The sequence below is a fragment of the Pseudomonas sp. P110(2024) genome, from assembly GCF_057480795.1.
Genome location: NZ_JBLIYT010000004.1, coordinates 1 through 373676, shown reverse-complemented (window position 1 = coordinate 373676; position 373676 = coordinate 1). Strand labels below are relative to the sequence as shown.

The window sequence follows — 373676 nt, the reverse complement described above, 5'->3', positions numbered from 1 at the left end:
ACGGTCTCCGAAGTAAAAGCACCCTGCGAAAGCGTACGCCTCGCAGGGTGCCGGGGTGACCATCTCATTAAGTAACCCGCCGTAAGGGCGGAAAGGTGATTAAGCGTCGACATCGCAAATGAATGCGCATACAACTTTCTAAACAATCAACAATCAACAATCAACAATCAACAATCAACAATCAATATCTCACCCAGAAACCACCGGCTCACACCGAACCTCAGTCTTCACCGAGTTGGCAATAAAACACGCCTCATGCGCCATATGATGCAACCGCTCCAACTCCTCAACCCCAGGCCGCCGCTCCCCGGAAAATTCGACCACCGGCCGCAAGGTCACCACGGTCATGGCCATGCGCCCTGCCTCGTCGACCCCCATCACCCCCAAGGCATCATCAACATACCGCTCGACACAAAACCGCCGCTTGGCCGCCAGGGACAGGAACCACAGCATGTGGCAACTCGACAACGCCGCGACAAACGCCTCCTCAGGATCCACCGCCGAGGCATCCGACATCGGCAACGGCACCACATGGGGCGAGGAAGAGCCCGGCACTTCCACCCCACCATCGAAACGCCATACATGCCGCCGGCTGTAGCGGTTACCGAGAAAATCCTGCCCGTCACGGTTCCAGGTCACTTGTGCGGTGTACTGCGCCATCCGATATCTCCTTGATCAAATAAACACATTGTTCAGCGCTTGCGCGCACAGATGCCAAAGGCCATGTCGCCTATGTAGATGCCCCGCGACTGAAGTCGCTCGGCCTCCAGTCGCGCGTGCAGCGTATCGATCCCGACCTGCCTGGCCGTAGCCACGCCATGGGCGATGATCCGCGGCAGGCAGGCGCGAACGATATCGGCCAAGGGGTAGGCACTGTCGGGTGTCTGCACCAGGCACTCGGCGCGCAGGTCCTCGACCGCCAGCCCCGCCTCGCTGAACAGCCGATGCAGGTTGAAACCGATATGCAGGTCCGCCCCCTCGTGGGCCAGCATCCGTTGCAGCCATTGCTGGGCCTTGTGATGCAACGGGAAAGGCTCCAGGCTGGCCGGGGTGAGACTGCCGTCATGCTCCTGGAACACCATCAGACCACCGGGCAGCAGGTGCCGGGCCAACAGGCGCAGGGCCTTGACCGGCTCCGCCTGGTACATCAGCACCCGACGCCCGACGATGGCGTCGAACAAACCCAGGGACTCGGGCAGTGCCTGCAGGTCAGCCTGCACGAACTCAGGTACCGCCGCGCCCTTGGGTGTCTCGCGCTGGCGTGCGATTTCAAGGGCGCCCACCGCCTGGTCAACGCCGACCACCGCTCCATCTCCGTCCACCAGGTGAGCCAGCAGCCAGCTCACATCGCCGCTGCCGCATCCAACGTCGAGCACGCGCATGCCAGGGCCGATACCGGCATCGACCAGCAGGCGCGTGGTGAAATCCGCTTTCGCAAGTGCCATGCCATGCTCCTTCGCAGGTGCGCCAGTGTGCAGAGCAAAGGACCTCGGATACAAGGCTGTCCTATGCTGAAGCCACCCACCTTCATCGAACCTGACCATGCCCACCACCACCGATCCCCTGCTGGACAGCTGGCGGCACAACGCCCAGGCCTGGATCGAGGCCGTACGCTCCGGCACCATCGCCTCCCGCCGCGAGGTCACCGACCAGGCGATACTGCTCGCCGTGCTCGCACGTCAGCCTGCCCGGGTGCTCGACCTCGGCTGCGGCGAGGGCTGGTTGCTGCGGGCCCTGGCGGCGAGAGGCATCGACGCGGTCGGTGTGGATGGCGATGGGACGCTGGTTGCCGCCGCGCACTCGGCGGGCTCACCACAGGTTCACCTGGCCAGCTACCGGCAACTGGCCGAAGGCACGGTGGACATCGGCCACGGCTATGACCTGGTGTGCGCCAATTTCGCCCTCCTGCAACAGGACATCATCCCCCTGCTCTGCGCCATGCAGGCCTTGCTGCTGCCCGGCGGCACGCTGCTGATCCAGACCCTGCACCCGTGGACGGCCGCCGCCGGCCACTACCAAGATGGCTGGCGCGAGGAGTCGTTCGCCGGTTTTGCCGGTGACTGGCGCCCCATGCCCTGGTACTTCCGCACCTTGGGCAGCTGGCTCAAAGCGCTGGAACTGGCCGGGTTCGGCCTGCTGGCGTTGCAGGAACCGCAGCATCCGCAGAGCCAGGTACCGCAATCCCTGCTGTTGACGGCGAAGCGGCTGGGCTGACGCACCTGCGGCTACTCGTCGCAGCCTTTTCCTACTTGGCAAATCCTGCACAGGCCTTAAAATCCCGCCTCCTTTTCGCCCGTCGCCCCAGCCGGTGGCAACCGCCCGCAAAGACAGCGTTCACGCCTCATCACATCGCGCATGTGCAACAGGCTCAACCGCCCCCGCCTGGCCTGCCTCTATCAGGTCTGCGGTTGAATCTTGCCAAGGTCGCAGCCCGCCCAGGTCGCACTGCACCGCGCCACGACCCGGCCCGTGCAGCCGAAAAGGCGCATCTGAGCTCTTTTCAACCTTGAGGTAACTATGTCTGTGCGTTTGCTGGCGATGGCGCTGGCACCCCTGCTCGGCCTGTTCATCATTGCCCTGGGCAATGGCGTGCTGTCTTCCCTGACCACCCTGCGCCTGGGCGCCGCCGGCGAATCGGCGACCACTATCGGCGTAGTCTCCTCGGCCTACTTTATCGGCCTGACCCTGGGGGCGATCTTCAACGACCGCCTGATCCTGCGCATCGGCCACATCCGCGCCTACAGCAGCTTCGCCGCCCTGATCGGCGCGACCATCCTGCTGCAGGGCCTGTTCTACGACACCACCTGGTGGTTCGCCCTGCGCCTGATCAACGGCTGGGCCGCGGTCGGGGTGTTCCTGGTGATCGAGAGCTGGCTGCTGCTGGCCGGCGACGCCAAGATCCGTGGGCGCCTCCTGGCGCTGTACATGATCGCCTTCTATGGCGCCGGGGTTATCGCCCAGGCTGGCCTGGGCGAAGTCACCGGCTGGGGCGAGACCGCGCCGTTCATGGTTGCCGGCATGCTCGCCACGCTGTCGGTGCTGCCGATCGTGATCCTGCCACGGGTATCGCCGCTGCTGGACCAGGTGGAGCCGCTCAAGCCGCGGCAATTGCTGGGTGTGGCGCCGACCGGGCTGGTCGGCTGCTTCGGCTCGGGGGTCGCCATCGCCGGGATCTACGCCCTGCTGCCGCTGTACCTGCAACGCATCGGCCTGGATGTGGGCAAGGTCGGCGACATGATGGCCTGGGTGATCCTTGGCGCCATGCTGCTGCAGTACCCGGTCGGGCGCTGGTCGGATCGCAAGGACCGCCAGGACGTGCTGATCGCCCTGGCCGCCCTGTGCACCGTGCTGTCGGTGCTGATCGTGCTGCTGCCGGCCGACACCGTGCTGCTGCCAGCACTGCTGTTCCTGCTCGGCGGCGGTGTGTTCGCGCTGTATCCAGTGGCCGTCAGCAGCGCCGCCGACCGTGCCCCGGCCGACGCGCTGGTGCCGATGATCCAGGGGCTGCTGTTGATCAACTCGCTGGGCTCGGCCATGGCGCCGCTGGCCATTTCACCGATGATGACCGCCTACGGCGAGGCCGGTTTGTTCTGGGCCTTTGCTGCCATCAACCTGACAATGGTCGGTTTCTTCCTCTGGCGCCGTGGCAAGCGCCCGGCACCGGAGCACCCGGCGCCCTTCGCGCCGACCGCGACCTTCTCGCCGACCGGCGCGGAGCTGCGGGTGACCGAGGACCTGATGCACGCGGCCCAGGAGCACCCGACGCTGGAGGCGATGGACACCACGCATGGCCAGCAGGCGCCGCGTCCCGAGGCGCACTGACCGCTCATACCAAGGACCGCCCGTCGCTTGACGGGCACCTTGGCGCGGCTGTGGCGGCCCAACCATGACACGTCATCCGACAGGAGATTCATCATGGCCAATCCACGTCCCCTCGCCTTGTTGCTGGCTCTGCTGCTTGGTAGCGGCGCCACCCTGAGCCTTGCGGCAACCGACATGAACGGTGGCGGCAGCCACACCGAACGCTCAACCGACCAGGGCAAGACTGCCGGTGACGGCAGTAGCGTCAACAGCACCGGTGGCAGCAAGGACAACGACAGCAGTGACACCGGCACCGATTCCGATGCTGCCGACGGCGCTGCCGGTGGCTCCAACAGCACCGGTGAAGCCACAGGCTCCGGGGCTGGAGCGTCGGGCGGCAGCGCCGAGGATCAAGACAGCCGTTGACCCGACTGTCTGTCAACGCCAGTAGCGGGGCTCATCCGCCACTCGCTGATGCTCGGCAAATAGCAGCGGCAGTTGTTCCTTGAGAAAATCCAGCCAGGTGCGCACCTTGGCGTCCAGAAAATGCCGCGACGGGTAGATCGCGTAGATCTCCCGTTGGCGCAGCCGATGTGGCGCCAGCAACCGGCAAAGGCGCCCCTCCTCCATGGCCTGGCTGGCCGAATAGTACGGCAACAGACCCACCCCCATGCCCAGCTCGGTGGCCTTGAGCATGGCGTCGGCGACGTTGGTGAGGAAGGTGTCCTGGGGCACGATCACACAGCTGTCGGAATGCCCCTCGAACGACCAGTCCTCCTCGAACAGCGGGTCGACCGTGCGCAGGCAGACATGCTCATGCAGGTCCTCAGGCCGCTCGGGCACGCCGTGGCGGGCCAGGTACTCGGGGGAGGCGCAGAGAATGCTGTGGATGCTGCCCAGCGGGATGGCGATCAGTTGCGAATCCGGCAGCCCCTGTCCGATGGTGATCACCACATCATGGCCCTCGGCCAGCGGGTCGGGGTTGCGCTGCGACAGCGTCAGTTCCATCACCACTTCCGGGCAAGTGGCGTTGTAGCGCGCCACCAGCGGCATCATCAGCAAGCCCAGGCCATGGGTGCAATGAAAACGCAAGTGGCCGCGAGGCGTGAGGTGGGCGCCACGGGCCTCGTCCACCGCCTCCTCGGTGAGCAGCATGATCTGTCGGGTACGCTCCAGAAACCGCTCCCCCGCCTCGCTCATGCGCAAGCGCCGGGTGGTGCGGTGCAGCAGGCGGGTCTGCAGCTGATTCTCAAGCTCCGCGACGATCCGCGACACCTGCGCCGCCGAAATGTCCAGGGCCTGGGCTGCCGCGGCGAAGCTGCCGCACTCCACTACCCGGGCGAAGGTTCGCATCGCATGCAGCATGTCCATGGGCCGACACCCTCATTCATACATGAAAGGCAGCAATCTATCACGGGATAGCCCATTTATTGTGAAACACAAATGAATGGATCATTAGGTTATCCGCACTGAATGAGGAGCCTGTCATGAACCGTTCCATCGCCCTGCTCGCCCTGAGCGCCACCCTCGCCTCGTTTGGCGCATTGGCCGACACCACCGCCAGCACCTACGAATACGGCATGCCGCTGGACATCGCCAAAGTCATCTCGATCACCCCGGCCAGCAACGACGCCGACTGCCAGGTGGGCACCGCGCACATGGTCTACGTCGACCACCAGGGCCAGACCCGCGAAGTCGACTACCGGCAGATGGGCAACTGCTCGCAGCTCTAAGCCCAGGGGAAAATACCAGCCATCTTGCTGAAAGTGCATTTGCCCGCCCGCGACACCGCCGCATGATCTGCCGGGACAACAACAAGAACGTCCCGGACCATGAATACGATCGATACCTCCACGGCCACGCCCGTGCGCGCCTGCGACGCCACCCATGCCCGCATCACCTGGCGGCTGATGCCGCTTCTGCTGGTGTGCTACCTGTTCGCCCATCTGGATCGCATCAATATCGGCTTCGCCAAGATGCAGATGAGCGCCGACCTGGGCTTTTCCGACACGGTCTACGGCCTGGGCGCCGGCCTGTTCTTCATCGCCTACGCGCTGTTCGGCGTGCCCAGCAACCTGGCCCTGGAGCGAATCGGGCCGCGGCGCTGGATCGCCACCCTGATGGTGGTCTGGGGCCTGTTGTCCACCGGCATGATGTGGGTGCAGGACGCTACCGGCTTCTATACCTTACGGTTTCTGCTGGGGGTGGCCGAAGCGGGCTTTTTCCCTGGCATCCTCGTGGTGCTCAACCGCTGGTACCCTGCGCGGCGGCGCGCGCAAGTCACCGCGTTGTTCGCCATTGCCGTGCCCCTCGCCGGGGTGGTCGGGGGGCCGTTGTCCGGCGGTATCCTCCAGGCCTTTCACGACCAGGGCGGCCTGCGCGGCTGGCAATGGATGTTCCTGATCGAGGGCCTGCCGGTGGTGCTGCTCGGACTGGTGGTGCTCAAGTGCCTGCCGGACAGCTTCGAGCAGGTCGCTTGGCTCGATGCCGGGCAAAAGCGCGCATTACGCGAAGAAATGACCGGCGAGGAGCGGCACAAACCCATCAGTTCGCTGCGCGGCCTGTTCGGCAACGCGCAGGTCTGGTTGCTGGTGACGGTGTATTTCGCGGTGATGTTGGCGGTCAACACCCTGGCCTTCTGGATGCCCAGCTTGATCCACGGTGCCGGCATCGGCAGCGACGGCCAGGTCGGCCTGCTCAGCGCCATCCCCTACCTGGCCGGGTGCCTGTTCATGCTCGGTTGCGGGCGCTCCTCGGACCGCCGGCGCGAACGCCGCTGGCACCTGTGCGCGCCGCTGCTGATGGCCGCCGCCGGTATCGCCCTGGCCGGCTCGGCACCGGGCAATGCCTTGCTGGTGATGACCGGGCTGGTGGTTGCCGGCATGGGCGCCAGCGCCGCCCTGCCGATGTTCTGGCAACTGCCGCCGGCGTTCCTGGCAGGTGGCGCCCAGGCCGCCGGTATCGCCATGATCAGCTCGTTCGGCAGCATCGCCTCGTTCGCCGCGCCCTACCTGATCGGCTGGATGCGCGACAGCACCGCCAACCCGGGCCTGGCCCTGCAGGTACTGGCCGTGGCCATCGTGCTTGGGGGTGTGCTGGTGCTTAAGGTGCCAGCCAGCGTGGTCAACCCCAAGTAAGAGGCCTCAAGCCAGCAGGTCGCTGATCCAGCGTGCCTGGCGGGTCATCTCCCGCAGCTTGTCCTCGGGCACCGGTTGACGTGCCCGGGCGAAGTTGGCCAGGGTCTGTTGCTTCTGACGCAGCATACGCTGCCATTTGAACAGGAAGGCCGGGCTGCGCGCCTGCATCAGCAGCGGACCAAAATACAGCTCCTCAGCCGTGTAGGTGACCGCGTCGGCACGTTCGGCGACGATGATCTCGTAGTCGAAACGGTTTTCCCGCAGCACTTCCTCACCGACGATCCGGTAGTCGTTGTCCATCAGCCACTGGCGCAACGCCGGCTCGCCGCCGTTGGGTTGCAGGACCAGGCGCTCGTGCCCGCCCAAGTGCTGTTTGCCAGCCTCGAGAATATCGCGAATGGTCTCGCCGCCCATGCCGCAGAGGGTGATCGCGGTGATGCCGTCACCCGGTTCGATGGCCGCAAGGCCGTTGGCATGACGCACGGTGATGCGATCCTCCAGGCCGTTCTCGCGCACGGTGCGTCGTGCAGCCTCGTAGGGCGTGAGCGCCACCTCGCCGGCCACCGCCGCGACAATCGCAGCGCGGCGCGCCAGCGCCACCGGCAGGTAGCCATGGTCCGAGCCGATATCGGCCAGGCGCGCCCCGGCCGGCACATGGGCGGCCACCCGTTCCAGACGCATGGACAATGTGTGTTCGTTCAACGCAAGCCTCTTCTGACAACCTGGGCCCGGCGCCAGTGGCCGGGTCGGGGCGCGATTCTGACCGCCCGCGGCACGCATTTCAAATACCCGCGACCGGCCGCCACGCCTCGACCTGTTCAGCCCGCTCGCGTAGGCTTGGCGGTTTCCTTCCGTTGCAAGGCGAACCCCCATGGCAAACACCGACATCATCTACACCCCCGACCCGGACGCCGACTCGATCTCCTCGGACGTTGCCGAGTACAACGGCATCCTGGTCAGCACCCAGATCCCCGTGCAGGCCGACGGCAGCCTAGAGCTGGGCGATATCACCACCCAGTGCGAATGCACCCTGCAGGCGCTCAAGGTCGCCCTGGAGCGCGCCGGCAGCTCGATGGACCGGGTACTGCACCTGACCATCTACCTGACCGACATGGCCGACCGGGCGGCGTTCAACGAGGTGTACCAGCGGTTCTTCAAGAAGCCATGGCCGGTGCGCGCGGCGGTGGGCGTGGCTTCGCTGGCGTTCGAGGGGATGCGTGTGGAAGTGACGGCGATGGCGGCCAAGGGCTGATCGCCTCAAGTCGACTTTTCTTGCACTACGCCGCCTGCCAACTGCATCTGCTTGTCAGGCGGCGTGCCCCTCAAACCGAACTAGTAGTCAGGGTGCTCGTCCGACTAGCTCCTCTTCCTTGTGAGGCACCATCAGGTTGTCTTATAGACGCCCCTCTGGCGTTCAACTCCTGGACTTTCTCTGACCCCTTGCGAGCAAGTTCTTTATACTTCCCACTCAAGTCCCCAGCCATGGCATCGCTCATTTTGGAGGCACCAGCGGTCAGAAGATTGAGCACCGGTAGAACGATTTCCCCAACCGGATCAGATACGCCAGGGGCAGCTGGAATGATGTCGACAGCCTTGGCACTCATCTGAAGCTCGTTGTACGTACCGCCTGCCGCAACAGCAAATGCAACAGTACTGGTCACAGCGCCGAGTACAGCTTGTCCTACATCCCTTTTGGAAAGCGCCGGGAGATCCCTGACCGCTGCTGGATCTAGCGTCAGTGCCTTGGCTCTGTCCACGTTGTAACTGAACATGTTCCAAAGGGTCAGCAAGTGCTCATGCAACTTCCCTGACGCATACCCGCCAGCCGTGTACAACGCCACGTTCAACGTCGCGACACGCCCCGTTGGATCGTTCCGGTTAACAGGGTCACCCATGCAGTACGCGTAGACATTCAAGCCCCCCACCGCAAACGGACTCAATCGATCGGGCGAGTTAAACCGCATCAGCAAAGGATTAAAGGTCCGATGCCCATTGCCCAGGTGGTAATGGCCTGTCAGTGAGTCACGGGCCTGGCCGCAATAGGCCAAAACTGCTCCACGCTTATCAGAAACCGCCCCATACGGCGTGTAAGCCCTAGGCAGGCTGGAGCTCCCCAACACTGATCGCTGCTGGTCGATCACAGCCAAACGGTTGGAAGTCATCGCATAACCTTTCGCAGAAAGATTTTGGGCCCAACGCTATCACCACCGCGCCGCACGCATAACTGACAAAAATGCCAGACCCACTACCACCGTTTGGGCAAGTTCATCAGTTATGGATGCCCCCGCACCGATTCACCGTTACAATGCCCGCCTTACCGTGACAGCCCGAACCTATAACGACATGTCCCTTCCAAAGCACCACCTGGAACTGCTCAGCCCTGCCCGTGACGTGAGCATCGCCCGCGAAGCGATCCTGCACGGCGCCGACGCCATCTACATCGGCGGCCCGAGCTTCGGCGCGCGCCACAACGCCTGCAACGAGGTCAGTGATATCGCCGAACTGGTGGAGTTCGCCCGGCGCTACCATGCCCGCGTATTTACCACCATCAACACCATCCTCCACGACAACGAGCTGGAGCCTGCGCGCAAGCTGATCCACCAGCTGTACGACGCCGGTGTCGATGCGCTGATCGTGCAGGACCTGGGGGTGATGGAGCTGGATATCCCGCCGATCGAGCTGCACGCCAGCACCCAGACCGACATCCGCACCCTGGAGCGGGCCAAGTTCCTCGACCAGGCCGGTTTCTCCCAGCTGGTGCTGGCCCGCGAGCTGAACCTGCAGCAGATCCGCGCCATCGCCGCCGAGACAGACGCGGCCATCGAGTTCTTCATCCACGGCGCGCTGTGCGTGGCCTTCTCCGGCCAGTGCAACATCTCCCACGCCCAGACCGGTCGCAGCGCCAACCGTGGCGACTGCTCCCAGGCCTGCCGCCTGCCGTATACCCTCAAGGACGACCAGGGCCGCGTGGTGGCCTTCGAGAAGCACCTGCTGTCGATGAAGGACAACAACCAGACCGCCAACCTGCGCGACCTGGTCGATGCCGGCGTGCGCTCGTTCAAGATCGAGGGCCGCTACAAGGACGTGGCCTACGTGAAGAACATCACCGCCCACTACCGCAAGGAGCTCGACGCCATCCTCGAGGACCGCCCCGAGCTGGCCCGCGCCTCGAGTGGGCGTACCGAACACTTCTTCGTGCCGGACCCGGACAAGACCTTCCACCGCGGCAGCACCGACTACTTCGTCAGTGATCGCAAGATCGACATCGGCGCCTTCGACTCGCCGACCTTCACCGGCCTGCCGGTCGGCGTGGTGGAGAAAGTCGGCAAACGCGACCTACTGGTGGCCACCGATGTGCCGCTGACAAACGGCGACGGCCTCAATGTGCTGGTCAAGCGTGAAGTCGTGGGCTTTCGCGCCAACATCGCCGAACTCAAGAGCGAATCCGAGGAAGACGGCCAGAAGCGCTACCGCTACCGTGTCGAGCCCAACGAGATGCCCGAGGGCCTGTACAAGCTACGCCCCAACCACCCGCTGTCGCGCAACCTCGACCACAACTGGCAGCAGGCGCTGCAGCGCACCTCCGCCGAGCGTCGGGTGGGTGTCGAGTGGCATGCGGTACTGCGCGAACAGCGCCTGATGCTCACCCTCAGCAGTGAAGAGGGTGTCAGTGTGCAAGTGGCCCTGGACGGGCCGTTCGGTGCAGCCAACAAGCCACAGCAGGCCCTGGACCAACTGCACGACCTGCTCGGCCAGCTGGGGACCACGATGTACCACGCCACGGCCATCGAGCTCGATGCCCCGCAGGCTTACTTCATCCCCAACTCGCAGCTCAAGGCCCTGCGCCGCGAAGCCATCGAGGCGCTGACCGAAGCCCGGGTCAAGGCGCACCCGCGTGGCGGACGCAAGGCCGAGACCACGCCACCGCCGGTGTATCCGGAGTCGCACCTGTCGTTCCTGGCCAACGTCTACAACCAGAAGGCCCGCGACTTCTACCACCGCCACGGCGTGCAGCTGATCGACGCGGCCTATGAGGCCCATGAAGAGCACGGCGAAGTGCCGGTGATGATCACCAAGCACTGCCTGCGCTTCTCCTTCAACCTGTGCCCCAAGCAGGCCAAGGGCGTGACCGGCGTACGCACCAAGGTGGCGCCGATGCAGCTGATCCAGGGTGACGAGGTGCTGACCCTGAAGTTCGACTGCAAACCCTGCGAGATGCATGTGATCGGCAAGATGAAGAGCCACATCATCGACCTGCCGACCCCGGGCAGCGCAGTGGCCCAGGTGGTTGGGCACATCAGCCCGGAAGACCTGCTCAAGACCATCCCACGCGCGCCGCACTGAAAGACGACCCGCCGTCGCTCCACGGGATTTCATCGGCGGCGGGTCTAGACTGAACAGGGGGCTGCCACACGTGGAGGTGTGAGATGAGCCAGTTCAAGCGATTGTTGGTCATGCTCGGCCCGCAGATGCGCCATACGCCTGCCCTGCAGCGCGCCGCGGCGCTGGCCGAATCCAGCGGGGCCCTGCTGGATCTCAACGTCTTCGTCGACGATGTCGACACCTTCGGCCTGATGAGCGACGGCCGCGAACGCGAACGCTTGCTCGAGGACAACCGCCAGTGGCTGGCTGACGAGGCCGAGCAACTGCGCAATGCCGGCCTGGATGTCTCCACCGAACTGCTGTTGACCCGCGACCCGTTGGGCAGCCTGCTGGAGCAGGTCGAGCGCCTGGGCTGCGACCTGCTGGTCAAGGACGTGCAGCATGAACCCATCCTCAAGCGCCTGCTGGTGACACCGCTGGACTGGCAACTGCTCAAGGACAGCCCGGTGGCGGTGCACCTGGTCAGCGATATCCGCTTGCCCCTGCCCCGACAGATCGCCGCGGCGGTCGACCTCAACAGCCATGGCACTGGCGAACACCTGGACGACCAGGTGATCCGTAGCGCCCACGCCCTGGCCCTGCAGTGCGACGCCGAGCTGCACCTGTTGCACGTATGCGATGCGGCCAGGACCCATATCGCCGATTTCGGCGCCGGGACCGTGACCATGCCAGGTTTCGACACCAGCGTGCGCACGGCCCAGCGCACGGCGTTCAACCGCCTGGGCGACCACTACCAGATCGACCTGGAGCGCCGCCACTTCCTCGAAGGACCGGCGGTCAAGGCGATCACCCAGTACATCGCCGACCACCGGGTGGATGTGATCGTCATGGGCAACCACCGGCACGATGCCTTGCAGGCATTTCTCGGCGGCACGACGGCGCATGTGCTGGAGCACCCGCTGTGCAATGTGCTGGCGATCAAGGCCGTGCGTTAACGACTAAAGCCCGCTCCCTCGCGGCAGGAGCGGGCTTGCCCGGCTCAGAAGGCTTTACTGTAGAACAGCGAGTACGACTCGATCCCATCGTTAGGCTGCTTCAACCCGGCGTTGGAATAATGCATGGCGCGAATGCCGATCTTCTGCTCCGCCGGCAGCTTCAGGCCGAAACCGATCCGGTCCTCGAAGTTCACCGACGACCCCAGGCGCTGGTCCCCCACGTCGGTCTTGGAGAATGCCGCCAGACCGATACCGGCCTCGATGAACGGGGTATAGGTAAAGCCACTGAATTCATAGACGAACACCGGGCTGAACGACAGCGAGTGGGCGCCGCTGGCCTCCCCGCCTTCCCAGTAGGTGTAGGCCGCGTCCCAGTAACCGGTCAGGTGACCAGTGCTGCTTTCCAGCCATTTCTTATCCCAGTCGAACGACAACCCGATACGGTAGGTCATGTCACCCTGGCTAGTGGCGCCCACGGCACCGGATACTTGGGCGGCCTGGGCCAGATTGGCGCCAGCGCATGCCAATACGGCGACAACCAACGCTGTGGCGAGATGGGTCTTCATTAAATGACTTCTCCTGATGGTCTTCACGGGCAGGCCCGCGATATTGCGCGTACCTGCGGGCAAGTGGGGGCTGCGCCCCTCGTTATGCACCGGCGACCCGGCACATCCAACCGGGTTACAAGTGGTAATACTTCTTCGATTATTGTCCGAATGAACAGAAAGTGGAAAGTAATTTGCCACTATTGGCTAAGGACACTGCGTTCCATTCAAGGGTTCATTCGTATTTTGCCTCTTCTTGTTCGCCGCGAAGCCTCCTGCGCCTATCAGATCGAGCGCCGCCCGCGCGGCGCTCGATCTGATAGGCGGTGCAAGCCTGACGGCGGATACGTGGTAGCCCTCACTCGGTCAATCGCCTAGCGCCCAAAACACCTTGAAAGGGCTAGCTTTCAGCGCCAGTTCAGATCAACCCGCGCCGGCGCCTTGCCGTCCACCGTCACCTGCTGCTGCACGGTCCGGCCATCGGCATTGCCGATCACCCGGTAGTGCCCCGCAGGCAACTGCACGAAGATCAGCGGCCCCACGTCCTGTAGCGCCAGCACCGATTGCCCCTGGGCCGACTGGATATCCAGCGCAGCACCGCTCTGGAACTTGCCGTCCGCTCCCGTCGAGAGGGTGATATGCAGGTCATAGCCGGGCGTGCGGCGCAGGGCATTGGCCTCGTCCTGGCCAATACCGCCTTGTAGGTAGCGGATGCCGTTCTGCTTCTGGGGTTGCTTCCGAGGCAGGGATTCGCATCGCCGCGCACCGTTAGTCCATCAGGGCGCGGGCAGCTCACGACGCTCTTCGAGCAGCTTGATGAACATGCTCAAACTGCGCGACACCGTGCCCCGCCGCCACACCAGCCAGGTCTTCAGGTAGCGGAAGTCCTCGGCCATCGGCCAGGCGCTAACCGTGCTGCACCCCGGCATGCTGTCAAGCATGCTGCGCGGCATCATCGCCAGACCCGCGCCGGCACTGACGCAGGCGAGCATGCCGTGGTACGACTCCATTTCGTGGATCTTGCCCGGCACCGCCTGGTCGTGGACGAACCAGCTCTCGAAATGGTGGCGGTACGAGCAGTTGGCGCGGAACGCGTAGATGCTCGACCCGTTGACATCACGGGCGCGGCTGACCGGCGGGTGGTTCAGCGGCGCGATGACCATCATCTCTTCCTCGAACACCGGCATGCCCTCGAGCGTCGGGTGCAGCACCGGGCCATCGACGAAGGCCGCCACCAGGCGTCCGGACAGCACGCCTTCGAGCATGGTCCCCGACGGGCCGGTGGACAGGTCCAGGTCGACCTTGGGGTAGCGCTGGTTGTACGCCGCCAGCAAGGCCGGGATGCGCACCGCCGCGGTGCTCTCCAGCGAACCCAGGGCGAAGGTGCCCTGGGGATCCTCGCCCGCCACGGTCAACCGCGCCTCGTGCACCAGGTCGAGGATGCGCCGGGTGTATTCAAGGAAGTTCCAGCCGGCCGGCGACAGGCGCAGGCGGCTTTTCTCGCGAATGAACAGCTCGACGCCCAGGTCTTCCTCCAACTGCTTGATGCGGGTGGTCAGGTTCGACGGTACCCGATGGATCTGCTGGGCGGCGGCGCTGATGCTGCCGTGCTCGGCCACGGCCTTGAACATCTCGAGTTGCACCAGGTCCACGATCATTCTCCAAACGTGAATGTTTCGCTCATTATTATTCAGTTTTCATTAAAGCGCGCCACCCCTAGTCTGGGCTCATCCGATCAAAACAACGAGAGTCCTGCCATGAGCGAGATCAGCAGCCTGACCCACGCCATTTCCGTCGATCCCTACAGCGGCGAACGGATCGGCCACTACGCCTTCGACACCGACGCCGCGCTGGACGCGGCGCTGCAACGCGCCAAGGCCGGCTACAACCAGTGGCGCAACGTGTCGCTGGGTCAGCGCAGCGAGTACCTGGTCGAGCTCGGGCGGGCCCTGCAGGCCAACGCCGAAGTCTTCGCCCAGATGATCGCCCGCGAGATCGGCAAGCCGATCAGCCAGGCACGTGGCGAAGTCAGCAAATGTGTCGGCCTGTGCCAGTGGTACGCCGAGCACGGTCCGGCCATGCTGGCGCCGGAGCCGACCCAGATCGAAAAAGCCCGCATCGAATACCGCCCGCTGGGCCCGATCCTCGCCGTGATGCCATGGAACTTCCCGGTCTGGCAGGTGCTGCGCGGCGCGGTACCGGCGCTGCTGGCGGGCAATACCTATGTGCTCAAACACGCGCCCAACGTAATGGGCAGCGCCTACCTGCTGGCCGACCTGTTCAAGCGCGCCGGCCTGCCTGAAGGCGTATTCGAGGTGATCAATGTCACCCCCGAAGGCGTCACCCGCGCCATCAACGACCCGCGCATCGCCGCTATCACCCTCACCGGTAGCGTGCGCGCCGGCATGGCCATTGGCGCGCAGGCCGGTGCGGCGCTTAAGAAGTGCGTGCTGGAGCTGGGCGGCTCCGATCCGTTCATCGTACTGGCCGATGCCGACCTCGATGCTGCCGTGAAGGCCGCCGTGATTGGCCGCTACCAGAACACCGGCCAGGTCTGCGCCGCCGCCAAGCGCCTGATCGTCGAAGAAAGCATTGTCGAGGCGTTCACCCACAAGTTCGTCGAGGCCACCCGTGCGCTGACCATCGGCAATCCGCTGGACGACGCCACCTACATCGGCCCGATGGCACGCTACGACTTGCGCGATGAACTCGATGGCCAGGTCCAGGCAACCCTTGCCGAAGGCGCCACCCTGCTGCTGGGGGGCAAGAAGGTCGAAGGCGCGGCCAACTTCTACGAGCCGACCGTGTTCGCCAACGTCACTCCGGACATGACCGCGTTCAAACAGGAGCTGTTCGGCCCGGTGGCGGCGATCATCAGCGCTCGTGACGCCGAGCACGCGGTGGCGCTGGCCAACGACAGCGAGTTCGGCCTGGCCGCGACCATCTACACCGCCGACTACGCCTTGGCCGAGCGCATGACCGCTACGCTGGACACCGGCGGCGTGTTCATCAACGGCTACTGCGCATCCGACCCCCGTGTGGCGTTCGGTGGCGTGAAGAAAAGTGGCTTTGGCCGCGAGCTGTCGCACTTCGGCGTGCGCGAGTTCACCAATGCCCAGACGGTGTGGCTGGATCGCAACTGATCTGGCGGCTTGCCCCCGCTGCCGAGCGGGGGCAAGAACTTCGAAACCGCGAGCGCGCTGCCGGCCGGTCAGCCCCTGCCGCGCCGAAGCGTCTCACTGGGCAGTTCGTGAAACAGCTGCCGATAGCTTTCGGAAAACCGCCCCAGGTGCCAGAACGACCAACGCATCGCCACCTCGGCAACGGTCGCGTCCCCCACCAGCAGGTCACGCCGCGCGCCGTTCAGACGACGCAGGCGCAACCACTGCGCCGGTGGCAGATTGGTGAAACCCTTGAAGGCTTGCTGCAACTGACGCACGGAAACACCGGCAACCTTGGCCAACTGCAGCAGATTGAGGGTTTCGTCGGGGCAGTCGGCGGCCCACTCGCTGACCCGACGCATGATCGCCCGTTCCTCGTCGCGCCGCCCCAACGCATCCCCCTGCAGATGCTGCCCGGCGTTGTCGAGGATGAACAGGCAGTCCTCCAGCAACTGCTCGCCCAACGCCCCGCCTTCCAGCGGGCAATCGGCCTGGCCCAAGCGGGTCAGCGTGGCGCTCAGCCAGTTGCCGAACAAAGCATTTTGCTGGCAGCTCAGTGGCACCATGAACAAGCCGCGCAGGCGTTCCAGGTCGAGGCCATGGCTGGCCAAAAACGGCTGCTCGAACACCACCGCCACCTCCTGGTAGTTCTCCGGGGTGATCCAGATATTGCGGCTGTCTTCGTTGAGTAGATAGAGGCTGTTTTCGCTGCGGTCGAAGCAGAACGCCAGGGCGCCGCTGGGCGCGCGAAAGAACTGCTCGACCCGGGTATTCAGGCGCTCCTCGTACACCTCCACGCCATCGAGGCCAAGCCAGCGCAACTGACCGTTGAAATGCCCGGGGGACATCTGCCGGTATTGCTGCTGCCAGCCAGGGGTGGCGCGGGTCTGTTCGGTCACATCGGTGGTGCGGTAATCCTGGACCTGCAAGGCGGTTGGCGTTGTCACGCGCTGTCCTAGATGCACTCTTTTGGTGCATTGCTTGTCGAAAAAAGTGGATAGATCGCCGCGGAGGCTGCGACCAAGATAGACCTCAGCGTCACCTGTGGGAAGTGCCCTGCGGCGATGAACGCCTTGCATCCCACCACAACTACCCAACCAAGAGGTTTGTATGAACGCCCCCTTCGATCAGCTGTCCACCTGGCTGAAAGAACACCGGATCACCGAAGTCGAATGCGTGATCAGCGACCTGACCGGCATCGCCCGCGGCAAGATCGCCCCGACCGCCAAGTTCCTCCACGAGCGCGGCATGCGCCTGCCGGAGAGCGTGCTGCTGCAGACCGTCACCGGCGACTACGTCGACGACGACATCTATTACAGCCTGCTCGACGCCGCCGACATCGACATGGTCTGCCGCCCCGATCCCACGGCGGTGTACCAGATCCCGTGGGCCATCGAACCGACCGCGATCGTCATCCACGACACCTTCGACAAGCAGGGCAACCCCATCGAGCTGTCGCCGCGCAACGTGCTGAAGAAGGTCCTCAAGCTGTATGCCGACAAGGGCTGGCAACCGATCGTCGCGCCGGAGATGGAGTTCTACCTGACCCAGCGCTGCGAAGACCCGGACTTGCCTTTGCAGGTGCCGCTGGGCCGCTCGGGTCGCGCCGAGAGTGGCCGCCAGTCATTCTCCATCGATGCCGCCAACGAATTCGACCCGTTGTTCGAGGACGTCTACGACTGGTGCGAAATCCAGGGCCTGGACCTGGACACGCTGATCCACGAGGACGGCCCGGCGCAAATGGAGATCAACTTCCGACACGGCGACGCCCTGGACCTGGCCGACCAGATCACCGTGTTCAAACGCACGATGCGCGAGGCGGCGCTCAAGCACAACGTCACCGCCACCTTCATGGCCAAGCCGATCACCGACGAGCCGGGCAGCGCCATGCACCTGCACCAGAGCGTGGTCGACATCGCCACCGGCAAGCCGATCTTCGCCAATGACGACGGCAGCATGAGCGAGCTGTTCCTGCACCATATCGGCGGCCTGCAAAAATACATTCCCAAGCTGCTGCCGATGTTCGCGCCGAACGTCAACTCGTTCCGTCGTTTCCTGCCCGACACCTCGGCGCCGGTGAACGTCGAGTGGGGCGAGGAAAACCGCACCGCCGGGCTGCGCGTGCCGACCTCCAGCCCCGAAGCGATGCGCGTGGAGAACCGCCTGCCGGGCGCCGACGCCAACCCCTACCTGGCCATCGCCGCGAGCCTGTTGTGCGGCTATATCGGCATGGTCGAAAAACTCGAGCCCAGCGCCCCGGTGCAGGGCCGCGCCTACGAGCGACGCAATCTGCGCCTGCCGATCACCATCGAAGATGCGCTGCAGCACATGGAAGACTGCGAAAAGGTCCAGCAGTACCTGGGGCAGCAGTTCGTCCAGGGCTATGTTGCGGTCAAGCGTGCCGAGCATGAGAACTTCAAGCGCGTCATCAGCTCGTGGGAGCGGGAGTTCCTGCTGCTCAGCGTGTGATCCGCCTTGGGGGTACCGTGCCCCCCTTCACTGACAAGCCCGCTCCCACACCAGCAACACCATTGCTGTGGGAACCGGCTTGCCGGCGATGGGCTGCAAACCAGCCCCTACACCACCGAATTCGAAGAACAAGACCAACGAGGTGTCGACATGCGTTATCCGCAAGCTTTGATCCCCGCAACCTTCGCCCTGCTGTTCGGCGCCGCCGTCCAGGCCCAGCCGACGGTGAGCGTGTACAACTGGACCGACTACATCGGTGACACCACCCTGGCCGACTTCCAGGCCAGCAGCGGGATCAAGGTGGTCTATGACGTGTTCGATTCCAACGAAACCCTGGAGGGCAAGCTGCTGGCCGGGCGCACCGGCTACGACGTGGTCGTGCCCTCCAACCATTTCCTTGCGCGCCAGGCCCAGGCCGGCGCGTTCCTGCCGCTGGATCGCAGCAAGCTGCCGAACTGGCAGCACCTGGACCCGCAGCTGCTCAAGCAGCTGGAGCAGAACGACCCGGGCAACCAGTACGCCGTACCGTACCTCTGGGGCACCAATGGCATCGGCTATAACGTCGACAAGGTCAAGGCGGTGCTGGGCATCGACAAGATCGATTCCTGGGCGGTGCTGTTCGAAGCCGAGAACCTGAAAAAGCTCAAGCAGTGCGGCGTGGCGTTCATGGACTCGCCGGACGAACTGTTCCCGGCCATCCTCAACTACCTGGGCATGAACCCGCGCAGCGAGAAGGCCGACGACTACCGCAAGGCCGAGGCCCGCCTGCTGGAGCTGCGCCCCTATATCACCTACTTCCACTCCTCCAAGTACGTCTCGGACCTGGCCAATGGTGATGTCTGCATCGCCTTCGGCTATTCCGGCGACGTGCTGCAGGCCGCCCACCGCGCCGAGGAGGCTGGCAATGGTGTCAAGGTCGCCTACAGCATTCCCAAGGAAGGCAGCAACCTGTGGTTCGACCTGCTGGCCATCCCCAAGGACGCCAAGAACCCCGAGCAGGCCCTGGCCTTCATCAACTACCTGCTCGACCCCAAGGTGATCGCCAAGGTCAGCGCCACGGTCGGCTATGCCAACGCCAACCCGGATGCCAAGGCCGACATGGACCCGGCGCTGGTGAACAACCCCGAGATCTATCCGCCCCAGGACGTGCTGGACAACCTGTATGTTTCGACCATGCAGAGCCCCGCGATCCTGCGGCAGATGACCCGCTCCTGGAGCAAGATCAAGTCCAATCGCTGAGCCGAGCCCACCCATGCCACAGATGAACGAACACACCGCCTCCTATTACGCCGCCTCGGCGCGCCAGACGGCCACCTACCCTGCGCTCGACCAGGACCTGCAGGCCGATGTCTGCGTGGTCGGCGGTGGCCTGACTGGGGTCAACGCCGCCCTGGAACTGGCCGAGCGCGGCCTCTCGGTGATCCTGCTGGAAGCGCGCCGCATCGGCTGGGGCGCCAGCGGGCGCAACGGCGGCCAACTGATCCGCGGCATCGGCCATGACGTCTCCGGTTTCGCCCGCCACGTCGGCCAGGACGGCGTGCGCTACCTCAAGCAGGCCGGCATCGATTCGGTGGCCCTGGTGGCCAATCGCATCGAGCAGTACGGTATCGAATGCGACCTGCGCTGGGGCTTCTGCGAGCTGGCCAACACCCCCGCCCAGTTCGCCGCCTTCGAAGACGAGCAGCGCGACCTGGCCGAACTGGGTTATCGCCACGAAACCCGCCTGGTCAACCCCGATCGCATGCACGAGATCGTCGCCAGCGACCTGTACGCCGGCGGCCTGGTGGACATGGGCTCGGGCCACCTGCACCCGCTCGACCTGGTCCAGGGCGAGGCCCGCGCCGCCCTCGGCCTTGGCGTACGGATCTTCGAGCAAAGCCCGGTGCTGCGCATCGAGCATGGCCGAACGGTGACGCTGCACACTGCCCGGGGCAAGGTGCGCGCCCAGAGCCTGATCCTGGGTTGCAACGCTCATCTCGACGAACTGGAACCACGCCTGTGCGGCAAGGTGCTGCCGGCCGGCAGCTACGTGGTGGCCACCGAGCCCTTGCCCGAGTCCCTGGCGCGTACGCTGATCCCAAGGAACATGGCGCTGTGCGACCAGAAGGTGGGGCTGGACTACTACCGCCTGACCGCCGACCGCCGCCTGCTGTTCGGCGGCGCCTGCCACTATTCCGGGCGCGACCCCAAGGACATCGGCGCCTACATGCGGCCCAAGGTGCTCAAGGTGTTCCCGCAACTGGCCGAGGTGCGCCTGGACTACCAGTGGGGCGGCATGATCGGCATCACCGCCAACCGTTTCCCCCAGGTCGGCCGCCTCGGCCAGCACCCCAACGTGTTCTATGCCCAGGGCTATTCCGGGCATGGCCTGAACGTCACCCACTGGACCGCGAAGCTGCTCGCCGAGGCCATCGCCACCGAGCACAGCCAGGGGTTCGACGTGTTCAGCGCGGTGCCGCACCTGACCTTCCCCGGCGGCAAGGCACTGCGCTCGCCGCTGCTGGCGCTGGGCATGCTGTGGTACCGGTTGCGCGAGGCGCTGGGCTGACAACCCTGCTTCAGAGGATGGCCTGCAGCCCCTTGTCGGCAATGATGTTCAGTAGCTTCAAGGCGGGCCCTGCCGGGCGTGTTTCGCCCTGCTCCCACTTGCGTACCGTCGATGCGCTGGTGTGCAGGTGGAGGGCGAACACCGGTTGGCTGAAGTTCAGCGCTTCGCGCAGGTGGCGGATGTCCTGGGCGCTGAATGCCCGCACCGGGGCCGGACAGATCGCCTCGAAGTCGCGCAACGTGACCTTGCCGACGGCACCTGCCTGCTCGAGGTCCGAGAGGTCGACGCGTAGTGATTCAATGAGCTTGCTGGTCACAGTGGACCTCCATCAATACGCCACAACCCAATGCCGTGGCCAGGGCGTGGGGTGACAATTTCAGAAAGACCCTGCCGGCGAACTGAAGCGCTTTCTGCTCGGCCGGCGTGACATTGGCCATGTCGCTCTTGGCGAACCCATGAAGGAACACGTAGCGACTGCCGATGCGAGCCGACAGCAGTGTTCGGTAGCCTCCCCGCTTGCCGCTGCACAGGCCCGCAACACGTTTCTTGAACAGCAAGCCACCAAGGCTCGCGTCAACCAGCCCACTCTGCATTTCCAGAACAGCGCGGCAGAGCAGGTGGTCTGGTACGCACTCCTTGAGTTGCCAGCGGGCAAACTCCCTTCGCTCGCAGACATCCATGGCCGGCACTCCTAAACATACCCGTAAAGGGCATACTTTTCCAGCTTCAAAGACCAATGGATAGTCGGCGCACTCAGACAGCGCCGTAGGAAACGGCAACCGTCAACACCTGACCGCTGGCCTTCGGCCAACCACCTGCTAGCGTTGTTCTGGCCACTTCCCTCATGGACCTCGTCATCATGAAGCACCTGCCTCGCACCACCCTGCTGTGCGCTGCTCTGCTGGCCTTGGTTGCCTGCTCCAGCAACCGTGTCGATCCCAAGGACTATTCCGGTTTCCTGAAGGACTACAGTCGCCTGAAGCCCGCCGAGAGCGTCTCCGGCGCGCCGGTGATGCGCTGGATCGACCCGGACGTGAAGGCCAACCAGTACACCCAGGTGTTCATCGAGCCGAGCCAGTTCTATCCCAAGCCACAGCCGACCAATGTGATCTCGGCGCAGACCCTGCAGGCGATCACCCGCTACTTCAACGAAGCCATGCGCCGCGAACTGGGCAGCGTGCTCACCCTGGTCAAGGAGCCTGGCCCGAACACCATCGTGGTGCGCCCGGCGATCACCGCGGTATCCACCAGCACCGAAGGCCTCAAGCCCTACGAGGTGATCCCGATCGCCCTGGTGGCCGCGGCGGTCAACACCGCCGCCGGCGGTCGCGACCAGGCCGTGGACATCGCCGTGGAGGCCGCTTTCCTCGATGGCGGCAGCCAGAACGTGCTGGCCCAGGTGGTGCGCAAGGGCAGCGGCAAGGCGCTGGAGAACGACACCACGCAACTGACCCTGAACGACGTCAAGCCGGTGCTTGATGGCTGGGCCAGCGACATGCGCCGCAGCTTCGTGGCGTTGCAGCAGAAGTCGAAGTGAGGCGGTCCGCCCTGTAGAGCTCATCGCGGGACAAGCCGGTTCTCACGGGGCGGGAGCCGGCTTGCAGACCTGGATGTCACCACTCGTCGGACATAATGCAAAAAGGCCATCACGGCATCTTTTGCCTGCTTAACTCAAGCGGGCTGCCAGGCAGGCGGCACCGCACTTCAGGGATGGCTGCACAAGCCGGCTGCCAACAGCCGCTCGCACCGGGCACGCCAGTACATCCGCCCGTCTACCTGCCTCTCCCCTTTTCCTCCGCCCGCCTGCGCAAGCGTTGGTTACGGTATTTCATTCATTGAATGCAACGGAGGCAATCATGTCTGTATCGCTGACCGCACCGTCGGAAGGCCTGTTCCCGGTGTCCTACCTCATTGGAACCAATGCTCCTGGCGCCCCGCGCCTGCAGCTCGACCTGTTGGTCTACACGCCAGATCGCAGCGTCAACGGCCACGCGCTGATCACCCAGACCACCAACCCACCGCTGGAGCTGGCGCTGGATGCCTGGGGCACCTACAGCTACCTCACCGTGCAACCGCCCAGCGAAGGCAAGATCCTGCTGACGGTGCGTGGCAACCAGGGCGGCCCGCACGCCAATTCGCCGGAGCAGTTCGAACTGCGCGCATTGCTCGACCTGGACTGGCAGAAAGGCACGGCCAGCTACCGTTACTACAACGGCCAGCGTTGGATCGAAGTGGACAACGTACCCGTCGTGCTTGAACTCAAACGCATCCAGACACTGGCGAACGTCGACCTCACGACCGAACTGCACAACGCCACCCTGGAGGCAGTGATCGCCACCGGTGACGTCGCGCAACTCAAGCAACTGGCCAGCGGCGCCGTGGGCAAAGCCCTGGACCAAGCCCTCGCCTCGACCAAGAGCCCGGCCACCAAGGCCGCCAAGAAAGCCTGAGCAGACAAGGAGAATCAGCATGTCCTTCGGACTTTTTCATACCCGCCTGAATGTCAGCAACGGGCTGCTCGGCGCCCCTATCCTGACCCTCGACCTGCTGGTGAATACCGTGCAGAAGAAGGTCACCGGCAGGGCCTCCATCATCCAGACCACGCACCCGGTCCAGGTGTTTCAGGCCAAGGTGTGGGGCGGCTACAGCGAGCTGCCGTTCGCGCCCGCTGGTAGCCCGTCGATCGTCCTGCACCTGGATGGCAGCCCAAGCGGCCCGCTCAGCCAGATCGCCCAGACCTTCCATCTGCAGGGCCTGCTTGACCAGGGCTGGAACGCCGGCACCGCCAGCTACCGTTACTTCATCAACGGCCACTGGGTCGACCAGCATGGTCGCGTGCGCAAGGCGCCGGACATCACCCACCAGGACCAGCCGCAACCCGCGGAGCGCCTGAAGGCTGCGATCAAGCACCTGGAAAGCGTCTGACCTGAACGGATCGCGGGGCCAGCCCGCTCCCACCTGAATGCGTGGGAGCGGGCTGGCCCCGCGATCATCGGTCAGGCCATGAAGCTGTAGACGATCGCCGACAGCGTGATCAGCCCGATCACGACCACGAACACATTCGACAGCTTGCCCGAGTACTGGCGCAACGCCGGTATCTTCTGCACCGCATACATCGGCATCAGGAACAGCAAGCAGGCGATCACCGGCCCACCCAGGCTCTCGATCAGCCCGAGGATGCTCGGGTTCAGGGTCGCCACCGCCCAGCAGGTCAGCAGCATGAACAACGCCGTGACGCGCTCCAGACGCTTGGCCGGCCAGGTCTTGCCGCGTCCGCGCAGGCTCTTGACGATCATGCCCTGGAAGCCCTCGCTGGCGCCGATGTAGTGGCCTAGGAACGACTTGGTGATCGCCACCAGCGCGATCAGCGGCGCGACGAAGGCAATCACCGGGGTCTGGAAGTGGTTGGCCAGGTACGACAGGATCGAAATGTTCTGCGCCTTGGCCGCGGCCAGGTCGCCCGGGCTCAGCGCCAGCACGCAGCTGAAGCAGAAGAACATCACCGTCAGCACCATCATCACGTGAGCGGTGGCCAGGGTGCGGCCGCTCTTGCGGTCGGCGTCAACACCATAACGGTGCTTCTGGTCGACGGCGAACGCCGAGATGATCGGCGAGTGGTTGAACGAGAACACCATCACCGGGATCGCCAGCCACAGGGTCAGCAGTAGCTTGGAGGCGCTGATGCCTTCGTTGGCCTGGGCGAAGAATGCGCCGTTCCAGTTGGGAGTCAGGCTCAGGGCCAGCAACAGCAACGAGGCGACGAAGGGATACACCAGCAGGCTCATGGCCTTGACGATGATCTGCTGGCCGCAGCGCACCACGATCATCAACCCGCAGATCAGCAGCAAGGCCAGCAGCGCCCGTGGCGGCGCGCCGATGTGCAGCTGGTGTTCGAAGAAGCTGGTCAGGGTGTTGGTCAGCGCCACGCTGTAGACCAGCAGAATCGGGAAGATCGCGAAGAAGTACAGCAAGGTGATGAGCTTGCCGGCACCGACGCCGAAGTGCTCCTCCACCACCTCGGTGATGTCCTCGTTGCCGCCCTTGCGCCCGGACAGCACGAAGCGGGTCAGCGCCCGGTGGGCGAAGAAGGTCATGGGGAACGCCAGCAGCGCCAGGATCAGCAGCGGCCAGAAACCGCCGACCCCGGCATTGATCGGCAGGAACAGGGTGCCGGCGCCGATCGCCGTGCCATACAGGCCCAGGGTCCAGGTGGTGTCGTGGCGGTTCCAGGTGGTCGAGCCGCTGGTCGAAGCCAGGGCAGCCGAATCCGCACGAACGCTCGCGGTGCTTTGTACATCAGTCATTGGGTATCGCCTTGTAGTTGTTTTTGTCGCAGGTACAGCGGGTGTTGCAGGTTCAATCAGGATTGTGGGAACAGCCCGCTCTCACGAAGCCGTCCCGCCCAGGAAAGCGCTTGTGTGTCAGCACTCGACGAACGCGACGGCCAGGCCGCCGCGGGAGGTTTCCTTGTAGTTGGCGTGCATGTCCGCGCCAGTGTCACGCATGGTGCGAATCACCCGATCGAGGGAGATGAAATGCTCGCCGTCACCGCGCAGGGCCATCTGCACGGCGTTGATTGCCTTCACCGCGGCGATCGCGTTGCGCTCGATGCAGGGGATCTGCACCAGCCCGCCAACCGGGTCGCAGGTCAGTCCGAGGTTGTGTTCAAGGGCGATCTCGGCCGCGTTCTCCAGCTGCGGCGGCGTGGCACCAAGTACCTCGGCCAGGCCTGCGGCGGCCATCGAACAGGCCGAGCCCACCTCGCCCTGGCAGCCCACTTCGGCACCGGAAATCGAGGCGTTCTTCTTGCACAGGATGCCCACCGCGGCGGCGGCCAGCAGGAACGCCACCACGTCGTCGTCACAGGCGCCGGGATTGAACTTCATGTAGTAGTGCAGCACCGCCGGAATGATCCCGGCCGCGCCGTTGGTGGGCGCGGTGACCATGCGCCCGCCGGCGGCGTTCTCTTCGTTGACCGCCAGGGCGAACAGGTTGACCCACTCCATGGCGCTGAGGGTCGAACCGATCACGTTGGGCTTGCCGACCTCCTGCAAGCTGCGGTGCAGGCGCGCCGCCCGGCGCTTGACCTTCAGCCCGCCCGGGAGGATGCCTTCGTTGCGCAGACCGTTGTCGACGCACTCGCCCATGGCCGCCCAGATCTTCAGCAGGCCTTCGCGCACCTCGCTTTGCGGACGCCAGGCGCATTCGTTGGCCAGCATCAACTGGCTGACACTCAGGTTGTGGGCCTTGCACAGGGCCAGCAACTCGGCGCCGCTGGAGAATTCGTAAGGCAAGGCGACCTGGCTGGCACCGTCCTGCGGGGCGTCGATCTCGCTTGCCTCGACAATGAAGCCGCCACCCACGGAAAAGTAGGTCTGGCTGAACTGGCTGCCCTGCCCGTCGAAGCTCTCCAGGGTCATCGCGTTGGGGTGATAGGCCAGGCTCTCGTCGAGCAGGCGCATGTCACGGCTGTACTGGAACTCGATCGGCTGGCTGCCATCGAGCATCAGGCACTGCTCCTGCATCAGTTGGTCGATGCGTGGCTCGATACTGTGCGGGTCGATGCGGTCCGGCCACTGGCCCATCAACCCCAGCAGGCAGGCACGGTCCGTGGCGTGACCAACACCGGTGGCCGACAGCGAGCCGTAGAGACGCACCTCGACCCGCCGCACCTGGGCCAGCAGGCCGCGCTCACGCAAGGCCTGGGCGAAGGTCGCCGCCGCGCGCATGGGGCCGACGGTGTGGGAGCTGGATGGGCCGATGCCAATCTTGAAAAGGTCGAAAACACTGATAGCCATGCTAATGCCTGGCCGTGACAACCGTTTACGATGTGCCACGGCTCTCTGGAAAATTTGAGCGGTATTGCCAAGTTGCGCGATACTGCCGCGCTCAGGCCAGCTTGACCAACGAAACTTCCTACATAAGCCTTTAGCAGGACTAAACAATGAAAGGCCCGCTCAACGGCCAGGTGTTCGTCTGGCTGCACGTGTTCTCCTGTGCGGCGCGGCACCTGTCGTTCACCCGCTGCGCCGAGGAGCTGCACATCACCCCCGGCGCGGTCAGCCAGCAGATGCGCCAGCTCGAGGAGCGCCTGGGCTTTCGCCTGTTCCTGCGCCGCGCCCGCGGCGTCGAGCTGTCGGCCGAAGGCCAGCGCCTGGCGCAGACCGTGGCCGAGGCCTACGGCAGCATCGAGGCCGAGCTGCTGCGCCTGGATGCCGGCGAAATCCGCGGCACCCTGCGCCTGCGCTCGATCCCGTCGTTCCTGGCCAAGTGGCTGACACCGCGCCTGCCGCGCTTCCAGCAGCGCTACCCGGATATCGAACTGCGCCTGGTGGCCGAGGACAGCAACCAGGCGTTGCACCCGGAAGACTTCGACCTGGCCATCGACCTCAACGACGGCAGCTACCCGGGCATGCTCTCCACCCCGCTGCTGGACGAGCAGATCTTTCCGGTCTGCTCGCCTGCCCTGCTGCGCGGCCGCCCGCCCCTGCACGGGCCGGCGGACCTGGCTCACTACCCGCTGCTGCACGACATCACCGCCTGGCGTGGCAGCTCGGAGTACGCCGAATGGGAGTTCTACCTTGACGGTATCGGCGCTGGCGGGCTGGATGTGCGTCGTGGGCACACCTTCAACCGCAACCACCTGACCATCGAAGCGGCCATTGCCGGTGTCGGCGTGGCCATCGCCCGACGCACCCTGCTCAACGACGAGCTGGAGCGCGGCGCGCTGATCGTGCCGTTCGGGGTGCCGATCGCCAACCACAAGCGCTATGTACTGCTGTATCCGCCGGGCGGGCTGAGCCAGCCTGGCGCGCGGGCGGTGCATGACTGGTTGGTGGAAGAAGCGTTGGGATTCCGCGCCCTGCATCCCTTGGCACTCCCGGGGTAATCGTCGACACGCGACAAATGCCAATGATTTTCATTGAGGTTTTTCCCTTCTGATTCGGAATCCCTAGTGAATGCCTTCACTCACTTGCGAATCGAAAGGACTCCAGCATGTCGCAACAGCGTGTCAGCCCGGTGCAGCAGCCGGCTGTGCCCCACTTCGACCTCAATCGCACCTTCACCGCCGTGCACATGGCCTTGCTCCTCGGCTTGGGCGGCGTGTCCATGGGCGTGACCGCGGCGCAGACCGTGGAGCAGGCCGAGGCAGTGGAAAAGACCCGACAGGGCCAGACCAATGGCAGCCTGGAGCTGACCGAGACCCGGGTCGAGGGCAACCTCGACGCCCCGAGCGCATTGCCCCCCGCCTATGCCGGCGGCCAGGTGGCCTCGGGCGGACGGGTCGGCCTGCTGGGCAACAAGGACTTCATGGAGACGCCGTTCAGCACCATCAGCTACACCGACCAGTACATTCAGGACACCCAGGCGCAGACCATCACCGACGTGATTGCCGCGACCGATCCCGCCGTGTTCAGCAACGGCCTGAAGGGTACCTACAGCGAGAACTACTCGATCCGTGGCTTCAACTCCAACATCAGCGATGTGAGCATCGGCGGCCTGTACGGCATGGCGCCCTACTACCGGATCTCGCCGGAGATGTACGAGCGCATCGAAGTGCTCAAAGGGCCCTCCGCCCTGCTCAACGGCATGCCGCCGGGCGGCTCGGTGGCCGGCAGCATCAACCTGGTGCCCAAGCGCGCGGGTGCCGAATCTTTGACGCGGATCACCACCACCTACATGTCCGACGCACAGTTCGGCGGTCACCTCGACGTCGGCCGCCGCTTCGGTGAGCAGCAGCAGTTCGGCGTGCGCTTCAACAGCGTCTATCGCGACGGTGATACAGCAACCGACCATCAGCGGATGAAGGCCGAGCTCAATGCCCTGGGCCTCGACTGGCGCGGCGAGCGGGCGCGCCTGTCCGCCGACCTGTACGAAAGCGAGGACCGGGTCAGGGGCCAGAACCGCGGCATCGGCCTGGCCGCGGGCGTGCCGGTGCCCAGGCCGCCTAAGTCCGAGACCCTGCTCAACCCGGACTGGGGCTTCGTCCAGACCCGCGACAAGGGCGTGATCGTGCGCGGCGAATATGACCTCAACGACAACCTCACGGCCTATGCCGCGGCCGGCACCAGCAAGACCGACTATGCCTACAGCGGCACCATGCTCGCCGAAGTGTTCAACACCGCCGGGGATATGGAGACGAACATGGGCCAGTTGAAGATCGACCTGAAGAAGACCTCGGGAGAAGCCGGCGTGCGCGGCCATTTCGACACCTTCGGCGTGGGCCATCAGTGGTCGCTCAACGCCACGCACTACTCCGACAAGCAACGCGACTATGGCCGGCGCAACGTCCCGGGGGCCGAGTGGATCAACAATATCTACCACCCGGTCTGGGGACCGGAGGCCGCCAGGAGCTACCCGGCCATCGCCCATACCGAGTCGCGCCTGAGCAGCTACGGAGTGGCCGACACCCTGTCGTTCCTCGACGAGCGCCTGCAATTCACCCTGGGCGTGCGCCGCCAGCAGGTGCTGAGCGACAGTTTCAACGTCAGCACCGGCGCGCACACCACGCGCTACAACGAAAGCGCCACGACGCCGGCAGCGGCGGTGCTGATCAAGCTCACCGACGAAGTGTCGCTGTACGCCAACTACATCGAAGGCCTGAGCAAGGGTGCCATCGCCCCGATTACCGCGCCCAACGCAGGGCAGGTGTTCGCCCCCTACAAGTCCAAGCAGAGGGAAGTCGGCATCAAGCTCGACCTCGGCGACTTCGCCCACACCCTGAGCCTTTACCAGATCGAACGCCCCAGCAGCTTCACTGACCCGGTGACCAAAGTGTTCTCCTTCGGTGGCGAACAACGTAATCGCGGCCTCGAATGGAGCTTCTTCGGTACCCCGCTGAGCGATGTCCGCCTGATGGGCGGCGTGGCTCGCCTGGACCCCAAGGTGACCAAGGCCGAGAATCCCGCCGAGGAAGGCAAGACCGCCACCGGCCAGCCGAAACTGCAGGGCAAGCTGGGTGTGGAATGGGACACCCCGCTGCTCGATGGCCTGACCCTGACCGCCAATGCCACCGCCGTATCGAAGCAGTACATCAGCGACGATAACAGCCAGTCGATCCCCGGCTACACGATATATGACGTCGGTGCCCGCTACCGGTTGCAGGTGGCGGACCACCCGGTGACCTTCCGTGGCACGGTGGAGAACGTGACCAACAAGGCCTACTGGGGCATGCCGCTGCTCACCAGCCTGGGGCTGGGGGCGCCACGCACGGTGCAGGTCTCCGCCAGCATCGACTTCTGATCCTAGTCAGCCTTGCCCACCGGCATCGGCTGCCCCGCCAGGACACTGGCGGGCGTGACCACCTGCCCGAGGTCGATATGGCGAAAGTCCGGCTTGGCCCCCAACCGCGCATTGAAGCGCACGTTGAAGGTAAACGGGTCATCCGTCGGCATGTCCAGCGAACGGCCGTAGAGCGCGCTCACGGCCGTGCCGTCATAGCCCATCAGCTTGAGCAGCGTGGGGAACAGGTTGTAATGGCTGGAGGCGTTGCGGTTGGCCGGCAGGTGAGCCTGCCAGTCCAGCGTGCGCAGGCCCTCGCCCTGGATCACCACCAACGGCACCAGGCCTTCTTCGGGTACCGGATCGCTGTCGCAATGGGTGTTCAGGCCGGGGTTGCCGCGCTCATGCAAATCCTGGCCGTGATCTGAGGTATAGAGCACCACGGCCTGGCTGAGGTCGCCCTCGGCGAACAGCCGGCGGAAGAACTCGCCGACATTCCACAACACGGTGTTCTGGTAGGCATTGCGGTACAGCACCCAGTCCTGGGCCCGGCCATCGAAGCCATCGCGGGTGCCGGTGTCGGCGATATCGACGTAGCGCCCCCGTGGCAAGGCCGGCTGATACTTGAGGAAGTCGTCCGGGTACTTGTCGTGCACCGGGAAGTGGGCGCCGACCTTGTTCACCACGATCAGCTGCGGCTTGCCGTCCTTGAGCAGCGCCACCAGCCGCTCCAGCGCCGCCATGTCGCGTTGCACCACGGGGGTGTCGTCAAACTGGATGAACTGGTCGATATCGCGCTTCTCGGACTCGGTCATCAGGTTCTGCAGGTTGCCGCCCGTGCGCTGGCCATCGATGTACACCGTTCCCAGGCCCGCGCGTTTGGCGTACTGCCAGATCGACGGCTGGGTCGAGTTGATGCGCAGGTAATCACCGCGGGTGCCACCGTAGCGCAGGGTGACGTTGGTGTCGGCGCTGCAGTTGGCGATGGACGCGGCATAGCCGAAGTTGACGATGGAAACGCCCGGCTGGGCCTGGGCCAGGTGGCTGGTGACCCCGGCCGGAGTGTTCAGGTCCAGGTAGTTACCCGAGATGCTCTCGTCGATCAGCAGCACGATATCCCGCGCCATCGCCGGCCCCGACTGGGCCAGACTCACTGGCTGGCGCGGCCCGACATGGTCGTGCAGGGTCTCGTAGCCGAACAGGCTCAGGTAGGCCAGCGGCGTGTACATCACCGGCAGACCCCGTGCGCCCTCGCCGGCGCGCACGAACAGGATGGCGATCAGTACCAGCAGGCCCAGCACCGGCGCCACGGGTGGCAACAACCTTGGCAACCACGGGGTCGGCCCCGGACGCAAGCCAAGGCCAAACAGCAGCAACAGCGCTCGCGCCGCGGCCAGGGTAATTGCGTAGTGGTATTGCTGCAGGGCCTCCTGGACGAAAGCGCCGGCATAGACCATGGACACGAATGCGCTATAGGTCAGATAGGCGTCGGTGATGCGGTTATAAGCGTCGAGAAAGATCGCGCTGATTGTAAACGCCAGCGCCAGCGCCCAGCGCAACCAGCCGGGGCGGGTGAACGCCGTCAGCAGCAGGGCCAGCGCCAACAGCGCGAACACCCCCAGGTACAGCACAAGGGGCAGGCCAATACCCAGCGCTTCTATGCGTTCGCGGTAATAGGCATGAAAGCTGGCCAGATAGACGAGCAACAGCAAGAGCTTGATCCATCCGCGCATGTTTCGGCCACTCCAGTCATGGAAATCTTCTCAAACCGTAGCAGCTGTGAAACAAACCACAACGCAAAAAAGTCAAAATTCCGACGACATACCGACACCGGAATCTGGCACCTAACGCAAGTTGCTGTTGATTCTCTCTATCGCCTGAAACCCGCTTATTCCGCTGCATTGAACCGTTCATCGGTTCATCGAACGGCCAATTGCCACTAGCTATGCGCGCTAACACACGGATTGGCAACGGGTTGGTGGCAGATCGCCCGTTTCACCAGGGTCTGTAAATTCGACGAAACATGCCATTGCTTTGACGCAATTCCACCGGGCTGAGCTATACCCAATTCACACCACTGTTTCATCTCCCTTACTCATCCATACGAGGCACCGCGCATGGACGTGAGCGTTTTTGGCACCGGTTATGTCGGACTGGTACAGGCAGCAGCCCTGGCGGACGTCGGTCACAGGGTCCTGTGCGTGGATGTCGATACCCACAAGATCAACCAGTTGCGCCAGGGCGTGCCGCCGATCAGCGAGCCGGGTCTGTCGGACCTGCTCGAGGACAACATCAGGGAAGGCCGCCTGCTGTTCAGTACCCAGGCCAGCGACGCGGTCAGCCACGCCGAGCTGATCTTCATCGCCGTCGGCACGCCGCCCGACGAGGACGGCTCGGCCGACCTCAGCCACGTGCTCAACGTCACCCGGCAGATCGCCGCGCTGATGGAGACCGACCATACCCTGATCATCAAGTCCACCGTGCCGGTGGGCACCGCCGATCAGGTCATGGCCCTGGCACGCGACGAACTGCAGCGCCTGGGCAAAAGCCAGTTGCACGCGCGCGTGGTGTCCAACCCCGAGTTCCTCAAGGAAGGCAGCGCCCTGGCAGACTGCATGCGCCCGGACCGGATCATCGTCGGCACCCTCGACGAAGTGGCCCATGACCAGCTGGCGGAACTGTACGCGCCGTTCTGCCGCAACCACGAAAAACTGATGTTCATGGACAACCGTAGCGCCGAGCTGACCAAGTACGCCGCCAACGCCATGCTCGCCACCCGCATCAGCTTCATGAACGAGCTGGCCAACCTCAGCGAACACCTGGGCGCCGATATCGAGGCGGTGCGGCGCGGCATCGGCTCCGACCCGCGCATCGGCTACCACTTCATCTATCCGGGCTGCGGTTTCGGCGGTTCGTGCTTCCCCAAGGACATCAAGGCCCTGCTACACACCGCTGCCCACAGCGGCATGCCGTTGCGTCTGCTGCAAAGCGTCCACGAGGTCAACGATCAACAGCGGCGCATCCTGTTCGCCAAGCTCAAGCAGCGCCTGGCTGGCCTGGCCGGTAAATCCATTGCCCTGTGGGGCCTGGCCTTCAAGCCCAACACCGACGACATGCGCGAGGCCCCCAGCCGTTACCTGATGGAAGCCCTGTGGGCCGAAGGCGCCACGGTGCGCGCCTACGACCCCGAGGCCATGGATGAATGCCGGCGCCTGTACGGATACCGGGACGACCTGCAACTGTGCGCCACCCGCGACGACACCTTGCAGGACGCCGACGCCCTGGTGATCTGCACCGAGTGGAAGAACTTCCGCGTGGTCGATTTTTCGATGCTGGCCAGCAAGCTGCGCGAGCGGGTGATCGTCGATGGCCGCAACCTGTACAACCCCGAGCAGGTCGCCGCCCACGGCCTGCACTACAGCGGCATCGGCCTGCGCCAAATCGCCCCGCAGGCGGACGCGCCATGAAGGTGCTGGTGACCGGCGCGGCCGGTTTCATCGGCGCCCACACCTGCCGCCAGCTGCTGCTCGAGGGGCACCAGGTGGTGGGCCTGGACAACTTCAACGACTACTACGAGCCGGCGCTCAAGCACGCCCGCGTGCACTGGGTACGGCAGACTGTCGGCGACTTTCCGCTGCACTGCCTGGACCTGGGCGACCGCGACGGCATGGCCCGGCTGTTCGCCAGCGAGCGCCCGGAGGTGGTGGTGCACCTGGCGGCCCAGGCCGGCGTGCGCTACTCGCTGCAGAACCCTCAGGCCTACCTGGACAGCAACCTGGCCGGTTTTCTCAACATTCTCGAAGGTTGCCGCCGCCACCCGGTCAAGCACCTGCTGTACGCCTCCTCCAGCTCGGTCTATGGGGCCAACCAGCAGACGCCCTATCGGGTGGAGGACCCAGTGGACCACCCGCTGTCGCTGTATGCCGCCACCAAGAAGGCCAACGAGGCCATGGCCCACAGCTACAGCCACCTTTATGGCATTCCCTGCAGCGGCCTGCGCTTCTTCACCGTGTACGGCCCCTGGGGCCGCCCGGACATGTCGCCGATGCAGTTCGCCAAGGCGATCAGCGAAGGCCGGCCGATCCAGCTGTTCAACCATGGCCGTCACCAGCGCGACTTCACCTACATCGACGACATCGTCGAAAGCCTGGTGCGGCTGATCCCCCTGCCCCCGGTCGCCGACCCGCAGTGGGACGCGTTCGCCCCGGACCCGGCCAGCAGCCACGCGCCCTGGCGCCTGTACAACATCGGCGGGCAGCGCCCGGTGGAGCTGCTCGACTACCTGGCCCTGCTGGAAAAACACCTGCAGCGCAACGCGGTGATCGAGCTGCTGCCGCTGCAGCCAGGCGATGTGCTGGCCACCTGCGCCGACGCCAGCGCGCTGGCCAGGGTCACCGGTTTCACCCCACAGATAGGCCTTGATGAAGGGCTCGGGCGCTTTGTCGCCTGGTTCAAGAGCTACCACTCGCCCGCCGCCAGCGAAGCGGCGCCCCTGGGCGAGCAGCCAGATAAACGGAGGGCGGTATGACAGGGCAACCCAAGAGCGCGCAACTGCAGGCGCTGTACCAGGACAAACGCATGGATCCGGCGCACCGCCAGCGTATCGATGCCGCCATCCACATGCAGGGTCGTGGCTGGATCACCGGTCGCGCCGGAGGCCGGCCCTGGACGCTGTCGCGCACCAACCGCGTGCTGTCGTGCCTGGCCGCGCTGACCCTGCTGCTGCTGCTGTCGCCGGTGTTCCTGGTGCTGGGGCTGCTGATCAAGCTATCCAGCAAGGGTCCGGTGTTCTTCGTGCAGAAACGCACCGGCTACCGTGGCCGCGCCTTCGGCATGTACAAGTTCCGCACCATGGTGGCCAACGCCGAGGCGCTCAAGGACTCGCTGCGCCACCTGAACAAGCACGGCGCCGAATCCATCGATTTCAAGATCGACAAGGACCCGCGCATCACCTCGGTGGGCGGCTGGCTGCGGCGCAGCAGCCTGGACGAGCTGCCCAACCTGATCAACGTGGTCACCGGTGACATGCGCCTGGTCGGCCCGCGCCCCACATCGTTCAACGCCTACCGCTACCACGACAACCACCTGGCGCGGCTGTCGATCTACCCGGGCATGACCGGCCTGTGGCAGATCTCCGGGCGCAGCAACATCGACTTCGACCAACGCGTAGAGCTGGACCTGAGCTACATCAACGAACAGAGCCTGATGCTGGACCTGAAGATCCTGCTCAAGACCCCGTTCAAAGTCTTCACTGGCCACGGAGCAAGCTGAGATGGACGGTTCATCCTCGAGAAGCCTGACGATCGCTACCCCAAGCGAGACCAACCTGACCGCCACCGTGCTCGACCTCGACCAGCGCACCCTGCTGCTGACCGCGGCCAACACCGGCAGCGGCACCAGCACCAGCGCCCTGGCCTTCGCCAGCCAGCTGGCATTGATGAGCGCGGGCAACGTGCTGCTGATCGACGCCAGCCTCAGGCCCGGCGGCCTCAGCCAGCAACTGGGCCTGGGCAAGCTGCGCGGCTACAGCGACCTGCTGTTCAACCAGGACACCCCGCCGCTGGCCCAGGACTGCATCGTGCGCCTGTCCGACCAGCCGTTCGACGTGCTGCCGGTGGGCACCTGGAAACGCGGCCGCGACCGCCTCGACCACGAGCAGTTGCGCGTACTGCTGCACCAGCTGAGCAACCAGTACCGCTTCGTGGTGATCGACGGCGAAGCCATCTACGCCAGTGCCGACAGCCTGGTGATCGGCACCCTGGTCGACGGCGTGATCCTGGTGGTATGCGCCGAGGAGACCCGCTGGGAGGTCGCCCAGGCGGCCAGCCAGCGCCTGACCCAGGCCGGCGCGCGATTGATCGGCAGCGTGTTCAACAAACGCAAGTACTACATGCCCAAGTGGCTGTACGAAAATCTCTGAGAGGCCGCACAGGATGAACGCCATGAGATACCCATCGATAGCCCTGTGCGTGCTGGCCCTGGCCGGCTGCGCCAGCCAGGAAGACCGCCAGATGCCGGTGCAGATCCTCACCGCGCCACCGGCCGAGAGCCAGGCCACCGAGGTCGCCCGCCGCGAACAGGTATTGCGCCCGCAGGACGTGCTGGAGGTGATCTTCCATGTCAGCAACCGCTCGGCCGGGGTCTACCGCATCCAGTCCGGTGACACCCTGGACCTCAACTTCATGGCCGCCAGCGGTCTGAACGGCAACCAACTGGTGCAGCCTGACGGCACCATCACCCTGCCCAGCACCAACGCCGCGGTGCGCGTCGAGGGCATGACCCCCGGCGAGGCCGAGAGCGCCATCCGCCAGGCCTACCAGGACAAGCGGGTGTTCAAGCCCAACCGTGACCAGGTCACCGTGCGGGTGATCAGCCCGATGACCGACGAGGTCAACCTGAAGAACGCCCTCAACCACCCCGGCACCGGCATGAGCCGCGACATCACCGTGGGCAACGACGGCCGCGCCACTTTCCCGGAAATTGGCTCGGTGCCGCTGCAGGGCATGACCGTCAACCAGCTGCGTGACTACCTCAACGAGCGCTACGCCACACTGCCCGGGCGCATGAGCGTGGACGTGCTGCTCAAGTCCACCGCCGCCAACGAGATCTACGTGCTCGGCGAAGTCGGCCAACCCGGCGCCTTCCAGATCCGCCGCCCGATATCGGTGCTCGAGGCCCTGACCCTGGCCCGCGGCCCGACCCTCAAGGCCAAGCTCGGTTCGGTGGTGATCATGCGCCGTGAAGGCAACACCGTGCACGCGGTCAACTACGACGTCGACCAGGCACTGTCCGGCGGCAGTCAAAAGCTTGCCTACCTGCAGCCCGAAGACATGCTCTACGTGCCCAAGACCAAGCTGGCCAGCGCCGCCGAGCTATCCCGGCAACTGGCCGACGTGATTCTGTTCCAAGGCTTCGGTTTCAGCTTCAGCTACCGCGTCGACAACAAAGAAAGCAGCAACTGACCGGGGGACGGACCATGACCACGCAACCCAAAGAAAACTATGTGCATGAGTTCTTCCGCATCTTCTTCGCCAACCGCCAGTTGGTGAAACGGGTGTTCCTGGTGTTCGCGGTGATCGCCGTGCTGTTGCCGCTGGTGCTCAAGCAGAGCTACGACATCACCGCCGAAGTCATCGTGCAGTCCAAGAAGCTTTCGCAGAGCGACACCACCTCGGCGCTCAGCCAGCAGGCCGATCAGTTCATCCCGCCGTCGCTGGCCGACATGGAGACCGAGAGCAACATCCTGCGCTCGCCAACCCTGATCCGCCAGACCATCGGCGAGCTGCGCAAGGAAGGCCATTACCCGGACGAGCCCGGCCTGCTGCGCCGTACCGTGCTCGACCCGCTGCGCCACGCGGTGCTCGACCCGCTGCACCGGCTGTTCGGCAACACCGTCGCCGATGACCGCGACACCCAGCTCGACACCCTCACCGACCAGGCGGTCAAGGACCTCAAGGTCGAGACCCTGCCCGGCTCCAACGTGATCTCCATCACCTACGGCGCCAACGATCCGAAGCTGGGCACGCTGTTCGTCAGCCGCCTGCTGGAAAACTTCCTGACCAACCGCCAGGACCTGCAGTCCAACGAACTGCCCGAAGCGTTCTACGAGCAGAAGAAACTGCACTACCAGGCACGGCTGGGCGACCTGGAAAGCCAGCGCCTGGGGCTGCTGACCGCCATCGGCTCGTCGGACCCCAAGGAAGAGATCACCTTCCGCCTCAATGCCATCAACACCGAGGAGCAGGCGCTCAACCTGCAACGTGACCGCCAGTTGCAGAACCAGAAGTGGCTCGACTACCTGCAAAGCAGCCTGGCCGCGGCCAACAAGGCGAAGATGGCCGACTACGCCTTCCCCTACACCTTCACCACCACGGTCGACAACATCGCCTTCGAGGACCGCGAGATCAAGCAACTCGGTGAGCAACTGACCACTCAGTTGGCCCGCTACAACGGCGACGCCACGGTGTTCCAGCCGGGCTCCGACCAGATGGTCATGGCCCGCCAGCAGATCGCCCAGTTGCGCGCGCAGTTCCTCAAGATCGTCGAGAACCGCATCCGTGAGCGCCAGCAGGACCTGGCGGTGACCCAGCAGGTGATCGAGCAGAAGACCCAGCGCATCGCCGACTACAGCAAGCGCATCCTCCAGCTGCGCGAGACCCAGAGCAAGACCCGCCAGCTGGATACCGAGATCGATGCCCTGCACAAGGCCTTCTCCACCTATGCCCAGCGTTACGAGGAAAGCCGCGGCCAGGGCCTGCTCGACGGCAGCCAGTCCAACGCGCGGATCCTCAGCGCCCCCTATGAACCTACCGCGGCAAGCTTCCCGAAACCTGGCCTGATCATTCCGTTCGGCCTGATCACCGGCCTGCTGCTGGCGATCGCCGTGGTCTACGTCAGGGAGTTCTTCGACCACCGCTTCAAGCATCCGGCGCAGATCAGCCACGAGCTGGGCCTGCCGGTGCTGCTGGTGATCAACGACCAGGCCCCGGCGCTGCCCAACCCGCACAAAAGCTGGTCGCTGCCACGGCTGTGGCACTGGGTGCGCAATTGAACGCCGCGCTGCACGCCGGCCGGCCGATCCTGCACCTGCTCGGCAGTGGCGGATTCTACGGCGCCGAGCGCATGCTCCTGGACCACTGCCAGGCCACCCCCGGCCAGCATCGGGTGCTGTTCCTCGATGCCCCGGCGGAGCTGGTGGCGCGCTTTCGCGAAGCCGGTGTCGAGTGCGACACCTGCCAGGGGCTGGGGGCGGTGCTCAAGGTACTCGGCGCGCAGCGCGGGCAACGTCCGTTGGTGAACAGCCACAACTTCAAGGGCCAGCTGTTCGGCTGGATCGGCGCCACCCTGTGGCGCCTGCCGATGGTCAGTACCCAGCATGGTTTCACCCCGCGCAGCCGCAAGCAGCGCTTCTATACCTGGCTAAGCCTGCAACTGTGCCGCACGCCGACGGTGGACACGGTGGTGTGCGTGGCCGAGAGCATCGCCCGCATCCATCGCGATGCCGGCGTACCCGAGGCCAAGTTGCGGGTGATTCCCAACGGGTTGCCCGAGCACCAGGAGGTTGACCTGACCGCAGGCGTGGGAGCGGGCTTGCCCCACGATGGCGATGCCGAACACAACAGTGAATCGCGGGGCAAGCCTGCTCCCACGTCTGCTCCTCGCCAAGGCGATAGAAAACCCTGGCTCGCCGCCTATGTCGGCCGCCTGTCGAGCGAAAAAGGCCCCGACCTGTTCCTCGACACCCTGATCCCGGTGTGCCAGCGCCACCCACAGGTCCATGCCGTGATGCTCGGCGAAGGCCCCGAGCGCGACACCCTGCAGGCCCGCATCGACGCCGCCGGCCTCACCGCGCGCATCACCCTGCCGGGCTTCCAGCGCGACATGCGCGCCTGGATGAAGCGCCTGGACGCCCTGGTCATCAGCTCGCGCACCGAAGGCACGCCGATGATCCTGCTCGAGGCCATGCAGGATGGCGTGCCGGTGGTGGCCTTCGGCGTCGGCGGCATCCCCGATGTCATCGAGCACGGTCGCAACGGCCTGCTGGCCGCGCCCATGGCCAGCACCGAGCTCGGCGCGCACCTCGAGGCCCTGCTGCAGGATCCTGCGCAGGCCACCGAGCTGGTCGCCGGCGCCCGCCGCACGCAACGCGAACGCTACCACCTGCCGACCCTGGCACAACGCTGGGCCCTGGTGTACCGGGGCACGGCCGAGGAGGTTGTCGCATGATCATTCCCCTGTCGCTGGTGGCCCTGGTGGCCCTGCTGAGCCTGGGGCTGCTGGCCAGCCCCTACCCGTTCCTGGCCCCCGGCGGCGTGATCGGCCTGGCCGGCGTGCTGGTGCTGTACCGCAAGCCCGCCTGGGGCCTGCTGGTGATCGCCACCCTGGTGCCGCTGGAGGGGCTGCTCAAGGACGGCCTGGTGTCCGGCGCCAAGCTGGTGGGCATCGGCCTGGTGCTGATCCTCAGCCTGCAACTGGCGGTGCGCCAGTTGCCCGGGGAGCGCCTGCGCAGCAACCAGTGGCGCCTGCTGCTGCCGTTCATGGCCCTGTACCTGCTGAGCCTGTGGACCAGCGACGACCTGGCCCTGTCGGGCGGACACCTGCGCGAGCTGCTGGTGGGCCTGGTGGTGTTCGTCATCACCCTGCTGGTCGGCCGCGACCTCAACCTGCCGATGCTGGCCCGGCTGATCACCGTCAGCGTGTGCGTGACCTGCCTGTTCGCGATCTTCTCCACCAAGTACCAGGAGCAGGGCCGCGCCTCGGCCATGCTCGATCCCAACGCCTTCGCCCTGCTGATCACCATCGCCATGCCGCTGGGGTTGTGGCTGGCGATCAAGGCCCGGCAGATCCCGGTCAAGCTGTTCTGGGCCGGCTGCTGCCTGTTGCTGCTGGTGGGCATGACCAAGACCGAATCGCGCTCGGGGCTGGTGGTGCTGCTGATCAGCCTGGGCATGATGCTGTACAACTACCGTGAGCAACTGACCTGCATCCGTCCGCGCCACCTGGGCTTCGCCATGCTCGGCCTGGCCATCGTCCTGCCCCTGGGCGTGGCCCTGATGCCGGCAGGCTACGCCGACCGCATTCAGTCGCTGATGCTGCTCAAGTCTGGGGTCAACGCGCACCAGGACGAATCGCTGGGTCGGCGCGCCTCCTACCTGGTGGTGGGCAAGGAAATGATCAGCCACAGCCCGCTGCTCGGCACCGGGCCCGGCACCTTCCCGCTGCATTACGCCGACACCGGCTTCTCCAAGGCCTTCGCCCCGGTCAACAGCAAGACCACCGACCTCTACCGCCGCGCCCACAACACCTACCTGGAGCTGTTCAGCGAGGTCGGCCTGCCGGCGGGCCTGCTGTTCGTCGGCATGATCGCCCTGGCCTTGCGCAACTTCTGGCGGGCCCGCGCCGCCTTCCGCGCCGCCGGCGACCCGGACCGCGCCGACCTGATGACCCACCTGACCATGAGCATGCTGGCCATCGGCCTGTTCCTGATGTTCCTCAGCGCCCCCAGCCACAAGTACCTGTGGCTGATGTTGGCACTGTCCAGCGTGCTGCTGGGCCAGGCCCGTGAACAACAGCCGGTGGAGGTGGCCCGATGAGCCGGGTGAGCATCGTCATCCCGATGTTCAACGAGGCCCGCCATATCGGCCGCACCCTGGATGCCGCCCGGCGCTCGGCCAGCGCGGCGGGCCTGGCCTGCGAGCTGATCGTGGTGGACAACGGCTCCAGTGACGACGGCCCGCGGATCGCCCGCGAGCACGGTGCCCAGGTGCTGAGCCTGCCCGGGGTGGCCATCGGCGCCCTGCGCAACGCCGGCGTAGCCGCCAGCCACGGCGAATGGCTGGCCTTCCTCGACGCCGACATCGAGGTGCCCGAGCACTGGCTCGACCTGCTGCTGGACCTGCAGCGCCGCGGCGAAGGCGATGTCTTCGCCCTGGACTGCGACACCCCGCGCCAAGCCCCGTGGTTCGCCCAGGCCTGGCAACGGCGTACCCTGCGCACCGGGCAGACGGTGCAGGACTGCACCTGGCTGCCCACCCCCAACCTGCTGATGCGCCGCAGCTGGTTCGACCAGATCGGCGGTTTCGACGAGCGCCTGCGCACCGGCGAAGACAAGGATTTCACCCTGCGCCTGCACGAGTCCGGCGCCCGCCTGCGGGTGCTGCGCCAGCCCGCGGTGCTGCACTGGGGCTACGAGGCCAACTGGCGCGAATGGCTGGGCAAGGAAATGTGGCGCCAGGGCAGCCACCTGCAACTGCTGCGCAGCCATGGCGTCAGCCTGCGCCTGCTGCGCTTCCCGCTGCTTTCGGTGGGGGCCTGGGTACTGGATGCCATAGCCCTGTCGGCCCTGCTCGACGGTTTCCCCCATGCGGCCCTGTTCTTCCTGCTGGTCGGCGCCCTGCCCGCGCTGTTCCTGAGCCTGCGCCAGAGCCGCCAGCACCGTGACCCGCTGCTCACCCTGCAACTCTGGGGCTTGCACTGGCTGCGCCTGCACCTGGCCGGCGCGGCGTTCATCCTCAGCCTGTTCAACCGCACCGCAAGGAGGCCCGCCCGTGGCTGAGTTCATCTTCTGGCTATGCCTGTTGCTGCCGTTGTATGCCTGGTTCGGCTATCCGCTGCTGCTGACCCTGGCCGCGCCGTTCTTCGCCCGGCGCACGCATTCGCCGTTGCCGGCGCAGCGGGTGAGCGTGGTGATCGCCGCGCACAACGAAGAGCGGCATATCGAAGCCAAGCTCGCTAGCGTGCTCGGCCAGGACTACCCGGCCGCCGAATTGCAGGTAGTGGTGGCCAGCGACGGCTCCAGCGACCGCACCGTGGCGCTGGCCCGGGCCCTGGGCGACTCACGGGTGCAGGTGCTGGACCTGCCGCGGCTGGGCAAGGCCGGGGCGCTGAACAGTGCGGTGCAGGTGTGCACGGGCGACCTGCTGGTGTTCACCGACGCCGACAACCAATGGTCGACCGATACCCTCGGCCTGCTGCTGGCGCCGTTCGCCGACGCGCAGGTCGGCGGTACCGCCGGGCACATGATCATCCCCGACCCGGGCAAGGGCCTGAGCATCGGCGACAGCCTGTACCGCCACTACGAAGCCTGGGTGCGCAAGGTGGAGAACCGCACCGGCTGCATGGTCTCGGCCGACGGTGCCCTGCTGGCCCTGCGCCGGACGCTGTATCAACCGATTCCCAAGCAGGTCAACGACGACTTTTTCATCAGCACCTGCGCCCCGGCCGCGGGGTTGCGCATCGTCTACGTGCCCGAGGCGGTGGTACTGGACCAGGGCGTGGACGAGGCCGACAAGCAGTTCCGTCGCCGCCAGCGGGTCACCGTCGGTGGCCTGTTGAGCCTGGCCGCACGCCGCGAACTGCTCAATCCGGCTCGCCACGGCCTGTACGCCATCGCGCTGATCAGCCACAAGCTGGTCCGCCGCCTGGCCCCGGTACTGCTGTTGCCGCTGCTCTTGGCCAACCTGTGGCTGGCCATCGAACCCGGTTTCTACCGCCTGACCCTGGCCCTGCAGCTGCTCGGCTATGCCGCCGCCATCGCCGGCCTGCTCGACGCCCGCCGCCGGTTGCCACGCCCGTTCCGCCTGGCCGCCTTCGTGCTGGTCACCCTCGCCGGCATGAGCGTGGGCCTGTGGCAGTTCCTGCGCGGGCACAGCTACAGCCAATGGAACCCCGACCAGAATCGATGAGCGACGGACATGCCGATCAAGACTCAAATCAAGCAGGCCAGTGGCTGGTTCTATTTCAAGTCGCCGCGCGGGCGCGCCGAGCTGCGCGGCGCCGGGGTGATCCTCATGCTGCACCGGGTGCTGGCCGATGACGCCAGCGCCGCCCTGCCCCATCGCAACGAGCTGTGCGTTGGCCCCCGGGCCTTCGAAGGGCTGCTGCGCTGGCTGCACCGCCATTTCGACTGCGTCAGCCTCATGGACCTGCTCAAGAGCCACGAGCAGCCCCGCGGCGATACCCGCCCCAAGGTGGCCCTGACCTTCGACGACGGCTGGCGCGACAATGCCGTCAACGCCTTCCCGTTGCTGCAGCGCCACCAGGTGCCGGCGAGCATCTTCCTGTCCACCGACTACATCGGCAGCCGCCAGCGCTTCTGGTGGGAGAGCGTCGGCGAGACCCTTTGGGGCAGCCATGGCGAGGACGCCCGCCGGCAACTGATCGAACGCCTGCGCAAGCTTGGCCGGCCATTGCCGGCGGCCTACTTCATGCACGAACACAGCAAGGCCCGCAGCCTGGTGCTGGCGCGCTACCTGCAGACCCTCAAGAGCCTCAGCCCCCAGGCCCTGCATGTGCTGACCGACGCCTGCCCGCCGGAGTCGCTGCCCCAGGCCATGGACTGGCAGCAGGTGCGCGCCCTGGAGGACTCCGGCCTGGTGCGTTTCGGCCCCCACGGCGCCAGCCATGCCCTGCTGCCCTACCTGGACGATCACCGCCTCAACGAAGAGCTGCAACGCAGCCACGCCGCGCTCAACGAAGGCTGCCGCGAACCGCTGCCGGTGTACTGCTACCCCAATGGCGACCATGACGAACGCGTGCGCGCGCGGGTCGCCGCGCACCGCTACCCCTACGCCCTGAGCACCCGCCCGGGCATCTGCCAGGGCCACGACGACCCGCTGGCGCTGCCGCGCATCGGCGTGAGCCAGCGCAATGCCAGCCGTCCTTCGCTGCTGGCCTGGCGCATCAGCCGCGGAGAACGCTGATGAACCGCAACAGCTACCTGTGCCACCTGGCGCTGAGCATGGGCACCAAGCTTGCGATGATCGCTCTGCGCCTGCTGCGCAACGTGCTGCTGGCGCGCATCCTCGGGCCCAGCGAGCGCGGCCTGTTCGCCCTGCTCAGCACCCTGCCCGACCTGATCAGCGCCGCCACCAGCGGCGGCCTGAACAGCGCGGTGGGCTACCAGGCGGCCAAGCAGCGCGACATGGGCCTGCTGCTGACCCAGGTGCTGGTCTACGGTTGCCTGCTGGCCGGGTTGTTGACCCTGGTCTGCGTGTTCCTGGTGCGCGAATTGGGCACCAATCTGGAAATTACCGTGCAATTGGGCCTGCTGGCCTGGCTGTTGCTGCTGGCGGTGCCGATGACCGTGCTCAAGAGCGGTCTGCTGACCCTGCACAACGCCAGCGGCGGTGTCGGCGCCTTCAACGCCCTGCGCCTGACCGAATCGCTGGCGCCGCTGCTGCTGTTTCTCGGGCTGTTCTGGATGTGGCGCGACGAGGCCCTGGAAGCCGCGCTGATCAGTTGGCTGTGCGGCATCGCCCTGGTGCTGGTGCTGGGCCTGTGGTGGCTGCGCCGCCAGCACCCGCTGGCCCTGCGCTGGGATCGCGGCGGGCAGCGCGAGCTGCTGAGCTACAGCGCCAAGAGCCACCCCGACCTATTGTTCCAGCAGGTGATCCTGCGCTCGGACTACCTGTTCATCGGCGCCATGCTCGGCAGCACCGCCCTGGGCCACTACGCCATGGCCAGCGCCGCCGCCGAACTGCTGCTGATCGTCCCCGAGGCGGTGACCACGCCGCTGATGAAACGCCTGCTGCAGCAGGACGCCGGCATGGAGCGCCTGACCCCCCTGGCGCTGCGCCTCACGGCCACGGTGATGCTCGGCGCCTGCCTGAGCATGGCGCTGATCGGCCAGTGGCTGATCGTCACCCTGTTCGGCGCTGACTACGCGCCGGCCTATCCGGCGCTGCTGGCCTTGCTGCCGGGCCTGCTCGGCCTGTGCTACGCCAGCATCCTGCGCCTGGACCTGCTGGGCAAGAACCGTCCCGGCACGGTGTCGCTGCTGATGGGCGCGGGCGCCGCGCTGAACCTGGTGCTCAACGTGGCGCTGATTCCGACCTGGGGGATCGTCGGCGCGGCGGCGGCCTCATCCATTGCCTACCTGGCAGTCACCGTGGCCATGCTGGTGCTGTATTGCCGCCTCAGCGGCGTGCCGCTGGGCCAGACCCTGATCATCCTGCCCGCCGACCTGGCGCCGCTGCGCCAGATGCTGCAACGGAGGGCGGCATGAAAGCCCTGCTGCTGTGCTCCACGCTGTTGGCGCAGACAGCGCTCGCCGCGCCCGTGCAATGGGGCGAGATCCGCGATGGCAGCCTGTACCTGCTGCCGGCCCGCGCCGACGAGCTGCGCATCCAGTGGCGTCCGGCCTGGCAGGCCGACGCCAACCCGGAGCGCCTGTACCTGCTGGATGGACAGGGCCGGCTGGCCGGCGAGCGGCGCATTGACGCCACGCAGGTGCGCGGCGAGCAGCGCTGGCCGCTGACACCGGCTGGCGGCGCCTATCGCCTGGAAGTGCCCGGCTACAGCTTTCGCGACTACCGTATACAGCACGACGCCAGCACCCGTGCACTGTTCGCTCCGTCCAAGGTGCACTTCAGCGCCGAGGTCGGGCCGGGTGTCGAGCTGTACTTCCGGGTCAAGGCCGGCGAACGGGCGGTGCTGGCCGGCAAGCACCATGGCGGCGTCCACGGGCTGTTCGCCGAACGCCTCGGCGACGGCCGCCGCGTGCAGTTGCCGCTCAAGCCCTACCGTGCCTACTGGCGCTTCGACCAGTTGCCACTGCCGGTCAGTACCCGCGACGAGACCTGGCGCCTGGGCCTGCAGGGCAGCGGCAAGGCGGCATTCTGGCTCGACGGCACCACCAATCTGTTCGCCCAGCGTACTGACGACCTGGGCGACCTGCCCCAGCAACCAGGCCAGGTGCGCCTGGCCCTGGGCAGCAAAGTACTCGGCCCCACGCCGAGGCTAGGGGTGGCCCTGCCTTATGTGCTGCCGCCGGCCTCGAGCTTTGCCGCCCTGGATGCCCTGCGCCCCCAGGCCGCCGGTTTCTACAGCTTCGTCGACGTGCTGCAACGGCAACCCGACTTCGAGAACACCTGGCGCAAGCTCTACCAGGAACGTTTCGGCATCCTCCAGGACATCACCCTGCTGGCCGGCAGCGCCCGGGTCGCCGACCTGCGCAGCGACCGCACCAGCAGCGATGGCCTTGACGCCTGGCTCGAGGCGACCAAGGCCCTGGGCGGCAAAGGCACCCACTACCTGGCCTTTGCCGACGAGCCCAACCTCAACTATCGCGACTACGCCAGCTACCGCGACTTCTTCCAGGCCATGGCCAGGCGCGTGCGCGAATACCCCGGCGCCCACGAGGCCGGCGTGCGCATCGCCATGCCGGCTTCCTCGCGCCTGCTCGGCGGCCCCTTCACCGACGATGGCAAGCAACGCCGTGGCATCGACTGGGCACGGCGCCTGCTCGCCGAACAGGGCGCGCAGATCGACGCCCTGGCCTGGCACGAATGGATGGTCCGCGACCTGCTCGCCACCCGCAGCTACCGTGACAGCGTGCGCCAGGCCGCCGAGCTGGTCGGCCTGGACGGCCAGGGCCGGCCGCGCAAGGCGCTGCTGCTGGACCAGACCAACCTGTCCAGCGGCTCGAGCCTTAGCCCCTACGAGCAGAACACCCACTACGCCGGCCTGTGGTGGACGTCGGTGGTGATCAATGCCGCCGGTGATGGCTTGCTCGACATGCTCAACTGGTTCCATGTCGCCGACGAGCCCGAATGGCCCAAGGGCATGCTGCGCGATGCCGGCGACCAGCGCTACGAACTCAAGCCGGTGGGCCTGGCCCAGCAGTTCATCCAACGCCACTGGCTGGACCAGGTGCTGGCCCTGGACAACGACGCTTTCGAGGTCGACGCCCTGGCCATGGCCCGTCAGCACCAGCGCAGCCTGTTGGGAGTGAACAAAGCCGAGCGCCTGCAACAGGTGGCGCTCACCTTGGGCGACTGCCCATCCGGCCAGCTCGAACTGTTCGGCCCCGACAACCAGAGCCGCCGCGCCAGCTTCAGCTGCGCCGATGGCCAGGTCCGTTTTCAACTGCCAGGGCAGACCGTGTTCGCCCTGACCTGGAGCGCGTCATGAGACGCATCTCGCTCAGCCATGCCCAGGAGGCACCATGACTGCATTTACCAAGATCCAGGACCGCATCAAGCGCAAGGGACTGCGTGACACCCTCGGTAGCGCCTTCCGGCACTACGTCTTCTACCATTGGGAACTGCTGTGGATGGAGCGCGACCTGGACAGCCCGGTACCGCCGCACCGGCTCAAGCCCTACGGCACCTTGCGCGTCGAAAGCATCACCGTGCATAACGTGCAGGCCTTCGCCCGCCATTTCGGCGACCGGGTCGAGACCATGCGCGAACTGGCCGCCGAGGGCCACACCGGGTTGATGTTCCTCGACGACGACAACGACGCCGTGGCGTTCATCTGGGGCAGCAACCGCCACTACCACGACCGCCACTACTACGGGTGCTGGTTCCCGGTCGGGCCAGGCGAGTTCTTCGAGTTCGGCGGCGAGCTGATCCGCAAGTACTGGGGCACCGAACTGTCGGTGGACCTGCAGCTGGCATTGTGGAAGGCCATGGCCGCCCAGGGCTGCACCAAGGTGGTGGACGTGTGCGAACAGCACAACATCCCGGCGCTCAAGCTGCACCTGCGCATGGGCTACCAGGAACAAAAACGGATCACGAACGTGTACTGCCTGTTCGGCCGCTGGAGGCTCTACCGCGAGAGCCGCTACACCACCTCGCGCCTGGAACCGCTGCGCAAGCCTGAGGTCCCGGCCTCATCGGCCTCGGCGGGCTGAATTTATGACCCTGCAGCTCAGCTGGTGCGCCTCGCTGCGCAGCGACGACTTCCCCGCCGCCGACTACGAGGCGCTGCGCAGGCGCCTGCCCGGCAGCACGCCGTTCAACCACCTCGGCTGGCTGTGCGCCGCCGAGGCCGCCCTGCTGCCCGGCCAGCAGCTCGGCGTGCTGCTCGGCTACCAGGACCAACGCCTGTGCCTGTGCCTGCCCCTGGTCCGCGCCCGGGAGCCCTTCGGCCCGCTATTCGCCCCGGTGGTGCGCCACCTGGGCTATCCGCTGAACGACCGTATCGCCCTGCTCATCGACCTGCCGGCGCTATACGCCGACCAAGTCCTGCAGGCCATCCGCAAGCACCTGCCCCATGCCCTGCTGCAACTGAACGAGGTGCCCGACAACGCCGAGCACGAAGGCTGGCTGCGCCAGTGGGCCAGTGCCAGTTCCACCTGGCAGCAGCGCCTGACCTGCCGCGTGCCGGTGCACCGCATCAACGAACAGGATCGCCAGGAGGTCAGCGGCGACCCGCGCTACAAACTGCGCCGCGCACGCAAACGGATCAAGGCCTGTGGCGCCAGCGTGCGTCGGGTCACGGCCAGCGCCGAGAACATGAGTGAGCTGCTCGACGCCATCAGCGCCGTCGAGGCCGCAAGCTGGAAAGGCGACGACGAGGTTGGCATCTTCTCCGGCCCCCTGCGCCGCCAGTGGATGTACCAAGCCTTCACCGCGCTGGCTGGCGAAGGCCTGGTGTGCCTGGTGCTGCTGGAGCTGGACGGGCGCTGCATCAGCTACCGCCTGGGCCTGGTGGAGCGCGGCCGGATCTACGACTACAACCTCGCCTTCATGCCCGAACACCGTGACTTGGGCAGCGGCCGCGTGCTGCTGGAGGAGTGGATCCACTGGGGCCTGGACGCGGACTGGAAATGGATCGACGCCTCGCGGGTCAGCCTGGACAACTCCAGCCACCAGCTACACGAACGCATGACCGGCCAGCTCGAACAGTGGCGCCTGAGCAGCTACAGCTGGCGGCCCGACGGCGTGCTGCTGGGCCTGGCGCAGCGCTGCTGGCGCTGGCTCAAGCCGCGCCTGCGCAGACGCTCGCCGCGCTACGAAGCCGATGTTGTCGCCCCCACCCCGCCACAGGAGCGCCCGGATGCCATCCCAGGTCATAGTCAACGCTGACGATTTCGGCCTCAGTGCCCACACCAACGCGGTCATCCTGCACGCCTTCCAGGCCGGGCTGATCAGCTCGGCCACGGCCATGGCCAACATGCCAGCCTTTGCCGCCGCCTGCGCGCTGGCCCAGCAGCCACTGCTCAAGGGGCGTATCGGGCTGCACTTCAACCTCACCTACGGCCGGCCGCTGAGCCAGGCGATCCTTGCCGAGCCACGCTTCTGCACGCCCCACGGCGAGTTCGACCTGCGCCTGAAGCAACGCACCCTGCGTCTGTCGCGCCGGGAACGTGCCGCGGTGGAAGCGGAACTCGAGGCCCAGTGGAAACACTGCCTGGACCATGGCCTGATGCCCAGTCACCTGGACTCGCACCAGCACGTGCACAACATCTGGCCGGTGGGCACCGTCGTCGCCCGCTTCGCCCGCGACCAGGGCGTGCCGGTACGCTTGGCGCGCAACCTCGGGCACAACATCGGACCGGCCAAGCGTGCGTTCAAGACCCTGCTCAACTGGCGCCTGCGTCAGCTCGCCGGGAGCACCGCCGACTTCGTCTGCACCCCGGCCGACCTCAAGGCCGGCCTGGCCCCCGCGCATGGCGTGCTGGAGCTGGTGGCCCACCCCAGCGCGCTGGGCGGGCATGACTTCGGCGATGCCTACCTGGCCAGCGGCGAGTCGCTGCTGGCACTGGTCGAGCAGCGCCTGGGGCAGGTGCCACGGGTGGGGTATGCGAGCCTGGGCGTAGACGAAGCGAGCTAACGCCCCGGTGGGCGATGCCGCCGTTCGTGGTTGTCGGCCAGCCAGCGGCGCAGCGCCTCGGCCGGCATCGGCCGCCCGAGCAGGAAGCCCTGGCCCTGGTCGCAACCGGCATGGCGCAGGAAATCGTATTGCTCCTGGGTTTCGATGCCTTCGGCGGTGATGCGAAAACCCAGGGCATGGCCCAGGTCGATGATCGCCCTGGCGATGGCCACCGCGTCGTCGTCCCCGGGCAGATCCTTGATGAAGGCACGGTCGATCTTCAGATGATCGATCGGCAGCGCGCGCAGATAGGCCAGCGACGAATAGCCCGTGCCGAAGTCGTCCACCGCCGTGGCCACGCCCATGGCCTGCAACTGCGCCAGCACCGCGCAGGCCTGCTGCTGGCTTTCCATCAGCAGGCTCTCGGTGATCTCCACCTCCAGCAGGTTGGCCGGCAGGCCATGGCGTTCCAGTGCCGAGGCCAGGCTGGTGACATAGTCGCTGCGTTCGATCTGCAGGGCTGCGACGTTGATCGCCAACGGTCCGGGCAGGCCATCGCCGGCACGCCATTCGGCCAGCTGCGCGCAGGCCAGCTCCAGCACCCGCTCACCGAGCGGAATGATCAGCCCGGTGCGCTCGGCCAGGGGTATGAACTCCCCTGGCGAGACCAGGCCATGCTCAGGGTCACGCCAGCGCAGCAGGGCCTCGACGCCCTCCAGTTGGCCGCTGAACAGATCGACCTTGGGCTGGTACCACAGCTCGAATTCGTTGTGTTCCAGGGCCCGGCGCAAGTTGCGCTCCAGCTCCAGGCGCTGCTGCAGGCGCTCGGTCATGTCCGGGTGATAGGGACGCCAGGCATCGCGCCCGGCTTCCTTGGCCACGTACATGGCGGTGTCGGCATGGCGCAACAGGCTGTCGGCGTCCTCGCCATGCTGCGGACACCAGGCCAGGCCGATGCTGCCGGTGACCAGGGCGGCATTGCCGTTCAGGTCGAACGGCCGCTGCAGGCAGCGCAGCAAGGCACGGACCTGGTGGTTCACCTGGCCCTGGGCACCTTGCAGCATGAACACGAACTCGTCACCGCCCAGACGGCAGAGGCGGTCCTGGCTGTCCAGCTCCTGCAAGAAGCGCGCGGTCGCCTGCTGCAGCAACAGGTCGCCCATCGGATGGCCGAGGCTGTCATTGACCTGCTTGAAGCCGTCGATATCGAGCATCAGCACCGCCAGCCCATGCCCCTGCAGGATCGCCGTGCCCAACTGCTGCTGGAACAAAATCCGGTTAGGCAGCCCGGTGATGGTGTCGTAGTGGGCCAGGCGCTCGAGCTGGGCCTGGTAGCGCTGCAGCTCGCGGTTGCGCTGTTCGAGCAACCGCTGCTTGCGGTTGAGCTGGGCGACGAACAGGCTGAACAGCCCCGTGCAGCTCAGGGCGAACAGGAACAGCGGCGAGCCGAACAGGTCCAGCCCCGACCAGCCGCCCCGAGGCACGGCCACCAATTGCCAGGCACCGCCCGGCACCGCCACGGTCATCATCACCTGCGGCGCCTCGAACAACCGTGGATCGCCCCAGATCAGCGCACCTTCGGCGCCCTTGCCGTCGCTGCCACGCACGGCCAGCTCGAACTCGGTGTCCAGGCGCAGCCCCGCGGACAGCAGCAGGCGGTCGATATCGGCGACGATCGACACATTGCCCCAATAAAACCGCACACCCCGCTTGCCGGTGACGAACACCGGGCGCCGGTAGATCAACGCCCGACCGCCCTGGTACAGCTGCAGGGGACCGGCCAGCACCGGCTGGGCATGGTCGCGGGCCGATCGCACCAGCGGGAACTGGTCCGGCAGCTGGCGGTAATCCAGCCCGATCAGCCGCTCGTTGCCCGCCATCGGGTAAACATCTCGGATGACATCCCCCGGGGCCAGGGCGATATGACGCATGTAGGGCACAGCGCGCAGGGCATCACGGGCCATGCCGTGGAAGTGCGCCTCACTGATGCCGCCATCGGCGGTGATCAGCTGGGCGATACCCTCGGCTTGGCCAAACGCCGCGCCCAGCTGGGCTTCCAGCGCGCCACGCAGGCCCGCCAGCCGGGCGGCGAGGTTGCCCAGTTGCTCAGTGCGCTCGCGCTGTGCATCCAGATGCCCCAGGGCGACCGAGAGGCCGATCCCCACCAGGGCGAGGCCGACCGGCAGCAGGCGATTGAGCGATTGGCGCAACGTCCCTACTGGCGCTGGCGTGGGTTCTTGAGAGTGCTGGGGAGTGATCATAGGCAGGCGATGGCAGTCGATTACGCATTTATCGGCGCTGCGCGGCCAATATTGAGGTTCGTTTTGCCGGTACAACCATGTACCACCGGCAGCTCCGTCACGGCTGCTCTGATGTGCGCTTTGCAAGGAGCCACAGATGACAGCGAATATCCCCCACTCACACCATGCCCTTGTGCAACGCCAGCTGCCCGTCTGGGCCCGGGAGGCCAGCGCAGGGCACTGGCAGCAACTGAGCGACGCCATCCTGCCGGCGCAGGGCCTGCCCGGCGCCGAGGCGGCCTGGTTCGCCAATGCCGCGCCGCACCTGCGCGAAGCGGTCCAGACCAGCCAGGTACGCCTGATGCGGGCGCAACGCGCGATGGCACGGCACCTGCGCGGTTTAAAGAACATCAACGAATTCGCCGAGCCCCTGCTCACCGAACGCTTGCGCACGCAACACGGACTCAGTGCGCCACTGCGTAGTACATCACTGGTCTGGGTGAAGCACCTCTACAGCTTCCAGGTCTACCTCACCCACCACGAACACCGCAGCCTGCTCGAAGCCGCCTTGCACAATTTCAGCGACACCGTGACCTTCAGCCGCGACAGCGCCCTCGCCCTGGACAGCGACTGGCATGTCAGCCAGACCGTGATCACGGGCAAGACGACCCTGGGCGACAGCGAGACCGAAGTCGACATCGACCTGCCTTCGGAGCAGATCCGCATCAAGCCCCTGGCACTGACACCCGAAGTGTTCGCCAGAACCTGTCGCGATTTGGACCTCGGGCAGGCTTACCAGGATCACCTCGATACCGCCTTCGCCGCGTCCGGCGTGCGCCCGGCGGCGCTGCGCGTTCACCAGGACAGCCTGCGTCTGGCGGCTGACCTGGCGCGAGTCCGCAACCGCCTCAGTGGTGCGGGATGGGATGCGCTGCAGACCTTGCCGGAAAATGGCGAAGCATTGCCCTGCAGCCAACTGAGCCTGTTCGGCATCACCCTGCACGAGGCGACCCTGATCGATACCGGTACTTCAGGCATCGTGTTGTACCTGCCGGGACAGACAGACAGCCTGCGCGCCTTCGACAACCTCGAAGCGCTGCATAGCCAGTTGCGCAGCGACTTGCAGCAGGAGCCGTTTCGCCAAGGTTTCATGGTTTATGTGCCAAGCGAGCAGCAGGGCCAGTTCGCCAGCCGCCTGCGCCAGAATGCCGGTGGCGACCTGCATTTGCGCCCCCTGCCCATCGCCGCAGACCTGTTCGACTTCCTCCACGACGACCACGTGGCACGCCTGAAGCACGAAGCCCGGCAACTGGCCGTGCCTACCGCGCAGGCCGACGAACAGGCGCTCAAGACGCGCAAGGCCCTCTGGGCCAGCGCCGGTCTCGACATGCTGATGATTGCCGGCATGTTCGTCCCCGCCTTGGGCACGGTCATGACCGCGGTGATTGCCTACCAACTGCTCGATGAAGCCTACGAAGGTTATGAGTCCTGGCAGGTCGGTGACCGCGCGCAGGCCATGGCCCACCTCAGGTCGGTAGGCCTGAACCTGGCGCTGATCGGCGGGCTGCATCTGGCCGGCAAGGCCATGTCACGCCTCGCCAGCAGTCCACTGATGGAAAGCCTCGAACCCGTCACCCTCGAAGACGGCAGCCAGCGCCTGCGACGCGTCGATCAGCGTGACGAGAGCATCCTGAAGAACGCCCTGAAGGGGCTGTATCTCCCCGAGCAAGCCAGCCTGCTGAGCGAGCGCCTGATCATCAACGCGATGCCACAGCTGCCTGGTTGGCCGGAGCAACTGCGCCTGGAACTGCGGGCCGCGTCCCCCCAAGGCCCGCTGTTGCTTGTCGCCGGTGGCCAGGACACCAGTCGTGTCTGTACCGTGCTCAAGTCAGCCGAGGGCTACGAAGCCTACCTTGGCGAACGACCAGCCCCTCTACAACAAGACCACGATCTCTGCCGTGCGGTCGTGCAGGCGCTGTCTCCCAACGACCGTGCAGCCCTGGGTCTGACGAGCACCAATGGCGATGGGTTGCGCCAACAGATCAACGACCTGGCCCGCTCGGACCCTGCCATGGTCCGACGTCTACTGACAGACTCGGCGCCAGGTTGGGGCAACCGCGGCCAGTTGCGCGGCGGCATGGACGAGCCTGCGCCACCCGCTCGGCGTATCGATGTCGGCACGTTCTGGCGCCGCTACCGAGCGCTCTACCCCGAGTCCGCCGATTTCCAGGTCAACGAGCAACTGAGTCAATGGTTCGAGGCTGGCCTGGATCCCATGCAGCAACTCACCGAACTGGAGCAGCAACTGCTGGCGTTCCGTGCCCGGGTACGTGCCTGGGCAGGTGAGAGTCCGCTGCGCCAGGCTGCCGCGCGCAGGCTGATGAGCAACTGGCAACGGATATCGGAATACTCACAGGAAGAAGGCCAGCTCATCCACATGATCAACCTGGCCGACCTGGGGCTGACCAACGATGACCTCGCCTCGCTGGCGCTGCCTGACCGCTTCACCCATATCCAGCGGATCGACCTGGCCGCGAACCCCGCCTTGAGCGAACTGCCCGCAGAGTTCCTCGAACGGTTTCCCCAGTTGCAACGCCTGCACCTGACAAACTGCGGCTTCGAGCAGATCCCTGCGGTCGCCATGCCACACACATTGGAATGGCTTGATATGCAAGGCAACAGCATCCTCTGGAACGACGCCAACCAGGTTGCTCTGGATCGCCTCGACAATCTTCGCCTGCTGGACCTGTCGCACAATCCACTGGCCCGCAGTCCTGACCTGAGCCGGCAGAATGCGCTGGACATGCTCAACCTCAACAGTTGCGAGCTCACCGACTGGCCCCCCGGCATCCGTAGCGATGACGATTGGCGCCCCGTCGTGTTCGATCTACGGGACAACCGCTTTACCCAGTTGCCGGACAACCTGCAATTGTCTCGGATCGCGGCCCAGGCGCTGTGGCTGGAGAGCGCCGAACTCAGCGAACGCGTCACCCAGCAGATCCAATCCTACTACGAGCGAAATAACATCGATCTGCTGGTGGCCGACGCCGATTATGAAGAGATGCTGGCAGACACCGATGTCGACGACTGGACTATCTGGAACGATCTGCCCCTGCAGTATCGTCGTGAACTGCGTGGACTGCAGGACTTGCCGGACTACACTCAGCCGCGGCTGTGGCGGCGCCTGCGCACGTTCGCCGACCCGCGGGCCATGGATTATGGCTTGTCGATCGGCGCGATGAGGCTGCTGGACGACGAGGTGTTCCCGCCGCCTTTCGAGGAATGACCGCCAGCGGCTGCGCCAGGCTGGCAATTTTCAGCCGGTCGGCGCATGCTCGCAAGCTGAAGCGTTTCATCATCCGGATTTGAGAGGTGCAGTACCCATGGACCGTCTGCTCGATTCGCTGTTTCCCGCCCCCGAGGACATCCCCGAAGCCTGGCGCCTGGGCGCGCCGCTTGAGCAACGCGACTACCTGGTGGGTGGCGAGCTGCGCCGCTGGGACGGCCCGCTGGCCACCGTGCGCAGTCCGGTATGGCTCAAGGAAGGCGACAGCAAACGCCAGGTGATCCTAGGTAGCGCCCCGCTGCTGGATGCCGACACCGCGCTCACCGCCCTCGACGCAGCTGTGGCCGCCTACGACAAGGGCCGCGGCGCCTGGCCGAACATGCGCGTGGCCGAGCGCATTCAGCATGTCGAAGCCTTCCTGGCGCGCATGCGCGAGCAGCGCGCGGCGGTGGTCAAGCTGCTGATGTGGGAGATCGGCAAGAACCTCAAGGACTCGGAAAAGGAGTTCGACCGCACCTGCGACTACATCGTCGACACCATCGACGCGCTCAAGGACCTCGACCGCCGCTCCAGCCGCTTCGAGCTCGAACAGGGCACCCTGGGGCAGATCCGCCGGGCGCCGCTGGGCGTGGCGCTGTGCATGGGCCCGTACAACTACCCGCTCAACGAGACCTTCACCACGCTGATCCCGGCGCTGATCATGGGCAACACCGTGGTGTTCAAGCCGGCCAAGTTCGGCGTGCTCTTGATCCGTCCGTTGCTCGAGGCCTTCCGCGACAGCTTCCCCCCGGGGGTGATCAACGTCATCTACGGGCGCGGCCGCGAAACCGTCAGCGCGTTGATGGCCAGCGGCAAGGTCGACGTGTTCGCCTTCATCGGCACCCACAAGGCCGCCAGCGACCTGAAGAAACTCCACCCGCGCCCGCACCGCCTGCGCGCGGCCCTGGGCCTGGACGCCAAGAACCCCGGCATCGTCCTGCCCCAGGTCGACCTGGACAACGCCGTCGAGGAGGCCGTTACTGGCGCCCTGTCGTTCAACGGCCAGCGCTGCACGGCGTTGAAGATCCTCTTCGTGCACGAGGACGTGGTCGATGCCTTCCTCGACAAGTTCCAGCGCAAGCTCGCCGCACTCAAACCGGGCATGCCCTGGGAGCCGGGCGTTGCGCTGACGCCGCTGCCGGAGCCGGGCAAGGTCGACTACCTCGACGGCCTGGTGGCGGACGCCACCGCCAAGGGCGCGCGAGTGCTCAACGAAGGCGGCGGGCAGAGTCGAGGTTCGTTCTTCTACCCCGCCCTGCTCTACCCGGTCAGCCAGGACATGCGTGTCTACCACGAGGAACAGTTCGGCCCGGTGGTGCCGGTGGTGCCCTACCGCGACCTGCAGACGGTGATCGACTACGTGCTCGACTCCGACTACGGCCAGCAACTGAGCCTGTTCGGCAACGACCCCGAGACCGTCGGCGCCCTGGTCGACACCTTCGCCAACCAGGTCGGCCGGATCAACCTCAACGCCCAGTGCCAGCGCGGGCCGGACACCTATCCGTTCAACGGCCGCAAGAACAGCGCCGAGGGGACCTTGTCGGTGCATGATGCGCTGCGGGTGTTTTCCATCCGTACCCTGGTGGCGACCAAGTTCCAGGAAGCGAACAAGGAGCTGATCAGCGAGATCATCCGTAACCGGCAGTCGAGCTTCCTGACGACTGATTACATTTTCTAAAGCTTCACGCACTTCCCCTGTAGGAGCGGCCTTGTGTCGCGAAAGGGCTGCGTAGCAGCCCCGGCGATTGATGCATCAACATCAAATCCTGGGGCCGCTACGCGCCCCTTTCGCGACACAAGGCCGCTCCTACACCGACCGCATCAGCCACAAAACAGGTTTTTTATAGACAATCGATATAACTCGACTGTCGATTTTCCATCCGCCTAGACGACTCTAATCACCAGGCTGTTGCAAACAACAACCCACGTGAAAGGAGCTTACGCAAATGGCAGTCAAACCCATCCCCGAAGGCCAGCACAGCATCACCCCCTACCTCGGCATCAGGGAGGCCGCCAAGGCCATCGAATTCTACAAGCAGGCCTTCGGCGCCATCGAGATGTTCCGCCTCGAAGGCCCTGACGGCAGCGTCGGCCATGCCGAGCTTAAAATCGGTGACTCGTCACTGATGCTCGGCTCACCCTGTGACATGGAGGGCGGCCTCAAGCCCAGCGAGGACATCAAGGTCCCAGGGGTTGGCCTGCACCTGTATGTCGAGGACTGCGACAATGTCTATGCCCAGGCCCTGCGTGCTGGCGCGACACAAGTGCGCGCAGTGCAGGACCAGTTCTATGGCGACCGCAGCGGCACCCTGATGGATCCGTTCAACAACCTGTGGTTCGTCTCTACCCACAAGGAAGACCTCACCCCCGAGGAAATCCGCGCCCGCGCCGCTAAACTGTTCAGCGGCCAGTGAGCGGCGGGCCCCAGGCCGCGAGCTTCAAGTTGAAAGCCATCGCGCTTTGCTGGAAGCTTGAGGCTTGTAGCTTGGAGCTGCCTCTCAATGCGTATCATCGAAAAATCTGGCGCGCAGGTGCGCAGCCTGACCCTGGCCGAAGAGGAACTGTTGGCCAGTTTTGCCACCGGCACCCTGGCCGGCCCCCGCCTGCTGCAGGCCAACCAGTGGCTGATGAAGGTGCGCAGCGCCAACCAGTGGCTGGCCTGCGATTGCCGCCAGGATGCCCTGCCGGTGCTCAATGTGTCGCTGAACGGCAACACCGGCACCCTGTTCCTGCGCAACAATCCCGATACCGCCGAACATACCCCGGGCTGCCCGTTCAGCAAGGACGAGCGCGAGACCGGCGCAAGCGCCGAGGACAACACGCCTCCCGCGGCCTGGCTGGCACCGGATGCGCCGCTGCGGCTGCTTGGCGACTACCGCCGTGCCAGTGATGGCGAAACGACCGCCGGACCACGCGACCCCGGCGAGCGCCGCGAGCAGCAGCGGCTGCTGTCGTTGCTGCTGACCTGGATCGAGGCCAGCGGCCTGAACGTCTACGCCACCCACCTGAAGAAGGATCTCACCGCCCAGTTCGCCGAGCTGCGCGGCGTCGCCAGCCGCTATCCGCTGCTGGAGCGGGTGCCGGCCAGCAACTACCTGGAAACACGCCTGGACATGAAGCACATGATGATGCTCAAGGCGCGCCTGCGCGAGGCCACGGTGTTCGGCAACCATCGCCGCCATGGCCTGCTGCTCGACTGCGTCGACCAGATCAAGGGCCGCAAGCTGTTCAACAACCGCAGCGAGGACGGCTTCGACTTCCAAGGTCATCACCATTACTGGGGCGGTAACCGCGCCTCAGGCCCCTTGCTGGCCCTGGCGCTGTACTCGCCGGCCACCGCCGGCAGCCATTTCTACGAGCTGATCCATGTGGCCAGCGTGCCGGTGCTTTCGCGCGCGCACCTGTTCCCGGTGTACCGCGACGAAGAGCGCGAGCCGCTCAAGGCGCTGGTGTCGCTGATCGACTGGATGGCGAGCAAAGGGGTGAAGGTACTGATGCGCCGCCCGGTGATCGGCGGCCAGGTGATGGACGAGCTTGTGCTGACCTCGGACCAGGACCGGGTGCTGTCGGTGTCGTTGCTGGAGCAACCGATCGGGCCGGAGCCGGATGCCGAGAACTTCAAGCGCTACGCCGACTTCAAGAGCCTGGAGACCTTCCGCAAGTACGTGGCCGGGTTCTTCATGCGCGAACGCTGAGCAAGCCCCATCAGGGTCGTTTTTCGCGACCCTCGTGGAAACGGGCTTGCCCCGCGATGACGCGACCGGACTAGAACGCGGCCTTGAAGATCGCCTCGATCTCCACCTGGCTGGCCACCCGCGGATTGGTCAGCCCGCAGGCATCCTTCAACGCATTGGCCGCCAGCACCGGCACATCCTCGACCTTGGCCCCCAGCTCCGCCAGCCCGGCCGGTATGCCGATGGCCGCCGCCAGGTGCTCGATGGCCGAGATCGCCGCCCCGGCGCCCTGCTCCGCGTCCAGCCCGCAGACCTTCACCCCCATGGCCTTGGCCACGTCACGCAGGCGCGCGGCGCTGACCTTGGCGTTGAAGCGTTGCACATGGGGCAGCAGCACCGCGTTGCACACGCCATGGGGCAGGTCATAGAAGCCACCCAGCTGGTGCGCCATGGCGTGCACGTAGCCCAGCGAGGCGTTGTTGAAGGCCATGCCTGCCAGGAACTGGGCATAAGCCATGTTCTCCCGCGCCACCAGGTCGCCGCCGTCGGCAACCGCCTGGCGCAGGTTGTCGCTGATCAGGCTCACGGCCTTGAGCGCGCAGGCGTCAGTGATCGGCGTGGCGGCGGTGGAGACATAGGCCTCGATGGCGTGGGTCAGCGCGTCCATGCCGGTGGCGGCGGTGAGGCCCTTGGGCATGCCGACCATCAGCGCCGGGTCGTTGACCGACAGGATCGGCGTGACGTTGCGATCGACGATGGCCATTTTCACGTGGCGCGCCTCGTCGGTGATGATACAGAAACGGGTCATCTCGCTGGCGGTGCCCGCCGTGGTATTGATAGCGATCAGCGGCAGCTGCGGCTTGGCCGAGCGATCCACACCTTCGTAATCGCTGATATGCCCACCGTTGGTGGCGCACAGGGCGATGCCCTTGGCGCAGTCATGGGGCGACCCGCCCCCCAGCGAGATCACGCAGTCACAGCCCTCGCGACGCAGCATCGCCAGACCCGCCTCGACGTTGGCGATGCTCGGGTTGGGCTTGGCGCCGTCGAACACCCGCGAATCGATGTCGCGCATGGCCAGCATCCCGGCGATGCGCTCGGCGACGCCGGCCTTGGCCAGCCCGGCATCGGTGACGATCAACGCCTTGCGCAGGCCGTAGCCCGCGATCGCGGTCATCGCCTCCTCCAGGCAGTCGATGCCCATGATGTTCACGGCGGGAATGAAGAACGTGCTGCTCATGGCCGGATCCTCTCAAGCTGACGGTAGGCTTTGAGCATCCGCCGAATTGGGCGTGGGCGCGTTGATCCAGGGCAAACCTACCCCATGAACAGCCGATACGCCGGGTTCTCCGTCTCGTCCCAGTACTGATAGCCCATCTCGTCCAGCGCCCGCGGCAGCCCGGCCAGCTCGTCGTCCGGCACCTCCAACCCAGCGAACACCCGTGCCTGCGCCGCGCCGTGGTTGCGGTAGTGGAACAGGCTGATGTTCCAGCGCTTGCCCAGGCGTTCGAGAAAACCCAGCAGCGCCCCAGGACGCTCGGGGAACTCAAAGCGCAGTACCCGCTCGCCGCCGCCCGGCGCCGCGTGGCCGCCGACGGTGTGGCGCACGTGCAGCTTGGCCAGTTCGTTGTCGGTCAGGTCGAGCACCTGGTAGCCCTGCTCGTGCAGGCTGGTTAGCAGTTGCTCCCGTGGGTCGTGCAGGGGGTGGGTCTGCACACCGACGAACAAGCGCGCCTCCTTGCCCGGGTAGTAGCGGTAGTTGAACTCGGTGATCTGGCGCTTGCCCAGGGCCAGGCAGAAGGCGCGGAAGCTGCCGGGGCGCTCGGGGATGGTCACGGCGATGATCGCCTCGCGCTGCTCGCCCAGCTCGGCGCGCTCGGCCACATGGCGCAGGCGGTCGAAGTTGACGTTGGCACCGGAGTCGATGGCCACCAGGGCCTGGCCCTGCAGGCCCTCGCGGGCCACGTAGCGCTTGATGCCGGCCACGGCCAGGGCGCCGGAGGGTTCGGTGATCGAGCGGGTGTCGTCATAGATGTCCTTAATCGCCGCGCACAGTTCGTCGCTGCTGACCGTCACCACCTCGTCGACGAAGTGGCGGCACAGCTCGAAGCAGTGCGCGCCGATCTGCGCCACCGCCACGCCGTCGGCGAAAGTGCCGACCTGCGGCAGGATCACCCGCTCGCCGGCGGCCATGGCGGCCTGCAGGCAGTTGGAGTCTTCCGGCTCGACGCCGATCACCTTGACCTCGGGGCGCAGGTACTTGACGTAGGCGGCGATGCCAGCGATCAGGCCGCCGCCGCCGACCGGGACGAAGATCGCATGCAGCGGGCCGGGGTGCTGGCGAAGGATCTCCATGGCCACGGTGCCCTGCCCGGCGATGACGTCAGGATCGTCGTACGGCGGCACGAAAGTCGCGCCGTCGCGATCGGCCAGTTGCAGGGCATGGGCCAGGGCGTGGGGGAAGCTTTCGCCGTGCAGCACCACATGGCCACCCCGTGAACGCACGCCTTCGACCTTGAGCGAGGGGGTGGTGGTGGGCATGACGATGGTGGTCTTGATGCCCAGGTGCGAGCCGGCCAGGGCCACGCCCTGGGCATGATTGCCGGCCGACGCGGTGATGACGCCGCGCTCGCGCTGGGCGCACGTCAGGCGCGACAGCCGGGTGTAGGCGCCGCGGATCTTGAAGGAGAACGTCGGTTGCAGGTCTTCGCGCTTGAGCAGGACCTGGTTGCCCAGGCTGGCCGACAGGGCCGGCGCCGCTTGCAAGGGGGTTTCGATGGCCAGGTCGTACACCGGGGCCGAAAGAATCCGGCGTACTTGCTCGGACAGCAGTTGCTGGGGCGTTGCCGGGGTACGCAGGGTGGCGCTGAAGCTGGTCATCGATGACTCCTGGTTTTTTGTAGTGCCCAGGAGTCAGAGAGAAGAAACCCGCCTCCAGGGCGGGTTCAGTGCATGTGTGCGCTAGCCCGCCAAACTGATAATGGCGGTAATAATGCTGAGGGCGCGACGCTGCGGGAATAGGTTCATGGGGTGGGAAACTAGCGTGTGGCGTGAGAAGAAGTCAAGGCTTGGTGTTACCTCCCTTGTCTTCCCACGCAGCCCCCTGCTCTGTTGTAGATGAAACACAACCGCAGATACGACGAAAAACTACACAATTGATAGTCATTCGCCATTAACTCGTTCTCGGAAGCACCCGCCCGGGGGTAGAATGCCGCAAAACCGGGAGCCGCGATGAACCAGGACCGCCACATTCCAAGCGAAGAAGATGCCATCACCGATGCCGCCGCGCATTGGTGCATGTGCCTGCACGCCGACGACTGCACGGCGGCCGAGCGCGAGGCATTCGGCCAATGGCTGGCGAGCGACCCGCGGCATGCCGAGGAATACCAGGCAATGCTGGAAATCTGGGACACCGCCGACCTGCTGCCGCGCAGCGCCCAGGTGATCCCGCTAGCCACCCGGCCAGCGGCGCCGACGCGCCACTGGCGGCCGTTCGCCTCCGCCGCAGCCATCGCCCTGCTCGCCCTGCCCCTGGCAGGCTGGGTCGGCTGGGAGCAGGGCTGGCTGCCCAACGGCTACCAGCACTTCGAAGCCACCGACCATCTGCGCCAGGTGCGTCTGAGCGACGGCAGCAGCGTCGAGCTGAACCTCCACAGCGAACTGCGTTTCCTCAACTACAAGGACGAGCGCAAGGTCACCCTGGTCAAGGGCGAGGCGTTCTTCAAGGTTACCCACGACAGCAGTCACCCGTTCATCGTCCACGCCGCCAACGGCCAGACCCGTGTCACCGGGACCCAGTTCAACGTGTGGAAGTACGAGGACCAAGTCAAGGTGACGCTGGTGGAAGGCTCGGTGCTGGTCAGCGCCAGCGGCAACGCCGGCGGCTATCGCCTTGGCCCGGGCATGCAGGCCAGCTACCACAAGGGTGACTTCGAACCCGAGCTGAACCAGAGCGACGACTACGGCAACAGCCTGGCCTGGCGCAGCGGCAAGCTGGTGCTGGACAACCTGAGCCTCGGCCAAGCACTGCCGGTGATCAATCGCTACCTGGACAAGCCGCTCATGCTGGCCGACGACAGCACCGCCAGCATCCGCATCAGCGGCGTCTACAGTACCCGCGAGGTCGCCCGCCTCGTCGACACCCTGCCCAAGGTGCTGCCGGTGTACCTGACCCGCAGCAAGGACGGCAGCACCGTCCTCAACCGCATCGTCCCTGCGCCGACCCGCGGCTGAAACCCCGATCTGGGGCCGCAGGGCGGCCCCCGGTGATATCAGGACAAGTCGCCGATCACAACGTCATCGCCGCCAACCAGCCAAACGCCAGCAACGGCAGGTTGTAGTGGATGAACGTCGGCACCACGGTATCCCAGATGTGGTGGTGCTGCCCGTCCACGTTCAGCCCCGAAGTCGGCCCCAGGGTCGAGTCCGACGCCGGCGAGCCGGCATCGCCCAGCGCGCCTGCGGTACCGACGATGCACACCGTGGCCAGCGGATCGAAGCCCAGTTGCACGCACAGCGGCACGAAGATCGCCGCCAGGATCGGCACGGTGGAGAATGAAGAGCCGATGCCCATGGTCACCAGCAACCCCACCAGCAGCATCAGCAGCGCACCGACACCTTTGCTGTGATCGATCCACTGGGCCGAGGCCTCCACCAGGCTCTTCACTTCACCGGTGGCCTTCATCACTTCGGCAAAGCCGGACGCGGCGATCATGATGAAGCCGATCATCGCCATCATCTTCATGCCTTCGGTGAACAGGCTGTCGGTGTCCTTCCAACGCACGATGCCCGACAACGAGAAGATCAGGAAGCCGACCATCGCGCCGATGATCATCGAGTCCAGCCAAAGCTGGATGATGAACGCGGCACCGATCGCCACCCCAGCCACCAGCAGGGTCACTGGGTTGTACTGCACACTGACTTGCTCGACCTGCTCGATGCGTTCTAGGTCGTAGTCACGTTTCTTGCGGTAGCTGAAGCACACTGCCAGCAACAGGCCGGCGAGCATGCCCGCCGCCGGGATGGCCATGGCGTGGGTCACGTTGACGCCGCTGACATCCACCCCGGCGCGGCTGACATTGGCCAGCAGGATCTCGTTGAGGAAGATGTTGCCGAAGCCCACCGGCAGGAACATGTACGGGGTGATCAGGCCGAAGGTGATCACGCAGGCGATCAGCCGGCGGTCGATGCGCAGGCGCGTCAGCACATACAGCAGCGGCGGCACCAGCAAGGGAATGAAGGCAATGTGGATCGGCAGGATGTTCTGCGACGACACCGCCACCACCAGCATCAGGCCGACCAGCAGCCACTTGACCTTGCCACCGTCGGCATGCCCTTGGCGATCGATCATCGCCAGGGCCCGGTCGGCCAGGGCGTGGGCCAGTCCGGACTTGGCGATGGCCACCGCGAAGGCTCCAAGCAAGGCATAGGACAAGGCCACCGTGGCACCGCCACCCAGGCCACCGTTGAAGGCCTTGAGCGTGCCCTCGATACCCAGTCCACCGACCAGGCCTCCGGCCAGGGCGCCAATGATCAGCGCGATGACCACATGCACGCGGGACAGGCTCAGGATCAGCATGAGCCCGACCGCGGCAATCACTGCATTCATGGTGTGCGAACCTCGTTACGACAGACAAAAAGCGGGCATTCCGGCGACAGACTGCACACGGGCAGTGGCCGGACCAGGGGATGTTGTTATGGAGGGCGCACACTCTGAAGCACAGGCCGGCAGAAGTCAAAAGCGTCTGCGCCGCAACATCGCGTAGGAAATAGACGAAAGTCGCAGGGTTTAATTGAACGTTTGAATAAAGAAAATTCCGAACAGGCCGACACAGTCGGCAGCATCAAACCTATTACAAGGGATTTTCCCCATGCCTTTGCTGCGACAACTCTCCATCCAATGGAAGATCACCCTGCTGGCGGGCCTGTGCCTGGCGGCCATCGTCACCCTGCTCGTCGGCCTTTCGCTGTACCGCATGGATCACAGTTCGGACCTGGTGAAAGCCAGCAGCATGCGCATGCTCTCCGACTCGGCCCAGTCGCGCATCGAGTCCCAGGGCGAGGTCCAGGCCCTGAACATCCGCCGCCAGTTCATGGACGCCTACCAGTACGGCGCCGGCTTTGCCCGCCAGGTACTGTTCCTGCGCGAACAGGCGGAGAAACGCTTCCTCGACGCCTACGACCTGCGCCAGGACATGACCGCCCAGGTGCGTGCCGCGCTGCAGGCCAACCCCGACCTGCTCGGCCTGTCGCTGGTGTTCGAGCCGGGCGCGCTGGATGGCAAGGACAAGCTGTTCACCGGCCAGAGCGAGCTGGGCAGCAACGAGACCGGGCGCTTCGCCCTGTACTGGTCGCAGCCACGGGTCGGCCAGCTGACCTCGATGGCCCTGCCCGAGCACGACATGGCCAACACCGAGATCGGCCCCAGCGGCCAGCCGGCCAACACCTGGTGGGTGTGCCCGCGCAGCACCGGCACGGTATGCGTGGTCGAGCCGTACTTCTATGACATCGACGGCCAGCGCGTGCTGATGACCAGCATCGTGTTCCCGCTCAAGGCGGGCGACAAGGTCATCGCCACCCTGTCCATCGACATCAACCTCAACAGCCTCCAGGCCCTGAGCCAGACCGCCAGCCGCAGTCTCTACGAAGGCCAGACCACGGTCGGCATCCTCAGCCCCGTGGGCCTGCTGGCCGGCTACAGTGCCGATGCCGGCAAGCTGGCCCAGCGCTTCGACCAGGTCGACCGGACCCAGGGCGCGGAACTGGTTCGAAAACTCGCCGACGGCAAGCTGCAGATTCTCCACGACCAGCAGCGCCTGAAGGTGCTGGCCGCCTTCGAGCCGATCCCCGGCGGCAAGCCCTGGGGCGTGCTGCTGGATGTGCCGGAAAGTGCCCTGACCGGCCCGGCCGAGGCCCTCAAGGTTGAACTCGACGCCCTCAACACCAGCGGCACCCTGCTCGAACTGGGCCTGGGCCTGGCCGCCGCCATCGCCGGCCTGCTGCTGGTTTGGCTGATGGCCCGCGGCGTGACCAAACCGATCCTCGGCGTGGCCGCCATGCTCAAGGACATCGCCAGCGGCGAAGGCGACCTGACCCGCCGCCTGCAGTACGACAAGCAGGACGAGCTGGGCGAGCTGGCCGGCTGGTTCAACCGTTTCCTCGACAAGCTGCAGCCGACCATCGCCGAGGTGAAACGTTCGGTGCAGGCCGCCCGCGGCACCGCCGACCAGTCGGCGGCAATCGCCGCCGAGACCAGCGCCGGCATGGAGCAGCAGTACCGCCAGGTCGACCAGGTGGCCACCGCTTCCCACGAGATGAGCGCCACCGCCCAGGACGTCGCCCGCAGCGCGGCCCAGGCTGCCCAGGCCGCGCGCGATGCCGACCAGGCAACCCGCGAAGGGCTGGCGGTGATCGACCGCACCACCACCAGCATCGACACCTTGGCCGCCGACATGAGCGGCGCCATGGCCCAGGTCGAGGGGCTGGCGCGCAACAGCGAGAAGATCGGTTCGGTGCTCGAGGTAATTCGCTCGATCGCCGAGCAGACCAACCTGCTGGCGCTCAACGCCGCCATTGAGGCCGCCCGCGCCGGTGAAGCCGGCCGTGGCTTCGCCGTGGTGGCCGATGAAGTGCGCAACCTGGCCCGTCGCACCCAGGAGTCGGTGGAGGAAACCCGCCAGGTGATCGAGGCCCTGCAGGCTGGCACCCAGGAAGTGGTCGGCGCCATGGACAGCAGCCACCGCCAGGCCCAGGGCGGTGTCGAGCAGGTCGGCCAGGCCGTCACCGCGCTGCAGCGCATCGGCCAGGCAGTGACCGTGATCACCGACATGAACCTGCAGATCGCCAGCGCCGCCGAGGAGCAGAGCGCGGTGGCCGAGGAGATCAACAGCAACGTCGCCACCATCCGTGACGTGACCGAGTCGCTGAGCGGCCAGGCCAACGAATCGGCGCGGGTCAGCCAGTCGCTCAACAGCCTGGCCAACCAGCAGCAGGGGCTGATGGATCAGTTCCGCGTTTGATTCCACCCCGCCGGGGCTGCTACCAGCCCCGATTTCCCAGGCTGGCGCGTTCCCCTGTGGGAGCGGCCTTGCGTCGCGAAAGGGCTGCGAAGCAGCCCCGGCAACCTCGTCGTCTACACTTCTGCCGGAACCCAAGGACCGGCAACCGACGAGGCCCCGATGAAGAAAGTCCCCACCCTGCTGGCCGGCCTGCTGCTGGCCATCGGCCTGGCCAGCACCGACAGCGCCGCATCAGCCGAACAACCCGCCCCCATCCATTTCGGCGCCATCGGCTGGGAAAGCGGCGCCCTGACCACCGAGATCCTGCGCCTGATCGTCGAACGTGGCTACGGCTACTCCACCGACACCCTGCCCGGCAGCACCGTGAGCATGGAAGTGGCCCTGGCACGCAACGACCTGCAAGTGATCGCCGAGGAATGGGCCGGGCGCAGCCCGGCCTGGGTCAAGGCCGAGCAGGCCGGCCAGGTGTTCGCCCTGGGCGACACGGTGAAGAACGCGGAGGAAGGCTGGTGGGTACCGGCCTACGTCATCAAGGGCGACCCGGCCCGCAAACTCAAGCCCTTGGCTCCGGACCTGCGCAGCGTCGACGACCTCAAGCGCTACCCCCAGGTATTCGACGACCCCGAGGCGCCCGGCAAGGGCCGCTTCCTCAATAGCCCCAGCGGCTGGACTTCCGAGACCGTCAACAGCCAGAAGCTCAAGGCCTATGGCCTGGACGGGCTGTACAACAACTTCCGCAGCGGCACCGGCGCGGCCCTCGACGCCGAAATCGCCGCCAAGATCAAGCTCGGCAAGCCTGTGTTGTTCTACTACTGGAGCCCTACTCCACTGATGGGCCGCTACGACCTGGTACGCCTCGAAGAACCCCCGTTCGATGCAACCGCCTGGGCCACCCTCACCGATGCCGCCAACCCCAGCCCCAAAGGCAGCCGTTCGCTGCCGGCCAAGCTCTCGATCGGGGTGTCAAAGGCGTTTCGTGACGCCCACCCGGAACTGGTCGCCGTGTTCGAGAAAGTCGACCTGCCCATCGACACTCTGAACAAGGCCCTCGCCGACATGAGCGAAACCCGACAGAAACCCCGCGACGCGGCGATCGCCTTCCTGCGTGCAAACCCTGCGGTTTGGAAGGCCTGGCTGCCCGCCGAAAACGCCGCCAAGGTCGAGGCCGGCCTGTGAGCGGCGGCTTCCCCGAAGCCCTGCAATTCTCCTTCGCCGGCTGGGTCAACCGCCTGGTCGACTGGCTGGTGCTGCACTATGGCGATCACCTGCGCGGCATCTCCGATCAACTGCTGCAACTGCTGGTGGGTCTGGAAAACCTGCTCCGGCTGCTGCCTTGGTGGCTGCTGTTGCTGCTGGTCGGGCTGCTGGCCTGGCACGCCAGCCGCAGCCTGGCACGGGCAGTGGTGCTGCCGCTGCTGCTGGCGCTGATCGGCATGCTCGGGCTGTGGGACAAGCTGCTACAGACCCTCGCCCTGGTGCTGGTGAGTACCGGCCTGTGTGTGCTGGTTGGCGTGCCGCTGGGCATCCTGCTGGCCACCCGCCCCCTGGCCCGGCGCCTGATCCTGCCGGTGCTCGACGTGATGCAGACGTTGCCGGCCTTCGTCTACCTGATTCCAGTGCTGATGCTGTTCGGCCTGGGCAAGGTGCCTGCGGTGTTCGCCACCCTCATCTACGCCCTGCCGCCGCTGGTGCGCCTGACCGACCTGGGCCTGGCGCAGATCGACCCGTCACTGCTGCAGGCCGCTCACGGCCTGGGCGCCAGCCGCTGGCAGCGCTTGCGACGCATCGCCCTGCCGCTGGCCTTGCCGAGCATCATGGCCGGGCTCAACCAGTCGGTGATGATGGCCTTGTCGATGGTAGTGGTGGCCTCGATGATCGGCGCCCGCGGGCTGGGCGAGGATGTGCTGGCGGGGATCCAGACCCTGAACGTCGGCCAGGGCGTCGAAGCGGGCCTGGCGATCGTCGCCCTGGCGATGGTCATCGACCGCATCAGCCAGGCCTATGGTCGCCCCGGGCGCTGAGGCCCACACTCGCGTATCGTACCCGAGCCCTGCCAGCATCCGGAGCCTGCCACGCGTGTCCCTCAAAGCCCTGCGCACCCTGGTCACCATCGCCCGCCATGGTACCTTCGCCCGCGCCGCCGACCTGCTGAGCCTGACCCCTTCAGCGGTGAGCCTGCACATCAAGACCCTGGAAGACGAGCTGCAGGTCGCCCTGTTCGACCGCAGCCGCCGGCAAGTCGTGCTGACCGAGGCCGGGCAACTGGCGGTAGCGCGCGCAGAAGGCATCCTGGCTGCCTACGACGAGCTGGCCGACACCCTGGCCAGTGGCCCGAGCCTGCGCGGGCGCCTGCGCATCGGCGCGATCCACACGGTGCTTGCCCGGCGCCTGCCCAGAGCGCTGGTGTGGATCAAGGCGCACCATCCCGAGCTGCATGTCAGCGTGGTCTCGGGCATGTCGGCGGAGCTCGCCCGCCGGGTCGAGGATGGCGAACTGGACGCGGCCATCACTACCGAGCCCGTCAGTCCGTACCCGCAAAGCCTGCAGTACACGCCGCTGTTCGAGGACCGCTTCTGGGCCATCGCCAGCCCTGACCTGGCCGGTCAGAGCCTGCCGACACTGCTCGCCAACCAGCCGTTCCTGCGCTTCGACAAGCGCGCCTGGGCCGGTCGGCAGATCGAACAGGAACTGCGCCGCCAGCGCCTGCAGGTCAACGAGCAGATGGAACTGGACAGCCAGGAGGCCCTGGCGCGGATGGCGGCCATGGGCTTGGGTGTGGCGGTCATTCCCATGAGCGACGATGACCTCGAACGATTGCCGGCCGCCACCGTGTTGCCCTTCGGCGAGCCACAGCTGACCCGGCGCATGGTGCTGTTGGAACACGAGAAGAGTCAGCGCCGGCATTTAAGCGCCGTACTCAAGACTGCGCTCGAGGCATGACTCCCAAGGGCTGCGAAGCAGCCACAGATCCATGCAGTTTTCCTCAACAGTCGCTAAAGAAAACAGCGTTTTTTCTGCTCACTCGACTCCGTTAGTCTGTGGCCGTACCCGACCATGGACCCGCGCCCATGCTCCATCTGCTGCTCACCACCCTCGTTCCGATCATCCTGCTCATCGCCCTGGGCACCTGGCTGCGGCTGCGTGGCTTTCTCGCCGAAACCTTCTGGCCCGGTGCCGAGCGCCTGAGCTACTACGTGCTGCTGCCGTCGCTGTTCCTCCACGGCCTGGCCACCGCCAACCTCGACGGCGTGCCGGTGCTGGGCATGGTCGGCGTGCTGATGCTCTCGACGCTGCTCGGCGCCCTGCTGCTGGTGCTCTACCAGGGCGCGGCCAGTCATGACGGCGCCGACTTCACTTCGGTGTTCCAGGGTGGCGTGCGCTTCAACAACTATATTGGCGCAACCCTGGCCGCCGGAATCTACGGCACGGCCGGCATCGCCCTGGCGGCGGTGGCCAACGCCGCCATCGTGCCACTGGTCAACCTGCTCTGCGTGCTGGTCTTCGCCCGCTTCAGCGCACGCCACAGTTCACCCGCCACCGTGCTCAAGGCGATCTTCGCCAATCCGCTGATCATCGGCTGCGCCGCTGGGCTGCTGCTACGGCTGACCGGCCTGGGCCTGCCGGCCGGTCTGGAACCCACGGTCAAGGCCCTGGGCCAGGCGGCGCTGCCACTGGGCCTGTTGTGCGTCGGCGCGGCGCTGGGCGGGGCGCGCCTGGGCCAGCAGGTCAAACCGCTGGTGGCCGCGTCGCTGTTCAAATTCCTGGTCATGCCGCTGACCACCTGGTGCCTGTGCCGGGTGCTCGGGCTGGGCGGCCAGGCCGCGGTGGTAGCCGTGCTGTTCCAGGCGCTGCCCACCGCCTCGTCGTCCTACGTGATGGCGCGGCAAATGGGCGGTAACGCGCCGCTGATGGCCACCATCATCGCCCTGCAGACCGTCGTCGCCGCCGCAACCCTGCCGCTGATGCTGACTTTGACGTTGAGTTGATGCGATACGGCTAGACTGTGGACAGCCCACCTCGCGGAAACTCGATCATGCGCCTATCGTGGATGCTGTTCGGCCTGTCCCTGACCCTGCTTACAGGCCCCCTCCCTGCCGCCGACAGCCAGAAGGCCGCGGTCGCCGAAGACAAGGCACAGGCGCTGGAAGAAAAGGTGGTCGAGGATGCGCCACCGCCGAAAAAGCAGGAAACCCTTACCCCCGGTGAAGTCCAGGCCGTCGACCCAGCCGGCCAGGCGCCGATGGACGACAGCATCACCTGCCTGGCGCGCACCATCTACTGGGAGGCCAAGGGCGCCGACACCAAGGACATGAGCGCGGTGGCCAGCGTGGTGCTCAACCGCCTGGGCCACGAGGGCTTTCCCGACAGCATCTGTGGGGTGGTCAAGCAGGGCGTCGAGAGCAAGAGCTGCCAGTTTTCCTGGTGGTGCGACGGGCGCCCCGACCAGGTGGAAGAAGCGCAACGTTACGCGGTAGCCAAGGAAATCGCTCGCAAGGCCCTCAACCAGCAGTTGCAGGACCCGACCGGCGGCGCGCTTTATTTCCATGACCGCAATGTGAACCCGGAGTGGGCCAAGGCCTACCGCAAGACCGCCGAGACCACACACTTCCTGTTCTACAAGCCGAACCAGGCGCTGGCTCGGTAGACTCAGAACTTGCGATCAATCGAAATCGAAAGGCGGCTGACAGTTCCCGGCCGGTGTCCGCGCCGTTCCTTGTGGGCATGCCCCACACCCCGTATCGCCAAGGTATGCAGCGGCAAGCTGCAGCCTCTGCTCGGCAGCGTCGTCGCGACTGAACGGCGAATGCGCTTTGGCAACGACAGCGCTTGCCTGCTCATCACCATGCGCAGCCTGGATCAAGCCTGCAGATGCCAAAAACGCTGCCAATACGGCCTTTTTCATACAGTGTCCTTTCAGTGAGTCCTGGTTTCATTTACCGCTGGCGAATTCTTTCCCCTGCAGCCCGACAGACTTTATCTGTCAGCCGGGCCATTCAGCTTTAGGAAAAGCCCACTCCGCCGTCCGAAACCCTCTTCAGAACAGTAGGCAATCAGTCGAGTAAGTCACTCACGCTCCATAACTCCTACAGCCTCTTTCTCCCAGCATCCCCCGCTCGACGATGAAATCGATCACCGCTTGCAAGCCCTCGCCCTTCTTCAGGTTGCTGAACGTCCATGGCCGCTCCGGGCGCATGCGCCGGGTATCACGCTCCATCACCTCCAGAGAAGCACCAACATAGGGCGCCAGGTCGGTCTTGTTGATCACCAGGAAATCTGACTTGGTGATGCCCGGCCCGCCCTTGCGCGGGATCTTCTCGCCCTCGGCCACATCGATCACGTAGATGGTAAGGTCGGCCAGCTCCGGGCTGAAGGTGGCGCTGAGGTTGTCGCCGCCACTCTCGACGAAGATCACTTCGAGGTTGCCGAACCTGCGCGCCAGTGCCTCGACGGCGGCCAGGTTCATCGAGGCGTCCTCGCGGATGGCGGTGTGCGGACAGCCACCGGTCTCGACGCCGACAATACGCTCGGGTGCCAGGGCCCCGGCCTCGGTGAGGATGCGCTGGTCCTCCTTGGTGTAGATGTCGTTGGTCACCACGGCGATCTGGTAGTAGTCGCGCATGGCCTTGCACAGACACTCGAGCAGCGCGGTCTTGCCAGAGCCGACCGGGCCGCCGACACCGACACGCAGGGGTTGCTGGTAGTTTTCCATCTAGGCAGTCCTCAGGAACGGAACAAACGGGTGTATTGGGTTTCGTGACGCGATGAAGCGATGGCCAGCAGCGGCAGACCGCCGCCGAGCTGGTCGTCGTCGAGGGCCAGGGCATGATCGAGCACCGCGGGCAGCTCCTCGCCCAGGTCACGCAACAAGGTCTGGGCGGCCTGCTGGCCGAACGGCACCAACTTCACCCCCGCCATCACCGCCCCTTCCAGCCAGGCGAAGCCATGGCCCAGGGCGAGCTGGCGCAGCGGAATCGACCAATGCGCGCCGAGCCAGGCCATGCCGCCCAACTGACTGAGTTCGAGGCTGGCGCGCCAGGCCGGAGCCTGCGCCAGTTGCCAGCCATCGAGCAGGCGTGCCAGGGCGCTGCCGCGCTGGCGCTCTTCAAGGCGCAGTTCGGCAGTCTCGCGGTTGGCCAGCAGGAACAGGCTCCAGTGGGCGAAGGCATCGGCATCGTCTGCCTGGCATGCCCGGTAAAGGCGTGCCAGCAGCGGCCAATCGAGATGGCCGAGGGTGTCGCGCAACTGCTCGCGCTGCCAGGCCGCGAAGCCCTTGGCATCCTTCACCCAGCCGGCTTCCACGGCCCACTCCAGGCCTTGCGAGTAGGTGAAGCCGCCCACGGGCAGGCCGGGGCTGGCCAGCTGCAACAGGCGCAGCAACGCCAGGTCGCTGGTCATCAGCCGGCCAGCACCAGGGCGGCACCGGCCAGCAGGCCGCCGCCAAAGGCTTTCTGCAGGCCGGCATGACGACGCAGCAGGCAGCCGACGCCGAAGCCCACCGCCAGCAGCAGGCCGCTGACCGTGACGAAGCCGGCGCTGAACTGCCAGAACGCGCTGGGGGTGGCTTCCACGCCATGGGCCCAGCCGTGGAACAGGGCGAACACCGGCATGATCAGCGACAGCAGCAACTGGCGGCTCGGCAGCAGCATGGCGGCGGCGGCCACCAGCAGCGAGCCGAGGATCATCTGCTCCATACCAACCACGTCGCCGAACAGATGGCCGCACACCGCGCCACCAAACATCGCCGCCAGGGTCGCCAACGGCAGGGCCAGGTTGCGTCGGGTCAGGGCGGCGAGCACGCCGGTACCGAGCAGCATCAGCAGGTGATCGAGGCCGGTCAGCGGGTGCAGCAGGCCGTCCTGCAACGGGTTGGCGTCGTGGCCGGGGTGGGCGAAGGCCGGCAGGGCCACCATCAGCAGTACCAGGGCGAAAGTCTTTTTCATTGTGGGCTCCAGGGTGAGGTCAGGAATGGGCTGGCAAACGTACGAACGGATGGGCGTGGCCGTGGGAATGTCCGTGTGGCGCGCTCTGGTAGGCGCCGGCCTCGGGCTCGAACGGCGCCTGTTCGGCGACCACCTCCAGCCCCAGGCCGCGCAGCATGTCGTCGAGCACATGGTCGTGCTGGTAACGCAACAGACCCGGCTCGATCTGCAGCGGCACATGGCGGTTGCCCAGGTGGTAGGCGGCGCGGGCCAGCAGGTGCGGGTCGGCGCAGCGCACCGTGGACACCGCCTCCGGCGCGGCCAGTACCTGGATTACCTGAGTGCCTTCGGCGTCGCTCAGCAGTTCGCCGCCACGCAGCAGATGGCCGCGCTCGAGCATCAATCCGGCCTCGCGGCCATCCTCGAGGGTGACGCGCAGACGGCTCTTGATGCGGCTGTCGACATCGAGGGTGACGGTGCCGGTGATGGCGCCGGCTTGGGTGATGCGACGGGTGAGGACAATCATGTTCGCTCCTTCAGAACAGGAAATAACGCTGCGCCAGCGGCAGCTCGTGGGCCGGCTCGCACACCAGCAACTCGCCGTCGGCGCGCACCTGGTAGGTCTGGGCATCGACCTCGATCAGCGGTTGCAGGGTGTTGTGGACCATGTCGGCCTTGCGCACCCGCCGACAGCCATGGGCCACGCCGATCAGGCTCTGCAGCTTCAGCTCATGGGGCAGGCCACGGTCCAGGGCGGCCTGGGGCAGAAAGGTCATGCGCGTGGCATGCCGCGCCGCGCCCAGGGCGCCGAACATAGGCCGGTAGTGCACCGGTTGCGGGGTCGGGATCGAGCCGTTGATATCGCCCATTGGCGCCGTGGCGATCATTCCGCCCTTGAGCACCAGCGCCGGCTTGACCGCGAAGAACGCCGGCGCCCACAACACCAGGTCGGCGAGCTTGCCCACCTCCACCGAACCGACCTCGTGGGCGATGCCATGGGTCAGCGCCGGGTTGAGGGTGTACTTGGCGATGTAGCGCTTGACCCGGAAGTTGTCGCTGTAGGCGCCATCCGGCGCCAGCGGGCCACGGCGCAGCTTCATCTGGTGCGCCACCTGCCAAGTGCGCAGCACCACCTCGCCGACCCGGCCCATGGCCTGGGAGTCGGACGAGGTCATGGCGAAGGCGCCCATGTCGTGGAGGATATCCTCGGCGGCGATGGTCTCGCGGCGGATGCGCGACTCGGCGAAAGCCACGTCCTCGGCGATGCTCGGGTCCAGGTGGTGGCAGACCATGAGCATGTCGAGATGCTCGTCCACCGTGTTCACGGTGTAGGGCAGCGTCGGATTGGTCGAGGACGGCAGCACGTTGGCCTGCCCCGCCGCGCGGATGATGTCCGGCGCGTGGCCGCCACCTGCCCCTTCGGTGTGGAAGGTGTGAATAGTGCGCTCGCCGATGGCGGCCAGGGTGTCCTCAATGCAACCCGACTCGTTGAGCGTGTCGGTGTGGATCGCCACCTGGATGTCCATCTCCTCGGCCACGCCCAGGCAGCAGTCGATGGCGGCGGGCGTCGAGCCCCAGTCCTCGTGCAGCTTGAGGCCCACGGCGCCGGCAGCGATCTGCTCGCGCAGGGCCTCGGGGCGCGAGGCGTTGCCCTTGCCCAGCAGGCCGATGTTGATCGGCAGGCAGTCTGCGGCCTGGAGCATGCGCGCCAGGTACCAGGGGCCGGGGGTGCAGGTGGTGGCGTTGGTGCCGGTGGCCGGCCCGGTGCCGCCGCCGATGAAGGTGGTCACGCCGCTGGTCAACGCCTCGTCCACCTGCTGCGGGCAGATGAAGTGGATATGCGAGTCGATGCCGCCTGCGGTGACGATCTTGCCTTCGGCGGCGATCACCTCGGTGCCCGGCCCTACCGGCACCGTCACGCCGGGCTGCACATCAGGGTTGCCGGCCTTGCCGATGGCGGCGATACGGCCGTGCTTGACGCCGATATCGGCCTTGACGATGCCCCAGTGGTCGATGATCAACGCGTTGGTCAGCACCAGGTCCATGGCCTCGGCCGCCAGCATCTGGCCCTGGCCCATGCCGTCGCGGATCACCTTGCCGCCGCCGAACTTGACCTCTTCGCCATAGATCGTGAAGTCCTTCTCCACCTCCACCCACAGCGCGGTGTCGGCCAGGCGCACGCGGTCGCCGACAGTGGGCCCGAACATGTCGGCGTAGGCCCGACGGGAAATACGGCTCATGCCTTGCCCTCCAGCGCGCCCATCACCTTGCCCTGAAAGCCGTACACCTCGCGCTTGCCGGCATAGGCCACCAGTTGCACGGTGCGGGCCTGTCCCGGCTCGAAGCGCACCGCGGTGCCGGCCGCAATATCCAGGCGAAAGCCACGGGTCGGCTCGCGCTCGAACACCAGGGCGTCGTTGACTTCGTAGAAATGATAGTGCGAGCCCACCTGCACCGGACGGTCGCCATGGTTGGCCACGCTCACGCTGAGGGTCTGGCGGCCAACGTTGAGTTCGATGTCGCCCTCGGCGACCTGGACTTCTCCGGGGATCATGCCGGCCTCCTCAAACGATGGGTTCATGCACGGTCACCAGCTTGGTGCCGTCGGGGAAGGTCGCCTCGACCTGGACGTCGTGCAGCATCTCCGGCACGCCAGCCATCACCTGCTCGCGCACCAGCACCTCGCGGCCCAGGCTCATCAGCTCGGCCACCGTGCGGCCATCGCGGGCGCCTTCGAGCACGGCGGCGCTGATCAGTGCCACCGCTTCCGGGTAATTGAGTTTCAGGCCACGGGCCAGACGCCGCTCGGCCAGCAAGGCGGCGGTGAACAGCAGCAGTTTGTCTTTCTCTCGCGGGGTCAGCTCCATGGCGGCTCTCTTCAGGTGGCCCAGATGCGCGGCGGGCACGGCGCCAGGCCGAGCACGGCCGGGCGCAGCAGGTGCCAGAGGCGCTGCAGGTTGCGTTGCAGGTGTTGGTTGTCGTGGTCGAGCAGGCGGATCACCAGCAGCGGGCCGAGCAGGGTCGCGCCGGCGGGCGTGGCCAGTTCGTCGAGGGCCTGGCGTACCTGCTCAAGCAGCGCCTGGTCGGCCGGCGCGGCGCAGAACGTGGCGACCAGCGGGTGCCCGGCCAGTTTGTCCAGTTGCCCGCCTTCGATACGCAGGCGCTCGTGCAGCCCGGGCTCACCAGGCAATTCGATAAGTAGCCGGCTGTCCAGGGCGCCCTGCTCGAAGCGTTCGTTCATCACCAGGCGGCCCAGGCACAGCGTCTCCCAGGCCAGCAAGCGGGCACCGGGCTCGAGGGTGAAACGGCTGTCCAGGCGGGCTCGGGCGCCGTTGAAGAAAATGCTGTCCTGGGGCAGCCACTCCAGGGTGCTGCCGGTGGCGAGGTGAAAGCGCTGGGCCAGCCGTGCGGTGGGGCCGATGCTGCGGTAGAACTTGCTGGCGCCGGGCATGGTCAGCAAGGCGTGGCTGCCGGCCTCCAGGTGGATGTCCAGTTCCAGCCGGTCACCGGCGACGATCCCCCCGGGCGGGTGCAGCACATAGACATGGCACGGTGCACCCTCCGGATAGAACGGCCGCTGCACCAAAAGAGGTCCGACATGACGGCGCGCACCAAGGCGGGTCACGCCTTCACGCTGGACAAAGCGCAACTGCAGATGGGCGCTCCAGCCCGGGTCTGCCTGCGGTGGGTCGATCTGTTGCGCCAACGACATCCTGGAACCCCTGAAATCCGTGGCCTGGCGGCCGGATTGAGGGTCAAGCGCGGGGGGCTTTCGGGCACGCCGGGCTGACCGCTCGATCAATATTCGCTGAGGGGATATAGCAGGGAACGGGCCAACTGCGCAGATGAACGATGATGAAACTTTCGGACCGCCAGTCACGCCGCGAGGCTGCGGCCCAGAGCGGCTGCGCCCCGGTGCGCAATTCAAGTGCCAGCCTCCGTGGCGAACTGCGCTAAAGTGACCACCCTGCCCTTTTTCGAGCCAAGGACGCCTTGATGCAATTCGCCCCCGCCATTCCGATCCTGCGGATCTTCTCGGTCGACAAAGCCCGGGAGTTCTACCTCGATTTCCTCGGTTTCCAGCTCGACTGGGAACACCGGTTTGCCCCGGACCTGCCGCTGTACATGCAGGTTCACCGCGACGGCCTGATCCTGCACCTGTCCGAGCACCACGGCGACGCTACGCCGGGCGCGGCGGTGTTCGCCCGGGTCGAGGACCTCAAGGCCCTGGAGGGCGAGCTCATGGCCAAGCGCTATGGCTATGCGCGCCCACAAGCCGAGGCGGTCGACTGGGGCCTGGAAATGCAGGTGGTCGACCCGTTCGGCAACCGACTTCGCTTCTGCCAGCAGATCGACAACGTCTGATGGCTACAGGCAAACGTGCCTTGGCGCGCCTGGAGCGGGAAATGGTCGCCTGCCTGACCGAAGCCTGCGCCACCGCCCAGGGCGAGATCGTCGGCTTCGCCTGGCTCACCCACCAGGTAGACCTCGACGACTTCCCCGCCAGCCTGCGCATCACCTGGGTCTTCACCGACGACACCGACAAGGCCCGGGCCCTGGCCGGCGCGGACAAGGCGCGGATGATCGCACTGACGGCCCAGGCGCTGGCGGATGCTGGAATCGTGCTGGATCATGTGGCCTGGCACGTGCGTTTCGACAGCGAGGAAGCCTGCTGGCGCGATCACGGGGGCGACTGGAACCGGCGCCTGCGTTGACAGGCCCGGCAACGCCTACAGTTGCGTCAGCCAGTAGGCCACGTCCACCTCGTCGATCTGCTCGGGGCGCAGGAACTGCTCGGCATACTGCCGGTACACGCCGGAGCTGAGAAACAGCCGCAGCAACTGCCCGTCGAGATGGTTGTCACGCGCCATGAAGACCAGGATCTTCACCGACTCGGACAAGGTCTTGGGCGCCTTGTACGGCCGATCCGCCGCCGTCAGCGCCTCGAAAATGTCGGCGATCGCCATCACCCGCTCGGGAATGCCCAGCGCGTCCTGGCCGAGCCGGCGTGGATAGCCGCTGCCGTCCATCTTCTCGTGGTGGTTGCCGGCAATCGCCGGCACACGCCGCAGCTGACGCGGAAACGGCAAGGCGCTGAGCATGATGATGGTCTGCACGATGTGCTCGTTGATCTTGAAGCGCTCCTCGTCGTTGAGCGTGCCCCGGCGGATCGACAGGTTGTACAGCTCGCCGTGGTTGCTGGCATGGGCCGGCAGGCGCATATCGAAGCCCCAGCAGTTACGCGGATCGTCCTTGGCCACCGGTGGCTTGCGCGGCCCCCAGGGCACCTGGTGCTCGTCGCGGTCGGCAAGCAGCGGCTCCTCCACCGGCAAGGGCGCGGGTGGCGTGTCGGCGAAGCACGCGGCCTCGTCGCGGGAGATGCCCAGGCGGTTGTCGAAGTGCCGCAGCCAGCGGCGCTGGCCGATAAGGCGCAGGCGCTCGATGTCGGCCTCCTGCATGAACTCGCCGCCAATATTGGCGTTGGCGACGAAGGCGAACTCGTCCTGCAACTCGGCCCGGCTTTGTTCCAGCTGGCGTCGCAGCACCGCCTCGTCGTCGCCATTGGCCACGCTTTGCCAATAGGCGATCTCGCTGTCGCGCCAGAGCACTTCGAAGCGCATCCGCACCTCATGGACGCGGTTGTACAGGGTCTCGAGTTTGGTCGCCTTGTCCACCACGTACTCGGGGCTGGTGATCTTGCCGCAATCGTGCAGCCAGGCGGCCACGCGAAACTCGTAGCGCTCGGCCTCGTTCATGGTGAAGGCGGCATAGGGGCCGCTGTCGGCCTGAACGGCCTGGTCCAGGAGCATCTGCGCCAGCTGCGGCACGCGCTCGCAATGGCCGCCGGTATAGGGGCTCTTGGCGTCGATGGCATCGGCCAGCAGCTTGATCATGGCATCCAGCAGGCGCTGCTGGGACTCGATCAACTGACGCGTCTCGATGGCCATGGCGGCGGCGCCGGACAACTCGTCGACGAAACGCCGGAACGCCTGCCCTGCATGTTCGTCCTCCAGTTGCAGCACCAGGATGCCGAGCAGCGCCTGGCCACGGTCGTTGAGTACCACCGCCAGGCTGCGCCCTTGCAGCGACAGGGCCTGGGTCACGGCGCTGGCCAGATCCTGATGATCCTCTTCGTGGACCGCCAGCTCTCCCGGATAGTCCTGTGCCCGGCAGGCCGCGGCCAGGCGCAGGCGAGCGTTGTCCGCGTCGTACAGGTACACCGCACCGGCACTGGCGCTGGCGGCGGCCACCAGATGGTTGAGCACGCTGTCGAGCATGCGTTCGAGCTGGGTCTCGCGGCTGAGGGTGAGTGTGATCGCCTGGAAGTTGCGGATGGTACCGGACATGCGGCTCAGCACCCGGCTCAGCTCACGCACCTCCGAGACCCGCGAGAGCACCCCCACCTCGCGGCTGAAATCAAAACCGGCCAGGCCCTGCACCTGCTCGGTGAGCCGCCGCAGCGGGCGACCGATACGCCGGCCCAGCAAGCCACCAAGCAGCAACAGCACGGCCGCCAGCGCCGCGGCCCAGAGCAGTTGCTCGAACAGCACCTGGCGCGCTCCGGCTAGCAGCTCATGGGCCGGCACGGCGATCAGCAGCTGCAGGTCCTGCCCGGCCACGGTGGTCAGCGGCACGCGCATGCCGTACCAGGTCTTCCCCTCGACCTGGTACGCCTGTGGACGCGTACCCTGGAGAGCATCGGTGTGGACCCGCGCAAGGCTGGCAATACCCAGCTCATCAATGCGCGACAGACGCACCGCGTCGCCCTCGCGAACGATCACCCGTTGCAGGTCCGGATAAGCCACCACGCTGCCCTGGTCATCGACCACGGCGATCTCGGTGCCGGCGGTCATGCGCAGGTCGCGGCTCTCGCTGGCCAGGTCGGTGATCGAGACGTCCATGCCAATCACCGCCGCGCCATCGACGCTACGCTGGGCCATGGTCAGGCCGATCTCGCGGGTGGTGAAGAACACATAAGGGCGGGTGAGCACAGTGGTGGATTGCGCCGAGGCTTCGACGAACCAAGGCCGTTGGCGCGGATCGTAGTGATAATCCGGTTTGGGCTGTTGCAGCAGCAGGGTCATTGCCTGGTCATAGAAACGCCATTCGCCGTGCAACGCACCGTCTGCGCCAAGGCTGACGGTCTGCACCAGGAACGTCGTATTCGCCGGGGCCGCGAAGCGCTGCAGTAACTGTGGATCACGCAGGCGACGGACCAGCAGGAACTCGCCATTGGGATAACCAAGGTAGGCAGCACTGAGCATGCGATTGGCGCGCAGGGTCTCGACCAGTTGCGGCAGGCGCTCCAGGTGCTGCGCCATTGTGCCCGCAGAGCCATCGAAGGCCAGCAGGCGGATACTGCTCTGCACCGGATCGACCAGGCGCCGGGCGCGCTCGTCGATGGTCCTGCCGACCTGCTGGGCGGCATCACCAGCGGCGGCCACCAGCGTCTGGCGCACACCCAGGTAACCCTGCCAGGCCAGGGCCGAGCCAAGCGCCAGCATGCCCAGCATGATCGCCAGCGCCACCAGCCACTGCAGGGAAATACTCCGGCCACGGTTGTTCATCAATGCCTGCCCCCCGCAGACACCCGCCTTGGCGCATGCTCGATCAACGCGCAGCCCATTCCAGGTACTCCCCGTGTGGTGATTTCCACAGTGTAATCAGCCAATGCGAACATGCCGGCCACAGCGTAGTCGGCAGCGAGACAGTCGCATACTGGCATATCGGCATCAAGCATGCAGTGCCCCCATCGCCCACGCCGTCTTCATGGCATTCGTGGGCTCGCCGGCAAATATCCCGTATACAAAAAAAAGCAATTCTGTTTACACTACGCGGCGCCTACGACAACGGTCATCGCCGTTGCGTATTGCGACAGGCACAAGCCATGCGACATCCGCTACCGCCCACCCTCATCGGGTTCCCTGCTCGAATGCCGTGCGTCCTGAACGCCGCATCCGTCCTGCTACCGTCTGCCCACACGCTGCCAATGCCCTCACCGGCGCTACGCGTGCACGGCACATCGTTCGCCCCAGCTTTCGACGCCCGGCCTCGCCGCGCCTGACAGCTCAGTCGCGCCCGGTGCGAACGCCGGGTGCCTCCCTACACTCAGAAAACACACCCCAACCGGGAGGGGACCCTCATGCCCAAGACACTACTGGTCAAGAACGCCGAACTGCTGGTGACCATGGACGGCGAGCGCCGCGAGATCAAACGCGGCGGGCTCTACATCGAAGACAACGTGATCAAGCAGGTCGGCCCCAGCGATACCCTGCCACAGCACGCCGACGTGATCCTCGACATGACCGGCAAGGTGGTCATCCCTGGCCTGGTCAACACCCACCACCACATGTACCAGAGCCTTACCCGCGTGGTGCCAGCGGCCCAGGACGGCGAGCTGTTCAACTGGCTGACCAACCTCTACCCGATCTGGGCGCGGCTGACCCCGGAGATGATCTCGGTATCGACCCAGACCGCCATGGCCGAGCTGATCCTCTCGGGCTGCACCACCTCCAGCGACCACCTGTACATCTACCCCAACGGTTGCAAGCTCGACGACAGCATCCACGCCGCCGAGCAGATCGGCATGCGCTTTCACGCCGCCCGCGGCAGCATGAGCGTCGGCCGCAGCCAGGGCGGCCTGCCGCCGGATTCGGTGGTGGAGAAGGAAAGCGACATCCTCAAGGAGTCGCAGCGTCTGATCGAGGACTACCACGATGCCCGCCACGGCTCGATGCTGCGTGTGGTGGTGGCGCCCTGCTCGCCGTTCTCGGTCAGCCGCGACCTGATGCGCGAGGCGGCGGTGCTGGCCCGTCAGTATGGCGTGTCGCTACACACCCACCTGGCGGAGAACGTCAACGACATCGCCTACAGCCGCGAGAAGTTCGGCATGACCCCGGCCGAGTACGCCGAGGACCTGGGCTGGGTCGGCCACGACGTGTGGCACGCCCACTGCGTGCAGCTCGACCAGCATGGCATCGAGCTGTTCGCCCGCACCGGCACCGGCGTCGCCCACTGCCCGTGCTCGAACATGCGCCTGGCTTCGGGTATCGCGCCTATCCGCAAGATGCGCGACCACGGCGTGCCGGTGGGCCTGGGGGTCGATGGTTCGGCGTCCAACGACGGCGCCAGCATGATCGGCGAGGTGCGCCAGGCGCTGCTGCTGCAACGGGTCGGTTTCGGGCCAGATGCGATGACCGCCCGCGAGGCGCTGGAGATCGCCACCTTGGGCGGTGCCAAGGTACTCAACCGCAACGATATCGGCGCCCTCGCCCCAGGCATGGTCGCCGACTTCGTGGCCTTCGACCTGGGTCATGTGGCCTATGCCGGCGCCCTGCATGACCCGCTGGCAGCGCTGGTGTTCTGTACCCCGACCCATGTCGACACCAGCGTGATCAACGGGCGCGTGGTGGTGCAGGACGGACGCATCACCACCGTCGACCTGCCGCGGGTACTGGAGCGTCACAACCAGTTGGCGCGACAGTTGGTCATCGGCGAGTAGGCCAGCTATGGAATAGCCATTTCCCTGAGCCGCTGCGCCAGCTCCAGGGCCACCCGCCCGCTGGCCGGCGTCGGCACCAACTCAGTGAATGGGATATCGATCAAGCGGTTCTCGCGCACCGCCCGCAGGCTCGAGAGCACCGGGTCGCGGGTCAGCAACTGACGCTTGCGACTGGCCGGCGACCACAGGGCGTCGGCCAGCAGGATCACATCGGGGTCGCTGCTCAGCAGCGACTCGCGGCTGACTGTCACGCGATACTGGTCAAGCCCACCGAGCACGTTGCGCGCTCCGGCGGCGGCCAGCAACGGCGTGACGAAACCCCGCCCGCCTTCGCTGTCCAGCCCCCGGACCTCACTGTCGAGGTAGAACACCGACAACGGCCTGCCGTTCGCAACAATCGCCCTGGCCCGCGCCAGGTCCGCGTCCATCGCTTCGATCAGCGCCTGGGCCCTTGCCTGCCGGCCCAGCAGCTCGCCGAGGAGGGTCAGGTCACGCCGGACATGGGCGTAGTAATCCAGCGAATGGCCGGCACAGGCCGATTCAAGCAAATAGCTGGAGATCCCGTTGCCGGCCAGCCGAGTTCGCGAGCTGACCCCGTCGCCAAAGGCCGAGGCGAATCCGCCGACCACCAGGTCAGGCCTTTGCGCATACAGCACCTCGCTGGCCGGGTACTCCCGGGCGATCACCGGCACGCCCTGGTAGCGGCCCTGCGTGTAGGCGGCGCCGTTGTCGTCCAGGTAGGCCACGCCGACCATCGATGGCCCGGCGCCGAGGGCGAGCAGCAGGTCGGCCGCGTGCTGGTTGAGGGCGACGATACGCGCAGGCGCCGCAGCGGGCCGTTGCCAGTCCTGCCCACAGTTGCGATAGCTGTCGGCCAGGACCGGTGTGCCACAGCACAAGGCCAACGACAGCAGCCAGGCGCTACGCATCGCCAGCCCCTCCTTTGATCAGCAGTCTTTCGGCGATCCTTGCGCCCTGTAGATGCATTTCCACCAATTCCTCCACCTCCCGATCATCACGTACCCGATACCAGCAGCCGTCCGGGTGCACCGTCAGTACTGGCCCCAGGTTGCAGGGGAACTGGCAACCAGTGCGAGTCAGCAGCACGCCGCCCGGCGTCTCGATCAAGTCATGGTCCAGCAGCCGCCGGCGCAGGCGTTTCCACAACGGCAAGGCACCGCGCCGCACACAGCGCGGGCCGGTGCACAGGAACACTTGGCGAGCATGCTCGGGCACACGCGACCAGTCCGGATCGCTGGCCACCGCGTTGACCTGGTCGCACGGCAGGTGGCGGGTGTGCTCACCGATGCTGGCACAGGCCGCCCGCGCGTCCAGGCCGCGACGGCCCAAGGCCTGGGCCGTGACCCAGACACCGGCCCGACCTTGCGCCAGACGCCCCAGCTCATCGCGCAGCCAGTCAAGGTAGGCGCTGTCCGAGGTGGGTTCCAGGTCCACTACCAGCAAGCGCTCAACACCCTGGTCAAGGGCCTCGCGGATAACCACCCACAGCCCATCGAAGCCCTCCAGGGTATCTACGATATCCCGGCCCGCCTCGCGGCCACGCAGGTCGCGGACCTCGGCGCCAAAGGCTTCGGCCGCAGAGCCAACGCCCAGGCCAGGGCCGACGAACAACACGCGCTGGTAGTCCATGCTCACGCCCCTCAGAAGGTGTAGGTGTACCGCAGTTCGCTGGTGAACGGCCGTCCGAGATTGTCGACGTTGCTCGCCCGGCTGGTGACATAGTCGCGGTCGAACAGGTTCTCCACCAGCAGGCTCAACCGGTGCTGGCGGGCACCGTCCAGGTAGCGGTAGGCATCGACGTCGACCACCGAGTAATGGCCGTACTCGACGCCCTTGGAGCTGACCACATCGCGAATGTAGCGAATGGCCCCTCCGGCACCCCACATGCGGTCCGCCGATTCGTAGCCGAGCCGCGAGCGGGCGAAAAAACTCGGCACGTCGTTGATCGTCGCCCCGGTGCGCGACTCGGTGAGGTTACGGGTCATGTCGGCCTGCAGGCTCCATTGGTCGTCGAGCTGGATACGTGCATCGGCCTCGAAACCCCGCATCTGCACCTGGCCCTGGCCGTTCACCCACTGGCTGCCGTCCAGGGTGATCAGGTCGGTGATCTTGCGCCGGAACACGGTGACACTGGCGCTGAATTCGCGCGCCAGAAGCAGGCCGTGGTAGTCCAGGCCAAGCTCGGCGTTGCGGCTCTTCTCGGGCTTGAGGTCGCGGTTGCCGATCTCGTCGCCGGGCTCGTTGACGAACAGCTGCTCGGCGTTGGGCAGCTTGTAGGCGCTGCCGTACTGGCCACGCAGTTGCCAGTTGTCGTTCAGGTCGTACAGCGAGGTAAGCATGCCGACGGTGGCGCTGTCGCCGCCGCTCATGGCCTCGTGGCGCACGCCAAGGCTCGGGTGCCAGTCCGGCAAGGCCTCGATCCTGGGCCGCAGCTGGGCATACAGCGCATTGGCCTGGGCCTTGTTGTCGTCGATCACCAGCACATCGTCCTGGCCCTTGAACCACTGGTTGTCGGAACCGAACACCAGCACATGGCCGCCGTCGAGTTCGGCCTTGCCCTCGGCCTGCACGCCCCAGTCGGTGAAACCCCAGTAGTCGTCGTGGTTGACCACGTTACGGCTGCCATCGTCACGGTTGTTGATGCGGGTGTAGCGGGTGTCCCAATCGTTGACGTGGCCCTTGATGAAGTAGCTCAGGCGCTCGTTGAGGCGCTGCTCGAAGGTCGCCGTGGCGATCTGCTGCACGCGGTCGTTGGTGGTCTTGTAGTTGTTCACTGGCCGGGCGAAATCAAGGTTGGCGTCGGTGTACTGGTAGAACAGTTCCAGCCGCGCATCGTCGCCGAAGGCCTGGACCGCCTTGCCGCCGAAGGTGGTCACCTCGTAACCGCGTTTCTTGTCGCTGACGTTGCCGCTGTAGTCGCGGTTGCGAAACGGCTGGTAGCCATCAGAGACGTTGTGGCTGACATAGGCCAGCAGGCCCAGGTCGCCGAAGCCGTTACTGAAGATCCGCTCGACGCGGGCGTCCTTGCTGCTGCCGGCGAAGCTGTCCAGGCCCAGGTTGACCTCACCCGAAGCCTCGCGGCTCTGCGGGCTGCGGGTGACGATATTGATCACCCCGGCCACCGCCTGGGTACCGAATAACAGGCTCTGGCCGCCCTTGAGCACCTCGATGCGCTCCACCGCGTTGGCCGGCAGGGTGTCCAGGTACAGGCCGCCGTACAGGCGGTTGTTCAAGCGCACGCCGTCGAGCAGGATCAGGGTGTCGTCGTTACGCCCGCCGAGCAGCGAATAGGTGCCGTAGTCGAACGGGCCGTTCTTCGGCGCGACGTAGAAGCCGGGGATGAACATCTGCATCACCCGGGTGATGTCGGCGCCGGGGCCGGCGCGCTCGATCTGCTCACGGCTGACGATCTCGACCTTGCTGCCGTACTGGGCCATGGCGGCGACGTTGGTCGACTCCACCGAAGGCGCGACGACGATCTGCTGGTCGAGGACCAGGGGCGTGTTTTCGGCCAGTGCCAGGGGACTGGCCAGGCATCCCAGAAGCAGGGTCCGGGCCTTGGGGGATAAACGTCGGGAGTGAATCACAGCAATCATGCTCTTCTCGAAAGTGACTTTCGCAGAAGCACGCAGGAGCACGGATCGCGCACACGCCAATACCGGCCCATGCCCGCCCACCGCAGGAGTTTGCCTACCACATTCCAGGCCGGTCTCCGGGCTCGCAAGACTAGACGCCTTCACCTTCCCATGGCGCATTGGCCACAGTGGTCTGTCGAAGGCATCACTTGCATACCGTTGCGGGGGCAGCACCGGACTCGTACCGGTTTCCCGTTTAACCCCATGCGCGGCGGCATGGGACACCTGAAATCGGTCGGCATCTGAACACCTGGGGCCCAGAGGCGTCAAGCCAGGCAGGCGTATCGTTTCGAATGCTTTTTATCGCCGGAACACTCTAGGCAGATGTGTCAAAAGTTGTAGAATCCGCACGCCTAACCCATTCCCTTCGAGCTTTGCCGATGAAGCTGGCCCGCCACACACGATCGCAAGTCGCCTGGGTGCTGTATTTCAGCATCTTGTTCGGCTCGTTGCTGTGCGCCATGGGCCATGGACAGATGGCAGGCTTGCGCCTGGCCGGCCTGGATGACGCCGCCTGGTGCGCGGCCGACAGCAGCGGCGTGTTCAAGGGCGACCAGGACATCACCGACCCGGTGCTGCCTGCCGGCGGCGACTGCGTGATCGCCAGCCTGTTCAGCGCCACCCTGCTGGCGGTGTTCTTCGGCCTGCTGGCCTTGCTCGCCGGGGAGTCGAGCAAACCCTTACCCAGACAACCCGCGCCGCCCCTGCCCAAGCAGCGCTGGCCCCTGGTCAATCCGCGCGCCTCCCCCGCTTCGCTTCTCGCGTTCTGACATCGCCACGCCCAAGTACTACTGCCTGATCGGCAGCGGGCGTGCGCCCACCGATTTCAGCCAGGAAGCCTTGCATGTTCCGCATGACCACTTTGGCGCTGCTCGTAGGCAGCGCAACCTGCGCCTGGGCGCAGGATGACACCCTGACCCTGCCCGCCAGCAACGTCACGGCCACCGCCGACCAACCCAAAGAAGCCACCACGCTCGATCTTGACCGCCCCATCGAAAGCGGCTCGCGGCTGAACCTCAGCGCCCGCGAAAATCCCGCCTCGGTCAGCGTTGCCGACCGCAAGACCATGGAACGCATCGGCGCGCGCAACTTCCAGGACGCCGCCAACGCCCTGCCCGGGGTCAACGCCTCGGCACCGCCCGGCTGGGGCGGCTACGTGTCTTACCGTGGTTTCAACGGCGCCCAGATCAGCCAGTTGTTCAACGGCATCAACCTGCAGTACGGCGCCACGGCGCGCCCGGTTGGCGCGTGGATCTACGACCGCGTCGAACTGCTCGGCGGCCCCTCGTCGTTCCTCAACGGCAGTGGCGCGGTCGGCGGCAGCCTGAACATGATCACCAAACTGGCCAACCGCGATGAGGACAGCTTCGAAGGCCGCGTCAGCTACGGCCGCTACGACACCCTGGAAACCTCGGTCGGCTTCAACAAGGCGCTCAACAGCGGCGACGGCCCGCGCCACTACGCGCGGCTCGACTACAGCCGCACCAGTACCAATGGCTACATCGACCGCCAGGAGAACGGTGCCGGCAACCTGGCCTTCTCGCTGCTCAGCGACATCAACGAGCAGCTCTCGCACACCCTGGCCATCGAGTACCTGGAAGAGAAGGAAGACAGCCCGTACTGGGGCACGCCGGTGTTGCAGCCGGCGGTCGGCACCCTGCACATCGACAAACACAATCGCTTCAACAACTACAACGTCGAGGACGGCCGCTACGAGCAGCGCACCCGCTGGCTGCGCTCGATCACCGACTACCGCATCGACGACAGCAACCAGCTGCGCAACACCTTCTACCACTACAACGGCCAGCGCGATTATCGCAACCTCGAGGTGTACCGCTACAACGCCAGCAACACCAACATCGCCCGCTCCGGCGGTTACCGCCAGCGCCACGACCAGGAGGTCAACGGCAATCGCACCGAATTGACCCATCAAGGCCAGCTGTTCGGTCTGGCCAGCGACTGGGCGTTCGGCGTGGACTACAGCCGCAACCAGCAGACCGCCTATCCGCTGTCCAAAGGTGCCTTCGACATCATCGACCCGAATGGCTTCCAGCCCGACCACTTCCTCGACATCCCCGGCATGGACGCGCCGCGCGCCAAAGGCCGCAGCACTACCACCGACACCACGGCGGGCTTTGTCGAGAACCGCACCCGCCTGACCGACCAACTGTCGCTGATATCGGCACTGCGCTACGACCATATCGACTTCGACGTGGTCGACCACGTGAGCCGGGCCAAGCTGGACCGGCGTTGGGACGCCTTCACCGGGCGCCTGGGCCTGGTCTACGACCTGACGTCCAATGTCAGCCTGTACACCCAGTACAGCACCTCGGCCGAGCCGCCGGGCGGCTCGCTCACTGGCGCCTCGCTCAGCCAGGTCGGCGACTTCGACTTGAGCACCGGGCGCCAGGTGGAAGTGGGCAGCAAGTTCGACTTCCTCGACGGGCGCGGTTCGGCCACCGCGGCGGCCTACCGCATCGTGCGCAAGAACATCTCGGTGCCCTCCTCGACCGTGCCCAACACCACCGAGCAGGCGGGCCAGCAGACCTCCACCGGCCTCGAGCTGGCGGCCTCGTTCAAGGTCACGCCCAAGCTGCTGGCGGCGGGCAACTTCAGCTGGGTCAACGCCGAGTACGACGAGTTCAACGAGACCATCGGCGGCGTGGTGTACTCGCGCAAGGGCAAGCACCCGGTGAACATCCCCGACCGGGTCGCCAACCTGTGGCTGACCTACGACCTGGCGCCGGGCTGGCAGGTCGGCGCCGACGCCCGCTATGTGTCGTCGGTGTACGCCAACACCGCCAACACCGCCTGGGTGCCGTCGTACACCGTCTATGGGCTGTCCATGACCCACGACCTGGACAAGCACGTGCAGCTCAGCGCGCGGCTGCGCAATCTCACCGACGAGGTCTATGCGCGTTTCATCCACCAGACCAACACCCAGTACTACCTGGGTGAGCCGCGCAGCCTGGAAGTGGCTGTGCAGTGGCGCTACTGATGGGCCTGAAGCGCCAGCTGTACCTGTGGCACCGCTGGCTGGGCAGCGTCGCCTGCCTGTTCATGGCGCTGTGGTTCGTCTCCGGGGTGGTCATGCTGTATGTCGGCTACCCCAAGCTGACCCCGGCCGAGCGCCTGGCCCACCTGCCGGCACTGCCGGCGGGATGCTGCGCCGAACTGCCGACGCAGTGGGCGCAACAGCCGTTGAAGGCGCTGCGTCTGACCAGCCTGGGCGGGCAAGCACACTACCTGCTGGAACTGGCCGACGGTCGCCGCGTCACCCTTGATGCCACCAGCGGCGAGCCCCTGGTTCATGCGGATGCCGCCTGGGCCCTGGCCAATGCGCGGCAGTACGCCGGTGACTCGGCACTGGCCTATCAAGGCACGGTGGACGAGGACATGTGGACCCACTCCCGGGCCCTGGACGCTGACCGGCCCTTGCATCGGGTGCGGGTGGACGATGCCGCCGGCACCTGGCTGTACCTGTCCGGGCGCAGCGGTGAAGTGGTGCGCGACGCCACCGCGCAGGAACGCGCCTGGAACTGGGTCGGTGCCTGGCTGCACTGGCTCTATCCCCTGCGCGGCGGGTTCGGCTTCGACAACGGCTGGCGCACGCTGGTGATCGGCCTGTCCGTGCTCGGTACGCTGATGGCGATCCTGGGCATGGCGGTGGGCATCCTGCGCCTGCGGTTGCGCAAGCGCTATCGCAGCGGCTCGCGCAGCCCCTACCCCGGAGGCTGGCTGCGCTGGCACCACATCGGTGGGCTGTTGTTCGGTGGGGTGCTGGTGTTGTGGGTGTTCAGCGGCTTGATGTCGATGCGCCCCTGGGGCCTGACCGACAGCCGTTCGCAGATCGCCCTGCAACCCGGCCCGCTGCACGCCGCCGACCTCAAGCTGCCGGTTGCCACCGCGTTGGCGCGGTTGCGCGAGGAGGCAGGTTTCAACACCGTCGAGTTGCAGTGGCAGCGCCTGGCCGACGTCAACTACATGGTGGCGCGTAATGCCAACGGCGACAGCCGTATCCTCGAAGACGGCGCGCCGCCGACCCGGGCGTTTGCCCGGCAACGGCTGCTGGCGGCCGCGCAGGCCATGGCCCCAGGCATTGCGGTGCAAGACGACTGGCAGAGCGCTTACGACTTCCACTACTTCGCCCGCGACCCGCAGAGCATGTACGGTTTCCAATCCCGCCCATTGCCCGTGCTGCGCCTGCGCTTCGATGACTCGGCCGCTACCTGGGTCTACCTGGACCCGGCCAGCGGCATGATGGTGGCCAACCATGACCGGGCGCAACGCACCGGGCGCTGGTTGTTCAACCTGCTGCACAGCTGGGACTGGCAACCGCTGCTGGCGCGGCCGCTGCTGCGTGAAGGGCTGATCATCGTCCTGAGCAGCGGTGGGTTGGTGATTGCCCTCAGTGGCGTGGTGCTGGGTTGGCGGCGTTTGCGCAGGACGCTTCGTTAACGTCACTGGGGCCGCAAAGCGGCCCCCTTCGCTCACCTTACAGGCTACCCCCGCTTCTTCTTCACCCCGCCCTGCCGGGCCTTGAACCGCGGATTGGACTTGCAGATCACATAGATCCGGCCACGACGCTTGACCACCTGGCAGTCACGATGACGACGCTTGGCTTGCTTGAGTGAGGACAGTACTTGCATAGGAACCTCCGGCTACGTAATAACATTACAATAACGCGAATCATTTTCATCTGCCAATCACTCCTCAGATCTCATTTCGCTATGGCGTCAGCGCATCGATAAATGCTACGTTATTACATATTATTTGGAGATCCCTTGTGAACCCTCGCGCACCGCTTCTGGCCGGCCTCACCCTGGGCCTGTTCGGCCAACCCCTCTTGGCAGCCCAACCCCTGCTGCTGGAAGAAACCTCGATCACCGACGCCTACCTCGAAGAACGCGCCGACGGCCCGGTGCAAGGCTACCGCGCCACCCGCTCGGCCACCGCCACCCGCACCGACAGCGATATCCGCGACACCCCGCAGAGCATCCAGGTGGTGCCCGCCCAGGTGATCAAGGACCTCAACACCACCCGCATCGACCGCGCCCTGGACTTTGCCGGCGGCGTGTCGCGGCAGAACAACTTCGGTGGCCTGACCTTCCTCAACTACAGTGTGCGCGGCTTCACCACCGGCGAGCTGTACAAGAACGGCTTCGCCATCAACCGCGGCAGCTACAGTTCCCCGGACACCTCCAGCATCGAGCGCATCGAAGTGCTCAAGGGCCCGGCCGCCAGCCTCTATGGCCGCGGCGACCCTGGCGGGCTGGTCAATATCGTCAGCAAGCGCCCCCAGGCCGAAACCTTCAGCACCCTAAGCCTGAGCGCGGGCAGTTGGGACCGCTACCGCACCGCCCTGGATGCCAACTCGCCGCTGGACAGCCAAGGCAATCTGCTGGGTCGGATCAACCTGGCGGTCGAGGACAACGGCAGCTTCCGTGACCATGTCGGCAGCGAGCGTCGTATCGTCAGCCCGTCCCTGAGCTGGCAGTTGTCGCCCGATACGCGGCTGCTGATCGACACCGAGTTCTCCCGCACCGAGTCGGTGTTTGACCGAGGCATTCCGGCAGTCAATGGCGAGATGGGCTCGGTCAAGCGCTCGGCCTTTCTCGGCGAGCCCAACGACGGCAAGATCCGCAACGACAACCAGACCCTCGACGTGGCGCTGGAACATTTTCTCGACGACAGCTGGAAACTGCGCCTGGCCAACCATTACACCCAGGGCACGCTCAAGGGCAACAGCTCCGAGCCCCAGGCCCTGGTCGGCACGACGATCACCCGTTTCTATCGCGAACGTGATTTCGAATGGAACGACAACATCACCCAGGCCGAGCTGCACGGTCAGTTCGAATTAGGGGGCTGGCAACACCAGGCGCTGATCGGGCTGGAATACGAAAACTACCGCAACAGCCAGAAATACCCGCAAAGCGCGACCTCGGCGGGCTATGGCCTGGACATCTACAACCCGGTATACGGCAAGCCGAAGCCGGCCATCGCCCGGCCCAACGACTTCTTCGAGCACACCGAAAGCCATGCCCTCAATCTGCAGGACCAGATCGCCTTCACCGAGCGCCTGCGCGGGCTGGTGGGCGTGCGCCTGGAACGCATCGAACAGATTTCGCAGAACCGCGCCACCGGTGCCAGCGACAGCCAGGAAAAGGACGTCGCCACGCCGCGCGTGGGGCTGCTTTACCAGCTGACCCCACAGGTCGGCGTGTTCGCCAACGCCTCGACGTCGTTCAAGCCCAATACCATTGGCACCCAGGGCCAGGTCTACAAGCCGGAGAAAGGTCTGGGCTATGAGACCGGACTGAAGCTCGACCTGCTCGACAACCGCCTGGGCGCGACCATCGCGCTGTTCCATATCGACAAGGAGAACGTCATCACCACCGACGTGCTCGGCGACAGCGTGGCGGCCGGCAAGGCGCGCAGCCAGGGGCTGGACCTGCAGTTCAGCGGCCAACTGACCGACGCCGTACGGGTGATCGGCGCCTATGCCTACATCGATGCCGAGGTCACCAAGGGCGACGCGGCCCTGCCCAAGGGCAGCGACCTGCTGGGTATTGCCCGCAACAGCGGCAGCGTGATGGGCGTGTACGAGTTCTTGGACGGCGCTCTGCGCGGCTCGGACATCGGCGCGGCGTTCAACTATGTCGGCGAGCGTTCCGGCCAGGCCGGCAGCCACTTCACCCTGGATGCCTACAGCACGGTCGACCTGCTGGCGCACTACAAGGCCAGCGAACAGGTGACCGTGGGCCTGAACCTCAACAACCTGTTCGATCGCAAGTACTACGAACGCTCCTACAACAGCGCGTGGGTACTGCCGGGCGAACCGCGCAATGTCAGTGTGAGCCTGACGCTCAGCCTTTGACCCAGCACATGAAGGAAACTTCATGTTAGCCGTCAGCCCCTTGGCACCGGGGCCGGCGGGCATCGCGGGGCGGCGGGGCAACCGGCCCCGCCTTGAGCCGCCCTGCCCGCCCGCGTAGCATCGCGACCCCATCCGTAGCACCACGACGTCCATGCCCCAGCCCATTCCCCTCAAGGACCACGAAAAGGAAAAGCATCTGGTCAACCGCCGGCTGCTGGCCTGTGCCCTGCTGGTGATGAGCCTGGTGGCAGTGCTGGTGGGCCGGCTCTATGTGCTGCAGGTGCTGCAGCACGACCAGCAGAGCGCGGTATCGGAAAACAACCGCGTGCACGTGCTGCCGATCCCGCCCGAGCGCGGCCTGATCTATGACCGCAACGGCGTGGTGCTGGCCGACAACAAGCCCAGCTTCAACCTGACCATGACCCGCGAACGGGCCGGCGATCCGGCACGGGTGCTCGACAGCCTGGCGCAGATCCTCGGTCTGTCCGAGGACGACCGCCACCAGTTCGACAAGGACCTGCGCCGCGGACGCAAGCCGTTCGAGCCGGTGACCCTGCTGGTGGGCCTGAGCGAAGAGCAGATCGCCCTGATCGCGGTCAACCAGTTCCGCCTGCCGGGGCTGGAGGTCGAGCCGCAGTTCATACGCGAATACCCACTGGCCGAGCACTTCGCCCATTCGGTGGGCTACGTCGGGCGCATCAACGAAAAGGAAGCCAAGACCCTCGACAGTACCGCCTACCGCGGCACCCAGTCGATCGGCAAGACTGGTATCGAACGCTTCTACGAGAACGAACTGCACGGCCAAGTGGGCTACGAGGAAGTCGAGACCAATGCCCAGGGCCGGGTGATGCGCGTACTCAACCACCATGACCCGGTGCCGGGCAAGGACATCGTGCTGAGCCTCGACGCCCACCTGCAGCAGGCCGCCGAAAAGGCCCTGGGCGATCGGCGTGGCGCGGTGGTGGTGCTCGACCCGGCCAACGGCGACGTACTGGCGATGGTCAGCAACCCGGCCTTCGACCCCAACCTGTTCGTCAAGGGCATCAGCTACAGGCAGTACGCCGCCCTGCGCGACTCCATTGACCGGCCGCTGTTCAATCGCGTGCTGCGCGGGCTGTACGCACCCGGCTCGACGGTCAAGCCCGAGGTGGCCATCGCCGGCCTCGACAGCGGCGTGATCAGCCCCGCCAGCCGGGTCTTCGACCCCGGCTACTACGAGCTGCCCAACTACGACCACAAGTACCGCAACTGGAACCGCACGGGCGATGGCTGGGTGGACATGTACACGGCGATCATGCGCTCCAACGACACCTACTTCTACGACCTGGCGCACAAGCTGGGCATCGACCGCCTGCACGACTACATGGCCGAGTTCGGCCTGGGCCAGAAGGTCTCGCTGGACATGTTCGAGGAAGCACCGGGGCTGATGCCGTCACAGGCCTGGAAGCGCGCCACCCGGCGCCAGGCCTGGTTCCCCGGCGAGACGCTGATCCTCGGCATCGGCCAGGGCTACATGCAGGTCACGCCGCTGCAGCTGGCCCAGGCCACCAGCCTGCTGGCGAGCAAGGGGGCGTGGCACCGCCCGCACCTGGCGCTGACCATCGGTGGCCAGGCTCCGGTCGACCCCAACCCGATGCCGGACATCGTGCTGCACGACAAGCACGCCTGGGACCAGGTCAGCCAGGGCATGCAGATGGTCATGCACGACCCGCGCGGCATCGCCCGCGCCGCCGCCGCCGGCGCGCAATACCGCATCGCTGGCAAGAGCGGCACGGCGCAGGTGGTGGCGATCAAGCAGGGTGAACGCTACAACCGCGACAAGACCCTCGAGCGCCACCGCGACAACGCCCTGTTCGTCGGCTTCGCCCCGGCCGAGCACCCGGCGATGGTGGTGGCGGTGATGATCGAGAACGGCGAGGCCGGTGGTCGGGTGGCCGGGCCGGTGGTGCGTGAGGTGATGGATGCGTACCTGCTGGATGAGCAGGGGCATTTGAAGGCGCAGTATGCCGGCGTGCCGCAGGCCAGGAGCATCCCACACTCCTAGACCGACACAGGCGCGGCCCCGGTCTCATGGGGGGCGCGCTTTTGATAGGAGCCGCCTTCAGCACAACGGCCCCAATACGCTGCAGCGGCTGCGTCGGTGATCGCAGGTTAACCCGCGCTACTGGCCCTGAGTGGGATCAAGCAGCGGTTCCAGGCATCAGGTCGTAAGGATGCTTCCATCCCGGCACTTCTTGAATACGCGCCTTCCATGCTTCGACATGACGGAACTCGCTGAGCGCCAACCCCGTGTCCTCGGGCATGTACACGTACCCTGCGAGGGACAGGTCGGCTATGGTCAGGCGCCCGCCGACCATGAACGGCGTCTTGGCCAGGTGTGCATCGACGATCTGGTAGGCCGCCCTGGCCCGCTCGCGCAGGAAGCGGGTGACATCCGACTCGCCCATCTGCTTCAGGCAAAAGATGAACCGCAACGCCGCGTAGTAGCTGGTGAATTTGTGGTTGTCGAAGAGCATCCAACGCCAGATCTCGCGCTTCTCGACGTCGTCGCGCGGGCCGAACTGGCCGGTGCGTTCGGCCAGGTAGTCGAGAATCAAGGCCGACTGGGTGAGTTTCTCCCCGGCATGCTCGAGCACCGGCACCTCCCCCTGCTCGTTGACCGCGTCGCGCCAGTCCTGACCACGGGTCTGGCCGTTGAAGAAATCGACGAACACAGGCGCCCAGTCCTGGCCGGTGAGCTCCAGCATCAGCGCAACCTTGTAGGCGTTGCCGGATTCGGCGAAGCAGTGGAGCGTGTATTCGGTCATGGCATCACATTCCCTTGATTGACGGACGGCAGGACTGCGAGAAGATCATGCGCGAGGGTTGTAGGTCAAATACAACGTGGCTCAGTATTGCAGGCGCAATATCACAAGCGTGCCGGAACTCCCAGCGCGTCACAGCGCTCTTAACATCATGCAGTAACACCCTTGGGCTTCACCTTCGCGGAGGACTCACCATGCGTCATTTACTGCTCATCCCATCGCTGCTGCTCCTGCTCCCCGCCGGTGCCGCCCTGGCCCGTGTCGACGCCGGTGACGTCGCTACCTCGGCCGGGGTGTCCGCCTCGCTGTACTCGACCTTCAAGGACGACAAACGGATCATTCCCGCCCGTGACGAACTGTCGGCCTTTGTCGCCAGCGGCGGCGCCATTCGCGGAGCTTACCTGGAGTCGGCGCTGGCGCAGGTCCGCCAGGCCAATCCCGGATTGCAAGCCAGTGACGAGGAGCTGGCCAGGGCGCTGCTGTCGCAGGATGACGGATTGGCGGATCACTGATCGCAGGAAAACAGGGGCCGCTGCGCGGCCCCTGTGGCTCAGCGCGCCCGGTTGGTCACTCCGAACGGAACATGGACCGAAGGCACCACCGTGCTGGTGCTCTTGAGGTGCCCCGACTGGTCGTCGAAGAAGATGTGCGGCTTGAGCACCTGCAGCACCCGCCGCTTCTCTATGCCCCCGAGAAAGAACGCGTCATTGGCCATCACTCCCCAGCTTTTCAGAGTGTTGAGCGCCCGCTCATGGGATGGCGCATTGCGCGCCGTGACAATCGACACACGTAGGCGGTTTTCATAGCCGGGATGCGCCAGCTTGTGCTGCTCTTCGGCAGCCTGGATACGGGCGATGCGCACGAAGAACTCCTTGAGCGGGCCGGGGTTGTGCGGCTGGGTGACGTTGATCACTTCATGAGCATGAAAACTGTCCAACCCGCCCGACTGCATCACCGCCTCCGATTCGTCTCCAGCCAGCACACCGTCGAAGTCGAAGGCGATGCGCAGGTTGTCATCGCTTTCGTCATCGTCGAACTTCGAGTCCAGCACCTGCCCCGCCGGATAGCCGGCCTTGATCGCGGCGTCGACATGCTGCTTGTCGGCGGACAGGAACAGGGCGATGTTCAGCGCCGGAATGTACTCGTAGGGTGAACGGCCCTGGGTGAAGATCGCCCGGGTCATGTTCAGGCCATAGTGGCCAATGGTCTTCATCACCCGCATGCCGGTGTCCGGATCGTTTTGCGACAGCAGCACCACCTCCACCAGCGGGTCCTCGGGATCGCCGCGCAGGTCATTGAGCGCAAGCAGGCGCTTGATGAAGGGATAGGCGATGCCTTTTCCCAGCGGCACGTCCAAGTGCTGCTCCTGGTACTTGCGGTACTGCGCCTCGCCCTCGCGACGGAACACCGCGTCCGATTCGCTGAGGTCGAACACGGCGCTGGAGGCGACACCGATGACCAGGCGATCATCCAGTTCGAAGGCCATGGGGCTTTCCTTGTCTTGATAAATGTTGAACGCGACGCCGGTCAGCCTTCGCTGCGGCCCTGCAGGCGCGAGGTCCAGTCCTCGACCTGGTGTTGCTCCAGGCGCTTTTCCAGTGTCCTGCGCCAGTTCGGCACCAGCGGCAGCGCCAGGCATTCGCGCAACAGCTCGGGCTCCAGCCGCTTGTCGAACAGCACCGCCGAGAGCCGCGCCACCGACCACTGGGCGTGGGGACGCTCGACCAGATGCAGGGCATCGCCCGCCTCGACCACGCCCTCCTCCAGCACCCGGTAGTACCAGCCAGTGCGCCCGCTCTGCTGCACGCGCAACGCCATCTGCGCCACGTCGAAGCGGTCATTGAGCTTCCAGCACGGCATCCGCCCCTGGGAGATTTCCAGCAATGCCGTGCCGACGCGGATCCGGTCGCCCAGGCAGACATCGGCTTCACGCCAACCGAAGCTGCTGAAGTTCTCGCCAAACGCGCCGGGCCGGGTCAGCAAGGGGTGCTCGCCCAGTTCGGCGGCCCAGTCCGAATAGTGCTCAAGGGGATAATGGTGGATGGCCTTCTCGACGCCACCGTGTACGCGCAGATCGCCCTGTTCGTCGCCGGCGATGCCGAGGAAGGTCACCGCCAACGGGCCTTGACGTGGTTGCTTGTCGATGGCGCTGTGCGAACCCGGGCGGGTAAACGGTCGGGCGCAGCCGGTGAGCAGGCTGTCGAGGCGCGGGCTGGGCGAGGTCATGCGGCGGTCTCGTGGAAAGGTCCGCAAGAGCTTACACCAGAGCGCTGGGTAATACCTCAGGGAGCGGGCAAGCCCGGTCCTGCAAAGCTGTACCGGGCGTTACTTGCCCCGCGCCTTGTTGTAGATGGTCTTGGCGCGGTCGGCCGAGGCTTGGCACTTGGCCATGTCACCTATGTCCCGGGCGTCCTTGGCCTGCTTGAGCAGCTCGTGATAGTCGTGGGCCATGCCGCCGTGCAACGCCTGGCCATCGGTCTTGCTGATGCTCTCCAGATCATTGATCTTGGCATCGCAGTTGGTCGTCGGGCCATCCTCGGCGTGGGCGGCAAAACTCAGTACGCAGGTGATCGCTAACAATGTCATGGATTTCATGGCGTGCTCTCCTGGGAAACCGATGCAGCACAGAGCATAGTTCGCCAGCGCGCGCCCGCCGGGGCTTCAGCCCAACGGTAGTGCAACTTCGCCGACCAGGAAGTCGATGAACACCCGCACCTTCAACGGCATGTGCCAGACCTGCGGATACACCAGCATGAAAGGCCGCGACGTCCCGCCATGCCCGGCCAGTACCTCGACCAGCTCACCACTGTCCAGCGCATCCTGCACGGTGAAACGGTAGGCCTGCATCAGGCCGCCACCGTGGCGCGCCAGGGTCGTGGTGGCGAGGAAATCACCCAGACAGGTGAACGCACCCTGGGTCTGCAACTCGACCAGCTGTCCGTCACGGCGAAAGCTCCAGGGCGGCCGCCTGCCGCTGCTGGGCAACTCGAACTGGATGCACTCGTGCCCAGCCAGGTCCTCCAGGGTCCGTGGCGTACCGGCACGGGCCAGGTAGCCGGGTGTGGCAACCACCACCAGCTCGGCGTCCTCCAGGCGCCGGGCCACCAGGCGCGAATCGGCCGGCGCCCGGCCGCGAATCGCCAGGTCGAAGTGTTCGTCGGCGAAATCGACGTTGCGGTTGCTGACATGCACATCCACCTGCACCCCGGGATAACGCTGGCGAAAACGTGGCAGCAGCGGCAACAGGCGGTGATGGGCATAGGGCGTCGGCGCGCTGATGCGCAAGCGGCCAGCGGGCTCGAGCTGGCCACCGGTGACCTGGCGCTCGGCCTCGACCAGTTGGCCCAGCGCCTGGCGACAATGCTGGTAATAGGCCTGGCCGGCCTCGCTCAGGCGCATCTGCCGGGTGGTGCGCACGAACAGGCGTACGCCCAGACGTTCCTCCAGGCGCGCCACCGAGCGGCTCACCGCCGCTGGCGTGACGCCCGCCAGGGTGGCCGCCTCGGTAAAGCTGCCAGCATCGGCGGCGAGACAGAACAGCTCCAGGCTGCCCAGTTGCAGGTCATCGAAATGGCGGGTCATGGCGGGCTCGATTAATTACATGATGTATTGATTGAAATGCCATACGCCTCATTTTTCAAGCTGTCGTTGCAACTTACAGTGACTCCATACCCGAGCAACACCTCGCACGATCGGAGATCCTCCCATGAGCAACGCAAGAACCGTCATCATCACCGGCGCCTCCAGCGGCCTGGGCTTCGCCCTGGCCCAGACCTACCTCGAGCGTGGCGACAACGTGGTCGGCAATGCCCGCACCCAGGCCCGCCTCGACGAGGCCGCCGCCCGCCTGGGCAACCCGGCCGGCTTCATCGGCGTGGCTGGCGACATCGCCGAGAAAGCCACCGCCGAACGGCTGTTCGCCACCGCCCTGGAGGCCTTCGGCCGGGTCGACATCTTGGTCAACAACGCCGGCATCTTCATTCCCAAGCCGGTGACCGACTACACCGAGGCCGATGTCGACGCGCTGGTCGGCACCAACCTCAAGGGCTTTTTCTACCCCGCCCAGGCCGCAGCCCGGGTCATGAAGGCCCAAGGGCACGGGCATATCGTCGCCATCACCGCCTCGGTGGCCCTGCAGCCGGACACCCGCGTCCCGGCACTTCTACCGGTGCTGGTCAAGGGCGGGCTCAACCAGGCGGTCAAGGGCCTGGCCCTGGAGCTGGCAGCAAGCGGCGTGCAGGTCAACGCGGTGGCCCCTGGCATCATCGACACCCCGCTGCACGGCGGCCACACCGAAGGGCTCGGCGCGCTGTCGCCAAGCGGGCGCACCGGCACGCCCGAGGATGTGGTGGACGCCGTGCTGTACCTGACCGACGCCCGTTTCGTCAGCGGTGTCATCCTGCCCGTCGACGGTGGCAGCACCGCCGGCACCTGGCACTGAACCTGGAGCGACGCACATGCCTTATGTCCATATCCGCGTGACCGATGAAGGGGTCACGGCAGAACACAAGCGTCAGTTGATCGAAGGCACCACCCGCCTGCTGGAGCAGGTACTGAACAAACCGCCAGCAAGCACCTTCGTGGTGATCGAGGAAGTAGCCACTGACAACTGGGGTGTCGGCGGCGAGACGGTGACAGCCTTGCGCGCACGCGAACGCAACCAATGACAGACGCCGTGGGAGCGGGCCAGCATCGCTCCCACAGGCTCAGCCCCGTCTATTGCCGCAACCTTCCCAACGCTTCCAGCACATGCCCCGTCGCCCGTTCCAGCGCCCCCTCGCGACAGGCGATCCCCAACTGACGCCACAACCCCGGCCGCAACGGCCGCCGGGTGATACGCGGCGATGGCGGATGAACCTCGCCTTCCTGCGGCAGCAAGGTGGCGCCGTAGCCGGCGGCCACCAGGCGCTTGATCGCATCGTTGTAGTTCAGCTCGATCCGCGGTTCAGGGTACAACCCTGCTGCCGCGAACCACTCCGAGGTCACCCGCGACAGTTGCGTGGTGCTGTCGTTGAGGATCAGCGCCCGTCCGGCGAGCCAGGCCGGCGTCACCCGTGACGGTGGCTGCCAGTCGGCAGGGATGTAGGCCATGATCGGGTCGCGCCGCCACGGGGTGATCCGCAAGCCCTTGCCCGCCACCTGCGGCAGCGCCACCAGGCCGATGTCCAGGGTGCCCTCACGCAACCGCGCCAGGGATGCCTGCGAAGTGAGCACCTGGACCTGCACGTCGATCCCCGGATGATCAACCCGCAGCGTTTCCAGGGCCTGGGGCAACAGGTGGGCGATGGCGCCGGTCGAGGCGCCCAGCCGCACCCGGCCGGTCAGGCCCTCGACCTGGCGGCGCACCTCGTCCAGGGCCTGGTCGGCGTCGACCAGCAGACGCCGGGCGCGGGTCAGCAAGGTCTCGCCGATTGCGGTGGGCCGCACCTGGCCGCGGGTGCGGGTGAGCAAGGGCGCGCCGATGCGCGCCTCCAGCTCGGCCACGTGCAGGCTGATGGTGGGGGGCGCCAGGTTGAGCTGGCGGGCGGCATCGGCGAAAGAGGCACGTTCGGCGATCACCACCAGGGTGCGCAAGCGGTCGAGGCTGATTTCTCGCATGGGATCTCGGTAACTCACGGGTTTAGCTGGACCCTGTGGGAGCAGCCTTTCGCGACGCAAGACCGCTCCCACAGGGCTGGGCGATCTCCCATGGGACAATGCGCTCAAGTTCAGAATTCCTGAATACGGCGATCATTATATTCAAATTTTATTTCTCCCAGCGAACGACGAGGATACGGCAATCCTTCCCCATCAGCGGACCACCGACATGCACCACCCCCTCGTATTCATCGACGGCGACCAAGGCACCACCGGCCTGCAGATCCACGCCCGCCTGCAAGGCCGCCAGGACCTGCGCCTGCTCACCCTGCCCGAGGCCGAGCGCAAGGACCCGGCACGGCGCAGCGAGGCGATCAACAGCGCCGATATCGCCGTGCTCTGCCTACCCGACGACGCCGCCCGCGAGGCCGTGGCCACCCTGCACAATCCGGCGGTACGTGTGATCGACGCCAGCTCCGCGCACCGCACCGCGCCCGGCTGGGTCTACGGCCTGCCGGAACTGAACGAACAACAGGCCGAGCACATCGCCCGGGCCACCCGGGTGAGCAACCCCGGCTGCTACCCCACCGGCGCCATCGCCCTGCTGCATCCGCTGGTCAAGGCCGGCCTGGTGCCGGCCGACTACCCGCTCAGCATCCACGCCATCTCCGGCTACTCCGGGGGTGGCCGGGCCGCCGTCGAGCGCCATGAGCAGCGCAGCGACGCCTACCTGCCGACCCTCCAGCTGTATGGCCTGGAACTGGCGCACAAGCATGTGCCGGAGATCCAGCAGCACGCCGGGCTCAGCGCGCGCCCGGTATTCGTGCCCGGTTACGGCGACTACCGCCAGGGCATTGTGCTGAGCATCCCGCTGCAACTGCGCCTGTTGCCCGGGGTCGACGCCGATCAGTTGCAGGCCTGCCTCGAGCGGCACTATCAGGGCGCCCGCCATGTGCAAGTGATGCCCCTGCACCAGCACGGCCCGGCGGCGGCGCTGGATCCGCAGGCGCTGAACGACAGCAACGACCTGCGCCTGGCCCTGTACGCCAACCCCGAGCACGGCCAGGTGCTGCTCACCGCGGTGTTCGACAACCTGGGCAAGGGCGCCTCGGGCGCCGCCGTGCAGAACCTCGACCTGATGCTGGCTGGGCTGCGCTAGCCTCACCGGGTAGAATGATCACCCGCCTCGTTCCGGGGCGTGTGTTTCAATCCTGCCGGAGCCCGACCCGCGATGTTCATCCTCCGCCGCCTCGACGGCGTGCCGCCCGAATCCTTCCAGAACCAGATTCGCCAGCTGGTGATCGACCACGTCGGCCAGCTCAGCAGCGTCGCCATCAGCCCGGACAATCCGCTCTACCCGCTGTACCAGTACGGCGTCGGCCTGGAGGTACACCAGTACCTGATGGCGCTCGACGGCACCCGCGGCCTGGCCGTCGAGTTGACCCTGGCCCTGGATGCCGAGGCGCCGGACCAGTTGCTCGGCTTCGCCCTGGTGCTGCCAGCCCAGGACAACCCGCAGGCCTGCGCCCTGGCCTACCTTGCAGTGTCTCCCGACCACCGCCGCCAGGGCATTGCCCGTGGCCTGCTAAGTGCAGCCCGTGAACGCTATGCCTGCGTCGAGCTGAGCACCTTCGCCCAGCAGGTGCCGTGGTTCGAGAACATGGGCCTGCAGGTGGTCGCCAGCACCGGACCGCAGGTGCTGATGAGCAGCACCGGCCAAGCCAGCGGTGCGTTGATCGGGCGGCTGGATATCGCACCGATCTACCAGACCGTGGAGGTCCGGCAGATCCATGCCTACCTGCTCAAGCAACAGGGCAAGGCTGCGATGATGGACGCCGAGCGCCTGCGCGACGAGCGACTGGACACGCTGACGGAGCAGGCACGGGTGTGCGTCAGGGAACGCAAGACCGTGCATTGAGGCCTCTCGCCTTCAGCCCTTGATGGCCTTCTCGATGGCGGCGATGTCGATCCTGCCCATCTGCAGCATCGCCTCGAACGCCCGCTTCGCCACGGCACGATCGGGGCTGGCGACCGCCTGGGTCAGTACCCGCGGACTGATCTGCCAGGACAGGCCCCACCTGTCCTTGCACCAGCCACACACGCTCTCGCTGCCACCGTTGCCAACGATGGCATCCCAGTAGCGGTCGGTCTCCTCCTGGCTGTCGGTCGCCACCTGGAACGAGAACGCCTCGCTGTGGCTGAACGCCTTGCCGCCATTGAGGCCGATGCAGGGGATGCCCATCACGGTGAACTCCACCGTGATCACATCGCCTGCCTTGCCCGAGGGATAGTCGGCGGGCGCCGTGTGCACGGCGGTCACCCGGCTGTCGGGGAATATGCTGGCATAGAAGTTCGCCGCGTCCTCGGCATCGTGGTCATACCACAGGCAAATGGTGTTCTTGGCGGTCATGTCAGACTCCTGGGAACCAGCTCGTTGACCACGAGTCTAGCCCCCTGTCCTGGCATGCCCGCAAACGCGCGATCAGCGGCAGGCGATTGCCTGGGCCAGGTCACGGTCGCTCAGCGAACTGTTCGGGTGCTGTTGGCGGTATGCGCCCAGTGCCTGCTCCAGTCGCGCGCCGCGCAGGCGCCCGTCGCTGGCGATGAACAGCAACGCATCGTCGCGGGCGGCCTGGTAAGTACGCGCCGGATGGCTGGTGGAGCCGCTCACCGCGGCGGTGGCGAGGCTCGAGCCGACGGTGAAGTGATCGGTCGAGTTGCCCTTGCCGTCCATGGCCACGGCCGGGCCGGCAAGCAGCAACATCGCCAGGAGCGCAGGGCCGCGCAGGATCATGAGGCGACCCGTGCGGCTTGCACGGCGTCGCCATGCCGCTGGCTGAAGGCCAGGTAATAGCCGTTGCAATCACGCACGCCGAATTCCCGCGAACCATACTCCGTGTCGTGCAACGGCCAGGCGATATCCGCCAGTTCGCGGACTTGCGCGTAATAGCCGTCAACGTCCTCGACCACCAGGTAGAAGGTTCCGGCGCACCCCGGCGGCAGGCGCCACAGGTCCTGTTCGGTGAACAGCAGGCTGCAATCGCACAACTGCACGGTCAGGGTCGACTGCGTGGTGTCGGTGACCGTGAACTGCAGCACATCGCGGTAATGACGGCGGGTGGCGTCAAGGTCGGTGCAGCGCAAAAGCGGGGCAATGGGCATGCGAAGCCTCCTCGTCGGCAAACGGGTTGCCGCGGATCATCGCCGTAATCCTGGGGAGCGACAAGGGGCTGTATGCCGCGTTTGCGGGCCATCTGTATCTAACCGGCGACGCCGCGCGGGCCTAGGATCAAGGCCTTGGATCAACGAGACCCGTCATGAACGACCTGCCAGCTGCGATCGACTTTCCCGGCCTGACACTGCGCCGCCTGCTGCCGGGCGACCACGCCATGGTCTGCGCCCACCGCGAGGCCATGTTCCTTGAAGCCGGCGGCGACCCGCAGCGGCTCATAAGCATGACCGAGCACTTCGGCCCCTGGCTGCGGCCAAGACTGGCGGACGGTCGCTACTACGGCTTCGTGCTGCTGGACGACGCGCTGCCGGTGGCGGCAATCGGCCTGATGGCGATCGACTGGCCGCCGCATCCGGCCCACCCCTGCCAGGACCAGCGCGGCTATGTGCTCAATGTCTATGTCGAGCCGTCCCATCGCCGCCAGGGCCTGGCTTCGAAACTGATGCGTCTGGCCGAGTCGGAGTTCACCCGGCGCGGCCTGGCCTTCGCGGTGCTGCACGCCACCGAGGCTGGGCAACCGGTATATGCCGGCCTGGGTTGGGCGCCGACCGCGGAAATGGCCAAGACACTCGGCTGAGCGTTCAAGTCAGCCGCGCAAGCGCCGATAGCCCTCATGCATCCATCCGGATGCACGCTTGTGCAGTTACTCAAGGAAGACTTATGCCGCGTCACAACCTCCCTGCGCTGCTGGTGCTGTCAGTGCTCCTTTCGCTCACCGGCTGCAAGGGCCTGCCCCGCTCGACCAGCGAAGACGCCCCGCCGCTGGGCCCGATCCTGCCGGACAGCGAGGCGCGCAATGCCTGGATCGCCCAGGCCCTCGCCCTGGACCCGCTGGCCAGCCAGAACCGCCAGCCACCACCGCGTCAGAGCAACGCGCAAGTCGTCGCCAAGCTGCGCCAGCAGCGCGATCTTCAGTTGCCGGACGCCTACTGGGCGCAATGGCAACACAACCTCGACGCCTTCGATGCCGACGCCGCGCGCCACAAGGAAGCGCAGCGTGCCCACTACATCACCACCTTCACCGATCAGCTCAAGCGCGCCGACGACCTGACCCTGCAACGCCTGGCAAATGCGCCCGACGCCCTGGATGCGGCCACCCGCGAGGCCTGGAAGGTCCGCCTGATCGACCGCTACAGCCGCTACATCATCGACAGCGAAGTGAACCGCGACATCATCGACGCCCACCTGCGGCGCATGGCGCTGATGGATCGGCAATTCGGTGTCTGCGCCCTGGACAGTGACTGCTGGGACCGCGCACCCAAGCCGTGACATTTGACGCCGGGCGCCGCAACGGTCAAGGTCGGTGAATCCCACCGAACCGGAGCCCGACATGCATTTCGACCTGATCCAGTCCCTGAGCCTGGCCGGCAAGCACGATGTGCCCAATGACGATCGTATCGGCAGTGCCGACCGCCACGCCTGGGTCATCGACGGCGCCACCGACCTCGGCGCCCCCGGCCTGCTGGGTGAGCGCGGAGGCGCCGCCTGGCTCTCGGCCACGGCCCAGCGCGCCTTCGCCAATGCCTCGGGGCCACTGCGCGAGGTCTGCGAGACGGTCTTCGACACAATCGCCCAGGCCTACCGGCAGGATCGCCGACGCGAGCCCGTGGCCACCTGGGAACTGCCGCGCGCCGCCTTTGCCGCGGTGGCCATCGAGGGCGAGGAACTGGTCTGCGCGCACTTGGCCGACTGCGTGGTGCTGCATCGCGGCGCGCAAGGTATCCGCTTCCTCACCCCAGAGCCGGACCGCGAGGCCGAGCAAGCCGAGGCCGCCGCCCTCGGTCCTGGTACCGGTGCCCATGGCGTACGTACCCCGGCCGTGCTGGCCGATCGCCGCGCCTCCCGCGAGCGCCCCCGGGCCGTGCTCGGCGTCGATGCCGACCTGTCCCGCGAGGGCACCCTCTATAGCCATGCGCCGGTGGCCGTGGGGGATGATGTCCTGCTGATGAGCGATGGCTTCGCGGCGTTGTTCGACACCTATCGGGCCTATGAGCCGGCAGGTTTCTTCAAGCGCCTGCAAAGCCACGGCCTGGATGACCTGGCACGGACACTGCGGGGTATCGAGCAGGACGATGCCGCGTGCCTGCGCTACCCGCGGTTCAAGATGAGCGACGATGCCTCGGCGATCTGGTTGCGGGTTGGCTGAGCCCCCCTCAGCTCGCAACGCCAGGGCAGGCCTGCGTTTAAAGATGCTAAGCCAGCCGCTTGCGCAGGAAATGGCGGGTATGCCCAGGCGGAAAGTCGGCCAGCTCGCCAAACACCTCGAACCCCAGCTTGCGATAGAAGTCCGGCGCCTGGAAGCTGAAGGTATCCAGCCAGATTCCGCAGCAGCCCTTCTCCCTCGCCAGCGCCTCGGCCTGGGCCATCAGCTCGCGCCCGGTGCCCTGCCCGCGCATCCGCTCGGGCACCACCAGCAGCTCGACGAATAACCAGCGCCCGCCAAGCCTGGCATACAGCCCGCCGACGATTTCATCGCTGGCGGGATCGCGCAGCGTCCAGGCGACGGTAGCCGCTTCGGGGGAGCCGATCACAGTGTCGTTGAAAGCGCGCAAAGGCTTGAGAATCGCATCGTGATGCAGGCTGGTGGCCTGGTCGGTGAAATCGATCGTGAGCGTCATGACAGGTCGTCCGGTTGACCACGTAGGAAGGAGGCGCAAAGCGCGCCGGATTAAATTTACTTCACGCTGCGCCCTTTAGATACAAGGCATTCGACAGCCGCTGAGCCATGCGGCGATCTGCCGACCCCGATCCGTCCTGGCTCGTCCCTCTCCCACTCCTCTGCAGATTCATCCGTGAGCAGCCCGATGTGACCTTCGCGAGCTTTTCGTTGGGGATGGCTACGCCGAGCTCACGGCGGCGGCCGAGAAGGAAGTACATACGGCACCAATACTGTATATTGATACAGCACTTGAGCATCCAAACGGATGGTCAGGCCAGTACCGCTTGGCGGGCTATCCTTTCAGTTCGAGCGGGAGGGATGGGAAATGTGCGGTAGGCTGAGCCAGTACCGCGGTATCCATGACTTCGTGGAGGCCCTGAGCATGCCGGCGGCCTGGCGTAACAACGTCGGGGACCAGGACCTGGGGCGGTACAATGTCGCGCCGACCACGCAGGTCGCCGTGCTCCGGGTAGATGACGCAGGCCCGAGGGCAGACCTGGTGAAATGGGGATGGCGGCCGCATTGGGCGACCGACCGTGCCGCGCCGATTAACGCCCGCGTCGAGAAGGTGGCTCACGGCCCCTTCTTCCGGGCGATCTGGCCACACCGGGCTATCACCCCCGTGGATGGCTGGTATGAGTGGGCGGATGAAGGCGGTCAGAAGAAGCAGCCCTATTACATCCGCCGGCGAGATGGGCGCCCTGCCCTGTGCGCCTCGATAGGTCAGTTCGCCGGCAATGAGCACGACGGGTTCGTGATGATCACTGCAGACGCCCAGGGCGGCCTGGTCGATGTGCACGACCGCCGACCGGTTGTGCTGTCGCCTGCTCTGGCGGTCGAGTGGATCGCAGCAGGCATGCCCAGCGAGCACGCGGAACAATTGGTGCTGAACCTGGGTGAACCGGCAGAGACGTTCGAGTGGTACCGCGTTGGAACAGCCGTGGGCAACGTGCGAAACCAGGGAGCAACGCTGATAGAGCCGGCTCAGTGACGAATCAGAGGCTGATGCCCAAGCGCGTAGAGCTGGTAATCAGAACAGCCTTGAATGAGGGCTGCGCAATTAGCCGCAAGCGCTCAACCTCTTCTGCCGGAGCTCCCGAATCATGCGCACTGTGATACGCGCGCATGTCTTCAAGTGCCACATTCATTGGCGGTTCACCCGCCAAAACCCGAACGATCATGCTCAACAGTCGCGCCCTGGCAGCTCTCGGACGAGCCCGGGAGATTGCAAGCGCTCGAAAGCGAAACGGTAGGCGGGTGTCCGCTGAATCACCGTTCATCTTTCAGCCTGCCGGCAGGTCCCCTCACATGAAAGGCAGCAGCATGCCTGGTTTCATCAACCAGGCGGTCGAAGCGACCTCAATTCGGGCCAGCCCACAGTACAACTGCAGGCACACCTATGCCACGATGTGCCTCATGTCAGGAATGAACCCGGCATTCCTCGCCGGACAGCTTGGACACTCCGTCCAGGTCCTACTCACCACCTACGCGAAGTGGCTGAATTCAGCGAACGATTGGTCCGAGCTGGTCAAGCTTGAGGCAGCGGTAATTGGTACAGAATTGGTACAGGATTAAATTTCGTTCACGTTGCGCCCTTTAGATATAAGGCATTCGACAGCCGCTGAGCCATACTCCAGAATGCAACGGTTTTTTGGGGGAAAACCCTTGCACAGCCAACGACATACCAACATTTAGTGAGCCTCAACGTGAAAACTTCCCTGTCCATCCTCAGCCTGCTGCTGTTGCTCACAGGAACCGCGACCCTACCGTCGACCGCTGCTGCACAACCCCCGGCCCAGGTCCAGCGCGACCCCAGCAAGCTGCACCTGGCCTCCGGCAGCGCCCTGTTGATCGACCTCAACACCAACAAGGAGCTGTACGCCAGCCACGCCGATCGCGTGCGGCCCATCGCCTCGGTCACCAAGCTGATGACCGCGATGGTCGTGCTCGACGCCAAGCTGCCCATGGACGAAATGCTCAGCATGACCATCGCCAATAACCCGGAGATGAAGGGCGTGTACTCGCGGGTGCGCCTTGGCAGCGAGCTGAACCGTCGCGAGACGTTGCTGATTACCCTGATGTCGTCGGAAAACCGCGCGGCCAACACCCTGGCCAACCACTACCCCGGCGGCTATGGCGCGTTTATCAAGGCGATGAACGCCAAGGCCCGCAGCCTGGGCATGAGCCACACCCGCTACGTCGAGCCGACCGGCCTGTCGACCCTGAACGTGTCCACCGCCCAGGACCTGGCCAAGCTGCTGATGGCCTCGCGCAAGTACCCGATGCTCAGCGAGCTGTCGACCACCCGCGAGAAGACCGTGGCGTTCCGTAAGCCTAACTACACCCTGGGCTTCCGTAACACCGACCATCTGGTGAACAAGAGCAACTGGGACATCGCCCTGACCAAGACCGGCTTCACCAACGAAGCGGGGCATTGCCTGGTGCTGCTGACGAAGATGGACAACCGTCCGGTGGCCATGGTGATTCTCGACGCCTACGGCAAGTACACCCACTTCGCCGACGCCAGCCGCATGCGTCAGTGGCTGGAGACCGGCGCGGCCAAGCCGGCGCCGGCAGTGGCCATGCAGTACAAAAGCGAGCGACAGAACCGCGCCCGCGTGGCGGTGGACTGAAGACCTGACCAGGGGCTGCAAGGCAGCCCCTGTAGCGTTGACCCTCGCCTCAGGCGCTGGTGTCGACCGAGCCGCCGGCGCTGGTGCCCCCGGCTTGGCGCAGCGCTTCGAGCAGTTGCGCGGTAGCCGCCATGATCAGTCCGGTGAGGGTGGCGATACTGGCCTGCTTGGCCGTGACAGCTGCCATTTTGGACGGGTCGCGCCTGGCTTGTTCCATCAACTGGGCCAATTGTTTCTGCTCTTCGGCCAACTGCTTCTGCAGGCGCTTGATCTGTTCGCGCTGCTCCTTGATGGCCGGATCTTCATTACTTTCCAGGCTGCTTTCGATCTCTGCGGCCTTGGTCTCGTTCTTGAATGTGTCGCCCTTGAACACCAGGCCGCCCCGCTCGTCGACCGAGGGTGTGCCGGGCGAGGCGTTCGAGTTGGCCGATGCGCCCGAAGACGTGGCGCCAGCAACGCTGGGGATGTTGAGATTGGCTGCGGTTATTCCAACCATTTCTTACCTTCCTTGAGGTGAATTCTTACATGACAGTTATCGGCCAGGCCTCCTCGTTCTTAAATCATCAATCAGTGAAAACAGGCCTGACCTGCGGCGCTCACCTCTCGAAGTAAATTTGCCCACCACTCGTTCGTCCACCTGATACCCAGGCCCTGCCCCGCCGGCAGACCGACCCGATCAGCCCCGCAACGAGATGGCAATGACCAAGACCCGTTCCCGCAAAGCCCTGTACATCGGCCTGCCCCTGGCCCTGGTGGCCGCCCTGGGCGCAGCCGCCGGCTACTACTTCTGGAAGCAGGACAGCGGCTATCCCCGTGCGATCGTGCAGCAAGCCAACGACCTGCACGAACATATGCTTTCCTTCGACAGCCATGTCACCGTGCCGCTGGGCTACGGCAGCGACGGCTACGAGGCAGACAAGGACGGTCGTGGCCAGTTCGACCTGGCCAAAGCGGCCAAGGGTCGGCTGTCGGGCGCGGCACTGACCATCTTCGGCTGGCCCGAGCTGTGGAACGGCCCGAACGCGCCGCACCGCCCAACCCCGGGCTTCGTCGACGAGGCCCGCAACCAGCAGGAAGTGCGCTACAAGATCATCAGCGGAATCGTGCGCGACTTCCCCAATCAGGTCGGCATCGCCTACACCCCCGACGACTTCCGCCGCCTGAACGGCGAAGGCAAGTTCGCCATCTTCATCAGCATGCTCAACGCCTACCCGCTAGGCAGCGACCTGTCTCAGCTCGACCTGTGGAGCAAGCGCGGCATGCGCATGTTCGGCTTCAGCTACACCGGCAACAACGCCTGGGCCGACTCGTCGCGCCCGCTACCGTTCTTCAACGACACCCCCGACGCCCTCGGCGGCTTGTCACCCCTGGGCGAACAGGCGGTCAAGCGGCTCAACGACCTGGGCGTGATCATCGACGTCTCGCAGATGTCCACCCTTGCCCTGGAAGATGTGGCCCGCCTGAGCCGCGCGCCGTTCGTCGCCTCGCATTCGGCGCCGCGGGCGCTGGTGGACATCCCGCGCAACCTCTCCGACAAGGAGATGCAGCTGATCAAGGACAGCGGCGGCGTGCTGCAAGTCGTGGCCTTCACCACCTACCTCAAGCCGCTGAGCAAGCCGACCTTGGAAAAACTCGAGGCCCTGCGCGCACGCTTCGACCTGCAACCGCTGCAAGGCCTGACCAACGCGCTGATGCCGGGCGATCCGATCATCGCCATCTGGCCCGAGGCGCGCTTCGGCGAATATGCCAGCAGCCTCTACGCCATCGTCGACGAGGAGCCCCGCGCCGGCCTCAAGGAATACGTCGACGCCATCGACTACGCCGTGAAGAAGATGGGCATCGACCATGTCGGCATCAGCTCCGACTTCAACGATGGCGGCGGCGTCACAGGCTTCATGAATGTCAGTGAGATCCGCAACGTAACCGCCGAGCTGCTGACCCGTGGCTACTCCGAAACCGATATCGCCAAGCTCTGGGCGGGCAACTTCCTGCGTGTGTGGGGGCAGGTGCAAAAAGCCGCCAACCCGGTGGCCCTGCTTGACAAAAACCGGGAAGCCCGCCATGACTGACCGGCGCGCCTTCCTCAAGCAGGCCGCCGCCCTGGCGGCCAGCCTGCCCTTGCTGCCCAGCGCCCTGGCCGCCGATCCGACGTCACCGACACTGCAAGGCCCGGACAAATGGCGCCAACTGCGCCAACTGTTCCCCCTGGCGCCCGATGTCGCGCACTTCGCCAACTTCCTGATCACCGCCCACCCACGCCCGGTGCAGGAGGCGATCAACCGTCATCGCGCCACCCTGGACCGCAACCCGGCCCTGTGCATGGACTGGGAAAGCCAGTACGAATGGCAGCGCGAGGATGAGGTCCGTGAATGGGCAGGCCGCTACCTGGAGGTGCGCCCGCGCCAGATCGCCCTGACCGGCAGCACCACCGAGGGCCTCGGCATGATCTACGGCGGCCTGCACGTGGCGCCGCACCAGGAGATCCTCACCACCGAGCACGAGCACTACTCGACCCACAACTGCCTGGCGTTTCGCCAGCGCCAGCACGGTACCCAGGTGCGCAAGCTGCGCCTGTTCGACAAGCCCGGCGAGGTTTCCACCGACCGCGTACTGAGCCTGATCGACCGCAGCATCCGCCCCGAGACTCGGGTGCTGGGCATGACCTGGGTACATTCGGGCAGCGGCGTCAAGCTGCCAGTGGGCGCCATCGGCGAGCTGGTACGCCAGCACAACCGCAACCGCGACGAGGCCGAGCGCATCCTCTACGTGGTCGATGGCGTGCATGGTTTTGGCGTGGAAAACGTGCGCTTTGCCGACTTCAACTGCGACTGGTTCATCGCCGGCACCCACAAGTGGATGTTCGGCCCGCGGGGCACGGGAATCATCTGCGCAGCCTCGGAGCAGATGCAGCACCTGACGCCGACCTTCGCCACCTTCTCGCGCAACGAAGACTTCGGCACCATCATGACGCCGGGCGGCTATCACGCCTTCGAGCACCGCTGGGCGCTAGGCGAGGCCTTCAAGCTGCACCTGGCGCTTGGCAAGGCCGATATCCAGGCGCGCATCCACCAGCTCAACGACTACCTCAAGGCGCGCCTGGCCGAGCACCGCGCCATCGAGCTGGTGACGCCTACCAGCCGCGAGTTCTCCGCCGGCTTCACCTTTTTCCGTATCAAGGACCGCGACCCCGACGCCGTGGCGGCTTATCTCAACGCCAACAAGGTCATGGTCGATGCCGTGGACCGCGATGTCGGGCCGGTAATCCGCTTTGCGCCGAGCCTGCTCAATGACGAGCAGCAGGTCGACCGGGCCATGGCGCTTTTACGCACGCAGGTTGGTTGAGGCACCACTTGTCGCAATGGGGCCGCTCTGCGGCCCTTTCGCCGGCAAGCCGGCTCCGCCAGACGCATGCATTTTCGCCTGAGGGCGGCTGTCCTACGCTCCCCGTTGCAGCAGACTTGCCCGCGAACACCGGCAACGCCGATGCCCAGTGCCTGGCCTAGCGCAACAACGCCTGAATCTGCTCGTGCAAGGTATCAAGGTCGAACGGTTTGGCCAGGATCGGTGCCTGGCGCGCGATCGGGCTGCCCGACTCGGCGATCTCCGCGGGGTAGCCACTGATGAAGATCACCTTCAGGTCCGGGCGCAGCTTCACCGCAGGCTCGGCGATCTCGACCCCGGAAATCCCGCCAGGCAAGCGGAAGTCGGTGACCATCAGGTCCAGGTGCGGCTTGCTCGCCAGGATCGCGAACGCCTCCTCCCCGTCCTCGGCCACCAGCACGTGGTAGCCCTCGCCGGCCAGGTAATCGCGCAGGATCATGCGGATAGCCGGCTCATCCTCGACCACCAGTACTACATCTTGTGCATCTTCACTCATGACAACGCCTTCAAATTCAACAGGTTGGCCATCAGACCCCAGCGCTACGCAGAGGTTGCGCGGGCGGGGTCACATTGTTGCGACTGTGCCGACAGCGGCAGATGCACGGTGAAGGTCGAGCCGACACCGGCCTGACTGTCGACCTGGATCCGCCCGCCATGGGCCAGGACGATCTGCTCGGAGATGTACAGGCCCAGGCCCAGACCGCCCGTGGCCTGCTGCGCGGCGACGCGCTCGAACTGCTGGAAGATCCGCTGCAGGTGCTGGGCATCGATGCCGATGCCATGGTCCTGCACCTGCACACAGGCCATGTCGGCTTCTTCGAACACCCGCACCTGTACCGGTTTGCGATCGCCATAGCGCAAGGCATTGGACAACAGGTTGGCCACCACTTGTTCAATCCGAAACTCGTCCCACTCGCCCTGCAGGGCGTCACAGCGCTGCAGTTCGAGAGGGGTGTCCACCGCGCCAGCCTGGGCGGCGAAGTTCTCCACCTGCCCCCGTACAAGCTGACCGAGGTCGAAGGTCCGGGGGCGGATCGACAGCTTGCCGGTACGGATCCGCGAGACATCGAGCATGTCCTCGACCAGGCGGATCAGGCTGTTGATCTGGCGCTCGTCGCGCTCGACCATAGCCTTGAGCTTGTCCTCGCTGAACGCCGCCAAGTTGCCACGGGACAAGTGCAGGCGGCGCAGCTGGGTTTCCAGGATCAAGCCGTTGAGCGGCGTGCGCACCTCGTGGGAGACGATCGACATGAAGTCATCACGCATGCGCACCGCGCGCTCAAGCTCGCCACGCGCCAGCTGCAGCTGGGCCAGCAGCAGCTCCTGCTCCTGGCGGCTCTGCTCCAGGGCCTGCAACTGGCGATCCAGGGCCTTGCGCTGGCGGAACAGGTCGACGAACACCGATACCTTGCTCTTCACCGCCAGGGGTTCCAGCGGTTTGTGCAGGAAGTCCACGGCGCCGCTCTCGTAACCCTTGAAGGCATAGTTCATCTCGCGCCCGGCGGCGCTGACGAAGACGATGGGGATGTTGCGGGTCTTTTCCGTGCCGCGCATCAGTTCGGCCAGCTCGAAGCCATTCATGCCCGGCATCTGCACATCGAGAATGGCGAGGGCGAATTCGTGTTCGAGCAGCAGCGACAAGGCCTGCTCGGCGGACTGCGCCTGGTGCACCTCGCGGTCCTCGCCCTGGATCAGGGCGTCGAGGGCCAGCAGGTTCTCCGGCAGGTCGTCGACGATCAGCAGTTTCGCGGTAATGTGGCTTAGCATGCGCTGGGTTCCAGGGTAGCGAGCAGCTGCCCGATACCGCCAAGGGAAAGGATATGGTCGGGGTCGTGCAGGGCCAGTGCGGCTTCCGGCATCAACGCGACCTGTGCGTCGCGGGGGTCCTGGACAACTGTCCGGCCTCCGCTTTGTCTGATGTGCAACAGTCCGCGGGCGCCGTCTTCGTTGGCCCCGGTCAACAGCACGCCAAGCAGGCCCGTGCCATAGGCATCGGCGGCCGACTCGAAAAGAAAATCGATCGCCGGACGCGAAAAATGCACTGGCGCTTCCTGGCTGAGCGAGAAACTGAAGTCGCGCTCGACCGACAAGTGATAGCCCGGTCCCGCCACGTAGATCTGGCCCGGTTCGATCCGCGCCTTGTCGAGGGCTTCGTGCACCGGCCGCTGCAGACGCCGCTGCAGCACCTCGGCGAGCTGGCTGTGGCGGTCGTCCGGCAGGTGCAAGACGCACAGCACCGGAATGGCGAAATCCGCCGGCAACGCGCCAAGCACGCTGAACAGCGCCGTGACGCCGCCCGCCGAGGCGCCGATGACGATTGCGCGCACGCCGTTCATGTCTTGCGGTAAATCCGCTCGGGCCGCACCAGCGGCTCGAAGCCTTCACTGTAGGCCGAGAAGTCCACCGACTCCTTGCTCCCCAGCACCAGGAAGCCGCGGTGGCACAGCGACTCGTGGAACAGGCCCAGGGCACGGTCCTGCAGGCCCTTGTTGAAGTAGATCAGCACGTTGCGGCACGACACCAGCTGGGTCTCGGAGAACACGCTATCGGTGGCCAGGCTGTGGTCGGCGAAGGTCACGTTGTCACGCAGGCTGGAGTCCATGATGGCGTTGCCATAGGCGGCGGTGTAGTACTCGGAGAAATCCCGTCGACCACCGGCCTTGCGGTAGTTCTCCTCATACTCGCTCATGACCTGCATCGAGTAGATGCCCTGCTTGGCGCGCTCCAGCGAGTGCGGATTGATGTCGGTGGCGTAAAGGATGGTGCGTTCCAGCAGGCCCTCCTCACGCAGCAGGATAGCCATTGAGTACACTTCCTCGCCGGTACTGCAGCCGGCGATCCAGATCTTCAGCGACGGCCAGGTGCGCAGCAATGGCACCACTTCGTTGCGCAGGGCGAGGAAATGACCAGGGTCTCGGAACATCTCGCTGACCGGGATCGTCAGGTATTGCAGCAGCTCGAGGAACATGCCCGGGTCGTGCAGTACCCGCTCCTGCAGCGCCGACACCGTGCGGCAGTCGAACTGGCGCACGGCGTGGAGAATCCGGCGCTTGATCGAGGCGCCGGAGTAATCGCGAAAATCATAGCTGTACTTGAGGTAGATCGCCTCGATCAGCAGCCGGATCTCGATATCGGTGTTGCGTTCACTGGTCAAGATTTCAGATTCGCTCCAATTGCGGCAGCCAAACCCGGATCAGCGAGAACAGGCGGTTCAGGTCGATCGGTTTGGCCAGGTAGTCGTTGGCCCCGGCCTGCAGGCAGCGCTGCTGGTCGTCCTTCATCGCCTTGGCGGTCACGGCGATGATCGGCAGCTTGCGCCAGCGTGGCTGTTGGCGGATCAGGCGGGTGGCCTCGTAACCGTCCATCTCCGGCATCATCACGTCCATCAGCACCAGGTCGATGTCGTCGTTGGCCTCCAGGCACTCGATGGCCTCGCGCCCATTACGGCCGATCTCGACGATGGCGCCCTTGTGCTCCAGGGCGCTGGTCAGGGCAAAGATGTTGCGCACGTCGTCGTCCACCAGCAGGATCTTGCGCCCCTCGAACACCTTGTCGCGACTGCGCGCGGTCTTGAGCATGCGCTGGCGTTCGTTGGACAGCTGCGACTCGACCTTGTGCAGGAACAGCGTCACCTCATCGAGCAGGCGCTCGGGCGAACGGGCGCCCTTGATGATGATCGAGCGCGAGTACTTGAGCAGGTCGGCCTCCTCCTCGCGGGTGAGGTTGCGCCCGGTATAGACGATCACCGGCGGGAAGCTGCGGATATCCTCGGCGGTCATGCGCTTGAGCAGCTCATTGCCGAGCATGTCAGGCAGCTTGAGGTCGATGATCATGCAGTCGTAGATGTTCTCGCGCAGCAATGCGAGGGCGTCCTGGGCCATGGCCACCGCGGTGATCTGGATATCGTCGTCGCCGATCAGGCGGGCAATGCTCTCGCGCTGCAGGTCATCGTCCTCCACCAGCAGGATGTGCTTGAGCTTCTGCGTGAGCTTGGCCTCCAGGCGACCGAACACCGCCTTGAGCTCCTCACGGCTGGTGGGCTTGACCGCGTAGCCCACCGCGCCCATGTGCATGGCCGCCTCGACGCGGTCCTCGACCGAGATGATATGCACCGGGATATGCCGGGTAGCGGCCTGTTCCTTCAGGCGCTGCAGCACGGTGAGCCCGGAATGGTCGGGCAGGCGCATGTCCAGCAGGATGGCGTCGGGCAGGTACTGCGCGGCCAGCTCGAAGCCTTCATCGGCGGCATGGGCGACCAGGCAGCTATAGCCCAGTTCGTGGGCCAGGTCGAAAAGGATGCGGGCAAAGTTCGGCTCGTCCTCGATCACCAGGATGCAGCGGTTGTCGAACGGCGCCTGGGCGCGGTCGTCGGCGAAGGTCGGGGCCGGACGCTCGGTGTGCACCGGCGCCGGTACCGGCGGTGCAGGCGGCAGTTCATCGACCGCCGGACGCAGGCTGTGCACCTCGACCTGCTGCGCCGACGGTTCGAAGTGCTCGGGCAGGATCAGGCTGAACACGCTGCCCTGCCCCGGGCTGCTGTCGACGTTGATCTGCCCGCCCAAAAGGTGCGCCAGGTCGCGGGAGATCGACAGGCCCAGCCCGGTGCCGCCGTAACGACGGTTGCTGGTGCCGTCGACCTGGTGGAAGGCGCCGAAGATCGCCTTCTGCTGGTCGGCGGCGATGCCAATACCGGTATCGCGCACCGCGAAGACGATGCCCAGGCCGGCCTGGTGGCTGATGTCCAGGCTGACCTGGCCGCGCTCGGTGAACTTGATGGCGTTGGACAGCAGGTTCTTCAGAATCTGCTCCAGGCGCTGGCGATCGGTGAACAAGGTCGCCGGCAAAGGTTGCTCGAGCTTCACCTCGAAGCCCAGGCCCTTGTCCTGGGCCAACGGCTGGAACATGCCCCGCAGGCCTTCGACCAGGCGTTCCAGCGGGGTGCTCTCTGCGCGCACCTCCATCTTGCCGGCCTCGACCTTGGCGATATCGAGGATATCGTTAATCAGGTTCAGCAGGTCGTTGCCGGCCGAATAGATCGACTCGGCAAACTTGACCTGCTCCCCGCTGAGATTGCCCTCGGCGTTCTCGGCCAGCAGCTTGGCCAGGATCAGCGAGCTGTTGAGCGGCGTGCGCAGCTCATGGGACATGTTGGCGAGGAACTCAGACTTGTACTTGCTCGAACGCTGCAGGTCGTCGGCACGGGCCTGCAGTTCGACCTGGGCCTGGTTGAGCTCACTGTTCTTGCGGTCCAGGGCCTCGGTGCGCTCGGCCAATTTCTCGTTGGTCTGCTCCAGTTCCGCCTGCTGGGTTTCCAGGTGCGCCTGGGACTCCTTGAGCACCCGCGACTGCTCCTCGAGCTCTTCGTTGGCGGTCTTGAGCTCCTCCTGCTGCACCTGCAGTTCCTCGTTGAGCTGCTGGGTCTCGGCCAGCACCTCTTGCAGGCGCTGGCGGTAGCGCGCGCTCTCGATGGAGATACCCAGGTTCTCGGTGATCCGCTCCAGCAGCTCCACGTCTCGGTCCTGCAGCGCGCGCAGGAAGCCCAGTTCCAATACACCATTGACCCGCCCATCGTCGTGGGACGGCACCAGCACGCCGCTGCGTGGCAGGCCCTGGCCCAGGCCCGAGCTCAAACGGTAGTAGTCCTCGGGCAACGCGTCCAGGCGCATCATGCGCCCTTGAACCACCGCCTCGCCCAACAAGCCGGCATGATCGCCCAGGCGCGGCTCGCTACCCTGCTGTTCGGCGTCCAGGCCATAGGTGGCGACGCGCACCAACTGGCCATGTTCGTCGCGTACGTACAGTGCGCCGACCACGCTGCCCAGATAGCCGGCGAAGAAGCGCAGGATATTGTCGCCGAGCATGGGCAACGTCAGTTGCCCCAGTACCTGCTCGGCCAGCTGGGTCTGTCCGGCGCGCAGCCAGGCCTGGTGTTCCAGGCGCTCGGCGGCGCGTTGCTGGGCCTCCAGGTTCGCCACGTAGTTGGACGACAATGCCAGCAGGTCGCGCCGCCCCAGGTAGGCGAGCAAGGCGCTGAGCGTGACGATGAACAATATGAAGGCCGAGATCGCCGTGACCGTAACCGTGCTCACCGTCTCGTTGCGCGTCGTGCGCAATTGCTGCTCGGAGTTGATGAAGGCGTCGAATTCACTGCGGATCGCGTCAGTCAGGCGCTTGCCCCGCCCACGACCGATCGACGACGTTACGTCGCCCTGGTTGCGGCGCTGACTGATCATTTCGTTGCCGAAGGTGTTCCACTCGCGCTGCAAGGCCGCGATGCGGTCGATACGGTCGACTTGCTGGGGGTTGTCCGCCACCATCACCTTCAACGTGTCCAGGCTACCCAGGATACGTGGCTTGGCCACCTCGTAGGGGTCCAGAAAGCGCTCCTCGCCGGTCAGCAGGAAGCCGCGCATGCCGGTCTCCATGTCGATCGACAGCTTGATCGCCTCGTTGGCATTGCCGATCACCCGGTCGGTGTGCTCGACCCACTGCATGGCCGAGAGCAGGTAGTTGATCACCGCGACAAACGCCACGGCACCGAGTAGCCCCACGCCCAGGGGCAGGCCGACGTTGCGGCTCAGCAGTTTGCGAAAGCTGCGTTGGTCCATCGAGGCTGCTTGAATCATCTGAAAGTGCCCGAGTGAAAAAAATCCATTGAACAGTCCGACGGCTACGTCTTGTAAATACTGCCTGTGCCAGACTGGCCGGAGAATACCGCGAGTCTAACCAGCTTTGGTGGATCTGGCAGGGCATTTAGCCAGTATTTGAAGCCTGTCTGCAGCAATCGTTCCATCTATTTGCTCATGCCGTTAAGCTTGGGAACTTCTGCCATCGCCTTGCGCACAGAGTAGAGACAATCCATCGAAACAGGATCCGCACCATGCACCTTCTGGTAGTCGAAGACGACGACATCGTACGTATGCTGATAGTCGAAGTGCTCGACGAACTGGGCTACACCGCCATCGAGGCCGACAGCGCCGGCGCGGCCCTTAAGATCATCGAGGATCCCGACCAGCCCCTGGCCCTGTTGATGACCGACGTCGGCCTGCCCGACCTGCGCGGCGAGGAACTGGCCGCCAAGGTGCGCGAGGTCCGGCCCCTGCTGCCGGTGCTGTTCGCCAGCGGCTATGCCGAGAGCTTTACTGTGCCCGAGGGCATGCACCTGATTGGCAAGCCGTTCAGCATCGATCAGCTACGCGATAAAGTGCTGGAGATTCTCGGCGCGCCATAGCGGATCGCCGTCGGCAAAAGGCCGCTCCTCGGCGTCCAGCAAAGGCACAGGCTGAAATATTTTGAACGTCTTGTGCTTTTAAGCTTCCAACGTTCGAGGTATGCCTCTGCCCCCGGAAAGCCACCATGAAGATGCCCTGCCGCGCCCCCTGCGTCTTGCTGGAACTGGACTTCGTCCGCGATACCCTGTTCGGACCGATGGCCCAGCGCGCCGAATGCCAGGTTCAGTTGGCGGCCATCAATCTGCAAGGCCGCGCAGCTTTGCGCCTGCATATCCAACCGCCTTTGCCGGTGAAGATGGAAAAGGCCCACAGTGTCGCCTTCGCCTGGGAGGGGCGTAGCTACCGCGGATTGGTCCGCGACTCCGTCAAATGCGGCGATGGCGGAATCAACCTGCTACTTGAGCTGCAATAAACCTTACGCTAAGCGATAGCCTTACGCACACTTGACTGAACGTCACGCTGTGCTTTCACACGAGCGACCAATCCCAACAAATCATGGCAGGAATTGAGACTGGCCACAGGCACGCCGGTCACGGTCAGGCAGCTGTCCAGGCTCTCGCCCTGTCCCAGGCGAATGGTAAGGTGTTCGCCGTCCGGGCAGCTCACCTCGCAGCGGTCAGGCAGGCAGGCCTGTTCGATCATCTGCCGCATCTCAAGCATTGAAACGCCAATCAACGACATGGTACGACCCTCTCTGTACTGGATGGCCTGTTGGGTGTGGTACGCCCTCGACTAGCGTGTCGCCAATTGATATTGCCCATGCCTGGGTACAGGTCCATTCGCCCAGGCAATGACTTCGTCGAAGTACCTCTAGCACCTTAGTGGAAGAAAGCACCGGCAGGTCGACGTTCGATCGTCAACATCAATTTCGCGACGGGTGGTCGCCACCTACAGCTGCGCCAGCTCCTCACGGCAGAACTCCACGAACAATTGCGCCGGTTTGGTCAGCTGCACCCGCTTGAGGTGCGCCGCCGCCAAGCCCGACAGGGCCACGGGCTCGGTGATGTCGAGGGTCACCAGGCGCTGCCCGTCATAGGTAAACTCGGAGTGCGGCCGGGTCACCAGCAACGAGAAGCCGAAGCCCTGCCCCACCATGCCCCGGACCATTTCGATGGACGGCGAACTGAAGACAATGTTCGGCGTCAGTCCCAGCTCATTGAACAGACTGACGAAGTAGGTGCGGCTTGGTGCCACATCGAGCAGGATCATCGGCTCCGGGCACAGGTCGCGCAGCGATACCTGGGTTTGCCCTGCAAAACGGTGCTTTTCCGGCAGCAGCACATAGGGTTTCTGCGCCGGCATCAGCGGCTCGGTTTCGATGGTGCCGTCCAGATCATGGTCGTAGAGGAACGCCAGATCGAAAGTGCCCGCCGTCAAGCCCTGGATCAGGTCCTGCTGTTCGCCGTCGCGCAGGCGGATATCCACCCCCGGATAACGCTGGCGGAAACCGGCGATCAGCCGCGGCAGGTACAAAGGCGCCACGGTCTCGAAACAGCCGATGTCGATCTGCCCGGCCACCGTGTCGTTGTCGGCCAAGGCGTTCTGCTCGAACTCATGGGCCATTTGCAGCAGGGCCCGGGTCTTGGCGTAGAAGCGCTTGCCGCTGGGCGTCAGCGACACGCCCTGGGCGTGATGGCGGATAAACAGCTGCACGCCGAAGCTCTCTTCCAGGCTCTTGATCGCAGTGGAAATCGACGGCTGGGCGATATACAGCTGGCGCGAGGCCTCGGCGACGCTGCCGGCCTCCACCGTGGTGACGAAGTATCTGAGTTGGCGCAAGGTATAGGAAGCCACGTTGACCTCTCGCGGGATCTTTTCTGCCAGCTTACCTCGGCTTGACGCCTACGCGCCGATCGCCCAGCCAAGGATTTACCTTGAGGTTGAGTATAATTTTCCGTTGCGCCGCCAAACCGACCCCAGTCGTCAGACGGTCTGCAACGGAATCTCCCCGGCACCGCCCTTGCCGTCGCGCCGCTCGCTCATCCAGTCATTGACCTTCTGCCCGAACTCGGCGGGCGCCTTGCGCCCGAAACGCCGCGCCAGGTCGAGGATGGTCTGCTGGGCCAGCGCCTCCTCCATGCGCTTCTGCGCCCCCAGCATCACCGCATGGATCGCGCAGGTGCCTTCGGTGGCCCAGGTCGGCGCGGTGCCTTCGAACACCGCGCAACGCTCGCGGATCTCCCGGCAATCGAAGAGTTTCTTCGGCCCGTCGATAGCCGTGACGATATCCAGCACGGTGATCTCGTCGGAGGGTCGCGCCAGACGGAAGCCACCGCGCACGCCTTCGGTCGCCGCCACCAGTCCGGCACGAGCCAGCTTGGTAAAAACCTTGGCCAGGTATTCCTGGGGTACGCCCTGCAACTCAGCCAGGTCGCGCACGCTGGACTCGCGACTATCGCCGCGCTCGTCCACCAAAAATAGCAGGCAGTGGATGCCGTATTCGACGCCGGCGCTGTAAAGGGACATATCAATCTCCGACCAAATCTGTCGCAAATAGTACGCTCTTCATTGATGACAGGCAAAGCCGGTCGTCGCCGCGCAAGTACATCAACACCCCCACATAAGCCAATAAACACGCTAGCTACAGCCGATACATCAACGCTTGCGAAAACACGCCCCGGAAAAAAACACTTGCCGAATAAAACTACGACCAATAAAGTCGTAGTTATGCGGCAGGCAGTGAACGCCTCATCGAAGCCCTTTTTCCTACCCTTGCGGAGCACCTACATGACCTCTCGTATCCTGATCATCGGTGCCGGCTTTGCCGGTGTCTGGAGCGCCCTGAGCGCCGCCCGCCTGCTTGACCAGGCCCAGCGCGACGACGTGCGCATCAGCGTGCTCGCCCCACAGCCGCAACTGCGCATCCGTCCACGCTTCTACGAAGCCGCTGTCCACGGCATGCAGGCACCGCTGGAGGCACTGTTCGACGTGGTGGGCGTGGAATTCATCCATGGCACCGCCGACAGCATCGACAGTGCTGCCCGCCAGGTCGGCTATCGCGATGCCGATGGCCTGCCGCAGCAGCTCGCCTACGACCGTCTGATTCTCGCCGCCGGCAGCCAGGTGGCCCGCCCCGCCGTGCCGGGTCTGGCCGAGCACAGCTTTGATGTCGACCAGATGGAATCGGCCATGCGCCTGGAACAGCACCTGCACGGCCTGGCCAGCCTCCCCGCCTCGCCGGCACGCAACACCGTGGTGGTCTGCGGCGGCGGCTTCACTGGCATCGAGACCGCCACCGAGATGCCGTCGCGCCTGCGCGCCATCCTCGGTGAAAGCAATGCCCGCGTGGTGCTGATCGACCGTGGCGCCAGCGTCGGTGCCGCCCTCGGCGCCGGAATCACCCCGGCCATTGTCGCCGCCAGCGAACAGGCGGGTGTCGAATGGCTGACCGGCACCTCGGTGATGGCGGTGGATGCTGGCGGCGTGACCCTGGACAACGGCGAGTACATCGCCAGCAAGACCGTGATCTGGACGGCCGGCGTCAAGGCCAGCCCGCTGACCGCGCAGGTGGCCGGCGAGCGTGACGGTTTCGGTCGCCTGCGGGTCGACGACCACCTCAAGGTGATTGGCCAGACGCACATCTACGCCACCGGCGACATGGCCTGGGCCGCGGTGGACGAACTGGGCAACCACGCCCTGATGACCTGCCAGCACGCCATCCCCATGGGCCGCCACAGCGGCAACAACGCCATGGCCGACCTGCTGGGCGTGGCGCCGGTGGCGTACCGCCAGCCCAAGTACGTCACCTGCCTGGATCTTGGCGACTGGGGCGCCGCGTACAGCGAAGGCTGGACCCGCGAACTAAAGCTGCAGGGCCAGGAAGGCAAGGACCTAAAGCGCCAGATCAACTCGGTATGGATCTACCCACCAGCCGCTGACCGCGCCCAGGCCCTGGCGGCGGCCGACCCGCTGATTCCGATCGTCGCATGAACGAAAATAATAGGCCCGTCCCGGAAGTGACGGGCCTGTTTGCATGCGTCATTACATTGAACGACTGGTCAATAATAGTGGCGTTATGTCATCATTCAGAAAAAACAACATGAACCGTGAGGATATAACCCCTTTCGCAGTGCATCGAGAGCCTTTCCAGCCGAGCCCGGTCAGTCCGCGCTCTTGACGCCTGCCAGCCACCGTCAAGGAGCGTCGCATGCAGTTACGGAACATGAAGATCGGTATTCGGGCAGCAGGAATGTTCACCCTGCTCGGGGTCCTGGTCCTGGCCCTGGGCCTGATCGCCCTCTACGAAACCCGGCGGATGGACAGCGCCACCGACGAAATCCGTCTCACCTGGATGCCCTCCGTACTCGCCTTGGGCGAGGTCAGCAGCAACCTCGGCCGGGCCCGCGCCCTGACCCTGCGCAGTGTCCTGGAGGACAGCAGCAGCGCCCGCCACGCCACCCTGGACAAGATCGTCCAGATCAACCAGCAGCTCGAGAGCGACCTCAAGGCTTACGAGCGCACCATCAACGCTGCGGATGACCGCGCCCTGTTCGACACCTTCATGGGCCTGAGCGAACGCTATCACGCATTGCAGCAAGCCATCCGCGCCGCCGCCGGCAATGACCGACTGGACGAGGCCCGACGCCTGGTCAACGGCCCGCTGGCCGAGTACGCCGACAGCATGATGAAAGCCCTGGCCGCGCTGGTCGACTACAACACCAAGGGCGCCGAGCAAGCCTCGCTGCGCAGCAGCGCGGCCTCCGACGAAGCCTTCAGCCTGATCATCGCCGCCATTGCCGTGATTTCCCTGTCGCTGATCGGCATCGCCACCCTGCTCACCCGCAGTATCGTCGTGCCCCTGGCCGACGCCGTTGCCGTGGCCGAGCGGGTCGCCACCGGCGACCTGACCCGCGAGATCGTCGTGCTCGGCCGCGACGAGCCGGCCTTGCTGCTGGGCGCCCTGAGCCGCATGCAGCATAGCCTGCGCGACACCCTGCGCAGGATTGCCGCGTCTTCCGATCAGTTGGCCTCGGCCTCCGAAGAGCTGCACACCGTCACCGAAGACACCAGCCGCGGCCTGCACCAGCAGAGCGCCGAGATCGACCAGGCCGCCACCGCGGTCAACCAGATGACCGCCGCCGTCGAAGAAGTAGCGAGCAACGCCGTGAGCACCGCCGACGCCTCCCAGGGCGCAGATCGCACCACTCGTGATGGTCGCGACCAGGTCAACCAGGCGCTGGCCTCGATCCAGCACTTGGTCGATGACGTGACCGGTACCTCCGGGGAGATCGAGCAACTGGCCAGCCACGCCAACCAGATCAGCCAGGTGCTGGATGTAATCGGCGCCATCGCCGGGCAGACCAACCTGCTGGCACTCAACGCTGCCATCGAGGCTGCACGCGCCGGTGAGGCCGGCCGCGGCTTCGCCGTGGTCGCCGACGAGGTGCGCGCCTTGGCCCATCGCACCCAGCAGTCCACCGCTGAAATCGAACAGATGATCGACGGCATCCAGACTGGCACCGAACGCGCAGTCAGCGCCATGCACAACAGCCAGGGTCGCGCCAGCGGCACCCTGGCCGTGGCGCAGTCGGCCGGTCAGGCGCTGGAGCTGATCGCCGAAGCGATCGCCACCATCAACCAGCGCAACCTGGTCATCGCCACCGCCTCCGAGCAGCAGGCCCAGGTGGCGCGGGAGGTGGACCGCAACCTGGTGAACATCCGCGACCTGGCAATGCAGACCTCGGCCGGCGCCAACCAGACCAGCGCGGCGGCACAGGACCTGTCGCGCCTGGCGGTGGAACTGAACGCGATGGTGGCGCAGTTCAAGGTCTGAAGCGTCTCGGACAGCATCGCGGGCCCCGACGGCGGGTCCCGCGATCACGCCCACAGCGGGTTTCACGCGAGTGAGAAATAGGAAAAAACCGTTACACGGTGTGATACCCGCCGACTACTCGCCCCCCACAAGATCCCATCATGCTCTTGATGTACGCATTTCTCTTACATCAAGGAACATCAATGCTTCTACGAGACATGAAAATCGGCAAACGGGCAGCCTGCCTGTTCACCCTACTGGCTGCTCTCGTCCTGTCCATGGGAAGCGTCGCGCTCTATGAGACCCAGCAGATGGACAGCGCCACCGACGAAATCCGTATCAACTGGCTTCCGGCCGTGATCGCACTCAACGAGGTCGGCGCCAGCCTCACCCAGGAACGCGCCGCCACCCTGCGCACAGCCTTGGAGGATGGCACCAGCGAGGGGGCTAGCATCCAGTTGCTCAACCGCATCGACGAGGCTTTGCGCCAGAGCCTGCGGGCGTACGAGGCGACTATCGACGGCGAAGAGGACCGTGCCCTGTTCAATGCCTTCATCGCGGCGCGCAAACGGTACGCCGACCTGCAGCAGCAGGTACTGGGACACATCAGCGAGGGCCGCATGGCTGAAGCCAGGCGGCAGATCAGCGGCCCGCTGCTCCAGCGGGCCGACCAGATGATGGAGACAATGGCGGCATTGGTGGCCTTCAATTACCGAGGTGCGCAAGCCGCCTCACAGCGAAGCAGCGATGTCGGCGACGATGCCTTCCGCGTACTCGTCGTTTCACTGGTGCTGATCATCCTGGTACTGGTCGTCATCGCCGTGCTGTTCACCCGCAGTTTGGTTGCGCCCCTGACCGAGGCCGTTGCCGTGGCCGAGGGTATCGCCACCGGTGACCTGACCCAAAAGATCGCGGTGGTCGGCCACGACGAGCCGGCGATGCTGCTGCACGCCCTGCGGCGCATGCAACAGAGCCTGCGCGAGACCATCGGCAAGATCGCCGCGTCCTCCGATCGTCTGGCTTCGGCCTCCGAAGAGCTGCACACCGTCACCGAGGACACAAGCCGCGGCCTGCAGCAGCAAAGCACCGAGATAGACCAGGCCGCCACAGCGGTCAATCAGATGACCAGCGCCGTCGAGGAAGTGGCAAGCAATGCCGTGAGCACTGCCGAGGCCTCACAGGGCGCCGACCAGGCCACCCGTGAAGGCCGAGACCAGGTCAACCAGGCACTCGCCTCGATCCAGCACCTGGTCGCCGATGTCACCGGCACGGCGGAAGAGATCGAACAATTGGCCAACAGCGCCAACGAGATTACCCGGGTACTGGATGTGATCGGTTCGATCGCCGGACAGACCAACCTGCTGGCCCTCAACGCCGCCATCGAAGCCGCTCGCGCCGGTGAGGCCGGTCGTGGTTTTGCGGTGGTTGCCGACGAGGTGCGTGCCTTGGCACATCGCACCCAACAGTCGACCGCCGAAATCGAGCAGATGATCGGGGGTATCCAGGGCGGCACCGAGCGTGCGGTCAGCGCCATGCACAGCAGCCAGGGCCGCGCAAGCGGTACCCTGGAGGTGGCGCAAGCGGCCGGTCAGGCCCTGGAGCTCATCGCCCGGACCATCGCCTCGATCAACCAGCGCAACCTGGTGATCGCCAGTGCCACGGAGCAACAGGCCCAGGTGGCGCGCGAAGTGGATCGCAACCTGGTGAACATCCGCGACCTGGCGCTGCAGACAACGACCGGGGCCAACCAGACCAGCGCCTCGGCCCAGGACCTGTCGCAATTGGCGCTGGAGCTGAACGGCCTGATCGCGCAGTTCAAGGTCTGAATAGCCTCTTGGGTCAAGCCCGCTCCCACAATTGAACGCCGGCATCAGTGGAAGCGGGCCAGCACGGCCCATACAAAATCCCTCGCCAAGCGCCGCGTCTCGGTGCACCCTGATGCTCTCACGCACAAGGACCCGCACCGCACATGGCGAAATGGCTCGACGGCGGCGGCCTCATGGCCGAGCGCATCCGCAACCACGACTGGTCGTCTACCCACCTGGGCCCCCTGGCCAGCTGGCCTGACGTGCTCAAGACCACGGTCGCCCTGTGCCTGGCCTCGCGCTTTCCCCAGGCCGTGCTCTGGGGCGACGAGCTGATCACCCTGCACAACGATGCTTTCAGCGAGATCCTCGGCAACAAGCCCTCGGCCCTGGGCCGCCCCTTCAGCGCAGTCTGGCAGGAAGCCTGGAGCGATATCCGCCACCTGGCACAACGCGCCCTCGATGGCGAAGCCGTGTACATAGAGGACTTTCCCCTGCTGATCGAGCGCCACGGCAGCCCGGAGCGCGCCTACTTCACGTTCTGCTACAGCCCCATTCGCGACCATGACGGCCAGGTGGTCGGCATGATCGACACGGTCACCGAGACCACCGCCAGCGTGGTCGCCAACCAACGCCTGAACTTTCTTGACACCCTCAGCCGAGCGGCGGCCAATGCCACAGATCCGGAGCGGATCATGGCTATCACCACGCGCCTGCTGGGCGAGCACCTGCACCTTTCAAGCTGCGCCTACGCCGTTATGGACCCTGACCAGGACGGCTTCACCATCTGCGGCGACTGGGTCGCGCCTGGCTCACCACGCCAGCTCGGCCGATATCGCCTGGGCGACTTCGGCGAGCTGGCCGTCAGCCGCCTGCGCGCCGGACTGGGGCTGGTGATCAACGACAACCTCACGCAGTTGCCGGCCTGCGAATCGGCGACGTTCCAGGCCATCGGCATCACCGCGACACTTTGCATGCCATTGATCAAGGAAGGCCGCCTGACCGCACTGATGGCCATCCACGACAAGCTGCCAAGGACCTGGACCCGCTACGAACAGACCCTGCTCAACGAGGTGACCGGACGCTGCTGGGCACATATCCAGCGAGTCCAGGCCAACGCTCAGGTGCGCGAGGCGCTGACGGCCCTGGAGGCGCTCAACGCCACCCTCGAACAACGTGTGGAGGAGCGTACCGAGCAGCTCCTGCACACCGAGGCCGTGCTGCGCCAGGCCCAGAAGCTCGAGGCCATCGGCCAGCTGACCGGAGGCGTGGCCCACGATTTCAATAACCTGCTAACCATCATTCGCTCTTCCCTCCACTTCCTGCAGCGCCCGGATCTCGACGAAACGCGCCGCAGCCGCTATTTTAAGATCGTGTCCGATACCGTCGACCGCGGCGCCAAGCTCACCGGGCAACTGCTCGCCTTTGCCCGGCGCCAGGCCCTCAGCCCGCAGGTGTTCGATGCTGGCCCACAGCTCAAGGCCATGGCCGAGATGCTCGACACCGCCACTGGCGCACGTATCCAGGTCAGCCTGGAGTTGCCCGACACGCCCTGCCATGTGCATGCCGATCTCGGCCAACTGGAAACCGCGGTGATCAACCTGATGATCAATGCCCGCGACGCCATGGCCGGGGTCGGCACCTTGCGCCTGCGCCTTGAAGGCGACCAGCATTTGCCTGAGATTCGCGGCCAGCCGGCACAGGACGACCGCTTCGCGGCGATCTCGGTGATCGACGGCGGCGTGGGCATCGCCCCGCACCTGCTGGAGCGCATCTTCGACCCGTTCTTCACCACCAAGGCCTCCGGACAGGGCACCGGCCTGGGCCTGTCGCAGGTGTTCGGCTTCGTCAAGCAGTCCGGTGGCGATGTGCGGGTGGTCAGCGTCGAAGGACAAGGCACCACCTTCACCCTGTACCTGCCACAGGTGTCCCAGCCTGACGCCGAGGAGCCCGGCGTGACCGCGCAGCTGGCGCCACAGGGCGACCGCAAGCGCATCCTGGTGGTGGAGGACAACCCGGATGTCGGCAGTTTCACCGCGCAGATCCTGCGCGACCATGGCTACCAGATCAGTTGGGCGACCTCGGCCGAGGACGCGCTGGCCCAGCTCGCGGCCGCCCGGGGCGGATTCGATGCGGTGTTCTCCGACGTGGTCATGCCGGGCATGGGCGGCCTTGCCCTGGCCAGGGAGCTGCGTCACAGCCAGCCGCAGCTACCGGTGATCCTCACCTCCGGCTACAGCGAGGCGATCGCCGAGGGTGGCCACCAGGGTTTCGCCTTCCTGGCCAAGCCCTATTCGGCCGAACAGGTGTGCCAGATGCTCGGGGATGTGTTGGCTAGGACTTGAGCAGTCGCGCCAGGCTCTGTCCCAGCTCGTCATGGCGAAATGGCTTGCGCAGCACCTCGAAGCCATGCAGCTCGTGTGGCGTCAGGTTGGCGTAGCCGGTGATGATCAACACCGGCAGTTGCGCCAGCCGCTCGCGCACCTGCTGGGCGAAACGCACGCCGGTGGTTTCGGCCATGACATGGTCGGTCAGCAGCACATCGGGCAACAGCCCCTTGTCCAGCAACGCCAGGGCCTGGGCCGGGCCCTCGGCCTCGGTCACCTCGTACCCCAGGGCACGCAGTTGCAGGAGCGTGGCCTGGCGCACCAGCGGCTCGTCATCCACCAGCAGCACGCGCGTCGGGCGTCGCGCCCGCGAAACCTCGACCGGCATGGCCACTTCATCTACCGCGTCCTGCTCGCTGGCCGGCAGCCACAGGGTCGCTTCGGTGCCCCCGCCTACCCGCGAGCGAATGCCAAAGCCACCACCGGACTGCAACGCCAGGCCCTGCACCATGGGCAGCCCCAGCCCGGTGCCGCGGCCGACGCCCTTGGTCGAATAGAATGGCTCGATGCAATGCGTCAGCACGTCCTCGCTCATGCCGCAGCCGTTATCGGCAACCTGCAGCCACACCAACGGGCCTGTCTGCAGGCCGGGTGGCCTCGGCGTACCGTCGCCGTCGAGACCGGCACGTATGGTCAATTTGCCACCCTCGCCCATGGCATCGCGGGCGTTGACCACCAGGTTCAGCAACGCCAGCTCCAGCTGGTGCGGATCCACCAGCACGCCTGGCAACGCCGCCTCGACACTGACCTCGATGGCAATGGTAGGCCCCAACGAGCGGACGATCAGCTCTCGCATTTCCTCCACCAGCGCCGCCAGCGATACCGTCGTGGGCTTGAGGGTCTGGCGCCGGGCAAAGCTGAGCAGGCGCCCGACCAGGTTGCGCGCCCGCTCGGCCGCCTGCAGGCCGCCATCGATCAGGCGCTCGGCGCGCTCCGACTGAGGATGGCGGCGCAGCAGTTCGAGGGAGGCGATGATCGGCGTCAACATGTTGTTGAGGTCGTGGGCGATGCCCCCGGAGAGCTGGCCAATCATCTCCATCTTGCGCGCTTCGTGCAGTAGCGACAGCGACGCTTCGCGCTGGGCAAGCATCTTGGCCACCCGGTCTTCCAGGTTTTCGTTGAGTGCATGCAAGGCGCGCTCGGCGCGGGCATGGGTGACCGCCGACCAGACTTGGCGGGCGGCCTCCTGGACCAGCAGGCACTCGCTCTCGGCCCAGGCATGGGGGGTATGGAAATGCACCGCGAGCACCGCCTCCAGGCGCTCGGCGCGCAGCACCGGCACGTGCAATGTCGCACACAAGCCCTTGAACCGTGCCGGTGCGCTCTTGCTTGGCTCATAGTTGCGCTGCACCGCCTGACCGGCCAGCAGCGCCTCGTGCAACACCGGGTCCAGGGCCGAATACTGGTTCAAGCCAACCATCGAGGGCACCTCGGTGGCCCACTCCTGGGCGACCCGGTAGCGCCGGCCATCGCCCAGGTCCTCACCGAAACAGACCCGCGCCGCGCCCAACTCCTCACCCAGGCGGCGCACCGCGTGGGCCTCGATGCGCTCGGCCTCGCCCAGGCCTGGCAAGGCCTGGCGCAGCTCCTGGAGAAACGCTTGGCGTTGCTGGAAACGTACCCGCTCGGTGGTGTCGGTGACGATGCACAATACACCACCCACCCCACCGTCAGCCTCGCGCACAGCGGAGTAGGAGACGTCGAAAAAGGCGGTTTCACCCAACCCATGCCGTTCGATATAGAACGGCCGGTCCCGCGCCGAAAAGGTTATGCCGGTTTCACGCACCCCGCGCAACAGCGGCTCGAGATCGTCCCACAGTTCGCTCCAATGCTCCTGCCCAGGCCGGCCCAGCGCCCCGGGATGCTTGCTGCCGATGGTTGGCCCGTAGGCATCGTTGTACAGCGCGATGTACTGCGGCCCCCAGAACAACACAATCTGCGCCTGCGCCGGCAGCAGCATGGCCACCACCGACTGCAGCACCGGCGACCAGCCGTCCGGCGCCCCGAGCGGGGATTGCCGCCAGTCCATCGCCTGCAACAGGCAGCTGACTTCGCCACCGCCGTCCAGAAAGCTCGGCAGTGCTTGCAGGTTGACGGTCTTGCTCTGCTGGCGCACTTTCATGTCTCGGCAGTCCCGGGCACGTTTTCTTTCCTGTGAGGGTAAGAAATCGCCCGCTGGCAAAACGTTCCATCAGATTGACGCCGACGATCAGCGGCGCCCTTCGGCCAGCATGCGCAGCGCCAGCGCCGCCAGCACCGTGCCCATCAGCCAGCGCTGGACCTGCTGCCACACCGGCCTGCCGGCCAGGAACACGGCAATGGAGCCGGCCATCAGCGCAATCAGCGCGTTGACCGTGACACTGATGGCGATCTGCGTGCCGCCCAGCACCAGCGACTGCGCCAGCACGCTGCCGTGGCCGGGCTCGATGAACTGCGGCATCAGCGACAGGTACATGACCGCGATCTTGGGGTTCAGCAGGTTGGTCAGAAAGCCCATCATGAACAGCCGGCGCGGGCTGTCCGCCGGCAGGTCGCGGACTTGGAACGGCGAGCGTCCACCCGGGCGCAGCGCCTGCCAGGCCAGGTACAGCAGGTACAGCGCACCGCCGATGCGCAGTGCGTCGTAGGCGAACGGCACGGCCATGACCAGGGCGGTGATGCCCAGCGCGGCGCAGAGCATGTAGAAGACGAAACCCAGGGCCACCCCCGCCAGCGAGATCAACCCGGCACCACGCCCCTGGCAGATGGAGCGGGAAATCAGGTAGATCATGTTGGGGCCCGGGGTCAGCACCATGCCCAGGCTGATCAGGGCGAAGGCCAGCAGGTTGGAGGGTTCGGGCATTGCAAGTCCTCTTTGTCGGTAGCGCCATACCTGGCATTTTTGCCAGTTTCGCTGGCGAGGGGCGCACCTTAACGTGGAACGGTCATGCCTGAACAGCGGGAGCGCCGGTGAGCTATCCATCGATCAAACTACTGGCCAGCGACGCGGCACGATCAGTGCTTGGGAGCGCAAACCATCGGTTTGCCTATTCGGCCTATGGATACGATCCGGTTCGCGACGTGACGTGTCCACAGCTGGGATTCAATGGCTTTGTTCAGGATCCGCGGGCGGGACTCTACCTGCTCGGCAACGGGTATCGTGGTTACAGTCCGGTGCTGATGAGGTTCTGCTCAGCGGACAGTTTGAGCCCCTTCGCTGCGGGAGGCGTCAATGCCTATGTCTATTGTGAGGGCGATCCAATCAACTACATCGATCCTCGTGGACAGAGTCGCAACTCTGTAAGGATCAATCTGGATTTTCACACCCCTGCAAAACGCAAAGAACTTATCAGCTGCACGCCTCACTATGACGTGGCGTTCCTTCAGGCAACCAACCCGCGCTACAGAGGGACGATAGAGGAAATCACCGCTACCAATGCGCTGAACCTCGCCCTCCAATTGCCAGATCCGAGGACTACCCCTCCCCATATCATGGTTTTACCGTCGCGCATCAGCCTAGGTATCCAGCCCGGCAGCAAGGAATTGATCACGGACGTCGCAAATCAAGGCAAAAAACTAGCGGTATCTGCCCAACAGCTAATCAAACAGCCGTCGATTCAAAAACTCGAGCAATACGAACTGGAATTGGAGGCCTACTCGGCAGGCAGCAAATTACTCATCGAACATTTGCAAAACGAGTTGAATAGAATAAAAGGCCTTTGATACTTGCCAACATCTACTCCGTTCCCAGCTCACCTTAATCTCTTACAATTTGATCCTTGAATCGCTCAGCGCCCCCCGGTAACCTTCGCCCGTTGCTGTAAGTCCAGCAGCCGGGTTTGGTCACCCGCGAACATCAAGGCGCACAAGCGCCCGCTCTACGATTCAGTTGGCGCTTTTTTGTGCCCGCTGACTCGTGTTATGGCGGCTGTGCGTGGGGCGCCTCCGTGCGCGCCGGTTTCCTTGATTCCCGGTTGACCAACCCGCGTACAGTCGCCACCCATTCGTTTGGTCACGTCGAGTGGCGGCTCCATTGAATCAAGGAGCGACACAATGACAAAAGGCTTACCTGATCCTCCGTTCCGCGCCACCACGGCGCACTCCAGCTTCGGCAACTGCGAATGCAGCCACCCTTCCCTGTTCGCCGTGCGCGAAGGCGTGGACTTCGAAGACGCACTGGTGCACCTGTCCACGCTGCTCAAGGGCGCGTTCGCCACCAACCTCAAGGCCATGGAACTGGCGACCGGCACCTGCCACGACCTGCTGCTGGGCAACGATCACGGGCTGGATGCGGCCAAGGCGGTGGTCGAGGCATTGCTCGACGGTGTGGAAATGCAGCAAGTGGAAAAGGCCCGCCTGCGCACGGTCTGAAACCGTGCAGGTCGATGCGCCGGCCTCGACCTGCCTACAGGCTGATACCCAGCGCCCGGCGCAACGACTCGCCGCGAGCGTCATCCGCCGCGCTGACCAGGGCAAAGTTGTAGTCGCCATGGGACCAGTAGCGGGCCTGCAACTGGCCGTCGGTGCGCTGGCCGCTGGGCATGCGCTCGAAATGCTCGCCGGGCGAACGCAGGAACAGGCTGATGCGCTGCCCCTGGCGGTCCTGGAACACCAGCAGCGCCGCTGGCCCCGCCTCGTTGCTCAGCAGGCGCGCGCCGACCGGCTGCAGGCCATAACCGGACAGGTCCGGCAGCTGGCCGACACGGTTGAAATGACGCCCCAGCCATTCCTGCAGCCGCTTCGGATCGCTGGCCTGGATATCCAGCGCGGCCGCGTCGGCGAACAGCCGGTGGGCCTCTACCGCGTCGGCCATGGGCAGCATACCGGCGAACAGCGTCGCCTCACGCGCCTGCCAGCCGCCCAAGCCGCCCAGGCTTACCGCCAGCAACAGCGCCGCCGCCTGTGCCAGGCGCCATTGCCGGCGCTGGCGCAGGCGGCGACGCAAGGGCGCCAGGTCCAGCGCCGGGTCGCTGGGCTGCTCGCCTAAGCCCGCCAGGGCCGCCCGCAGGCGTCGGGCATCGCCGCGCCAGGCCTCGATTCGCGCCGCCTCCTGTGGATTGGCCGCCAGCCACGCCTCGACCTCGACCCGGCGCGCCGGCTCCAGGCGCTCGTCGACATAGGCGTGCAACTCGTGCTCGGTGGGGATCAGGCGTGTCATTTGAGTCTCCGCAAGGCCGGGGGCGTGGGGTTGCCCTCGGTCAGTTCACGCAAGGCGGCGCGGGCGCGCGACAGGCGCGACATCACCGTGCCGATGGGAATGCCGAGGGTGTCGGCCGCCTCCTTGTAGCTCAGGCCCTCGACGCTGACCAGCAACAACAGGGCCCGCTGCTCCGCCGACAGCCGGGCGAAGGCGCGCAAGTCGGCCTGGGCCAGGACAATGCTCTCGATCTCGCCACCGGCCGGCTCCTCGGCCTGGCCCCGACCGAACCAGGTAAGCCAACGGGCATGCAGGCGCTCACGGCGCTTGCCGTCGAGAAACAGCCGGTAAAGGATGGTGAACAGCCAGGGGCGCAGGCTGTCGGCATCGCGCTGCTGGCCACGGCGGCTCAGGGCACGCTCGACCGTGGCCTGGACCAGATCGTCGGCGCCGCCGGGCTCGCGGGTCAGCCACAGGGCGAAGCGGCGCAGGCGTTGCAGCAGCTCGCGCCATTGTTGGTCGTCCAGATCGTGCATGGTCGGGTTCCAGGCCCCAATGGGCAGTCAGTGTAATGGGCAGACGGCCCAGCACGAAATCTATTCCCTCGGCGGGAATAAATCGTTCGCCCTTACGTCATACCGGCTCATTCCAACTGACCGGAGCGTCCCCATGACCCCTCCCCTGCACGGCCCCGCCAAGGCCCTGCGCCTGGCCGCCATCGGCGCCACCCTCGCCGCCCTGGGTGCGGGCTTCGCCTATGCCGCCGGCTGGATCGGCTCGCCAGGGCTGACCCCGCAGCGCATCATCGACACCTTCGAGGCCCAGGCAGGTCATTATCCCGGTTACCGGAAGAACCATGCCAAGGGCCTGTGCGTCAGCGGTTATTTCCAGGCCAGCGGCCAGGCCGCGGCGCTGTCCAGCGCCCGCGTCTTCAGCCAGGCCCAGGTGCCAGTGATCGGCCGATTCGCCATCGGCGGCGCCAACCCGTTCGCCCCGGACACCGCCATACCCGTACGCAGCCTGGCCATCCAGTTGAGCAGCGATGACGGACAGGTCTGGCGCACCGGCATGAACAACCCGCCGGTGCTGGCGGTGAGCACGCCCGAGGCGTTCTACCAGCAGGTACTGGCCGGGGCCCCCGACCCGGCCACCGGCAAGCCGGACCCGGCCAGACTGCAGGCGTTCTTCGCCAGCCACCCGGAAAGCGCGGCGTTTCGCCAGTGGGCGGCCAGCTACAAGCCCAGCGACAGCTTCGCCAGCACCGCCTACAACAGCATCAACGCCTTTCGCCTGATCGATGCCCACGGCAACGCCCAGCCGGTGCGCTGGGCCCTGGAGCCGCAGACCGCGTTCACCGCCCTGCCCGCCCAGGTCGATGACAAGCAGTTCCTCCAGCACGACCTGCAGCAGCGCCTGGCGCAAGGCCCGTTGCGCTGGACCCTGCGCCTGACCCTGGCCGAGCCCGGCGACCCGGTGGACGACCCCGCCCGGCCCTGGCCCGCCGAACGCCGCAGCATCGACGCCGGCACCCTGGTGCTGGAACGGGTCGACGGCCCCGAGCAAGGCGCCTGCCGCGACCTGAACTTCGACCCGCTGATCCTGCCCCAGGGCATCGAACCATCCGCCGACCCGATCCTCGCCGCCCGCTCGGCCGCCTATTCGGTGTCGTTCAACCGCCGCAGCCACGAAGCGCTGAGCGAAGGAGCCCGCCCATGACCGCCACCGCCTTCCACCCCCTGGCCCGCCTGCTGCACTGGCTGATGGCCGCGCTGATCCTGGCCATGCTGTTCATCGGCGTGAACATGGTCGGCGACCTGTCGCCACGGCATCCGCTGCTGGTCGAGCTGCACAAGGCCACCGGCCTGGCCCTGCTGGTGCTGGTGATCCTGCGCATCGCCCTGCGCCTGGGCCTGCCGCACCCGGCCTTGCCCCGCGACCTGCCCCGCCTGCAGCGGCTGGCCGCCGGCGCCTCGCACTTGTTGCTGTACGGCCTGATGCTGGCCATGCCGCTGCTCGGCTGGGCCATGCTCTCGGCCGGCGGCTATCCACGGCCCCTGCAACTGCCCGCCATCGCGCCCCACGACCTGCAGCTGTACGCCGTGCTGCGCCAGGCCCACGGCTGGGCGGGCTACCTGCTGTTCGCCACCGTGCTGCTGCACCTGGGCGCGGCCTTGGTGCATGCCCTGGTGCGCCGCGACGGCGTCTTGCGTAGCATGTGGCCAGGCCCGTTGCGCCGCAGTGAATGAGCATTGCCAGGGTCGACACATGTAAATAATTATTACTAACATTGGCGCTCATTTCGTCGAACTGCCCCGGACTGCCCCATGAACGTTGCAAAGGACCCTGCCGCATTGACCCCCGCCAACACCTTGGACCTGCGTCCTCTGATGCTGGTGAACATGGCCTGCACCATGGCGATGATGGCCTTCGTCGCCCTGATCGGCCCCATCGCCCGACTGCTGGGCATGGCCACCTGGCAGGCCGGCGCGGCGGTGACCGTGGCAGGCGTGGTCTGGGTGCTGCTGGCCCGGCCCTGGGGGCGCCTGGCCGACCGCTATGGCCGGCGCCGCGTGCTGCTGCTGGGCAGTGGCGGCTTCACCTTGGCCTACTGGGTGCTGTGCCTGTTCATCGACGGCGCGTTGCGCTGGCTGCCGGGCGCGAGCGTGGCGTTCTTCGGGTTGATGCTGGCCCGCGGCTTGATCGGCGCCTTCTATGCCGCGCTGCCGGTAGGTGGCAACGCCCTGATCGCCGACCATGTCGAACCCCAGCGTCGGGCCCGGGCCATGGCTTCGCTGGGGGCGGCCAATGCCGTCGGCCTGGTGGTCGGGCCGGCACTGGCCGCGCTGCTGTCGCGCTACAGCCTGAGCCTGCCGTTCTATGCCATGTCGCTGCTGCCGGCCACGGCGTTCGTGGTGCTGCTGTTCAAGCTCAAGCCCCAGCCATTGGCGCAAAGCCATGCGCCCAATCCGGTGCGCCTGTCCGACCCACGCCTGCGCCGCCCGCTGTTGGTGGCCTTCAGCGCCATGCTGAGCATCACCGTGTCGCAGATCGCCGTCGGTTTCTTCGCCCTCGACCGCCTGCGCCTGGAGGCCGGCGACGCCGCCCAGGCCGCGGGCATCGCCCTGACCTGCGTGGGCGTGGCGCTGATGCTGGCACAGGTGTTCCTGCGCAGGCTCGAGTGGCCGCCAGCGAAAATGATCCGTATCGGCGCCAGCATCTCCGGGCTGGGCTTTGCCGCCGCAGCGCTGGCCACCCAAGCGCCCTGGCTGTGGGGCGCGTTCTTCGTCGCCGCGTTCGGCATGGGCTTTGTATTCCCGGCATTTTCCGCCCTGGCGGCCAACGCCATGCAGGCCGGCGAACAAGGCGCCACTGCGGGCTCGATCGGCGCCGCCCAGGGCATGGGCGCGGTGATCGGGCCACTGGCGGGCACCCTGGTCTATGCCCTCGACCCGCGCCTGCCGTTCCTCGCCGTGGGTGCCCTGCTGTTGCTGGTGGGGCTGTGGCCGTTGGCGACCGACCAGCGTCACTGAGACGCACAGCGCGCAAGCCTGCAGAGTGTGTTTTAATGCCTCGCCCATTATTTTTGACACCTCTGCAAACAAGGCGGCTATGGACACGGGGACACGACTCAAACTGGTGCGTGAACGCAACAACCTCTCCCAACGGGAACTGGCCCGCCGCAGCGGCCTGACCAACTCGACGATCTCGCAGATCGAGCAGAACCGGGTCAGCCCTTCGGTCAGTTCCCTCAAGAAACTGCTCGAAGGGATCCCCATGTCCCTGGCGGAATTCTTCAGTTTCGACGAGCCGGTGCGCGAGGAGCGCTACGTGTTCCGTGGCGCAGAGCAGCCCGACCTGGGCCGCAACGGCCTGCGCATGCTGCTAGTCGGTGCCAGCGTCGAAGGCCGGCAGATGCGCATGCTGCGCGAACTGTACGCGCCGGGTGCCGATTCCGGCGAGCCGATCGTCCACGCCGAAGGCGAGGAATGCGGCCTGGTCACCCGGGGCACCATGGAGCTGTGGGTCGATGGCCAGGTCAGCGTGCTCAACGCCGGCGACGGCTACTACATCCCCACCACCCTGCCCCACAGCTTCAAGAACATCGGCCCCGACGAGGCCGAGATCATCAGCGCCAATACCCCGGCGAACTTCTGATCCGGCAAAAGGGTTTCAGCGCCTGCGCGATCGAGCGCTGCAACCCTGACGACGTACAGGCCATGAAGCAATAGCACCCAAGGTTTTTGGAATCGCAGCCTGCAAGAACCTTGTTGTCCCTCATGCCCGCCTGACCAAAGCCTGCTCGACGAAATCCAGCCGGTCCTGGCCGAAGAACATCTGCCCATCGACGAAGAACGTCGGCGCGCCGAACACGCCACGCTCGACCGCCTCCTCGGTAGCTTTACGCAAGGCGTCCTTGACCTCGGGCCGGGCGGCCAGTTCATGCAACATCCCGGCATCGAAGCCACCCGCGGCCAATGTTTCACCCAGCACCGCCGGGTCTGCCAGATTGCGCCCGTGCACGAACAGCCCTTCGAACAGCACCTTCAACAGCGCCTCGAACCGCGCTTGGGCAAACAACTGGACGCCAATCAGCCCGCGCATCAGGTTCAGTGTGTTGACCGGAAACCCGGGCGGCAAGGTCAGGGGCACCCCATAGCGATCGGCATAACGCTTGAGGTCGATGCGCATGTAGCGCCCCTTGGCTGGCACCATGACCGGCGAGGCGTTGCCGGTGGCCTGGAACACCCCGCCCAACAGGATCGGTTTGTACACCAACTGCGCCCCGTGGCGCGCGCACAGGGCGGGTAGCTGGGTCGAGGCCAGGTAAGTGGCCGGACTGCCCAGGTCCAGGAAGAACTCGACGGTCTTGCTCATGATTCGTTCCTTGTATGAGGATGGGACTTACCAGCGCTCCATCCACGGGCGCAGGTCAAGTTCGAAGGTCCAGGCGTCCCGTGGCTGGGCGTGCAGGAACCAGTAACTGTCGGCAATGTGTACAGGGTCCAGGATGCCGTCCTGGTCCTTGAGCGCATAGCGTTCGGGAAAACTGTCGCGGATGAACGCGGTGTCGATGGCCCCGTCGACCACCACATGAGCCACATGGATGTTTCGCGGCCCAAGCTCGCGCGCCATGCTCTGGGCCAGGGCGCGCAAACCATGCTTGGCCCCGGCGAAGGCGGCAAAACCGGCCGCGCCACGGGTACCAGCGGTGGCACCGGTAAAGAGGAGGGTGCCGCGCTCGCGGGTCACCATGCGCCGGGCGACTGCCTGGGCGGTGAGAAAACCAGCGAAGCAGGCCATTTCCCAGATTTTGAAGTACTTGCGCGGGGTTTCCTCGAGGATGCCGCACGGGACATTGGCGCCGATATTGAAGACAAATACTTCGATCGGGCCGATATCGCGCTCGATGGTCTCGACCAGCTCGACCACCTCCTCTTCCTTGCGCGCATCCGACCCGAAACCATGAGCCTGACCGCCTGCGGCGCGGATCTCATCGACCAGCGGCTGCAGCTTGTCCACCTGACGCCGGGTGACACAGGCGACATACCCCTCACGGGCGAAACGCTTGGCGATTTCGCCACCGGTGGCGTCGCCCGCGCCGATCACCAGCACGACCTTTTGTTGTTCTGCCATGGACCGCCCCATTGATGAATGATCGTTTAGTAAACGAACGCTATGCTACGATCAGCTGAACGTCAAGCCCGCGCCAAGAGGTTCCGCGCATGCGCTACAGCACCAACCACAAGCAACAAACCCGCGAGAAGCTGCTGGCCAGCAGCGGCGCCCTGGCCAAACGCGGTGGGTTCGCCGCCACCGGCGTGGCCGGATTGATGAAGGCCATCGGCCTGACCGGCGGCGCCTTCTACAACCATTTCCCGTCCAAGGACGACCTGTTCAGCGAGATCGTCCGCCGCGAGCTGGCCAACAGCCCGTTGGCGCGCCTGGTCGAGCGCGGCGCCGACCGCCCCCGGCTCAGGCGCCTGCTCGAGCAGTACCTGAGCCTGGCCCACCTGCACAATGCCGAGGGCGGCTGTCCGCTGCCGCCGCTGGGGGTGGAGATCGCCCGCGCCGAGCGACCGGTGCGCGAACAGGCCGAGCACTGGTTGGTGGAGCTGCACCAGGCGTGGAGCGAGACCCTTGACGATCCCGAGCTGGCCTGGGCCCTGCTCAGCCAGTGCGTCGGCGCGCTGGTGGTGGGCCGCATGCTGGCCAGCGAGCCGGTGCAGGCGCAGGTGCTGGACGCCAGCCGCCAGTTGGTCGGACGGGTCTTCGATGAAGTTCGCTAGTACGCTGCTCGGACTGATGTTGACCCTGCCCGTCTTCGCCCAGGAAAGTTGCCCGACCGGGCAATACCAAGTGTGCCTGGTGGTGTGTTTCTGCGCGCCCGTCGACCCCAACCAGGGCGGCCAGGTGCTGCAGGATGTCGAGCGCATGGCCACCGGCAGCCTGGTGTTCGCCCTGCGCCAGGCCCGCGACGAGGCGACCGCCAGCGGCAGCCAGCCGATCCCCTTGCATATCCGCGCCCAGCTCGAACCCTGGTACGACTTCGCCGTGCTCGACGCGGCGCGGTACCGGGTGGGCGATGAACAGCAGATCAGCGCCGCCAATGCGTTGCTGCAGAACCCGGACGTCAACGCGGTGACCCTGATCGACACCATCATCTTCCGCCGCAGCGCCGATGCCGAGGACAACGTGGCGCTGTGGGCCCATGAACTCAAGCATGTGCAGCAGTACCAAGAACTGGGGGTGGAGGAATTCGCCAAGCGCTATACCCGGGATTACCAGGCGCTGGAGGGGCCGGCCTACGAGATCGAGGCGCAGGTGGCCAAGGCGTTGCGCGAAAAGGCATCCGGCGGGCCACGCTGACTGCCGAATTACACCGTCCCTTTGTAGATGCCTTGAAATCATGCGTCCGGATCGATGACGGCACCCTACATATCATTGCGCGTGATAATGACCTTCGCTCCGTTTGATTCGTGCGCCACGCGCAAGACACTCACACTCCGCCCACTACTAATACATTGGCGGAGTTCTCCATGGATCACTCACTCAAACCCTTGCGCTTTCCCCTCGCTGCCCTGGCAGTGGTGGTGCTCAGCGCTTGCGGTCGCACCCCCGACGCCGTGCAGGCTCCCGCCGCGCCCAAGGTCAGCGTAGCCAAGGTAATCGAACAGCCGATCAACGAATGGGACGAGTTCACCGGCCGCCTGGAAGCGCCGGAAACCGTCGAAGTGCGCCCACGGGTGTCCGGCCAGATCGACCAGGTGGCCTTCACCGAAGGCGCCCAGGTGAAGAAAGGCGACCTGCTGTTCCAGATCGACCCGCGCCCGTTCCAGGCAGAAGTCCGCCGTCTCGAAGCCCAGCTGCAACAAGCCAAGGCCACCGCCATCCGCAGCGCCAACGAAGCCCGCCGCGGCGAACGCCTGCGCGACAGCAACGCCATCTCTGCCGAACTGGCCGAGTCGCGCAGCAGCGCCGCCGCCGAGGCCCGTGCCGGAGTCGACGCGATCCAGGCCCAGCTCGACCTGGCCCGCCTGAACCTGAGCTTCACCCGTGTCACCGCGCCGATCAGTGGCCGGGTCAGCCGTGCCCAGTTCACCGCCGGCAACATCGTCACTGCCGATGTCACCCCGCTGACCAGCGTGGTCTCCACCGACAAGGTCTACGCCTATTTCGACGCTGACGAGCGCGTGTACCTCAAGTACAGCCAGCTCGCCCGCGACGGCCAGCGCGGCCAGAGCACCCCTGTGTACCTGGGCCTGACCAACGAGACCGGCAATCCGCACCTGGGCCAGATGAACTTCGTCGACAACCAGGTCAACCCGCGCACCGGCACCATTCGTGGCCGTGCCGTTTTCGACAACCGTGACGGCCAGTTCACCCCCGGCCTGTACGCGCGCCTGAAGCTGGTCGGCAGCGCCCAGTACGACGCCGTGCTGATCAACGACGAAGCGGTCGGCACCGACCTTGGCAAGAAGTTCGTGCTGGTCATGGACAAGGACAACAAGGCCGCCTATCGCGCCGTGGAACTGGGGCCCAAGCTCGAAGGCCTGCGCATTGTGCGCAGCGGCCTGGGCAAGGACGACCGCATCGTGGTCAAGGGCCTGCAGCGCGTGCGCCCGGGCTCGTCGGTCACCCCGGAGGAAACGCCGATGGCCAGCGAACAGACCCTTGCCGCCCTCGCCCAGCAACGCCAGGCCCTGGAGGCCAGCAACCCGGCGCCGAAGGTTGCCGGCGCCAATGTCAAAGTCGCCAGCGCCCAAGCGCCGCGCGGTTAAGGGACAACACCGATGAACTTTTCGAAATTCTTCATTACCCGGCCGATCTTCGCCGCGGTGCTGTCGCTGGTGCTGCTGATCGCAGGTTCCATCTCGCTGTTCCAGCTGCCGATCAGCGAATACCCCGAAGTGGTGCCGCCCACCGTGGTGGTGCGCGCCAACTTCCCCGGCGCCAACCCCAAGGTGATCGGCGAAACCGTCGCAGCGCCCTTGGAACAAGCCATCACCGGTGTCGAGAACATGCTGTACATGTCCTCGCAGTCCACCGCCGACGGCAAGCTGACCCTGACCATCACCTTCGCCCTCGGCACCGACCTGGACAACGCCCAGGTGCAGGTGCAGAACCGCGTGACCCGCACCCAGCCCAAGCTGCCGGAGGAAGTCACCCGTATCGGCATTACCGTCGACAAGGCCTCGCCCGACCTGACCATGGTCGTGCACCTGACCTCGCCGGACAACCGCTACGACATGCTCTACCTGTCCAACTACGCCATCCTCAACATCAAGGATGAGCTGGCGCGCCTGGGTGGCGTGGGTGACGTGCAGCTGTTCGGCATGGGCGACTACTCGCTGCGGGTGTGGCTCGATCCGAACAAGACCGCCTCGCGCAACCTGACCGCCAGCGACGTGGTGGCCGCCATTCGCGAACAGAACCGCCAGGTCGCCGCCGGCCAGCTGGGCGCCCCGCCCGCCCCGGGTTCGACCAGTTTCCAGTTGTCGATCAACACCCAAGGCCGCCTGGTCAACGAGGAAGAGTTCGAGAACATCATCATCCGTGCCGGCGCCAACGGCGAGATCACCCGCCTGAAGGACATCGCCCGGGTCGAGCTCGGCTCCAGCCAGTACGCCCTGCGTTCGCTGCTGAACAACCAGCCGGCGGTGGCCATCCCGATCTTCCAGCGTCCGGGCTCCAACGCCATCGAGATCTCCGACGAAGTGCGGGCGAAGATGGCCGAGCTGAAGAAAGAGTTCCCGGAAGGCATGGACTACAGCATCGTCTATGACCCGACCGTGTTCGTCCGTGGCTCCATCGAAGCGGTGGTGCACACCCTGTTCGAAGCGCTGATCCTGGTCGTGCTGGTGGTGATCCTGTTCCTGCAAACCTGGCGCGCCTCGATCATCCCGCTGATGGCCGTGCCGGTTTCGCTGATCGGCACCTTCGCGGTGATGCACCTGTTCGGTTTCTCGCTCAACGCGCTGTCGCTGTTCGGCCTGGTGCTGGCCATCGGTATCGTGGTGGACGACGCCATCGTCGTGGTGGAGAACGTCGAGCGAAACATCGGGCTTGGCCTGAAACCGCTGGAAGCCACGCAGAAGGCCATGAGCGAAGTGACAGGCCCGATCATCGCCACCGCCCTGGTGCTGTGCGCCGTGTTCGTGCCCGCCGCGTTCATCTCGGGGCTTACCGGGCAGTTCTACAAGCAGTTCGCCCTGACCATCGCCATCTCCACCGTGATCTCGGCGTTCAACTCGCTGACCCTGTCGCCGGCCCTGGCCGCCGTGCTGCTGAAGGACCACCATGCGCCCAAGGACCGTTTCTCGCGGTTCCTGGAAAAGCTGCTGGGCAGCTGGCTGTTCGCTCCGTTCAACCGCTTCTTCGACCGCGCCAGCCATGGCTATGTCGGCGGCGTGCGCCGGGTCATCCGCTCCAGCGGCATCGCCCTGTTCGTCTATGCCGGGCTCATGGGCCTGACCTACCTGGGCTTCTCGTCCACCCCAACCGGCTTCGTCCCGGCCCAGGACAAGCAGTACCTGGTGGCCTTCGCCCAGCTGCCTGACGCCGCCAGCCTCGACCGTACCGAGGCTGTGATCAAGAAGATGAGCGAGATCGCCCTCAAGCAACCGGGCGTGGCCGATTCGGTGGCCTTCCCTGGCCTGTCGATCAACGGCTTCACCAACAGCCCGAACAGCGGCATCGTGTTCACCCCGCTCAAGCCGTTCGACGAGCGCAAGGACCCGAGTCAGTCGGCGGCGGCCATCGCGGCAGCCCTGAACGCCCAGTTCGCCGATATCCAGGACGCCTACATCGCAATCTTCCCGCCTCCGCCGGTTCAAGGCCTGGGCACCATCGGCGGCTTCCGCCTGCAGATCGAGGACCGCGGCAACCTGGGCTATGAAGCGCTGTACAAAGAGACCCAGAACATCATCGCCAAGAGCCACAACGTGCCGGAACTGGCGGGCCTGTTCACCAGCTACCAGGTCAACGTGCCGCAGGTCGATGCCGCCATCGACCGGGAAAAGGCCAAGACCCACGGCGTGGCGATCAATGACATCTTCGACACCCTGCAGGTCTACCTGGGCTCGCTGTACACCAACGACTTCAACCGCTTTGGCCGCACCTACCAGGTCAACGTCCAGGCCGAGCAGCAGTTCCGCCTCGACGCCGAGCAGATCGGCCAGCTGAAGGTGCGCAACAACCTGGGCGAGATGATCCCGCTGGCGACGTTCCTCAAGGTCAGCGACACCTCCGGGCCTGACCGGGTCATGCACTACAACGGCTTCATCACCGCCGAGATCAACGGTGCCGCGGCCCCCGGCTACAGCTCCGGCCAGGCCGAGGCGGCAATCGAGAAGCTGCTCAAGGAAGAACTGCCCAACGGCATGACCTTCGAATGGACCGACCTGACCTACCAGCAGATCCTCTCGGGCAACACCGCGCTGTTCGTGTTCCCGCTCTGCGTGCTGCTGGCCTTCCTGGTGCTGGCCGCCCAGTACGAAAGCTGGAGCCTGCCGCTGGCGGTGATCCTGATCGTGCCGATGACCCTGCTGTCGGCCATTACCGGGGTGATCGTCTCCGGTGGCGACAACAACATCTTCACCCAGATCGGCTTGATCGTGCTGGTGGGCCTGGCGTGCAAGAACGCGATCCTGATCGTCGAGTTCGCCAAGGATGAACAGGCCAAGGGCCTCGACCCGCTGGCCGCGGTACTGGAAGCCTGCCGTCTGCGCCTGCGGCCGATCCTGATGACCTCGATCGCCTTCATCATGGGCGTGGTGCCGCTGGTGTTCAGCTCCGGCGCCGGCTCGGAAATGCGTCACGCCATGGGTGTGGCGGTGTTCTCGGGGATGATCGGGGTGACCGTGTTCGGCCTGTTCCTGACCCCAGTGTTCTTCTTCCTGATCCGCCGTTTCGTCGAGCGTCGCCAGGCCCGCAAGGCCGAGCACGCCGTCGCGCTGGAGACCCACGCATGAAGTTGCTCAAACACCTGACCCCGAGCCTGCTGGCACTGGCCCTGGCGGCCTGCGCCGTGGGCCCGGACTACAAGACGCCGGACACCGCGCCGGCCAAGCTGGACAGCGGTCTGGTGGCCAAGGCCTTCGACCGCAGCCGCTTCGAAAGCGTGTGGTGGAAGCAGTTCGACGACCCGGTGCTCAACCAACTGGTGCAGGCGTCGCTGGACGGCAACCGCGACCTGCGCGTGGCCTTTGCCCGCCTGAAAGCGGCGCGGTCGATTCGCGAGGACGTGTCCAATGACCAGATCCCCGTGGTCACCAGCCGCGCCAGCAGCGATCTGGGCAAGGGCCAGGTGCCCGGCCAAACTGAACGCCGGGTCAACAGCGAGCGTTATGATCTGGGCCTGGACATGGCCTGGGAGCTCGACCTGTTTGGCCGCATCCAGCGCCAGATCGAGGCCAGCGAAGCCCAGGAAGCCGCCGCCGAAGCCGACCTGCAACAACTGCAGGTCAGCCTGATCGCCGAGCTGGTCGACGCTTACGGCCAGTTGCGCGGCGCCCAGCTGCGCGAGCAGATCGCCGTGGCCAACCTCAAGACCCAGCAGCAGTCGCGGGACATCACCGTGACCCTGCGCGACACCGGTGTCGGCAATGAACTCGATGTGGTCCGCGCCGACGCCCGCCTGGCGGGTGTCGAAGCCACCGTGCCGCAGCTGCAGGCCGCACAGGTGCGGGCGAAGAACCGCATCGCCACCCTGCTCGGCCAGCGTCCGGACGCCTTGAGCGTCGATCTTGCGCCCAAGGCCCTGCCGGCCATCGCCAAGGCCTTGCCGGTGGGCGACCCCGGCGAGCTGCTGCGTCGCCGCCCGGACATCCGCAGCGCCGAACGCCAGCTGGCCGCGGCCACGGCCAACGTCGGCGTGGCCACCGCCGACCTGTTCCCGCGGGTCAGCCTCAGCGGCTTCCTCGGTTTCACCGCCGCGCGCGGCTCGCAGATCGGCTCCTCAGCGGCCAACGCCTGGGCGCTGGGCCCGAGCATCACTTGGGCGGCCTTCGACCTGGGCAGCGTGCGCGCCCGCCTGCGCGGGGCCAAGGCCGATGCCGAGGGCGCCCTGGCCAACTACGAACAGCAGGTGCTGCTGGCCCTGGAGGAATCCTCCAACGCCTTCAGCGACTATGGCAAGCGCCAACAGCGCCTGCTGGCGCTGATGCGCCAGAGCGACGCCAGCCGCAAGGCGGCGGAACTGGCTTCGGTGCGCTATCGCGAAGGCACGGTGGACTACCTGGTGCTGCTCGACGCCGAACGCGAGCGCCTGAGCGCCGAAGACGCCCAGGCCCAGGGCGAGGTCGAGCTGTACAGCGGCATCGTCGCGATCTACAAGGCGCTGGGCGGCGGCTGGCAACCCGACGTGGTGGCCAGCTCGCGCTGACCGCCCCCTGATGTGAAGACTCCTTTGGTTGGTTCCTCCCCCAACCGTTTGCCCCGAAGGCCTTGGTCTTCGGGGCTTTTTTATGTGCCATTGGCGGGACAGGTGCCCTGCAGGACATGCTCCCTGGCCCGGGCAATCGCCGCCTGTATTGCCCCTCGCGCCTGGGGGCTGTTCTTCCAGCAACTGCTGCCCAGCAGACCGGCCGCCTCGCTGACGATCTGCAGGGCGTCGGCCCCGGCCAGTCGCGCCAGCGAGTCATAACCCAACTGCTCGAGCCGCTGCACCACGGTCGGCCCCACGCCCTTGACCGCCAGCAACACTGCCCGCTCATGCGCATTGAACGCCATCTCCACCTCCCTGTGCCGTCGTGGCTTTGCAAGTGTTGCGAATAATGGCATATATCCTGATCAGCCCGCCCTCCCCAGGAGACTACCCATGCTCGGCGTGACCGACTACGGCGCTTTCGTGATCGCGTTCCTTATCCTCCTGGCGATCCCCGGGCCCGGCAACTTCGCCCTGATCACCGCCACCGGCAAGGGCGGCATCAAGGGCGGCCTGGCCGCTACTTTCGGAGTGATCCTCGGCGACCAGGTGCTGATGTGGCTGGCGGTGGCGGGCGTCGCCACCCTGCTGGCCGCCTATCCGGCCGCCTTCCATGTGGTGCAGTGGGCCGGCGCCGCCTACCTGGCCTGGCTCGGCCTGCGCATGGTGCTGAGCAAGCCCGGCGGCGCGCCGCGCGACAGCGGCATGGCCAGCGGCCGCTACCTGCGCCAGACCATGATGATCACCCTGCTCAACCCCAAGGCGATCATGTTCTACATGGCGTTCTTCCCGCTGTTCATCGACCCGGTACGCCACCAAGGCGTGGTGACCTTCGCTTTCATGGCGCTGACCGTGGCTGGCCTGACCCTGCTCTACGGCCTGGTGGCGGTGCTGCTCACCCACCGCTTGGCCGAGCGCATGCGCGCTAGCCCGCGCATCACTAACCTGCTCGAACGCCTGGCCGGCGCCTGCCTGGTAGGCTTCGGCATCAAGCTGGCGGCGATGCGTTGATGTTCAGGCATCACGCAGCAGGTCATGGGCGTCGAGCAGGCGGAAGGCCACCTGCGGATTGCGCTCCAGTCCCCGGCGGATAGCGGCGGGGATCGACTGGCGGGTCTTGCGGCACAGGCCCGGCTGCGCCGCAAGCTCGATGACGATGCCGCGCATGGTGCGCACTTCGTTGAAGCCTGGGGCGATATGCACGCGGATGCCCAGTTGCTCGTAGAGGCGTGACTGCAGGCGCTGCAGGTCCTCCAGATCCTTCAGGTTCTCCAGGCGTTCGACCAGGCGCTTCTCCTCCTCGCGGGTGAGCAGCAGGATGCGTCGCTCGGGGCCGTCGGCCAGGCGTTCGCGGCCGCAGTCGCAGGCGCCCGGTGGACAAGGATGGCGTAAAGGAGGCAGGTTGGTCATGGGGGCAAGGATAGTCGCTACTCGACAACTGCAGGAAGAGGCCGCGATCGGTCCTGACTATCCTCCCGCCAGCAGACTCCGGTCGAACATGAACGCCCCGCTCCCCTGCGGGGTATGCCGGTACAGTTGCTGTGGACGCCCCAGCCTGGGCTGGTTCTTTTCTCCGGTGTCCTGCACCCAGCCTTCGCGCTTCATGCGCTCCAGACGTTTGCGCATCGAGGTGTTGTTGACCGGCAGCCCCAGGCACGCCTGCGCGGCGGCCAGCGCATCCAGCACGGTGAACCGCTCGGGTGCCAGGTACAACGGCAGGTTGGTGTACACGGCCTTGGCCACCAGCCGTTCATGGGCACGCTCGACCAGCAGGCGATGATCGAACGGCAACGGCGGTTCGTTGTCCAGGACGCGTTGCAGATCGAAAAAGGCAATCTGCGGGTCCTCGACCACAACCGCAGGATCGAGCAACGCCAGGTAGTAAGTGCTCAAGGTCCAGCCCCGAGGGTCGCGGGAAGCATTGCCCTCGGTGCCGACCTGCTCCAGGTGGCGCGGGCGCACCTTGGCCTTTTCCGAGAGCGCCCGGCAGGCGGCGGCATCCAGGTTGTTGTCCGCGGAACTGCCATTGACGATGACACCCGGCAAGGCCCACTGCCCCTTGTAGGGCTCGCGTTCGCGCGGGGACAGCAACACCTCCAGGCGCTGGCTGTGGGGTGACAGGCGCAGGGTGACGATATCGACACTGGCCAGGACTTCAGCTGTGCTCACGGAACCGATCCTTAATCAACATACGCCTATATTCCATCAGAGCGATTAAATAGAGCAACCCTGAATCCCTGGATAAAATGACCTTGACACACTTAATTCACCAGGTGGAATATATAGCCATTCCAGCCGAGGAGTTTCCTCCAATGAAAATCGCCAGTTTCGATGTCGACGCGCAGAACGGCTTCACCGCCAACGCCCCCCAGGAGCTGCCGGTGCCCGGCGGCCACCTGATCGCCCCTGCGCTCAACACCATGGCCCAACGCGCCTCGCTGCGCCTGGGCAGCAAGGACGCGCACCCGGCCAACGCCGCCTGGGTGGTCGCCGAGCCGGGCCAGATGCTGCAGGCATTGCCCCTGGCCAATGCCGACCTGACCTGGGTCAGCCACTGCGTCCCCGGTACGCCGGGCTTCGAGCTGCTGCCCGGCCTGCCCGCTCCCATCGACTACGACTACTTTGTCTGGAAAGGCGTCGAGCCTGACCTGCACCCCTATGGGGCGTGCTACCACGACCTGGCCGAGCGCCGCTCTACCGGCGTCATCGAGTTCCTCAAGGTGCAACAGGTGCAGGCGATCATCGTCGGTGGCCTGGCACTGGACTACTGCGTGCGCACCACCGCCCTGCAGCTGCGCCGCGCCGGCTTCGAGGTGCTGCTGTACCTGCCGGCCAGCCGCGCCCTGAGCACCGAGGGCGCACAGGCGGCCTGCGATGAAATGGCCAGCACCGGCATCCATCTGTGTGCCGACGAACAGGCCCTCGATACCCGGCTCGACTTACTCAAGGAGGACCACCCATGAGCGACAGCGTCTTCGGCCCACGGATCATCCAGAACCTGCTGGACACCGACTTCTACAAGATCACCATGATGCAGGCGGTGCTGCACAACTACCCCAACGCCGAAGTGGAATGGGAGTTCCGCTGCCGCAATGACGAGGATTTGGCGCCCTACCTCGCCGAGATCCGCTACCAGGTCGAGCAGTTGGCCGATGTCTCGGTCACCCACGACCAATTGGCCTACCTGGAAAAGATCCCGTTCATCAAGCCGGACTTCATCCGCTTCCTCAGCCTGTTCCGCTTCAACCTGCGCTATGTGCAGGTCGGCCTGGACGATGCCGGGCAACTGGCGATCCGCGTGCGCGGCCCGTGGCTGCACGTGATCCTGTTCGAGATCCCGCTGCTGGCGATCATCAGCGAGGTACGCAACCGCTACCGCTATCGCGAGGTGCTGATCGAACAGGTCGGCGAGCGCCTGTACCAGAAGCTCGACTGGCTCAGGGCAGAAGCCAGCGACGACGAACTGGCCGGTCTGCAACTGGCCGACTTCGGTACCCGCCGGCGATTCTCCTATCGGGTACAGGAAGAGGTGGTGCATATCCTCAAACGCGACTTCCCCGGGCGTTTCGTCGGCACCAGCAACGTGCACCTGGCCCGCGAATACCAGATCAAGCCCATCGGCACCATGGCCCACGAATGGTTCATGGCCCACCAGCAGCTCGGCCCGCGCCTGGTCGACAGCCAGGCCGCCGCGCTGGAATGCTGGGTACGTGAGTACCGTGGCCAGCTGGGCATCGCCCTGACCGACTGCATCGGCATGGATGCATTCATGAAGGACTTCGACCTGTACTTCGCCAAGCTCTTCGACGGCCTACGGCATGACTCGGGCGAGCCGCTGGCCTGGGCCGAGAAAGCCATCGCCCACTACCAGCGGCTGGGCATCGATCCACGTGGCAAGACGCTGATCTTCTCCGACGGCCTGGACTTCGAGAAGATGCTGACGCTCTATCGCGCCCTGCACGGGCGGATCAACGTCAGCTTCGGTATAGGTACCAACCTGACCTGCGACATCCCCGGGGTCAGGCCGATGAACATGGTGATCAAGATGACCGCCTGCAACGGCGCGCCGGTGGCGAAGATCTCCGACAGTCCGGGCAAGACCCAGTGCCGGGACGAGAATTTCGTGGCGTACCTGCGGCATGTGTTCAACGTCCAATAACCCCGGGGCTGCTACGCAGCCCTTTGGCCGGCAAGTCGGCTCCCACGGGGTAGGCACTGCGTCCAAGGTTTTTCACCAAGGCCCTCGTTGCCACGCACATTTGCTTGTATGGTGTTGTCCAAGAAGGATGTTTTACCCGCACAGGAAAGACCAGATGCCCCAACGCAATGTCATCAACGCCTCCGTCAGCCCCAAGGGCAGCCTGGAGACGCTGTCGCAACGTGAAGTCCAGCAACTGAGCGAAGTCGGTACCGGCAGCCTCTACACCCTGTTCCGCCAGTGCGCCCTGGCCATCCTCAACACCGGCGCCCATGTCGACAACGCCAAGACCATCCTCGAGGCCTACAAGGACTTCGAGGTACGCATCCACCAGCAGGACCGCGGCGTGCGCCTGGAACTGCTCAACGCCCCGGCCGACGCCTTCGTCGACGGCGAAATGATCGCCAGCACCCGCGAGATGCTGTTCAGCGCCCTGCGTGACATCGTCTACACCGAGAGCGAGCTGGCCAGCCAGCGCATCGACCTCGAGAGCTCCCAGGGCCTCACCGACTACGTCTTCCACCTGCTGCGCAACGCCCGCACCCTGCGCCCGGGCGTCGAGCCGAAGATGGTGGTGTGCTGGGGCGGTCACTCGATCAGCAGCGAGGAATACCAGTACACCAAGAAGGTCGGCCACGAGCTGGGCCTGCGCAAGCTGGATGTCTGCACCGGCTGCGGCCCTGGCGTGATGAAAGGCCCGATGAAGGGCGCCACCATCGCCCACGCCAAGCAGCGCATGCACGGCAGCCGCTACCTGGGGCTGACCGAGCCAGGCATCATCGCCGCCGAGGCGCCCAACCCGATCGTCAACGAACTGGTGATCCTGCCGGATATCGAGAAGCGCCTGGAAGCCTTCGTCCGCGTTGGCCACGGCATCATCATCTTCCCCGGGGGCGCTGGCACCGCCGAGGAGTTCCTGTACCTGCTCGGCATCCTCATGCACCCGGAAAACCAGGACCTGCCGTTCCCGGTCGTACTCACCGGGCCGCGTAGCGCCGAAGCCTTCCTGCTGCAACTGCATGCCTTCGTCGGGGCCACCCTCGGCGAGGCCGCCCAGCGTCATTACCAGATCATCATCGACGATCCGGCCGAAGTCGCCCGGCAGATGGTCGAGGGGCTCAAGGCGGTCAAGCAGTTCCGCCGCGAGCGTAACGACGCCTTCCACTTCAACTGGCTGCTGAAAATCGACGAAGGCTTCCAGCACCCGTTCGACCCGACCCACGAGAACATGGCCAACCTGGCCCTGCGCCGCAACCTGCCGCCCCACGAACTGGCGGCCAACCTGCGCCGGGCGTTCTCCGGGATCGTCGCCGGCAACGTCAAGGACAAGGGCATTCGCCTGATCGAGGAGCACGGGCCGTACCAGATCCGTGGCGACGCGGCGATCCTCGACCCGCTCGGGCGCCTGCTGCAGGCGTTCGTCGACCAGCACCGCATGAAGCTGCCCGGCGGGGCAGCGTATGTGCCGTGCTATGAGGTGGTGGCCTGAGACCTCGAGGGGCCGCCTTGCGGCCCCTTTGCTGGCAGGCCGGCGCTCACAGGGGCAAGTTACACACCACTTCCCGCAACATCCTGCAGACATTTCCCAAGCCAGGCAGTGAACCTGCCTACAAAAAAACGGTCTTTCGCTGACGGTCAATCCACCCGACCGGATCGCCGGCCCAGTCATCGGGCCTTCATTCGTACTGTTTCAGCGAAGACCAGCATGCCAGACATCCAGCCCGTTCCTCCTGCCCTCACCGTCCTGCGCGGCGGCCTGATCGCCGCCCTGATCGCCCTTGCCGCCCCAGCCCACGCCGAAGAGCCGGCCAGCGATGCGCGCTGGGTCAGCGACAGCCTGAGCACCTATGTCCGCAGCGGCCCCACCGACGGCCACCGCATCGTCGGCACGCTCAAGTCGGGGCAGAAGGTCACCCTGGTCACCAGCCAGGGCAACTACAGCCAGGTACGCGGGCAGAGCGGCGACCTGGTGTGGATCCTCACCAGCGACTTGCAGGCGGTGCCCGGCCAGAGCGAGCGCCTGCCGCAGCTCGACGCCCAGGTGGCCGAACTGTCCGGCCAGCTCAAGACCATCGACGACAGCTGGAAGAACCGCGTGCAGGGCATGCAGGAGACCCTCGACTCGCGCAAGGCGCTGATCGACGAGCTGGAAAGCCGCAACAAGGCACTCAACGAACAGCTCGAGCAGAGCCAGTCGACCCTGCGCGACACCCAGGCACGCCTGGGTGACGAGAACAAGCAGGTGATGATGCGCTACATGGTGTATGGCGGCAGCATCGCCGGCGCCGGGCTGCTGGCGGGGCTGATCCTGCCGGCGCTGACCCGTGGCCGCAAACGTAACGACCGCTGGTTCTGAGCAACGGGGCACGGTCTGGCCTTGGCGATGATTGCGTGACAGGGTCTACGCTAAAGGGTTCACGACAACGAGATCCCTGCCCATGCCCTTGCGACTCTGCTCTTTGGCCCTTGCCCTGGCCTGCGCCACCGCCCAGGCCGCCGACCCGACGCCCCAGGCCCTGTTCAGCCAGGCCCAGGCCGAACAGCCTCACTACCTGGAAACCCTCAAGACCCTGGTGGCCGTGGACACCGGCACCGGTACCGAGCCCGGCCTGAAGCAGGTTGGCAACGAACTGGTGAAACGACTGGAGGCTCTCGGCGCCAAGGTCACGACGCAGCCGGCCACGCCTTCGGTGGGCGACAACATCGTCGGAACGCTCAAGGGCAGTGGCGACAAGGACTTCCTGCTGATGGTCCACTACGACACGGTGTTCGGCCCCGGCACCGTGGCCAAGCGCCCGTTTCGGATCGACGGCGACCGCGCTTACGGCCCCGGCGTGGCCGATGCCAAGGGCGGCGTGGCGATGATCCTGCATGCGCTGAAACTGCTGCAGGACCAGCAGTACAAGGGATACCGCACCCTCACCGTGCTGTTCAACCCGGACGAGGAAATGGGCTCGACCGGCTCGCGGCAGCTGATTGCCGAACTGGCGCGCAAGCATGACTTCGTCTTCTCCTACGAGCCGCCCGACAAGGACGCGGTCACCGTCGCCACCAACGGCATCAATCGCCTCAAGCTCGAGGTCAAGGGCCGCGCCTCCCACGCAGGCTCCGCCCCGGAGGCCGGGCGCAACGCGCTGCTGGAGCTGGCGCACCAGTTGCTGCAATTGAACAACCTCGGCGACAAGAGCAAGGGCACCACCGTCAACTGGACCCTGGCCAAGGCCGGGGAAAAAGCCAACATCATTCCCGCCCAGGCCAGCGCCGAGGCCGACATGCGCTACTCCGACCTGAGCGAGACCGAGCGGGTGCAGGAGGATGCCCTGCGGATCATCAAGAAACAGCTGGTGGCCGATACCCAGGTCGAGCTGGTCATGGAAAAAGGCCGTCCGCCGCTGGCCAGGAACGACGCCTCCACGGAACTTGCGCAAACGGCGCGGCAGCTCTACAGCAAGATCGACCGGCAGTTGCAGCCGATCGCCATGCGCTTCGGCACCGACGCCGGCTACGCCTACGTGCCCGACAACGACAAGCCGGCGGTGCTGGAGACCCTCGGCGTGGTCGGCGCCGGCTTGCATGGCGACGACGAATACATGGAGATCGCCAGCGTGGCGCCACGCTTGTACCTGACGGTGGCGATGATCCGGCACCTGGCGCAGTAAGTCTTCATGAATATCCTTTACGACGAACGTGTCGACGGACCGTTGCCAGCCGTGGACAAGCCGGCACTGCTGGCCGCCCTGCGCGAGGCCCTGCCCGACCTGGAGATCCTGCACCGCGGCGAAGACCTCAGGCCCTACGAGTGCGACGGCCTCTCGGCGTACCGCACGCTACCGCTGCTGGTGGCGCTGCCCGAGCGCATCGAGCAGGTGCAGGCGCTGCTGCGGCTCTGCCACCAGCACGGCGTGCCGGTGGTGGCGCGCGGCGCCGGCACCGGCCTGTCCGGCGGCGCCCTGCCGTTGAGCCAGGGCATCCTGCTGGTAATGGCGCGCTTCAAGCGCATTCTCGAGGTCAACCCCCAGGGCCGCTTCGCCCGGGTCCAGCCTGGTGTGCGCAACCTGGCGATCTCCCAGGCGGCGGCGCCCCATGGGCTGTACTACGCGCCCGATCCGTCCTCGCAGATCGCCTGCTCGATCGGCGGCAATGTCGCCGAGAATGCCGGTGGCGTGCATTGCCTGAAATACGGCCTGACCGTGCATAACCTGCTCAAGGTGGAAATCCTCACCGTCGAAGGCGAACGCCTGGTGCTGGGCAGCGATGCCCTGGACAGCCCCGGATTCGACCTGCTGGCGTTGTTCACCGGTTCCGAAGGCATGCTCGGTATCGTCACCGAAGTCACCGTCAAGCTGCTGCCCAGACCGCAGGTGGCACGGGTACTGCTGGCCAGTTTCGACAGCGTCGAGGATGCCGGGGGCGCGGTGGCCGAAATCATCGGCGCCGGGATCATCCCGGCTGGACTCGAGATGATGGACAACCTGGCGATTCGCGCCGCCGAGGATTTCATCCATGCCGGCTACCCGCTGGACGCGGCGGCGATCCTGCTGTGCGAGCTCGACGGTGTCGAGGCCGACGTGCAGGACGACTGCGCACGGGTCGATGCCGTGCTGCGCAGGGCCGGCGCCCGCGAGGTGCGCCTGGCCTGTGACGAAGCCGAGCGCGCGCGCTTCTGGGCTGGGCGCAAGAATGCCTTCCCGGCGGTGGGGCGCATTTCCCCGGACTACTACTGCATGGATGGCACCATCCCGCGCCGGGAGTTGCCACGAGTGCTCAAGGGCATCAGCGAGCTTTCCCGGCAGTACGGCCTGCGGGTGGCCAACGTGTTCCATGCCGGCGACGGCAACCTGCACCCGCTGATCCTGTTCGATGCCAACCTGCCCGGCGAACTGGAGCGCGCCGAGGCCATCGGCGGCAAGATCCTCGAACTGTGCGTGGCCGTCGGCGGCAGCATCACCGGCGAACACGGCGTGGGCCGGGAGAAGATCAACCAGATGTGCGCGCAGTTCAACAGCGACGAGATCACCTTGTTCCACGCGGTCAAGGCCGCCTTCGACCCACGGGGCCTGCTCAACCCGGGCAAGAACATCCCCACCCTGCAGCGCTGCGCCGAGTTCGGCGCGCTGCATGTGCACAACGGGCAACTGCCCTTCCCCGACCTGGAGCGTTTCTGATGGACAGGGACTTGAGCCAGGACCTGCGGGAGCAGGTCAACCAGGCGCTGGAGATGCGCACTCCGCTGCGCATCCAGGGCGGCAACAGCAAGGCCATGCTCGGTCGCCCGGTAACCGGGCAGGTCATCGACATCCGCGGCCACCGGGGCATCGTCGGCTACGACCCCACCGAACTGGTACTCACCGCCCGCGCCGGCACGCCCCTGCGGGAGGTCGAGGCGACGCTGCACGAGGCCGGGCAGATGCTGGCCTGCGAACCACCACACCTGGGCCCCGAGGCAACGCTGGGCGGCATGGTCGCGGCCGGGCTGTCGGGGCCAAGGCGGCCTTGGGCCGGGTCGGTGCGTGACTACGTCCTCGGTACCCGGCTGATCACCGGCCACGGCAAGCACCTGCGCTTTGGCGGCGAGGTGATGAAGAATGTCGCCGGCTACGACGTATCGCGGCTGATGGCGGGCAGCTTCGGCTGCCTGGGGCTGCTCACCGAGGTGTCGTTGAAGGTGCTGCCGCGACCACGCCAGTGCCTGGGCCTGCGCCTGGAGATGAACGTAGGTCAGGCCCTGGCCGAACTCGTCGAATGGGGCCGGCAAGCGCTGCCGATCAGCGCTGCCTGCCATGACGGCGAGACGCTGCATCTGCGCCTGGAAGGCGGCGAAGGCTCGGTGCGCTCGGCCCGCGAGCGCCTGGGTGGCGAAGCGCTCGACACGGGCTTCTGGCACGACCTGCGCGAGCAGCGCCTGGCCTTCTTCGCCGCACCCGCGACGCTGTGGCGGCTTTCCCTGCCCCTTGCCTGCGGCGCCCTCGACCTTCCGGGGCGTCAGTTGCTCGACTGGGGCGGCGCCCAGCGCTGGCTGAAGTCTGATGCCCCGGCGTCCGTCATCCGGGCGTTGGCGGCCGAGGCCGGCGGTCATGCCACCGCCTACCGGCCCGGTGATGACAGCAGCGCCCCGCTTGATCCTTTGACGCTGCGCTATCACCAGGCGCTCAAACGCCAACTCGATCCCCAGGGCGTGTTCAACCCTGGCCGCCTGTACGCCGACCTGTGAGGCCACGGCATGCACACACACCTGAGCGACTCCGCCCGCCAACTGCCCCGCGCCGACGAGGCCGAACGTATCCTGCGCGCCTGCGTGCACTGCGGGTTCTGCACCGCCACCTGCCCCACCTACCAGTTGCTCGGCGATGAACTGGACGGGCCTCGCGGGCGCATCTACCTGATCAAGCAGGTGCTCGAAGGCGAGCCGGTGAGCACCAGCACCCAGGCGCACCTGGACCGTTGCCTGAGCTGTCGCAACTGCGAGACCACCTGCCCGTCGGGGGTGGAGTACCACAACCTGCTCGACATCGGCCGCGCCGTGGTCGACCGGCAAGTCCCCCGACCACCGGGGCAACGCCTGCTGCGCGCCGGCCTGCGCGCCGTGGTGCCACGGTCTGGCGCATTCGAGGCCCTGGTGCGCGCCGGCCAGGCCCTGCGCCCCCTGCTCCCGGCCAGCCTCAAGGACAAGCTGCCGGCGCATGTTGTAGCCCCACGCCAACGCCTGACACCGCGCCACGCCCGACATGTGCTGCTGCTCGAAGGCTGCGTGCAGCAGGCCCTTTCACCCAACACCAACGCCGCCGCCACGCGCCTGCTTGACCGGCTCGGCATCAGCGTCAAACCGGTCCATGAGGCCGGCTGCTGCGGCGCCGTGGACTATCATCTGGATGCCCAGGCGCGTGGCCTCGACCGTGCCCGGCGCAACATCGACGCCTGGTGGCCGGCCATCGAGGCCGGCGCCGAGGCCATTGTGCAGACCGCCAGCGGCTGCGGTGCGTTCGTCCGCGACTATGGCCACCTGTTGGAACAAGACCCGCGTTACGCCGCCAAGGCCGCCACGGTCAGTGCCCTGTCCCGCGACCTGGTGCAGGTGCTGCAGGCCGAGCCACTGGAGCGACTGGGTGTCTGCACCGAGCAGCGCCTGGCGTTCCACTGCCCCTGCACCCTACAGCATGCCCTCAAGCTCGGCGGAGCGGTGGAAGGCCTGCTGCAGCGCCTGGGCTTCCACCTCACCCAGGTGCCCGATGGCCACCTGTGCTGCGGCTCGGCCGGCACCTATTCGCTGACCCAGCCGACGTTGGCGCGCCAGCTACGCGACAACCGCCTCAACGCCCTGGAAAGCGGCAACCCGCAGCTCATTGCCACCGCCAACATCGGCTGCCAGCTGCACCTCGGCGGTGCCGGGCGCACGCCGGTGCGGCACTGGATCGAAATCGTCGAGGCGGCGCTTGAGCCCGGCGCTGTCGAGGCGACGGAATTTGTGCCCCGCCCCTGACGCGGATCAAGGCGATGTTCAACCTGGCACCTGTAATTTCGGAACCCTCCTACCGAAAACACGGAAGCTTCTAGATTGTTGCCACACCGTCGGCAAAACATCATCCGACCTGGAGACGTGACCGCCGCCCCGGCGCGGCCAACCCCATCCAGACGAGGCCATGCCATGCCCGCAAACGCTGATCACCCTACCCGTGAACTGCGCCATACCCTGCGCCAACTGCTGGCCCACGAGGTCAGCAACCCCGATGACAATCCGCACCTGTCCGGGGTGCGGTTCTTCTGTGCCACCGACGAGCACACCCGCCAGCTGATCGAGCGGGTCGAGCTGCTCGCCAGCGAAGCCTTCTTCGATGCCAAGGGCCGCGCCATCCCAGCCCGCATGCGCGAAGCGGCGGTGGACGGCGTGTGCATCCAGCAGAAACGCAAGGCCTGCGAAGACGAGACGGTGATCCGCATCGCACTGCCGGAAAAAGGCTACATCACCATCAGTACCGCCCGACTTTGACTCCTCGTCGCCGACAAGCCAGATCCCACAGGGTGAACACGGTCCTTGTGGGAGCCGACTTGCCGGCGATGGGCCGCAGAGCGGTCCCCTTGCAGCCAACGCAATAAACCCCGAAGCTTTTATCCCCCTGCGCTTCGGACACCCTCCCCCGATGGAACTGCACATCCGCCTCGAAGGCCGCAAAGGCCTGGCCGAACAGCTCTACCAGCAACTGCGCGCCGGTATTGACAGCGGCCACCTGGCCGCCGGCACCCAGCTGCCACCCACGCGTCTCTTGGCCGAACAACTGGGGGTTTCGCGCAAGACCGTGGCCGAAGCCTATTCGCGCCTGACCTATGACAACCTGCTCAGCGGCGTGGTCGGTCGCGGCACGTTCATCACCCCGCGCCACACGCCGCGCCAGAGCGACTGCGACAACATCCCGCTGGCCGCCGCCGACACCCTCGAACGCTGGCGCCAGCGCGCCACGGTGCTGGGCCGGCGGGCGCTGGACGCACCGTCGCGCTATGACTTCATCGGCGGCGCCTCGAGCAAGGCGCAGTTCCCCTACGACCACTGGCGCAGTTGCATGAACTACGCCCTGCGCCGCAGCCAGCGCCACCCCGACCGGCAGTTTTCCGCCCAGGGCCTGCCGGAGCTGCGCGAGGCCATCGCCCACCAGATCGCCTTCACCCGCGGCATCCAGTGCGCGGCCAGCGATGTGCTGGTGTGCAATGGCGCCCAGCAGGCCTTGGACCTGATCGTCCGGGTACTGGTCGAACCCGGCTGCAAGGTGGCCATGGAGGACCCGGGCTACCCACCGGCACGCCAACTATTCCTGGCCCTCGGCGCGCGCCTGCAGTCGGTGCCGGTGGACGACCAGGGGCTGTGCGTCGAGCAGATCGAGGACGGCACCCGGCTGATCTACGTGACACCCTCGCACCAGTTCCCGCTGGGCATGCCCATGGCCGAGCCACGGCGCCAGGCGCTGCTGGCGCGGGCCGCGGAGCTTGGCGCGCTGATCATCGAGGACGACTACGACTGCGAGTTCCGCTACCAGGGGCCGGCCGCCGAAGCCCTGCAGCGCCTGGATCGACATGGCCTGGTGGCCTATGTCGGGACCTTCTCCAAGACCCTGCTGCCGGAACTGCGCCTGGGTTACGCGGTGCTGCCGCCGACCGTGCTGCAGGCCGCCTGCGTGGCCAAGCACCTGAGCGACTGGCACAGCCCTAGCCTGCAGCAGTGGGCGCTGGCGCGGTTCATCAGCGAAGGTCACCTGAACAAGCACATCCGCCGTTGCCACGAGGTGTACAGCGCCCGCCGCGAACGGATCCTGGCACGCCTGGGTGGCGACCTGGCGCCGTGGTTCGACGCGGTGCCGGCCAGCGCCGGCTTTCACCTGAGCGCGCTGGCCAAGCCCGGGGTGGACGTCGAGCTGCTGATCAACCTGGCGCGCAAGGTGGAGGTCGGTCTTTACTCCCTGGCGCCATTCTTCAGCGAAGCGCCGGTCAGGCCAGGCCTGTTGTTCGGCTTCGGTGCCATCGAACTGCTGGACATCGACCCGGCACTGGACCGGGTCGGCGATACCCTGCAACGCCTCAGTTGAGCGCCGCCGCAGGCGCTCGCCGCTCACCGGCGATGGCCCGGGCATAACCGTTGGGGGCGAAACGCACGGTCACCAGCAGCATCGCCAGCACCGTGCAGGTCAGCAGGGTCCAGGACGCCTGGAAGTCGCCGCTGACATCACGCAGCCAGCCGGTGATGTACGGCACGATACCGGTGATGATGAAACCCACGCCCTGGACAAAAGCCGCCAAGCTGCCGGCTTCACCGGGCGTGCGCAGGTGCTCCAGGGTCAGCGTCAGGCTCAGGCTGAAGCACGCGCCCAGGCCCAGGCCGATCAGCGCCACCCACAGGCCCATGGCGCTGGTCGGCGCCAGCAGCAAGCCAAGAAAGCCCGCCAGCTGGATGAGCAAGGCCAGCCACAGCCCCGGCCGGCGATCGGCCAGGCGCCGCAGCAGCAACGGCAGGCCCAGGGCGCCGCAGACCTGGAAGATGGTCATCAACCCGACTAGCTCGCCGCCACTCTGGGCCGTGCCGCCGTGCTCCAGGTGATAGGCCGGCAACCAGGCGACCATGCTCGTGTAGCCGCCGTTGATCAGCCCGAAGTAGAGCGCCAGCAGCCAGGCCCGACGGTTGCCGAACCAGTGCCCGCCGCCGCCACCGGCCAGGGACGGCGTGTCCTGGCGCGGGCGCAGGGCGACCCACGCCACGATAGCCAGCAGCGCCGGCAGCGCCCACAGGCCAAGGCCGAACTGCCAATGGCCAAAGTGCGCGGTGATCGATGGGCCCAACACCGCCGCCAGGCCACCGCCACTCATCAACGCCGCCGAATACAGCCCCATGGTCGCTGCCAGGCGGCCGGGGAACCAGCGGTTGACCAAGCCTGGCATCATGCCCTGCACCACGGCGACGCCCAGCCCGGCGACCACCGCGCTTGCGATCAGCGCCCAGGCGCTGTCCAGTTGCAGGCGCCACAGACATGCCAGGGCGATGGCCGCCAGCCCCGCCAGCATGCCGCCATGCTCGCTCAACCAGCGCCGCAGCCAGGGTTGCAGGAGCGGCACCAGGCCCATGCACAGCACCGGCAACGCGGTCAGCAGCGCCGCCTGCTGGTAGCCCAGGCCAGTGCTATGGCGCATCGGTTCGAGCAGCGGGCCGATGCTGGTGAGGATCGGCCTTAGGTTCAACGCCAGCAGCACTACCAGCAACAGGTTCAACGTGCCTCTCATGCTTCGCCGACCTGCTGCCATTCACGGTACAGGCCGCTTTCACCCGCCGGTTTCAGCGGGCGCAGGGGCAGGCTCTGCTGCCGAGGCGGGCGGGCCATCTGCGCATACACCGCGGCGGTGGACAACCCATAGGGCTCGCCCTCGTCGTTGTCATAGGCGAACCAGGCGCGCTCGATGCCGCACAGGTGCATGGCGGCCAGGCACATCGGGCACGGATGGCCGCTGGCGTAGATCTCGGCGCCGTCCAGGCGCGCCCGGCCGAGCACCTGGGCGGCCTGGCGGATGGCCTGCATCTCGGCGTGGCTGGTCGGGTCCTGGGTACTGTGGATCTCGTTGACGGCACGGGCGATCACCTGCCCCTGATGGACCAGCACGGCGCCGAAGGGGCGGCCACCGGCCTGGATATTGGCGCGGGCAAGCTCAAGGGCCTCGCGCATGAATCGATCTGCGGACATGAAACGGTTCTCAGGTGTTGACCCGCCCATTATCCCGACTCGACCGCCCTGGCAGAAATGAAGAGATTGGATGCCTGTCAGTGCTCATCCGAATGACCGATTGGCCTCCTGGCAAAGCGCGGGATTGGCTATTCGGCGCGGCGCGGCCTGGCGCTAAGGTAGTGCCACTTACCTCTTGCCGACCTGGAGTCTCATCATGCACGACCGTATCGAATGGGCCAAACACTCGCCGGAAGCCTACAAGGCCATGATCGGCCTCGAACAGGCGCTGGTCGCCTCGGGCCTGGAGCACTCGCTGCTCGAGCTGATCCGCCTGCGCGCCTCGCAGATCAATGGCTGCGCCTATTGCGTCAACATGCACGCCAACGATGCGCGCAAGGCCGGCGAAACCGAGGCGCGCCTGCAGACCCTGAGCGTCTGGCGCGAGACACGCTACTTCAGCGAGCGCGAGCGGGCCGCCCTGGCCTGGGTCGAGAGCCTGACCCGCCTGGCCGAGCGTGGCGCGCCGCAGGACGAGTACCAGGCGCTGCTGGAGCACTTCAGCGCCAAGGAGGTCGCCAACCTGACCCTGGCCATCGCCACCATCAATGCCTGGAACCGTTTCGGCGTAGGCTTTGCGATGGTGCCGGCATAAGCCGCCAACGACGCCCGCGCCTGCCCCTTGGGTGGGAGCGGATGGGCATGCGCTGTCAATCCTGTCGCAGATGCTCCACCAGCCGACGCAACATGGCATCGCATCCCTGTAGCTGCTCGAGACTGACAAACTCGTCGGGCTTGTGCCCCTGCTCCATGCTCCCCGGCCCGCACACCACGGTGGGGATGCCGGCCTGGTCGAACAAGCCGCCCTCGGTGCCGAAGGCCACCGTGCCAAAGTCGCTCGAACCACTGATCAAGGCCACCAGGCGCGCCGCCTCGCTGTCGGCAGGCGTGGCCAGGCCCGGGTAGGCACTCAACGGTCGCAGGCGGATATCGCTCGCCCCACTCACCGCGCGCATGCGCGGCAGCAACTGTGTCTCGGCGTAGGCCTGCAGCCGATCGGCCACGACCTGCGCCTCGAAGCCGGGCAAGGCACGCACCTCGAAATCGAACTCGCATTCGGCGGGGACAATGTTCAGGGCACGACCGCCCTTGATCACACCGGTCTGTACTGTGGAGAACGGCGGGTCGAAGCGCTCGTCGTGGTACTCGGGACGCGCCAGGTCGTCACCGATCTCGCCCAGCTTGCCGATCAGCCGCGCCGCGTACTCGATGGCGTTGACGCCGTAGGGGGCATAGGCCGAGTGGCAAGCGGCGCCATGTACCTGGCAACGCATGGCCAGCTTGCCCTTGTGGCCTAGCACCGGCTTGAGTTCGGTGGGCTCACCGATCAGGCACAGCCGCGGCTTGTGCGGGCGCTGCGCCAGGGCGGCGAGCATCGAGCGCACGCCCAGGCAGCCGACTTCTTCGTCATAGGAAAACGCCAGGTGCACCGGCAGCTTCAGCGGCTGAGCGAGCAACGCCGGCACCGTCGCCAGCACCGAGGCGATGAAGCCCTTCATGTCGGCCGTGCCGCGACCGTATAGGCGCCCTTCGCGCTCAGTCAGCCGGAACGGTTCGACGCTCCAGGCCTGGCCCTCCACCGGCACCACATCGGTATGCCCGGAGAGCACCACGCCGCCACGGTCGTCGGGGCCGATGGTGGCGAACAGATTGGCCTTGGTGCCCTCTTCGTTGTGGAACAGCTCGCTGGCGACACCAAGCCCAGCCAAGTAGTCGCGGATGAAGGCGATCAGCTCAAGGTTGGAATCGCGGCTGACGGTGGCGAACCCGACCAACCGCTCCAACAGCGCACGGCTGGAAACCTCATTCATCGCCCGGCACTCCATAGCTTGGCGCGGCGGTCGGGTTCAAGGCGCGGGTCACATAGTCCTGCATCTGCGGGCGGTAGGCCTGCCAGAGGTTGTCCAGCTCGGCGATGGGATCGTGCTCGGTCCAGTCCACGCGCAGGTCCACCAGCGGCCAGGTCAGCTCGCCGGCGATCTTCAACGCCGCCGAGTGTACCGGCCCCGCCTCGCCACCGGCGGCCATGGCCGCGTGCATCGCCGCCAGCAGGCGGTCGGCCAGGTGGCCGCCGGCCTGTTCGAACGCCGCCACCATGGCCTCGATCACCGCCTGCGACGACAGCAGGTTGCCGGCCGCGGCGCATTGTTCGCCGGCCACGGCGTTGTGCACGCCCAGGGCCTCCTTGCCGGTGAACAACGCTACCTGGCCCTGGCTGTCGATCACCGTGACCTGGCGATACTCGCTCCAGCCATTGGCGCTCAGCACCCGGTCCAGTGCCGCGGCGGGCGGCAGCTGGCCCTGCTCGAGGGCGTCGAGGATCTGCGGGCCGAGGGCCGGCAGGGTGATGTTCTGGGTGGCCACGGCACCGACCCCGGCCCGCACCCATGGGCAGCGGGCGCCGACGGCGATGCTCGATGAACTGATGGCGATGCCGACCTGGCCGGTTTCCTGGCAGCGGCCGATGATGGAGAAGGTCATGGTACAGCTCCTGTGTTGGGGTTACCGGCATTCTCGGTGGGCCCCGGGAGCTGCGAAACCAACATTTTCCTCGGCACTGGGCAGGAAAAAACTAAGGCCGCTCCACAGGGTCCTGCGCAATCCCTAGAAACCGCTGCAGCCCATTGCCAGCAGAGCCTTCGCCAATTTATCGGCAAGCCCCAACTAAATACTATTTTCGCGATTTCCCGCCCATCCCTAGTCTGGCCCCAGGCAAAGGCGGTCCCCACCGACCTGAACAAGAACGCCGCTGAAGAAGGGCTGGGACATGACACTGAACAACATCGAAATCGACACCCTCGTGGTCGGCGCCGGCCAGGCCGGCGTGGCCATGAGCGAACACCTGAGCAAGCTCGGCGTGCCACACCTGGTGCTGGAGCGCAAGCGCATCGCCGAGGCCTGGCGCACCGGACGCTGGGATTCGCTGGTGGCCAACGGGCCGGTCTGGCACGACCGCTTCCCGGGCCTGGAATTCGACCTCGACGCCGACGCCTTCGCCGGCAAGGACCAGGTCGCCGACTACTTCGAGCAGTACGTGCGCAAGTACAACCTGCCGGTACGCACCGGGGTCGAGGTGAGGAAGGTGGTGCGCAACGCCGACCGCCCGGGCTTCACCATCGACACCAACCAGGGCGTGATCCGCGCCAACCGCGTGGTGGCCGCCACCGGCCCGTTCCAGCGCCCGGTGATCCCGGCCATCGCGCCAAAGGACGAAGGCCTGCACCAGATCCACTCCGCCGCCTACTTCAACCCGCAGCAACTGCCTGAGGGCGCGGTGCTGGTGGTCGGCGCCGGCTCTTCCGGGGTGCAGATCGCCGAGGAACTGATGCGTGCCGGGCGCCAGGTGTACCTGTCGGTCGGCGCCCATGACCGTCCGCCGCGCAGCTACCGCAACCGCGATTTCTGCTGGTGGCTGGGCGTGCTCGGCGAGTGGGACGCGGAGATCGCCAAGCCCGGCCGCGAGCACGTGACCATCGCCGTGTCCGGCGCCCGCGGCGGCCACACCGTGGACTTTCGCGCCCTCGCCCACCAGGGCATGACCCTGGTCGGCCTGACCCAGTCGTTCGAGGGCGGCGTGGCCCGTTTCCAGGACAACCTGGCCGAGAACATCAACCGCGGCGACGAGAACTACCTGGCCCTGCTGGACGCCGCCGACGCCTATATCGAACGCAACGGTCTGGACCTGCCGGAGGAGCCCGAGGCCCGCAAGCGCCTGCCCGACCCGGCCTGCGTCAGCCAGCCGCTGCTGGAACTCAACCTCGCCGAGGCCAACGTCAGGAGCATCATCTGGGCCACCGGCTATGGCGTGGATTTCAGCTGGTTGCAGGTGGACGCCTTCGACGCCAACGGCAAGCCGCAACACCAACGCGGCGTGTCGAAGGAGCCGGGCGTGTACTTCCTCGGCCTGCCCTGGCTGTCGCGCCGCGGCTCGTCATTCATCTGGGGCGTGTGGCACGACGCCAAGCACGTCGCCGGCCACATCGCCACCCAGCGCACCTACCTGGCCTACCGCGACCGCGAGCAGCGCGCGGCGGATGAGCAGCAACCCTCGATCAGCAACGTCAGCACCTTCGGAGCCCTCTGATGCCTACCCACACTCGCATCCGCATGTTCAACACCAAGGCCACCTACCCCAACCAGACCCTGGACAACGACCTGTGCCAGGCTGTGCGGGCCGGCAACACCATCTACGTGCGCGGTCAGGTCGGCACCGACTTCGAAGGCCGGCTGGTGGGCCTGGGCGACCCACGGGCCCAGGCCGAGCAGGCGATGAAGAACGTCAAGCAGCTGCTCGAAGAAGCGGGCTCGGACCTGTCGCATATCGTCAAGACCACCACCTACATCACCGACCCGCGCTTCCGCGAGCCGGTGTACAAGGAAGTGGGCAAGTGGCTCAAGGGGGTGTTCCCTATTTCCACCGGGTTGGTGGTGGCGGGGTTGGCCCAGGCTGAGTGGCTGATGGAAATCGACGTGATCGCGGTGGTGCCGGATCAGCCGTGATCCCCTGAAAAAGCAATCGCCGGCAAGCCGGCTCCCACAGGGATCGCGCAGATCCTGTGGGAGCCGGCTTGCCGGCGATTGGAGTCAACGCTTTGTTATTGTCGGGCGCCGCGCTCGACGCCGCCCATCTGCCCGAACCGCCCGGCCTGGAAATCATCGAACGACTCGGCGATTTCCGCCTGGCTGTTCATCACGAACGGCCCGTAGCCAACGATGGGTTCGTCGATCGGCTCGCCGCTGAGCAGCAGCACGCTGACCTCCTCCAGCGCCTCGAGGCGCACATCGCTGCCATCGCGCTCCAGCAGCTGGCCGGGCCGGCCTCGCGCTCGTCGTTGACCCGCAGGTTGCCGCGCAGCACCACCAGCGCGGCATTGCGCCCGGCGGCCAAGGGCAGTTGCAGTGTCGCGCCGGCCTTCAGCCGCAGGTCCCAGACGTCCATCTCGGTGAAGGTGCGCGCCGGCCCCTGATGATTCAGGTAGCGTCCGGCAATCACCCGCAGGCTGCCCGCCTCGCCTGCCAGCGCCACCACGGGAATGTCGTTGGCCAACAGCGTCTGGTAACCCGCCGCGGCACGCTTGTCCTTGGCCGGCAGGTTGACCCACAGTTGCACCATCTCCAGGGTGCCGCCACTACGGGCAAAGGCCGGGGAATGGAACTCCTCGTGGATGATGCCGCCCCCGGCGGTCATCCATTGCACATCGCCCGGACCGATCAGGCCGCCGGCGCCGGTGGAGTCACGGTGCTCCAGTTCGCCCTGGTAGACGATGGTCACCGTCTCGAAGCCGCGATGCGGATGCTGGCCGACGCCACGCCTGGCCGTGGTCGGGGTGAAGTCGTGGGGGCCGGCGTAGTCCAGCAGCAGAAACGGGCTGATGTGCCGGGCCAGGCGGTCGTAGGTGAACAGGCTGCGCACCGGGAAGCCGTCGCCCACCCAGTGAGCGTGGGGGCTGCGGTGGATACCCTGGATGTTTTTCATGAGAAGCCTCCTGTTTGATGGCTATCACCTTACAGATGAGACTAATGATTCGGTAGGCAGCAAAAACAGCACCGCTCGTTCCATAGACGGAACAATCAAAGGCATCGCGGGGCAAGCCCGCTCCCACAAGGCCAACGTACATGGGCCTTGGGAGCGGGCTTACCCCGCGATTGGCTTCAACGGACGATCAGGCGATCGCCGCGTCCACCAGCACCTGGGCTTCGGCCACCAAGCGCTTGAGGTGCGCCTCGTCGATGAAGCTCTCGGCGTAGATCTTGTAGATGTCCTCGGTGCCCGAAGGACGAGCGGCGAACCAGCCGTTCTCGGTCATCACCTTCAGCCCGCCGATGGCCTGATTGTTGCCCGGCGCGTGGCTGAGGATCTGCTGGATCGGTTCGCCGGCCAGCTCGGTGGACTTGACCTGCTCCGGCGCCAGCTTGCTCAGCAGCGCCTTCTGCCGTGCATCGGCCTTGGCCTCGACACGGGTGGCGTACGGCTTGCCCAGCTTGGCGGTGAGGTCGGCGTAGATCTGGCTCGGGTTGCGCCCAGTGCGGGCGGTCATTTCGGCCGCCAGCAGCGCCGGGATCAGGCCGTCCTTGTCGGTGGCCCAGACGCTGCCGTCCTTGCGCAGGAACGAGGCGCCGGCGCTCTCTTCGCCGCCAAAGCCCAGCGAGCCGTCGAACAGGCCCTGGGCGAAGAACTTGAAGCCCACCGGCACTTCGTACAGGTCACGGCCCAGCGCGGCGGTGACCCGGTCGATCAGGCCACTGGAGACCACGGTCTTGCCCACGGCCGCGTCGCTGCGCCATTGCGGGCGGTTGCGGTACAGGTAGTCGATGGCCACGGCCAGGTAGTTGTTCGGTTGCAGCAGGCCATCGGCAGTGACGATGCCGTGACGGTCGTGGTCGGGGTCGCAGGCGAAAGCCACGTCGAAGCGCTCGCGCAGGCCGATCAGGCCCTGCATGGCGTACGGCGAGGATGGGTCCATGCGGATCTGGCCGTCCCAGTCGACGGTCATGAAGCGGAAGGTCGGGTCGACCTCGGTGTTCACCACTTCCAGGTTCAGCTGGTAGCGCTCGGCGATGGCCGACCAGTAGCGCACCCCGGCGCCGCCCAGTGGATCGACGCCCAGGCGCAAGTTGGCGCCACGGATTACCTCGAAGTCGATGACGTTTTCCAGGTCGGCGACGTAGCTGCTGACGTAGTCGTGACGCTGGGTGGTGGGTGCCGCCAGCGCCTGCTTGTAGTCCATGCGCCTGACACCGGCCAGGTTCGCCGCCAGCAGCTCGTTGGCCTTGGCCTCGATCCACTTGGTCACGTCGCTGTCGGCCGGGCCGCCGTTGGGCGGGTTGTACTTGAAGCCGCCGCTCTGCGGCGGGTTGTGCGACGGTGTGATGACGATGCCGTCGGCGAGGCCCTGCTGGCGGCCACGGTTGTAGCAGAGGATAGCGTGGGACACCGCCGGGGTCGGGGTGTACTCGTCATCCTGGCTCAGCATCACCTGCACGCCGTTGGCGGCCAGCACTTCCAGGGCGCTGGCCGCGGCCGGCGCCGACAGCGCGTGGGTGTCGGCGCCGATGAACAGTGGGCCATCGATGCCCTTTTCCTGGCGATACAGGCAGATAGCCTGGGTGATCGCCAGCACGTGGTACTCGTTGAAGCTCAGATCGAACGACGTGCCGCGGTGGCCCGAGGTGCCGAAGGCCACGCGCTGGGCCGCAACCGCGGCGTCGGGACGGCCGGTGTAGTAGGCGGTCAACAGGCGGGGAATATCGACCAGCACGCTTGCCGGAGCCGGCTTGCCTGCCAAAGGACTGAGCGTCATGCGGAACCTCGAAATCAACAGAAGTAGGTGTTGGAACGCGCAGTGTACTGGGAGTTTCAGCGCCAGGCGATGGCGGCGTTCACCCCAGTTGCCACCAGCTGGGGAACATCTGCCGCACCCGGGGCTCGGCGAAGCGTTCGTCGATCAGCATCAGCACGCCACGGTCCTGGTCGCCGCGGATCACCCGGCCGGCGGCCTGGATCACCTTGCGCACGCCCGGGTACAGGTACGCGTAGTCAAAACCGGCGCCGAACTGGCGGCCCAGGCGCTGCTTGAACTGCTCGTTGACCGGGTTGACCTGGGGCAGCCCGAGGGTGGCGACGAAGGCGCCGATCAGGCGCGTGCCGGGCAGGTCCACGCCCTCGCCGAAGGCGCCGCCGAGCACGGCGAAGCCCACCCCCTGCCCGTGCTCCACGAACCGCGCCAGGAAAGCCTCGCGCCCGGCCTCGTCCATGCCGGGCTCTTGGCACCAGATCGGCAGTACCGGATAGCGCTCGGCCAGCAGTCGCGCCACCTGCTCCAGGTATTCGAAACTGCTGAAAAAGGCCAGGTAGTTGCCCGGCTGGCGGGTGAACTGGGCGGCGATGAGTTCGACAATCGGCGCAAGCGACGCCTGGCGCTGCTGGTAGCGGGTGGACACCTCGCTGACGATGTGCACCTGCAACTGCTCGGCGCGGAACGGCGCGGCGACCTCCAGCCAGGCCGTGTCGGCGGGCATGCCCAGCAGGTCACTGTAGAAGTGCCGCGGATTGAGCGTGGCGGAAAACAGCGTGACGCTGCGCGCCGCGCTCATGCGCGGCCCCAGCAGCCGCGCCGGCACCACGTTGCGCAGGCACAACGTGGCCAGGCGCCGCCCCCGTGGGCCGTTGCGCGGGCTGATATCGAACAGGAAGTGCTCATCGAACAGCTCGGCGATGCGGCTGAACTGCAGGGCCTGGAAGAAGAACTCCAGCACCTTGGGTTCGACCTCGGCGGGCGCCTGGTTCATGCGTTCCTGGATCAGCCCGATGCATTGCTGCAGGGCACGCAGGAAGGCGTCCGGCAGTTGTTCGCTGGCTTGATACGGCGCCACCTGGGCCTTGTACAGCGCGTTCCACTGCCGGTTGAGTCGGTCGAGGGCACTGCCGAGGCCGGCCGGCTTGCTCTGGCGCAGTGCCAGCAACTGGCCCTGGTCAAGGCTGGCACTGTACATCTGCCGTCCCCGCTCCACCAGGTTGTGCGCCTCGTCCACCAGCACCGCCGTGCGCCACTGGTTGGCCTGGGCCAGGCCGAACAGCAAGGCATGAGCGTCGAAGTAGTAGTTGTAGTCGGCCACCAGCAGGTCGACCCAGCGCGCCATTTCCTGGGCCAGGTAATAGGGGCAGACCTGATGCGCCAGGGCCACCTCGCGCAGGTTGGCGCGGTCGAGCAGCGGCACCTGGGCGGCGGCTTCGCGGGCGGCCGGCAGCCGCTCGTAGAAGCCCCGCGCCAAGGGGCAGGACTCACCATGGCAGGCGTTCTCGGGGTGCTCGCAGGCCTTGTCGCGGGCGATCAGTTCGAGGCTGCGCAGCGCCGGCTGCGGCGACGCCCGGGTAATCTGGCGCAGAGCGTCGAGGGCCAGGGCCCGGCCCGGGGTCTTGGCGGTGAGGAAGTAGAGCTTGTCCAGTTGCTGCGGCACCACGGCCTTGAGCAGCGGGAACAGGGTACCGAGGGTCTTGCCGATGCCGGTGCTGGCCTGGGCCATCAGGCAGCGGCCGGTGCTCACGGCCTTGTACAGCGTCTCGGCCAGCTGGCGCTGGCCCAGCCTGAATTCGGGATAGGGGAATGTCAGCGCGCCAAGGTCCCGGTCCCGCTCGCTCAGCCGCTGCTCTTGCGCCTGCGCCCAGGCCAAAAAACGCTGGCACTGGGTCTCGAAGAAGCGCTTCAGGTCATCGGCTTGATAACCCTCGCTGATCAGCGTCTGGCCATCACTGTCGACATCGACATAGACCAGCGCCACATCGATCGCCGGCAACTGCCGGGCCTGGCACAGCAACCAGGCGTAGACCTTGGCCTGGGCCCAGTGCAGTTGACGATGGTTGTCGGGCTGCCGGGCCAGGTCGCCGCGGTGGGTCTTGATTTCCTCCAGACGGTTGCGCGCCGGGTCGTAGCCATCGGCGCGGCCGCGTACCCGCAGCCCCTGGTACTCGCCCTCCAGCGCCACCTCCGACTCATAACCAGCGGCGCGCCGCGCCACCACCCGACGGTGCCCGGCGATGCCCTCCTGGGCGGTGGGCGACGGGGTGAAACGCAGGTCGAGGTCGCCGACCTTGGCGCTGAACTCACACAGTGCGCGCACGGCCACGGTGTAGCTCATACCGATACGCCCCCCTTCCAGCGCACATGGCACACCGCGACCGGCAGACCGTGGGCATGGCAGAACTCGAGCCAGCGCAGTTGGTTGTCCTGCAGGCGATCGCCCGGCCCCTTGACCTCAACCATGCGGTAACCGCCCTGCCCCGGCCAGAACTGGATCAGGTCAGGCATGCCGGCGCGGTTGGCGCGGATATCCTGCAGCAGGCGCAGGAAGCAGGCCTTCAGGTGCGCGGGCGGCAGGTAGTCGAGTGCCTGTTCGAGCAGCGCCTCATCGAGCATCTGCCAGAACACGAAAGGCGACTGCAGGCCCTTCTTGGCCTGGAAGCAGTCAAGGATGGCCTGGCGATGACTGCCATCGTCCAGGCGCCCGAGGCAGACGTCGAACAGTGCCGCGCGGCGCTGCTGGAAGTCGACGTCGTGCAAGTCCTGAGGCCCGCTCTGGAACGGGTGGAAGAACGCCCCCGGCACCGGGGCGAAGACCGCCTCCCAGCACAGCAGGCCGAACAGGCTGTTGAACAGGGAGTTCTCGACATAGTGAACACTGCCGCCTTCCTGCTCCAGGTGCTGACGCACCGCCTCTTCCACTCCCAGTGACGCAAGTTCCGTCGGCAGTTCCAGTTCGATAAGCATCACCGCCTCGCTGCGCCGGCGCGGCTGTGCCGGACCGCCCAGCTTGCGCACCAGGCGTGGCAGCAGGCGTTCCAGGGCCTGACGCTCCAGGGCGTTGGCGGGTGCCAGGGCCATATGCTGGGCCAAAGCGTGAGCCTGCGACCATTGCTCGCTGCGCTCGTAGACCCGGACCTGGCGGATACGTGCCTCGGGGTGCGCGCACTCGGCGTAGATCCCCAGTGCCAAGTCCCAGTCCCCCAGGCGCTCGCATTGCTGGCCGAGGCTGAACAGCAGGCGCGCCCGGCGCCTGGCCAGCCAGGGGTTGCTGTCGTCGAATCCGTCCAGCGCCGCGAGCAGCTCGGCAGGCGCGGCGCCCTGCTCCAGACGCTCGGCACACTGGTGCAGGGCGATGGCCAGATCGACCTCGGAGCGCTGGCGCAAGGCCCGCGAGTCGTCGCTGAACGCCACCTGTTCATAGCGGAACACGCCCAGGTCGGCCAGCACGAAGTCCGACCAGCTCTGGTAGAGGTTGCCGAAGAACAGCAGGCGCAGACGGTCGCACAACGGCTGCCGGCGCCAGTGCAGGATCCGCACCGGGAAACCGGGACACCACTGGGCCAGCGGGCCTGGCGGCAAGCCCAGGGCCTGCAACTGCTCCAGCAAGTCGCCCTTGCCAGCGCGCGGGCGGGGAAGCCGCCCTGCGAAGCATGTCGCCAGCTCGTCCTTGCGCAGCAACGCCCACAGTTGCTCCACCGTCACCGGCGCATCGTCGACCACCCAGCCCAGCACCAGCAACGGCGCCAGAGCCGCCTCGGTTTCGCCGATCTCGGCATAGGCGAGCTTGTCGCTGCGAAACAGCTCGCCCTTGCGCATGACCATGCGCACCAGCACAGCTTGGCTGGGTACCGGCAGTTGGCTGAAAACCTGGATGAATCCATGCTCGTTGCGGTCCAGCAGGTCGGCATAGCGCTGCCCGACCCAGCTCAGGACCTGGCGAAAGTTGTGCAGGTAGTACAGGGGATCATCGACGGAGTGGGCGATCACGGTGCAAGTCGGGTGTGATGAACAAGCACTGGTTATACATACAGACCGCAGTCGTGGGCAAGCGCGCTGGATCGACGGTCACGCGATCAGTACTCGTGCTCGCCACGACAACAGGACTAATCGACCGCGCGCAATGGCGCAAAGCCGCCGCTCGGGCTGGCTGACAGGGGCCGCAACCACTGATCGCGCCGGCCCAACAGCTGGAACAGGCGCCGGGCGTGGAGGCTGAGCGTGCCAGCATACACCCCCCGCAGTTGCGTGAGCTGCAGGCCACTGGTTTCAACCAGCCACTGGCTGACCGGTTCCGGGCAAGGGAGCCCCTGCAAGGCGCGGTGCAGATACGGCAGCGCGACACGCATCCCTGGATGACAGCGCAGCACAAAGGTCTCTAAGTTGTGCCCCTGCGCCTCGAACGGGGTGAACAGCTGGCAGACCAGTTGCGCCTCGTTCACGTCATAGGCGCCAGCCAGGCGTGCCTGTGCCTCGCTGCGCAAGGCCCGCCCCTGTGGCCAGGCAACCGACGGTTGGCCAAAACGCTGGAAGAACGCCTGCGTGCCTTCGCGATAGCTGCGCTGATTCAGGTACTGCGCCTTGAGCCCATGCAGGTGGGCCAACGGCAAGGGATCGAACAGCCCTGACGGCCCCTGGGCGTGCCTGCCCAGGGCGTCCTGCCGGCCGAGCATGCGGTCCAGCAGCTCACCGTCGTCCGGGTGGCGCAACAGGTCCTCAACCATCACCAGCCGCGGCTCGCCGCCAGGCTGGCGCAGCACGGGTGAAGTCGGCGGTTGCCAGGGATCGGCCAGCACCTTGCCTAACTGCTCGAGGCCCGCTGCCAGCACATTGTGGGGCGTCAGGGCGTGGGCCACCTCCACGGTATGGCGCAGGCAGCGCCGCCCCCAGGCCAGCAGGCGATGGCGTTGGGCGAACGGCTCGGCGCTGATCAGGATCTGCTCGCCGGCCTCCTCCATCAGTGCCTGGCCCAAGCCGTTAGCCAGCTCCAGGTAACCCCTGGCACCGAGCAGAGCGTCCGGCTGACCGCCGACCAGATGACCGAACAGCAGCCAGGCGTTGCCCGTCTCGGTCAGTTGTTCGGCCGAGCAGGCCTGGCGAGCGCCGAACGGGCCGAGCCGCCCGCCATCCGCACGCAGTAGCTCTACCCGCGGGTCGTCGTGCAGGAACAGCGCGCTGAAACAGCGGTCGTGAAGGGCAAGGGCGGTGTCGTCGAGGGTTGGCAAACGGGCCGCCAGCACCCGCAGGCGGAAGGTGGCACCATGGCGCAGGGCGATGCTCAACTGCGCGGCGCGCAGGCAGGCCAGCAGGTGCGCGCTGCGTCGGTCAACGCCGTGCAGCACCAGCACCCGGACGTTACCGACGTATTCCTGGCCGCCGGCGACGACCAGCAATCGCTGGACCAGCAACTGCACCGAGGCGCGCTGGGCCTGGGTCATGTGCTCCAGCAGGCGCTGCAGGACTTGCTGGTAGACATAATGCATGGCTTGGTCGTGAGTCTCGGTCATGCTATCGCTCCATCTCCCTGACGGCTTCGAGTTGAAGTCCGATTCTGGCAGATGAATAGCAAACCGAGCTTGAAGGAAACCTCCCAAACCCCAGTAGGACATTTAGCAAAAACTGGCTGATGTCTCAGCCCTGCAGGCTGCACGCTCCCCTGCGGGAGCGTGAATGTCCTGAGAGCTTCTTCATCGCCCGATCAGTGCGTCCCCATGTCCAGCACCACCCGCCCGCCACACGGACATTCGTCCATGTGCCGGTGCGCCTCGACCACCTGCTCGAACGGATACACCTTGATGATCTGCGGCGTCAGCAGTTGGTCGGCGGTGAACTGGTTGATGTCGCGCAACGCCCGCTGCAGGGCCACCTGGTCCTGGGCGATGCCCAGCTCCGGCTTGCCGGTGAAGTTGCCGATGCAGTGCACATGGAACTGGATGTTTTTCTGGAACGCCGCGCAGGCCGGGAACGGCGTCTGGTTGCCGCCCTGCAGGCCGTACAGCACCAGGCTGCCACGCGGTGCCAGGACATCGCCGAGCAGCGACATCTGTGGGCCACCCATGCCGTCAAGGACCATGTCCACACCACGCCCATCGGTGTACTTGCCGATCTGCATCAGCAGGTCCTGTTCCTCGGTGACGATCACCTTGTCCGCGCCCAGCCCCAGCAGGTACTCGCGCTGCTCGGGCTCCTTGGTGGCGGCGATCACCTTCAACCCCAGGGCCTTGCCCAGTTGCACGAAGGCCGGCCCCGCGCAGTGGCTGGCATCGGTGACCAGCGCGGTCTGCCCGGCCTTGGCCCGGGCCAGGTCGACGTAGGCGAAATAGGCGATCAGCAGCGGCGTGTAATGCACGCTGGCCTCAATCGGGGTCAGCACATCCGGGTAACGGGTGATGGCGCTGCGCGGGAGGACGATCACGTCGCCGTAAACCGGGTGGTCGTTGGCGCTGGTGGCCGGGAAGCTGGCGACCCGATCGCCCACCGCGATATCGTCCACACCCTCGCCCACGGCGGTAACCACGCCGGCCATCTCGTGGCCGATACCGGCCGGCAGCCGCGCCTGGGACGGCGCCAGGTTCTGCCGCCAGAGCACGTCGTACCAGCTGACGCCGATCGCCTCGACGCGGATCTGCACCTCGCCTGCAGCCGGGGACGGTTCGGCCTGCTCCTCGCATCGGAGCACATCGGCCTGGCCGAACTTGTGGAAACGGATCATGCGGGACATCGCATACCTCGCCTGTGTGAATCTCGTATTACCACGGACTTTATCCGGGCTTTCACGGTTGGACCATCAGTGGCTGTTAATAGTCGACATGCCTGTCATTGATTGGGCCCCTGACAATTCTGTGCATTGGCACCCGGAAATCGGTGCAGGGTACCAGCCTTTGGCCTTAAGATTCACCCCTGCCCCACTTCTGGCGAGCCGCATCGAATGAATCGTAACGACTTGCGTCGCGTAGACCTCAACCTGTTGATCGTGTTCGAAACGCTCATGCACGAACGCAGCGTGACCCGCGCCGCCGAGAAACTGTTCCTCGGCCAGCCGGCGATCAGCGCCGCGCTTTCGCGCCTGCGCAACCTGTTTGACGACCCGCTGTTCGTGCGCACCGGCCGCAGCATGGAACCGTCGGCACGGGCCCACGAGATCTTCGCCCTGCTGTCGCCGGCGCTGGACTCGATCTCCACCGCCGTCAGCCGCGCCGCCGAGTTCGACCCGGCGACCAGCAACGCGGTGTTCCGCATCGGTCTGTCGGACGACGCCGAATTCGCCCTGCTGCCGCAGCTGCTCAAGCGCATCCGCGCCGAAGCCCCCGGCATCGTCCTGGTGGTGCGCCGGGTCAACTACCTGCTGATGCCCACCCTGCTGGCCTCGGGCGAGATCTCGGTGGGCGTGAGCTACACCAGTGAACTCCCCGCCAACGCCAAGCGCAAGGTGCTGCGCCGCAGCATGCCCAAGCTGCTACGCGCCGACAGCATGCCCGGCAGCATCACCCTGGATGACTTCTGCGCCCGCCCCCATGCCCTGGTGTCATTCGCCGGCGACCTCTCGGGGTTCATCGACGAGGCGCTGGACGAGATCGGCCGCAAGCGTCATGTGGTGCTGGCGGTGCCGCAGTTCAACGGATTGGGGAGTTTGCTGGCGGGGACCGATATCGTCGCCACGGTGCCGGACTACACCGCCGATGCGCTGACCGCGGCGGGTGGGTTGCGCGCGGAAGACCTGCCGCTGGAGGTGCGCAGCTTCGAGCTGCACATGGCCTGGCGCGGGGCGCAGGACAATGACCCGGCGGAACGGTGGTTACGCTCGCGGATTCAGATGTTTTTCGGCGACCCTGACAGTCTCTGACCGAGTTCCCCCAAGCGCCATAAAGCCTTTAAATTCATATAGTTAGAAATATTCTCCATCCATAGCCATCCGTCAGAATCCACTCAATTCCAGCTTGACTGGGGGTATCTCGGGGGTTCATCAAGCCCAGATTAAAAAAGATATCCCCACACCATGCCCCCCGACAAACCACCTCCTTTCCTTCCAAAGCTCAGCGATGCCTTCATCCGTTCGCTGACCACACCAGGAAAGTACGCCGATGGCGACGTACCGGGTCTGTATCTACAGGTGCTTGCCTCGCTCAAGCCTGGCAAGTCACCCTCCCGGCACTGGCGACTGAAGTACCGTCTTCGCGGCAAGGAAAACGTATTCGTGATCGGCAGGTATCCGGATGTGGGCTTGAAGGAAGCCCGTGAGCTCGCCCGGACAGCGCGCAATAGCGTGGCCAATCACATCGACCCACTCAAAGCAAAAAAAGCCAAGATCGAGGCACAATGGCTCAACAAGGCGCGTACGTTTGCCTACGTGGCCGAAGAGTGGATGAATTTCAAATCTCCGGATTTGGTCAGCAAGTCCATTGCAGGGTTTCGCGGCGCACTGCGCAATCACATCTTGCCGGCCATCGGCGAAAAACCAGTCACCGAGATCAGACTTGAACACATCACTTCGATCATCAATACGCTGCGCCGTGCTCGGACGATGGCCATGGCCAAGCGCGTTCGCACCATCATTCGCGCCGTACTCGGCTTCGCTGAAGGCAGGGGCTGGGTGGAACGCAACGTGGCGCTGAGCAACACCGAGGAGCTCAAGATCCGCCACGTAGTCACCAGCAATCCAGCGATCGAACGACCGGCAGATTTGGGTCAGTTCCTGTTGCGCCTGGATGAACTAGATGCGAGCAGCGTGACCACCGCAATGCGCCTGCTGGTGATGCTGCCAGTGCGCCCGGGCGAACTTGTCAAAATGCGCTGGGAGGATGTCGATCTGATCAGCGCCGACTGGCGCTACGTGGTCAGCAAGACGCGGCACCTAGACAAGAGCAATCCACGGCCAGCATGACACGATCATCAATGGCGCCAGCAGTATCATGGCCTTGCCCGTTACGGCGTTCTAAGTCGCACTGCCAGCGTCCGGGTCGCCCTGCCTCAGGGCAACCCGGACGCTGGCAATTTCCACTCCAAGCACGCCTCAGAACTGCTCGGGCGACATTTTATACAAGCTCTGGCTACCCGCTTTGATGCTGTCCTCCAGAGCCTGGGTACGAGGCAACAACCGCTGGAAAAAGAACTCCGCGCACGCCAGCTTGGCGCCATGGAAAGCCGGATCCTCGGCCTGCAGCGCCTGCGCGGTGTTGGCCATGCGCGCCCACATGTAGGCGTAGGCGGTCAGGCCGAACAGGTGCAGGTACTCCACCGCCGAGGCGTTGACCAGGTTCGGTTCGTCACTTGCCTGTACCTGCAGCCATTGGCTGACGCGCTCCAGGCGCACCAGTGCTGCCAACAGCGCTTCCCGGTGCAGCGGAGCATCGACGCACCAGGCACGGATTTCCGCTGCCAGGCCAGCCAAGGCCTGGCGGCCGTCGGCCAGCACCTTGCGCCCGAGCAGGTCGAGCGCCTGGATGCCGTTGGTGCCCTCGTAGATCTGCGCGATGCGCACGTCCCGCACTCGCTGCTCCTGGCCCCACTCGCGAATATAGCCGTGGCCGCCGAACACCTGCTGGCCGAGCACGCAGCTCTCCAGGCCATTGTCGGTGAAGAACGCCTTGGCCACTGGCGTGAGCAACGCTACCTGGCGCTGCGCCCGTTCGCGCTCGCCGGCATCCTCGGCGTAGCGGGCGATGTCCAACTGCTGGCCGACATACACGGCGAAGGCGCGGCCGCCCTCGGTGAGGGTGCGCATAGTCAGCAGCATGCGCCGCACATCGCCATGCACGATGATCGGGTCGGCGCTGCGCTCTGGGGCTTGCACACCGGCCGCCGAGCGGCTCTGCAGACGCTCGTTGGCATAGCCCGCAGCGCTCTGGTAAGAGGCCTCGGCGCAGCCGATGCCCTGGATGCCAATGGACAGCCGCTCGTAGTTCATCATGGTAAACATCGCGGCCAGGCCCTTGTTCGACTCACCGACCAGGTAACCCTCGGCCTGGTCGAAGTTCATCACGCAGGTGGCCGAGGCCTTGATGCCCATCTTGTGCTCGATCGAGCCACAGTGGGCCGGATTGCGCGCCCCCAGGCTGCCGTCGTCGTTCACCAGGTACTTGGGCACCAGGAACAGCGAAATGCCCTTGGGCCCGACCGGCGCATCCGGCAGCCGCGCCAGCACCAGGTGGACGATGTTCTCGGTGAGGTCCTGCTCACCGCCAGTGATGAAGATCTTGCTGCCGCTGATGCGGTAGCTGCCGTCGGCCTGGGGTTCGGCGCGACTGCGGATCAGGCCCAGGTCGGTGCCGGCTTGGGGTTCGGTCAGGCACATGGTGCCGGCCCAGCGGCCTGCGTACAGCGGCGGCAGGAAGGTGGCCTTGAGCCTCGCGCTGGCATGGGCGTCGATGGCCAGGCAACTGCCGGCGGTGAGGGCCGAGTACAGGCTGAAGCTGCTGTCGGCGGCGTACATCATCTCCTCGAACAGCACGCCGAGCATCTTCGGCATGCCCATGCCGCCGTGCTCGGGGTTGCCGCCCAGGCCCACCCAGCCGCCTTCGCGGTAGGTGCGCCAGGCCTCGCGGAAACCGTCGGGGGTGCGCACCTGGCCGTTGGCGAACTGCACGCCCTGTTCATCGCCGTTGCGGCTGAGCGGGGCGATCAGCTGGCCGGTTAGCCTGGCGGCTTCTTCGAGGATGGCGTCGGCGGTGTCGGCGTCGACCCGCTCAGCCAGGGCCGGCAGATGGGCCCACAAGGCAGGGCCGTGGAAGACGTCCTTGAGAATGAAGCGCATGTCACGCAGGGGGGCGGTGTAGGTGGTCATCTCAGGCTCGCGGTTAGGCTTTGGGTTTTGAGTTGGCAGGCCCGGCCTCATCGCCGGCAAGCCGGCGATGCGGCCGCACTGGCCGCTGTGGCTGAACGCTCAGAGCGCCCGGGCGCGGTCGCGCAGCACGTACTTCTGGATCTTGCCGGTACTGGTCTTGGGCAATTCGCCAAACACCACGGTCTTGGGCATCTTGAAGCCAGCCAGGTGTTCGCGACACCAGGCGACGATCTCGCCTTCGCGGGTGGCACCGTGGCCGTTCTTGAGGGTGACGAAGGCGCAGGGCGTCTCGCCCCATTTCTCGTCGGGGCGGGCGACCACCGCGGCCTCGAGCACGGCGGGATGCTTGTACAGGACGTCCTCGACCTCGATGGTGGAGATGTTTTCGCCGCCGGAAATGATGATGTCCTTGAGTCGATCCTTGATCTCGACGTAGCCGTCGGCATGCCACACCGCCAGGTCACCGGTGTGGAACCAGCCGCCGCGGAAGGCTTCGGCGGTGGCCTCGGGATTCTTCAGGTACCCCTTCATCACCGTATTGCCGCGCATGAAGATCTCGCCCAGGGTATTGCCGTCGCGCGGCACCGGTTCCAAGGTCTGCGGGTCGGCGACCATCAGGCCGTCCAGGGTCGGGTAGCGCACGCCCTGGCGCGACTTGATCCGCGCCCGCTCTTCCAGGGTCAAGGCATCCCATTGCGCGTGCCAGGCGCACACCGTCACCGGGCCGTAAACCTCGGTCAGACCATAGGTGTGAGTGATGTGAATGCCCATCTCCTCAACCGCGCCGATCACCTTGGCCGGTGGCGCCGCGCCGGCAACCATCGCCTGAACCGGGTGCTCGATGGCGGCCTTGGCGCTCTCGGGCATGTTGACCAAGGCGTTGAGCACGATCGGTGCGCCGCACAGGTGGCTGACCCGGTGCTCGCGAATCAGGGTGAGGATTTTCTGCGGATCGACCCGGCGCAGGAACACATGGGTGCCGGCCAGGGCGGTAATGGTCCAGGGGTAGCACCAACCGTTGCAGTGGAACATCGGCAGGGTCCACAGGTACACCGGGCGGTGGCCCATGGCCCAGGTCATCTGGTTGCCGATGGCGTTGAGGTAGGCGCCACGGTGGTGATAGACCACGCCCTTGGGGTTGCCGGTGGTGCCGGAGGTGTAGTTGAGCGAGATCGCCTGCCATTCGTCCTCGGGCCATTCCCAGGCGAACTCGGGGTCGCCTTCGGCCAGCAGGGCCTCGTAGTCCAGATCGCTGACCGGCTGGCCTTCGCCATATTCCGGGTCGTCCACATCAATCACCAGAGGTGGGTGTTCGAGCAAGGCCAGGGCGTCCTTGATGACGCCGTGGAACTCGCGATCACCGATCAGCACCTTGGCCTCACCATGACGCAGCATGAAGGCAATGGCCTCGGCGTCCAGGCGAACGTTGAGGGTGTTGAGCACGGCGCCGATCATCGGCACGCCGAAGTGCGCTTCGAGCATGGCGGGAATGTTCGGCAACATCACCGCCACCGTGTCGCCGCGACCCACGCCACGGCCCTGCAGGGCACTGGCCAGGCGCCGGCAACGGGCATAGGTTGCGGCCCAGTCGCGGCGGATGGCGCCATGGATCACGGCCGGGTACTGGCCATACACTGCGGCGGTGCGTTCGATGAAGCTGAGTGGCGTCAGGGCGACGTGGTTGACCGGTGCGGGCATCAGGCCCTGGGAGAATATCGACATGCGCGGGTCCTGTAGTGGAGGCAGGCGCGCGCTGTGCGCAAGCCCCCGGTGGCTGATTGTTAGCTCTGATCAGGGTGTGGGAGGCGTTTTCCTCCCTGTCGCTTTTTTACGCGAACCGCTATCGTATCTGGAAGATCGACTATAGCAATATGGTAAAACTACTATAAAAGAGCCTTTTATCGTGATCGCCACCTGCTCTCCCCTGCTCGCCCTGGACCCACAACCCAGCCTGCTGCTGGCCGCTGACGCCAGCCCCGTGCAGCTCAATCCTGCCTGCGAGGCCTTGGTTCGCCAGGGGCCGCCCCTGGCGCAATGGCTGCCCGCCAACCATGTCGAGCTGGTACGCGCCAGCCTGAAGCAAGGCCGGGCCATCAGCGAGGTCGAGGCCGAGGCCAACGGGCGCATCCTGCTCTGGACCTTCATTCCCGATGACCAACACCAACAGGTACTGGCGCGCTGCCGCGACGCCAGCGCCGAACGCGGTGGCGAGCGCGAAGCCAGTCGCGCGCGAAGGCTGTACCGGCTGATCACCGAGAACACCACCGACCTGATCTCGCGGCACAGCCCGGACGGACGCTTTCTCGATGCCACCCCTGCCGCGTTCCGCCTGCTCGGGCTGTGGCCCGAACAACTGCGCGGCAGCCTCGTGCGTGGTCTTCTGCACCCGGGCGAGCGCCTCCAGGCCTTGCTGCAGGCCGGCACCGCGCTGGACGCGGACGGCTACCACACCATGACCTGTCGCGTGCGGCATGCCGATGGCCGCTATCGCTGGTTCGAAATCGCCTGCAGGGCGATCCGCGAGACCTACACCGGCGCCGTGGTGGAGATCGTCGCCGTGTCCCGCGACATCACTCTGCGCATCGAGGCCCAGGAAACCCTGGCCCACAGCGCCCGGGTCGCCACCCTGGGCGAGCTGGCCTCGGGTATCGCCCACGAGATCAACCAGCCACTGGCCGCGGTGCTCAACTACAGCAATGCCAGCCTGCGCTACCTGAGCAACCTGGAGCACGATCCCCAGGCGCGGGACCGGGTCGAGCAGGGGCTGCAGCGCATCAACGCCCAGGCCACCCATGCCGCCGAGGTTATCCGTCGCCTGCGCGCCTTCCTGCGCAAGGGTCCACGCCAGCTGCAGGCACTGGAGATTGGCGAAGTGATCGAGGAAGCCATGCGCCTGTGCGCCTGGGAAGCGGCTGGCGCGCAGGTGCGTATCGAGCAACGCCTGGGCGGGCAGTTGCCGAGGGTGAACGCCGACCGGGTACTGCTGGAGCAGGTCCTGCTCAACCTTCTGCGCAACGCCATCGAAGCCAATCGTGAGCAGCATTCCAGCCAACCATCACGTATATTTCTCACGGCAGAGCGCCAAGGCGATTGGCTGCAGATCGAAGTGGCAGATCAGGGATGCGGTGTCCCTGCTGAACGCCTCGATGAGATCTTCACCCCGTTTATCACCAGCAAGCCCGAGGGGCTTGGGCTTGGCCTGTCGATGAGCCGAAGTATTGTCGAAGGCTTTGGTGGCAACCTGCATGCGCGTGCCTATGAGTCAGGTGGTCTGGTGCTGTGCTGCCGCCTGCCGACCAATAACCTCAGGAGCGACAACCGGCGATGAAGCCAAGGGTTTATGTGATCGACGATGATCAGGGCATGCTCGACTCGACGGTCTGGCTGCTGGAGTCGGTAGGCCTCGAGGCCGTGCCTTTCACGAACGGCCAGGCCTTTCTGGATGCGGCAGACCTGAGCGGGCCGGCTTGTGTATTGCTTGATGTGCGCATGCCTGGCATGGGTGGGCTGGCTGTACAGGAAGCGCTGCAAAAACGTGATATCAAGACCTCGGTCATCTTTGTCAGCGCCCATGCCGATGTGCCGATTGTCGTGCGCGCATTCAAATCCGGTGCCTGCGACTTCATCGAAAAGCCCTACAACGATCAACTGTTGCTGGACAGCGTTCAGGCAGCGCTGCAGCAAGCAGGGAGCTCACTGGCTGGCATGACGGAGCTTGCCTCGGTTCAGGAGCGCATCAACGCCCTCACCCCGCGAGAGCAGGATGTCTTCATCCCGCTGGTGCAGGGGTTCAGCAACCGGGAGATTGCCGAACACCTCGATGTCAGCACCAAGACCATCGATCTCTATCGAAGCCGCGTGATGAAACGAATGCAGGCCGAGAGCTTGCCAGCGCTTGTCGGTATGGCCATTGCTTGTGGGCAGATCGATGCACTCAGTCTTCGTGTCAAGCCAGACGAGAATATCAGTGAGCTCGGATGATTTGTACAAACTGAATCGACCTCGGTTTCGTAGATACCCCGAACAGCTGCAAAGGGTCGATAGCAGCCCTTCGTGAAATGCATTCCAATAGGAATTCCGCCTTGTCCCGTCTTCGACCACTCAACCGTGGAGGTACACTGAAGTCCAGCGAGCGCCTGTACGAAAGTTGTCAGAAATCGCCATTCTCGATCGCGCATTCTACTGGGGGTATCGCGGGTATTTTTGGGGGTAAATTTCTGATTTTTCTACCCGCAAAACCCGCGCTAGAGACCTGTCCAAATGTTCTTCGGCGACCCTGAAAGTCTTTAGGGGCTTCGCGCACGCTTGTTATGCGCTGTACGAAAAGTAATGTCGTAAACACCGCCGCCAGCAAGCCACATAATTATCACTGCGAAGCCTTCCGCTAGCTTGCAATAGCGTGTACCCAGGCGGCGGAGCTCCTTCAACCAACCAAATAGCCGTTCGATAGCGTTCCGCTGCTGTTAACAGAATCCTTAGAGTCCGGCATACATATGCTGGGTGGAAAGGAAGAGCCCAGAAAATTCTGGGTTCTTCCTAGTAAGCAGAAAAATAGAAATCTTGCTATCTAGCCTCTGGGTGTATCGTAATCAAGACAGTATCAGCAGTCTGTCGCTGGTCCATTTCAGGAGTCTTGTCAAGCGTTAGCGCGTCGTCCAAAACAACTTCGGTCGTTCCTAGTGCATGCCCAAGATCTGCACGAATCATGCGAAGCAGTGACCAAGCCAGTACGCCAAGTACGGGAATCAATGGCAGTGCGACGACGATGGTAGATGTTTGCACAGCCTTCAACCCGCCCACCTTGAGAAGCCCGATGCCGATGACCGCCAGCAACAGCGCCCATACAATTCGCAGCCAGCGCTGAGGCTCCTCATAACCACTGAGTTCTTTCGATGTCACCGAAGCAAGCACATAGGCCGCCGAATCAAGCGTTGTCGCCAGGAACACAAAGCAAAGGAGCACGAACGCTGCAATAGCAATACCCGAATAGGGCATGGTTTTCAAAATGGCGAGCACCGCCGCAGGGATACCTTGCGCGGTCAAGATGGCGCTGATATCCAACTCACCACTGAGTTGCAGATTAAGTGAGTACCCGCCCCAGACTGCGAAGAATACCCAGCACCCCAGGCTGCCCCACACAAGCTCGGCCAGAATCAGTTCCTTGATCGTTCGCCCCCGGGAAATTCGGGCGACGAACAAGCCCATCATGGGTGCATAGGCAATCCACCAGGCCCAATAGAAAATTGTCCAGTCCTGAGGGAAAGAACCCTTGGCAACCGGATCCGTCCACAAGCTCATGTGAATGAAGTTATTGATCATCAGGCCCAGGCTGTTTGCCCAGCCGTTGATCAGCAGCAGCGTGGGGCCCACGACGGCCGCGAACAACAGCAGTGCAAACGCCAGGTAGACGTTGATATCACTGAGAATCTTGATCCCTTTGCTCAGTCCGAACCACACACTCATGCCGAACATCAGTGTCCAGAGCGCCAGCACACCCATGTCGAATGCGAAGGACTGCTGAATACCGAAGATGTCGCCCGCCAAGGTCGAAACCAGCGGAACGGCCAGACCGAGGGAGGTGCCCACGCCACCCACGATCCCGAACACCACCACCGTATCCAGTGTAAGGCCCAGCCACCCGTTGGACTTCTCACCCAGCACACCACGGGCAGACACGGACAATCTCACCCCTGGCTGGCGCCGTACATACATCGAATACGCAATCGGCAAGGCTGGCAGGCAATAGAATGCCCACGGGGTCAGGCCCCAATGGAACTGTCCGTAAGTCAACGCCCACTCTGCCGCTTCCCGACTGTGAGCCGCGACATTCAAAGGAGGGCCGTTGAAATAATAAATCGGCTCAACCCAGGCCCAGTTGACAATGGCGATGCCGATACCGCCACAAAAAATCATGGCGACCCAACTGAAGTAGGAAAATTCTGGCGCATCGCTCTTTCGTCCAAGGCGTATATTTCCATAGCGCCCGAACGCCATCCACAGCAGAAACGCGACCGTCATCAGGCCTGAAACCAAGTAGAGCCAGCCAAACTTGCCGGTGGCAAACGCAAACATTTGATTGATCACTGCATTTCCAGCCTCGGGAAATGCAATAAGCGGAACGGTGACGCCAAGTATCACTGCAATGGATGGCCAAAACACCCGCCCATCCATCGACGCACCTTCTTTCAACGTACTCATTTGGCATACCTCCTCAGAACGTTTCGACTCAACACCAAACACCTGTTGAATACAAATAGGTCAAGCACGAACTGCAAACTTTGCTCGAACAGACCTCGTCCCTTGAAGAAATGAAAGGCCACTCGCCTTTCCCGAACATATATTGTGCTTATTATTCATATTCGCCTCTAGCTTTATCTAATTATTATTTCAGCGGCACCACAAAACAGCACACCATCACTCGGCAGTACGACGATCATTGATCATCGGTGTCATACGAAACGGTGTGCTTGGCGACAGCCAGGCACACCTCTTGTACATGCGTTACTTCATGGTCGGCATGGAGAATTCAGCACCCTCGCGAACACCTGACGACGGCCAGCGTTGGGTAACGGTCTTGCGTCGGGTGTAGAACCGCACGCCATCCGGCCCGTAGGCATGCAAGTCACCGAACAGCGAGCGCTTCCAACCGCCGAAGCTGTGGTACGCGACAGGTACTGGCAGCGGCACATTGATGCCGACCATGCCCACCTTGATGTTGTCGGAGAAGAAACGAGCAGCCTCACCGTCACGGGTAAAGATGCACGTACCATTGCCGTACTCGTGCTTGTCGATCAACGTCATGGCCTCCTGCATGCTGTTGACACGCATGACCTGCAGAACCGGACCAAAGATCTCTTCCCTGTAGCTCTGCATGTCTGGGGTGACGTGATCGATCAGGGTGCCGCCGACGAAGAAGCCTTCCTCATAGCCCGCAACGTCTGGCTGACGACCATCGACAACCACCGTAGCACCCTGCTCTTCGGCGCTGTCGATGTAGCCGACCACCTTCTGCTGATGCTGGCGGGTAATCACCGGGCCAAAGTCGTTCGTGCTGTCGTTGTAAGCCCCTACCTTCAGGTTCTTCATGGCTTCTTTCATCTTGGCGATCAGCGCATCGGCTGCCGCGTCACCCACCGCAACGGCGACCGACAGGGCCATGCAACGCTCACCGGAGGAACCGAACGCCGCGCCCAGCAGCTGGTTTACCGCATTGTCGATGTCGGCGTCTGGCATGACGATGGCGTGGTTTTTCGCCCCACCCAGTGCCTGGCAGCGTTTGCCGTGAGCCGTGGCGGTGGCGTAGATGTACTCGGCCACCGGGGTCGAACCTACGAAGCTGACTGCCTGGATGCGCGAGTCGCGCAGCAGGATATCGACCGCTTCCTTGTCGCCGTTCACCACATTAAGTACACCCTTGGGCAGGCCCGCTTCCTGCAGCAGTTGGGCAATGAACAACGTGGAGCTTGGATCGCGTTCGGAAGGTTTGAGGATGAAGCAGTTGCCTGCCGCAATGGCCACCGGGATCATCCAAAGCGGCACCATCACTGGGAAGTTGAACGGCGTGATACCTGCCACCACGCCCAGGGGCTGGAACTCGCTCCAGGCATCGATGTTCGGGCCGACATTCTTGCTGTGTTCGCCTTTCAGAAGCTCGGCGATCCCGCAAGCGTACTCGACGTTCTCGATACCCCGCTGCAGTTCGCCTGCCGCATCATGGGAAATCTTCCCGTGTTCTTCACCAATCAGTTTGCAGATCGCATCAGCGTTCTGCTCCAGCAGTTCCTTGAAGCGGAACATGATGCGTGCGCGCTTGATGGGCGGCGTATCACGCCAGGCCGGAAAAGCAGCCTCAGCAGTCGCGATGGCGTGCTCCACGGTCTGGCTCGATGCCAGGGCGACCTGGCGAGCGACCTGGCCGGTGGCAGGGTTGAAGACATCCTGGATGCGCTTGGATTCGACAACGACTTCGCCGTTAATCAGATGACCGACAGTATTCATGTGTAACTCCACTTTTTGTTATTCAAATAATGCGATGAGGCGCCATTACCAAAGGCTGCGATACAGCTCGACCATCTCGGCCTCGGTCGGTACACGCGGATTATTGCCAGGTGAACCGGACGCCAGCGCCTGAGCGGCCATGGTTGGCATCAGCTCGAAGAATTTTTCGCGATCGATGCCGAACTCTGCAGGGGTGGGCACCTTGAGCTCATCATTGATCGCCACCAGCTCATCCAGCAGTTTCTCTACCGCCGACTGGTCGTTGTCGCTTTGCGTGGCGACGCCCATGGCACGTGCGCAATCGGCGTACCGATCACGTGCAGCGGGAATGGAAAAGGCTGTCACTTCAGGCAGCAGCATGGCGTTCGACAAACCATGGGGCACATGGAATGCCGCGCCGATCGGGCGGCTCATGCCGTGCACCAGGGCAACGGAAGCTGCAGAGAACGCCAGGCCCGCCAAGGTCGACCCCAGCATCACGGCTTCGCGCGCAGCACGGTCGCTACCGTCGTGGTAGACCTTGCGCAGGTTTGGCCCGATCAGGCGCATGGCAGCCAGTGCCTGGGCATCGCTAAACAGGTTCGCTTTCTTGCTGACGTATGCCTCGATGGCGTGGGTCAATGCATCGATACCGGTATCGGCGGTGACGCGAGGTGGCAACGACAGCGTGAGTTCGTAATCGACCAGTGCCGCCAACGGCATGAATCCTGCGCCCACACAGAGCATTTTTTCGTCAGTCGATTCGTCGGTGATGATGGTGAACCGGGTCACTTCCGAGCCAGTGCCGGCAGTGGTTGGAATGGCAATGATCGGCAAACCCATCTCGGTCACGTTGCGCGGGAACTTGTAATCGCGCATGACACCGCCGAATTTGGCCAGAATGCCGATCGCTTTGGCGCTATCGATAGGGCTTCCGCCGCCCAGTGCGATGATGCTGTCGTAGCCACCTTCCCTGGCGGTCGCTACGCCGGCTTGAATCGAAGCGACGGTCGGCTCGGGTACGGTGTCGGAAAATACGTCGCCTTGAATCCCCTGCTCTGCCAGGACTGCGCTGATACGCCCTGCGTAGCCTAGCTCGACCATCATCCGGTCAGTGATGATCAGCGGTTTGTGGCAGCCCAGGCTGGCTAGAACCTGATGGATTTGCTGGCTGGCACCAGCTCCGGTTTGCAGGACTCGTGGAAGGATGCTGTTGTAATTCATGGCTCTATCTCATTTTTTGGGCATGAACGCGCCCGCGAGCAGCCTTGGGCTCGTGTTCGCTTGATCGAAATGGGCAAGCCAGGGCGGGAAATCCAGCGCCTTGACCTGCCCTCAGCAGTCAGCTCGGCAGATATTCTTCACTCCAGGATTCGCCGATTGCGCTGGCGTCCAGGAGCGACTGAATCTGCGCCTCGGTGTAGCCGTAGCGGCTCAGCACCTTGCGAGTCGAGGCACCGAACTTCTCAGCCGGTGACAGCGCTCGGATACGCCCGACCCGTGGGCGAATGGCGTAAGGATCGAGTTGCGTAACCCGATGCCCGCTCGGATGGTCGTTATAGATGCTGAAGGAGTAGCTGCCATTCTCGATACCCGGCTGGCCATCGGCAGTGCGGCTGTACTGGCTGCGCAGGTGATCGATGTTGTCCGGTACTGCGGCAGCGATGTTGGCAGCCTGCAGGCGCTCTTGAAGCACCGCGCTGCTCATCCTGCCGATAGCAGATTGCAGATAGCCCACCCGATCACTTGCGCAGGTCACGCCGCTGAGATCGGCGATGGCCGCGAACTTGTGCAGCTCCCCTTCGCTGGCATCCAGGTAGATCCAGCCATCCGCCGTCCTGTAGAACCGGGAAAGGTCACTGTAGCCGGCCACGTCACGGCCGGATGGCTCATTGAATGGGCCACGGCCTGGGTAGTCGTAGCAGAATGGAATTTGCACCAGGTTGCCCAGCGAAGCCAACGAGGTGCGTGCCCGGTAGGCCTCACCCGAGTGATGCTTACGATACAGGGCGGTTGCCACGCCCAGCGCAGCAGCAAACCCGCACATCACATCGATCGTGCCGACATGTGCATGTTCTTCCGGCGTTTCCATGCCGCCGCCAAAGCGCAGCATGATTCCGGTAGTGGCCTGGATCAGGTCGTCATACCCAAGATAATCCGTACGAGGTCCGCGACGCGGGCCGCCGAAGCAGTCCAGCTGACAGAAGATCACGCCAGGATTCACCGCCTGCAGACTCGCCTCATCAAGGCCCAGCGGTGCCAATTGGCGATCCGGCGCGTTCATGACGATTACATCGACCTCGCGCACGAGGCGATTGAAAACCTCGCGCCCTTCGGGCTTGTTCAGATCGACCAGCACACTTTCCTTGCCTCGTGCCGACGACATGCCGAAGACCACGGTATTCCACGGGTCATAGTTGGGCACCACAGGGTCGAGTTTGATGACATCTGCGCCGAAGCGGCCCAGGAACGATGTCGAGTGCGGCCCTGCGATCACATTCGTCAGGTCGAGGATCTTAACGCCTTCCAGCCAACCGGCAGGCGTGTCGAGCTTGGCAGGCGGCAATACAGGATCAGGACGTTCGGACAGTGTTGCCAGTGCTTGCTCGAAGCTGACATCACGACGCGACAGCGGCTTGAGCATGGGCTCCGAACACCCCTCCAACCAGGCAATCGGGCCAGGCTGCTTCATCACGCCGAACTCGCGGTCATCGACCTCGACGATCAACCCAGCAGTATTCGAGTGCTCGTCGTGGAGCCACTCCTGGGTCGATCTGTGTGGCGCCCCAGGGAAACGCCCTTCACCGAAGATGACTTCCCACTCGGCGGCTGTTTTGGTCAGGAACACCTCTTTCATCCTGGCAGAAATACGCGCCGCCCAATCAGCCGGCAACGGGTAAACGCCCAGGGATGCATTGCCTTCCCATTGATCGATCGGCAGGTAGGGGTCATCTACTTTCGGCAAGCCGGCGGCCACCATTTCTTCGTAAATGCCCATTGCCTGCAGGCAGCGCTTGGCATGCTCACGATGGGACGGGCACACGGCGTAGAACTTGCGGCCATCGGCACATTCATAGGTGCGGTAGAACGGGTCGAGGAACTCCTGCAGGTCCTGGTAGCTCAGGTTCATCGGCAGGTTTTCGGCACGGCGCCGCTCGCTCTCCTTCTCACGCAGCGTCTTGTAACGCAGCGGGTAGCCGTCGATCTTGATCGAGTTGTACGACAGACCTTCCATCACGGCGGCGGCCAGCGGCACTTCGATCTGATCGCCAACGCCGTGCTTCTCACGCGCCTGCAAGGCGAGCACGACAGAAGAAACAGCCAGCATGGTGCCATAGGCCGACGCCAGCGGAAGCGGCGAGAAACTGGGGTTGATGCCCATCAGTACGCGGTTCTGGCCCATATCGGTGAACACACCAGAGGCCGAAGCGATCACCGCCTCCGTCGCACGCCACTGCGCACGCAATTCGTCATCACTGGCAAACCCAGGGATCGACAGCGTGATCAGCTCAGGACGAGCGCGCCGCAGCGCTGCGAAATCAAGGCCCAGCCGGGACATGACACCCGGCCGGAAGTTTTCGATCACGATGTCTGAACGGGAGATGAGTTCGTGAGCCTGATGCAGCCCCTGGGCAGTCTTCAGATCCAGCCGCAGGCAGAGTTTGTTGCGGTTGAGCGTGGCGTTGACTGGGCTGTCCCACAGCGGCCCGTCGAGCGGGTCGATGTGTACGACAGTCGCGCCCAGGTCCGCAAGGATCATCGCGACGGCAGGGCCTGCGATGTACTGACCAAAATCGATGACATTGACGCCTTGCAAAGGCAATTGGTTGCAATGCTGCATGACGATAACCCTACTTAGCCCCGGGCCAACGAGATTCGCCGGCGCGGTTATTGTTGTTATTGAGACCTCGTACCAACCGGTCACCTGGACGATTGATCCATCCAAGGGCTTGCGATGTGGAAGCTACTTTCAGAAATTCGACGGCATCGCAAAAGCAATAAAAAATGGCCCTAAGGGGCCATTTTTTTTATTGCTGGGGAAATTTCCTTATCGCTTGGCGTTTTCCTCCTCCAGCGAGCGGTGCTCGTCCCTGAAGGCCTGTGCCTCTTCGCACAGCCACTGTGCAAAAGCCGCGGCGTCAGGGTTAACCATGCTGTGCGCGGCATACACCAGGTAGAACGCCTCCTTGGTGGGCGCACTGCGCCCGAGGGGGGCTACGAGACGGCCTTGATCCAACAGGTGCTTGACCAACGAGGAACGCGCCAGGGCTACACCCTGCCCCAATTCCGCCACCGTCAATGCCGAGATAAGGGTGTCGAACTGCAACCCTTGCGAGGAATCAACGTTCTCCGCATGGTTCTTCTTCAGCCAGTAGCCCCACCCCTCCTCATAACCCAACACGTGCAGCAACGGGTGTCTGGCAAGGTCCTTGGGGCGCTGCAGCGGGCGGTCTTGCGTGATCAGCGCAGGCGAACACACCGGCACCAGGGTATCCCAGGTCAATCGTTCAGCCTTCATGCCGGGCCAGCGGCCCTGCCCGTAGCGGATTTCGAGATCGGCATCGAACGCTGTTTCATCCACCCAGATGTTGCTGGCAATGCGAATGGGTATGTCTGGATGGCTTGCTTGAAATCGAGGTAAGCGCGGGGCTATCCAGTGGGTAAAAAAAACCAGACTGCTACGCAAAATGAGTGCGCTGCGATGGCCTTGCCCAAAGATTTCGTCGGTCGATGCAGCCAGGCGTTCAACCGACTCTCTGACCACTGGAAAATACGATTTACCCACCTCGGTAAGCTCAAGTCCACGTGGCAGACGCTTGAACAACGCAACGCCCAGCTGGGACTCCAACGCTTTAACCTGCTGGCTGATCGCCGCTTGCGTGAGGTTGAGCTCTTCAGCGGCGTGGGTGAAATTGAGCATCCGGGCAGAAACCTCAAATGCTCGAAGCCAGTTTAAGGGCGGTAAACGCTTTTTCATGACGCATCCAACACTCGGCTGCTCGGGGATCGAATCGCTCGGAGGTTGACATTAGAGACGATCAGTCTAAATTACAACGCATGACTATCTCCAAACCTGCACCTCGTCGAGGCCGCCCCCCCAAAGTCGCACGTGAGCATGGCGAAACCCTCGAAATGCTATTGCGTTGCGGTATGGAAATCCTCACCGAACAAGGCTTCGCCGCCACCGGCATCGAGGCCGTGCTCAAGCGCGTGCAGGTGCCCAAGGGTTCGTTTTATCACTACTTCGACAGTAAAGAAGCATTTGGCCAAGCCGTACTGCAACGCTATGCCGACTATTTCGCTCAAAAGCTCGAGCGCAACTTCGGTGATTTGAGCGCATCGCCCTTGCAACGGCTGTCCAACTTCGTCGAGGAGGCGAAAGCGGGGATGGCCCGGTATCAGTTTAGAAGAGGCTGCCTGGTAGGCAACCTTGGCCAAGAGGTACTGGTGCTCCCCGACAGCTTCCGCGAACAGCTGGAACTGACCCTGCAGGATTGGGAGCAGCGCTTGGCAGCCTGCCTGGAACAAGCAGTCGTGCTGGGTGAAGTGCCTAGCAGACATGACTGCAAGGCACTCGCAGCCTACTTTTGGGTAGGTTGGGAGGGTGCCGTGCTTCGTGCACGGCTTACGCAGAATGTCCGTCCGCTGGACATTTTCTATCAAGGTTTTCTGAACGGAATCACCCACTGATTCCTTTCGGATGATTTAAAGACAACCGGTCTAAATGAGGGCGCACCATGTTCAATGCCATTCTGATCGAGAAGCAAGATGACCAACACACCGCCCGCGTCACCGAGCTGCGGGAGGATCAACTCCCACCCGCAAACGTGGCCGTCAAGGTGGCCTACAGCACCTTGAACTACAAAGATGCGCTGGCAATCACCGGTAAGGGGCCGGTTGTACGTCAGTTTCCGATGGTCCCTGGTATCGACCTCGCGGGTACTGTTGAGACGAGTGACGATCCTCGCTACCAGCCTGGCGATCGCGTGCTGCTCAATGGCTGGGGCGTTGGCGAAGGTCATTGGGGAGGCCTTGCACAAAAGGCTCGGTTGAACGCCGACTGGCTCATCCCCCATCCCCAGGGGCTGAATGAGCGCCAATCGATGGCCATTGGCACAGCCGGTTACACCGCCATGTTGTGCCTGATGGCATTGGAACGCCATGGGCTGAAACCCTCCCACGGGCCAGTGCTGGTTACCGGCGCCACCGGCGGCGTGGGCAGTTTCGCCATCAGCCTTCTGGCAGGTGCGGGGTATACCGTAACCGCCGCCACAGGCAAATCCAGTGAGCACGAGTACCTGAAAAGCCTGGGTGCGACAACTATCATCGACCGCGCCGAACTGTCGGCCCCGGGGCGTCCGTTGGCGAAAGAGAAATGGGCGGCCGTCGTGGACTCGGTCGGCAGCCATACGCTAGTCAATGCGTGCGCAAGCACAATGTCCGAAGGTTTGGTAGCTGCCTGCGGATTGGCTCAAGGTATGGATTTTCCGGCCACCGTCGCACCGTTCATTCTCAGAGGGGTAAGCCTGCTCGGCATCAATAGCGTGACTCAGCCTTATGAGCGACGAGTGCAAGCGTGGGAGAGACTGTCGACTCAGCTGAACTTGGGCGCATTATCGCTCATGACAAAAGAAATCGGCCTGCAAAGCGTGATCGCGTCAGCCTCAGACTTGATAAATGGAAAGATCCGGGGTCGCTTGATTGTGGACGTAAACGGATAGGCGTTTGCAAATGTCTTCGGAGCAGTCCTCTTTATTACTGATCGAGGGCTGCTCAGCTGTGCTCACTTGACCGGCATCTATCATTTCCGAAGACCCCGTAACAGCGACCCAACGTCAGCGTGCCATCATCCGTAAGCCCTCCAGGCAGCCCACGCCGTAAACGCAATCAGGTTGACGCCCCCACTGTCATTGCATCTGTCCATCAGCCTAACCTGTAACCTTGACTACCGCGCTGCTGTAACGGGGACGTGTTGCCGCCATAGACCTCTCGCCCTGCGGGCTTTCAATGCACGCTATCAAGCACTCTGCATTGCCCTGATGCCCTGTGCCTTCGGGGATCCCGATAGCCTGTGACCGAGTCCCAGCCAAGCACCAGAAACACTCAAACACATAGAAATTATGTGCAGCCTCATCGCCAGCGTGTCTTCAACGCGCCATGCAAGCCACTGACCGGATCCTGCTCAGGCTGCGGCACCTTGGCGATGCGCTCCAAGGCACGCTGGTGCGCCGCACTATCGGGCCGTTGGATGTCGTAATCTTCCTGCCCGTGAGGATAGGCGCCCACCACCAGGAAATCATCACTGCACTCGATGCAGCGATGGCCCGTGCCTGCTGGCAGCACCAGCACATCCCCCCGCTCCACGCTCACGCTTTGCCCGCATTCCCCGCCAAGCGTCAATCGGGCCCGCCCACCGGCAATCCCGAGTGCCTCGTGGGCGTTAGGATGAAAGTGGTGATAATCGAAGATCCCGTCGCGCCAGAGCGGGGTCCATTCGTGAGCCGCAAACAGGGCCTCGAAGGTGCTGGCAGTATCCCCTGCCCGATCGAGTTTCAGCCGGTAGAGCAGTACCGGAAAACGGCTATTCGGCGTCGCGCCGTCGTCTTCGAAAAACAAGGCCTGCACGCTGGCATCTTGCGTATTCATGCGCGTCATGATGCGCTTCCTGATCGAGTGATTGGTTTACCTTCGAGCCCCTCGGCTGTTGCCAGGTTCCGGCCGGCAGAGCGCTACACAGACCGATGAAACTTTCCTGCCACGTGCCAACTCCAGACGCCTATCGATAACAGAACGGGAGCAGGCAATGACCGGCACGGTAGGCGACTTTCTGGTGGAGCGTTTGTATCAATGGGGCGTACGGCGCATCTTCGGTTACCCCGGCGACGGCATCAATGGTGTGTTCGGCGCGCTGAGTCGGGCCAACGGCAAGATTCAATTCATCCAGGCCCGCCATGAGGAAATGGCCGCCTTCATGGCCAGCGCCCATGCCAAGTTCACCGGCGAGCTCGGCGTGTGCATCGCCACCTCCGGCCCGGGCGCCTCGCACCTGCTTACCGGCCTGTACGATGCACGCATGGATCACCAGCCGGTACTGGCCATCGTGGGTCAACAGGCCCGCGCGGCACTGGGCGGGCACTACCAGCAGGAGCTGGACCTGCTGTCGATGTTCAAGGACGTCGCCGGTGCGTTCGTCCAGCAGGCATCGACACCGGAGCAAGTGCGCCACCTGCTTGACCGTGCAGTGCGTACGGCCGTCGGCGAACGCCGCGTCACCACCATCATCCTGCCCAACGACCTGCAGGACCTACCTTACAACGAACCACCGAGGGCCCACGGTACCGTGCATTCCGGCATCGGCTACAGCAAGCCCCGCGTGTTGCCGTTCAACGAAGACCTGCAGCGCGCCGCCGATGTATTAAACGCTGGGCACAAGGTGGCGATACTGGTGGGTGCCGGCGCACTGCAGGCGACAGACCAGGTCATTTCAATCGCCGAAAAACTGGGTGCCGGGGTTGCCAAAGCGCTGTTGGGCAAGGCTGTGCTGCCGGATGAGCTGCCGTGGGTCACCGGATCGATAGGCCTGCTCGGCACCGAACCCAGCTATCAGCTGATGACCGAATGCGACACCTTGCTGATGATCGGCTCCGGCTTTCCCTATTCCGAGTTTTTACCCAAGGAAGGCCAGGCGCGTGGCGTGCAGATCGACCTGCAACCCGACATGCTCAGCCTGCGCTACCCGATGGAGGTCAACCTGATCGGCGATGCCAGCGAAACATTGCGCGCACTGCTGCCGTTGCTCGAGCACAAGACCGACCGGCGCTGGCGCGACAAGGTAGAGACCTGGCGTGCACGGTGGGACAGGACCGTGGCCAAACGCGCGCTGGTCAAGGCTGACCCGATCAACCCGCAACGCGTGGTCCATGAACTGTCTCCTCGCCTGCCCGACCACGCCATCATCACCAGCGACTCCGGCTCCTGCGCCAACTGGTTTGCCCGCGACCTGCAGATTCGCCACGGGATGCAGTGTTCGCTGTCTGGCGGCCTGGCTTGCATGGGCGCAGCCGTGCCTTATGCGATTGCAGCCAAGTTCGCCCACCCGCAACGGACCGTGGTTGCCCTGGTGGGCGATGGGGCGATGCAGATGAACAACCTCGCCGAATTGATCACCGTGGCCAAATACTGGCAGCAGTGGGACAACCCTCAATGGATCTGTGCCGTGTTCAACAATGAGGACCTCAACCAGGTGACTTGGGAGCAACGGGTCATGGAGGGGGACCCCAAGTTCGAAGCGTCGCAGACAATCCCTGACGTGCCCTACCATGTGTTTGCCATGTCCATTGGCCTGCAAGGTATCTACGTAGATCGCGAAGAGGACGTTGCCGCTGCGTGGGAGCGCGCCCTGGCGGCTGATCGACCCGTACTGATCGAGTTCAAGACCGACCCGAACGTGCCGCCCCTGCCTCCCCACATCACGCTGGAACAGGCGAAGAAGTTTGCCGGTACCTTGCTCAAGGGCGACCCCGACCAGGCGGGCATCATCGTGCAGACAGCCAAGCAGGTGCTCGGCTCGGTGCTGCCTGGCAAGAAATGAGCGACACCTCGGCGAGCCGGCTGAACGTTTATTCGGCCGGCCCGGTCGCACAACTGAGACGCAGCCGACTGCGCGAACCCTGACCGTGAGGACCTACCATGAGCGCGATCGCTTCCAACGGGGCTGCAGAGCACCCCATCTGTCTGACCCTCAATGGTCAGCCCCGAACACTGCAGGTGCATCCCTGGGTCACCTTGCTCGACCTGCTGCGTGAGCAATTGGACCTGATCGGCACCAAGAAAGGTTGCGATCATGGTCAGTGCGGTGCCTGCACGGTGCTGCGCGACGGCAAGCGCGTCAATGCCTGCCTGACCTTGGCCATCATGTGTGACGGGGCCGAGTTGGTGACCATCGAAGGGCTGGCCAACGGTGACGCCCTGCACCCGATGCAGCGCGCCTTCATTACGCACGATGCGTTCCAGTGCGGCTACTGCACCCCGGGGCAGATCTGCTCTGCGGTCGGGCTTGTGCACGAAGGACGTGCCGACACCCGCGAGGCCATCCGCGAGCAGATGAGCGGCAACCTTTGCCGTTGTGGTGCCTACGGCAACATCGTCGCAGCGGTGGAGGAAGCGCTGCCGTTGATAAGAGGCGCAGCCCAGCCGCAACGAGGGCCAAATTCATGATGCCCTTCAACTACTGCAAGCCCGCATCAGTCCGCGAAGCGGTGAGCTTGGCTGACACACGCTCGCATTTCATCGCCGGGGGCACCAACCTTGTCGACCTGATGAAGGAAAACGTCGTTCGTCCCGAGCGGCTCATCGATATCACCGGCCTTGAGCTGAACGGTATCCATCCCACCTCGAACGGCGGTGTACTGATCGGTGCTCTGGTGAGCAATGCCGAGCTGGCCTGGCACCCGATGATCGAGCAGCATTATCCACTGCTGTCGGACGCGATCCTGGCCGGGGCGTCACCGCAGTTGAGGAACATGGCCAGCACCGGTGGCAACTTGCTGCAACGTACCCGGTGCTACTACTTCTACGACACCGGCACCCCCTGCAACAAACGTGAGCCCGGCAGCGGATGCCCTGCGCGTAAAGGGTCGAACCGCATCCATGCCATTCTCGGTGCCAGCGATGCCTGTGTCGCGACCCATCCCTCGGACATGTGCGTGGCATTGGCAGCGCTTGAAGCCGTGGTGCATGTAGCAGGGCAGTCGGGTAAACGGGAGATACCCTTTGCGGATTTCCATCGTCTGCCCGGGGGCACGCCCGAACGCGACAATCAACTGGCAGTCGCTGAGCTGGTAACTGGCATCGAGCTGCCGCCCCCGATGTTCGAACATCATTTTCGATATCTGAAAATACGCGACCGCGCCTCCTACGCGTTCGCGCTGGTGTCCGTCGCTGCCGCCTTGAATTTCGATGGCGAAGTGATCCGGCAGGCGCGCCTTGCGCTGGGCGGCGTTGCCCACAAACCCTGGCGGGACCCGGTTGTGGAGTGCATGCTGGCTGGCCAGGTGCCATCTGAAGCGCTCTTCACCCGCGCCGCGCAAACGTTGCTGCAAGGTGCACAACCCCTGAGCCACAACGGTTTCAAGGTGACCCTCGCCCAGCGAGCCATCGTACGGGCATTGGATGACGCGGCGCGCGGTGCCGCTGTCAGGGGGGCACGACCATGATCACAAGCACACCCGTCGTCGGCACACCCCTGGACCGCGTGGACGGTGTGGCGAAGGTCACCGGGCAGGCCCGCTATGCGGGCGAATACCCCGAGGCGGGCCTGCTGCACGGCAGCGTCGTGTCCAGTACCATTGCCCGCGGCCGGGTACTCGACATCGACAGTACGCAGGCCATGCGCGTGCCCGGGGTAATCGCCGTGCTCGACCATGGCCATCGCCCGCCTATATCCAGTTATGACAACGACTACAGCGATGCCGACACTGCCGAGGGCTCACCGTTTCGGCCTTTGTTCAATGATCGAGTGCTGTACAGTGGGCAACCGTTGGCGCTGGTGATCGCCGAAACCCTGGAACTGGCCCGCTATGCAGGCTCGCTGATCAAAATCGACTATGCCGAGCAGGCTCACCAGACAGACCTGGGCGCCTGCCAACAATCGCATGCGGCACCCGCCGAAACGCCAGCGCCGCGTGGCGACTTCGCCGGGCAGTTTGCCAGGGCGCCGGTGCAGGTGGATGCCACCTACCTGACGGCAAACGAGCACCACAACCCGATGGAGCCCCATGCGTCGACCGTGCACTACAAGGCCGACGGCACCCTGGAAATCCACGACAAGACCCAAGGTACGCAGAACTGCCAGGACTACCTGCACAAGGTGTTCGGCCTGCCCAAGGCAAACATCCGTGTGCGCGCGGCATTCGTCGGCGGCGCCTTCGGCTCGGGTTTGCGCCCGCAGTACCAGTTGCCGCTGGCAGTGATGGCGGCGTTGCACCTGAAGCGCTCGGTGCGCGTGACCCTGACACGCCAGCAGATGTTCACCTTTGGCTACCGGCCCCGCACCGAGCAACGCTTGCGCCTGGGTGCAGACGCAAACGGGCGCTTGCTGGCGATCGCTCATGATGCGCTTGGCCAGACCTCCCGCTTCGAGGACTTCACCGAGCACCTGGTGGAATGGAGTGGCATGCTTTACCAATGCGACAACGTTGCGCTCAGCTATCGCCTGGCCTCGCTCGATGTGTACACCCCGCTGGACATGCGGGCACCTGGGGCTGCGTCCGGGATGATTGCGCTGGAATGCGCCATGGATGAGCTCGCCTGTGCAGTGCAGGTCGACCCGGTAGATCTGCGCCGGCGCAATTTCGCCGCCAACAACGCCAACGAGGGCAAGCCTTACTCCAGCAAGGAACTGCTGGCGTGCTACCAGCAAGGTGCCGAACGTTTTGGCTGGCATAACCGCACTCCCCAACCGCGCAGCATGCGCAATGGCAACCAGCTGGTCGGCTGGGGGATGGCCGGCGGCGTCTGGGAAGCCATGCAGATGAAGGCCAGCGCCAGGGCGCGCATCGATGCCCAGGGCCATCTCACCGTCAGCAGTGCCACCACCGATATCGGGACCGGCACTTATACCGTCATGACCCAGATCGCCGCCGAGGCAGCTGGCGTCAGGGTGCAGGATGTCACCTTCGTGCTGGGTGACTCTTCACTCCCCACCGCACCGCTTCAGGGTGGATCATTCACGGTGTCGTCGGTGGGCTCGGCCGTGCGCCAGGCCTGCCAGGTACTGCGCGCCAAGGTGCTGGCACACGCGCGCAACATGCACCCCCAGGTGGCCAGCACTGCCGGGCAGCAGATCGCTTTCGCCGACGGCTATCTGCACGCTGGCAGCCATCGCCTGGCATTGGCGGACATCGTCGCCAGCGCACCCGCCGGTGCGTTCGAAGTGCAGATCGACGCCGAGCCCGGCGCCAGGCGCCAACCATTCTCCACCGCCACCCATTCGGCGGTATTCGTGGAAGTCCACGTCGACGAAGAGCTTGGCACGATCAAGGTCTCCCGGGTGGTCAGCGCTGTGGCCGCAGGACGGGTGGTCAACCCGAAAACCGCGCGCAGTCAGATCCTGGGTGGCGTGGTGTGGGGGGTGGGCATGGCCCTGCACGAAGCAGCGTTGACCGACCATCGGCTAGGCCGCATCGTCAATCACAACCTGGCGGAGTACCACATTCCGGTCAATGCAGACTGTGGGGATATCGAAGTGATCTTCGTTGAAGAGCACGATGATGTTGTCAACGAACTGGGGTCCAAGGGCGTGGGCGAAATCGGCGTCGTCGGGGTGGCCGCTGCGGTGGCCAACGCGGTCTACCATGCCACAGGCAAGCGTGTGAGGGAGTTTCCGATCACGCTCGACAAAGTGCTCTGATCGGGCGGGGGCCAAGTCCCCCCACCCGCTTTGCGGTCAGCAGCAGCCAGGTCGGCAGGATCGTCCGCACCAGCACCTCACGCTCCTCGGTACGACGATGATTGCTCAGATACCAGCATGATCTGAATGGTTCCGCCAATTTTCGGGGCTGCAGCAAATCAGTACCGCCAGACTTGTTGGTCTGAACTTTACTGTCCGCCATGGCTTCCCCTGCATACCGATAACGCAAACACGCGGCTGCAGGAGCTGACTTTCATGAGAGCACTGACCTACCACGGAGCAAACGACGTCAGAGTCGATAACGTCCCTGATCCCATCATCGAGCAAGAAGACGACATCATCCTCAGGGTCACCGCTACGGCCATTTGCGGTTCCGACCTGCACCTCTACCGAGGAAAAATTCCAGAAACCGAAGCGGGCGATATCTTTGGCCATGAATTCATGGGCATCATCGAAGACACAGGGCGTGCCGTCACCAATCTCCAGATCGGCGATCGGGTTGTGATTCCCTTCGTGATCGCTTGCGGCCACTGCTTTTTCTGTCAGCGTGATCTGTTCGCTGCCTGCGAAACCACCAACACAGGTCGTGGCTCGATCATCAACAAGAAAGGCATTCCACCGGGCGCCGCGCTGTTCGGGTACAGTCATCTCTATGGCGGAATCCCTGGTGGCCAAGCGGATTACGTGAGGGTACCCAAGGGTAACGTCGGCCCGTTCAAAGTGCCCACAAACCTGGCCGATGACAAGGTGCTGTTCCTCTCGGACATTCTGCCCACCGCTTGGCAGGCGGTCATCAATGCCGAGATTGGCCCGGGTTCAACGTTGGCAGTCTACGGCGCCGGGCCAGTGGGCTTGCTGAGCGCAGCCTGCGCGCGAATGCTCGGCGCTCAGACCATCTTCATGGTCGATGACAATGATTACCGCTTGGCCTACGCCCGCGAGGCTTACGGCGTCATACCGATCAATTTCGAGCAGGACGACGATCCAGCCGACAGCATCATTCGTCAGACACCCGGCATGCGCGGGGTCGATGCGGTGATCGACGCGGTCGGTTTCGAGGCCAAGGGCAGCACTGCCGAAACGGTGATGACGGCCCTGAAGATTGAAGGCAGCAGTGGCAAAGCATTGCGCCAGAGCATTGCAGCCGTGCGGCGTGGCGGCGTCGTGAGTGTCCCCGGTGTGTACGCGGGCTTCATTCACGCATTCATGTTCGGCGACGCGTTCGACAAGGGCCTTACCTTCAAGATGGGCCAGACCCATGTCCAGAAATACCTGCCCGAACTGCTGGAACACATCGAAGCAGGACGTCTACAACCGGAATTGATCGTCACTCACCGCCTGGCCCTCGAAGAAGCAGCCATGGGCTACAAGTTGTTCGATCAGAAGCAGGATGACTGTCGCAAGGTCATCCTCGTGCCAGGCGCTGCAGCGGGCACCCTGAGCCCTGGGCAGATGGATCGGGCTCTGGGCTTCAACTACCTCCAGCAACGCCCGAAAACTTTTTGACGTCGATAGGTGGCGCCACGAATTCAGGGCCATCGCCAGCGAGCCGCCACTTCACCTTGGCGATGCCGTAGCGCTCGGCCATCGGTCGACTGACCAACTTGATTTTCTGCTGACTGAATCTTGGGATGATGCCAACGCCGGCATCGCAACTGGCCCAGTGCCAAGCCACGGCGTTGTCCATTTTCTCCAGGCGGATGATGAACGTCCGATGGTCACCGTGAAGGTCATACTCGATTACGTACAATTGAAGTGCTGGCACAAGATCCGCTCCCTGGTTCATACGCTATTGAGCGACTCCTGGAAGAGATAATTCCATCGGATTCGCAGGACGACGCGCAGCCAATCCATGCAGCGGACTGTCAGGCGAGTTGGATGTACACCGAGTAGCTACCCAGCAGCACCCAGAACACCAGAAAGATCCACGGTGTGCGCAGCGAGAACAGCAGTGATTTCCGATGGCCTGCACGCGAGGTTTCCGCCTCGCAGAACAGCGGCGATTCGTCGTAAGCCAACCCCATCAACGGCTCGCTGCGCAGCAGATGGCTTTGCTTGAGCTGCCAATGATCGATGATGTTGTAGGCCGCACGGATGCCAGGCCAGGCATTGAGCGAGCTCAATACCCCGAGCAGGGCGAGGAACGCGGGCACGATCAGGGTGAACATCTCGCCCCATCCTTGATTTAGGTTGCCCATGGAGGAGACGAAGGCGATGACCAGGAATGACTGCGCCGCCAGGTAGGCGTCGGTGCGGTTGGCCAGGATGCTGGTTTCGTACTGGATCTCACGCCGGTAAAAGTCCAGACGCTCCTTGGGAGAACCAAACATCCTGGCATTGTGCTCGCTGATCTCGTGTTCAGGGGTCGTTGGGGTAATGATTCGAGGCACTTGCTACTCCGGGAGTTGGGCTCCGAACGACGAGATGCGCCTGGAGCTGAGCTCGGTAGAACGGCGATGGGGCGTGAAATTCAATTGGATTGGTATCCCCACCGCTCGTCGTATCAACCGCAGATTGAAACCAACACGCCGGGGCCCGGCCTTTCGAACCGGTATGAACGTTCTCAACTGCAGGAGCTTCTACCATGCGAGACTTCCCTACCCCGCCCTTCCCTTCACAGCCTCAAAATGTCCCCGGCTCACAGCGCAAAATGGAACCCTACCCGGATTGTGGTGAGCAGTCGTATACCGGTCACAATCGACTCGAAGGCAAGATCGCGCTCATCACCGGAGCAGACAGCGGCATCGGGCGGGCAGTAGCGATCGCCTATGCCCGTGAAGGTGCAGACGTCGCCATCGCTTACCTGAATGAGCATGAAGACGCGCAAGAAACCGCGCGCTGGGTCGAGGCCGCGGGCCGTCAATGCCTGCTGTTACCCGGAGACTTGGCGCAGAAACAGCACTGCTACGACATCGTCGAAAAGACCGTCCGCCAGTTCGGGCGTATCGACATCCTGGTCAACAATGCGGCGTTCCAGATGTCCCATGAGACCCTGGAGGAAATCGACGATGATGAATGGGTGAAAACGTTCGATACCAATATCACCGCCATCTTCCGTATTTGCCAGGCGGCACTACCCTCCATGCCCAAGGGCAGTTCGATCATCAATACGAGCTCGGTCAACTCCGACGATCCATCCCCCAGCCTGCTGGCCTATGCCACGACCAAGGGGGCCATTGCCAATTTCACTGCTGGCTTGGCTCAGTTGCTGGGCAAGAAAGGCATCAGGGTCAACAGTGTCGCGCCAGGCCCTATCTGGACGCCTTTGATTCCGGCAACCATGCCGGACGAGGCCGTCAAGAACTTTGGTTCCAGCTACCCGATGGGGCGCCCGGGGCAGCCGGTCGAGGTCGCGCCGATCTACGTGCTGCTGGGCTCCGACCAGGCCAGTTACATCAGTGGCTCACGTTACGCGGTGACTGGCGGCAAACCGATACTTTAGCGCCAAGAGGCTCGCCGTGCTGGCGGGCCTCCCTTTTGCGGGGCAGATTCAGTGTTTGTGCCGATCGTGATCACGGGCCGTTTTTTGCGCTGTCGAGTCATGTGATGTACCGGTGGATCCATCCGGACGATGAGCATCGTTGTCTCGCTCTTCTTCCCCATGCGGCCTCGTCTGCGCAGACTCCTTTTGCCTATCGCTCACTTTCTTCATGTTGCTCTCCTGCCATTGCCTTTGAACTAGGGAAGCCGAAGCACGGGCAAAGTTCACGTCACATTCACTTCTCGAGATAGCCGGGCAATAGATGCGATGAACCAAATACCCCAGGATCGCGTCCACCGCAAACAAGCGAGTCGACACTGGAATGGCAAACGACCCTGTACTGGCCGCCCTCGGCTATCTCAAGAACAACAAACTGATTTTGACCACAGCAGAATCGTGCACTGCGGGCTGCATGGTGGCTTTGCTGGCGGCGGTACCGGGTACCGCAGAGGTGCTGGAAAGCGGCTACGTCGTCTACTCACCCAGCGCCAAGAAACGCCTGCTGGGCGTCAGCGCCGAAACCATCGAACGATACGGCTTGACCAGCGAAGCAGTGGCCTGGGAAATGGCCTTGGGCGCCTTGCGAGACAGCGATGCCAATGTGGTTATCGCCACCACCGGGGTAGCCGGCCCGGCGCCCGAATCCGGAATACCGCCGGGGACGATGTGCTTTGCGTGGGCTTTCGCCGGCGATCCAATTGCCGTTTTCACGCGCACTCGACGGTTCTTCGGCGAGCGATCTGAAGTCATGCGCGAAGGCGCCCTGTTCGGTCTGACCCAGGTTTCCCACTATCACCAGCGCTGGTTACACGGTGAGCGCGCTTGAGGGCTGTGATCATGTCGGAAGATGAACTGGTATCCCGGCGTCACCCTGTTCAAGAAGACATGCCGATGCAGCAGCGCGTCTGGCGCTTTGAGCGCGTGGGGTGGTATGTACTCGTGACCATGGTACTGCTTGCCTTGGCAGGCCTGTTCGGTAATGGCCCGTTGAGCGATGCCGAGGTGGTGAGCCAGGATGGCAGGGTACGGGTTGAGTATCAGCGCCTCAGCCGAAGCGGCACGACAGATAGCCTTTTCATCACCGTTCAGGGTACCCCTGGTCAGCCGGTAGAGGTGCAACTCGCAGGATCATTGCTTCGTGACGCCAGTATCGAGACGTTACAACCGGAGCCGCAACGGTCGATGTCACATGGCCAGGCCATGCTGTTCCAATTGGGTACAAGGCAAGATGGCGTGGCCACCTTGTACCTGACCCTTCGAAGTGAGCACGTAGGCACTCTGGAGGGCATCGTCAGGGCTGGCCCCAAAAGCGCCGTTCGTTTCTCCACATTCCTTTACCCCTAGGGGTGCGTCATGGATTCGATCCTCCGCGCAGCCGGAATGTACGTCGCCCTCATGCTGCTGTTTCGCGTAGCCGGGCGGCGCTCGCTGGCCGACCTGACGACCTTTGATTTCGTCTTGCTGCTGATCATCGGGGAGGCCACCCAGCAGGCGCTTCTGGGCGAGGACTTTTCGTTCACCAATGCCATGCTGGTGATTGCCACGCTGATCGTCCTGGACGTCGGTCTTTCGCTCGCGAAGCTCAACTCCAAGCCCTTGGCCAGGTTTCTGGATGGGCACGCTACCCTGGTTGTCGAGAATGGGCGCTTTCTGCATCACCGCATGCGCCGGGTACGCCTCACGGAGGACGATATCCTCGAGTCAGCGCGGGACAGCCAAGGCATCGAGAACATTGAGCAGGTCAAGTTCGCCATCGTCGAACGCAATGGAAAGATTTCGATCATTCCTGCCAAGTGAGGCCTTTTGGCAACAGTAAAGCTACGTCCATCGCTTCGCATGCACACGCGATGATGCCAGCCATCGTAAGCATTGAACCCTGTCACTCTGCGCGTACTCAACCACGAGCAAGTTCTTGACTCAATCCGTGATGAGGTAACGCCAATGAACGCTATCGACTTACTGATTCAAGACCACAAGCTGGTGAAAAAACTTCTCGAAGAACTGTCGACCACCACCGAGCGCGCAGTGAAGAAACGGGCCGAGTTACTTCACAGGATCGAGCAGGAGTTGCGGATCCACACCACGCTCGAGGAAGAAATACTCTACCCGGCCATCAAGCAAGCGGGTGGCAAGGAAGAAGCGAAGATGTACTACGAGGCCAAGGAAGAACACCGGACTGTCGACTCCCTCGTCCTACCCGACCTCCTGCATACCGAAACCGGCACCGTCGAATTCGCCGGGCGGGTCAAGGTCATGAAAGAGTTGTTGGAGCATCACATCGAGGAAGAGGAAGGCGAACTCTTCCCCACCGCGAAGAAGCTGCTCAGCAAGGACACCCTCGAGGAGCTGGGGCAAACCATGGAAATGCAGAAAAAGATGCTCAAGGGCGAGCAGCGAGCAGCTTAGTCAAGCGATCACCTGCCAGCGCTCAGTACGCTGGCAGGTGATCAGTTTCAGCTACCCATCATCAGTCGGAAGGTTTCATGGAATATTGGATTGGCTTACTTGAATGGCCCGCCATGGTAATGACCGTGCTGGCAGCCTGGTGCATCGGTTCACGCCGTCCGGGGCGCAGGAAGGCAGGTTTCTGTTGTTTTCTTGCAAGCAACGTTCTGTGGGCCGTCTGGGGCTGGCAAGCAGAAGCCTGGGCATTGATCATCCTGCAATTGTGCCTCTGTGCCATGAATCTGCGAGGGTGGCGAAAAAACACACAACTGCAAGCTGCCCGCACGTTGCAGGGAACAGCCTAGCGTTGCTGGCGGCGCCCGCCCAACTGGATCCAGACCGGCGCATGATCACTGGCCTTGGCTTCGTTGCGCACCCAGGCATCCACGCCCGCCCGCTTCAAATAAGGGCTCAGACCCGAGTTGAGCAGCAGGTGATCGATACGAAGCCCGGCATTACGCGCCCAGTGATTGCGAAAATAGTCCCAGAACGTGTAAATGCGCTGCTCGGGATAAAGGTGACGAACAGCATCGACCCAGCCCTGGGCCAACAATTCTTGGAATAACGCCCGCGATTCAGGTTGCAGCAGCGCGTCCTTGAGCCATGAGCGCGGGTTATAGATGTCCAGATCGGTGGGCACAACGTTGAAGTCCCCCGCTAATACCGCAGGATGGCTGCTGACATGCAGTGTTTGGGCATGCTTGATCAAGCACTCGAACCAGCGCAGTTTGTAATCGAACTTCGGGCCGGGTTGCGGGTTGCCGTTGGGCAGGTAAAGGCAGCCCACCAGTACACCGTGCGCCGCAGCTTCGAGATAGCGGCTCTGCTGATCGTCCTGCATGCCGGGCAGCCCGCGACGTACCTCCAGCGGCTCGCTATCGCGCGCCAGGATCGCCACACCGTTCCAGGAGGGTTGCCCCTGGTAAAGGCAGCCATAACCTGCCGCTTCGATGGCCTGGCGAGGAAACTGCTGGTCGGCCGCCTTTAGTTCCTGCAAGCAGGCAATGTCCGGCTGCTCCCGCTCCAGCCAGGCCAACAGCGCGGGCAGGCGGCTGCGGATGCCATTGATATTGAAGGTGGCGATCTTCAGCGCTCTCATGCGTCAGGGTCGCTCACATGAGCCTGCACGGCATCTCCCAGAGCCCGGATATGAGCCTCGTCGGCCAGTGCCTTCAGCGCCAACCAGTCATCCCAGTCAATGGCACCATCGTCCCTTAGCGCCTCGGCGGTGCGAACCAGTTCATGGTGGTAGGCGTCCGGCGATTCGCGCCGGTAGCTGATGTCGTCGTACTGCGCGTACCAGGCTTCAAGTTCAGGAATGCTGCGTTCGATGCTCATGACGGCCGCCTCGTTCTATCCCTGCAAGTGAGAGCCCAAGCACCGCGCAATGTTCAACCGCAACGGTCAGACGGTTAGCAACCCTACCGATGAAGTAGTGCGATGGAACTTCTCACTCCGTCCGAGACGTCCCACGTCCACACCTGGCGAAAGTAGATGAAGAGGTGGTGGACGGGAATCTGATCACCCGCCGCATGCCGGATGATATACCCGCCTTCAATGATCGGTTGATCCAAGCCCTTGCTTGTTCACTTGCTAACCGTGGGCTAGCAAACACTTCAACCTACTGTTCTGCTCAGGCAAACATTCAGGGTAGGCAAGCTCACGGTTTCTTTTCCACATCCCTGGGCGCTTTCGCTGGGCCTTGGGGGTCCACTTGAGGGTCGTCCAGGTCTGGAGAGTCCGGATCGAATCCCAGGTCCTGATCAGTCGTTGCATGATCGGAGGAATGGGGGCCTTTCTGCTGCTGATCGTCGGATTTGTTCATTTTGCGGTCTCCGGAGTGTGATGTATTCACCGTCAGGGTCTTGCCCCTTTCTGAACGGGCTGTTCATGAAATATTTCGGTGAAGCACTCGCATCCGGTGGAGGATCGCAAGATCGGTAAAGTTCCTTCTACATGCCATCTGCTGGACAAGTCTGAACGGTACCCGTGAGTTCGTTCTGATTGCGACATAGTGGATGAGCGGTGCCCAAAACGCCGGTTGCGCCCTCACAGTGGCCGGTTATTCGAGAAAAACTAAACCTTCACCTGCTCCTACGGCTCAACCGATTGCGGCATAGAGGTCGCAGCCACCAAGCGAAGGAGTGAAAGATGAACAAACCATTCTTGAAAATCGCCGGGGTAACCCTGTTGATGGGCCTGGCTTCGCTGCAGGTACAGGCAGCGTCTTCGGACGATTTCGTCGATGCGGCCACTGAAGCCGGTATCGCCGAAGTGGTCACCGGCAACCTGGCGCACGAAAAGAGCCAAAGCGCAGACATCAAGCAATTCGCCCAGCAAATGGTTACAGACCATACCAAAGCCAACCAGGAACTCGGTGATATCGCCCGCAAGCTGGACATCAGCGTGCCCGACGAGGCGGCGCTGACCGACAAGGTCAAGAAGATGATCCTCGAATGGCGCGAGGAGTCGTTCGACCGGTCCTACGTCAATAACCAGGTCGACGCGCACGAAAAGGCCGTGGAACTGTTCAAGAAAGAGGCCGCCTCCTCCGACAAGCCTGAGCTGAAGGCCTTTGCCAGCGACAAGCTGCCAACGCTGCAACACCATCTGGAACAGGCCAGGGCGCTGAAAGCCACCCACGGCAAGTAACCCACACGTCACCGCGCAATCCCAGGGGCCGCCTTGCGGCCCTGCCTTGAGCCATCTGGAGGTGGGCTCCCCATGAATGATCGAATCATCGAACTGTTCACCGCCACCACATTCTTCGGCATTTCCATCCTCAACCTGTTGGTAGCGCTGTGCGTTGCCGTGCTGACGTTCGTGATTGCCAGAGCTGTCATCGGCCTGTTGATGCGCCGGGTGCAGCGCTGGTCCGAACATGACGGGGCGATGAGTCAGGTGCTGGCCAAGGTACTGGCTGGTACCAGCAACAGCCTGCTGCTGCTCGCTTCGCTGCTGGTCGGTTTGAGCATGCTGGACCTGCCCGAGCGCTGGTTGGGCCGGGTCAGTAGCTTGTGGTTCGTGGTCGCCGCCTTGCAGATCGGCCTCTGGGTCAATCGCGCCATCGCGCTGGGGCTGACACGCTACTTCAGCCGGCACAGCGCCGACGGCCTGTATCAAGGCAGTGCATTGGCCACGCTTTCGGCCTGGGGGGCACGGGTGCTGCTGTGGTCGGTAGTGTTGCTGGCCATGCTGTCCAATCTCGGCGTCAATATCACCGCCTTCGTGGCCAGCCTGGGTGTGGGCGGCATTGCCGTGGCCCTGGCCGTGCAGAACATCCTGGGTGACCTGTTCGCCTCATTGTCGATTGCCGTCGACAAACCCTTCGAAGTCGGTGATTTCATCGTCATCGGCCCACTGGCCGGCACGGTGGAACATGTTGGGCTGAAGACTACTCGCATCCGCAGCCTGGGCGGTGAGCAGATCGTCATGGCCAATGCCAGCATGATCAGCAGCACCATCCAGAACTACAAGCGCTTGCAGGAACGACGTATTGTGTTCGAGTTCGGCTTGTCCTACGACACGCCCACCGAGGCGGTGAAACAGGCGCCCGCCATCGTCGAAGAGGCGATCAAGGCCCAGCAGCAGGTGCGTTTCGACCGCGCTCACTTGCGCGGCTTTGGCAAAGAGGCGCTGGAGTTCGAATGCGTCTATATCGTGAGAGACCCTGGCTATAACCTCTACATGGATATTCAACAGGCCATCAACTTTCACCTGCTCGAACGCTTCACCCGAATCGGCGCCAAATTTGCCGTGCCAGTGCGTGCCATCAAAGTTACGGCGCTGCCGCAACCCTTCGTTCAGTCTCAGGTACTGTGACGGCGGGTCGCATTTTGGCCCATCTCGGCCAGGTGGGCGTTTACCCGATGCCGTCCCCACCGATGTACCTGATCGTGCACAAGACCAACGCCGCCAGAAGGATGGCCAGGCAGTCGCACAACTGCTGCCCTCCTGGCCTCGCCGCACCGGCGGCGAGGCTCAGTGCCAGTTCAAGCCCGGGCGGCGCAGTCTGAAGCTATCAACGTTGCGTTGCGCCGCAGGTCATCGGCAGGACTTGGCCAGCGCATGTGCCGATGGACTCAATCCCTTGGCAGCAGCAAGGTGGCGGCCAGTCCCCCGCCCGCTCGATTCTCCAACCGGACCTGCCCGCCCAGGCGATCGATGATGGTCGCAACGATCGACAGACCAAGGCCGGCGCCATTCGGGCTGTTGCGGCTATAGAAGCGCTCGAATACACGAGAAAGGCTTGCTTCATCGATACCTGGCCCCTCGTCCTCGACCACTAGCTCCAAGGCGCCATCCAGACGCCTGAGTGATACGGTTATGCGGCCTGCCGGAGGTGAATGTTCAACCGCGTTGGACACCAGGTTCTGTAGCGCAATGCCCAACGCGCCAGCATCGATCGCCAGGTGATGGTCGCCTTCACCGATCTCCAGCGAGGGCTCCAGGCCGCGATCAAGTATCCACGGGGTCAGCTCAGCCAAGGTCTCGGTAACCACCTCAGCCAGGTCGACGCAGGTACTGGCACGCTGCCCCAGTTTCGGCTCGACGCGGGCGAGTGTCAGCAACTGGTTGACCACCCGGGTCAGCCGGTCGACCCCGCCCATCAGGAACCCCAGCGCTTTTTGCCGCTCCATGTCGTTGCTGGCGGCCAGCGCGTTCTGTGCATGCAGGCGCAGGACGGCCAGCGGCGTGCGCATTTCGTGAGCGGCATCGGCAATGAACCGATGCTCACGCCGCAAAAGGTCCTCGATCTGCGCCAACAGGCGATTGATGGCGGCCTGCATCGGCTCAAGCTCCGAGGGAAGCGGCACCAGTTGCAATGGCTCAAGGGAGTCGGCGTGGCGCGCGCGGATGACATTGGCCATGTTCTGCAACGGCCGCAGCCCCCAGCCGATCGCCGCCCAGACCAACAGCGCCAATGCCAGGCTGCCCAGGAGGAACGGGAACAGAGTATGGCGGACAATACGGTCGATCAGGTCGTAGCGTACGTCATCACGCTCGCCGACCCAGATCACCCAGCGTTTTTCCGGCACCGGCAAGACGAAACCGCGCCATTGTTCGCCGCCGCTGGTGAAGTCGTAGAAGCCTGGTACCGTCGGTGGCGAATCGAACGCTGGCGCGCTGGGTGTATGCACCAGAAGGGCTCCGCCGACCTGCCAGACCTGAAAAGCCAGCTTGCTTTCGTAAGGGTGCCCCACCTGATGTCGCCCTGCCCTGCCCAACGCTTCGTTGAAGGCCCGGTAGAGCGCCTCACGCGAGCCGTCCTGCACTGGCAGGCTCATGACACCCTGCAGCAGGCGGGCGTTCTGGGCGAGATGGGCGTCATACACCTCGTTAATTTCGCGGCGGCTATCGTGGTAGTTGTAGAGAGCCAGCAGACCGGTGCCGAGCAGCAGCAACAACATCACCCGCCACAGTGTGCGCTGGCGCAGCGAGCTCATGCCTTGGCCTCGACCAGGTAGCCGATGCCGCGTACCGTTCGGATCAACCCGTTGAACAGCTTCTTGCGCAGGTGGTAGATGTTCACCTCCAGCGTATTGCTCTCGGGCTCTTCGTCCCAGCCATACAGCAGCTGGGTCAGGCGCTCGCGGGTGAATACCTTGCCGGGTTGCGCCAACAGTTCATGTAACAGCACATACTCCTTCGGGGTCAGCACCACTTCGACACCGTTGTAGTGCACTTGCTGGGTGGCGGGGTCGAGGCTGACCCCGGCATGTTCGACCACTACCTTCGCCCGCCCCGCACTGCGCCGCAGCAAGGCGCGCAAGCGTGCCTTCAGTTCATTGAGGTCGAAAGGTTTCACCAGGTAATCATCGGCACCGGCATCAAGCCCGGTAATGCGGTCGTCCAGCGCATCCCGCGCGGTGAGGATCAGCACCGGCAGGCTGTCGCCGCCGGCGCGCAGCCGCCGCAGCAGTTCCAGGCCATCCATGCGCGGCAGGCCAAGGTCCAGGATCACCAGGTCGAAGGTTTCATGCTGCAGCGCATGCAAGCCACTGACGCCGTCACGCAACCAGTCGAGCGTATAGCCTTCCTGGCGCAAGCCGTCGCAGATGCCCTCTCCCAGTGCAATGTCGTCCTCAACCAGCAGCAGCCGCATGTTCAGTCCTGTTTGTCCTTGATCGCTTTCATTAAAACATCGATATCGGCACGCCGGCCCTGGTCAGCCAACTCACGCCCTGGCCGGGCCGGGGCCTGCAAGGCTTTCTGCAGAGCAGCAGTAGCCTCAGGGTAGCGCTTTTGCCGATACAGATGATCGGCCCAGAAATAGTTGCTGTCGATACCATTGGGGTTGATTTGCAGCGCCTTGCGCAGCAGGGCGTCAGCCTTGTCGGTGTCGCCGAAACCGATTGGCCAGCCGGGTACCTGGTCGTACAAAGTGCCCAGGCTGGTATAGGCCGAACCCTGCAGGGCATTGGGGTCCAGTTTCATGGCCTGCTCAAGACTGGCCTTCGCCGCCTTGACCTTGCCCAGTGCGCCGAGGCCACCAGTGGCGCCCGCCCAGCTGCTGTCGATGATGCCTTGCCAGATCAACGGCTCAGGTGATCCGGGGTACTGATGAACGAATGCCGCCGCGTCAGCGGAGAGCTTTTCAAAGGCGTCGGCACGTTTGTCCTTGGGTACCTGGTACTGGATCTGCGCCCAGTGCTGCTGCAGATCGCTCAGGTGCTGTGTGCCTGCCTGGTCCAATGCCCAGGTCAAGGGTGCGAATGCCAACAAGCTGGCGACGAACAGACGCTTCATTTGATCGACTCCTTGGAGTGGTTAGCGATATAGCGCCGAATGACGGGCAGTTGCTTGCGCAGTGCGCGGTCGACCACGCCCGGCAACATGCTGTTGATGCGCACGAAAAGCTTTTCCGGCCACCCCAGGTAAAGTTCGCTGCGCTCGGACTGCACCGCCGCGAGAACGGCGCGCGCAACATCCGCCGGGTCGTCCATGCCGACTTTAAGCGCTTGATTGAGCGCAGTCGCAGCACTGCTGTTCATGCCGGTACGGGTCGCCCGGGGGGCGGCATACAAGACGTTGACCGTGGTGTCGGCCAGCTCGCGCCGCAGTGCCTCGGAGAAGCCGCGCAGGGCGAACTTGCTGGCGCAGTAGGTGGCGTAGCCGGGATAGCCGATCGAGCCATAGGTGGACCCGACATTGACCACCAGTGCCTTGGGCTGAGCACGCAGCAGCGGCAGGCAGGCCCGCGTCAGCTGCAGCGGTGCCTTGAGGTTGATGTCCAGCAGCTCGTCGAGCGCGTGCTCGTCCAATTGGTCGAGCAGGGCGAAGCGATTCACGCCGGCCGCATTGATCAGCACGTTGACAGTGCCCATCTCGCGGGCTCGGCTCACGACCTGTTCGCGCCCCGCCTGGCTGCGCAAGTCGGCCTCCTGCCAACGCAGGCGATCCGGGTAGCGATTCATCAAGCCTGCCAGCTTGCCCATGTGCCGACTGACAGCCAGTACCTGGGCGCCGGCAGCGCACAACTGTTCGGCCAGCTCCAGGCCGATGCCGCCACTGGCACCGGTGAGGATCACCACGGACTCAGGCAAGCGCATGATGCACCTCTAGCTGCCCCGCGCGCGGCAAGCCTTGGAACATTTCGGTGTACAAGTGGTAGACGACCTTCGCCGCATGGATGACGGCCTGTTGGTCTGCGGCATCATCTAGGCGGTCCATCAGTTGCTTGTAGGTCACCATGTGGTCCTGGTCCAGCGCCCCATGGGAGCTCAGGTAGCTGAACGCCTTGTCAGGCAGGTTCAGTGTGGTTTTGATCGTGCCCGCCGCTTGGGTGGCCAGGGCGATGCTGGTGCCTTCGAGCACGTTGACCATGCCGAAGAGCCCGACCGGGTTGCCGCGGGCGATCAGGTCGTAGAGGTAGGCGACCATCAGCTCGATCGACCGCGCCGGCCGACCATCACGCACCGCCTCCCAGTCACCACCACAGGCGTTGATATCGTTGAGGATCCACTGCTCGTGGCCGTATTCCTCGTCGATGTACTCGCACACCGCGCCGCGCAGCCACTCCAGGCGCGAGGGCAAGCGCGCGCCACAGGCCATCATCAGCGGAACCGTGTGGCGGACATGGTGGTAGGCCTGGGTCAGGAAGGCAATGTAACTGTCCAGGCTGACCTGGCCGGCCAGGGCGTCACGGATCACCGGCACGGCGAACAACGCCTGACGCTCTTGGGTTGTTTGTAGTTGCAGGGTGTCGAAAAAGGACATGGGGAGCCTCACAACGAGATGTCGGATAACAGGGTTTGGTAGTGCTGCAGGATCGCCTCGCGTCGCGGGCGGCCGTTGGCAGTCAGGGTTTCGTCACGGGTGCTGAAGGGGGCCGGCAAGCGCCGCCAGGTATGTACCCGGGCGTAGTCGGGCAACTGCGCGTTGCACTGCTGCACGGCCTGTTCGATGGCATCGTCGCTGGCGGCAGGGTCAAGAGGCCAAAGCAGAGCCAGGTTGTGCGGCAAGGCTTCGCCATGCACGAATGCCTGGGCGATGACGCCGCTCTGGGTGAGTTCGGCTTCTACCCACTCCGGGTTGACGTTGCGCCCGAAGCTGGTGATGAACTGGTGTTTCTTGCGTCCATCGAGAAACAGATAGCCTTCTTCGTCGAGGTGGCCCAGGTCGCCCGTTGCCCACCAGGACTGGGTCACCGGGGCGTCCTCAAGGTAGCCAAGCAGTGTCGAGCCGGCCACCAGCACCTCGCCGTCGTCGGCAATACGCACTTGCACATGGGGCAATGGCTGGCCGACGCTGCCGTGGCGTACGGCACCAGGGCGATTCAATGCGACCACGGAGGCACACTCCGACAAGCCGTAGCCTTCGAACACCGGCAACCCGACCGCCTCGGCCCGGGCTAGCAGGCTTGGCGATACCCGGGCACCGCCCACCGCCACGAAACGCAGTGGGCCAACGCGCATCAACCCGCGCTCGATGGCCGTGACCAGCCCCATCAGCAACTGCGGAACGAGGATCAGGCTCTGCGCACCACTGAGGGCAATGGCGCCCAGCAGTCGCTTGAAATCCACCTGACTTGCCCCGCCCATGCCCAACTGATGCTGCGGATAGAGCTGTACGCAGGCACCCGCCATCAGTGCGGCATATACGCCGAGGTTCTCCAGCAATACGCCCAAAGGCAGCACGGCCAGGTACTGTTGCGGTTCAGTGGGCCGGCTTGCCGCCTCCAATTCCCGTGCTACCCGCAGCATGGCGTCAGCGCTCAGGCAGACACCTTTAGGGTGCCCGGTGCTGCCAGAGGTGTAGGTAATCTTGGCGGTACCATCAGGCAATCGGGCGCTGGCCAACCGCTCGCGCACCCAGAACTCACCTTCCTGAACAAACCCCTCACTGACCAGTCGCGGCTCCCACTGCGTCGTGCAAAGCACGGTTGAAGCACCACTCTGGGCAATGCAGTGATCAAACTGCGTCGCGCTGAAGAACGACGGCACGATCACGCAGGGGCGCGCCGCGAACAAGGCTGCCAGGTCCCAGAACAGCAGATCAGGGCCGTTATCCAGGGCCAGCACCAATGCCCCAGCAGGTTGCCGGTGCAGCACATGGGCTCGCAGTCCCACTTCACCGAGTAACTGCCGGTATGTGTAGCTGTGAGCATCACCTTTCACCGCCACGGCACCGGCATGATCTCGGGCGAACGACATCAGCAGCTCTTGAAACCGCTCCAGTTCACGCGGCATGGCCAGTCTCCTCGGCGAGCACTGGAAAACCCAGCCTTTGGAACACGCCGGCTCGGGTCAGGGCGTCGAAGCCATAGCCGATGTTTCCGGCAAACACCTGCGGATGTTGGTCATAGTAGGTCCCCCACTGATCCATCTGCCCCTGTAGGCGATCGGGATCGGCGGCGGCCAACACGCAGGGCGTAAGCCCAAGCCGTTGAAAACTGTTTATCAGTGTCGCCGCCCCAGTGAACGTGACCCACTCAAGGCCGCGGTTGGCCAACAACCACGTGACAGCGATGATCATGATGCGAGCACTGCCAGCGCTGAGGGAGGCCAGGTTTCCTACCTCGACTATGCAGGTGCGATCCAATGAAATACCCGCAACTTGAGAAACGGCGGTTTCCAAAGGCACGTCCAGGTACCGTTCGAGAAATACTGGACCCTGGCTGGCCGGGCGCATGCCGGCCGCGGCGATCAGGCGGCCGTGGCTATCATGCAATGCCAAGAGTTCTGGTAGGTAATGCTGCACATTCGCTTGATGCACGGCGGCAAAGCACGCGTGGATGAATTGCTCAAGATCCGCACGTGAAGGATCTCCCTCCAGATAAAGTGAAAGCTGCGCGCGGTGGTCGGCATGGCTACCGATGGGTAGCGGGAGCAGACTGCTCCATTGAGATTCGGTCATGAAACTCCCCCCGATTGGGTTCGACGGGGGGATTATCGGGGTCGAATCTGAATAGAATCTGAAGTGACGTTTTCGACTTCAGGTGAATTCGGCCTGACGGCTAACTGCCACAAACACCCACCTTTGTAGGCGAAGGCCCTGTGCCGTTTTGGATGATTCGAAATACTGCTCGATTTGCTCGAAGCATCCTTGGATGACCTGGACCAAATGCGGATCAAAATGCTGCCCTGACTGCTCCAGGAGGAAGGCTTGGGCGCGTTGCGCGCTCCACCTGGGTTTGTAGGGATGGGGCATGCACAAGGCGTCATACACATTGCACAGCGCCACGATGCGCGCTTCAAGAGGGATGGGTGCACGGGGTGGCCCGTTGGCCTACGTAGGCGGCGCAAGGTTTGAGGATGTCGCCCTGCCGCTTGGCGCGCTGCAAACCGGCCTGCTACTGATGCCGATTTAGGCCTTGGCCATGCCACTGCTCGCGCGCGTCGCGGCGCGGCGCTGACCTGCGGCATCGCTCTGAACAGTAGCGCACTTGGTCCCAACAGCGGGCCCAGCGCTTGCGCCAGTTGAACGGCCGATCACATCCCACGCAGACCTTGCTGGGCAAAAGACTCTTTTTCATAACGGCTGCTGCGCATCAAGCTGCGCCAACAGTACTTGGCCACGCTGCCACACGGCATCGCGCCGACTAGCAGTCATGCCATCAAGGCTGCGATAAACCAGAGCCAAGCGCGGGTTCGGCGACAGCAGGGGGCGATGGCGGATGAGGAAATGCCAGTACAGGGCATTGAACGGGCAGCCGTCGTCCTCGATCACATGATTCACCTTGTAACTGCACGCCTGGCAATGATCGGACATGCGCTGGATGTAACGACCACTGGCGCAGTATGGCTTGGACCCCAGGTAGCCGCCGTCTGCGTGCATCACCATGCCAAGCGTGTTGGGCAGCTCGACCCAGTCGAAGGCATCCATATATACCGCCAGGTACCACTCGCAAATCGCGGTAGGCACGATACCCGCCAGCAAGGCGAAGTTGCCGGTCACCATCAACCGCTGGATATGGTGCGCGTAGCCCAACCGCAGGGTCTGCCCGATGGCTTGCTCCATGCAGCGCATGCGGGTGCGCCCGGTCCAATAGAATTCAGGTAGCGCTCGGTCGTTGCCCAGGTGATTGAGCCCGGCATACTCAGGCATGCGCAGCCAATAGATACCGCGCACATACTCGCGCCAGCCGATCAACTGGCGAATGAAGCCTTCAGCTGCATTAAGCGGCACCCGCCCCTCGCGCCAGGCCTTGTCGACCTCTTCACACACACATCGCACATCCAGAAGCCCGATGTTGAGCGCCGCACTGATGCGCGCATGGAACAGGTACGGCTCGCCCTCGGCCATCGCGTCCTGGTAGTCGCCGAAAGCCGCCAGGCCAAAATCCAGAAAGTGCTGCCACAGCTGCTTTGCCTCGGCGTGGGTCACGGGGTAGTCAAAGCCGTCGATGTCCCCGTAGTGGTCGCTGAAGCGCCGTCGTACCAAGGCGACCACCGCTGCTGTGATCCCGTCCTGCGCGAAATGCGCAGCGAACGGCCCACGCAACTGGCGAGGCAGGGGCTTGCGGTTGTCACCATCAAAATTCCAGGCCCCACCTGCCGGGCTGCCGTCGGGCTGCATAAGCAGGCCGGTTCGCTTGCGCATGCCCCGGTAGAAGTGCTCCATACGCAGCTGACGACGCTCGTGGGCCCAGCGCGCAAAGGCTTCGCGGGAGCACAGAAAACGCGTGTCGCGATGCCACACGAGGGGCAATCCGGCATCACGCAGAGCCTGCTCCAGGCGCCATTCCCCGCACTCGGTCAGGTGAATTTGCGTGGCGCCCAGGGCTTCTTGCCAGCGATGCAACTCGCCAACGATGCTGCCGCTGTTGCCGTCAGCATCGAGCTCGACATAATGCACCTGCCAACCCCGCTCACGCAGGGTCTGGGCAAAGTGCCGCATGGCACTGAAGATGAGCACGATCTTGAGCGGATGATGCGGCACATAGCGAGCCTCACCCTCCACTTCCGCCATCAGAACAGCATCGCGGGCGGGGTCAAGGGCAGCCAGGCTCGCCAGGTCGAACGACAGCTGGTCACCCAGCACAAGGCCCAGGCGCATCGTTCTGGCTACCACTGGCTGGTGAGCGTGACCGGTACGCGAAGCGGCGCAATGGGGCCGTCACGTTGCCCGCACATCTCATCATGCACCACCTGCTGTACCAGCATGCAAGGCACGGGTGGCAGGTCGGCCAACAGCTGCCGCAGCTCGGTAGTGGAACGCACGCGAACAGGCTGCCCATGAGCGTCGCTCAATGTCACGGGACCGGCGTCGGTCAAGGCGCGCAGAAGGTAGAAGCCACCCTCCAGCGACAGCAGTTCAAGCTCCTTTGCTGCGCCGGTCGAGACCAGCTGGGTAAGCGCTATCAGGTTCATTGTGTGCCCTCTGGCTGGCGGCGGAAAAACAGGGTGATCTGGCCGATTTCGATGCCCAGCTTGCTCATGCTTGAACGGTTGATCAGAGTGTCGTCATCCATCAGATACATCCAGTCGTCCAGGTCTACCTGCCAGTGCCGCCCGTCAACTGGCAGGTCCAGTTGGTAACGCCATCGCAACGCGTTACCGGCTACTTCACCGCGCGCCTCGCCGATCACATCTCCTGCTGTTCCGCGCCAGCGACCAGGGCCGTCTGGCACCAGTGTCCAGGTACGCTGCTGGCGAGTGCCATCGCTATAGAGAAAATGTTCGTCGAGGATCAGCCGCTCACCATCGCGGCGGCTGTCGATACGCACGTGGAACCGCTTAACCACTTCTCCGGAACGCTTCTGGAACATCCCCCAGGCCTGCACCGGTCGCGAGAAGTATGCAGCCAGGTCGAGTTTCGGTTGCTCCTGGGCATAGTGCTCGACAACGACATTGCTGCAGCTACCCAGAAGCATGCAGGAAACCAGCAACAGTACTTTGTACATGTTCATGTTCCTCAGTCGTTGCTAGCCAGCCCAAGCAGGCGCAGTTGCGGGCCCCTGGAGCGTGGGTCTAGCCAGATGGAGAAGAAACTCACCACTCCCGAGCCGTTGCGCACCAGGCAGCTCGGCCCTCCAGCTCGCGCCCGCCGAGAAGATAACCAGTAACAGACAAAGGCAAGTCCAACGAGTACGGTGCGCTATGATGACCTCGATCGCACGCAAATACTGTACAACAATAGCATCTTGTACAATTTTTCGCTGCAACCGTATAGATTTTGATGGACAGCGCCAGACCTCGATCAGGTCACTAGCAATATCGCCAAGTCCGCAATATCGACAGGCACGAATGCCAAGGTCAGCAACGCATAGCCCTCACGCAAACTTGCTGCAAACACACAAAGCGTGATTATGAGCACGCCAAAGTCGCCCCAAAGTGCCCAGGCGAAACGCCGAACGGCGAGGTAGTCGCACACGCAACGGTTCGGCCGCTGTTTGTTCAAACTGCTGTATAGCTGGGATTGACAACGCCGGCTGGCCAGGCGACTGCTACGCGAAAGCCTGCTCGTTGCCATGAGCATCAGTGGCCTGGTCATTGCGCGCAGTGGTGTCGTACTGGCCTGGCGACGTCTGCACGGAGTGTTCAGGCAACCGTTACGCTGATTGCGTGCTTGGCGAACAGCGTTGTAGTGTTCACACCACAGCGCTTTTTGCTGCCCTGAAGGATTGATCATGCTCTACATCGTCATGCTCGGCGGTCGTCACCCTCGAGCCCACATCGAAGTCCACGATGTGGTCTTCGCCCAGGCCGATACGCTGGAACAGCTCTATCCGCAATTGCGCGAAGCCTGGTTCGGCAGCGCCAACGGCCTGCACATCGACTCCTGGCTGGAAGTTGCCGGTGTCGATGGTTATCGCGTCGAACTGAGCCAGGTGGCTCCGGGCCCCGGCACCATGCGCCTGTTCTTCCTGAACCTGGGCGGCTATGAACGGCAGGTATTCGGTGAAGCGCATCGCTACCTGCTGGTGGCGGCCACCGAAAAGGCCGAGGCCAAGCGCCTGGGCAAGCAACGCATGGCATCTGGTTGGCTCAAGCCGCATACCGACGCGGTGCTCGACGTCGACGATTGTCTGCCGGTCGATCTGGTGGCGGGACGCTATGTGCATCTGGTCAAGGGCGAGCATGGAGGTATCCGCCAGTTCAGTGACTACATCCTGCTCTGAAGACCGGCTTCACCGCCATGCCGGCGCGAGGCCTGTGCATGGACTGCACCGCCGAGGACTACCAGGCAGTGATCGACTACATGTCCAAGTGATGCGGCCAGCAAGCTGCGCAACAGCCAGGTGGGAGGCTGCCTGCTCAATACGTGATCAGTCTGCACGGGCCCTCCTCGTCCGATGAACCTGTCCAATCCAAGGGTTACGAAGAAGGCGCGACAAAATTCACCCCGCCGCCCCCCTGATACGCGCCAATCAACTGTCTGCCCAGGGCACTGACCAGCGCATCGTCGGTGCCATCCATGAAGTGGGTGGCGTGGGCATGCCGGTAAATCCCAGAGCGTGGCTGGACCTCGGCCGTGCTGGCCATTGCCAAGGCTCAGGCCGGGCTGAGCTCGGCGAGGTTGCAATACTGCCCCTTGAAGTACAGCAATGGCTGGGCAGCCGCCGCTTCCTGCAAGTTCAGCGCTTTCACCTCGCCAATCACGATCAGATGGTCACCGGCGGCGTGTTCGGCGTGAATCTCGCAATCGAGCCAATGCAGGCTGCCTGCGATGATTGGGTTGCCCAGCGGCGAGGCCTGCCAGTCGACACCCTGCCACTTGTCCGTGCCGCGCCGTGCGAACTGGTTGGAAATCCCGACCTGCTCACCCGACAGGATATTGACCGCGAAGCGGCCGGCTTTGCGAATCCCGGGGTAGCTGGCCGAATTGGACATGACGCTGAATGACACCAGCGGCGGGTTCATCGACACGCTGTAGAACGACTGGCAGGTAAAGCCGAGCGGCTCGCCATCACAGTGCGAGGTGATCACCGTGATGCCGGAGGCGTAGTGCCCGAGCGCTTCGCGAAAGCGCAGTGGCTCGATGGCAGTACTGAAGAGCGACATAGTAGATCCTGGATATGGGGTGCGACCCGTCAGCAATAGGAAAGGGCCGAAGCTGCGCGCCCCGCCCCTTCCACCTCGCGCTCAGCCTTACTTCGCGAGCTCTCGTCGCACGACCTCTGCACCTGCGCTCAAGGCATTCAACTTGCCGCGTGCCACGGCACGCGGCAACGGCGCCATGCCGCAGTTGGTGCACGGGTAGAGCTTGTCGGCATCCACGAACTGAAGCGCTTTACGCAGGGTATTGGCCACTTCCTCCGGGGTTTCGATGGCGTGGTTGGCCACGTCGATGGCTCCAACCATCACCTTCTTGCCGCGGATCAGATCGATCAGCTCCATCGGAACGTGGGAGTTGTGGCACTCCAGCGAGACGATATCGATCTTGGATTTCTGCAGTTTGGGGAACGCCTCCTCATACTGGCGCCACTCCGAACCCAGGGTCTTCTTCCAGTCGGTATTGGCCTTGATGCCATAGCCATAGCAGATGTGCACGGCCGTTTCGCATTTGAGGCCTTCGATGGCCCGCTCCAGGGTGGCAACGCCCCAGTCGTTCACCTCGTCGAAGAACACGTTGAAGGCCGGTTCGTCGAACTGGATGATGTCAACGCCGGCAGCCTCAAGCTCGCGGGCTTCCTCGTTGAGGATCTTGGCGAATTCCCAGGCCAGCTTTTCGCGGCTTTTATAGTGCGCGTCATACAGCGTATCGATCATCGTCATGGGGCCTGGCAGCGCCCATTTGATCGGCTGCGAGGTTTGCTGACGCAGGAACTTGGCATCTTCGACGAACACCGGCTTACGGCGCGCAACGGCACCCACTACGGTCGGCACGCTGGCATCGTAGCGATCACGAATACGCACGGTTTCGCGCTTCTCGAAATCAACGCCGTCGAGGTGTTCGATGAAGGTGGTGACGAAGTGCTGGCGAGTTTGCTCACCGTCGCTGACGATGTCGATACCGGCATGTTGCTGTTCTTGCAGCGACAGACGCAACGCATCCTGCTTGCCCTCGATCAGCGCCTCGTCTTGCAGCTTCCAGGGCGACCAGAGGGTTTCCGGCTGTGCCAGCCAGGACGGTTTGGGCAGGCTGCCGGCAGTCGAAGTGGGGAGTAGTTTTTTCATGACCCAAGGCCTTGTGTATTCGATCGATCAAACAGCGTAATGAGCGGACCATTGCTGCAGCACAGCGTGGTACGGCTTGATAAATTGTTCTTCGGCAAACTTGCCTTGCTCTATGGCCAGACGGCTGCGCTCTTCGCGGTCGTAGACAATTCGAGTCAACGAGTAGTCCTGGTGCTTCAGGCTGGGCTGATAGGACTTGCCTGCCGCCGAGTTCGCGTTGTAGATCTCGGGGCGGTAGATCTTCTGGAAGGTGTCCATCGTGCTGATGGTGCTGATCAGTTCCAGGTTGGTGTAATCACCCAGCAAGTCGCCGGCAAAATAGAACGCCAACGGCGCGACGCTGTTCGGCGGCATGAAGTAGCGCACCTTCAGGCCCATCTTGGCGAAGTACTCATCGGTCAATGAGTACTCATCCTGCTGGTATTCATAACCCAGGACCGGGTGCTGATTTTCAGTGCGATGGTAGGTCTTGCTGCTCGAAACGCTCAGGCAGATGACCGGCAGTTTGTTGAAATGCTCCCTGAAAGTGCTCGAGTTCACGAAGCACTTGAACAGTTTCCCGTGCAGTTCGCCAAATGCCTGCGGCGTGCTGAAGCCGGACTGCCCCTTGTTGTGGTCCAGCAACAGCACGCTGAAGTCATAGTCCCGCACGTACGAGGAGAAATTGTTCCCGACAATGCCTTCGATGCGCTCGTGGGTCTTGTGATCGACAATGCTGGTTTTCAGGATTTCAATCAACGGCAAGGCATCGCCCGTCTGTTCATCCGCGATCTTCATCTCGACGGAAACGATATCGAGCTCTACCGAATAACGGTCACCCTTGGGGTTGTCCCAATGCGCCAGGGCATTGAAGCGATTGTCGATCATCGCCAGCGTGTTACGCAGGTTTTGCTGACGGCTCTCGCCCCTGGCCAGGTTGGCAAAGTTGGTGGTGATGCGCGTGTTGTCCGCAGGTCGATAGTCTTCGTCGAAACGAATACTACTAATCGCGAAGGTAAATTCTTTATTCATTGTGACCCGGTACCCTCATTCCCGAAGTAGATCCTGAAAAGTCTTCCGGCTTGCCCGGCTTCGAAGGAAAAATTCAATGGGGGGATTGTCATCAGATGAACACCTTGAGGAAAGCTCATTTATTTTAAGCTGATCTTTAGTTTTCCTCATAATCGTTCTAAGACACCTGCTCACGATCGACGCTGCCCGCGCTGGAATGCGGCCTCTGAAAACGCGTATGCTCGCGGGCTTGAGAGAAAATGTCGGCGATGACGATCAACTGAAAACGGTAGCCGAGGACATTTTCGATGGCCTGCTGGCGGCGTTCGCAAGTGAGGAAGCTCAAAATGGTTGATACTCCCTCCGCTGTGAGCACACAGCCACCTTCGCAAGACACCCGGCAGCCGGTCAGTTTGTATGAAGCCTTCCTGTTCTGGCTCAAGTTGGGATTCATCAGTTTCGGCGGGCCCGCCGGGCAGATCTCGATCATGCATCAGGAGCTGGTCGAGCGCCGGCGCTGGATCAGCGAGAAGCGGTTCTTGCATGCGCTGAATTACTGCATGTTGTTGCCCGGCCCTGAGGCTCAGCAGCTGGCCACCTACATCGGCTGGCTCATGCACCGCTCCTGGGGCGGGGTGATTGCCGGCGCGTTGTTCGTATTGCCTTCACTGTTCATCCTGATCGGTCTGTCCTGGGTCTATATCGCCTTCGGTGAGGTCCCGGTAGTGGCAGGGATCTTCTATGGCATCAAGCCGGCGGTCACGGCAATCGTCGTCCACGCAGCCCACCGGATCGGTTCGCGCGCGTTGAAGCATGGCTGGTTATGGGCCATGGCCGGCGCCTCGTTCGTTGCCATCTTCGCCCTCAACGTGCCGTTCCCGCTGATCGTGCTGGTGGCCGCGATCATCGGTTATGTGGGAGGCCGCCTTGCCCCAGCCCAGTTCGTGATCGGTGGCGGTCACGGAACCGCAAAGCATAACCATGGCCCGGCACTGATCGATGACGACACCCCGGCTCCCACGCACGCCCGATTCGGTTGGGGGCACCTGTTGCGCCTGCTTGTGGTCGGTGCCGCACTCTGGGTCCTGCCCATGGGGCTGCTGACGCTGTCGTTTGGCTGGGGCGCAACCCTGCCACAGATGGGCTGGTTCTTCACCAAGGCCGCACTGCTGACCTTTGGTGGTGCCTACGCGGTGCTGCCCTATGTCTACCAGGGCGCTGTCGGACACTACGGCTGGCTGACGCCGACCCAGATGATCGATGGCCTCGCCTTGGGAGAAACGACGCCGGGACCACTGATCATGGTGGTCGCCTTTGTCGGTTTCGTTGGGGGCTACGTGCATCCCATGTTCGGTACCGAGCACCCGTTTCTCGCCGGTGCGGTCGCGGCGAGCCTGGTCACCTGGTTCACGTTCCTGCCATCATTCCTCTTCATCCTCGCCGGTGGCCCGTTGGTGGAGTCGACGCACAACGAGATGAAGTTCACCGCACCGCTGACCGGCATCACCGCAGCGGTCGTGGGCGTGATCCTGAACCTGGCCCTGTTCTTTGGCTACCACGTGCTTTGGCCAAAGGGTTTCAGTGGGGCATTCGACTGGCCCTCAGCGGTGATCGCGTTTGCTGCGGCAGTCGCCTTGTTCCGCTTCAAGCGGGGGGTGATTCAGGTGCTGTTTGCCTGCGCCGTGGCCGGGCTGGCTGTTCGTCTGCTGCGGGCTTGATTCATGCTATCGCTCGGGAGGAAGCGTTCGCCCCCTCGCAGTCATCGCGGACCACCGCCCCCTTGAGCCCCCCTTTACATCTCGACCTGGGTCCCCAGCTCGATCACCCTGTTCAGCGGCAGCTTGAAATACCGCAAGTTGCTGTTGGCGTTCTTCAACAAGAAGGCGAACAAGTGCTCGCGCCACTTGGCCATGCCGATCCGCTTGGTCGGCACCACGGTTTCCCGGCTCAGGAAGTAGGTGGTGCGCATGGGGCTGAAGTCCAGCTCGGCCGTGCTGCTATGGCTGAGCGCCAGGGGCACGTCAGGCTCCTCCATGAAGCCGAAGTGCAGGTTGACCCTGAAGAAGCCCTGGCCGAAGACCTCGACCTCGAAGCGTTTGTCCTGCGTCACCCGCGGCGAATCCTCCGACACCACCGTCAGCAGCACCACCTGCTCGTGCAGCACCTGGTTGTGCAGCAGGTTGTGCAACAGTGCGTGAGGCACCGCATCGGAGCGGGCGGTGAGAAATACCGCCGTGCCCTGCACGCGATGAGGCGGCTGCGCCTGCACACTGGCGATGAACAAGGGCAGCGGCAAGGCGGTTTCATCCAGGCGTTCGACGATGATGCTGCGCCCGCGCTTCCAGGTGGTCATCAGCACGAACAGCGCCAGGCCGGCGATCACCGGGAAGGCGCCGCCCTGCAGGATCTTCGGCGCGTTGGCGGCGAAGTACAGGCCGTCCACCAGCAGGAAGCCCAGCAGCAAGGGAATGGCCAGCCAGCGCGGGGCCTTCCATAGCAACAGCACCACCGCCGAGGCCAGCAGCGTGGTGATCAGCATGGTGCCGGTCACCGCGACGCCATAGGCCGCAGCCAGGGCGCTGGACGACTCGAAACCGACCACCAGCAACACCACGCCGACCATCAGCGCCCAGTTGACCATGCCAATATAGATCTGGCCCTGCTCTTCGCTGGAGGTGTGCTGGATGAACATGCGCGGCACATAGCCCAGCTGGATGGCCTGGCGGGTCAGCGAGAAAGCGCCGGAGATCACCGCCTGTGAGGCAATGATGGTGGCCAGGGTGGCCAGCGCGACCATCGGCAGCAGCCCCCACTCCGGGGCCAGCAGGTAGAACGGGTTGCGCACCGCCGCCGGGTTGTCGAGGATCAGCGCGCCCTGGCCGAAATAGTTCAGCACCAGACCCGGCAACACCAGCATGAACCAGGCGCGGGAAATCGGCTTGCGGCCGAAGTGTCCCATGTCGGCGTAGAGCGCCTCGGCACCGGTCAAGGCCAGCACCACGGCGCCCAGGATCGCCACGCCGATGCCCGGATGAGCCACGAAGAAGTGCGCCGCCCAGGACGGGTTCAGCGCCTGCAGCACCTCGGGCCGCTGCACGATGCCATGGATGCCGAGCGCCCCCAGCACCACGAACCACAGCACCATCACCGGCCCGAACAGTATGCCGATGCGCGCCGTGCCGTGCTTCTGGATGATGAACAGCCCGACCAGGACCACCACCGCCAGGGGCACTACCCAGTGCTCGATGCCATCGATGCCCAGTTGCAGGCCTTCCACCGCCGACAGCACGGAGATCGCCGGGGTGATCATGCTGTCGCCGTAGAACAGCGCTGCGCCGAACAGCCCCAGCAGCACCAGCACCTTGCTCAGCCGCGGATAAGGACGTGCCGCCCGCCTGGCCAGCGCGGTCAGCGCCATGATCCCGCCCTCGCCCTGGTTGCTGGCGCGCAGGATGAACAGGACGTATTTCACCGACACCACCCAGATCAGCGACCAGAACACCAGCGACAGGATGCCCAGCACTCCCTCTAGGTTGGCCTGCACGCCGAAATGGCCGGAGAACACTTCCTTGAGTGTGTACAGGGGACTGGTGCCGATGTCGCCATAGACGACCCCGACGGCGGCGACCAGCAGGCCGACGCCTGTGCTCTTGTTGGCGTGGGACGGGTTTTCAACGATTGCGGATTGGCTCACAGGTAACGTCTCGTCAGTATTGCGTAAACACTGAATGCGGGCAGGCAGGCGGGGGACAGAGAAAGCCGCGCCAGTATCTTCTCAACCTGCAAAGGCCGGCATAAAGAAAGCGTAAAAAAACGCCATTGCCCGATGAACGCTCGACATCGGAGGAAGAGCGCTGGCCACCTTGCGCGCTGTCGGCCAAGGCTCTTTTTTTCGTCTGGGTGCATCCAAATCGCGTGCTGGTGGGTACTCACCTCAGGGCAACACCTGAATGCCCTGCCATGTCCCTACCAGGAGATCGCTCGATGAACATCGCACACGTTTCGTTCCTGCCCGCCTGCGGCCTCGCCCTGGCCATGCTGCTGTCGACCGCCCACGCCCAGACTGGGGTCCCCGATGCCGTCAAGGTGCCGGACGGCCACAAGGTAGCGCTGGAAACCGTCGGTGTCGGCGAGATCACCTACGAATGCCGCGACAAGCCCGATGCCCCTGGCCAAACCGAATGGACCTTCGTCGGCCCGAAGGCCGTGCTCAAGGACCGGACCGGCAAGGCCGTGGGCGACTACTTCGGCCCGCCCGCCACCTGGCAGGCCAAGGACGGCTCGAAGATCACCGGCACGCAGCTGGCCATCGCCCCGGCGGCCAAGGGTGACCTGCCGTACCAGCTGGTCAAGGCCAATCCCGCCGAGGGCAAGGGCGCCATGAGCGGCGTCAGCTTCGTCCAGCGCCTGGCCACCCGTGGCGGTGTCGCCCCGCAGACCGCCTGCACGGCGCAGAACAAGGGCGAGAAGCAGATCGTCAAGTACCAGGCCGACTACATCTTCTGGGCCGCCAACTGAGGGCCTGTGCGCAAGGCGCGCCAGCACCCTTGAGCTACGCTCATCGACAGTCCCCGGCCGACCGGCCGGGGCTCCCGATAGCATGAGGATCGGCCCGACCTTGAACCTGCCCACGACGCCATTCGACTACGAGCGCTGTCTCCAGGCCTGTGCCAGGGGCGATCGCGGCGCCCTGCAGGCGCTTTACGACCAGGAGGGTGCCCGGCTGCTCGGCGTGGCCCGGCGCATCGCCCGCGACCACGCCACCGCCGAGGACATCGTCCATGACGCCTTCATCCGCATCTGGACCCGCGCGGACAGCTTCGATCCGGCACGTGGCTCGGCGCGTGGCTGGGTGTACAGCCTGACCCGGCACCTGGCCTTGAACTTCGTGCGCGATACCCGCCGTGAGGTCGTGCTCGACGATGCCGATATCGCGCCTTATCACGAAGACATGATCATGCAAGCCGATTCGCCGAGGATTGACCGCTGCCTCGACCAGCTCGACACCGCGCCGCGCCGCTGCATCCTGCATGCCTACGTCGACGGCTGCAGCCATGCCGAGATCGCCCGCTTGCTCGACACCCCGCTGGGCACGGTCAAGTCGTGGATAAAACGCAGCCTCAAGGCGCTGCGGGAGTGCATGGGATGAACAACGAGCCGGGTAGCAAAAGCACCGATGATCTCGAGCAACTGGCCGGCGAGTATGTGCTGGGCACGTTGTCGGCCGAGCAGCAGGATAGCGTGCTCAGGCGCCTGGATAGCGACCGTGCACTGCGTGACGCCGTGGACGCCTGGGAGCAGCGGCTGCTGGGGTTGAACGCGCTGGCCGCGCCCCTGCCGCCCAGTCCCAGACTGTGGCAACGGATCAACCGTAGCCTGGGCGACTGCCCTGCCCAGCCCACATGGTGGCGACGCCTGGGGCTGTGGCAAGGGCTGGCCGCTGCCAGCCTTGCAGCCAGCTTGTTGCTGGGTGTTGCACTGCTGACGGTTCAGTCGCCTGCCACCACCTATATGGTCGTGCTGGTGGCACCCGCCACCCAGGCACCTGGCTGGGTAGTCCAGGCCCGTGGCCCTGACAAGGTCCAGTTGATTCCCTTGGGCAAGTCCGAGGTCCCCGGAGATAAGGTCCTGCAGTTCTGGACCAAGGGTGAACAATGGCCAGCACCCATCTCGCTCGGGCTGATCAAGCCCGGGGAGCAGGTCACCGTGCCGCTGGAGCGCCTGCCTGCGGTTGAGCCCAACCAGTTGTTCGAGCTGACCCTGGAGAATGTGGGTGGCTCTGCCAGCGGACTTCCGACCGGGCCTGTGCAGTTCATCGGACGGGCGGTCAAAGTGCTCTGAGGAGCAGGCCTTTCAAGGTGATGGGAATTGGCGTCCAGCTGGCTGGCAGTGACTAATGTGTAGCCCTTTACCAAGGGCGGTCAATACTTCCCTGTACAGGCGAGCGTGTCACTGATGACGCAAGCCGCGAGGAGGTGCGAGATGAACAAACTATCAATCGTGGGTGCCGGTATCGTCGGTGAGGCAGCGGCCCAGGTCATCGCCCGGGAAGCCCTCTGCCGTGAACTGGCGCTGATCGACGTCCAGGGCGAGCTGGCGCAGGGCAAGGCGCTGGATGTCTGGCAGGCGGCGGTGGAGTCAGGCTCTGATACCAAGGTGCACGGCGGGTCGGATGCCCGGTTGCTGCAGGGTTGCGACCTGGTGGTGATCACTGCGGGCCTGCCGCGCAAGCCTGGCCAGTCGCGCCAGGATGTCCTGGCCACCAACCTGCCGATACTCGATGGCATCATGCGCGATGTGAAACAGCATGCGCCGAGCGCGACGGTGCTGGTGGTGTCGAACCCGGTCGACGTGCTTACCTATCGGGCCTGGAGCCTCAGTGGCCTGAGCCGCAACAAGGTGTTCGGCCAGGCTGGGGTGCTGGATACCGCGCGCATGAAGTGTTTCATTGCCGAGCAGACCGGGTTTTCGGCACGGGATATCACGGCGCTGGTCCTGGGCGGGCACGGCGACAGCATGGTACCGTTGATGCGCTATTGCACGGTCGGTGCGGTGCCGCTGGCGCACTTGCTGTCCAGTGAGCAGATCGAGCAGATCGTTGAGCGTACCCGCAAAGGTGGCGGCGAGATCCTTGCCCTGAAGAAGGTCGGCAGCGCCTGCGATGCGCCGGGCGTGGCGATTGCGCAAATGGTGGATGCGATTGCCAACGGGCGCAGCCGCATCCTGCCGGCGGTCGCGATTCTCGAGGGCGAGTACGGGCGCACGGATATTGCCATGGGGGTTCCCTGCGTGCTCTCGGACGCAGGTATCACGCAGGTGATCGAACTGCCGCTGGATGCGCAGGAGCAGGCGATGTTCGACCGTTCTGCGGATCAAGTGGCGCGGGATATTGCGCAGATGAAAGCGCTGTAGGGAGCCGTTACAGGTCCAGGGCGCCCCTGAGCAGAGCATCGAGCACGCCGGGCGCCTGCGGATCGCGCTCATCCAGCAGACACATCGGAATCCCCTGCAACACCTCCTGCGAAGCGCCCAACCCCTCCCCCACCAAGGCCAGCGGGCAAGGGATCTCCATCTGCAACGAACGCAGCCGTTTCGCCAAGGCCGCGCTTACCGGCCCCTGCACCGCGACCACCAGCACCGCGGGCTGGATTGCTCCGCACACCAGCGCCAGCTCCTCAAGCGGCTGGCCACACCCCAGCACTTCAATGCGTTGCCGTCGATCGCTCAGCAGCAGGCCGGCACACAGCAACTGCAGGTCGGCCAGGCCCTCGGCGCCGGCCAGCAGCACCCGTGGCGCATCGGCCTGGTTCATGTGCAGGCGCAGTAGTAGACGGGCGCGCAGGAAGGTGTCCAGGAACAGCCACTGGCTGCGCTCGCCGAAAGCCTCGCCCTCGGCCAGTTCACGCCACACCGGCATGAACACCTCATGCATCACCGTGGCCTTGGGTAGCAGCGTGAACAGCTGTCCATGAATACCTTCCAGCGCCTGCGCGTCGAACGCCTTGGTGGCCCGGACAACGGCCAGGCGCCAATCGTGAAAGGCATCGTCCTGCGCGGGGGGCGCTTCGGGCTGGCCGGCGAGCAGCCCGCCGACCTTGCTGATGGGCACGCCGTTGCCGGTCCAGCGCAGGATGTCGCGAATGCGCTGGACATCCCGGGCCGTGTAGAGCCGGTGGCCGCCTTCGGTGCGCTGTGGGCTGATCAGGCCATGGCGGCGCTCCCAGGCCCGCAATGTCACGGGGTTGATGCCGGTCAGGCTGACCACGTCGCGCATGGGCAGCAAGTCGAAGGAAGGGGTGTCGGTCATGGCCAGGGTTCAAATGGATGTGAGCACATTCTAAACCCATGGGCACCTGTTGCGGCGAGCCTGCTTGGGTCATCATGGTCGGCAAACGCGCCCGAGGCTCTCGCACGGTAGCTACGCTGCGCATTTGCATCCACGTTCCGACAGGTGAGCTCCATGATCAACGCGAAACTCCTGCAACTGATGGTCGAACAGTCCAACGATGGCATCGTCGTCGCCGAGCAGGAGGGCAACGACAGCATTCTTATCTATGTCAACCCGGCGTTTGAACGGCTCACCGGCTATACCACGGACGATATCCTCTACCAGGACTGCCGGTTTCTCCAGGGCGCCGACCATGACCAGCCGAGCGTCGCCGCCATCGCGCAGGCGATCCGCGCCGGTCGCCCATGCCGCCAGGTGCTGCGCAACTACCGCAAGGATGGCAGCCCGTTCTGGAACGAGCTGTCGATCACCCCGGTACGCAATGAAGCCGACCAGTTGACCTACTACATCGGTATCCAGCGCGATGTCACCGCCCAGGTGGCCGCCGAGGAGAAAGTACGTGAACTGGAGGCGGAGGTTGCGCGCCTGCGCCAGGCGCTGGAGGCGACGGGACGCTGATTGAAAAAGCTGTACAAGACCATTGTATTTGTACAATTTTAGTCCTAGGCTTCAGTCATACCTGTACAACTCGCCATCGTTGTACAGGATTGCCCGGAGCCGCGTATGTCAGACTACCTGCTGCAGTTCGCCCATCACTTTGCCCGCTTGCAGGCAGGCAATCTTGATTCGCTGGAAAACCTGTACAGCGAAGACATCCGCTTTCGCGACCCGCTGCACCAGATCGATGGCCTGCCGGCACTGCAGGCGTACTTCGCCCAGCTCTACGCCAACGTCCACGATATCCGCTATGCCTTCACCGGCGCCGACGAGGTCCGGCCCGGACAGGGCTACCTGCGCTGGACCCTGCACTTTAGACATCCGCGCCTCGCCAGTGGCCGTCCCATCAGTCTGCAAGGCTGCAGCCACCTGCAATGGCAGCAGCGGGTACAGGTTCACCAGGATTACTTCGACGCTGGCGCGCTGCTGTATGAACATGTCCCGGTCATGGGCGGCGCCATTCGCTGGCTCAAGGGCCGGCTGGCATGAGCCGCTACTGGCTGACCGGCGCCAGCAGTGGCATCGGCGCCGCACTGGCTGTGCAATTGCTGGAACAGGGGCACCGGGTGGCCTTGGGAGGCCGCTGCGCCGAACGCCTGGCGCCCCTGGTCGCACGCTTTCCCGAGCAGGCACTGGTGGCTCTTGGCGACATCGAAGACGGTGAACGGCTGGCATTGATCGCCGACGAACTGCAGCAGACCTGGGGCGCGCTGGACGGGGTCATCCTCAACGCCGGGAACTGCGAATATCTGGAGCCAGGTCGATTCGACCCTGACCTGGTCGAACGTGTGATGCGCATCAACCTGCTGGGCCTGTGCCATTGCCTGGCCGCCGCCCTGCCCTTGCTGCGCCGTGGCGAACGCCCGCATGTGGTGGTGATGGGCAGCTCGGTGGCCTGGCTAGCCCTGCCCCGAGCCGGTGCCTATGGCGCGTCCAAGGCCGCCGTGCGTTACCTGGTCGAATCGCTGCGTATCGACCTGGCCAACGAAGGCATCGATGTCACCCTGATCAGCCCCGGCTTCGTCGACACGCCTCTGACCCGGCGTAACGACTTCCCCATGCCCCAGCGCTGGACGGCGCAACGCGCCGCCCGCCATATCGCCCGGCGCCTGCCCGGGCGGCCACTGGAAATCAACTTCCCCGCTGCGTTCACCCTGGCCCTGCGCCTGCTCGGCGCGCTGCCGCCGCGTTGGCGCCTGGCGCTGGGTCGACGCCTGGCAAGACGGCCACAGGAATAGCCCAACATGCGTATCGCGATCATAGGCAGCGGCATCGCCGGCCTGACCTGCGCCCACCTGCTGTCGCGCCGCCACGAAGTCACGGTGTTCGAGGCCGACGACTGGATCGGTGGCCACACCCATACCGTCGAAGTGCCCTGGCACGGCGAGCGCCATGCGGTGGATACCGGTTTCATCGTGTTCAACGACTGGACCTACCCGAACTTCATCCGCCTGCTCGACCAGCTCGGCGTTGCCTCGCGACCGACCCAGATGAGCTTCTCGGTGCATGACCCGAGCAGTGGCCTCGAATACAACGGCCACGACCTCGACACCCTGTTCGCGCAACGGCGCAACCTGGTGTCGCCGGGGTTCTGGGGCATGCTGCGCGACATCCTGCGTTTCAACCGCCAGGCCCTGGCCGACCTGGACCGCGGGCGAATAGACCCTTCCACCACCTTGGGCGGCTATCTCCAGGCACAGGGCTATGGCCGGCGCTTCGTCGAGCACTACATCGTGCCGATGGGCTCGGCGATCTGGTCGATGTCACGGGCGGACATGCTCGGTTTTCCCTTGCAGTTCTTCGTGCGCTTTTGCCGCAACCATGGACTGCTGTCGGTGAACCGACGTCCGCAGTGGCGGGTCGTCGAAGGTGGTTCGCACAGCTATGTCGCACCGCTGTGCCGGCCGTTCGCCGAGCGCATCCGCCTGGCGTGCAAGGTCGACCGGGTGAGCCGCGACGAAGGCGGTGTCACCCTGTTCAGCAAGGCCGGTAGCGAGCGCTTCGACAACGTGGTGTTCGCCTGCCACAGCGACCAGGCCCTGGCCTTGCTGGAGGCGCCCAGCGCCCAGGAGCGCGCGGTGCTCGGGGCCATCACCTACGCCAGCAACGACGTGCTGCTGCACACCGACACCCGCCTGCTGCCGCGCCGGCGCAAGGCCTGGGCCAGCTGGAACTACCGCCTGGGCGGCCCCGAACAGGCTCCGGCAGCGCTGACCTACAACATGAACATCCTGCAGGGCATCCAGGCCCCGGTGACCTTCTGTGTCAGCCTCAACCAGACCGCTCAGGTAGACCCGACGCAGATCATCGCCCGTTACCAGTACGCCCACCCCCAGTACAGCCTCGCCGCCACCGCCGCACAGGCCCGCCAGGCCGAACTGCAGGGCCAGCGCCACAGCTACTACTGCGGCGCCTACTGGGGCAACGGCTTTCACGAGGACGGCGTGGTGAGTGCGCTCAAGGTCGCCGAACACTTCGGAGAGCAACTGTGAACAGCAGCCTGTGCCCGGGCTGGGTCAGCCATCGGCGCCTGGGGCCCCGCCCGCATGCCTTCCGCTACCGGATCGGTATGTTCTACGTGGACCTTGACGAGCAGGCCTGGCTGCTGGGCCTGTCGCGCTGGATAGGCCACGGGCGATTGGCCCCGTTGAGCTGGCGCGAGACCGACTACCTGCCGGCGCTGACCGGCACCGGCGAGCCGCTGGCCCAGGCCGCCCGCCGGCTGGTCGGTCAAGCCACCGGCCAGACTCCCGAGGGCCCGGTGCGTCTGCTGACCCAACTGCGCAGTTGGGGACTGTCGTTCAACCCGGTGAGCCTGTACTTCTGCCATGACCGTAACGAACAACTGGCGGCGATCCTGCTGGAAGTGCGCAATACGCCATGGCGCGAGCGCTTCCACTATGTACTGCCGGTACGGGACGGTCTAGACCAGCCATTCGTCATGGCCAAGGCCTTCCACGTCTCGCCCTTCCTGCCAATGGCCATGGACTACCACCTGCGTTTCCATCTGGATGCGCAACGGATTCACGTACACATGGAGAACTGGCGAGACGGTCAGAAAGTCTTCGAAGCCGACCTCGCCGTGCGGCGCCAGCCGCTGGGCCGCGCCGCGCTGCACCGATACCTGCTGTCCTTCCCCTGGATGAGCCTGCGCACCGTCTCGGCCATCTATTGGCAAGCCCTGCGCCTGTTGCTCAAGCGCATCCCCATTCACGACCACACCGCCAGCCAGGGCGCCCTGGCGCTTGGCCACCGCTGCGAGGAGCCCGATCATGTCGAACCCCACCCTTAGCGTCAGCAAATCCGCAGGCCTCACCCCCCTGTTGGGTGGGCTGGCCCGCAGCGCGGTGCTGGCGCAACTGGGCAAGCTGCGCCACGGCCACCTGCGACTGCGCGAGCGGGGACAGCAATGGAGCTTCGGCGACGCCGGCAGCCCGTTGCTGGCCGAAGTGGAGATCCTTGAAGGCGCGGCCTGGAACCTGGTGGCCGGCAACGGTTCGATCGGTGCCGGCGAAGCCTACATCCACGGCTACTGGCACAGCCCGGACCTGGCGGCCGTGACCCGCCTGTTCGTGGCCAACCTGGAGGTGCTGGACGCCCTGGAAGGTGGCCTGGCACGCCTGGGACGCCCCCTGCTGCGCCTGCTGCATCGCCTGAACCGCAACACCCGGCGCGGCGCCAAACGCAATATCCTGGCCCACTACGACCTGGGCAACGTCCTGTTCGAACACCTGCTCGACCCGACCATGATGTACTCGGCGGCCCGGTTCGAACACCCCGAGCAACCTCTGGAGCACGCCCAGTTGAACAAGCTGGAGCAGATCTGCCGCAAGCTCGAACTGGGTGCGCAGGATCACCTGCTGGAGATCGGCAGCGGCTGGGGCAGCCTGGCGATCCACGCCGCGACCCGACACGGTTGCCGGGTCACCACCACGACGCTCTCCGAAGCCCAGTATGCGTTCACCCTCCAGCGCGTCCAGGCATTGGGGCTGGAACAACGTGTAACGGTGTTGCGCCAGGACTATCGCGACCTGCGGGGAACTTTCGACAAACTGGTCTCGATCGAGATGATCGAAGCCGTTGGCCACCGTTACCTGCCCGTGTACTTTCGCCAGTGCGCCGCGCTGCTCAAACCTGACGGGCTGATGCTCCTGCAGGCCATCACCATCCGCGACCAGCGCTATGCCCAGGCCCGGCGCTCGGTGGACTTCATCCAACGCTACATCTTCCCCGGCGGCGCCCTGCCGTCGCTGAGCGTGCTGCTCGACACCGCCAGCCACCAGACAGGGCTGAACCTCGTGCACCTGGAGGACTTCGGCCTGGACTATGCACGCACCCTGCGTCATTGGCGCGACAACCTGCGCCAGGCACGTGGTGAGCTGGCGGCGCTCGGCTACGACGAAATGTTCCAGCGCTTGTGGGAGTACTACCTGTGCTACTGCCAGGGCGGCTTCGAGGAACGCGCCATCGGCGTCGCCCAGTTGCTGTGGGCCGGCCCCCTGGCTCGGCGCGCCCCGTTGCCTGGGCACTGACCCATGCGCCGTGGCTGGCTGATCGCCAATGCCCTGTGGCTTCAGGCCGGCTGGTGGCTGTGCGTGCTCGGGGCGCGATGGCCCTGGTTGTTGCTGGTGGTGCCGCCGGTCATGGTGGCGCATGTATTCCTGTGCCGGGATCGCGCTGGCGAATTCCGGGCGCTACTGCGCGTAACGCTGGCCGGTTGCCTGCTGGATAGCCTGCTCGGCGCGCTTGGCGTGTTCGCTTTCGACAGCCGTCCTCTACCCATGTGGCTGGCGATGCTGTGGCTGGTGCTGGCCAGCGGCCTGCGCCACAGCCTGGCCTGGGCCGGCAGGCCGTTCTGGCGCGGGGCGCTGTTAGGCGCGTTGGGCGGACCGCTGGCCTACCTGGCCGGCGCCCGGCTGGCGCAGGTCGACCTGCCGTTGGGCGCGATCACCACCGCCACGCTGCTGGCGCCGATCTGGGCACTGTTGCTGCCCTCGCTGGTGCGCCTGGCGGCGTGGCGCTGAGCGCCAGACTCATCGATTATCCTAATGCCCTGCGTGCAATGCTAATTTCAATCGTCCCCGGTGAACGCTCTAGACTGCCGGCTCACCACCCCAGGAGCCCACACGATGCATGGCGAAACCTCGATTGAAAAACTCCTCCAGTCCATGAAACCCGTACTCAATGACGGTGAGTATGTCTTTGCCACGGTCACCGACGCCTCACAACTACAAGACCTGAACATTGTCGGCAGCTTCAGGGAGCGCGAAGGCTGGACGGTCATCCTGGAGCGAAAGGTCGCGGACGCGATGCAACTGCCCTACACCTACGTGTGCGCCTGGATCACGCTGACCGTCCACTCCTCTCTCGAAGCCGTTGGCCTGACCGCCGCGTTCGCCACCGCGCTGGGCAAGGCCGGCATCAGTTGCAACGTGGTGGCGGCCTATTACCATGACCACATCTTTGTCGGTGTGGATGAGGCCCAGAGCGCCATGGCCGTATTGAGGGCACTTTCAAGCAGCGCCAACCAAGCCTGAGCGATTGGCGCTGCCAGAACCAACGCGGTGCCCCGTTCCAACCAGGGCAGATTCACTCTGCGCCGGACAGCCCCAACCCAGCGCTCACCGCCTCCTGCCCCTCGTCACCGACATGGGGAATCAGCGCGCTGGCCTCCAGGTCCGACATCAGCTCGGTGAGCATCTGCCGCTGGTTCTCGGTGATCGGCGGCGGCACGTACCAGGCGGCCACGCTCAGGCCCTCGCGCTTGTAGCTGAAGGTGCGCAGCAGTTGACCATCCTTGTAGACCTGGCCGGTGAGGTTGTGCACATAGCTGTAGGGCATCGGGAAGGTCAGCAACGTCAACGCGTTGAGCGCCACCAGCACCCCTGCCCCTTTGCCCGGTGGCTGAGTGATGACCAGGCCATAGCCTTTGCGGGGCACCCCATGGTCGACGAAGGAAAACGCACCGGACGACCTGACCGCCGCGGTCAGCTCGTTGCGCTCCTGGATGTCGAAGCGCGTGTAACCGTCCGGCATCACCACCAGGCTCATCGGCACATAGGGTTTTTCAGCGTGGTAGCCCAGCGGCTTCATCGATGGGTTGCAGCCGCCCAGCGCCAGCAGTCCCGCAGCGGCCAGCCCCAACGTGCACAGGCGATTCATCGCTGCGCCTGCGGCGCATTGCCCGCCAGGCTCGCGGCCTGCATGTCACGGGCGAAGGCGCGGGCGACGCGGCGGATGTTTTCCTGGCGCTCGGGAATACCGAGATCGAGCAGCCAAGCGTACTTGGCCATGTAGTTTTCATAGTGGTAGCGATTTAGCACCTTGCCATCACGCATCACGGTGAAGTCGGCCTTGGTGTCCATGTCGCTCTGCAACGGCAGCAGGAACAAGGTGGCGGCACTGAGGAACAGCAACGGCATGGGCGCGACCTTACGCTGGGCATCCAGCTTGACCATCACCTGAGTCTGCCCTTCTGCGGCGCTGCCGCTTTCGACGCTGCTGAATACTCCGCTTTCTCGCAGGTAGTTGCGCAATTCGTAACTGTGCTCGAGCGAATCGACCATCACCGTGATCGGCGGCAGGTAATCCAGGCCGTCCCTGATCTGCGGGTCGGGGAGGGTCTGGGTGCCGGCGCAGCCGCCCAGCAGCAGACCTGCGGTGAGAAGCAGGGACTTTTTCATTGCTTGGACTCCTGGTTGCCTGGCTTATCATCCGCCGAGCCGGCCACGGGCAGCGTCGTCACGAAAGGAAACGCCGGCGCCAGGTTCAGATTCAACGCCTGCAAGGTCGGCAAACCAGGATTCTGACGCCGCGCAATCACTTCATCCCTTGGCTGCTGGTCGCCATGGAAGAACATGCAGGCCGAAGTTCCAAGGCAGCGCGAGCGGAACTCGCCGATGTAATACGCCTTGCCCGCCTCCAGGTGCATGGGCACCAGGAATTGCTCCCGCGCCTGGAGGGTGCTGTAGGCGCCGTTGAAGCCCGTCCAGAAGAACTGGAAATCGTAGAATTCGTAGTCGCCGGGCTTGAGCGGCATGACGAAGACGCTGGCCTCGCCAGGGAGCGCGTTCTTGTCGTTGCCGCGTACCTCTTCGATGTCCTTCGGGGTATGTTCCACCTCGGCATGGCCCCACCAGGCCGCCGCGCCGTATTGCGAGCCGCGCTTGCGCAACAGGATCCGCTGGTTGGTGTAGGCACTGTCGCGACCTAGCGGACCGATACTGCCGACCAGGTACGCGACCGGATCGCCTGCGGCCGGTAGCAGGGGCGCAGTGACGAGGACCGGAGACTTGGCGGCGCAGCCCGTCAACAGGGCAAGGGGTAACAGACGTGCGAATGCACGGAGAAATCCAGGCATGAAAAGTCCTTGAAGGGGATCGCGTTCCATCGGTTGCCGACGGTAGGTCGAGGGGTGACTGCTGCCGGCTGTGGGGGCGCGATGATATAGCGCAGCCGGTCATCAGGCGAGTGGCAGTTATAGCTATTTGCCACACCGCGATCCAAGGGTGCTGCCTGTCAGTTTGCACGCGCCTCGCCCGCCAGCCCTTGCCAGGCGCGCAGCACCGCATAACCCCGCCAGGGGCGCCAGCCCTGCGCGGCCTGCGTAGCGGCGCTGGCACTGTTCACACCCAGAGCTTTCTGCAGTGCCACGTCTCCCGCCGGAAACGCATCGGGCCAGCGCAACGCGCGCAAGGCGATGTACTGGGCCGTCCAGTCGCCGATGCCGGGCAAGGCACGCAACTGGGCGCAGGTGGCCGCGACATCGACGCCGGGGCTCAGCACCAGGCGCCCCTCCCCCACGGCCTCGGCCAGGGCCTTGAGCGCCGCCTGGCGCTGGCGCGTGATGCCCAGTCGGCCAAGGGCGTCACCACTGGCCGCCGCCAGGGTGGCCGGTGTGGGGAACAGTCGGTCCAGCGCTGCGACTGGAGTCTGGATGGGCTCGCCAAAGGCGGTGACCAGGCGCGCGCCCAGCGTGCGTGCGGCGACCACGGTGATTTGCTGGCCGAGCACGGCGCGCACCGCCAGTTCGAAGCCATCCAGCGTACCGGGCACACGCATGCCTTCGCTGGTCGGAAAACTGGCCTGCAACACGCGGTGGATCGCCACCGGGTCGGCATCCAGATCGAACGCGGTTCGCACGCGGTTGATCAGCATGGGCAGCACGCTGGCAAGGCTGTCACTGATCGTCACCTGCGCCTGGGCGCGCTCGTCATCAAGGCTCACGCTCAGCCAGCCGCTGCACGCCTGCGAGTCCTGCACAAGGCGCAGGGTGCGCGCGTACTGCCGGCCCTCGACCCACTCCAGGCCCGGGATGGCGCGCAGGCGCAGGAAGCCCAGCATAGCTTCGATGTCATAGGGTGGGCACCAGCCCAGACAGAGGTTGGTCATGAGCGACATTCTAGTGTCCTGGACGCGTTCGAGGCGCGCTATTTTCGGACATAGGGCTCACAGGGTTGCCCCTATCCTGCAGACAACAAAAAATCCGATGCCTTGCGGCATCGGATTCTTATCGATCGTTCACCTCGGCAGGCCTCGACTGCCGGGCATCAGGCACGTCTGCCCGATGCGAGTTCGATCAGGCGCCCGTCGGTGCCTTGCGGGTGCGAGCAGGTGCCTTGGTGCCGTTGATCAGCGGCCCGTAGCGTCGGCTGAATTCCTGGTTGTAGGGCACGTGGTCCTTGTTGACCCCGTTGTCCCAGTTGACCGACCAGGTCATCAGGCCCTTGATCGACACGCCCTTGGCGTACAGGCGCTTGAACGCGTTGGTCAGCGCCGTCGGGTTGACCACGTAGCCGGTGGCGGCGGCATCGACGTTGGCCGGCAGGCCGATGACGAACTTGTCGGCCGGGATCCGGGTGAAGCCGCGGGTGCCGCTGACCAGGCTTTCGGTCAGGTAGAAGAGGAAGTCCTCTTTGAGCGCATCGTTGTTCTGGGCGATCCAGGCGCCCTTGCCGTTGTTGGCCTCCTGTACCCACAGCCCGTCGCCACCCTGGTTGTAGAACTGCGGGGCGATGAAGTCGTAGTACCCCTCCAGTGCCTTGAGGTAGTCGACGTAGCGCCCGGCGCTGGTCAGGTAAGGGAACTCCGGTGCCATGCTGATGATGAAATGCTTGCCCTCGGCGGCATAGTGATCCTTCACCAGCTTCAGCGCGGCGGGCAGGACGGTCTTGTTGGCGGCGAAGTCGATCGCGCTCTGTTCAAGATCGATGTCCAGCCCGTCGAAACCGTAGGTTTCCACCAGGCGGATGATTTCATTGGCCAGCGGCTGTTCCTGGCCCGGGTTCAGCGCGATATGCGCATCGGCACCACCCAACGACATCAGCACCGCCCTGCCCTGGCTGTTGAGCACGCCGACCTGGCGGCGGAACTCGGCATCGGACAGGTTGTAAGGCTTGAAGGTCGGGATGCCGCTGCCCTTCATGAACGCCACGGCCACCACGTTGTAGTCGCGCGGCACCTCCTCCAGGCTCATGTTGGCGAACTGCCCGCGCTGGTAGCCGTCCGCCGGGCCTGCCGGCCAGTTGTGCCAGTAGCCCATGAGGATCTTCTTGCCCTCGAGGCTGGGCATGCGCGAGGCGGCGTCGTCCCGCGCGGCCTTCAGTTGGGTAAAGTCAATCTTTGACATGTTCCAATCCTTTAGAACGTGTGGAAGATCCGCGGACTTACTTGAAGTCGACGTCGAAGGCCTGGTAGAAGGCGTTGCCGGTGTTGGCGACGATCCACATCAGGACGATCACATGACGGCCCTTCTTGTTGGCCGGCAGCTTCACTTCGTGGTCGACCTTGGCCTTCAGCTCCCCGGCATGGCTGTAGTACGGCACCTGCGGGTAGAAGTCCTCGGCGAACGGTTTGTCCTCCAGCTGCGCACGGGTGATGCGCTGTTTCGGATCCCAACCGTCCTTGGTAATCAGCCAGCGGTAGCCACGGGTGGTGTGCGGCGCGGTGTAGCGCCAGGTCACCTTGAACAGCTGCCCGGGGTCGACGTTCACCAGCGGCCAGGTGAAGGCGCGGTTGAGCTTCTTGCTCATCTCCTCGTCGGTGAAGTTGACGCAGTCACGGGCGTCGGTCTTGCCGCCGCTGAGGATATAGCCGTCGGCGGGCGGGGCGACGCTTGGGTTGTCCGATTGGAACGGTGCGGGGAACGGACCGGCCGCCAGGGCCGGGAAGTTCTTGCCGCCTTCCATTTCGTCGACCTGCCAGCCGCTCAGCACACCGAGGTCGATGGCGACGGCGCCGCGGGAAGCCGGAGAAGTGACGCGGCCATGGCGAAGTGGGTTCTGGTTTTGTGGTTGGTTCATGTTCATAGCTCCATTTGATTTGAGAACTCTCCCTTTCCGAAGGAGAGGCCTTCAAACTAACGGAGCTGGATTTATTGTCCACGGCGCGATTTTGCGCACCGAAGCCGGCCGTTGGGAGGAGCCCCAATAAATACTGGACATTCATACAGTATCGCTATGTTTCTCCTACCCATCATGGAGCAAATCACCTACATGCCCAGGCGGCGCATGGCCTGAGGGGACTGTCAGCCGACCAGATAGCGGCGCCGCTTCGACCGGTAGTTAGACGGATCCAGGTGTGCAGGCAACCATTGCCCGACCTGGGGTTTGAGGTAGTTGCCGGTGCTCCCCGGCCGGGCCTGGTACTTCGCCGCCAGGTAGCGCGCGTAGTGGTGGTCGAACAGGCGCATGAACTCGCCGAAGTAGATATCCGCCACCCGGGTATCGCCGTGGATCACCAGCATGTTCTCGTCGTTCTTTTCCTGGGAGGCGGCGCTGAAGTTCGCCGACCCGGTCACCACGGTGGGCTGCTCGCCCAGGGGGTCGACCAACAGGTACTTGGTATGGACGAAGTCGTTGCTGTTGAGCGGGTTGTCACGCTCCTTGAGCGCGTTGGCCAGCGGGTTGTCCTCGCCCAGGTAGCTGCCGGCGGCGAAGATCACGTCACCGTCGGTGCCAATGTCTTCGGTCTTCCTGAGCGGATCGTCCTTGATCACGTAGCGCAGCACGTCGTTCTGGGCCTGGAGCACCTTCTGGAATTCCGGAGCGATTTCGAACGCGGCGGTGAAGCACACCAGTTGCCGGGCATTGCCGGCCAGGTCCGCGTACCACTGCAAGGTCTTTTGCGCCTGGGGCGTTTCCTTGCGCTCGCGGGGGCTGAACAGCGGGTAGGTGCCCGGCTGCAATGGCAAGGTGGGCAATGGGCTGGCCTGGGCGTTGGGCCCGAGCAGCCTGGCCGGGGTCATGTTCTGTTGCAGCCGCGTCCAGTAGTCCAGGTATTGCCGGGCGATGATGGGGTCGTGGACGACATGGCCAACGTTCGAGTGGCCGAAGATCCCGCCAGCTGAAATATTGGTCGAACCGGTCCAGACGCTGACCGGCTGGCCGTCCTTGAGCAGCACGATGAACTTGTTGTGGCGGATGCCTTCGCTGACCGTGCGCGGATGAACCCAGGCCTGCAGGCCGGCCTGCTCGATGGTGGCCAGGTTGTTCGCCTTGTACTTGCTGTACGCATCGAAGACGACCTGCACGTCGCCTTCGCGGGCGGCCTCGCGCAGGGCCTGGGCAACTGGCAGGTACTGGAACTCGTAGAACGCCGCGCGCAAGCCCATGCCCTTAGCGCCGCCACGCCCGATGAAGTCGAGCAGGGCTTCGTACAAGCCCCGCGAAAGCCATTTCATCGGTTTTGATGCCGGCGCATCGGGGTCGGGAGCAACGTTGTCGAACTCCCTGGCATAAGCCTGGGAGCCGATCACGCCGCGGTTGAAGTGGATATCGTGTCCCAATCCCTCGCCGGCCGGCGCCAGCGTGGGTTCACAGCGCACGCGCACCGCGACGCTCCGGGCTTCGTCGATGCGCAGGTTCTTGGGTTCGCCAAACACCGGCAGCACCCTGTACTCGTAATCCCCATCGGCGGCGACGGTGTAGTCGGCCCACAGGAAACTCTGGATCGGATGCTCGCTGGTGGGCACCAGCGTGCCCGGTGGCAGCCCCTTGTCCTTGTCGGCGAAGCGCTTGAGGCCGCGCAGGTAGTACTGGGTCCGCACCTTGCCGGCCGCGTCGAAGTACCGACGGTGCACGGCAAAGCCCAGCAGGTTCTGTTCGCCGACCAGTGCCTCGAGGCTCGGCGGTGTCACGAAGTCCCAGGCCAGGAACACGACATGGGTGCCGGCGATAGCCCGTACCCGCAGATAGTCGCCAGTGGCGGATGCTCGCATGGGTGCACTCCTGGCAGGCCGGTTACTGGAACGGCGTCCTGACCTTGATCGATTGACTGTCAGGGGTCCCGCCGCTCGGGCAGGAGATCGGGGCGAGCTGCTTGTCCAGACACACCCAGAGTTCCTTCAGCCGGTTGCCCGAGCCTACCGAGACTCGCAGGCTCTGCGACGGCAGCGCGGGGTTGCGGGCCAGGAAAGCCTGCTTGATATCGCTGACCTTGGCGTCCAGCAGTTGATTGGGACCAGGGTTGCGGCCGAGCATGGCCTGGGTATCGGGACGGCGCAGCGTGTCGTACACCCGTTGGATATCGGCGAAGTAGCGCTCGGCGGACGACCAGCCACAGGTACCATGGGCCTGCCATTCGTTCTGCATCAGGTCCGGCCCCGGCATCATGCACAGGTGCTGCCTGACCAGTGGCGCCGGCAGCGAGCCGACGCTCTGGCAGTTGCGAGGATGGTCCTGGTTGGACTTGGCATAGCGGTTCTGCGGCCACAGGCCATGCACCACCCATTCGAAACGGTTGCCGGAGAAGCACTGGAAGGCATGCTTGTCCCGTTGTGCCTTGGGCTTGTTGCGCTGGGTCTCGCAGTGTTCCGGCGACCAGGACAGCACCAGCGCCAGGTAGTCGGTGGGCAGGTCCTTGTTGACATAGTCCACCGGGCGCACCGGGGCGGGCTCGACGACGTCGGGCAACGCGCAGATTTCCTCGGCGAAAATCGGCGAGGCAACGGCCAGCCAGCCCCAGAACAGCGTTCTCATCCAGGCGCAATGCCGTGGTGTTCCTTGCATGATGACCTCCTTGTCGGGTGCGAAAGGCTCCGTGCCTGTCGCTCGTTCAACCCCGTCAGGTGATGGTGTAGCGCGAATATGACGATTCGTCAGGGGTGCTTTGTTGTATCGTTCGTCCTGCCGTACCACCAGGCGCCAATGAAGCGAAAAAACATGAACCGTCGTAAAAAGATCAACCAGCTGTTGAAAGCCCACGCCAAGAAGGCCAGCGCCAAGCTGGCGCCGAAAAACCGCAACACCTACATTTCCAAGGCCGACCGGCTAAAGCTGGCGGCCGAAGCCAGCCTGGGCGCCGAACAGGCCAACGCAGACAGCGCCTCCCCCACCCAGCACTGAGCCTGATGATGACAACACCTGCCGAGAAAGCGAGCGATGCGATGGACCTGACATTCAGCCACGTGGATGTGCTGGTCGCCGATCTGCAGGCCGCTTGTACCTACTACGCCCAGGTGCTGGGCGCCGAGATCTCGCGCACGCTCGTCTGGGAGCGCGGCGGCCTGCATGTGCACTACGCCATCGCCCGGATCGGTCAGGAGCGTTTCATGCTGGTGCAGCCGCTGGCGGGCAACCTCAAGGACCTGCTCGATACTCACGGCGAAGGGATGATCTACCGCCATTGCTACTCCACGCCGGACATCGAACAGGCCTATGACCAACTGACGGCCAACGGCATCCAGCCCGAGGACGAGAACGGCAAGCCGCTGGCGCGCGAGCACCTGCAGTCGCCTGCCGGTGCCCGCATCATCTGGCTGCCGAAGCGTTTCGGGCATTTCTCGATCGAGATCATCGAGGCGCAGGCGCTCGAAGCGTTCATCGAAGAGGCGTTCCTGCCGCTGGCCTGAATCAGAACGCGTACTGAACGCCGACGGTCGAGGTGACCGGCGTGTCCTGGCGGATGATCGGGCTGTGGCGGACCTGGTCGGTATAGTACGTCACATTCACGCTGGCGATGGTCGACCAGTGCGGGTCGAACCGGTGCATCCACGACAACTCGCCCGAGTAGGCATAGATGCCCTGGTCGGCCTTGAATCGATCGAAATCGGTGTTGTCGCTTTGCTGGCCGGTGACGCCGAAGTAGGCCTGGTTGTACCGAGCCTGCCCCGCATGGGCGTTGACGCCCAGGGTCACCGTGTCGGCGTCGTTGTGGTACAGCGTGCTCAGCAGGCCGAACTGATAGCGGTTGCCGCGCTTGTAGCCACCGGTACGCAGCTCGGCATCGGCGGTGATCGCCAGCCAGGGCAGGACCTGCTGGGCCAGATTGATGTCGACCACCGTCGCACCGCCTACCTCGCCCATGCCTTTCAAATCGTCCGAGCCATTGCGGTACTTGCTGTCACCGTCGGCACGGCCGAAGTCGTAGCCAACCGAGAGGCTGGCACTGAAGCCGTTGTCGAACTGGTGCTGCACGCCCACGCCCTTGAGGCTGTCGGCGAAGAAGATGCCGCGCTGGACGGTCACCGATGGCAGCAGGTGGCCCTGGCTGCCCTTCGCGCCCATGTAGCGCGGCGCGGCATGCAGGGCGAAGCCTGCGCTGACCTGGGCCTCGTCGCCCCAGATGATGTCCGGCGCAGTCTTTTCCTGGGCACTGGCCTGGCTGCAGGCAAGCGCCGCGTTGAGGGCAAGCGAAGTGCCCAGTATCTTCCTGATGGACGTTGTTTCGAACATGATCATGACTCGCTGGATAAGGTTTTCGACACCACGGGAAACGCACCGGGATTGCCCGGCGCATTTCAACTGGCGCGCACTCTAGCGAGGGTCTGTCAACGTTCCTTCGAGCGACTATCAAGATCCCGTGAAGATGGCTGAATTTTTTAGCCGAAGGACGCCGGACGGCGCTCACAAAAGGCCTCCACCCCCTCGGCAAAGTCATCGCTGGCGCAAAGACTCACGAACACACCTCGCTCCCGGTCCAGCGCACTGGCCAGATCGCCCTCCAGGCCTGCACGCAGCAACCGCTTGGCCCCCGTCTGCGCAGCGGCGGCGGCGCCGGCAAGGCGCCTGGCCAGCGCCAGGCCGGTGGCCGGCAAGGCGTCGGCGGGCACCACCTCGACCACCAACCCGAGCGCCTGGGCCTGCTGGGCCGACAAGGGCGTGTTCAGCAACGCCAGGGCCAGGGCGCGGTGCAGCCCGAGGTGGCGCGGCAGGTGCCAACTGCCGCCGCCGTCCGGGGTGATGCCGATGGCACCGTAGGCGTAGACCAGCCGGGCGTCCTCGGCGGCCACCAGCAGGTCGCAGCCCAGCGCCAGGGACAGGCCGAAGCCGGCCACGGCGCCATTGAGCAGACCCAGCACCGGGCATGGCAGGTCTGTGAGCCCGAGCACCGCCTCGTTCACCGCGCCGACCAACTGCGCGACACCTGCGCTACGGGCGTCGGGCGAACGTTGCAGTAACTGCTGGAAGTGATGGACGTCACCGCCGACCGAGAAGTGCTCGCCCCGGCTGCGCAGCAGCACCACCTTCGGCGGCGCCAGCGCCAGGCCGCGCACGGCATCGCGCAGGGCGACGGCCATGGACAGGTCGAAGCTGTTGCGTCGCTGCGGCTGATCCAGGGTGAGAAACGCGATGCCTTCGCAACGCTCGACATGAACAGGCATGAGCATCGCTCCCCTTCACAGGACCCTAGGGTGCAAGGTGGCATCGAAATCATCCAGCGACGGGAACACCAGCGGCGCCCGCTCATCGAGCGTCAGCAGATGCTCGCGGTACTGCGCCAGGTACTGCTGGCGCGCCTGCTCGCTGATGTAGGGCACATGGAACGCCACGAACGGCGGCAACACCGACAACCCGACATAGCCCAGCACCCCGCGCTGGATCGGACGCAGCATCGCGTCAAGTTCGCCATGCACCGCATCCGGCCCGAACATGTGGCTCTGCCCACCCAGTGAGAAGCTGAGCATCGCCCGCTTGCCCTTGAGCCCGCCACGGTCGTAGATGCGCGTGCCGCCATAGCAGTAGCCTGAGACGAACACCCGGTCGATCCAGCCCTTGAGGATGGCCGGCATGCTGAACCAGTAGATGGGGAAGTTGAGGATGATCAGGTCGGCCCAGCGGATCTTGTCCAGCTCCGCGGCGATGTCCGCGGCCAGGGTGCCGTTGTTGACCGCATGGCGCTGCTCCAGGGCATAGACCAGGTAGTCGGCATTGGCGCGCTGACGGAAGTCATCGGCGCTGGCGACCGGGTTGAAGTCCATGGCATAGAGATCCGACAGCTGAACGCTGTGGCCCTGGCCCTCGAGAACCTCCACGGCCAGGCGGGCCATGGCACTGTTGAAGGACTGGGGTTCGTTGTGGGCATGGACGATCAGGACGTTCATGGCAGCTCCGCGGTGGCAGGTGGCAAGGGGTGTTCGGCCAGCAGCCGCACACCGTTGTATTTGAGGAAGAAGGTGTCGGCCTGGCGTACCACATCGCGGTAGCGCCCATTGAGCGCCATGCGCATCATGTCCAGCTGCAGTTGCTCCTGCTCGATCATGTAGTCGAGGAAACGCTGCGCATCAGCGGGGCCAATCTGGCGCAGGCCCTGCAGCCAGGCCATGTACTTCACGGTCTCGTGGTGGACGATGCGCAGCATCAGGCCTTGCAGGGGCCGCGGGACCGAGGACAGCAGCCAGGCCTTGAGCCGTGTCAGTACGCCGGGCGTGGTATCCAGCCCCCAGCGGTCGGCGGCGGCCTGGTAACGCGGTTGATTGAAGCGTTCGAGGTCGGCATAGGTCTTCCAGAATGGATGGGACGGCTGGCCTTGCAAGCGCGAAGCCATGCGCCGGACCGCCGCCAGGGCGAAGGCGCGGTTGGCCAGTTCGTGGCGAAAGCCCTTGAGAAACTTGGGTGATGGCATGGTAGGAGGTATTTCCGTTGGAGAGGGACAGTGGGCCTTCACGATTCCTGTAGTAGCGGCCTTATGCCGTGAATGAGCTGCGCAGCAGCCCCGATTCAAGGGCTGGCGATGTAGTCGAGCAATACCCGCCGCTGATCATCGTCATGCAGTTGCAAGGCAATGCCGCGCATCCAGATCGCCAGCTCGCTGCCATGCTGCTCGCCCCCTCGGGTCCCATCGCTGAACGCCGTCAGCTGACGCTCCAGATAGACCCGGTCAAGCACGCGCAGATTGGGCGTTTTCAAGTGCGCGAAGCCCTCTGCCTGAGGGCCGTGACAAGCGCCGCAGGTACCCTGGTAAAGCGCTTGCCCCTGACTAGCGGACGCAGCTGGCACAGTGCTGGAAGTACCGCCAAGCCCTGCGAAGTAGCGCGCCAGCGGTTCCTGGTCGCCATCGCCTATGGTCGTGGCGATGGCGCGCATCTGTGCGCCATGGGTGTCTGCGGCGGCATAGCCACGGCGGCCTGCCTTGAAGTCGCGCAGCTGGGTGAGCAGGTATTCGGCCTGCTGCCCGGCCAGCCGCGGCGCGCCCAGGGCGGGGTTGCCCTGGCCCTGGGCACCGTGACAGGCCACACAGGTGGTGGCCTGGGTCGGTGGCGCTTCGGCGTGGGCGGCGAAGGCCGCGGTCATGGCCAGCAGGCCAGCGTAAAGGCTTTGTTTCATCGGTCGGGGTTCCCTGATCGTCGTTCTTGTTCAGCGATGCGTTGCAGCAGGCGATTGCGCGTGGTCTCGACGTCGGCGGGCACCGCCCCGCGCCACTGCCGCACCTCGGCACCGGTGTAGGGGTTGAAATCAGCGGGCAGATGACGGGCGTCGAAACGCGCCAGCATCCAGTTGAGGACGCCGGCCAGGGCTTCGTCCGACAACCCCGACAAAGCCGAACCCGGCACCTGCACCAGGTACTCGCGCCCACCCGGCACCCCGAGGAACTTGCCTAGTTGCCCGGGAAACGCCGGCACGTTGCGCGCCGGGTTGCCGCTGCCGTCGGGCAGGTGGCAGCCCTGGCAGTTGAGCATGTAGTCGAACTGACGGGGCTCGGTGGCCCGGGCATTGCCGGCGAGCAACAGCACCGCCAGCGTCAGCAGCCCTATCCGGCGCACGGCCATGCCCTACTCCTTGACCCCGATCACCACCGACAGCGAGCAGTGGTACGGCATGTCCGCCTGGCTGCCGGAGCACCAGTTGAGGTCGTTGGAGCTCTGCGGGCGGTACAGCGGCGTGTCGCCCTGGTCACGCTGGCACACGCAACGGCCGCAGTTGCTCTTGCCGCAGCAGTCGTTGTACGAGATGACGTAGTCCTTGCCGTCGGTGGGGTTGCGGCAGGTGCCGATCCAGGTGATGTCCGAGCGCACGGTGCCCGGAGGGCAACTGCTGGACGTGCCGCCGCAGCAGCCGCAAAGGAAACCGTCGATGGCGCAGTGACGCCAGTACTCGCAACTGTTCGGATCACCCGACTCCTGCAGACCAGCGCTGGACTGGGCAAAGGCGCCGCCGCGAAACACCGGCAGCAGGGTGGTCGCCCCGGTGCCGACCAGCAAGGTGCCCAAGCCGCCAAGAAAGCCGCGGCGCGAAGTGCCGCGGGCGACACGGCGGGTCAGCAGTTGGGTGGCCTCGTCGAACCAACGGATCGTCATGGCTGCATCCCCTGTTGCGCGGCGTTGTACGCCTGGACGGTGGCATGCCCCAGGCGCCGCGCTTCCAGCAGGCTTTCCAGGTGCTCGCGGGTGTTGATCAGGCCATGGCTGGCGACGCGGCCGTGCTCATCGATCAGCACAGCGTAGGGCAGCTTGCTGATCTGGTAGGCCAGGCCCACTTCCCGCGACAGCAGGTAGGGGAACGCCTGCAAGCTGTGGGCGGCGATGAAGGCCAGGTGCTCATCCGCTTCGCCATCGCTGGCCAGCACGACCCTCAGGCGTTCCTGGCGGCGCAACGCATCGAGCACCGGCAGCAGCGTCTTGCACACCGGGCACGTCTCGGACAGGAAGAACAGCAAAGTGCCCTGCCCGCTTGCGCCGCCCAGGTTGACCGAGCCCCCGGTCAGGCTCGGCAGGGTGAACACGGGCGCCGTGTCACCGGCCTTTATCGCCTTGCCCAGGGACAGCGCCCCCACCGGCTGGATGCGCTCATGCAGCAGCCCGACCTGGCGCGCCAGCGCCCACACGGCAAGGATCAGCATCAGGATGATCGCCCAGGACAACAGGCTGGAAATGATCAGTGCATAGGTCATGGCCGTTGCCTCGCAAGTGCACGGTTGGAGATCAGCTGGTTGGCCAGCAGGTACAGGGCGGCGACACAGACGAAGGCGAACACCAGGGTGCAGCCGTCGAGCCAGCTCAGCGCGCGTTCGTTCATCGGTACCAAGAGGTTGCCGGCGACCAGCGCCAGCAGCAGGTTGCGCCAGACCAGCGCCCGGGACGGCGGCTGGCGACGGCCGCCGAAGTGGCAGCCGCAGTCTTCCAGGGATGCACCCTCTCCCACGGCCGCCGCCAGCACGCCGGCATACAGCACCAGCATCACCACAGCGGGCAGCGTCGCCAACGGCCACCACAGGCTCAGCAACAAGCCGGCGGCGGCCAACACGTCCAGCACCGGCAACAGGTGCGCCCACACCGGCGCCGCGCACCAGCGGCCCAACACGCGCGCATAGCGTTGCAGCACCTCGGCAAACGCCCGGGGATCGTGCAGCTTGTGTAGCGCGGCGGCGCCGAGCAGCAGGGCCAGCCCGCCGACGCTGGCGACATGCACCAAGGGGTCATGCAGCAGTTCGACGCTCACCATGGCATCACCACATTGAGGAAACCCAGGGGAATGTCACCGACACTGCGCAGGTGCTCGCCGCTGTCAGCGTCGTACAGGTTCACACCCTGACGCAGCAACGGGGTCAGTCCGGCCTCGCCTTCTGTCAGGTAGACCCACAGGGTGAACAGGCTCGGCATCGGCACCACCCAGTCCAGGCTGTACAGCCGTGGTTGCGCGCCCTGGCTGACGCCGATGGCGGTGCTCTGCTCCTTGAGCGACAGGCGCGCCACACGCTGCTGCGTGGCCACATCGAACACCCACACCTCGGTGCCGGGCTTCTGGTAGTTCTCCGGTTTGTCCTTGTGCATCAATACGAACAGCCGCCCGCTCTGCCGATGCAAGGCCACACCATGGTTGCCGGCAATGCCCCAGCCATCGGCGCGCTCCTGGTCACTGAGCAACGACCACTGCTTGCGCGGGCGCACACCCTCGGCGCTCATGTCCAGGGCATAGGCGCGGTTGTGCTGGGAGACGAAGTACCACGTGCCGCCATCGCGCACGCCCGTGGTCAGCAGCAGGTCCTGCAATGGATCGAACGCTGGCGCGGTGCGCTCTTGCAGCGCCACCTGCCCCTGATCATCCAAGCGCAGGTGGAAGAACCCGCCATTGCCGCAGATGGCGTAGAAATCGCGAGGGCCGGCCGGGTAGATAGAGGCGCAGCCGGGGATCGGCACCTCGGTGACGAAGCGGCTGTTTTCCAGATCGACCACCGAGATCGACTGCGCCGGGGTGAAATTGAGCACCAGCAGGAAGCGCTCGTCATCGGAAAGCACGCTGAGGCCCGTGGAGATCAGCGCGGTCATGCGCTTGGCCGGGATCGCGATCTCACGCTTGGGGCTGAGGGTCCTGGCGTCGTACACCGTGACCACATCGCTGCGCTGGCCGCGCACGCCACGGCTGAAGTAGATCTCGGTGGCATACAGCTCGTCGCGGCTGTGCGCCAGCTGCAGGCCGTTGGACCAGATGCCGGTGCTCAGCTGGCCGAGGTTGCGGCCCTGGTCGTCGAACAGGTAGGCGCGGCCATCGACCATGTTGGGCGCATTGCTGCCCCAGATCCAGAACCAGTGCTGCTCGCGATGATCGCCCAGCACTTCGACACGGGCCTGCTCCGGCACGAATTCGGCCAGTGCCGAGGCGGTGCCGGCGAACAACGACAGACCACACAGCAGATGACGCAAGGAACGCTTGAACATAGGGGCTCCGCAACAGGCGATTGGCCTGGGCTTGAGTCTATCGAGGGGCATTTTCAGAGGCTTGGCGCGCGGTGACAGCTGCCTTGGCATCCGGTGCCACGCCATCGATCACGCCAGTGGCGCCGAACAGCAGCAGGTGACCGGATTGCGCAGCCAGGGCGGCCAGGTTCGAGCGGTCTTCACGTTGTGCGCTGGTAAAATGCGCCACCTGCGAGTCGGAGATCGCCACCAGGCCCGAATTACCCACCAGCGCCACCCGCCCGTCATCCAGTTGCGTCACGGCGCTGATCGCCTCGCGGCTGCCACTGTCGAGCAGGCGCCAGTGGCGCCCCTGGCTGTCGCCCAGCAGCACCCGCCCACTCATCCCCGCCAGCAGCACGCGACCATCGCGCAGGCCGGTGCCGGTCCACAGCGAGCCACTGACACCGGTGTCCAGCGCCTGCCAGGACGCGCCCTGGTCAGAGGAGCGGTAGCCGTGGCCGGCCTCGCCGACGATGAACAGACTGCCGTCAGCGGCCTGGAACACCTGATTGAGGTGGAAGTCGTCGCCCTCCTCGCCGATTTGCATCGGCAGCCAGCTGACGCCGCCATCGACCGTGCGCGCCGCATAACCGTAGGCACCGACAAGCATGCCGTGGTGGGCATCGGTGAACAGCACCGACAGCAGCACGGGTTTGCCCTCCAGGCGCTGTTGCAGGGTCCAGTGCTGACCGCCGTCGAGGCTGTGCAGCAGCACCCCACCATGCCCCACCGCCCAGCCTTGTCGCTCATCGACGAAGCTCACGGCGGTCAGCAAACCATCCACCGGCACGCTGCGCGCCTGGCGCCATTGCTGGCCATCGGCGGACAACGCCACCACGCCGTGGTCGCCCACCGCGACCAGCCCTTCCCCGGCCCGCGCCACCGCCACCAGGGGCGCGTGGCGTACATCGCTCAGGGCAATGGCCGGCGCCGCAGCGACCTGCCCTGCCCATATCACCCCCAGCAACCAGGGCAACACCTGAACAGTCCTCATCCTTCAGCCCTTCTCAATGGGCGATCAGGGGCGCGCGGACCGGCCCCCGTCGCGGAACCAGTCTTTCCAGGACCACGGCCAGCGCCGGCAGCAAGGTCACCGCCATGAGCATGTTGGCCATGAACATGAAGGTCAGCAGCAGGCCCATGTCGGCCTGGAACTTCAACGCCGAGAACGACCAGGTGGCCACCCCAACCGACAGCGTCAGCGCGGTGAACACCGTGGCCACGCCCACTTCGCGCAAGGCCTGCTGGAAGGCGGCGACGATGTCGCTTCCTGCTGCCAGGTGCAGTTGCAGGCGGTTGTAGATGTAGAAGGCGTAATCCACCCCGACGCCCACGGCCAGCACCATCACCGGCAAGGTGGCCACGGTCAGGCCGATGTCGAGGGCCTTCATGAACCAGTAGCCGAGGAAGGTCGCCAGGGTCAGCGGCAGGCAGCAGGCGAGCATCGCCCGCCAGTCGCGGTACACCAGCCCCACCAGCAGCACGATGGTCAGGTACACGTAGAGCATCATCGGCAGCTCCGAGCCCTCCACCACCGCGTTGGTGGCGGCCTGCACCCCGGCGTTGCCGCTGGCCAGGCGCACGCTCACCCCAGGCAGCACATGGCGCTCGCGGTACTGCTCGACGGCCGCGGTTATCTGCTTGAGGGTGCTGGCCTTGTGGTCGGCCAGGTACAGGTTGACCGGCAGCACGGTGCAGTCGGCATCGAACAGGCGCAGCGCTTCGGGCACCTGGCGCACGGTTTCGCCCAGAGACAGCTCGTCGACCGGCAGTGCCGCCCATTTCGGGTTGCCTTCGTTGACCCCCGAGGCCGCCAGCTTGGCCATGGCCGGCAGCGCCTGCGCCGACAGCACGCCGGGCAAGGTGCCCAGGTACCAGGTCAGGCGGTCGACATAGGCCATCACGTCATGCCGGTAGCAACCGCCCGCCGGGGTCTGCACGGCCACGGTGAACAGGTCCAGGCCCAGGGCGAAATGGCTGACCACCTGCTCCACATCCTGGTTGTAGCGCGAGTCGGCGTGCAGTTCGGGCGCCCCCGGCAGCACATGGCCAATGTGCCGGCCCTGGCTCTGCCACACCGCCAGTGCCATCAGGCCAACGCCCAGCATGGTCACCCGCAGCGCGTTGCGCGGCTCGGCGATGCGCCCAAGGCCGGTCATCAATCCTTCGCGGCGCGCACGCAGGCGCTCGACCTTGGCCACGTAGCGTCCGTCGAAACGGCAGTAGCTGGCCAGTACCGGCAGCATCACCAGGTTGGTGACGATCTTGTAGGCCACCCCCACCGACGCGGTAATGGCCAGTTCGCGAATCATCGGGATCGGCACCAGCACCAACGTCGCAAAGCCGACGAAGGCGGTGATCAGGGCCAGGGTGCCGGGAATCATCAGGCCGACGAAACTGCGCCTGGCGGCGGTCATGCCATCGGCACCGGCACAGACCTCCTTGGCGATGAAATTGACCTGCTGTACGCCGTGGGACACGCCGATGGCAAACACCAGGAACGGCACCAGGATCGCCAGCGGATCGAGGCCGAAGCCCAACAGCGTCAGGGTGCCGAACTGCCACACCACCGACACCAGCGAACACACCAGCGCCAGCGCCGTCAGGCGCCAGGAGCGGATGTACCAGTAGACCGCCAATGCCGTGAGCACAAAAGCCAGGGCGAAGAACTCGACCACGCTGCGGGCGCCGGCGCCGATATCACCCATCTGCTTGGCGAAGCCGATGATCTGCACGTCGAAGGCGGCGTCGGCGTATCGCGCCCGTACCTGCTCCTCCAACTGACGACTGAAGGCCAGGTAATCGAGACGTTTGCCCGTCACCGGGTCCGGGTCGGCCAGCTCCGCCACCACCATGGCCCCACGCTGGTCATTGGCCACCAGGGTGCCGACGAAGCCGCCGGCCAGGGTGCGCTCACGAATGGCGGCAATGGCCCGGGCATCGAGGTTGCCGACGGTGACATCACCGCCGACCACGTCCTCGGCCTTCATGCCCTCCTCGGTGATCTGCACCGCGCGGGTGTTCGGCGTCCACAGCGAAGTGACGCTGCGCCGGTCGATGCCCGGCAGGAAGAACAGCGTCTGGGTCAGGTCGTGCAAGCGTGTCAGCGCCGCCGTGTTCCAGATATCGCCATGGCGCGCCCGCAGCACCACGATGACGCGGTTGGCGCCGAACAGCACGTCGCGGTACTGGTTGAACGTCTTGATATAGGGGTGCTGCTGCGGCAGCTGTTTGTCGAAGCCCGCCGTCATCTCCAGACGCGCGGCAAACAGGCCCATCACCAGGGTGACCACGGCCAGCAGGCCGAGGGTCGCCAGGCGGTGGCGAAAGACCAGGCGCTCGAGCGCCGAGACCAGATTAGCCAGCATGAATAGCCTCCCCACCACGCGCTCGCAAGCGCATGGCGGCCGGATCAGAAGGAGTAGGAGATGTTGCCGCTGACGAAGTCGCGGTCGGCCATCAGGTTGTTGTCGCCCCCGCCCCAGTAGCGCACCCACTGCAGGCCGCCTTTCCAACGGTCGCGGTGGTTGAACAGCAAGGAGGCGGTCAGCGACCTGCGCCCCTCGACGAAGGGCATGGCGTTGGGCGTGGTGCCCTTGACGTCATGGCTGAAGTCCAGTTGCGGGGTGACGGTGACGCCGCTGCCGAACAGGTTCGGGTAGTTGAGCCCGAACTCGGTGACGTAGCCCCACGAGGTACGGTCCGGCAGCGAATAGTCGGGAAGCACGTAAGGCACCCGGCCCGAGGTGTCCAACCCCGGATAGCGGGTGACCGCCACCTCCGCCAGCAGGAAGCCGTCCGAGGCGCCCAGGGCGTTGGGGATGAAGCCCAGCGGGTCGTTGCCCGAGAAGGTATAGGTGGCGTTGACGTCAGCCTGCCACTTGCGTTGCTCGACGAAGCCCTTGCTCACCCCGGTGTCGAACACGCTGTAGCGATTGTAGCTGCCGGTCAGGCCCTGCCCGAAGGCTACCGTCGGGTCGATCGCCACGCTGTCGTGGGGCCGGAACGACAGCTCGCCGGCCACGGCCACCGGCCCCACCAGGGTGCTCATCGACACGCCGAACAGGTCCTTGTCCTCGCCGTAGTTGATGAAGTAATCGTCTACCACCAAGGCGTCCGGGTTGCTGCGCGCCGTGTAGCCGATGAACGGCAGTTTGTCGTGGTAGCGCTGGTAGAACAGGCCGAACTCGGTGTTGATCGACTCCGCCATCCAGCGCAGGGCCAAGCCGTACTGGCCGCCGTTACCGGGCTTGCGTTCGCCGCCATAGGGTACTGCCAGGCCGCTGGCCACCAGTTGCTCGTGGCTCAGGCCGCTGGTCAGCGGGTCGCCGCAGCGGCCGGTCGGGCTTCCGGCGCAGGTGCCGGGTTGCAGGCCTTCGACGAAACCCGTCGGGTAGTAGATCGCCCGACGCCCTTCGCCCGCGATGTCGGCGCTGGAGAAATAGGTGCCCACCGGGTCGACGTCATAGCCGTTCCACTTGAACTGGTAGTAGCCCTCCAGGTTCAGGGCGTCAGTCAGTCCCAGGCTGAACGAGGCCATCGGCGCGGGGATGAACACTTCCTTCAACTGCGTGCCCGGGGTGTGGTACTTGGGCAGGCTCAGGGCGTTGATCTGGTTGATGCCGCCGCTGACGAACAGCTCCGCGCCCCAGCTGATCACCTGGTTGCCGACCTTGACCTTGGCCGGCATATCGCCGAGGTCGAAGCTTTTCGCCAGCCACAGGTCGAGCAGGTCGAAGCGCTGGGTCGCGTCGCGCCTGGCCGGCCCCTCCAGGTCGGTGCGACGGGTGTCGTCCATTTTGAAGTCCCGCGCCCAGGCCACCCGCCCCAGGGCACTCCAGCCCTCGCCGAAACGCAGGCTCAGTTCATGGGTACCCTTGAGCACCTGGGAGAACACGTCGTGTTTGTGGTAGTTGAGGTTGCCGTCGTCGGCGTTGCTGTAGTTGATGTCGGCGTTGGCGTAGCCATTGCCGCGCTCCAGGTTGTAATAACGGCCCAGCTCGTTATGGGTGGCGGTGTTGCAACCGCCATTGTCATTGCCCAGCAAATGGCAGTCGGGCGATTGCAGGCGGCTGGCGAAACCGTAGGACAGGGTCGAGTCGACGCTGCCCGAGATCCCGTGCTCGCTACCGAATGTCACGGCCTGGCAAGGTTGCGCGCCGAGCAGCCCGAGGGCAGCCAGGGCCAGCGCCGGGCACGGTGCGGCCTTCGCCCATGCCCGCGAAGGGAGTCTGTTCATGCTGTGGTCTCCCGAGGCTCAGCGCTCGCCGCGACGGCGCAGTTCGCCCGCGTTGAACAACTTGTCACTGACCCGGCCCTGTAGGCCGGCGGTGAGGTCCAGGGCCGCGCCCTGCTGGGTGAAGCCGTCGGCGATATAACGCCGGGCGATCAGGTCGTAGCTGACGTACTCGAAGTTGGTGCAGGCCTGGATCTCGGGGGCGGCCCACAGGCTGCCCTCCTGCACCCGCCACAGGTTGCCCCTGGCGTCGTACATGTCCACGTGCAGCAGGCTCCAGCTGTCCTCGTCGAAATAGAACACGCGCTTGGCGAACGAATGGCGCTTGTCGGCCTTGACCGTGGCCTCCACCACCCACACCCGATGCTTTTCGTAGCGCTGCGCGTCACGGTCCAGGTAATGCTCGCCGATCAGCTTGTCGTAGGTATTGGCCTTGTCCACCAGACGGTAGGAGTTGTACGGCACCACCACTTCGCGCTTGCCCAGCAGCTTGAAGTCGTAGCGGTCCAGGGCGCCGGTGAACATGTTGATCTGGTCGACGAAGTACAGGTTGTCGGAGCCGGCGATCGGATTGTCGTAGGCGAAGGTCGGCGCCTGGCGCACGCGGCGTTGCCCGGGGAAGTAGATCCAGGCGTTCTGCGGCTGGTCCAGGCGCGCGTGCACCAGGTACATCTCGCCGGCGCGCGAGGACGGCGACTGGATGTCGTAGAGCAGCTTGGCTTCGATATCGCCGGTGTCCTCGGGCGTTTTGACCGCCGGGTCGTTGTAGGGGTAGTACTCGCTGGCCCACTGCCGCACCTCGGTGAGCCCGCCGGCCGCCTCGCGGCGCAGGAACGAGATCTGCGCTTTGCGGCCCTTGGCCATGTAGCGCAGCTTGTAGTTCCACAGCACCTCGATGCCGCTTTTCGGTTGCGGGAACGGCACCGCGGCCCCGGCGGCCTGCTCCAGGCGCCAGCCATCAGCGCCGATGCGGGCTTGGCCGGCAAAGTCCTGGGTACGCTTGGCCACCTCGGCGGGGATGGCGCAGCTGCGATGGGTGGGGTACACGTCCAGGCGATAGCCCGGGTAGGCCTTGATCAACGCCACCTGGCCTTCCGGCAACTGCCCCTGGTACTGGGCCACATTGCTGGCATCGATCGAGTACAGGCGCTTGTCGCCGGCATAGGGGTCGCCATGGCCCGGCGACCAGCCGGCCGGCGCCTCGGTCAGGCCGCCGGTCCATGCGGGAATGCTGCCATCGGCATTGCCGGCCCTTTCGGCCCCCGTAGGGGTAAGGTCGGCAACGGCCGTGAGCGAAGTGGTGGTTCCGAGCAGCGCCAACAGCGCGCCGCCCAACAGGGACAGGGGGCGTGGTTTCATGAACTTTTCCTTGCGGGATTGTTGTGGTTATCGAAAGGCAGTTCGTAACGGGCAAGGGCGCGGAAAAAGGGGCCGCCAAAAGACGGCCCAACATGCGTTTCCGGCTCTGCGTGACAGACAGTATTCAATGGCGGTGGCCAGCGGCTTGGCCGCATGCGCCAGGGTGTTTGTCATCCGGTGCCAGCAGGCAAGTACCCTCTGCGTGTCAGGCCTTGAGCCCGCGCTCCTCCCACCAGTCCCAGGCTCGCAGCGCCTGGCGCGCCGTGCGCCCGGCCCAGCACGACAGGGTGTTGCCCGGCATCGGGATGGCCTTTCGGTTGACGATCCAGAAGTCGCTCAGCTCGCTGCGTCGCCCCTGCAGCAGGTCGGCGATGGTGCGCCCGTTCAGGTGGCTCAGCGCCACGCCGTGGCCGAAGCACCCCCCGGCATAAATCATGCGTTCATCGCCGACAAAGCTGATCTCAGGGACCATGTCGGCGTTGACCGACACCGGCCCGCCCCAGCGATAGGCGATGCGTACGTCGCGTAACTGCGGGTAGATCCACTTGAGGTGTGTCTCGCAATGGGCCCAGGTGGCCGGCGAGGGCTGTTCGTGCATGGCGCTGCCGGTGTAGGCCCGCACATCACCACCGCCCATGACGATGCGCCCGTCCGCGGTCGGGCGAAAGTAGTGCAGCATCTGCCGGTTGTCGCCGAAGGCCTCCCTGCCCTGCCAGCCCAGACGCTGCCATAGCGCGTCGCCCAACGGCTCGGTGACCACCTGGTAAGTCCACAGCGGGAACTGGCGGCGCTCCAGCACACGAGAACCGGGTACCTGCCGTGAGTAGGCATTGGTGGCGATCACCAGCTTGTCGGCGGTCACCTTGGCCACGGGCGTGCGTAACAAGATACCGACGCCGCGGTTGTCGATATCGAGCACCGGTGTCGCCTCATGGATACGCACCCCTGCGCAAGCTGCCAGGCCCTTGAGCCCGCGCACGTGCTTGCAAGGGTCGAGGTAGCCGGTCTCGGCTTCGCGAATGCCGCCCAACAACCGAGGCGAAGCGTACTGCTGACGCAGCGCGTCGCTGTCCTGCCAGCGCATGTCCGCCGCCAGCCCCAGCGAGTCGTACAGCTCCAGGGTCTTGCCCAGGCGCGCTACCTGCTGCGGCGAATAGCTGACCCGCACCAGCCCGGCATGGCGGTAATCAGAATCGATGCCGTGGCTGTCGATCACCTCACGGGTATAGGCCACGGCCTTTTCAAGGTAGTGGTGGGCGTCGATCATCTTCTGCCGTCCCCAGCGCAGCACCACCAGTTCCGGCTCCAGCCCGAACAGCTTGGTGCTGAAACCGGCATTGCGCCCGCTGGCGCCGAAGCCGATCAAGGCCGCCTCCAGCACCACCACCCGGGCACCGGGGTTGTCGCGCTTGAACTGCCAGGCAGTGTTGAGCCCGGTAAAACCTCCACCAATCACCGCCACATCGACCTTGAGGTCTTCGGTCAGGCGCGTATTGGGCGCGTAGGCGCCGTAGTCGTGTTGCCAGAAGGAGCGATGTTCATGCACAGCGTCGTTGTTGTTGTCGTTCATGCTGGACTCTCGGGTTTCGCACACAGACATGCGGTCCCTCCGAGCCTATCGGGTGGCGCGGCAACGTGATTGACCACGGACGCCAGATTTTCAGCACCCCGTGCCAGGCCCGCGCCCGGCCTGGCGGAACTGCTGCGGCGATTGCCCGGTCCAGCGCCGGAACGCCCGGGTGAAAGAGCCGGATTCGGCATAGCCGAGCAGCAGAGAAATCTGCGTCATCGAGTAGTCGGAATGATTCAGGTAGCCCAGCGCCAGGTCACGGCGCACCTCCTCCACCAGCACAGAGAACTCGATGCCCTGGTCCTTGAGCCGACGTTGCAGGGTACGCCGGCTCAGCCCCATGCACTCGCTGACCTCATCCAGTGACGGCACGCCACTGGCCATGCCCAGCGCGATCATGCGGGTGACCTGGGGCAGCAATTCGTCGCTGATGCTGCGCTGCTCACGCGCCTGCTGCAGGTACGGCTCCAGGGCCATGAACAGGCGCTCATTGCCTCGCGCCACCGGCAGTTGCAGGACCTCGGCGGGCAGCGTGATGCGGTTGGTCGGCTGGCTGAAGAACAACGGGCACATGAACAACTGCTTGTGCATCGACACGTCCGCCGGGCGCGAGTGCTCGAAGTCCACCCGCAGCGGCCGTACCGGGCTGGCGGTGATCAGTTGCAACTGGCGCAGGATCGTGGCGATGGCGAACTCGGCGTCCTGGCGGCGGTTGACCACGGTGCTGTCGGTGACCTGGTAGGTGATGCGCAGCTGGCGGCCCTCGCAGCTGTAGTCGATGGACGACTCCTGGGCGAACACCACGATATAGGTGTGCAGGGTCATCAGCGCCTTTTCCACGCTGGGCGCGCAATGCAAGGCGTGGCCCAGGGCACCGATATCGTCGGCCTCGGTCTGGCTGCCCAGGGTCAGGCCGACGGCCGGATTGCAGGTGCCGGCCGCTTCCCACAGGGCGACATACTGGTCGCCAGGGATTTCGATATCGGCGCGTTCCAGCAGCGGCAGGTCGATGCCGAGGGCTTCCAGGTGCGGGGCGAAGGTGGTCCTGAAACGGCGGAAGAAGTTTTCCGAGAGGACGGTGCGCACTGATTTCATGTTGTTCTTCGCAGGTCGTTTTTAGAGTGCCAGGATCAGGAAAAGGCGCCACCGGGCGGCGCATCGCCGATGAGTCCGCGCCTACAGGGGGCGTGTGGTCGCTCACAGCGACTGTAACCGATTGTTACTGAGGTGGGGCAAACGCCCGCACCAGGTGATCGATCACCGCCCTCACCCTGGCCGTGTGGCGCAGGTCCTGGTGAGTGACCATCCACACCTCGTAAGGCTGGCTGCGCGTACGCTGCGGCCAGACCCGTCGCAGGCCGTCACGCTGCCCGAGCGCCACGGGAATCTCGCCCAGGCCCAAGCCCTCGGCGATGCCCCGGCGCAGCATCATGCTGGCATTGGCCGCCATCACCACCCGGCCCTCGCCCATGGGCACGTCCACCAGGGTCGGTGCGCCGCGGTCACGCCAGTACGGCTCGTACACCACCAGGTCGTGGCCGGCGAAACTGCCCTCCTGCGGCACGCCGCGACGCGCCAGGTAGTCCGCCGAGGCGAACAGGCCCATCTGCCAGCTGGCCAGCTTGCGCAGCACCAGGTCGGGGTTGTCCGGGCGCTGGTTGCGGATGGCGATATCGGTTTCGCGTTGCGACAGGTTGACGATCTCCGAGCTGCCACTGAGCACGATGCGCACCTCAGGGTGTTCCTCGTGCAAGCGGCGCAATGCCGGGATGACGAACTCCAGGGCCAGGGAATCGGTGGTGGCAATGCGCACCTCGCCGGCCTGTTCGTTGTCGCTGCCCCGGGTGCGGCGGGCCAGTTCCAGGGCGGCCTGCTCCATCTTCTGCGCCATTTCCACGGCCACTTCGCCGGTGGCGGTGAGCTGGTAGCCGGCGGACGTGCGCAGGAACAGGGTCGCGCCAAGGTCCGCCTCCAGCGCCGCCACCCGCCGACCCACGGTGGCCTGGTCGACGCGCAGTACCCGGGCGGCGCGGCGCAGGGTCAGTTCGCGGCTCAAGGCCAGCAGCATGCGGGCGTCATCCCAGTTCATTGGCTCACTCCATTACTTGTCGGCCCGCAGGCATCGCGGCGCCTGAAGAAAATCTGCAAAGGTGCGTCGCAAAATCGCCGCGCGACCGCACGACGCGGGTTTCATACCCTGTTACGCACCGGGCCAAAGCGGCCTTTCCTCAGAATGACAGAGGTCTTCATGCGTCACATCCCCACTCACATGACCGCCATCGACATCACCCGGCCTGGAGGCCCCGAGGTCCTCCAGGCCGCCACCCACGCCACGCCTCGACCAGGCCCCCGCGAGGTGCTGATCCAGGTCCATGCCGCCGGCGTCAACGGCCCCGACCTGCTGCAGCGCAAGGGTCTTTACGATCCGCCCGCCGGCGCGCCGGACATTCCGGGGCTGGAGATCGCCGGCAGGGTCGTGGCCCTCGGCGAACAGGTCCGCCATTTTGCCGTGGGCGACGCGGTGATCGCCCTGGTCCAGGGCGGCGGCTATGCCGAGTACGCCGTGGCCGACGAGCGCACCACCGCGCACCTGCCGGACAACCTGTCGATGGTCGAGGGCGCGGCCTTGCCGGAAACCTTCATGACCGTCTGGGTCAACCTGTTCCAGCGCGGCGGCTTCAAAGCCGGTGAAAGCGTGCTGATCCACGGCGGCGCGTCCGGCATCGGCACCACCGCCACACAGTTGGCCCGCGCCCTGGGCGCGGCGAAGATCTTCACCACGGTCAACGGCGCAGGGCAACAGGCCGCCAGCCTCGAGCTGGGCGCCGACGTGGCCATCGACTACACCCGCGAGGATTTTGTCGAACAGGTCATGCTGCACACCGACGGCAAGGGCGTCGACGTGATCGTCGACATCATCGCCGGCGACTATGTGGCCCGCAATTTCAAGGCCGCGGCCATGGATGGGCGCATCGTGCAGATCGGCGTGGTCAAGGGCCCGGCCACCGAGGTCGACCTGTTCCCCCTGCTGACCAAGCGCCTGACCCATATCGGCTCGACGTTGCGTGCACGCAGCGCCGACGACAAGGCGGCGATCCTCGAGGATCTGCAGGCCAAGGCCTGGCCCCATGTGCGCAGCGGCGCGGTCAAGCCGCTGATCCACGCGACCTTCCCGCTGGCAGCGGCCAGCCAGGCCCATGCCCTGATGGAGTCCGGCCGGCATATCGGCAAGGTGGTGTTGCAGGTTGCGCACAACGGCTGAGTCAGTCGAGCGCGCCGCTGCCCAGGGCGATCCTGATCGCCTGGGCGGTGGTGCTCACCCCCAGGCGCCGGCGAGCGGCGCGCAGGTGGTTTTCCACGGTGCGCACCGACAGGCCCAGGGTGGCGGCGATATCGGCCTGGCGTTGCCCGGCGGCGGTCCAGGCCAGCACCTGGCGCTCACGCGCCGACAGCTGACCCTCGCCGGGCGGTGCCTCGAGTAGCCGCCGGGCGCCTAGGAACGCCGCGTTGGCCAGCAGGGTCAGGGCCAGGCGCGCCGGCGCCGAAGCGTCGATGCGCACACCGCCTAGGCTCATCGCGCCCTCCAGGCCTGCCGGGCCGAACACCGGCACCTGCAGGCCATGGATGCCCGGCCCGCCGGGCAACCGAACCACCCGATAGCGTTCACCTTCGTCGCCAGGCTGCTTGCTCCAGAAGAACGCTTCACGGGCTGCCAGCAGATGGCGGGTCACCGGACAATGGCGCACGTAGGTCCGGGCATCGACCACCTGGCCGTCGCCGAACCAGTCCCCTTCCACCCAGTGGATGCGCTCGACCACCTCGTCCCGCGCAGCGCTGGCGCTGAACAGCACGAAGCGGTCATAGCCCAGCGGCCGGGCGAACGTGCGCACGGCGGTCTGGATCGTCGCCAGGGTGGTGGCCTGCTCGATCTGCCGGACCGCCTGTACCACCTCGTCGAACGGCATGCCGTTCACCCGCCGTTGGTCGCCTTGAGCAAGGCCGCGGCAGCCAGCTTGCCCAAGGCGTTGCCGGCCAGCGGGCTGTCGCCGGTGAGCAGTCGGCGGTCCTGGTGGACGGCGCCGGAGATGCCGTCGTTGACGATCTCGACGCCCTGGGCCTGCAGGCGCTCGCCGAACTTCCAGGTCAGGTGGCCGGGCATGTAGCCGATGTCCGGGGTCTTGGCGTCCAGCTCATCGGGGAAGGCGCAGATCTTGTAGCCATCGAACAGTTTGCCGCCGGCCAGCAGCGCCGCCGGACCGTGGCACAGGGTGATGACGAACTTGTCGTGGTCCGCCGCCCATTTCAGCACTTGGGCGACTTCTTCGCTTTCCGGCAGGCCGATCAACGCGCCGTGACCGCCGGGAATGAACACCCCGATGTAGTCCGAGTCGTCACCCAGGGCACTGTCGATTACCTCGGCGAGCTTGCGCGGCTGCTTGAAGGCGGGCTTGTAGCGCTCGAACAGGCCGAGCACCTGCTGGTCCTCGCGAGGCATGGCCCAGTATTCGAACTTGACCGGGTTGCCCGACAAGGTCGCGACATCGAAGGCGAAGCCGGCCTTGTCCAGATGATACATGGGTAGCAGGGTTTCCACGGGATGGTTGCCGGTGGAGAACAGCGTGCCGTTGTCGGTGAGCAGGTAGCGCTCGTCGGCACCGATCAAGAGGATTTTCCAGCGTCCGCCCTTGTAGGCGTCGGGGTAGTCGGCGCCGCTGAGGTCGGACTTGGGCGAGGTGAACTGGCTGAGGGAATACGGCGAGGGGAAAAAGGCGTTGTCCTCGGCCGGATCGGGGGTCGGGCGTTTGTCGTCGCTGCTGTTGGTCATGATTGTGCTCCTGTGCCTGGGGGGTTGACCGGATCCATGCTAGGAGGCCACCGGATGAGCGGCAATGAGGGTTTTCCCTCAATGGCTGCCTGTGGCATCGCTTCATCGGACCGCGCGGTCCCTGGAACGGCCTTGTGTCGCGAAAAGGCTGCGAATGAACTCCGGGCAGTCTAGCCGAGCGCGGCGGGCGTATCGACGTCGCGCAATACCCCTGCGTCGTCTACCTCGACCAACCGCAACTGTTGCCGATGCCGTTGCAGCACCGAACGCGCGCCCTCATCACCGGTCATCAGTGCGAGTTCAGGCCAGTAGTTGCGCCCGAACAGCACCGGATGCCCATTCTGCCCCTGATGACGCGGCACCACGATGACCGCAGGGCCAGCGGTTTCGACCAACCGCCGTAAGGTCGCGGTCAGGATCCATGGCATGTCCCCCAACAGGATGGCGACCGCCTGTGCCTCGCTGTCATCCAGCGAGGCGGCGCCCGCCGCCAGGCTATGGCCCATGCCCAGCCCGGCATCGAGGCTATGGATGATCCGGCAGTCCGCCGGCAACCCCAGGTCCTCGCCCCGCTCGCCAGCGCGCAGCACCACGCGCACGTCGTCGAATGCCTCCAGGGCGTGCTCGACGCTGTGCTGCAAAAGACTACGACCATCACCCAGCACGGCCCGGCGCTTGTCCGCGCCGAAACGCGACCCCTGGCCGGCCGCCAACACCAGCGCGACGATGCTCACAAGGCCTCGCGGGCGATGCCGCTACGGGTGCGCAAGATATCGGCGAGCACCGCCAGGGCGATCTCCGCCGGCGTCTTGCTGCCCAGGTTGAGACCGATGGGGGCATGGATGCGCGCCATCTCGGCATCGCCGAGCCCGCCGATACGGCGCAGGCGTTCACGGCGCTTTTGCGAGGTGGCACGCGAGCCCATCACGCCAATGTAGAACGCTTCGGTGTGTACCGCTTCGAGCATGGCCAGGTCGTCGATCTTCGGGTCGTGGGTGAGCGCCACCACCGCCGTGTCGCGGTGGCAGCCACCGTTGGCGATGAACAGCGAGGGCAGTTCCCGACGGATTTCTATCCCGTCGAGCACCACATTGTCCATCACCTCGTCGCGAGGGTCGCACAGCACCACCTCGAAACCCAGGCCCTTGCCGAACTCGGCGCAGAAGTGCGCGACACTGGAGTAGCCGGCCAGCAACAGCCGTTGGGCGGCGCCGACGCGCAGGCGCACGCATGCGCCGCCCTGCTCCACCCGTGGCCCCTGGCTGTGGTCGTCCTGCACCCGGCGTTCGCCCGTACGCAGGTCGACCTCGCGCACAAGCCGGCGGCGGCCCAGCAAGGCCGCCTCCAGCTCGCCCAGGTGCGCCTGGGTCGCGCAGTCGCCCGGTAGGTTCTCCACCAGCACATCGAGGATGCCACCGCAGGGCAGGCGGATGTTGCCGCGAGTGTCGCTGCCATCGCCATAGCGCACCATGGTGACGGCCCCGGCGAACTCGCCAGCGGCGACGCGTTCGAGGAAGTCCTCCTCGACGCAACCGCCGGACAGCGAGCCGACCCAGTGCCCCTGGTCGTTGACCGCCAGCAGCGAGCCCGGCGCGCGAGGCGCCGAGCCATAGGTGCAGAGCACCGTGCACAGCCACACGCGCAAGCCGTCACGCGACCACTGCGCCGCCTGGCGCACCACCTGCAGGTCGAGATGCTGCACGGGTCAGTCCGCCTTCAGCTGGGCCAGCTGCTGGGTGGTCAGGTCGCCCGGCAGGCCGCCCCAGGCTTCGCGCAGGTAGTTGACCATGTCGGTCAGTTGCCCGTCGTCGAGCTTGTCTGCGAAGCCCGGCATCGGCTGCATCCGCTCGAAACCGGTGAACTGCTGCTCGCGGATGCCATCGACGATGGCCTTGACCAGGTTGCGCGAGTCGGCCTGGCGCAGCACGGTGTTGCCGCGCATGGCCACGGCGATGTGCGGTTTGCCCTCGCCCTCGCCACCATGGCAGCCGGCGCAGACGTTGAGGTACTGCTGACGGCCACGCTTGGCGCTCTCGCCCATGGTCTCGTGGGCGACTGTCTGCACCACCTTGGCCGCCGGCGGCTGGTCGCCGAGCAGGTAGGTGGCCATGGCCGACAGGTCGCTGTCCTGCAGATGCTGGGTGCTGTGGTGCACCACCGGGTACATTTCGTTGAACATGCTGCCCTGGGCGCTGACACCGTGCTTGAGGAAAGTCGCCAGATCCGCATGGTTCCAGCCACGGTCGGCCAGGTCCTGGGCCAGCAGGCTAGGCGCCAGATAGCCCAACAGCAGGCCGCCGGTCAGGCGCTTGTCCTGCTGCAGCGCGCCAATCGGGTTGCGCGGGGTGTGGCACTCGCCGCAGTGGCCGAGCACCTCGACCATGTACTGGCCGCGTTTCCACGCCTCGCTGTTGCCCTTGCCCTCCTCCAGCTGCACGCTCTTGCCGTACAACAGGTTCCAGCCGACCAGGCCGGTGCGCACGTTGAACGGGAAGCTCAGGCTGGTTTGCGGGGCCGGACGGTTGATCGGCGCCACGCTCATCAGGTAGGCATGGATCGCGTCGGAATCCTCCCGTTTGACCAGGTGGTACGAGGTGTACGGCATGGCCGGGTACAGGTTGGCGCCGTCCTTGCGCTTGCCCTCGGTGAGGGCGGCGAAGAACTCGTCACTGCTGTAGTTGCCGATACCGTACTGCTTGTCCGGGGTGATGTTGGTGCCGTAGATGGTGCCGAACGGCGAATGGATCGGCAGGCCGCCAGCATAGGGCGCGCCGCCTTCGGCGGTGTGGCAGGCCATGCAGTCGGCGGCGCGGGCCAGGTATTCGCCACGCTTGATCAAGGCCTCGTCCGCCGCCTGGGCGTTGCAGGCGACCAGTGCGCCGATGGCCAGCGCCAGGCTGCTCAGAATGCGCGTCATGCTCAGCCCTCCTTGACCAGGCCGAGGTCGCCCAGCACTTCGCGGGTTGCCTCGTAGTAGCGCACGTAGCCGGTGCAGCGGCACACATGGTGGCCGAGGCTGGCCTCGATGGCACCCTCCAGCTCACTCTGCTTCAGCGGCTTGCGCTGGGCTTTTTCCACCAGCACCGTGGCGGCGTTGACAAACCCCGGCGCGCAGTAACTGCATTGGAAGGCGAAGCGATCGACGAACTTCTGCTGGATCGGGTTCAACTCGCCCGGATTACCGGCTTCGTCGAGCTTGGCGTGGCCTTCGATGGTGCGGACTTTCTTGCCCTCGAAGTAATGCGCGCCGGTGATGCAGGTGCGCACCTCTTCGCTGGTGCCGTCGGGGTTGTCGACGATTACCACGCAGGCATGGCAGATACCCTGGCCACAGCCCAGGCGCGAGCCCGTAAGGTTCTGGTATTCGTGCAGGTAGTCGATCATCGCCAGGTCATCGGGGACCACTTCGGTGACGACAGGTTGACCGTTGAGGGTCAGTTGCAGCTTGCGGTCAGCCATTGAGGGCCTCCTTGACTCGGGCGGGGGTGATGGGCAGGTCGCGCACGCGCTTGCCGATGGCATGGGCCACGGCATTGCCGATGGCGCCGACCACCGGGATCATCACCACTTCGGCGATGCCCTTGGACGGGTCGGTCGGCGACAACGGCGGCAGGATCTCCGAGGTCTGCTTCCACACCGCCACATGCCTGGCCATCGGCAGGCGATAACGGTTGAAGTTCCAGTCGCCCTCGCCCGGGCCACCCTCGTACAGCGGCATTTCCTCCAGCAGCGCATGGCCGATGCCCATGGCGATACCACCCTCGAGCTGGCCCTTGACCAGCTCCGGCACCAGTACCCGGCCGCACTCGACCCAGCTGTGGTGGTTGAGCACCGTCACCTCGCCGCTGCCCTTGTTGACCTTGACCTCGACGATGGTCGCCACCGGGCTGTAGTAGGTGACCATGGCGTTGTTCAGCTGGGTGGCCGGGTATTCGGCGTTCTGCCGGTCGAGCAGGTGGAAGCCGGCGCTGTTCATCTGCGCCTTCTTCGCGTTCACCGCGCCGTCGCCGTACTTTACCGCCACGGCATCGAGCGGCAGGCGCTCGCGCACGCCGTCGATGACGAAGTCGGCCTCGGCCCAGCTCCAGCGGTTGAAACCGTGCACGCTGACGCCGGTGACCAGGCCCATTTCGTGGGCTTTCTTCGCCAGCGTGGCGAACGGGATCGGCGCCAGGCCATTACCGGTCAGCTCGCCGTTGACCCACACCGCGTTCTCGCGGCGCACCACCAACGGGTTGGCCTGGCCGCCATACGGGCCTTGGCTCCACAGGGCCATGGCCGCCGGCCACAGGCCGTGGTTGAACAGCACGCGGGCCGCTTCGCGGGTGGCGTGGCTGAAGTAGAACGCCGAGTTGGTCGCCGACGACGGCGAGGCCAGCTTGCCGACCCAGCGCGGGTTGCGCAGTGCGGCGTCCTGCTCGGCCTGGCTGATCAGGTAGGGGTTGCCGCTGGTGGTCAGCGCCAGCTCCGGCCATTCGGTCTGGGCGGTCATGACCTCGTCGGCGACACGGCCGAGGAAGTCGCTGACCACCAGGGCCTGGGAAGTGGACATGCCAGTGCCCAGCTCGGTGCCGATATGGCGCAGGCTGATGCGGCCATCGGCGCTGAACTCGACCGCCGCCATCGGCGCCTCGGAGCCGGTGCCGAAGTCTTTCTGGGTGATGGCAAAGCCCACGCCATACCAGTTGTCGTGGTCCTTGGCGTCCTCGGCCTGCTTGCGCGCCTGGCGGTTCTTCCACCAGTCGTGCGCGGCGGCCTTGTCGAGGATCTCGTGCAGACGCAGGGCACCGGCAGGCACCGCACCCTGGGTGTTCTTCATGCCCGACTTGAGCGCGTTCTTGCGGCGCAGCTCGATGGCGTCCACACCCAGGCGGTCGGCGATCTCGTCGACCATCATCTCGGTGGCGGCCATGCTCTGCAGGGTGCCGTAGCCGCGCATGGAGCCGGCCTCGACACCACGGGAATGGTACGCGGTCACCGACAGGTCGTTCTGCGGCATGTAGTAGATCGACTGCGCCGCGGTGGCGCCCACGGCGGCCACCGACGGGCTGTAGTTGATGCGCCCGCCGCCGTCGACGCTCATGTCGGCGCGGAAGATCTTGAAGCTCATGTCCTTCTTGTCGACGGCCAACTGATAGCGGATGTCGAACGGGTGGCGCTTGATGCCGCTCTGGAACTGCTCGTAGCGGTCGTTGGCCAGGCGGATCGGCACGCCCGCGCCGTACAGCGCGGCGACGGCGGCGTAGAACACGAAGATGTTGTTGTCCTTGGAACCGTAGCCAACGGTGTAGCCCGGGTGGATGTTCAGGTGCTTCAGGCCGAAACGCGACGGCTTGATCATGTGCACGCATTCCTGCGCCACTTCGAACGGGCACTGGGTGGCCACGACGAAATGCAGGGTGCCGGTGGCCGGGTCGAACCAGCCGTTGCCGTTGTCCGGCTCGAGGGCCGCGGGCTCGATCGACGGAGTCTTGTAGCGCTCGTCGAACAGCAGCCAGTCTTCCGGCGGCTGCTTGAGCTGCTCGTCGATACGCTGGGCGTAGAACATCCCCTGCTCGGTGAGGTTGCCGTGCTGCTTGGGCTCGGCGGTCCATACCGGCTTGCGCGCCAGGATGGTGGGGAACAGCATGGTGTTCTTCAGGCTCGAGTATTCGTCCTCGTCGAACGGCGTCTTGCCGCCCACGCGCACGAAACGGAAGCTGCCGTAGGGGTCGCGCTGGTACAGCGGGGCCTGGGCGCCGTAGCGGATCGCCTGGTCGTTGAACTGCAGCTTGAGCTTGGCCTTGCGGAAACGCTCGAAGTCGTTCCAGATCAGGATCGCCACCGGGTGGCCGATGAACATTGGTACCTGGCCCGGCGGCAGCAGCGGATCGGGCGAATGGGCCTCGGGCCAGGCAATGCCGTCCGTCTTCAGGTCGTCGGCGGTGACGATGCGGTCCGGTTGCAGCTCGGCGCCCAGCAGCGACAGGTCGTAGCCTGCGTAGAGGCGGTCGGCCTTGGTGGCCTTGAGCAGCATGGCGTGGCCCTGCTGCTGCGGCCAGCCAGGCATGTCCTTGGCGCGAATGTCGCGGGCGAACACCTTGTTGCCACAGACCTTGGACAACGCATCGTTACGAAAACGCGCCTTGCCGTCGTGGTTCATCCACTTCTGCGGCGAAGTGGTGACCTTGCTTTCCATCAGGGCGGCGAAGGCCTGGCTGCCGAGCGGCGCCAGGGTCACGCCGACACCGGCGACCAGCCCGCCTTGCAGGAACGAGCGCCGGGAAATATCACGGTTGGACATGGTTGATCCTCTGGGTAGCTCTTGGGCTGCCCATGCTTTTTCTGGTGCTTGAAAACTGGGAGGGCGCGCACGATCACAAAAACTGACTACGAAGTCAAGTTAACGATCGTAGAGTGCCACTGCAAGTCAAGCAGACAACTTGTCGCGGGGGGGCGCGATCGCGCCGCGAAGGCTCAATCCGGCAAGCGATAGCGCTCGGCGAAGTATTGGCGGAAGAACTCCACCGCCACCCGCACCTTGGCTGAACCGGCCAACGGCGCGGTGTACACCGCCCAGATATCCGCCGCCTGCTGGTAGTCCGGCAGCACCTGCACCAGCCGACCCTCGGCGATGCTGTCGTGCACGTCCCACCACGAGCGCAGCAGGATGCCGCGCCCATCCAGGCACCACTGGTGCGCCACCTCGCCATGGTTGCTCGACAACGCGCCGGTCACCCGCACGCTATCCTCGCCCTGCGGCCCTTCCAGGTGCCATAGCCCGAACGGGTGGTCGCGCTCCTTGATCACCAGGCAGTCATGGCTGGCCAGGTCCGCCAGCACCCGTGGCGCGCCATGCTCGGCCAGGTACGAAGGCGCCGCGCAGAGCACCCGGCGATTACGCGCCAGGGGCTTGGCGATCAGGTGCGGGGCGATCACGTTGCCCACGCGGATGTCCAGGTCGACGCCTTCGGCGATCAGGTCCACCAGGCGGTCGTGCACATCCAGACGGATGTCCAGGCGCGGGTAGCGCGCCGCCAGTTCCGACAGCGCCGGCGCCACGAAGCGTCGCCCCAGGCCCAGGCTGCTGGCGATGCGCAACTGACCGACCGGCTCGCGCTGGCCGGCGTTGAGATCGTCGTCCATGCGCTGAAGGGTCTCGAAGATCTGCTGCGCCCATTGATACACCCGCTCGCCCTCCTCGCTCACCGTCACCCGCCGGGTGGTGCGGTGCAGCAGGCGCACGCCGAGGCTGTCCTCCAGCAGGCGGATGCGCTTGCTGACGAACGCCGCCGACATGCCACGCTCGTCGGCCACCGCGGCGAAGCTGGCGCGGCGAGCCACCTGCAGGAAGATGTCGAGGTCGTCCAGGTTCGGCAGATTATTCACGATTCGTGCACCAAGAATTGATGGATTGCCGGATTATCTCCGAAGCACAGCCTTATAGCATGGCCGCATCTTCCCTGAACACGAGAGGCGCCCCATGACCAAGACCTTCAAGATCGCAGCCATCCCCGGTGACGGCATCGGCAACGAAGTCCTCCCCGAAGGCCTGCGCGTGGTCGAGGCCGCCGCCCGCAAGCACGGCCTGAACCTTGAGTTCGCGTTCTTCGAATGGGCCAGCTGCGACTACTACCTGGCCCACGGCAAGATGATGCCAGACGACTGGTTCGACCAGCTCAAGGGCTTCGACGCCCTGTACTTCGGCGCCGTCGGCTGGCCGGACAAAGTCCCTGACCATATCTCGCTGTGGGGATCCTTGCTCAAGTTCCGCCGCGACTTCGACCAGTACGTGAACATCCGCCCGGTGCGCCTGTTCCCCGGCGTGCCCTGCCCGCTGGCGAACAAGCAGCCCGGCGACATCGACTTCGTGGTGATCCGCGAGAACACCGAGGGTGAATATTCGTCCCTGGGCGGGCGCATGTTCGAAGGCACCGACAACGAGTTCGTGCTACAGGAGTCGGTGTTCACCCGCCGTGGCGTGGACCGCATCCTCAAGTACGCCTTCGACGTGGCGCAGACCCGCGAACGCAAGCACGTCACCTCGGCGACCAAGTCCAACGGCATGGCCGTGAGCATGCCCTACTGGGACGAGCGCACCGCCGCCATGGCCGCCCACTACCCCGAGATCAGCTGGGACAAGCAGCACATCGACATCCTCTGCGCCCGTTTCGTGCTGCAGCCGGAACGTTTCGACGTGGTGGTGGCCTCCAACCTGTTCGGCGACATCCTTTCGGACCTCGGCCCGGCCTGCGCCGGCACCATCGGTATTGCGCCGTCGGCCAACCTCAACCCCGAGCGCACGTTCCCGTCGCTGTTCGAGCCGGTGCACGGTTCGGCGCCGGACATCCACGGCAAGAACATCGCCAACCCGATCGCCATGATCTGGTCCGGCGCGCTGATGCTCGAGTTCCTCGGCCAGGCCGACAACGACGCGCGCTACCAGGCGGCCCACGACGACATTCTCAAGGCCATCGAGACAGTGATCGCCAACGGCGACACCACCCGCGACATGGGCGGCAGCCGCTCGACCCAGGAAGTGGGCAAGGCCATCGCCGCGCTGCTCGGGGCCTGAGTCGGCGACAGGTCATCGCGCTGCAAGCCCGCTCCCACAGGAAGATGTGCTGCCTGGGGGAGCGGGCTTGCCAGCCAACCATCCGGATTGTCCGACGATCCTATTGCCACCCACTTCGATTCGATGCAGAATCTGTAAACCAAAAGATACTTGTTATCCAATAGTTAACGGAAAGGAAAACCCAGCCTCGATACGGACTTCCCAAACGCCTGACGCCTACTACAAAAAAAATGCTCCAGGAGACAATTGATGTCCCCCAATAACAAAAAGATCGATGTGTTCCTGATCGCCGTGAGCCTGTTGGCCGTGCTGCTCACCGTGATCGGCCTTGCTGCCTTCCCCGCCCAGGCCGAAAGCCTGGCCAACCAGCTGTTCGAGGTGGCCACCCGCACCTTTGGCACCAGCGTCCAGGTCCTGGTGTTCGGCAGTTCCCTGGCCGTGCTGTACCTGGCCTTCAGCAAATACGGCAACATCCGCCTGGGCGCCGGCAAGCCGGAGTACTCCACCACCACCTGGGTGTTCATGTTCATCTGCGCCGGCATGGGTTCCTCGACCCTGTACTGGGGCGTGATGGAGTGGGCCTACTACTACCAGACCCCGGGCCTGAACATCGCGCCGATGTCGGCCAAGGCCCTGGAGTACAGCGTCAGCTACTCGTTCTTCCACTGGGGCATCAGCGCCTGGTCGATCTACGCCCTGGCCTCGCTGGCCATGGCCTACCACTTCCATGTGCGCAAGAAGAGTGGCCTGAACCTGGCCTCGATCATCGAGGCGGTCACCGGCTTCAAGGCCACCGGCCCTGTCGGGCGCGCCGTCGACCTGATCTTCCTGCTGACCATGATGGGCGCGCTGACCGTATCGCTGGCGCTCACCGCCTCGACCCTGACCCGTGGCCTTGCCGACCTGGCCGGCACCCCCAACACCTTCACCGTGCAACTGCTGGTGATCGGCGCGGTGGCGCTGCTGTTCTCCTTGAGCTCGTACATCGGCATCGACGGCGGCCTGCAGCGCCTGTCGAAGATGGTCTGCATCGGCGCCCTGGTGTTCGCCGCCATCGTCCTGCTGGTCGGCCCGACCCAGTTCACCCTGAACAATACCGCCAACTCCATCGGCCTGATGCTGCAGCACTACGTGCAGATGAGCCTGTTCACCGACCCGGCCGGCGACGGCGCCTTCACCCGCAACTGGACGGTGTTCTACTGGCTGTGGTGGGTGTCCTACGCGCCGGGCGTGGCCATGTTCGTCGCCCGCGTCTCGCGCGGCCGGCTGATCAAGGAAGTGGTGTTCGCCCTGCTGCTGGGCGGCAGCTTCGGCTGCTGGTTCTTCTTCGGCGCGCTGGAAAGCTACAGCATGCACCAGTTCATCAACGGCCAGGTCGACGTGCCCAAGCTGCTCGGCACCCTCGGTGGCGAAGCGGCGGTGACCGACCTCTTGCTGGCCCTGCCGTGGGGCACGCTGTTCCTCGCCGCGTACCTGTTCATCATGGCGGTGTTCTGCGCCTCGCACATGGACGCCGCCGCCTACGCCGTGGCCGCCACCAGCACCCGCAACCTGCGCGAGGGCGAGGACCCGAGCCCGACCCTGCGCCTGTTCTGGTGCGTGGTGCTGACCCTGGTGCCGCTGGCCATGCTGTTCGCCAAGGCCTCGCTGTCGACCATGAAGACCGCCGTGGTGCTTACCGCGATCCCGTTCATGGTGATCCTGCTGGTGAAGATCTACGGCTTCTTCAAGTGGCTGGCGGCCGACTACGGCCAGGTGCCGGCGTACCGCATCGAGGAAGAGGCCACCCGCCTGGCCGGAGAAGAGCCACCCATGCAGGCACCACGCAGCGCGGCGGCAGTGCACTGAGTCTGGATTTGTCGTGGGAGCGGGTAAGCCCGCTCTCACATTGCCAAACCTGCGACAAATTTTTTTGCCCAGCTTGTTAACCAACAGATACGCGTTAACCAATAAGAACCGAGATGGAACCATGAACGATTTCAAACGCCTGCCCGCCGACTTCTGCGCCAACCCCGAAGTGGCCTTCACCCTCCCGGCCACGTTCTACACCCAGGCCGCCGTCTTCGAGCACGAGAAGGAAGCGATCTTCGCCCGCAGCTGGATCTGCGTCGGCCACCGCAGCGAAGTCGCCGACAAGAACGCCTACATCACCCGCCAGGTGATCGGCGAAAGCATCATCGTCGTGCGTGGCCGCGACGACGTGCTGCGCGCCTTCTACAACGTCTGCCCGCACCGCGGCCACCAACTGCTCGAAGGCAGCGGCAAGGCCAAGAACGTCATCACCTGCCCGTACCACGCCTGGGCCTTCAAGCTCGACGGCGAACTGGCCCACGCGCGCAACTGCGAGAACGTGGCCAACTTCGACAAGGACAACTCCACCCTGGTGCAGTTGCGCGTCGAAGAGTATGCCGGCTTCATCTTCATCAACATGGACAACGACGCCGGTTCCGTCGAAGACCAGTTGCCCGGCATGCAAAAGCGCATGCGCGAAGCCTGCGCGGTGATTGACGACCTGCACCTGGCCGCGCGCTTCGTCAGCGACACCCCGGCCAACTGGAAGTCGATCGTCGACAACTACCTCGAGTGCTACCACTGCGCCCCGGCCCACCCCGGCTTCTCCGACTCGGTGGACGTCGGCCAGTACAGCCACAGCCTGCACGGCAACTGGACCCTGCAGTACGGCCTGGCCAAACCGTCGGAGCAGTCGTTCACGTTCGATGAAACGGTCAAGGACCCGTCCTTCGCCGGCTTCTGGGCCTGGCCGTGCACCATGTTCAACGTACCGCCGGGGGCCAACTTCATGACCGTGATCTACGAGTTCCCGGTCGATGCCGAAACCACCCTGCAGCACTACGACATCTACTTCCTCAACAAGGACCTCACCGAGGAGCAGCGCAAGCTGATCGACTGGTACCGCGAGGTGTTCCGTCCCGAGGACCTACGCCTGGTCGAGAGCGTGCAGAAGGGCCTGAAGTCCCGCGGCTACCGCGGCCAGGGGCGGATCATGGTCGATTCGCAGCGCAGCGGCGTGAGCGAGCACGGCATCGCCCACTTCCACAACCTGATCGCCGTCGCCCACCTGGACGACTGAACACGCTCCCCGCCCCGCGCCAGGGCCTGGCGCGGGCTTCGTTGTCGAGGTACGCCATGGCCAAGCAATACGAAATGTTCAAGGTGCGCGTGACCGGCGTGGAACAGGCCACGCCGCAGATCAAGCGCTTCACCCTGGCCCGCGCCGACGGCGCCGCCCTGCCCGCCTTCAGCGGCGGCAGCCATGTCATCGTGCAGATGCAGTCGGCCTGCGGCAGCCAGTTCAGCAATGCCTACTCGCTGATGAGCGACCCGCGCCAGTTGCACAGCTATCAGATCGGCGTGCGCCTGGAGGAGCAGTCCAAGGGCGGTTCGGCGTTCATGCACCAGCAGGTCGAGGTGGGCAGCGAGCTGACCATCTCCACCCCCAACAACCTGTTCGCCCTCGACCCAAGCGCCGGGCGCCATGTACTGATCGCCGGCGGCATCGGCATCACCCCGTTCCTGGCGCAGCTGCACGAGCTCGAAGGCGGCAGCACCCCCTACGAGCTGCACTACGCCTTCCGCGCCCCCGAGCACGGCGCCTTCCAGGGCGACCTGGCGCAAGGCCCGCATGCCGGCAACACCCGCTTCTATATCGACAGCCTGGGGCGCAAGCTCGACCTCGCCGCGCTGTGCGCGGGGCTCACCGATGACGCCCATCTTTATGTGTGCGGGCCCAAGCCGCTGATCGACGCGGTGATCGCCAGCGCCGCCGCCGCCGGCATCGCCGAGTCCCGCGTGCATTGGGAACAGTTCGCCGCCGCCGCGCCGACCGCAGGCTCGGCGTTCACCGTGGTACTGGCGCGCTCCGGCACCGAACTGGAAGTCGAGCAAGGCATGACCATTCTCCAGGCCATCGAGAAATCCAAGGCCGCCAAGGTCGAGTGCCTGTGCCGCGAAGGCGTGTGCGGCACCTGCGAGACGGCGATCCTCGAAGGCGAGGCCGAGCATTTCGACCAGTACCTGAGCGACGAGGAGAAAGCCTCGCAACAGACCCTGATGCTGTGCGTCTCGCGGGCGCGTTCGGCGCGGCTGGTGCTGGATCTTTGAGGCTCGGCGGCGAATCGCCTGCCCGCGCGGATTCGCCGGTGAGATGTAATTGAATACTGCCAATAAGCGCTGAAAAGGAAAATCAGAGAAACCTCCTACGCGGATTTGGGAAGCCCTGTCGACCACCCAGAATCCGTTCCTCGCTAGTGTTTCAGGTCTGCGTAACGTCGCCCGTGGCTGGCTGCAACAGCCACGGGCTCGGTGCTAACACGCCTGCATGAACAGCTTCGCTGAGGACATCGGATGTTCGACTTCAACAAACTGCTCGAAATCAATCGGCAAGCCTGCGAGGCCCTGGAGGCCCCCTTCGCCAGCGGGCCCGCCGTCCATTGCACGCGCACCTTCACCATCCTGCCCCTGCGCTATGCGGCCGTTGCCGGCACTACCGGCCAGCGCCTGCGCTTGCCAACCCTGCCCGATCACCTGCGCCATCCCTACAGTGTTGCCACGCTCCAGCAGGCCGACTATGCCATTCGGCCATTGCGCCAAGGCTTCCTGTACGTCATGGAGAAACGCAAGCGCAGCGGGCAGCACAGCCTGCACCCGCCCTATCGCATTGCGGCGAACGGTTCTTTATCGCTGGTTGCCCCCGGGCAGTCCGAGCCGGACGCCACAGATGTCCACACCCTGCGCGACATGATTCGCAATACGGCCTTGGCGTTCAACGTCCATGACCTCGAAGACCTGGCCGAGCTGCGCCTGTTCTACAGCCCCGACCCGTTGACCGAAGCGGCCCAGCAGCAACTGCTGCGTCGACGCGACAGGCTGCCGGCCGTGGATGTCGCCGCTTTCACCGGCCTTGGCTGCCCGACGCCCAGGCCCTATGTGCTGCGCCATGACCAACTGGACCTGGTCGCCGATTTCGCTGCGCAAACCGACAGCTCATTGCGCAAGCTGCTGGACAACCAGCTGTTCAGTGAAACCAGCGTCCACTCGCTGACGGCAGCCCGGTACATGCTGGGCCCGGTTGCCGGCAAACCCGAAGCCCGTGGTATCGCGGTGGTGGTGGAAGATGCCATCGGCATCACCCAGCAACTCAATGCCTGGCGCAACGCGGGCATGGAACACCTGAAGGATTGGCTGGAAGCCACGGAGTCGGTCGCGGGAGAACCCGGCCCCAGCAACGAGCGCAAGGTGCTGGTCGCCCAGGCCTTCACCGAACTGCATCAGCAATTCAGTGAGCGCAAGGTCGCCGCGCTGGTCGACCGTCACAAAGAGGCCATGCGCGCCCACCTCGCCGGTGCCGACCAGGGCGCCAACCCGCAGATGGCCGCCTGGTGGGCGCAGGCCAAGGAAGGCATTCTCGATACCGCAGGCGCACTCAGGCGCCAGGACCTTGAGGCCCGGGCGAACAACGGCGAGTTCGCCCGGCAGTTCGAAACGCGTTACCTGCCACACGTCGACCTCAAGGCCATGCATGACCAGCTGGCCTGGTTCGAATCCCACGGACTCGAAGCGCAGCGCCTGGCCGACGTGCGGGCCGACGACCATCTCGTCTGGCTGCAATCTGAGCAGCTGCTCGCGGCCCTGGCCTACTACGACGAGAACGACCTGCGCAGCGGCCTGTGCTTCGCTCACCAGACCGGGCTCAGCGTGGTCGGCATGGAGGGCGTGCCAGCCGGGGCGCGGCTGCTCGCCCAGTGGTGGCATGCCGACACGCTGACGCCCGACAACCTGGCCCTGCGTTCCTTCGTCTTCAACCAGCGCGCCATTGCCGAGGTGCTGGAGCAGACACGTCAGGCACTGCAAGCACTGCCGCCGGAATACGATCACTGGCAGCAGGTGGACACCTCGCTCAAGTACGCCAAGGAACTCGCCTCGCAGTTCAGCCGGGTGGACGGCCACCTCGACCAGCTGGCCCAGCACAGCGCCCTCAACACCGCCGGGGCCTTGGCCTGGCTGGGTCAACTGGGGCGCCAGAGCATGCAGGCCGGCGCCCCCGGCAACATGGATCGCCTGCTGTACCGGCGCCTGGGCACCTACCTCATCGCCTCGCTGGGCGAGCAAGCCATCAACCTGCGCCTGAGCGAACACGCGCTCGAAGGTGACATCCCCTCGCGAGGACGGGTGGCGGCCCCCATCGTCCGACGCCTTGATCGCGCCTATGTGGAGACGTTGCAGGGCGCTCATGCTCATTCGTTCTATCGGCTTCGGCTGGCCAGTGGGCTGCTCCTGCTGGAGGCGGGGCTGCTCCTGTTGCAGGGGCAGCGGGATGACAAGGACCGGCGTTTCTGGAGCGAGGTGGTGGCCGCTGGACTGGCCAGTGCGGCGGCGGGGTTCGAGCTACTGGCGGTGGGGACGGAACAGACCCTGCTGGGCGTCGGGCGGAACAGCGCGATTGCGCGGGGAGCGGACATCAGCGTGGGGCGCTATCGGCTGTGGGGGGCGGGGTTGGCTGCGGTGGGTGGCGTTGTCAGTATTGCATGGGACGTTTCAGATGCCGAAGAAGCAAAAAGCAGATCAAAGTCAATGCTTGCAGCAGCGTACAGAACAAGAGCTGCATCTACGTTCGCCCTACTTTTAGGGCAGGGAGGAATAGCATTCTCACAAGCGAGTGCGTTTTTCCAATGGCTATCAATGAGTGCCAACCAAACATGGAGAAGCAGCTTATACGCTACCCTTTCCACTCTTTCCGCACGACTAGCCGCGAACCGTGCAGCCATGATGTTTCTGAGTCGCTTAAGCTGGATAGGCGGCGCCATTGTACTCGGCACCACTATAGCCTTGCTCATTGTCGATGATGACGCACTGGAAAAATGGTGTAGCAAATGCTGCTTCCGCCTTAAACCATCAAACAAAGGATACATGAAGGACACTGAAGAGCTAGAAGCCTTATTCAGCGCCATGAGCGAGGTTATATAGTGTATTTTTTTGAATGGCTTTCATGGCTCGCAGCCATTGACCCCAAAGAAGAACGCGAAGCCTTTAAAAAGCAGAACAAAACAATCAAGAGTAGAGGGGTGTATGAAAGCGAAGACGAAGAATACGTTGCAGCCGCAAAAAAATCAGTATGCGAAACCCCAAAGAGCCGTGGCCCAGTCTACGTATACAACGAGCACGTGCTCGAAATGCGCTGCGGCATGTGGGAGGATAAACGTGGGTTGATCACAATACTTTCTCTTACAGCCATAGCACTAATCACATTCGAGTTATATTTCACCACTGACGCCATTAAAAAGTTAATCGTACTGACCTACAACTATCAAGGCGAACCGTATGGAGAACTCCTAGTCACCACAATTTTCTTTCTCTGCCTGGACCCATGGCTTTTATGGCTTTACCTAAAGTATGGTTTTCGTTTCACACGTTTTGAAATGTTCACATCACGCCACCTGTTGATACGCTTCAACCGTACCACCCAACAGGTCTACCTCCACCGCCCGGCCTACTGCGGAGGAATCGTCACGCTGCCGTGGAACGGCGTATCGTCCAGCGGCTCTGATAGGAAGTATGCTCCACCAGGTGGCATGGGCATGCCGCTGGAACTCACATGGTCGCCCGCCTTCACCGGCACACTGCGTCCTGAACTGATCTTGGTAGGCAAGTCCGCGAACAATTTCGCGGAGCTTCAAGCCGAATGGGAGTTTATCCGTCGCTTCATGGATGAAGGTCCAGAAGGACTGCCACGCCCCCACATCACCTCGCACTTCCCCTGGCCTTGGCAAGCCTTCACGCCTCAGTTTGAAGGTCTGACCCACTACTTCCGCAGTTCCCCACGCGTCCTCAAATGCGGCCTGCTATTGCTCTCTCCTGCCTTCCTGATCATCGGAACAGGCCACTGGGTGAGTCTCCTGCTGTGCTGGAAGCCTCGCTGGCCCAAGATCATCCGTGAAGCCGGCCTGCCGGGAAAACCCGTCCCGGCAGTGACCACCGTTGACGATTACCCACCTCATATCCAGGAGAGACTGCGGGAGAACGCCTACCTCTGGGCCATACGTCCAGGCAAACGCCCGGAGAGAAAACCCCGCGTCTCTAAACGTCGGCCCAAGAGCCAAAGTCAAACTCCCGATATCGAGAAGGATGCGCCCCATGAGGTCGACAGTATTGATCAGCCGTAAAAGCGGGATGTTCTTGACCGAGATGGAGCCCAACGCACCACGCCTCTGCATGGTGGCGAGACGCCCCCATGACTGCGACAACCCGGCAGTGCACGGCTACACCTTCATCCAATCCGATACCCGCGAAGCGCTAATCATCCTGTGCAAAACCAAATAAGACGCTGCTTGAATCCCTACACCCAACGAAAACAAGGAGCATACGTGATGAAACCCATCGTTCTAGTCGGGCACAAGCATGACTGCCCCCTGCATGGCGCAGGCGAGGTTGTTTCAGGCCATACGGCCACATTGATCAATGGCAGCGCTGTCGCCTGCGTAGGCGACAGGATCAGTTGTGGTGCCGTCATCGAAACAGGGTCGGCGAATCATGCCATCGAAGGCCGGGCCGTTGCACGCCAAGGTGATACCACCAGCCATGGCGGAACCCTGGTGGAGGGCGAGATCGGCTGGATGGTTGATTAGGCCTCATTCGCTTCTCTGCAGCACCAGCGTGGCCACCAACGCCAGCACCGCAAACCCACAGGCCACATACCCCAGCGCAGCCAGGCCAAGCCCCTGGATCGCCGCGCCCCCCAGCGCGGCACCGGCGGCGATGCCCGCGTTGGCCGCCGACACGTTGAGGGTCCCGGCCAGGGCCTGGGCCTTGGCGCCGGCCCGCATCACCCGCACCTGGCACACCGGGAACAGCGCCGTGTAGGCGATGCCCCACAGGGCCAGGGCGCCCACCAGCAGCAGCGGGTTGCCGATCACCGGGGTGACCAGGCCCATGCCCAAGGCCAGCATCGCCAACAGCAGCAGCGTGGCCCGCAGCGGGCTGCGATCGACGATCCGTCCGGCCAGGGCGTTGCCGAGCATGCCCACCAGGCCGAAGCCCATCAGCCACCAACCGACCGCGTTGGCCGGCACGGCGGCGAGCTGCTCGAGGATCTCGGCCAGGTAGGTGTAGGCAGTGAACATGGCGGTGAACACCAGCGCCGACAGCAGCACATGGGCGATGAAACGACGGTCCTTGAGAATCACCGACTGCCGCTCTCCCGCGGCGCGGGCCGGGACCGCCGGCAGGGGTGGCAGCCAGGCCAACATCAGCAGCGCCACCAGCAGGCACAGCCCGGCGAGCAACCAGAAGCTGCCGCGCCAGCCAAGCAGCCCGGCAGCCAGGGTTCCCAGCGGGATGCCAAAGACGAACGCCGCGGTGATCCCCAGGTAGACCCGCGCCACTGCCCAGCCCTCGCGCCCCTGGCCGGCCAGTTGCCCGGCGCTTTCGCTGGCGGTGCCCCAGTACACCGGCAGTGCCAACGCGGCGAGGAACCGCGCCAGGGCCAGTACCCAGACGTTCGGCGCCAGCGCCGACAGCGCATTGGAGGCGGCGAACAGCAGCAGGATGGCGATGAACAGCCCCTTGCGTGGCAGGGCCGACAGCCAGGCGGTGAGCGGCGGCCCGAACAGCATCACGGTCACCGCGAACAGGGTGACCAACTGGCCCGCGCCTGCGACCGACAATCCAAGGTCGCGTGCCAGCGCGGGCAGTAGGCCAAGAATCAGGAACTCGGTGGTCAGCACCGCGAAGCCGCCGACGGCGAACAGGCCGATCGACAGCCCAGCACGCGGCGTCGGCCGCGCCAGGGTGGCATGGGTCAAGCTGGAGGTGGACATCTACTGCGATCCTCGATGAATGGCAGGCCAGCTTAATCTGGAATCTTGTTCAGATTACTGGTAGATATTCCCTTATCAAGTGAACCATATTCAGTAATCGCGAACCCATGCCATGTCCGCCTCGGAACGCCTGAAAGACATCGACTTCTTCGTCAGCGTGGCCAACGCCGGCAGCTTCATCGCCGCCGCCGAGCGCATGAACCTCACCAGCTCCGCCGTAAGCAAGGGCGTGGCCCGCCTGGAGAAACGCTTGCAGGTGCGCCTGTTCGAGCGCACCACCCGACGCCTGGCCCTGACCGACAGCGGCGCCGACTACTACCGCACCTGCACCCGCGTGCTGGCGGAGATCGAAGAGGCCGAACTGGCCCTCAACGACGAGCACAAGACCCCCTGCGGCAAGCTGCGCATCGACCTGCCGGCCACCTTCGGCCGCCTGCACGGGCTGCCCGCCGTGCTCGACTTCGCCGCGCTGCATCCGCGATTGCAACCGCACATCACCCTCTCCGACCGCTTCGTCGACCTGGCCGAGGACGGCATCGACATCGTCGTGCGCATCGGTGGACCACAGACTTGGCAGCCGGGCATCGAGCACCGCTACCTGGGCAGCCAGCGCCTGGTGTTCTGCGCCGCCCCCGCCTACCTCGCCCGGCACGGCACGCCCCGCGACCTACAGCAGTTGCAGGCCCAAGGCTGCGTGCTTTACGCCTGCGCCGACGGCAGCACGCCGGCCCTGCACTTCGCCGGTGCCCGTCCGGGCCTGGCGCAGCTGCGGCCGATGCCGGGCCGCCTGGCCATCGGCGATGCCGAGGGGCAGGCCCTGGCCATCAGCGCCGGGCACGGCATTGCCCAACTGCCGACCTGGCTGGTGCAGCGCCAGCTCGACGCCGGGACGTTGCAGCAAGTGCTGCCGGAGTACGCGATGGAGGGGTTGCCGATCAACCTGGCCTGGCGTCGCAACCGTGGGCATCTGCCCAAGGTGAGCGCGACGGTCCAGGCCCTGGCCGAGCGGCTGGGACCACTGATTCAGGGCTGATTCAAGTGGAGTGCCAGCGCATGGCTGTATCCAGGCACAAACAAATGAAATAAAATAACATTTCATTTGAATGATACCTCTGCCAGCGACCCTCCTCGATGACCAGCCTCCCGACCGCCCTCCCCAGCCAACGCCTGCACAGCATCGACGCGCTACGCGGCCTGGTGATCCTGTTCATGCTGCTGGACCACGTGCGCGAAACCTTCTTCCTGCACCGTCAGGTCAGCGACCCGATGACCATCGACGCGACCGACCCCAGCCTCTTCATCAGCCGCACCCTGGCGCACCTGTGCGCGCCGGTGTTCGTGCTGCTCACCGGGCTGTCGGCCTGGCTTTACGGCGAAAAGCACCAAGGCCGGGGCGATGCAGCGACGTTCCTGTTCAAGCGCGGCCTGTTCCTGGTGCTGCTGGAGCTCAGCCTGGTCAACTTCGCCTGGACCTTCCAGTTGCCACCGAGCGTGATCTACCTGCAGGTGATCTGGGCCATCGGCCTGAGCATGATCGCCCTGTCGCTGCTGGTGTGGCTGCCACGCCCGCTGCTGCTGGCCCTCGGCGCGCTGATCGTCGCCGGCCACAACCTGCTCGATGGCCTGCACTTCGCGCCGCACTCGGCGCTGCATGTACCCTGGGCGATCCTGCACGAGCGCAGCTGGCTGGAGCTGCCCGACGGCTTGCGCCTGCGTACCTCCTACCCGGTGCTGCCATGGATCGGCGTGATCGCCCTGGGCTACGGACTCGGCCCCTGGTTCGGCCGCGGCAGCGATGCCGGCGAGCGCCAGCAGCGCTTGCTGCTGGGCGGCATGATGCTGCTGCTCGGCTTTTTCGTATTGCGTATTAGCAACAGCTATGGCGAGGCGCCGTGGACGCTCTACGCCAGCGTCGGGCAGACGTTGATGAGCTTCTTCAACATCACCAAATACCCGCCGTCGCTGCTGTTCCTGGGCTTGACCCTGGGCGCTGGCCTGTTGCTGCTGCGCACTTTCGAGCGTGCGGGAGACGCCCGCTGGATCGGCCCGCTGGCAGTGTTCGGCGCCGCGCCGATGTTCTTCTACCTGCTGCACCTATATGTGCTCAAGCTGCTGTATGTGGCCTGCGTGGGGCTGTTCGGCCTGAACCAGGGCAGCCATTTCGGCTTCGACGGCATCGGCGCGGTGTGGCTGGTCGCGGTGCTGCTGGCGATCACCCTGTACCTGCCGGTGCGCGGCTTCGCCCGGCTCAAGGCGCGGCGGCGCGACATCGCCTGGCTCAAGTACCTGTAAAAGCGTTTTCACCCGATGGCCCGATGGTCTACCATGCCGCCCGCCGGTTTCCACACGGAATCAAAAGGGAATCCCGGGCGCGCCGAGGGCGGGCCAAAGGGAACTGCCCCCGCAACTGTAGGTGCCGAGCCTGCGCCATCGATGCCACTGGGTCTGCCGACCCGGGAAGGCCGGCGCCGGCCAGGACGCACCAGTCAGGAGACCTGCCGGCACGCGTTCACCAACCGGCGGGGTGTCCGGGATGGTCATCCGCCCCTGGCCGCGTGCTTGCCGCGCGACGCCTGGCGATGTCTGTCCGTGGGCCATTCCGTGCACCACCCGACAGGAGATCGCCCCACCATGCCGCACCGCCTCGCCACCCTGCTCGCCGGCCTGTCACTGGCGGGCCTGGCCCACGCCGACGCCACCCGCTACCCGCTGACCATCGACAACTGCGGCCTGCCGCAGACCTTCGCCCAGGCCCCACAGCGCGCGGTGACCATCGGCCAGGCCGGCACCGAGCTGCTCTATGCCCTGGGCCTGGGCGAGCGGCTGGCGGGCACCTCGCTGTGGTTCAACAACGTGCTGCCCGAGTTCAAGGCGCAGAACGACAAGGTCGAGCGCCTGGCCGACAACGAGCCGGGTTTCGAGGCGGTGGTCGGCAAGCGCCCGCAGCTGGTGACCGCGCAGTTCGAATGGATGGTCGGCGCCCAGGGCGCAGTCGGCACCCGCGAACAGTTCGCGGAGCTGGGCATTCCCACCTATCTGCTGCCCTCGGACTGCGAAGGCAAGGACAACCTGGTGGGCGCCGACGGCACCCGCCTGCAGCCGTTCAGGATCGACACCCTCTACAAGAGCGTCAGTCAGTTGGCCGAGATCTTCGACGTGCAGGATCGCGGCGAACGCCTCAATGCCGAGCTCAAGGGCCAGCTGGACCAGGCCCGGCAACGCCTGGCCGGCCAGGACCTGAGCCACACCAGCGCGCTGTTCTGGTTCTCCAGCGCCGACCTCAAGGTCGACCCTTACGTCGCTGGTCGCCAGGGCGTGGCCGACTTCATGCTGCAGACCCTCGGCGTACGCAATGTGGTGGAGTCCAGCGAAGAATGGCCGGCGGTGGGCTGGGAGACCCTGGCCAGGGCCAACCCCACCTGGCTGATCGTGGCGCGCATGGACCGCCGCCGCTACCCCGCCGACGACTACCAGAAAAAGCTCGAGTTCCTGCGCAGCGACCCGGTGACCCGCAACATGGACGCGGTCAAGCAAGGCCGGATCATCGTCCTCGACGCCGACGCCATGCAGGCCGGCATCCGCCTGTTCCGTGGCCTGGAGGTGCTGTCCAGCGCCTTTGCCAGTGGTAAAGCGCCACAACCATGAACCGTTTGCTGCCCATCAGTGCCTTCGCGCTGTTCGCTCTGTGCCTGGCCATGCTCGCCGGGATCGCCATCGGCGAGACGCGGATCAGCGCCGAGGTGGTCTGGCAGGTACTGGCCAACCAGCTGTGGCAGGCCGGCCATGCGCTCGACCCCATCGACGCCGGCATCGTCTGGAACTACCGCCTGCCGCGCACCCTGGTGGCCGCCGCCTGTGGCGCGGGGCTGGCGACCTGCGGGGTGATCCTCCAGGCGCTGCTGCGCAACCCGCTGGCCGAGCCGTACCTGCTGGGCCTGTCGGCAGGCGCCTCGACCGGTGCCGTGGCGGTGGGGCTGTTCGGCCTGGGCGGCGCGGTGCTGTCGCTGTCGGCCGGTGCCTTCATCGGTGCGCTGGCCGCGTTCGCCCTGGTACTGGTGCTGTCGCGGGCCAGCGGCAGCCGACACGACAATGCGCAGGTGATCCTCGCCGGCATCGCCGGCTCGCAACTGTTCAACGCGCTGACGGCGTTTCTGATCACCAAGTCGGCCACCGCCGAACAGGCCCGGGGCATCCTGTTCTGGCTGCTGGGCAACCTCAGCGGCGTGCGCTGGCCGTCGGTCTGGCTGGCGCTGCCGGTGGCCGTGCTCGGGCTGGCGGTGTGCCTGTGGCACCGCCGGGCGCTGGACGCCTTCACCTTCGGTGCCGATTCGGCGGCCTCGCTGGGCGTGCCGGTGCGGCGCACGCAATTGTTGCTGATCAGTTGCACGGCACTGGTGACTGCGGTGATGGTCTCGATCGTCGGTGCCATCGGCTTCGTCGGCCTGGTCATCCCCCACGCCCTGCGCCTGCTGCTCGGCCCCGGGCACAGCCGCCTGCTGCCGGCCAGCGCGCTGGGCGGTGCGTTGTTCCTGATTGTTGCCGACATCCTCTCGCGGACCCTGATCGCCGGCCAGGTGATCCCGGTGGGCGTGGTCACCGCCTTGATCGGCGCGCCAGTGTTCGCGCTGATCCTGGTCAGCCGCCGGGGGCGTCCATGACCGTGATGACCGCCCTCGCCAACGCCCCGCTTGTCTGCGAGGGGCTGGGCCTGCGCCTGGGCGGCCGCGAAGTGCTGCAAGACATCGACCTGAGCGTGATGCCCGGCGAGACCCTCGGTGTGGTCGGCCCCAACGGATCGGGCAAGTCAACCCTGCTCAAGCTGCTCGCCGGCCTGCGCACGCCCAGCAGCGGCAGCGTGCGTTTGCTGGGCGAGGCGCTGGAGCGCATGCCGCGTCGCCGGGTTGCGCAAAGCCTGGCGCTGGTCGAACAGCAGGCCGATACCCTGGACGCCATCAGCGTCTACGACGCTGTGGCACTCGGCCGCACACCGTGGCTGTCGGCCCTGGCGCCGTTCGGCGCGGACGACCGTGCCATCGTCGAGCAGGCCCTGGCCGACGCCGACGCCGGCCACCTGCGTCGGCGCCTGTGGGGCGAGCTGTCCGGCGGCGAACGCCAGCGCGTGCACATCGCCCGGGCCCTGGCCCAGCGGCCGCAGGTACTGCTACTGGACGAGCCGACCAATCATCTTGATATCCAGCATCAACTGAGCCTGCTGCGGCAGGTTCAAGCGCTGTCGGTGACGACCCTGGTGGCCTTGCATGATCTCAACCAGGCGTTGACTTGTGACCGGTTGGCGGTGCTTGACCAAGGACGGTTGGTTGCCTTGGGGATACCGGAGGTGGTGCTGACACCGGAGCGGATATCGGCGACATTCGGGGTTCAGGCCCACTACCTGATCGATCCGTATGATGGGGCGCGGGTACTGCGGTTTCGCGCCTGAAAGCGCTGGAGCCGCTTCGCGACCCCAGCATCGTTTGTCATAGCGCTGAGCAGAGGTTACAGCCTGCATCTCAGCCCATGTATCCTGCAGGCGGCAACCTCCACGCCTGCAGCTCCAACGGCGTCATGCCCGCCAGCACCTGCACGAAGGTTTCAGTCAGCTCACTGCTGACATTGCCGTGGAATCGGTAGTTGCTCAGCAGGTAGCGCCGGACCGTTTTCGGCCAGTTGTTCGCCAGGTGGGCGGCCTTGATAATGCCTTTGGCATCCTGGTAGTTGGCGGCAGGCTTGACCTGGGTCAGGCGGCGCTCGAAGTGGCTGAAGCTCCAGTCGTCCTCGCGGGCCTCGAATTCATCCAGCAGTTTCACCTTGTACAACGCAAGCTCAGGCATGCGTGATCTCCTTGTGATGGGGGTGGAAGGAGACGGTAGGCGAATACAGTGGGAATGAAAATGAACGCGGTGTTGAGTGTTGTGCAGGAAGGCTGGAAGGATCTGTCAGACTGTACAGACGCGCGTGCCGGGCGCAGGGCCTGGTCGCCCTTGGCATCGAAGCTGCCCAGCAGCAAGGCCACCGTCGGCGCATCATCAATGGCGCCGAGGGAACTGCCGCAGGTGGCGCAGAACGCTGGCAAGCCACCTTTGTAGAGGGTCATGGGGGTTACCTTCCCTGGCTGGCGGGATTGCCGCACAATAGCCAACCTGGCACCTGCCAGCGGCGCAAAAGTGTTACGCCGTGTGGCATGCCGGCCTGCGGCGCCTGCGACTCCTGCTACAGTGCGCCCGCGGCCCGTCCGGCCCCTGCAATGATGGAAACCTGCTGATGGAAAGAATGATCCAGTTCGTGGCCGTGGTGGTGGTCTGCACCCTCATCGGCGTGGCCTGTGAACACTACGAAGTGAACCGCTACCTGAAATGGCTGCTGATGGCCCTGCCGGCGATCCTCTGGGTACGCCTGCGCAATCCGCTGCAACGCTGATTCCTCGATCACGGGATTGCAGTACACTCCCAGGCCTTACCGTGCCCAAGGCCCCACCATGCCCCGCCTGCCCCGTCTACTGCTCCCCGTGTTGCTGCTCGCCGCCCTCGCCGCCTGCGACCAGAAGCCCAGCCGCGAGGAAAAGATCCTCGCCAACCTGCCCCTGCAGGAAGCTTACGACCACAACATCGAGCGCATGGCCGGGCTGCTGGCCATGACCCATGCGCAGGTGCCCCAGGACAAGATCAAGGACGTGCTGCGCAAGCACCTGACCGTCGACGACCAGCGCCGGGACCTGTTCAGGCTGTACAGCGAGGAGCACTTCAGCGATGCCGAGTTCGACCTCATCGTTCAGGCCACCCGCGATCCGGCCAAGGCCAGGGAACTGGGCCAGAGCGAGGAAGGCAAGCGCCTGAGCGAGAAGCTCACCACGCTGATGCGCGAAAGCGCCAGCGACGCCAAGGTCCAGGCCTTGGTGCAGGAGCGCATGCAACAAGTCGAGGACGACCTGCAAGCGCTGGAGCAGACTGCCCCCTGAACGTAGGTAACAAGGGAGGATAATTCCGTGAGTCCCGTGGGAAACCGGAGCCACCTTTGTCCTCCAACCCTGCAATTGCGCTCAAGCATGGTCCACTTTGGGCCAAGCGCGTAAGGTGTGTTTTCCGCTGTATCCGACGAGGCCAAGGATTGCGATATTTCACCCCGCACGGACCGCGCCCCGACCTGCGCACCCTCATACTCGCCCTTTGCGCCACCACGGCCCTGGTCATGCTGCTGGCCAGCTATTTCGCCAGTTACCGGGTACAGCGGCAGCTGCTGATCGACAGCGCCTTGGAGGCCAACCGGGCCTATGCCGCCAAGTTGGCCGCCGTGACCGAGACCACCCTGGTCAATGCCCTGCAGCAACTGGCTTACGGCGCCCGGCAAAGTGGCCTGCACCCGGACGACGACAGCCTGGTGCAAGCTGAGATCGACCGCCTGCAGCAACAGAGCAACCTGTTCAACTCCACCCTGCGGGTCGACGCCCAGGGGACCGTGCGCTCGCTATCGCCCGCACCGCTGCAGCACCTGGCCGGCAGCCAGGCAACCTCACCCGGCGCCCGGCAAGCCTTGCACGAGCGCCGCACGCTGGTCTCCACACCTTTCCTGTCGGCGGCCGACAACCTGCTGGTGGTGCTCTCGCAACCGATCTTCGACGCCAGCGGCCACTACCACGGCTATATCGGCGGCAGCCTGTACCTGCGCGAACGCAACCTGCTCAACAGCCTGCTGGGCACGCACTTCTACCAGAACGGCTCGTACCTGTACGTGGTCGACCGCAACCGCCGGCTGCTGTTTCACCCCGACAGCAAACGGGTCGGCACCCTGGTAGGCGAAAACGCGCTGCTCGACGACCTGCCGAACCTCGACCATGGCACCCGGCGCCTGGTCAACAGCCAGGGCGTGGAGATGCTCGCCGGGTTCGCCACGGTACCCAGTGCCGGCTGGACCATCGTCGCCCAGCAGCCACTGCGCCAAACCGTGGAACCGCTTCGCCAGCTGATCCTCAATGTAGTGGTGATTTCCGCGCCGCTGGCGCTGCTCGGCTGCCTGCTGCTGTACTGGCTCACGCAAGTCATCGCCCACCCGCTGCGGCAGTTGGCCAGTGTCGCCCGGGGCATGGGCCAACAGCAGACCACCGAACGCATCCACCAGGTCCGTGCCTGGTATGCAGAGGCCGCGGAGCTCAAGCGTGCCCTGTTGTTCGGCGTGAACCTGCTGCAGGAGCGCATCGGCCGGCTCAACCGAGATGCCCAGACCGACCCTCTGACAGGGCTGGTCAATCGGCGCGGGCTGCAACAGGCACTGCGGGTGCAACAGGCCGAGCAGAGCGGGTTTGCCGTGGTGGTGCTGGACATTGATCACTTCAAGCGGATCAACGACAGCCACGGCCACGATGCCGGCGACCGTGTGCTGCAGCAGCTGGCCAGGCTGATGCGCGGGACCTGCCGCGAAGGCGACGTGCTGTGCCGTACCGGCGGCGAGGAGTTCCTCATGCTGCTGCCGGGTGCCGGCCTGGAGGTGGCGACAGCTGTCGCCGGCCACCTGCGCCTGACGGTCGAGCACACCCCGATCGTACCGACCGGTACCGTCACCATCTCCCTGGGTGTGGCCAGCTGGCAGCCCCGCGACGCTGGCACGCCTGCCGACGCCCTGGCCAGGGCCGACAAGGCGCTGTACCAGGCCAAGCAGAAGGGACGCAACCGCGTCTGCATCGACAGCCCGGCCTGACCCCTACACGGCGTCGGCCGTCCACACCGCCAATTCATAGCCGTCCGGGTCGATGAAATGGAAACGCCGCCCGCCAGGAAACGCGAACACCGGGCGGCTGATTCGGGCGCCGGCAGCCTCGACGCGCTGCTGCACCTGCGCCAGGTCAGCGGCATACAGGATGATCAGCGGCCCACCCGGACGAACCGGTTCGCCCGTGGTGAAACCACCCGTGAGGCGACCGTCACTGAATTCGGTATAGGTCGGCCCGTAGTCGGTGAAGGTCCAGCCAAACACCTGGCCGTAGAAAGCCTTGCTGCGGGCGATATCGCCCACGTTGAACTCGATGTTGTCGATTTGCCGGTCATTGCCACGCGCACCCATGGTGAGCCTCCTTGCGGGGATTGGAAGGGGAAGCTTACTGCAAGCGCCACGCGCGCAGGCCCGCTTCCACACATCATGTTTGTCCTTCCAAGCTCAAGGGGCGGTGCTAACGGATATCCGGAGGTCGCCCTCGACAAAGCCTGCTCGCCCTGGCGCTTGTCTACTGGCCCGAGAACAACGACGGCGCGACCTGAGCGCGCCGCATCCGCCCAGGCTGCCAGAGCAACGGAGAGCATCCATGTCCATCCCCCATGAGGTCCCGCCCGCCACCTTGCGGCGGGTGATCGCCGCCTCGGCCATCGGCAACTTCGTCGAATGGTTCGACTTCGCCGTCTACGGTTTTCTCGCCACCCTGATCGCCAATCAGTTCTTCGCCAGTGAGGACGCCAGCGTCGCCCTGCTCAAGACCTTCGCCGTGTTCGCCGTGGCCTTCGCCCTGCGCCCGCTGGGTGGCATCGTGTTCGGCGCGCTGGGCGACCGGCTCGGACGCAAGCGCATCCTGTCGCTGACCATCCTGCTGATGGCCGGTTCCACCACCCTGATCGGCCTGCTGCCGACCTACGCCAGCATCGGCGTGCTGGCTCCGGTACTGCTCACCCTCGCCCGCTGCCTGCAGGGGTTTTCCGCGGGCGGTGAATACGCCGGTGCCTGCGCCTACCTGATGGAGCACGCGCCACGGGGCAAGCGGGCGTTCTATGGCAGCTTCGTGCCGGTCTCGACCTTCTCCGCCTTTGCCTGCGCGGCAGTCATCGCCTACGGACTGGAGGCCAGCCTCACGCCCGAGGCGATGAACGCCTGGGGCTGGCGCGTACCGTTCCTGGTTGCCGCGCCCCTGGGCCTGGTGGGCCTGTACCTGCGTTGGCGCATGGAGGAGACCCCGGCGTTTCGCCAGGCACTGGCCGAAGGCAAGGCCCATGCGCATTCGCCGCTGGGCGACACCCTGCGCCACCATGGCCGCACCATTCGCAACCTGGGCGCGTTCATCTCGCTGACGGCACTGTCGTTCTACATGTTCACCACCTACTTCGCCACCTACCTGCAGACGGTCGGCCACCTCAGCCGCGCCCAGGCGCTGCTGGTCTCGACCGTTGCGCTGCTGTTCGCCGCCGCTGGCTGCCCGCTGGCGGGTGCCTTCAGCGACCGTGTCGGACGGCGCAGGACCATCGGCTTTACGTGCCTATGGGTGATGCTCGCGGTGTTCCCCGCCTACTGGCTGGCCAGTTCCGGTTCGCTGTCGGGGGCATTGCTGGGAGTGATCCTGCTGGCCATCGGCGCGCTGATGAGCGGTGTGGTCACCGCCGCGCTGCTGTCGGAATGCTTCCCCACCCGAAGCCGCTACACCGCCTCGGCGATCACCTACAACGTCGCCTACACCCTGTTCGGCGGTACCGCGCCGCTGGTGGCGACCTGGCTGATCGAACAGAGCGGCAGCCGCCTGGCGCCGGCCTTCTACCTGGTGGTGATTGCCTTGCTGGCCCTGGTGGGCGGGTTGGCGTTGCCGGAGACCTCGCAGGCTTCGCTGCATGAGGACACGCCGGGCAACGATCAGCCTGGGGTATCGCAAGACCTGTAGCGGGTTGCCCTGTGGCTTCTCGTGGGAGCGGGGTTGCCCCGCCCCCACGCCTTTCCTCACGGCAGGTCGAAGCGGTCCAGCTCCATCACCTTCACCCACGCCGCCACGAAGTCCTTGACGAACTTGTCCTTGGCATCGCTGCTGCCATACACCTCGCTCAAGGCACGCAGCTGCGCATGGGAGCCGAACACCAGGTCGACCCGGCTGGCGGTCCATTTCACTTGGCCGGTCTTGCGGTCACGCCCCTCGAACGCCTCGTTGTCCGCCGAGGTCGGCTTCCACTCCACGCCCATGTCCAGCAGGTTGCGGAAGAAGTCGTTGCTGAGCACGCCGACCCTGTCGGTGAACACGCCGTCCTTGCTGCCGCCATGATTGGCACCGAGCACCCGCAGGCCGCCGATCAGCACGGTCAGCTCCGGTGCGGTGAGGGTCAGCAACTGGGCCTTGTCCAGCAGCAGCTTCTCGGCCTTGACGCTGTAGCGGGCCTTGCTGAAGTTACGGAAACCGTCGGCAAGCGGCTCGAGCACGGCGAACGACTCGACATCGGTCTGCTCCTGCGAGGCATCCACACGCCCCGGATGGAACGGCACGCTGATGTTGTGCCCGGCGTCCTTGGCCGCCTTCTCCACCGCCGCGCTGCCGGCCAGCACGATCAGGTCGGCCAGGGAGATCTTGTTGCCGCCCTCGCCGCGGATCTTCTCCAGTGCCGTCAGCACCTTGTCCAGGCCCTGGTTCGCCGTCCAGCCGTTCTGCGGTGCCAGGCGCAAGCGGGCGCCGTTGGCACCACCGCGCTTGTCGGAGCCACGGAAGGTCGAAGCCGAGGCCCAGGCGGCGGAAACCAACTCCGACACACTCAGCCCCGACGCCAACACCTTGGCCTTGAGCGCGGCGATATCGGCGTCGCTCGGCTGAGGGCCTGATTTGGGCAGCGGGTCCTGCCACAACAGCTCCTCGTTGGGCATTTCCGGCCCGAGGTAACGGGCCAGCGGGCCCATGTCGCGGTGGATCAGCTTGTACCAGGCGCGGGCGAAAGCGTCGGCGAGCTGGTCTGGGTTGTCCTTGAAGCGTCGGGCGATGGGTTCGTAGATGGGGTCGAAACGCAGCGCCAGGTCGGAGGTGAGCATCGACGGGGCGTGCTTCTTGCCGGGGTCGTGGGCATCCGGCACGGTCCCCGCGCCCTTGCCATCCTTCGGTCGCCACTGATGGGCGCCCGCCGGGCTCTTGGTCAGCTCCCACTCGAAGTTGAACAGGTTGTTGAGGTACTCGTTGCTCCACTTCGTCGGGGTCGAGGTCCAAATCACTTCCAGGCCACTGGTGATGGTGTCGGCGCCCTTGCCGGTACCGAATTTGTTGTGCCAGCCGAAACCTTGCTGCTCAAGGCCCGCGGCTTCCGGCTCGGCGCCGACATTGTCGGCGGGGCCCGCGCCATGGGTCTTGCCGAAGGCGTGACCGCCAGCAATCAGCGCCACGGTCTCTTCATCGTTCATGGCCATGCGGCCGAAGGTCTCGCGGATATCCTTGCCCGAGGCGACCGGGTCGGGGTTGCCCTCCGGCCCTTCGGGGTTCACGTAGATCAGGCCCATCTGCACGGCGGCCAGCGGGTTCTCCAGGTTGCGCTCGGCCGACAGGTCACGGTTCTGTTCCTCACCATGCTTGGCAGGCTCGGCCACCAAGTCACCCTGGCCGGGGGGCTGGGCCTTGACCTGATCCTTACCGTAGCGGGTGTCACCGCCCAGCCAGACCTTCTCCGAGCCCCAGTACACGTCCTCGTCGGGCTCCCACACATCGGCGCGACCACCGGAGAAGCCGAAGGTCTTGAAACCCATGGATTCGAGAGCGACGTTGCCGGTGAGCACGATCAGGTCGGCCCAGGAGATCTTGTTGCCGTACTTCTGCTTGATCGGCCACAGCAGGCGCCGGGCCTTGTCCAGGCTGACGTTGTCCGGCCAGCTGTTGAGCGGGGCGAAGCGCTGCTGGCCGGAGCCTGCGCCGCCACGGCCGTCACCGATGCGGTAGGTGCCGGCGCTGTGCCAGGCCATGCGGATGAACAGCGGGCCATAGTGGCCGAAGTCGGCCGGCCACCAGTCCTGGGAATCGGTCATCAAGGCGGTCAGGTCTTTTTTCAGCGCCTGGAAGTCGAGGCTCTTGAACGCCTTGGCGTAGTCGAAGTCCGGGTCCATGGGATCGGACTTGCTGGAGTGCTGGTGGAGGATCTTCAGGTTGAGCTGGTCAGGCCACCAATCACGGTTGCTGGTGCCGCCACCGGCGGTCTGGTGGAACGGGCATTTCGATTCGTTCGCCATCTGCTTCTACCTTTCGGGTCGGTTCAATTCAGATTTCCGGGCGTTCTTGTATGTTTGCTGCCAGGTCTCGGAACAGGCGCGCCCGCAAGCACGCCCTCTGCTCATCAGTAGTGGCCGGGCACGCCTGTGCACCGGCTTTTCGCGGAACCCGCACAAAGACTAGTCGAGCCTGGGCAGAGGTCTAATAGAAGCGCTATTAGGGGGTGATAGCCTGGCTCTGTCAGTCTGTGGCGCCCCCTGCCCGTGCCACGATCACGTGGCAGACCAGGATCGTCACATTGATCTGTTCAACTGGGCTCGCCCGATGAAAAAGCATATTTGGCCAATCCTCGCGATACCGGCCGAACCCGCGCCAGGGACGGCGCAATCACGGGCCAGATGGCGCTTCAACAGCGCCGTGCGTGGGCGACTCGGACGAAATGCGCCTCGCGCCCTTTCGTACCGCGGCAAGTGAAGGCACAATGCGTGTCCTTTTTTTGGCCGGCCTGGCCGGGGGCCTTTAAATGATCAAGACGCCGTACTACCTCATCGATAAACAAAAGCTGCTGGGCAACATGGAAAAGATCGCCTACGTGCGCCAGCAGTCCGGGGCCAAGGCCCTGCTCGCCCTCAAGTGCTTCGCCACCTGGTCGGTGTTCGACCTGATGCAGCAGTACATGGATGGCACCACTTCGTCCTCGCTGTACGAGCTCAAGCTCGGCCGCCAGAAGTTCGCCGGCGAAACCCACGCCTACAGCGTGGCCTGGGCCGACGATGAAGTCGAAGAGATGCTCGAGAACTGCGACAAGATCATCTTCAACTCCATCGGCCAGCTCGAGCGTTTCGCCGAACAGTCCGAGGGCAAGGTGCGCGGCCTGCGCGTCAACCCGCAGGTGAGCAGTTCCGACTACCTGCTGGCCGACCCGGCGCGCCCGTTCAGCCGCCTCGGTGAGTGGGACCCTGAGAAAATCGAGAAGGTGATCGAGAAGATCTCCGGCTTCATGTTCCACAACAACTGCGAGAACGGCGACTTCGGCCTGTTCGACAAGATGCTCACGCACATCGAGGAACGCTTTGGCCACCTGCTGCACAAGGTCCAGTGGGTCAGCCTCGGCGGCGGCATCCATTTCACCGGCGAAGACTACGCGCTGGACGCGTTCTGCGCACGCCTGAAAGCCTTCTCGCAACATTACGGCGTGCAGGTCTACCTGGAGCCGGGCGAAGCGGCCATCACCAACAGCGCCTCGCTGGAAGTGACCGTGCTCGACACCCTGTACAACGGCAAGCACCTGGCCGTGGTCGACAGCTCGATCGAGGCACACCTGCTCGACCTGCTGATCTATCGCCTCAACGCCAAGATGGCGCCCAACGACGGCGCGCACACCTACATGGTCTGCGGCAAGTCGTGCCTGGCCGGCGATATCTTCGGCGAGTATCAGTTCAACAAGCCGCTGCAGATCGGTGACCGCCTGTCGTTCGTCGACACCGCCGGTTACACCATGGTCAAGAAAAACTGGTTCAACGGTCTGAAAATGCCATCCATCGCAGTCAAGCAGCTCGACGGCAGCGTCGAGCTGGTGCGCGAGTTCGGGTTCGAAGACTACGTTTCGAGCCTGTCGTAAGACAGGCTTTCACGAAGGAGAAAAGCTGAATTGAAGAAGAACGTTCTTATCATTGGTGCAGGAGGTGTCGCCAAGGTGGTGGCCCACAAGTGCGCACAGCATAACGACGAACTGGGTCGTATTGCGATTGCGTCACGGAACATCTCCAAATGCCAGGCCATCATCGACAGCGTCAAGGCCAAGGGTAGCCTCAAGGTACCCGCCGACATCCAGGCCTTCTCGCTCAACGCCCTCGATGTCGAGGCGACCAAGGCACTGATCCGCGAGACCGAGTCGCAGATCGTGATCAACGTTGGTTCCGCCTTCCTCAACATGTCGGTGCTGCGTGCCTGCATCGATACCGGTGTCGCTTATCTTGACACCGCGATTCACGAAGAACCGGGCAAGATCTGCGAAACCCCGCCCTGGTATGGCAACTACGAGTGGAAGCACCTCGAGGAATGCCAGCAGAAGAACATTACCGCCATTCTCGGTGTCGGCTTCGACCCGGGTGTGGTGAACAGCTACGCCAAACTCGCGCAGCAGCAGTATTTCGACCGCATTGATTCGATCGACATCCTCGACGTCAATGCCGGCTCCCACGGCAAGTACTTCGCCACCAACTTCGACCCGGAAATCAACTTCCGCGAGTTCACCGGGCAAGTCTGGAGTTGGCAGAACAGCCAATGGACCAGCAACACCATGTTCGAGGTCAAGCGTACCGACGACCTGCCAGTGGTGGGTTCGCAGAACCTGTACCTGACCGGTCACGACGAGGTGCACTCGATCTCGAAGAACCTGAACGTGCCGAACGTGCGCTTCTGGATGAGCTTCGGCGAGCACTACATCAACGTGTTCACCGTGCTGAAGAACCTCGGCCTGCTTTCCGAGCAGCCGGTCAAGACCGCCGAAGGCCTGGAAGTGGTACCGCTGAAAGTGGTCAAGGCCGTGCTGCCGGATCCAGCCTCGCTGGCCCCGGGCTACACCGGCAAGACCTGCATCGGTGATCTGGTCAAGGGCACCAAGGATGGCCAGCCGCGCGAGGTGTTCATCTACAACGTGGCCGACCACGAAGAAGCCTACGCCGAGACCGACAGCCAAGGCATCTCCTACACCGCCGGCGTGCCGCCGGTGGCCGCCGCACTGCTGGTCGCCCGTGGCGAATGGGACGCCGGGCGCATGGTCAACGTCGAGGAACTGCCGGCCGAGCCGTTCCTCAAGGCGCTGGACGTGATGGGCCTGCCGACCCGCGTCAAGGATGAAAAAGGCGATCGTCCATGGGACGCTGAAGCCTAAGCTGCACGACGAAGGGGCGCCAGATGGCGCCCCTTCTGTTTGTGCATGCTGTCTGTGGGAGCGGGGTTGCCCCGCGATAGGGGCAGCACTGACAGATCGCTACTTCCTGGCCTCCAGTATCAAGTTGAACGGCGTCTGCGTCGCCCTGCGGAACCGCCTGAACCCTGCCTCTTCGAACACCGCCCGCAACCGCGCCTCCCCGGCCTGCGCCCCCAATCCCAGCCCCACCTCCTGCGACAGCGAATTCGGTGTGCAGATGAAGGTGGACGCCGCATAGAACAGCCTGCCGACCGGATTGATGTTGGCATCCAGCGTATCCTCGGCGAACGGCTCCACCAGCATCACCGTGCCGTCGTCCTTGAGCGCCCGGTAAGCATGCCGAGCCGCCCCCACCGGGTCACCCATGTCGTGCAGGCAGTCGAAGAAGCACACCAGGTCCAGGTCGCGAACGGGATAGTCCTTGGCCGAAGCCTGCTGGAAGATGACCCGCTCGGCCACGCCTGCGTCGCGGGCCCGCTCGGTGGCGGTGAGCACCGACGGCGCATGGTAGTCGTAGCCGGTAAAGCGCGAGGCCGGAAACGCCTCGGCCATGACGATGGTCGAGGCGCCATGGCCACAGCCGACATCGGCCACTTGGGCACCGGCCTGCAGCTTGGCCACCACACCCTCCAGTGCCGGTAGCCAGTCGGCGACGAGGAAAGTCCGATAACCCGGCCTGAAGAACCGCTCGGTACCACTGAACATGCAGGGATGATGATCGCCCCAGGCGAGTGCGCCGTTGCCGCGCATGGCCGCGACCAACTTGTCCTTGTCATGGAACAGCGCCGCCAGCACCGAGGCGCCGCCGGCCATGTAGACCGGGGAGTCTTCCAGGGCCAGTATCATGGCCTGCTCCTCGGGCAGGGTGAACTGTCCATCACGATGCACCAGATAGCCCGCCGCCGCCTGGCCATTGAGCCACTCACGCACAAGTCGTGGCTGACAGCCGGTCCGTTCGGCCAACGCCTCGGGCGTGACCGGCTGGCTGTCAGCCATGGCCCGATAAAGCCCGAGCTCATCCCCGAGAATGACATTGGCCAGCGTCGCTGCCGCGCCCATGTCACCCACCAGCTTGCCCATGAATTCCTGAAGCCGTGCCTCGTCCATGACCTGCCCTCCTCTTGCCAGAAGGCCACCGTCGGCGACGTCAGGTCCAGAGGCGGTGGTCGGATGGATGATCGAACCGCTTTGAAGCCGGTCCAGACTTTAAGTCTAGACCCGCCTGCGCTATCTTCGCCGCGCTGCCGGCAGCCCCGCCAATACCGGACGGCCGCACCCGCGCAGCGAAGGAATTGCCTGCATGCTCACCAGCCGTACCCTCGTCCTGATCCTCGGCGTCGCCTTCATCATGCTCGACCAGTGGGTGAAACTGATCGCCCTGGTCGCCCTGAACAACCACAGCTATGTGTTCGGCAACCAGATCGTCTGGCTCGACCTGGCCCTGAGCATGAACCCTGGCGCGTTCCTCAGCCTCGGCGCCAGCTTGTCGCCGGGCCTCAAGCAACTGATCTTCGTGGCCGCGGTAGGCGTGGCATGCTGCTGGGCCGTGACCTGGGCGTTCAGGCACTGGCAAGCGACCCCGGTGAAGGCCGGCGCGGCCTACTTCATCGCCATGGGCGGCCTGGCCAACCTGATCGACCGGGTGCTGCGCGACGGCCATGTGGTCGACTACCTCGTGCTTAACCTCGGGCCGCTGCATACCGGCGTGTTCAACCTTGCCGACATCGCCATCATGGCGGGGGCGCTGGTGCTGGGATTGGGGGCGATGAAGAAACCGGCCATCGCGTGAAAGCTACCAAGTGCCCACCGCGCCCCTTGCAGCGCTCTCAGGATCGAGCGCCGCGTGGGCGGCGCTCGGTCTCCTAGGCGCTATACCTGTTTCGCCAAGCACCCGAATCGCTATTGCCCTGCAGCCTCCAACCGCTCCAGCAGCGCATCGGCCAACGCCTTGTCAGAGAACGGGTTCTGCCCGGTGATCAGCTCGCGATCGACCACCACATGGAGCTGCCAGGCCTCGGCGTAGCTCATGTCGCCTCCTGCGCCGGCCATGGCCTTGGCGGGATAGAACTGCAGACGCTGTTCCTTGAGCGAGCCTTCGAACATCTGCTCCTCAGGGTCAGAAAAAATCGTCATGCGATAGCCCTGGTACGTCCAGTCGCTGGCCGCTGGGGTTTCGCCACGGGCGAGCGCGGCGTGGTAGGCGACCGGATCCTGCTGCGCCGACAGCAGCGTGATCGGGCCGTGGCAGATGGCGGCGGTGGGCTTGCCGGCCTGGTGGAAATGGCGCAGCAAGGTGCCGACGTCAGGGTTGTTGGCCAGGTCGATCAGCGGCGCATGGCCACCTGGGATGAAGATCCCCGCGTAACGATCCAGATCGCCCGCCAGCACCTCCTTCAACGACAGCGTGTCGCGAATGTCCGGCAGGCTTTCGACCACCTGGCGGATTCGCTGCATCTCGCCGGCATCGCCGCCGAAGTACATCGGGTCGATCGAGCGCTCGTCAACACTCGGCGCATTGCCCCTGGGCGTCACCAGCACCAGCTTGTAGCCGGCCTTGAGCAAGCGGTCGGCGGGCACGCCGAACTCGTTGAGGTAATAACCGGTGGGGTACGGCTTGCCGTCCTTGAGCGGTAACTGGTTCTCGCTGGACAACAGCACCAGCACTTCGCCCTTCGCGGCAGCGGCGGCGTGGCCAGTCAGCAATGCGCCGGCCAGCGCCAGCGCAACGGGAGCAATCTTGTTCATGGTCGATTCCTGATTCAGTTGAATGGCGCGATATCCAGCGGGCGGGCAAGCTGCACTTGTGTCGGTGCGGCCAGCCAATCGGCGGTGGCGGCGCGGTAGACCTGGTAATGGGAGCTGTGGCGATGGGCCTCGACGGCGGCCTCGTCGACGTACAGCTCGAACAGATCGAACGCCAGCGTCCCACCCTCGCGCACGAACAGGTCGTAGCGCAGGTTGCCGGGCTCGGCGCGGGTCTGCTCGACCATCCGGCGCAGGGCCTGCTCGGTGGCGTCACGGTATTCGAGAAAGGGCTGGATGGTGGCGAAAATGGCGATGGTCATGGGCGACTCCCTCAACAGGTTGGGCCCATCCTAACCAGCACGCTATGATTCGATAATTCGAAAGTACTTATTCCTGCGATCCAATTCATGAATATCAGCAACAAGGACCTCAACCTGCTGCACCTGTTCCAGGTGCTCTACGAAGAGCGCAGCGCCTCCCGGGCCGCGCAACGCCTGGCGCTCAGCCAGCCGGCCCTGAGCCACAAGCTCAACAAGTTGCGCCACCAGTTCGGCGACCCGCTGTTCGTGCGCGCGCCACGCGGCCTCACCCCCACCCCCAGGGCCCACGAGCTGGCGCCGCAGGTGCAGCAGTTGATCGGGCACCTGCAGGACTTCTTCAGCCGCTGCGACGGCGAGCACTTCCTTGAACGCCCGGTCCAGTTGCACCTGTACAGCACCGACTACCTGGAACAGACCTTGCTGCCCGGGCTGCTGCCGATTCTTCGCGACCAGGCGCCGAACCTGACCCTGGTCACCCACAACACCCGTGGCGACCTGCCCCGCGAGGCGCTGGAGAAAGGCACCTGCGACCTTGCAATCGCCGGCTTCTACAGCGACCTGCCAGACACATTCCACCAGCAGCGGCTGCTCTGCGAGGACTTCGTGGTGCTGGCCGCCGCCGACAACCCGAGGTTGGTCGACGGCCTGACCCTGGAGGCATTCGTGGCCTGCGACCACCTGTTGACGACCTTGACCGGCGATCTCGACGGCCGGGTCGACCAGGCCCTGCGGGCTCTCGGCCGGCAACGCCGGGTGGTGGCCGGACTGTCCAGCTTCATCGCCCCCACACGCCTGGTGCGCGGCACCGACCTGCTGCTGACGTGCCTGCGCTCGCTGGCCATGGAGGCAGTCGAGCGCGATCCCGGCCTGCGCCTGCATGCCCTGCCCCTGGTGCTGCCGCACGTCGAGGTGATGCAGATCTGGCACGCGCGCACCCACGCCGATCCCATGCGCCGATGGTTCCGCCAGCAGGTGTGGGAAGTGGCGCAACGGGTCATTGCACCAGCTGGTTGATCTCGATGATCGGCATCAGCACCGCCATGACGATCAGCAGCACCACCGCGCCCATGACCACGATCATCAACGGTTCGAGCAGCGCGGTCATGCCCATGGCGCGGCGCTCGATGTCCTTGGCCAGGCTGTCGGCGGCGCGGTCGAGCATCGGCGGCAGGTTGCCGGTCTTCTCGCCACTGGCGATCAGGTGGATGAGCAGCGGTGGAAAGACCTTATCCACCGCCAGCGCCGAGGCCAGCCCGGCGCCCTCGCGCACCCGCGCCGTGGCCTCGTTGACGCACTGGTCGAGGCGTTCGTTGCCCAGGGTCTGGCGCGCCGCCTCCAGTGCCCGCAGCAAGGGCACGCCAGCGCTGCCGAGGATCGCCAGCGTGGCGGCGAAACGCGCCGTGTTCAGGCCCAGCACGAAACGCCCGAGCAACGGCAACCGCAGGACGCACCCATGCCACGCCAGGCGCGCCGCCGGGGCGCGCAGATAGACCCGCCAGCCCCAGAACGCTCCGGCCATCAGGGCGAAGCACAGCACACCCCATTCGCGCACGAAGTCACTGGCAGCGAGCATGGCCAGGGTCAGCCCGGGCAAGTCCTGGCGCGCCTGGGTGAAGGCACTGACCACCTGCGGCACCACGTAGCTGAGCAGGAAGATGACGATACCCACCGACACCAGCCCCACCACGCCGGGGTAGATGAATGCCGTGAGGATCTTGCCGCGCAGGGTGTTGCGGTCTTCGATGTAGTCGGCCAGACGCTCCATCACCTGGGCCAGGTCGCCAGACTCCTCGCCCGCCGCCACCAGCGCCCGGTAGATTTCAGGGAAATCCCGCGGCCGGTTGGCCAGGGCATCGGCCAAGCGCATGCCGCTGCGCACATCCCCGCGCACCGCGCCCAGCAGTTGGGCCACATGCTTGCGCTCGGCCTGCTCCAGGGTCGCCCCCAGCGCCGCCTCCAGCGGCAGACCGGCGGCCAGCAGACTGGCCAGCTGACGCGTGGCCCAGGCCAGGTCGCCGTCGGACAGCTTCACGCCGAACAGACCACTGCCCTGCCCGGCCACGTCCTGGACTTCGACCTCCAGGGTGGTCAGGCCCAGGGCGCGCAGCTGGGCCATAGCCGCCCCCGGACTGTCGGCTTCGAGCAGGCCCTTGACCACGCGGCCCTGGGCATCGGCGGCTTCATAGCGATAGCGGTTCATCAGGTGTCCCGTGTCACGCGCAGGATCTCTTCCAGGCAGGTGCTGCCGCTGTCGACCCAGCGTTGGCCATCCTCGCGCATGCTGCGCATACCGTTGCGCCGGGCGGCGACGCGCAGGGCCTGTTCATCCGCGCCCTGGTGCACCAGGCCACGGACCTCGTCGTCCACGCAGAACAACTCGTGGATGCCGGTGCGGCCGCTGTAGCCGCAGTGGTTGCAGTGCGCGCAACCCACCGCGCGGTATTGCCCGGGCGTGGCCGGGTCGGGCTCGCGGCAGTGCGGACACAATCGGCGTACCAGGCGCTGGGCCAGCACCCCAAGCAGCGCCGAGGCCAGCAGGAACGGCTCGACGCCCATGTCGACCAGGCGGTTGACCGCCGACACCGCGTCGTTGGTGTGCAGGGTGGCCAGCACCAGGTGCCCGGTCAGCGAGGCCTGCACGGCGATCTGCGCGGTCTCCAGGTCGCGGATCTCGCCGATCATGATCACGTCCGGGTCCTGGCGCAGGATGGCGCGCAAGGCCACGGCGAAGCTCATGTCGATACGCGCGTTGACCTGGATCTGGCTGATGCCCGGCAAGTCATACTCCACCGGATCCTCCACGGTGAGGATGTTGCTGACGCTGGCGTCCAGCCGCGCCAGGGCGGCGTACAGGCTGGTGGTCTTGCCCGAACCAGTGGGGCCGGTGACCAGCACGATGCCGTGGGGCTGACGAATCAGCTGGTCGAGCCGCGCCAGGATGCCTGCGTCCATGCCCAGCGCCTCCAGGCGCAGACGTCCCGCCTGCTTGTCGAGCAGGCGCATCACCACCCGCTCGCCATGGCCGGTGGGCACGGTGGACACACGGATATCGATCGGTCGCCCGGCCACGCGCAAGGCGATGCGCCCGTCCTGGGGCAGGCGCTTCTCGGCGATATCCAGCTGCGCCATGATCTTGATCCGCGACACCAGCGCGCCGTGCAGCGCCTTGCGCGGCGAGACCACGTCGCGCAGGGTGCCGTCGACCCTATAGCGCACCAGGCAGTGGCTTTCGAACGGCTCGATATGAATGTCGCTGGCCTGGTCGCGCGCGGCCTGGGTGAGCAAGGCGTTGATCATGCGGATCACCGGCGCATCGTCCTGGGCCTCGAGCAGGTCGGTGACTTCCGGGATGTCCTGCAGCAGGCGGTCCAGGTCCACTTCGTTCTCCGCAGCCCCCACCACCGCCGCCGCGCTGCCGGTGTCGGCGTAGGCGCTGGCCAGCAGCGCATCCATCTGCGCATCGTCGAGCGCCTCGACCCGCGCCGGGCCATGGCGTCTGCGCACCTCAGCCACTGCCCAGGCCGGGCTCGACGGGCAGCGCGACAGCACCGACCCGTCCTCACCGTCCACCCGCAGCACCAGGCGCTGGGCCTTGGCCCAGGCGTAGGGCAGGCGGCTCATCGCGCCACCTCGTCCACCGGCACCGCGCGGATCGCGGCCCGCGGTGCGCGCAGCGCCGCCGGATGGACTCGCCCTTGCTCGGGCACGCCCTGCTCCACCGGCGGCAGCAGCGGCATGTCCATGTCCGGCAAGGCCCAGGAGTGCTCGGGCTTGAGGCTGCCCTGGGCGCGGCGGATGAAGTCGTAGCGATTGAGGGTGATGCTGCGCCCGACCGCCGCATCGCGCACGATGTACGGACGCAGGAACACCATCAGGTTGGTCTTGCTGCTGGCGCGGCGCTCGCTGCGAAATAACGAACCGACCCCCGGCAGCCCGGACAGCCATGGAATGCCCTCGTTGGTCTGGGTGTAGCCGTCCTGCAGCAGGCCGCCCAGGACCATGATCTGGCCATCGTCGAGCAGAATGCTGGTGTCGATGGCGCGCTTGTTGGTCACCGTGCCGGCCGCGCTGGAGGCGCGCTGGTCGACGCTGCTGACCTCCTGGTAGACGTCCAGCTTGACCGTGCCGCCCTCGGAGATCTGCGGACGCACGTTCAGCCGCAGCCCCACCTCCTCGCGCTGGATGGTCTGGAACGGGTTGTTGCTGTTACCGCCACCGTCGGTGACGTACTGGCCGCTGACGAAGGGGATGGTCTGGCCGACGAAGATGCTCGCCGCCTCGTTGTCCAGGGTCAGCAGGTTGGGTGTCGACAGCACGTTGCTGCCACCCTTGCTCTTCAGCGCCCGGGCCAGCACCTTGAGGTCGAGTACCTCGCCGATGCCCGGGATCTTCACCGTGCCGTCGACCACCCCTACCGACAGCCCCTTGGGCAGCACGTCGATGCTGCTGGGTCCTTTGACCAGGCCGCTGCCACCGAGGTTGGCGCCGCCAAACACGCCATTCTTGCCGAGGTTGCCGGCCTGCCACTGGATGCCAAACTCGTTGGCGTCGTCCTCGCCGACCTCGACGATCAGGCTTTCCACCACCACCTGGGCGCGGCGCTGGTCGAGCTGGTCGATGACCTCGCGCAGGCTGCGGTACAGCGGCTCGGGCGCGGAGATCAGCAGGGTGTTGGTGGTTTTGTCGGCCTGGATGGTCGCGCCGCCGGCGGAGAACGCGAGCCCCTGGTCGTTCTGCTGGGTGCTGCTGCCATAGCCATTCGGTGTAGTACCGGCGCTCTGGTTGCTACTGCGGCTGGCATTGGCGTTGTTGTTGGCACTGTTGCCCTGCGCGCTGCCGCCATTGCCGCTGGTGCCGTTGCCACTGCCGCCGGTGAGCATGCCGCCGCCGCTGAGCAGCGCGCGCGTGGCGTCGTTGCCGGCAGTGTCGCTCTCGCCGGTCAGCAGCCCGCGCAGGCTCTGCGCCAGCTTGTCGGCCTGGGCATTGCGCAGGTACACCACGTGCAGGTTGCCGGCGCTGTTCTGGGCGTTGTCGAGCTTGTAGATCAGGTCACGGGCCAGCTGGGTGCGCTCGGGGCTACCGGAGCGGATCACCACGCTGTTCGAACGCGGGTCGCCCAGCACGCTGATCTTCTGGGTCGGGTCGTTGCCCTGGCTGTCGAGCAGTTCGTTGACCATGCCGGCGATGTCGCTGGCGATGCCGTTGTTGACCGCCACCACGTCGGTGTCGATGGCCGTGGGAATGTCGACCCGGTCGAGGATCTGCGCCACCCGTTCGAGGTTCTCGGCGTAGTCGGTGACGACAAGAGTGTTGTTGCCGGGGTAAGCGTTGATCGGGTTGTCGGGCGAGACGATCGGGCGCAGCACCGGGATCAGGTTGACGGCGTTCTCGTACTGCAGGCGGAAGGTGCGGGTGACCATGCCGTTGCCGGCATCACGGTCCCCGGTCACCAGCGCGCCGCCGAGCAGCTTGGCGTCGGCCTGGGGCACCACCTGGGCCACGCCGCCGACGTCGACCACGCTGAAGCCCTGCATGCGCAGGGCCGACAACAGCATGCCGTAGGCCTTGCTGGCGGGTACCTCACCCTCTGACACCAAGGTCAGTTGCCCTTTGACTCGCGGGTCGACCAGGAACTGCCGGCCGGTGGCGCGGGACAGGCCGCGCACCACCGCCTGGATATCGGCATCGACGAAGTTCAACTGCACTGGCTGGTCACCCAGCGGATTGGCCGGAACCGGCGCCGCCACGGCGCGGCTGTGGCGCTGGCCGACCCGAGGAGCGGGTTGGCGCGTTGCCGAGCGGGTCTGTGGCCCGGGCTGCGCACGATGATCCAGCACGCCCGTCGAAGTGCCGGCCTCGGCCAGCGGACGGCCCAGCTCGCTGCTGGCCAGGGGGCGTTGCGCGCTCGGCGCGCTGGCGCAGGCGCTGAGCGCCAGGGCCAGGAGCAAGGGCGCGAACGGCAGTCGCGGTGAACGGAGGCACGTCATGAAGGGTCCTTAGCGCCATGCGCCTGATCCATGCGAAGGGTTCCGGAGAAGGTCGCCGGGCTGCCTGGCTCGGCAGCCGGGTCGCGACGTAGCGCCAGTTGGCCGATGTCCAGCCCCAGCCGCGGCGGCACGCCCTGCAGCCAGGCCATCGCCGCTTCGGCCGGGGCCCGCTGCCAGCTCAGGCGCCAGGCATCGCCCTCGGCGTCGAGCTGGGTCTGTGCCAGCAGGCCGGCCTGTTCCAGGCTTTGCCGCAATGCCAGGGCGGTGTCTGCGGGCCGCTGCGCCAGGCGCTCGCCGAGCAGCGCAGCGAGCGCCTGGGCCTGGCCGCGCAGCTTGGGTGTCTCGGCTTGCCAGTGGTCGATCTTGGCCAAGGCCGGCTGGACCAGCACCTGCCAGCAAAACAACACGCCGAGCAGACCACCGCCCAGGGCGACGGCCCGGCGCTCCCGCACGGCCAGGGCCTGCCAGCGTTGCCGCCCCTGCGCGCGGACGGTAGCCAGGCGCGCTTTAATCGACATGGGCCAGTTCCTCGCCGGATGGCTTGGCCGCGCGCAGGGTCCAGCCTTGCCCGCTGGTCTGTGCGTCAATGCCACGGGCGGCAAGATCGGCCTGCCAGGCGCTGCCCGCCGGGACCTTGCCGCCGTCGGCCAGGGCGGTGATACGCAACTGACCATCCTGGTAATCCATGGCCTCGACATTGCCGACCAGGAACGGCATGACCTGCCCGGCACCGTCCAGCAATGCCGCCAACCCGACCGCCGTGCCGCCGTGCAGTTGCTGGCGTGCCTGCTGCAACGGGTTGAGCACCACCGGCAACTGTGGGAAGGCCAGGCGCACCTGCGCAACCATGTGGCTACGCAACGCGTCACCTTCACTGGCCAATTGAGCCGCGTAAAGATTGAGGCCCAGGCACCAGGCCAGCGTCGCCGCAACCCAGATGCCCAGCGTGCGCCCCCAGGCCATCGGCTTCGCCGGCCCGGTCAACCCGCCGGAAAGATCCACCACTGACGGTGCAGCGTCCTGACAGGCGTGCAACCCGGCTACCTTGATCCCACCGATCTGCAGCCACGCCTGCAGCCGCGCCATTTCCGCCAAGCCGAGCCAGGCCACCGCGACCTGCCCATCGACCCGGCGCGGCCCGTGGGCGACATGGACCTGCCCGGCATCCCCCAGCACCAGCCCCTGCACCGCACAACCCACCGCCGCCGTCAGACGCTTGCCGGTCAGAGGCGGCATGGCGATGTCCAAGGCCAGGCTATCCTGCTCGTGCAGGTGCAGACGCCAGGGCGCACCCTTGGCCTGCCGAAGCAGTTGCCCGCGGTTCGCCTGGCCACACCGATCGGCCAGGCGATACTCCAGCAGCGACGCCTCGTCCAGTTCGGCCAGCGGTGCCAGCCACACGTCCATGACCGTATTCATGCGCCCACCCGCCGCCAGATGACATCCGGCAACTGCCCCTCGCGCTGGCGCAGCAGCGCCTGCAGGGCAAGCTCGCGATTGCCCAGGCGCACCAGGCCGCGCAGGCGGAACCAGTCGCTGTTGATCCCCACCCGCACATTGGCCATGGCCAGGGATGGCATGCGCAGGCGATTGACGAAATCGCCGCGATTGATGAACCAGCGCCCGCCATCGCGCTCAGCCACCAACGCCGCGGCCTGCTGCAGCGACAGGCCCGGCACCTGGGCGGCCAGCACTTCGGCGCTGGCGGTGTTGCCATTGACCCAGGTCAGCGCCGGCAGCACCGTGACGAAACGGCGCAAGCGCTCCAGGGCTTGGCCATCCATGCCCTTGAGCCCGGCCAGGCCCTCGACGCTGCGCAGCATCGGGCGCCTGGCCGGCAACGCTTCGACGGCACCACCCGGTGAAGTCGCCCGGCCGCTGTCCAGTTTGCCGAGAGCGGCCAGCGGGCGCTGTGGGTAGCTGTCGATCACCTGTCCGGCGATGGCCGTGGCCAGGCGCTCATTGATTCCGATCAGCGCGCACAGACGCTTGAAGGTCGCCAACGCCTCGGCGTCCACCTGGCCATCAACCATCAGGTTGCGCAGGTTGAACTTGCCCTGCTCGTCCTCCAGTTGCCCGTCGAAGCGCACGCTGCCGGACGGCACGTCGCGCATCGGCTGAGCCCAGGGCTGACCGCCACGCACCAGCGGATCGCGCAAGCGCTGTTCGAACAGCACCTGGCGGCTGAACTGCAGGCCGCCTTCCAGGGCCCACTGGCCCTGCAATGCCAGTTGGTGGTTCTCCAGCTGACGGGTCAGCAAGCCCTGACGCTCGATCATGCCGGCGGCGATCACCGCCACCACTGCGGCGATCAGCAACGCACTGATCACGGCCATGCCCTCCTGGCGCGCCATGGCCGGTCACAACTGCCAGGAGCCGAGATCGGCATTCACCCCGTCGCCGCCAGCCTGGCCGTCGGCGCCCAAGGAGAACACATCGATCTCACCGTTGGCGCCCGGGTTCAGGTACTGGTACGGGCGCCCCCAGGGGTCGTTGGGCAGGCGGTCGAGGTAGGCGCGCCATTGGCCGTCCTTGGCCTGGGCCGGTTTTTCCACCAGCACTTTCAGGCCCTGGTTCTGGTTGGGGTAGGCGCCATTGTCCAGTCGGTACAGCTTGAGTGCCTGCATCAGCCCGCCGATGTCCTGGCGCGCCGCGGTGGCGCGGGCCTGGTCGGGGCGATCGAGCACCTTGGGCACCACCATCGCCGCGAGAATCCCGAGGATCACCACCACCACCATGATCTCGATCAGGGTGAAACCCTGCTGGCGGAGTCGATGGGCGGGCATGTTGCGGCGGACGATCTGCATCTCGGCATTCCTTGCGTGAGTTCGAATCGGGGGCCGATTGTGGCAAGCCGGTATGTCACGGATATTGAAAAAGCTCGGGAGTCGGCGTCGTCAAACCGTCATCGCGCCGCTCTACAGTACCGCTTTGGCCTGCGCGAGAATGGAGCCCCTGTGCGCACCACCGAGGACGGTTTCACCCTGATCGAAGTGTTGGTGGCATTGACCATCGTCGCCGTGGCCATGGCCGCCGCCGTGCGCGCCACCGGCTTGATGACCCAGGGCAACGGGCTGTTGCGCGACAAGGGGCTGGCCCTGCTGGCGGCCCAGGGGCGCCTGGCCGAACTGCGCCTGGAGGGTGGCGCGAAGCCCGGCGTCAGGCAGTTCGAATGCGACCAGGGGCGTTTGCGCCTGCGCTGCGAACAACGAATCGCACAGGCGCGGGCCGGATTGCTGGAGGTGTCGCTGCAGGTGTTCGAGCGCCAACGCGAAGGGCCTGCGCTGGCGCGATTGCAAACATTGGTGGGTCAGTGAACGCAGCGCATCATTTCACCGTGACGCCCGCCTCAGGATGCCCCGCCTCCACCCGCGCCGCATACCGCTGCGCCAGCACCGCGCAGACCATCAGCTGGATCTGATGAAACAGCATCAACGGCAGGATCATCGCCCCGATGCCGCCACCGACGAACAACACCTGCGCCATGGGCACGCCCGTCGCCAGGCTCTTCTTGGAACCGGCGAACAGGATAGTGATGCGGTCCTCGACATTGAACCCCAGCACTCGCCCGAGCAGTCGTGTGCCCAGCAGCACCACCGCCAGCAGGATGCCGCACACGGCGAACAGCCCGGCCAGGTGCGGCGGCGAGACCGTATGCCACAGGCCCGTGACCACCGCTTCGCTGAAGGCGGTGTACACCACCAGCAGGATCGAGCCCTGGTCCACCACCTTCAGCCAGCGTGCATTGCGCTTGACCCAGGCGCCGATCCAGCGGCGGGCGACCTGCCCGGCGACGAAGGGCACCAGCAACTGCAAGGTAATCTTCAGTACCGCGTCCAGCCCGGAGCCGGTGTCGCCCGAAGCGCCCAGCAGCAGCATCACCAGCAGCGGCGTCAAGAAGATCCCCAACAGGCTCGAGGCCGCCGCGCTGCAGATCGCCGCCGGCACATTGCCCCGGGCCAGCGAGGTGAAGGCGATCGCCGACTGCACCGTGGCCGGCAAGGCGCACAGGTACAGCACGCCCAGGTAAAGTTCATTGCCCACCAGCGGCACGAACAGCGGCTTGAACGCCAGCCCCAGCAGCGGGAACAGCACGAAAGTGCAGGTGAACACCAGCAGGTGCAGGCGCCAGTGGCCGGCACCGGCGATGATCGCCTCACGCGACAGCTTGGCGCCGTGCAGGAAGAACAGCAGGCCGATGGCCAGGTTGGTCAACCAGCCGAACAGCAGCGCGCCCTCGCCGGAGCACGGCAGTACGGTGGCGATGAACACCACCCCGAGCAGTGCCAGGGTGAAGTTGTCGAACAGCATCCGTAGATATCTCATCACAGTTTCCGTCTTGTCTTTGTGCAAGCCCGGACGATAAGGTCTTGGCCTTTGTGCCGCTAACGCCGGAACCCCTGTCGGTGTCGCCCAACGGACACCTCGCTTCGCCACGCCCCTGATCCACGACAAGGAACGCCCCACCATGAAACGCCCCCCTCGCCTGCTGCTGGCCACCGCCCTGACGCTGGCCTCGCCCCCCCTGCTGGCCAACAACTTGCAAACCACCGTCGATGACGTCATCCCGGCGCTGATGCGCGAGCAAGGCATTGCCGGCATGGCCGTGGCGGTGTATGCCAACGGCCAGTCGCATTACTTCAACTACGGCCTGGCCGACAAGGCCAGCCGCCAGCCGGTTAGCCGCGACACGCTGTTCGAGGTCGGCTCGGTGAGCAAGACCTACACCGCGACCCTCGCCGCCTTGGCCAGCGCCGAAGGCAAGCTCGACTTGCAGGCCCCCGCCAGCCGCTACCAGCCGGCCCTGGCCAAGGCCTCGATCGGCAAGGCCAGCGTCCTGGAACTGGGAGCCTACAGCGGTGACTGCCTGCCCTTGCAGTTCCCCGATGAAGTACAGACGCCGTCCCAGACCCTGGCCTGGTTCCAGCACTGGCAGCCCCGCTTCGCACCCGGCACTCACCGCTGCTACTCCAACCCCAGCCTGGGCCTGTTCGGTGACCTGGCGGCCCGTGCGCAGCAACAACCGTTCGCCAAACTGATGACCCAGCAGGTGCTGCTCCGCCTGGGGCTCAAGCACACTTACCTGGAGGTTCCGGCCAGCGCCCGCGGGCTCTACGCGCAAGGCTACGACGCCAAGGACCAGCCGGTGCGGGTCAACCCGGGCCCCTACGCCGAGCAGGCCTACGGCATCAAGACCAGCGCCAGCGACCTGCTGCGCTATGTGCAACTGCAACTGCAGCCGGACACGCTTGACCCCGCCATGCGCAAGGCCATCGCCATCACCCAGTCCGGTTACTTCCAGGTCGGCGCGATGATCCAGGGCCTGGGCTGGGAGCGCTACCCCTACCCGGTCAGCCTCGACACCTTGTTGGAATACAACGGCGCCAAAATCATCCGCGGAGAAAACCCGATCCAGGCGCTGAACCCGGCGCTGCCCGCCGATCCAGCCGCCTGGTACAACAAGACCGGCGCCACCGGCGGCTTCGGTGCCTACGTGGCGTTCGTGCCGTCCAGGCAGATGGGCATCGTCCTGCTGGCCAACCGCAACTACCCCAACGAAGAACGCGTGCGCGCCGCGCAACGCATCCTTTCCAGCCTGGAGCCGTGACATGCTGAAGATCCTGGGCAAGGCCTCGTCGATCAACGTGCGCAAGGTACTGTGGACCTGCGCCGAACTGAACCTGCCGTTCCAGCGCGAAGACTGGGGCAGTGGCTTTCGTGCCACCGACACGCCCGAGTTCCTGGCGCTGAACCCCAACGCCACGGTGCCGGTGATCGTCGATGGCGACTTCGTGCTGTGGGAGTCCAATACCATCCTGCGTTACCTGGTCAACCAGTACGGCGGCGAGGCGCTCTACCCCGGCGCCCCGCGCGCCCGCGCCGCGGTCGACCAGTGGCTCGACTGGCAGGCCACCGACCTCAACGACGCCTGGCGCTACCCGTTCATGTCGCTGGTGCGTCAATCGCCGGCGCATCAGGACCCTGCACTGCTGGCCGCCAGCAGCGCCCAGTGGACGGCCAGGATGCGCCTGCTCGAAGCGCGCCTGCAGGCCACCGGCGCCTATGTCGCTGGCGACGCCTTCAGCCTCGCCGACGTGGCCATCGGCCTGTCCCTCAACCGCTGGCGGCGCACGCCGCTGGAGCACCCGCAACTGCCGGCGCTGGAGGCCTATCATGAGCGCCTGCGGCAACGCCCCGGCTACCTCGAGCACGGCGACAACGGACTGGCGTGACAGAACCGGGAAGATTGTCCGACAAGATGTAGTGACTAAAAATAATCACTACAAACCTGTTGACGCCCTTCCCGCGCCTTGTGCATGATGAGGCCGTCTCCCCGATCGGGAGCGGTGGCAAGGGTGTTCCAGACGGCCTGCGCGGTAACGCAGGCCGTCCGTGGAGAGGGAAACTGCCCAGAAGGCAGCGTGAGAAAGCCCCTGTTGCGAAGCTGCTGTAGCAGCCTTGGTTAGCGCGCTACATCGTGTGGCGCCGAATGTGAACTTCAGCCGAACTTCACCAACGAATGAGAGTAATGGGGGCTTTATGATGAACTTGAACAACAATCCAACCATCGACCAATTGGCCCGTCTGTTCGCCGCGCGCAAGGACAGCCTCGACGACCACCTGCTGTGGGTCAGCCAGTCCGGTGAGGTCCGCCTGGACCGCCTGCCGCCGAACACGGTCGAAGCCGAATTCGAATCGCACATGCCCAGCATGCGCGCCCGCTTCAAGGTCTACCGGCGTGGTCAGGGCTACGTCGGCAAGAAGGCCGCCGCCGACACCACCTTCGTCGGTCGCGTACTGCAGACCCTGCAACAAGAATGGCCCGCCGCCCGCGAGCGGCAGGCAATCAAGGTGATCGACGCGCTGAACTGAAGCGGCGCAGCACACCGTTTCTTGAGCCCGGCCTGAAAAGGCCGGGCTTTTTCATTGCTGCTAGGCGAGGCGCCGACGTGGCACCTGTTCCGGCAATGGCAAAGCGCCGGTTGCCAGGGCGCGGGCGCGATCCACGCCCCAGACCAGCGCACGGGTCATGGTTTCGCCCGGCCGCGAGGGGTAGTACTCCTCGAGCAAGGCCTCGCCGCTGCGCGCATACAGTCCGAGAAACAACTGTGTGGCACCGACCCTGGATAGGCGCACCTGCACATCGAAGCTGGTGCCGTCGCTCAGTTCCTCGTCGTGACAGCGACTGTGCAGCTGCGCATCGGCCCACTGCCAGTAGGTCTCTTCCCTGATTCGCATTGAAGTCGATACTCCGTGTCTGAAATCCCGCGCAAGAAAAGCACAGCCTAGGGCCTTCGGCGAGGGGGACGCACCGATACCATGAGCGGGGTCAAGAAATGGCGGGAAAGGCGTGCCGTCGGGCGGTTTCGTGTTGATTGATCAAACGTGATGCGGGGCAAGCCCGCTCCTGCTTGTGAGAGCGGGCTTATGAGGTCAACGCAGGTTCACTTCTTCGACGGGACACGCGGGGTGAAACGCCCCTTCTTGGCCCGTTGCAGGTGCGCCGGTTGCAGTTGCTCCGACTCGTCCAGGGTCATGTTGGCAAAGCCCAGGCGAACAGCCGCCTGGCCGCAGCGTACCTGGCTGTTGATCGGAAACGCATCGTTCAAGTCTTCGAAATAGGATTCGCTCATGCCCTGTCTCCCTCCAATGGCAACCGTGCCGGCAGGCAATACACCTGCCTAGTGAAGCGACGGTCCGTTGAAGTGAGACTAGCCGGTCATTTGCAGACCAGCCGGGCAAAATCTCCTGGCCCGACCAATGGCAACTGGCCTTACTTCAGACGTACCGCCGTGCCGGTGGCGAACACCACGACCATGCCACCCTGTACCGACGGCATGCTGATCTCGAAGTCCACGCCCACCAACGCATCGGCTTGCAACTGCCGTGCCCGCGCCATGAGTTCCTCGGTGGCCTGCTCACGGGCCAGCTTCAGCGCGCCCTCCAGGGTCTGCGAGCGGCCGCCGAAGACGTCGCGAAAGCGCGCGAAGAAATCGCGCACGAAGTTGATCCCCTGCACCGATTCGGCGCTGACCACGCCGAGGTACTCGGCAATCGGGCGACCGTCGAGCTGGCTGGTGGTGCTGATGATCATGGATGTCGCTCCTGAAACAAGACAAAAGAGCACGATCCTAACAAATCCACCGCAAGCAAATTACACAAGCAATATATTGAATAATTATTTGCCGACTCCTAGAATTCCAGCGCAGGACCACGCAAGGAGCGTACATGACCGCCATCCCCGAACAGCCGCCGGCCCGTTGGAGCGAACTGCTCAGCGGCGGCAACGCGCTGCGCTCGATCGCCCTGGCTGGCGGTGTCGCCCTGCACGCCATCAATGTCTACATCGTCACTACCCTGCTACCGACGGTGATCGAAGAGATCGGCGGGCTGGCCTTCTATGCCTGGAACACCACCCTGTTCGTGGTCGCCTCGATCATCGGCTCCACCCTCTCCACCCGCCTGCTGGCCCGTGGCGGACCGCGGGTCGCCTACCTGCTGGCACTGCTGGTGTTCACCCTTGGCTCAATGCTCTGCGCCCAGGCCGGGAGCATGCCGGTGCTGCTGCTCGGGCGTAGCGTGCAGGGCCTGGGAGGCGGCATCCTGTTCGCCTTGAGCTATGCGCTGATCCACCTGGTGTTCGACAGCCGCCTGTGGCCTCGCGCCATGGCCCTGGTCTCGGCGATGTGGGGCGTGGCCACCCTGTGCGGCCCGGCCGTGGGCGGAGTGTTCGCCGAGGGCGGGCACTGGCGCTGGGCATTCTGGTCGCTGTTGCCGGTGGCTGGCGCCCTGGCGCTGATCGTCTGCCTGCGCCTGCCGGCGCGCCAGGCGCTGGACGACAATGGCGCGCGCCCGGCCTACGGGCTGATCGCCTGCCTGGTGGCCTCGGTGCTGGCGATCTGTGCGGCCAGCCTGGCCGACAGCCTGTGGGTCAACCTGGCCGGCATCGTCGCCGGCCTGGCCATCGCCGCGCTGATCGCCCGCCTCGATCCCAGGGCGCGCCACCACCTGCTGCCCACGGGCGCCTACAGCCTCAGGCAACCGATGGGCGCACTGTTCGCCATGATGTGCCTGCTGGTAGCAGCCATCACCACTGAAATCTATGTGCCCTACTTCCTCCAGCGCATCCATGGTTTCGGCCCCCTCGCCGCCGGCTACCTGACCGCCGTGATGGCCGCAGGCTGGACGGTTGGCGCCCTGGCCAGCGCCGGCCGTGACCGTGAAGGCGGCGCCTGGCAGATCCGCAGTGGGCCGCTGGTGGTCGCGGTGGCACTGCTGGCCCTGGCCCTGCTGACCCCCGCCCCGGCCTGGATCGCCAGCGCGCCGGGCCTGGCCTTGTTCGCCCTGGCCCTGGCCGGCGTGGGCCTGGGGATCGGCCTGGGCTGGCCGCACCTGCTCACCCGGGTGCTGCAGGCAGCGCGCCCCGGCGAGGAAAACCTCGCCTCGGCCTCGATCACCACCGTGCAACTTTACGCCACCGCCCTGGCTGCGGCCCTGGCCGGGCTGGTCGCCAATGGTGCCGGGCTGGTCGAGCCCGGCGGCGAGCAAGGCGCGCGCCAGGCGGCGCTGTGGCTGTTCGCCGTGTTCGCCTGCGCACCGCTGCTGGCCCTGCCGTTGGCGCTGCGCCTCACCTCTGAAAGGAAGAAGTGCCCATGAAGGAATCCAAGGAAGTCTACGAGCGGATCAGCGAGCAGTTCGAAGACTTCACCAGCCACGCCAGCCAGCGCGGGGTCGAGGTCGACACGTTTCGCTACATGGCCGGCGACGTAACCGGCGATGAGATTCTCGACCTGGCCTGCGGGCATGGCTTCTTCAGCCGCCGCCTGAAGGACTGGGGCGCGGCTCGGGTGCACGGCGTGGACATCTCGCCGAGCATGATCTACCAGGCGCGCCAGGCCAACGACGGCATCGCCTACGAAGTGCGCGACGTGGCGCAGATGGGCCGCATCGGCCAGTTCGACAAGGTTACTGCCGCCTGGCTGTTCAACTACGCCGGCAGCGTCGAGGAGCTGCGGCGAATGTTCGAGAGCGTCGCGCTCAACCTCAAACCGAACGGACAGCTGATCGCCTACACGGCGAATCCCGCCTTCGACCTGGCCTTGGGCAATTTCACCGAATACGGCATCCGTGTGCTGGACGAGCAGCCGGTGGAAGGCGGCCTGCGCTGCCAGGGGCAATTCATGAGCTCACCGCCTGCGGACTTCACCTATTACCGCTGGGACAAGGCAGTCTACGAGCAGGCCGCCCACGATGTCGGCCTGCGCAATGTGCGCTGGATTGCCCCGCTGATCAGCGGGATCCGCAAGAAGGCGCATCCGCCGGGATATTGGGACCTGTTCGAACAGAACAGCCTGCAGGTCGGGTTGATCTGCAGTCGCTGAAATGATCGGGGCTTACGCATATCCCTGTGGGAGCGGCCTTGTGTCGCGAAAGGGCCGCGAAGCGGCCCCGGTAATTTCAGCGTTTCACCGCAATAGGGGCTGCTGCGCAGCCCTTTCGCGACACAAGGCCGCTCCCACAGAGATCGCGCCAGATTGAGGGGCCTGAGCAAGACGGTTGCTCCCACAGGGATAGTACAGCGCTCAGGAAGGCCTCAAACCTGCACCAACCACTCATCCACTAACCCCTGGCGCGCCAAGGCCTCGCACCAGGCCGGCTCGGCCTCGACCTGGACTTCGTTGCAGTCGAGCTCATGCAACGTCTGTAGTATCCGCAAGGCCCCCAGATCCTCCAGCACCTGGCAACGGGCCCGTGCATACCGACCGTCCCGCCTCGCCTGCGCCCCATGCAAAACCAGCGTCGGCGCACGCCCGTCGAGCATCTTGGCCGAAGCCGGGCAGTCCAGCCCCTGGTCGACCAATACCCGCAAGGGCACCACCGGTTCGGCGCGTTGCCCGGCAACCTGCGCCACCAGCGAGGTGTCGCAGGCCTTCACCCAGTCACAAGTGCTCAGCAGCGCCGAGGCCCTGCCCCGCCAGTGCGCCAGGGGCGCCTGCTCGTCGCAATGGCTGAGCATCGCGCCCTCGCCAATCGCGCCGATCTCCAGCGCCGCCGGACGCAATACCCGCACCCACGGGCGCTGGCGTTCGATGCGCGAGAAGAACCCGCGATTGAGCGCCCGCGCACGTGGGCAGGGCAATGCCTCGACCACGATGCCCGCCTCGCGCAGGCGATCCGCGCCGATGCTCTGCGAGACGTCGCCGCTGGCCGTGACCACCCGGCTTACCCCCGCCGCCACCAGGGCATCGGCGCACGGCGGCGTGCGACCCTGGTGGCCGCAAGGTTCCAGGGTCACATAGGCGGTCGCCCCGCGCGCCGCCGGGCCTGCCTCGCGCAGGGCGTGCACTTCGGCGTGGGGCTGGCCGGCGCGCTGATGCCAGCCGCGCCCTACCACCTGCCCGGCGTTGACGATCACGCAACCGACCCGCGGGTTGGGCATCGTGCTGTACAGGCCCTGGCTGGCGAGCGCCAGGGCCATGTCCAGGTAATGGCGGTCGATCGCACTCACGTGCGCACCAGCGCCAACAGGTAGCGGGCTTCGCCGTGCTGGCGCTCGATCACCTCCAGCCCCTCCCAGGTGAAGCCATGGGCCTCAAGGGTCTGACGGATACCATCGTCGGTGAAGAAGTAGCCTTGGCGCTGGTTGTCCATCTCGCGCCAGCCCGGCTGCGGATGGGCCGCGTCGACCCCGAACACGTTCAGCCCCACCAGCGCGCCGGGGCGCAGCAGGCGGCGCACATGGGCCAGGTACGCGCCCCACTCGTCCGGATGCTGGTGGTGGAAGCAGCCATTGTCCAGGGCCGCATCGAACACCGTGCCCGGCGCCGGCTGCCAGTCCTGCATGGCCTTGTTCACCAGGTCCAGGCGATCGCCCCAGCGTTTGCGCAGCAACGGCCAGCTGGAGTTCTCGACGATATCCAGGCCGGTGACCCGATGCCCGGCGAGGATGAAGGTGGAGGCGTCACGGCCACGGCCCACGCCGATGTCCAGTACATGCTGATCAGCACGGGGGTCGAGACGCTCGAGGAAAGCCTGGGCCGCCTGGATCATGCCGATGTCCCACGACCACTCGTCCTCGCCATGGCTGTAGCGGTGCACGAACGAAGTATCGAGGGCCTTGCGGTAGTCGCCCTGGGCCATGAAGTCACTTGCTTGCTTGCTCATGTGCTGCTCCTTCAGGACGCCAGGCGGGCGTCGATGCCGTAGATGCGCCCGTCATAGGAACTGGCCAGGAAGGCGCCGCTGACGGCGTCGTGGGTCAGGCAGGAAATGCCGCTGGCGGTCGGCCGCTGCATGGGCAGCCAGCGCCGCGAGACCAGGTCGAACAGTGCCACGGTACCGTTGTAGGCCGCGGTGGCGATCACCCGGCCATCAGCGGAGGCGGCGATGCACTTGATCGAGTGCTGGTGCGGCGAGTCGAACACCTCGTCGCCGGTCTCCAGCCACAGGCGCAGCTTGAGGTCGCGACCGATGCTGGCGAAACCGCCGGTGATCGGGCAGCAACCATTGGAAATACGCGTATGCGCCCCCTCGATATGCCGCACGCTGCTGAAATCCTCGATGCTGTGCAGCGCGGCATCGGCCGAGGCGCAGACGCTGAACAGGTGGCGCTGGTCGGCGGCCACGCCCTTGATCGCGTTGTCATGCATGGGGATCGACGCCACCAGGCGCAGCCCGCCCTGGCCATCATGGCCGAACACCAGGCCTTCGCCGGTATAGGTGCCGATCAACGCCAGGTCTTCGCCATTCCTGACGAAGGTGGCGCCGCAGTTGAGTGGCGAACGGTGCTGGTACAGCATGCGCCCGGACAGGCCATCGAACACCTGGCCCATCTGGCCGCCGGTCAACAGCAGCGGTCCGAACGGCAGGAGGAAGTTGCACAGGCTGCCGACACTGGTCACCGGCTGGTCGTCACGGTGCAGAATGCCAGCATCGCCAATGCTGTACTGGCGCTCTTCGCTGCGCACCACGGCGTTAATGCTTACCGCCGGCTCGATGCCCGACACCTGCCACTGGTCCTGCTCGTAGTTCCAGGTGGCGTAGCGCGAGCCGAAGGTGGCGAACACCAGTTGTTCGTCGCCGACAAAAGCGCAGCTGCGCGGCCAGACGATGCTCGGCAGCGCGGTACTGCGGCGCTTGACCAGGTTGCGCGCGGCGTCGAAGGTCCAGAGGATCGCCGAACGGTCATAGCTCAGGCTCACCAGCAGGCGCTTGTCGTCGTTCCAGACGATGCGCTTGATCCCGGCGGCGTGGGCCGGCACGGTCTGCACCTGGCCCTGGGCGATGATCGAGATGCGCCCCTCGTCGTCCCCGGCGAACACCACGCCTTCGCGGGTGATGGCGATGGTGTCGGTCTCCACGCCGCCGATGTCCACCTCGTCGCATTGCTGGCCGCTGCGGGTGTCCCACTGGCGCACGGTACCGTCGTCACTGCTGGAGATCAGGCGCTGGCCGTCCGGCGACCAGACCACCGAGATAACGTCGGCCTGGTGGCCATGGAACGCCTGCAACTGCACGCCGTCGAGGTCGAAGATGCGCAGCACATGGTCACGCGAACAGGTCGCCACGCGCTGGCTGTCTGGCGAGAACACCGCCATCTCGACATCGTCGTTGTGCCCCTGCAGTACGGCTTTCAGGCGCATGCTCGGCACTTCCCAGATGCGCGCGGTGTAGTCGCTGCTGGCGCTGACCAGGTGCTTGCCGTCACTGCTGAAGGCGCACTGGTTGGCCAGGTGGTCGTGGTGCACACGGTGGATCGGCTCGCCGGTGGCGGCGTTCCACAAGATCACCTGGTTGTCGTAGCCGGCGGTGGCGACGAAGCGCGCGGCATGGGCGGCGATACCGCTGATAGGGCCAATGTGTTTCATCGAAAGATCCTTTTTCGCTGGAGTCAGAGCTTGATCGAATGGCTGGACTTGACGGCCTTCGCCTGCAGGTAGTTGCGGTTGTGATTGGTCAGGAACACCCCGGTGGGCACCTGTTCGATCACATCGATGCCACCGGCGCGCAGCTGGGCGACCTTCTCCGGGTTGTTGGTCAGCAACCGGCACTGGTCCACGCCCAGGGCTCGCAGGATCTGCACGGCCGGGTCGAACGAGCGCGAGTCGGCCAAGTGGTTCAGGCGCAGGTTGGCTTCATAGGTGTCCAGGCCCTTGTCCTGCAGCAGGTAGGCCTCGAACTTGGAGTACAGGCCGATGCCACGCCCTTCCTGGCGCAGGTAGATCAGGTAGCCGCCCACCTCCTTGAGGGTGCGCAACGCCTCTTGCAATTGCGGGCCGCAATCGCAGCGCTGCGAGCCGAACACATCGCCGGTGATGCACTCGGAGTGCACCCGCACCAACGGCACGTCGCACTGCTCGCGGCCGATGCCGACGGCGAAATGCTCCTGGTCACGCTCGAAGCCGTGGAAGCCGAAGAAATGGGCATCGACATCGCCGCCGAGGATGGAAATCGGCACGATGGTGTGAAGCGAAACATCCTTGTTCATGGAATCAGACCTCTTGCACGGAAGACGGAACAGCTCAGTTGTGGTTTTCAACCAGGCGAAAACCCATGACGTAGATCGGTCGCGGGTAACGCCCGTGGCGGCGCGCGGTGCGCGCCAGGTCGCGGAAACGGGTAAAGCTGCCACCGCGGGCCACGCGGTGGGTGCCGACATCGAGCACCAGGTCGTCCTCGATCTGCGGGCCGCCGGGGTATGGCCGGTAGTCCTCGGCCACGTACTCTTCGACGTTGCCGGCCATGTCCAGCACCCCGAAGGGCGATGCGGCGTCGCTGAACACGCCGACCGGCGTGCTGTCCAGATAGCCCAGCTCGGCGGTGTTGGCGTGCTCGACCTGGTAGGCGTCGCCCCAGGGGAACTGACGCCCTTCGGGGCCGGCGGCGGCATACTCCCACTGCGCCTCGCTGGGCAGGGCAAAGCGTCGGCCGGTGCGCTCGCTGAGCCACTGGGCGTAGGCATCGGCGTCACTGGCCGAGACGCTGTACACCGGGTGGTTGGCGTGGTGCCGCGGATACCGGCCGAACGCCCAGCCGTCGGGGATGCCGGCATGCCCGCTGTCGAGCAGGAACTGGCGGTACTCCTGGTGCGTCACCGGGAAGCGGGCGATACGGAACGCCGCCAGTTCCACGGCGTGGCGCGGCGTTTCCTTGTCGATCCAGCTGCGGTCCAGGCCAAGCCCGTCGAACTGGTCCATCACCTGCTCGACCGCGCGCGGGTCGAGGCCGATGTGCACCCGCGCCGCCGGGATATCGATCATCTGCGGGGCGAAGGTGTCGATGCGCGGGTCGCCGCGCAATGCCAGCACCTCGCCGGCGGCGATGCGCCGGGCCAGGGGTTGGCGTGGCTGCTCAAGCAACGTCAGCAAGACGTCCAGCGGCGCCTGGAGCAGATCGTCGAGCGCCGTGGCGACCTGCGCCTGCAACGGATGCTCCTGGTAGTGCTCTGGGTAGCCCATCAACGCCCGGTCGCTGACATCCTTGGGCAATGGGCTGGGCAGCCGTGGCCAATGCCACTGTTTGTAGCTGTTCATGCGAATACCTGCCTAGGCACAGGCCCGCCGAGCGGCAGGCCTGTGACGACGTGGGGTCAGAGGCGGTCGAGGAGCAACCGAGGGTTGCTTTCGATCATCTCCACTTCGGCGCTGTAGACCTCGATCACCAGGCCATCCGGGTCCTCGAAGTAGACGGCGCTGCGCACGTTGTCCGGCCCATGGTGGTAGCCCGGCGCCGGGCCGTTGCCCTTGACCAGCTTGATGGTGCCGGCAGCGGTGACCTGCTCGGCGATGCGCCGCACATCCCCGGGCAGTGCCCGCACACCGATGTGGTAGCCGGTCGGGTAGCTGAACGACTCGCTCTGCTCGATGAAGAAGTCGAAGCCGTTGAGCTCCATCACGGCCTTGCGCGGCCCCAGGTTGTAGCAGTAGTTGGCGCCGAGGATGTCGCTGTAGAACGCCTTGGAGGCTTCCAGGTCGCGGGTGAGGATATTGATGTGGTTCAGCTCGGGGCGCTGCGCGGCCCGCGCCGCTTCGTCCAGGCCCAGGCTGTCGAGCGAACGCCACAGCTTGGTCGCGGCCGCGAACTTGGCGAAGCCCGCCAGCCAGTCCTTGATCGCCAGCTCCGGCGCCTGCCCGGCGCCGATATCCAGCGAGTACGGATAGAGAAAGCCCTGGCTCGCCTGCTGCCACTGGGCGATCACGCCGCTGGCGGGCGGCAACTGTGCCAGTGCACCCTGCACGCGGACCAGCACCAGCGCGGTGTTGCGACACAGCCCGCTGGCCTCATTGAGCAACGTGTTCAACGCAACCGGTGGCGTGGCGCTGTCGAGCAGCAGGCAGACTGCGTCCACCGGCCCCTGGCCGGCCGGCTTCTGGCTGACCTGCAGGCTGAAACCTGCCGCCGCCGCGGCGCTGCCCAAGCTGTCCAGGGCCTGGGCCGCCGCGTCGCCAAGCGGCGCGGCATGCAATGCCAACAAGCGCAGCATCAGGCAGCCCTCCGCCCGATCAGCAGGGTGTAGCGGCCAATCGGCTCCTGCTCCACGCTCAACCCCGCCGACGCCATGCTGTCGATCAGGTAGCGGGTCGGATGCAGCTCGCCGTTGACCGTGTTGAGCATCATGTGCAGGGAGAAGTCGGCCGACAGCGCCGGGTGGATCTCGTCATCCTCCAGGGCCATGCTCAGCACCAGCAGCGCGCCGTCGCCCTCGACCATGCCGGCAGCGCCGGCGATCAGGGTACGCACCTGCTCGCGGGTGAAATAGTGCAGGCAGTCGTTGAGCATCACCACGTCGGCCCGCTCGCCCTGGTACTGCGCCAGGTCCAGCAGGTTGCGGGCATGGAAGCCCAGGCGGTCGTCAAGACGGTACTTGGCGAAGGTGGCCGCGGCCGCCTCGCGGGTGGGCTCAAGGTCCCAGACCTCGCCCTTGACCTGCGGATTTCGGCTGGCGATCTCGGCCAGGTAGGTGCCGTGGCCACCGGCCAGGTCGATCACCCGGCGGGCCTTGTCGAACAGCGGCAGGTCACGCAGCACATCAACCATGGGCTGGCTGAAACGGACCATGGCATCGTTGAAGGCGTCGCGGGCCGCCAGGTCGTGCTTGAAGCGGTTTTCCTGCTGGAAATCCAGCGAGGTGCGGCTGCGCAGCACTTCGTCCAGGCGCGGCCAGTTTTGCCACTGCAGGCGCTGGTGGTCGATGATCGGGCCGATGAACTCGGCGCTGTCGCTGACCAGGAAACGCTGGCTCAGCGGCAGGTTCTCGAAACCTTGGGCGGTGCGCTTCAACAGGCCCATGGCCACCAGCGCGTTGAGGAAGATGCGGCCCTTGTTCGGCACCCAACCCAGCGCATCGCTCAGGGCCTGGGCGCTGACCGGCTGGCGGGTGTGATCGAACACACGCTGGGCCAGCGCCGAATGCAGGATCGCGGACTGGCGGTACTGGTCGGAAAGCTTCACCAGGTCGACCACGCCTTGCAGGCTGTTCAGCGCGTCGGCGTGTTCATAGATGGTCACGGGTTTCTGGGCATTCATGCACTCACATCCCTGTCGAGTTATTGTGGGTGAGCCCATGCCCGGCATTTGCCAGCAAGGTGTCGATGGACGTGCACGCACCCCTCCCTGGGACCGGCAAGCACAGGCTCCGCATTTCAGCTTAGCCGCGGACTCAATAAATACAACTAATACCTTTTATATTTTTATCGCATATAAATTTTATATTCGATAATCGTTCTTCTTGCACAAATCACCACGAATCCGGGCTATCCTTCGCCCACTTGCCTGCGCAAAGGATGGCCCAGGAGAGTGCCCGATCCGTTCATTCACGCCCGGTTTCCAGCGCTCCATGACCTCGACCACCGTTGATACCAACTGCACCGCCGACCGCATCCTGTTCCTGCTCAAGACCCGCGGGCCGCTCAAGACCGCCGACCTGGCCCAGCTGCTCACCATCACCTTCGAAGCCACTCGCCAGCAAGTGCAGAAACTGCAGGCGGCCGACCTGGTCAGCGGCATCAGCGTGCCGGCCAAGGGCGCCGGGCGCCCTTCGCAGAAATGGGCACTGACCGCCACGGCCCAGCGCCGCTTCCCCGACTCCCACAGCGTGCTGACCCTGCAACTGATCGAGAGCGTCGAGCAGGTGTTCGGCAGCGACGGGGTCGACCGCCTGATCAGCCGCATGGAAGACAGCAACAGCCGTGAGTACCAGCAGGCCTGCGCCGATGGCCAAAGCCTGGAGGACAAGGTGCGCATCCTCGTGCAGCTGCGCGAGCGCGCCGGCTACATGGCCGAAATGCAGGCCGACGGCAACGACTGGCTGATCGTCGAGAACCACTGCCCGATCTGCATCGCCGCCACCCGCTGCCAGGGGTTCTGCCGCAGCGAGCTGCAGGTATTCCAGGCGGCGATCGGCGAGCAGGGGCTGGTGGAGCGTTGCGAACACCTGATTTCAGGGGATCGGCGCTGCGTCTATCGCATTTCGCCGAAGTAGCGGCCCCAACCGGTCAGATCCGCCGCCTGCCCTTGAGCGCTGGAATCGTGGTCTGCGCAATCGCCACCTGTTCCTGCCCGCGACGCGTGTTGGCCGCCAGGCCCGCCAAGGTCGGCTGACTGAACAACAGGCGCGCATCGGCATGCAGCCCGGCCTGGCGCATGCGCGCCACCAGGCTGACCGCCAACAGCGAGTGCCCACCCAGCTCGAAGAAGTTGTCGTCGCGGCCGACCTGCTCGATCTTCAGCACTTCGGTCCAGATCTGCGCCAGCGTATGCTCCAGCTCGTCACGGGGCGCCTCATAGGCCCGACTGATCACCGCCTCCACGCCCGGCGCCGGCAAAGCGCGGCGATCGACCTTGCCATTGGGGCTCAGCGGCAACTCGGCCAGCAGCACATAGGCCGAGGGCACCATGTAGGCCGGCAGTCGCGCCAGCAGGTAGGCACGCAGCGCTTCCAGCGTCGGCGCGCCATGGCCGTCGCGACAGCTGGCATAAGCCACCAGGCGCTCCTCGCGAACCAGCACCACCACCTGGCCAAGGTCCGGATGAGCCGCCAACAGCGCCTCGATCTCGCCCGGCTCGATGCGCAGGCCGTTGAGCTTGACCTGGAAGTCGTTGCGACCGAGAAACTCCAGCTCACCATCGGCGCGATAGCGCACCAGGTCGCCGGTTCGGTACAGGCGGTCGCCGGCCACGAACGGACTGGCGATGAAGCGCTCGGCCTGCAACGCCGGCAAGCCCAGGTAGCCGCGGGCCACACCGATGCCGCCGATGTGCAGTTCGCCGGCACAACCCACAGGCACCGGACGGTCATGGGCATCGAGCACGTACAGACGCGTGTTGCCGATCGCCCGCCCGATCGGCGGGGCGGCGACGGGCAACGGCTGCTGCGGCTCCAAGGTCCAGGCGGTGCTGTCCACGGTAGCTTCGGTGGGGCCATAGACATTGTGCAAGCGCACCTGGGGCAAGGCCTGGCGCACCCGTTGCGCCAGCGCCAGCGTCAGCTCGCCGCCACCACAGAAGACATCGCGCAGGCTGCTGCAACGCTCCACGCCCGGGGTGTCGAGAAACGCTTGCAGCAGGGCCGGAACGAACTTGACGGTGGTCACCCTGCGCGACTGGACAAGCTGCACCAGGTAAGCCGGATCGCGGTGACCGTCGGGGCGGGCCAGCACCAGGCGCAAGCCCGCGCACAGTGGCCAGAACAACTCCCACACCGAACCGTCGAAGCTGAACGGCGCCCGCTGCAGCAGCGCGTCGTCGGCCCGCGGCGGGCACAGGTCGCTGCCCCAGCGCATCAGGTTGCACAGCCCGCCGTGCTCGACCATCACCCCTTTCGGCGTGCCAGTCGAGCCCGAGGTGTACATGACATAGGCCAGGTGCCCGCCACCCAGTTCCGGCAGCTCCGGCGCATGGTCGCCGTGCACCTGCCAGTCACCGTGATCCAGATCCACCAGCGGTGTCGACTGACCCTCGAACAGGCCACGGGTGGCTCCGTGCACCAGCAGTGCCAGGGGCGCGCTGTCGGCCAGCATGTAGTGCAGGCGTTCGTCGGGGTAGCCGGGGTCCAGCGGCACATAGGCGCCACCGGCCTTGAGCACGCCGAGCAGGCCGACGATCAGCGAGGCGCCCCGCTCCAGGCACACCGCTACCCGGCTGTCGGGCCGCACGCCAAGGCCGATCAAGTGATGGGCCAGGCGATTGGCCTGGGCGTCGAGCTCGCGGTAGGTGAGCTGCGCGTCTTCACTCTGCAGCGCCACGGCATCCGGCGTGCGTCGCACCTGAGCGGCGAACAGCGCCGGCAGGTGCGGATACGCGGGATCCAGCGCAACCTCGGTGCTGTTGAGGGTTTCCAGCAGATACACACGCTCCGTTTCCGGCAGGGTCGGCAGCGCCTCGAGCGCCACCGGGGCTTCGCTGAGCAGGGCGGCAGCCAGCGCCTGCAGGGCGCAGGAAACGAACCCTAGCACCCGTCCGGCACCCAACTCGCAAGGTGCCCGCACACTCAGGCGCAGGCTGTCGCCCTGCTCGTCCACGGTCAACACTAGGGCGTGACTGTGCACCTCGCTGGCATCGAGCAGGGTCACCCCGGGCAACGCTTCGGCGTCGTGCGCGGCGCCATGCCGGTAGTTGAGCAGGCTGTCGAACAGTGCCACGCCGGCGGGCAGGCCACTGCAGCGCTGGGCCAGCACCAGCGGCGCGTCCTCGTGCCTGAGCAGCGCCGCCAGCTGGCCGTGGATTCCGACCAGCGCCTGGCCCACGTCGCGACCCGCCAGCGACACCCGCAGCGGCAGGCTGTTGATGAACATGCCCAATGCCCGGTCGGCGCCCTCGCCCGCCATCACCCGCCCCAGCAGCACGGTGCCGAACACCACCTCGTCGCGACCACCCAAGGCCCCCAGCACCTGGGCCCAGGCCAGGTGCATCAGGCTACCGAGGCCGACGTCGTATTGGCGCACGCGCTGGCGCAGGGCCAGGGCCAGGTCCTCAGGAACGGTCAGGACGCAGGTCTCGACACGGGTCTGGATCCCCTCGCCCATGCCGGCCAGCCTCGGCGGCGCCTCCACCCCGGCCAGTGCTTCGCGCAGGAACACTTCATGGCCCGCCTGCCGAGCCTCGTCGCGGCTCATGGCAACGTAATTGCGGTAGGGCACCGGCCTGGGCAATGTATGCCCTTCGTTCGCCATCAGTACCGCCAGTTCGGCCAGCAGCACCTGCACCGATACGGCGTCGTTGACCAGATGGTGGAAGTGCAGCAGCCCCAGCCAGCGCTGCCGCGCGCTGTCCTCGACGCAGGCCAGAGCCATCATCGGCGCCTGACGCAGGTCCAGCCGCAGTCCCTCTTCGCGCAGCCGGGTGGCCGCGTCGCCCGGACCGGACGCAAGCACCCTCAACGGCAACCAGGCCTGGCGCCACACCACTTGCTGCGGCTGCGCCAAGCCTTCCCAAGCCAGGCTGGTACGCAGGATGTCGTGACGCTCGATGACCCCGGCCAAGGCGCGGTTGAACGCCTCCAGCGCAGCCTGGCTGGCGAAGGCGAACAGCGCCTGTTGCTGGTACGGGTCACGGTCTTCGGTGAGGTGGTGATACAGCAGCCCCTCCTGCAGCGGTGCCAGCGGGTAGATTTCCTGCACATTGGCCGCCCCGCCCGGCACCCTGTCGACGATGCGGTCGATGTCGGCCTGCTCGAGGTGGGTCAGGGCCAGCATTTCTGGGGTGATCCGCTGGCAACCCGGGGCCACGCGATTGGCCGCCACCGAGTGCACGGGGGCGCCGTCAAGCGACGCGGCCAGGCTCGCCAGGGTCGGTTGGCCAAAGAGGACCTGGGCATCGACCTGCAACCCCGCCTGACGCATGCGCTCGATCAAGCGCACCGCCAGCAGCGAATGACCGCCCAGTTCAAAGAAATGATCGTGCCGTCCGATCTGCTCCACCTCCAGCAACTCGGCCCACAGCGCGGCCAGGCGCTGTTCAAGCTCGCCTCGGGGCGGCTCGTGGGCGCGCCGTACCGTGGCCTCGTTGCCCGGCGCGGGCAACGCGCGGCGGTCAAGCTTGCCATTGGCGGTCAACGGCCAGGCCGCCATCGCCACATAAGCGCTCGGCAGCAAGGCGGCCGGCAGGCGGCTGCGCAGGTGTTCGTGCAACTGCAACGGGGTCGACGGCTGTTCGCCAAGGTACCAGGCCACCAGTTGGCCGTCGCGCAGCAGCACCAGCGCCTCGCGCACGGCTGGATGACTGGCCAGCGCGCTCTCGATCTCGCCCAGTTCGACCCGTACGCCGCGTATCTTCACTTGGTCGTCGCTACGCCCAAGGTACTCCAGGGTACCGTCGGGCAACCAGCGCACCAGGTCACCCGTGCGGTACATCCGGGCGCCATGCTGCAGGGTGAACGGGTCGTCGAGGAAGCGCTCGGCAGTCAGTTCGGGGCGGTTCAGATAGCCGCGGGCGACTCCCGCGCCGCCGATGTGCAGCTCACCGACAGCACCTATCGGCAGTTGCCGTCCCTGGGCATCGAGCACGTACAGCCGGGTGTTGGCCACCGGCGCGCCAATGTGCAGCACCTGGCCCGGGCGCACCTCGCCCGCGCTGGCCACTACCGTGGCCTCGGTCGGCCCGTAGTTATTGATGATCTGGCAGCCACGCTCTCGGGCCAGCCGGCGCAGGCGATCGCCGCCGACCAGCAAGGTGCGCAGAGTCGGATGTGGCGCGCCCTGGGCGAAGGCGTGCTCGGCCACCGGCGTGGGCAGGAAGCTGACCTGCAGCGGCTGGGCGCGCCACCAGCGCAGCAGCGCGTCGATGTCCTCGCCGCCCTCGCCCACCGGTGCCAGGTGCAGGGTGGCGCCAGCGCACAAAGCCGGCCAGATCTCCCAGGCCATGGCATCGAAGCCGAAACCGGCCAGGCTGGAGGTTGCGCTGCCAGGGTGGAGATCGAAGGCTTCGCAGTGCCAGTCGACCAGGTTGGCGAGCATGCGGTGCTCGATCATCACGCCCTTGGGCTGACCGGTCGAGCCGGAGGTGTAGATCACATAGACCAGGCTAGAACCCGACAGCCCCGGCACCTCGAGGTCGGCGAACGCCGTCGCGGGCAGTGGCAGGCGGTCCAGTTCGATCACCGGCACCTCGATGGCTGGCAGACGCTCGCGCAGGCCGGACTGGGTCAGCACCACCTTCGGCGCACAATCGTCGAGCAGGTAGCGCAGGCGCTCGTCCGGGTGCGCCGGATCGATCGGCACATAGGCGGCGCCGGCCTTGAGCACCGCCAGCAGGCCGACCAGGGTGTCCAGGCCGCGGCGGGCGACCACGGCCACCCGTTGCTCCGGCACCACGCCCAGGGCCAGCAGTTGGGTGGCCAGCTGGTTGGCGCGGTTGTTCAGCTCGGCATAACTCAGGTGGCGCCCCTCGTGCACGGCGGCCGTCGCCTCGGCGCGCAGCGCGGCCTGGGCCTCGATGCGCCGATGGATCAGAGCCGGGCCTTGGGCTGCGCTGGCGGTGGCATTCCACAGGCGCAGGCGCTGCTGCTCGTCAGGCAACAGCAGGTCGTAGTCGTCGATGCCCGCCTGCGGCCGCGCCAGCCCCTGGGCCAGCACATGCAGCAGGCGCGCAGTGAACACCTCGACCTCTTCGGGGGCCAGCCAGGCTTGGTTATGTACCAGGTGCAGCCAGGCCTTGCCATTGTGCGGGTTGCTGCGCAGGTAGATCGACAGCGGCGTCGGCTCGTGATCGTTGCATACCTTCACGCTGTGGGCGCCGAGGCTGCCATAGCGCAGGTCGTGGCCCTCTTCCTCGTAGGACACGGTGATCTCGAACAATTGCCCACGGGCCTCCCGGGATAGCCCCAGCACCCGGTTGAGCTCGCTGAGCGGCAGGCGCTGGTGACGCAGGTCGCGCCGCAGGGCATCGCCGATACCGCGCACCAGTTCGGCGAAGCTCAACTGCCGACCGAAGTCCATGCGCAAGGCATTGACCTGGACGAACATGCCCAGGGTCGCCTTGGCCCGCGCATTGCCACGGTTACGCACCGGCAGGCCGACGACCCAGTCGTCCCGCTGCCAGGCCCGGGCACAGCACACGTGCAAGGCCGCCAGCAGCACATGGGCGACCGATCCCTGCAGCTCGTCGGCCAGCTGCCGCATGCGCGCCAGCAGGTCGCCGTCGAAACTGCGCTCCAGCGCATGGCTGGGCGTGGCACCTGGCGGCAGGGCCTGTTCCTTGGGCTGCAGCAGCGCATCCGGTAGTTGTGGGTAACGGCCTAGCCAATAGGCAAGATCGCGCTGCTGACGGGCCGATCCCTGGTAGGCCAGGTCATCCTCTATGAATGTTCGGTAGGACGGGGCCGTGTCCGGCAGTGCCAGGCCCTGCTCAAGCAGACCGTAGTACTGGCCCAACTGGTGGAGCAACTGCTCCAGGCCCCAGCCGTCAAGGATCAGGTGATGGGCCTGCAACATCAGCAGGCTGCGCCCGGCATCCACATGCAGCAATGCCATGCGCAGCAACGGTCCGGTTTCAAGGGCGAAGGGCTGTTGCAGCAAGGTCTTGGCCAGACGCTGCGCAGCGGCGAACGGCTCGGCCTGCCCGCGCAGGTCGTGCTCGTCCAGCGGCACCTGCAAGCCGGCCACAAAGCGCTGGCGAGCGATGCCATCGTCCCCCGCCTCGCGCACCAGCACCGTGCGCAACCCGTCGTGAAGCGCGACCAGATGCGCCAGCGCGCGCCGCAGCAGACCACTGTTCACGGCGCCGTCAAATTCCAGATACCCACCGACGTTGTAGAGCGGCGAGTCACCGTGGCTGATCTGGTCCAGCCAGATGTCGCGCTGGGCGCAGGTCAGGGGGAAGCTATCGGCGACAGGCATGGGCGGGTCTTCCTTGAAACGGGATCGTCCGCGGATTCAAGCACCCACCCCGCGCCCTGTATGGCCCCCCAAACCCGGACATTGGCCAGTCCCTTATTGCTCCGCCTAAGTCCGCTGAAACTTTTGTAGGAAATTGACGATAGTCGGCAGCCGGTACCTGCCTACCCCCGCCAACCGACGGGGCAATCGCCGGCGATCTGGCCGGTTTCTGGCGCCAATTGTCCGACAATCCGTCAATTAAGGCTGCATGAGCCCACGGAAATGCCGACTTTTCTTGTCGGATAATTTGACATTTCCTGTCCCCGCTTTCCGCTACAGACGCAGGCTCGGAGCCTGCTATTCAATAGCGCCAAGCCCCACCACAGAGAGGACTCGACCGCGAGACCCACCGCGTTACCGGATCAAGGAAGACGACGACATGAAGCTGATCGACAGCCTCGAACACCGCCACGACCCGCACCTGTACCTGCAATTGGGGGCACTGGTTGCCAGCACCGGCGATGCCACCTTCGCCGAACAGATGTTCCAGCTGATCGACGACCAGGTGCCGATCCATCGGCTCGACCTCAGCGAGTGGACCCTTGACAGCGACCAGGCCAACATCCGCCAGGTCAAGGTGCTGGGCAGCGCCGGCCTGCCCGAGGCGACGCCCGCGCAAGCGCAGCTGCGCCATCCCCTGCTGCAAAGCATCATGCGCATGGAAGACCCCTTGCTGATCCAGATAAACGCCCCCGTGCACCAGTGCAACCTGGTGTCGCGCAGCGGCGACCGGCGCTGGGTCATCTGCTGCCATCGCCAGCGCAGCGAGCGGATGTTCTCCCTGACCGAACTGTCGCTGCTCAAGCGCCTGTCCGACACCCTGCTGCCACTGGTCGAGCACCATGCCCAGCTGTTCCTGCAGACGGCCCAGCGTCGTCCGGGCAGCGTGCAGGCGGATGAGGCCGGCTCGCTGCGCCAGGTCTTCACCGAGCGCCTGGAGCAGGAGGCAATCCGCCTGTCCACCCGCGAGCAGGAAGTGTGCATCGGCCTGCTCACCGGAGCCACCGTGCCGCAGATGGCCCAGCGCTTGAATGTGAAGAACAGCTCGATCGAGACCTACCTGAAACGCGCCACCGCCAAGCTCGGCGTCAGCGGACGCCATGGCCTGGCCCGCTGGATGGCCGGCACCTGATCCCAGAGACCCTGTCATGCCGCGAATCGCCCTGCCCTTGCTTGCTCTCGTTCTGACCGGTTGCAGCCTCGCCCCCGACTACCAACGCCCACCTTCGCCCAGCGCCGAGCAGTACCCCACGGGCGTCGCCTACCGGGGCGGGCCACCCGCCACGGACCTGACCGGCGACTGGCGCGGGGTGTTCCAAGACCCGGTGCTGCGCCAGTTGCTCGACACCGCGCTGGCCAACAACCGCGACCTGCGCGTGGCCGTGCTCAACGCCGAGGCCTACCGCGCCCAGTACCGCATCCAGCGCGCCGAGCTGATGCCGAAGATCGCGGCCAACGCCCAGGGCACACGCCAGTACCTGCCACGGCGGCGCACCGGCGGCGAAGGCATGATCAGCACCCAGCAATCGGCCACCGTTGGCATCAGCGCCTATGAACTGGACCTGTTCGGTCGATTGCGCAGCCTCAGCGACCAGGCGCTGCTCAGCTACCTGGCCACCGACGAGGCCCGGCGTGGCGCCGAGCTCAGCCTGCTCAGCAGCGTCGCCGGCGCCTATCTGACCTGGCGTGCCGACCAGGAATTGCTGGCCCTGTCGCGCCAGACCCTGCAAGCCGACGAAAAGAGCCTGCGCCTGACCCAGCGTCAACGCCGCACCGGCACGCTGTCGGCGCTCGACCAGATCCAGGCCACCACCCGCGTCGACAGCACCCGCGCCGCCGTGGCGCGCTACACCCGCTTGGCCGCCCAGGACTTCAACCAGTTGCAGCGCCTGGTCGGCACGCAGATCGACGAACACCTGCCGGCATTGCCGCTGGCCGACGAACAGATTGCCAGGGTCCCCGCCGGCCTGCCCGCCGACCTGCTGCAGCGCCGCCCGGACATCCGTCAAGCCGAGTACCAGCTGCAGGCCGCCAACGCCAATATCGGCGCGGCGCGGGCAGCGTTCTTCCCGAGCATCAGCCTGACCGCCAACGCCGGCAGCAGCAGCCGCGAGCTGGCCGACCTGTTCGACGCCGGCACTGGCACCTGGCTGTTCCAGCCGCAGGTCAACCTGCCGCTGTTCAACGCCGGCAGCCTGCGTGCCAGTCTCGATTACGCCACGTTGCAGAAGGACATGCAGGTGGCGCGCTACGAGAAGTCGATCCAGACCGCCTTCCAGGAAGTGGCCGACGGCCTGGCGGCGCGCAGCACCTATCAACAGCAATTGCGGGCCCAGCGCGACCTGGTCAAAGCCAGCCAGCGCTACCACGACCTGGCCGAGAACCGCTACCGCACCGGTATCGACAGCAGCCTGACCTTCCTCGACGCCCAGCGCTCGCTGTTCAGCGCCCAGCAGGGCCTGATCAGCGACCGTCTGGCGCAGTTGCTCGCCGAGGTGAACCTGTTCACGGCCTTGGGTGGCGGCTGGGACGAGGCGCCGGGGCTGGCCTACCAGCGCTCCACGGCCCTGCCGAAGTAGACCGACGGCGATACCCCGAGGGTGCGGCGGAACATCGCGCTGAAGGCACTGGGGCTGTCATAGCCCAGGTCCAGCGCCACCTCCAGCACCGACTGCCCGGCCGCCAGGGCATCCAGGCTTGCCAGCAGGCGCATGCGCCGCAGCCATTGCACCAGGCTCAGGCCGGTCTCGCGCTGGAAGGCACGGGTCAGGGTGCGCGGGTTGAGGCCGCTGTGGGCCGCGGCACGGGCCAGGCTCCAGTCCTCGGACAGTGCCTGGCGCAGGGCCTCGCACAGGCCTTGCAGGTGCGCCGAATGCGGACTGGGCACATGCAGGGCGAATACCGGCAGCACGCGCAGTTCGTCGAGGATCAGTTGCATGATCCGCGCCTCGCGGCCCTGGGCCGGATGGTCGGGGGCGATGTCCATGGCGCGGATGATCAGCTCGCGCAACAGCGGCGAGATCTCGATCACCTGGCACTGGCGCGGCAGGTCCGGGCGCGCGTTGGGTTCGACGAACAAGGTACGCATGCGCACGACGCCGGCCATGCGCAGCTCGTGCTCGACCGCCGCTGGCACCCACACTCCACGCCCCGGGGGGACCACCCAGCAGCCTTCGCGGGCACTGACCGTGACCACGCCACTGATCGCGTGGATCAACTGGGCGCGGTCATGACAGTGCGGCGCGATGTGCTCGCCATGGCGGTAGTTCTCGGCGAGCGGCAGGATGATCGGACGCGGCATCGGTGCGGGTCTGGCATGGTTGAACGTAGATTATTGGCGATGCGTGGGGCTAAGGGGAACCCGGTGACTTGTGGGAAAAGCCCCGATATCAGCACCCCTTGGCCGCTTCCTGCGCCGATACCGGCACATCGAAGACCTTGTCGAACCCCCACTGGAACACGAACGCATAGACGAAGAAGAACACGAACAACGCCAGGTTGGTCACCAGCGCCGCCCACAGCCCGATGTCCAGCCAGTACGCCACCAGCGGCAGCAGGATCAGCACCAGCCCGCCCTCGAAGCCCAGGGCATGCAGCAGGCGCCGCAGGAAGGTGCGGCTGCGCTGGCGCTGGCGCGCTTCCCAGCGCTCGAACGCCCAGTTGTAGGCCATGTTCCAGCTCATGGCGATGCCCGACATGAGGATCGACAGCACGGTGGACTGGGCCATGCCGGCGCCGAACGCCAGCTCCAGCGCCGGCGCCACGCAGGCCACGGCGATGGCCTCGTACAGGATGGCCTGGACGACCTTGCGCGCCTTGCCTTGCATGCTCTACTCCCTGAAGAAAAGACCTACAAAGCTACAAGAAGAAGGCTGTAAGAAAAAGCCGGAAATACTTTATTGACTGACCGTTCAATCAAGAAAAACTAGCATAAACGTTTCCGCACCAACCCTCCCTGGCGTTCGGCCTCGACAGTGCCGACACGACCCCCGCCTCCATGGCACTTCCGCAAGCGCCTGCAGCGCACCGTCCGGCGCAGGCCGCGCATTGGACAACCCCGTGATCGACTGCTTGTATCTATGACTGGCAAGCGGCGACACGTCGTACAACTTCGTCCAGGGAATCGAACGAGGAACTACACGATGGCTTACACCGTGATGATGGTATTCGGTACCCGCCCCGAAGCGATCAAGATGGCCCCGCTGGCCCGCGTCCTGCGCGACTGGCCCGAGGTCGACCTGCATATCTGCTCCACCGGCCAGCACCGCGAAATGCTCGAACAGGTCCTCACCGCCTTCGGCCTCACGGTCGATCAGGACCTGCAGGTGATGACCCAGAACCAGACCCTCAACGGCCTGTCCCGCGACCTGCTGGACAAGCTCGACCGCGCCTACGAGCAGGTCAAGCCCGATATCGTGCTGGTCCACGGCGACACCACCACCAGCTTCATCGCCTCGCTGGCGGCCTTCCACCGGCATATACCCATCGGCCATGTCGAAGCTGGCCTGCGTACCGGCAACCTGCAGCAGCCCTGGCCCGAGGAAGCCAACCGGCGCTTGACCGGCGTGCTCGCCGACCTGCACTTCACCCCCACCCGCGACTCCGACGCCAACCTGATCCGCGAAGGCGTGCCGCCCGAGCATATCGAGGTCACCGGCAACACAGTGATCGACGCCCTGCTGTGGATGCGCGACAAGCTGCACCGCGATAACTGGCGCCCCGCCCCCGAATCCCCGCTCAAGGTGCTGAGCGACAACCAACGCATGGTGCTGATCACCGGCCACCGCCGGGAGAACTTCGGCAGCGGCTTCGAACGCATCTGCCTGGCCCTGGCCGAACTGGCCTTGCGCTACCCGGACGTGCAGTTCCTCTACCCCGTGCACCTCAACCCACAGGTGCAGCACGCGGTGTACAGCGTGCTGTCCGGGCGCGACAACATCCACCTGGTCGCCCCCCAGGACTACCCGCACTTCGTCTGGCTGATGAACCGCGCCCATATCATCCTCACCGACTCCGGCGGCGTGCAGGAAGAGGCGCCAGCCCTGGGCAAGCCGGTGCTGGTGCTGCGCAAGGTCACCGAGCGCCCCGCCGTGCTCAAGGGTGGCACGGTCAAGCTGGTCGGCACCCTGACCGAGCGCATCGTCCACGAGACCAGCCAATTGCTCGACGACCCGGCGGCCTACGCGCGCATGGCGCAGGTGTTCACCCCCTTCGGCGACGGCCACGCCAGCGAGCGCATCGCCGAACGCCTGAGCCGCTGGTTCGCCGAGCAATCCGCCGCGCGGGACAACGCATGAGCCTGGCTTTCATCGACTTCCTCACCTATGTCCTGTTCGGCCTGAAGATCCTCGCCATCATCCTGGCGACACTGATGTTCGTGCTCGGCCTGGACGACCTGTTCATCGACCTGTGCTACTGGGGACGCACGCTGATCCGGCGCTTTCGGATCTACGACAAGTTCGACAAGGCCGACGAGAAACGCCTGTTCGAGGTGGCGGAAAAGCCCCTCGCGATCATGGTGCCGGCCTGGAACGAGGTCGGCGTGGTCGGCGAGATGGCGCGCCTGGCGGCCTCAACCATCGACTACGAGAACTACCAGATCTTCGTCGGCACCTACCCCAACGACCCGCAGACCCAGGCCGACGTCGACGCCGTCTGCCTGCACTACCCCAACGTGCACAAGGTGGTCTGCGCCCGCCCCGGCCCGACCAGCAAGGCCGACTGCCTGAACAACATCATCGACGCCATCCTGCGCTTCCAGCAGGACGCGCGCATCGAGTTCGCCGGTTTCATCCTGCATGACGCCGAGGACGTCATCTCGCCGATGGAACTGCGCCTGTTCAACTACCTGCTGCCGAACAAGGACATGATCCAGATTCCGGTGTACCCCTACGCACCGGAATGGAAAGGCTTCACCGCCGGCCACTATGTCGACGAGTTCGCCGAGAACCACGGCAAGGACGTCATCGTGCGCGAAGCGCTCACCGGCCAGGTGCCCAGCGCCGGGGTCGGCACCTGCTTCAGCCGCCGGGCGATCAGCGCCCTGCTCGAGGACGGCGACGGCATCGCCTTCGATGTGCAGAGCCTGACCGAGGACTACGACATTGGTTTTCGTCTCAAGCAGAAGGGCATGAAGTGCATCTTCGCCCGCTACTCCATCACCGACCCGGCGCTGGCCCTCAAGCAGGACTGGCGCCTCGGCATGAGCCGCGAATTCGCCCAGGTGATCTGCGTGCGCGAGCACTTCCCGCGGGACTGGCAGCACGCCATCCGGCAAAAATCGCGGTGGATCGTCGGCATCGTGTTCCAGGGTACCAGCAACCTCGGCTGGAGCCGCAAGGGGGCGCTCAACTACTTCCTCTGGCGCGACCGCCGCGGGCTGTTCGCCTACCTGCTGAGCTTTTTGGTCAACCTGTTGCTGCTGGTGCTGCTGGCGATGTGGCTGGTGACGGTGATCGCGCCGGAGTCGTGGCGCTTCATGTCGATCCTCAGCGACAGCAAGCTGCTGAGCACGCTGCTGTGGCTCAACGGCCTGCTGCTGTTCAACCGCCTGTTCCAGCGTTTCTGGTTCGTCACCCGCTACTACGGCATCTTCGAGGGCCTGCTGTCGGCGCCGCGGATGATGTGGAGCAACTTCGTCAACTTCTTCGCCAACCTGCGCGCCCTGCGCCAGGTGATGGAAATGGGCGATTCGCGGCGGGTGGCCTGGGACAAGACCACCCACGAGTTCCCCGCCCTCGCCGCGCCTGCGCGCACGCCGCTGGGCCAGCGCCTGGTGGAGAAAGGCTTGATCAGCCAAACCCAGCTGGAGCAGGCCATCACCAGCCCGGTCCGTCGGCGCCTGGGTCGCGAGTTGCTGCTGCACGGCTGGCTGAGCAGCGAGCAACTGGTCGAGACCCTGGCTGAACAGCTGGACCTGCCCTGGGCGCCGCTGAATCCATTCAAGATTGAACCTGCGTTGATCGCCAAGCTGCCGCGCAAGCTCGCCACCCACTACGGCGTGCTGCCGGTGGACGAGGACGGCGACACCCTGGTGCTGGCCAGCGAGAGCCCGGTCAGCCAGGTTTCGCTGGGCGTGATCAGTCGCCAGCTCAAGCGCCCGGTACGCGCCCGCCTGGCGCCGCAAGGGCGGGTCACCCTGGGCCTGCGCTACCACTACCCAAGCCCCTGGCAAAAGCCCGAGACCCGCGAAATGCTCGCGGTGCTCGAGCGCCATCAGGACGACGCCACCCTGCTGGAGCAGGTCGGCATCCACCAGGTGATGCTCGGCACGCTACTGCAGGTGCGCGGCATGGTGCCGGTGACCCTGTTCAACCAGGCGCTGATCGACTTCAACCCCGAGCAGCAGAGCCTGGGCGAGCACCTGATCGCCCGCGGCATCATTACCGAAGAGGTGCTGCAGCAAGCCCTCGCCGAGCAGGCCAGCGAACAGCAGGCCGCCTATGAACTGACCCGGGAGGTGGCATGACGCCCCATCTTTCCCTGACCCTCGCCAGCCTGCTGCTGTGCTCTTCCACCCTGGCCGCGCCGACCAAGCCGATGACCGACTTCCAGCGTTTCACCAGCTACCCGTTCATGGAGCGTGGCTACCGGGAGGCGCAGAAGGACAACTGGGCGGAGGTCGAGCGCCTGACCCGCCACGTGCTGGGGCGCGTGCCCAACAACAACGAGGCACGCGCCCTGCTGGCCGAGGCCCTGGCCCACCAGCGTCGCTACAAGGAAGCCGAGGCCATCGCCGAGGACCTCGACGACAACCCCGAGCACGCCGACGCCCTGCTCGAACTGCGCCTGACCTGGATCGAGCAGGACCCGCCCGCGCAGAGCCAGGTTGAGGCGTGGCTGGCCGACAGCCAGGGCCAGCAGCGGGTGCGCCTGTGGCAAGCCTACAGCGTCAGCCTGGCCAAGTTCGGTGGCGCGGCCAAGGCCCTGGAATGGCTCAATCAGTTGCCGGTGCGCGACGACGGCATGGTGCTGCGCATGACCCGGGCCAACTTCGCCGAGCAACTGCGCAACTGGGGCGAGACCATCGACCAGCTGCAACCCCTGGCCGAAAAGGGCGAATTGCCGCCGCAGGACTGGCAGCGTCTGGCCAACGCCTATATCCAGCAGGTCGATGAAAAGGGCCTGAACAAACTGCTGGCCAGCGCGCCTTCCCAGGAGGCGGCGACCCATGCCCGCCTGGCCATGGCCAACCGCGCCATCGCCATGGGCCACAACCAGCAGGCCGAGCGTTGGCTGCAGAGCCTGCCCACCGATCAACTGCAGCATCCCGAACAGCGCCGGCAACTCTGGGAACTGGCCCGCGAGGGCGACGATGCGGCGCTGGTGCGCCAGTTGAGCAATGAATTGCAGCGCCCGTGCCTGGAGACCGTCGACTGGCTGTCGCACAAGGACCTGAAGCTGGCCCGCGAGCAGCTCGGCCAGTGCGAGGCCCGCGACAATCCGCGCAGCTATGCCATTCTCAAGCAACGCCTGTATGGCGACCCTGCGCAGCCGCCGCAACCACGCACGGCGGCTCAGTGGGAACAACGCTACCGCCAGACCGGCGACCTCGCGGCGCTGGAGCAAGCCACGTTCATGCTGCTCGAGCGAGGCCAGACCGAGCACGCCCGGCAGTTGCTGGAGAACGCCTACGACCGCCGCCAGGGCCGATTGACGCCCTCGCTGCTGCAACGCCTGGGCAACCTCTATGCGCGCAACGACGGTCCGCTGGACACCCCGCGCATGCTCGCCCTGGTGCCGCGAGTCGATGCCGCCACCCGCGGCCAGTTGCTCGCCCGCCTGGCCGAGGCCGGCCAGTGCAACGCGTTGCGCAAGGCGATCCCGGCCAACCCGAGCGAAGCCGGGCAGTATCGCGCCCTGGGCCGCTGCGCCATGCCCGACCGGCCCGGCGAAGCCGTGGTCTACTACCAGGCCGCCGAACGCCTGGGCGACACCGCCAGCCGCCTGCCCCTGGCCTACGCGCTGGAGGCCTCGGGCGATGCCGAAGCAGCGCTGCCGATCTGGAACAGCCTGCCGGCCGACGCCTGGACCGACAATGCTCGCCTGACCGCGGCGCGGGGTGCCTTGAACGCCGGCGATGCCGACGCCGCCCGCCGCCACTGGGACACGGCCGCGCACCGCAACGCCGACGACTGGGCCCTGGGCGCGGCCATCGCCCAACGCCAGGGCGACGCCCAGCAGGCCCTGGCCTTCCAGCGCGAAGCCCTGCGCCACACCCCGCGCGCCGATCACTACTACGCCGCCGCCAGCACCGCCCAGCAGGCCGGCGACAGCCCCCAGAGCACCGCCTGGCTGGCCGAGGCCGTGCGCCTGGCGCCGGATCAGCCGCGCTACCGCGCCGACTACGGCATGCGCCTGGCCGGCTCGACGGACAAGCAGCAACGGCGCCAGTCCATCCCCTATCTGGAGCGCGCCACCCGCGACTTCCCCGAGGACTACCGCCTGGGCGAGACCCTGGCCCTGCGCTACGACGAGGCCGAGGACAGCGCCTCGGCCCGCCGCGAGTTGCGCCGGGTGCTGGACGTGGAGCGCAACCTGGTCGACGGCGACGACGAGTACGGCAGCCTGGAGGCGCGCAAGTATCGCCAGCGCCGTGCCCATGAAGCCCTGTCGCGCCGCGACAGCATCACCCTGGCCAGTACCTGGTCGCCAGCCGGTACCTCGACCAACGATAGGTTTCTCGACAACGGCGCGCGCGCCGGCAGCTCCCGCCGGGCACAATCGCAGAACGTGCAGCTGGCGATGTGGGACCACGCCCTGGGCGAGGAGCCCAGCCGCAACGGCAGCACCCTGTCGGTCTATGGCCGCGTGCTGTTCGGTGGCCAGAGCCGCACCGACTACGCCCAGAGCATGGGCACCGGCGTCGGCCTGCGCTACAAGCCGCTCGGACAGGCCAACCTCAACCTGTACGCCGAGCTCTACCACCAGCGCCAGATCGACAGCACGCACTACAGCGGCCTGAGCCTGGGCGAGCTGCTAAGCCCGGCCAAGGTCGGCGGCAACTGGGGCGACCTGCGCCACAACGCCGAATCGAGCAACGACCTGCTGCTGCGTGCCACCGCCTCGTTCCTCGACCAGGGCCGGTACCGCAATGACTGGCGCATCGACGAAGACGACTGGGACGAGCGCTTCCTCTACCTCGACGCCGCCTGGTGGACCCGGGCGGGCGATCATGCCTGGCTGTCGCGCTTCCAGCAGGGCCATGCCTGGAAACTGCCAAGCCGGTCGCCGCAGACGATCATGCCCTACGGCTTCCTCGAGTTCTCAAGCCAGGACCCAAGCAACGACTGGCGCCAGGACGCCCGCGCCGGGGTCGGCCTGCGCTGGCAGTGGTGGTTCGACGACGACCGCTACAACGCCTACCGTGGCTCGCTGAAAGTGCGCGCCGAGTACCAGCAGGCGCTGGGCGGCAACCTCTACGAGCGCGCCAACGGCGTGCTGCTGGGTGTGGAGATGAACTTCTGATGCGTACCTTTCTGGCTCTCTGCCTGCTCGCCCTGTGCCTGCCGACCCTTGCCGACGAGCGCCTGTTCTACCAGCCGCTCAACCGTGATGCGAACGTCACGCCAGCCCAGTGGCAACAACTGTGGCGCGCCACCAGGGCCCAGGGTGGCACGACCCTGATCGTGCAATGGAGCGCCTACGGCGACAGCGACTTCGGCGGCGCCCACGGCTGGCTTGCCGGCAGCCTGCGCGAGGCGCAGGCCCAGGGGCTGGAGCTGGTGCTGGGGCTGTACATGGATCCGGCCTACTACCAGCGGCTCGAACAGCTCGACGGTGAAGGCCTGAACAGCTACTTCAAGTCGCAGTTGGGCCGCTCCCTCACCCAATACCAGCAGCTCAAGACCGACTGGGCGCTGCCGGTGTCCGGCTGGTACCTGCCGCTGGAGCTGGACGACCTGCACTTTCGCGATGCGGCCAGGCGCGATGCGCTCTACACACAATTGCAGGCGTTCAATCGGCAATTGGACAAGCCCTTGCATATCAGTGCCTTCAGCGCCGGCCAGCTGTCGCCACGGGTCAGTGGTGCGTGGCTGGAGCAACTGGCGAACCTTGGCCTGAACGTGTGGTGGCAGGATGGTGCCGGCACCGGTCGCCTGCCGCCACTCGTGCGCCAGGGCTATGAACAGGCCCTGCCCTGCCAGGTGGGTATCGTGCGCGAGGCGTTTCGCCAGGTCAGCCCGCCTGGGCAACCGTTCCGCGCCGAACCGGCGCAGCCGGCGCTGAGCGGAGGCTGCCACGCCGAGGCTGTGTTCGCACTGCGCTACCGGCCCTGGGCCAAGGATGTGCTGCAATCAGGCTCGTTGTAGGAACAACTGTCTTACTCAACTGCTAAAGCTAGCGCGATCCCTGTGGGAGCGGCCTTGCGTCGCGAAAGGGCTGCGCAGCAGCTCCGGCAATTTTGAGGGTGACTTTAAACCTGGGGCCGCTGCGCGCCCCTTTCGCGACGCTAGGCCGCTCCCACAGGGGACGGTTCCCTGCGCGACAGCGTAGCCCGAAAGGCTGGGTGATCTCCTACAGAGACCTCACAGCCCTGGAAGGCATAACAGACAACAATTTCAAGGCCATCATCGCCTCCATGTACAAGACCCTCGAAGCCCACATTCGCCAACAGGTCGCCCCCGCCGCCCTGCGCGCCGAGTTCCGCCAGCACGAATTCGAGGCCATGCGCCGCTTCTGCCTGCTGATCTTCTGCATCGGCATCGCCATCTGGCTGATCTTCGACCTGATCGTCAGCTACCTTGGCGGCCAGGGTTTCACCTGGCTGTCGGGGGTGTTCATCGCCCTGTTGTGCAGCCTCTGCGTGGTCCTGGGCTTCACCCGCAAGAGCCAGCATTTCGACGTGCTCAACCTGTTGTTCGTGGCGGTGATCACCCTGGCCATGCGCCTGGTGATCGAGGGCATTCCGATCGTTCTGCGCCCGGTGTGGCTGGTGCTCGGAGTCTCGACGGTGCTCTACGCCGTCTCGCTGCTGCCGGTGCGGCGCTGGTCGTTCTTCTGCGCCCTGGGCATCACCTGGCTCATGCTCAACCCGTTCTTCCACACGCGTATCGAGGCCCTGGAGCTTGAGGGCGCGATGCTGATCAGCTACGGGGTATTCCTCAGCGGCCTGGTGACCTACAGCTACCTGCGCATCCGCCAGGCCAAGCTGCACAATTTCTACCTGACCAACGTGCTGCTGGAACAGGCCTACATCGACGCCCTGACCGAAATCCCCAACCGCCGCTCGTTCATGGCCAAGGCCGGAAAGCAGCTGCGCCAGGCGGATGCCGGACAGTTCCTGGCGATGATCGACATCGACAATTTCAAGCAGGTCAACGACCGCTTCGGCCATGACATCGGCGACGAGGTGCTCAAGCGCGTGGCAGCGCATATCAAGGCAGCGATGATCGGCTACGAGATCGCCCGGCTGGGCGGCGAGGAATTCGCGATCTTCTTCCAGGGGCTGGACGAAGCCAGCGCCGAGCAGCAGGTCGCCGCGCTGTGCCAGAGAGTGCGCGAGGACCTGTCTGCGCACCCGGTGACCATCAGCATCGGCCTGGCCCGGATCGACAGCGGCGATACCCTGAGCCTGGCGCTGATCAGGGCGGACCAGGCATTGTACGAGGCCAAGCACACCGGCAAGGACCGCTTCGTCCTGTGGACTACCCGGCTGGCAAACGAATCCTGAACTGCGCCCCGCCCAGCGCCGACTGCGCCACGGTCAGCGTGCCGCCCTGCCCTTCGATGGCCCGCCGGCTGATCGCCAGCCCCAGCCCGAACCCGCCGGTATTACGGTCACGGCTGCGGTCCAGGCGATAGAACGGCTGGAAGATCCGCTCACGCTCCTCGGTTGGGATGCCGATGCCGTCGTCTTCCACGGTCACCAGGCAAGCGCCGTCCTCTTCCCGGCGCAGGCGCAGCAGCAGGCTTTCATCGCAGTAGCGCATGGCGTTGCGCACCAGGTTCTGCACGGCGCGGGCGGTCAGCCGCGGGTCGAGGACGAAACGCGGCAGGTCGGTTTCGCAGCGCACCTCCCAACGGATGCCACGGTTGTCGAGCTCCTCGGCGAAGCTGCCGAGCACGCTGTCCACCAGTTCCAGCAACGACACCTCGACCCGCTCGCGGGCCTGGTCGACGCTGTCCAGGCGGCTGTAGGAGAGCAGTTCAAGCACCAGTTCGTCCAGTTCGCGCACATGGCCCACCAACCCCAGCAGGCGTTTGCGGCTGGCCGGCGGCACCTCGTCGAACAGCAGCACCAGGCCGAAGTCCAGGCGGGTCAAGGGCGTGCGCAGCTCGTGGGAAACCGCGTTGAGCAGTTCGCGCTGCTGGTTAACGTGGCGTTCGAGATCGCTGGCCATGGTGTCGAACACCCCGGCCAGTTCACCGATGTTCGAGCGAGGCGAGATATGCGTGCGCTCGGACATCTCGCCGCGCCCCAGGCGCCGGGCAGTGTCCTTCAGCCGTTCGAGGTCGCGCCAGTGCGGCCACACCCACAACAGCAGGCAGCCAAGCATGGCCGCGCCGATCAGCACGGTCACGCCCCAGGACAGCACGTTGATGTCCAGCGGGTCGTCCGGCGAATGCAGGCGCACCAGCCATTGCGAATCCAGCGGCGCCAGCACCGTTTCGTAGTAGCCCCAGTCGGCCATGCGCACCGCGTACAGGCCATGTTCGAGCCGGGCTTTCTCCTCGCTGCTCAAGTCGGCATCGTCCATGCGCAACAGGCGCACTTGCAAAGGTTTGAACACCTCGGCCAGGTCTTTTTCCACTGCCGGCCACTGCTCCTGCGGCGCCTGCTGGAACTGGCGCACGATCAGGGTCTGCACGCCCTTGGCCTGCTCGAGGTTGTAGGCCATGAAGCGCTCATGGAACAACCCGACGATGGTGTCGGGGATCAGCGCGATCGCCCCGGCATAGGCGACGATGATCACCAGGTAAAGCCGCACCAGGATCTTGAGCATGGCCTGTCAGTACTCCCACTCGACCCGGCTGAACAGATACCCCTTGCCCCACACGGTCTTGATCTTGCGTGCTTCGCCGGCGCTGTCGTCGAAGCGTCGGCGCAGCTTGGAGATGGCCACGTCCACCGAACGGTCGGTGCCGTTGAACTCGATGCCGCGCAACTGCTGCAGGATACGGTCGCGGCTCATCACCTCGCCGGCGTTGCGCGCCAGCACCACCAGCAGGTTGTACTCGCCGCTGGACAGTTCCACCTCCTCGCCGCGCCAGCTGACCGTGCGCTCGGCCAGGTCGATGCGCAGGCCACCGACCTGGATCAGGTCGCTGTCCAGGCGCGGCTCGTTGACGCTGCTGCGGCGCAGCAGGGTACGCACCCTGGCCAGCAGCACCCGGGGTTCGCACGGTTTGGTGACATAGTCGTCGGCGCCCATTTCCAGCCCCAGCACCTGGTCGTGGCTGTCGTCACGGGCGGTCAGCATGAGGATCGGCAGGCCCTGGCTCTCCTGGCGCAGCAGGCGGCACACCTGCAGGCCGTCGAGGCCCGGCAGCATCAGGTCGAGGATCACCAGGTCCGGTTTCTGGCGGCGGAACTCGTCCAGCACATGGTCGCCGCGGGCAATCACCCGGACATGGAAATCGTTGCGTTGCAGGTAGCTGGCGATCAGTTCGGACAACGCGCTGTCGTCTTCGACCAGGAGAATGTTCGGCATAAGGGGATTTGACGAAAGATTGAAGTAAGGCAGGATATAGAATCCCGCGCGGGCCACCGCCGATTGTTCACACTTTTTCACACACGCCCAACACAGCTTAACAGCCGCCACCCGAACGGCTGCTTTAGCATACGCTGGATCAAACCTGGAAGATCCGTATGTCCATTCCCTGCCCTTCGCGCCTGCGCCCCTTGGCGCTGCTGGCGCTGATCACCCTTTCCCTGGCCGGTTGCAACGACGCCGCCGAACAGGAAGAACAGGCCCCGCCTTCCCAGGTCCGGGTCGAGACCCTGGCCGTGCAGCCACTGGCGATCAGCACGGAACTCAGCGGCCGCCTCCTCGCGCCGCGTACCGCCGAGGTGCGCGCCCGGGTAGCCGGCGTGGTGCTCAAGCGGGTGTACCGCGAAGGCAGCGACGTCAAGCAGGGCGACGTCTTGTTCCTGATCGACCCGGCGCCATTCAAGGCCGACTTCGACAGCGCCCGCGCCACCCTGGCCAAGGCCGAGGCAACCCTGTACCAGGCCCGCCTGCAGGAACAGCGTTACCGCGAGCTGGTCGACGACAAGGCGGTCAGCCGCCAGGAGTACGACAACGCCCGCGCCGCCTTCCTCCAGGCAGACGCCGCGGTCGGCGAAGCCAAGGCGGCGCTGGAACGGGCGCGCCTGAACCTGGGCTACGCCACCGTCACCGCGCCGATCTCCGGGCGCATCGGCCGCGCCCTGGTGACCGAGGGCGCGCTGGTCGGACAGAACGAAACCACGCCGCTGGCCACCATCCAGCAGTTGAACCCGATTCACGCCGACGTCACCCAGTCGACCCGCGAGCTCAATGCCCTGCGCCGCGCCTTGCGCGCCGGCGAACTGCGCCAGGTCGGCCAGGACCAGGTCAAGGCCACGCTGATCCAGGACGACGGCAGCGCCTACCCGCTGGCCGGCAAGCTGCTGTTCTCGGACATCAGTGTCGACCCGAGCACCAACCAGATCACCCTGCGCAGCGAGTTCCCCAACCCCGACCTCGACCTGCTGCCGGGCAGCTACGTGCGCGTGCGCCTGGACCAGGCGGTGCAGCCCCAGGGCATCAGCGTGCCGCAACGGGCGATCCTGCGCGACAGCGCCGGCGTGCCCAAGGTGCTGCTGGTCGACCCGCAGAAGCGCATCAGCGAACGCCAGGTGGTTTTGGGCAGCGCCCAGGGTGATCGCTGGATCATCAGCGAGGGTCTGGCCCCGGGTGATCGCGTGGTGGTCGAGGGCCTGCAACACGTCAAGGCCGGCGACCAGGTCCAGGTCGACGAGCAACCGGGCGCCTCCGCGGTCGCCCAACACACCGGCCAATGAGGGCCTGATCCATGCCGCAGTTCTTCATCGACCGCCCGGTATTCGCCTGGGTGGTCGCCCTCTTCATCCTCCTGGTCGGCGCCCTGGCCATCCCGCAGTTGCCGGTGGCCCAGTACCCCGACGTGGCGCCGCCGCAGGTGGAAATCTACGCCGTCTACCCGGGCGCCTCGGCGGCGACCATGGACGAGAGCGTGGTCAGCATCATCGAGCAGGAGCTCAACGGTGCCGACAACCTGCTCTACTTCGAGTCGCAGAGCAGCCTGGGCAACGCCACCATCACCGCCAGTTTCCAGCCCGGCACCAATCCGGACATGGCCCAGGTCGATGTGCAGAACCGCCTCAAGGTGATCGAGTCGCGCCTGCCGCGCCCGGTGACTCAGCAAGGCCTGCAGGTTGAGAAAGTGTCCACCGGCTTCCTGCTGCTGGCCACCCTCACCTCCGAGGACGGCAACCTCGACGAGATTGCCCTGTCGGACATCCTCGCGCGCAACGTGATGAACGAGATCCGCCGCATCAAGGGCGTCGGCAAGGCGCAGCTGTACGGCTCGGAGCGGGCCATGCGCATCTGGATCGACCCGGCCAAGCTGGTCGGCTTCAACCTCACGCCCAACGACGTGGCCGAGGCCATCGCCGCGCAGAACGCCCAGGTCGCCCCCGGCAGCATCGGTGACCTGCCCAGCCGGCCGACCCAGGAGATCACCGCCAACGTGGTGGTCAAGGGCCAGCTGAGCACCCCCGAGGAATTCGCCGCCATCGTCCTGCGCGCCAACACCGACGGCTCGACCGTCACCGTCGGCGATGTCGCCCGGGTCGAGATCGGCGCCCAGGAGTACCAGTACGGCACGCGCCTGAACGGCAAGGCCACCAGCGCCTTCAGCGTCAAGCTGTCGCCCGGCGCCAACGCCATGGAAACCGCGGGCCTGGTCAAGCAGAAGCTCGACGAGCTGGCGCGCTACTTCCCGGCCGGGGTGAAATACGACATCCCCTACGACACCTCGCCGTTCGTCAAGGTCTCGATCAAGCAGGTGATCAACACCCTTGTCGAGGCCATGGTGCTGGTGTTCGCGGTGATGTTCCTGTTCCTGCAGAACTTCCGCTACACCCTGATCCCGACCCTGGTGGTGCCGGTGGCGCTGATGGGCACCTTCGCGGTGATGAACGCGCTGGGCTTCTCGATCAACGTGCTGACCCTGTTCGGCATGGTGCTGGCGATCGGCATCCTGGTCGACGACGCCATCGTCGTGGTAGAGAACGTCGAGCGGATCATGGCCGAGGAAGGCCTGCCGCCCAAGGAAGCCACACGCAAGGCCATGGGCCAGATCAGTGGCGCCATCGTCGGCATCACCCTGGTGCTGGTGGCGGTGTTCCTGCCGATGGCCTTCATGAAAGGCTCGGTGGGCGTGATCTACCAGCAGTTCTCGGTGTCGATGGCGGTGTCGATCCTGTTCTCGGCGTTCCTCGCCCTGAGCCTGACCCCGGCCCTGTGCGCCACCCTGCTCAAGCCCTTGGAAAAGGGCGAGCACCATGAGCGCAAGGGTTTCTTCGGCTGGTTCAACCGCCGCTTCGAGGGCATGAGCAACGGCTACCAGCGCTGGGTGACCCACGCCCTGGCCCGCAGCGGCCGCTACCTGCTGGTGTATGCCGTGCTGCTGGCTGTGCTCGGCTACGGCTTCAGCCAGTTGCCCACCGCCTTCCTGCCCACCGAGGACCAGGGCTACACCATCACCGATATCCAGCTGCCGCCAGGCGCCAGCCAGGCGCGCACCATCGAAGTGGCCCGGCAGATCGAGGCGCACAACGCCGAAGAACCGGGCGTGGCCAACACCACGCTGATCCTCGGCTTCAGCTTCTCCGGCAGCGGCCAGAACGCGGCGCTGGCCTTTACCACGCTCAAGGACTGGTCCGAACGCGGTGGCGACGACAGCGCGCAGTCCATCGCCGACCGCGCCACCCTGGCCTTCACCCAGCTCAAGGACGCCATCGCCTACGCGGTGCTGCCACCGCCGGTGGACGGCCTGGGCGAGTCGACCGGCTTCGAGTTCCGCCTGCAGGACCGTGGCGGCATGGGGCACACCGCGCTCATGCAAGCCCGCGACCAGTTGCTGGAGGCGGCGCGCAAGAGCAAGGTACTGGTCAACGTGCGCGAAGCCTCGCTGGCCGAAAGCCCCCAGGTGGAACTGGAAATCGATCGGCGCCAGGCCAATGCCCTGGGCGTGTCGTTCGCCGACATCGGCGCGGTGCTGGACACCGCCGTGGGTTCCAACTATGTCAACGACTTCCCCAACCAGGGCCGCATGCAGCGGGTGGTGGTGCAGGCCGAAGGCGACCGGCGCAGCCAGGTCGAGGACCTGCTGAAGATCCACGTGCGCAACAACAGCGGCAAGATGGTGCCCCTCGGCGCCTTCGTCAGCGCCCACTGGCAGTCCGGTCCGGTGCAGCTGACCCGCTACAACGGCTACCCGGCGGTGTCGATCTCCGGCGAGCCGGCGGCCGGCCACAGCTCGGGCGAGGCCATGGCCGAGGTCGAACATCTGGTTGCCCAGCTGCCGGCCGGCGCCGGCCTGGAATGGACCGGCCTGTCGCTGCAGGAGCGTCTGTCTGGCAGCCAGGCCCCGCTGCTGATGGCGCTGTCGCTGCTGGTGGTGTTCCTGTGCCTGGCGGCGCTGTACGAAAGCTGGTCGATCCCCACCGCGGTGCTGCTGGTGGTGCCCCTGGGCGTGCTTGGCGCGGTGCTTGCGGTGACCCTGCGCGGGATGCCCAACGATGTGTACTTCAAGGTTGGCCTGATCACCCTGATCGGCCTGTCGGCGAAGAACGCCATCCTGATCATCGAGTTCGCCAAGGCCCTGGTCGACCAGGGCCACGACGCGGTGGACGCCGCGATTCAGGCCGCGCGCCTGCGCCTGCGCCCGATCGTGATGACCTCGCTGGCGTTCATCCTCGGCGTGGTGCCCCTGGCCATCGCCAGCGGCGCCAGCTCGGCCAGCCAACAGGCGATCGGCACCGGGGTGATCGGCGGCATGCTCAGCGCCACTTTCGCCGTGGTGTTCGTGCCGGTGTTCTTCGTCGTGGTGATGCGCCTGGCCGGGCGCGGTCGGGCAAGGACGACCGAAGCAGCCACCCACGAGGCCTGACTGGACAAGCCTCGCGGTAAATGGGAGGGTTCCCGGCATTGTCTGCCCGGAACCCTTTTTCATGCCTGACGCCCTCCCCCCCTGCTCCATCCTCATCCTCGCCGGTGGTCGTGGCCAGCGCATGGGCGGTCGCGACAAGGGCCTGGTGGCCTGGCGCGGCGAGCCGCTGGTGGCCCATGTGCAACGTGCCGTGCGGGCACTCAGCGATGATCTTGTGATCTCCTGCAACCGCAACCAGGCGGCCTATGCGGCGTATGCCGACCAACTCGTCAACGATGCCGATGCGGACTTTCCTGGTCCGCTGGCCGGGGTCATCAGCGGGCTCAAGGTGGCACGGCATGAATGGGTGGTGGTGCTGGCCTGCGATGCGCCGCTGATCGATCGGGCCTTGATCGAGAACCTGCTGGCCCTGGCGGTGGCCCACGACAGCCCGGCCATGGTGCGCCAGGGCGGGTACTGGCAGCCGATGTTCAATGTGCTGCCACGGCGGTTGCTGCCGCTGCTGGAGCAGGCCTGGCAGGCGGGTGAGCGGAGTTTGCAGAAGGCCTTGCTACAAGCGAATGTCCAGGGGCTGGAGTGTATAGAGGACGACCCGCGATTGAGTAACTTCAACAGCCCGGATCTGCTGCAGGATTAACACCTCGATCGCGGGGCAAGCCCGCTCCCACGAAAGCCCACTCCCGCAGAAATACGCGTGCTCTGTGGGAGCGGGCTTGCCCCGCGATTTCGTCGGCCCTGCCTACCCCATTCTTAGAGGCAAAAAAAGCCCCGGGCAAAACTCCCCGGGGCTAAGCGGTTGGAATCCCCAACCAAAGGAGTTTTTCAGCCCTTGCCTGGCCAACCACCGCCCAGGGCACGGAACAGATCGACCAATGCCAGCTGGCGTTGGGTGCTGGCCTCGATGAACGCCGCTTCGTTGACATAGCCGTTGCGCTGCGCATCCAGGTAACGCAGGTGGCTGTCCACCCCGCCCTCGTAGCGCGCCTTGGCCAGCGCCACGGTCGCCCGGCTGGTGTCGGCCAGGGCCCGGCGCGCCGCTTCCTCGCGGCGCAGGGTGTCGGTGGCGGCCAGGGCGTCGGCGACTTCGCGGAAGGCGGTCTGGATCGTGCCTTCGTAGGCCGCCACCGCCGAATCCTTGCGCACCTCGGCCAGGCTCAGGCCGGCCCTGTTGCGCCCGGCGTCGAACAACGGCAGCGACAGCTGCGGCATGAAGCTCCAGCTGCGCGAACCGCCGTCGAACAACCCGGACATCTGCGCACTGGAAGTACCGAAGCTGCCGGTCAGGCTGATCCGCGGGAAGAACGCCGCCCGCGCCGCGCCGATGTCGGCGTTGCGTGCCCGCAGCCGGTGCTCGGCGGCGAGTATGTCCGGGCGCCGTTCGAGCAGCGCCGACGGCGCGCCCGGGGCGATATCCTGCAGGACCAGCGGCGCCTCGCTACGCTCGGCCGGGATCGCCGTGGCCGCGTCCGCGCTGCCCAGCAGCAGCACCAGGGCGTTGTAGGCCTGGCGCTGCTCGCGCACGATGCCTTCCAGCTCGGCCCGCGACTGCTCGACCAGCCCCAGCGCCTCCTGGTGATCCAACGCCGTGGCCGTGCCGGCAGTGCGCCGCTGGCCGACCAGGGCCAGCGAATCCTCGCGGCTGGCCAGGGTCTGGCGGGTCAGCGCCAGGCGCCGCTCGGCGCCGTCCAGGGTCAGGTAGGCCTGGCTTACCTCAGCGATCAGGGCAATGCGCGCGGCGCGGCCAACTTCCTCAGTGGCCAGGTACTGTTCCAGGGCCGCGTCACTCAGGCTCTTCACCCGACCGAACAGATCGACCTCGTACTCCGGCAACGACAGGCCCACCTGATATGTACTGCTGACACCCTCGCGACCGTTGCTCGACAGGTCCGCCGGCAAATGCTGGCGGTTGCCCGAAACCCCGGCATTTAAGCCCGGCACCCGGTCGGCACGCTGGATACGGTACTGCGCGCGGGCCTGCTCGATATCCAGCAGGGTCTGGCGCAGCGAACGGTTGTTGTCCAGCGCGGTACCCACCAGCTGGCGCAGGGACGGGTCGACGATGAACCCCTGCCAGTCCAACTGCTCCACCGCCTTGCCGTGATGGCCGGCGGCATCGCCCCACTCGGCCGCCACCGGCGCCTCGGGGCGTTGGTAGGTCGGTGCCAGGGAGCAGCCGGTCAAGGTAACGGCCAGCGCGAACGAAATTGCGAGATTGCGCATGAGCATCACTGAGTCACCTCTATAGCGTGTTGCACGGGGGCCGGCTTGCGCTTGAGCAGCTTCAGCACGAAGACGAAACAGATCGGCACGAACACCACGCCCAGCAAGGTGGCGCTGAGCATGCCGCCGATCACCCCGGTACCGATGGCGCGCTGGCTGGCCGCGCCGGCGCCGGTGGCGATGGCCAGCGGCACTACGCCGAGGATGAAGGCCATGGAGGTCATCACGATCGGGCGGAAGCGCAGGCGCGCGGCCTCGATGGCGGCGTCGCTCAAGCTGTAGCCCTTCTCCCACAACTCCTTGGCGAACTCGACGATCAGGATCGCGTTCTTAGCCGCCAGGCCAATGATGGTGATCAGGCCAACCTTGAAGTACACATCGTTGGGCAGGCCGGTGAGCATCACCGCCCACACCGCGCCCAAGGCGCCGATCGGCACGATCAGCATTACCGTCAGCGGGATCGCCCAGCTTTCGTACAGTGCCACCAGCAGCAGGAACACCACCAGGATGGCCAGGGCGAACAGGGCCGTGGCCTGGCCGCTGGAGACCTTCTCCTGGTACGAGAGGCCCGTCCAGGCATAGCCGATGCCAGGCGGCAGTTCGCTGACCAGGCGTTCCATCTCGGCCATTGCCTGGCCGGTGCTGTGGCCGGGCGCGGCGTCACCGGCGATGCGGATCGACGGATAGCCGTTGTAGCGCACCAACTGCACCGGGCCCTCTTCCCATTTCGTGGTGACGAAGGCGCTGAACGGCACCTGTTCGCCCTGGGCGTTCGGCGCATACAGGCGCAGCACGCTTTCCGGGGTCATGCGTTCGCCCTGCTCGGCCTGCACCACCACGCGCTGCTGACGCCCGGCATTGGTGAAGTCGTTGATCACCGCCGAACCGAAAGCGGTGGCCAGGGTGCTGTTGATGGTTTCGAAGCTCACGCCCAGGGCGCGGGCCTTCTCGCGGTCGATCTGCACGCGCAGTTGCGGCGCCTCGGCCAGGCCTTCCATCATCGCGTAGAGGATCACCGGGTTGCCGTTGGCGCGGGCCAGCAGCTGGTCACGGGCCGCCAGCAATGCTTCGCGGCCCAGGCCGCCACGGTCCATCAGGCGCAGGGCGAAACCGCCGGAGTTGCCCAGGCCGTCGATCGGCGGCGGCATGACCGCGGTGATGGCACCGTCGCCGTTGGCGGCGAACTGGGCGTTGATAGCGGCGGTTTCCGCCTCGGCCGATTGTTCCTTACCGCGCAGGGACCAGTCCTTGTAGGTGGGGAACGCCAGCGCGGCGTTGTCGCCCTGGCCAGAGAAGCTGAAGCCACTGACGATGAACGAGTTGGCCACCGCCTCGCGGGACCTCAGGAACTGCTCCAGTGCCTCGGCAGTGTGGTCGGTGCGTACCCGGCTGGCGCCCGGCGGCAGTTGCACGTCGACGATGCTGTAGCCCAGGTCTTCCGCCGGCACGAAAGCCTCAGGCAGGCGCAGGTAGGAATAACCGAGCACCACCAGGATGCCGACGTAGGCCAACATCCAGCGGCCGGCGCGGGCCACCAGGGCGCTGTTCATCACCGAGTAGCGCTCGGTCACGCGGGCGAAGGCGCGGTTGAAGGCACCGAAGAAACCGCCCTTTTCATGGTGGCCATGGGGCACCGGCTTGAGCAGCGTGGCGCACAGCGCCGGGGTGAAGGTCAGGGCGAGGAAGCCGGAGAACAGGATCGACACCGCCAGCGACACCGAGAACTGCTGGTAGATCACCCCCACGGAACCTGACATGAACGCCAGCGGCAGGAACACCGCCGCCAAGACCATGGTGATACCGATGATCGCCCCGGACACCTGCCCCATCGCCTTGATGGTGGCGTCCACCGGCGACAGGCCCTCCTCTGCCATCAGCCGCTCGACGTTCTCCACCACCACGATGGCATCGTCCACCAGGATGCCGATGGCCAGCACCATGCCGAACATGGTCATCATGTTCACCGAGAAGCCGAGCAGCTTCATGATCATCAGCGTGCCCAGCAGGCACACCGGCACCACGATCGACGGGATCAGGGTGTAGCGCACGTTCTGCAGGAACAGGAACATCACCAGGAACACCAGCACCATGGCTTCGATCAGGGTGTGGATGACCTTCTCGATGGCCACGTCGACGAAGCGCGAGGTGTCGTAGGGCACCGAGTACTCGACGCCCTCGGGGAAGAACTGCGCAAGCTCCGCCAGGCGTTCCTTGACCAGGGTGGCGGTCTGGATGGCGTTGGCACCGGGCGCCAGCTGCACCGCACCGGCCACGGCCGGGTGGCCGTCCAGGCGCGAGGACAGGTTGTAGTTCTCGCTGCCGATGGCCAGGCGCGCGACATCGCCCAGGCGCACGCTGGAGCCGTCGGGGTTGGCACGCAGGACGATACCGGCGAAGGCCTCGGGCGTATCGAGGGTGCCCTGCACCGCCAGGGTCGCGGTCAGCTCCTGTTCGCTGGCGCCCGGCGTGCTGCCGAAGCTGCCGGCCGGTACCTGGACGTTCTGGCCACGGATGGCATTGTTGATGTCGTCGATGGACAGGCCATAGCCCACCAGTTTCTGCGGATCGACCCAGACCCGCATGGCGGCTTCGGAGGCGAAGAACTGCAGCTTGCCCACGCCCGGGACGCGCAGCAGTTCATTGTTGATGTTGCGCGCGGCGTAGTCGGCCAGGGCCGTGGTGTCGCCGCGGTCGCCGGCCTTGCTGGTCAGGGCGTAGATCAGCAGGAAGCCGGAGCTGGCCTGCTCGACCTTCAGACCCTGGGTCAGCACTGCCTGGGGCATGCGCGCCTCGGCCTTCTTCAGGCGGTTCTGCACGTCGACCTGGGCCATGTCCGGCTTGGTGCCGGGCTCGAAGGTCACCAGCACCTCGGCGACGCCGTTGGAGTTGTTGGTGGACTCGTAGTACAGCAGGCCCTTGGCGCCGTTGAGCGACTCCTCGATGATGCTGGTCACCGACTCCACCAGCACCTTGGCCGAAGCCCCCGGATAGCTGGCGGTGATGGAAATCTGTGGCGGTGCCACGCTGGGGTACTGGGCCACCGGCAACGCGGGGATCACCAGCAAGCCGGCCAGGGCAATGAACAGCGCCACGACCCAGGCGAAGTTCGGCCGATTGATGAAGAACTTGGACATCTCGCCTCCCTCGCCTTATTTCGCCGCGACCGGCTGCGCCTGCGCCACCACGGGCATGCCCGGGGCCAGGCCGGCAGGGCTGCCGACGATGACCTGCTCACCGCCGCGCAGGCCTTCGACGATCTGCCAGCGCGAACCCCGCATCACGCCGGTGCGCACGCTGCGCGCCTCGGCCAGGCTGCCGGTGCCGACCACCAGCACCCGCGCCTCGCCATCGCTGCCGCGCTGCACCGCCCGTTGCGGCACCAGGATCGCCTGCTGGTCGGTGCCCTGGGGGGTGCGCACGCGCACGTACATGCCCGGCAGGAGAATGCCGTCGGCATTGTCGAAGCGCCCGCGCAGGGAGACCTGGCCGGTGCCGCGGTCGACCGCCACGTCGGTGAACATCAGCGCGCCCTGGCGCTGGTAGTCGGTGCCTTCTACCTGGGCCGTCAGCGCCTTGTCATCGCCACCGACCAACGCGCCGTCCTTGAGCGCCTGGCGCAGGCGCAGGGCATCGGCGGCGGACTGGGTGAAGTCGACGTAGATCGGATCGAGTTGCTGGATGCGCGCCATCAGCGTGGCATCGCCCTGCCCGACCAGCGCGCCTTCGGTGGCCAAGGCACGGCCGATGCGCCCGGAAATCGGGGCGGTGACCGTGGCGTAGCCCAGGTTCAGGCGCGCGGTGTGCACGTCGGCCTGGGCCGAACGCACGGCGGCCTGGGCGCTGCGCAGCTCGGCGGTGGCGCTGTCGAAGTCCTGCTGGCTGACCGCTTCGATCTTCACCAGCGGCTCATAGCGTTTTACCCGCGCCTGGGCTTCCTGCTGCACGGCCTGGGCCCGGGCCAGGTCGGCCTCGGCGCGGGCCAGGGCCGCCTTGAACGGCGCCGGGTCGATCTGGAACAGGACATCGCCGGCCTTGACGTCGGCACCTTCCTCGAAACGCTTGTGCAGGACGATACCGGCCACCCGGGCACGTACCTCGGCCACCCGCATCGGCTCGACCCGACCTGGCAAGGTCGAGGCCAGGGCCAGTGGCTCGGCGGCCACGGTCACGATTTCCACCGGAAAGGCCGTTTCAGCGCCGGCCTGCTGTTCGTCGGCCGCCCCGCAGCCGGCCAGGGCCACAGCCACTGCCAGCCAGCTGGCCATTCCTATTGCACGCAAATTGCTCATGAACTCACCCGAGCCGTTAACTAAATTTGGCGCGAATGGTACTTACATATTCGATTTGAGTCAATTTTGTCTCATTTGAAGTTTTTGTGAAAAGCTGTAATGACCACCTCCGATCGTCGGCTCGTCGCAGTCCTGGCCCATGGAGGGCGTCAAATGAAACACAACGCCTGAGGAGATCCGCCATGACCCTGCACGCCGTGGCCAGCCTCGACCAGCTCGAGGAACACCGCCCCCTGCGCGTCCAGGCCGGCACCGAGGAGATCATCCTGGTGCGCCAGGGCGAGTTGGTGATGGCCTACCAGGCCAACTGCCCGCATGAGGGCGCGCCCCTCGAACAAGGCGCGGTCTGTGCTGGGCTGCTGATCTGCCCCTGGCACAAGGCCGCCTTCGCCGTGGGCGTGGGCGCGGTGTGCGAACCGCCGGCCCTGACCGGCCTGCGCCGCCATGCCGTGCAGCTCAGGGATGGCCAGGTCTGGGTCGACGACCAGCCACTGCCCGAAACCGAGGCACCGCGCCACAGCGACGCCCGCACCTTCGTCGTGGTGGGCGCCGGCGCCGCCGGCTCGGCCGCCATCGCCACCCTGCTTGAGCATGGCTTTGACGGGCGCCTGCTGTGGATCGACCAGGAACAGCCGAACGCCTACGATCGCACCGCCCTGAGCAAGTTCGTCATCGCCGGGCAGATGCCGGTGGACGAAGTGCCGACCCTGCTGGCCCCGGACGCCCTGCGCCGTGGCCAGCTGCAGCGTTTGCACGGCAAGGTGCGCGCCCTGGATGCCGACAAGCGCGTGCTCACCCTGGCCGACGGCCAGAAGCTGAAATACGACGCCGCCCTGCTGGCCACCGGCGGCAAACCCAGACGCCCCGAACTCCCCGGCGTGCAGTTGCCCGGTATCTGCGTGCTGCGCTCGCGCACGGATGCAGCGCAACTGCTCGACCTGGCCGAACCAGGCCAGCCGGTGGTGATCGTCGGCGATGGGTTCATCGGCCTGGAGGCTGCCAGCGCCCTGCGCAAGTACGGCCTACAGGTGCATGTGGTCACGCGCCACGCCATCCCGCTGGCCCGACAGCTGGGCGAGCGCATCGGCCAGAGCCTGCGCGAGCTGCACGAGCGCAAGGGCGTGGTATTCCACGGGCCGACCGAGGTCAGCGGCTTCGAAGGCCGGGAGCGGGTCGAGGCCGTGTTGCTGGCCACTGGCGAGCGCCTGGAAACCCCGCTGGTACTGCTCGGCACCGGCGTCAGCCCGGCCACCGGTTATCTGCAAAACCTCCCCCTGGCCGAGGACCGTTCACTGACAGTGGACGCCCATCTGCAGGCCGCCGACGGCCTGTGGGCGGCCGGCGATATCGCCACTTTCCCTCTGGCCGGCCGCCCGGTACGCATCGAGCACTGGCGCCTGGCCCAGCAGCATGGGGTGATCGCCGCCGCCAACATGCTCGGCGAGCGCCGCCGCTACGACGACGTGCCGTTCTTCTGGACCTACCAGCACGGCCGCACCTACGAAGTGCTCGGGCATGCCAGCGGCTGGAACCGCATCGAATACGTCGGCACCCCGGAACAGGGCGACTTCATCGCCCTGCAGTGCCTGGACGACCAGGTCGAGGCGGTAATCGCCAAGGGCCACGCGCGGGCCATGTCGGTGCTGTCGCAGCGGCTGAAACGGCCGCTGTCGAGCCGCGAGGCGCGTGACCTGATCGATGCCTGGCCGGATTGAGACCTGGCGTTGCCCGGACAGTGGCAACCGCGCGCTCCTCATCGTACAGTACACCGCAGACTCGCCCCAGCGCAGGGAGATTGATCCAGTGCACTTCGACTGGCACGAACACCAGGCCCACCTCTTTGCCAGTACCCAGGCATTCAACAACCTGGCACGGACAATGCGCCGATGCCGACCTGGCAGCCACGCGCAACTCGCGCTTCGCTCTGCCACGGGAACCTGCACGATGTTGCGAGTTTCCTGTGATCGGCGAGAGGCGTTCCTGGCACTGAATGAAGACATGCTTCAAATCACCTTCACCGAAGCGCTCAGACAGCGGCTGGCCAACGGTTTTTCCATGCCTGCCGAAACTCGCCCTGGCTCACGATTCGTCATCAGCAGAATTCAGAGCGAAAAACTTGCGGGGTTACGTGAAGACTCGATCGAACTGGTATTGCATGTAGAGACGCCACAAGCGCACCCCTTGGCAGGCTACTTCAGCCATGACGACGGTACACTGCCGGAAATCGAGCTCTACTTTGCCCGGAGCGCGGACATGCCGAGCGCATTCGCACGCCTGTTCACCCTCGGTGCGAGGGTGGGCTGCGGCAGCTTATGGGACAAGGCAAGCGGGTGCGAAACGCCCTTTACCGGCCCACAGGATGCCTCACGTGTCAGTGACGGTGTCGTCGAACCGTTTCATGTACTGGCGAAGGGTATCAACATCGATGGCCAGCCCCTCCCTGACCTGGGCGTGATGGTCTGCAAGCACGGCCTGACACTGGACTATCGCATGGGGCCTGACTGGGATGCGCCTCGAATCGACGCCCTGCTGTCGTTGCTGCGCCAACTTCGGCAACAAGGCGGCCAGGTTCGCATCCCTTGGTGGCAGGCAGACGGCGAACAGGACTTTCTGCAGGCCCTCGGCCGCAGCGGGGCCGACGGATGAACTCGCGCTCCCTGGATATCCAGCGGTTGCTCAGGAAACGACAACTCAATGTGCAGGAGCAGAACCTGCTCACTGCCCATCGCATCAGAGAGTCGGCACGCCCCTGGCTCACCCGTGAGGTACCGCCTGCCCTGCTACGCGTCGCCGAAAGCCACGGGATCGACTGGACACGCTCCCTGCTGCTGGACCTTGAGTTCGACTTCCCCGGCATGGCCAGCCTGACGGGCAGTCTGTTGACCGATACCGAACGCTTCATAGACTTCGAGCTCGAGACCGACAGCAGTTACTGCCAGCTGCTGTCGATCGAATGCTGGGAAGACGTGACGGCCCAGCATGACCATGGGTTGCGCAACCGGGGTACCGGCAAGGGTTATGCAACCATTGCCCTGGAGACAAGGCGTGAACTGCTCGGCCTGCCGACGCCCTGAGCGCACGCCTTGCCTTGGCCACCGCGAGCTTTCAATACCGAGGTGAACTGTGTAAAACAAGTTCACCCACACTGTAAGGAAAGGATGACTCGCAATGATCTACCGCCCCCTCGGCCGCTCCGGCCTGCACGTCTCGGCCCTCACCCTGGGCAGCATGATGTTCGGTGAGCAGACCAGCACCGAAGACTCGCTGCGCATCATCGACAAGGCCTGGGACCAGGGCATCAATTTCGTCGACACCGCCGACGTCTACAATGGCGGCCGTTCCGAGGAGATCGTCGGCGAGGCGGTGGCGCGCAACCGCCACGACTGGATCATCGCCTCCAAGGCTGGCTACGGCCCGGTCGATGGCGTGCCCAACCGCAGCGGCCTGTCGCGCAAGCACCTGTTCAACGCCATCGAGGCCAGCCTCACACGCCTGGGCACCGACTACCTGGACATTTACTACCTGCACCGCGAGGACCACACCGTACCGCTGGAAGAGACCGTGCGCGCCATCGGCGACCTGCTGGCCCAGGGCAAGATCCGCTACTGGGGCGTATCCAACTTCCGTGGCTGGCGCATCGCCGAGATCTGCAACCTGGCAGAGAAGCTCGGCGTGGCCAAGCCTGTGGTCAGCCAGCCGCTGTACAACATCGTCAACCGCCAGGCCGAGCCCGAGCAACTGACCGCCGCCGCCTATCATGGCCTGGGCGTTGTGCCGTTCAGCCCGCTGGCCCGCGGCGTGCTCAGCGGCAAGTACGCGCCCGGCTCGACCCCGGACCAAGGCAGCCGCGCCGGCCGCCAGGACAAGCGCATCATGGAGGTGGAATGGCGCCAGGAGTCGCTGGCCATCGCCCAGAAGATCCATGCCTACACCGAGGCCAAGGGCGTGGGCATCGTCGAGTTCGCCATCGCCTGGGTGCTGAACAACCGCCTGGTCAGCTCGGCCATCGTCGGGCCGCGCACCGAGGCGCAGTGGGACACCTATGCCGGCGCGCTGGCAGTGAAGATCACGGCGGAGGACGAAGCGTTCATCGACTCTCTGGTGACGCCGGGCCATGCCTCGACACCCGGGTTCAACGATGTGGCGCACTTCGTCAGCGGGCGCCTACCGCGCTGACGTCTAGGTCTGAGTCTGGGGCGTAGAGCGTGGGATCAATTGTCTTGCGGAGATTTCTCAACTGGCGTGATCTCTCTGAGCGGCCTTGCGTCGCGAAAGGGACGCAAAGCGGCCCCGGCGATCTTTGCAACAATGCTGAAATCCCGGGGCTGCTGCGCAGCCCTTTCCGACCGGTCCGACGCCTCGGCAAGGCCGCTCCAGGTTGGCGTAGTACCCATGGCAGCCCGCCCCGATTGCTGGCATTGTTCGACTTTCCCCGCGCAAAGGACGCGCCCCCATGGCCCTGCACCTCTGGCTGACCTTCTCCTTCGCCTACCTGCTCACCTCGCTGATCCCCGGCCCCAACGTCCTGCTGACGGTGCGCAACGCCCTGCGCTACGGCCCCTCCGGCATGGGCATGACCCTGTTCGGCAACCTCACCGCGCAACTGCTGACGATCACCGCCGTGGCCATGGGTGTGGGCGCCCTGCTGATCTCGCTGCCCACGGCGTTCCTGGTGCTGAAGCTGGCCGGCGCCAGCTACCTGATCTACCTCGGCCTGCGCCAGTTGCTGGGTAAAGGAGGCCCCGCCGCCCCGGCGGCCCAGGTGGTCGCGACGCCACCCCAGACGCAATGGCGGATCGCCGTGGAGGCCTTCCTGGTCTCGGTGAGCAATCCCAAGACCCTGGTGTTCTTCTGCGCCTTCCTGCCGCAGTTCCTCGAGCCTGGGCGGCCGATCTTCGGCCAGTTCGCGGCGATGTACCTGAGCGGCGCACTGATCGTCTGCCTGGTGCATTCCTTCTACTGTTTCACCGCCTGGCGCTTCGGCCTGCGCCTGAAGGCTTCGCCCCTGGCCGCCTGGTTCAAGCGTGCCACCGGCGCGCTGTTCATCGGCCTGGGCGTGCGCCTGGTCAACACCCGGGCGGTGTAACGCTCGACTGCTCCCTCGCAAGGCCTGGGTGGTGATTCAGGACTGCCCCAGGTTGAGCACCAGCGCGATGAATGCCTGCTCGTCGAGCCACTCGTCCTCATACAGTTCGATGGCCCGGCGGGTGTCGCCCTTGAGACTGGCATTGAGCAGCCCGGCATGGTGGATCAGCGCCCTGACCCGGGACCAGGTGCGGACCACGCCGGTCGGCAAGGCTGGCGATGCGGGGGTCGATCTGCTCGCGGGCTTCGGCATGGGGGCATCCTCAGGCAGTTTCTCCCAAGAACTGTAAGCGAATGCTGCCAAATAGCCCTGAAAGGGAAAATCAGAGAAACGTCCTACGCGGACTTGGGAAGCCCTGTCGACCACCCAGAATCCGTTCCTCGCTAGTGTTTCAGGTCTGCGTAACGTCGCCCGTGGCTGGCTGCAACAGCCACGGGCTCGGTGCTAACACGCCTGCATGAACAGCTTCGCTGAGGACATCGGATGTTCGACTTCAACAAACTGCTCGAAATCAATCGGCAAGCCTGCGAGGCCCTGGAGGCCCCCTTCGCCAGCGGGCCCGCCGTCCATTGCACGCGCACCTTCACCATCCTGCCCCTGCGCTATGCGGCCGTTGCCGGCACTACCGGCCAGCGCCTGCGCTTGCCAACCCTGCCCGATCACCTGCGCCATCCCTACAGTGTTGCCACGCTCCAGCAGGCCGACTATGCCATTCGGCCATTGCGCCAAGGCTTCCTGTACGTCATGGAGAAACGCAAGCGCAGCGGGCAGCACAGCCTGCACCCGCCCTATCGCATTGCGGCGAACGGTTCTTTATCGCTGGTTGCCCCCGGGCAGTCCGAGCCGGACGCCACAGATGTCCACACCCTGCGCGACATGATTCGCAATACGGCCTTGGCGTTCAACGTCCATGACCTCGAAGACCTGGCCGAGCTGCGCCTGTTCTACAGCCCCGACCCGTTGACCGAAGCGGCCCAGCAGCAACTGCTGCGTCGACGCGACAGGCTGCCGGCCGTGGATGTCGCCGCTTTCACCGGCCTTGGCTGCCCGACGCCCAGGCCCTATGTGCTGCGCCATGACCAACTGGACCTGGTCGCCGATTTCGCTGCGCAAACCGACAGCTCATTGCGCAAGCTGCTGGACAACCAGCTGTTCAGTGAAACCAGCGTCCACTCGCTGACGGCAGCCCGGTACATGCTGGGCCCGGTTGCCGGCAAACCCGAAGCCCGTGGTATCGCGGTGGTGGTGGAAGATGCCATCGGCATCACCCAGCAACTCAATGCCTGGCGCAACGCGGGCATGGAACACCTGAAGGATTGGCTGGAAGCCACGGAGTCGGTCGCGGGAGAACCCGGCCCCAGCAACGAGCGCAAGGTGCTGGTCGCCCAGGCCTTCACCGAACTGCATCAGCAATTCAGTGAGCGCAAGGTCGCCGCGCTGGTCGACCGTCACAAAGAGGCCATGCGCGCCCACCTCGCCGGTGCCGACCAGGGCGCCAACCCGCAGATGGCCGCCTGGTGGGCGCAGGCCAAGGAAGGCATTCTCGATACCGCAGGCGCACTCAGGCGCCAGGACCTTGAGGCCCGGGCGAACAACGGCGAGTTCGCCCGGCAGTTCGAAACGCGTTACCTGCCACACGTCGACCTCAAGGCCATGCATGACCAGCTGGCCTGGTTCGAATCCCACGGACTCGAAGCGCAGCGCCTGGCCGACGTGCGGGCCGACGACCATCTCGTCTGGCTGCAATCTGAGCAGCTGCTCGCGGCCCTGGCCTACTACGACGAGAACGACCTGCGCAGCGGCCTGTGCTTCGCTCACCAGACCGGGCTCAGCGTGGTCGGCATGGAGGGCGTGCCAGCCGGGGCGCGGCTGCTCGCCCAGTGGTGGCATGCCGACACGCTGACGCCCGACAACCTGGCCCTGCGTTCCTTCGTCTTCAACCAGCGCGCCATTGCCGAGGTGCTGGAGCAGACACGTCAGGCACTGCAAGCACTGCCGCCGGAATACGATCACTGGCAGCAGGTGGACACCTCGCTCAAGTACGCCAAGGAACTCGCCTCGCAGTTCAGCCGGGTGGACGGCCACCTCGACCAGCTGGCCCAGCACAGCGCCCTCAACACCGCCGGGGCCTTGGCCTGGCTGGGTCAACTGGGGCGCCAGAGCCTGCAGGCCGGCGCCCCCGGCAACATGGATCGCCTGCTGTACCGGCGCCTGGGCACCTACCTCATCGCCTCGCTGGGCGAGCAAGCACTCAACCTGCGCCTGAGTGAACACGCACTCGAGGGTGACACCCCCTCGCGAGGACGGGTGGCGGCCCCCATGGTCCGACGCCTTGATCGCGCCTATGTGGAGACGTTGCAGGGCGCTCATGCTCATTCGTTCTATCGGCTTCGGCTGGCCAGTGGCCTGCTCCTGCTGGAGGCGGGACTGCTCCTGTTGCAGGGGCAGCGGGATGACAAGGACCGGCGTTTCTGGAGCGAGGTGGTGGCCGCAGGATTGGCCAGTGCGGCAGCGGGATTCGAGCTACTGGCAGTGGGGACGGAACAGACCCTGCTGGGCGTCGAGCGGAACAGCGCGATTGCGCGGGGAGCGGACATCAGCCTGGGGCGCTATCGGCTATGGGGGGCGGCGTTGGCGACGGTGGGGGGCGTTGTCAGTATTGCGTGGGACATTTCAGATGCCGAAGAAGCAAAAATCAGATCCAAATCAATGGTAAGCGATCCATGAACCCCACCTACCGAGAATAGGAAGTCGCAGTTATCGTGGCATCTCCGGCGAGCAGTTCCACGGCAGTAGCGCTTCATAGTCTGCTACAGACTGCGCGTGGGGCAGTCGCTCCAGTACGTGGCGCAGCCACGTATAAGGCTCTTGGCCGTTGATCTTTGCAGTCTCGACCAAGCTGTAGATCTGGGCACTGGCCGTGGCGCCTTTGGGCGTGTCGCTGAACAGCCAGGCCTTGCGACCGATGACAAACGGCTTGATCGAGCGCTCAGCCAGATTGTTGTCGATTGGTAGATAACCAGCCTCGACGTAACGCACCAACCGGCTCCAGTTATTCGCCAGATAATTCACGGCCTTGCCCAGCACGCTTTGCGGCGTCACTTGGGATTGGGCCTTGTCCAACCAACTTTTCAACTGGGTCAGGACTGGCAGGCTTTGCGCCTGTCGCGCTACATAACGCTGCTCGTCACTGGCGTCTTTCAGTTCGCGCTCGATGCCATACAGCTTGTTGATCATTGCCAGTGCGACATCGGCCCGTCCGGTTTTGCCTTTAGGCTGCACTTTCTGAGCGTCGACGAATTTGCGCCGGGCATGCGCCATGCACGCCAACCGTTCCACGCCAGGCTGCAGCGCCAACGCGTTATAGCCGGCGTAATCGTCCGTCATGACATACCCGCGATAACTTTCCAGCAGGCGCAACGGAACTTCCTGCGCCCGACTGGAGCTGTAGTCGAACAGCACGATTTTTCGGTCAGGCGGTCCGCTGACTTGCACCCACATCCAGGATTGGCTGGTCGGATCTCGATCCGGTTCTTTCAGTACCTGGACACGGGTTTCATCGCAATGGATGACCGGACTTTCCAGCAATCGCTCACGCATCAAATTCAGCAGCGGCTGGACATGTTCGCTGCATTGGATGATCCAGCGCGCCAGTGTCTGACGTGGAATGTCGATCCCGTGCCGGCTCAGGACACTTTCAAAACGGTGCAGCGGCAAGCCATCGACATACTTGGTGGTCAGCAACATCGCCAACACGCTCGGGCTGGCCATGCTCTTCTCGATCAGTTGAGCCGGTTTGTCTGCCGTGATCGGGGCAACTTCACATCCCCGGCAGCCGTAGACCTTACGGACATGTTTGAGCACGCGGATCTGCATCGGCACGATATCCAGCTGCTCGCTGATTTCCTCACCGATCTCATGCTTGCGGCAACCGCATGCACAGGTCAGTCCGTGTTCAGGCAGTTCGTGGATGACTTCGATACGCGGCAGATCAGCCGAGAGTGGCTTGCGTTTTCCCCGGCGTGGCGCTGGTGTGACGACTTCTTCATCCGGCGTCTCCACCGTCAACAGAGGCTCGCTCTCTGCCTCGTTGAACATCGCCAGTTGCGGCGTGTTGGGGTCGATGG

General features: G+C 65.3%; 343 protein-coding genes, 8 pseudogenes and 2 riboswitches. Of the genes and pseudogenes, 179 read left to right on the top strand and 172 right to left on the bottom strand.

Annotated features, from left to right (window positions below; genetic code table 11):
- Positions 1 to 189 precede the first annotated feature (189 nt).
- Both AC25ND_RS09085 and AC25ND_RS09080 read right to left on the bottom strand, forming a co-directional pair.
- Positions 190 to 660: an OsmC family protein gene (locus AC25ND_RS09085; RefSeq protein ID WP_182322715.1), complete on the bottom strand. Its 471-nt coding sequence runs from the start codon at positions 658 to 660 to the stop codon at positions 190 to 192.
- A 32-nt stretch (positions 661 to 692) separates the two neighbouring features.
- Positions 693 to 1445, bottom strand: a complete 753-nt coding sequence (locus AC25ND_RS09080) for a methyltransferase domain-containing protein (RefSeq protein WP_028689506.1) — start codon at positions 1443 to 1445, stop codon at positions 693 to 695.
- Positions 1446 to 1542: 97 nt separating this feature from the next.
- On the opposite strand from AC25ND_RS09080, the gene AC25ND_RS09075 reads away from it, so the two are divergent.
- From AC25ND_RS09075 to AC25ND_RS09065, 3 genes are all read left to right on the top strand, one after another.
- A complete protein-coding gene (locus tag AC25ND_RS09075; protein WP_486976239.1) occupies positions 1543 to 2214 on the top strand; it encodes a class I SAM-dependent methyltransferase in 672 nt (223 codons plus the stop codon).
- Positions 2215 to 2517: 303 nt separating this feature from the next.
- Positions 2518 to 3822, top strand: coding sequence for an MFS transporter (locus AC25ND_RS09070; RefSeq protein ID WP_028689504.1), 1305 nt, complete (start codon positions 2518 to 2520; stop codon positions 3820 to 3822).
- Between the two features lie 93 nt (positions 3823 to 3915).
- Positions 3916 to 4227 (top strand): hypothetical protein, encoded by a 312-nt coding sequence (locus AC25ND_RS09065; RefSeq protein ID WP_182322713.1) that lies wholly within the window; start codon positions 3916 to 3918, stop codon positions 4225 to 4227.
- A gap of 12 nt (positions 4228 to 4239) precedes the next feature.
- Here the strand turns inward: AC25ND_RS09065 and AC25ND_RS09060 are convergent, their stop codons facing one another.
- Positions 4240 to 5172 (bottom strand): LysR family transcriptional regulator, encoded by a 933-nt coding sequence (locus AC25ND_RS09060; protein ID WP_028689502.1) that lies wholly within the window; start codon positions 5170 to 5172, stop codon positions 4240 to 4242.
- Positions 5173 to 5288: 116 nt separating this feature from the next.
- On the opposite strand from AC25ND_RS09060, the gene AC25ND_RS09055 reads away from it, so the two are divergent.
- Both AC25ND_RS09055 and AC25ND_RS09050 read left to right on the top strand, forming a co-directional pair.
- Complete coding sequence (locus AC25ND_RS09055; protein WP_028689501.1) at positions 5289 to 5534, top strand: DUF2790 domain-containing protein; 246 nt, start codon at positions 5289 to 5291, stop codon at positions 5532 to 5534.
- A 99-nt stretch (positions 5535 to 5633) separates the two neighbouring features.
- Positions 5634 to 6938, top strand: a complete 1305-nt coding sequence (locus AC25ND_RS09050; RefSeq protein ID WP_062361833.1) for an MFS transporter — start codon at positions 5634 to 5636, stop codon at positions 6936 to 6938.
- 6 nt (positions 6939 to 6944) lie between these two features.
- Here AC25ND_RS09050 and AC25ND_RS09045 read toward each other — a convergent pair whose 3' ends face one another.
- On the bottom strand, positions 6945 to 7640 hold the full coding sequence (locus AC25ND_RS09045) for a tRNA (adenine(22)-N(1))-methyltransferase (protein WP_028689499.1): 696 nt from the start codon (positions 7638 to 7640) through the stop codon (positions 6945 to 6947).
- A 169-nt stretch (positions 7641 to 7809) separates the two neighbouring features.
- Here AC25ND_RS09045 and AC25ND_RS09040 point away from each other — a divergent pair, with 169 nt between their 5' ends.
- Positions 7810 to 8190: a RidA family protein gene (locus AC25ND_RS09040; protein WP_213884037.1), complete on the top strand. Its 381-nt coding sequence runs from the start codon at positions 7810 to 7812 to the stop codon at positions 8188 to 8190.
- A gap of 70 nt (positions 8191 to 8260) precedes the next feature.
- Here the strand turns inward: AC25ND_RS09040 and AC25ND_RS09035 are convergent, their stop codons facing one another.
- Positions 8261 to 9100, bottom strand: coding sequence for an RHS repeat-associated core domain-containing protein (locus tag AC25ND_RS09035; RefSeq protein WP_486976238.1), 840 nt, complete (start codon positions 9098 to 9100; stop codon positions 8261 to 8263).
- 181 nt (positions 9101 to 9281) lie between these two features.
- Here AC25ND_RS09035 and AC25ND_RS09030 point away from each other — a divergent pair, with 181 nt between their 5' ends.
- Positions 9282 to 11282, top strand: a complete 2001-nt coding sequence (locus tag AC25ND_RS09030) for a peptidase U32 family protein (protein WP_028689497.1) — start codon at positions 9282 to 9284, stop codon at positions 11280 to 11282.
- Between the two features lie 83 nt (positions 11283 to 11365).
- Entirely contained in the window at positions 11366 to 12256 is an 891-nt protein-coding gene (locus AC25ND_RS09025; protein WP_028689496.1) for a universal stress protein, read from the top strand.
- A 44-nt stretch (positions 12257 to 12300) separates the two neighbouring features.
- On the opposite strand, the gene AC25ND_RS09020 is transcribed toward AC25ND_RS09025, so the two are convergent.
- The 3 genes and pseudogenes from AC25ND_RS09020 to ptrR form a co-directional block, all read right to left on the bottom strand.
- A complete protein-coding gene (locus tag AC25ND_RS09020) occupies positions 12301 to 12822 on the bottom strand; it encodes an acyloxyacyl hydrolase (protein WP_062361827.1) in 522 nt (173 codons plus the stop codon).
- Positions 12823 to 13208: 386 nt separating this feature from the next.
- A pseudogene (locus AC25ND_RS09015) lies at positions 13209 to 13535 on the bottom strand (carboxypeptidase regulatory-like domain-containing protein); the annotation flags it as partial.
- A 42-nt stretch (positions 13536 to 13577) separates the two neighbouring features.
- Positions 13578 to 14453, bottom strand: coding sequence for a putrescine utilization regulator PtrR (gene ptrR, locus AC25ND_RS09010; RefSeq protein ID WP_028689494.1), 876 nt, complete (start codon positions 14451 to 14453; stop codon positions 13578 to 13580).
- A gap of 105 nt (positions 14454 to 14558) precedes the next feature.
- Between ptrR and AC25ND_RS09005 the strand changes: the two genes are divergently transcribed.
- Positions 14559 to 15944 (top strand): aldehyde dehydrogenase family protein, encoded by a 1386-nt coding sequence (locus tag AC25ND_RS09005; protein WP_028689493.1) that lies wholly within the window; start codon positions 14559 to 14561, stop codon positions 15942 to 15944.
- A 68-nt stretch (positions 15945 to 16012) separates the two neighbouring features.
- Here AC25ND_RS09005 and AC25ND_RS09000 read toward each other — a convergent pair whose 3' ends face one another.
- Positions 16013 to 16909 carry a helix-turn-helix domain-containing protein gene (locus AC25ND_RS09000; RefSeq protein WP_028689492.1) on the bottom strand — a complete coding sequence of 299 codons (897 nt, stop codon included), beginning with the start codon at positions 16907 to 16909 and terminating at the stop codon, positions 16013 to 16015.
- Positions 16910 to 17072: 163 nt separating this feature from the next.
- Here AC25ND_RS09000 and AC25ND_RS08995 point away from each other — a divergent pair, with 163 nt between their 5' ends.
- The 3 genes from AC25ND_RS08995 (at position 17073) to AC25ND_RS08985 (ending at position 20979) form a co-directional block, all read left to right on the top strand.
- Positions 17073 to 18431, top strand: coding sequence for a glutamine synthetase family protein (locus AC25ND_RS08995; RefSeq protein ID WP_028689491.1), 1359 nt, complete (start codon positions 17073 to 17075; stop codon positions 18429 to 18431).
- Positions 18432 to 18581: 150 nt separating this feature from the next.
- Positions 18582 to 19670 (top strand): polyamine ABC transporter substrate-binding protein, encoded by a 1089-nt coding sequence (locus AC25ND_RS08990; protein WP_028689490.1) that lies wholly within the window; start codon positions 18582 to 18584, stop codon positions 19668 to 19670.
- Positions 19671 to 19683: 13 nt separating this feature from the next.
- The gene (locus AC25ND_RS08985) at positions 19684 to 20979 is read left to right on the top strand and encodes an NAD(P)/FAD-dependent oxidoreductase (protein ID WP_062361818.1); all 1296 of its coding nucleotides are present in this window, start codon (positions 19684 to 19686) and stop codon (positions 20977 to 20979) included.
- Between the two features lie 10 nt (positions 20980 to 20989).
- Here the strand turns inward: AC25ND_RS08985 and AC25ND_RS08980 are convergent, their stop codons facing one another.
- Together AC25ND_RS08980 and AC25ND_RS08975 are read right to left on the bottom strand one after the other, a co-directional pair.
- Positions 20990 to 21295: a helix-turn-helix domain-containing protein gene (locus AC25ND_RS08980; RefSeq protein WP_028689488.1), complete on the bottom strand. Its 306-nt coding sequence runs from the start codon at positions 21293 to 21295 to the stop codon at positions 20990 to 20992.
- Positions 21276 to 21659: a type II toxin-antitoxin system RelE/ParE family toxin gene (locus AC25ND_RS08975; RefSeq protein ID WP_062361815.1), complete on the bottom strand. Its 384-nt coding sequence runs from the start codon at positions 21657 to 21659 to the stop codon at positions 21276 to 21278. Before AC25ND_RS08975 ends, AC25ND_RS08980 begins: the two co-directional genes overlap by 20 nt.
- A gap of 179 nt (positions 21660 to 21838) precedes the next feature.
- Between AC25ND_RS08975 and AC25ND_RS08970 the strand changes: the two genes are divergently transcribed.
- From AC25ND_RS08970 to AC25ND_RS08960, 3 genes are all read left to right on the top strand, one after another.
- Entirely contained in the window at positions 21839 to 22516 is a 678-nt protein-coding gene (locus AC25ND_RS08970) for a DUF3313 domain-containing protein (RefSeq protein WP_062361812.1), read from the top strand.
- A gap of 319 nt (positions 22517 to 22835) precedes the next feature.
- A complete protein-coding gene (locus tag AC25ND_RS08965; RefSeq protein WP_028689485.1) occupies positions 22836 to 23429 on the top strand; it encodes a DUF1842 domain-containing protein in 594 nt (197 codons plus the stop codon).
- A gap of 19 nt (positions 23430 to 23448) precedes the next feature.
- Positions 23449 to 23904: a DUF1842 domain-containing protein gene (locus AC25ND_RS08960; RefSeq protein ID WP_063630100.1), complete on the top strand. Its 456-nt coding sequence runs from the start codon at positions 23449 to 23451 to the stop codon at positions 23902 to 23904.
- Between the two features lie 71 nt (positions 23905 to 23975).
- Here the strand turns inward: AC25ND_RS08960 and AC25ND_RS08955 are convergent, their stop codons facing one another.
- Together AC25ND_RS08955 and AC25ND_RS08950 are read right to left on the bottom strand one after the other, a co-directional pair.
- Entirely contained in the window at positions 23976 to 25283 is a 1308-nt protein-coding gene (locus tag AC25ND_RS08955) for a serine/threonine transporter (protein ID WP_062361807.1), read from the bottom strand.
- 117 nt (positions 25284 to 25400) lie between these two features.
- On the bottom strand, positions 25401 to 26777 hold the full coding sequence (locus AC25ND_RS08950; RefSeq protein WP_062361804.1) for an L-serine ammonia-lyase: 1377 nt from the start codon (positions 26775 to 26777) through the stop codon (positions 25401 to 25403).
- Between the two features lie 146 nt (positions 26778 to 26923).
- Here AC25ND_RS08950 and AC25ND_RS08945 point away from each other — a divergent pair, with 146 nt between their 5' ends.
- Complete coding sequence (locus AC25ND_RS08945) at positions 26924 to 27868, top strand: LysR substrate-binding domain-containing protein (protein WP_028689482.1); 945 nt, start codon at positions 26924 to 26926, stop codon at positions 27866 to 27868.
- A gap of 107 nt (positions 27869 to 27975) precedes the next feature.
- Positions 27976 to 30222: a TonB-dependent receptor gene (locus AC25ND_RS08940; protein WP_082750455.1), complete on the top strand. Its 2247-nt coding sequence runs from the start codon at positions 27976 to 27978 to the stop codon at positions 30220 to 30222.
- A 2-nt stretch (positions 30223 to 30224) separates the two neighbouring features.
- Here AC25ND_RS08940 and AC25ND_RS08935 read toward each other — a convergent pair whose 3' ends face one another.
- On the bottom strand, positions 30225 to 31934 hold the full coding sequence (locus AC25ND_RS08935) for a sulfatase-like hydrolase/transferase (RefSeq protein WP_236248660.1): 1710 nt from the start codon (positions 31932 to 31934) through the stop codon (positions 30225 to 30227).
- A 384-nt stretch (positions 31935 to 32318) separates the two neighbouring features.
- Here AC25ND_RS08935 and AC25ND_RS08930 point away from each other — a divergent pair, with 384 nt between their 5' ends.
- The 16 genes from AC25ND_RS08930 to AC25ND_RS08855 are packed head-to-tail and all read left to right on the top strand — an operon-like array spanning position 32319 to position 50262.
- Positions 32319 to 33668 (top strand): UDP-glucose dehydrogenase family protein, encoded by a 1350-nt coding sequence (locus tag AC25ND_RS08930; protein WP_062361800.1) that lies wholly within the window; start codon positions 32319 to 32321, stop codon positions 33666 to 33668.
- Positions 33665 to 34729 carry an NAD-dependent epimerase gene (locus AC25ND_RS08925; protein ID WP_028689478.1) on the top strand — a complete coding sequence of 355 codons (1065 nt, stop codon included), beginning with the start codon at positions 33665 to 33667 and terminating at the stop codon, positions 34727 to 34729. Before AC25ND_RS08930 ends, AC25ND_RS08925 begins: the two co-directional genes overlap by 4 nt.
- Complete coding sequence (locus AC25ND_RS08920) at positions 34726 to 35472, top strand: sugar transferase (protein WP_062361797.1); 747 nt, start codon at positions 34726 to 34728, stop codon at positions 35470 to 35472. The genes AC25ND_RS08925 and AC25ND_RS08920 overlap by 4 nt, the downstream gene beginning before the upstream one ends.
- A gap of 1 nt (position 35473) precedes the next feature.
- Positions 35474 to 36121: a CpsD/CapB family tyrosine-protein kinase gene (locus AC25ND_RS08915; protein ID WP_062361793.1), complete on the top strand. Its 648-nt coding sequence runs from the start codon at positions 35474 to 35476 to the stop codon at positions 36119 to 36121.
- A 22-nt stretch (positions 36122 to 36143) separates the two neighbouring features.
- Positions 36144 to 37163: a polysaccharide biosynthesis/export family protein gene (locus tag AC25ND_RS08910; RefSeq protein ID WP_062361789.1), complete on the top strand. Its 1020-nt coding sequence runs from the start codon at positions 36144 to 36146 to the stop codon at positions 37161 to 37163.
- Positions 37164 to 37177: 14 nt separating this feature from the next.
- Complete coding sequence (locus AC25ND_RS08905) at positions 37178 to 38752, top strand: GumC family protein (RefSeq protein ID WP_028689474.1); 1575 nt, start codon at positions 37178 to 37180, stop codon at positions 38750 to 38752.
- A complete protein-coding gene (locus tag AC25ND_RS08900) occupies positions 38749 to 39927 on the top strand; it encodes a glycosyltransferase family 4 protein (protein ID WP_069017678.1) in 1179 nt (392 codons plus the stop codon). Before AC25ND_RS08905 ends, AC25ND_RS08900 begins: the two co-directional genes overlap by 4 nt.
- A complete protein-coding gene (locus tag AC25ND_RS08895) occupies positions 39924 to 41294 on the top strand; it encodes an O-antigen ligase family protein (protein ID WP_028689472.1) in 1371 nt (456 codons plus the stop codon). Before AC25ND_RS08900 ends, AC25ND_RS08895 begins: the two co-directional genes overlap by 4 nt.
- Complete coding sequence (locus tag AC25ND_RS08890; RefSeq protein WP_062361783.1) at positions 41291 to 42256, top strand: glycosyltransferase family 2 protein; 966 nt, start codon at positions 41291 to 41293, stop codon at positions 42254 to 42256. The genes AC25ND_RS08895 and AC25ND_RS08890 overlap by 4 nt, the downstream gene beginning before the upstream one ends.
- Positions 42249 to 43385: a glycosyltransferase family 2 protein gene (locus tag AC25ND_RS08885; RefSeq protein ID WP_028689470.1), complete on the top strand. Its 1137-nt coding sequence runs from the start codon at positions 42249 to 42251 to the stop codon at positions 43383 to 43385. Before AC25ND_RS08890 ends, AC25ND_RS08885 begins: the two co-directional genes overlap by 8 nt.
- Before the next feature lie 9 nt (positions 43386 to 43394).
- Positions 43395 to 44402: a polysaccharide deacetylase family protein gene (locus AC25ND_RS08880; protein ID WP_028689469.1), complete on the top strand. Its 1008-nt coding sequence runs from the start codon at positions 43395 to 43397 to the stop codon at positions 44400 to 44402.
- Positions 44402 to 45706 (top strand): oligosaccharide flippase family protein, encoded by a 1305-nt coding sequence (locus AC25ND_RS08875; protein WP_028689468.1) that lies wholly within the window; start codon positions 44402 to 44404, stop codon positions 45704 to 45706. The genes AC25ND_RS08880 and AC25ND_RS08875 overlap by 1 nt, the downstream gene beginning before the upstream one ends.
- A complete protein-coding gene (locus AC25ND_RS08870; protein ID WP_280092258.1) occupies positions 45703 to 47613 on the top strand; it encodes a hypothetical protein in 1911 nt (636 codons plus the stop codon). The genes AC25ND_RS08875 and AC25ND_RS08870 overlap by 4 nt, the downstream gene beginning before the upstream one ends.
- A gap of 34 nt (positions 47614 to 47647) precedes the next feature.
- Positions 47648 to 48337 (top strand): GNAT family N-acetyltransferase, encoded by a 690-nt coding sequence (locus AC25ND_RS08865; protein WP_088852069.1) that lies wholly within the window; start codon positions 47648 to 47650, stop codon positions 48335 to 48337.
- Positions 48338 to 48341: 4 nt separating this feature from the next.
- On the top strand, positions 48342 to 49514 hold the full coding sequence (locus tag AC25ND_RS08860; RefSeq protein WP_486976237.1) for a GNAT family N-acetyltransferase: 1173 nt from the start codon (positions 48342 to 48344) through the stop codon (positions 49512 to 49514).
- On the top strand, positions 49486 to 50262 hold the full coding sequence (locus AC25ND_RS08855) for a ChbG/HpnK family deacetylase (RefSeq protein ID WP_028689464.1): 777 nt from the start codon (positions 49486 to 49488) through the stop codon (positions 50260 to 50262). Before AC25ND_RS08860 ends, AC25ND_RS08855 begins: the two co-directional genes overlap by 29 nt.
- Here the strand turns inward: AC25ND_RS08855 and AC25ND_RS08850 are convergent.
- The gene (locus AC25ND_RS08850) at positions 50259 to 52502 is read right to left on the bottom strand and encodes a putative bifunctional diguanylate cyclase/phosphodiesterase (protein WP_069017689.1); all 2244 of its coding nucleotides are present in this window, start codon (positions 52500 to 52502) and stop codon (positions 50259 to 50261) included. The two genes, AC25ND_RS08855 and AC25ND_RS08850, sit on opposite strands and share 4 nt — an antisense overlap.
- Before the next feature lie 136 nt (positions 52503 to 52638).
- Here AC25ND_RS08850 and AC25ND_RS08845 point away from each other — a divergent pair, with 136 nt between their 5' ends.
- The 4 genes from AC25ND_RS08845 (at position 52639) to AC25ND_RS08830 (ending at position 59501) form a co-directional block, all read left to right on the top strand.
- On the top strand, positions 52639 to 55767 hold the full coding sequence (locus tag AC25ND_RS08845; protein WP_280079956.1) for a dermonecrotic toxin domain-containing protein: 3129 nt from the start codon (positions 52639 to 52641) through the stop codon (positions 55765 to 55767).
- A gap of 97 nt (positions 55768 to 55864) precedes the next feature.
- Complete coding sequence (locus tag AC25ND_RS08840) at positions 55865 to 57484, top strand: NADP-dependent glyceraldehyde-3-phosphate dehydrogenase (protein WP_028689461.1); 1620 nt, start codon at positions 55865 to 55867, stop codon at positions 57482 to 57484.
- 268 nt (positions 57485 to 57752) lie between these two features.
- Positions 57753 to 58220 (top strand): VOC family protein, encoded by a 468-nt coding sequence (locus AC25ND_RS08835; RefSeq protein WP_236180639.1) that lies wholly within the window; start codon positions 57753 to 57755, stop codon positions 58218 to 58220.
- Between the two features lie 87 nt (positions 58221 to 58307).
- On the top strand, positions 58308 to 59501 hold the full coding sequence (locus AC25ND_RS08830; protein ID WP_028689459.1) for a hypothetical protein: 1194 nt from the start codon (positions 58308 to 58310) through the stop codon (positions 59499 to 59501).
- A 70-nt stretch (positions 59502 to 59571) separates the two neighbouring features.
- Here AC25ND_RS08830 and yiaY read toward each other — a convergent pair whose 3' ends face one another.
- Together yiaY and ilvA are read right to left on the bottom strand one after the other, a co-directional pair.
- Positions 59572 to 60720 (bottom strand): L-threonine dehydrogenase, encoded by a 1149-nt coding sequence (gene yiaY, locus AC25ND_RS08825; RefSeq protein ID WP_028689458.1) that lies wholly within the window; start codon positions 60718 to 60720, stop codon positions 59572 to 59574.
- 77 nt (positions 60721 to 60797) lie between these two features.
- Positions 60798 to 62360 (bottom strand): threonine ammonia-lyase, biosynthetic, encoded by a 1563-nt coding sequence (gene ilvA / locus AC25ND_RS08820; protein WP_486976236.1) that lies wholly within the window; start codon positions 62358 to 62360, stop codon positions 60798 to 60800.
- 351 nt (positions 62361 to 62711) lie between these two features.
- Between ilvA and AC25ND_RS08815 the strand changes: the two genes are divergently transcribed.
- Positions 62712 to 63713, top strand: coding sequence for a FecR family protein (locus tag AC25ND_RS08815; protein ID WP_486976235.1), 1002 nt, complete (start codon positions 62712 to 62714; stop codon positions 63711 to 63713).
- A 55-nt stretch (positions 63714 to 63768) separates the two neighbouring features.
- Here the strand turns inward: AC25ND_RS08815 and AC25ND_RS08810 are convergent, their stop codons facing one another.
- On the bottom strand, positions 63769 to 65088 hold the full coding sequence (locus tag AC25ND_RS08810) for a Na+/H+ antiporter family protein (protein ID WP_028689455.1): 1320 nt from the start codon (positions 65086 to 65088) through the stop codon (positions 63769 to 63771).
- 262 nt (positions 65089 to 65350) lie between these two features.
- On the opposite strand from AC25ND_RS08810, the pseudogene AC25ND_RS08805 reads away from it, so the two are divergent.
- The 7 genes and pseudogenes from AC25ND_RS08805 to AC25ND_RS08775 form a co-directional block, all read left to right on the top strand.
- Positions 65351 to 66640: pseudogene (locus AC25ND_RS08805) on the top strand (methyl-accepting chemotaxis protein); the annotation flags it as partial.
- A gap of 102 nt (positions 66641 to 66742) precedes the next feature.
- A complete protein-coding gene (locus tag AC25ND_RS08800) occupies positions 66743 to 67498 on the top strand; it encodes a methyl-accepting chemotaxis protein (RefSeq protein WP_373876200.1) in 756 nt (251 codons plus the stop codon).
- Between the two features lie 159 nt (positions 67499 to 67657).
- Positions 67658 to 68674, top strand: a complete 1017-nt coding sequence (locus AC25ND_RS08795; RefSeq protein WP_062364229.1) for an ABC transporter substrate-binding protein — start codon at positions 67658 to 67660, stop codon at positions 68672 to 68674.
- Positions 68671 to 69519: an ABC transporter permease gene (locus AC25ND_RS08790; protein ID WP_028689452.1), complete on the top strand. Its 849-nt coding sequence runs from the start codon at positions 68671 to 68673 to the stop codon at positions 69517 to 69519. The genes AC25ND_RS08795 and AC25ND_RS08790 overlap by 4 nt, the downstream gene beginning before the upstream one ends.
- 55 nt (positions 69520 to 69574) lie before the next feature.
- Positions 69575 to 70438, top strand: a complete 864-nt coding sequence (locus tag AC25ND_RS08785; RefSeq protein ID WP_062364478.1) for a LysR family transcriptional regulator — start codon at positions 69575 to 69577, stop codon at positions 70436 to 70438.
- Between the two features lie 128 nt (positions 70439 to 70566).
- Positions 70567 to 71484: an AEC family transporter gene (locus AC25ND_RS08780; protein WP_062364231.1), complete on the top strand. Its 918-nt coding sequence runs from the start codon at positions 70567 to 70569 to the stop codon at positions 71482 to 71484.
- Positions 71485 to 71531: 47 nt separating this feature from the next.
- Positions 71532 to 72143, top strand: a complete 612-nt coding sequence (locus AC25ND_RS08775) for a cell wall hydrolase (RefSeq protein ID WP_028689449.1) — start codon at positions 71532 to 71534, stop codon at positions 72141 to 72143.
- A gap of 15 nt (positions 72144 to 72158) precedes the next feature.
- Here AC25ND_RS08775 and AC25ND_RS08770 read toward each other — a convergent pair whose 3' ends face one another.
- The 9 genes from AC25ND_RS08770 to AC25ND_RS08730 form a co-directional block, all read right to left on the bottom strand.
- Entirely contained in the window at positions 72159 to 72401 is a 243-nt protein-coding gene (locus AC25ND_RS08770) for a hypothetical protein (RefSeq protein ID WP_182322677.1), read from the bottom strand.
- 165 nt (positions 72402 to 72566) lie between these two features.
- Positions 72567 to 73208: an urease accessory protein UreG gene (ureG, locus tag AC25ND_RS08765; protein ID WP_182322675.1), complete on the bottom strand. Its 642-nt coding sequence runs from the start codon at positions 73206 to 73208 to the stop codon at positions 72567 to 72569.
- 11 nt (positions 73209 to 73219) lie between these two features.
- Entirely contained in the window at positions 73220 to 73894 is a 675-nt protein-coding gene (locus tag AC25ND_RS08760) for an urease accessory protein UreF (RefSeq protein ID WP_186595002.1), read from the bottom strand.
- A complete protein-coding gene (locus AC25ND_RS08755) occupies positions 73894 to 74439 on the bottom strand; it encodes a HupE/UreJ family protein (protein ID WP_062364237.1) in 546 nt (181 codons plus the stop codon). Before AC25ND_RS08755 ends, AC25ND_RS08760 begins: the two co-directional genes overlap by 1 nt.
- Positions 74440 to 74458: 19 nt before the next feature.
- Complete coding sequence (gene ureE, locus AC25ND_RS08750; protein WP_028689445.1) at positions 74459 to 74944, bottom strand: urease accessory protein UreE; 486 nt, start codon at positions 74942 to 74944, stop codon at positions 74459 to 74461.
- Positions 74945 to 74954: 10 nt separating this feature from the next.
- Complete coding sequence (ureC, locus tag AC25ND_RS08745) at positions 74955 to 76658, bottom strand: urease subunit alpha (RefSeq protein ID WP_028689444.1); 1704 nt, start codon at positions 76656 to 76658, stop codon at positions 74955 to 74957.
- Positions 76655 to 76972, bottom strand: coding sequence for an urease subunit beta (locus tag AC25ND_RS08740; RefSeq protein ID WP_028689443.1), 318 nt, complete (start codon positions 76970 to 76972; stop codon positions 76655 to 76657). Before AC25ND_RS08740 ends, ureC begins: the two co-directional genes overlap by 4 nt.
- Positions 76973 to 76982: 10 nt before the next feature.
- Entirely contained in the window at positions 76983 to 77285 is a 303-nt protein-coding gene (locus AC25ND_RS08735) for an urease subunit gamma (RefSeq protein WP_038706005.1), read from the bottom strand.
- Positions 77286 to 77296: 11 nt separating this feature from the next.
- Positions 77297 to 78130: an urease accessory protein UreD gene (locus AC25ND_RS08730; protein WP_486976234.1), complete on the bottom strand. Its 834-nt coding sequence runs from the start codon at positions 78128 to 78130 to the stop codon at positions 77297 to 77299.
- 284 nt (positions 78131 to 78414) lie between these two features.
- On the opposite strand from AC25ND_RS08730, the gene AC25ND_RS08725 reads away from it, so the two are divergent.
- Together AC25ND_RS08725 and AC25ND_RS08720 are read left to right on the top strand one after the other, a co-directional pair.
- On the top strand, positions 78415 to 78783 hold the full coding sequence (locus tag AC25ND_RS08725) for a glyoxalase superfamily protein (RefSeq protein ID WP_028689440.1): 369 nt from the start codon (positions 78415 to 78417) through the stop codon (positions 78781 to 78783).
- The gene (locus tag AC25ND_RS08720; protein WP_028689439.1) at positions 78780 to 79133 is read left to right on the top strand and encodes a hypothetical protein; all 354 of its coding nucleotides are present in this window, start codon (positions 78780 to 78782) and stop codon (positions 79131 to 79133) included. Before AC25ND_RS08725 ends, AC25ND_RS08720 begins: the two co-directional genes overlap by 4 nt.
- Positions 79134 to 79148: 15 nt before the next feature.
- On the opposite strand, the gene AC25ND_RS08715 is transcribed toward AC25ND_RS08720, so the two are convergent.
- Entirely contained in the window at positions 79149 to 81986 is a 2838-nt protein-coding gene (locus tag AC25ND_RS08715) for an HD domain-containing phosphohydrolase (protein WP_186594998.1), read from the bottom strand.
- Positions 81987 to 82561: 575 nt separating this feature from the next.
- On the opposite strand from AC25ND_RS08715, the gene AC25ND_RS08710 reads away from it, so the two are divergent.
- Complete coding sequence (locus tag AC25ND_RS08710) at positions 82562 to 83920, top strand: 8-oxoguanine deaminase (RefSeq protein ID WP_028689436.1); 1359 nt, start codon at positions 82562 to 82564, stop codon at positions 83918 to 83920.
- Between the two features lie 5 nt (positions 83921 to 83925).
- Here AC25ND_RS08710 and AC25ND_RS08705 read toward each other — a convergent pair whose 3' ends face one another.
- The 3 genes from AC25ND_RS08705 to AC25ND_RS08695 are packed head-to-tail and all read right to left on the bottom strand — an operon-like array spanning position 83926 to position 87537.
- Positions 83926 to 84849: an ABC transporter substrate-binding protein gene (locus tag AC25ND_RS08705; protein ID WP_062364247.1), complete on the bottom strand. Its 924-nt coding sequence runs from the start codon at positions 84847 to 84849 to the stop codon at positions 83926 to 83928.
- On the bottom strand, positions 84842 to 85570 hold the full coding sequence (locus tag AC25ND_RS08700; RefSeq protein ID WP_036985845.1) for a hypothetical protein: 729 nt from the start codon (positions 85568 to 85570) through the stop codon (positions 84842 to 84844). Before AC25ND_RS08700 ends, AC25ND_RS08705 begins: the two co-directional genes overlap by 8 nt.
- 11 nt (positions 85571 to 85581) lie before the next feature.
- Positions 85582 to 87537: a TonB-dependent receptor plug domain-containing protein gene (locus AC25ND_RS08695; RefSeq protein WP_186594994.1), complete on the bottom strand. Its 1956-nt coding sequence runs from the start codon at positions 87535 to 87537 to the stop codon at positions 85582 to 85584.
- Positions 87538 to 87627: 90 nt separating this feature from the next.
- Positions 87628 to 87820, bottom strand: a riboswitch (cobalamin riboswitch).
- 136 nt (positions 87821 to 87956) lie between these two features.
- Between AC25ND_RS08695 and AC25ND_RS08690 the strand changes: the two genes are divergently transcribed.
- From AC25ND_RS08690 to AC25ND_RS08680, 3 genes are all read left to right on the top strand, one after another.
- Positions 87957 to 88346 (top strand): DUF2946 family protein, encoded by a 390-nt coding sequence (locus tag AC25ND_RS08690; RefSeq protein WP_028689433.1) that lies wholly within the window; start codon positions 87957 to 87959, stop codon positions 88344 to 88346.
- 74 nt (positions 88347 to 88420) lie between these two features.
- Positions 88421 to 90574 (top strand): TonB-dependent receptor, encoded by a 2154-nt coding sequence (locus tag AC25ND_RS08685; RefSeq protein WP_197866378.1) that lies wholly within the window; start codon positions 88421 to 88423, stop codon positions 90572 to 90574.
- A gap of 5 nt (positions 90575 to 90579) precedes the next feature.
- A complete protein-coding gene (locus AC25ND_RS08680; protein ID WP_486976241.1) occupies positions 90580 to 92034 on the top strand; it encodes a PepSY domain-containing protein in 1455 nt (484 codons plus the stop codon).
- A 44-nt stretch (positions 92035 to 92078) separates the two neighbouring features.
- Here AC25ND_RS08680 and ykgO read toward each other — a convergent pair whose 3' ends face one another.
- Complete coding sequence (ykgO, locus tag AC25ND_RS08675; protein ID WP_023632134.1) at positions 92079 to 92225, bottom strand: type B 50S ribosomal protein L36; 147 nt, start codon at positions 92223 to 92225, stop codon at positions 92079 to 92081.
- 137 nt (positions 92226 to 92362) lie between these two features.
- Between ykgO and AC25ND_RS08670 the strand changes: the two genes are divergently transcribed.
- Together AC25ND_RS08670 and mrdA are read left to right on the top strand one after the other, a co-directional pair.
- Complete coding sequence (locus AC25ND_RS08670) at positions 92363 to 94453, top strand: TonB-dependent siderophore receptor (protein ID WP_486976233.1); 2091 nt, start codon at positions 92363 to 92365, stop codon at positions 94451 to 94453.
- Between the two features lie 151 nt (positions 94454 to 94604).
- The gene (gene mrdA / locus AC25ND_RS08665) at positions 94605 to 96497 is read left to right on the top strand and encodes a penicillin-binding protein 2 (RefSeq protein WP_028689429.1); all 1893 of its coding nucleotides are present in this window, start codon (positions 94605 to 94607) and stop codon (positions 96495 to 96497) included.
- A gap of 136 nt (positions 96498 to 96633) precedes the next feature.
- Here mrdA and AC25ND_RS08660 read toward each other — a convergent pair whose 3' ends face one another.
- Positions 96634 to 97260 (bottom strand): glutathione S-transferase family protein, encoded by a 627-nt coding sequence (locus tag AC25ND_RS08660; protein ID WP_062364258.1) that lies wholly within the window; start codon positions 97258 to 97260, stop codon positions 96634 to 96636.
- Positions 97261 to 97451: 191 nt separating this feature from the next.
- Here AC25ND_RS08660 and AC25ND_RS08655 point away from each other — a divergent pair, with 191 nt between their 5' ends.
- The gene (locus tag AC25ND_RS08655; RefSeq protein ID WP_028689427.1) at positions 97452 to 97769 is read left to right on the top strand and encodes a DUF2388 domain-containing protein; all 318 of its coding nucleotides are present in this window, start codon (positions 97452 to 97454) and stop codon (positions 97767 to 97769) included.
- Positions 97770 to 97807: 38 nt separating this feature from the next.
- On the opposite strand, the gene AC25ND_RS08650 is transcribed toward AC25ND_RS08655, so the two are convergent.
- The 4 genes from AC25ND_RS08650 to AC25ND_RS08635 form a co-directional block, all read right to left on the bottom strand.
- Positions 97808 to 98743, bottom strand: a complete 936-nt coding sequence (locus AC25ND_RS08650; RefSeq protein ID WP_028689426.1) for a 5'-nucleotidase — start codon at positions 98741 to 98743, stop codon at positions 97808 to 97810.
- A gap of 41 nt (positions 98744 to 98784) precedes the next feature.
- Positions 98785 to 99483 carry an MOSC domain-containing protein gene (locus AC25ND_RS08645; RefSeq protein WP_028689425.1) on the bottom strand — a complete coding sequence of 233 codons (699 nt, stop codon included), beginning with the start codon at positions 99481 to 99483 and terminating at the stop codon, positions 98785 to 98787.
- A 99-nt stretch (positions 99484 to 99582) separates the two neighbouring features.
- A complete protein-coding gene (locus AC25ND_RS08640; RefSeq protein ID WP_186594986.1) occupies positions 99583 to 99852 on the bottom strand; it encodes a hypothetical protein in 270 nt (89 codons plus the stop codon).
- A gap of 66 nt (positions 99853 to 99918) precedes the next feature.
- Positions 99919 to 100839, bottom strand: a complete 921-nt coding sequence (locus AC25ND_RS08635; protein ID WP_028689423.1) for a LysR family transcriptional regulator — start codon at positions 100837 to 100839, stop codon at positions 99919 to 99921.
- Between the two features lie 124 nt (positions 100840 to 100963).
- Between AC25ND_RS08635 and AC25ND_RS08630 the strand changes: the two genes are divergently transcribed.
- Both AC25ND_RS08630 and AC25ND_RS08625 read left to right on the top strand, forming a co-directional pair.
- On the top strand, positions 100964 to 101698 hold the full coding sequence (locus AC25ND_RS08630; RefSeq protein ID WP_069017716.1) for an SDR family NAD(P)-dependent oxidoreductase: 735 nt from the start codon (positions 100964 to 100966) through the stop codon (positions 101696 to 101698).
- A gap of 16 nt (positions 101699 to 101714) precedes the next feature.
- Positions 101715 to 101924, top strand: coding sequence for a tautomerase family protein (locus AC25ND_RS08625; protein ID WP_028689421.1), 210 nt, complete (start codon positions 101715 to 101717; stop codon positions 101922 to 101924).
- 49 nt (positions 101925 to 101973) lie between these two features.
- Here the strand turns inward: AC25ND_RS08625 and AC25ND_RS08620 are convergent, their stop codons facing one another.
- Entirely contained in the window at positions 101974 to 102855 is an 882-nt protein-coding gene (locus AC25ND_RS08620) for a LysR family transcriptional regulator (protein WP_186594984.1), read from the bottom strand.
- 208 nt (positions 102856 to 103063) lie between these two features.
- On the opposite strand from AC25ND_RS08620, the gene argC reads away from it, so the two are divergent.
- Entirely contained in the window at positions 103064 to 103993 is a 930-nt protein-coding gene (gene argC / locus AC25ND_RS08615; RefSeq protein WP_028689419.1) for an N-acetyl-gamma-glutamyl-phosphate reductase, read from the top strand.
- 72 nt (positions 103994 to 104065) lie between these two features.
- Complete coding sequence (locus AC25ND_RS08610) at positions 104066 to 104752, top strand: GNAT family N-acetyltransferase (protein ID WP_486976232.1); 687 nt, start codon at positions 104066 to 104068, stop codon at positions 104750 to 104752.
- A gap of 12 nt (positions 104753 to 104764) precedes the next feature.
- On the opposite strand, the gene AC25ND_RS08605 is transcribed toward AC25ND_RS08610, so the two are convergent.
- From AC25ND_RS08605 to AC25ND_RS08595, 3 genes are all read right to left on the bottom strand, one after another.
- A complete protein-coding gene (locus tag AC25ND_RS08605) occupies positions 104765 to 105244 on the bottom strand; it encodes a VOC family protein (RefSeq protein ID WP_062364272.1) in 480 nt (159 codons plus the stop codon).
- A 72-nt stretch (positions 105245 to 105316) separates the two neighbouring features.
- Positions 105317 to 105628, bottom strand: a complete 312-nt coding sequence (locus AC25ND_RS08600; protein ID WP_062364274.1) for a DUF2388 domain-containing protein — start codon at positions 105626 to 105628, stop codon at positions 105317 to 105319.
- The gene (locus AC25ND_RS08595; RefSeq protein WP_062364276.1) at positions 105625 to 105996 is read right to left on the bottom strand and encodes a VOC family protein; all 372 of its coding nucleotides are present in this window, start codon (positions 105994 to 105996) and stop codon (positions 105625 to 105627) included. Before AC25ND_RS08595 ends, AC25ND_RS08600 begins: the two co-directional genes overlap by 4 nt.
- Before the next feature lie 155 nt (positions 105997 to 106151).
- Here AC25ND_RS08595 and AC25ND_RS08590 point away from each other — a divergent pair, with 155 nt between their 5' ends.
- The 3 genes from AC25ND_RS08590 (at position 106152) to AC25ND_RS08580 (ending at position 108212) form a co-directional block, all read left to right on the top strand.
- The gene (locus tag AC25ND_RS08590; protein ID WP_028689415.1) at positions 106152 to 106643 is read left to right on the top strand and encodes a GNAT family N-acetyltransferase; all 492 of its coding nucleotides are present in this window, start codon (positions 106152 to 106154) and stop codon (positions 106641 to 106643) included.
- Between the two features lie 83 nt (positions 106644 to 106726).
- Positions 106727 to 107335, top strand: coding sequence for a hypothetical protein (locus AC25ND_RS08585; RefSeq protein WP_028689414.1), 609 nt, complete (start codon positions 106727 to 106729; stop codon positions 107333 to 107335).
- A 61-nt stretch (positions 107336 to 107396) separates the two neighbouring features.
- The gene (locus AC25ND_RS08580) at positions 107397 to 108212 is read left to right on the top strand and encodes a protein phosphatase 2C domain-containing protein (protein WP_028689413.1); all 816 of its coding nucleotides are present in this window, start codon (positions 107397 to 107399) and stop codon (positions 108210 to 108212) included.
- Between the two features lie 46 nt (positions 108213 to 108258).
- Here AC25ND_RS08580 and AC25ND_RS08575 read toward each other — a convergent pair whose 3' ends face one another.
- Positions 108259 to 108684: a GNAT family N-acetyltransferase gene (locus AC25ND_RS08575; protein WP_028689412.1), complete on the bottom strand. Its 426-nt coding sequence runs from the start codon at positions 108682 to 108684 to the stop codon at positions 108259 to 108261.
- Between the two features lie 366 nt (positions 108685 to 109050).
- On the opposite strand from AC25ND_RS08575, the gene AC25ND_RS08570 reads away from it, so the two are divergent.
- From AC25ND_RS08570 to pbpG, 3 genes are all read left to right on the top strand, one after another.
- Positions 109051 to 109716, top strand: coding sequence for an SOS response-associated peptidase (locus AC25ND_RS08570; RefSeq protein WP_186594980.1), 666 nt, complete (start codon positions 109051 to 109053; stop codon positions 109714 to 109716).
- A gap of 317 nt (positions 109717 to 110033) precedes the next feature.
- A complete protein-coding gene (locus AC25ND_RS08565) occupies positions 110034 to 110300 on the top strand; it encodes a hypothetical protein (protein WP_486976231.1) in 267 nt (88 codons plus the stop codon).
- Between the two features lie 131 nt (positions 110301 to 110431).
- Complete coding sequence (gene pbpG / locus AC25ND_RS08560; protein WP_028689409.1) at positions 110432 to 111358, top strand: D-alanyl-D-alanine endopeptidase; 927 nt, start codon at positions 110432 to 110434, stop codon at positions 111356 to 111358.
- A gap of 49 nt (positions 111359 to 111407) precedes the next feature.
- On the opposite strand, the gene AC25ND_RS08555 is transcribed toward pbpG, so the two are convergent.
- A complete protein-coding gene (locus tag AC25ND_RS08555; protein WP_028689408.1) occupies positions 111408 to 111854 on the bottom strand; it encodes a hypothetical protein in 447 nt (148 codons plus the stop codon).
- Positions 111855 to 112056: 202 nt separating this feature from the next.
- On the opposite strand from AC25ND_RS08555, the gene pvdM reads away from it, so the two are divergent.
- Together pvdM and pvdN are read left to right on the top strand one after the other, a co-directional pair.
- Positions 112057 to 113427, top strand: a complete 1371-nt coding sequence (pvdM, locus tag AC25ND_RS08550; RefSeq protein ID WP_062364281.1) for a pyoverdine-tailoring dipeptidase-like protein PvdM — start codon at positions 112057 to 112059, stop codon at positions 113425 to 113427.
- Positions 113420 to 114700 carry a pyoverdine-tailoring periplasmic protein PvdN gene (gene pvdN, locus AC25ND_RS08545; RefSeq protein ID WP_028689407.1) on the top strand — a complete coding sequence of 427 codons (1281 nt, stop codon included), beginning with the start codon at positions 113420 to 113422 and terminating at the stop codon, positions 114698 to 114700. The genes pvdM and pvdN overlap by 8 nt, the downstream gene beginning before the upstream one ends.
- Before the next feature lie 157 nt (positions 114701 to 114857).
- Here the strand turns inward: pvdN and AC25ND_RS08540 are convergent, their stop codons facing one another.
- From AC25ND_RS08540 to AC25ND_RS08520, 5 genes are read right to left on the bottom strand one after another with little or no spacing between them, the layout of a single operon-like run.
- On the bottom strand, positions 114858 to 115235 hold the full coding sequence (locus AC25ND_RS08540) for a response regulator (RefSeq protein ID WP_028689406.1): 378 nt from the start codon (positions 115233 to 115235) through the stop codon (positions 114858 to 114860).
- 44 nt (positions 115236 to 115279) lie between these two features.
- A complete protein-coding gene (locus AC25ND_RS08535) occupies positions 115280 to 116506 on the bottom strand; it encodes a hybrid sensor histidine kinase/response regulator (protein ID WP_236179451.1) in 1227 nt (408 codons plus the stop codon).
- Positions 116500 to 117075, bottom strand: coding sequence for a chemotaxis protein CheB (locus AC25ND_RS08530; RefSeq protein ID WP_062364283.1), 576 nt, complete (start codon positions 117073 to 117075; stop codon positions 116500 to 116502). Before AC25ND_RS08530 ends, AC25ND_RS08535 begins: the two co-directional genes overlap by 7 nt.
- Positions 117072 to 117893 (bottom strand): CheR family methyltransferase, encoded by an 822-nt coding sequence (locus AC25ND_RS08525; RefSeq protein WP_028689403.1) that lies wholly within the window; start codon positions 117891 to 117893, stop codon positions 117072 to 117074. Before AC25ND_RS08525 ends, AC25ND_RS08530 begins: the two co-directional genes overlap by 4 nt.
- Positions 117894 to 117897: 4 nt before the next feature.
- Positions 117898 to 121365 carry a response regulator gene (locus AC25ND_RS08520; RefSeq protein WP_062364286.1) on the bottom strand — a complete coding sequence of 1156 codons (3468 nt, stop codon included), beginning with the start codon at positions 121363 to 121365 and terminating at the stop codon, positions 117898 to 117900.
- Between the two features lie 254 nt (positions 121366 to 121619).
- Between AC25ND_RS08520 and AC25ND_RS08515 the strand changes: the two genes are divergently transcribed.
- Together AC25ND_RS08515 and AC25ND_RS08510 are read left to right on the top strand one after the other, a co-directional pair.
- Positions 121620 to 121970: a response regulator gene (locus tag AC25ND_RS08515; protein WP_028689401.1), complete on the top strand. Its 351-nt coding sequence runs from the start codon at positions 121620 to 121622 to the stop codon at positions 121968 to 121970.
- A 125-nt stretch (positions 121971 to 122095) separates the two neighbouring features.
- Positions 122096 to 122383, top strand: coding sequence for a hypothetical protein (locus AC25ND_RS08510; protein ID WP_028689400.1), 288 nt, complete (start codon positions 122096 to 122098; stop codon positions 122381 to 122383).
- An 8-nt stretch (positions 122384 to 122391) separates the two neighbouring features.
- Here the strand turns inward: AC25ND_RS08510 and AC25ND_RS08505 are convergent, their stop codons facing one another.
- The 3 genes from AC25ND_RS08505 to AC25ND_RS08495 all read right to left on the bottom strand — a co-directional run bounded on the left by AC25ND_RS08505 (position 122392) and on the right by AC25ND_RS08495 (position 124437).
- On the bottom strand, positions 122392 to 122652 hold the full coding sequence (locus AC25ND_RS08505; RefSeq protein ID WP_186594967.1) for a DUF1652 domain-containing protein: 261 nt from the start codon (positions 122650 to 122652) through the stop codon (positions 122392 to 122394).
- A 207-nt stretch (positions 122653 to 122859) separates the two neighbouring features.
- Entirely contained in the window at positions 122860 to 123765 is a 906-nt protein-coding gene (locus tag AC25ND_RS08500) for a LysR family transcriptional regulator (protein ID WP_028689398.1), read from the bottom strand.
- Between the two features lie 129 nt (positions 123766 to 123894).
- Positions 123895 to 124437 (bottom strand): RrF2 family transcriptional regulator, encoded by a 543-nt coding sequence (locus AC25ND_RS08495; RefSeq protein ID WP_028689397.1) that lies wholly within the window; start codon positions 124435 to 124437, stop codon positions 123895 to 123897.
- 261 nt (positions 124438 to 124698) lie between these two features.
- On the opposite strand from AC25ND_RS08495, the gene AC25ND_RS08490 reads away from it, so the two are divergent.
- The 4 genes from AC25ND_RS08490 (at position 124699) to AC25ND_RS08475 (ending at position 131873) form a co-directional block, all read left to right on the top strand.
- Complete coding sequence (locus AC25ND_RS08490) at positions 124699 to 125901, top strand: NAD(P)/FAD-dependent oxidoreductase (protein WP_236179449.1); 1203 nt, start codon at positions 124699 to 124701, stop codon at positions 125899 to 125901.
- A 217-nt stretch (positions 125902 to 126118) separates the two neighbouring features.
- Positions 126119 to 127744, top strand: coding sequence for a methyl-accepting chemotaxis protein (locus AC25ND_RS08485; protein ID WP_186594965.1), 1626 nt, complete (start codon positions 126119 to 126121; stop codon positions 127742 to 127744).
- Positions 127745 to 127926: 182 nt separating this feature from the next.
- Positions 127927 to 129549 carry a methyl-accepting chemotaxis protein gene (locus AC25ND_RS08480; RefSeq protein WP_486976230.1) on the top strand — a complete coding sequence of 541 codons (1623 nt, stop codon included), beginning with the start codon at positions 127927 to 127929 and terminating at the stop codon, positions 129547 to 129549.
- 143 nt (positions 129550 to 129692) lie between these two features.
- Entirely contained in the window at positions 129693 to 131873 is a 2181-nt protein-coding gene (locus AC25ND_RS08475; RefSeq protein WP_486976229.1) for an ATP-binding protein, read from the top strand.
- On the opposite strand, the gene AC25ND_RS08470 is transcribed toward AC25ND_RS08475, so the two are convergent.
- Entirely contained in the window at positions 131863 to 134037 is a 2175-nt protein-coding gene (locus AC25ND_RS08470) for an ATP-binding protein (RefSeq protein ID WP_236248201.1), read from the bottom strand. The two genes, AC25ND_RS08475 and AC25ND_RS08470, sit on opposite strands and share 11 nt — an antisense overlap.
- A gap of 87 nt (positions 134038 to 134124) precedes the next feature.
- A complete protein-coding gene (locus AC25ND_RS08465; RefSeq protein ID WP_062364300.1) occupies positions 134125 to 134757 on the bottom strand; it encodes a LysE family translocator in 633 nt (210 codons plus the stop codon).
- A 107-nt stretch (positions 134758 to 134864) separates the two neighbouring features.
- Here AC25ND_RS08465 and AC25ND_RS08460 point away from each other — a divergent pair, with 107 nt between their 5' ends.
- Both AC25ND_RS08460 and AC25ND_RS08455 read left to right on the top strand, forming a co-directional pair.
- Positions 134865 to 135617 carry an RHS repeat-associated core domain-containing protein gene (locus AC25ND_RS08460; protein ID WP_186594962.1) on the top strand — a complete coding sequence of 251 codons (753 nt, stop codon included), beginning with the start codon at positions 134865 to 134867 and terminating at the stop codon, positions 135615 to 135617.
- A 414-nt stretch (positions 135618 to 136031) separates the two neighbouring features.
- A complete protein-coding gene (locus AC25ND_RS08455) occupies positions 136032 to 136265 on the top strand; it encodes a hypothetical protein (protein WP_028689390.1) in 234 nt (77 codons plus the stop codon).
- 34 nt (positions 136266 to 136299) lie between these two features.
- On the opposite strand, the gene AC25ND_RS08450 is transcribed toward AC25ND_RS08455, so the two are convergent.
- Both AC25ND_RS08450 and AC25ND_RS08445 read right to left on the bottom strand, forming a co-directional pair.
- On the bottom strand, positions 136300 to 137052 hold the full coding sequence (locus AC25ND_RS08450; protein WP_062364302.1) for an anti-sigma factor family protein: 753 nt from the start codon (positions 137050 to 137052) through the stop codon (positions 136300 to 136302).
- Complete coding sequence (locus AC25ND_RS08445; protein ID WP_028689388.1) at positions 137049 to 137567, bottom strand: sigma-70 family RNA polymerase sigma factor; 519 nt, start codon at positions 137565 to 137567, stop codon at positions 137049 to 137051. The genes AC25ND_RS08450 and AC25ND_RS08445 overlap by 4 nt, the downstream gene beginning before the upstream one ends.
- A gap of 133 nt (positions 137568 to 137700) precedes the next feature.
- Here AC25ND_RS08445 and AC25ND_RS08440 point away from each other — a divergent pair, with 133 nt between their 5' ends.
- From AC25ND_RS08440 to AC25ND_RS08425, 4 genes are all read left to right on the top strand, one after another.
- Complete coding sequence (locus AC25ND_RS08440) at positions 137701 to 138747, top strand: catalase family peroxidase (RefSeq protein ID WP_062364304.1); 1047 nt, start codon at positions 137701 to 137703, stop codon at positions 138745 to 138747.
- Positions 138744 to 139277 carry a cytochrome b gene (locus AC25ND_RS08435; RefSeq protein WP_062364306.1) on the top strand — a complete coding sequence of 178 codons (534 nt, stop codon included), beginning with the start codon at positions 138744 to 138746 and terminating at the stop codon, positions 139275 to 139277. The genes AC25ND_RS08440 and AC25ND_RS08435 overlap by 4 nt, the downstream gene beginning before the upstream one ends.
- Before the next feature lie 78 nt (positions 139278 to 139355).
- Positions 139356 to 140561: an MFS transporter gene (locus tag AC25ND_RS08430; RefSeq protein ID WP_028689385.1), complete on the top strand. Its 1206-nt coding sequence runs from the start codon at positions 139356 to 139358 to the stop codon at positions 140559 to 140561.
- Positions 140562 to 140640: 79 nt separating this feature from the next.
- Positions 140641 to 141186 carry a cupin domain-containing protein gene (locus AC25ND_RS08425; RefSeq protein WP_062364308.1) on the top strand — a complete coding sequence of 182 codons (546 nt, stop codon included), beginning with the start codon at positions 140641 to 140643 and terminating at the stop codon, positions 141184 to 141186.
- Between the two features lie 120 nt (positions 141187 to 141306).
- On the opposite strand, the gene AC25ND_RS08420 is transcribed toward AC25ND_RS08425, so the two are convergent.
- A complete protein-coding gene (locus tag AC25ND_RS08420; protein WP_062364310.1) occupies positions 141307 to 141906 on the bottom strand; it encodes a 2-hydroxychromene-2-carboxylate isomerase in 600 nt (199 codons plus the stop codon).
- A 27-nt stretch (positions 141907 to 141933) separates the two neighbouring features.
- Positions 141934 to 142665: an SDR family oxidoreductase gene (locus AC25ND_RS08415; RefSeq protein ID WP_182322642.1), complete on the bottom strand. Its 732-nt coding sequence runs from the start codon at positions 142663 to 142665 to the stop codon at positions 141934 to 141936.
- Positions 142666 to 142754: 89 nt separating this feature from the next.
- On the opposite strand from AC25ND_RS08415, the gene AC25ND_RS08410 reads away from it, so the two are divergent.
- The 5 genes from AC25ND_RS08410 to AC25ND_RS08390 all read left to right on the top strand — a co-directional run bounded on the left by AC25ND_RS08410 (position 142755) and on the right by AC25ND_RS08390 (position 149914).
- A complete protein-coding gene (locus AC25ND_RS08410; protein WP_182322640.1) occupies positions 142755 to 143318 on the top strand; it encodes a TetR/AcrR family transcriptional regulator in 564 nt (187 codons plus the stop codon).
- A complete protein-coding gene (locus AC25ND_RS08405) occupies positions 143305 to 143898 on the top strand; it encodes an eCIS core domain-containing protein (protein WP_182322638.1) in 594 nt (197 codons plus the stop codon). The genes AC25ND_RS08410 and AC25ND_RS08405 overlap by 14 nt, the downstream gene beginning before the upstream one ends.
- A gap of 170 nt (positions 143899 to 144068) precedes the next feature.
- Positions 144069 to 145310 (top strand): multidrug efflux RND transporter periplasmic adaptor subunit MexE, encoded by a 1242-nt coding sequence (gene mexE / locus AC25ND_RS08400; RefSeq protein WP_062364315.1) that lies wholly within the window; start codon positions 144069 to 144071, stop codon positions 145308 to 145310.
- Between the two features lie 12 nt (positions 145311 to 145322).
- Complete coding sequence (locus AC25ND_RS08395) at positions 145323 to 148502, top strand: efflux RND transporter permease subunit (protein ID WP_182322636.1); 3180 nt, start codon at positions 145323 to 145325, stop codon at positions 148500 to 148502.
- Positions 148499 to 149914: an efflux transporter outer membrane subunit gene (locus AC25ND_RS08390; RefSeq protein ID WP_182322634.1), complete on the top strand. Its 1416-nt coding sequence runs from the start codon at positions 148499 to 148501 to the stop codon at positions 149912 to 149914. The genes AC25ND_RS08395 and AC25ND_RS08390 overlap by 4 nt, the downstream gene beginning before the upstream one ends.
- Positions 149915 to 149994: 80 nt before the next feature.
- Here the strand turns inward: AC25ND_RS08390 and AC25ND_RS08385 are convergent, their stop codons facing one another.
- Positions 149995 to 150261, bottom strand: a complete 267-nt coding sequence (locus tag AC25ND_RS08385) for a Pathogenicity locus (RefSeq protein WP_028689376.1) — start codon at positions 150259 to 150261, stop codon at positions 149995 to 149997.
- A gap of 88 nt (positions 150262 to 150349) precedes the next feature.
- Here AC25ND_RS08385 and AC25ND_RS08380 point away from each other — a divergent pair, with 88 nt between their 5' ends.
- On the top strand, positions 150350 to 150967 hold the full coding sequence (locus tag AC25ND_RS08380) for a LysE family transporter (RefSeq protein ID WP_028689375.1): 618 nt from the start codon (positions 150350 to 150352) through the stop codon (positions 150965 to 150967).
- A gap of 3 nt (positions 150968 to 150970) precedes the next feature.
- Here AC25ND_RS08380 and AC25ND_RS08375 read toward each other — a convergent pair whose 3' ends face one another.
- Both AC25ND_RS08375 and AC25ND_RS08370 read right to left on the bottom strand, forming a co-directional pair.
- The gene (locus tag AC25ND_RS08375) at positions 150971 to 151366 is read right to left on the bottom strand and encodes a hypothetical protein (RefSeq protein ID WP_028689374.1); all 396 of its coding nucleotides are present in this window, start codon (positions 151364 to 151366) and stop codon (positions 150971 to 150973) included.
- A 57-nt stretch (positions 151367 to 151423) separates the two neighbouring features.
- Positions 151424 to 152125, bottom strand: coding sequence for an NUDIX hydrolase (locus tag AC25ND_RS08370; protein WP_182322632.1), 702 nt, complete (start codon positions 152123 to 152125; stop codon positions 151424 to 151426).
- A 143-nt stretch (positions 152126 to 152268) separates the two neighbouring features.
- Between AC25ND_RS08370 and AC25ND_RS08365 the strand changes: the two genes are divergently transcribed.
- The 10 genes from AC25ND_RS08365 (at position 152269) to pdxR (ending at position 163723) form a co-directional block, all read left to right on the top strand.
- On the top strand, positions 152269 to 152919 hold the full coding sequence (locus AC25ND_RS08365; RefSeq protein ID WP_182322630.1) for a nicotinamidase: 651 nt from the start codon (positions 152269 to 152271) through the stop codon (positions 152917 to 152919).
- Positions 152916 to 154115, top strand: a complete 1200-nt coding sequence (pncB, locus tag AC25ND_RS08360; protein WP_088852101.1) for a nicotinate phosphoribosyltransferase — start codon at positions 152916 to 152918, stop codon at positions 154113 to 154115. Before AC25ND_RS08365 ends, pncB begins: the two co-directional genes overlap by 4 nt.
- Before the next feature lie 154 nt (positions 154116 to 154269).
- Positions 154270 to 155643, top strand: coding sequence for a nucleotide 5'-monophosphate nucleosidase PpnN (gene ppnN / locus AC25ND_RS08355; protein ID WP_028689370.1), 1374 nt, complete (start codon positions 154270 to 154272; stop codon positions 155641 to 155643).
- 216 nt (positions 155644 to 155859) lie between these two features.
- The gene (locus tag AC25ND_RS08350) at positions 155860 to 156510 is read left to right on the top strand and encodes a TIGR04211 family SH3 domain-containing protein (RefSeq protein ID WP_028689369.1); all 651 of its coding nucleotides are present in this window, start codon (positions 155860 to 155862) and stop codon (positions 156508 to 156510) included.
- Positions 156511 to 156592: 82 nt separating this feature from the next.
- Positions 156593 to 157813: a M20/M25/M40 family metallo-hydrolase gene (locus AC25ND_RS08345; protein WP_028689368.1), complete on the top strand. Its 1221-nt coding sequence runs from the start codon at positions 156593 to 156595 to the stop codon at positions 157811 to 157813.
- A gap of 6 nt (positions 157814 to 157819) precedes the next feature.
- Entirely contained in the window at positions 157820 to 159319 is a 1500-nt protein-coding gene (gene glcD / locus AC25ND_RS08340; protein WP_062364327.1) for a glycolate oxidase subunit GlcD, read from the top strand.
- Positions 159319 to 160365, top strand: coding sequence for a glycolate oxidase subunit GlcE (glcE, locus tag AC25ND_RS08335; RefSeq protein WP_062364329.1), 1047 nt, complete (start codon positions 159319 to 159321; stop codon positions 160363 to 160365). The genes glcD and glcE overlap by 1 nt, the downstream gene beginning before the upstream one ends.
- A 9-nt stretch (positions 160366 to 160374) precedes the next feature.
- Positions 160375 to 161631 carry a glycolate oxidase subunit GlcF gene (gene glcF, locus AC25ND_RS08330; protein WP_062364332.1) on the top strand — a complete coding sequence of 419 codons (1257 nt, stop codon included), beginning with the start codon at positions 160375 to 160377 and terminating at the stop codon, positions 161629 to 161631.
- A gap of 165 nt (positions 161632 to 161796) precedes the next feature.
- Complete coding sequence (locus AC25ND_RS08325; protein WP_028689365.1) at positions 161797 to 162138, top strand: hypothetical protein; 342 nt, start codon at positions 161797 to 161799, stop codon at positions 162136 to 162138.
- 151 nt (positions 162139 to 162289) lie between these two features.
- Positions 162290 to 163723 (top strand): MocR-like pyridoxine biosynthesis transcription factor PdxR, encoded by a 1434-nt coding sequence (gene pdxR / locus AC25ND_RS08320; RefSeq protein ID WP_028689364.1) that lies wholly within the window; start codon positions 162290 to 162292, stop codon positions 163721 to 163723.
- Here the strand turns inward: pdxR and AC25ND_RS08315 are convergent.
- Together AC25ND_RS08315 and AC25ND_RS08310 are read right to left on the bottom strand one after the other, a co-directional pair.
- Positions 163716 to 164909: a cyanate transporter gene (locus AC25ND_RS08315; RefSeq protein ID WP_028689363.1), complete on the bottom strand. Its 1194-nt coding sequence runs from the start codon at positions 164907 to 164909 to the stop codon at positions 163716 to 163718. The genes pdxR and AC25ND_RS08315 overlap by 8 nt on opposite strands.
- Entirely contained in the window at positions 164906 to 165364 is a 459-nt protein-coding gene (locus tag AC25ND_RS08310; RefSeq protein ID WP_028689362.1) for a nucleoside deaminase, read from the bottom strand. The genes AC25ND_RS08315 and AC25ND_RS08310 overlap by 4 nt, the downstream gene beginning before the upstream one ends.
- A 196-nt stretch (positions 165365 to 165560) precedes the next feature.
- Between AC25ND_RS08310 and AC25ND_RS08305 the strand changes: the two genes are divergently transcribed.
- Positions 165561 to 165998, top strand: a complete 438-nt coding sequence (locus AC25ND_RS08305) for a carboxymuconolactone decarboxylase family protein (protein WP_062364339.1) — start codon at positions 165561 to 165563, stop codon at positions 165996 to 165998.
- A gap of 55 nt (positions 165999 to 166053) precedes the next feature.
- On the opposite strand, the gene argE is transcribed toward AC25ND_RS08305, so the two are convergent.
- The gene (gene argE / locus AC25ND_RS08300) at positions 166054 to 167214 is read right to left on the bottom strand and encodes an acetylornithine deacetylase (protein WP_486976228.1); all 1161 of its coding nucleotides are present in this window, start codon (positions 167212 to 167214) and stop codon (positions 166054 to 166056) included.
- Complete coding sequence (locus AC25ND_RS08295; RefSeq protein ID WP_463402044.1) at positions 167207 to 167884, bottom strand: DUF1028 domain-containing protein; 678 nt, start codon at positions 167882 to 167884, stop codon at positions 167207 to 167209. Before AC25ND_RS08295 ends, argE begins: the two co-directional genes overlap by 8 nt.
- Positions 167885 to 168170: 286 nt before the next feature.
- On the opposite strand from AC25ND_RS08295, the gene AC25ND_RS08290 reads away from it, so the two are divergent.
- The gene (locus tag AC25ND_RS08290; protein ID WP_069017755.1) at positions 168171 to 169487 is read left to right on the top strand and encodes a flavin-containing monooxygenase; all 1317 of its coding nucleotides are present in this window, start codon (positions 168171 to 168173) and stop codon (positions 169485 to 169487) included.
- Complete coding sequence (locus AC25ND_RS08285) at positions 169487 to 169903, top strand: RidA family protein (protein ID WP_028689357.1); 417 nt, start codon at positions 169487 to 169489, stop codon at positions 169901 to 169903. The genes AC25ND_RS08290 and AC25ND_RS08285 overlap by 1 nt, the downstream gene beginning before the upstream one ends.
- A 95-nt stretch (positions 169904 to 169998) precedes the next feature.
- Here the strand turns inward: AC25ND_RS08285 and AC25ND_RS08280 are convergent.
- The 6 genes and pseudogenes from AC25ND_RS08280 to AC25ND_RS08255 form a co-directional block, all read right to left on the bottom strand.
- Positions 169999 to 170879 (bottom strand): annotated as a pseudogene (locus AC25ND_RS08280) (pirin family protein).
- A gap of 187 nt (positions 170880 to 171066) precedes the next feature.
- A complete protein-coding gene (pgm, locus tag AC25ND_RS08275) occupies positions 171067 to 172704 on the bottom strand; it encodes a phosphoglucomutase (alpha-D-glucose-1,6-bisphosphate-dependent) (RefSeq protein WP_486976227.1) in 1638 nt (545 codons plus the stop codon).
- A 79-nt stretch (positions 172705 to 172783) separates the two neighbouring features.
- Complete coding sequence (locus AC25ND_RS08270; protein ID WP_486976226.1) at positions 172784 to 175039, bottom strand: helicase C-terminal domain-containing protein; 2256 nt, start codon at positions 175037 to 175039, stop codon at positions 172784 to 172786.
- A complete protein-coding gene (locus AC25ND_RS08265; protein ID WP_069017758.1) occupies positions 175036 to 176691 on the bottom strand; it encodes a VRR-NUC domain-containing protein in 1656 nt (551 codons plus the stop codon). The genes AC25ND_RS08270 and AC25ND_RS08265 overlap by 4 nt, the downstream gene beginning before the upstream one ends.
- Before the next feature lie 116 nt (positions 176692 to 176807).
- A complete protein-coding gene (locus AC25ND_RS08260; RefSeq protein ID WP_069017759.1) occupies positions 176808 to 178208 on the bottom strand; it encodes a hypothetical protein in 1401 nt (466 codons plus the stop codon).
- 191 nt (positions 178209 to 178399) lie between these two features.
- Positions 178400 to 179422, bottom strand: a complete 1023-nt coding sequence (locus AC25ND_RS08255) for a zinc-dependent alcohol dehydrogenase family protein (protein WP_028689351.1) — start codon at positions 179420 to 179422, stop codon at positions 178400 to 178402.
- A 207-nt stretch (positions 179423 to 179629) separates the two neighbouring features.
- Between AC25ND_RS08255 and AC25ND_RS08250 the strand changes: the two genes are divergently transcribed.
- Both AC25ND_RS08250 and AC25ND_RS08245 read left to right on the top strand, forming a co-directional pair.
- Positions 179630 to 180544, top strand: coding sequence for a LysR family transcriptional regulator (locus AC25ND_RS08250; protein WP_028689350.1), 915 nt, complete (start codon positions 179630 to 179632; stop codon positions 180542 to 180544).
- Between the two features lie 153 nt (positions 180545 to 180697).
- Positions 180698 to 181564: pseudogene (locus tag AC25ND_RS08245) on the top strand (tyrosine-type recombinase/integrase); the annotation flags it as partial.
- 147 nt (positions 181565 to 181711) lie between these two features.
- Here AC25ND_RS08245 and AC25ND_RS08240 read toward each other — a convergent pair.
- On the bottom strand, positions 181712 to 183481 hold the full coding sequence (locus tag AC25ND_RS08240; RefSeq protein WP_028689349.1) for an acyl-CoA dehydrogenase C-terminal domain-containing protein: 1770 nt from the start codon (positions 183479 to 183481) through the stop codon (positions 181712 to 181714).
- A 99-nt stretch (positions 183482 to 183580) separates the two neighbouring features.
- Positions 183581 to 185203 carry an acyl-CoA synthetase gene (locus AC25ND_RS08235; protein WP_062364358.1) on the bottom strand — a complete coding sequence of 541 codons (1623 nt, stop codon included), beginning with the start codon at positions 185201 to 185203 and terminating at the stop codon, positions 183581 to 183583.
- 181 nt (positions 185204 to 185384) lie between these two features.
- Between AC25ND_RS08235 and AC25ND_RS08230 the strand changes: the two genes are divergently transcribed.
- Both AC25ND_RS08230 and AC25ND_RS08225 read left to right on the top strand, forming a co-directional pair.
- Positions 185385 to 186809, top strand: a complete 1425-nt coding sequence (locus AC25ND_RS08230; RefSeq protein ID WP_036985830.1) for a sensor histidine kinase — start codon at positions 185385 to 185387, stop codon at positions 186807 to 186809.
- A complete protein-coding gene (locus AC25ND_RS08225) occupies positions 186806 to 187462 on the top strand; it encodes a response regulator transcription factor (RefSeq protein WP_069017762.1) in 657 nt (218 codons plus the stop codon). The genes AC25ND_RS08230 and AC25ND_RS08225 overlap by 4 nt, the downstream gene beginning before the upstream one ends.
- A gap of 327 nt (positions 187463 to 187789) precedes the next feature.
- On the opposite strand, the pseudogene AC25ND_RS08220 reads toward AC25ND_RS08225, so the two are convergent.
- The 6 genes and pseudogenes from AC25ND_RS08220 to gcvA form a co-directional block, all read right to left on the bottom strand.
- Positions 187790 to 187944: pseudogene (locus tag AC25ND_RS08220) on the bottom strand (transposase); the annotation flags it as partial.
- A gap of 100 nt (positions 187945 to 188044) precedes the next feature.
- Positions 188045 to 189679 carry a BCCT family transporter gene (locus AC25ND_RS08215; protein ID WP_486976225.1) on the bottom strand — a complete coding sequence of 545 codons (1635 nt, stop codon included), beginning with the start codon at positions 189677 to 189679 and terminating at the stop codon, positions 188045 to 188047.
- A 303-nt stretch (positions 189680 to 189982) separates the two neighbouring features.
- The gene (locus AC25ND_RS08210) at positions 189983 to 191479 is read right to left on the bottom strand and encodes a CoA-acylating methylmalonate-semialdehyde dehydrogenase (protein ID WP_486976224.1); all 1497 of its coding nucleotides are present in this window, start codon (positions 191477 to 191479) and stop codon (positions 189983 to 189985) included.
- 45 nt (positions 191480 to 191524) lie between these two features.
- Entirely contained in the window at positions 191525 to 192682 is a 1158-nt protein-coding gene (locus AC25ND_RS08205; protein ID WP_236179426.1) for an iron-containing alcohol dehydrogenase, read from the bottom strand.
- 118 nt (positions 192683 to 192800) lie between these two features.
- Positions 192801 to 195299 carry a CoA transferase gene (locus AC25ND_RS08200; RefSeq protein WP_486976223.1) on the bottom strand — a complete coding sequence of 833 codons (2499 nt, stop codon included), beginning with the start codon at positions 195297 to 195299 and terminating at the stop codon, positions 192801 to 192803.
- 207 nt (positions 195300 to 195506) lie between these two features.
- Positions 195507 to 196436, bottom strand: coding sequence for a transcriptional regulator GcvA (gene gcvA, locus AC25ND_RS08195; RefSeq protein WP_236179423.1), 930 nt, complete (start codon positions 196434 to 196436; stop codon positions 195507 to 195509).
- 80 nt (positions 196437 to 196516) lie between these two features.
- Between gcvA and acuR the strand changes: the two genes are divergently transcribed.
- Together acuR and acuI are read left to right on the top strand one after the other, a co-directional pair.
- On the top strand, positions 196517 to 197149 hold the full coding sequence (gene acuR, locus AC25ND_RS08190; RefSeq protein WP_175406201.1) for an acrylate utilization transcriptional regulator AcuR: 633 nt from the start codon (positions 196517 to 196519) through the stop codon (positions 197147 to 197149).
- Positions 197150 to 197196: 47 nt separating this feature from the next.
- Positions 197197 to 198180, top strand: a complete 984-nt coding sequence (gene acuI, locus AC25ND_RS08185) for an acrylyl-CoA reductase (NADPH) (protein ID WP_062364375.1) — start codon at positions 197197 to 197199, stop codon at positions 198178 to 198180.
- A gap of 409 nt (positions 198181 to 198589) precedes the next feature.
- Here the strand turns inward: acuI and AC25ND_RS08180 are convergent, their stop codons facing one another.
- Positions 198590 to 199114, bottom strand: a complete 525-nt coding sequence (locus AC25ND_RS08180; RefSeq protein WP_207852991.1) for a cupin domain-containing protein — start codon at positions 199112 to 199114, stop codon at positions 198590 to 198592.
- 148 nt (positions 199115 to 199262) lie between these two features.
- Here AC25ND_RS08180 and AC25ND_RS08175 point away from each other — a divergent pair, with 148 nt between their 5' ends.
- From AC25ND_RS08175 to AC25ND_RS08155, 5 genes are all read left to right on the top strand, one after another.
- Complete coding sequence (locus AC25ND_RS08175) at positions 199263 to 201050, top strand: thiamine pyrophosphate-requiring protein (protein ID WP_207852988.1); 1788 nt, start codon at positions 199263 to 199265, stop codon at positions 201048 to 201050.
- Positions 201051 to 201148: 98 nt separating this feature from the next.
- Entirely contained in the window at positions 201149 to 201676 is a 528-nt protein-coding gene (locus AC25ND_RS08170; RefSeq protein ID WP_062364377.1) for a (2Fe-2S)-binding protein, read from the top strand.
- Positions 201673 to 202674 (top strand): FAD binding domain-containing protein, encoded by a 1002-nt coding sequence (locus tag AC25ND_RS08165; protein ID WP_062364378.1) that lies wholly within the window; start codon positions 201673 to 201675, stop codon positions 202672 to 202674. Before AC25ND_RS08170 ends, AC25ND_RS08165 begins: the two co-directional genes overlap by 4 nt.
- Positions 202671 to 204869, top strand: coding sequence for a xanthine dehydrogenase family protein molybdopterin-binding subunit (locus tag AC25ND_RS08160; RefSeq protein WP_062364380.1), 2199 nt, complete (start codon positions 202671 to 202673; stop codon positions 204867 to 204869). Before AC25ND_RS08165 ends, AC25ND_RS08160 begins: the two co-directional genes overlap by 4 nt.
- A gap of 255 nt (positions 204870 to 205124) precedes the next feature.
- Positions 205125 to 206375: a zinc-dependent alcohol dehydrogenase gene (locus AC25ND_RS08155; RefSeq protein ID WP_349738532.1), complete on the top strand. Its 1251-nt coding sequence runs from the start codon at positions 205125 to 205127 to the stop codon at positions 206373 to 206375.
- On the opposite strand, the gene AC25ND_RS08150 is transcribed toward AC25ND_RS08155, so the two are convergent.
- Together AC25ND_RS08150 and AC25ND_RS08145 are read right to left on the bottom strand one after the other, a co-directional pair.
- Entirely contained in the window at positions 206341 to 206655 is a 315-nt protein-coding gene (locus tag AC25ND_RS08150) for a DUF6555 family protein (protein WP_028689333.1), read from the bottom strand. The genes AC25ND_RS08155 and AC25ND_RS08150 overlap by 35 nt on opposite strands.
- A gap of 79 nt (positions 206656 to 206734) precedes the next feature.
- Complete coding sequence (locus AC25ND_RS08145; protein ID WP_016486361.1) at positions 206735 to 207259, bottom strand: hypothetical protein; 525 nt, start codon at positions 207257 to 207259, stop codon at positions 206735 to 206737.
- A gap of 194 nt (positions 207260 to 207453) precedes the next feature.
- Between AC25ND_RS08145 and AC25ND_RS08140 the strand changes: the two genes are divergently transcribed.
- The 6 genes from AC25ND_RS08140 (at position 207454) to AC25ND_RS08115 (ending at position 211100) form a co-directional block, all read left to right on the top strand.
- The gene (locus AC25ND_RS08140; RefSeq protein ID WP_028689332.1) at positions 207454 to 208311 is read left to right on the top strand and encodes an SDR family oxidoreductase; all 858 of its coding nucleotides are present in this window, start codon (positions 207454 to 207456) and stop codon (positions 208309 to 208311) included.
- A gap of 361 nt (positions 208312 to 208672) precedes the next feature.
- On the top strand, positions 208673 to 209176 hold the full coding sequence (locus AC25ND_RS08135; RefSeq protein ID WP_028689331.1) for a CinA family protein: 504 nt from the start codon (positions 208673 to 208675) through the stop codon (positions 209174 to 209176).
- Positions 209177 to 209187: 11 nt separating this feature from the next.
- Positions 209188 to 209694 carry a hypothetical protein gene (locus AC25ND_RS08130; protein ID WP_178080965.1) on the top strand — a complete coding sequence of 169 codons (507 nt, stop codon included), beginning with the start codon at positions 209188 to 209190 and terminating at the stop codon, positions 209692 to 209694.
- A gap of 9 nt (positions 209695 to 209703) precedes the next feature.
- On the top strand, positions 209704 to 210147 hold the full coding sequence (locus AC25ND_RS08125; RefSeq protein ID WP_096048037.1) for a DUF421 domain-containing protein: 444 nt from the start codon (positions 209704 to 209706) through the stop codon (positions 210145 to 210147).
- 144 nt (positions 210148 to 210291) lie between these two features.
- On the top strand, positions 210292 to 210756 hold the full coding sequence (locus AC25ND_RS08120) for a PA2171 family ribosome-binding persister protein (RefSeq protein WP_028689328.1): 465 nt from the start codon (positions 210292 to 210294) through the stop codon (positions 210754 to 210756).
- 77 nt (positions 210757 to 210833) lie between these two features.
- Positions 210834 to 211100: a hypothetical protein gene (locus tag AC25ND_RS08115; RefSeq protein WP_081791533.1), complete on the top strand. Its 267-nt coding sequence runs from the start codon at positions 210834 to 210836 to the stop codon at positions 211098 to 211100.
- Here AC25ND_RS08115 and xth read toward each other — a convergent pair.
- Positions 211097 to 211894 (bottom strand): exodeoxyribonuclease III, encoded by a 798-nt coding sequence (xth, locus tag AC25ND_RS08110; protein ID WP_050705374.1) that lies wholly within the window; start codon positions 211892 to 211894, stop codon positions 211097 to 211099. The two genes, AC25ND_RS08115 and xth, sit on opposite strands and share 4 nt — an antisense overlap.
- Positions 211891 to 212133, bottom strand: a complete 243-nt coding sequence (locus AC25ND_RS08105) for a hypothetical protein (protein ID WP_182322595.1) — start codon at positions 212131 to 212133, stop codon at positions 211891 to 211893. The genes xth and AC25ND_RS08105 overlap by 4 nt, the downstream gene beginning before the upstream one ends.
- A 152-nt stretch (positions 212134 to 212285) precedes the next feature.
- On the opposite strand from AC25ND_RS08105, the pseudogene AC25ND_RS08100 reads away from it, so the two are divergent.
- A pseudogene (locus tag AC25ND_RS08100) lies at positions 212286 to 212378 on the top strand (protease); the annotation flags it as partial.
- 77 nt (positions 212379 to 212455) lie between these two features.
- Here AC25ND_RS08100 and AC25ND_RS08095 read toward each other — a convergent pair.
- Entirely contained in the window at positions 212456 to 212620 is a 165-nt protein-coding gene (locus tag AC25ND_RS08095) for a DUF6021 family protein (RefSeq protein ID WP_167388388.1), read from the bottom strand.
- Positions 212621 to 212946: 326 nt separating this feature from the next.
- On the opposite strand from AC25ND_RS08095, the gene AC25ND_RS08090 reads away from it, so the two are divergent.
- Together AC25ND_RS08090 and AC25ND_RS08085 are read left to right on the top strand one after the other, a co-directional pair.
- A complete protein-coding gene (locus AC25ND_RS08090; protein WP_028689325.1) occupies positions 212947 to 213447 on the top strand; it encodes a DUF4142 domain-containing protein in 501 nt (166 codons plus the stop codon).
- A gap of 72 nt (positions 213448 to 213519) precedes the next feature.
- The gene (locus tag AC25ND_RS08085) at positions 213520 to 214617 is read left to right on the top strand and encodes a mechanosensitive ion channel family protein (RefSeq protein ID WP_186594927.1); all 1098 of its coding nucleotides are present in this window, start codon (positions 213520 to 213522) and stop codon (positions 214615 to 214617) included.
- Between the two features lie 260 nt (positions 214618 to 214877).
- Here AC25ND_RS08085 and AC25ND_RS08080 read toward each other — a convergent pair whose 3' ends face one another.
- The 8 genes from AC25ND_RS08080 to AC25ND_RS08045 all read right to left on the bottom strand — a co-directional run bounded on the left by AC25ND_RS08080 (position 214878) and on the right by AC25ND_RS08045 (position 221466).
- Positions 214878 to 216242 (bottom strand): sensor histidine kinase, encoded by a 1365-nt coding sequence (locus AC25ND_RS08080; RefSeq protein ID WP_232853335.1) that lies wholly within the window; start codon positions 216240 to 216242, stop codon positions 214878 to 214880.
- Complete coding sequence (locus AC25ND_RS08075) at positions 216239 to 216901, bottom strand: response regulator (protein ID WP_236248181.1); 663 nt, start codon at positions 216899 to 216901, stop codon at positions 216239 to 216241. The genes AC25ND_RS08080 and AC25ND_RS08075 overlap by 4 nt, the downstream gene beginning before the upstream one ends.
- Positions 216902 to 216903: 2 nt before the next feature.
- Positions 216904 to 217545 carry a tetratricopeptide repeat protein gene (locus AC25ND_RS08070; protein ID WP_028689321.1) on the bottom strand — a complete coding sequence of 214 codons (642 nt, stop codon included), beginning with the start codon at positions 217543 to 217545 and terminating at the stop codon, positions 216904 to 216906.
- Positions 217542 to 218348: an SDR family oxidoreductase gene (locus AC25ND_RS08065; RefSeq protein WP_028689320.1), complete on the bottom strand. Its 807-nt coding sequence runs from the start codon at positions 218346 to 218348 to the stop codon at positions 217542 to 217544. The genes AC25ND_RS08070 and AC25ND_RS08065 overlap by 4 nt, the downstream gene beginning before the upstream one ends.
- Positions 218335 to 219015 (bottom strand): iron-containing redox enzyme family protein, encoded by a 681-nt coding sequence (locus tag AC25ND_RS08060; RefSeq protein ID WP_028689319.1) that lies wholly within the window; start codon positions 219013 to 219015, stop codon positions 218335 to 218337. Before AC25ND_RS08060 ends, AC25ND_RS08065 begins: the two co-directional genes overlap by 14 nt.
- 8 nt (positions 219016 to 219023) lie before the next feature.
- A complete protein-coding gene (locus AC25ND_RS08055) occupies positions 219024 to 220487 on the bottom strand; it encodes an AMP-binding protein (RefSeq protein ID WP_088852123.1) in 1464 nt (487 codons plus the stop codon).
- The gene (locus tag AC25ND_RS08050) at positions 220477 to 221154 is read right to left on the bottom strand and encodes a thermostable hemolysin (RefSeq protein WP_213882801.1); all 678 of its coding nucleotides are present in this window, start codon (positions 221152 to 221154) and stop codon (positions 220477 to 220479) included. Before AC25ND_RS08050 ends, AC25ND_RS08055 begins: the two co-directional genes overlap by 11 nt.
- Positions 221155 to 221232: 78 nt before the next feature.
- Positions 221233 to 221466, bottom strand: a complete 234-nt coding sequence (locus AC25ND_RS08045; RefSeq protein ID WP_486976240.1) for a hypothetical protein — start codon at positions 221464 to 221466, stop codon at positions 221233 to 221235.
- Positions 221467 to 221500: 34 nt separating this feature from the next.
- Here AC25ND_RS08045 and AC25ND_RS08040 point away from each other — a divergent pair.
- A pseudogene (locus tag AC25ND_RS08040) lies at positions 221501 to 221608 on the top strand (DUF2878 domain-containing protein); the annotation flags it as partial.
- On the opposite strand, the gene AC25ND_RS08035 reads toward AC25ND_RS08040, so the two are convergent.
- The 5 genes from AC25ND_RS08035 to AC25ND_RS08015 all read right to left on the bottom strand — a co-directional run bounded on the left by AC25ND_RS08035 (position 221591) and on the right by AC25ND_RS08015 (position 224871).
- A complete protein-coding gene (locus AC25ND_RS08035; RefSeq protein WP_486976222.1) occupies positions 221591 to 221773 on the bottom strand; it encodes a DUF2256 domain-containing protein in 183 nt (60 codons plus the stop codon). The pseudogene AC25ND_RS08040 and the gene AC25ND_RS08035 sit on opposite strands and share 18 nt — an antisense overlap.
- Positions 221770 to 223296, bottom strand: a complete 1527-nt coding sequence (locus AC25ND_RS08030) for a cryptochrome/photolyase family protein (RefSeq protein ID WP_247284415.1) — start codon at positions 223294 to 223296, stop codon at positions 221770 to 221772. The genes AC25ND_RS08035 and AC25ND_RS08030 overlap by 4 nt, the downstream gene beginning before the upstream one ends.
- Before the next feature lie 8 nt (positions 223297 to 223304).
- The gene (locus AC25ND_RS08025) at positions 223305 to 223610 is read right to left on the bottom strand and encodes a DUF6482 family protein (protein ID WP_028689314.1); all 306 of its coding nucleotides are present in this window, start codon (positions 223608 to 223610) and stop codon (positions 223305 to 223307) included.
- On the bottom strand, positions 223607 to 224143 hold the full coding sequence (locus AC25ND_RS08020; protein ID WP_062364394.1) for a DUF3833 domain-containing protein: 537 nt from the start codon (positions 224141 to 224143) through the stop codon (positions 223607 to 223609). Before AC25ND_RS08020 ends, AC25ND_RS08025 begins: the two co-directional genes overlap by 4 nt.
- A 296-nt stretch (positions 224144 to 224439) precedes the next feature.
- Positions 224440 to 224871, bottom strand: a complete 432-nt coding sequence (locus AC25ND_RS08015; protein WP_486976221.1) for a hypothetical protein — start codon at positions 224869 to 224871, stop codon at positions 224440 to 224442.
- On the opposite strand from AC25ND_RS08015, the gene AC25ND_RS08010 reads away from it, so the two are divergent.
- Positions 224870 to 225361 carry a DUF1543 domain-containing protein gene (locus AC25ND_RS08010; protein ID WP_486976220.1) on the top strand — a complete coding sequence of 164 codons (492 nt, stop codon included), beginning with the start codon at positions 224870 to 224872 and terminating at the stop codon, positions 225359 to 225361. The genes AC25ND_RS08015 and AC25ND_RS08010 overlap by 2 nt on opposite strands.
- A 5-nt stretch (positions 225362 to 225366) precedes the next feature.
- Positions 225367 to 225453, top strand: a pseudogene (locus AC25ND_RS08005) (c-type cytochrome); the annotation flags it as partial.
- 281 nt (positions 225454 to 225734) lie between these two features.
- Here the strand turns inward: AC25ND_RS08005 and AC25ND_RS08000 are convergent.
- The 4 genes from AC25ND_RS08000 to AC25ND_RS07985 all read right to left on the bottom strand — a co-directional run bounded on the left by AC25ND_RS08000 (position 225735) and on the right by AC25ND_RS07985 (position 228696).
- Positions 225735 to 226244 carry a flavin reductase family protein gene (locus tag AC25ND_RS08000; protein ID WP_028689310.1) on the bottom strand — a complete coding sequence of 170 codons (510 nt, stop codon included), beginning with the start codon at positions 226242 to 226244 and terminating at the stop codon, positions 225735 to 225737.
- A gap of 87 nt (positions 226245 to 226331) precedes the next feature.
- On the bottom strand, positions 226332 to 227360 hold the full coding sequence (locus AC25ND_RS07995; RefSeq protein WP_028689309.1) for a methionine synthase: 1029 nt from the start codon (positions 227358 to 227360) through the stop codon (positions 226332 to 226334).
- A 27-nt stretch (positions 227361 to 227387) separates the two neighbouring features.
- Positions 227388 to 228371, bottom strand: coding sequence for a DUF1852 domain-containing protein (locus tag AC25ND_RS07990; RefSeq protein ID WP_028689308.1), 984 nt, complete (start codon positions 228369 to 228371; stop codon positions 227388 to 227390).
- Between the two features lie 157 nt (positions 228372 to 228528).
- Entirely contained in the window at positions 228529 to 228696 is a 168-nt protein-coding gene (locus AC25ND_RS07985) for a hypothetical protein (RefSeq protein ID WP_155952661.1), read from the bottom strand.
- Position 228697: 1 nt separating this feature from the next.
- Here AC25ND_RS07985 and chrA point away from each other — a divergent pair, with 1 nt between their 5' ends.
- On the top strand, positions 228698 to 230068 hold the full coding sequence (chrA, locus tag AC25ND_RS07980) for a chromate efflux transporter (RefSeq protein WP_288519081.1): 1371 nt from the start codon (positions 228698 to 228700) through the stop codon (positions 230066 to 230068).
- Positions 230069 to 230142: 74 nt separating this feature from the next.
- On the opposite strand, the gene AC25ND_RS07975 is transcribed toward chrA, so the two are convergent.
- On the bottom strand, positions 230143 to 232044 hold the full coding sequence (locus AC25ND_RS07975; protein WP_280060649.1) for a potassium transporter Kup: 1902 nt from the start codon (positions 232042 to 232044) through the stop codon (positions 230143 to 230145).
- 290 nt (positions 232045 to 232334) lie between these two features.
- Between AC25ND_RS07975 and AC25ND_RS07970 the strand changes: the two genes are divergently transcribed.
- The 4 genes from AC25ND_RS07970 to AC25ND_RS07955 all read left to right on the top strand — a co-directional run bounded on the left by AC25ND_RS07970 (position 232335) and on the right by AC25ND_RS07955 (position 235262).
- On the top strand, positions 232335 to 232868 hold the full coding sequence (locus tag AC25ND_RS07970) for a DUF3455 domain-containing protein (protein WP_028689305.1): 534 nt from the start codon (positions 232335 to 232337) through the stop codon (positions 232866 to 232868).
- A 100-nt stretch (positions 232869 to 232968) separates the two neighbouring features.
- Entirely contained in the window at positions 232969 to 233499 is a 531-nt protein-coding gene (locus AC25ND_RS07965) for a sigma-70 family RNA polymerase sigma factor (protein ID WP_028689304.1), read from the top strand.
- Positions 233496 to 234191, top strand: a complete 696-nt coding sequence (locus tag AC25ND_RS07960) for an anti-sigma factor (RefSeq protein WP_028689303.1) — start codon at positions 233496 to 233498, stop codon at positions 234189 to 234191. The genes AC25ND_RS07965 and AC25ND_RS07960 overlap by 4 nt, the downstream gene beginning before the upstream one ends.
- Positions 234192 to 234332: 141 nt before the next feature.
- Positions 234333 to 235262 carry a malate dehydrogenase gene (locus tag AC25ND_RS07955; protein ID WP_486976219.1) on the top strand — a complete coding sequence of 310 codons (930 nt, stop codon included), beginning with the start codon at positions 234333 to 234335 and terminating at the stop codon, positions 235260 to 235262.
- A gap of 7 nt (positions 235263 to 235269) precedes the next feature.
- Here the strand turns inward: AC25ND_RS07955 and AC25ND_RS07950 are convergent, their stop codons facing one another.
- Entirely contained in the window at positions 235270 to 236157 is an 888-nt protein-coding gene (locus AC25ND_RS07950; RefSeq protein ID WP_232853343.1) for a MerR family transcriptional regulator, read from the bottom strand.
- A gap of 153 nt (positions 236158 to 236310) precedes the next feature.
- Between AC25ND_RS07950 and AC25ND_RS07945 the strand changes: the two genes are divergently transcribed.
- From AC25ND_RS07945 to AC25ND_RS07910, 8 genes are all read left to right on the top strand, one after another.
- On the top strand, positions 236311 to 236757 hold the full coding sequence (locus tag AC25ND_RS07945) for a PAS sensor domain-containing protein (RefSeq protein WP_028689300.1): 447 nt from the start codon (positions 236311 to 236313) through the stop codon (positions 236755 to 236757).
- A gap of 105 nt (positions 236758 to 236862) precedes the next feature.
- Complete coding sequence (locus AC25ND_RS07940; protein WP_088852132.1) at positions 236863 to 237285, top strand: nuclear transport factor 2 family protein; 423 nt, start codon at positions 236863 to 236865, stop codon at positions 237283 to 237285.
- Positions 237282 to 238034 carry an SDR family NAD(P)-dependent oxidoreductase gene (locus AC25ND_RS07935; RefSeq protein WP_247284397.1) on the top strand — a complete coding sequence of 251 codons (753 nt, stop codon included), beginning with the start codon at positions 237282 to 237284 and terminating at the stop codon, positions 238032 to 238034. Before AC25ND_RS07940 ends, AC25ND_RS07935 begins: the two co-directional genes overlap by 4 nt.
- 6 nt (positions 238035 to 238040) lie before the next feature.
- Complete coding sequence (locus AC25ND_RS07930) at positions 238041 to 239288, top strand: NAD(P)/FAD-dependent oxidoreductase (protein WP_088852133.1); 1248 nt, start codon at positions 238041 to 238043, stop codon at positions 239286 to 239288.
- Positions 239285 to 240088 (top strand): DUF1365 domain-containing protein, encoded by an 804-nt coding sequence (locus AC25ND_RS07925; protein WP_236179405.1) that lies wholly within the window; start codon positions 239285 to 239287, stop codon positions 240086 to 240088. Before AC25ND_RS07930 ends, AC25ND_RS07925 begins: the two co-directional genes overlap by 4 nt.
- Positions 240069 to 241328 (top strand): SAM-dependent methyltransferase, encoded by a 1260-nt coding sequence (locus AC25ND_RS07920; protein ID WP_197866318.1) that lies wholly within the window; start codon positions 240069 to 240071, stop codon positions 241326 to 241328. Before AC25ND_RS07925 ends, AC25ND_RS07920 begins: the two co-directional genes overlap by 20 nt.
- A 3-nt stretch (positions 241329 to 241331) precedes the next feature.
- Positions 241332 to 241820 carry a DUF2878 domain-containing protein gene (locus AC25ND_RS07915; RefSeq protein ID WP_096048057.1) on the top strand — a complete coding sequence of 163 codons (489 nt, stop codon included), beginning with the start codon at positions 241332 to 241334 and terminating at the stop codon, positions 241818 to 241820.
- Positions 241821 to 241925: 105 nt separating this feature from the next.
- Positions 241926 to 242333, top strand: coding sequence for an ACT domain-containing protein (locus AC25ND_RS07910; protein ID WP_062364431.1), 408 nt, complete (start codon positions 241926 to 241928; stop codon positions 242331 to 242333).
- Positions 242334 to 242385: 52 nt separating this feature from the next.
- On the opposite strand, the gene AC25ND_RS07905 is transcribed toward AC25ND_RS07910, so the two are convergent.
- The 8 genes from AC25ND_RS07905 to AC25ND_RS07870 form a co-directional block, all read right to left on the bottom strand.
- Positions 242386 to 242958: a hypothetical protein gene (locus AC25ND_RS07905; protein ID WP_069017786.1), complete on the bottom strand. Its 573-nt coding sequence runs from the start codon at positions 242956 to 242958 to the stop codon at positions 242386 to 242388.
- Positions 242955 to 243479 (bottom strand): hypothetical protein, encoded by a 525-nt coding sequence (locus tag AC25ND_RS07900; RefSeq protein WP_028689292.1) that lies wholly within the window; start codon positions 243477 to 243479, stop codon positions 242955 to 242957. The genes AC25ND_RS07905 and AC25ND_RS07900 overlap by 4 nt, the downstream gene beginning before the upstream one ends.
- Positions 243476 to 244156: a hypothetical protein gene (locus tag AC25ND_RS07895; protein ID WP_069017788.1), complete on the bottom strand. Its 681-nt coding sequence runs from the start codon at positions 244154 to 244156 to the stop codon at positions 243476 to 243478. The genes AC25ND_RS07900 and AC25ND_RS07895 overlap by 4 nt, the downstream gene beginning before the upstream one ends.
- A gap of 158 nt (positions 244157 to 244314) precedes the next feature.
- Positions 244315 to 245187, bottom strand: coding sequence for an AlkA N-terminal domain-containing protein (locus tag AC25ND_RS07890; protein WP_236179403.1), 873 nt, complete (start codon positions 245185 to 245187; stop codon positions 244315 to 244317).
- A gap of 187 nt (positions 245188 to 245374) precedes the next feature.
- Positions 245375 to 246424 (bottom strand): chitinase, encoded by a 1050-nt coding sequence (locus AC25ND_RS07885; RefSeq protein ID WP_028689291.1) that lies wholly within the window; start codon positions 246422 to 246424, stop codon positions 245375 to 245377.
- Positions 246425 to 246461: 37 nt separating this feature from the next.
- Positions 246462 to 247097, bottom strand: a complete 636-nt coding sequence (locus tag AC25ND_RS07880) for a lytic polysaccharide monooxygenase auxiliary activity family 9 protein (RefSeq protein ID WP_028689290.1) — start codon at positions 247095 to 247097, stop codon at positions 246462 to 246464.
- Between the two features lie 224 nt (positions 247098 to 247321).
- The gene (locus AC25ND_RS07875) at positions 247322 to 249013 is read right to left on the bottom strand and encodes a phospholipase D-like domain-containing protein (RefSeq protein ID WP_062364435.1); all 1692 of its coding nucleotides are present in this window, start codon (positions 249011 to 249013) and stop codon (positions 247322 to 247324) included.
- A 22-nt stretch (positions 249014 to 249035) separates the two neighbouring features.
- Complete coding sequence (locus AC25ND_RS07870; RefSeq protein WP_486970782.1) at positions 249036 to 249803, bottom strand: ribonuclease T2 family protein; 768 nt, start codon at positions 249801 to 249803, stop codon at positions 249036 to 249038.
- A gap of 153 nt (positions 249804 to 249956) precedes the next feature.
- On the opposite strand from AC25ND_RS07870, the gene AC25ND_RS07865 reads away from it, so the two are divergent.
- Complete coding sequence (locus AC25ND_RS07865; RefSeq protein WP_028689287.1) at positions 249957 to 250139, top strand: DUF2986 domain-containing protein; 183 nt, start codon at positions 249957 to 249959, stop codon at positions 250137 to 250139.
- Between the two features lie 41 nt (positions 250140 to 250180).
- Positions 250181 to 250645, top strand: coding sequence for a VOC family protein (locus AC25ND_RS07860; RefSeq protein WP_028689286.1), 465 nt, complete (start codon positions 250181 to 250183; stop codon positions 250643 to 250645).
- Between the two features lies 1 nt (position 250646).
- Here the strand turns inward: AC25ND_RS07860 and AC25ND_RS07855 are convergent, their stop codons facing one another.
- The 17 genes from AC25ND_RS07855 to AC25ND_RS07775 form a co-directional block, all read right to left on the bottom strand.
- The gene (locus AC25ND_RS07855) at positions 250647 to 251468 is read right to left on the bottom strand and encodes a MipA/OmpV family protein (RefSeq protein WP_486976218.1); all 822 of its coding nucleotides are present in this window, start codon (positions 251466 to 251468) and stop codon (positions 250647 to 250649) included.
- A 146-nt stretch (positions 251469 to 251614) separates the two neighbouring features.
- Positions 251615 to 252397, bottom strand: a complete 783-nt coding sequence (locus tag AC25ND_RS07850) for an enoyl-CoA hydratase/isomerase family protein (protein WP_028689284.1) — start codon at positions 252395 to 252397, stop codon at positions 251615 to 251617.
- A 15-nt stretch (positions 252398 to 252412) separates the two neighbouring features.
- Positions 252413 to 253117 carry an NAD(P)H-dependent oxidoreductase gene (locus AC25ND_RS07845; protein ID WP_062364439.1) on the bottom strand — a complete coding sequence of 235 codons (705 nt, stop codon included), beginning with the start codon at positions 253115 to 253117 and terminating at the stop codon, positions 252413 to 252415.
- On the bottom strand, positions 253114 to 253638 hold the full coding sequence (locus AC25ND_RS07840) for a hypothetical protein (protein WP_051555628.1): 525 nt from the start codon (positions 253636 to 253638) through the stop codon (positions 253114 to 253116). The genes AC25ND_RS07845 and AC25ND_RS07840 overlap by 4 nt, the downstream gene beginning before the upstream one ends.
- Positions 253639 to 253733: 95 nt before the next feature.
- Complete coding sequence (locus AC25ND_RS07835) at positions 253734 to 254339, bottom strand: c-type cytochrome (protein WP_028689282.1); 606 nt, start codon at positions 254337 to 254339, stop codon at positions 253734 to 253736.
- On the bottom strand, positions 254336 to 254782 hold the full coding sequence (locus AC25ND_RS07830; protein WP_028689281.1) for a hypothetical protein: 447 nt from the start codon (positions 254780 to 254782) through the stop codon (positions 254336 to 254338). Before AC25ND_RS07830 ends, AC25ND_RS07835 begins: the two co-directional genes overlap by 4 nt.
- Before the next feature lie 3 nt (positions 254783 to 254785).
- Positions 254786 to 255310 (bottom strand): methylamine dehydrogenase light chain, encoded by a 525-nt coding sequence (locus AC25ND_RS07825; RefSeq protein ID WP_028689280.1) that lies wholly within the window; start codon positions 255308 to 255310, stop codon positions 254786 to 254788.
- Positions 255307 to 255903, bottom strand: a complete 597-nt coding sequence (mauD, locus tag AC25ND_RS07820; RefSeq protein WP_062364441.1) for a methylamine dehydrogenase accessory protein MauD — start codon at positions 255901 to 255903, stop codon at positions 255307 to 255309. Before mauD ends, AC25ND_RS07825 begins: the two co-directional genes overlap by 4 nt.
- Complete coding sequence (locus tag AC25ND_RS07815) at positions 255900 to 256454, bottom strand: MauE/DoxX family redox-associated membrane protein (RefSeq protein WP_186599831.1); 555 nt, start codon at positions 256452 to 256454, stop codon at positions 255900 to 255902. Before AC25ND_RS07815 ends, mauD begins: the two co-directional genes overlap by 4 nt.
- Entirely contained in the window at positions 256448 to 257668 is a 1221-nt protein-coding gene (locus tag AC25ND_RS07810) for an amine dehydrogenase large subunit (protein ID WP_189660255.1), read from the bottom strand. Before AC25ND_RS07810 ends, AC25ND_RS07815 begins: the two co-directional genes overlap by 7 nt.
- A 37-nt stretch (positions 257669 to 257705) precedes the next feature.
- A complete protein-coding gene (locus AC25ND_RS07805; protein ID WP_236179398.1) occupies positions 257706 to 258668 on the bottom strand; it encodes a WD40/YVTN/BNR-like repeat-containing protein in 963 nt (320 codons plus the stop codon).
- Positions 258669 to 258696: 28 nt separating this feature from the next.
- Positions 258697 to 261057, bottom strand: a complete 2361-nt coding sequence (locus AC25ND_RS07800) for an efflux RND transporter permease subunit (protein WP_182322550.1) — start codon at positions 261055 to 261057, stop codon at positions 258697 to 258699.
- Positions 261058 to 261101: 44 nt separating this feature from the next.
- Positions 261102 to 262928, bottom strand: a complete 1827-nt coding sequence (locus tag AC25ND_RS07795; protein WP_028689276.1) for a DUF1302 domain-containing protein — start codon at positions 262926 to 262928, stop codon at positions 261102 to 261104.
- Positions 262929 to 262946: 18 nt separating this feature from the next.
- Positions 262947 to 264284 (bottom strand): DUF1329 domain-containing protein, encoded by a 1338-nt coding sequence (locus tag AC25ND_RS07790; protein WP_486976217.1) that lies wholly within the window; start codon positions 264282 to 264284, stop codon positions 262947 to 262949.
- A gap of 205 nt (positions 264285 to 264489) precedes the next feature.
- On the bottom strand, positions 264490 to 265854 hold the full coding sequence (locus tag AC25ND_RS07785) for an NAD(P)/FAD-dependent oxidoreductase (protein ID WP_486976216.1): 1365 nt from the start codon (positions 265852 to 265854) through the stop codon (positions 264490 to 264492).
- Positions 265855 to 265944: 90 nt separating this feature from the next.
- Complete coding sequence (qhpR, locus tag AC25ND_RS07780; RefSeq protein WP_028689273.1) at positions 265945 to 266949, bottom strand: AraC-like transcriptional regulator QhpR; 1005 nt, start codon at positions 266947 to 266949, stop codon at positions 265945 to 265947.
- A 124-nt stretch (positions 266950 to 267073) separates the two neighbouring features.
- On the bottom strand, positions 267074 to 267943 hold the full coding sequence (locus AC25ND_RS07775) for a LysR family transcriptional regulator (RefSeq protein ID WP_486976215.1): 870 nt from the start codon (positions 267941 to 267943) through the stop codon (positions 267074 to 267076).
- A gap of 180 nt (positions 267944 to 268123) precedes the next feature.
- Between AC25ND_RS07775 and AC25ND_RS07770 the strand changes: the two genes are divergently transcribed.
- The gene (locus AC25ND_RS07770; protein ID WP_069017794.1) at positions 268124 to 269116 is read left to right on the top strand and encodes an NAD(P)H-quinone oxidoreductase; all 993 of its coding nucleotides are present in this window, start codon (positions 268124 to 268126) and stop codon (positions 269114 to 269116) included.
- Position 269117: 1 nt separating this feature from the next.
- Here AC25ND_RS07770 and AC25ND_RS07765 read toward each other — a convergent pair whose 3' ends face one another.
- The 8 genes from AC25ND_RS07765 to AC25ND_RS07730 all read right to left on the bottom strand — a co-directional run bounded on the left by AC25ND_RS07765 (position 269118) and on the right by AC25ND_RS07730 (position 278047).
- A complete protein-coding gene (locus tag AC25ND_RS07765; RefSeq protein WP_051555633.1) occupies positions 269118 to 269819 on the bottom strand; it encodes a PA1136 family autoinducer-binding transcriptional regulator in 702 nt (233 codons plus the stop codon).
- Between the two features lie 5 nt (positions 269820 to 269824).
- Positions 269825 to 270679: a glyoxalase III HchA gene (gene hchA / locus AC25ND_RS07760; protein WP_028689269.1), complete on the bottom strand. Its 855-nt coding sequence runs from the start codon at positions 270677 to 270679 to the stop codon at positions 269825 to 269827.
- Positions 270680 to 270849: 170 nt separating this feature from the next.
- Positions 270850 to 271413 carry a nucleotidyltransferase family protein gene (locus AC25ND_RS07755; protein WP_028689268.1) on the bottom strand — a complete coding sequence of 188 codons (564 nt, stop codon included), beginning with the start codon at positions 271411 to 271413 and terminating at the stop codon, positions 270850 to 270852.
- Positions 271410 to 272381: an XdhC family protein gene (locus AC25ND_RS07750; protein ID WP_186594863.1), complete on the bottom strand. Its 972-nt coding sequence runs from the start codon at positions 272379 to 272381 to the stop codon at positions 271410 to 271412. Before AC25ND_RS07750 ends, AC25ND_RS07755 begins: the two co-directional genes overlap by 4 nt.
- Before the next feature lie 3 nt (positions 272382 to 272384).
- Complete coding sequence (locus AC25ND_RS07745) at positions 272385 to 273596, bottom strand: cytochrome c (protein ID WP_028689266.1); 1212 nt, start codon at positions 273594 to 273596, stop codon at positions 272385 to 272387.
- 2 nt (positions 273597 to 273598) lie between these two features.
- Positions 273599 to 274138: a (2Fe-2S)-binding protein gene (locus tag AC25ND_RS07740; protein ID WP_028689265.1), complete on the bottom strand. Its 540-nt coding sequence runs from the start codon at positions 274136 to 274138 to the stop codon at positions 273599 to 273601.
- Positions 274131 to 276962: a xanthine dehydrogenase family protein molybdopterin-binding subunit gene (locus tag AC25ND_RS07735; protein WP_062364465.1), complete on the bottom strand. Its 2832-nt coding sequence runs from the start codon at positions 276960 to 276962 to the stop codon at positions 274131 to 274133. Before AC25ND_RS07735 ends, AC25ND_RS07740 begins: the two co-directional genes overlap by 8 nt.
- 173 nt (positions 276963 to 277135) lie before the next feature.
- Positions 277136 to 278047 carry a LysR substrate-binding domain-containing protein gene (locus AC25ND_RS07730; protein WP_486976214.1) on the bottom strand — a complete coding sequence of 304 codons (912 nt, stop codon included), beginning with the start codon at positions 278045 to 278047 and terminating at the stop codon, positions 277136 to 277138.
- A gap of 94 nt (positions 278048 to 278141) precedes the next feature.
- Between AC25ND_RS07730 and AC25ND_RS07725 the strand changes: the two genes are divergently transcribed.
- The 7 genes from AC25ND_RS07725 to AC25ND_RS07695 all read left to right on the top strand — a co-directional run bounded on the left by AC25ND_RS07725 (position 278142) and on the right by AC25ND_RS07695 (position 287875).
- Positions 278142 to 279233, top strand: a complete 1092-nt coding sequence (locus tag AC25ND_RS07725) for a tartrate dehydrogenase (protein ID WP_062364469.1) — start codon at positions 278142 to 278144, stop codon at positions 279231 to 279233.
- 249 nt (positions 279234 to 279482) lie between these two features.
- Positions 279483 to 281081: a BCCT family transporter gene (locus tag AC25ND_RS07720; RefSeq protein ID WP_062364472.1), complete on the top strand. Its 1599-nt coding sequence runs from the start codon at positions 279483 to 279485 to the stop codon at positions 281079 to 281081.
- Positions 281082 to 281202: 121 nt separating this feature from the next.
- On the top strand, positions 281203 to 282324 hold the full coding sequence (locus AC25ND_RS07715; RefSeq protein ID WP_062364474.1) for an aromatic ring-hydroxylating oxygenase subunit alpha: 1122 nt from the start codon (positions 281203 to 281205) through the stop codon (positions 282322 to 282324).
- Between the two features lie 56 nt (positions 282325 to 282380).
- A complete protein-coding gene (locus AC25ND_RS07710; RefSeq protein WP_062364476.1) occupies positions 282381 to 283355 on the top strand; it encodes a PDR/VanB family oxidoreductase in 975 nt (324 codons plus the stop codon).
- Between the two features lie 243 nt (positions 283356 to 283598).
- Complete coding sequence (locus AC25ND_RS07705) at positions 283599 to 286217, top strand: T6SS effector BTH_I2691 family protein (protein ID WP_486976213.1); 2619 nt, start codon at positions 283599 to 283601, stop codon at positions 286215 to 286217.
- Positions 286217 to 287413 carry a DUF6708 domain-containing protein gene (locus AC25ND_RS07700; protein ID WP_486976212.1) on the top strand — a complete coding sequence of 399 codons (1197 nt, stop codon included), beginning with the start codon at positions 286217 to 286219 and terminating at the stop codon, positions 287411 to 287413. Before AC25ND_RS07705 ends, AC25ND_RS07700 begins: the two co-directional genes overlap by 1 nt.
- A gap of 204 nt (positions 287414 to 287617) precedes the next feature.
- Positions 287618 to 287875: a PAAR domain-containing protein gene (locus AC25ND_RS07695; RefSeq protein ID WP_186597159.1), complete on the top strand. Its 258-nt coding sequence runs from the start codon at positions 287618 to 287620 to the stop codon at positions 287873 to 287875.
- Between the two features lie 3 nt (positions 287876 to 287878).
- Here AC25ND_RS07695 and AC25ND_RS07690 read toward each other — a convergent pair whose 3' ends face one another.
- Entirely contained in the window at positions 287879 to 289066 is a 1188-nt protein-coding gene (locus AC25ND_RS07690) for an MFS transporter (protein ID WP_186597157.1), read from the bottom strand.
- Positions 289067 to 289178: 112 nt separating this feature from the next.
- Here AC25ND_RS07690 and AC25ND_RS07685 point away from each other — a divergent pair, with 112 nt between their 5' ends.
- The 5 genes from AC25ND_RS07685 to AC25ND_RS07665 all read left to right on the top strand — a co-directional run bounded on the left by AC25ND_RS07685 (position 289179) and on the right by AC25ND_RS07665 (position 294506).
- A complete protein-coding gene (locus AC25ND_RS07685; RefSeq protein ID WP_028691647.1) occupies positions 289179 to 290099 on the top strand; it encodes a LysR family transcriptional regulator in 921 nt (306 codons plus the stop codon).
- Positions 290100 to 290197: 98 nt separating this feature from the next.
- Positions 290198 to 291358 (top strand): acetyltransferase domain-containing protein, encoded by a 1161-nt coding sequence (locus tag AC25ND_RS07680; protein WP_186597154.1) that lies wholly within the window; start codon positions 290198 to 290200, stop codon positions 291356 to 291358.
- Between the two features lie 27 nt (positions 291359 to 291385).
- Positions 291386 to 291583, top strand: a riboswitch (cobalamin riboswitch).
- A 114-nt stretch (positions 291584 to 291697) separates the two neighbouring features.
- Positions 291698 to 292711 carry an ABC transporter substrate-binding protein gene (locus tag AC25ND_RS07675; RefSeq protein WP_186597152.1) on the top strand — a complete coding sequence of 338 codons (1014 nt, stop codon included), beginning with the start codon at positions 291698 to 291700 and terminating at the stop codon, positions 292709 to 292711.
- Positions 292708 to 293724, top strand: coding sequence for a FecCD family ABC transporter permease (locus AC25ND_RS07670; protein WP_186597150.1), 1017 nt, complete (start codon positions 292708 to 292710; stop codon positions 293722 to 293724). Before AC25ND_RS07675 ends, AC25ND_RS07670 begins: the two co-directional genes overlap by 4 nt.
- A complete protein-coding gene (locus tag AC25ND_RS07665; RefSeq protein ID WP_186597148.1) occupies positions 293721 to 294506 on the top strand; it encodes an ABC transporter ATP-binding protein in 786 nt (261 codons plus the stop codon). The genes AC25ND_RS07670 and AC25ND_RS07665 overlap by 4 nt, the downstream gene beginning before the upstream one ends.
- Positions 294507 to 294576: 70 nt before the next feature.
- Here AC25ND_RS07665 and AC25ND_RS07660 read toward each other — a convergent pair whose 3' ends face one another.
- Both AC25ND_RS07660 and AC25ND_RS07655 read right to left on the bottom strand, forming a co-directional pair.
- Positions 294577 to 294897: a hypothetical protein gene (locus AC25ND_RS07660; RefSeq protein ID WP_028691652.1), complete on the bottom strand. Its 321-nt coding sequence runs from the start codon at positions 294895 to 294897 to the stop codon at positions 294577 to 294579.
- Positions 294870 to 295160 carry a hypothetical protein gene (locus AC25ND_RS07655; protein ID WP_238348158.1) on the bottom strand — a complete coding sequence of 97 codons (291 nt, stop codon included), beginning with the start codon at positions 295158 to 295160 and terminating at the stop codon, positions 294870 to 294872. Before AC25ND_RS07655 ends, AC25ND_RS07660 begins: the two co-directional genes overlap by 28 nt.
- Positions 295161 to 295327: 167 nt before the next feature.
- Here AC25ND_RS07655 and AC25ND_RS07650 point away from each other — a divergent pair, with 167 nt between their 5' ends.
- The 3 genes from AC25ND_RS07650 (at position 295328) to AC25ND_RS07640 (ending at position 297754) form a co-directional block, all read left to right on the top strand.
- Positions 295328 to 295483, top strand: a complete 156-nt coding sequence (locus AC25ND_RS07650; RefSeq protein ID WP_155952705.1) for a hypothetical protein — start codon at positions 295328 to 295330, stop codon at positions 295481 to 295483.
- A gap of 58 nt (positions 295484 to 295541) precedes the next feature.
- A complete protein-coding gene (locus tag AC25ND_RS07645; protein WP_028691656.1) occupies positions 295542 to 296021 on the top strand; it encodes a hypothetical protein in 480 nt (159 codons plus the stop codon).
- Between the two features lie 149 nt (positions 296022 to 296170).
- Entirely contained in the window at positions 296171 to 297754 is a 1584-nt protein-coding gene (locus tag AC25ND_RS07640) for a sensor domain-containing diguanylate cyclase (RefSeq protein ID WP_238348157.1), read from the top strand.
- A gap of 3 nt (positions 297755 to 297757) precedes the next feature.
- Here the strand turns inward: AC25ND_RS07640 and AC25ND_RS07635 are convergent, their stop codons facing one another.
- The gene (locus AC25ND_RS07635; protein ID WP_028691658.1) at positions 297758 to 298117 is read right to left on the bottom strand and encodes a VOC family protein; all 360 of its coding nucleotides are present in this window, start codon (positions 298115 to 298117) and stop codon (positions 297758 to 297760) included.
- A 238-nt stretch (positions 298118 to 298355) separates the two neighbouring features.
- Between AC25ND_RS07635 and AC25ND_RS07630 the strand changes: the two genes are divergently transcribed.
- The gene (locus AC25ND_RS07630; RefSeq protein ID WP_186597146.1) at positions 298356 to 299690 is read left to right on the top strand and encodes an MFS transporter; all 1335 of its coding nucleotides are present in this window, start codon (positions 298356 to 298358) and stop codon (positions 299688 to 299690) included.
- A gap of 56 nt (positions 299691 to 299746) precedes the next feature.
- Here the strand turns inward: AC25ND_RS07630 and katG are convergent, their stop codons facing one another.
- Positions 299747 to 301993, bottom strand: coding sequence for a catalase/peroxidase HPI (gene katG, locus AC25ND_RS07625; RefSeq protein ID WP_186597144.1), 2247 nt, complete (start codon positions 301991 to 301993; stop codon positions 299747 to 299749).
- Between the two features lie 503 nt (positions 301994 to 302496).
- On the opposite strand from katG, the gene AC25ND_RS07620 reads away from it, so the two are divergent.
- Both AC25ND_RS07620 and AC25ND_RS07615 read left to right on the top strand, forming a co-directional pair.
- Positions 302497 to 303594, top strand: coding sequence for a carboxynorspermidine decarboxylase (locus AC25ND_RS07620; protein WP_486976211.1), 1098 nt, complete (start codon positions 302497 to 302499; stop codon positions 303592 to 303594).
- Between the two features lie 30 nt (positions 303595 to 303624).
- Positions 303625 to 304869 carry a saccharopine dehydrogenase family protein gene (locus AC25ND_RS07615; protein ID WP_028691662.1) on the top strand — a complete coding sequence of 415 codons (1245 nt, stop codon included), beginning with the start codon at positions 303625 to 303627 and terminating at the stop codon, positions 304867 to 304869.
- Positions 304870 to 304968: 99 nt separating this feature from the next.
- Here AC25ND_RS07615 and AC25ND_RS07610 read toward each other — a convergent pair whose 3' ends face one another.
- Entirely contained in the window at positions 304969 to 306015 is a 1047-nt protein-coding gene (locus tag AC25ND_RS07610) for a class I SAM-dependent methyltransferase (RefSeq protein ID WP_186597138.1), read from the bottom strand.
- 193 nt (positions 306016 to 306208) lie between these two features.
- Here AC25ND_RS07610 and AC25ND_RS07605 point away from each other — a divergent pair, with 193 nt between their 5' ends.
- Positions 306209 to 306697 carry a signal peptidase II gene (locus AC25ND_RS07605; RefSeq protein ID WP_186597136.1) on the top strand — a complete coding sequence of 163 codons (489 nt, stop codon included), beginning with the start codon at positions 306209 to 306211 and terminating at the stop codon, positions 306695 to 306697.
- Between the two features lie 110 nt (positions 306698 to 306807).
- On the opposite strand, the gene AC25ND_RS07600 is transcribed toward AC25ND_RS07605, so the two are convergent.
- Together AC25ND_RS07600 and AC25ND_RS07595 are read right to left on the bottom strand one after the other, a co-directional pair.
- Positions 306808 to 307653 carry a type 1 glutamine amidotransferase domain-containing protein gene (locus AC25ND_RS07600; RefSeq protein ID WP_486976210.1) on the bottom strand — a complete coding sequence of 282 codons (846 nt, stop codon included), beginning with the start codon at positions 307651 to 307653 and terminating at the stop codon, positions 306808 to 306810.
- 14 nt (positions 307654 to 307667) lie between these two features.
- Positions 307668 to 307973: a putative quinol monooxygenase gene (locus AC25ND_RS07595; RefSeq protein WP_486976209.1), complete on the bottom strand. Its 306-nt coding sequence runs from the start codon at positions 307971 to 307973 to the stop codon at positions 307668 to 307670.
- 87 nt (positions 307974 to 308060) lie between these two features.
- On the opposite strand from AC25ND_RS07595, the gene AC25ND_RS07590 reads away from it, so the two are divergent.
- The gene (locus AC25ND_RS07590) at positions 308061 to 308987 is read left to right on the top strand and encodes a LysR family transcriptional regulator (protein WP_062360780.1); all 927 of its coding nucleotides are present in this window, start codon (positions 308061 to 308063) and stop codon (positions 308985 to 308987) included.
- On the opposite strand, the gene gspF is transcribed toward AC25ND_RS07590, so the two are convergent.
- The 7 genes from gspF to gspG are packed head-to-tail and all read right to left on the bottom strand — an operon-like array spanning position 308968 to position 316767.
- On the bottom strand, positions 308968 to 310173 hold the full coding sequence (gspF, locus tag AC25ND_RS07585; protein WP_062360782.1) for a type II secretion system inner membrane protein GspF: 1206 nt from the start codon (positions 310171 to 310173) through the stop codon (positions 308968 to 308970). The two genes, AC25ND_RS07590 and gspF, sit on opposite strands and share 20 nt — an antisense overlap.
- Positions 310173 to 311594: a type II secretion system ATPase GspE gene (gene gspE, locus AC25ND_RS07580; protein WP_062360784.1), complete on the bottom strand. Its 1422-nt coding sequence runs from the start codon at positions 311592 to 311594 to the stop codon at positions 310173 to 310175. Before gspE ends, gspF begins: the two co-directional genes overlap by 1 nt.
- Positions 311591 to 313960, bottom strand: a complete 2370-nt coding sequence (gene gspD / locus AC25ND_RS07575; RefSeq protein WP_088851516.1) for a type II secretion system secretin GspD — start codon at positions 313958 to 313960, stop codon at positions 311591 to 311593. Before gspD ends, gspE begins: the two co-directional genes overlap by 4 nt.
- Positions 313957 to 314478, bottom strand: a complete 522-nt coding sequence (gspM, locus tag AC25ND_RS07570; protein ID WP_028691671.1) for a type II secretion system protein GspM — start codon at positions 314476 to 314478, stop codon at positions 313957 to 313959. Before gspM ends, gspD begins: the two co-directional genes overlap by 4 nt.
- Positions 314468 to 315379 (bottom strand): GspL/Epsl periplasmic domain-containing protein, encoded by a 912-nt coding sequence (locus AC25ND_RS07565; RefSeq protein ID WP_182324986.1) that lies wholly within the window; start codon positions 315377 to 315379, stop codon positions 314468 to 314470. Before AC25ND_RS07565 ends, gspM begins: the two co-directional genes overlap by 11 nt.
- Positions 315376 to 316296, bottom strand: coding sequence for a type II secretion system minor pseudopilin GspK (gspK, locus tag AC25ND_RS07560; RefSeq protein WP_062360788.1), 921 nt, complete (start codon positions 316294 to 316296; stop codon positions 315376 to 315378). The genes AC25ND_RS07565 and gspK overlap by 4 nt, the downstream gene beginning before the upstream one ends.
- A gap of 24 nt (positions 316297 to 316320) precedes the next feature.
- Positions 316321 to 316767 (bottom strand): type II secretion system major pseudopilin GspG, encoded by a 447-nt coding sequence (gspG, locus tag AC25ND_RS07555; protein WP_028691674.1) that lies wholly within the window; start codon positions 316765 to 316767, stop codon positions 316321 to 316323.
- Between the two features lie 150 nt (positions 316768 to 316917).
- On the opposite strand from gspG, the gene gspI reads away from it, so the two are divergent.
- Entirely contained in the window at positions 316918 to 317277 is a 360-nt protein-coding gene (gene gspI / locus AC25ND_RS07550; RefSeq protein ID WP_028691675.1) for a type II secretion system minor pseudopilin GspI, read from the top strand.
- A 10-nt stretch (positions 317278 to 317287) separates the two neighbouring features.
- Here gspI and AC25ND_RS07545 read toward each other — a convergent pair whose 3' ends face one another.
- Positions 317288 to 318286, bottom strand: coding sequence for a bile acid:sodium symporter family protein (locus AC25ND_RS07545; RefSeq protein WP_062360791.1), 999 nt, complete (start codon positions 318284 to 318286; stop codon positions 317288 to 317290).
- Positions 318287 to 318428: 142 nt separating this feature from the next.
- On the opposite strand from AC25ND_RS07545, the gene ampC reads away from it, so the two are divergent.
- The 3 genes from ampC (at position 318429) to AC25ND_RS07530 (ending at position 320833) form a co-directional block, all read left to right on the top strand.
- Positions 318429 to 319568: a class C beta-lactamase gene (gene ampC, locus AC25ND_RS07540; RefSeq protein WP_213883809.1), complete on the top strand. Its 1140-nt coding sequence runs from the start codon at positions 318429 to 318431 to the stop codon at positions 319566 to 319568.
- Position 319569: 1 nt separating this feature from the next.
- Entirely contained in the window at positions 319570 to 320193 is a 624-nt protein-coding gene (locus AC25ND_RS07535) for a glutathione S-transferase family protein (RefSeq protein WP_062360795.1), read from the top strand.
- A gap of 307 nt (positions 320194 to 320500) precedes the next feature.
- Positions 320501 to 320833, top strand: coding sequence for a hypothetical protein (locus AC25ND_RS07530; RefSeq protein WP_028691679.1), 333 nt, complete (start codon positions 320501 to 320503; stop codon positions 320831 to 320833).
- Positions 320834 to 320893: 60 nt separating this feature from the next.
- On the opposite strand, the gene AC25ND_RS07525 is transcribed toward AC25ND_RS07530, so the two are convergent.
- From AC25ND_RS07525 to AC25ND_RS07515, 3 genes are all read right to left on the bottom strand, one after another.
- A complete protein-coding gene (locus AC25ND_RS07525; RefSeq protein WP_062360800.1) occupies positions 320894 to 321199 on the bottom strand; it encodes a hypothetical protein in 306 nt (101 codons plus the stop codon).
- Positions 321200 to 321405: 206 nt separating this feature from the next.
- On the bottom strand, positions 321406 to 321594 hold the full coding sequence (locus AC25ND_RS07520) for a hypothetical protein (RefSeq protein WP_028691681.1): 189 nt from the start codon (positions 321592 to 321594) through the stop codon (positions 321406 to 321408).
- A 140-nt stretch (positions 321595 to 321734) separates the two neighbouring features.
- The gene (locus tag AC25ND_RS07515) at positions 321735 to 322055 is read right to left on the bottom strand and encodes a YbjQ family protein (RefSeq protein WP_028691682.1); all 321 of its coding nucleotides are present in this window, start codon (positions 322053 to 322055) and stop codon (positions 321735 to 321737) included.
- A gap of 134 nt (positions 322056 to 322189) precedes the next feature.
- Here AC25ND_RS07515 and AC25ND_RS07510 point away from each other — a divergent pair, with 134 nt between their 5' ends.
- Both AC25ND_RS07510 and AC25ND_RS07505 read left to right on the top strand, forming a co-directional pair.
- Positions 322190 to 323617, top strand: a complete 1428-nt coding sequence (locus AC25ND_RS07510) for an MFS transporter (protein ID WP_062360802.1) — start codon at positions 322190 to 322192, stop codon at positions 323615 to 323617.
- Positions 323614 to 324342, top strand: a complete 729-nt coding sequence (locus AC25ND_RS07505; protein WP_028691684.1) for a class I SAM-dependent methyltransferase — start codon at positions 323614 to 323616, stop codon at positions 324340 to 324342. The genes AC25ND_RS07510 and AC25ND_RS07505 overlap by 4 nt, the downstream gene beginning before the upstream one ends.
- Positions 324343 to 324554: 212 nt before the next feature.
- Here the strand turns inward: AC25ND_RS07505 and ribD are convergent, their stop codons facing one another.
- Genes ribD through AC25ND_RS07470 form a run of 7 tightly spaced genes read right to left on the bottom strand, consistent with a single transcriptional unit; the run spans position 324555 to position 331486 of the window.
- Positions 324555 to 325469 carry a bifunctional diaminohydroxyphosphoribosylaminopyrimidine deaminase/5-amino-6-(5-phosphoribosylamino)uracil reductase RibD gene (gene ribD / locus AC25ND_RS07500; RefSeq protein WP_036986307.1) on the bottom strand — a complete coding sequence of 305 codons (915 nt, stop codon included), beginning with the start codon at positions 325467 to 325469 and terminating at the stop codon, positions 324555 to 324557.
- Positions 325466 to 326125, bottom strand: coding sequence for an SAM-dependent methyltransferase (locus AC25ND_RS07495; RefSeq protein ID WP_028691685.1), 660 nt, complete (start codon positions 326123 to 326125; stop codon positions 325466 to 325468). The genes ribD and AC25ND_RS07495 overlap by 4 nt, the downstream gene beginning before the upstream one ends.
- Positions 326126 to 326136: 11 nt before the next feature.
- Positions 326137 to 327828 (bottom strand): WD40 repeat domain-containing protein, encoded by a 1692-nt coding sequence (locus tag AC25ND_RS07490; RefSeq protein ID WP_028691686.1) that lies wholly within the window; start codon positions 327826 to 327828, stop codon positions 326137 to 326139.
- A gap of 23 nt (positions 327829 to 327851) precedes the next feature.
- Positions 327852 to 328448, bottom strand: a complete 597-nt coding sequence (ribA, locus tag AC25ND_RS07485; RefSeq protein ID WP_028691687.1) for a GTP cyclohydrolase II RibA — start codon at positions 328446 to 328448, stop codon at positions 327852 to 327854.
- 34 nt (positions 328449 to 328482) lie between these two features.
- On the bottom strand, positions 328483 to 329493 hold the full coding sequence (locus AC25ND_RS07480) for a formylglycine-generating enzyme family protein (protein ID WP_028691688.1): 1011 nt from the start codon (positions 329491 to 329493) through the stop codon (positions 328483 to 328485).
- A 56-nt stretch (positions 329494 to 329549) separates the two neighbouring features.
- Complete coding sequence (locus tag AC25ND_RS07475) at positions 329550 to 330443, bottom strand: VOC family protein (protein ID WP_236248596.1); 894 nt, start codon at positions 330441 to 330443, stop codon at positions 329550 to 329552.
- Positions 330443 to 331486 (bottom strand): methyltransferase, encoded by a 1044-nt coding sequence (locus AC25ND_RS07470; protein WP_028691690.1) that lies wholly within the window; start codon positions 331484 to 331486, stop codon positions 330443 to 330445. The genes AC25ND_RS07475 and AC25ND_RS07470 overlap by 1 nt, the downstream gene beginning before the upstream one ends.
- A gap of 310 nt (positions 331487 to 331796) precedes the next feature.
- Here AC25ND_RS07470 and AC25ND_RS07465 point away from each other — a divergent pair, with 310 nt between their 5' ends.
- Entirely contained in the window at positions 331797 to 332441 is a 645-nt protein-coding gene (locus AC25ND_RS07465; protein ID WP_279153181.1) for a helix-turn-helix transcriptional regulator, read from the top strand.
- 13 nt (positions 332442 to 332454) lie between these two features.
- Here AC25ND_RS07465 and AC25ND_RS07460 read toward each other — a convergent pair whose 3' ends face one another.
- A complete protein-coding gene (locus AC25ND_RS07460; protein ID WP_288520542.1) occupies positions 332455 to 338793 on the bottom strand; it encodes a non-ribosomal peptide synthetase in 6339 nt (2112 codons plus the stop codon).
- Positions 338794 to 339211: 418 nt separating this feature from the next.
- On the opposite strand from AC25ND_RS07460, the gene AC25ND_RS07455 reads away from it, so the two are divergent.
- Both AC25ND_RS07455 and AC25ND_RS07450 read left to right on the top strand, forming a co-directional pair.
- Entirely contained in the window at positions 339212 to 339964 is a 753-nt protein-coding gene (locus AC25ND_RS07455; RefSeq protein ID WP_486976208.1) for a helix-turn-helix transcriptional regulator, read from the top strand.
- 16 nt (positions 339965 to 339980) lie between these two features.
- The gene (locus tag AC25ND_RS07450) at positions 339981 to 341411 is read left to right on the top strand and encodes an efflux transporter outer membrane subunit (protein ID WP_288520545.1); all 1431 of its coding nucleotides are present in this window, start codon (positions 339981 to 339983) and stop codon (positions 341409 to 341411) included.
- On the opposite strand, the gene AC25ND_RS07445 is transcribed toward AC25ND_RS07450, so the two are convergent.
- Both AC25ND_RS07445 and AC25ND_RS07440 read right to left on the bottom strand, forming a co-directional pair.
- Positions 341381 to 342133 carry an AraC family transcriptional regulator gene (locus AC25ND_RS07445; RefSeq protein WP_062360817.1) on the bottom strand — a complete coding sequence of 251 codons (753 nt, stop codon included), beginning with the start codon at positions 342131 to 342133 and terminating at the stop codon, positions 341381 to 341383. The genes AC25ND_RS07450 and AC25ND_RS07445 overlap by 31 nt on opposite strands.
- Before the next feature lie 88 nt (positions 342134 to 342221).
- Positions 342222 to 342659, bottom strand: coding sequence for a PACE efflux transporter (locus AC25ND_RS07440; protein WP_028691696.1), 438 nt, complete (start codon positions 342657 to 342659; stop codon positions 342222 to 342224).
- 315 nt (positions 342660 to 342974) lie between these two features.
- On the opposite strand from AC25ND_RS07440, the gene wecB reads away from it, so the two are divergent.
- The 5 genes from wecB (at position 342975) to AC25ND_RS07415 (ending at position 351505) form a co-directional block, all read left to right on the top strand.
- The gene (gene wecB, locus AC25ND_RS07435) at positions 342975 to 344129 is read left to right on the top strand and encodes a non-hydrolyzing UDP-N-acetylglucosamine 2-epimerase (RefSeq protein ID WP_182324996.1); all 1155 of its coding nucleotides are present in this window, start codon (positions 342975 to 342977) and stop codon (positions 344127 to 344129) included.
- Entirely contained in the window at positions 344126 to 346300 is a 2175-nt protein-coding gene (gene nfrB, locus AC25ND_RS07430; protein ID WP_288520548.1) for a cyclic di-3',5'-guanylate-activated glycosyltransferase NfrB, read from the top strand. Before wecB ends, nfrB begins: the two co-directional genes overlap by 4 nt.
- Complete coding sequence (locus AC25ND_RS07425; protein WP_288520549.1) at positions 346297 to 349299, top strand: phage receptor; 3003 nt, start codon at positions 346297 to 346299, stop codon at positions 349297 to 349299. The genes nfrB and AC25ND_RS07425 overlap by 4 nt, the downstream gene beginning before the upstream one ends.
- Entirely contained in the window at positions 349299 to 350144 is an 846-nt protein-coding gene (locus AC25ND_RS07420; protein WP_288520550.1) for a DUF4434 family protein, read from the top strand. The genes AC25ND_RS07425 and AC25ND_RS07420 overlap by 1 nt, the downstream gene beginning before the upstream one ends.
- 269 nt (positions 350145 to 350413) lie before the next feature.
- On the top strand, positions 350414 to 351505 hold the full coding sequence (locus AC25ND_RS07415) for a GGDEF domain-containing protein (protein WP_028691701.1): 1092 nt from the start codon (positions 350414 to 350416) through the stop codon (positions 351503 to 351505).
- On the opposite strand, the gene AC25ND_RS07410 is transcribed toward AC25ND_RS07415, so the two are convergent.
- Entirely contained in the window at positions 351480 to 352778 is a 1299-nt protein-coding gene (locus AC25ND_RS07410) for an ATP-binding protein (protein WP_088851525.1), read from the bottom strand. The two genes, AC25ND_RS07415 and AC25ND_RS07410, sit on opposite strands and share 26 nt — an antisense overlap.
- 6 nt (positions 352779 to 352784) lie before the next feature.
- On the bottom strand, positions 352785 to 353486 hold the full coding sequence (locus AC25ND_RS07405; RefSeq protein WP_062360827.1) for a response regulator: 702 nt from the start codon (positions 353484 to 353486) through the stop codon (positions 352785 to 352787).
- A 158-nt stretch (positions 353487 to 353644) separates the two neighbouring features.
- On the opposite strand from AC25ND_RS07405, the gene AC25ND_RS07400 reads away from it, so the two are divergent.
- From AC25ND_RS07400 to mobA, 3 genes are all read left to right on the top strand, one after another.
- The gene (locus AC25ND_RS07400; protein WP_028691704.1) at positions 353645 to 354820 is read left to right on the top strand and encodes an efflux RND transporter periplasmic adaptor subunit; all 1176 of its coding nucleotides are present in this window, start codon (positions 353645 to 353647) and stop codon (positions 354818 to 354820) included.
- A gap of 11 nt (positions 354821 to 354831) precedes the next feature.
- Entirely contained in the window at positions 354832 to 357954 is a 3123-nt protein-coding gene (locus AC25ND_RS07395) for an efflux RND transporter permease subunit (protein ID WP_028691705.1), read from the top strand.
- A gap of 61 nt (positions 357955 to 358015) precedes the next feature.
- The gene (gene mobA / locus AC25ND_RS07390; RefSeq protein WP_062360830.1) at positions 358016 to 358591 is read left to right on the top strand and encodes a molybdenum cofactor guanylyltransferase MobA; all 576 of its coding nucleotides are present in this window, start codon (positions 358016 to 358018) and stop codon (positions 358589 to 358591) included.
- Positions 358592 to 358776: 185 nt separating this feature from the next.
- Here the strand turns inward: mobA and AC25ND_RS07385 are convergent, their stop codons facing one another.
- Genes AC25ND_RS07385 through AC25ND_RS07375 form a run of 3 tightly spaced genes read right to left on the bottom strand, consistent with a single transcriptional unit; the run spans position 358777 to position 364463 of the window.
- Positions 358777 to 360180 (bottom strand): efflux transporter outer membrane subunit, encoded by a 1404-nt coding sequence (locus AC25ND_RS07385; protein WP_186597104.1) that lies wholly within the window; start codon positions 360178 to 360180, stop codon positions 358777 to 358779.
- On the bottom strand, positions 360180 to 363308 hold the full coding sequence (locus tag AC25ND_RS07380) for an efflux RND transporter permease subunit (protein ID WP_288520559.1): 3129 nt from the start codon (positions 363306 to 363308) through the stop codon (positions 360180 to 360182). The genes AC25ND_RS07385 and AC25ND_RS07380 overlap by 1 nt, the downstream gene beginning before the upstream one ends.
- A gap of 15 nt (positions 363309 to 363323) precedes the next feature.
- Positions 363324 to 364463, bottom strand: coding sequence for a MexC family multidrug efflux RND transporter periplasmic adaptor subunit (locus tag AC25ND_RS07375; protein WP_486976207.1), 1140 nt, complete (start codon positions 364461 to 364463; stop codon positions 363324 to 363326).
- 182 nt (positions 364464 to 364645) lie between these two features.
- Between AC25ND_RS07375 and AC25ND_RS07370 the strand changes: the two genes are divergently transcribed.
- The 5 genes from AC25ND_RS07370 (at position 364646) to AC25ND_RS07350 (ending at position 369549) form a co-directional block, all read left to right on the top strand.
- Positions 364646 to 366178: an FAD-dependent oxidoreductase gene (locus AC25ND_RS07370; RefSeq protein WP_288520563.1), complete on the top strand. Its 1533-nt coding sequence runs from the start codon at positions 364646 to 364648 to the stop codon at positions 366176 to 366178.
- 88 nt (positions 366179 to 366266) lie between these two features.
- Positions 366267 to 367109, top strand: coding sequence for a hypothetical protein (locus tag AC25ND_RS07365; RefSeq protein WP_241412870.1), 843 nt, complete (start codon positions 366267 to 366269; stop codon positions 367107 to 367109).
- Positions 367106 to 367537: a hypothetical protein gene (locus tag AC25ND_RS07360; RefSeq protein ID WP_232853860.1), complete on the top strand. Its 432-nt coding sequence runs from the start codon at positions 367106 to 367108 to the stop codon at positions 367535 to 367537. Before AC25ND_RS07365 ends, AC25ND_RS07360 begins: the two co-directional genes overlap by 4 nt.
- Before the next feature lie 94 nt (positions 367538 to 367631).
- Positions 367632 to 368639, top strand: coding sequence for an aldo/keto reductase (locus AC25ND_RS07355; RefSeq protein ID WP_062360838.1), 1008 nt, complete (start codon positions 367632 to 367634; stop codon positions 368637 to 368639).
- A gap of 277 nt (positions 368640 to 368916) precedes the next feature.
- A complete protein-coding gene (locus AC25ND_RS07350) occupies positions 368917 to 369549 on the top strand; it encodes a LysE family translocator (protein ID WP_182325016.1) in 633 nt (210 codons plus the stop codon).
- A 36-nt stretch (positions 369550 to 369585) separates the two neighbouring features.
- Here the strand turns inward: AC25ND_RS07350 and AC25ND_RS07345 are convergent, their stop codons facing one another.
- On the bottom strand, positions 369586 to 369801 hold the full coding sequence (locus tag AC25ND_RS07345; protein WP_069017350.1) for a hypothetical protein: 216 nt from the start codon (positions 369799 to 369801) through the stop codon (positions 369586 to 369588).
- A 231-nt stretch (positions 369802 to 370032) separates the two neighbouring features.
- Here AC25ND_RS07345 and AC25ND_RS07340 point away from each other — a divergent pair, with 231 nt between their 5' ends.
- Positions 370033 to 372276: a T6SS effector BTH_I2691 family protein gene (locus tag AC25ND_RS07340; RefSeq protein WP_486976206.1), complete on the top strand. Its 2244-nt coding sequence runs from the start codon at positions 370033 to 370035 to the stop codon at positions 372274 to 372276.
- 30 nt (positions 372277 to 372306) lie between these two features.
- Here AC25ND_RS07340 and tnpC read toward each other — a convergent pair.
- The coding region (gene tnpC / locus AC25ND_RS07335) for an IS66 family transposase (protein WP_486976205.1) at positions 372307 to 373676 on the bottom strand (1370 nt) is incomplete at its 5' end.

Excerpts from the sequence above, each read along its gene's own strand:
- hchA (WP_028689269.1), bottom strand. The coding sequence starts at position 270,679 with ATGACCAACAGCAGCGACGACAAACGCCCGACCCCCGATCCGGCCGAG.
- AC25ND_RS07725 (WP_062364469.1), top strand. The coding sequence starts at position 278,142 with ATGACCAAGACCTTCAAGATCGCAGCCATCCCCGGTGACGGCATCGGC.
- AC25ND_RS07855 (WP_486976218.1), bottom strand. The coding sequence starts at position 251,468 with ATGTTCGAAACAACGTCCATCAGGAAGATACTGGGCACTTCGCTTGCC.
- AC25ND_RS07775 (WP_486976215.1), bottom strand. The coding sequence starts at position 267,943 with ATGAACTGGGATGACGCCCGCATGCTGCTGGCCTTGAGCCGCGAACTG.
- AC25ND_RS08585 (WP_028689414.1), top strand. The coding sequence starts at position 106,727 with ATGCCGCGTCACAACCTCCCTGCGCTGCTGGTGCTGTCAGTGCTCCTT.
- AC25ND_RS08625 (WP_028689421.1), top strand. The coding sequence starts at position 101,715 with ATGCCTTATGTCCATATCCGCGTGACCGATGAAGGGGTCACGGCAGAA.
- argE (WP_486976228.1), bottom strand. The coding sequence starts at position 167,214 with ATGAATGAGGTTTCCAGCCGTGCGCTGTTGGAGCGGTTGGTCGGGTTC.
- AC25ND_RS08925 (WP_028689478.1), top strand. The coding sequence starts at position 33,665 with ATGAAGGTGCTGGTGACCGGCGCGGCCGGTTTCATCGGCGCCCACACC.
- AC25ND_RS07530 (WP_028691679.1), top strand. The coding sequence starts at position 320,501 with ATGATGAACTTGAACAACAATCCAACCATCGACCAATTGGCCCGTCTG.
- ribA (WP_028691687.1), bottom strand. The coding sequence starts at position 328,448 with ATGAACAAGGATGTTTCGCTTCACACCATCGTGCCGATTTCCATCCTC.
- AC25ND_RS07875 (WP_062364435.1), bottom strand. The coding sequence starts at position 249,013 with ATGCGAGCATCCGCCACTGGCGACTATCTGCGGGTACGGGCTATCGCC.
- AC25ND_RS08345 (WP_028689368.1), top strand. The coding sequence starts at position 156,593 with ATGCCCTTGCGACTCTGCTCTTTGGCCCTTGCCCTGGCCTGCGCCACC.
- ilvA (WP_486976236.1), bottom strand. The coding sequence starts at position 62,360 with ATGACCAGCTTCAGCGCCACCCTGCGTACCCCGGCAACGCCCCAGCAA.
- AC25ND_RS08430 (WP_028689385.1), top strand. The coding sequence starts at position 139,356 with ATGAACGTTGCAAAGGACCCTGCCGCATTGACCCCCGCCAACACCTTG.
- AC25ND_RS07830 (WP_028689281.1), bottom strand. The coding sequence starts at position 254,782 with ATGGCCGTGCGCCGGATAGGGCTGCTGACGCTGGCGGTGCTGTTGCTC.
- AC25ND_RS07835 (WP_028689282.1), bottom strand. The coding sequence starts at position 254,339 with ATGAAACAAAGCCTTTACGCTGGCCTGCTGGCCATGACCGCGGCCTTC.
- AC25ND_RS07370 (WP_288520563.1), top strand. The coding sequence starts at position 364,646 with ATGACCCTGCACGCCGTGGCCAGCCTCGACCAGCTCGAGGAACACCGC.
- AC25ND_RS07890 (WP_236179403.1), bottom strand. The coding sequence starts at position 245,187 with ATGACCAACCTCTGTCTGGGCTGGTGCCCACCCTATGACATCGAAGCT.
- AC25ND_RS08450 (WP_062364302.1), bottom strand. The coding sequence starts at position 137,052 with ATGACACGCCTGATCCCCACCGAGCACGAGTTGCACGCCTATGTCGAC.
- AC25ND_RS08215 (WP_486976225.1), bottom strand. The coding sequence starts at position 189,679 with ATGAGTACGTTGAAAGAAGGTGCGTCGATGGATGGGCGGGTGTTTTGG.
- AC25ND_RS08655 (WP_028689427.1), top strand. The coding sequence starts at position 97,452 with ATGCGTCATTTACTGCTCATCCCATCGCTGCTGCTCCTGCTCCCCGCC.
- AC25ND_RS09075 (WP_486976239.1), top strand. The coding sequence starts at position 1,543 with ATGCCCACCACCACCGATCCCCTGCTGGACAGCTGGCGGCACAACGCC.
- AC25ND_RS09020 (WP_062361827.1), bottom strand. The coding sequence starts at position 12,822 with ATGAAGACCCATCTCGCCACAGCGTTGGTTGTCGCCGTATTGGCATGC.
- AC25ND_RS08405 (WP_182322638.1), top strand. The coding sequence starts at position 143,305 with ATGAAGTTCGCTAGTACGCTGCTCGGACTGATGTTGACCCTGCCCGTC.
- AC25ND_RS08620 (WP_186594984.1), bottom strand. The coding sequence starts at position 102,855 with ATGCGAGAAATCAGCCTCGACCGCTTGCGCACCCTGGTGGTGATCGCC.
- AC25ND_RS08485 (WP_186594965.1), top strand. The coding sequence starts at position 126,119 with ATGCAGTTACGGAACATGAAGATCGGTATTCGGGCAGCAGGAATGTTC.
- AC25ND_RS07455 (WP_486976208.1), top strand. The coding sequence starts at position 339,212 with ATGAAGCTGATCGACAGCCTCGAACACCGCCACGACCCGCACCTGTAC.
- AC25ND_RS08000 (WP_028689310.1), bottom strand. The coding sequence starts at position 226,244 with ATGTCGCTCTTCAGTACTGCCATCGAGCCACTGCGCTTTCGCGAAGCG.
- AC25ND_RS08030 (WP_247284415.1), bottom strand. The coding sequence starts at position 223,296 with ATGCGCCTGGGCCTTGTGCTGGGTGACCAGCTGTCGTTCGACCTGGCG.
- ykgO (WP_023632134.1), bottom strand. The coding sequence starts at position 92,225 with ATGCAAGTACTGTCCTCACTCAAGCAAGCCAAGCGTCGTCATCGTGAC.
- AC25ND_RS07745 (WP_028689266.1), bottom strand. The coding sequence starts at position 273,596 with ATGACGCGCATTCTGAGCAGCCTGGCGCTGGCCATCGGCGCACTGGTC.
- AC25ND_RS07935 (WP_247284397.1), top strand. The coding sequence starts at position 237,282 with ATGAGCCGCTACTGGCTGACCGGCGCCAGCAGTGGCATCGGCGCCGCA.
- AC25ND_RS07405 (WP_062360827.1), bottom strand. The coding sequence starts at position 353,486 with ATGCCGAACATTCTCCTGGTCGAAGACGACAGCGCGTTGTCCGAACTG.
- AC25ND_RS08705 (WP_062364247.1), bottom strand. The coding sequence starts at position 84,849 with ATGCGTAGCGCCTGGCTGCTGTCGTTGGCCTTGTGCTGTGGCACACCG.
- AC25ND_RS07665 (WP_186597148.1), top strand. The coding sequence starts at position 293,721 with ATGACCGTGATGACCGCCCTCGCCAACGCCCCGCTTGTCTGCGAGGGG.
- AC25ND_RS07790 (WP_486976217.1), bottom strand. The coding sequence starts at position 264,284 with ATGAAACCACGCCCCCTGTCCCTGTTGGGCGGCGCGCTGTTGGCGCTG.
- AC25ND_RS09030 (WP_028689497.1), top strand. The coding sequence starts at position 9,282 with ATGTCCCTTCCAAAGCACCACCTGGAACTGCTCAGCCCTGCCCGTGAC.
- AC25ND_RS08260 (WP_069017759.1), bottom strand. The coding sequence starts at position 178,208 with ATGACCGAGACTCACGACCAAGCCATGCATTATGTCTACCAGCAAGTC.
- AC25ND_RS08685 (WP_197866378.1), top strand. The coding sequence starts at position 88,421 with ATGTTCCGCATGACCACTTTGGCGCTGCTCGTAGGCAGCGCAACCTGC.
- AC25ND_RS08635 (WP_028689423.1), bottom strand. The coding sequence starts at position 100,839 with ATGACCCGCCATTTCGATGACCTGCAACTGGGCAGCCTGGAGCTGTTC.
- AC25ND_RS08595 (WP_062364276.1), bottom strand. The coding sequence starts at position 105,996 with ATGCCCATTGCCCCGCTTTTGCGCTGCACCGACCTTGACGCCACCCGC.
- AC25ND_RS08155 (WP_349738532.1), top strand. The coding sequence starts at position 205,125 with ATGAGAGCACTGACCTACCACGGAGCAAACGACGTCAGAGTCGATAAC.
- AC25ND_RS08965 (WP_028689485.1), top strand. The coding sequence starts at position 22,836 with ATGTCTGTATCGCTGACCGCACCGTCGGAAGGCCTGTTCCCGGTGTCC.
- AC25ND_RS07960 (WP_028689303.1), top strand. The coding sequence starts at position 233,496 with ATGAACAACGAGCCGGGTAGCAAAAGCACCGATGATCTCGAGCAACTG.
- AC25ND_RS08930 (WP_062361800.1), top strand. The coding sequence starts at position 32,319 with ATGGACGTGAGCGTTTTTGGCACCGGTTATGTCGGACTGGTACAGGCA.
- AC25ND_RS08290 (WP_069017755.1), top strand. The coding sequence starts at position 168,171 with ATGACACTGAACAACATCGAAATCGACACCCTCGTGGTCGGCGCCGGC.
- mrdA (WP_028689429.1), top strand. The coding sequence starts at position 94,605 with ATGCCCCAGCCCATTCCCCTCAAGGACCACGAAAAGGAAAAGCATCTG.
- AC25ND_RS07970 (WP_028689305.1), top strand. The coding sequence starts at position 232,335 with ATGAACATCGCACACGTTTCGTTCCTGCCCGCCTGCGGCCTCGCCCTG.
- gcvA (WP_236179423.1), bottom strand. The coding sequence starts at position 196,436 with ATGAAAAAGCGTTTACCGCCCTTAAACTGGCTTCGAGCATTTGAGGTT.
- AC25ND_RS07945 (WP_028689300.1), top strand. The coding sequence starts at position 236,311 with ATGATCAACGCGAAACTCCTGCAACTGATGGTCGAACAGTCCAACGAT.
- AC25ND_RS08495 (WP_028689397.1), bottom strand. The coding sequence starts at position 124,437 with ATGTCCCTTTACAGCGCCGGCGTCGAATACGGCATCCACTGCCTGCTA.
- gspF (WP_062360782.1), bottom strand. The coding sequence starts at position 310,173 with ATGAACCGCTATCGCTATGAAGCCGCCGATGCCCAGGGCCGCGTGGTC.
- ppnN (WP_028689370.1), top strand. The coding sequence starts at position 154,270 with ATGCCCCAACGCAATGTCATCAACGCCTCCGTCAGCCCCAAGGGCAGC.
- ureE (WP_028689445.1), bottom strand. The coding sequence starts at position 74,944 with ATGATTGTCCTCACCCGTCGCATCACCCAAGCCGGCGCCATCACCGGC.
- AC25ND_RS08015 (WP_486976221.1), bottom strand. The coding sequence starts at position 224,871 with ATGATCAATCCTTCAGGGCAGCAAAAAGCGCTGTGGTGTGAACACTAC.
- AC25ND_RS08085 (WP_186594927.1), top strand. The coding sequence starts at position 213,520 with ATGAATGATCGAATCATCGAACTGTTCACCGCCACCACATTCTTCGGC.
- AC25ND_RS07765 (WP_051555633.1), bottom strand. The coding sequence starts at position 269,819 with ATGCCGTTCGACGAGGTGGTACAGGCGGTCCGGCAGATCGAGCAGGCC.
- AC25ND_RS07415 (WP_028691701.1), top strand. The coding sequence starts at position 350,414 with ATGTACAAGACCCTCGAAGCCCACATTCGCCAACAGGTCGCCCCCGCC.
- wecB (WP_182324996.1), top strand. The coding sequence starts at position 342,975 with ATGGCTTACACCGTGATGATGGTATTCGGTACCCGCCCCGAAGCGATC.
- glcD (WP_062364327.1), top strand. The coding sequence starts at position 157,820 with ATGAATATCCTTTACGACGAACGTGTCGACGGACCGTTGCCAGCCGTG.
- AC25ND_RS08715 (WP_186594998.1), bottom strand. The coding sequence starts at position 81,986 with ATGAACAACCGTGGCCGGAGTATTTCCCTGCAGTGGCTGGTGGCGCTG.
- AC25ND_RS07445 (WP_062360817.1), bottom strand. The coding sequence starts at position 342,133 with ATGCCGCGTCCGATCATCCTGCCGCTCGCCGAGAACTACCGCCATGGC.
- AC25ND_RS09080 (WP_028689506.1), bottom strand. The coding sequence starts at position 1,445 with ATGGCACTTGCGAAAGCGGATTTCACCACGCGCCTGCTGGTCGATGCC.
- gspE (WP_062360784.1), bottom strand. The coding sequence starts at position 311,594 with ATGAGCCGCCTGCCCTACGCCTGGGCCAAGGCCCAGCGCCTGGTGCTG.
- AC25ND_RS08995 (WP_028689491.1), top strand. The coding sequence starts at position 17,073 with ATGAACGCCCCCTTCGATCAGCTGTCCACCTGGCTGAAAGAACACCGG.
- AC25ND_RS07845 (WP_062364439.1), bottom strand. The coding sequence starts at position 253,117 with ATGAACGTCCTGATCGTCCATGCCCACAACGAACCCCAGTCCTTCAAC.
- AC25ND_RS07675 (WP_186597152.1), top strand. The coding sequence starts at position 291,698 with ATGCCGCACCGCCTCGCCACCCTGCTCGCCGGCCTGTCACTGGCGGGC.
- AC25ND_RS07355 (WP_062360838.1), top strand. The coding sequence starts at position 367,632 with ATGATCTACCGCCCCCTCGGCCGCTCCGGCCTGCACGTCTCGGCCCTC.
- AC25ND_RS08470 (WP_236248201.1), bottom strand. The coding sequence starts at position 134,037 with ATGAAAGTGCGCCAGCAGAGCAAGACCGTCAACCTGCAAGCACTGCCG.
- AC25ND_RS07380 (WP_288520559.1), bottom strand. The coding sequence starts at position 363,308 with ATGTCCAAGTTCTTCATCAATCGGCCGAACTTCGCCTGGGTCGTGGCG.
- AC25ND_RS08815 (WP_486976235.1), top strand. The coding sequence starts at position 62,712 with ATGAACCAGGACCGCCACATTCCAAGCGAAGAAGATGCCATCACCGAT.
- AC25ND_RS09085 (WP_182322715.1), bottom strand. The coding sequence starts at position 660 with ATGGCGCAGTACACCGCACAAGTGACCTGGAACCGTGACGGGCAGGAT.
- AC25ND_RS07525 (WP_062360800.1), bottom strand. The coding sequence starts at position 321,199 with ATGCGAATCAGGGAAGAGACCTACTGGCAGTGGGCCGATGCGCAGCTG.
- AC25ND_RS08730 (WP_486976234.1), bottom strand. The coding sequence starts at position 78,130 with ATGTCGTTGGCGCAACAGATCGACCCACCGCAGGCAGACCCGGGCTGG.
- AC25ND_RS08130 (WP_178080965.1), top strand. The coding sequence starts at position 209,188 with ATGTCGGAAGATGAACTGGTATCCCGGCGTCACCCTGTTCAAGAAGAC.
- AC25ND_RS07450 (WP_288520545.1), top strand. The coding sequence starts at position 339,981 with ATGCCGCGAATCGCCCTGCCCTTGCTTGCTCTCGTTCTGACCGGTTGC.
- AC25ND_RS08295 (WP_463402044.1), bottom strand. The coding sequence starts at position 167,884 with ATGACCTTCTCCATCATCGGCCGCTGCCAGGAAACCGGCCAGGTCGGC.
- AC25ND_RS08725 (WP_028689440.1), top strand. The coding sequence starts at position 78,415 with ATGCAATTCGCCCCCGCCATTCCGATCCTGCGGATCTTCTCGGTCGAC.
- AC25ND_RS07885 (WP_028689291.1), bottom strand. The coding sequence starts at position 246,424 with ATGTCAAAGATTGACTTTACCCAACTGAAGGCCGCGCGGGACGACGCC.
- AC25ND_RS07420 (WP_288520550.1), top strand. The coding sequence starts at position 349,299 with ATGCGTACCTTTCTGGCTCTCTGCCTGCTCGCCCTGTGCCTGCCGACC.
- AC25ND_RS07910 (WP_062364431.1), top strand. The coding sequence starts at position 241,926 with ATGCATGGCGAAACCTCGATTGAAAAACTCCTCCAGTCCATGAAACCC.
- AC25ND_RS08420 (WP_062364310.1), bottom strand. The coding sequence starts at position 141,906 with ATGAGCAAGACCGTCGAGTTCTTCCTGGACCTGGGCAGTCCGGCCACT.
- AC25ND_RS07535 (WP_062360795.1), top strand. The coding sequence starts at position 319,570 with ATGCTGAAGATCCTGGGCAAGGCCTCGTCGATCAACGTGCGCAAGGTA.
- AC25ND_RS07705 (WP_486976213.1), top strand. The coding sequence starts at position 283,599 with ATGTTCGACTTCAACAAACTGCTCGAAATCAATCGGCAAGCCTGCGAG.
- AC25ND_RS07795 (WP_028689276.1), bottom strand. The coding sequence starts at position 262,928 with ATGAACAGACTCCCTTCGCGGGCATGGGCGAAGGCCGCACCGTGCCCG.
- AC25ND_RS08760 (WP_186595002.1), bottom strand. The coding sequence starts at position 73,894 with ATGACCAGCGACCTGGCGTTGCTGCGCCTGTTGCAGCTGGCCAGCCCC.
- AC25ND_RS08225 (WP_069017762.1), top strand. The coding sequence starts at position 186,806 with ATGAAGCCAAGGGTTTATGTGATCGACGATGATCAGGGCATGCTCGAC.
- AC25ND_RS09070 (WP_028689504.1), top strand. The coding sequence starts at position 2,518 with ATGTCTGTGCGTTTGCTGGCGATGGCGCTGGCACCCCTGCTCGGCCTG.
- AC25ND_RS07565 (WP_182324986.1), bottom strand. The coding sequence starts at position 315,379 with ATGAATACGGTCATGGACGTGTGGCTGGCACCGCTGGCCGAACTGGAC.
- AC25ND_RS08140 (WP_028689332.1), top strand. The coding sequence starts at position 207,454 with ATGCGAGACTTCCCTACCCCGCCCTTCCCTTCACAGCCTCAAAATGTC.
- AC25ND_RS07680 (WP_186597154.1), top strand. The coding sequence starts at position 290,198 with ATGACCAGCCTCCCGACCGCCCTCCCCAGCCAACGCCTGCACAGCATC.
- AC25ND_RS08410 (WP_182322640.1), top strand. The coding sequence starts at position 142,755 with ATGCGCTACAGCACCAACCACAAGCAACAAACCCGCGAGAAGCTGCTG.
- AC25ND_RS08640 (WP_186594986.1), bottom strand. The coding sequence starts at position 99,852 with ATGAAATCCATGACATTGTTAGCGATCACCTGCGTACTGAGTTTTGCC.
- AC25ND_RS07470 (WP_028691690.1), bottom strand. The coding sequence starts at position 331,486 with ATGAATGCCCAGAAACCCGTGACCATCTATGAACACGCCGACGCGCTG.
- AC25ND_RS08075 (WP_236248181.1), bottom strand. The coding sequence starts at position 216,901 with ATGCGGCTGCTGCTGGTTGAGGACGACATTGCACTGGGAGAGGGCATC.
- AC25ND_RS08880 (WP_028689469.1), top strand. The coding sequence starts at position 43,395 with ATGCCGATCAAGACTCAAATCAAGCAGGCCAGTGGCTGGTTCTATTTC.
- AC25ND_RS08810 (WP_028689455.1), bottom strand. The coding sequence starts at position 65,088 with ATGAATGCAGTGATTGCCGCGGTCGGGCTCATGCTGATCCTGAGCCTG.
- AC25ND_RS08565 (WP_486976231.1), top strand. The coding sequence starts at position 110,034 with ATGAAAGGCAGCAGCATGCCTGGTTTCATCAACCAGGCGGTCGAAGCG.
- AC25ND_RS07650 (WP_155952705.1), top strand. The coding sequence starts at position 295,328 with ATGGAAAGAATGATCCAGTTCGTGGCCGTGGTGGTGGTCTGCACCCTC.
- AC25ND_RS07950 (WP_232853343.1), bottom strand. The coding sequence starts at position 236,157 with ATGACCGACACCCCTTCCTTCGACTTGCTGCCCATGCGCGACGTGGTC.
- AC25ND_RS08475 (WP_486976229.1), top strand. The coding sequence starts at position 129,693 with ATGGCGAAATGGCTCGACGGCGGCGGCCTCATGGCCGAGCGCATCCGC.
- AC25ND_RS09035 (WP_486976238.1), bottom strand. The coding sequence starts at position 9,100 with ATGACTTCCAACCGTTTGGCTGTGATCGACCAGCAGCGATCAGTGTTG.
- AC25ND_RS08090 (WP_028689325.1), top strand. The coding sequence starts at position 212,947 with ATGAACAAACCATTCTTGAAAATCGCCGGGGTAACCCTGTTGATGGGC.
- AC25ND_RS08935 (WP_236248660.1), bottom strand. The coding sequence starts at position 31,934 with ATGCGCGGATGGATCAAGCTCTTGCTGTTGCTCGTCTATCTGGCCAGC.
- AC25ND_RS08120 (WP_028689328.1), top strand. The coding sequence starts at position 210,292 with ATGAACGCTATCGACTTACTGATTCAAGACCACAAGCTGGTGAAAAAA.
- AC25ND_RS08235 (WP_062364358.1), bottom strand. The coding sequence starts at position 185,203 with ATGTCGATATTCTCCCAGGGCCTGATGCCCGCACCGGTCAACCACGTC.
- AC25ND_RS08755 (WP_062364237.1), bottom strand. The coding sequence starts at position 74,439 with ATGAAAAAGACTTTCGCCCTGGTACTGCTGATGGTGGCCCTGCCGGCC.
- AC25ND_RS08690 (WP_028689433.1), top strand. The coding sequence starts at position 87,957 with ATGAAGCTGGCCCGCCACACACGATCGCAAGTCGCCTGGGTGCTGTAT.
- AC25ND_RS08800 (WP_373876200.1), top strand. The coding sequence starts at position 66,743 with ATGGAGCAGCAGTACCGCCAGGTCGACCAGGTGGCCACCGCTTCCCAC.
- glcE (WP_062364329.1), top strand. The coding sequence starts at position 159,319 with ATGGACAGGGACTTGAGCCAGGACCTGCGGGAGCAGGTCAACCAGGCG.
- AC25ND_RS08590 (WP_028689415.1), top strand. The coding sequence starts at position 106,152 with ATGAACGACCTGCCAGCTGCGATCGACTTTCCCGGCCTGACACTGCGC.
- AC25ND_RS08645 (WP_028689425.1), bottom strand. The coding sequence starts at position 99,483 with ATGACCTCGCCCAGCCCGCGCCTCGACAGCCTGCTCACCGGCTGCGCC.
- AC25ND_RS08895 (WP_028689472.1), top strand. The coding sequence starts at position 39,924 with ATGATCATTCCCCTGTCGCTGGTGGCCCTGGTGGCCCTGCTGAGCCTG.
- AC25ND_RS07895 (WP_069017788.1), bottom strand. The coding sequence starts at position 244,156 with ATGCCTGGATTTCTCCGTGCATTCGCACGTCTGTTACCCCTTGCCCTG.
- AC25ND_RS08605 (WP_062364272.1), bottom strand. The coding sequence starts at position 105,244 with ATGACCGCCAAGAACACCATTTGCCTGTGGTATGACCACGATGCCGAG.
- AC25ND_RS07395 (WP_028691705.1), top strand. The coding sequence starts at position 354,832 with ATGCCGCAGTTCTTCATCGACCGCCCGGTATTCGCCTGGGTGGTCGCC.
- pdxR (WP_028689364.1), top strand. The coding sequence starts at position 162,290 with ATGGAACTGCACATCCGCCTCGAAGGCCGCAAAGGCCTGGCCGAACAG.
- AC25ND_RS08515 (WP_028689401.1), top strand. The coding sequence starts at position 121,620 with ATGCACCTTCTGGTAGTCGAAGACGACGACATCGTACGTATGCTGATA.
- AC25ND_RS09025 (WP_028689496.1), top strand. The coding sequence starts at position 11,366 with ATGAGCCAGTTCAAGCGATTGTTGGTCATGCTCGGCCCGCAGATGCGC.
- AC25ND_RS08870 (WP_280092258.1), top strand. The coding sequence starts at position 45,703 with ATGAAAGCCCTGCTGCTGTGCTCCACGCTGTTGGCGCAGACAGCGCTC.
- pvdN (WP_028689407.1), top strand. The coding sequence starts at position 113,420 with ATGACTGACCGGCGCGCCTTCCTCAAGCAGGCCGCCGCCCTGGCGGCC.
- gspG (WP_028691674.1), bottom strand. The coding sequence starts at position 316,767 with ATGCAGATCGTCCGCCGCAACATGCCCGCCCATCGACTCCGCCAGCAG.
- AC25ND_RS08395 (WP_182322636.1), top strand. The coding sequence starts at position 145,323 with ATGAACTTTTCGAAATTCTTCATTACCCGGCCGATCTTCGCCGCGGTG.
- AC25ND_RS07400 (WP_028691704.1), top strand. The coding sequence starts at position 353,645 with ATGTCCATTCCCTGCCCTTCGCGCCTGCGCCCCTTGGCGCTGCTGGCG.
- AC25ND_RS07490 (WP_028691686.1), bottom strand. The coding sequence starts at position 327,828 with ATGAAACACATTGGCCCTATCAGCGGTATCGCCGCCCATGCCGCGCGC.
- AC25ND_RS07610 (WP_186597138.1), bottom strand. The coding sequence starts at position 306,015 with ATGGACGAGGCACGGCTTCAGGAATTCATGGGCAAGCTGGTGGGTGAC.
- AC25ND_RS08700 (WP_036985845.1), bottom strand. The coding sequence starts at position 85,570 with ATGGACTACCAGCGCGTGTTGTTCGTCGGCCCTGGCCTGGGCGTTGGC.
- AC25ND_RS08435 (WP_062364306.1), top strand. The coding sequence starts at position 138,744 with ATGACCGCCACCGCCTTCCACCCCCTGGCCCGCCTGCTGCACTGGCTG.
- AC25ND_RS08325 (WP_028689365.1), top strand. The coding sequence starts at position 161,797 with ATGCCCGCAAACGCTGATCACCCTACCCGTGAACTGCGCCATACCCTG.
- AC25ND_RS08740 (WP_028689443.1), bottom strand. The coding sequence starts at position 76,972 with ATGATCCCCGGAGAAGTCCAGGTCGCCGAGGGCGACATCGAACTCAAC.
- AC25ND_RS07695 (WP_186597159.1), top strand. The coding sequence starts at position 287,618 with ATGAAACCCATCGTTCTAGTCGGGCACAAGCATGACTGCCCCCTGCAT.
- AC25ND_RS08905 (WP_028689474.1), top strand. The coding sequence starts at position 37,178 with ATGACCACGCAACCCAAAGAAAACTATGTGCATGAGTTCTTCCGCATC.
- AC25ND_RS08855 (WP_028689464.1), top strand. The coding sequence starts at position 49,486 with ATGCCATCCCAGGTCATAGTCAACGCTGACGATTTCGGCCTCAGTGCC.
- AC25ND_RS08175 (WP_207852988.1), top strand. The coding sequence starts at position 199,263 with ATGACCGGCACGGTAGGCGACTTTCTGGTGGAGCGTTTGTATCAATGG.
- AC25ND_RS07915 (WP_096048057.1), top strand. The coding sequence starts at position 241,332 with ATGCGCCGTGGCTGGCTGATCGCCAATGCCCTGTGGCTTCAGGCCGGC.
- AC25ND_RS07375 (WP_486976207.1), bottom strand. The coding sequence starts at position 364,463 with ATGAGCAATTTGCGTGCAATAGGAATGGCCAGCTGGCTGGCAGTGGCT.
- AC25ND_RS07475 (WP_236248596.1), bottom strand. The coding sequence starts at position 330,443 with ATGCTGCGCTTGTTGGCATTGCATGCCGCGCCGCTTGGCGACGCGGCG.
- AC25ND_RS08065 (WP_028689320.1), bottom strand. The coding sequence starts at position 218,348 with ATGCGCTTGCCTGAGTCCGTGGTGATCCTCACCGGTGCCAGTGGCGGC.
- AC25ND_RS09065 (WP_182322713.1), top strand. The coding sequence starts at position 3,916 with ATGGCCAATCCACGTCCCCTCGCCTTGTTGCTGGCTCTGCTGCTTGGT.
- AC25ND_RS08630 (WP_069017716.1), top strand. The coding sequence starts at position 100,964 with ATGAGCAACGCAAGAACCGTCATCATCACCGGCGCCTCCAGCGGCCTG.
- AC25ND_RS07785 (WP_486976216.1), bottom strand. The coding sequence starts at position 265,854 with ATGAACGACAACAACAACGACGCTGTGCATGAACATCGCTCCTTCTGG.
- AC25ND_RS08425 (WP_062364308.1), top strand. The coding sequence starts at position 140,641 with ATGGACACGGGGACACGACTCAAACTGGTGCGTGAACGCAACAACCTC.
- AC25ND_RS08950 (WP_062361804.1), bottom strand. The coding sequence starts at position 26,777 with ATGGCTATCAGTGTTTTCGACCTTTTCAAGATTGGCATCGGCCCATCC.
- argC (WP_028689419.1), top strand. The coding sequence starts at position 103,064 with ATGCACCACCCCCTCGTATTCATCGACGGCGACCAAGGCACCACCGGC.
- AC25ND_RS07520 (WP_028691681.1), bottom strand. The coding sequence starts at position 321,594 with ATGAGCGAATCCTATTTCGAAGACTTGAACGATGCGTTTCCGATCAAC.
- ureC (WP_028689444.1), bottom strand. The coding sequence starts at position 76,658 with ATGAGCCGTATTTCCCGTCGGGCCTACGCCGACATGTTCGGGCCCACT.
- AC25ND_RS07595 (WP_486976209.1), bottom strand. The coding sequence starts at position 307,973 with ATGACCATCGCCATTTTCGCCACCATCCAGCCCTTTCTCGAATACCGT.
- AC25ND_RS08210 (WP_486976224.1), bottom strand. The coding sequence starts at position 191,479 with ATGAATACTGTCGGTCATCTGATTAACGGCGAAGTCGTTGTCGAATCC.
- AC25ND_RS07770 (WP_069017794.1), top strand. The coding sequence starts at position 268,124 with ATGACCGCCATCGACATCACCCGGCCTGGAGGCCCCGAGGTCCTCCAG.
- AC25ND_RS08520 (WP_062364286.1), bottom strand. The coding sequence starts at position 121,365 with ATGATTCAAGCAGCCTCGATGGACCAACGCAGCTTTCGCAAACTGCTG.
- acuI (WP_062364375.1), top strand. The coding sequence starts at position 197,197 with ATGTTCAATGCCATTCTGATCGAGAAGCAAGATGACCAACACACCGCC.
- AC25ND_RS07955 (WP_486976219.1), top strand. The coding sequence starts at position 234,333 with ATGAACAAACTATCAATCGTGGGTGCCGGTATCGTCGGTGAGGCAGCG.
- AC25ND_RS07620 (WP_486976211.1), top strand. The coding sequence starts at position 302,497 with ATGATCAAGACGCCGTACTACCTCATCGATAAACAAAAGCTGCTGGGC.
- AC25ND_RS07800 (WP_182322550.1), bottom strand. The coding sequence starts at position 261,057 with ATGCTGGCTAATCTGGTCTCGGCGCTCGAGCGCCTGGTCTTTCGCCAC.
- AC25ND_RS07995 (WP_028689309.1), bottom strand. The coding sequence starts at position 227,360 with ATGAAAAAACTACTCCCCACTTCGACTGCCGGCAGCCTGCCCAAACCG.
- AC25ND_RS07905 (WP_069017786.1), bottom strand. The coding sequence starts at position 242,958 with ATGAATCGCCTGTGCACGTTGGGGCTGGCCGCTGCGGGACTGCTGGCG.
- AC25ND_RS07900 (WP_028689292.1), bottom strand. The coding sequence starts at position 243,479 with ATGAAAAAGTCCCTGCTTCTCACCGCAGGTCTGCTGCTGGGCGGCTGC.
- AC25ND_RS08845 (WP_280079956.1), top strand. The coding sequence starts at position 52,639 with ATGACAGCGAATATCCCCCACTCACACCATGCCCTTGTGCAACGCCAG.
- AC25ND_RS08890 (WP_062361783.1), top strand. The coding sequence starts at position 41,291 with ATGAGCCGGGTGAGCATCGTCATCCCGATGTTCAACGAGGCCCGCCAT.
- AC25ND_RS07930 (WP_088852133.1), top strand. The coding sequence starts at position 238,041 with ATGCGTATCGCGATCATAGGCAGCGGCATCGCCGGCCTGACCTGCGCC.
- AC25ND_RS08775 (WP_028689449.1), top strand. The coding sequence starts at position 71,532 with ATGCGCCTATCGTGGATGCTGTTCGGCCTGTCCCTGACCCTGCTTACA.
- AC25ND_RS07495 (WP_028691685.1), bottom strand. The coding sequence starts at position 326,125 with ATGAGCAAGCAAGCAAGTGACTTCATGGCCCAGGGCGACTACCGCAAG.
- AC25ND_RS08650 (WP_028689426.1), bottom strand. The coding sequence starts at position 98,743 with ATGGCCTTCGAACTGGATGATCGCCTGGTCATCGGTGTCGCCTCCAGC.
- AC25ND_RS08310 (WP_028689362.1), bottom strand. The coding sequence starts at position 165,364 with ATGTCCGCAGATCGATTCATGCGCGAGGCCCTTGAGCTTGCCCGCGCC.
- AC25ND_RS07870 (WP_486970782.1), bottom strand. The coding sequence starts at position 249,803 with ATGCAAGGAACACCACGGCATTGCGCCTGGATGAGAACGCTGTTCTGG.
- AC25ND_RS08735 (WP_038706005.1), bottom strand. The coding sequence starts at position 77,285 with ATGGAGCTGACCCCGCGAGAGAAAGACAAACTGCTGCTGTTCACCGCC.
- qhpR (WP_028689273.1), bottom strand. The coding sequence starts at position 266,949 with ATGAAATCAGTGCGCACCGTCCTCTCGGAAAACTTCTTCCGCCGTTTC.
- ampC (WP_213883809.1), top strand. The coding sequence starts at position 318,429 with ATGAAACGCCCCCCTCGCCTGCTGCTGGCCACCGCCCTGACGCTGGCC.
- AC25ND_RS08445 (WP_028689388.1), bottom strand. The coding sequence starts at position 137,567 with ATGCACGATCTGGACGACCAACAATGGCGCGAGCTGCTGCAACGCCTG.
- AC25ND_RS08695 (WP_186594994.1), bottom strand. The coding sequence starts at position 87,537 with ATGATTGCTGTGATTCACTCCCGACGTTTATCCCCCAAGGCCCGGACC.
- AC25ND_RS07825 (WP_028689280.1), bottom strand. The coding sequence starts at position 255,310 with ATGACGATCCGTTGGTTCGACGAGGCCACCCAACTGCTGACCCGCCGT.
- AC25ND_RS08080 (WP_232853335.1), bottom strand. The coding sequence starts at position 216,242 with ATGAGCTCGCTGCGCCAGCGCACACTGTGGCGGGTGATGTTGTTGCTG.
- AC25ND_RS07850 (WP_028689284.1), bottom strand. The coding sequence starts at position 252,397 with ATGCCTGTTCATGTCGAGCGTTGCGAAGGCATCGCGTTTCTCACCCTG.
- AC25ND_RS08270 (WP_486976226.1), bottom strand. The coding sequence starts at position 175,039 with ATGAGCTACACCGTGGCCGTGCGCGCACTGTGTGAGTTCAGCGCCAAG.
- AC25ND_RS08255 (WP_028689351.1), bottom strand. The coding sequence starts at position 179,422 with ATGTCCCGCATGATCCGTTTCCACAAGTTCGGCCAGGCCGATGTGCTC.
- AC25ND_RS07410 (WP_088851525.1), bottom strand. The coding sequence starts at position 352,778 with ATGCTCAAGATCCTGGTGCGGCTTTACCTGGTGATCATCGTCGCCTAT.
- AC25ND_RS08055 (WP_088852123.1), bottom strand. The coding sequence starts at position 220,487 with ATGCCGCGTGAACTGGAGCGGTTTCAAGAGCTGCTGATGTCGTTCGCC.
- AC25ND_RS08025 (WP_028689314.1), bottom strand. The coding sequence starts at position 223,610 with ATGAACCTGATAGCGCTTACCCAGCTGGTCTCGACCGGCGCAGCAAAG.
- AC25ND_RS08835 (WP_236180639.1), top strand. The coding sequence starts at position 57,753 with ATGGCAGTCAAACCCATCCCCGAAGGCCAGCACAGCATCACCCCCTAC.
- gspM (WP_028691671.1), bottom strand. The coding sequence starts at position 314,478 with ATGTCGATTAAAGCGCGCCTGGCTACCGTCCGCGCGCAGGGGCGGCAA.
- AC25ND_RS08610 (WP_486976232.1), top strand. The coding sequence starts at position 104,066 with ATGTTCATCCTCCGCCGCCTCGACGGCGTGCCGCCCGAATCCTTCCAG.
- AC25ND_RS08150 (WP_028689333.1), bottom strand. The coding sequence starts at position 206,655 with ATGAACCAGGGAGCGGATCTTGTGCCAGCACTTCAATTGTACGTAATC.
- AC25ND_RS08385 (WP_028689376.1), bottom strand. The coding sequence starts at position 150,261 with ATGGCGTTCAATGCGCATGAGCGGGCAGTGTTGCTGGCGGTCAAGGGC.
- acuR (WP_175406201.1), top strand. The coding sequence starts at position 196,517 with ATGACTATCTCCAAACCTGCACCTCGTCGAGGCCGCCCCCCCAAAGTC.
- mexE (WP_062364315.1), top strand. The coding sequence starts at position 144,069 with ATGGATCACTCACTCAAACCCTTGCGCTTTCCCCTCGCTGCCCTGGCA.
- AC25ND_RS08975 (WP_062361815.1), bottom strand. The coding sequence starts at position 21,659 with ATGGATGTCTGCGAGCGAAGGGAGTTTGCCCGCTGGCAACTCAAGGAG.
- AC25ND_RS07735 (WP_062364465.1), bottom strand. The coding sequence starts at position 276,962 with ATGTCCAACCGTGATATTTCCCGGCGCTCGTTCCTGCAAGGCGGGCTG.
- mauD (WP_062364441.1), bottom strand. The coding sequence starts at position 255,903 with ATGACCTATGCACTGATCATTTCCAGCCTGTTGTCCTGGGCGATCATC.
- AC25ND_RS07710 (WP_062364476.1), top strand. The coding sequence starts at position 282,381 with ATGGCCAAGCAATACGAAATGTTCAAGGTGCGCGTGACCGGCGTGGAA.
- AC25ND_RS07660 (WP_028691652.1), bottom strand. The coding sequence starts at position 294,897 with ATGCCTGAGCTTGCGTTGTACAAGGTGAAACTGCTGGATGAATTCGAG.
- AC25ND_RS07350 (WP_182325016.1), top strand. The coding sequence starts at position 368,917 with ATGGCCCTGCACCTCTGGCTGACCTTCTCCTTCGCCTACCTGCTCACC.
- AC25ND_RS08465 (WP_062364300.1), bottom strand. The coding sequence starts at position 134,757 with ATGCCCGAACCCTCCAACCTGCTGGCCTTCGCCCTGATCAGCCTGGGC.
- pgm (WP_486976227.1), bottom strand. The coding sequence starts at position 172,704 with ATGACGCTCAGTCCTTTGGCAGGCAAGCCGGCTCCGGCAAGCGTGCTG.
- AC25ND_RS07810 (WP_189660255.1), bottom strand. The coding sequence starts at position 257,668 with ATGTTCAAGCGTTCCTTGCGTCATCTGCTGTGTGGTCTGTCGTTGTTC.
- pvdM (WP_062364281.1), top strand. The coding sequence starts at position 112,057 with ATGACCAAGACCCGTTCCCGCAAAGCCCTGTACATCGGCCTGCCCCTG.
- AC25ND_RS09060 (WP_028689502.1), bottom strand. The coding sequence starts at position 5,172 with ATGGACATGCTGCATGCGATGCGAACCTTCGCCCGGGTAGTGGAGTGC.
- AC25ND_RS08285 (WP_028689357.1), top strand. The coding sequence starts at position 169,487 with ATGCCTACCCACACTCGCATCCGCATGTTCAACACCAAGGCCACCTAC.
- AC25ND_RS07605 (WP_186597136.1), top strand. The coding sequence starts at position 306,209 with ATGCTCACCAGCCGTACCCTCGTCCTGATCCTCGGCGTCGCCTTCATC.
- AC25ND_RS08305 (WP_062364339.1), top strand. The coding sequence starts at position 165,561 with ATGCACGACCGTATCGAATGGGCCAAACACTCGCCGGAAGCCTACAAG.
- AC25ND_RS08390 (WP_182322634.1), top strand. The coding sequence starts at position 148,499 with ATGAAGTTGCTCAAACACCTGACCCCGAGCCTGCTGGCACTGGCCCTG.
- AC25ND_RS08555 (WP_028689408.1), bottom strand. The coding sequence starts at position 111,854 with ATGGTTGGAATAACCGCAGCCAATCTCAACATCCCCAGCGTTGCTGGC.
- AC25ND_RS09005 (WP_028689493.1), top strand. The coding sequence starts at position 14,559 with ATGAGCGAGATCAGCAGCCTGACCCACGCCATTTCCGTCGATCCCTAC.
- AC25ND_RS07440 (WP_028691696.1), bottom strand. The coding sequence starts at position 342,659 with ATGCAAGGCAAGGCGCGCAAGGTCGTCCAGGCCATCCTGTACGAGGCC.
- AC25ND_RS09040 (WP_213884037.1), top strand. The coding sequence starts at position 7,810 with ATGGCAAACACCGACATCATCTACACCCCCGACCCGGACGCCGACTCG.
- AC25ND_RS08570 (WP_186594980.1), top strand. The coding sequence starts at position 109,051 with ATGTGCGGTAGGCTGAGCCAGTACCGCGGTATCCATGACTTCGTGGAG.
- AC25ND_RS08380 (WP_028689375.1), top strand. The coding sequence starts at position 150,350 with ATGCTCGGCGTGACCGACTACGGCGCTTTCGTGATCGCGTTCCTTATC.
- AC25ND_RS08840 (WP_028689461.1), top strand. The coding sequence starts at position 55,865 with ATGGACCGTCTGCTCGATTCGCTGTTTCCCGCCCCCGAGGACATCCCC.
- ureG (WP_182322675.1), bottom strand. The coding sequence starts at position 73,208 with ATGGAAAACTACCAGCAACCCCTGCGTGTCGGTGTCGGCGGCCCGGTC.
- AC25ND_RS07715 (WP_062364474.1), top strand. The coding sequence starts at position 281,203 with ATGAACGATTTCAAACGCCTGCCCGCCGACTTCTGCGCCAACCCCGAA.
- AC25ND_RS07840 (WP_051555628.1), bottom strand. The coding sequence starts at position 253,638 with ATGCCATCACCCAAGTTTCTCAAGGGCTTTCGCCACGAACTGGCCAAC.
- AC25ND_RS07515 (WP_028691682.1), bottom strand. The coding sequence starts at position 322,055 with ATGATCATCAGCACCACCAGCCAGCTCGACGGTCGCCCGATTGCCGAG.
- AC25ND_RS08250 (WP_028689350.1), top strand. The coding sequence starts at position 179,630 with ATGAATCGTAACGACTTGCGTCGCGTAGACCTCAACCTGTTGATCGTG.
- AC25ND_RS08955 (WP_062361807.1), bottom strand. The coding sequence starts at position 25,283 with ATGACTGATGTACAAAGCACCGCGAGCGTTCGTGCGGATTCGGCTGCC.
- AC25ND_RS07465 (WP_279153181.1), top strand. The coding sequence starts at position 331,797 with ATGACCTCGACCACCGTTGATACCAACTGCACCGCCGACCGCATCCTG.
- AC25ND_RS08010 (WP_486976220.1), top strand. The coding sequence starts at position 224,870 with ATGCTCTACATCGTCATGCTCGGCGGTCGTCACCCTCGAGCCCACATC.
- AC25ND_RS08600 (WP_062364274.1), bottom strand. The coding sequence starts at position 105,628 with ATGATCCTGCGCGGCCCTGCGCTCCTGGCGATGTTGCTGCTTGCCGGC.
- AC25ND_RS08530 (WP_062364283.1), bottom strand. The coding sequence starts at position 117,075 with ATGAACGGCGTGCGCGCAATCGTCATCGGCGCCTCGGCGGGCGGCGTC.
- AC25ND_RS08795 (WP_062364229.1), top strand. The coding sequence starts at position 67,658 with ATGAAGAAAGTCCCCACCCTGCTGGCCGGCCTGCTGCTGGCCATCGGC.
- AC25ND_RS08060 (WP_028689319.1), bottom strand. The coding sequence starts at position 219,015 with ATGTCCTTTTTCGACACCCTGCAACTACAAACAACCCAAGAGCGTCAG.
- AC25ND_RS08350 (WP_028689369.1), top strand. The coding sequence starts at position 155,860 with ATGCCAGACATCCAGCCCGTTCCTCCTGCCCTCACCGTCCTGCGCGGC.
- AC25ND_RS08910 (WP_062361789.1), top strand. The coding sequence starts at position 36,144 with ATGAGATACCCATCGATAGCCCTGTGCGTGCTGGCCCTGGCCGGCTGC.
- AC25ND_RS07990 (WP_028689308.1), bottom strand. The coding sequence starts at position 228,371 with ATGAATAAAGAATTTACCTTCGCGATTAGTAGTATTCGTTTCGACGAA.
- yiaY (WP_028689458.1), bottom strand. The coding sequence starts at position 60,720 with ATGAGCAGCACGTTCTTCATTCCCGCCGTGAACATCATGGGCATCGAC.
- AC25ND_RS08915 (WP_062361793.1), top strand. The coding sequence starts at position 35,474 with ATGGACGGTTCATCCTCGAGAAGCCTGACGATCGCTACCCCAAGCGAG.
- AC25ND_RS08535 (WP_236179451.1), bottom strand. The coding sequence starts at position 116,506 with ATGCTAAGCCACATTACCGCGAAACTGCTGATCGTCGACGACCTGCCG.
- AC25ND_RS08945 (WP_028689482.1), top strand. The coding sequence starts at position 26,924 with ATGAAAGGCCCGCTCAACGGCCAGGTGTTCGTCTGGCTGCACGTGTTC.
- AC25ND_RS07880 (WP_028689290.1), bottom strand. The coding sequence starts at position 247,097 with ATGAACCAACCACAAAACCAGAACCCACTTCGCCATGGCCGCGTCACT.
- gspK (WP_062360788.1), bottom strand. The coding sequence starts at position 316,296 with ATGGCCGTGATCAGTGCGTTGCTGATCGCCGCAGTGGTGGCGGTGATC.
- AC25ND_RS07685 (WP_028691647.1), top strand. The coding sequence starts at position 289,179 with ATGTCCGCCTCGGAACGCCTGAAAGACATCGACTTCTTCGTCAGCGTG.
- AC25ND_RS08770 (WP_182322677.1), bottom strand. The coding sequence starts at position 72,401 with ATGAAAAAGGCCGTATTGGCAGCGTTTTTGGCATCTGCAGGCTTGATC.
- AC25ND_RS07920 (WP_197866318.1), top strand. The coding sequence starts at position 240,069 with ATGTCGAACCCCACCCTTAGCGTCAGCAAATCCGCAGGCCTCACCCCC.
- AC25ND_RS08375 (WP_028689374.1), bottom strand. The coding sequence starts at position 151,366 with ATGACCAACCTGCCTCCTTTACGCCATCCTTGTCCACCGGGCGCCTGC.
- AC25ND_RS07345 (WP_069017350.1), bottom strand. The coding sequence starts at position 369,801 with ATGCCGAAGCCCGCGAGCAGATCGACCCCCGCATCGCCAGCCTTGCCG.
- AC25ND_RS09050 (WP_062361833.1), top strand. The coding sequence starts at position 5,634 with ATGAATACGATCGATACCTCCACGGCCACGCCCGTGCGCGCCTGCGAC.
- AC25ND_RS08540 (WP_028689406.1), bottom strand. The coding sequence starts at position 115,235 with ATGAGTGAAGATGCACAAGATGTAGTACTGGTGGTCGAGGATGAGCCG.
- AC25ND_RS08440 (WP_062364304.1), top strand. The coding sequence starts at position 137,701 with ATGACCCCTCCCCTGCACGGCCCCGCCAAGGCCCTGCGCCTGGCCGCC.
- chrA (WP_288519081.1), top strand. The coding sequence starts at position 228,698 with ATGGTTGATACTCCCTCCGCTGTGAGCACACAGCCACCTTCGCAAGAC.
- AC25ND_RS08050 (WP_213882801.1), bottom strand. The coding sequence starts at position 221,154 with ATGACCGAATCTCAATGGAGCAGTCTGCTCCCGCTACCCATCGGTAGC.
- glcF (WP_062364332.1), top strand. The coding sequence starts at position 160,375 with ATGCACACACACCTGAGCGACTCCGCCCGCCAACTGCCCCGCGCCGAC.
- AC25ND_RS08115 (WP_081791533.1), top strand. The coding sequence starts at position 210,834 with ATGGAATATTGGATTGGCTTACTTGAATGGCCCGCCATGGTAATGACC.
- AC25ND_RS08070 (WP_028689321.1), bottom strand. The coding sequence starts at position 217,545 with ATGAAGCGTCTGTTCGTCGCCAGCTTGTTGGCATTCGCACCCTTGACC.
- AC25ND_RS08580 (WP_028689413.1), top strand. The coding sequence starts at position 107,397 with ATGCATTTCGACCTGATCCAGTCCCTGAGCCTGGCCGGCAAGCACGAT.
- AC25ND_RS07590 (WP_062360780.1), top strand. The coding sequence starts at position 308,061 with ATGAATATCAGCAACAAGGACCTCAACCTGCTGCACCTGTTCCAGGTG.
- xth (WP_050705374.1), bottom strand. The coding sequence starts at position 211,894 with ATGAGAGCGCTGAAGATCGCCACCTTCAATATCAATGGCATCCGCAGC.
- AC25ND_RS07635 (WP_028691658.1), bottom strand. The coding sequence starts at position 298,117 with ATGGGTGCGCGTGGCAATGACCGGCAAATCGACAACATCGAGTTCAAC.
- AC25ND_RS08095 (WP_167388388.1), bottom strand. The coding sequence starts at position 212,620 with ATGAACAAATCCGACGATCAGCAGCAGAAAGGCCCCCATTCCTCCGAT.
- AC25ND_RS08105 (WP_182322595.1), bottom strand. The coding sequence starts at position 212,133 with ATGAGCATCGAACGCAGCATTCCTGAACTTGAAGCCTGGTACGCGCAG.
- AC25ND_RS08830 (WP_028689459.1), top strand. The coding sequence starts at position 58,308 with ATGCGTATCATCGAAAAATCTGGCGCGCAGGTGCGCAGCCTGACCCTG.
- AC25ND_RS07425 (WP_288520549.1), top strand. The coding sequence starts at position 346,297 with ATGACGCCCCATCTTTCCCTGACCCTCGCCAGCCTGCTGCTGTGCTCT.
- AC25ND_RS09055 (WP_028689501.1), top strand. The coding sequence starts at position 5,289 with ATGAACCGTTCCATCGCCCTGCTCGCCCTGAGCGCCACCCTCGCCTCG.
- AC25ND_RS08865 (WP_088852069.1), top strand. The coding sequence starts at position 47,648 with ATGACTGCATTTACCAAGATCCAGGACCGCATCAAGCGCAAGGGACTG.
- AC25ND_RS08660 (WP_062364258.1), bottom strand. The coding sequence starts at position 97,260 with ATGACCGAATACACGCTCCACTGCTTCGCCGAATCCGGCAACGCCTAC.
- AC25ND_RS07720 (WP_062364472.1), top strand. The coding sequence starts at position 279,483 with ATGTCCCCCAATAACAAAAAGATCGATGTGTTCCTGATCGCCGTGAGC.
- AC25ND_RS08165 (WP_062364378.1), top strand. The coding sequence starts at position 201,673 with ATGATGCCCTTCAACTACTGCAAGCCCGCATCAGTCCGCGAAGCGGTG.
- AC25ND_RS07600 (WP_486976210.1), bottom strand. The coding sequence starts at position 307,653 with ATGAACAAGATTGCTCCCGTTGCGCTGGCGCTGGCCGGCGCATTGCTG.
- AC25ND_RS07655 (WP_238348158.1), bottom strand. The coding sequence starts at position 295,160 with ATGACCCTCTACAAAGGTGGCTTGCCAGCGTTCTGCGCCACCTGCGGC.
- AC25ND_RS08860 (WP_486976237.1), top strand. The coding sequence starts at position 48,342 with ATGACCCTGCAGCTCAGCTGGTGCGCCTCGCTGCGCAGCGACGACTTC.
- AC25ND_RS07510 (WP_062360802.1), top strand. The coding sequence starts at position 322,190 with ATGACCGCCATCCCCGAACAGCCGCCGGCCCGTTGGAGCGAACTGCTC.
- mobA (WP_062360830.1), top strand. The coding sequence starts at position 358,016 with ATGCCTGACGCCCTCCCCCCCTGCTCCATCCTCATCCTCGCCGGTGGT.
- nfrB (WP_288520548.1), top strand. The coding sequence starts at position 344,126 with ATGAGCCTGGCTTTCATCGACTTCCTCACCTATGTCCTGTTCGGCCTG.
- AC25ND_RS08985 (WP_062361818.1), top strand. The coding sequence starts at position 19,684 with ATGCCACAGATGAACGAACACACCGCCTCCTATTACGCCGCCTCGGCG.
- AC25ND_RS07645 (WP_028691656.1), top strand. The coding sequence starts at position 295,542 with ATGCCCCGCCTGCCCCGTCTACTGCTCCCCGTGTTGCTGCTCGCCGCC.
- AC25ND_RS07480 (WP_028691688.1), bottom strand. The coding sequence starts at position 329,493 with ATGAACAGCTACAAACAGTGGCATTGGCCACGGCTGCCCAGCCCATTG.
- AC25ND_RS08180 (WP_207852991.1), bottom strand. The coding sequence starts at position 199,114 with ATGACGCGCATGAATACGCAAGATGCCAGCGTGCAGGCCTTGTTTTTC.
- AC25ND_RS08035 (WP_486976222.1), bottom strand. The coding sequence starts at position 221,773 with ATGAAAAAGAGTCTTTTGCCCAGCAAGGTCTGCGTGGGATGTGATCGG.
- AC25ND_RS08365 (WP_182322630.1), top strand. The coding sequence starts at position 152,269 with ATGAAAATCGCCAGTTTCGATGTCGACGCGCAGAACGGCTTCACCGCC.
- AC25ND_RS07815 (WP_186599831.1), bottom strand. The coding sequence starts at position 256,454 with ATGGTGAGCGTCGAACTGCTGCATGACCCCTTGGTGCATGTCGCCAGC.
- AC25ND_RS07460 (WP_288520542.1), bottom strand. The coding sequence starts at position 338,793 with ATGCCTGTCGCCGATAGCTTCCCCCTGACCTGCGCCCAGCGCGACATC.
- AC25ND_RS07545 (WP_062360791.1), bottom strand. The coding sequence starts at position 318,286 with ATGAGATATCTACGGATGCTGTTCGACAACTTCACCCTGGCACTGCTC.
- AC25ND_RS07865 (WP_028689287.1), top strand. The coding sequence starts at position 249,957 with ATGAACCGTCGTAAAAAGATCAACCAGCTGTTGAAAGCCCACGCCAAG.
- gspD (WP_088851516.1), bottom strand. The coding sequence starts at position 313,960 with ATGACGTGCCTCCGTTCACCGCGACTGCCGTTCGCGCCCTTGCTCCTG.
- AC25ND_RS08780 (WP_062364231.1), top strand. The coding sequence starts at position 70,567 with ATGCTCCATCTGCTGCTCACCACCCTCGTTCCGATCATCCTGCTCATC.
- AC25ND_RS07670 (WP_186597150.1), top strand. The coding sequence starts at position 292,708 with ATGAACCGTTTGCTGCCCATCAGTGCCTTCGCGCTGTTCGCTCTGTGC.
- AC25ND_RS07940 (WP_088852132.1), top strand. The coding sequence starts at position 236,863 with ATGTCAGACTACCTGCTGCAGTTCGCCCATCACTTTGCCCGCTTGCAG.
- AC25ND_RS07360 (WP_232853860.1), top strand. The coding sequence starts at position 367,106 with ATGAACTCGCGCTCCCTGGATATCCAGCGGTTGCTCAGGAAACGACAA.
- AC25ND_RS08920 (WP_062361797.1), top strand. The coding sequence starts at position 34,726 with ATGACAGGGCAACCCAAGAGCGCGCAACTGCAGGCGCTGTACCAGGAC.
- AC25ND_RS08415 (WP_182322642.1), bottom strand. The coding sequence starts at position 142,665 with ATGGCAGAACAACAAAAGGTCGTGCTGGTGATCGGCGCGGGCGACGCC.
- AC25ND_RS07505 (WP_028691684.1), top strand. The coding sequence starts at position 323,614 with ATGAAGGAATCCAAGGAAGTCTACGAGCGGATCAGCGAGCAGTTCGAA.
- AC25ND_RS07385 (WP_186597104.1), bottom strand. The coding sequence starts at position 360,180 with ATGCTCATGCGCAATCTCGCAATTTCGTTCGCGCTGGCCGTTACCTTG.
- AC25ND_RS08490 (WP_236179449.1), top strand. The coding sequence starts at position 124,699 with ATGACCTCTCGTATCCTGATCATCGGTGCCGGCTTTGCCGGTGTCTGG.
- AC25ND_RS08970 (WP_062361812.1), top strand. The coding sequence starts at position 21,839 with ATGAAGCACCTGCCTCGCACCACCCTGCTGTGCGCTGCTCTGCTGGCC.
- AC25ND_RS07630 (WP_186597146.1), top strand. The coding sequence starts at position 298,356 with ATGTCCATCCCCCATGAGGTCCCGCCCGCCACCTTGCGGCGGGTGATC.
- AC25ND_RS08575 (WP_028689412.1), bottom strand. The coding sequence starts at position 108,684 with ATGACGCTCACGATCGATTTCACCGACCAGGCCACCAGCCTGCATCAC.
- AC25ND_RS08200 (WP_486976223.1), bottom strand. The coding sequence starts at position 195,299 with ATGCAGCATTGCAACCAATTGCCTTTGCAAGGCGTCAATGTCATCGAT.
- AC25ND_RS07690 (WP_186597157.1), bottom strand. The coding sequence starts at position 289,066 with ATGTCCACCTCCAGCTTGACCCATGCCACCCTGGCGCGGCCGACGCCG.
- AC25ND_RS08505 (WP_186594967.1), bottom strand. The coding sequence starts at position 122,652 with ATGTCGTTGATTGGCGTTTCAATGCTTGAGATGCGGCAGATGATCGAA.
- AC25ND_RS08850 (WP_069017689.1), bottom strand. The coding sequence starts at position 52,502 with ATGATCACTCCCCAGCACTCTCAAGAACCCACGCCAGCGCCAGTAGGG.
- AC25ND_RS08510 (WP_028689400.1), top strand. The coding sequence starts at position 122,096 with ATGAAGATGCCCTGCCGCGCCCCCTGCGTCTTGCTGGAACTGGACTTC.
- AC25ND_RS08710 (WP_028689436.1), top strand. The coding sequence starts at position 82,562 with ATGCCCAAGACACTACTGGTCAAGAACGCCGAACTGCTGGTGACCATG.
- AC25ND_RS08135 (WP_028689331.1), top strand. The coding sequence starts at position 208,673 with ATGGCAAACGACCCTGTACTGGCCGCCCTCGGCTATCTCAAGAACAAC.
- AC25ND_RS08960 (WP_063630100.1), top strand. The coding sequence starts at position 23,449 with ATGTCCTTCGGACTTTTTCATACCCGCCTGAATGTCAGCAACGGGCTG.
- pncB (WP_088852101.1), top strand. The coding sequence starts at position 152,916 with ATGAGCGACAGCGTCTTCGGCCCACGGATCATCCAGAACCTGCTGGAC.
- AC25ND_RS07740 (WP_028689265.1), bottom strand. The coding sequence starts at position 274,138 with ATGGCTGACCGCAAGCTGCAACTGACCCTCAACGGTCAACCTGTCGTC.
- AC25ND_RS08990 (WP_028689490.1), top strand. The coding sequence starts at position 18,582 with ATGCGTTATCCGCAAGCTTTGATCCCCGCAACCTTCGCCCTGCTGTTC.
- AC25ND_RS08125 (WP_096048037.1), top strand. The coding sequence starts at position 209,704 with ATGGATTCGATCCTCCGCGCAGCCGGAATGTACGTCGCCCTCATGCTG.
- AC25ND_RS08875 (WP_028689468.1), top strand. The coding sequence starts at position 44,402 with ATGAACCGCAACAGCTACCTGTGCCACCTGGCGCTGAGCATGGGCACC.
- AC25ND_RS08240 (WP_028689349.1), bottom strand. The coding sequence starts at position 183,481 with ATGACCACCTACACCGCCCCCCTGCGTGACATGCGCTTCATTCTCAAG.
- katG (WP_186597144.1), bottom strand. The coding sequence starts at position 301,993 with ATGGCGAACGAATCGAAATGCCCGTTCCACCAGACCGCCGGTGGCGGC.
- AC25ND_RS08170 (WP_062364377.1), top strand. The coding sequence starts at position 201,149 with ATGAGCGCGATCGCTTCCAACGGGGCTGCAGAGCACCCCATCTGTCTG.
- AC25ND_RS08020 (WP_062364394.1), bottom strand. The coding sequence starts at position 224,143 with ATGTACAAAGTACTGTTGCTGGTTTCCTGCATGCTTCTGGGTAGCTGC.
- AC25ND_RS07860 (WP_028689286.1), top strand. The coding sequence starts at position 250,181 with ATGGACCTGACATTCAGCCACGTGGATGTGCTGGTCGCCGATCTGCAG.
- AC25ND_RS08205 (WP_236179426.1), bottom strand. The coding sequence starts at position 192,682 with ATGAATTACAACAGCATCCTTCCACGAGTCCTGCAAACCGGAGCTGGT.
- AC25ND_RS07340 (WP_486976206.1), top strand. The coding sequence starts at position 370,033 with ATGTTCGACTTCAACAAACTGCTCGAAATCAATCGGCAAGCCTGCGAG.
- AC25ND_RS08315 (WP_028689363.1), bottom strand. The coding sequence starts at position 164,909 with ATGAGAGGCACGTTGAACCTGTTGCTGGTAGTGCTGCTGGCGTTGAAC.
- AC25ND_RS08160 (WP_062364380.1), top strand. The coding sequence starts at position 202,671 with ATGATCACAAGCACACCCGTCGTCGGCACACCCCTGGACCGCGTGGAC.
- AC25ND_RS08480 (WP_486976230.1), top strand. The coding sequence starts at position 127,927 with ATGCTTCTACGAGACATGAAAATCGGCAAACGGGCAGCCTGCCTGTTC.
- AC25ND_RS08940 (WP_082750455.1), top strand. The coding sequence starts at position 27,976 with ATGTCGCAACAGCGTGTCAGCCCGGTGCAGCAGCCGGCTGTGCCCCAC.